We start from the raw sequence: 461,373 nt of genomic DNA, 5'->3' as shown, positions 1-461,373 counted from the left end.
TTCGGCGGCACCGGAGCCCAGGAGTCCCACAGCGCGCACAGCGGCGGCTACCCCGGCCAGCAGGCCAGCGGTCAGCAGACGCCGTACCCGGGCGAGTACTCCTCCGGCGGGGGCTACTACGGGCAGGGGGCCTACCCGGGCGGTGACCAGTACGGGCACGAGCAGGGCCACTACGCGCACGCGGCGGCCCCCTACCCCCAGTACGACGAGGGCGGGTACGGGGGCGGCCACCAGAGCACGGCCCACGCCGCAGGCGGCCCGGCCCCGGACAGGCGCGGCGGCTCCGGGAAGACCTGGGTGGCGCTGGGCGTGACCCTCGTGGCCGTTCTGGTGGTCGCGGGCATCGTGGTCGCGGTGTCCATGCGCCCCGATGCGGGCTCCGATACGGCCGCGGACGACCCCGGGCGCTCCGAGGGGCGCGATTCGGAGGCCGCCCAGGAGGAGGCCGAGGGCGTCCGGGTCGAAGGGACACCCCCCGAGTACGACGATGACGACCTCCAGGTGTTCGGCTCGGAGTGGTTCACGATCTCCTACCCCGGCGGCTGGACCGTCGACGACAGTCAGATCGACGACTCCATCGCGCTGTTCGTCGCTCCGGGGATGGAGCACGAGCTCATGGTGGAGGGCTGGGAGGAGAGCGATTTCACCGGCACCGCCGGGGAGTTCCTGGCGCAGACCGACGGCGGCACCGACATCGAGGACGCCACCAGCGGCTACGAGGTGCTCGACTCCGAGGACTTCGACCGGGACGACTTCGACGGCGGCCTGGCCGGACTGGACGTGGCGATGGTCGAGGCCGACCTGGTCAACACCAACTGGGGCGATCCCGAGCGGCGGCTCTGGGTGTACGCGGTGGTCCTGGAGGAGGGCGACCAGCGGGTGTTCTACCTGGTGAGCGTGAACGTGCCCCGGGAGCAGGAAGGCGACTTCGACGACATCCACGAGGACGTCATCGAGACCTTCACCCCGCACAAGTAGACCCCCTGGAGGAGGAACGGCCCCGCACGGTTCGTGCGGGGCCGTCCTGCGTTGTTCTGGAGGATCGAGGCGGTCCGGAGGGCGGTTAGTACCAGCCGACGGACTGGGAGTGGGCCCAGGCCTCGCAGGGGGTGCCGTAGCGGTCCTTGATGTAGCTGATCCCCCAGGAGATCTGGGTAGCCGGGTTGGTCTGCCAGTCGGAGCCGTGGGAGGCCATCTTGCTACCGGGCAGGGACTGCGGGATGCCGTAGGCGCCGGAGCTCGGGTTCTGGGCCGTGTGGTTCCAGTTGCTCTCCTTCTCCCACAGGGGCTCAAGGCAGTTGTCGAACTGCTCGGCGCCCCAGCCCTGGGCCGCCACGGCCTGGCGGGCGATGCCCTTGGGGTCGCCCGTGAACTCGGGCGTCTCCTCGGCTTCTTCCTCCTCCTCTTCTTCCTCTTCCTCCTCGATGTCGCTGCCGGTGGCCAGGGTGATGCGCACCCCGTCGCCCTTGGCAGCGTCACGCTGGTCCTGAGCCTGATCGCGCAGGGCCTGGAGTTCGTCCTCGGTCAGTTGTTCCGAGGCCGCGAAGAACTCGTCGCCCTCGGTTTCGTCGGTGTCGACCGCGGGTTCCTCGGACTGCGGCACGGCGGCGCTGGCCGCCGCACCCGGGTCCACACCGTCGTCCGCGAAGGCGGAGACGGCGAACGTCGCGCCGGCGACCAGGGTCGCCGCACCGACCGCCGCGGTACTGCGCAGCGACATGCGGTTGAGTAGCACGGTTGCCTTTCCCAAAAGGGGGTTTAGGGCAGGGAAAAACCTATTAATACCAGTTGTTGGCCTGGGAGTGGGACCAGGCCCCGCACGGATTCCCGTAGCGGTCCTTGATGTAGCTGATCCCCCAGGAGATCTGGGTAGCCGGGTTGGTCTGCCAGTCGGAGCCGTGGGAGGCCATCTTGCTACCGGGCAGGGACTGCGGGATGCCGTAGGCGCCGGAGCTCGGGTTCTGGGCCGTGTGGTTCCAGTTGCTCTCCTTCTCCCACAGGGGCTCGAGGCAGCCGTGGAACTGGTCCGCGGCCCAGCCCTCGTCGAGGACCATCTGGAGCGCGATCTCCTTGGCCGACCCGGCCGGCACCGGGGCGGTCGGGGCGGAGCCGCCGGAACCACCGGAGCCGCTGGAGGACTCGCTGCGGGCGGGCTCCTCAGGCTCGGGTTCGGGCTCGGGCTCGGCGATCTCGGCGCCGGTGCCGCTGGCGGACTGGACGGCCTCCTCGGCCGCGGTCCGCGCGTCGTCCCGGCTCTGCTCCCGCTGGCTCTCCCGCTCGGCCTCGTCGACCGCGGGCGGGCTAGCGAAGAACTCCTCCTCCGGCTCCTGCGTCTGCTCCGGAGGCGTCACCGCGGAGGTGGCCTGGCCGGGGTCGAGGTCGCCGGTTTGCGCGAAGGCCGAGACGGTGAACATGCCGCCGGCGACCAGCGCCGCGGCTCCGACGGCGCTCATCTGGCGCAGTGAGATCCGGTTGACTATCAAGATCGCCCTTTCACGTTGACGCACGCGTGCCCTGGTCAGAGCGTTCGCGTGGGGTGTTCGCCGCCGTTGGACCGTGTGGCCCGTTCGATCTGCCGCGGCAGGGACGGCACTCGCCGTACGACCGACCGCGGAGCGGGGCTCCCACACGGGAGGGGGGATTCTCGGTGCAGCGCCCCCAGCCTGCATCATCGTCACGGTAAAGTAACGCCAGTTTTACTGTGTCCTGACTCACATCACGGAATGTGCGCATTTTCCAGACCCCTGACCTGCACCTCAACACGAAGAGTCAAGGCCTGGTCAACGCCGGACAGGCCTGTGTCACTGCTCTCCCCGCCCCGGGAGGGAGGCCGAGGTCACCGAACGACCGATCCGACGGCTGAGTACGCGCTCGTGAGCGTCTGAGTACCTGTACGGATGTGCCGGGCAGCGCCGCTGAGGAGCATGGACCCATGAACGCCCAAGGACTCCCACAGCCCCCGCCGGGAGCGCCGCGGCACTGTCCGGAATGCGCCGCTTCCCTGGCCGCCGCGGCGCACGCGTGCCAGAACTGCGGGCTCAGCCTGGTCGGATCGACTGCGCAGCGCCTGTGGTGGATCGACACCGAGATCGAAATGCTGCGCGGGCGCGAGCGCGCGCTGGTCCGGGAACGCCCCGTGGTCCTGGACCGGCTGCGTCAGGAGAGCCGCGAGCGCGCCCGGCAGGAGATCCGCGAACGGCTGGAGGCACAGGAGCGCTGGGCGGCCGCGCAGCAGGAGGCCTCACGGCGGGGCCCCGAACCCCTGGATCCGATCGAGGTCCCGGCAGCGCCACCCGCGCCACCCGCACCAGCCGCACCAGGCGTTCCGGGTGTTCCGGCCAGGCCCCCGGGAGCGGCGACCCCCGCCCCCGCCGCCGCGGGCCATGCCCCCGCGCCTGCCGCTCCGGGCCGTTCCGGTGAGGTCAGCCGACGCTCGGCGCAGAACATCATCCTCGGCCTGGGCGGTCTGCTGGTCGGCGTCGCCGCCCTGGTCTTCGCCATCTGGACGTGGAGCGACATGGGCACCGGCACCCGCGCCGCCGTGCTCGGACTGACCACCCTGGCCTTCGCCGGACTGGCCCACCCGCTGTACCGGCGCGGTCTGCGCGCCACCGCCGAGACCTTCGGTGCGGTGGCCGCCGGTCTGCTCTGCGTGGACGCGCTCGCGCTGTGGCTGCTGAGCGACCAGATCACCAACGGTCCCGGCTACACCGCCGCGGCGCTCGCCGTGATGAGCACACTGCTGGCGCTCTATCCGGCCCTGGTCCCGCTGAGTTCGCCGCGCGTCCTGGCCGCCCTGTTCCTCCAGCCGGTGCCGGTGCTGCTGGTGATCGCGCTGCCCAGCGACGGCAACCCCGGCTGGCTGCTGGCCGTGATCGCCGCCACCGCGCTGGCCGACGTGCTGGTCCTGCGCCGCCTCGGTCCGCCCCGCCCGGGCGTCCCCGTCCGTACGCTGCGGGTCGCGGCGCTCATTCTGTGGGGCCTGGCGCTGTTCGTCACCGTCGTGACCGTGCTCGCCAGCGGCTCCTACTCCGGAGAGGACCCGCTGGGCTGGTGGTCACTGGCGACCACCCTGCTCCTGACCGGGATCACCGCGCTGCTGGTGGAGCGCCGGCGCGCGCCCGCACCGGCCGACCGGGCCGTCCAGGACCAGCACGCGAGCGGTACGCCCGCCCCGGGGAACCCGTCCGTGCTCACGGTCCTGGGTCTGCTCAGCCTGGCCCTGATGCCGCTGGTCGCCGGTCCCGCGCACCTGCCGGTCCTGCCCCGCCTCACGGCCGCGCCGTGGAGTCTGGAACCGGCCGCGATGGCCACCCCCGCCGTCGAGCTCCTCCAGCTGGACCGGGTGAGCGCGCTGCCGCCGCTGAGCTTCGTGTACCTGGCCGGAATCCTGGTCGCCACCGTGCTCGCCCTGGGCGCGGTCTGGCTCCTGCACCGCTCCGCCCTGCCCCTCACCCTGTCGCTGACCGCCCCGGCCGCGCTGCTGGCCGTCCCCCTGCTGCTCGGCCTTCCCCAGGCCGTGGCGGCCGTGTGGGCGCTGGCCGTCGGCGGCTGCCTGGTCCTGGGCTCGGCGCCGCTGGGCAGGTGGACCGGCGCGGTTCCGGTGATCACCGGAACCCTCACCCTGCTCACCGGCCTGGTCTGGGCGCTGCCCGAGCGGTACACGACCCTGGCCGCCGTGCTGATGCTGGCCGTCACCGCGCTGGTCTGCGCGGCCGGGGCCCGCCGGTTCTCCGACCCGGTCCGCCGCCCCGAACCGGGCGGCCGGACCGCCACCCTCTACATGGCGGGCACCCTGTTGTGGGGCCTGGCCCTGCTGGTCGGCGGCGCCTACCTGTTCGGGAACCGGGGCGCGGACGGTACCGCGCAGGTCCAGTGGTGGCTGCTGACCGCCGCCGTGCTGCTGTGCGGGGCCACCGCGCTGATGCTCAGCCGGGTGCCGACCCCGTCCTCGCTGCGGCTGACCGCCGACGGCCACCAGTCGGGCACCGACCTGCGCCCGCTGTTCACCCTGGTCGGTCTGGGCCTGCTGCCGGTGGCCCCGCTGCTGGCCCTGCCGGAGCGCTCACCGGCGCTGACGCTGTTCGCCGATCGGACCTCGTGGTCCGAGCCGGTCCAGGCGATGTGGGAACCCGTGCACGCCGTGCTCGGGCTGCCCGCACAGCCCAGCGTGCTCTTCGCGGCGGGTTCGGCCCTCGGCGTCCTGCTGGTGGGCGCCCTGGTGGTGGCCCTGGCGGCCGTGATCGAACGCCGCTGGCTGCCGACCGGGCTGGCCCTGGTCGTGCCGCCGACTCTGGTGCCGCTGCCGGTTCTGCTGGGCGCGCCGTTCGCCGTGGCGGTCGTGTGGACGGTGCTGGTCGGCGCCGCGCTACTGCTGTGGGTACCGCGACTGCGCACCCCGGACGGCTGGCTGCCGGGGGTGACCGGGCTGGCCACGATGCTGCTGGCCCTGTCCTGGTCGCTGCCCGAGCAGCACACCACGCTGATCGTGCTGCTGCTGGTCGCCGCCGTGGCCCTGCTCTCCGCGCTGACCCGCCAGAACCTGCGCGCCGCCACCGCGGCTCCCGGAACCGGAGGTACCGGGCAGGTCGGCGCCGGGGATAGCGCGGCCGCGCTCGTGTCCGGGCTGACGATCGTGACCTGGGGCGCCACCCTCTTCTTCGGGTTGGCCGCTCTGATCGCCTCCGCCGCCGTCGGCGCACCCGGGCAGGCGCCCTGGTGGCTGCTGGGCGCCGTCACCCTGCTGCTCGGCGCGACCGCGCTGGTCCTGGACCGCACCGAGCGCCGGGCAGGCTCGCCCCCGGGCGGCGGTGCACCGTCAGCGTTCGGCATCGGAGCGCTTCTCCTCCTGGCCGCCGTCCCGCCCGTGGTGGGACCGCGCGGCCTGCCCACGATCCCCGCGCTCGGCCCCGACGGCTCCCCCTTCGACGCCCCGACCGCGACGATGCTGGCGCCGGCGCGGGAGCTCGTGGGCCTGCCGGTCCCGGCCGACACCATGACGGCCCTGCTCACCGCCCTGGGCATGATGGTCGCCGGGACACTGGCCCTGAGCACCGTACTGCTGCTGGGGCGGAGGCTGCTGGCCCCGGCGATCGCCCTGGTCGGAGCGCTCACCCTGGTGCCACTGCCGGTACTGCTGGGCGCGCCGTTCCTCGTGGCGGTCGTGTGGACGGTGCTGGTCGGCGCCGCGCTACTGCTGTGGGTACCGCGACTGCGCACCCCGGACGGCTGGCTGCCCGGGACGATCGGGCTGGCCACGATGCTGCTGGCCCTGTCCTGGTCGCTGCCCGAGCAGCACACCACGCTGATCGCGCTGCTGCTGGTCGCCACCGTGGCCCTGCTCTCCGCGCTGACCCACCGCAGCCTCTCCCGTTCCGCCCGCCCCGCCCCCGGTCCGGGCGGTTCCCCGGAGCGGCTCGTGTACGGTCTCACCGTCCTCACCTGGGGCGCCGGTCTGCTCTTCGGGTTCGCCGCCCTGGTGATGTCCGCGTCTGACGGCTCCGCCGCCCAGCTGCCCTACTGGCTGCTGGGCGGCCTCGCCCTGCTGCTCGGCGCGACCGCGATGGTCCTGGGCCGCACGGACCGCGAACGGACCGCCGAACCGGACCGGTCGGGCGTCCCGGCCTCGTTCAGCGTGCTGGGCCTGCTGCTGGCGGCGATCGTCCCGCTGCTGGTCGGACCGCGCGGCGTGGCCGCACTGGCGCCCCTCTCGTGGACCCGCGGCGTGTACGAGGCTCCGCTCTCGGCCCTGCTGGATCCCGCGCACGTCTTCCTCGGGCTGCCCGCCCCGCACGACACCCCGAGCGTGTTCACCGTCCCCCTCGGGCTGCTGGTAGCCGCACTGCTGGTCCTGGGCTCGGTGCTGCTGCTGGACCGGACCCTGTTGGTGCCGACGGCGGCGCTGGTCGTCCCGCTCACCCTGATCCCGCTGCCGGTGGCGGTGGGAGCGACCTTCCTGGCCGCCCTGGTGTGGACGCTCGCGGTCGGCTGCCTGCTGCTCACCGGCTCCGCGCTGCTCCGGGAGGGACAGGGCTCCTGGATGCCCTGGACGACCGGTCTGGCCACACTCGCGCTCGCACTGGGCTGGGCCGTCTCGGAGCGCTACAGCACGGTGGCGGTCCTGCTCGCGGTGGCGGCGGCCGCCTCGGTGGTCACCGCCCTGGCGCGGACGCGCTTCGTGGCGATCGCCTCCACCTCGGTGGCGGTGACGGCCACCGGCGGCTTCGCGCTCACCCTGCCGCTGGCCCTGAACGCGCCGGTCGAGTACGCGGCCTTCGGACCCATCGCCGTGGTGGCCGCCGTGGCCGTGGTCGCCCCGCGGCTGCGCGGCCCGCTGGCGGAGGCCGCCGAGGTCCCCGCCTCGGTGTGGGCCGCCCTCGCCCTCGGCCTCACCGTCCTGAACGGCACCCGCCTGGAGCTGGTGGCGGTCGCGCTGGCCGTGGTCGGCGTGGTGGGCCTGGCCAGCGCGGTGCGACCGGACCGCCGAGGGTTCGCGGTGGTCGGCGCGGTGCTGATGTTCCTGGCGCTGTGGACCGCGCTCGCCTCGTGGAACGTCACCGTCCCGGAGGCGTACACGGTCCCGCCCGCGCTCGCCTTCCTGGTGATCGGCTGGGAGTGGTCGCGCAAGGCCGACGAAACCCCGTCGAGCTGGCTCGCCCACGGCGGCGGCCTGGCGCTGCTGCTCGGCCCGACGGTGTGGCTGGTGCTCAGCGAGGACGACCCGGTCTGGCGGGTCCCGACCGTGCTCGCGGTGAGCCTGGCGGTCACGGTGTGGGGTCTGTTCCAGCGCCTCCAGGCGGCCCTGGTCATCGGCGGCCTCGCCCTGCTCGTGACCTCGCTGCGCGCCTTCGGTCCGCCGCTGTGGGAGCTGACCCGGCTGATGCCCAACTGGCTGCCGTTCGCCGTGATCGGGGTGCTGCTGCTGACCGTGGGCGCCCGCTACGAGGCCAGCCTGACCCGCCTGCGCCAGGTCGGCCGGATGCTCTCCGAGATGCGCTAGCTGCGCCCGGAACAGCGTGCGCCCGCCTCACGGTTCGTGGGGCGGGCGCACGTGCGCGGGTTCAGGGCTTGAGGGTTCAGGGGCTGGGGGCTAGGTCTCCAGCATCTCGGTGACCAGGGCGGCGATGGGCGAGCGCTCCGAGCGGGTCAGGGTCACGTGCGAGAACAGCGGGTGGCCCTTGAGCTTCTCGATCACCGCGACGACCCCGTCGTGGCGGCCCACCCGCAGGTTGTCGCGCTGGGCGATGTCGTGGGTGAGCACCACCCGCGAGTTCTCGCCCAGCCGGGACAGCACCGTGAGCAGCACGTTGCGCTCCAGTGACTGGGCCTCGTCCACGATCACGAAGGCGTCGTGCAGCGAGCGGCCGCGGATGTGCGTGAGCGGCAGGACCTCCAGCATCCCCCGGTCCATGATCTCCTCGACGACGTCCTCGCTGGTCACCGCGGACAGGGTGTCGTGCACCGCCTGACCCCAGGGCGTCATCTTGTCGTTCTCGGTGCCCGGCAGGTAGCCCAGTTCCTGGCCGCCCACCGCGTAGAGCGGACGGAAGACCATCACCTTGCGGTGCTGGCCGCGCTCCAGGACGGCCTCCAGCCCGGCGCACAGCGCCAGCGCCGACTTGCCGGTACCCGCACGACCGCCCAGGGACACGATGCCGACGTCGGGGTCGGTGAGCAGGTCGAGCGCGATCCGCTGCTCGGCGCTGCGCCCCTTCAGGCCGAACACGTCCCGGTCCCCGCGCACCACCTTCACCGACTTGTCGGCCTGCACCCGCCCCAGCGCCTTGCCCTGCTCGGAGACGAGCACCAGACCGGTGTGACAGGGCAGGTCCCTGGCCTCCTCGATCTCGCTCTCCCCCGCGGAGAACAGTTCGCTGATGTTGTGGGCGGGCACGTCCAGCTCCGCCATCCCGGTCCACCCGTGCTCGATGGCGAGCTCGGCCCGGTACTCGTCGGCCGGCAGACCGATCGAGGAGGCCTTGATCCGCATCGGCAGATCCTTGCTCACCAGGACCACGGAATCCTCCGACGCGCACTCCACCTGGAGGTTGCGGGCGACCGTCAGGATCCGGGTGTCGTTGTCACCGAGCCGGAACCCCGCCGGCAGGATCGCCGGATCGCTGTGGTTGAGCTCGACCCGGAGCGTGCCGCCGTGGTCGTTCACCGGAACGGCGACGTCCAGACGGCCGTGGGCGACTCGCAGGTCGTCCAGTCGGCGCAACGCGTTGCGTGCGAAGTACCCGAGCTCCGGGTGGTGACGCTTGCTCTCCAGCTCGGTGATCACCACCACGGGGATGACGACCTCGTGCTCGGCGAACCGGGCCATGGCCATCGGGTCGGCGAGCAGGACGCTGGTGTCGAGCACGTAGACGCGCGTGCCCTCTCCTACCTCCGGCCGGGGGTCGGTGGGGGGCTGGGTGTCACGGCGATCGGTCGAGGAACTAGCCACTCGTTCTCCCCTTGGGCACCGCGAGGGCGCCCTGCTGTCACGGGATCATGGAGGACCGGGACCAGGCCCACGAGGGCCGGGTCCGGCCCTCCTCTTCGATATCCCGCAAGAGCGGAGAAGATCAACGAGACGGGGCCTCCCGAACGGATGGACGAACGCCATCCGCTGTCTACGACGCTACGCGCCCGAGAGCCCGTTTTCCAGGGCCCGAACCCACCACCTGGTGAACTCCGCGTTACGAACCCGCCGTCGACAGACACGGCGCGCCCCGCGGAACGGGGGTGGGGAAGGGACTGGGAGCGGGGGTCAGGAGCCGAAGCGCCGGTTGCGCGCGCCGTAGGCACGGAGTGCGCGCAGGAAGTCCACTCTGCGGAAGGCAGGCCAGAAGACCTCGCAGAAGTAGAACTCCGAGTGCACGCTCTGCCACAGCATGAAACCCGAGAGACGCTGCTCGCCAGAGGTGCGGATGAGCAGGTCGGGATCGGGTTGTCCGCGCGTGTAGAGATGCCGAGCGATGTCCTCGATGTCCAGGCGCTCTGCCAACTCCTGGATCCCGGTGCCCTTGGCCGCCTCCTCATGCAGGAGGGACCGAACCGCATCAGCGATCTCACGTCTACCCCCATACCCGACGGCGACGTTGACAACCAGACCCGGGTTGCCGGATGTGGCCTCTTCCGCCTCTTTCAGGGCACGGGCGGTGGAGTCGGGCAGGACGTCGAGCGCGCCGACGGGCCGGGTGTTCCAGCCCTCCTCGCGCAGCCGGGCGATGGTCTCCTCGATGATGCGCACCAGCGGGCCGAGTTCGGCCTCGTCACGGGTGAGGTTGTCCGTGGACAGCATCCACAGGGTGACGACCTGCACACCGATCTCGTTGCACCAGCCGAGCACCTCGAAGATCTTGTTCGCCCCGGCCTGGTGGCCTTGCTCGGCGCCCGGGAGACCACTGCTCTTGGCCCAGCGCCGGTTGCCGTCCATGGCCACACCGACGTGCCTGGGAATCTCCTGGCTGGTCAGGCCACGTTCGAGACGTCGCTCGTACAACCAGTACAGGGGGTCACGGAGCCCCATTGGCGAAACCTCTCAGAGCTGGATCAAAAGACGGCGCACTCCGGTAACGGATGTGCCGACGGGGATACCTCCAGAGTAGTTCGCCCGCAGACGTCACGTCACGGCAAGGGATTTGCGCACGTGCTTACGTCCCTGGTGAATACGGGACTTCACCGTTCCCAGGGCCAGGTTCAGCTCGGCGGCGATCTCGTTGTAGTCCATCTGGCACAGGTCCCTCAGGACGAGCGGGGCCACAAGGTTGGGGCGGTCCTTCTCCAGCTGTTCGATCGCCTCCAGCAGGTCGATCCGCGAACCCGCGATGACGCTGGTGGTGCGCGGGTCCCGCTGGTGCGGCATGCGCTCGGCCTCGGTGGGGAACTCGGCGGAACGGCGCTTCATGGAGCGGTAGGTCTGCCGCGCGGAGTTGGACACCACGGTGTAGAGCCACGTGGTGAAGAGGGAGTCGCCCTTGAAGCTGTCGATCTTGCGCGCCACCCGAAGGAGAGCGTCCTGGCAGGCTTCCTCGGCGTCCTGCCGGTAGGGCAGGAACCGGGCGCAGCGGCGCAGCACCTCGGGCTGGATCCGGCGGAGCAGGTCGTCCAGGGCCACGGCGTCACCGTGCTTGGCCCGACGGGCGAGGTCCTCCAACTCCTCGTCCACGTTGCTGGCCACCCGACGCCGGGGGGCGGGGGTCGCCTCGTTCTCCGAGTTGTCACTACTGCTCATGGCTGATCTCTTCCTGACTTGCGACAGACGTCCGGCCGTTCGCGCGAACGCGCACCCTTGTGCGAGGGTCACACGTCAATCGGACGTCTATGGGCCCCGCTCGGCTCCGGCCTCTCGAATCCTCACGCCCTCCGCCCCACCATTCACATGGCGCACAGAACCCGAAGGGACTCCTCCAGTTTCCATGCCCCGAAGGCATCGAGACTACCCGGGGAGGGGATCATATCCACGGAAGTCAACGTGAAGGCGCAGATGGTGTATTAGTGGGCAACGAACGCGTATTAACCCCCAACAGACCGAGGCGGAAATGAGCCAACCGGAGGCCTTCGGACGTTACCGTGTCATCCGGCGCCTGGGTTCCGGTTCCTTCGCCACCGTCTGGTTGGCTCAGGACGATCTGCTGAAATACCCGGTGGCCATCAAGGTACTAGCCGAGAACTGGGCGCACCAGATGGACATCCAGCACCGGTTCCTGGAGGAGGCGCGCATCCTGCGCCAGACCGACTCCACGTGGCTGGTCGCGGTCCACGACGTCGACGTGCTGGCGGACGGCCGCCCCTACATGGTGATGACCTACGCCGACCAGGGCAGCGTCGCCGACCTCATCCACCGAGGCCAGCTTCCCCTGGACGAGGCGCTGCGGCTGCTCACGGAGATCGGCCAGGGCATCACCGTGCTGCACGGCCACGGCACGATCCACCGGGACATCAAACCGTCCAACGTACTGCTCCAGTCCTCCCCGGTAGGCCAGCGCGTGCTGGTCGCCGACCTCGGTTTCGCGAAGGCGATCGACGAGGCCTCCGGCTTCACCGCGGCCGCCGGAACCCCCGGGTACATGTCCCCCGAGCAGAGCATCCCCGGCGGTGACCTGGACGTTCGCTCCGATGTGTACTCGCTCGGCGCGGTCGCCTACGAGCTCATCACCGGACGACCTCCCTCCCGTCCACCGGTGAAAGTCGCCCCTGGCCGGATTCGGCCAGGTTTACCCCCGGCACTCGACGAACTGATCCTGGCCGCGCTGTCCGTGGACCGGGAGAGCCGCCCGGCCGACGCCAAGACCTTCACCGACCGGGTCAGGGCGATCCGTATGGCGCCCCACCTCCCCGAAGCCGTCCCATGGTGGCAGCGCTACCGGATGCCCTGGCAGCGGGCGGGCGCCCTCACCGCGGCCTGCGTGCTCATGGCCGCCGCGGTGAGCGCCTCCCTCGGCGCACCCGGCATGTCCCTCACCAGCGTCCGCAACGCCACCCAGGAGATACGGGTGGATGTGCCCTCGGTGTGGGCACGCGAGTTCCACACCGACCACGAGGCCCGCGAGTCCGTCGCCGAGGCCGGAGCCGCCCCCGGACTGCTCGCGGCCACCGACACCGACGAATGGCACTCCACCGACGTCCCGGCCTACGGGGTGTACGCCACGGTGGTGCCGGGCGCCCCCGGCCTGAGCAGCGTCGCCGACACCCAGCCCTGCGAGGGGCAGCCGGAGGAACGCGCCATCAGCAACGACGACTGGGAGGGCACGGCCTGGGAGTGGCGCGAGTGCCACGACAACGGGGCCTTCACCTCCGTGGCCGTACACCCGCCGGGCACCCCCAAGACCGTCTACCTGGAGATCCGCCAGCCCGACTACCGCCCCGACGTGGTCGACGAGATCATCGACCGCGTGGAGCTGCTGTAGTTCCCGGCCTCAGTCCGCGGTCAGCTGGGCTCTGAGGTCCTCGGGGGTGGTGACGGGGAGCTTGCAGACGAAGCCCTCGCAGACGTAGGCCGTGGGCTTCCCCTCCACCTGGGTGCGGTGCTCCAGCAGGGGTACTCCCCCGCTTTCGGCGCCGTCGCCGCGGGACAGGACGGTGCCCAGAGGTGCCCAGCGCAGGACAGTGCGGACCAGCTCCTCGGTCTCCGGTGCGCCCGGCTCACCCACCACGGCGACGGCGCGCGGGCCGGTGAGCAGCGCCTCGCCGGTGGCCAGGCCCCAGCCGGCGAAGCGTGGCGCCTTCTCGGCCAGCAGCGGAACCACGGACAGGGCGCCCTCGGCGGCGTTGCGGTGGCGTTCGCTGCCGGTCAGCGCCGCGTAGGACAGCAGTGCGGAGGCGGCGGCGAAGCGGCCCGAGGGGGTGGCGTTGTCCGTGGGGTCCTGGGGGCGGCTGAAGAGCTTCTCGGCGTCGTCGGCGGTGTCGTAGAACCCGCCCTCGCCATCGCCGAAGTGTTCCAGGACGGTGTCCAACAGCCCGCCTGCCTCACGTACGTAGCGGGCCTCACCGGTGACCCCGTGCAGGGCGATCAGCCCCTCGGCGAGGTTGGCGTAGTCCTCCAGCACACCGGCGCTGGGGCCGGGGCGGCCGTCCCTGGACGTGCGCACCAGGCGCCCGTACCGCAGGTGGGTACCGAGGACCAGGTCCGCGGTCTCCCGCGCCGCCCGGATCCACGCGGGCCGCTCCAGCAGCGCGCCCGCCTCGGCCAGCGCGGCGATCGCCAGACCGTTCCAGGAGGCCACCACCTTGTCGTCGCGGGCGGGCGGGACGCGGTCCTGGCGCGCGGCGAGCAGGGCGGCGCGCACGCGGTCGTAGCGTTCGGGGTCGTCGGGGTCCTCGCGGAGCTGGAGCACGGAGGAGCCGCGCTCGAAGGTGCCCTGCCCGGTCACCCCGAACAGGCTCCCGGCCCAGGCGCCGTCCTCCTCGCCCAGGACCTCGGTCAGCTGGGCGGGGGTCCACACGTAGTAGGTGCCCTCCTCGCCCTCGCTGTCGGCGTCCAGCGCGGAGGCGAACCCGCCCTCGGGGGTGCGCAGGTCGCGCAGCATCCAGTCCGCGGTCTCCTGGGCCACCCGCAGCAGCAGGGCCCGCTCCCCGGCCCCGGCCGGGTCCGCCCCCGCCGGCCGCCGGGCCAGGCGAGTGTAGGCGCGCAGCAGCAGGGCGTTGTCGTAGAGCATCTTCTCGAAGTGCGGGACCACCCAACCGCTGTCCACGGAGTAGCGGGCGAAGCCCCCGCCGATCTGGTCGTACATGCCGCCCCGGGCCATGGCCACGGCGGTGCCGCCCGCCATCAGGGCGGCGGGGGTGGCCTCGTCCGCGCTCTGGAACGGGAAGGTCCGCTCGTGCTGCGCGACGAGGAAGGACAGCAGCATCGACGGCGGGAACTTGGGCTCGTCGCCGTAGCCGCCGTTGACGGCGTCGTAGTCGCGGATCAGCGCCTGCACGGCCAGGTCCAGGTCGGCGGCGGTGGGCGGCGGCGATGTGGCCAGCCTACGCGGGGCACCGAGCGCCTCCACCACGCGTTTTCCCTGGTCGAGGAGGTCGGCGCGCTTGTCCCGCCAAGCCGCGGCCACCCCTTCGCACAGGCGTTGGAAGTGGTCGCGCGGGAAGTAGGTCCCGCAGTAGAACGGGGCGCCGTCGGGGGTGGCGAACACGGTCATCGGCCAGCCGCCCTGGCCGGTCATGGCCTGGGTGGCCTCCATGTACACGGCGTCGACGTCGGGGCGCTCCTCCCGATCGACCTTGATGTTGACGAACAGGGCGTTCATCCGGCTCGCGGTCGCCAGGTCCTCGAAGGACTCGTGGGCCATCACGTGGCACCAGTGGCAGGCCGCGTAGCCCACGGAGATCAGGACGGGGACGTCGCGGCGGCGGGCTTCGGCGAAGGCCTCCTCACCCCAGGGCCACCACTCCACGGGGTTGTCGGCGTGCTGCAACAGATAGGGGCTGGTCGCGTCGCTCAGGCGATTGGGCATGGTTCCACTGTGCCACCTCGCGAACGGCCCCGTTCAGTTGTCCACGGGTCGGAATCGGGACTCCGGTCCGAGTACCGGGGCGGTTTGGCGGGCGCCGGCTACTTCCGGCCGCGGGAGCGGGTGCGGGTGACGTCCACCGGGTCGAAGCACTCCCAGGCCTCGGCGATGGCAAGCGTGGGTTCGAGCCCGGCGGCGATGTGTGCGCGGTAGAGCTCGGCGGCGCCCTCACTGTCGCGGGCCTGGAGCAGCTGGTACAGCTGGACGTGCTCTTCGCGCTGCTCACGGGTGTCGCGGTGCTTGGTGAGGTGGAAGAGCCACTGCACGCGGGAGTTGAGCGGGGCCATCATCTGTTGGAGCAGGGGGTTGCCGCAGGCCGCGAGTACGGCGCGGTGGAAGCCCGCGTTGGCGGCGGCGGTCGCGGCGTCGTCACCGGCGGCGAGCGCGCGGGCGGCGTCGTCGAGGAGTGCACGCATCAGGCGCAGGTCGGCGTCGGTGCGCCGGGTGGCGGCCAGGCGGGCGGCCAGTGTCTCCAGCTCCTCGCGGACCTCGAACAGGCGCACGACGTCCTCGCGCGACCAGCTGGCCACCATGGCGCCCTGCCGCGGGACCAGGACGATGAGGCCCTCGGCCTCCAGCAACCTCAGCGCCTCGCGCAGGGGCACCCGGGAGACACCGAGCTCGGCGGCCGCGTCCCGCTCGGTGATGCGGTGCCCGGGGGGCAGCTCCAGGTCCATGATGCGTGACTTGAGCTGTCCGTAGGCCCGTTCGGTCAGGGACGGGGCGGTCGGGGCAGGGGAGGACTCGGGCGCCATGTCCCCATGGTAGGCCCAGAAACGGGCCCGATGAGGGGTACTGCCCGGGCCGGAAAAGCGGACCGGGGCGGACCGAATCCGCGCCCGTGGAGCCGCCCCCGCGGGTGCGGGGCGGGGGCGGGGTCGGGACCGGGTCAGGCCTTGGTGGAGGTGTCCTCGGCGGAGGGCCCGCTGGCGGCGGCCTCCGCCCCGGAAGCCGTCTCCCGGCCGCTCTCCTCCGTCGCCTCGGTGCTCTGGGCGGCCCCCTGCTCGTGGGCCCCCTGCTCGGCGGCCTCCTGCTCGTCGGCACGCGCCGATACACCGCGCAGCTTGCCCAACATGTTGCGCATCAGGAAGTACAGGCACACGCCGATCGCGAAGATGGCGAGGAAGCCCATGACACCGGGCGTGACGGTGTCCTTGTCCAACGAGAAGCCGTCGGCCAGCACCGTTGCGGACGTGAGAAGGGTGTTCATACCGCTCATACTCTCATTGCCTCGCGGACACCCGCGAAGAGGTCCTTCTCCGGGACCTCGGTGTCCACGAGCGAACGGACCAGGTGGTAGTCCTCGGTCGGCCAGGCCTCGGCCACGACGTCGTTGGGGACGGCGAACCAGAAGCCGTTCGGGTCGATCTGGGTGGCGTGGGCCTTGAGCGCCGCGTTCGCGGTGTCGAAGTACTCACTGCAGTGCACGCGGGTGGTGATCTCCCAGCGCGGCCGGTCGCGCTCCTTGATGCGCTCCATCCACTCCGCGAAGGGGTTGTCCAGGCCGCGCTCCTCGAGGATCTCGGCCAGCGCCTCGAAGCGCTCGGGCGGGAACGAGACGAAGTAGTACAGCTTGAGGGGCTGCCAGGGGTCACCGGTGCCCGGGTAGGCGTCGGGTTCGGCGGCGGCGTCGAAGGCGTGCATCGACACCTTGTGGGTCATGATGTGGTCGGGGTGGGGGTACCCGCCGTTCTCGTCATAGGTGAGGACCACGTGCGGACGGAACCGGCGGATCGCCGCCACCAGCGGTTCGGCCGCCTCCTCCACGGGAAGGGTCGCGAAGCAGCCCTCCGGCAGCGGGGGCAGCGGGTCTCCCTCGGGCAGACCGGAGTCGACGAAACCGGCGAACTCCTGCTCGACCCCGAGGATCTCGCGGGCGCGGTTCATCTCCTCACGGCGGACCTCCGCGATGTTCTCGCGGATCTCCGGACGTTCCATCGCGGGGTTGAGGATGTCGCCGCGTTCGCCACCGGTCATGGTGACGACCAGCACTTCCGCTCCCTCCTCCACGTAGCGCGCCATGGTGGCGGCACCCTTGCTGGACTCGTCATCGGGATGGGCATGAACGGCCATAAGCCGCAGGCGCTCTGACAACGGAGGCTTCTCCTTGGCTCGGTCGACGGCCACTGAACGCGGCTGTCCGACGCCACCCCGGGTCACGGCGTGGACGACTCACGTGCGGGCCGCGTAGGGGGGCTGTCGGGTCGGGGATATCTTAGACAACACCGTCCCCTTGCTCGGAGATTCCCAATGTCAGCGACCCCGGAAGATGATGCCGTGAACAGTGCCGACACCGCGCCAGCGCTACGCAAGCGCCACGGCAACGGGCCCGTCTTCTTCGTCGTCGCCACGATCTTCGCGGTGGCCGTCAGCGTCGGCTGGGGCTTCTCGGTGATGAGTTACACCGGTCTCAGCGGCGGGGTGTACCACCAGGTGATCACGGTCTCCGCACCCTCCGAGAGCGAAGCGCGCATCTCCTTCGAGGTGAACAGCAAGAACGGGGCCGAGTGCCTCCTACGCGCCCTCGACAACCAGATGGTCGAAGTGGGCGAGGTCCGGGTCGATGTGGAGGGCGGGAACCGAATGGTCAACCAGACCGTTGAAACGGTTCGTCAGGCTTCCACGGTAGAAGTGGCCTCATGCAGGGAACAAGGTTCGCAAGACTGATCCACCGAACCTTCCCCTGTCGGACACAGGTACCAAGGCGGAACCCCCGGGAACGCAGCCACCGGTGCGTGATCGCGCACAGTGATATTCTCGTAAGTTCAGCTCTGGCCGCCTGGTGGCCATTGCTACTAGTACACAAGGAGTTCCCGTGACCCAGACCCGCGATGACAACGTCACCTGGCTCACCCAGGAGGCGTATGACCGGCTCAAGGGAGAGCTGGACCACCTGTCGGGGACCGGGCGCATCGAGATCGCGGAGAAGATCGAGTCCGCCCGGGAAGAGGGCGACCTCAAGGAGAACGGCGGCTACCACGCCGCCAAGGAGGAACAGGGCAAGATGGAGGCCCGCATCCTCCAGCTCACCGAGATCCTGCGCACGGCGCGGGTCGGCGAAGCGCCCCGCACCGAGGGCGTGGTCGGCCCCGGCATGACCGTCACCGTCAAGTTCGACGGCGACGAGGAGGAGGTCACCTTCCTGCTCGCCTCCCGTGAGGAGAGCGGCTCCCCGATCGACGTGTACTCCCCCAAGTCCCCGCTCGGCGCCGCCATCAACGGCAAGCGCGTGGGTGAGACCGTCAGCTACAACCTGCCCAATGGCAAGAGCCTCGGCGTCGAGATCATCGAGGCGGTTCCGTACAGCGGTTTCTGACGCACCGGCGTTCGGGCGAACCAGGTGTGAAGTTGCGACAGGGGCGGCTCCGGCCGCCCCTCGTCGTTGTGTCCGAAGGGCTGTGGAGCGCCCCGGGCCCCGGGAGCCGGCTCGGCTGGGTAATCTGCTCTCGAACCAGCTCCCGCACTTGGTGACCTTCTCGACTCTAGGAACTGGCGGCCGTATGTCCTCGCCCTACTGGAACCCCCAGCACCCCAACCAGGGCGGCCAGCCACCGCAGGCCGGTGGTTGGTCCTATGGCGGGCCGCACCCGGGCGGTCCCGTTCCGCCGCACGGCCCGGTCGGGCCGGTGGACCAGGGCCCCGAACTGCGCCTGGCCGGGTTCGGCCGTCGGCTCACGGCCCGCCTGATCGACTACGTCCTGGCGTTCATCACGGCGACGGCGTTCTTCGTCATCATGATCATCGTGGTCACGCTGCTGACCGGGAACTCGGAGTTCACCGACGCCGAGGGCAACCTCTGGGCCTTCCTGCTCTTCTTCGGCTGGGGCCTGCTGCTGTTCTTCTACGACTGGCTCTACCTGGTCACCTGGGGCCGCACCATCGGCAAGATGATGCTCGGCGTCAAGGTGGTCAACGCCGAGGACGGCGGCAAGCTCGGCCAGGGCCAGGTGATCGGCCGGTCCGCCGTCTTCTGTCTGCCGCAGTCCGTACCCGGCCTGGGCCACCTGTTCTCGGCCGTGGAGTCCATGACCATGCTCGGTGACGCCCGTGAACGAACCCTGCACGACCGGATGGCCGGAACCCTCGTGATCCGCACCCGCGCCTGAACCCGGTGCTCGGGCCGGCTACTCGACGACACACTCCGGGGCCTGGGAACCGCCGGTGGTGAAGGCCGCCGGGACGTAGTGGCCGTCACCGACGCGGTACCAGACGTCGGTGGTCCCGGAGGGGCCGCTGGCCTGATCACCCGTGGTCTTGCAGGCCACGTCCACGTTGGCCTTGTGCGCGGCCAGCCCCACGGTGTCGTACTCGGTCCCCGGCCCCTCCCGCACGATCACCGGGTCGCTCTGACTGGCGGTGACGATCTCGGCCCGGGCCCGGTACTCGGCGGTCCACAGGTAGTCCACCTGTACCCACCCGTTGGTGGGCAGCTGGAGGCCCTGGTTGAAGGCGCCGTCGGCGAGGTCGATGCCCGCGGGGTTCTGCACCCGGCGTCCGAAGCCGTCCAGGCCGCTGTTGTGGCTCTCGGTATAGGCGGCCTGGGCCTGGGGACGGCCGCGGTCCAGGTCGCGCCAGGACTCGCGGTCCTCGTTCCAGTGGTCGTCGGTGATGTTCCAGGGGCCCACGTCCCACACCGGCAGGTACGCGCAGCGCGGGACGTGGTTCTCGGTGTCACCGCTGGCAGCGGGGCCCAGGGCGCCGGTACTGCACACCCGGACGGTGTACTCGCCGCCGCCGCGGTTGGACAGCCCCCGGCGGGAGGGCAGGGCGACGAAGTGGTCGTCGGGTCGGACCTTGTGGCCGTTGGCGGTGGTGTTGCCGACCAGCCCGATACGGGTGGCGAAGAGGCGGGCGGAGAAGGGCTGCGGGACGTCGTCCCCGGTGACCTCCCCGGTGACCTCCCCGGAAGCCTCCTCGCGTTCCTTCTCCGGCCCCGGCGCCGCCCCGGAACCCTCGATCGGGCGGACCCGGACTTCGGTGACCGCGGTCGGCTCCTCCGCGCTCCCGTCCGCACCCTCGTTCCCCGAGGCGGCCTCGATCGTGAGCCGGACCTCGACCCTGAGCTGGACCTCGGTGACCGTCTCGGGCAGGGTCACCCGGCCGCCGCCCGGAGAGGTCGGGTGCCACTCGGTCCACATGCCGTCGGCGCGCACCCCGCGGGCCTCCGTGAGGACGTCCTCCTCGTCCCCGGTGACGCGCACGTCGACGTCGATGGTGTCGGTGGATCCCTGCAGGGCTTGTTCGGGAAAGGTCGCCAGGCCCGTGCGGCGCTCGGCCGTGTCCAGGCGCGGGGAGGCGCCGAGACCGATCGGCTCCGCGCCGTCCAGGCGCAGCTCCCCGGACTCCAAGGACAGTCCGACCCGGTCGGCGGAGGCCAGGTCCTGCTCCAGCCAGGCGGACTCGGCCAGGGCCGCGGTGGGGGTCGCCAGCGGAGCCAGCAGGGCGAACGCCCCGAGAGCCGCGAGGGACGTGGTCGTGCGCCGGTTGTCGGCCATCGTTCCTTCTCTCACCAATCACGAAAAGTGATAAATTCCTTCACTCTTAGTAATCACCCTGATGTGGGCACACTCAAGGAGCTTGTGCCGGGTGTTGGCGATCCGACGGTAAAAGTCCGACTTGGGCCAGTAGTGACGAAGGTGATCCGGACGGAGGTGGATCAGGGGGCGAAGGCCAGCAGGCAGGCGGTGAACCCGTGCACGTGGTTGACCCCGGCGACCGGGCCGATCTCCCCCGCCGCGAAGAAACCCGCCACCGGGCCGACGCCGAGGATCCGGCGGACCGCGAGGACGTCGTGGTCGGCTTGGGCGAACAGCGTCTCGCCACGGCCGTTGCAGGAGAACAGCAGCCCCGCGCCCACCGCGTGTTCGGCGCCGAACTCCGACAGCCTGCGGGCCAGGTCCTCGTCGGCGGTACCGGCGTCGCGGACCTGGAAGCGGACCGTCTGGCCCACCTCCACCATCTCGCCGATGGTGAGCGCGCCCAGTTCCGGGTCCGCGCCGCTGAGCGTCCGGATCAGGAAGTCGCCCTGCTCGTGGTGGTCGGCGTACTCGTCCATCGCGATACCGATGTGCAGCCCGCGCGCGGCCAGCTCGCGGTCCTCGTCGGAGAGCTCCTCCACCAGGGTCTCCAGCCGCTCGTAGGCGTTGACCCCGGCCAGCTCCAGCACGAGGTTGCCCTCGGCCTTGGTGACGGTCATGCTCGGCCCGACCGGACGGCAGCCCTGGCTCACCACCGTGCCCAGCACCCCGTCACCACCGATCAGCACCCCGATGGCCCCGTTCTCGGCCACCTCGCCCTCGCAGAACAGCCGCACCGAATCCTCACCGCGCATACCGTCGGCCATGCCCCCGACCAGCGGCAGCCCGTCCAGGGCCGCGGTGGTCTCGCGGACGAACGCCTGGGTGGGGAACTCGTAGGGGTTGGTGAACAGGATCCCGGCCCGGTCGCGCGGGGTGGGCTCGCGCATACCCACCACGGCCAACTGGTCGCCCTCGATCACGGTGTCCAGGCGGAAGGGGGTCAGCTCGACCCCGGGCAGGCGGGCGCTCCAGACGCTGACCGCGCCCTGGCCCTCCACCCCTCGGCCGCCGCCGACCACCCCGGTGGCGCTGCACCCCAGGGTGAGCGCGTCGCCGGACAGCTCCATGACCCGCTTACCGGCGAGGGTGACCTCCTCCGGGTCCGCCCCGCTGACGAAGAAGCAGACCAGGTCGGCCGGGCCGTCCATCTGCTCCAGGGCCTGCAGGACCGCGCGTTCGGCCGCGTTCACGAGGTCGGCCCCCGTCGTCAGAGCATCGCCGAACCTAGCCACCAGCCGCCACCCCCGTCTTCACCGGCCGCCGCGGCCGGGTCTGGGAACCTTGCCGTCCCATTCTTCCATCCGAACTCTCTTGCGTGCGGACTCCAAACAGGGGGCTTTCCTCCAGCTGGCCCCTCAAACGCCCCGGGGCCTACACTCCCTCACGTGACCCATGCCGCACACGCCCCCGGCGGGCTCCCGCGCACACGCGCCGCGCTGCGCGACTCCGGCCACGTCCACCGCTCCACGGCCGCCGAGGTGCGGGAGAACCTGCTGGCCCGGATGGCCTCCGGGCAGCCCCGCTTCCCCGGGGTGCACGGGTTCGACGACACCGTCCTGCCCCAGCTGGAGCGCGCCCTGCTGGCCGGGCACGACGTGGTCCTGCTGGGCGAGCGCGGACAGGGCAAGACCCGGCTGATCCGCACGGTCGCCGGGCTGCTCGACGAATGGTCGCCGACGGTCGCGGGCTGCCCGGTCAACGACCACCCCTACGCCCCGGCCTGCCCCTCGTGCGTGCGGCGGTCGGCGGAAGAGGGCGACGGGCTTGCGGTGGCCTGGCGGCACCGCGACGAGCGCTACGGCGAGAAGCTCGCCACCCCCGACACCGGTACGGCCGAACTGATCGGTGACGTCGACCCGGCGAGACTGGCCGAGGGACGCTCCCTGGGCGACCCGGAGACGGTCCACTTCGGCCTGCTGCCGCGCGCCAACCGGGGCGTGTTCTGCGTGAACGAGCTCCCCGACCTGCCCGCGCGCGCCCAGGTGGCCCTGTTCAACGTGCTGGAGGAGCGCGACCTCCAGGTGCGCGGGTACACCCTGCGACTACCCCTGGACCTGCTGCTGGTGGCCAGCGCCAACCCCGAGGACTACACGAGCCGGGGCCGCATCGTCACACCGCTCAAGGACCGGTTCGGCGCCCAGGTGCGCACCCACTACCCGCCTGACCTGGAGCACGAGCTCGCCCTGATCCGGCAGGAAGCGGACCTGCCCGAGGGCACGACCGTGCCCTCGCACCTGGTGGAGGCGGTCGCCCGCTTCACCCGGCTGGTGCGCGCCTCGAACCGGGTGGACCACCGTTCGGGGGTGTCCGTGCGCTTCTCCGTGGCCGCCGCCGAGACCGTTGCCGCCTCGGCGCTGCGCCGGGCGGCGATCGTCGGCGAGGACGTCCCGGTGGCACGGGTCTGCGACCTGACAGGGGTGGCCGAACCACTCCTGGGCAAGGTCGAGTTCGAGACCGGCGCGGAGGGGCGAGAGGCGTCGATCCTGGAGACCCTGCTGCGCCGGGCGGTGGCCGAGACCTTCCGGGCCCGGCTGGGCGAGGCCGACCTGGAACCGCTCAGCGACCGCTTCTCGGGAGGGGGCACGGTGGAGACCGGAGACCTGGTGAGCTCCGCCGAACTGCTGCGCCGGGTGGGCGCGGTGCCCGGGCTGGCGGGGTTGATCGAGCGTGCGGCGCCCGAGGAGGCGGACGGACCGCCCACTCCGGGACTGGCCGCGGCGGTGGTGGAGTTCGCGCTGGAAGGGCTGTACCTGGAACGGCGGCTGTCCAAGGACACCGCGCCCGACGGGGGTGTCTACCGCTTCTGATGAGGTTCCGGTACCGGGCGTACATGGGTGGCCCCGACCCGCTGGCCGACCCCGATCCGCCTCCCGAGGAGGCGGTGCGGGCCGCTGTGGAACTGCTGGAGCTGATCGCCGGGGAGACGGAGGAACCGGGTGGTGCCCTGGCCGCGGCTGAGGCGGCCCTGCGGCGCTACGCGGACGGGGAGCGCGGTGCCCTGGACGATCTGGACGCCAGGGCGCTCCAGGCGGCTCTGGGCAGCGCCGGGTACGGTCCGCTGGACCGGTTGGACGCGGCCGACCACGGGCTGAGCCCGCGCGAACTGCGCAGACTGGGCGAGGTGGCGCTGACCGAGATCGAGGCCGCCCGCCGGGCGGCGCCCGGCGGGCACCGGGGCGGTGAGGGGGCGGGCGACGAACCCACCGGCGCCGCGGTGCCGCACGACGGGTTCGACCGCCCCCTGGACGCGGTGGCGACGCTGCGCGAGGCGATGCTGCGGCGAGCTGCCGGTCTCGCGCCCGGGGAGGCCCTGCGCGCGGAGGACGCGCGCTACACCGAGACCGAACCGGCCGGGGCCGCCGCGGTGTGCCTGCTGGTGGACCTGTCCCACTCGATGGTCACCCGCGGCTTGCACGAGGCGGTCACCCGCACCGCGCTGGCCCTGCACACCCTGGTGCGCACCCGGCACCCCCAGGACCGGCTCCTGATCATCGGCTTCGGCGACCGCGCCCGCGAGATGACCCCGGCGGATCTGGCCGAACACGACTGGCGGCGGACCCCCGGCACCAACCTCCAGCACGCGCTGCGCCTGGCCCGGCGGCACCTGCGCCGCCACCGGGGGCTGCGGCCGGTGGTACTGGCGGTCACCGACGGCGAACCCACCGCGCACCTGGGCGAGGACGGCGACGCCCGGTTCTCCTGGCCGCCCGCCCCGCGCACGGTGGAGGTCACCGCGGCCGAACTCGACGCCGCTCTGGGCGAGGGCGCCGAGGTCACGTTCTTCCTGCTCGCCCACGACCCGCGGCTACGGGAGTTCCAGGGGCTCCTCGAACGCCGCCGGGGCGTGCGCGTGGTGCACGCGGACTCCGAGGCGCTGGGCCCGCTGGTCGTCGACAGGTACGTGAAACAGCGCTGACGGTGGGCTCGGAGGTCAACCCCGCTGGCCTGGGTGGAGTTCTCGCCGGAAGCCAGGGGGTGCGGCGGCTGGGGGCCTGGGCCGGGGATGTTGCGAGGGGGCAGTCGGGTGCGGGAGCTCGGGTCAGTGCTCGAATATGTTGACGTCCGAGTGCATCACCCGCAGTTCCTCGGGGGCGTCGCCGCCCGCGTAGAGGAGCTGGTGGCGGTTGGCCGGCATGAGGGTTTCGGTGAAGCGCAGCGGGCGCTGGCCCTCGTAGGTGACCCGCTCCTGGATGAGCAGGGGGATGCCGGGGGCCAGCCCGAAGGCGTCGGCCTCGTCCTGGGAGGGCATGCGCGCGCCCACGATGTCCCAGTTCCACTCCTCGTGCAGGCCGAGTTCCCTGAGCACCTCGCCGATCCCGCCCTCGAGGTACTCGGGGGACATGAGCGCCGTGTTGCTGGCGATGCTGAACGGGAAGTAGGTGACGTGGGACTGCCACAGGCTGCCGTCGACGAAGTGCTCCGAGGCCCGGATCACGACGAGGCCGCCGTGCGGGCCCTGCTCCTCGGACTCGTTGAGCAGCCGTTTGGCGATCTTGGGCCGCATGGTGTCCAGGCTGACCTTGATCTTCTCGTCGATGTTGCTGTACCCGGCGTCGCGCAGCCGGGCGTGGTAGTCGGAGTCGAGCCGCCCGGGGTCGTCCCGGCTGGTCGGGGTGGCCCGGTGGATGATCGGCTGGTGGTCGGCGACGTAGGCGCCCCGGCCGACGTGGATGGCGATGCGCCCCTCGTCCTGCAGGATGCGCATGCCCAGGCGCGCGGTGGCACGTGATACGTCGAGCTCCTCGGCGAGCTCCTCCTCGCCCGGAAGCCGCTCGCCCGGCCGGTAGACGCCCTTGGCCAGGGCCTCCCGCAGGTAGTCGGCGACCACGGTCTTCTTCGTCGTGCTCATTCGCTGGTTCAGTCCCGGTGGTAGGCCCGCAGGTTGCCGTGCTCGAACTGGTAGCGGATGCTGTGCCCCGCATGGACAGTGTGCACCAAGCGGATGGGCCGGTCCTCGGAGTAGTCCGTGCGGTGAACGTTCAGCACCGGGACCCCCGGCGGGAGTTCGAGCTGGGACGTCTCCTGGGGGGTGGGCATGCGGGTCTCGAGCTCGTCCACGTAACCGACCTGGCGGTGGCCGTGCTCCATGAGCACCACCAGGGCGCTCTCCACGTCCTCGGGAACCATGAGCGGAGTGCCCTGGACCAGGTCCACCGGGTAGTAGGCGGAGCTGACCGAGCCCGAGCGCTCCCCGGAGAAGCGGTGCATGCGCCGGACCACCGTCATCTCGCCCTCGGGGACCCGCAGGCGGCTGGCGATGTCGGGGGTGGCGCTGAGGAGTTGGAGCTCCTCCAGGGTCAGGCCGCTCATGTTGGACTCGTTGAGCCCGTCGGGGCCGCCCTTGGTACGGGTGGCGTAGAAGGTCTCCGGGACCACGTCCTGAACGAAGTGCCCGCGGCCCGGCTTGCTGACGATGAGTCCCTGGTTGCGCAGCATTCCCAGGGCGAGGCGGATGGTGTTGCGGGAGGCCTCGAACCGCTCCTCCAGCTGCTTCTCCGAGGGAAGCTGGCCGCCCAGGGGAAGGCTTCGCTCCTGGATCTCCCGTCGCAGCGCTCGGGCGATCTGCCGGTATCTACTTTCTGCCCGCATAAGTCCGCCCTCTAGGGGGTACAAGACCAACAACTTAACTTGTACCAACAAGCTGAGTGGTACACCAGCCAAACAGGTCCAACCGGCTCTGTTGAACCCATCCTAGATGAAGGCCACCCTCAGTACAGGGCGGATCCATCAGCTGGCCACTCGAAACGGAGAACATGAAGACGAACGCGAGGACGCGCAGACCGCCACAGGCGCACCCACTCCCTACCGACGGAAGAACCCGGACCACATGAGACGCACTCCACCGCCCCCTCGGTTCTCAAGGGGGCCGACCAGGATCTGACCGGCCACTACCCCCAGAGGACAAGCCATGGAAATCGCCTTCGTCATCCTCATCTTCGTCGGCCTGCTGTTGATGGGCCTCGCGGCGGGGTTCCTCCTCGCCATCTCCATCGGCATCCGACGCCGGGACCACCGGGGCAGCTACCGCTCCCTGCGCGAGGAGGGCGACGACAGCGCCCTCTCCCGTTCCAGCCGGGCCTTCCTCGGCCTGCACTTCCGTGACCAGCAGCGCGACCTCCCGGTCCAGAGCCGCACGCCCACCGCGGTCTGAACCGGACCCGTAGCGCTCACGGCACCGACGCTGTGCCCACCGGGCACACAGCACCCCGCGGTGACCCCGGCGGGAATCAGCGGAGTAAGCACCAACGAGGCAACGGCCGCGACGGGGCCCGGCAAGGACGCCGGGGAACCCGCGCGGCGACGCCACGCGGCCCCCGACCGCCGATGAGACCCCGTTGGAGGACTTCAGACTTCGAGAGCCCCGTTCTGAGGGCTCAGATTTACAGGGATCAGCCTTCGAGGGCCTGCAACAGGTCCGCGACCAGGTCGTCACCGGACTCGATGCCCACGGAGATGCGCACCAGATCGGCCGGAACCTCCAGCGCGGACCCCGCGGTCGACGCGTGCGTCATCCGCCCGGGGTGCTCGATGAGGGACTCGACCCCGCCCAGGGACTCGCCCAGGGTGAAGACCTTGGTCCGCTCGCACACCTGCAGTGCCGCCTTCTCCCCGTCGCGCAGAGCGAAGGAGACCATTCCGCCGAAGGAACGCATCTGCCGCTCGGCGATCTTGTGCCCCGGGTGGGTGTCCAGCCCCGGGTAGTAGACGCGCCGCACCGCGGAGTGGCCCTCAAGGGCGGCCACGACGCGCTCGGCGTTCTCGCTGTGGCGGTCCATCCGCACACCCAGGGTCTTGACCCCGCGCAGCGTCAGCCAGGAGTCGAAGGGCCCCGGGATGGCGCCCATGGTGTTCTGGTGGAAGGCCAGCTGCTCGCCCAGCTCGGCGTCGGCCACGACCAGCGCACCGCCGACGACGTCGGAATGCCCGCCGATGTACTTGGTCGTGGAGTGCACGACGACATCGGCACCCAGCGTGAGCGGCTGCTGCAGGTAGGGAGAGGCGAACGTGTTGTCGACGACCAGCAGGGCGTCGCCGTCATGGGCGATCTGCGCGACCGTCTCGATGTCGGTGATCCCCAGCAGCGGGTTGGTGGGAGTCTCGGTCCACACCACCTTGGTGTTGGGGCGCATCGCGTCCCGGACCGCGTCGGCGTTGGTCTGGTCAACCGCGTCCCAGCTGACGCCCCAGCGCTCGACCACCTTGGAGATCAGGCGGAACGTACCCCCGTAGGCGTCGCCGGGGATGATGATGTGGTCACCCGGGGAGAGCACCGTGCGCAGCAGGGTGTCCTCGGCCGCCATCCCGGAGGCGAAGCCCAGGCCCCGCGCTCCGGACTCCAGCGCGGCGAGGCACTCCTCCAGCGCGGTGCGCGTGGGGTTCTTGGTTCGGGAGTACTCGTACCCCTGTCGCATCCCGCCCACGCCGTCCTGAGCGTAGGTACTCGTCTGGTAGATCGGCACAACCACGGCCCCGGTACCGGCGTCCGGCTCCTGCCCCGCGTGGATGGCCAGCGTTTCAAACCCGTCGAACTTCATGTGGCCACAATAGTGCCCGGAGTCCACTCGGAACCCGTTGCCAACAGGCACATCTCAGAATGTGGTCACCCCCTCCACCACCCCGGCAGGCAACGGGTCCGCGTCCCGGCTGGGCTGCGCCTCGTGCCTCGGCTGAGCCGCCCCCTGCGCTGGGTGGGCCCCCCGTTTACCGCACGCAACGCAGAGGTCCCGGGGAACCATGGCCCCCTGACGGAGTGACCTCTGCTGTCAGGCGCGGCCGAACGCCGGCCACGCCGGGGAGCAGGGCTCTCAGGCCGGGGGGAACCTCGTGGGCGAGCCAGGCTCCGGGGGCTCGGTGGGGGCATGCGGTGGCAGGCCAGTGACCGGGGTGGGCACGCGGGTGGGCGTTCCGGTCTCGCGCAGGGGCGGGTCCCAGCCGAGTTCGGGGTCGTGGGTGCGCACCACCTTGCCGGGGATGCCCGCGATGACCGCGTGGTCGGGGTACTTGCCCGGACGGACGACGGTGCCGGCGGCGACGACGGAGTTCCTGCCGAGGTGGACGCCGGGGAGGATGACGCTGTTGGCGCCGAGCCAGCTTCCCGCGCCGATGCTGACCGGGTCGTCGACGGGCCACTGGAGGCCGACGGGGATGTCGGTGTTGGCGTAGGCGTGGTTCTGATCGGTGATGTAGACGTACGGCCCCGTGTAGACGTGGTCGCCGATATCCACGGAGCGGTGCGCGACGATGTGTGACCCGCGGCCGATCGCGCAGCCGGAGCCGATACGGACGACCGTTCCCTCACCGAGGTCGTAGTCGGGGCCCATCCCGGCGGCCAGGGTCATGTCACCGCCGAGAACGGTGTGCACGCCGATCTCGATCCACGGCTCTCCGTAGAGCGTCGCGGTGGGGAAGGCGATCGCAGACCCGGCTCCGAAGCGCGCGAACTTGCGGGCGGCCTTGGAGTCGGCGCGGATCTCTCCGTGGCTCCGCGCATACGACCAGACGGAGCGGATGATCCAGTTCAGGAGCCGCGACACGGGTGCACCTACTTATTACCGGCCAGTAAATCCTGACGCGAACATTAGCAGTGTCCGAGTATGCGTCATGGTGTCCGGTGCACGAACACCGGGCCCCGAACGGCGCTCGGTTCGAGTGCCGCCCGGGGCCGGGAGGGGGCTTGATCAGCCCGACAGGTGGGCCAGCAGGTCCTGCCTGGTGAGAATGCCCACCGGCTTGCCGTCGCGCAGCACGACGAGGGCGCCGGAGGTGCGCAGCAGGCGGACGCAGTCACTCACCGGGGTACCGGTACCGACGGTGGAGAGCGGCTTGCCCATGTGGGTCTCGACGAGGTCGTCCAGCTCGGCCCGGCCGTCGAAGAGGGCGTCGAGGAGGTCGCGCTCGGCGATGGAACCGACGACCTCGGCCGCCATGACCGGCGGCTCCTCCTTCATGACGGGCAGCTGGGAGACACCGTACTCGCGCATGATCGCCACGGCGGTGCCGACGGTCTCGTCCGGGTGGCTGTGCACGAAGTCGGGCATCTCGCCCTCCTTGTCCCCCAGCACCTGGCCGGCGGTGGCCTCCTCGGTCTCCGCGGACAGGAAGCCGTAGTCGGCCATCCACTCGTCGTTGAAGATCTTGCCGAGGTAGCCGCGGCCGCCGTCGGGCAGCAGCACGACGATGACGTCGTCGGGGCCGGCGTCGGCGGCCACACGCAGGGCGGCCTCGACCGCGAGGCCGCAGGAGCCGCCGACGAGAAGGCCCTCTTCCTTGGCGAGACGACGGGTCATCAGGAACGAGTCCTTGTCGCTGACCGCCACGATCTCGTCGCAGATCGCCGTGTCGTAGGTGCCCGGCCAGATGTCCTCGCCGACGCCCTCGACCAGGTACGGGCGCCCGCTGCCGCCCGAGTAGACCGAACCCTCGGGGTCGGCGCCCACGACCTGCACGGAGCCCTTGGAGGCCTCCTTGAGGTAGCGGCCGGTACCGCTGATGGTTCCGCCGGTGCCGATACCCGCCACGAAGTGGGTGACGCGGCCCTCGGTCTGGTCCCAGATCTCCGGCCCCGTGGAGTGGTAGTGCGACTCCGGGTTGTTCTCGTTCTCGTACTGGTTCGGCTTCCAGGCCCCGGGGATCTCCGCGGCCAGCCGGTCGGAGACCGAGTAGTAGGACTCGGGGTGCTCGGGCGCGACCGTGGTCGGGCAGACCACGACCTCGGCGCCGTAGGCGCGCAGCACCGAGAGCTTGTCCGGTCCGACCTTGTCCGGGCAGACGAAGACGCAGCGGTAGCCCTTCTCCTGCGCCACGAGCGCGAGGCCGATACCGGTGTTACCGGAGGTGGGCTCGACGATCGTGCCGCCGGGCTGGAGCGCCCCGCTCTTCTCCGCGGCCTCGACCATGCGCAGCGCGATCCGGTCCTTGACCGAGCCGCCCGGGTTGAAGTACTCGACCTTCGCCAGGATCGTCGGGGCCAACCCCTCGGAGACCTTCCGAAGACGGACCAACGGGGTGTCCCCGACCAGGTCGATCAGTGAGTCGTGTACCCGCAACTTTGCTCCTTTGCATAGTGGCGACCGGGTCTTCGGCCCGCCGGTGTCGGTTCCCCGGTGCGCCCGAGGCAGGTGAGGACCGGTCCGGTCCCCCACATTCTGACTCTAACCTCACCAACCAGCGTCTTCGCCGCCCCCGTAAGCGGTGTGGACCGGTCCGAACCGGTGCTGGGGCCCCGACCGAAAGCGGTCGCCGCGCCGTTCGAGTTGACTGTCCCCGAGGCGCCGGTTGTGTGCCGTCGGGGTGCGTGACCGCGGGGCGGCCCCCCGGTAACGTCGATGGGGAGTCTTCCGGCGCTTCGAGGGGTGAGGGGGCACCGATGCTGCGAGCCGCGCGAGCACGACGCATCGCCGCCGCCACCGCCTTCGGCGGCGGCGGGCTCACGCTCGTGGGCGGGGGCACCGTCGCGCTCCTGTATCTGCAGGCGCGACTGGCCAAGAACGCGATCGGGCACACGAAGTGGAAGCGCCCGCGGGCCAACGGCACCTTCGGGGACGGCGAGGGCCCTGCGCTGCGCCTGCTGATGCTCGGCGACTCCACTGCCGCCGGGTTCGCGGTGGCCGAGTCCCGCCAGACCCCCGGAGCGCACCTGGCCGCGGGGCTCGCCGCGGCCGCGGACCGCCCGGTGTGGCTGCGCTGCACGGCCACCCCCGGAGCGACCTCGGCCGACCTCGCGGCGCAGGTCCAGCGCGGCGAGGGCCACATCCCGGAGAAGCGCTACGACGTGGCGGTGATCTTCATCGGTGCCAACGACGTCATCCGCCGGATCCGCCCCAACGACGCCGTGGCCGCGCTGCGGGAGGCCACCCGGGGGCTGGTCGAGCGGGGCACCCCCGTGGTCGTGGCCACCTGCCCCGACCTCGGCACCGTCCGTCCCATCGGCTGGCCGCTGCGCTCGGTGGCCCGGCGGGCCTCCCGGCAGCTGGCCGCCGCCCAGACCATCGCGGTGACGGAGGTGGGCGGACGCACGGTCTCGTTGAGCGACGTCCTGGCCGAGGACTTTCGGTCCGACCCGGTTTCCATGTTCGGGCCCGACCGATTCCATCCGTCAGCTCGCGGGTACGCACAGGCCGCGTTCGTCGTCCTGCCCTCCGTCTGCGCCGCCCTGGGACTGCTCCCCGAAATCGACGAGAGCGAGCGCACGGCCGGGGTCCTGCCCGTGGACCGCGCCGCCGTGGTGGCCGCGCAGACCCCCGGAACCGAGGTCTCGCGCGCCGCTGACCAGGCACCCTCCGGGCAGCACGGCAGCTGGGCCGCGTTCATCCGTGGCCCCTTCCGGCTGCGCGGCGGGCCCAGGCCCGCGACCGCGCCGAGCAGCGCCGAGTCCGGTGAAAGCGACGACGCGCCAAGGCCGACCCCGGGTGGCGCCGGGAACCGCCGGACAGGTTAACTAGCCAGTAACAAGTCTTGCCGTGCCCCGAACAAGGACGAAGAACATGCCCGAAGCAGTCATCGTCGCAACCGCGCGCTCCCCGATCGGCCGAGCCTTCAAGGGCTCCCTCAAGGACCTGCGCCCGGACGACCTGACCACCCAGATCGTCGGCGCCGCCCTGGCCAAGGTCCCCGAGCTCGACCCGAAGAGCATCGACGACCTCATGCTCGGCTGCGGCCTCCCCGGCGGCGACCAGGGCTTCAACATGGCCCGCATCGTCGCCGTGCAGCTCGGCCTGGACACCGTCCCGGGCACCACCGTCACCCGGTACTGCTCCTCCTCCCTGCAGACCACCCGGATGGCCTACCACGCCATCAAGGCGGGCGAGGGCGACGTGTTCGTCTCCGCCGGCGTGGAGACCGTCAGCCGCTTCGTCAACGGCAGCAGCGACAACCCGCAGAACCAGAACCCGCTCTTCGCCGACGCCACGGCGCGCACCGAGAAGCGCAAGGAGGGCGGCCAGGGCACCTGGACCGACCCCCGCGAAGCCGGGAACCTGCCCGACGCCTACATCGAGATGGGCCAGACCGCGGAGAACGTCGCCGAGATCACCGGCGTCTCCCGTCAGCGCCAGGACGAGTTCGCCGTCCGCTCGCAGAACCTCGCCGAGAAGTCGCTGGACAACGGCTTCTGGGAGCGCGAGATCACCCCGGTGACCCTGCCCGACGGCACCGTGGTCAGCACCGACGACGGCATCCGCCGCGGCACCACCTATGAGAAGGTCTCGCAGCTCAAGCCGGTGTTCCGCCCCGACGGCACGGTCACCGCGGGCAACGCCTGCCCGCTCAACGACGGCGCCTCCGCGCTGGTCGTCATGAGCGACACCAAGGCCAAGCAGCTGGGCATCACCCCGCTGGCCCGCATCGTCTCCACCGGCGTGACCGGCCTGAGCCCGGAGATCATGGGCCTGGGCCCGGTCGAGGCCTCCAAGCAGGCCCTGGCCCGCGCCAACATGGCGATCGGCGACATCGACCTGGCCGAGATCAACGAGGCCTTCGCCGCCCAGGTGCTGCCCTCCGCCGACCAGCTGGGCATCGACGTCGACAGCCAGCTGAACGTCAACGGCGGCGGCATCGCCGTCGGCCACCCGTTCGGCAGCACCGGCGCGCGCATCACCGGCACGCTGATCAACGGCCTCCAGTTCCACGACAAGACCTTCGGCCTGGAGACCATGTGCGTCGGCGGCGGCCAGGGCATGGCGGCCATCTTCGAGCGTCTGAGCTAGGCAGCGCCTGAGCTGACTCTCGGTCCGCCTGCGTCCCAGGCCGCGAAGGGGCTTCGGACTCCCACCCGGAGCCCCTTTTGTCATGTTCGAGACACCTATGAACGTCCCGCAGGGAAACGTTCGCGCACCCGCAAGGTAAAAGCTGGCGGCCAGGGCTTGTCCAAACCGTGATCCTGATGCAGGGTCGCAGGTAAGTGCCACACGCCCAACGCACTGCGGAGGTGCCTATGTCGGTAACCCACTCGCCGGAGATCCACGCAAAGCTCATCGAACGCATCCCGGCCGTGACCGGCCGAGGACTCCACGAGTGGTTCGACTCGCTCGACAAGGGACCGGGCCTGCTGCGCCCCACGGACCGGTCGTACTGGCTCGCTGACGAGTTCGACCTCACCCATGGCTACGCCCAGGCCATCGTCACCGAATACGACCGTCGTCGCAGGAACCGCTCCATCCCGACACCGCGCCGAGAGACCGTCTGACCCGCCCTGACACCTCAGTGCCCGCACTCCGGGCACGGCGAAGGGGCCGCCCCCGGGAAGAACCCGGGTGACGGCCCCTCGTCACGCCGAACGTGTCTACGCGGGCGCGGAGGTACCTGAGCGGCACCAGCGGTACTAGTCCGCGAACATCGTCTTGATCAGCCAGAGCAGACGCAGGATCTCGATGTACAGCCAGACCAGGGAGACGGTCAGGCCGAAGGCGAACTGCCAGGCGAAGTTGCTCGGGATGCCGGCGGCGACGCCCTCCTCGATACCGCGGAACTCGATGGCCAGCGTCAGGGCGGCCAGCACCACGAAAACGATGCCGACGCCCAGGCCCAGCCAGGTCGGCTCGCGCAGGCCCATGCCGCCGGCGATGAAGAAGCTGAGCACGAAGTTGATCAGCATCAGGGCGGCGGCGCCCAGGACGGCGTACGAGACGGCCTTCACGAAGCCGTCGGTCACCTTGATGATGCGGTACTTGTACAGCGCCAGCATCACACCGAAGACCGCGACCGTACCGATCACGGCCTGCGTGACCAGCGAGGTGCCCGCCGAGGCGTCACCCAGCTGCGCCGACAGCATGCTGCCGAGCAGAGCCGAGAGGCCGCCGACCAGCAGACCCTGCAGGGCCGCGTAGATCAGGATGGCGACCGGGCTGGTCATCTGCTTGAACGCGATCACCAGGCCCAGGATGAGCCCGCCGATCATGCCGACGAACATGAGACCCATGCCGAGGGCGGGGTTGCTCATGAAGAGGAAGTAGTTGATGACACCGACGATCGCGACGGCGCCCAGGGTCATACCCGTGCGCACGACGACGTCGTCGATGGTCATGGGCTGGTCGGCCGCCGCCTGCTGCGGGTAACCCGGCTGGGGGTAACCCTGCTGCGGGTAACCCGGCTGACCGTAACCCTGCTGGGGGTAGGGCTGCTGCGGGTAGGGCTGTCCGTAACCCTGCTGCCCATAGCCCTGCTGAGGTCCGGACTGCTGCTGTAGCGCCCGCTTGAGGACGGGGTTGGAACTCCGCATCCGCATGTCTAGTAAAGGCCTTTCACGCGTGGTTTGCTGCCCACAAAGTAACGTACGGCCCCGTCCGCGGGTTCCGGGGGCCAGGTCACCGTTGCGAAACAGCCTCGGACACGACCTGTGAACGCGCATCCGCGACGCGACCGTGATGGCACGGATCACACCCTGGCACACACGGGGGCGGAACCCCCGCGGGTCCCGCCCCGCATCCTGTCCTGCCCGGCTCGCCCGGCCCTGGCCGGGTGCGGGCTAACGCACGCCCTGCCTGGCCCGCTGCCCCGCCTGCTGCCGTGGGACGGCGGACCGGGTACCCAGCACGTTGGCCAGGAAGTCAGCGGCCAGCAGCAGCGCCGCCTGGTTGGCGTGGGTGTCACGCATACTGTCCACCATCATGAAGTCGTGGATCATCCCTGGAAGCGGACCGCCGTCACCGGCACCCCCGCCTCACGCATCTTGCGCGCGTACGCCTCACCCTCGTCACGCAGCACATCCGCCTCACCGTTGAGCACGATCGCCGGGGGCAGCCCGCGCAGTTCCTCCGGGGAGGCCCGCAGCGGCGAGGCGTAGACCTCCGCCCGCTGTTCGGGGTCGGTGGTGTACTGGTCGTCGGTGGTGTACTGGTCCCAGAACCACATCATGCCGTCCCGGTTCAGGAAGTACCCGGTGGCGAACTGGTGGTAGGAGTCGGTGTCGAAATCGGCGTTGGTCACCGGGTAGAACAACGCCTGCCCCTTGAGCTCGACGTCACCGCGGTCCTTGGCCATCAGCGCCAACACCGCAGCCATGTTGCCGCCCACCGAGTCGCCGCTCACCGCGACGCGCGTGCCGTCCAGGTTCTCTTCCGCGCCGTGGCGCACCACCCACTGGGCGACCGCGTAGTTCTGTTCGATCGCGGTGGGGTACTTGGCTTCCGGGGCCAGGTCGTACTCGGGGAAGACCACCGCGGCACCGGTGCGCACGGCCAGTTCCCGCACGAGCCGGTCGTGGGTGTTGGCGCTGCCGAACACCCGGCCGGCGCCGTGGATGTGGAAGACGACCGGCAGGACCCCGGTGGCGCCGGCCGGGCGCACGATCCGCGTCGGCGCCTGCCCGGTGGGCCCTCCCTCCACGGTGATCCACTCCTCGGTGATCTCGGGCTTGGACACCCCGTCACCGCCCTGCACACCCTCCAGGGTCTCCCGCCCCTGCTCAGGCGGGAGTTCGTGGATGAAGGGCGGGTTGGCATTGGCGTCGGCGAACTCCTGGGCGGCCTGCTCCAGGACCACCTTCTCCTCGGACACCTCTCCCCGTCTCTCCGTCCGGCCTCGTACGGGGTCGGACGGATCGCTCCCTGGTCGTCTGGGTCCGCTGGACTCAGGCCACGTTCTTCATCCGCGCTGCGCAGATTCCGCGGCCGGTCGTCGACTCGATCCCCGCCAAGACGTAATCAGGAAGGGTTCGACGAAAACCGGCCCGACCGAGACTTGACGCAAGCAGGGCCAGGAGGCAGCGCTCAGCGCTGCGTGGGCCATCCGAGTTTCCTCTCCTTTACCAGGTTCCTCCCCTAGCGTCCGCGGCGCCCGGGTAAGTGCCAGGGCATCGCGACCACCACCTACCGAGGACAGGCATGAACCTCATCACCAGGGGATTCCACGGACGACGAGGCGGAGACCCCACCCGCGTTCCGCCCGGCCAGTACGAGACCCACGACTTCCCGGTCCTGACCGTGGGCCCCACACCCCGGGTCGACACCGCGACCTGGACCTTCACGGTCACCACCGAGACCGGAGCCCGCCACCAGTGGACCTGGAACGAATTCATGGCCCTGCCCCAGGAGAGACCGCACGTGGACATCCACTGCGTCACGCGCTGGTCCAGACTCGACACCGACTGGGTCGGGGTCTGCCTGGACACTCTGCTGGAGGACGTGGAGACCACCGCCGACTATGCCCTGGCCCACTGCTACGGCGGCTACACCACCAACCTGCCCCTGCAGGACCTCACCGACGGGCAGGCCTGGATCGCCCACACCTTCGACGGCGAGCCCCTGGCGCCCGAGCACGGGGGCCCGGCCCGCCTGATCGTCCCGCACCTGTACTTCTGGAAGTCCGCCAAATGGGTGAAAGGCCTGACCCTGCTGCCCGACGACGAGCCCGGGTTCTGGGAGCAGGCCGGGTACCACGACTACGGCGACCCGTGGCGCGAGCAGCGCTACCGGGGGGACTGACCCGTGGCCCGCTGGATCCCGGCCGCGCTGGAGGCCGACCGGTGGGAGACACCCACCGCCCGCACCCTGGTGCTGTCCATCCCCGGCTGGGCCGGGCACCGCCCCGGACAGCACGTCGACGTGCGTCTGACCGCGGAGGACGGCTACACCGCCGAACGCTCCTACTCCATCGCTTCAGCTTCCGCCCCCGAGCGCCTGGAACTCACCGTCCAACTGGCGCCCGGCGGGGAGGTCTCCCCCTACCTGGTCCGGGATTTCGCTGTGGGCGACCAGGTGGAGGTGCGCGGCCCACTGGGCGGCTGGTTCGTATGGGACACCGCCGAACCCGACCCCGTCGTCCTCATCGGCGGGGGCTCGGGGGTCGTCCCGCTGACGAGCATGGTCCGCGAACGTCGGCGGACCGGCAGCAAGGCCCTGTTCAGGGTCCTGTACTCGTTGCGCACGCCTGACGACCGCTATTACCGCTCCGAACTGAAGCCCACGACGGGGCCCGGCGTCGACGTGTTCCTGGCCTACACCCGCACCGCGCCCGAAGGGTCGGTCCGCGGGGCCAAACGGCTCAGCGTCGCCGACCTGAACACCCACGGGTTCCCCGCCGAGTTCGCACCGGTGTGCTTCGTGTGCGGGCCCACCGGGTTCGTGGAGACCGTCGCCGACGCACTGGTCGCTCTGGGCCACGACCCGCGCCGGATCCGAACCGAACGCTACGGCAGCGGAGGCGAACGATGAACGCGCCCACCAACCGTGCCTACCTGGACGGCAATGTCCTGGCCGGGCCTCTGTCGGAGGTGTTCGCGGTGGACGTGACCGCGGCGGAGCGGCGCTGCGCCCGCTGCGGCGACCGCGGCGCGTTCGCCCAGCTTCGGGTCCACGCCGACGGTCCCGGTCTGGTGGCGTGCTGCCCGAACTGCGAGGTGCTGGTCCTGCGCCTGGTGCGCACCCCGGACGGGCTGGTCCTGGACCTGGGCGGTACCGGCTGCATCACGTTGCCCGTGGACGGGTGAACGCCACGGGTCCCGACTGCACGCGGACCGGGGGCACGGGGTTCCCGCAGCACGAAGGGCCCGCACCCGTGTCACCGGTTCGTACGGGCCCCGCTGTCGGCTCCGCCGCCCTCGGCTGCGAGTCGGCTGAGCGCTGGTTCGGCTGTGTGCTGGTCCGGCTGGGCTCTAGTTGCGGGTCACCAGGGACCGCGCGAGGAACAGCATGTTGGCCGGGCGCTCCGCCAGACGGCGCATGTAGTAGCCGTACCACTCGTCGCCGTAGGGGACGTAGACGCGCATGCGCTTGCCCTCGGCGGCCAGGCGGACCTGCTCGCCGTCCCGGATGCCGTAGAGCATCTGGTACTCGTAGTCGTCCGCGCCGCGGCCGTGGGCGGCGGCCAGCTCACCGGCGATGGCGATCATCCGCGGGTCGTGCGAGGCCACCATCGGGTAGCCGTCACCCTCCATGAGGACCTTCAGCGCGCGCACGTAGGCCTTGTCCACCTCGTGCTTGTCGCGGAAGGCCACGGACTCGGGCTCGTCGTAGGCCCCCTTGCACAGGCGCACCCGCGAACCCTCGCCGCTGAGGTCGCGGCAGTCGGCCTCGGTGCGGCGCAGGTAGGCCTGCAGGACCGCGCCCGTGGACGGGAAGTCCTGGCGCACCTCGCGCAGGATGGCCAGCGTGGAGTCGACGGTGGTGTGGTCCTCCATGTCGAAGGTCACCGTGGTGCCGACCGCCTTGGCTGCCTCGGCGATCCTGCGCGCGTTCTCCAACGCGATCTTCTCGCCGTCCGCGTTCAGGAACTGGCCGACGGCGGAGAGCTTGACCGAGACCTCGGCGCGGTCGCCCAGACCGGCCTCGCCCAGGGCGGCGAGCAGCTCCTGGTAGGCGGTCACGGTGCCGGCGGCCTGGGACAGGTCCGTGGTGTCCTCACCGAGGAAGTCCAGGGTGATGTAGCGGTCCCTGGCCAGCTCGTGGACGGCGGGCAGGGCCTCCTCCATGGTGGCGCCCGCGACGAAGCGGGAGACCATGGCCCGGGTCATGGGAGTGCGCTCGACGATCGTGCGGCAGGTCGTGGACCTGGCGGCGAGCAGCAGGGGCTTACGAAGCATGGTTACCTCGACGAAGACGTGCGCGAGCGGGTTGGGCTGGCGCGGACGATGAACGCGGCCGGTGTGCCGACCGCGCGGTGGGTTCCTCGGGGGGCGCGGGGCCCCGTTCCCCGGCGGCTCACTCGGCGCGGGCCGCCGGGGAACGGGCCCCGGGTGGCGGCGGACTCCCCTCAGGACGGAGAAGGGGGTACGCCGCCGGTGACTACCCCTGGTGGGGGTAGGAGGAGACCGTCGGCGCGACGAACGTCTCCTTGATGGCGCGCGGGCTGGCCCAGCGGGACAGGTTCTGGGCCGAACCCGCCTTGTCGTTGGTGCCGGAGGCGCGACCGCCGCCGAAGGGCTGCTGACCGACGATGGAGCCGGTCGGGCGGTCGTTGATGTAGAAGTTGCCGGCGGTGAAGCGCAGGGCCTCGGTCGCCTTGGCCACCGCGGCGCGGTCGTTGGCCAGGATGGCGCCGGTCAGGGCGTAGGCGGAGCCCTCGTCGACGATCTTCAGGACCGACTCGAAGTCGTCGTCCTCGTAGACGTGGACGGCGATGATCGGGCCGAAGTACTCCGTGCGGAACACGTCGTTGGTCGGGTCGGTGCCCTCGATGATGGTCGGGCGCACGAAGTAGCCGACCGAGTCGTCGGCGGTGCCGCCGGCGATGATCTGCAGGGTCGGGTCGGACTTGGCGTCCTCCAGGACCTTGGCCAGCTTGTCGAAGGAGCGGCGGTCGATGACGGCGCCGATGAAGTTCGACAGGTCGGTGACGTCGCCCATGGTCAGGGCCTCGGTCTCGGCGACCAGGTCGTCGCGCATCTTCTCCCACACCGAGCGGGCCACGAAGGCGCGCGAGGCGGCGGAGCACTTCTGGCCCTGGTACTCGAAGGCGCCGCGCACGATGGCGGTGCGCAGGATCTCCGGGTCGGCGGAGGAGTGGGCGACGATGAAGTCCTTGCCACCGGTCTCGCCCACGATGCGCGGGTAGGAGCGGTAGTTGGAGATGTTCTCGCCGACGCTCTTCCACAGGTGCTGGAAGGTCTTGGTGGAACCGGTGAAGTGCACACCGGCCAGCTCGGGGTCGTTCAGCGCGATGTCCGAGACGGCGAGGCCGTCACCGGTGACCATGTTGATGACGCCCGGGGGCATGCCGGCCTCCTCCAGGAGGCGCATGGTCAGCTCGGCGGCGAACTGCTGGGTGGGGGACGGCTTCCACACGACCACGTTGCCCATGAGGGCGGGGGCGGTGGACAGGTTGCCCGCGATGGCGGTGAAGTTGAAGGGGGTGATCGCGTAGACGAACCCCTCCAGCGGGCGCTGCTCCATGCGGTTCCACACGCCGCGCACGCTCAGGGGCTGCTGCTCCATGAGCTGCCGGGCGTAGGAGACGTTGAAGCGCCAGAAGTCGATGAGCTCACAGGCCGAGTCGATCTCCGCCTGCTGGACGGTCTTCGACTGGCCGAGCATGGTGGCGGCGTTGATCGTGGCGCGCCAGGGCCCGGCGAGCAGCTCGGCGGCGCGCAGGATGATCGCGGCGCGGTCGTCGAAGGACATGGCGCGCCAGGCGGGGGCGGCGGCCTTCGCGGCGGCGATGGCGTCGCGGGCGTCCTGGTGGGTGGCGTTGCGCATGGTGCCGAGGACGGCCGCGTGGTTGTGCGGCTGGACGGCGTCGATCGGGTCGCCGCCGCCCATCCGGCTCTCACCGTTGATGCGCATCGGCAGGTCGATGCTCTCGCGGCCGAGCTCCTCGAGCTTGGCGACGAGCTCGGCGCGCTCGGCGCTCCCGGGCGCGTAGGAGAGAACGGGTTCGTTCACCGGCAGCGGGACGTTGGTCACGGCGTCCATGGGCACCTCCCTGGAAAGAATGTCCCTGAACGAGCAGGGTTGGGCTGATTCAACGGTCTCAGAACGTGGACGTCCATACCTTGTGGGCCGGGCCACTCTTTGCCAGCCTTATTTGTTCACCTGGACAAACCGAGGCATACATGAACGCGCGCACCCCGGTTCCCCGCCCCCGCGACTCCAGTAATGTCAGTCCACGCACCCCACCGGCGAGGAACGACATCATGCCTGGTCAAGTAGGAACACATGGCGAAGAGAGCGCGGGCCTGCCGCTCCGCAGGCTGCTGCTGGCCCTCGGTGACCCGATCGTGGACGTGGCTGCGGCGCCCGACGGTCTCGATGTTCAGGTGGACAACGTCGTGATCATCGACCCCGAGGACCGGGTGGAGGCCCGCGAGGGTGACCTGGTCCTGCTGATCGGGGTTCGCGGCGGGGCGGCCCGGCGGCTGGTCCGGGTGCTGGCCGGGCAGGGCGCGGCGGCGGTCGCTGTCAAGGCCGGCGGGCACTCCCCCGCCGAGGAGACCATCCCGCCGTCCGGTGAGCACCGGGGCCGTTCCCCGCGTTCGGGAGCCGCGGACGAACTGCGGACACTGCGCGCCGAGGCCCAGGAGAGCGGGGTCGCGCTGCTGGCCGTGCGGCCCGAGGTGCGCTGGGACCAGCTCCAGTCGATCTGCCAGAACATCGTGGACGACGCCCGGCTGACCGCCTCGGAGGACCTGGGCGAGGCCAGCGGCGACCTGTTCTCCATGGCGCAGACCATCGCCCAGCTCACCGGCGGTCTGGTGAGCATCGAGGATTCGGCCAGCCGGGTGCTGGCCTACTCCAGCGGCGCCGAGGTGGACGAGCTGCGCCGCCTGTCCGTGCTGGGCCGCCAGGGCCCCGAGTCCTACCTCGCGCTGCTGCGGGAGTGGGGCGTGTTCACCAAGCTGCGCGCGGGCGAGGAGGTGGTGCGGATCGAGGAGCATCCCGAACTCGGCATCCGCCGCCGCCTGGCGGTGGGCATCCACGCCGGACGCCAGCCGCTGGGGGCGATCTGGGTGCAGGAGGGCTCCCAGCCGCTGGCCCGGCACGCGGAGGAGGCCCTGCTCGGCGCCGCCCGCACCACCGCGCTACAGATGATCCGCCAGCGCACCCAGGCCAGCGCCGGGCTGCGTCTGCGGGAGGACCTGCTGTCCAGCCTGTTGGAGGGACGCATCGACGCGGGCGCGCTCGCCGACACCGTGGAGGTGCACACCGAGCGGGCCGCGCTGGTGGTGGCCTTCTCGCTGAGCCAGCCCTCGGCCGGGTCGGCTGGCTCAGGTGGCTCGGGGGGTGGCTCGGAAACCGCGGAGGCGGAGGGCGCCGAGGCCGGGGAACGCCCGGACCGGCCGGTGCGCGAGCTGCGCCGCCGCCAGCTCATCGACCTGGTCTCCGTGCACGCGGCCGCCTACCGGCGCAGCTCCCTGGTGACCGAGCTCGACGGCCGCGTCTACGTGCTGCTGCCGGACCTGGCCCGCGCCCCGGGCGGGGACGGCTGGCGCGGGGTGGAGCAGTCGGTTCTGGCGCTGACCCGCAAGACCGTCGCGGCGGCCCGGGCCGCGCTGGGGCTGCGCGTGCAGGCAGCCGTGGGTTCGCTGGTGGAGCGGCTGGGCGACGTCCCCGAATCCCGCGCGGAGGCGGACCGGGTCCTGGACGCCATGGGCCGCGACCTGGACGGCGGCACCGACTGGGAGGTGGCGACCATCTCCGACGTGCGCTCCCGGGTACTGATCAGCGAGACCCTCGCCCACCTGAGGGCGGACCCGTCCCTGCGCGACCCCCGGGTGAGCCGCCTGATCGAGTACGACCAGGCGGGCGGCGCCGACCTCGTGCACTCGCTGCTGGCCTACCTGGAGGCCTTCGGCGACGCCCGCGCGGCGGCCGAGCGCCTGCACATCCACCCGAACACCCTGCGCTACCGCGTCCGCCGCGCGGCGGCCGTGAGCGGCATCGACCTGGGTGATCCGGGCGAGCGCCTGTTCACCCAGCTCCAACTGCTGATGGAACAGCACTGAGCCGGCAGCGGCTCCGGGCGTTCATGGTCGCCCGAAGGGGTCCGCAAGAGAAGAGCTGAGTACCCCCGGTCGGACTCGAACCGACACTTGTGACCCTTTTAGGGGGCCTGCCTCTTCCATTGGGCTACGAGGGCGTGCCCATCATACCGGCCGGGCCGATTGCCCACTTTGGTTCGGCTTGGCCGGATGGGGACACGAAACGGCCGGGTTCGGAGGGAACCCGGCCGTTTCGAGTACGTCATTCGTGCCGTGTCAGGGCGTGTCCTGCGAGATCGGGCAGAAGGTCAGCTGACCCGGCGCAGGCGGCCGTCCTCGACCTGGGGCTGGCTGGCCTCCTCGAAGGCCTGGCGCGGATCCGACATCTCCGGGAGCGCGGCGAAGTCGCGGCGCAGGAAGAAGGCGAGCGTCCAGTCCGAGAGGACCCGCAGCTTGCGGTTGAAGGTGGGCACCGCGAGCAGGTGGTAGGAGCGGTGCGCGTACCAGGCCAGACGGCCGTTCAGCTTGATCTTGCCGAACAGCTGGGCCGCGCCCTTGTGCACGCCCAGACCGGCGACCGCGCCGAGGTTCTTGTGCTTGTAGGCCTTGAGCTTGCCGTTGCGCAGCGTCGCGATGACGTTGTCGGCGAGCACCGGGGCCTGGCGGACGGCGTTCTGGGCGTTGGGCGGGTAGTAGCCGCCGTTGCCGTCGGGCACCTGGGCGTTGTCGCCACCGGCGAAGACGTTGTCCGTGCCGTTGACGGTGAGGTACTCGCTGGTGTCCACGTGGCCCTTGGGGCCCAGCGGCAGGTCGCTGGCGGAGACGACCGGGCTGGGCTTGACGCCCGCGGTCCACACCAGGGTGCCGGCGTCGAACTCGGCGCCGTCGCTGAGCTTGATGCGCTGGCCCACGGCGGACTCGAGGAAGGTCTTGAGGCGGACGTCGATGTCACGGCGGCGCAGCTGGTTGAGCGCCTTCTCGCCGACCTCCGGGCCGACCTCGGGCAGGATCTTGTCCGCGGCCTCGATGAGGTAGAACTTCACTTCGCTCTGCTCGATCGAGGGGTGGACGCGGACCGCGTCGCGGACCAGGTCCTCCAGCTCGGCGATGGCCTCGGCACCGGCGAACCCGCCGCCGACGAACACGAAGCTCAGCGCCTTGGCGCGCACGGCCTTGTCGTCGGTGGAGTCGGCGATGGTGAGCTGGTTGAGCACGTGGTTGCGCAGGTAGGCCGCCTCTTCGACGGTCTTGATACCGATGCCCCACTCGGCCAGGCCCGGGATGGGCAGGGTGCGCGAGACCGCGCCCGCCGCCATCACGAGGTAGTCGTAGCGGAGGGTCTGCGGCTCACCCACGTTGGGCTCGTAGCGGACCGTGTTGTCGGCGTGGTCGATGCGCACGACGCGGCCGCCCAGCACGCGGACCCGGTCGAAGACCTTCCGCAGCGGGACCACGACGTTGCGCGGCGAGATGTTGCCGGCCGCGGCCTCGGGCAGGAAGGGCTGGTAGGTCATGTAGGAGTTCGGGTCGATGACGGTGATGCGGGCTTCACCGGACCCGAGCTTCTTCTCCAGTCGCCTCGCGGTGTACATCCCGAGGTAACCGCCGCCGACGATGAGGATGTGCGGGATCTCCGCTTCGTCCCCGCCGCCGTGCACCAGCCGGTAGTTCCTGCTCTCGGTCATCGCATTTCCGCCCTAACGGTTAATCTGTGGCGCCCTTGCCTCAAGGGCCGCGAAGGCTGTCACGGTTCTTCGGTCGCCCGGCGCCGGTTGGCGCCGGGTCCCGCTGAGCCGTGGTTCTTACCCCGACTCTTTGGAAGGTTGCTTGTGCATTCTTTCACAAGCACCTCCCGACAGTGAAGGTTCACATCCGCCCACCTTCGAACCATCCCCGCGTGCAACGCGGAGACATTTTCGCAGGTCAGATGGGTTGTGAATGCATTCACAAGGGTCGAACGGGTGATGCGTCTCACCCGAGGACCCTGCTCCGAACCCCCGAAAGACCCCTCCGGGATGCCCGAAGTTCCCTTTCCAGGAGATGGAGCAATGATGAGCACCGATTTACTCCGGCTCACCCGGGTCACAGGAGTCACACGGGCGGGCACGGTCGGCGGGGTGCTTCCGATCGACCGGACCGCCCGGGTGTTCCAGGCCCTACCGGACTACTCCGGTGCGATGAGACTCCACGCGACACCGTCGAGGATGTCGTGCTCGCTCGCGGTGAAGTGGTCGGCGCCGGTGCGCGCCAGCACACGGGACAGCACCAGGGCGCCCGCCCCGATCACGTCCACGCGCCCCGGGTGCATCACACCGATCTCCGAGCGCTCCGCGTGCCGGGAGGCCAGCAGCTCGCCGGTGATCCGCTCCAGATCCTCGGCGGAGACCCGCGAGTGATGGATCCGCTCGGAGTCGTACTCGGGCAGGTCCAGCGCGATCCCGGCGACCGTGGTCGCGGTCCCGGCCACACACACCACCGAACCGGCCTCGCGCAGCGGGACGACCTTCTCCACCTCGTCCAGGGCGGCGTCGATGTCGGCCGTGGCCGCCTCGACCTGCTCCCTGGTCGGCGGGTCGGAGCGCAGATGGCGCTCGGTCATCCGCACACAGCCGATGTTCACCGACAGCGAGGCGCGCACCAGTTCCTCGTCCTCGGCCTCGCCCACGCCGCCCAGCACGAACTCCGTGGAGCCGCCGCCGATGTCGACCACCAGGAAGGGCGTGGTGAAGTCGCCGTCGGACTCGCCGTCGGCGGCCTGCGCCTCCAACTCGGCCGTGGCGCCCACGAAGGACAGCTCCGCCTCGTCCAGACCGGTGACCACCTCGGGCTCCACGCCCAGGATCTCGCGGACCCCGTCCACGAACTCCTGGCGGTTGCCGGCGTCCCTGGTCGCGCTGGTCGCGACCATGCGCACCGTGTCCGGGCCCAGCTCGATCCCGTGCGCCTCGATCGCCTCGGCGTAGCCGCGCAGCGCCTCGAAGGTCCGCTCCAGCGCCTGGGGGGCGAACGCGCCGCTCTCGTCGACGCCCTGGCCCAACCGCACGATCTCCATGCGCCGGTCGGCGTCCACCACCTGGACCTCGTCATCGCCCAGGAAGACGACGTCGGCGATCAGCAACCTGATCGAGTTGGTTCCGCAGTCGATCGCCGCGACACCGGTCATGAGGCGTTCGTCCCTTCAGTGCCCTCAGGTGCTTCGTCACCCTCGGGGGCTTCGTCGTCCACGCACACGCACGGGCCCTTGGCCCACCACTCGGGAAGCTCGGTCAGCGCCTCGGCACCGAACGGGTTGGTGCCCGGCACGGCCAGCTCGTGGCCGACCAGGGCGTGCAGGCACTTGACCCGGGTCGGCATGCCCCCGGTGCTCTGCATACCCTCGGGCAGCGGCTCCAGACCGTCGGCGCGCGCCTGCTCGGCCCGCTCGTCCAGGTAGGACTCGTGGGCCTTGGTGTAGGCGGCCCGGAGCTCGGGGTCCTCGCCCAGGCGCTCCTGCATCTGGCGCATCCGGCCCTCGTTCTCCATCCGGCCGATCGCCGAGGCGGCGCGCGGGCACGTCAGGTAGTACAGGGTCGGGAAAGGGGTGCCGTCCTCCAGGCGGGGAGCGGTCTTCACCACGTCGGGGAGACCGCAGGGGCAGCGGTGCGCGACGGCACGGACCCCGCGCGGTTGGCGGCCCAACTGGAGTTCGATCGCGGCGAGGTCCCGCTCGGAAGCGGGACCGCCGTCGGTGTGCCCCGGAACGGGCTGATCTGCGGAAGTCATGACCAGCCCAGCATAGTTGCAACAAGGAACCTCCTCACCCGTTGTCCACAGGCGGGAAGGGCCTCGGGCCCCGAGTCTCAGAGGCCGTCGTCGGGGCCGGGGCCGTCCGCCTCCTCCACCGAGCGCCACAGCTGGGTGAACCACGGCTCGGTGGGTTCGGCGGGGTCGGCCTCCGCCTCGGCCTCGGTCTCGGGCCGGATGACGATGTAGGCGGTCTCGTCGGGGTACTGGTAGTGCAGCCGGACCCTGGCCTCGCGCTCCACGTACTCCTCGTCGTTCAGCTCCTCCTCGCGCTCCCGCAGGTAGGCGACGTTCTCCTCCATACGGGCGCGCTCGTCCTGGAGCTGGGCGATCTGGGCCTGCTGCATCACGTACTCGCGCAGCGGATAGGCCAGGCTGAGCGCGATCGCGCACACCACCAGCGCGAGGATCGCCGCCCGGCTGGTGAGCATGGGCCGCACCCTGGAGGCGCGGCCCACACCGGAGTCCTTCTTGCCCGCCTTCACGCCCGCCTTGGCGGTACCTTTACCGGCACCGCCCCGGGCAGCGGCCTTCGCAGGCCTGTCGGCTTTGGTCGCCTTCTTGGCCTTTGTGGGCTGCTGCTTGGTTTCGCGGGACACTGGGGCAGACTAGCCGCGCTTGGCGAACCTCGGGAAGGCCGACACGCCCGCGTACACGGCCGCGTCGTCGAGCTCCTCCTCGATGCGCAGCAGCTGGTTGTACTTGGCGACCCGCTCGCTGCGCGCCGGGGCGCCGGTCTTGATCTGCCCGGCGTTGGTGGCCACCGCGATGTCGGCGATGGTCGTGTCCTCGGTCTCCCCGGAACGGTGGCTGATCATCGCCGTGTAACCGCTGCGCTGGGCGAGGGAGACCGCGTCCAGCGTCTCGGTGAGGGTGCCGATCTGGTTGACCTTCACCAACAGCGAGTTGGCGGTGTCGGCGAGGATGCCGCGCTGGAGCCGCTCGGGGTTGGTGACGAACAGGTCGTCACCGACCAGCTGGACCCTGTCGCCGAGCTGCTCGGTGAGCTTCTTCCAGCCGTCCCAGTCCTCCTCGTCGAGGGGGTCCTCGATGGAGACCAGCGGGTAGGCGTCGACGAGCTCCGCGTAGTAGGCGGCCATCTCCTCGGCGGTGCGGGTCTTGCCCTCGAAGGTGTAGACACCGTCGGCGAACAGCTCGCTGGCGGCCACGTCCAGGGCCAGGGCGATGTCGGTGCCGACCTGGTAACCGGCCTTCTCGATCGCCTCGACGATCAGGTCCAGGGCGGCGCGGTTGCTGTCCAGGTTGGGGGCGAAGCCGCCCTCGTCGCCGACGCCGGTGCCCAGGCCGTGCGACTTCAGCACGGACTTCAGGGAGTGGTAGACCTCGGTGCCCCAGCGGACGGCCTCGGAGAAGCTCGGGGCGCCGACGGGCGCGACCATGAACTCCTGGATGTCGACGTTGCTGTCGGCGTGCGCGCCGCCGTTGAGGATGTTCATCATCGGCACGGGCAGGACGTGCGCGTTGGGTCCGCCGATGTAGCGGAACAGCGGAAGGCCGGCCTCCTCGGCGGCGGCCTTGGCCACGGCCAGGGAGGTGCCCAGGATGGCGTTGGCGCCGATCCGGGACTTGTCCGGGGTCCCGTCCAGGTCGATGAGAGCGCGGTCGATGATGCGCTGCTCGTCGGGGGTGTGGCCGAGCAGCTCGTCCGCGATCTCGTCGTTGACCGCGGTGACGGCCTTGGTCACGCCCTTGCCGCCGTAGCGCTCGCCGCCGTCGCGCAGCTCGACCGCCTCGAACTGGCCGGTGGAGGCACCGCTGGGAACACCAGCGCGGGTGATGGTCCCGTCGTCGAGCAGAACCTCGACCTCGACTGTCGGGTTGCCCCGGGAATCAAGGATCTCCCGCGCCTGTACTGACTCGATGGACGCCACGATCTCTCCGTCTCTTAGGTGTCTGGGCCCACACTTTCCGGGCCCGGACACGAGACTAGCGACACCGGCCCCGATCGGTGGAGCCCACCCTCCCGGATTGGTCTAGTCCATACCGGACGTTCCGGCCCGCAGCGCCGCCAGGGCGATCTCCACGGCGGCCTCGCGGTGGGCCGCGGCGTCGCCGTACGGGAGTACGACCGCGATGTCCTGGATCCCGCCGAGGGCGACCACGGCGCCCATGCGGGCGGGGGTTCCCGGGTTTTCCCCGACCAGGGCGGCGTCGAGCCGACTGCGCCAGTCCATGACCAGCTCGACCAGACCGGCCTCGGTCAAGGAGCCCAGGTCGTTGAGCAGGGCGCGCATGAGCGTGCCGTGGCGCACACACAGGTCGAAGTAGGCGCCCAGGAGTTCGCGGGGATCGTCGACCGGACCGTCGAAGCGCCGGACCAGGTCCTCGGAGTCCTGGCGCAGCGGGTCGATCAGCGCACGGAGCAGGTCGCCCTTGGACGGGAAATGGTAGTAGAGCGCGGCCTTGGTGATCTCCAGGCGCTCGGCGATCTCCCGCAGGCTCGTCTTCTCGTAGCCCTTCTGCCCGAAGAGGTCCAGGGCCACCGCCCTGATCTCGGCCTTCGTGTCGCTCTGCGCCCTGGGCACCCGTGCCGCTCCCGCCTGTCACCGCTCCCGCCACTGCTGCGGCGAGCCTATCCCAAACTTTCCGACCGGTAACTTACTTGACGACCGGTAAGTAGCTTTTTACCGTGGAAGGCCCACGACACAAGGAGCTCTGACGGCCCCATGACAGCCGTTCGAACCGTCCTCGTCTCCGGCGCCGGCATCGCCGGGCCCGCCCTCGCCCACTGGCTCCACCGGTACGGCATCCGGGCCACCGTCGTCGAGAAGGCCCCCGCGCCGCGGAGGGGCGGCCACGCCATCGACATCCGCGGCACCGCCGTCGACGTCACCGAACGCATGGGCGCCCTGGACGCCGTCCGCGCCCACCTCACCGAGACCGGCCGGGCCCGCTTCGTGAGGGCCGACGGCCGCGTGCACGCCGACCTGGGCGCCGCCACGGACACCGGCCACGACCGCTCCCTGGAGATCGTGCGCGGCGACCTCACCCGCATCCTGCACGAATCCACCACCGACTACACCGAGTACCTCTACGAGGACTCCGTCACCGGGCTGGCGGAGACCCCCGACGGGGCGCGGGTCACTTTCCAACGCGCCGAACCGCGCGTGTTCGACCTGGTCGTGGGCGCCGACGGGCTGCACTCCAACACCCGGCGGCTGGCCTTCGGCCCCGAGGACACCTACGGTCGCTACCTGGGTGCCCTGATCAGCATCTTCACCGTTCCCAACCACCTCGGCCTGGACCGCGAGGCACGCCTGTACAACGAGCCCGGCAAGGGCGCCGGGATGATCCACTCCCCGCGCTTCGACGGCGCCAAGGCGTTCTTCCTCGTCCACGAGCGCGAGCTGAACGGAATCGACCGGGCCCCGGAGGAACAGCAGAAGGAGTTCCTGCGCGCACGCTTGGCCGGGGCGGGCTGGGAGTGCGACCGGATCCTGGCGGGGATGGCCCACACCCCGGACTTCTACTTCGATTCCGTCAAACAGATCCACATGGGCCGCTGGTCGCGGGGGCGGGTCACCCTGCTCGGGGACGCCGGGTACTGCCCCTCCCCCATGTCCGGCCAGGGCACCACCCTGGCCCTGGTCGGCGCGTACGTCCTGGCCCGGGAGCTGTCCCGGCACGAGGACCTCGCCCCCGCGCTCGACGCCTACGAAGGGCGGATGCGCCCCTACGTCAAGGCCAACCAGGACATCGCCGACCCGGGGATGGGCTTCCTCGCCCCGCGCACCCGGCTGGGTCTCGCCGCCCGCGACACCCTGCTGCGGTTCAGCGGGCTCCTGGCCCGGCTGTCCGGCCTGGACCAGCGGGTCGCCAGAGCGGCCGAGGGGTTCGATCTGGACGCTCCGCCGCCGAACCGGATGCAGGTGGACGTGAAATGAGCTGAAGTGAACACCAAGTCCGACTCGCGACGGTTAAACCGAACCGCCCGGAAGTGGCCGCCCCGCTTGCCCGCCCCGCACCCGTGCCTATAGTTCCTATGCGGGCTATGTCCCCCTCCCGCCCTGACGGCAAGGCCCCGGCGCGAACGGTAGAGGACGAGCATGGCCAATCCGCCAACCGAACCCGCGGACGGGGCGCTGCCCCCGGTACGGCAAAGACGCGCGGAGCTGGTACTGCTCCTCGCCGCGATCGGGGTGACCTTCGCGGCCCTGCTCTTCGCCTCGCTCTCCGTCACCGACGGGATCGACTCCCGGGTGATGGTCTACGGGCTCGCACTCGGTGCCGGGGCGCTCGGCCTGCACGTCCTGCTGCGGTTCGTCGCGCCCTACTCCGATCCCGTGCTCCTCCCGGCGGCCACGGCGCTGTCCGGCCTCGGGGTCACCATGATCTGGGCGCTGCAGATGACCCGCAACCTCGCCCCCGGAAGCGGCGAGGCCGACCGGCAGGTGCTGTGGGCCCTGGTCGGCATGGGCCTGTGCGCGGGCGCGGTGATCTTCATCCGGCAGCCGCGCCGTCTGACCATGTACACGTACCTGATCGCGCTGGTCGCGCTCATCCTGCTGCTGCTCCCGCTCTCACCGTTCGGGCACGAGGTGCTCGGCGCGCGACGGTGGATCATGATCGGCCCCTTCACCATGCAGCCCTCGGAGTTCGCGAAGGTGCTGTTGGTGGTCTTCCTCGCCTCCTACCTGGGGCGTCAGCGCGACGTGATGGCGCTGGTGACGCGGACCTTCAAGATCGGCCCGGTGAAGGTGTTCAGCGCGCCGCGGGCCCGCGACCTCGCGCCGATGGCCGTGGGCTGGGGCGTGGCGATCCTGCTGCTGGTGGGCACCCGGGACCTGGGGACCTCGCTGCTGCTGTTCGGCACGTTCCTGGCGGTGCTGTACGCGGCCACCGCCCGCAAGTCCTGGGTGCTGATCGGCCTGGTGGCCTTCTCCGCCGGGGCGTACGCGGCGTACCTGCTGTTCGGGCACGTGCAGAACCGGGTGCGGATCTGGCTGAACGCCTTCGACGAGGAGGTCTACCACAGCCCGGGCGGTAGCTTCCAGGTGGTGGAGGGCATGATCGCCCTGGCCTACGGCGGGCTGCTGGGGACCGGTTTCCACGGCGGCGAGGCACAGAACATCTTCGCCGCGGACAGCGACCTGATCCTGGTGTCGATCGGCGAGAAGCTGGGGCTGACCGGGCTGCTGGCGGTGCTGCTGTTGCTGTTCCTGTTCGCCCAGCGCGCCCTGCGGATCGCCCTGGGCTGCAAGGACGTGTTCCTCAAGCTGACGGCGTTCGGCTACGGGTTCCTCATCGCGTTCGACGTGTTCATCGTGCTGGGCGGCCTCACCCTGATCATCCCGCTCACCGGTATGACCACCCCGTTCCTGTCGGCGGGCGGGTCCGCGCTGATGGCCAACTGGCTGGTCGTGGGCCTGTTGCTGACCATCAGCGAGACCGCCCGCCGCCCTCAGGAGACGTTCAGCTCGGGGATGGCGCCCGGGGACCCCTCCACCGAGGTGATCAACGTGCGCGACCTGCCCCACGGCGTCCGGGACCGCCGCTGAACGCCGTGCGCCCCTAGATCGTCGATGGTGGTCCTGGAACTCCTGAGCCCATGCCGAGGGGGCTCTCCACCGCAGACCGAAACCCGACCGATGGCCTGTCCTGTGCTTGCGCGACCCTCTCATCCCCGGTGATCTTGCTACCAGGGGCGAGTTCGGCGCCGAACTCGCCCCTGGTAGCAAGATCATCTTCGGAGAGGGGACCGGAACCCTCTCGGCTTCCCTCCCCTGCGACCTCACATCCGGGACCTCAGCACGTCGACCTCACAGCCCGGCGCGAACGGGTCGAAGCCGTGATCGCTCAGCCAGCGGACGATCAACAGGCTCCGCAGGGACCACCACCCGTGGATCACGTCGAGGTCGATGTCGGTGCCGTAACCGGTGAGGAGGTCGTCGAGGCGCTCCTCGTGCCCGAGCGTGAAGGTGGCGAGGTCGTACAGGGGGTCGCCCCGGCCCGCCTCGGACCAGTCGATGATGCCCGTGACCTCGTCGCCTTCGAGGAAGACGTGCGCGATCTGCAGGTCGCCGTGCGTGAACGCCGGGGCCCACGGCCGGAGTGCGGCCTCGGCGACCCGGCGGTTGCGGGTGACCAGGTCAGCGGGTAGGAGGCCGCCGCGTACGAGCGCCGCGCACTCCTTGTCGAGTTGCGCTGCCAGCGCCACGGTGTTCCGGCCCGCCTGCCCGGTCCGGGGCGGTAGCGGCGCTTCGTGCAGCTTCCGGATGGCGGCGCCCGCCGCGGCCCACGCCGTCGGCGACCCGGTCGACGTCCCGCCGAGGCTCCCGAGCGTCGCCCCCGCGACCGCGGAGATGGCGAGCACGGGCGGCTTGCGCCACAGGACCCGCGGGGTCGGGACCGGCGCGAGGGAGATCGCCTCGACCTCGGCGTCGACGCGCGCCTGGTCGGTGTCCACCTTCAGGAACACGTCGCCGACGCGCAGGGTCGCGCGCTCGGAATGGGCGACGACGACCTCGATCTCATCCCCTGGCTCGTCCATAGGCGACCAGTATTCCGGGGGTGACCGCCCCTGTCACCGGGTTTACCGCGTACCGAGACGCCTACCGGGTTACGTGCGGTGTGGTCGGCCGGAGCTGGGACCACCCCGTCACGCTCTGAGCCGGGTCCGGTTGTCAGGTCGGCGGGTTGGTCACGGTCAGCACGTCTCGGCGGTGGCGACAGGTCGCCGTCCGGATACGTGCCGCGGAGGGGTCGGGCGGGTCGGGAACGTAGTCGTGGGTCCTGCCGGGTACGCAGCTGGGCATGTGGCCTCGCCGGGGAGGTGGCGCACCACCCGGGTGTGGGGCGGTGCGCCGTGGCCGCGTGAGCCGCGCGGCAGAGGGGTGGATCAGGGCCCCGACCCGACGGGGGTCCCCGGGGTCAGGAGGGTCGAGCGCCTCCCACAGCACGCGCTGAACCAGGGCGACGGGGTCGCCGGGGCCGGAGCGGCGGCGGATCTCGCTGAGCGAGTCGGCGGACGGGCGGCGGGGGGGTGCGCTTCGGTGATGACGTCGAGGAGGCCGGAGAGGACGATGTCGAATGCGCGCCCAGCAGAACAGCCCCGGACGTCGGTCCGGGGCTGTCCTTGTTTCATGGTCACTCGCCGGTCTTCGACCAGTACTCGCGCCACTGCTCCGCGCTGAGTTCGCGGGGCTCGCGGCCGTCCTTGCGTGCGGCTTCCTCCGACGCTCGAACTCGCTTGTCGAAGCGGCGGGCGGCCAGGCGGAGATCGGTCTCGGGGTCACGGCCCTGGTCGCGTTCGGCGGCGAGGGCGGCGAACAGCTCTCCGCCCTCGGCACCGTCGTCACCCACGAGATCAGCCGGGAAGCCGTTGCGGACCGCGCGCTTTTGCAGCTCGTAGGCGAGCAGCACAGCGGGCTGGGCGAAGGGCACTCCGTCGAGTACGGAAGTCTCCCCGCTCCCCCCGTTGGCCTTGGCCTTCTCCGCGCGCTCGGCCGCCTTGATGGCCTCCCAGTTGGACCACACCTCGTCGGTCCCCGACACGTCCACACCACCGAACACGTGCGGGTGGCGGCGGGTCATCTTGTCGATGATGGCGTCGGCGACGTCGTCCACGGTGAAACGGGCCGGGTCGCCCTCGGCGCGCTCGGCACCGATCGCGGCGTGGAAGACCACCTGCAGCAGGACATCCCCAAGCTCCTCGCGCAGCTGCGGGTAGTCACCGTCCTCGATGGTCTCCAGGGTCTCGTAGGACTCCTGGATCAGGTACTTGGCCAGGGACTCGTGGGTCTGCGAACTGTCCCAGGGGCACTGGCGGCGCAGGGTCTCCATCACCTCGACCAGCCGCAGCAGCCGGTGGCCGGGCACCGGCCGGTCGGACGGCGAGGGGGAGGGCGTCGGGGAGTTCGGGGATTCACTCATGCTCGGTCCTCACTCACGTGCTGGTCGGAGGGCAGCCAACCGCCCTCGCGCAGGGCCGCCATCACCACGGCCACCGACTCGGCGGGGTCGGTGCCCACGGTGTCCACCACCAGGTCGGCGTCGGTCGGCTCCTCGTAGGGGTCGGAGATACCCGTGAACTCCGGGATCTCCCCCGCGCGCGCCTTGGCGTACAGGCCCTTGCGGTCGCGGGCCTCGCACTCCTCCAGCGGCGTGGCCACGTGCACCAGGAAGAAGTCGCCGAACTCCTCCACCATGGCGCGGAACTCGGCCCGGCCCGCCGCGTAGGGCGCGATCGGCGCGCACACCGCCACCCCGCCGTGCCGGGTGATCTCCGAGGCCACGTAGCCGATACGGCGGATGTTGAGCTCGCGGTCCTCCCGGGAGAACGTCAGCCCCTTGGAGAGCATGCGGCGTACCAGGTCACCGTCGAGCAGGGTGACCGTGCGCCCGGATCTGCGGATGCCGTCGCACACCCCCCGGGCGATGGTGGACTTGCCCGAACCGGACAGCCCGGTGAACAGCAGCGTGAGACCGCGCTCGGTGCGCGCCGGGCGCAGCCGGGCCAGTTCGGCGCCGACCCGGGCCGGGGTGAACCAGGACGGCAGTTCACGGCCGTGCGCGAGCTCCGCCTCGACCTCGGCGTCGGTCAGCTCCGGCCGGGCCTCGCGCGGGTCCACGTGGGAGAAGGGCTTCCAGAGCGCCTCACCCTCGTCGTACTTCCAGGGCTCGGGGTCCAGGACGGTCAGCGGCGGCTTGAGCGCCATCACCCGCTCGGTCTCGGGCCCCCGCCCGCCGGCCTCGACCAGCAGGTGGGTGGCGCCGTAGGCGGCGGCGACGTGCCCGGCCAGGGCGGCGTCGCGTTCGGTCCAGGCACCGCCCAGCGGGCTCGCGGAGCGCGCCTCGGACCGGGGCAGGGTGATGACCGCGAAGGAGCTCCGCGGCGGCAGCAGCAGTTCGGCGGCCAGCACGGCGGCGGCCAGGCCCTCGTCGTGCAGGCCGGTGTCGAGGATGACCAGGACCTCGGCGCGTTCGCCGCCGCGGCCCAGCGCCTCGGCCTCGGCGCGGATCTGGTGCAGGGCCCGGTGGTGCAGGGGGCGGTCGGTGACCACGGCCAGCAGTGACCGGTCCGAGGAGGGTTCGAGCTCGCGCTGGGCGCGCACCTCGGCGGGGGTGGGGCGTAGCTCCCGCAGCACCCCGTAGGTGGGCGGGCGCAGCAGCGCGACGTCACCGGCCAGGTGGTGGCGGCTCCCCGTGTCCTCACCAGAGGACTCCCAGTGCTCGCGCACCGCCAGCTCAGCGAGCGGGGCACCCTCCAGGTCGGTGAGGGTGAGCCGCTCCTGACCCACCAGCTCCTCCGGCACCTCCAGGGTGACCGGAACCGGCCAGGGGCGACCGTCCGGCAGACGGCCCCCGCGAGCCACCGACTCCGCTTCCTCACGGGTCATGAACCCCGCCAGCGGGTAGGCACCGCTGAGGATGAGTTCCAGGTGGGCGAGCCCGTCCGGACCTGGGGCGAAGACCGGTGCGTCCGGTCGGCCGGTGTCCCCGACCGACCCGTTCCCCTGCCTGTGGGCTCTCACCACGCGTTTCCTCTCCTCGGACTGTTCACTGGAGCTCTACCAAGAAACGCGTCTAGCGTATGCCCGAACGGGTTCCCCACTCCGCCCTGCGTCTCCTGGTTCGGAATAGCTCCAGCTCAGAGCGGGTTTTCATGAACGTGACCCGCCCTGTTCCCCCGGGGTCGGGGCCCGGACGGACCAGCGGCGGACCCGAACCGCCGACCCCCGGACCCGGCCCGCGCGTGAGGGCGGGACTGGATAAGCTGAGGGGAGCCGGGTGGCCACGCCGATCCAGACACGGCCGCCCACACCGACACCGCTCACGTACGGACCGTCCCCAGCGACCCGCGGGACGGCGGCACCCGTGCCCGCCGCACGCACGCGGGTGTCGGAGTCAGGGCAGGCCGCGGAGGGGATCGCGGCCACGACGGCCTTCGCCACCGCACAGACCCGCAGGGCGCAAACCAACCGCAGGACGCGACGCCTGATCCGGACCACTTCCATCACTGGTGCTATGAGCCTCATTGGACTTCTCGCCGACGTCTCCACGGACCCGGCACTGCACAGCGCGATCGAGACCGCCCGAAGCGGCCGCGATCCCCATCTCGACCTCGTCGCCCCGGCGGCGCTGCGACCCTTCATGGTGGGGGCGCTGGCCGCCGACGCCCCCGTGGGCGCGCACCGGCCGGTCCTCGCCGTCACCGCCACCGAGCGGGAGGCCGCGGACCTGACCGACGCGCTCGGCTCACTGCTGCCCGAGGACTCGGTCGCGCTCTTCCCCGCCTGGGAGACGCTTCCGCACGAACGCCTCTCCCCGCGCTCGGACACGGTCGGCCAACGCCTGGCGGTGCTGCGCAGGCTGGCGCACCCGGACCCCGCCGACCCGCTCACCACCCCCCTGCGCGTGGTGGTGGCCCCGGTCCGCAGCGTCCTGCAACCGCTGGTCGCCGGGCTCGGAGACCTGGAGCCGGTGCGGATCCGCCCCGGTGACGAGGTGGAGTTGGAGGCGGTGGTCAGCGCCCTGGCCAACACCGGCTACGCCCGCGTGGACCTGGTGGAGAAGCGCGGCGACATGGCCGTGCGCGGCGGCATCCTGGACGTCTTCCCACCCACCGAGGAGCACCCGCTCCGGTTGGAGTTCTGGGGCGACACCGTCGAGGACATCCGTTACTTCCAGGTCGCCGACCAGCGCTCCATCTCCCCCGCCGAGGGCGGCGACGGCGCCGACGCGCGCACCAGCGCCGCTTCGGGGCTGTTCGCACCGCCGTGCCGGGAGCTGCTACTCACCGAGACCGTGCGCGAGCGCGCCCGAGCCCTGGCCGACGAGCACCCCTCGCTGGCCGAGGTGCTCAACAAGATCGCCGACGGCGTGTCCGTGGAGGGCATGGAGGCGTTCGCCCCGGTGCTCGCCGAGAGCATGGAGCCGTTCCTCAACTACCTGCCCTCGAACGCCATGGTGCTGGGCTGCGACCCCGAGCGCATCCGCACCCGCGCCGTGGAACTGGAGGCCACCAGCGCCGAGTTCCTGGACGCGTCCTGGATCAACGCCGCCTCGGGCGGTGAGGCCCCCATCGACCTGGGCGAGTCCGCCTACATGTCCATCGCCGAGCTGCGGACGATCGCCACCGACCTGGGCCTGCCCTGGTGGGGGCTGACCCCGTTCAGCGCCGGCGAGGGCGCCGCGGACAAGGCCGCGGGAGAGGAGGACGACGCCATCGTGGTGGGCGCGGTGCCCGCCGACTCCTACCGCGGCGACACCGAGCGCGCCCTGGCCGACGTCAAGGGCTGGCTGCACGACAACTGGAGCGTCGTGCTGGTCACCCAGGGGCACGGGCCCGCCGAGCGCCTGGTGGCGATGCTCAGGGACGCCGGGCTGGGCGCCACACTCAGCGCCGACCTCGCCGAACCGCCCAAGGAGGCGATCGCGACCGTCACCACCGGGCTGGTCGACCACGGCTTCCTGCTGCGGTCGGTGCGGACGGTGGTACTCACCGAGACCGACCTGGTCGGGCAGAAGTCCTCCACCCGGGACATGCGCCGCATGCCCAGCCGCCGCAAGGGCACGGTCGACCCGCTCCAGCTCAAGCCGGGCGACTACGTCGTGCACGAACAGCACGGCGTGGGCCGCTACCTGGAGATGGTCAGCCGCCAGATCCACGGCGCCACCCGCGAGTACCTGCTCATCGAGTACGCGCCGTCCAAGCGCGGCCAGCCCGGCGACCGCCTGTTCGTGCCCACCGAGCAGCTCAGCGAGGTCACCCGGTACGTGGGCGGCGAGGCGCCGACGCTGTCCAAGATGGGCGGCGCCGAATGGAGCAAGGCCAAGAGCCGCGCCCGCAAGGTCGTCCGCGAGATCGCCGGCGACCTGATCCGCCTGTACTCGGCGCGCCAGGCCTCCCCGGGGCACGCCTTCGGCGCGGACACCCCCTGGCAGCACGAGCTGGAGGACGCCTTCCCGTACGTGGAGACGCCCGACCAGCTGGCCGCCATCGACGAGGTCAAGAAGGACATGTCCAAGTCGGTCCCGATGGACCGGCTGATCTGCGGCGACGTGGGTTACGGCAAGACCGAGGTAGCGGTGCGCGCCGCGTTCAAGGCGGTGCAGGACGGCAAACAGGTGGCGCTGCTCGTGCCCACCACCCTGCTGGTCCAGCAGCACCTGTCCACCTTCTCCGAGCGCTACGCGTCCTTCCCGGTCACGGTCAAGCCGATGTCGCGGTTCCAGACCGACGGCGAGGTCGAGGCGACCCGCGAGGGGCTGCGCAGCGGCGAGGTCGACGTGGTCATCGGCACGCACCGGCTGCTGTCCCAGGAGACCCGGTTCAAGGACCTGGGCCTGGTCATCATCGACGAGGAGCAGCGCTTCGGCGTCGAGCACAAGGAAGCCCTGAAGCGGCTGCGCACCCAGGTGGACGTGCTGGCGATGTCGGCCACGCCCATCCCGCGCACCCTGGAGATGGGTCTGACGGGCATCCGCGAGATGACCACCATCCTCACCCCGCCGGAGGAGCGCCACCCGGTGCTCACCTTCGTGGGGCCCTACGAGGACAAGCAGATCACCGCGGCGATCCGGCGCGAGCTGATGCGCGAGGGACAGGTGTTCTTCGTGCACAACCGGGTGGCGTCCATCGACAAGGTGGCCGCTAACATCAAGCGCCTGGTCCCCGAGGCCCGGGTGGCGTACGCGCACGGCCAGATGAACGAGCAGCAGCTCGAGAAGGTCATGGTCGACTTCTGGGAGAAGAACTTCGACGTGCTGGTCTCCACGACCATCGTCGAGTCCGGCCTGGACGTGCCCAACGCCAACACGCTGATCATCGACCGCGCCGACACCTACGGGCTGTCCCAGCTGCACCAGCTGCGCGGCCGGGTGGGCCGCGGCCGCGACCGTGCCTACGCGTACTTCCTGTACCCGCCGGAGCGGCCGCTGACCGAGACCGCCTACGAACGCCTGGCGACGGTGGCCCAGCACACCGAGACCGGCGCGGGCATGTACGTGGCCATGAAGGACCTGGAGATCCGCGGCGCGGGCAACATCCTGGGCGCGGAGCAGTCCGGGACCATCGCGGGCGTGGGCTTCGACCTGTACGTGCGCATGGTCGGCGAGGCCGTGGCCGAGCTCAAGGGCGACCCGGAGGCGGTCGCGGAGGTCGAGACCAAGGTCGAGCTGCCGATCAACGCGCACATCCCGCACGACTACGTGCCGGGCGAGCGGCTGCGGCTGCAGTCCTACAAGCGGATCGCCAGCGTCACCAGCGAGGCGGACATCCTGGCAGCCTACGAGGAGCTCACCGACCGCTACGGCGCCCCGCCGCAGCCGGTGGACAACCTCATGGCGGTGGCCCGCTTCCGGGTCCTGGCCAAGTCCGCGGGGCTGGCGGACGTGGTCATGCAGGGCAACCAGATCCGGTTCTCACCGGTGGAGCTGCGCGAGTCCCAGGAGCTGCGACTGCGGCGGATGTACCCCAAGTCCATCCGCAAGGAGGCCACCAAGACCCTCCTGGTCCCGGTCCCCAAGGCCGGTGGGATGGGCGGCAAGCCGCTGCGCGACCTGGACCTGCTCAAGTGGTGCACGGACCTGGTGAACAACATCTTCGAACCGGACAAGCGCAAGGTCCAGCCGAAGGGCGAGTAGCCGGCGGAGAGCAGGCAAGGGACGAGGCACACGGAGGGCACGGTCTCACGGCCGTGCCCTGCGGCGTCAGTCACACCTCGGTCGCCTCCAGCAGCACGCCCAGGTCCGCGCGAACCCGTTCGTCCGTTCTGATGGTCGAGTCAGCTGCGCTGGTCGATCTCGTCCGGGGATGCCTCGTAGGTGATGCCGTACATCTCCTCCTCGGACTCCTCGTCCGTGCTCCCCCGGCGCCACCAGCCGCCCTCGGCGCGTTTGGCCGCGCGGCGCTGCTCCCGCAGTTCGCGGCGGGCCTCCTTACGGGCCTCGCGCTCGGTCGCGCGGTCCCGCCTGCGCGCCTCGCGGGCCCGCCGCACCTCGACACGGCGTTGGACGATGGCCTGTTCCGGCGTCGGCTCCTCGGTCTCCTCGGCGGCCACTTCGGCGCTCTCCTCCTCGCGGGGGCGCAGCGCCGTGACCGTGGCCAGGCCCTTGCCCACCGGGACGTCGTCGGGCAGCTCCACCACCGGCGGCGCGGGTTCGGGGCGCTTGCGCCGCTTGGCCTCCTCGGCCGCCTCCCGCTGGGCGGCCACCTCCCGGGTCAGCTTGCGCGTGTACCACCAGTTCGCGATCCACGCCGCCACCGCCGCGGCCACACCCACCTCCAGAGCGGCCACCAGGCCGACCTGCCAGGCGGAGGGCCCCACCTCGCTCAGCCGCTGCGCCCCCAGCGATCCGCCCGCAGTCCCGGCCAGGGCCGCGCACAGCATCCCCGTGGTCACCCCGCACACGAACCCCCACAACGGCGCGGCCTCGCTCACGACGTCCGGCGCGCTGCGCTGGGTCAGCACGCCGCCGACCGCACCCGCCACGAACGGCACCACCAGCGCCGCCAGGGACAGCACCGGGGCGGCGCCGTTGGCGGGCAGCGCCGCCAGCATCGGCATCGCGGGCAGCGCTCCCACCGAAACCCCGGTCGGCGCGACCACCGTCGCCTCGCCCATCGCGAAACCCGGACCGAGCGCGTAGCAGACCGCGAAGACCACAGCGTTCGGCAGGTACGCCAGCTGCACGATCATCAGGAGGGTCCCGCCGACCACCCCAGGCGCGAGCGAGCGCGTGATCTCCACCGCCTCGGGCAGGTTCACGGCCAACGCCACCAGGAAGAGGAGGAGTCCGCCGACCAGCAGGGCGCCCGTGGACGCGAGCATGCCCACCAGCAGCGACCTCGACCGCGCGGGCATGAGGTCGAGCAGGTCGCCGGTGGCCACGCCCTTGTCCTTCATGAGCTGGCGGAGCACGCCCAGCCCTCCCGCGAGGAACGCGATCACGAAACCCATCAGGAGCGCGCGCGGCATGCTCGGAACGACCTCGTCGGTCTGCGCCAACAGCGCGAGCGTGCCCGCCACCGCCGCGTAGGGACCGGCGATCGCCAACGCCGCCCGGTACACGTGCCGCAGCCGCCCGATCTCGCAGCTGCGCGCCAGCCAGCGCCCGAACCGGTACAGCAGCATCCCGGGCAGCAGCACCAGGCCCATGGGCAGCAGGCTCATCTGCCCTTCGGCGAGGGTGAAGGAGACGTGGTGGCCCACCAGCCAGGCCAGGACGGCACCGCGCAGGAGGTCGACGATGTCCTCGCTGAAGGTGTCGTGCGGGGCCGCGACCCAGCCGACCATGGTGAGGGTGACGATCACCGCCAGCCCGATACCGGCGGCGGAGGCGGCGGCGATCCCGCCCGTGGAGTAGATCGGGCGGATGGGCGCCTCCCGCGCGGACGCGGCGGACACGCCCCCGGAACCGGCGCCGGTGGTGGTCTTGGACCGCTTCGACTGTCGGCCTCGGTCGGGGGGAGATCCTGGCGTACTCACCCGACTTATGGTGCCAGGGGCCGGAATGCTCCGTGGTATCCCGGCCGCGCGTGTCGTGTCCGCATCGCCGCTGTGGAACGGGGAACAAACGAGATACGTCGTAAGATGTGGACCCGGTCACCCCCTCTACGAAGGACGCCTGATGGCAGAGCCCGACCCCGACCGCCGCTACCGGCTCTCCGACACCGAACGCGACGAAGCGCTCGGGAACCTGCGGGTGGCGTTCGAAGAGGGGCGGTTGGACACGCAGGAGCACGAGCGGCGCATGGACGCAGCGCTCCGGGCGGTCAACAACACCGACCTGCTCCCGCTCTTCGAGGACCTGCCGCGCAGGCTGGCCCCCAGCGCCGTCACCGGCCCCGAACCGGTCGGCCCCGCGCCCGCCGTCCCCGAGACCCGCGCAGGCGAGGGTTCGGGCGCCGCCGAAGCCAGGGCCGGCTCGGATGAGGTGGACTGGCGTGAGGAGTACCGGCGTGACGTGACCCGGGGCGAGCGCGGCAACGGGGCGAACATCGCCGGGCTCGCCGGGTGGGGCGGGTTCCTCCTGCTGATCTGGGGCACGCCCGCCTTCATGAGCGGCAGCGTCTCCGCCATCACGATCTTCCTGGGGTTCTTCTGCCTGCTGGTGCTCGGGCCGCTCACCGGGCAGCTGATCGCCCAGCGCAACCGGCGGCTGCGCGGCAACCCGCCCGAGCAGCTCGGCGGCGGCTGACCCGAAAAGCGGCCCACGCACGAACGGCTCCGCCCCACCGACCGGGAACCCGGTGGCGGGGCGGAGCCGTTCTGAACGAAAGCCCTGCGGGGCGCAGTCCCTCTAGAAGAGGTCGCGCACCAGCTGAGCGGTCTCGCTCGGGGTCTTGCCGACCTTGACGCCAACGGCCTCGAGGGCCTCCTTCTTGGCGGCGGCCGTGCCGGAGGAACCGGAGACGATGGCGCCGGCGTGGCCCATGGTCTTGCCCTCCGGGGCGGTGAAGCCCGCGACGTAGCCGACGACCGGCTTGGTCACGTTGTCCTTGATGAAGTCAGCGGCGCGCTCCTCGGCGTCGCCACCGATCTCACCGATCATCACGATCACGTCGGTGTCCGGGTCGGCCTCGAAGGCCGCCAGGGCGTCGATGTGCGTGGTGCCGATGATCGGGTCGCCACCGATGCCGACGGCGGACGAGAAGCCGATGTCGCGCAGCTCGTACATCATCTGGTAGGTGAGCGTGCCCGACTTCGAGACCAGACCGATGCGGCCCGGCTTGGCGATGTCGGCCGGGATGATGCCGGCGTTGGACTGGCCCGGGGTGATGAGACCGGGGCAGTTCGGGCCGACGATCCGGGTCTTGTTGCCCTTGGAACCGGCGTAGGCCCAGAAGGCGGCGGTGTCGTGGACCGGGATGCCCTCGGTGATCACGACGGCCAGACCGATCTCGGCGTCGATCGCCTCGATGACGGCGTCCTTCGAGAACTTCGGCGGAACGAAGATCACGGTGACGTCGGCGCCGGTGGCGGCCATGCCCTCGGCGACGGAGCCGAAGACGGGCACCTCGGTGCCGTCGAAGTCGACGCTCTGCCCGGCCTTGCGCGGGTTCACGCCACCAACGATGTTGGTGCCGGACGCGAGCATACGGCGGGTGTGCTTGGTGCCCTCAGAGCCGGTCATGCCCTGGACGAGCACCTTGCTGTCCTTGTTAAGGAAGATAGCCATGGTGTGTTCCGTCCCCTACTTCGCCGCGAGCTCGGCGGCCCGAGAGGCGGCGCCGTCCATCGTGTCGACTCGACTCACGGCCGGGTGGGCGCGCTCGTCGAGGATCTGGCGGCCCAGTTCGGCGTTGTTGCCGTCCAGGCGCACAACCAGCGGCTTGCTGACGTCGTCGCCGCGCTTCTCCAGAAGCTCCAGCGCCTGCACGATGCCGTTGGCAACCGCGTCGCAGGCGGTGATACCGCCGAAGACGTTGACGAACACGCTCTTGACGGCGGGGTCGCCCAGGATGATCTCCAGGCCGTTCGCCATCACCTCGGCGGAGGCACCGCCACCGATGTCGAGGAAGTTGGCGGGCTTGACACCGCCGTGGTTCTCACCGGCGTAGGCGACCACGTCCAGGGTCGACATGACCAGACCGGCACCGTTACCGATGATGCCGACCTCGCCGTCGAGCTTGACGTAGTTGAGGCCCTTGGCCTTGGCGGCGACCTCGAGCGGGTCACCCTCCTCGGCGAAGGTCAGGCTCTCCAGGTCCTGGCGGAACTCGGCGTTCTCGTCCAGGGTCACCTTGCCGTCGAGGGCGACGACCCGGCCGTCCTTGGTCAGGATGAGCGGGTTCACCTCCACGAGGGTGGCGTCCTTGCCGACGAAGGCGTCCCACAGCTTGGAGACGATCTCCGTGGCACCCGCGACAGCGGCCTCGGGCAGGTTGCCCGCCTTGACGATCTCCGCGGCGACCTCGGCCGGAGCGCCCTTCAGGGCGTCGATCGAGATCTTGGCGACGGCGTCGGGGTTGGTCTCGGCGACCTCCTCGATCTCCACGCCGCCCTCTTTGGAGCAGATGGAGAGGAAGTCACGGTTGGCGCGGTCGAGCAGGAAGGAGAAGTAGTACTCCTCGGCGATGTCACTCGCCTCTTCGACCAGGACACGGTGGACCGTGTGGCCCTTGATGTCCATGCCGAGGATCTGCTCGGCCTTGGCCTGGGCGTCCTCGGGGCCCTCGGCGACCTTAACGCCACCGGCCTTACCGCGACCACCGGTCTTGACCTGGGCCTTCACGACGACGCGGGGCTTGCCCGCGGCGGCGAACTCATCAGCGATGGCACGGGCCTCAGAGGCCGTGCTCGCCACCTTCCCCTGGGGTACGGGAACCCCGTACTCTGCGAAGAGTTGCTTCGCCTGGTATTCGAACAGGTCCACGAGGGTCCGTCCTTGTAACTCGCTGGCTCAGTGTGTACCGGGGTGGCGTGTCCGGATCGGCGGTGACTCACCTGATAGGTGTCACACGACGCATACCCCGGTGGGGCTGAGCCGCCTACAGAGATCGAGATCGCCGCGGCCTTGCCACCCGCGACATGCGCAAAGCTTAGTCGCCTGAGATCTGGCCGCCGGACACCAGGGTCGCGTTGGCCGTGTGTTCCCTGCCCCAAAAGCCGCTCACGCGGCGCTGGGCCGCGCACACGTGGGAAAATATGTGACCAGTGCCACGGCGGATAACACCGATCCGGTGCCATTCGACCCCACTTCGGACTTCTGCCGAGGTGCGACGAACGTCACGATGTGGACCGAGCGTCGGTCAGGCCGCGTGTGCGGGCCGGATGTTCTCGCTGACCCACTCCGCGATCTCCGCGGTCGGCGCCCCCGGGGTGAAGACCCGCGCCACGCCCATCGCCTCCAGCTCCGCGATGTCGGAGTCGGGGATGATGCCCCCGCCGAACACCCGGATGTCGGTGGCGTCGTTCTCGCGCAGCAGCTCCATGACCCGCCCGAACATGGTCATGTGGGCGCCCGAGAGCACCGACAGGCCGATGGCGTCGGCGTCCTCCTGGAGCGCTGCGGCGACGATCATCTCCGGGGTCTGGCGCAGACCGGTGTAGATAACCTCCACTCCGGCATCACGCAGGACCCGGGCGACGATCTTGACGCCCCGGTCGTGCCCGTCCAGCCCCGGCTTCGCGACGATGACGCGCGCGGCGGTCTCGGCCATGGCCTACCCCTTAACTACGTCCCCCGCGGACACCCGACACCCCTTGTGAGGGCTTCCCCGGACGCCTCGGAGGGAGATGATGAACTCGAGTGAAGAGTAACGCAGGTCACTCAGTGATGCGGGGCACGGGGGCGGGTATCTTCCGAGCATGGACGACCACGTCACCGGATTCGAGCAGACCAGCACCGAAGACCTGCGAGAGCGCGCCGTGGAGCTGGCACGGCGGCGATGGGACGTACGTTTCTTCTGGCGGCTGCTGGGGCTGATCCCGGCGGCCGAGGCCGTCGCGGGCAACAAGGAGGCCAGCGAAGCCAGCGTCGCCCAGGCGTCCTCCTTCCTCTACGAGGCGCTCTCCGCCGAGAGCGACCCCGGCGTCCAGGAGGCGCTACGCCCCGTCTACATCGAGTACCTCAGTGAGCACGGAGAGGACGCCGGGAGCGAAAGCACGGGGAGCAGGAGCGCGCCCGAGGGCGAGGAAGCTCCGGAAGGCAAGGACTGACCCCGGCGAGGTCCATGTCCGAAAACCGCCAGCACCGGATCCCCCGCATCGATGACCATGGTGGTTGTGATGGACGACGAGCAGCGCTACCGCGCGGTACACAGCAGGGACTCCCGCTTCGACGGGGTCTTCTACACCGCCGTGCGCACCACCGGCATCTACTGCCGGCCCAGCTGTCCCGCGGTGACCCCTCGCCGGGAGAACGTGTGCTTCTACCGGACCGCCGCCGCAGCGCAGGAATCGGGGTTCCGCGCGTGTAAACGGTGTCGCCCGGACACCGTTCCCGGATCACCCGAATGGAACGTGCGGGCCGACGTGGTCGGCCGTGCCATCCGGTTGATCCACGACGGAGCCGTCGACCGGGGCGGGGTGGGAGCGGTCGCCGACGCCCTCGGCTACAGCGAACGCCAGCTGAACCGCCTGCTCTCGGCCGAGGTGGGCGCCGGTCCGCTGGCCCTGGCCCGAACCGAGCGGGCGCACACCGCCCGCGTCCTGGTGGAGACCACGGACATGCCGATGGCCGACGCCGCCTTCGCCTCCGGGTTCGCGAGTGTGCGGCAGTTCAACGAGACCATGCGCTCGGTGTTCGACCGCTCGCCGTCACAGATGCGCGCGGCGGCGGGGCGGCGCGGATCGGTACCCGCTCCCCCGGGTGCGGTGGCGCTGCGACTGCCCTACCGGGGGCGGATCGACCTGACCGGGATGCTCTCCTTCCTCGGCGACCGCGCGGTCCCGGGGGTGGAGGAGTACAAGGGCGGGGTGTACCGGCGAACGCTGCGGCTGCCGAACGGACCCGCTGTCGTGGAGCTCTCCGGGGTGGAGGGGCACGTGCTGTGCCGGTTGTGGTTGTCCGAGCCGCGTGACCTGGCCAGCGCGGTGCGGCGCTGCCGGAGCCTACTGGACCTGGACGCCGACCCGCAGGCCGTGGCCGAGGTACTGGGGCAGGACCCCGTACTCGGCCCCGTCCTCCGACAGCGCCCCGGGGTTCGCGCCCCCGGTCACGTGGACCCGGCCGAACTCGCGGTCCGAGCCGTTCTCGGTCAACAGGTCTCAGTGCGGGCCGCGCGTACTCTGGCGGGACGTCTGGTGAGCCGGTTCGGGAAGCCACTGGCCGTCCCCGACGGCGGACTCACCCACACCTTCCCCTCGCCGGGGGCCCTGGCCGCCGCCGACCCGGCTGAACTGTCCGTCCCCGTCGCACGGGGGCGGGCGCTGATCAACGTGGCGGACGCGATCGCCTCAGGCCAGGTAGACCTGGGTCCGGGCTGCGACCGGGACGAAGCGGAGCGACGCCTGGTGGAACTGCCCGGGATCGGCCCGTGGACCGCCGGATACGTTCGGATGCGCGGACTCGGGGACCCGGACGTCTTCCTGTCCACCGACCTGGGGGTGCGCCAGGCTTTGGAGCGTGCGGGCCTGACGGCGACCCCGGCCGCAGCGGCCAGGGAGGCCAAGGAGTGGAGCCCCTGGCGCTCGTACGCCACCCACCTGCTGTGGGCCTCGCTCGACACGACGACAGCGCCGAGAGGGATCGAATGAACACCGAACAGGACGTACTTCCGCTGGACCTGCCCCAGGAGCCGACCGCCCCGCCACGGGAGACAGCGGTGCGCTTCCGCGAACCGCTGCCGGGCCCGACTTACTACACGACAATGGGTTCGCCGTTGGGCGAGCTGACGCTGTACGGTGACGGAGAGGCCCTGGGCGGGGTGCTGACCCCGCCCAAGGAGGGCGTCAGCAGGGCGGTCCCGGAGAACTGGGTGGCCGACGCGAAACCGTTCACGGAGGTGGAGCGGCAGCTGACCGCGTACTTCGCGGGTGAGCTCAAGGAGTTCGATCTTCCGCTGGCCCCGGCCGGGACCGCCTGGCAGCTGCGGGTGTGGCGGGCGCTGACCACCATCCCGTACGGGGAGACCGCCGGTTACGGCCAGCTCGCCGAAGAACTGGGGCGGCCGACGGCCTCCCGGGCGGTCGGCATGGCCAACGGGAGGAACCCGATCAGCATCATCGTCCCCTGCCACCGCGTCATCGGCGCCAACGGAAGCCTGACGGGTTACGCGGGCGGGCTGGAACGCAAGCAGTACCTGCTGGGCCTGGAACAGAGCAGGACCATGGAACGCAGAGCCTAAAACCGGACAACCCGCCCCTCCTCTTCCGTGATCTTGCTACCAGGAGCGAGTTGGGCGCCCTCGACTTTCGTGGTTTTCGAAGTTTTGTCAGGTTGTGTTGCCTAATGACCGTTATGTCTGGTGGCTCTCGATGAAGTGCCCTGGCTCCGTGGGGCTCACGGACCAGGGGGCGCGCAGGCTCTAGACACGGCATCCGTCCAGGCCAGTTGGGCTGCTATGCCCACGTTTGCCAGTGGTCGAACGCTCATGTCGCCTTCGGATACATCAATACCGGCGAAATAGGCAGAGCGGCAGATAAAGGACATAAGTTCCCATAATTCCAGAAAGCGCGAAAGTCGAGGGCGCCCAACTCGCTCCTGGTAGCAAGATCACGGAGAACCTGACGGGTAACAACCCCCACTGTTCACATGTTCACAAACCCCCACAACAAAAAAGGAGGAGGCCCGCTCCGAAGAACGAACCCCCTCCCCTCAAGAAAAACCGTGGCAGCGACCTACTCTCCCACCCCATCACAGAGCAGTACCATCAGCGCAAGGAGACTTAACGACCGGGTTCGGAATGAGACCGGGTGTGACCCTCCTGCTAAAACCACCACGGAAACCAACAACCACCATGACTCAACCCCGAAAGGGAATCACGACAGCCAAGCTTTCGTGAACAAGCGTGCGCGAACATCCAATTATCTGCAGCGGACAAGCCCTCGGCCTATTAGTACCGGTCAGCTCCACCCCTCACAGGGCTTCCACATCCAGCCTATCAACCCCGTCGTCTACAGGGAGCCTTACCCTCTCAAAGGAGGCAGGAGACCTCATCTCGAAGCAAGCTTCCCGCTTAGATGCTTTCAGCGGTTATCTCTCCCGAACGTAGCCAACCAGCCATGCCCTTGGCAGGACAACTGGCACACCAGAGGTTCGTCCGTCCCGGTCCTCTCGTACTAGGGACAGCCCTTCTCAAGTCTCCAACGCGCACAGCGGATAGGGACCGAACTGTCTCACGACGTTCTAAACCCAGCTCGCGTGCCGCTTTAATGGGCGAACAGCCCAACCCTTGGGACCAACTCCAGCCCCAGGATGCGACGAGCCGACATCGAGGTGCCAAACCATCCCGTCGATATGGACTCTTGGGGAAGATCAGCCTGTTATCCCCGGGGTACCTTTTAGCCGTTGAGCGACACCGCTTCCACACGCCGGTGCCGGATCACTAGTCCCAGCTTTCGCTCCTGCTCGACACGTCCGTCTCACAGTCAAGCTCCCTTGTGCACTTACACTCAACACCTGATTACCAACCAGGCTGAGGGAACCTTTGGGCGCCTCCGTTACTCTTTGGGAGGCAACCGCCCCAGTTAAACTACCCACCAGACACTGTCCCCGAACCGGATCACGGTCCAAAGTTAGATGCCCGAAACAGTCAGAGTGGTATTTCACCAACGCCTCCACCGCCACTAGCGTGACAGCTTCACCGGCTCCCACCTATCCTACACAAACCATCCCAAACACCAATGTCAAGCTATAGTGAAGGTCCCGGGGTCTTTCCGTCCTGCTGCGCGAAACGAGCATCTTTACTCGTAGTGCAATTTCACCGGGCCCATGGTTGAGACAGTGGGGAAGTCGTTACGCCATTCGTGCAGGTCGGAACTTACCCGACAAGGAATTTCGCTACCTTAGGATGGTTATAGTTACCACCGCCGTTTACTGGCGCTTAGATTCCTAGCTTCGCCGGGGCGAACCCCAACTAACCAGTCCTCTTAACGTTCCAGCACCGGGCAGGCGTCAGTCCGTATACAGCGTCTTACGACTTCGCACGGACCTGTGTTTTTAATAAACAGTCGCTTCCCCCCGCTATCTGCGACCCCACCCAGCTCAGGATGCAAGATCCGTCACCAGACAGGGCTCCCCTTCTCCCAAAGTTACGGGGACAATTTGCCGAGTTCCTTAACCATGGTTCACCCGAACGCCTCGGTATTCTCTACCTGACCACCTGCGTCGGTTTAGGGTACTGGCCACACACGAACTCGCTAGAGGCTTTTCTCGACAGCATGGGATCACTCACTTCACCGAAAACGGCTCGGCATCACGTCTCAACCTTCATGAGAGGCGGATTTGCCTACCCCTCGGCCTACACGCTTACCCCCGGACAACCACCGCCGGGTAGAGCTACCCTCCTGCGTCACCCCATCACTTACCTACTACAAGCTCGGGTCCCAGACCAGACACCAACAATCTCCCGAAGGATTTTGAAGGATCCAGCGTGGTTAGCATCACCTGATTCGGTACTGGACGCTCGTGCACGGGTACGGGAATATCAACCCGTTATCCATCGACTACGCCTGTCGGCCTCGCCTTAGGTCCAGACTCACCCTGGGCGGATTAACCTGCCCCAGGAACCCTTAGTCAATCGGCGGCAACGTTTCTCACGTTGCTTTCGCTACTCATGCCTGCATTCTCACTCGCACACCCTCCACCACTCGATCACTCGGCAGCTTCACTGGATGCACGACGCTCCCCTACCAACCCAGTCCCTAAGGACTGAACTTCACAGCTTCGGCGGTGTACTTAAGCCCCGCTACATTATCGGCGCAGAACCACTTGACCAGTGAGCTATTACGCACTCTTTAAAGGATGGCTGCTTCTAAGCCAACCTCCTGGTTGTCTCAGCAACTCCACAACCTTTCCCACTTAGCACACGCTTAGGGGCCTTAGCTGATGATCTGGGCTGTTTCCCTCTCGACTACGAAGCTTATCCCCCGCAGTCTCACTGCCACGCTTCACTTAACCGGCATTCGGAGTTTGTCTGACGTCAGTAACCTTGTAGGGCCCATCAGCCAAACAGTAGCTCTACCTCCAGCAAGAAACACGTGACGCTGCACCTAAATGCATTTCGGGGAGAACCAGCTATCACGGAGTTTGATTGGCCTTTCACCCCTACCCACACCTCATCCCCCAGATTTTCAACTCTGGTGGGTTCGGGCCTCCACGAGGTCTTACCCCCGCTTCACCCTGGACATGGGTAGATCACTCCGCTTCGGGTCCACAGCATGCGACTCAAACGCCCTATTCAGACTCGGTTTCCCTACGGCTACCCCACCCGGGTTAACCTCGCCACACACCATGACTCGCAGGCTCATTCTTCAAAAGGCACGCCATCACCAAAGACAAGCTTCAGCTCTGACGGCTTGACAGCACACGGTTTCAGGTACTATTTCACGACCCCTCACCGGGGCACTTTTCACCTTTCCCTCACGGTACTAGTGCACTATCGGTCATCAGGACGTATTTTGGCTTAGCAGGTGGTCCTGCCAGATTCACACGGAATTTCTCGGGCTCCGCGCTACTCGGGAGAACATCAACACCTAGACTCTTCCTTCACCTACGGGACTCTCACCCACTCCGGTACCGCTTCCCAACGGATTCAGCTAGAAAAATCATCGGCGCTCCAGGCCGACAGACCTGAAAAGATGCATCCCACAACCCCGCACACGCAACGACTGCCGTCTATCACACGCATGCGGTTTAGCCTCTTCCCCGTTCGCTCACCACTACTAGGAGAATCACTGTTGTTTACTCTTCCTACGGGTACTGAGATGTTTCACTTCCCCGCGTCACCACCAACTACCCTATACATTCAGGTAGCGGCAACCCGACACAACTCGGGCTAGGTTTCCCCATTCGGACACCCGCGGATCAAAGCTCGGTTGACAGCTCCCCGCGGCCTATCGTGGCCTCCCACGTCCTTCATCGGCGCCTGATGCCAAGGCATCCACCGTGTGCCACTATCACTTGGCCACTACAGATAATAAGATGCTCGCGCACACTATTCACAAATCAAAACACCAACCACAAACCCCGATACCTCACACCAACCCGAAAGCTGGGAGTTCTCAGAGGTGGTAGCGGGAACCAACTCGACCACCCGCCCCCCGAAAGGAGCCGATGGCCGGGATTGCTTCCTCAGATACCCAACAGCGCGCCCCCCGACGCTTCTAGTCGCCAGGGGTTCAAGTCCGATTTCACTTCAGCCACTCCCGAGTCGCACCAGACCCTCAAGGCCCGGACGCTCAGGTCCACTTTCGAGTCCGACCAACAATAGGAAGCGTTGGCCTTCAAAAGACTCCTTAGAAAGGAGGTGATCCAGCCGCACCTTCCGGTACGGCTACCTTGTTACGACTTCGTCCCAATCGCCAGCCCCACCTTCACTCATTCCCTCCCCGAAGGGTTAGGCCACAAGTTTCGGGTGTTGCCGACTTTCATGACGTGACGGGCGGTGTGTACAAGGCCCGGGAACGTATTCACCGCGGCGTTGCTGATCCGCGATTACTAGCGACTCCACCTTCATGGGGTCGAGTTGCAGACCCCAATCCGAACTGAGACCGGCTTTAAGGGATTCGCTCCACCTTACGGTATCGCACGCCCATTGTACCGGCCATTGTAGCATGTTTGCAGCCCAAGACATAAGGGGCATGATGACTTGACGTCGTCCCCACCTTCCTCCGAGTTGACCCCGGCAGTCTCCTATGAGTCCCCACCATAACGTGCTGGCAACATAGAACAAGGGTTGCGCTCGTTGCGGGACTTAACCCAACATCTCACGACACGAGCTGACGACAGCCATGCACCACCTGTCACCCACCAACTAAATGACCCTGTATCTCTACAGGTCCACGGGTGATGTCAAACCTTGGTAAGGTTCTTCGCGTTGCGTCGAATTAAGCAACATGCTCCGCCGCTTGTGCGGGCCCCCGTCAATTCCTTTGAGTTTTAGCCTTGCGGCCGTACTCCCCAGGCGGGGCGCTTAATGCGTTAGCTACGGCGCGGAAACCGTGGAAAGTCCCCACACCTAGCGCCCAACGTTTACGGCATGGACTACCAGGGTATCTAATCCTGTTCGCTCCCCATGCTTTCGCTCCTCAGCGTCAGGTAAGGCCCAGAAACCCGCCTTCGCCACCGGTGTTCCTCCTGATATCTGCGCATTTCACCGCTACACCAGGAATTCCAGTTTCCCCTACCTACCTCTAGCATGCCCGTATCCACTGCAGAACCGGAGTTAAGCCCCGGTCTTTCACAGCAGACGCGACACGCCGCCTACGAGCTCTTTACGCCCAATAATTCCGGACAACGCTCGGACCCTACGTATTACCGCGGCTGCTGGCACGTAGTTAGCCGGTCCTTATTCCCCACCTACCGTCAACCCCACGAAAACGTGGAGCCTGCGTTGGTGGTAAAAGAGGTTTACAACCCGAAGGCCGTCATCCCCCACGCGGCGTCGCTGCATCAGGCTTTCGCCCATTGTGCAATATTCCCCACTGCTGCCTCCCGCAGGAGTCTGGGCCGTGTCTCAGTCCCAGTGTGGCCGGTCGCCCTCTCAGGCCGGCTACCCGTAATCGCCTTGGTAGGCCGTTACCCCACCAACAAGCTGATAGGCCGCGAGCCCATCCCTGACCGACAAAACTTTCCACCCGCCACCATGAGGTGACAGGTCATATCCGGTATTAGACGGCGTTTCCACCGCTTATCCCGGAGTCAGGGGCAGGTTGCTCACGTGTTACTCACCCGTTCGCCGCTCGTGTACCCCGAAGGGCCTTACCGCTCGACTTGCATGTGTTAAGCACGCCGCCAGCGTTCGTCCTGAGCCAGGATCAAACTCTCCATAAAGGTCAAACAACCCATCCCGGCGACCGCGAGGGTCAGCCTGGGGTGAGTAAACCTAGAAGAAATCCTGACCGATCATCTCGCGATGACCAATCAAAGGAACCCTACGCACCGAAGTGCGTCGGGGCCAAAACAAACATGGCTTAAAGAAAATCAAACACGCGCTGTTGAGTTCTCAAGAAACAATCACTCTTCCCGTACAAGCGCCAGAACCAGCTGGGTCCGCCTGCTCTTCCGTGGAAGGCTTTCTGCGTTTCGGCCGCTTTCGCGTCCGGCTCGCTTCGTTGTGTCTTTACTTTATCAGGTGTTCCGCGCCCCGCCAAATCGGCGGTTTGTGTTGTTCCTGATCGGGGTAAAGCCCGTTGTGCTTTTCCCAGTCTAGCGTTTCCTCGGCGGTGTTTTCACCGCGTTGTTTCCGCTGGTCTGTTCGAAGCAACTCCCCGAGCATACACGGGCCGAGCAGTGCTCGAACCGCTGTGTTTCGAAGAGGTGGACCGGCCCGCCCGCGGAAGAAACCGCGTTCGTCTCGCTCGGTCTTCCCCAACTCTACCCCTGGGCTGGAGTGCTCGTGACGGCTTTGGCGAAACTCGCCGGTGTCGTGGCTTACACACCGCCGAGGATGTCCTGATCGCCCCCGTGCGCAACCGATCCTCCCTCGTTGGCGGGCCCCAGCCCGCCAACGTGCTCCGCAGACACCGGGAGAGAACTAGAGCTTCTCGATAGGGGCGTACTTGACCAGGAAGTCCTTCTCACCGATGTCGGCGCCGAAGTCGATGCGGGCCTTGGTCTTGTCGCCGGCCCCGTCGACCAGCTGGACCCGGCCCATCCCGAAGGAGTCGTGGTTGACCAGGTCGCCGACGCTCAATGTGGGCGCTTCCTTCACGGCCTTCTTCCTGCCGCTGCCGAAGGTGCTCCCGAGACCGCCGCCCGAACCACCGGGCCCGCCGCCGAAACCACCGCCGGAGCGACCGCCGATGGTCCGGCTGGGCGGAGCGGCGAGGGTCGACTCGGCGCGGCGCCAGTCGACGAGGTTCGACGGGATCTCGTCCAGGAACCGGGAGGCCGGGTTGTAGGAGGGGGTGCCCCAGGCGCTGCGGACCGCGGCGCGGCTGACGTACAGCCGTTCCTGGGCGCGGGTGATGCCCACGTAGGCAAGGCGCCGCTCCTCCTCCAGCTCGGTCTTGTCCCCGAGGGTGCGGGTGTGCGGGAAGACCCCGTCCTCCATGCCGGTGAGGAAGACCGCCGGAAACTCCAGCCCCTTGGCCGCGTGCAGGGTCATCAGGGTGACCACCCCGCCCTCGTCGTCCTCGTCGGGGATCTGGTCGGTGTCGGCGACCAGGGCGATGCGCTCCAGGAAGTCGACCAGGGTCGGCTCCCCCGGGTCGATGCCCTGGTTCTCCTCGCCCTCCAGCGAGGACTCGTCCTCGATGAGCGCGGCGAAGGTGTGCTCGAACTCCCGGGCGACGTCGACGAACTCCTCGAGGTTCTCCACCCGGCTCTCGTCCTGGAGGTCCTTGGACTCGGCCAGTTCGGAGAGGTAGCCGGTCTTGCTGAGCACCGCCTCGACGATCTCGGCCGGCATGCTGCCCGGCACGACCTCGGCGAGCTCGTCCAGGAGAGCGGTGAAGTTCTTGATCGCCTTCGCCGAGCGGGTCGCCAGACCCGGGGCCTCGTCCACCCGGCGCAGGGCCTTCGAGAAGGAGATACGTTCCCGGGCGGCGAGCAGCTCGATCGACTCCTCGGCACGGGCACCGATACCGCGTTTGGGCACGTTGAGGATGCGGCGCAGGCTCACCGTGTCCTCAGGGTTGGCCAGGACCCGCAGGTAGGCCAGGATGTCGCGGATCTCCTTGCGCTCGTAGAAGCGCACGCCGCCGACGATCTTGTACGGCAGCCCGGTCCGGATGAACACGTCCTCGAAGACACGGGACTGCGCGTTGGTCCGGTAGAACACCGCGACCTGGCTCGGCTTGACGATGCCCTGGTCCGCGAGCTTGTCGATCTCCCCGACCACGAACGCCGCTTCGTCGTGCTCGTTGTCGGCGACGTACCCCGTGATCATGGGGCCCTCGCCCTGTTCCGACCACAGGTTCTTGGCCGGGCGCCCCTCGTTGCGGTCGATGACCGTGTTCGCGGCGGAGAGGATGTTCTGGGTGGACCGGTAGTTCTGCTCCAGGAGGATGGTGCGCGCGTTCGGGAAGTCGCGCTCGAACTCCAGGATGTTGCGGATGGTCGCGCCGCGGAAGGCGTAGATCGACTGGTCGGCGTCGCCCACCACGCAGAGTTCCGCGGGCGGGACCACGCTGGTGTCGGAGCCCTCCGCCACGCCGACGAGCTCGCGGACGAACACGTACTGGGCGTGGTTGGTGTCCTGGTACTCGTCGACCATCACGTGCCGGAAGCGGCGCCGGTAGTACTCGGCCACGTCCGGGAACATCTGGAACAGGTTGACCGTGATCATGATCAGGTCGTCGAAGTCCATGGCGCCCGCCTCGTGGAGGCGGCGCTGGTACAGCTGGTAGGCCTCGGCGAGCTTCTTCTCCTGCTCGGTCTGGGCCTGCTCGGCGAAGGTGTCGTAGTCGACGAGCTCGTTCTTGAGGTTGGACACCTGGAAGCTGAAGGACTTGGGCGGGAACCGCTTGGGGTCCAGGTCCATCTCCTTGCAGACCAGCTGCATGAGGCGCTGGGAGTCCGCGGCGTCGTAGATGGTGAAGCTGCTCGGGTAGCCGAGCCGGTGTGCCTCCCGGCGCAGGATGCGCACGCACGCCGAGTGGAAGGTCATCGTCCACATGGTGTTGGCGGCGCGACTGCCGAGGAGGGCCTCGATGCGCTCCTTCATCTCGGCCGCGGCCTTGTTGGTGAAGGTGATCGCGAGGATCTCCCCCGGGCGCACCCCGCGTTCGGCCATGAGATAGGCGATGCGGTGGGTGAGGACACGGGTCTTGCCCGAGCCCGCGCCCGCCACGATCAGGAGCGGCGCGCCGGCATGGGTGACGGCGTCGCGCTGGGGACCGTTCAGACCTTCGAGAAGCTGTTCTTGGGAGGACACGCCTACCAGGTTACGGCCGTGCGGTGACGGTCCCGTCCACCCGATCCTCTGCCTGCTGCCTCGCCCGTCCCGCGTTGTCACCGGCCTGCCCCCGTCCGCCCTCCGCCGGTCCTCGTGACGGCCGTCACGACGGTGGCCCGCCCGGCGGCCGCGTTCGGTGCCGTCGGCGGCTTACCCTGTTTTGATACCAGCTGAGAACTTTCACCTCGCTGGTCCGTGCCTTGTTCGGGGGAGATTGGTCTTGGCTGACCGGGAGTCCATGCGTGTGTTCGTCGACTGCGACCCGGGGATCGACGACGCCGTCGCGCTCGCCTACCTGGCCGCGCGGCCCGAGGTGGAGATCGTCGGGATCGGTGCGGTGTTCGGCAACAACGCGGTCGACGTGACCGCCCAGAACGCTCTGCGCCTGCTCGACCTGTACGGCCGTCCGGATGTTCCGGTCGCCGTGGGCGCCACCCGTCCGCTGGTGCAGGAGCCGCGCCTGGCCGGGCACGTGCACGGGGGCAACGGCCTGGGCGACGTGAAGCTGCCCGAGCCCACCCGGGTGCCGGTGGCGGAGTCCGCCGCCGAGCTGCTCGTGCGCCTGGCGCGGGAGAACCCGGGCCAGATCGACGTGCTGGCCGTGGGCCCGCTGACCAACCTGGCGCTGGCGCTGGGCCTGGAGCCGCGCCTGCCGGAACTGGTCCGGCGGCTCGTGGTGATGGGTGGCGCCGTCGAGGTGCCCGGGAACGTGTCCTCGCACGCCGAGGCCAACATCGCCAACGACCCTGAGGCCGCCGAGGCGGTGTTCGCGGCCGGGTTCGACCTGGACCTGGTCGCGCTGGACATCACCATGAAGACGGTGGCCACCGGAGCCTGGTTGGACCGGCTCAAGGAGGTGCCCGGCGACCGCGCGCAGAACACGTCGGCGTTCCTGGACTTCTACGCCGAGTTCTACAAGGGCGTCTTCGGTGTGCGCCAGTGCGCGATGCACGACCCGCTTGCGGCGGCGGTGCTGGTGGACCCGCACCTGGTGACCGGGGCGTTCGACGCGCCGATCCGGGTGGAGCTGACCGGCGCGCTGACCCGCGGTATGACCGTCGCCGACCGGCGGCTGCGACCGGGCGGGGACGAGCGCCGGGCCGCGCGGGTGATCACCGGGGTGAGTGAGGAAGAGTTCCTCGACCGGATGCTCGACGCCCTGCGCTGACCGGGCACTGATCGGGTCCGCACAAGAAACGGCCGCTCCCTGACGGGGGCGGCCGTTCGTGCTCGTGTCGCTCGAGACTCAGACCAGGCGGCGGGCGGTGGCCCAGCGGCTGAGTTCGTGGCGGTTGGACAGCTGGAGCTTGCGCAGTACCGAGGAGACGTGGGTCTCGACCGTCTTGACCGAGATGAACAGCTCCTTGGCCACTTCCTTGTACGCGTAGCCGCGGGCGATGTGCCGCAGGACCTCGCGTTCGCGCTGGGTGAGGCGGTCCAGCTCGGGGTCGACCGGGGGCGCGTCGGTGGCGGAGAAGGCGTCCAGCACGAAACCGGCCAGCCGCGGGGAGAACACGGCGTCACCGTCGGCGACCCGGACGATGGCGTTGGCGAGCTCCTTGCCGGAGATGGTCTTGGTGACGTAGCCGCGGGCGCCGCCGCGCACCACGCCGATGACGTCCTCGGCCGCGTCGGAGACCGACAGCGCGAGGAACCGGATCTGCGAATGCTTGGCCAGGACGCGCCGGAGCACCTCCACTCCCCCGCCTCCGGGCAGGTGGACGTCGAGGAGCACGAGGTCGGGGAGGGTCTCTCCGATGACGTGCACCGCGCTGTCGACGTCCCCGGCCTCACCGATGACGTTGACGGCGTCGCCGAGCTCTCCGCGCACCCCGCTGCGGAACAGTCGGTGGTCGTCCACGATCACGACGCGGGGTACCGCGTCTCCGTCACTGAATTTCGTGCTCTCGTCTCCCACACCTGGACCCTACCCAGGGAAGGCCCCCCGCGGGTAGCGGGACGCTGGCCGTTTGCGGCTACTCGCGGCCACTTGCCGCCGCTGACCGCTGCCTACCGCCGCTCGCGGCTACATCTCGGCGATGCGCGGCATACGGAGCTGGACCTCGGTGCCCTCGCCCGGCTCGGTGCGGATCCGGGCCGAACCCCCGTGGCGTTCCATCCGGCCGACGATGGAGCCGCGCACGCCCATGCGGTCCTGCGGGATGGCGTCGAGGTCGAACCCGGCTCCCCGGTCGCGGACGAACACGAGGACCTCCTCCTCGTCCACCTCGCCGAACACCGAGATGCTGTCGGTCCCGGCGTACTTGGAGGCGTTGACCATGGCCTCGCGGGCGGCGCGCAGCATCGCGCTGATGCCGTCGTCGATGGGGGCGTCACCGACGCACACCACCTCGATGGGCACGCCGTGTTCCTCCTCCACCTCGGCCGCCACGCGTTCCAGGCCCGGGGTGACGGTGGTCTCGGCGTCGGCCGGGCGCTGGTAGAGCCAGCTGCGCAGGGCGCGTTCCTGGACGCGGGCCAGGCGCTGGACCTCGCGCGGGTCGTCGGCGCGCCGCTGGATGAGGGTGAGGGTGTGCAGAACGGAGTCGTGGATGTGCGCGGCGAGTTCGGCGCGCTCGGCGTTGCGGATGCGTTCACGGCGTTCGGAGTCGCGTTCGCGGATGAGCCCGATGATCCAGGGGGCGACGATCAGCGCGATCCCGCCGATGAGCGTGAACGCGAAGGTCAGCCCGGCGCGGGCCTCCTGGAGCTGTTGGTGGAAGGCGAGGAATCCGAGGACGCCGACGACCACGAGCAGAACGCCCGCGACGGTGCGCATGATGCTCTTGGGGCGCGTGCGGCTGACGGTGCTGTTCATCCACTCGTCGCGTTCGGCCGGGTTGGCCTGCTGCCACAGGATGGTCGCACCGAGCGCGCCGAAGATCACGAACCACAGCAGCGGGTCGAAGACGCCGCCGAAGAGCAGGAAGAGGATGCCCAGCCCGGCGGCGAGGCCGATGTAGGCGATGAGCTGCGAGATGTCGCGGCCCTTGCGTCTGTTGTCCGCGGCGGGGTCGGACCTGCCCTCCTCCTCGGCCTCCTCCTGGGGGACGAGGAAGTACAGGGCGACGTAGACGGCCACCCCGATCCCGCCCACGGCCAGCGCCATGAACGCGAGCCGGACCACGACCGGTTCCAGGCCCAGGTGCCGGGCCAGCCCTGAGGCGACACCGCCGAGGAGCCTGCCGTCGACCGCACGGGTGAGCCGCGGGGTCTCCACGGCTGTCATTGGCACCGCCCGATCACCGCTTTCGTGTGAGGCGCGACGGTCGCGACCCGGCGCGCGCGTGGTTGTGGACGGTTCCAGCATGCCCTGTGTGACCCTCGTGGGACATCGGGGCCGCGTCCCTGGTCCTGCCCTGGTCTGCCGGTCAGGGTGGGTTCAGGGTCGTCCCGGATTCCCACGCGACGCATCAGCGGTCACGATGGTTCCATGAGGAAAGTGTGGTGAGCGTCCATGACCGGCAGTGAGAGGCCGACTGGGGCAACCGAAGGGGACGGCCTCTTCGCGGACGGTTCCGGGAACGGTTCCGCGAGCGGGCCTGCGGACGGCTTCGCGGGCGAGTCATCGGGCGGCTCCGCGAGCGGACCCTCAGGGGATCCCGAGGGCAGCCCCTCGGAGGGGGCCGCTGGAGGGCCCGCCGAAGGTCCCGCGGCCATCGGTACCGAACTGCGCCGCGACGACAGCCGCCAGGCCCTGGCCGGGGTGTGTGCCGGGCTGGGCGAGTACACGCGCATCGACCCCGTGGTGTGGCGCGCCGCGTTCGTGCTGACCGCCTTCGCGGGCGGCGCCGGCGTGCTGCTGTACATCGCCGCGTGGATGCTGATGCGCGATCCCCAGGGCGGTCCCGCGACCTTCGAACAGATGCTGAACCGGAGCATCCCGCCGCAGGCGGTCCTGAAGCTGCTGACCGTGGGCCTGGCCGGAGCGACGGCGTTCAGCCTCGTGGGCGGGTTCGGCTGGGGGACGCTGGTCCTGGCCATTCCGCTGGTCCTGGGAGTGCTGACCGCCCGGGGCCGCGGGGTGGACGTGCGGGCCTCGTTGCTGGCGCTGCGGTCGGACCTGGCCACGCACGAACCCCCGCCCACCGGCCCGGTGCCGCAGCCGGTGCCCGCCTACTACAACCCGGCCCAGCCGTGGGCCTCGGCGCCCAAGGGCCCGGTGGACCTGGCGGTGGTGTCGGAGCGCACGTCACTGGGGCCGGACGACGACCTCGACGATGACGACGAGGAAGAGGACGAGGAAGGGGACGACGACCACGGGACGTACGGGCGCCACGGGGACCACCGGGGCGGCCACGACTGCCGGGGCCGGGGGGGCGCCCCTGGCGGTCACAGGCCCCGGCGGGCGGCGCTGGCCTCCCACGCGCTGTGGACCGTGGTGATCATGGCGGTGGTGTGGGCGGTGACCGCTCCCCACCTCGGTGCTCCGTTCTCGGAGGTATCGACCACGAACCTGCTGTTCGGCCCGGTGTACGGCGTCTTCTTCTTCGCCGCGGCGGTCGGGGTGGTCGGTCTGTACTCGCTGATCGGTACCTGGGCGGGCAACCCGCGCGGGCTGATGTTCCTGGGCACTGTGGCCGTGCTGGCCGCGATCCTGGTGTCCTCGACCGACGTCACCGAACTGCGGATCGGTGAGGACCGGTGGGCGCCCGCCTCGGTAGCCGAGGCCGAGTCCGACGACATGTGGTTGCACGCGGGCTCGGCCAGGCTGGACCTGACCGAGCTGGCCGCCGAGCTCGAACCTGGGCAGAGCGTGGACGTCGCGGCCCGGGTGGACTGGGGCGACGTGAACCTGGTGCTCCCGGAGGGCGTACGCGTCAACCTGGTCTCGCGGGTCGGAGCCGGTTCCGTGGAGGACCCGGACACCGGTGAGAACGTCCGGTCCGGCATGTTCTTCACCTACGAGACGACCTTCGAGCCGGTCGGTCCCCTGGATCCCGTCGACGATGCCGAGGGGCACGGGGAGCCCGAGGGCCGCGGGGACACCGCGAACGGTGAGGCGGACGAGGACGCCGGGGAAACGGATGGAGACGAGGGAACACAGGAGCCCGCCGAGGGGGCCGACGACGGATCAGGCCAGGACGAGGTGCCCGTGATCAACGTGCACACCAGTACCAAGGCCGGGAAAGTGGGGGTTCAGTATGACCAAGCGGGGAACTGACTGGGGTTCGCTGGTCGCGGGACTGCTGTTTCTCGGACTGGCGGTCGCGTTCGTGGTCCAGGGCAGCGGCTCGTGGGAGCTCAACGTGATGTGGCTGCTGCCCGTGCTCGCCGTGGGTCTGGGCGTGGCAGCGCTGGCCAGGGCGCTGTTCCGGTCACGGCCCCGGGAGAGCGGGGAGCTCCCCCCGCCGACGGATCAGGGCTGACGGCCGACCCTTCGCACCGTCCGACAACCCGTCCGGCGCCCGCCCGTCGACTCATCCGGCACCCGGACAGCACAGGCGGGAAAGAAGGAAGGGGCGCCCTGCGCTGAGCTGAGCTCGACCGCTCAGCGCAGGGCGCCCCTGCGCGTTGCCTTCCGCCTCTCGCCCGCTACCTGCTACCTGCCTGACCCGCCTGCTCCGGGCGGTTCTCGGCGATCGCGACGAACCCCTCGATACCCAGGGACTCGCCCCGCGCCTTGGGGTCCACCCCGGCCGCGCGCAGGGCTTCCTCCGCCGCGGGGGCCGAGCCCGCCCAGCCGGACAGGGCGGCGCGCAGGGTCTTGCGGCGCTGGGCGAAGGCGGCGTCGATCACCTTGAAGACCTCCGCGCGCGGGGCCTTGGTGCTCGGTGTGGGACGGCGGACGAGCTCCACCAGCCCGGAGTCGACGTTGGGCGCGGGCCAGAAGACGTTCCGGCCGACCGCACCGGCCCGGCGCGCGCGGGCGTACCAGGCGACCTTGGCCGAGGGCACCCCGTAGATCCGTCCGCCGGGGGTGGCGGTGATCCGGTCGGCGACCTCGGACTGCACCATGACCAGGACCCGCTCCAGGCTGGGCAGGAGTTCCAGCAGGTGCAGCAGGACGGGCACGGAGACGTTGTAGGGCAGGTTGGCCACGAGCGCGGTGGGCGCGGGTCCGGGTACCTCGGTGATGCGCATGGCGTCGCCGGGGACCACGGTGAGCCGGTCCGCGAGGTCGGGAGCGTGGTCGGCCACGGTGCCGGGCAGGGCCTCGGCCAGCGCCGGGTCGATCTCGATGGCGGTGACCCGGCGCACGTGCGGGAGCAGTGCCAGGGTGAGCGAGCCGAGCCCGGGTCCCACCTCGACGACCACGTCGTCGGCGCCCACGCCCGCTACGCGGACGATGCGGCGGACGGTGCCGTGGTCGATGACGAAGTTCTGGCCCAGGGTCTTGGTGGGCCGGATACCGAACCGCTCGGCGAGCGCCCGCACGTCGGCGGGGCTGAGCAGGCGGGAACGGTCGGCGGGGTCGGGTTCGGGTGTCTGTGTCACCCACACATCTTGCCAGCCGCCGCCCACCCGCTCAGCCACCTCACCGCGCTCGCCGCGCGCACCCCGCACCCCGGCCGGACTCAGTCGAAGAGGTGGACCCCGCAGTGCGGCCACTGGCTCTGCCAGTGGCCGCCCACGGTGTCGTAGAGCTGCTGGGCGCGCTGGGTCTGTTCGGCCGGGCTGGCCTCGGAGGGCAGGCCGCTGCCGCCCACGGACGCCCAGGTACTGGTGCTGAACTGGTAGAGGCCGTAGTAACCGCCCGCGGAGTTCACGGCGGTGGGGTTGCCGCCCGACTCGCACTCCGCGAGCCCGGCCCAGTTGAGGCCGCCCGCCTCACCGCCGCCCTGGGGCGGGGTGGCGGTGTCGTCCTCCTCGGCCTTGGTGCCGATCTCCACCAGGCCCTCGACCGGCTCGGTGACGATCTCCTCGGACAGCTCGTGCTCGACCTCCTCACCGTGGCGCAGGACCAGGAGCGTGGTGATCTCCTTGAGCCCGTCCTCGGGTTCGGTGATGACCTCGGTCTCGCCCTCGGGGAGGTCGGGGTTCTCGCGTTCCACGGTCTCGGCCTCGATGACGACCTCCTCCGTCTCGGGTTCGCCGAGGGCGGGTGTCACCCGCACCACCATGTCGGTTTCGGCGGGGGCGTGGGGGTCGGGGGTGACGATGTCGTGCTCCCCGACCTCGACACCGGCCGCATCAAGAACGGCTGAGACGGTTCCGCCGTTAGTACGCGTCTCGGAGCGGACGGTGTCGTACATGACGACCATGCGCGGCGCGCGTTCGGCGCTGACGGTGAGGCCGTCCTCGGGAACGGGGGTGTCGTGCTCCTGGGAGAGTTCGACGCCCGCCGGATCGAGGCCGATCTGGTGCAGGGCCTCACCGAGGGTGGCGGCGTGCACCCGGTGGGCGCGTGCGTGGCCGTCGAGGTCGACGGTCAGTTCCCGCGGGGAGCGGACCACGACGTGGTCTCCACCGCTGACGGTGGTGTCCGTGGAGGGCGCGACCACGTCGTGTTCGCCGAGCTCCACCCCGGCGGAGTCGAGGACGTCCTGGACCGTGGAGCCGAAGGTGCGGACCATGGCCTCTTCGCCGTTGGCGTCCAGACTGACGGTCTTCTCCATGGCCAGGGCGGTGCCGGCGCCCGTGACGGCCAGGGTCCCGGCGAGGGCGGCGGCCAGCACGGGTACGGAGAGGGGCAGGGCGCCGCGAGAGCGTCGGCGCCCTTTGGACCGGCGTCCGCTCCGGTTCTTCCCGGGTTTTCTGGGCATGGCTTGGACACCCTTCTGGGGATGGCTTGCACGAATTCCAGGGGTCGTGTCCGATTCGGGACGGATCGCCTCGGACCCTGGACGCTCCCTGGATGTCCTCACTGCTCAGCCCTGACCCCGAACCCTGACCCGTGTGGGGCGCGCGAGCGGTGGGGCCATACCACGGAAAGGCTTTTCGGCAGCTGGATAGGGTCACATTAACACCACCTGAGAGTGGAGTTTTGACATTGACCGAAAACCATTCCACCACCAAATATCCCAAGGTGGTCCTTTTTCTTCTTCGCGCCGCACCCGGGCCACCCCGCAGAGCGGCCTGGTGCCCGCGGGGCGTACCCTGCACAATGAACCGAACGTCGTTCTAGTCAGTCAGCACGCCAGTCGAACCCCGGAGGCACCATGGGACCCCTCAACGGAATCCGCGTCGTCGAGTTCACCGGGATCGGCCCGGCGCCGATGACCGGGATGCTCCTCGCCGACATGGGCGCCAGCGTCATCCGGATCGACCGCCCCCAGGCAGCCGACGCCATGAACGCGGGCTCCGGCGGCCCGCACATGAGCGAGGGGCGCACCGTGGTCGGCGCCGACCTCAAGTCCGAGGAAGGGCTGGCCCTGGCCCGCGAACTGGTCACCAGGGCCGACGTCCTCCTGGAGGGATTCCGCCCCGGGGTCATGGAACGGCGCGGGCTGGGCCCGGACGAGTGCCTGGAGCTCAACCCCGGCCTGGTGTACGCGCGGGTCACCGGCTGGGGCCAGGACGGTCCGCTGGCCCACACCGCCGGGCACGACATGAACTACGTGTCCGTGAACGGGGCCCTGCACGCGATCGGCCGCGCGGGCGGTCCCCCCGTACCCCCGATCAACCTCCTCGGAGACTTCGCGGGCGGCACGATGTTCACGGTCACCGGTATCCTCGCCGCGCTGCTGGAGCGGCAGGGCTCCGGGCGCGGCCAGGTGGTGGACGCGGCGATGGTCGACGGCAGCGCCCTGCTGATGTCGATGGTGCACGAGGACCGGGCTCGCGGTTCGTGGAGCGACGAGCGCGGCACCAACTACCTGGACACCGGGGCGCCCTGGTACGACGTCTACGAGTGCGCCGACGGCCGCCACCTGTCCGTGGGCTGCATCGAACCGCAGTTCTACGCGGAGTTCCTGGAGCGCACCGGACTGGCCGGGGAGGAACTGCCCGGCCAGTGGGACCCGGCGGGGTGGCCGCGGCTGCGCGAGCGCTTCGCCGAGGTGCTGCGCACACGTACCCGCGACGAGTGGGGCGCGGTGTTCGAGGGCTCCGATGCCTGTGTGATGCCGATCCTGTCCCTGGACGAGGCGCCCGACCACCCGCACGTGCGGGCGCGGGGTTCGCTGGTGCGCGAGGGCGGGCGGGTCGTGTCCGGACCGGCGCCGCGGTTCAGCCGCACCCCCGGCGGGGTCACCAGGGGCCGCCCCCTGCCCGACGCCGACGAGACCCTCAAGGAGTGGGGCGTCACCCGCTGACGCCCCGGCCCTGAACCGCACCCCTGAACCCCTTTCGCCCCTACCGCCCGGAATCGCCGTTTTCCCCGCTCAGGGCCGCTTGGTGACTAGTGTGGTCGGCCAGTGACAGTGAGGTGATCGCGCGATCGGGGGACCGCCATGGCACCGGGTCGAGGACTCGGCGTGCGCTGGGAGAGGCATTCAGGCCGGCGTCGGGGAGGGCGCCTTGGCGGGCGACTGTGCGCGCTGCTGATGGCGGTGCTGTTCCTGGTGTGTACGGCCCCCGCCGCGGCGGGGGCAGCGAGCACCCCCGGAACCGCTTCGGCGAGCACCCCCGCGAGCGCCTCCGGTCACGACCCCGACATCACCGACCCGCGCACCGGACCCGTCGTGCTGGTGGGCGTGCCCGGACTGCTGTGGGAGGACGTCACCCCCGAGCACACGCCCACCCTGTGGGACCTGGCCGGGACCGGGGCGATCGGCAACGTGTCCATCCGCACCGCCACCTCCCGGACCTGCCCCACGGACGGCTGGCTCTCGGTCTCGGCGGGCCAGCGCGCGCTGTCCGAACGGGAGCGCTTCACCGTGTGCGAGCCCGCCCCGCAGCCGGTGCGCGACGGTTCGGGCGCGGCCGTGCCCGAGTACCGCTCCTTCGCCGAGCGCAACGCCGAGTCGGCCTTCGCCGCTCCGGTCGGGCTGCTCGGTCAGACCGTGCGCGACCGGGGCGGGCTCACCCTGGCCGCGGGTCCGGGCGCGGCCCTGGGCGCCGCCGACGAGTCGGGGCGGGTCGACCACTACGTCGACTCGGTGCGCGACCTCACCCAGGACCGGATCCGGGGCGTGTCCCTGGCGGTGGTGGAGCTGCCCGAGCTCACCCGCCTCTACCCCGAACCCGCGTCGGTCGAGCCCGAGGGCGGCGAGGAGCCGCCGGAGCCGGACCCGGGGGAGGTGCCGGAACAGGTGCGCGAGGAGACCCTGGAGACGCTCGACTCCCGGCTGTCCGCGCTGACCGCGGTCCTGCCCGCCGGTTCGACCCTGATGGTGGTCGGGGTGTCCATGGACACCGGGCCCTCGCAGCTGACGGTGGCGCTGACCGGCGAGATGACCGACCGCGGACTGGTCGGCCCCGCCGCGTACCTGGCTTCGGAGTCGACCCGGCGCCCCGGCCTGGTGGCGCTGACCGACACCACCGTGACCGTCCTGACCGCCCTGGGGATGCGCCCCGCCGAACCCACCGGCGGACGGGTCTGGCAGCTGACCGACCGCCCCGAACCCGCCGAGGAGGCGGTGGGCCGCCTGGTGGACTTCAACACCGCGGCCGTGGTGGTGGGCGCCGCCATCCCCGGGTTCTTCAGCGGGCTGGTCGCCCTCCAGCTGCTCATCTACGCGGCGGCCGCCTACGCGCTGCACCGGTACTCCGGTGGTCAGCGCGGCAAACGCGCGCTGGTGCTGTCGGTCACCAGGATCGTGGCGCTGGCGGGCGCGGCCTTCCCGGTGGCGAGCTACCTGGCCAACCTCATCCCGTGGTGGGCGGCCGACACTCCGCAGCTGGCTCTGCTGGCGTCGGTCCTGGCCGTGGACGCCCTGGTGGTGGCCCTTGCCGTGGCGGGGCCGTGGCGCCGGACGGTTCTGGGCCCCATGACGGTGGTGGCGGGCGCGACCACGCTCGTGCTCTTCCTGGACCTCTGCTTCGGGGCGCACCTGCAGATGAACTCGCCCACGGGCTACTCGCCGATCGTGGCCGGCCGGTTCTACGGGATCGGCAACATCGCCTTCGCGACCTTCGCGACCGGCATGCTCATGGCGGTGGCGGGCATCGCCCACGTACTGATCTCGCGGGGCCGTCAGCGCGCCGCGGTGGTCACGACACTGGTGATCGGTACGGCATCGGTACTGATCGTCGGCTGGCCTGGGCTGGGGACCGACTTCGGCGGGGTGATCGCGCTGATCCCCGGGCTGGCGGTGACCACGATGATGATCGCGGGCGTGCGGATCACCGCGGTGCGGCTGGCCGCGGTCGGCGCGGTCGCGGTCGCGGCGATCTCGCTGCTGGCCTGGATGGACTACCTCCGGCCGGTGGAGGACCGCAGCCACTTCGGCGCGTTCGCCGAGCAGGTGGTGAACGGGGAGGCCGGGACGGTGCTGGCCCGCAAGCTCGGCGCGATGCTGGGCACGCTGGGCAACTGGCAGCTCACCCTGCTGGCCGCAGTGGCCCTGCTGTTCCTCTTCGCTGTCCTCAACCGGCCAGGAAAATGGCGGATCGGGGCGCTCCAGCAGGCCTTCGAGTGTGCTCCGACACTCCGAGCGGGCCTGACCGGCTCCCTGGTGACGGCGCTGGTGGGTTTCGCGGCCAACGACTCGGGCGTGGCGATCCCCGCCCTGGCGCTGACCGTGGCGGTGCCGCTCACCCTCTCTGCCTGCGTCTGGGCGCTTCAGCAGCGGGAACAGGAGCCGCAAGGAGTGAACCGCGAGGAGCCCGAGTGCGTCCAAAGGACATGACCCTTACACCAGAAACCTCGCGAAGAGCAAAGCGCACGGGCACGACCCGGCGTCTCTCACGTCACGAATCGGCCACGGCGCTATGGTAAAGTCCGAGGCTGTACTACCCCGGTGACACAGATCCCAGCGCCCTGACAGAGCGCAGGGGAGTCGGGAACGCCAGGGGATCACCGGCCCAGCCACCGTCCCCCGCCGACACCCACCGGGGAATGACCGCCACCGCGGGCGGGTTCTTACGAGCACAGGGCCGGACACGGCCACCGGACTCGGGCGAACCAGCCGGGCCGGGGCCGCAGAAGGAACCGGCTCCGAGCACACGTCGTACGGACGCACGTCACACCGATGACACGCACAGCACCAGGAACTTTGGGCCCCGGCCCAGGCGTTCCAAGGGTGCCGTGCTTTTCCGAGCAAACCAGGCGAGAAAGGCGTTTCCTCCCCGGTTCCCAGCCCGGGGTACCACGCAAGGAACTTGATGAACCATCAGTTTGGCTCACGCGGTAACGCAACCAGCGCACCGGTCACCACGCGCCCCCGGTGGGGCGACGTGCGGCCTGCCTCGCCGACCCTTCGGGCACGGCCCGAGTACGCCGGAGTCGCAATGCCCGACCTGACCATTTCCTCCACCCTCCACGAGTCCGGACGCGTGCTGGCCCTGGACGGGGAGATCGACATGGCCACCGAGGGCCGCTTTCAGGAAGCGGTCACGGAGGCGTTGACCACGCAGCCCTTCGGCCGCGTCGTGCTGGACTGCTCCGACCTGCGTTTCATCGACTCCAGCGGGCTGCGCGTGCTCATCCGCGCGCACAAGACCGCCAAGGAGCAGCAGGCCCTTCTGGTGATCGCCGCCCCGGTGCCGCGGGTCATGCAGACCCTGCGTGTGACCTCGCTGGACACCCGCATCCCGGTGTTCGCCTCGGTCGCCCAGGCGCTCGCCGCCCCGCAGACCGCCAGCTAGGGCGTGTTCGGCGAACACTTGCCCTAGGCCCGTCCCGCGGAGCGCTCCGCGCGCGCCCGTCCGGGGCGCACACCGTCCGAGGTACGCGAAAGGCCCCGCGTCGTGAACTGGTCCCCGATAGTTGGACCGGCTAACTAAAGGTTAGGCCGCCAGGGCCTGAGCTCGGTACTGCACCGGGCTCAGGCCCTCAAGATAGCTATGGACGCGTTCGTGGTTGAACCAGGCGATGTACTCATCCAGCCCTGCGGTGAACTCCTCGACGGTCTCGAACTCGGAGTGGGTGAAGAACTCCTCCTTCAGGTGACCGAAGAAACTCTCGATCACCGCGTTGTCCAGACAGTTGCCCTTGCGCGACATCGACTGAAGACCGTCGACCCCGGCGAGCAGCCGCCGCCAGGACACGTGCTGATACTGAAACCCCTGGTCGGAGTGGACCAGCGGGCTCTGACCAGGGGGCAGGGTCTTCAACGCCTCCCGCAAGGAGGTGTTGGTCAACTCCAGGTTCGGTGACAGAGCGGCCGTGTAGGAGATGATCTGCCGGTCGAACAGGTCCATGACCGGTGACAGGTAGACCTTGTGGCCCGCGACGGCGAACTCGCTCACGTCGGTCACCCATTTCTGGTTCGGCCCCTGCGCGGTGAAGTCACGCTCCAGCAGGTTCGGCGCCACCTGGCCCGCCTGGCCCCGGTAGGAGCCGTAGGGCTTCTTGCGGCGCACCCGGCAGACCAGGCCCAGCTGGTTCATGAGCTTGAGTACGGTCTTCTTCGCTACCCGCCACCCCTTCTTGAGGAGCTGGTCATGGATCCGGCGGTGCCCGTAGCGGCCCTTGTTCTTGTCGAAGAGCTGCCTGATCTGGGCCTTGAGCGCTGCGTGGGGATCCGGGGTTTGGAGTCGGGCCTGGTGGTAGAAGAACGTGGAGCGGGCCAGCCCAGCAACCCGCAGCAGCACGTCCAATCGGTGTTCGGCCTTGAGGGCGACCACAGCGTGAACCCTCACTCTGGTGGATGTTCCCTCAAGGCCCGCACTTTTCCCAGGTAGGCGTTCTGGGCACGCAGGAGCTCGTTCTCACGGCGTAGTCGTTCCAGCTCTGAGGCTGGCTCTTGTGGTGCGCTCTTGGGCGGGCGTCCTCGCTGCTTGGGGCGTAGCCCTTCTGAGCCCTGGGTGCGGTAGGTGCGCACCCACGATTCCAGCAGCTTGGGTGAGGACAGTTCCAGTTCCTTGGCCAGCTCGGTCTTGGGCTCGCCCGCCAGGAGGCGGCGCACCGCCTCGACCTTGAACTCGAAGGAGTAGGACTTCTTCGCTTGTTTGGTCACCAGCGCTCCCGGGCCGTGGATCCGCCACCGTCGGTACAGGCTTCGGACCGCCCATCGCGAGACCCCCAGAGAGGCCGCTACCGCGTGATCGGCTCTGCCTTGCTCGAACAACGCTATCGCTTGGTGGCGTTGGTCCTGGGTGAGTGAGCTGTTCGCTCTCATGGGACTGCTCCCTGGTCGATGGAACTGGATTTCCAGTCCAACTTCCAGGGAGCAGTTCATCGCGACGCGGGGCCCCTGTCACGTCCGGGCTCAGAAGAACAGCAGCCACACGCCCAGCCCGGTGACGGCCGCGTTCACCAGCAGGAACACCATCACCCAGAAGGTGCCCGGCAGGCCGGTCAGGCGGGCCATCTGGTCCGCGTCCGACTGCGGGGAGGGGTTGCGCATCCGCTGCGACTGGAGTTCCAGGACCGGCCGCACCCCGGCGAAGAGCAGGAACCAGATGAACAGGTAGGCGAACGCCGCCTGGACCTCGTGCGGGGTGAACCAGCTGACGCCGAAGACCACCGCGCCGGTGAGCACGATCGACAGCACTCCGTAGAAGTTGCGGATCATGACCAGCATGGCGGCGAGGAAGACGATGCTCAGCCACAGCAGCGCGGTGATGCGGCCCGACATCAGCATGAGGATGCCCAGCAGGCCGACCACGCTCGGGGCGATGTAGCCGGCGAAGACCGTGAGGATCATGCCGACACCCGTGGGCTTGCCGCGGGAGACCGTCACCCCGGAGGTGTCCGAGTGCAGCCGGATACCGGTCAGCTGGCGCCCGCTCAACAGGGCCAGCAGCGCGTGCCCTCCCTCGTGGACGATGGTGACGACGTTGCGCGCCACCCGCCAGGGCGGCCCCAGCAACACGGTCGCCAGGGCCACCACCGCCGTCGTGACGATGATCCACTGCTCCGGGTCGGGCTGGACGGACAGCACGTCCTGCCACACGTCACCCAAGCTCGTTCCCACCACTACTGGACTCCCGACTTCCCGCTTCGACCGGCACCACGTGCAGCACTTCCAGCGGACCGGACCAGCCGGCACCGCTTCGGGCCGGTTCAGCCGACACCGCGGCGGCCGGGAGGCGCGGAGAACGCGGGCCCTTGCCGAACTTTAGGGCATTTGGGCGGGTGCCGTGTCTGACGGTTGGGCCGCGGCCGAACCGAAAAGTCCGTGGCTTTGGGCTCCGATGAACTGGCCAAACGAGCGAAGCCGACCTACAGTCACCACTGTTAGTGATTTTCCAGCTACTCACAGCAAGGATTCCGTGTGAAGCGCTTCGTTGCTCTCGCCCTCATGACCGCCGCCACCGGCGCCGCCGTCGCCATGGCCGCCTCCCCCGCCGCCGCCGGGCACAAGGGCTATGACGGCTATGACGGCTACTACGACCTCCAGCGCACGGTGGTCGAGCAGGGCCACGGCTACGGATACTGGTCGGACAAGGACGACAAGGGCAAGCACTGGCACAAGGACCACAAGGGCAAGGACAAGGACAACGGCTACTACTACTAGCCGTCGGCCTCTGGCCGCTGACCACTGTCTCCCGGTCCTGACCTCCTCGGTCAGCCGAACGCCCTGGGCCCCGGTCACGCGACCGGGGCCCAGGTGTGTGTTCGGGAAGGGGGTCGGGCCTGCACGGCCGACAGACCTCCGCGACCGTCAGGCCTGTGCGGCCTCCTCGGCCTCCGCCAGCTCCTTGAGGCGTTCCAGCGTCCGCTCGATGCCGCGGGCGTTGCGCGCCGGAGCCCCGCTCAGGATGTAGAAGCCCACCTGCCCCCGCGAGTAGTCGAAGGTCTCGGTGACCAGGGTCCCTCCCTGCGGCAGCTCCTCGAACTCGTAGCGCCAGCGGTGCGACCCCACGTGCTTCCACGCGATGAGCCGGCCCTCCTCGAACTCCACCACCCGGTTGGTCATCCGGTAGGGGAGCCCGAGCATCTTCATGTCCATTCCGAACTCGGAGTCCGCCTCCAGCCGTTCCGGACCGAAGAGCGCGCTCTGGACCGTGCCCGACCCGTCGAGCTCGGGGTGGCGGGACGGTGCGGCGACGAGGTCGAAGATCCTCTTGGCCGGGGCGTCGACGACGACGCTCCGAGCCACCATGTGTTTGGCCATGACCGCATCATGTCACCGCTCGGGAGCACTCCCCTACCCGGCCCGACGGACGCGGTTCACTCCCGCACCCCGTGTCGCTCCACCCCCGCCAGTTTCCCGTCCTGGGACACGTGTACGACCCAGAAGGAACCCTTGCGCAGGCTGCGCTGCTGGGACAGCGGGGCGCCCAGGCTGGTGAGCGCCTCGGTCATCAGGTGCGGGATCAGCTCCCCGTGGGTGCACACCACGGCGGGCCGCCCCTCGGCCAGGATCCGCGCGAAGGCCTCCCGGGCCTCCTCCACCTCGTAGCCCTTGCCCTCGCGCCCCACGGTGAAGGCGCGTTCGGTGCGCATCGGGGCGTCGCACTCCACGGTGTAGGGCAGCAGGGACTCCGTGCAGCGCGCCGCGGCCGAGGAGACCGCGCCGGGGCTCCCGTAGGCCGCCAGGACCCGGGGCAGCGCCAGCGCGTCGGAGCGGCCCGAGGCATCGAGCGGGCGGAGCAGGTCGTTGTCGTTCCAGGCCCGCTTCTCCCCCGCGGACAGGTGCCGCAGCAGGATGACCGGGAAGGTCCGTGCGGGACCGGCCCGGAAGTTGTCGAGGACCTGGACGTCGTGGTCGTAGCTCAGGCGGGTGCGGGCCTCCTCCACGGGGACCCACTCGACCACGTCCACCTCCTCGTTGGGTTCGTAGTCGACCTCCCCGCCCGACTGGGCCGGGGTGGCCGCCCACCATTCCACCTGTTTGGGCCAGCCGTCCTTGAGGTAGCGCTGCGGCGGGAGCCGGCGCCCCATCACGGGGGCCAGGCCGGTCTCCTCCTCGACCTCGCGGACGGCGCCGATGATGGGGTGCTCGCCGTTCTTGAGCTTGCCCTTGGGCAGGGTCCAGTCGCCCCGGTCCGGGCGGCGGATGAGGACGACCTCCCGGCCCCGCCCCGCGTCGCGCCAGAGCACCGCCCCGCCCGCCCGGATCGGCTCCAGGTATCCGCCCACCGCGGTGTCCCGCGGAGGGAAGGCACTGGTCACACGGATATCCACGCTCTCCGTGGCGCTGCTCTGTGGGTCGGACCCTTCGGAAACGTCGGTACCTTCTTCGGTCCCGGACTCGTGGGTGTTCACCCGTCCACCACTCTCAGATGCCGGTCGCCGCGCAGGGTGTCCTGGAGGTCGACCAGCGGTTGGCCCTCCTCGTCGTGGGTGACCCGGGTCCATGTGCCGTCGGGTTCGAGCCGCCACGAGGAGGTGCTGTCGGACATCGCCAGGTCCATGATGCCCACCAACCGGCGGCACTGCTCCGGATCGGCGATCCGGACCAGTGCCTCCACGCGCCGGTCCAGGTTGCGGGGCATCAGGTCGGCGCTGCCGATCCAGACCTTGGGCCGCCAGCCGTTGGCGAAGACGAACACGCGGGAGTGCTCCAGGAAACGGCCGAGGATGCTGCGCACCCGGATGTTGTCGGACAGCCCCGGCACCCCGGCGCGCAGCACGCAGCTGCCGCGCACCCACAGGTCGACGTTGACCCCCGACTGTGAGGCCCGGTAGAGGGCGTCGATGATCTCCTCGTCGACCAGGGAGTTGACCTTGATCCGGATGTGGGCGGGCTCCCCCTTGAGGCTGTTGTCCACCTCGGTCTCGATCTGTTGGAGCAGCCCCTCGCGCAGGGCCGCGGGCGCGACCATCAGCCGTCGGTAGTGTTTCTTGCGGGAGAACCCGGTGAGGCTGTTGAAGAGGTCGCTGACGTCCTCGCCCACCTCGGCGGCGGCGCTGAACAGGCCGAGGTCCTCGTAGACGCGGGCGGTGCTCGGGTTGTAGTTGCCGGTGCCGACGTGGCAGTAGCGGCGCAGCAGGCCGTCGTCGTCCTGGCGGATCACCATGGACAGCTTGCAGTGAGTCTTGAGGCCGATCACGCCGTAGACCACGTGGCAGCCGGCCTCCTCGAGCTTGCGGGCCCACTGGATGTTGTTCTGCTCGTCGAAGCGGGCCTTGATCTCGACCAGGACCACGACCTCCTTGCCGCCGCGGGCCGCCTCGATGAGCGACTCCACGATGGGTGAGTCCCCGCTGGTGCGGTAGAGGGTCTGCTTGATCGCCACGACCTTGGGGTCCATCGCGGCCAGGGCCAGGAACCGTTCGGTGGTGGTGGCGAAGGACTCGTAGGGGTGGTGGACCAGGATCTCGCGTTCGCGGATGGTCGCGAACAGGTCACCCGAGGTCAGCGCGCGCGGTTCGACCGGGACCATGGGCGGGTAGCTCAGGTCTGGGCGGTCGCTGTCGGCGATCTGGGCGAGCCCTGCCAGGTTGAGCGGACCGGGGACCCGGTAGATCTCCTCCTCCTCGGCGCCCAGTTCCTCGCGCAGGATGAGCAGGACCTCGTCGCTGATGGTCTGCTCCACCTCCAGGCGCACCAGCGGGCCGAACCGGCGGCGCAGGAGTTCGTTCTCCAGGGACTGGACGAGGTCGTCGGTCTCGTCCTCGTCGACCTCGAGGTCGGCGTTGCGGGTGACCCGGAAGGCGTGGTGCTCGACCACCTGCATGCCCTCGAAGAGCTGGGGCAGGTGGGCGGCGATGATGTCCTCGACCGGGACGAAGCGGCCGCCGCCGTGCGCGGTGAGTTCGATGAAGCGCGGCAGTGAGCTGGGCACCTTGACCCGCGCGAACATGCGCCGGTCGTCCTGGGGGTCGCGCACGGTGACGGCGAGGTTGAGCGAGCGCCCGGAGATGTAGGGGAAGGGGTGCGCGGAGTCGACCGCGAACGGCGTCACCAGCGGGTAGATGGAGCGGCGGAAGTAACCGTGCAGGTACTCGCGCTCGGCGGTGTCCAGTTCGTTCCACCGGACGATGCGGATACCCTCCTCCGCCAGGGCCGGGGCGACGCTGTCCTCGAAGCAGGCCGTCTGGCGCAGCATGAGGTCGTGCGTGAACAGGGAGACGCGCTCCAGGAGGTCCCGCGGGTGGTGTCCGCTGGCCGAGGCGACGGACAGTCCGGTGGCCAGTCGGCGTTTGAGTCCGGCGACCCGGACCATGAAGAACTCGTCGAGGTTGTTGGAGAAGATCGCGAGGAACCGCGTCCGTTCGAGCAGCGGGATGTTCTCGTCCTCGGCGAGTTCGAGGACCCGCTGGTTGAAACGGAGCCATCCCTCCTCTCGGTCCATGAACCTGTCGACGGGCAGTTCGGTGGTGGTGGGACCCGCTGGCGTTGGCGCTGATTCCGTGCTCACAGTGGGCAGACTCCCCCTTTTTCATGACCGCACGGTGACAACCCCATGAGGGGAAAATGACCGCAACACGGCTGCTATGCAGCTTCTGTACCCATATCCACACCCGTGTCCTGGGGTTCGGGGCAACTTTTCGCTCATGACGCGATCACGCGCCCTGCCTGACCTGGCAGGACGCGTGGTCTGACGAGTTTTCCGGGGAGTTCGGCGAATGGCCTACCGGGCGACGCCGAACTACTGGCCGATGCCGATGCGCAGATCCGGCGGCAGGAGGAGCACGAACATCGCCACGCGCATGAGGACGTTGATCCACGTGTTGCGAAAGCACGCCCAGAGGTAGCCGTAGAGCAGACTCGCGGCGCCGTAGGTGAGCAGGGCCAGGCCGGTGTCGTGCATGAGGTCGTAGCCGGGAAGCTGGGAGACGGCGTCGTAGGGCTGGATGATCGCGTAGGTCAGCGCGAACACCACCGAGGTCATCACGATGCCTCCCCAGCGGCCCATGAACTGCTCCAGCCGGGTCTGCATCATGCCGCGGAAGAAGATCTCCTCGCACGTGGCGATCACGGTGAAGGCGACCAGCAGCGCGTACAGGGCCAGGGAGGGGGAGGGCAGTCCGATGTGCGGGGTGATGAGGTAGCCGATCAGCCCGACCGCGGCGACCACGGGGATCAGCCCGAGCCAGCGCCAGAGTTCGGCCACCTTCAGCGCGATCGCGGGCATGGCGGTGCCCTTGCCGTCCACGGTCAGCCCCGAGCGGTCCATGATGAGCAGCGGAAGCGCGAACAGGAACAGCAGTCGGGAGACCAGGGAGACCGACATCGCCAGGTCCGGGGCGATCCCCGTCTCCTCGCCGTAGACGGCGAAGATCCAGGACAGCAGGACCATCGACGCGATGAAACAGCCCAGCAGGATCACCATCCAGCTGAGTTCGCGGCTCATGGGGTGGCCGCCCATGGCGGCGGCGATGCGCCTGTCGAGCTCGTCCCGCCGACCGAACGCCTGCACGAGGCCCCATGCCATGACCCCGCCGATCAGCATCGGCAACCAGGTGATCAGGAACAGCACGGCGCCGTCCCCGAAGACGTCGCCGCGCAGCACGGGATGGGCGAACAGCGCGCCGCCGAGCAGGACCGCGGCGAGGGCGAGCCCCCCGGCGAGCCCCCATCTTCGCACCATGGTCACAAGCGTCCCCCCTGTCTCAGAACACACATTCTCCACCAGGGGAAACTAAACGCGACTTAATGACTACGGTATGTCGTCACCCGGCTGTCACCGGGGCCGACACACGCACAGGGGGCGACGTCGCGGTGGAAAATCAGCAGGGCGCCAGCCGGATCGCGGTGACGATCCGGTCGGCGCCCTCAGCTTTCGCGGCACACGGAGCCGAACCTAGTGGCCGTTCTCCAGGACCGACTTGAGGAAGGACTTGGTCCGCTCCTCCCGAGGGTCGCCGAAGATCTGGTCCGGGTGGCCCTCCTCGGCGATCCGGCCCTTGTCGAACATCAGCACGCGGTGCGAGACGTCGCGCGCGAAACCCATCTCGTGGGTCACGCACAACATCGTGATGTCGGTGGTCTCGGCCACCTCGCGCAACACGTCCAGCACGCCGGCCACCAACTCCGGGTCAAGGGCGGAGGTGACCTCGTCCAGCAGCAGGATCTCCGGGCGCATGGCCAGGGCGCGGGCGATCGCCACGCGCTGCTGCTGGCCGCCGGACAGCTGGGTCGGGTGGGCGTCGATCTTGTCGCCCAGCCCCACCAGGTCGAGCAGGTCAGCGGCCCGCTCGCTGGCCTCGTCCTTGCTCAGGCCCAGGACGTGGACCGGCGCCTCCATGATGTTCTTGCGAACCGTCATGTTGGGGAACAGGTTGAACTGCTGGAACACCATGCCGATGCTCTTGCGGCGCCGGCGCAGGTAGCTCTCGCTGGCCGGGACCAGGCCGCTGCCCCGGGGCATGTGGCTGAACGGCTCGCCACCGATCCGGATGTGCCCCTCGGTGACCTTCTCCAGGGTCATGAGCAGGCGCAGGATGGTGGTCTTGCCCGAACCGCTCGGCCCGATCAGGGTGACGCGTTCACCGGCCGCCACGTTGAAGTCGAGGTGGTCCAGCACGGTGAGGTCGCCGAAGCGCTTCACCACCTGGTCGAACACGATCAGCGGGCCGTCCGCGGCATCGCCCTCGACACCCGGTGCCGTCGTGTTCTCGGGGGTATCAGACGGCGACATATCGCTTCTCCAGTCGTCGAATCAGAATCGCGGAGGGGACGCTCACCACGAGGAAGAGGAGACCGACGATGGTGAACGTCTCCACGTAGCGGAAGTCCCTGCTTCCGACCTGCTGTGCCACGGCCAGCAGCTCCACCACTCCGATGGCGAAGAGCAAGGGGGTGTCCTTGAACATCGCGATCAGGTAGTTGCCCAGTGCGGGGATGACCTTGCGGATGGCCTGGGGCAGCACGATGGCGCCCCAGGTCCGCGTGCCCGGCAGGCTCAGCGCCCGGGCCGCCTCCCACTGCCCCTTGGCCACGCCCTCGATGCCCGAGCGGTACACCTCAGCGGTGTAGGCCGCGTAGTGGATACCGAGGACGACGACACCGATGGTGAACGCCGAGACGTTGGCCGGGGCCAGCGCGAAGACGAACACCAGCTGGATCACCAGCGGAGTCGTGCGGATGAACTCCATGAGGAAGTGCACGACGGAGCCGAAGAGCGGCACGCGCCGAACCATCGCGATGACCAGGCCGAGGGTCAGGGCGAGGGCGTAGCCGATCCCCGTCGCCTGGATCGTCACCAGCAGGCCGCTCAACAGGTCGGGCATGACCTGACCGGTGTACTCGAAATCCCAGAACCCGCTCACTTGGCCACCCCCACCTTCGTACCGACCGCCGGGGGTCGCAGCAGCCCCAAGATCCCGCCGCCTGACGGCGGGGTCCTACCCAGTTTCTGGTTGGCCCTGCGTTCGAGCAGCCGCACGCAGAAGATCAGGACCTGGGCGATCAGGTAGTAGAGGGCGAAGGCCACGAGGAAGACCGGGATCGTCTCGCCGGACAGGCGGCGCAGGTCGTCGGCGACCCAGGAGAGGTCGTGCAGGCCCACCAGGTAGACCACGGCCGTCGCCTTCATCAGCTCCACGACCAGGTTGCCGAACGTGGGCAGCATCTGCGCCCAGGCCTGGGGCAGGACCACCAGGCGCATGCGCTGCGGCCAGGACATGTTCAGTGAGACGGTCGCCTCGATCTGCGCCTTGGGTACGGCGTTGATCGAGGAGCGCACCACCTCGGCCCCGTAGGCGCCCAGGTTCAGGCCCAGCGCCAGGATCGCGGCGAACATGTCGTCCAGCTGGAAGCCGGTCGCCACGGGCAGGGCGTAGATGAACCAGTACATGACGACCAGTGCCGCGATGCCCCGGAACACCTCCACGTACACCGTGGCGACGGCCCTGGCCAGCCAGTGCTGGACGGTACCCAAAATGCCGAAGAACATCGCCAGGACGAAGGCCAGGACGATGCCGCCGAGCGTGAGCTGGATGGTGAGCCACGCTCCGGCAACGAAGCGTGGCCACTGTTCTAGAAGGAACTCCACGAGGGATCAGCCCTCGCAGAGTTCCGCTGTGGTGGTCTCGTCGGGCAGGTCGTCCTCGGTGAAGCCCCACTCCTCGCCGAGCTCGAGCAGACGGCCGCTCTCCCTGAACTCACCGATGACCCGGTTCATCTCCGAGAGCAGTTCCTCGTCCTCCTGGCGGACGCACAGCCCGCCCCAGCCCTTCTCCTCGTTGTCGTTCATCACGGGGTAGAAGGGGTCGGTGACGGTGTACTCGTCCTCGAGGTCGCGCTCGATCAGCAGGTAGGTGTGGGACACCGCCAGCATGGACACCGCGTCGACGCGACCGCTCTGCAGCAGTTCGAAACCGCGGGTCTGGTCCGGGATGAGCTCCAGCTGGCCGCCGGGCACGCCGAAGTACTCGGCGTAGGTCTGCTCCACCGAACCGTTGAGGACGGCGAGGGTGAGGTCGGGGTTGTCGGCGAAGTCCTCGAAGTGCTGGATGCCGTGCGGGTTGCCCTCCTCCACCAGGAAGGCCTCGGGCGAGGTGGCGGTCGGTTCGGTGAACGCGACCTGCTCGCAGCGCTCGGGGGTGATGAACACACCGGCGGCGATGACGTCGTAGCGGTTGGCCTGCAGGCCCGGGATCAGACCGTCCCACGAGGTCGCCGACGCCTGGATCTCCGGGACGCCCAGCTCCTCGAAGACCGCTCGGGCCACCGCCGGGGACTGCCCGGCCGCCTCACCGGAGGAGTCCACGAAGCCGAAGGGCACCTCGTTGGCCAGGGCCACCGCCACGAATCCCTGTTCGCGCAGGCGTTCGAGGGTGCTCTGCCCCTCCTCGCCGTCGGCCCCGGTACCGCCGCCACCGCCGTCGTCGACTCGACTGCAGGCTGCGAGTCCGGTCACTGCCGCACCGACCCCGGCCAGACGGAGAGCGTCTCGGCGCCCCCAGGTTCCCCGCCGACGCGCTGGTCCCTGATTCTTCACGACTGCTCCTCGAAAACTCGCGATAGCGGCGCCTTCGCCCGAAGGACAGGGCGAGGGCTCCGCGCGTTCGGATGGTGGATCGCCTCGTGTGGGCGCTTCCGCGGCACGGTACCGCGGCGGTCGCCGCCGCCCGGGTGCGTGGGGCGACGGCGGTGGTACGGGGTCTCCCTCCCCGGGCCCGCCGTGCAGTAACTGAACATGTTTAGTCCGTTATGCACTGGTTATGAGTCGCATCTCATCGGGTGACCCGATGAGACACCCCCTCCGAGCTGGCCACCTGTGCTTGGTGACTATGGGTTCTTATGCCCGTCACCCAGGGGTCACTACCCTGCGAACGCGAACGGGCGGGGCTCAAGTGAATGAACCCCGCCCGCTCTGGCGAGACCGTGTGCCCCGAGGGCTACGCTTCGGCGTGACCGCGCGTCGGTGTGACTACGCGTTGGCGTCCTCTTCGACGACCAGCGGGTAGACGCCGTTCTCGTCGTGGACCTCGCGCCCGGTGACGGGCGGGTTGAAGACGCACAGGACGCGGAAGTCCGTCTTGGGGCGGACCGTGTGCTTCTCGTGGCCGTTGAGCAGGTAGAGGGTGCCCGGGGTGATGATGTGCTTCTCCCCGGTCTCCTCGTTGGTCAGCTCGGCCTCGCCCTCGATGCAGTGCACGAGCTCGATGTGGTTGGCGTACCAGAACGTCGACTCGGTGCCCGCGTACAGGACGGTCTCGTGGAAGGAGAAGCCGACCTTCTCCTTGGCCAGGACGATCCGACGGCTGCGCCAGTTCTCGGTCTTGATGTCAGCGTCGGTGTCGTTGACCTCGTCCAGACTGCGAACGATCACTTGTGTCTCCTTCACGCTCTGATGCGCGCTGTATGCGCTGGTGATACACGGTACGGGGCCGACCGGCACCCCGGTAGGGGTGGCGACCGGCCCCGGAACCGAATTCGGTGGAACCCGTCGGTCCGAAAGCGCCACTGGGGCGTTCGGACACCGCCGCCGGGACGGCCGTCCCGGCGGCTGGACCGCTCTTAGGCGGGCTGCGCGGCGGCCTTGACGGCGGCGCGGGCGGCGTCGGCCATGATGTCCAGGCCGGCGGTCAGCTCCTCCTCCGTCGCGGTCAGCGGCGGGAGCAGCTTGGCGACCTCGTCCTCGGGACCGGAGGTCTCCAGGAGCAGGCCGCGGTCGAAGGACTCGGCGGCGACCTTCTTGGCGATGCCGCCCTCGGCGTCGAAGGCCAGACCGCGGGCCAGGCCGCGGCCGCGCACGTGCGCGCCGAAGTCGGCGTGCTCGGCGGCCATCTCCGCGAGGCGGGCCTGGACCATGTCGCCCTTGGCGATGGTGGCCTCGGCGAAGGCGCCGTCGCTCCAGAAGCGGCGCAGCGCCTCGGCGCCGGTGACCATGGCCGGGTTGAAGCCGCGGAAGGTGCCGTTGTGCTCGCCCGGCTCCCACACGTCCAGCTCGCGCTTGAACAGCGTGAGCGCCATCGGCAGGCCGTAACCGCTGATGGACTTGGACAGGGTGACGATGTCCGGGACGATGCCGGCCTCTTCGAAGCTGAAGAACTTGCCGGTGCGGCCGCAGCCCATCTGGATGTCGTCCAGGATCAGCAGGATCCCGTACTCCTGGCAGAGCTCGGAGAGCCCGCGCAGCCACTCGGAGCTGGCGACGTTGATGCCGCCCTCACCCTGGATGGCCTCGACGATGACGGCGGCCGGGGCGTCCAGGCCGCTGCCGCTGTCGTCCAGGAGGGTGCGCAGCCACAGGAAGTCCGGGGTCTTGCCGTCGAGGTAGTTGTCGAACGGCATGGTCGCCACGTGGTCCAGCGGCACGCCGGCGCCGCCGCGCTTCATGGAGTTGCCGGTGACGGCCAGGGCCCCCAGGGTCATGCCGTGGAAGCCGTTGGTGAAGTTGATGATGGTCTGGCGACCGGTGTACTTGCGGGCCAGTTTGAGCGCGGCCTCGACCGCGTTGTTGCCCGCGGGGCCGGGGAACTGGATCTTGTAGTCCAGGTTCCTCGGTTTGAGGATGACGTCCTCGAAGGTTTTCAGGAACTCGCGTTTGGCCACGCTGTAGGCGTCGAGGCTGTGGACGATGCGGTCGTCCGTCAGGTACTCGATGAGCGAGGTCTTCAGCTCGGGGTTGTTGTGACCGTAGTTGAGCGATCCGGCCCCGGCGAAGAAGTCCAGGTAGGGCTTTCCCGACTCGTCGTAAACGTGGCTGCCGACCGCCTTGTCGAAGACGACCGGCCAGTTCCGGCAGTATCCGCGGACTTCGGACTCGAGGCGCTGGAAGGTCTCCATGGTGCTGTTCCTTGGTTCCTTTCCCCAACTTCGTGGGCTCATGGCTTAGACGAGGGGTGGGTACAGGATCGAGTTGATCCGGTGCGGATGGTCAGTCGTCGGTGGCGGGATGCGAGCCGAAGGGCCCGATGCGGACGAGGTCCTCGGGCTCGTGGGGCTCGTCCCCGTGCTTCGGGAAGTGCTCCGCGCCGAAGAGCGGGCTCCACACGGCCTCGGTCCGCCGGCTCCGCGCGAAGGACGCGAAGAGGGCTCGGGAGGCCTCGTTGTCGGGAGTGACGGTCGCTTCGAGGTACTGAAGGCCCTGCTCGGCGATCGCGTCGCCGATGAAGTCGAGCATCCGGCGGGCCAGCCGCTGACCCCGGTACGCGGAGTCGACGGCCACCTGCCAGAGGAAGTACGTGTCCGGGCTGTCGGGGCGGACGTAACCGGTGACGTAGGCCGCCACCCGGCCGTCGGTGTCCCGCGCCACGACGCTGGTCGCGGCGAAGTCCCGGCACCAGAGCGTGTAGGCGTACGGGGAGTTGACGTCCATCCCCGTCTCGCCGGCCAACCGCCACATGTGCGGCCCGTCCTCCGGGGAAGGGTGCGAAAGGCGCACGCCTTCACGGCGCGCGGCCTCTGCGGTCTGGGAGCTCACAGCCCCGCCTTCAGTTCGGTCGCGTGCTTGGAGGTTCGTTCGTAGATGTGGCACGTCGATCGAACTTAGCGAACGAAGGTCAAAGACGTTTCAGCGAGAATCCGCGCAGATGTTTAAGCGGATTCTGAGTGGGTAGGACCCGTTTATTTAGCAGCTTGAACCCACTCTGTGCAGGGCTCCCAGGTGACGCGCAGTAGTGGCCGCCCGCACCGCTCACGCCCTGTCCATCAGGGGATTCACCCCCGGGGGCGGACTCGCGTAGCCCAGGGTGAGAACACACCCGGCGATGGGCCGCCGACATCCGTCAGGGTCAAACATAGAGCCTCCGCGAGGAATATTAAGCGTGCGTTAAGTCACATCAATTCGGTGGAAACCTCGCGACATAACGCGCGAGCCGGGCGACCCCGCACGTCACACGCTACGCCCGCCGGCTCTCGGAACCACCTGCACACGGGAATTTCTCGCACCCCCGCGGCGACACGCCGGCTTGTCATCTCCTGCCCGGATCGCCCCGCTCCCTTGACTCCGACAGGGGCACGAAGTCCCTCGACACCGCTGAACGTCCTTGATGAATCGCCGAGTTTCCATCAGACTCTGTGTAGTACGACCTCATGTAGTACTACAATTAGTCGCACCGCTTCGCCGCAGCCCATCAGGGACGCGCATCCCCGAGACGGCAGTGCGGACTCGAACTTCGTCGCCCCCGCCGTAGAACCACGGCGGAGACCACTGACCAGGGATCGGAGGCGTCCGTGAATCGCCTGTACCACGACAGCGAGGACTGGGTCGAGCAGGGAAACTGCCGCTCGTACGACCCGGAGATCTTCTTCCCGGTGAGCAGCACCGGGATCGGCCGCACCGACACGGAGCAGGCCCTGGACGTCTGCCGCAGCTGTACTGTTCGCCCGGAATGTCTGCGGTGGGCCCTGCGCGCTGGTGAGGCTCATGGAGTCTGGGGTGGGACCACCCCCGAGCAGCGTCGCTACATGCGCCGCGAGCTGGTACCGGCGGGATAGGCGCAAGGCGGAGCCGCCGGGCGCGGGAGGTCGCGAGCCGCCGACCCCGCGCCCGGCGGCTCACCTGTGTCCCCGGACGATCCGGACCCGGGCCCCGAGACGAACGAGCCCGTTCTCACGTCCGGAGGTCTTGCGGCCCCTGGGGGCACAGCCTAGGTTCACTATCGTGCGACCCGCTCACGGCACACTCCGCCTCACGCGCACGGCTCTCCTCGCCGGTGCGTCCACGGGCCTTGCCTGGGTCGGACACAACCTCTGGGCCCAGACGCCCGCCGGGGCCGGGGGCTTCCTCCTGGCCACGGCGTTCCTCTTCGGACTCCTGTGGCGGTTCACCCGGATCATGCGGGGCTTCGGCGACATCTTCGCCGTGATGGCCCTCGCACAGGTCGCCCTGCACCTGATCCTCCAGGCGGCCGGACCCGGCCTGGTCGCACTCGACCACGGAACCGACCACAGCGGGCACGGGCTACTCTCCCACGCCCTCGGCTTCGCCCCGGGGATGCTGTTCGCACACCTGTGGGCGGCCCTGCTCGCCGCCGCGCTGCTGGCCCACGGAGAGTCCGCGCTCTGGTCCCTGGCCACCGCCCTCTCCCGTGCCCTGCCACGCCTGCTCCGGGTCCCCGACCTCTCGTTCGGTACGCCCGGGCGGACTCGCAGCGCGCCCCGGCCCGGCGCGCCCCCTCGCCCCGCGCCGTCGGCGCACGGCCCCCGCGGACCTCCCGGTTCGTCCGCGTTCCGCCTCTGTTCCTGACCGCGCCCCGGACCGCCCGGTCACGGGGCTGCCTGAGGCGGTTCCTCACGAAACGCCCGGAGCAGCACGGGCCCCGACCCGTGCCCTCCGGGCGCGAACCGCACCCGCAACGGCCTGAGAGAAGACCATGAGATCCATCCGTACCGCAGCCCTGTTCGCCCCCTTCGCCGCGGCGCTGCTGCTGGCCCCCGCCCCCGCCTTCGCCCATGACGTGCTCATCGGCTCCGACCCGGAGGACGGCGCCGCCCTCGACACCGTCCCCGAGGAGGTCGTGCTGACCTTCAACAACTCCCCGCTGGCGGGCGGCAGCGGCAGCGCCATCGTGGTGACCGGCCCCGACGGCGCCGAGAAGCAGGAGGGAGACCTGGAGTTCGACGGCACCGACGTGTCCGTGGACCTGGCCCCGCTCAGCGAGGCGGGCGAGTACAGCATCGCCTACCGCGTGGTGTCCTCCGACGGCCACCCGATCCAGGACACCCTGACCTTCTCGGTCAGCGAGGAGGCCGTCGCGGCCGCCGCCCCGGAGGAGCCCGAGGAGGACCCGGCCGGGGCCGGGGAGGAGGCCCCCGCCGAGGACGCGGAGACCGTCGACGCCTCCCCCGCGACCGCGGAGAGCACAGCGGCCGAGGAGTCCGGCACCTCCCCGGTGATGGTGCTGGCCGGTATCGTCGCGGCGGCCGCCGGCCTCGGCGCGATCGTGCTCGTCGCGGTGCGCCTGCGCAACCGCCCCGGAGCGGGCTCGGACGAGGGTTCGGACGGCGACTCGGCCCAGAAGTAGCCAGTACGGCCCCCAGCGGCAGCTGAGGGGCGCACAAGGGCTGAGGGGCCCGCACGCCGACGCGTGCGGGCCCCTCGCGTGTCCGTGTGTACTTGGCGCCCGCTACCTTCGGCGGGCCAGCAGGATGCTGATGTTGTCCTTGCCGCCCGCCTCCATCGCGGCCTGCCACAGGGCGTGCACGGCCGCCTCGTCGCTGCCCGCCTCGGCGATCATGCGCTCCATCTCCTCGGGCAGCACCAGGTCCGACAGGCCGTCGCTGCACATGAGCCAGGCGCTGGGGTCGGCGGCCTCGTCCCGTCCCACGTGGGGGTGCATCGACCCGCCCGAGCTGCCGCCCAGGGACTGGGTGATGAAGTTGGTGGTGACGGGGCGGCCGTCCTCGGAGGGAGGCAGCGCCGGCGAGTCGTCCTCGGAGAGCTGGCGCAGGTAGCGGCCCTCCAGGCGGTAGGTGCGGGAGTCACCCACGTTGAACCAGAAGTTGCCGTCACTGTTGAGCAGGACCCCCGCGACCGTGGTCCCCATGCCGGAGAACTCGGTGTGTTGGAGCGCGTGGTCCTTGATCTCCTCGTCGATGTTGGTGAGGAGCTGGGCGATCTCCTCCGGGCCGTTGAGGCGCGGCCCCATCTCGGCCATCCGGTGCACCGCGTGCTCGGAGGCGATCTCTCCCGCGGCCTGGCCGCCGATTCCGTCCGCGACCGCGAGGATGACCGGTTCACTCACCGGCAGCACGCAGCGGACCGGGGAGGTCATGTTCGCGCTGGCGACGGTGAGAGCACCCATGACCACGGAGTCCTCGTTGGCGGGGCGGATAGCGCCCCGGTGCGTGAGGGCCGTGACAATGACTTCCCCACCAGCGACACCCATACGCCCTTCCTCCCGTTTCATCGGCCGCATGGCCGGTTGGCCGGCGTCTGGCGCCGGGCCTTGGTCGAGTCCCGTACAACGTCTGGATTCTGTAACCGTACCGAGCCACCGCCGGAGTCGGTCAAAATCCGCGTACATCATGGCGGAAAACACCCGGATATGCAGTTCCCGCACCGGTTTTCGCCGCCAAAAGTGTTGCGACGGTTCAGCCTGGGACGTGTGTTGTGCCGTCGTCCGGTTCCGGTCCGACAGTAGCGCTGCTGGGACCCGGCCGACAGAGCCAACCGACAGGTTCGGTCAACCCGCAGCCCAGAGGGCCTGTGCGGGACCCGGTACCCGTTACGCCGGAGGGGTTTCGGATGTGCGGTGGGACCCCGGAGGCGATCGGACCCACGTTGTCGCCTCGCTCACGGTCTGGCAGAATGGGGGCGTTGGGTGTCTAAGACGCAGACACACACGACCCGCCCCGCGCGGCGCCTGGGTCCTCAGTGACCCGTTTCCAGGTGCTCCCGGTGGCTCGAACCCTTCCTTCGACGGTCGTTTGGTGTGGTCTTGTCGTGCGTCGTTCCCAGCTCCTCCCCTCTCCGGTATCCACCGTCCGTACACCTCGCGTGCGTGCGGCGCCCAGTGCTGCCCTGCATCCCCCTCCACCGGTGCGCGGACCCGCTCCCCAGATCTCATCCCCCTGAATCCCCCTGACTCGCTTCCGGGCCCGTCCGCCGGGGCCCGGACCGCCGCCCCCCGCCCGGGCGGTCCGGTGCCTCTCCCGGGCGCCGGAGACGGATCACAACGCACAGTCGCTCCCGGGAGGATTCCGACTCCCCGCTCCGGAGTCCCCCCGGGCCCATCCACGACGGACACCAAGGCGGTGTCCAAGGAGTTCAGCCCAGTGAAGATCGCCATGGTCGCCGAACACGCCAATCCCCTTCCCGCCCACCGGGGCGAACCGGCCTGCCCCGCGAGCCTGCACGTGTGCGCGCTGTCCCGTCAGCTCGCCAAGCGCGGTCACAAGGTGACCGTCTACGCGCGCCGCAGCGACCCCGAGCAGCCCGACGGCCGCACGCGCATGGCCCGCGGCGTCTCCGTGGCCTACCTGGACGCCGGGCCCGCCCGACCGCTCGACGACAACGAGCAGGCCGAGCACACCGGGGCCTTCGGCACCGCGCTCGCCGCGGTCCTCGACGAGGACGGCCCGGACGTCCTGCACGCCATCGGCTGGACCAGCGGCCTGGCCGCGCTGCACGCCCAGGCGCACAGCGAGAAGGACCAGAGCGGGACGCCGATCGTCCAGACCTTCCACTCCCTCAACGCCAGCGAGCAGCGCTCCGGCCTCGCCCACCGGCCCGACCGCGCCCGCATGGAGACGATCCTCGCCTCCCGCGCCGACCACGTCCTGGTCAACTCCACCGACCAGCAGGGCGAGCTGGCGCGCCTGGGCGTGCCCCGCCACCACGTGAGCGTCGTCCCGTTCGGGGTGGACCCCGACCACTTCAGCGTCGAGGGCAGCGCCTCGGCCGAGCCGTGGCACTGCCGCCGCGAGGAGCGGCCCCGGCTGATCTCGGTCACCTCCCTGACCGAGGCCGGAGGCGCCGAGCGTCTGGTGGAGGCGATGACCCGCGTCCCCGAGGCCGAACTGCTGCTGGTGTCCACCGCCGAGGACCAGGACGTGGCGCTGGACGAGAACGCCCGGCGGATCGAGCTGCTCGCCAAGGAGGCCGGGGTGGACGACCGCGTGCACCTGACCGGACCGGTGGAGCGCAAGGAGCTCCCCCGTCTGCTGCGCTCGGCCGATGTGTACGTCTCGGCCGCCTCCTACGACCCCTACGGCGGCTCCGTGCTGGAGGCCATGGCCTGCGGCCTGCCCGTGGTGGCCACCGCCACCGGGGCGGTCCCCGGCGCGGTACTGCACCGCACCAGCGGCGTGCTCATGCGCTTCGGCCGGCCCGACGAGGTCGCCCGCTCCGTGCGCGCCGTACTGAACACGCCCACCATGAGCACCGCCTACGGCATCGCCGCGGTGGACCGGGCCCGCTCCCGGTTCACCTGGCAGCGCATCGCCGTCGAAACCGAGATCGCCTACGAGCGCTCCCGGCCGCAGCAGGCCGTGCGCGAGGATGTCGAAGAGGACGAGGCGGAGCTCCTCCTGTCCGGTTCGGTCAACTGAACGGCCCCACACACTGATGACGTTCGAACACCAGGGACTGCTCTTTCGCCGTGAGAGACGGTTCCACGAGGTGGCCCGGGAGCGGCTGCGGTCCGCCGTACGCGAGGACGCGCACGTGGTGCTCTCGGTCACCGACCCGGCCGCGCTCCTGGACGGGCTCACCCCGCACGAGCGCGACCGGGTGGACGTCATCGCCAGGGAGAGCCTCTACGACGCCCCCGGGCGCACTCTGGCCGCTCTGCACCGGCTGGCCCTGGCCCACGGCCCCGATCCGGTCTGCGTGGTCGCCGAGCCCCCGCTCGCCGAACTCAGCGACGGCTCCACGATGGAACTGCGCGAGTGGCACCGGCTGGAGTCGGTGCTGAGCACCGCGCTGGCCCCGATGAGCATGCGGCTGCTGTGCGTACACGACCAGCGCGCCCTGGGGCCGGGTGCGCGCGCCGCGGTCCGAGCCACCCACCCGGTGCTGGTGGACGAGGAGGGGCCCCGACCGAACCCGGCCTACCTGGGCACCCAGGCCTTCGGGCGCCGCCCCCTGGCTCCGGAGCCGATCCCCGTGCGCGGGCCGGTGCACCGCCTGGAGATCTGCCAGTCGCTCCCCCGCCTGCGCGGGGACCTCACGTCCCTGGGCGAGGCCGTCGGGCTGCCCCGGGACCGGGTGGACAGCGTGGTCGTGGCGGTGAACGAGCTCGCCGCCAACGTGCTCGAACACGGCGCGGGCAAGGGCAGCGTGCACGTGTGGCGGGGCGAGGACCGATGGGTGTGCGACGTCTTCGACGAACAGGGCGGCCTCACCGACCCGCTCGTCGGCTACCGCCCGGCCGACACGCTCCGCCCGCGCGGGTACGGGCTGTGGATCACCCGGCAGAGCTGTGACTTCCTGGAGATCAGCGGCAGCGACCAGGGTTCGCTGGTGCGGCTGCACTTCTTTGACCAACAGGCACGGTTTGGCCAGCAGGCACGGTTCGACGAGCAGGCGCGACTGGAGGAGCGGGGGCGCGCCGAACAACCGCGACCGGCCGGGCAGCGACAGCGGCAGGGCGAAGGGAGCCGGCAGAGCCCGTAGGGCAGGCTCAGCCCTTGAGCGCTCCCACGGCGTGATCGGTGCTGGCGTCGATCGGGATAACCTGGTCGATCCCGGCGATGACGAACAGGCGGTTCACCTGCTGCTGGGGTTCGGCGACGATGAGGCCCAGCCCGAGGTCGCGAGCCTGCCGGAAGGCGGAGACCAGCACGCCGATGCAGCGGGAGTCGCAGAAGCCCACCTTGGCGAGGTCGACCACCACCCCCTTGGGCAGGGGCGCCGCCAGGACATCGTCCAGGGCGTCCGCGAGCGCGGGCGAGGTGACCGCGTCCATCTCCCCCACGGGGGCCACGACGACGACGCCATCCTCGCGACGGATCGAGATGTCTGACGTCACGCTCGGTTCTCCTTGTCGTTCACGTGCGCCGATCGGAGTTCGGCGCGCCCCGGCGGGCCGACCGCCACCGCACCTCGACGTCCCAGTTCGTGCTCCCTGCATCATCATGACGGCTTACGGTCACGCTCGGGACTCATCCCGACGCCGGTCAGGTCTGTGAAACCGGGGCTTCAGCGCCCGTTCGGCCCCGGGCGGCGCGACCGCTGCGGTCCGGTGTTCTCCTCCACCAGGTCCCGGGCGACGTCCACGACCTTCTTGCGGTTGCGCTGGGCGACCTCCCGCAGGGCCGCGAAGGCGGTGTCGGCGTCGCAGCCCCGGGCGTGCATGATGATGCCCTTGGCCTGGTCGATCAGGGTACGCGCGGACATCGCGCGGCGCATGTGGGCGGACTCGCGGGCGGCGTCGGCCTGGCGTCCGGCGGTGGTCAGGGCCATGGCGGCGTGTTCGGCGAGCAGCGCGGTGAGCTGGGTGACCACCTCCTCGTCGAAGGCGTCGGCCCGGCCGGAGTGCACCCCGAAGGTGAGGATCCGGTCCTCGTCGCCGTCGGCGTCACCGGAGAGCTTGCTGGGCTGGGTGACCGAGGAGCGGTCTCCGCACTGGACCGCCATGCTCGTGTAGCGGGGCCAGCGGTGTTCGCGCAGTACGTCGGCGACCCGGACCTGGCGCATCTCCCGGACCGCCTCCACGGTGGGGCCCTCGTCGGTCGTGTACTGGTGTTCCAGTGCCTCGGAGAGATCTGCGTGGGACGCCCCGTAGTCGGTGACCACGTGGCGGATGGTGCCGTCGGAGCCCACCACCTCGCGCCAGACCACCACCAGGGCGGCCGAGCAGCCGGGGACGCCGAGGGCGGCGGCCCTGCTCATCTGATCCAGGGCGCGTTCGAGCGTGGTGTTCTCCGCCTGCCCCAACGCGCCGATGTCACGGGCGAGGTGTTCGATCCACACAGCCCGAACCTCCTGCCGAAAACTCCCGGGTTCCGGGACCAACGGTAACCTTCGGGGGACCCTCGACCGGACAGTCGCCGGTTTCGGCCGACGGACATCGGAGCCAACGGTGTCAGGCACGGCCGCGACGGGTACTGGCAAGAAGCCCTCGAAGACGACCGGGAGACCGTGAGCGTGTCGGAGAACCTCGCCGATCTGCAACGCGAGATCGCTGCTCTGAGTGATCGGATCGCCGCTTTGCGCAATACGCACGCCATGTACCCGGACGACGCCCAGGGCACCGCCGAGGCATCGCTGGCCGAGCTGGAGTACGCGGAGCGGCTGCTCGGCACGGCCGGGGCCGAACTGGCCCGTTCGCACAGCGAAGCGCCGGGGCCGCGCAAACCCGCCGAGGACGGGGACCGGGTCCTGTTGCGCGCCGTGTTCAACGAACTCAGCGTGCCGGTGGTGCTGCTGGACCACGACGGTTACGTCCGCCGGATCAACAACGCCGGGGCCAACCAGCTGGGCAGCGCTCCGGGCTACCTCACCGGAAAGCCCTTCACCCACTTCGTGGACCTGCGCAAACGGGCGGCCATGCAGTCGTGGCTGGCCGCCGTGCTGCGCGGGGACGGCCCGGCCCACCTGGAGTCCAGGCTGGCCCAGCGCGGCTGGGCGGAGGACGTGCACCTGACCCTCACCCGCCTGGAACTGCCCACCGAGGCACAGCCGTTGGTGCTGGTGGCGATGTCCCCGCCGATGAACGGCGCCGAGGAGGAGGGCCCCGCGCCGCTGGAGTCCGAGGTGGAGGACCAGGTGGTGGTGCTGGCCGCCCGAAGGCTGGACGTGCTCACCCGGATGACCCGGCTCCTGCTGCGCGGCACCACGCCCACCGAGGACCTCGCCCTGAGCGACGCGGCGGATCTGCTGGCCGACTCGTACGCGGACTGGGTGGTCATCGACGTCTGTGACCTGCCCGAGGGCCCCAGGGCGGCCCGCCGCGCCGCCGTGGTCGGCCCGGCCGACGCCCCCGAGGGCCAGCGAGAGGAGGTCGCCGCGCTCACCCCGGGCGACTCCGACATCCCCGGCGAGGTCCTGGGCCGAGGCCAGTCGCTGCTGTTCCCGCTGATCGAGGACGAGACGGTCCTGGGCCACACGGACACGGGCGCCCCGCTGCTGTCCGTCCTCGGCGCTGGCTCACTGCTGTCGGTCCCGCTCAGGGGAAGTCGCGGCGTACGGGGCGCGCTCACCCTGATCCGCCGCAGCAACCGCGGCAGCTTCCGCCTGGCCGACCTCGGCCTCATCGAGGAGATCGGCGAACACATCGGCCTGGCCCTCCCGCCCCGCTCTCAGTAGGAGGGCACGTGCGGGAACCCCTGGCCCTCCCCGCGATGCCCCCGCCGCGGCCGAATTCCCGGCCTGGGCCCGCGGGGAGCCCGGCCACTGCCGCTGCACCGCGCTGATCCCACCTCAGTGATCTTGCTACCAGAAGCAAGTTCGGCGCCGATCTCGCTCCTGGTAGCAAGATCATCACGGGGAGGGGTCACGGGGAGGGGGCGGACCGGCTGTCTGATCGCCCTACTCGGCCCGGCTTACTCGTCGGGGCCGTGGAGGGTGTCGACGAGGGTGGACAGGCGGGAGGCCGAGCGGTCCACCCGGCGGACGGCGTCCACCAGGGGCTGGTCGATCTCCTGGTACTTGTCCACGACGTGCTCGCGCAGCGCGGTGAGGTCGGTCTGGACCTGGCGGGAGCGCTGGGAGAGCTGTTCGGCCAGGACCTTGCCGGGTTCGCCGGTCTCCTGGTTGAGCACTCGCTGGAGGGACCTGGCCTGTTCGCGCATCTGCGCCTTGAGCTGGTGCAGCTCCACGAACACCTCGACCTTGGAGCGCAGTACCCACGGGTCGAACGGCTTGATCAGGAAGTCCACCGCGCGCGAGGAGTAGCCGCGGAAGACCTGGTGCCGATCGACTTCCTGGGCGGTCAGGAAGATGATCGGCACGTCCTTGGTCTTCTCGCGCTGCTTGATGTGCGCGGCGGTCTCGTAGCCGTCCATGCCGGGCATGATCACGTCGAGCAGGATGACCGCGAAGTCGGTGCCCAGAAGGTGCTTCAGCGCCTCCTCACCGGAGTTGGCCCGGACCAGGTTCTGGTCGAGGGAGGTGAGGGCCGCCTCCAACGCGATGAGGTTCTCGTCGCGGTCGTCGACGAGGAGGATGTTGGCCTTCTGAGTCACTGCTGGCTACTCCGAGTCTTCGGTCGGGGTGCTACCGGTGCTGCCAGTGTCCCCGTTCGCTTCGCTGTTATCCCTGGTGTCACTGTGGTTGTTGTGACCCGTGGCGCCATTGTGCCCGTCCGGGGATCCGGCCGTGTCGGCGGCCCTGAGATCGTCGCCCGCGGCACCGGCCCGGGTCTCCTCCGGCCCCGCCGTGAGCCACCTGCGCATCACGTCCAGGAGGTGGTCCAGGTCCACCGGCTTGGTCACGTAGTCGGTGGCGCCCGCGGCGAGGCTGCGCTCCCGGTCGCCCTGCATGGCCTTGGCCGTCAGGGAGATGATCGGCAGGTCCTCGAACTGTGGCATCTCGCGGATCCGCTGGGTCGTCTGGTTGCCGTCCAGCTCGGGCATCATCACGTCCATCAGGACGAGGGAGATGTCCTCGTTGGCCTCCAGCTTCTCGATCCCCGTGTGGCCGTTGTCGGCGTAGAGGACCTCCAGGCCCTGGGCTTCGAGGGCACTGGTCAGCGCGAACACGTTGCGCACGTCGTCGTCGACGATCAGCACCCGCTGTCCGGCCAGGACGGCTCGCCGCTCCGGGTCGGTCCGGGCCTCGGCCGCCTCCTGGGCGATCTCCTGCTCGGAGCTCTCGGCCTCGGCGGGTTCGGGTGTCTTGAGCACCTGCACCATCGGCAGCGGTTCGGGGTCCTCGCCCGCGTCGGTCAGGGCGGCCACGACCGCGTCGAAGTCCTCGTCGGCGATGTCGAGGTCGTCTCCGCCCAGGTCCGGGAGGCTCCCGTGGTCGATCCGGCTCGGTTCGAGCGCGGGGACCGGCTCCATGGCCGGGATCTCGTCGGTGGACTCCCCCGCCTCGTCGGGCAGGCGCACCGGGAGCAGCAGGGTGAAGGTCGAGCCCTGGTTGGCCACGCTCTGCACCCGGATCTCACCGCCGAGCAGGCGGGCGAAGTTCCGGCTGATGGACAGGCCCAGCCCGGTGCCGCCGAAGCGCCGGGAGGTGCCGCCGTCACCCTGGTGGAAGGCCTCGAAGATCACCTGGAGCTTGTCCTCCGCGATCCCGATGCCGGTGTCGGCGACGGTGAACGCGATGACCTCCTCGTTCTCCACGAACATGTCGAGGTCGGTGTCCTCCAGCGCCCAGGCCGGCTCGATCAGCAGCCGCACCTCGCCCTGCGGGGTGAACTTGACCGCGTTGGAGAGCAGGTTGCGCAGAATCTGCTGCAGGCGCTGCTCGTCGGTCCACAGGGTGCCGGGGATGTCCGGGGAGACGTCCACCGCGAACGCCAGTCCCTGCTCGCCGGTGACCGGGCGGAAGGTGGCCTCCACGTAGTCGACCAGCTGCGCGATGGAGACCTCGCTGGGCTGCACCTCGGCGCGGCCCGCCTCCACCTTGGACAGGTCGAGGATCTCGTCGATGAGCAGCAGCAGGTCGCTGCCGGCCTTGTGGATGGTCTGGGCGAACTCCACCTGCTTGGCGGACAGGTTCTGCTCGGCGTTGTCGGCGAGCAGGCGGGCCAGGATCAGCAGGCTGTTCAGCGGGGTTCGCAGCTCGTGCGACATGTTCGCCAGGAACTCGGACTTGTACTTGGACGAGACCTGGAGCTGGTGCGCGCGCTCCTCCAGGGCGTTGCGGGAACGCTGGATCTGCTGGTTCTGGAGTTCGATGGCGCGGTTCTGGTTGGCCAGCTGGGTGGCCTTCTGGCGCAGCTCGGCGTTCTTGCCGCGCAGTTCCTCCTGCTGGCGCTGGAGCTCGTTGGAGCGCTCGCGCAGCTGGCTGGTGAGCTGCTGGGACTGCTCCAGCAGGTGCTCGGTGCGGTTGTTGGCCAGGATGGTGTTGATGGTGGTGCCGAGCAGGGCGACCAGCTGGCGGAGGAAGTTCTTGTGGATCTCCCGGAACTCCTCGTAGGAGGCGAACTCGACCACGCCGAGCGAGCGCCCCTCCGTCACGATCGGGAGGATGTACAGGTGGCTCGGCTGGGCGCCGCCCAGGCCCGACTGGATCGTCACGTACCCGGGCGGGACGTTGGAGATCTGCTGTTCGACCTGCTGGGACAGGGCCTCACCGGCCAGGCCCACGCCCTTGCGGATGCGCAGGCGGTCCTCGGGCGGGTCGAAGCCGAATCCCGCGTAGAGGCGGAAGACGCCCTCGTTGTTCTGGTCCTCGGGCAGGTAGCAGGCGCCGTGCTGGGCCTTGATCAGCGGCGTGACCTCGGTCATGATCAGCCGGGCTAGCTCCTTGAGGTCGCGGTGGCCCTGGATGTGACCGGAGATGCGGGCGAGGTTGGACTTGAGCCAGTCGGCGTCGGCCTGGTCCGTGGTGGTCTCGCGCAGGTTGGACACCATCAGGTTGATGTTGTCCCTGAGCTGTTCCATCTCGCCGCGGGTGTCGACCTGGATGCTGCGGGTCAGGTCGCCCTTGGCGACGGCGTTGGCGACCTCGGCGATCGCGCGCACCTGGGTGGTGAGGTTCCCGGCCAGGCCGTTCACGCTGTCGGTGAGCTGCTTCCAGGTGCCGGTGACGCCCTGGACCTTGGCCTGACCGCCCAGCTGCCCCTGGCTGCCCACCTCGTGCGCCACCCGGGTGACCTCGGTGGCGAAGGCCGACAGCTGGTCGACCATCGTGTTCACCGTCGTCTTCACCTCGAGGATCTCGCCCTGGGCGTTGACGTCGATCTTCTTGGTGAGGTCACCGGCGGCGACCGCGGTCGTGACCTCGGAGATGTTGCGCACCTGGGTGGTGAGGTTGTGCGACATCGAGTTCACGTTCTCGGTGAGGTCGTTCCAGATACCGGAGACGCCCTTGACGCTGGCGCGACCGCCCAGCTTGCCCTCGGTACCCACCTCGCGGGCCACCCGCGTCACTTCGTCGGCGAACGCGGACAGCTGGTCGACCATCACGTTGATGGTCTCCTTCAGCTCCAGCATCTCGCCCTTGGCGTTGACGGTGACCTTCTTGGTCAGGTCACCGGCGGCGACCGCCCGCGTGACCATGGAGATCTGCCGCACCTGGTAGGTGAGGTTGTTGGCCATGGAGTTCACGTTGTCGGTGAGGTCCTTCCAGACCCCGGACACGTCGCGCACGTGGGCCTGACCGGCCAGCTTGCCCTCGGTGCCCACCTCGCGGGCCACCCGGGTGACCTCGTCGGCGAACGTCGAGAGCTGGTCCACCATCTTGTTGATGGTGTCCTTCATGTCGAGCATCTCGCCCTGGGCGTCGACGGTGATCTTCTTGCTCAGGTCACCCTTGGCGACCGCCGTCGTCACCTGCGAGATGTTGCGGACCTGGTAGGTGAGGCTGTTGGCCATCGAGTTGACGTTGTCGGTCAGGTCCTTCCAGATGCCCGACACGCCCTTGACGTTGGCTCGACCGCCCAGCTTGCCCTCGGTACCCACCTCACGGGCCACCCGGGTGACCTCGTCGGCCAGGGAGTCGAGCTGGTCGACCATGGTGTTCACGGTGTTCTTCAGGTCCAGCATCTCGCCCTGGACGTCCACCTCGACCTTGCGGGTCAGGTCGCCCCGGGCCACCGCCGTGGTCACCTTGGAGATGTCGCGGACCTGGTTGGTGAGGTTGTCCGCCATGGAGTTCACGTTGTCCGTGAGGTCCTTCCAGATGCCCTGGACCCCGCGGACGTTGGCTCGACCGCCCAGCTTGCCCTCGGTACCCACCTCGCGGGCCACCCGGGTGACCTCGTCGGCGAACGTGGACAGCTGGTCCACCATCGTGTTGAACGTGTCCTTGAGCTCGAGCATCTCGCCCTGGACGTCGATGGTGATCTTCTTGCTCAGGTCGCCCTTGGCGACGGCGGTCGTGACCGTGGAGATGTCGCGGACCTGGAGGGTGAGGCGGGAGGCCATCTGGTTCACGGACTCGGTGACCTCGCGCCAGGCTCCGGAGACGTCCTCGAGGTTGGCGCTGCCGCCCAGCTTGCCCTCGGTACCCACCTCGCGGGCCACCCGGGTGACCTCCTCGGTGAAGCCGCTCATCTGGTCGGCCATCCGGTTCACCGTGTTGGCCAGGCGCAACAGGTCGCCCTTGAGCTCGCCGCGGCGGCCCTCGGTGGAGGCGCGGCGGTTGAGTTCGCCCTCGGCGACCGAGTCCAGGACCCGGGCGACGTCGGTGACGGGTTCGGCGACCTCGTCCAGGAGGACGTTGAGGGCCCGGGCGCTGTTGCCCCAGGCTCCCCGTGCCGGATGCACGTTGACCCGCTCGTTGAGCCGGCCCTCGTCGCGCACGACGTCGCCGACCCGCTGGAGTTCGTTACTGAGCTGCTCGCTGTGGTCGACCACCTCGTTGAACACCGAGGTGATCTCGCGGAGTTTGCCGCTGCCGCGCGACCTGAGGCGGACGCTGAAGTCGCCGTCGCGCATCCGGTACAGGGCACTCAGGATCTCGTCGAGCTGATCGTCGGCCAGTTCCGTGACCGCCTCGGGCATGAACCCCTCCTCAATCCCGCACGTCTTCTCGGCTCACGTCTTCGCGGCCACCGAACCCGCGCGGCCAGACCCGCCCGGCCCACGGTGGACCGGCCCCGTACGAACCTCACGCACGGGACACGGAGGTACACGTGTCTCACGCGCACCCTTGGTGATCCCCCGTCACGCTACCGTCGCGAGGTACCACCCGAAAGAAGCGGATGTGTCGTCTTACACTAACTGGCCGAGCCATCGCGCACAGGAGGCTTCGCCATGTTCCCCTTGTGCCCGCGACCGGCGAGCCGGAAGCGTGCCGGCCGGACCCGGCTGTGAGCCGGGGATGAGCCGGGGATGAGCCGGGTACGAACACCGTCCGGGTGAGGGGCTCGTGGTGGACCCGTGGAACCGCTTCGGAGCGGATCAGGGTTCCCCGGCCAGGCGGCACGCGTATCGTGGCAGTGGCCACCACTCCCACACCCGCGCCCAGTGACGAAGGACACCGACGGCTTGGCAGCACAAGACGCGTTGAAGGTCGCTCGACGAGAGTTCCCCCCTGCTCCCGAGACCGCGGCGGCCGCCCGAGAATTCGTGCACGACACCCTCCTGACCTGGGGTGTGCCCGATCCCTTCGACGACATCATCCTGCTGGTCAGCGAACTGGTCACCAACGCGGTCATCCACGCGGACTCGGCCCTCGAGGTGACCGTGCGCCGCTCGGACGGCTCGACCGAGGTGATGGTCACCGACTCCGCGCCCGAGCGCGCCGTGCCGCAGGCCGGACCGCTGACCGTGGACACCTCCCCCTCCACCGGGGACGAGCGCAGCGGCGGCCTGGGCCTGGCCCTGGCCTCCGCGATCGCCTCCAGCTGGGGTGTGAGCTACGGGCCGGGCGACAAGGCCGTCTGGTTCCGGATCGATGACAGGGCAGAAGAACACCCGTCCCTGGAGTCACCTCCGATCCGCCGGGGCCCCTCGCGTCCCGTACGGCCTCCCGCGTGGTCGGCCCTGGACGCGGCCCTGGGTTCGCGGCTCTCCCTGCCCCAGCTGCTGGAGCGCACCGTGGAGTACGCGACCACCGCGCTGAGCGGGGACGCCGCCTACATCGCGCTGGCCACATCCGACGAGACCATGTGGGAGGTGCGCTCGGCGATCGGGCTGACCGGCGGCGCGCACTGGCGCCCGCTGCGGGTGCGCACCGAGGAGATCTTCCCGTCGGCCGCGCCCGAGCCGGGCCCGGTGATCAACGACGACCTCATGATCGCCCGCGCCACCCGGGGCGCCCTGGCCAGGGCCGGGATGCGCTCGCTGGTGACGGCGCCGCTGATCGTGGACGGCCGGGTGACCGGACTGCTCGGCGTGGCCTCCACCCGGGCCCGCCACTTCGGCCCGGCCGCGGCCAAGCGGCTCCAGGAGGGCGCGGACCTGATCGCGCTGCCGGTGGAGCGGGCCCGACTGGCCGAGGTCGAACTGAGCCGCCGCGCCTCGCTGAGCTTCCTGGCCGAGGCCAGCGACCTGCTCGCGGGCACCCTGGACGAGCGGATGACCGGCGCGCTGGCCGCGCAGCTCATCACTTCGCGGCTGGGGCGCTGGTGCGCGATCCACACCACCAACGAGCTCGGCGTCTCCAAGCTCACGCACGTGGTGCACGGCGACGAGAACCTCAACGACCTCCTGAGGTCCCTGCTGACCACGCTGCCCCCGCGCGAACAGCGCGAGCCCGGGCCGCTGTGGGCGTCCAAGGACCTGGTTCAGGAGGGTCTGGACGAGCAGATCACCGGGATGATCGCCCGCGGTCCGGCGATCAGCATCCCGCTGATCGCGCACGGCCGCGCGCTGGGCCGGATGACCATCGGCAAGAACGAGTCGGACGACTTCACCCGCGAGGAGGCCGACGTCGCCGACGACCTCAGCCGCCGGGTGGCCTCGGCGATGGAGAACGCGCGCCTGCACGAGCGGCACACGGCGATGAGCACGGCGCTCCAGCGCAGCCTGCTTCCGCCCAAGGACAAGGAACCGGTGATCCCGGGCGTGGACCACGCGGTCTACTACCGGCCCTCGGACGAGCGCAGCGAGGTGGGCGGCGACTTCTACGACGTCTTCTCCGCCAACGGGCGCTGGTGCTTCGCGATCGGCGACGTCTGCGGCACCGGCCCGGAGGCCGCCGCGGTCACCGGCCTGGCCCGGCACACCCTGCGCGCCCTGGCCCGCGAGGGCTTCACCCCGGCGCACATCATGCAGCGGCTGAACCTGGCGATCCTGGACGAGAACACCTCGACCCGGTTCCTGACCATGCTCTACGGCGAGATGACCCCGGCCAGCGACGACCTGGGCGGCATGCGGGTCCGCATGGTCTCCGCTGGCCACCCGCTGCCGCTGCGTCTGAACCAGAAGGGCGAGGTGTCGGCCTTCGGCACGTCGCAACCGCTGCTGGGCGCCTTCGAGGACGTGGGTTTCAGCACCGAGAGCGTGGACATCCGCCCGGGCGAGGTGGTCCTCGCGGTCACCGACGGCGTCACCGAACGCCGCAGCGGCTCGGACATGCTCGGTGACGAGGGGTTGGAGAAGATCTTCTCCCACGCCGCGGGGCTGACCGCCCAGGCCGTGATCAGCCGCATCGACCGCGAACTGGAGGAGTACGCCCCGGGCGGCAACGCGGACGACACGGCGATGCTGGTCCTGCGCTTCCTGTAGGAACACACCGAGCAGGGGCTCCCGTGTCACGGGAGCCCCTGCTGTTCCTCTTCTGGCGCTTCAGCGCAGCGGCCCGCAAGCGGCCGGGTTGGTCGCCTCCATGGGCAGTTCCGGGTCCAGGTCGCTGGGCCCCAGGACGTCACCGTAGGTACCGCTGCCGTCGTAGTCGATGCCGTGGATCACGACGACAGCGTTGTCGGATCGGATCGCTTCGACGGCGGCGTCGCTCAACTCGAAGGTGCGGTCATAGGAGATGACGCCCCCGGGAGCGGTGGGGAAGCGATCGATGGCCAGCGCACTGGCCGCGCTGGTGTCCCCTTCGGTGGTGATCGAGGTCTCGACTCCGCCGTAGGCGTCGAGTCCGTCCAGTGTGCTCAGCGCCCGCTGTCCGTTGTGGATACCGGCGTCGTAGTCCGTGGGGCACTCGCCCCGACCACCGATGTGGATGTGCTGGGCGTGCGGGTGGTCGGCGAGGATGTCGTCGACGTGGATCTTGATCCGCGCGTCGTTGTCGACCAGCCAGACCTCCGCGGTGCCGGAGGCCTGGGAGTTGTTCACCGTGACCGGCGCGAGGTCGGCAGTGTACTTCTCGACGCCGTGGTAGCCGGACCAGTCGTCGGCCTGGGCGCTCGCGGCCGCCAGCGGAAGAGCGACGGCAGCCGCCGCCATCACACAGGTAACGCTTCGAAGGTGACGCATGGAAACCTCTCACCTAGAGATTGTTACTCTGAGTGAGTATTCATAAGCAAAGAGAAATATCAACGGCATCAGTCCTTGTCTCCGCAGGAAACCCTCAGAGCCAGCCCATGTCCTGGGCGGTGCGGATGGCGGACATGCGGTTGTCGGCGCCGGTCTTGCCGATGGCGTTGGACAGGTAGTTGCGGACCGTGCCCTCGCTGAGGTGGAGGCTCTTGGCGATGCGGGCGACCGTGGCCCCGTCGGCGGCGGCGCGCAGGACCTCGGCCTCGCGGTCGGTGAGGGGGCTCTCCCCGCCGACCATCGCTGCGGCGGCGAGTTCGGTGTCGATGTAGCGGCCGCCCTCGTGGACCTTGCGGATGGCTCCGGCGAGCTGCTCCACCGGGGCGTCCTTGGCGAGGAAGCCGCGGGCGCCCGAGGCCAGGGCGCGGCGCAGGTAGCCCGGGCGGCCGAAGCTGGTGAGGATGACGACCCCGCAGTCGGGAGCTTGTTTCCTGAGCTCCGCGGCGGCCTCCAGGCCGGTGGCACCCGGCATCTCGATGTCCAGGACGGCGACGGCGGCGCCGTGTTCCAGGACGGTGTCCACCACCTGGTCGCCGCGGCCGACCTCGGCGACGACCTCTATGTCCTCCTCCAGGCCGAGGAGCGCGGCGATCGCTCCGCGCACGAGGTGTTCGTCGTCGGCGAGAACGAGCTTGATCACGGGTGGGGCCTTCCCTGTCGTAGGCGCGTTCTGGGGGCGCGGGCACGGTATCGTTCCGGACATTGTGGTGCATAAAACACCGAAGACGCAGGGGAACGCCCACCGGTCAGACACGTTTCGGCGGTGGGGGAGACAGCCGACCAGCGCCGGAGCGAACTCGAAACCACGCTGTACCGGGCTCTCACCCTGTTCTAACCAACGCGCCCCAAGATGAAGCATGTCAGTACATCGTCCCGCCAGCCGGAGGATGAGTTGCACCCGAACGACCCGAGTGACGGTCCGGAGACCGGTGCTGAAGCCGAGCGCGGCGACGCCGAGCACGGTCGCACCGGGTCCGGTGCCGCAGCACAGCCCCAGTCCGAGCAGACCCGTACCGAACAGGCCGACGGGGGTGAGCAGGTAGCGCACGGGGATCCGGTGTCCGACGCCGTCGAGGCGGCGGGCGTCAACGAGCGCCCCGCGCCCGCCGAACCCGCCGAGACGGCCGGGGAGCGGCCTTCGGACGCGCCGCGTTTCTCGCCGCCCGAGGGCCCCGAGCCCGGCTGGGCGACCGGCCCCAACGACACCGACCGCGCCTCCTACGTCTTTCCCGGCCCCGAGGGGCACCCGGGACAGCAGGGCCAGTCGGTACAGCCGGGACAGCAGAGCTCCCTCGGGCGTCCGGGGCAGCCGGGACATCCGGGCCCGGGTGGCACACAACCCGGCCGGCCCGGCGCCTTCGGGGCGCCTCAGGGACCGCAGCCGTACCGGGGGCAGCCTCAGGGGCCGCACACGGCGGCGTTCGCCTCCGGTGGGTTCGGGGGTCAGGGCGCTCCGTCCGGACCCGGTGCTCCGCAGGGGCCCGGCGGTTTCGGCGGTCCAGCGCCGGGCGGCCCGTTCGGGCCCGCGCACTACAACCAGTTCGGCCAGGGGATCCACGCCGACCAGCTCCAGGAGCCCCGCAAGAAGCGCGGCACGGGCCGAATCGTGGGTGTCGCCGCGGTGACCGCCCTGGTCACCAGCCTGATCGTGGGCCCGGCGGCCGCTCTGGGCACCGCATACCTGATGCCCGGCGGGCCGAGCTCACCGATCAGTTCGCTCACCGGCGAGCAGGGGTCGTCGGCGACCGAGGGCGCTGTCGGTGACGTCGCCGAGCAGGTCCTGCCCAGTGTGGTCTCCATCCAGACCAGCGCGGGCGGCGGCAGCGGTGTGGTGATCTCGTCCGACGGCCAGATCCTCACGAACGCCCATGTGGTGGACGCCGCCGGGGGCGGGCCCCTGCTCGTGCAGTTCAACGACGGCAGCTCGGCGGAGGCGGAGGTGCTCGGCGCCGACCCGGTCTCCGACATCGCCGTGATCCAGGCCAACGGCCGCACGGACCTCGCCCCGGCGACGCTCGGCGACTCCGACCAGGTCGGTGTGGGCGGTGACGTGGTGGCGATCGGTTCGCCGCTCGGCCTGTCCGGCACCGTGACCTCGGGTGTGGTGAGCGCGCTCAACCGCCCCGTGAACACCGGGGCCACCGAGAGCGGCAGCAGCCAGACCTCAACGGTGATCAACGCGATCCAGACCGACGCGGCGATCAACCCCGGCAACTCCGGCGGCCCCCTGGTGAACATGGCCGGTGAGGTGATCGGCATCAACACCGCGATCGCCGGGCTCTCCCAGGAGAGCGGTTCGGTGGGTCTGGGGTTCGCCATTCCGATCAACCAGGCCCAGCCGATCGCCGAACAGCTGATCGAGCACGGCAGCGCGAGCTACCCGGCCATTCAGGCCACCATCGCGCCCAGCCGGACCGGCGGGGCCGAGATCATGGAGCTCACCGAGGACGGAGCCGCCGACGAGGCCGGTCTGGAGCCCGGTGACGTAGTGGTGTCCGTGGACGGCGAGAACGTGACCTCGCCCGACCAGCTGATCGCGCAGATCCGCGCCCGCCAGCCCGGTGACGACGTCACCCTGGGCGTCCTGCGCGGCGGCAGCGGCTCGGAGCAGGAGGTGACGGTGACCCTCGGCGAGCAAGGCGCCGCCGCGGCCGAGGAGGAGACCTCGGAGATCGAGGAGGACTGACGGGGGCGTCTTCCGCCACTTTCTCCGATACGAGGACGGGGCGGGCCGGCCAGTGGGCCGGTCCGCCCCGTCCGTGTGAGCGGCGCCCGGGCGAGCGGCCGGGGCGGCCGCCTGTACGTGTTCGCCGGGGTGCCGTTCGTGGGTGTGGTCTCGCTGCTGTTCGTGCCACGGATGGACACGCTCTTCGGCGGGGACGAGCAAGCCCCGGCTCTGGTGGTGGCAGCGATGAGCGGCTGGCTGAGCCGGGTGGTGAACCTGCTCGTGGTGGAGTGGTGGATCCAGTACCGGAAGTCCGGGCGCGGGGCCTGGCGCGGAGTGTCCACGGTGAGACCAGCAAGACCAGCAGCAATGTGACTTGACACACAGGATTGAACACGAAGAGTATTCTTTCCTGCGCCGTGTGCTACGCATCCGGTCGCCTCGGTGTCACCGGAAGGTCGGCGACGGTCCATACCCCTAGCCCAGACTCAGGGTACACCGCGCCGCACCGGCCCACCGGCAAGGCCGAGCCGCTCATGCCCCCAGGAGAACCGGTATGTCCACGTCCTTCGCACCTGCGTCCCCCGCCGTCCCCCGGGCCTCGGGGAAGAACGGGTCTCGGGGGACGGACGAACCCCCGGGGAGGGGCGGCGGGAGACGCCGCACCCGAGTACTCATCGGTACCGACACCTACCCTCCCGACGTGAACGGCGCCGCCTACTTCACCGCGCGGCTCGCCCGGGGCCTGGCCGAACGCGGCGCCGACGTGCACGTCCTGTGCCCCTCCGCGAGCGGGCGTCCGCACGTGGTCGAGCGGGACGGGGTGGTGGAGCACCGGCTGCGCTCCATGCCCTCGCTCGCCCACGAGAGCGTGAGTCTGGCCCTGCCGCCGGGGGTCCGGGGGCATCTGAACCGCCTCCTGGACCGACTGCGCCCGGACGCCGTACACATCCAGAACCACTTCCTGGTCGGCCGGATGCTCGCCAACGCCGCGCACACCCACGGCGTCCCGGTGGTGGCCACCAACCACTTCATGCCCGAGAACCTCTTCGACCACATGCGGATCCCCGAACCGCTGCGCCCACACATGGCCGGTCTGGCCTGGTGGGACCTGGGCCGGGTGCTTTCACGGGTCGAACACGTGACCACACCGACCCCCGCCGCGGCCGGACTTCTGGTGGAGCAGGGGTTCGCCCGGCCGGTGGAACCGGTCTCCTGCGGCATCGACCTGGTGCGCTTCCGACCGGTGAGCGAGGGCGGTCCGGGTAGGGGAAGCGGCTCGGAGACAGGAAGCGGCCAGGCCGAGGAACGGCGTCGAATCCGTGCCCGGCTGGGTATCCCCGACCGCAGGACGATGCTGTTCGTGGGCCGTCTGGACGAAGAGAAGCGCACCGACGAACTGATCCGGGCGGTCGCGCTCTCCCACGGCTCGTCTGGTTCCTCAGGTTCCGTCAGCTCCTCGGGTGCCCCCGGCATCCAGCTGCTGCTGGCGGGACACGGCGCGCACCGGGGACGGTTGGCAGAGCTCGCCCGCGCGGAGGGGGTGGCCGACCGGGTGGTGTTCCTCGGCTTCGTCGCGCACGAGGACCTGCCGGACGTCTACCGGTGCGCGGACGTGTTCACCATCGCCGGTATCGCCGAACTCCAGAGCATCGCCACCCTGGAGGCGATGGCCAGCGGGCTGCCGGTGGTGGCCGCCGACGCCATGGCTCTGCCGCACCTGGTGGAGGAGGGCCGTAACGGGTACCTGTACCCGCCGGGAGACCCCGCCGCGCTCGCGGCACGGGTGGCTTCGGTGGTGTCGGAGGAGGCGGTCCGGGCACGGATGGGCGCGCACAGCCGGTCGATGGCCTCCGGGCACCGCCTGGAGGACTCCCTGAAGCGGTTCGAGCAGATCTACCGCGACGTGTCCGTCGGCGCCCGGACATCAGGGGCGCAGGTGGGGACGGGGCGGGGGTGAAGGGGTCCGCGTACCCGCTCACGGGCCCTGCCCCCGGGCTCCCCCCTACAGCCCTGATCACCGGCCCCGGCCCTACGCACCCTGCCCTGGGCTGCCCTGAGGTGGCTGGTAAAGCGGCAGGTGGAAGCCGATGACCGTGCCGCCGCCCTCCCTGTCGCGGGCGAAGACCCGTCCGCCATGAGCGTGGGCGATCTCCTTGACCATGGCCAGGCCCAGGCCCGACCCGGGCAGGCCGCGGGCGACGGTGGCTCGGAAGAAGCGTTCGAAGAGGTGCCCGATCTCGGTCGGGTCCACGCCCGGGCCCCGGTCCAGGACCTCCACCGTCCCGTTGCGGATGCGGATCAGGATCGGCGCGCTCCCCCCGGGGTCGAACTTCGCGGAGTTCTCCACGGGGTTGGCCAGGGCCCGTTCCAGGGCTCCCGGGCGGCCCCAGACCAGGCTGTCGTCTGCGTCCACCAGGATCTCCCGGCCAGTGCGGCGGCGGCTGCGGGCAGCGACGCGTTCGGCGACGTCGGCGAGGGCGACCGCGCTCGGTGTCTCGTCCTCGTGGTTGCCGGTGGCCAGGCCGACCAGTTCGTTGACGAGGTCGGTGAGCTCGCGGGTCTCCCCCTGGAGGTCGTCGATGAGCCGTTGGCGCGCCTCCGGAGTGAGCCGGTCCACCCGGCCCAGCACCTGGACGTTGGTACGCAGGCTCGTGAGCGGGGTGCGCAGTTCGTGCGCGGCGTCCTGCACCAGGCGGCGCTGTTCGTCCTTGGAGCGGGCCAGGCGGGCCAGCATGGCGTTGAACGCGCTGCTCAACCGACCCACCTCGTCGTGGCCGGGGTCCTCCGGGGCACCGTATCCGCTCCCCTGCCCGGTCTCGTTGCTCGGTCCGTTCCTGTTCCGATGGCCGTGACCGGTCGCGTCACCGCTGCCGCCGCCGTTGCCCGGCCGGTTCGGGGTGACCGGGTCCAGGCGTCCCGTGGAGCTGACGTACTCCGCCGCGTCGGTCAGCCGGACCAGGCGGTCGGTGATGCGGTGGCCGACCAGCCAGCCGATCGAGGCCGCGCACAGGGCGACGAACAGGCCCACCCACAGGATCTGGGTGGCCAGCCGTCCGATCATCTGTTCCACCGGCGAGAGCCGTTGCAGGAGCTGGACCGCGCCCTGCCCCTCCCCCAGGGAGACCGTGCCCACGCGGTACTCCTTGCCGTGGATCTCGGTCTCGCGGGAATCCATGACCCCGGCCTCATCGGCCCGCGCCACCTCCAGGTCAGCGGTGGTGGGGTGGAAGCTGGACAGTTCGTGGCTGCTGGCGAGCAGCCGGGCCCAGGTGCCGTCCGGGGCCAGGATCTGGGCGTCGAAGCTGCCCGGGGCCAGGAAGGTGAAGGTGTTGCTGTCCGGGGTTCCCTGGTTGTTCTCTGAGGACAGCGCGAGCTCCCGGGACAGGTTCAGCACGGCCGCGTCGAACTCGCTCTTGGCGTCCGCCCTGATGAGCGCGGCCGCGGTGCTGTAGGCCAGGGTGCCGACGAGGGCGATCGTGACCGCCGCGACCAGGGCGAACAGCACGGCGAACCGGGTACCGAGCCGCCAGTGGCCCGGGTTGAGGAACATCGGTTTGCGCTGGTGGGGGCGCACCGGTTCGCTCTGGGCCTGACCGGAGGGAGCTTGGCCGGGATTGGACATGCGGATCACCCCTGGGGGCGCAGTGTGTACCCGACGCCCCGGACCGTCTGGATCAGCGGCGGGCCGCCGTCCTCCAGTTTGCGGCGCAGGTAGCTGATGTAGACCGCGAGGTTCTTGGACTCGGGGCCGAAGTCGTAGCCCCAGATGCGGTCGTAGATGGTGGCGTGGTCCAGGACGATCCCGGCGTTGCGCATGAGGAGTTCGAGCAGGTCGAACTCGGTCTTGGACAGCTCGATCTCGCGTTCGCCCCGCCAGACCCGGCGGGCGCGGGCGTCCAGGCGGAGTTCGCCCGCCCGGAGCGGGCCCTCCTCACCGGTTTCCTCGGGCACGGGGGCGGCGCGGCGCAGCAGGGCACGCAGCCGGGCGAGGAGTTCGTCGAGCTCGAAGGGCTTGGCCAGGTAGTCGTCCGCCCCGGCATCCAAGCCCGCCACCCGGTCCGGGGTCTCCACACGGGCGGTGAGCATCAGGATGGGGGTCCTGTCGTGCTCGGCACGCAGGACACGGGCCACACCGAGGCCGTCGACCCCGGGCATCATGACGTCGAGGACGAGCAGGTCCACGGGGTCGGCGTGGACGGCGGCCAGCGCCTGGACGCCGTCCGCCGCCGTCCGCACCGTGTACCCCTCCAGTTGGAGGGCGCGTTCCAGGGACTCCCTGATGGCCCGGTCGTCGTCGGCGACCAGGACGGTGGCGGTGCTTTCCATGGGTCCATGCTCTCCCACCTTGGTGAGAGGTCGGTAAGAGGCGGGGCGGAACGCCGTGCGACCGCGGGTGGACGGCCCCGACCCGCTTCCCGGGTGAGGGCTCGGATCACGCCCCGGATCGCCCCTCGGCCCGCGCCCCGGGTCAGGCTTCGGGGTCGAAGGCGCGGGTGCGGGACAGCCCGGCGGCCCGGCCCTTGCCCGCCACGACCAGCGCCATCTTCCGGGAGGCCTCGTCGAGCATCTCCTCGCCGAGCATCACGGCGCCACGCCGGTCCACGGTGGTGGCGTGCGCGTAGGCGTCCAGGATCAGCTCGGCGTGGTCGTAGTCCTCCTGGGAGGGCGCGAAGGCCTCGTTGGCCGCCTCCACCTGGAGCGGGTGCAGGACCCACTTGCCGTCGAAACCGAGTGCGGCGGTGCGTCCGGCCGCCCGCCGGAAGGCGTCGACGTCGCGGATCTGCAGGTAGGGGCCGTCGATGGCCTGGACGCCGTGCGCGCGGGCCGCCACGAGGATGCGCATGAGGACGTGGTGGTAGGCGTCGCCGACGTCGTAGCCGGGCGGTTGCTCGCCCACGACCAGGCTCTTCATGTTGATCGAGGCCATGAAGTCGGCGGGCCCGTAGACCAGGGTCTCCAGGCGGGGCGAGGCGGCGGCGATCTCGTCGACGTTCACCAGGCCCTTGGCGTCCTCGATCTGCGCCTCGATGCCGATCCGGCCGACGGGCAGGCCCGCGGCGCGTTCGATCTGGGTGAGCAGGGTGTCCAGCCAGTGGACGTCCCGGGCGGCGGTGACCTTGGGCAGGACCAGGGTGTCCAGGTGGGCTCCGGCACCCTCGACCACGGTGATGACGTCGCGGTAGGCCCAGCCGGTGGAGATGTCGTTGACCCGAACCGAGCGGACCCGGCCCTCCCAGCCGCCGTCGTTGAGCGCCTTCACCACGGTCTCGCGGGCGGACTCCTTCTCCAGGGGCGCGACCGCGTCCTCCAGGTCCAGGAAGAACGCGTCGGTGTCCAGCCCCCGGGCCTTCTCCACGAACCGGGGGTTGGACCCCGGTACAGCGAGTACCGACCGCCGTGACCTGAGCTCGCCCATCCTCTGCCTGCTCCCTCGCCGTCCGTGACACGGGCCGCACCCGGCCCACCGGCCTCATCATCGCATCGTGCGGTGCATAGAGTGTGGTGCGGGCCCGGGAAGGCACCATCCAGAACCACACGGCTCTCCAGGAGCCCGGCAGAACCACACGGGAGTGCACATGGCCGCCACCCTTCGCCCGACCAGCGCCCACTGGGGCAGCTACCAGGTCGAGGTCCGCGACGACCGGGTGGTAGGGGTGCGCGCCAACCCCGACGACCCGGCGGCGGCACCGGTCATCGGCAACACGCCCGTGGCCCAGCACCACCGCACCCGGGTGGCCCGTCCGGCGGTGCGCCGCCGGTGGTTGGAGCACGGCCCCGGCCCCGACCCGCGCCGCGGCGACCCCGAGGACGCCTACGTGGAGGTGGAGTGGTCCACGGTGCTGGACCTGCTCGCCCGCGAGCTGGAGCGGGTGCGCACCGAGCACGGGAATTCCGCGATCTACGGCGGTTCCTACGGCTGGGGCAGCGCTGGCCGCATCCACCACGCGCAGAGCCAGCTGCACCGCTTCCTGAACACCCTCGGCGGGTACACGCGGTCCGTGAACACCTACAGCCACGGCGCGCTGGAAGTGCTGTTCCCGCACTTGATCGGTACGCCCGCCGCGAACCGCCTGTTCAGCCGGGTGCCGTCATGGAAGCGCATCCGCGAGCACACCGAGCTCCTGGTGAGCTTCGGCGGGCTGCGGGTGTCCAACACGTGGACCTCCTCGGGCGGTCGGACCGCCCAGACCGCGGGTCCGGCGATGCGCGCGGCCTCGGACGCCGGCACGGAGTTCGTGTCGGTGTCGCCGCTGCGCGACGACACCGGCGAGGACCTCAAGTCGACCTGGGTCTCGCTGCGGCCGGGGACCGACACCGCCGTGATGCTGGGCCTGATGCACGTGCTGTTCAGCGAGGGCCTGGCCGACACCGCCTTCCTGGACCGCTACACCGTGGGAGCCGACCGGCTGCGCGCCTACGTGCTGGGCGGCCGGGACGAGCGCGGGAACCCGGGCGGCGTCGAGCGTTCCCCCGAGTGGGCCGAGCGGGTGAGCGGGGTACCCGCCGCCGATCTGCGGGCGCTGGCCCGGCGGATGGCGGACCGGCGCACGCTGATCAACGTCGGCTGGTCGGTGCAGCGCGCCAAGTACGGCGAGCAGCCGCTGTGGGCGGGGTTCGCGCTGGCCTGCTGCCTGGGGCAGGTGGGGCTGCCCGGGGCGGGGTTCGCGTCGGGGTACGGGTCCATGGGCAACTACGGCGGTGGCGCGACCCCGCTGGGGCTGCCGCGCATGCCGCAGGGCAACAACGCGGTACGCGAGTCCATCCCGGTGGCCAAGGTCTCCGACCTGCTGCTGCACCCCGGTGAGTCCTACGACTTCAACGGCGAGCACCGCACCTACCCGGACATCAGGCTGGTGTACTGGGCGGGCGGCAACCCCTTCCACCACCACCAGGACCTGAGCCGGTTGACCAGGGCCTTCGGCCGGCCGGACACCGTGGTGGTGCACGAGACGCACTGGACGGCCACGGCGCGGCACGCCGACATCGTGATCCCCGCGACCACCGTGCTGGAGCGCGACGACTTCGCCGCCAGCCACGGCGATCTGGCACTGCGCGCCATGCCCCGGGCCGTCGCGCCGCACGGCCTGGCCCGCGACGAGTACGACACCTACGCTGACCTGGCCGAGCGGCTGGGTGTGCGCGAGGAGTTCACCGAGGGGCGGACCAGCCGCGAGTGGATGCGGGTGGCCTACGAGCGCTGGCGGGCGCTGCTGGCCCGCCGCGACCTGGAGGTCCCCGGTTTCGACGATTTCTGGGAGCGGGGCCGGATCGACATGCCGGCCCGGGTCGAGGACGAGACCCATCTGGGCGAGTTCCGTGAGGACCCGGAGGCGAACGCGCTGCGCACGCCGAGCGGGCGGATCGAGCTGTACTCGGAGACCATCGCGTCGTTCGGCTACGAGGACTGCCCCGGCCACCCGGTGTGGCTTCCGGGCCCGGCGGTGACCGGTCCGGCCCCCGGCTCCGGTCGGCACCGCAGCGCCGGGGAGGGCGACGCGTGGCCGCTGGTGCTGGTCGCCAACCAGCCCAACACCCGGCTGCACAGCCAGCAGGACATGGGCGGCTACAGCGTCTCCCGGAAGATCAACGGCCGCGACCCGCTGCGCATGCACCCACGGGACGCCGAAATCGCCGGGGTGCGCGAGGGCGACGTGGTCCGCGTGTCCAGCCCTAGGGGCTCGTGCCTGGCCGGTCTGGTGCTGAGCGACGCGCTCCGTCCCGGCGTGGTCCAGCTGTCGACCGGCGCCTGGTACGACCCGTCGAGCGCCGACGTCACCTGCGCGCACGGCAACCCGAACGCCCTCACCGAGGACGCGGGCACCTCGTCCCTGTCGCAGGGCTGCACCGGCCAGCTGGTCCGGGTGAGGGTGGAACCGTACGCGGGCGCGCTGCCCCCGGTCCGCGCCTTCGAGCCGCCGGTGGGTGTGGAGCCCGTCGAGGGCTGATCCGAACCCCACTCCAACTGAATCATGGACGCAATTCTGACCGGTCGCTATGATGGCCACTATGGAAACCATTCCGATCACCGAAGCCAAGGCCAAGATCGCCGAACTCGCTGATCGAGCTCAGCGCGAGCACGCCGACTACACCTTCACCAAGAACGGTCGCCCTGCTGTCGTCATGATGTCCGTGGCCCAGTACGAGTCACTCATGGAGACTCTGAGTATCTTGTCCGACCCCGAGGCCCGCGCTGACCTGGTCGAGTCCGCTGATTCCGAGGAGTTCACCACCGAGGAGGAGATGGCCGAACTCATGCGGGAGCGGTTGAACCGGGACTCAGCCGCGTGAGGGTCGTCTACAAGAGCGCTGCCAGGCGGGCTCTGACCGAAGAACTTCCGGAGACGGTCGCCTCGGCCGCCTATGAGTTCATCGTGGGCCCACTCAGCGATAACCCCTGGCGTGTGGGCAAACCGCTGGAGGAACCATTCGCTGGGCTTCATACCGCGAGGCGGGGCACCTACCGGATCATCTACCGGATTCACCCGGGCAAGGACCTGATAGAGATCCATTCCATTCGTCACCGCCGCGACGCTTACCGGCCTTGAGACCAGGGTCCTGGGGACCGGATCAGCGGCGGATGAGGCGGTTGACCCTTCGAGGGAGGATCAGGCCGAACAGGCTCAGGAGCGCGTAGCCCACCTGGCCCGGGGCGAGCATGCCCAGGACGGCGCCGGTGTGGGCGGTGGGCGCACGGAGGAAGTCGCCCGTTCTCGGGTGGGCGTGCGGGACCCCGTTGCCCAGGGTGAGCAGGCTGAGAACGGCCAGGCCCGCGAGCGCGGTCCACACCAGGGCGGCGGTGTCGGCCGCGGCGGTCCAGGCGTAGAACTGCTCGAGCGCCCGGGCCGCGTAGGCCGGGGTTCCCTCGGCGGCCGGGGCCGAGAGGAAACCAAGAACAGCGGCCGTACCGCCCAGGGTGAGCAGTGCGGCGGCGGTCACCACGATGCCGCTGGTACCGGCCAGGCCGATGCGGCGGGCCAGCTCGTGGGCGTCGTCGGCGAGCTCCTCCTGGGAGGGGTAGCGGCGCCAGCTCCGGCCCCGGGAGCGGGCCTCTCCCATGGCGTTGGCGCGGCGCCGGCGCAGGAACCGAAGGGCGTCGCACAGCGCTCCCGGGCCCTGTTTGGCCGCCATGGTGGCGGTGGCCAGCTCGTGCACGATGGTGGTGAGCGTGGTGGCGAGGGTGACCGGCAGGTTCACCCAGGACAGAGCGATCCGGCGGAACGTCGGAGCGATGTCCGCGGGGATGCGCACCCGCATGGCCACCGACCTGCCGTGCGCCCAGCGGCGCAGCCCCGGCAGCGGGGTCCGGCCGGGCAGCGGGGGCGTGGTCTCGGCGGCCGTCCCGATCACCCGGTAGTCCATGGCGACCGCGAACAACAGGGCGGCCAGCAGCAGCCACGGGATGAGCGCGCCGCCGCCGAACATGCCGTGCACGAAGGCGGAGACCGGGTCCAGGCGGGCCCCGGCGGCCTGGGCGTTGACGTGGATGTGGTCCAGGAACACCAGCCCGCTGGCCAGGACCGGCAGCAGCCACAGCCAACCCCCGTAGCGGCGGCCGACGACGGCCAGGCCGAGGGTGGCACCGATCAGGCCGGTGGCCACCGCGTGTCCGGAGAACCCCTCGGGGGCCCCGCTCACCAGCCCGGTGACCGGGTCCACGAGGGGGGCGGCGATGCCGTTGAGCAGGTCCTCGGCCAGCTGGAACCCGGCGCCCGAAGCGGCGGCGAGGAGCAGGAAGTCGACGGCGGACAGGCGGCGCACCCGGCGCCGGGCCAGGAGCAGCAAGAGCAGCAGCGGGAGGAGCTTGCCGATCTCCTCGACGGTGACCGCGATGTAGGTCTGGCTCACCACGTGCCCGATCTCCAGCCCGAGCACCCCGCTGACCAGTGCGGACAGCAGGGCGATCGGCCAGAGCAGGAGGGCTCCGAGGGCGGTCACGCGGAGCAGGGTCGCGAACGAGACGGTCCGGGAGCGCGCCAGCAGGGCCAGCTGGAACAGCAGCAGGTAGGTGAGGAGCAGGGTGGGCAGGGCCGTGCCGAGTACCGGTACCGCCAGGGGCACCAGGAGCAGGACGGCGATCATGAGCCAACCCCACAGGCCGCGTAGGCCGCGTAGGAACCGGACCGGGCCGGGCGAGCGCTCGCGGGCGCGTTCGGCTCTGCGGGTGAGGCGTTCGGCCAGGTCGGGGCCGGGTCCGCGGGGGACGCGGGCGTGCCGGGCGCCGGGTTCGACGCAGTTGTAGTGCTGGGCTGCCCGCACCAGGTCGGGGCGGTTGGTGTCCAGGGCCCGCTCGGCGAACCGCGCGCGGGTGCCGGGGATGTCGGGGCCGACGATCTCCCGGATGAAGTCGACCGGGCCCGCGGCGACGGTGAGTTCGTCCGCCGTGACCAGCACCGCGGCGGAGAAGTCCTCGACGCAGACGAGGAAGTCGGTCGGCTCGGCCCCCCAGCCGCGGATGAGGTCGATGAGCGTGTCGGTGTCGAGGGGGACCTCGGTGACCGGGTCGTAGGAGAACTCGGCCCGGGTGCGGCAGACCAGGAGCCGATCGACGCCCATGGCCCGCCCGGCCTCGACGATGCCCCGGATCAGGTTGCGGTCGCGCGGCACCACGAAGGGGGTGGTGACCTTGCCCCTGGCCTGGATCCACTGGGGGTCGAGCTCGGTGGCGCCGGCACAGACGCGCAGCACGAGGTCGCGTGCGAGCATCGCCTGTTCTTCCATGGACTTCCTCGTGCCGGGGGCTGGGGGCTCGGGCACCTCGGGTACACGGGCCCTGGGGTACGCGGGGCCGGTGCGCCGGAGTCGTCCGGCACGCGGGGCGGCCCCGCACGAGCATAACGGCGAAGGAGTCCAGCAGAACATGTGAGTCTGGGGCTTTTGTGGCTTTTATGATTTTCTGTCAGATATTGGCGGACGAAACGGCTAGCGCATCAGTTTCGTGCGCCTTTCTGGACGGCCGGGGACCGGCTCCGAAGGCGTCCCCGCACAGCTGGACGAAGTGGCGCAGCACCGGCAGCGACAGCGCCCAACCGGTCACCGCCCAGCCCAGGTGGAGGTGGTCCATGGCCCTGGCCAGAGCCGCCACCCCGCTCCAGCGGACCCCTTCCGCGTTCTCGTAGGTGAGCCGGTAGAGCACCTCGGGATGCTCGGCGGCCGGGCTGAAGGTGAGCGCCGTGGGACCACGCGCCGCCACCCAACTCCCCAGCCCCCGGCACATGCCGCAGTCCATCGCCACGTACAGGGTGCCCCGGGCCCGTCCGGACCAGGGCCGCCAGCGGGGCAGCCAGGCGCGCACCCCGGAGCGGTAGGCGTCCCAGTCCCTGCCGAACTCCGAGCGCAGCTGCCCGCCCTCGTACCAGGAGGCGAACCCGGCCCCGTAGGCGAGGGCCACCAGCGCGCCCAGCAGCAGCGGCGGGTACAGGGCGCCGAGCACCAGGTAGACCAGCACCATCGTGAGCTGCATCGGATTGCGCACGTAGGCGTAGGGGCCGCTGGTGACCAGGCGGGTGGGCGGGTCGTAGGGCAGCGGGGTGCCGTGGCCGACCGCCGCGAACTCGCGCGCCGCCGCCAGTCCGGGCAGGCAGGCCAGGGCGAGGAGCTGGAGGCCGATGGTGAGGGCCTCGGGCGAGGCGGACCAGCCGCTCCACAGTCCCGATCCGGACAGCTCGAACGGCAGCGCCGCCGACAGAGCTTCTGGCGCCGCCGGAAACCGCGGGGTCGGCGCGGTGGCCAGCACGTACACCGGCAGGGCGACCATCAGCCCGAAGGCCAGCAGGGCCTGCGCCCACATCCGGGCGTGCACCAGCTGGCGGCGCCGGGTCCAGAAGGCCAGCATCAGTGCGGGGATCAGGCAGAACGCGGCGCCCAGCATCTCACCGACCAGCCACAGCTCCCCCAGCACCACCACCGGTTCGCCCAGCGGCATGAGGATCACGTCCAGCCACACCAGCAGCCCGGTGACCAGCGGAACCGGCAGCAGACGGAGCATCAGCGCGGGCAGGGCGCCCCACAGCAGCACCCAGGCGAGCATCAGGTCCACCGGCATCCCCAGCCAGACGGCGCCCTCGGCGTGGAAGGACCACCAGCCCGCCCGCAACGCGACCAGGTTCAGCGGGATCAGGGTGAGCAGCGCCCAGCCGGAGGCCACGACCACCGCCGCGACCTCCCGCTGCCTGGGCGCCCGCCACAGGCACAGCGCCACGATCCCCAGCATGGGCAGGAGCAGACCGGTCCCGCGGACGAGGAGAGCCGGGATTTCCGGGATCACGGCCGGGCCCCCTCACCGGGTGCCGCTCCGGGCTTGCCGTAGGAGGTGTCCGCCCGGGGTTCACGAGGGATGTCGGGGCTGCCGGAGACGAGGACCTCGTCGGAGTCGACCGGAGAGGTCTCTGGCTTGGTGACGTCGGCGGGTTCGGGGTCCTGCGACGGGGCCTGCGCGAGAGCGGCGAAGGTGTCCGCGAGGTAACCGGCGGCCAGGCCGGTGGCGTAGGACTGCACCGGGCCGAAGTACCAGGAGGGGTCGTAGGTGCGCTGGTATTCGATCTCCCAGGTCAGGCGGGTCTTCTCGACCTCCCCTTCGACGATCTCCGCCTCCCAGGTGGCCACCGCCCGTTCCATCTCCATCCAGTTGGCGAAGGCGGTGTCCTCGATGACGTCGAAGACCACCCGGCCGCCGCCGGGGTGCACGTGACTCTCCACGATCTCCAGCTCCATCCGGCGCGACGTGGACTCGGCGCCGGGGGCCAGGGTCCGGCGCGGGGTGAAGTGGATGACGCGGGTGTCGCCGACCGCCAGGCCCTCACCGACCGCCTCGACCGGCTCGGGGAAGGGGACGGCGCGCAGGAAGAGGGCGGTCGGGGAGGCGTACTCGGGGGCTGCGGCCAGGGCGTCCGCGACGTCGGCGGGGGCAGCGCTGACCAGCCTCGAACCCGCTCCGGTGTCCGCACGCGGCAGCAGCGAGAAGCCGCCGACGCCCTCCAGGGCGAGCGCGAACAGGATCGGCACCGCGACCAGCGCGTTCGGGGAACCCCGTCCGCCCCGCACGATCGCGACACCGACCCAGGTGACCAGGGAGACCATCCCGTAGATGAGCGGGGCGGAGATGATCAGGCAGACCATCCCCTCGCCCAGCACCGGCCCGGCCAGCAACAGGGCCACCGTGGTGACGGCGATGGCGACGCCCACCGCGCTGCGCGCCCGGCAGCAGAGCACGACGAGCAGGGCCAGCAGCGCGGGCAGCCCCACGTAGAACAGGGCGGTCTGGTCCAGGCCGCCGAACCGGGTCACCCGGACGGCGAGCAGAGCGGCGAAAGCGGCGAGCACCACCCCGGCCAGGATCCACCGGGCCCTGGAGGGGCTGGGGAGAGCGGACTCCTCGTGGGCGGCGTACCCGGGGGCGTAGCGCTCAGCGGTCTCGTGGTCGGCGCGGCGGTCGGCTTCGGACGGCCTGCCCGGCTCGGGGGATTCGTTCGGCTCGGTGGGTTCCCGGGACCCGGGCGGCTCGGTGGGTTCGGGTGGCTGCGTCACGGTGGGGGCTCCTTGCTGTCGCATGATCCCGCGAACATCTTTGATGCGATGATTAAAGCATACGATTTAATCACTCGATTAAACCCTATGATGAAGGACGACCCGAGGGAGGACCATGGCCAGGAGCGGCGGCGCGGGCCGCAGGAACAGCGCCGAGACCAAGGAACGCCTACTCACCGCGGCGACCGAGGTTCTGCGCGAGGAGGGGTACGCCGGAGCCTCGGCCCGGGCGATCGCCACCCGGGCGGAGGCCAACTCGGCGCTGGTCTTCTACCACTTCGGCGGGGTCGACCAGCTGCTGCTCGCGGCCCTGGACCGCTCCAGCGCCGAGCGCATGGAGATGTACCGGGAACTCGCGGGGCAGGCCCGAACCCTGGAGGAGCTCGTGGAGGTGGCCACCCGCATCTACCGGACCGACCTGGAACGCGGTTACATCGCCGAGTTCTCCGAGCTGGTCGCGGCCGCGGTCACCAAACCCGAGTTGCGCGCGGAGATCAACCAGCGCTCACAGCCGTGGATCGACTTCATCGCCGGGGAATGGGACCGTGTGCTCGGAGGGTCGCCGCTGGCCAGACTGCTGCCAGCCCGTGAGGTCGCCTACGCGGCGATCGCGTTCTACCTGGGGGTCAACCTGTTCTCGGTGCTGGACGAGGACCACAGCCGCACCGAGGGCGTCTTCGACCTCGCCAGCGCCCTCGCCCCCCGCGCCAAACTGCTCACCCTGCGCCTGCCCCGCCGCGGGAACACCGCCAGGGAAGCCCCCGAGACGCCCTGAGCCCGCACCCCGAGCGCGTGGCCGGGATCACTCGAAGCCCTGCCCGACGCCGTGCCTGACGCAACCCCTTGTGGAGGAAGACCGTGGAGGAGAACACCGTGAACGTGGAGACCGGAAACGTCGAGGTCGCCGAGGGAATCGAGTTCCCCGACACCTCCGACGGCCGTCTCTGGGTCGCCGGGGCCGTGATCGTCGACGAGCGGGGCAACGCGTTCGCCCAGCGCCGATCGGGCACCCGCAAGGTGTTCCCGCACTGCTGGGACATCGTCGGCGGGCACGTCGAGGAGGGCGAGAGCATGCTCCAGGCGCTGGCCCGCGAGATCACGGAGGAGACCGGCTGGACCCTGTGCGCCGTGGTCGCCGAGCTGTACCGGCTGGACTGGGACCCGGGCGACGGCAGGACCCGCCGCGAGGTGGACTACCTGGTCCGGGTGGACGGCGACCTGGCCGCCCCGGCCTTGGAAATCGGAAAGCACACCGAGTTCATGTGGGTGGACGACTCCCGTCTGCACCTGCTGCGCGACGCCCGCGACCCGGGCGACTACTTCATCACCGAGATCGTCCAGATGGGACTGGCAGCCGCCCGCGATCTCCGCTGACCGGAACTGCCGTCCCGGTCGACAGTTCCTCGGACGGGCAGGCCGGAGAGGGGGCTGGCCTAGCTTGGCGTTTAACCTCGAGCCCGTGACCGGATACCGTCCCGGTCACGGGCTTCGTTGTTTCCCGGACAGCACAACGGCCTTCGCGTGATCATGTGCTTCAACCACGAACACACCTGATCACAACGAAGGCCGTCACCATGAGTCTGCTGCACCAGCACACCCCTGTCGAGCCACTGTCGACATTGGCCCGATTCCGCTCCCAGTTCCACGCCTGCCTGACCACACGTGCTGACGCCCTCTTCGAGGTCTGCGAAGCCCTGGTCAGCACCCCGACCCCCGTGCGCCACCTGGCACAACTCTCCCTGGAGCCCGAACACCACCGCGGCCACGGCTCGGCCTACGCCGCCCTGGCCCACGGAAGCATCGACACCACCCAACTGCGATCGATCCTGGCCTCGCTGCCCCTGCCCCGCTTCCACGGGCGCATCGTGTTGGCCTGCGATGTCTCCCCCTGGCTGCGCCCGGACGCCTGGACCAGCCCTGACCGGGCCTGGTGCCACACCTACGGGCGCGGCACCGGCCAGGCCGAGATGGTCCCGGGCTGGCCCTACTCCATGATCGTCGCACTGGAAGAGGGCTCCACCTCCTGGACCGCGCCCCTGGACCTGCGCCGCCTGCACAGTGACGAGGACCCCACCACCGTCACCGCCCACCAAGTCCGCCAGCTGATCGCCCGATTGATCAGGGCTGAACACCACCAGCAGGGCGATCCCGACATTGTGGTGGTGGTTGACGCGGGCTATGACAGTCCTCGTCTGGCCTATCTGCTCGCTGATCTGCCCGTTCAGGTGGTGGGCCGGTTGCCCTCCAACCGGGTGCTCTACGGCCCAGCCGAGCACCGACCGATCTCAGCCAACGGGCGCCCGCCCAAACACGGGGCTGCCCTACGGATGGCCGCCCCCGATACCTGGCCCGAGCCGGAGACGGTGACCACCGCTGCCACCCGCCGCTACGGCAGTGCCACCGCGCGCTCCTGGGATCGGATGCATCCCCGGCTGACCCACCGCTCAGCCTGGGCCGAGCACCCCGGTGAGCTACCGGTGATCGAGGGCACCCTGGTGTTGTTGCAGGTGCAGGCTTTGCCCTCGCGGCGCGATCCCAAACCGTTGTGGTTGTGGTCCTCAGCCACCGGCATGCGCTCAGAGCAGGTCAGTCAGATGTGGTGGGCTTATTTGCGCCGGTTCGACATCGAGCACACCTTCCGCTTCCTCAAACAGTCGTTGGGGTGGAACGCACCCCGGCTACGGGACCCGCGATCGGCGGACCGGTGGTCCTGGCTGGTCGTGGTGGCCTATACCCAGCTACGTCTGGCCCGGTTGTTGGCGCGTCAGGTCAGATTGCCCTGGCATCGGCTGGTGGAAGCGGACCGGATGAGTCCGGCGCGGGTGCGTCGGGGGTTTCGGTACATTCGCGCTGACCTGCCGGTGTGTGTGGGTGCACCGAAATCCTGCGGGCCTGGTCCGGGGCGTCCGGTGGGGAGCCAGAACAAGCGTCCAGCTCCCCGATACGGGGTTCCCAAGAAGAACAAAACGGGCACTACGGGGCACCCCGGAGCCAAGCAAGCAGGTTAAACGCCAAGCTAGCGACCGGACCACGGCAGCGCGCCGACCAGGAACAGAACTGTGAAGCCGACGAGTACGGCCAGCAGGGTCAGGACCAGGGCGATGACCAGGACGAGGGGCCGCACCACGGGACTCCGGGGAACAGGGACAGAGGCCTGACGGGTGCTCAAGGAGCTGACGGGGCGGCCCGGTGGTTCCGCCCGAGAACTCCGGGGCCGGGTGGTTCGGGGCGCACGAGGCGCGCCGCCACCCGGTGGGTGACGGCGCGCCGTGATTCTTCAGGAGCATGGGGGATGCCTTCTGACCGGGGGCGGGGGTGGTCCGGTGTCCAGGCATTCACCCTAGGAGGGTCAGGTCACGTGCCGGGCTCCTGACGGCGACTCCTCGGCCCCGGGTTCGTCGGTGCCGTCGTCGGGTTCGGGACCCGCATCCGCCGGAGTCCCCGGGTCCGAGCCGTCCGGTTCGCTGAACATGCCCTCCTCGGTTCCGGCGATGATCCGGGTACCGGTCAGGTCGCCGGTGATGTTGCACATGGTCCTGGCCATGTCGAGGATCGCGTCGATACCGGCCACCAGGGCGACCGGCGCCATCGGCAGGCCCACCGAGGTCACCGCCATGGTCAGCATGACGAGCCCCGCCCCCGGGACCCCCGCCGTGCCGATCGAGGCCAGCACGCCGGTGAGCACCACCGTGGCGATCTGCGCGAGCGTCAGCTCGACACCGGCGACGTTGGCGACGAACACGGTGGCGGCGCCGACGTAGATGGCGGTGCCGTCCATGTTGACGGTCGCGCCCAGCGGGAGGGTGAAGCCGTACACGCCCTCCTTGACGCCCATCTTCTCCGCCGCCCGGGTGGAGACCGGCAGGGTGCCGCTGCTGGAGCGGGTGACGAAGGCCGTGAGCATCGGCTCCTTCGCGGCCGCGAAGAACCGGGCGACACCGGCGCGGAAGAGCAGCAGCAGGACCGCGTACACGAGGATCATGGCGACGATGGAGCCGTACACCGCCCCGGTGAGCTGGAGCAGCGGCCCGACGGCCTCGACGCCGGTCTCCGCCAGGACCACCGCGATGAGCGCGAACACACCGATCGGGGCGTACTCCAGGACCCCCTTGACCACCTTGAAGACCAGCTCCACGGCGCCGTCCACACCGCGTCGGAGGAAGATCCCCATCTCACGCACGCGGTGTTCGCCGCTGTTGACCATGAAGGTCAGCGCCAGACCGAAGGCGATGGCGGCGAACATGATCCCGAGGACGTTGCCCTCGACCAGCGCCTGGAAGGGGTTGGCGGGGACGATGTTGAGCAGGGTCTCGGAAAGCGCAGGAACCTCGGCCGCCTCGGCGGCGTCGTCCTCGGGCATGTTCAGCCCGCTCCCGGGGGAGATCGCCAGAGCCACGCTCAGGCCGATCGTGATGGCCAGCGCCGAGGTCACGAGGTAGAAGGCGAACACCTTCAGCCCGATCCGGCCCAGGCGTTGCGGGGAGATCGACACCACGCCCGCGATCAGGGTCGTGATGATCAGCGGGAACACCAGCATCTGGAGCAGTCGCAGGAAGATCTCGCCCAGGGTGCTCAGGACCGGCAGGGTCCACGCCGGGCCGCCGGCCGCCGAGATCGCCAGACCGGCGGCGGCACCGGCGGCGAGGGCGATCGCCATCTTCCAGATCAGCGGGAAGTCCAGGTAGCGGCGCCACAAGCCTGGAGGGCTGGGGGGTCTCTCGGTCACGTCAGTGGACATCGTCGTCCTTACTCGGTAGCGGCGATCAGCGGAAACAAATGTCCGTTTAATACCTGAATCGCGACCGTTAACACGTCACGATCCGGTTGCCGAGCGCAACCCCGCTCACCGCGTCCCGAGCTCGGCGATCGCCAGCGGCAGGCCCTCCAGCAGGTCAGAGGCGCTGATCGGCGCGCCGTCCCGGGCCAGCTCGGCCGCCCGGCCGTGCAGGTAGGCGGCGCACATCGCGGCGTCCTGGGCGGGCAGACCGGCCGCCAGCAGCGCCCCGGCCGCCCCGGACAGCACGTCGCCCGAACCCGCGGTGGCCAGCAGTGGCGTTCCGGTCGGGTTGACCACCGTCGGGGCCCCGGGGTGCGCGATCACCGTCGTCGAGCCCTTGAGCAGCACCGTCGACCGGTACAGCTTCGCCGCGCGGACGGCGTGTTCGAGCCGGTGCGCCTCGATTTCGGCGCGGTCGGTATCCGGGAGCAGCCGGGACAGCTCCCCCGCGTGCGGGGTGAGCAGCGTGTGCGCCTCCCGTCGGCGCACCAGTCCGGCGAGGGGGTCGCTGCCCGCCACCAGGGTGAGCGCGTCGGCGTCGAGCAGCATCGGGCGGTCGCTCTCCAGCAGCGCGCGCAGCTCGTCCGCGTTGGCGGGCTGCGTGCCGCGACCCGATCCGACCACCACCGCCGAGACCCGGCCCGGCCCCGGGTCCGTGCCGTCCAGCGGGTCCAGGTGCAGCCCGACCGTCTCCGGCCAGCGCGCGAGCACCTGCGCGAGGACTCCTTCCCCGCCCCCGTAGCGGACCATCCCGACTCCCGTCCGGAGCGCGCCGCCCACGCACAGGACGGCGGCGCCCCGGTACTGGTCGGACCCGGCGCGCACGGCGAGCAGGCCCCGGCGGTACTTGTCGGACTCGGCCCCGGGGGCGGGCAGGAGCCGCGCGATGTCCACAGCCTGTGGACAGAGGAGGTCGGCGCCGGGCAGCTCCGGGCCCAGTCCGATGTCCACGAAGTGCAACCGCCCGGCCCGCTCGGCCCCCGGGTCGACGAACAGCCCGGGTTTGTAGGTGCCGAAGGTGACCGTGGCGTCCGCGCGGACCGCGTGCCCGGCGACCTCGCCGGTGTCGGCGTCCACCCCGCTGGGGAGGTCGACCGCGACCACCGGGGCGGGTGAGTTCGAGGCGAGGGCGGCGAGCGCGGCGAAGGGTTCACGGAGCCCGCCGCGTCCGCCGATGCCGAGCAGGCCGTCGACGATGAGGTCGGTGTCGAAGAGCGCCGACTCCACCCCTTCGGCTCCCTCAGCCCCTTCATCCCCCTTGATCACCCGGCCGCCCGCGGACCGCAGCGCCGCCAGCCCGCCCGGGTGGACGCGTTTCCCGGCGAGCACCGCACGCACGAAGGCACCGCGCGCGGCCAGGCGCGCTCCGGCGTAGAGCGCGTCGCCGCCGTTGTCGCCGCCGCCGACCATCAGGGTGACGCGGGAGCCGTACACACGGGGCAGCATGCGGGCGCAGTGGACGGCCAGGCCGGTGGCGGCGCGGCGCATGAGCGCGCCTTCGGGGAGTCGGTCCATGAGGGCCTGTTCGGCCTCGCGGACGACACTGACGACGTGGGCGGAGCGCACCGGTCACCTCCGAGGGGCGGGGTCGGACCTCCCATCGTGGCGCACTCGGCTCGGCGCGCGCCCACACCGCCACGCGCGCGAAGGTGAGGACTCGATGACTTTTTCCGCGAACGCAGCCAACAGAGGCAGCGGCGAGAGAGCATCCCTGCCCCGGACACCCGGATCGCCTCTCCACCGAGGCCTCCAGCCGGAGCAAACAGACCAGGAGGTCCTCTCCGCCCCAGAACTCACTTTCGGCACATATAGCACGTTGTCATGGGATCACCACGTAGAGCAGTCTCCGCTGGAGACAATGGGTGTATGCCTCGACCGAGCAAGTACGTGTCCAGGTCCGACCTGGGCTGGGGCACCTCCCCAGCCTCCCGAGCCAACCCCCGCTCCGGTCTCGTGATCCACTACGACAGCGTGAACCAGGGCCTCGCCGGCAAGGACCACTCCGCCTGCCTCACCTACTGGCGCAACACCCGCAACTTCCACACCGGCCCCTCCCGTGGCTGGGCGGACATCGGGTACTGCGCGGACGAGGAGACGGAAGTCCTCACCGAGGACGGCTGGCGCTCCTTCCGCGAGCTCCGCGCGGGCGACACCGTCCTCACCCTCGACCACGGCTCCGGAACGTCCCGGTGGCAGCCGGTGCAGGCGGTCAACGTCTTCCCTGCCACCGAACGCACCCTGATCCGCATGGCGGGCCGCTCCCATTCCTCGCTGACCACCGCGAACCACCGCTGGCCCGTGGAGCGCACGGGCCGCAGCACGCACACGGGGCTCAGCACCGGAGAACACCGGGTTCGCGGAGAACGCCGGGTTCCCGGGGAGCACTGGGTTTCCGGGGAGCACTGGGCGACCACCGCGTCGCTCACCGACCGGGACCGGATCCGTGTCGCCGCACCCTGCGACCACCTGCCGAACGAGCCCAAGTGGCCGGACGCGATGGTCACGGAGGTGGCCCGCACCTGGTCCGCCCGTGCGGCCATGGGACCCCGGCTGCGCGAACACGCCCCGGGCGGGGTGCCTAGCCATGCCTTCCTGCGTTCCCTCACCGCGCCGCAGCTCCGGCTGCTCCTCGGGGAGTTCGCGGCGGACGGAGCACGCGAAGGGCTGAGCCGCGGCTCGGCCGAAGCCCTCCAGTTCGCCGCCGTACTGGCGGGAAAGCCCGTCCACCTGCGCGCGGACCCGGGCACGGACCGGGGCGGCGGCTGGTCCGTGGCCTTCGACCGGCACCAGCTGCTTCCGATCGGCCCCGGCGGGCTGAACCGGCGCGAGGAGACCTACGGCGGGCACATCTGGTGCCCCACCACCCCGAACGGGACCTGGCTGGCCCGGCGGCGGGGGACGGTGTACTTCACCGGGAACTCCTTCATGGCCTGCGCGCACGGCTACGTGATCGAGGGGCGCGGGCTGTACCGCGCCCAGGCCGCCCAACCGGGCGGAAACTCCTCGCACTACTCCTGCACCCTGGCGACCGGGCCAGCGGACGCCATCACACCCGAACAGATCAACGCGGTCCGCGTGCTGCGCAAGTGGCTCATGGAACCGGACACCTCCATCGCCGGGACCGTCCTGGGTCACCGCGACTTCATCGCCACGTCCTGTCCGGGCGAGCGGGCCTACCAGCTCGTCCGGGACGGCACGTTCGCCCAACCGCCCGGCGGCACCGAAGGAGACGACATGCCCCGACACCGCAGGTTCGAGAAGGACAGGGCCCAGGCCCTCGATCCCCGTACGTGGGTGAGCCTGGCCTTCGACCGGCGGCACGACGGCGAGGCCGGGGAGCTCTACTCGCTGGTGGGGGTCGACGAGACCGACGGCGCGTACTACGACATCTCGGTCGGGGTGGTCCTGGAGGGGGTCACGCCCGGCGCCGAGGTGCAGATCCGGGCCACCGAGTACGAGCCGAACGGGGACGGCGGTTGGCGGATCGCCCGGAACCGGCCGCTCGACAGCCCCGTGCACGCGGGCGGCGGGGCCCACTTCACGTACTCGTGGAAGGGCAACCTGGCCGCCGGTCGCCGGGTGCGGATCCGGGTGGCGCAGTTCGGCGAGGTGGAGGCGCACGTGACGTCGGCGACCGCGGACGTCTTCTACTGGCCGCGCTGAACCCCCTCTCCGACATGACCCGGCCCTGGTCCGCCAGGGCCCGGGGCAGTCGGGGCCGGGTCCGGACCCGGCCCCGACTGCCCCGGTGCCCGGTGTCCATGCGCCCCGGTACGCGGCAGTGCCCGTGAAGGACTACAGTCTGTCGTAGTTTGTGCGGTCCGCTGACATGGGCGGACATGCGGAGTACCGAGTGGAGGCGGCGTGGTCGACTGGCTGACCATGACCATTCAGATGGTGTCGTTGGCGATGGCCGTGTGGTGCCTCATCTCCACCTTCCGTGACCAGCCGATGCTCGTCCCGCACCTGATCGGCATGGGTGTCCTGTGGCTGCTGGTGCTCGGGCAGGTCGGTGCGATCACCGTGGCGATGGTCGGCGGCGAACGCCCCGACGAGACGGTCATGTTCGTCTCCTACCTCGCGACCATCGCGCTGCTGCCGCCCGCCTGCGCCGTGTGGGGGTTCATGGAGCGCAGCAAGTGGGGCCCGGCCGTGATCGCCTTCGCCTGTCTCATCCTCCCGGTCCTGCTGGTCCGCATCGAGCAGATGTGGAGTCCCGTTGTCTGACACACCCGCGTCCACACCGGCGTCCGGCCCCGCGGACTCGTCCACCGCCGACCCCACAGGCGACCGCACCCTGCGCACCGGACCGGGCCGCCTGCTGGTCGCCGTCTACGCGGTGTTCGCGCTCGCCGCGACCGCGCGCGGCAGCTACCAGCTGGTGACCCGATTCGACGAGGCCCCGCTGGCGTACGGGCTCTCCGTGCTCGCCGGGATCATCTACCTGGTCGCCGCGGTCGGCCTCGCCCGTGCCGGACGCACCTCGCGGGTGGTGGCGCTGGTCTCGGTCTCCGTGGAGATGGCCGGGGTGCTCGTGGTGGGCGCGCTGAGCGTGTTCGCCTCCGGAGCGTTCCCGGACGACACCGTCTGGTCCAACTTCGGCAGCGGCTACATGTTCATCCCCTTGGTGCTGCCGGTCCTGGGCCTGTGGTGGATCCTGCACGTCCACCGGATGGACCGCGAGTCACAGGCCTCCCAGGGAACCACCCCGTAGCCACTCGGTGACGAGGGGGTGCGAGCTGTTCCGTGATCCATGGGTAAACATCTACTTCTGCCATCACAGATCACTGCCGTACGAGCCCGCCGAGACCAGGGTCTGGGGCGTGGGCCTTCCTCCCCGGGAAAAAGATCGGCGAGTTGTCGCATTCGGCGTACACGCCCCGACCTGGCCCGCCAGCGTTTCACATCGAACACCTGAACGATCAGCGCTGGGGAGGGGGTGAACCCTGTGAACACGGCCATCGAACCACACACCGGGCCGCAGACCGGGCCTGAGCGTGAGGAGAAGCAGAAGAAGCGGGTCAAGCGGGGGTTCGAGCCCCGCCCCGGGCACGTGGTCCAAGCGTTCGTGTTCGCTCTGGACCCCGGAGCCCGAACCGAACAGCGGCTCAGGTCGCACTGCGGGGCCGCCCGGGCGGCCTATGACTGGGCCATCTCCCACGTGCCCGCCTCTTGGGAGCAGCGCAAGGCTGAGACTTCCTACGGCATCGCCGAGGACGCCCTCACCCCCTGGCGGTCCTGGTCATTGCCCTCGCTGTGTAAGGCGTTCAACGCGACCAAGCACACCGACCCCAGGTTCGCCGGGTGGTGGACCGACAACTCCAAGGAGGCCTACAACACCGGCCTGGCCCATGCGGCCGCGGCGTTCGACGCCTACACCCAGTCCAAACGGGGCGAACGCCAGGGCCCTCGGATGGGTCAACCACGCCGTAAGTCCAAGCACCGCTCCCTACTGGCCTGCCGGTTCACCACCGGGGCCATCCGGTTGGAGGAGGACCGCCGCCACGTGGTCCTGCCCGTGGTAGGGCGCATCCGCACCCATGAGAACACCCGCAAGCTCCACCGCCGTCTGGCCAACGGCACAGCCCGAATCCTGTCAGCCACCGTCTCCCATCGGCGGGGGCGGTGCCAGGTCTCCTTCCAGGTCGAGATCGCACGCACCACCCGCACCCCGTCCCGCCCACAGACGGTGGCCGGGGTGGATCTGGGCATCAAATCCCTGGCGGTGGTGGCTGATTCCGAGGGCGGGGTGCGGCACGTTGCCAACCCCCGTCATCTGAACGGTGAGCTGAAGCACCTGCGCCAGGCCTCCCGGCGGGTCTCCCGCCGCCGGGGCCCTGACCGACGCACCGGACAGGCTCCGTCCAGGCGGTGGGTCAAGGCCAATACTGAGCGCAACCGGGTGCACCATCGGGTGGCGAACCTACGCGAGGACGCCATCCACCAGCTCACCACCAGCCTGGCCCGGGAGTACGGGATGATGTTGCTTCAGTTCGGTAGACACCTGTGAGCTGGGGTTTTACGCGGCCTGAGACAGCGCCGCAAGCCTGTCTTGAGCAACTTCGGTGTGGCGACGTTCATACTCAGCCGGGCTGAGCTGACCATTGGCCGAATGCCGCCGCCAGGGGTTGTAGAACCCCTCGATATAGGAGAACACCTCCCGCTCCGCATCCGCCCTGGTGGCGAAACGGGTGCGGTCGATCAACTCGGTCTCCAACGACGCGAAGAAGCTCTCGGTGACGGCGTTGTCGTAACACGACCCCGTCCGCCCCGTCGAGGGAGCGATCCCTGCCTCTTCGCAGCGGCGACCAAAGGCCAGACTGGTGTATTGCGATCCCTTGTCCGAGTGATGGATCAGCCCCGGACCGGGACGGCGGGCGGTCACCGCCATGGCCAGCGCGTCGCAGACCAGATCGGCGCGCATGTGAGGGGCCATCGCCCAGCCCACGATGCGGCGCGAGAACAGGTCCATCACCACCGCCAGGTACACCCACCCCTGGTCGGTGGGCACGTAGGTGATGTCCGCGCTCCACTTGGTGTTGGGGGCATGGGCGGTGAAGTCACGACCGACCAGATCCGGTGGGGCTGTGGCCATCCGGTCCTGGGAGGTCAGGCTTTTGCGGCCGGTGCGGCGGTGGACCCCGACCAGGCCCTGGCGGCGCATCAGCCGGGTGATGCGGTTGCGTCCAGCGCGGATGCCGTCGAGCTCGGCCAGGTCGGCCTGGAGCCTGGGGGAGCCGTAGGTGCCGCGGGAGCGCTCGTGGTGGCCCTGGATGCGCTCGGACAGGTCAGCGTCGGAGCGTTCCTTGGCCGTGGGGCCGTCCTGGATTCGGTGGTGGTGTTTGTAGTAGCCCTGCCGCGATACGCCGAGCAGCCGGGACATCAGGGAGACGGAGTGGCGTGTCTTTTCTTCGTCGATCAGCCGGAACATCACCGACTGGTCTCCCGGACGAAGAAAGCCGTGGCCTTGCGCAGGATCTCGCGCTCTTCGCGCAGCTGGGCGTTCTCTCGGCGAAGGCGGGCCAGTTCGGCCTTGTCATCGCTGGTGGTGCCCTCTGCCTGGCCGGAGTCGATCTTGGCCTGATTGATCCAGGTGCGGATCGTCTGGGCCGAGGGTTCGAACTCAGCTGCCAGGTCCTCGGGGCTACGGCCGGAGCGGGCCAGCGCGATGATCTGATCGCGGTACTCCGGCGGGTACGCAGGGCGGGTCTTGGGCACTTCAATCTCCTCGTTCAATGACAAAGTATCCGAAAGCGGACACCTGTCCACCGAACCGAAGCAAGATCAACCGTCGTCGGGGCACCCAACCGAGGTTGTGGTGACACCAGCACGGACCTTCCGGGCAGAAATGTTCGGGATGCTGATGTTTGACTGCAAAATCAGCAGCGGTAGGACACGATCTGACCCAGGAAGACATAGATCAGCATCTTCCGGGCATGGGGTGTGTCTATGGAGGCACCAACCCGAACCCCAGCCCTCAGTCGGCCCACCGTCACCCCCTCAGTGGTGGGCGGGGCCGTGATGCTCGTCATCGGCGTGAGTCTGACCCTCTCCGCCTGGGATTCCGTCGTCCCCGACCCCGCACGGCACCAGATCTTCCTCTCCCTGTGGCTGGTGGGCGCCGCCCTCCTCGCGGCCCGGCTGTTCCTGAACGGCCTGCCCGCCTCATCCCTGTACGTGCCCCGGGGCGCGATGACGTTCGGAATCGGTGTGGTGGCTGCCGCCGCCGTGGCCACCATGCCCTGGTCCGACCTGGGCTCGGTGTTCTGGTACCAACTGTGGCTCTCGGTCCCGTTGCTGACCGGCCTGGCCGTGGCCGCCTTCCACCCCTCGGCCTACCGCCACTCCCCCGATTACGGCCAGGACCAAGGCCGTGCACCCGACCGCACAGGCCTGCGCCGCTGAGTTTCCTCCACGGTCCTGAACACGGGGCTCCACCACTGAGCGTCGGGGTACGGCAACCCTCCGGAACCCGCGTTCACTAGGCTGGCGCCATGTCCGATCAGACGCTGTCCCTGCCGGTGGCCGTTTCGGCCGCCTGGCTCCGTGAGCACCGCGACGAGGTCGTGCTCGTCGACTCCCGTTGGTACCTCGACGGCCGCTCCGGCCACGAGGCCTACCTGAACGGCCACATCCCCGGGGCCGTGCACGCCGACGTGGACGCCGACCTCGCCGCGCCCGCCAGTGCCGAAGGCGGCCGCCACCCGCTGCCCGCCGCCGCCGACTTCGCCCGCACCCTGGGCCGCCTCGGTATCGGCGACCACTCCCTCGTGGTGGTCTACGACGACGCGGGCGGCTCGGTCGCCGCCCGCCTGGTGTGGATGCTGCGGGTCCTGGGCACCTCCGCCGCCCTCCTCGACGGCGGCCTCCCGGCCTGGACCGGCGACCTGGAGAAGGGCGAGGTCACCGCCGAACCGGTGCACAGGACCGCGCTCCCCTGGCCCGCCGACCGGCTGGTCAGCACCGAGGAGCTGCAGCGGGAGCTCGCCGCCCCGGACCGCCTCCTCCTGGACGCCCGGGTGTACGGCCGCTTCACCGGCGAACAGCCCGCGCCGGTCGACGCGCGCGCCGGGCACATCCCCGGCGCGCGCAGCGCCGAGTGGCCCGCCAACCTGGCCCCGGACGGCCTGCTCGCCGCCCCGGAGGTACTGCGCGAGCGCTTCGCCGCCCTGGGCGCGGACTCGGCTCGCACGGTCACCGCCTACTGCGGTTCCGGGGTGACCGCCTGCCACGACCTCCTGGCCCTGGAGCACGCCGGGTTCGCCAACACCCGCCTGTACCCGGGCTCGTGGAGCCGGTGGGGCGGGGACGACTCCCTCCCGCTGGAGACCGGCGACCCGCTGGCCTGACCCCGGCCCCGCACAGACACATCCCTAGCGCCGCGAGGAACACCACGGCCTGGAGCGGCAAGGGCCGGGAACACAAGCGCCACAGCAGCCGCAACAGCTACCCCGAACCCCACGGAGCCCGTGCCGCGCGCACGGGCTCCGTCCGTTTTCGGGCGCGTACTCGGCCACCCCACACAGGGTCCGGAAAACCACCTAGGCTGGGGAGCAGGACACCGGTCCGAAAGATCCGGATTTATGCTGGTCCTTCACCACCCTGCCCCCGCGAGAAGTTCCCTCACCGCCACCTTTTCCCCTGTCCGGATCCGGACGAATCCGGAACCACAACGCCCGCGCCGGCGTCAGACCGAGCAGTAGGATTGCCCGGCCCCGGGAACAAAAGACGTGCTTCACCGCGAAACGAGGAACACTGGTGATCGAACTCCTGCTGCTACTGATACTCATCGCCGCGATCGTGATCGGATACCTGATCTACAAGCAGCGCTCGAGCGCCCAGAAGCAGGACACCCCGCCCCCGCCGCCCCAGGACCCCTTCGCCGCCTCGTCCACCACGGACACCGCCGGTGACCCGCGCAACCTCAAGGCGGGCGACATGATCGACTGGGGAAACGAGCGGACCTGGATCCGCGGCACCCTGCGCCTGTCCGAGGGCGGCTACGTCTGGTCCGAGCACTTCCTCGAGGTCGAGGGCGGCAAGCGCTGGCTCTCCGTCGAGGAGGACCCCGACGTCGAGCTGGCCCTGTGGACCGGCCGCCCGGACCTGACCATGGTGCCCCAGGGCAAGACCATCGAGCTTGAGGGCGTCACCTACAAGCTCGAGGAGAAGGGCTCCGGCTCCTACCGTTCCGAGGGCACCACCGGCCTCAAGGCCGAGGGCGGCATGGACTACGCCGACTACGAGTCAGAGGACGGCAAGCTGCTGGCTTTCGAGCGCTTCGACCACGGCAGCTGGGAAGTCAGCACCGGCGAGAAGATCCACGCCGGAACCTTCACGATCTTCCCCGGGAGCTGATGCCCACATGCGCGCGAGCATCAGCGCCCCCTTCGTCGACACCAAGGCCGACGACCTGGTCTGGACCCTGAACCACCCGTTGGTCGAACCCCTCGCCGTCCGTACCGTCACGGTGTCGGGCCTGGAGGTCGAACTCCGAGTGCTCGGCGCCTCCCACCAGGTCGTCCTGCGGCCCGCGTCCGACGCAGGGGAGCTGGTGGAGACGGTCGCCTGTCTGCCGGGGGTTCCCGGTCGGCTACCCGGCAACGCCGAGCACCCTCTGCCTGGGGTGGGCGACTACCGCTTCGACTCGACCGTCGAGTCGCTGCCTCGCGCCGAACTCACCCGTCGGGTGGCGGAGGTCCACGACCAGACCTCCGACTCCCCCGGCGGGCTGCTCGTCGCCTTCCCCGGTGACCCACTCGCGATCACCGCGCTGCACCTGACCTCTGGCAGCGGGTCGTCACTGCGCTGGCGTACCTGGCACGCCTACCCGCAGAGCGACGAACTGGTGACGACGACCACGACCCTGACCCTCTAAGAGGAGGCCGACATGGCCACGACCGAGACCCGAAGAGCGAACGCTCCACGACACAAGATGGCCGCGATCGGCGGGGCCACCGCACTGCTGATCCTGCTGTCCGCCTGTTCCAGCGGCGGCAACAGCGCCGACTGCGAGCCCCGTGACAGCGCGACGTCCAGCACGTCCACGTCCGGCACGTCGAACTCCACCGGAACCACCTCGGCGTCCGGCAGCACGCCGAGCCCGACTCCGGACGACGACTGCGAGAACGGGCGCAGCGGTGGCGGTGGCGGCGGGTTCTTCTTCTTCGGCGGATTCGGCGGCGGTGGCGGAGGCAACAACTCCAACAGCGGCGGCAGCGGGAGCGACAGCCGTGGCGGGGGATCGGGCTTCGGCAAGTAGTCTGCCGAGTCGGGGGTTGAACTGTTCGCGCAGTTCACCCCCCGATTCCCGAAGTACCCTCACTACGGACAAGGCCATGAACGAGATCCTCACCAGCTCCCTCTACGCCCTGGGTTACGGCGTGGTCGGCACGGTCATCATGCTGCTCGGCTACCTGATCACCGACCTGCTCACCCCCGGCAAGCTGCACAAGCTGATCTGGGAGGAGCGCAACCCGAACGCGATCCTGCTGGTGTCGGCCAACACCCTGGGGGCGGCGATCGTGGTCGTCTCCGCGATCCTGTCCAGCTACTCGGAGCTGGGTCTGGGCCCCGGACTGCTGTCCGCGTCGATCTTCGGCCTCATCGGTCTGGTCGTGATGGGCCTGTCCTTCCTGCTGATCGACCTGATGACCCCGGGCAAGATCAGCCACATGATCAGCAACAACGAATGGCACCCGGCGACGTGGGTCAGCGCGACCGCACACGTCTCCATCGCCCTGGTCGTGGCCGCCGCCATCTCCTAGCGGGCGCGCTCCTCACCGGGGCGTTGTCCTCCCACCGGGGCGGAGCCGGGGCCAGCCCTTCCTTCCTTGAGAAAGCAGTACCTTGAGCGAGACCACGGCCCACGCGCGGCCCCGACTCCCGGTTCCGCCGCGCGCGGCCCGGTTCTTCGTTCTGCTGGCGGTGTTCATCTGCGCCGCCTGCGGCCTGGTGTACGAACTCGCGCTGGTCGCGATCGGCAGCTACCTGCTCGGCGACACCATCACGCAGGCCTCCGTGGTCCTGTCCGTGATGGTGTTCGCCATGGGTGTGGGTTCGCTGCTGTCCAAGCGGTACCAGGCCCGGCCCGCACTGTCCTTCGCGGTGGTGGAGGGCCTGCTGTCGCTGGTCGGCGGTCTGTCGGTGCTGCTGCTGTACGGGTCGTTCGCCTGGCTGTCGGCCGCCGCCTACCAGCCCACGCTGGTGCTGCTGGCGTTCGTCATCGGCACGCTCATCGGTATCGAGATCCCGCTGCTGATGACGCTCATCCAGCGCATCCGCAAGCAGGAGGCGTCCGAGGCGGTCGCGGACCTGTTCGCCGCCGACTACGTGGGCGGTCTGATCGGCGGTCTGGCCTTCCCGTTCCTGCTGCTGCCGCTCCTCGGTCTGCCCAAGGGCGCGCTGATGGTCGGTCTGCTGAACGCGGTCATCGGTGTGGCCGTGGTGCTGTGGCTGTTCCGCTCGGACCTGACCCGGCTGGCCTACGCGGGGCTGGGCCTCGGACTGATGTTCATCGTGGCGGTGCTGGGGCTCGCCTACTACTTCGCCGAGGAGTTCGAGGTGGACGCCCGGCAGGCCATGTACCGGGACCCGATCTCGTACGCCGAGCGCAGCGAGTACCAGGAGATCGTGCTCACCAGGTCCCTGGACGGCCGGGACGTGCGCATGTTCCTCAACGGGGACCTGCAGTTCTCCACCCTCGACGAGTACCGCTACCACGAGGCGCTCATCCACCCCGCGATGGACGGCCCCCGCGAGGACGTGCTCGTGCTCGGCGGCGGCGACGGCCTGGCCCTGCGGGAGCTGCTGCGCTACGACGACGTCGAATCGGTGACCCTGGTGGACCTGGACCCGGCCGTCATCGAACTGGCCTCCACCGATCCGGTGATCCGCGAGCTCAACGGGGACTCCTTCCAGGACCCGCGGGTGGAGGTGGTCCACACCGACGCGTTCCAGTGGCTGCGCGACAACCCGGACGACTTCGACGTGATCATCGCCGACCTCCCGGACGGCACCGACGTGGGTACGTCGAAGCTGTACACCGTCGAGTTCTACGCGCTGTTGGAACAGGCCCTGGAGCCCGAGGGGCGGGTGGTCGTGCAGGCCGGTTCACCGTTCTTCGCCCCGGACGCGTACTGGAGCGTGCGCCACTCGCTGGAGGAGGCCGGGATCTCGGTGACTCCGTACAACGTGGACGTGCCGACCTTCGGCAACTGGGGGTTCTACCTTGGTGCCTCCACCAGCGAAGGAGAAGGGGCCCCGGACCTGACCCTCGCGGACGACGCCCCCGAGCTGCGCTTCCTGGACGATGCGCTGTTGCGGGCGGCGCTAGTCTTCCCGGTCGACCGCCGGGAGGGCGAGGTGGAGGCCTCCACGATGATGCATCCGAAGATCATCGGCTACCACCAGGACCGCCAGGCCTGGCGCGGCTACTGACCCGGACTGAGACGGACACGCCAAAGACCCCCATCAGAACTTGAGCACCTGGCAGGGGTCTTCTGGTTTGTGAGGGCTAGCTGTGGTATCGCTATGGGCGCACAGCGGACAGCAGAGCCGCCCACTCCTGAGATTCGAAGGCCAGGTGCCCAGCAGCACGATTCTGAGTGTCGCGCACAGCGGCCCCGGTGGGCAGTTCGGCGACCTCAACACAGTTGCCGCCCTGAGGCTGGCTGTAGGAGGACTTGCGGAAGAACAGGTCAGTGGGAACTGAGTGCATCGTTACTTCTTCTCGGTCTGTTGTTGCAGGTAGGACATCGTCTCATCTGGCCGAAGAGCAGCCAGGCGCAGGTGATTCATCACTGATCGGTACCGGGTGACCTCATCGGGCTCCTCCAGGTAAAGGCCGTCAGTATCGGTCTCCAGATAGACCACCGTCGGATCGACCGGGTCCGGGAAGTCCAAGATCACGAACGGGCCCCCGCTACCCATGTTGGGTCGGTCTGCCCGAGTCATCTGAATTGTGATGGTGGACTGCTGCGCCATCTCCAGGAGGTGCGCGATCTGTGCCTGGCGAACTTGTGGGTAGTGCTCCAGCCTGCCCAAAGCAGTCTCATCAAAGATCGCCCACAATTCAGGCGGTTCATCAACCAGAATCCGTTGGCGAGCGACCCGAGCGTCTACGACCCTCTGGACCTCCTCCGGCCGGGTCAGCACAGACTGGGCCATCAACTCAGCGTATGCCGGGGTCTGGAGGAGCCCGGGAATCATGATGGGTTCCCAGGTGTGGATCGAGGTTGCCTCTGTCTCGAAACCCACGTAGCGGGCTGCGAGCACGTCCTTGTACCGAGACCACCAGCCGCGGTCCAAGGCCTGGCGACACAGGTCGAGAATCTCCTCATACTCCTTGCCTGGCTTGATTCCACATGCAGCGAGGATCGCCCGCACTTCAATGAGCCTGGGCCGCTGTTTGGACCCGTTCTCAATGTTCGAGTACGTGGAGCGGCTCAGCTCCGCGGCGGTGGCGACCTCCTCGCTTGTCATGCGAGCCGCCAGACGGATGCGTTTGAGCTCGGCAGACAGTCGGCGACGTCGGATCGTGGGTGAGTACCTGGTGGCCATGATGCCCCGATCGTAAGTCCTGACAGGCCAACACGGGACATTTTGGGAATCGCATACATGGATACCGGACACTAGGGCCAAAATTAGCCTCCAGGCCTTGCACATTTAGAATCCAAGTTTCATGATGGACTCTATTCAGTTCCCCGCGGGGCTTCCCACCCGGCACTTGAGCACCAGGAGTCCGCTATGGCGCGATACCTGAATCTGTCTGAGCTGGCGCATGTGCGCTGCTTGGCTTCCGAAGCGATGCGTAACCGCCGCCCCCGCAGGGCCAGCCGTGTGCGCAGCTACGCCCCTGCTCCTCGAAACCTGATCCTGGGGCAGCCCTTGTGCGCTCCCCGCCCTCCGCGAGTCCCGGCACCTCGCCGACCGCTGGACACCGCGCCCCTGCTGATCCTTCAGCGGCTCCTGGCGGGGCTGCGACGGCTGGGGGCGGCGGCCTAATGCCGGACATCTACACCGACGACCTGCTCACCGTCGCTGAGGAGGCCCTCCAACCTCCCGCGCACCTCACCCCAGCCCAGCTGGCCGAGTGGCACTCCCACACCCTCCGAAAGCGGCTCCCCCTGATCCGACAAGCCCTGCGACTCGCCTGTGAGGAAAGGGACTCCGAGCTGGCCACCCTGCTGATCGACGAGGCCATCACCGAGCACCCCGACCCGCCCCGCGCGCTCAGGGCGGTCGGCGGTGACGGGGCGAGCCTGCCGCGCCCCTCCCAGGCGAACCCGCCCACCGAAGACGAGCTGCCCATTCCCGAACACATCCTGTGCCCGCTCCTCTACAAGCACTGGAACCTGACCATCGAGGGCCAGCCGCCCCACGAGGTCTACCTCGCCCGCCGCCCGATCGGCTGGACGGGCCTGGGCGACCCCTTCGAACGGATCACCGCGCCCACCCGCCACGAGCTCCTGCGCCTGCTCGGCTGCCGCATCCTGGGGATCGACCAGACCAACGGCCCCCACCCACCCCTCACCTGACAACCAGCACACCCAAAACCCCGCGCGCCCGCTGCGGTCCTCCTCCTCAGCTTCGGCGGGCGCGCGGCCCCCAGGACACGGGTGCGATGGATAACCAAACGCGCTGCTCAGACCGCAACGGCCACGACTACATCCCGGACCAACCACCCGTGAAACGCGGCAACACGACCACCGCGACCTGCCGCTACTGCGGGCACACCATCACCGCCACACGCTGAACCCTACGAACCGTTCAGCGCCCACGAAAAAGCTCTGGCGGGTGCGACAACACCCCCAGAGCAGGCCGACAACCAACAACGGATTTCAACGAAAGCGAGTTGCCGACATGGCCATTGTGTCAAACATCCTCACCCCCACACCCCCTTACACGGGACGCCGCTGGTCCTCGCGCCTCTACCCGGGTGACCTGGCCCAGACCCGCCGGGTGCGCGCGGACCTGGCCGCCGACCTGAACCGCCTGGCCGGACTCCCGAACGAGACGGCCGAGAACCTGGTGCTGTGCGCCAGCGAGATGTTCGCCAACGCGGTCGACCACACGCTTTCGGGCCAGGACGTCGAGGGCCGGGTGATCCGCACCCTGCACATGCCCACCACCCGCACGATTCAGGTCGCGATCGTTGACGACGGCCAGCGCACCGACACCGCCGAGTTCCAGGCCCCGCAGACTCCGGACCACTCGGTGGAGGAATGGGCCGAGGTGGAGCGCGGCCGGGGTCTGCTGCTCATTGGCCACCTGGCCGACCGCTGGGGGACCCGGTCCGTGATGGACTTCCCCTTCTGCCAGGGTCTGGGCACCGTGACCTGGGCCGAGTTCACCCTCCCCGAGGCCAACCGGTGACCGGCTCCCGTCAGGTGAGTTCCGGGGTGCGCCAGCGGCTATCCGCACCCCGGGGCAACCGCTTCTCCCGACCCGGCACCAACCGTCCCCTGGCCGCCCCACCCGAACCCCGGGAACACCGCCACTCCGGCCCGTACTTCAGCACACCGGAAACCCACTCCGAACGCCAGGCACGGCTACTCCGCCAGATGGAAGGTAACCCCCGAGTGGCCCACATGCTCAAACATGGCCCCACCCCGCACTGGTTCGAGGTCGACCGCCAACGCCGCGAACAGGCCGAGCGCGAAGCCCAGCGGCTGGAAGAGGCTTTCGCGGCCTTGAACGACGCCCCCGCGACGCCTGCCCGGGGTCGTCACCGGGCGCCGCGCTCTTGGTGGGGCTGGCCCGCTGTGGCCATCAGCACGACCTTGCTCTTGGCCCAGGGCACCACCCAAGTCCTCGGCCAGGCCGTCTTCCAGTCCGGGCTCCCGCCGCTCTGACCACCACAGCCACAGCACAGCGTTCAAGAAGGGGGCCTGGCGTACATCACGCCGGGCCTATCCCCGCATGCGCGGGGAGCAGCCATCCCCAACGGGAGCAGCCACAGGGGGTGGGGCAGGCCGGGTCCATCCCCGCGTGCGCGGGGAGCAGGCGGGGCCACCGCCTGGTTGGCCGTGGCCACCGGGTCCATCCCCGCGTGCGCGGGGAGCAGCGTGAGGAGCATGGGCTGTCTGCGGATGCGGAGGATCCATCCCCGCGTGCGCGGGGAGCAGTAGGCGTACTCGAACACCGCCTGGTGCTGGTAGGGTCCATCCCCGCGTGCGCGGGGAGCAGGCCATCGCTCAGGGCCAACCCCCGTTGGATGGGGGTCCATCCCCGCGTGCGCGGGGAGCAGACTCGGTGACCTGCGGATTTAGAGCGCCAAGGGGCCCAAATCTGCAAGTTGTTGGCACTTGGACACCGAAGACAAATCACTCAAAAAGCCCACCCTCCAGCAACCATCCACACCAACCTACTGCTCTCCAGTCAGGGAAAAGAAGGCATCGAAGAACACCATTCCTCAGACCTGGCGAGGGAGCGCGAACGGCGCCCGTGCCGGGCGCCGCACCCGAGTCCACCCGAGAAGCGCCCGAAGCCCCCCGCCAGAAATGGCTCGACGCAAAGGCCGCCCTACTGCTCTCCCTGCTCATGCCCGACTGGTCCTTCGGCTTCCGGATGGAACCCAGCGCCACCGAACCGCACGTGTGAATCGCCTCCACCACCTGCCCCTCCTGGGCACGCGTGCATGCCGACGGCCGCGTCGAACAAGCCGGAGAACGACACCTGGCCGACGAGGCCGACCAGACCTGGCACAACTGGCAGACCAGGGAGCAACCAGCAGTGTCGGACTTCGGCCTGACCGTCGACCTCCACCACACCCAGACCGTGTGGCTGCACCATCCCGACACCCCCCTGTGGTCCACCCCTCACACACAGCCCCGAAGGTGATGGCAACCCGTTCTCACTGATAAGGCGGGCCCTTGGCGCGTGAACAGCATGCCGCCGTGCGACGGCCCCTCCCCGCGTGCGCCGGTCTCACCCCCCAGGTCAGCAGGGGTGAGCCACAGGGCGGTTCCGGTCACCGGATCCGGGTGCCCTCCACGGGTTCGCCTGCCACCAGGTGGCTGTCGATGATCTCGTCGGCGTGGCCGGGGCCGATGCCGCCGTACCAGACGTCGTCGGGCTGGACCGCGACCACCGGTGCCTGGTTGCAGGGGAACATGCAGCCGGTGGCGGTCATCAGGACGTCGTCGTCACCCAGGTCCCGCTGGGACAGGCCCGCGGCGAGGGCGCCCCAGGTCTCCTCGGCGCCGCGGGCGCTGCACCGCGGCCCGCGGCAGACCAGGAGGTGGCGCCGGTACCCCGGGACCTCCTCCCACGCGGCCGAGGTCACCGGCGCCTCGGTACCGGAGATCGGGCGGACCGTCTCCAGGGCGGAGGCGAGGGCACCGGGGACGGCGACGTCCGGGCCGACCAGGCGGGCGGCCACCACGACCTCGGGCGCGCCGGCCCCGCGTTCACGCCACCAGTGTCCGGCGACCCGGCGCAGCCAGGAGTGTCCGGGGGCGAGGCGACCCAGGGCGACACCGACCAGTTCGATCCGCCCGGCACCGGCGTCGGCCAGCTCGGTCAGCACCGTCGACAGGGCGGGGCCGGCGACCTGGAGAAACGCCAGCCGGGCGTCGGCGGCCTTGGCGGCGGCCCCCAGTTCATCGGCGGCGTTGGCCTCACGGATCGACATCCCGACCAGGACCCGGGCGGTCATCGGGCCTCCTCCGCGTCAGCGGACAGGTGCGGCAGGATCAGGGGTGTGCCGGCCACCGGGTCGGTGATGACGGTGGCCGCCACCCCGAAGACCTCGCGGACCGTGCCCGGTGTGACGACCTCGGCGGGGGTTCCCTGGGTGACCAGGGTCCCGTCCCGCATCGCCACCAGGTGGTGGGCGAAACGGCTGGCCATGTTGAGGTCGTGCAGCACCAGCACGATGGTGCGCCCGAGGCGGCGGTTGAGCGCGGCAAGCAGGTTGAGGACGTCGAGCTGGTGCGCGAGGTCGAGGTAGGTCGTCGGTTCGTCGAGCAGCATGACCTCGGGCTCCTGGGCCAGGGCCAGGGCGATCCACACCCGCTGGCGCTGGCCGCCGGAGAGCTGGTCGATCGGGGTCTCGGCGAACTGGTCGACGCCCGTCGCCGCCATCGCGGCGGCCACCGCCTCCTCGTCCGCGGCGCCCCACTGCCGGAACCAGCGCTGGTGCGGGTGGCGGCCGCGGCCGACCAGGTCCGCGACGGTGATCCCGTCGGGTGCGACCGGTTGCTGCGGCAGCAGGCCGAGGCGGCGGGAGAGAGTACGCGCGGACATCGAGGCGAGCTCGTCGCCGTCCAGGAGCACCCGGCCCCGCTGGGGTCCCAGCAGCCGGGCCAGACCGCGCAGCAGCGTGGACTTGCCGCAGCCGTTGGGCCCGACGATGGCGGTGATCCGGCCGGCCGGGAGCTCGGTGGTGACCCGGTCGACGACCACCGAGGAGGCGTAGCCGAGGCTCAGTCCCTCCGCGGCGATCGAGATCGGGTGGCCCGGCTCCGGGCCGGGACCGGGCGCGGGCTCGAGGTCGGGGTCGGGGTTCTGGGTGGACGCGGCGGCATCGGTCATCCGGCGGCTCCAATCCGGTGTGCGCGGGCCAGCAGGTAGAGCAGGACAGGGGCTCCGAAAACGGCGGTCAGGACACCGACCGGCATCTCCGTCGGCGCGAAGAGCAGCCGACCGGCCAGGTCTGCGCTGACCACCAGCAGGGCGCCGACGGCGGCGGACGGTGCGAGACCGACCTGTCGCTCGGCGAGGATCCGGCGGGTGATCTGCGGCGCCACCAGCGCGACGAAGCCGATCGGACCGGCCGCCGCGGTCGCCAGGGCGGCGAGGACCACCGCCACCAGCAGCAGCACCACCTTGCGGCCCTGGCCCGCACCGGTGAGGGTCCGGGTGAGGTCGTCGCCGAGTTCGAGCAACCGCAGGTGCCGCGATCCGACGATCAGGACCGGGACCGTCACCGCCAGGGCGGTCACGATGATCGCCACGTGCAGGCCGCCGCGGTTGGCGAGGCTGCCGGTCAGCCAGGCCGCGGCGCTCATCGCACGGTTGATGTCGGCCCGGGTGAGCAGGTAGGAGGTGGCCGAGGAGAGCATCGCGGCGACACCGATCCCCACCAGGACCAGCCGGAACCCGTGTAGTCCGCGTTTGTAGGCGATGAGCAGGATCAGCACCGCCGCGAGCAGGGCCCCCAACAGCGCGCCCAGGACCAGTTGCAGGCCGCTGCCGCCCAGGATGAGGAGTACGACCAGCGCGCCCATGGCGGCACCGGAGTTGATCCCGATGACGTCGGGGCTCACCAGCGGGTTGGCGGCGATCCGTTGCAGGAGGGCGCCGGAGAGGGCGAAAGCCGCACCGACACCGAGTCCGGTGAGCGCCCGGGGCAGGCGGTCGTTCAGGACGATGTCCCGTTCGATGAGGGTCCCCCCGCCGCCGAGGACGGTGAGGACGTCGCCGACCCCGATCGGGAACACCCCGAGGGTGAGGGAGACGGTGGCCACCGCCAGGGCGGCGGTCCCGGCCGCGGCGGTGAGCAGAGCCGAGGAACGGCTGACCCGGAAGGCCACCGCTCCCCGGCCCGGGGACAGCAGGAGGGTGTCGCGGGTCGGTCCGCGGCCAAGCAGGCCGGTCATACGCCGATCACCCTTCGGTTGCGGACCAGGTAGAGGAAGAACGGCGCCCCGGCGATGGCGGTGATGATCCCGACCTGGAGCTGCTGGGGTTGGAGCAGGATCCGGCCGAGCGTGTCGGCGATCAGCAGGAGTGTCGGTGCGAGCACCACCGTCCACGCCATCACCCAGCGGTAGTCCGGGCCGGTGATCATCCGGGCGACGTGCGGCACGACCAGGCCGACGAACCCGATCGGGCCCGCGATGGCGGTGGCGCCCCCGGCGAGCAGGACGACGGCCAGGGCCGCGACGGCACGGTTGGTCCACAGACGGGTACCGAGGCTGCGTGCCAGGTCGTCCCCCAGCGCCAGGGCGTTGAGCGTCCGGGTCAGCGCCACGGCGAGGACGACCCCGAGGAGGAGGAAGGGCGCCACGACGCTCAGGTCCGTGCCGTCGGACCGGGTGAGCGACCCGACCACCCAGTACCGGTAGTCGTCCATCGTGGAGGAGTCCTGGAGGGTGATCATCGACGTGACCGCCCCGAACAGCGCGGTGAAGGCGGCACCGGCCAGGGCCAGCTTCACCGGGGTGGCGCCGCCGAGGCCGAGCGAGCCGAGGGCGTAGACGAGGACCGCGGCGACGGCGGCCCCGGCGAAGGCGAACCACAGGTAGCCGGCGGTGGCGGTGATCCCGAAACCGGCCATCGCCAGCACCACCGCCAGGGCGGCACCGGAGTTGATGCCGAGCAGCCCTGGTTCGGCCAGCGGGTTGCGGGTCAGACCCTGCATGACCGTTCCGGCGACACCGAGCGCGATTCCGGCGAGCAGTCCGGTGACGGTGCGCGGGACGCGGATGTGCAGGATGATCCGCTCCACGTCGCTCTCGGGGCTGCCGCTGAGGGCGGCGGCCACGTCGGCGAGGGTGACCGGGTAGTTGCCGATCAGCACGGAGCCGAACGCGGCGGCCACCAGCGCCGCCGTGGCAGCGACGAGGCCGAGGCCGCGGCTCCAACCGCCTTTGAGCACACCGGAGCGGGCGGAGGGTGTCGGGCCGGATCGGCCCGCACCCCCCGCGGTTCGTTCCTCTGCGGGCGTGACCGTCGTCATCGCGGCCTCACTCGGCGGCGGAGCCGGCCTGGTCGGAGCTGACGAGATCTGGGTGGAGCAGCGAGGCGAGCACCTCGATGGCGTGGGCGGCCCGGACTCCGGCGCTGCGGTCCGCGAACAGGAACGGGTGCACCTGGTCCTGCTCCACGGCGGTCACCCCGGACAGGGCCGGGTGCTCGGCGATGGCGGCGACGTCGTCCGCGGCGTCCTCGCGGGTGTAGGAGGCGTCGCAGCAGGTGCTGGTGAGGATGACGTCCGGGTCGCGCCGGATCAGCTCCTCGAGGTCGATCTGGACGTTGCGTGTCTCGGTCAGGTCGCCGAAGGCGTTCTCGCCCCCGGCATGCTCGATGACCTGGGTGCCGAAGTCGATGCCTCCGGCGACGGAGAGCGTGCCGTCCTCCCGCATGCTGACAAAGGCGACCGTCGGCCGGTCGGCGTCGGCGACGGCCTCCACCACGGCCTCGATTCGGGCGTTCTGGTCGGCGATGACCTCCTCGGCGCGCTCCTGGGCGTCGAAGAGGGCGCCGAGGTCGCGCAGGTCGTCGTGGATGGTCTCGACCCGGACCGTCGCCGGGTCGATCGCCTCGTCGGAGAGCCCGTCCGCGCTGGGGCACAGCGGACTGAGGATCCACGACTGGACCCCGAGCTCCGCGAGGCTGGCGCGGGTGCCGAAGCTCGCGTCGCCCGCCCCGTCACTGACGAAGACACCGTTGAAGCCGGAGAGGACGAAGTCCGGCTCCTCGGTCAGCAGAGCCTCACGGCTGGGCAGGCTCTCGACGTACTCCGCCGCCTCCTGCGCCTGGACGTACTCCGGCAGCACCTGGGAGTCGAGGAACGCGGTCTCCACCAGGCGGTCGCCGATACCGAGTGCGTGGGCGATCTCGATCGCGGGCTGGTAGGCGGCGTACACCCGCTCGGGCGGCCCTTCGACGGTGACGTCGATCCCGCAGTTCTCGACGGTGGTGGTGTCGTCCTCTGCGGCCGTCTCGGGGCCTGCCCCGGCCGTACAGCCGGCGAGGAGGACGGCGGTGGTGGCCAGGACGGACGCCGTCATCAGCGGACCGGTCGGCCTGGGTTGGGAAGAGAGGACAGAAAAGGAATGCACGGCTCCGCCGGGCCTTTCTGGGGGTATGCCGCCCCGTGTTCGAAAGGTACGAATGGGGCGAGTATCTGGCTCACAGCGCCTGCTGGGCGCTGTTCACAGTGGCGGTACCGCGCCGGAGTCACACCGGCTTCCTCAAACCCCATCGAAATGGTCAAAAAGAACTTAGCAGGGGCCGATCCGAAAAGCTCCATCAGCTCGCAAAACCGGGGCTGCCCCTGCGTGCGCGGGGAGCAGGCGGCCCTGGAGCGCACCGCCGCCACGGTGCTGGGACCATCCCCGCGTGCGCGGGGAGCAGCGAACGGAGATCCTGATGCACCACTTCTACGCGGGACCATCCCCGCGTGCGCGGGGAGCAGCGTCGGTGGTGGCGTCCCACCCGACCGGGACGGGGACCATCCCCGCGTGCGCGGGGAGCAGACTCGGTGACCTGCGAATTTAGAGCGTCAAGAGGCCAAAATCTGCAAGTTGTTGGCACTTGGACACCGAAGACAAATCACTCAAAAAGCCCACCCTCCAGCAACCATGCACACCAACCTACTGCTCTCCCGCTAGGAAAAAGAAGGCACCGAAGAACACCATCCCTCAACCCTGGCGCGTACGCGGGGCTACCGGATCAGCGTGAAACCTGGCGAGTGAGCGCGAAGGGCGCCCGTACCGGGAGTACGGGCGCCGTTCGGGGCAAACACCGCGCGGCCTGGAACCTTGGGCCAGTGGGCGGCCACGCGGTGGATTCGGGTAAGGAGGGTCGGCCCGCGGGAGGAGTTAGGTCACCTGCGAAAACTCCCCCGCGGCCCGTTGCCCATACTCACCCTAGGCGGGTGCTGGGAACGCACGCCACGCCGTCCGCATCGCCCCACATGACAACCCTTGGCACAGGCTTACCGATCCTTGCCGGAAACGGATGGTTTCCGGTCGCGTGTGCCCGACTGACTGGTTCAGCTGTCGAAACCCATGCCCACAGCGTCCAGACCCCGCAGCCAGAGGTTGCGTCGGCCGCCGTTGCGGTCGGCGGCGGCGGTCGCCCTAAGGGTGAGTTCGATGCCCAGGGACCGGACCGGCTCCGGCGGGAACGGCAGCGGCTTCTCCTTCACCATCCGCAGCCGGGTGCGTTCGGTGTCCAACCCGTCCAACTTGTCCAGCATGACCTGGGCGCCGAAGCGGGTCGCTCCCACGCCGAGGCCGGTGTACCCGGCGGCGTAGGCCAGCCGACCGCCGTAGGCATCACCGAAGAACACCGAGAAGCGGCTGCACGTGTCGATGACCCCGCCCCAGGTGTGGCCGAAGCGGATACCGCGCAGCTGCGGGAAGGTCTCCAGGAAGTGCTCGGCCAGCTTCTGGAAGGTCTCCGGCCGCTGGTCGTACTCGGGCCGCACCTTGCCGCCGTAGTGGTGCACGATGTCGTAACCGCCCCACAGGATGCGGTTGTCCGCGGTGAGCCGGTAGTAGTGGAAGAAGTTGGCCGAATCGGAGACGCCCTGGCGCCCCTCCCAGCCGATCGAAGCCATCTGCTCGTCGGTGAGCGGCTCGGTCATCAGCGCGTAGTCGTAGACCGGGGCCAGGTAGTGCTTGAGCCGTCGCAGCGGACCGGGGAAGGCGCCGCCGCCCCAGGCGACCTTCGGGGCGTGAAGCGCTCCCCCGCGGGTCTCCAGGCGCAGGCCCAGGGGGACCGAGTGGATGGCGCGTACGGGGCTGTTCTCGAAGACGCGCACGCCGAGGCGTTCGCAGACCGCGCGCAGCCCCCAGGCCAGCTTGGCCGGGTGGATCATGGCCACGCCGTCGGACTCGTGGTAACCGGCCACGTAGGTGGGCGAGTCGATCCGCTGGCGCACCTCCTCGGCGTTCCATGCCTGCACCCTCTCGCCCTTGGCCCGCCCGTCCGCGGCCGCCTTCTCGAACCACTCGGCCTGCCAGGGCTCGGTGGCCACCAGGGTCTCGCCGGTGCGCTCGAACTCGCAGTCGATGCCGTACTTGCGCACGGTCTCCTCGATGGCGTCGAGGTTGGCCATGCCCTGGCGTTCGAGTTCGGCGATCTCCTCGGGCCAGCGCTCGGCCCCGTTCTCGTAGCCGTGGGTGAGGCTGGCCGCGCAGAAGCCGCCGTTGCGCCCCGAGGCCGCCCAGCCGGTGGTACGGGCCTCCACCAGCACAACGTTGCGGTCCGGGTCGCGCTCCTTGGCGATCAGCGCCGTCCACAGCCCGCTGAAACCCGCCCCCACGACGACCAGGTCGGCGTGCACGTCACCGACCAGCGGCGGAGCGGGTTCGGGAACGTCGTGCCCGGGGACATCCGGGTCCAGCCAGAAGACCCGCGGTCGTGCTCCCTCCAGGGCCCGTGCCGCCTCGGCGCGCGTGCTGTCGGCCATGGCTCTCACTCGTCTCTCGTCGATGAAGATGGATCGGTCGGCGGCCGGTGGTCTCACCTGCGGCGGTGGGCCATCACGATGTTGACCACCGCCATGATCAGCCCGACCCCGAACAGCAGTGTGCCCATCACGTTGACCTGTGGCGGGATACCGACGCGCGTGGATCCCCACACCCAGAGCGGGAACGTGGTGACCTCGCCGCTGACGAAGGTCGTGATGATGTAGTCGTCGATGGACAGGGCGAAGGCCAGCAGCCCGCCCGCCATGATCGCGGGGAACAGCATCGGCAGGGTGACCAGCCGGAACGTGGTGAACGACCCCGCGCCCAGGTCCCGGGCGGCCTCCTCCAGCGCCGGGTCCAGGGTGATCACCCGCGCCCGCACGGTGATGGCCACGAAGGAGACGCAGAACATCACGTGCGAGACCACCGTGGTCCAGTAGCCGGTGGTCACGTTCATCATCAGGAACGTGGACAGCAGCGCCGCGCCCAGGACCACCTCGGGGGCGCTGATGGCGGAGAACATCACCAGGTTGGTGAGCTGCTTGCCGCGGAACGAGAACCGGCCCAGCGCCAGCCCGAGCAGGCTCCCGATCGCGCCCGCGATCACCATGGTCAGCAGGGCGATGCTCACGGAGTTGAACATCGCCTCGTTGAGAGTGGGGTGCGCGAAGGCGTTCGCGTACCACTTGAGGGTGAAGCCCTGCCAGGTGATGTTGTGCTTGCCCGCCGGGTCGTTGAAGCTGAACGCCACCATGAACAGGATGGGCGTGAACAGCCAGGCCAGGACCAGCCAGGTGTAGTAGCGGCCCCAGTCGATCCGGCGGCGGGGACTGGGAGAACGTCCGGTCCCGCCGACGCGGGCCGGAGGGGGCGGGGGCGTGGAAGGCGCCGCCGTGTCCAGGTGAACGCTCATCAGGTGTGCACCTCCATGACCCGTTCCGTGCCCAGGGCCCGCGCGTAGCTGAAGATGCCCACCAGCAGCAACCCCATGAGGACGAAGGTGATCGACGCGGCGATCGGGTAGTTGTTGTTGACCAGGTACTGGCTCTGGATGATGTTGCCGATCATCGTGTTGTGGGCGCCGCCCAGCACCGAGGCGTTGACGTAGTCGGCGCTGGTGGGGATGAAGGTCATCAGCACGCCGGCGAACACCCCGGGCAGGGAGACGGGCAGGACCACCCGGACGAACGCCTGGAACCGGCCCGCGTAGAGGTCGTGCGCGGCCTCCACCAGACGGGGGTCCATACGTTCGAGGACCGCGTAGATCGGCAGCACCATGAACGGCAGGAAGTTGTAGGCCAGGCCCAGGATCACCGCCGGGGCGGAGTTGAGCAGTTGGAGGTCGGCCGGGACGAGCCCGATCGACTTCAGCGGCCCCAGGACGACGCCGTCGTCGGCCAGCAGGAACCGCCAGGAGATGGTCCGCAGCACAAACGACACGAAGAACGGCAGCAGGATCAGCAGCAGGTAGGTGGACTTGTGCGGCCCGGCCTTGAACGCGATCCAGTACGCCATGGGATAGCCCACGACGATACAGACCAGCGTGGCGCAGGCGCCGTAGAACAGGGAGCGCAGGATCTGCTCCCAGTAGGTGCTGACGGCGGTGACGTAGTTACCCACCTCGAAGGTCTGCTGGAAGCCGCTGACCACGTTGCCCGTGGTCAGAGACAGTGACAGCATCCCGCCGATGGGGACCACGAAGAACAGCGCCAGCCAGATCCACGCCGGGAGGACCAGGACGTAGGGCGTCGCCTTGCGGTTTCTCATGGGATCAGCTCGGGATCGGCTCGTGGGTCGGCTCGGACGGATCAGCTCTGCGTGATCGCCTGGAAGATCGAGGAGAACTCGTCCTGCTGGTCGGTCTCCAGCGCCACGTAGTTGTGCAGGTTCTGGTAGTCGCCGTCCGACGGGAAGACCAGGGGGCTCTCCACCATCTCCGCGAGGGCTTCACCGCGCTCGGTGCCGTCCTCGGCCTCGGCCCACTCGGCCATGACCTCCTGGGCGTGCGGGACCGGCGGGATGTAGCTGATGTACTCGGTCAGCCCGGTGGCGATCTCGGGCTCGTAGAGGAAGTCCATGAGCTTGAGGGCGTCGACCGGGGCCTTCGAGGTGAAGGGGATCAGCAGGTTGTCAGTCCAGAGGGTGGCGCCCTCCTCGGGGATGACGAACTTGAGGTTGGTGCCCTCTTCGGCGTTCTGCTGGTAGATGTCACCGGACCAGGCCATGGTGATCCACAGGTCGCCGTTGGTGAGCGGTTGGATGAAGTCCTGGTCGTAGTAGGCGCGCACCACACCGGAGTCGCGTTGCTCCTTGAGCTTCTCGGCGGCGGCCTCCCAGTCCTCCTTGGTGGAGTCGGCCGGGTTGACGCCGTTGAACAGCAGACCGAAGTTGGCGATCTCCTGCGGGTCGGCGAACATGCCGACCTTGCCCTCGAACTCGGGGTCCCACAGGTCGGCGATGCTGGTGATCTCCCGGTCGATGTAGTCCGGGTTGTAGGCGATGCCGGTGATGCCCGAGGTGTAGGGGACGCTGTAGCGGTTGCCGGGGTCGTAGGCGCTGTTCTTGTAGATCTCGCCCGCGTAGTCGGCGAAGTTGGGCAGCTGGGTGTGGTCCAGCGGGACCAGGTAGCCGAGCTCGACCAGCTTGCTGAACTCGAAGCCGTTGGGAAGGGTGATCAGGTCGTAGCCGATGTCGTCCCCGTTGGCGAGCTTGGGCTGGATCTGGCCGAAGAACGACGCCGCCTCCTGGACGTCCTCGCGGTAGGCCACGTCGACCCCGGTGGCCTCGGTGAACTGCTCGATCTGAGTGCGGTCCGGATCCATGTACAGCGGCCAGTTGGCCCAGCGCAGCGAGCCCGTCTCCTCCTTGTCCGCCCAGTAGTCGGCGTCGTCCGCGGTGTCGCGCTGCTGGCCGCCGACACCGCAGGCGGACAGGGCGAGCGCAGCGGCGGCGGCGCCACCGGCCTGGAGGGTGCGGCGACGGGTCAGGCCGGGCAGCGCGGGGCCGCCGGTGCGCCGGGCCCGGGTGAGTCCGCGCAGGAGAGCGGGGTTCAGCTGAGCGCGGGAGGGGTGCTTCATGGTCGTCGTTCCCTACTTCGGATCTGGAAGTCTGCCGGTAGCCGGGGCGGAAAGGTGGGCGTCGGGGTCAGGGGCGTCGGGGTCGGAAGTGCCAAGGGCCGGTGGCCGGGCACGGGACGGGCTCAGACGGGCAGCGCGTACGAGTGCCGTGGAGCCCACGAGAGCCAGACGGCGCCGCCGCGCCCGGCGACCAGGGCGGAGTCCGAGGAGTTCTGCTGGTACACGGTCACCTCGGACCCGTTGGCCAGGGAAACCTGGTAGTGCGTGGCCGAGCCCAGGTAGACGGTCTCGGTGACGGTGCCGGGCAGGACGCTGAGGTCGCCCTCGGGCCGCTCGGTACCGATCCGCACCTTCTCCGGACGGATGGTCAGGTGGGTGTCGGACCCGGCCGATATCCCCTTGGGGAGTTCGGCGACCAGGGCGGTCAGCCCTTCGCCCAGGTCGACCCGGTGGTGCCCGGCGGCGTCGGCGGAACCGACGGTGCCGCTGAGCAGGTTGCTGGTGCCGATGAAGTCGGCGACGAAGCGGGTGGCCGGTCGCTCGTAGATCTCGGCGGGCGCCCCCAGCTGCTCCACCAGGCCGTTGTTCATCACCGCGACCCGGTCCGACATGGTCAGGGCCTCGCCCTGGTCGTGGGTGACGTAGACGAAGGTGATGCCGACCTCGCGCTGGATGCGCTTGAGCTCGACCTGCATGGACTGGCGGAGTTTGAGGTCCAGGGCGCCGAGGGGTTCGTCGAGCAGGAGGGCGCCGGGCTCGTTGACCAGGGCGCGGGCCAGGGCGACCCGCTGCTGCTGGCCGCCGGAGAGCTGGGCCGGGCGGTGCTTGGCGCGGTGGCCCAGCTCGACGAGTTCGAGCATCTCGCCGACCCGGCGGCGGATCTCCTTCTTCGGGACCCGCTTGCGCTCCAGGCCGAAGGCGACGTTGGCGGCGACGGTCATGTGCGGGAAGAGCGCGTAGCTCTGGAAGACCATGTTGACGTCGCGGTGGTTGGCCGCGACCCCGGTGACGTCCCGGCCGGACAGGCGCACGACCCCCTCGGTGGGCTCCTCGAACCCGGCGATCATCCGCATGGTGGTGGTCTTGCCGCAGCCGGAGGGGCCCAGCAGCGAGAAGAACTCGCCGCGGGCGATCTCCAGGTCGACGCCGCCGACCGCCCGCACGGTCTCCGAACCGGAGCGGTAGGCCTTGACGACGCGCTCCAGGCTGATCGCCGGTTCGTGGTCGGGCGGGGAGGAGGCGGCCGCGGAGGCCGAGGAGTGCTGAACCGTCACGGCGGGCTCCTCCGTACTGCTGTCTGCGGTGGTGACCATGGGGGTGTTCCTGTCGGTTCTGGTGGGAGCCCCGGTGCGGAGCGACGGTGCGGGGTCAGTCGCCGAAGTAGCTCATGACGTGTTTGACCCGGGTGTACTCCTCGAACGAGTACGTGGACAGGTCCTTGCCGTAGCCGGAGTGCTTGAACCCGCCGTGCGGCATCTCGGCCGTGATGGGGATGTGGGTGTTGATCCACACGCAGCCGAAGTCCAGACGGCGCGAGACGCGCAGGGCGCGGGCGTGGTCCTTGGTCCACACACTGGAGGCCAGGCCGTACTCGACCGCGTTGGCCCAGGCCACGGCGGTGTCCTCGTCGGTGAAGCGCTGGACGGTCAGGACCGGGCCGAAGATCTCGTCGGTGACCAGTTCGTCGCCCTGGCGCAGCCCGGAGACGACCGTGGGCGCGTAGAAGTAGCCCTGGTCGCCGACCCGCGCGCCGCCGGTGAGGATTTCGGCGTGGTCGGGGGTGCGCTCCAGGAAGCCGGTGACGCGGGCCAGCTGGTCGGCGTTGTTGACCGGGCCGTAGGCGGCGTCGGGGTTGTCCGGTCCGGCGGTGACGGTGCCGCGGGCCTGCTCGGCCAGGGCGGCGGCGAGGTCGTCGTGGATGCCGGGTGCGGCGAGGACGCGGGTGGCGGCGGTGCAGTCCTGGCCCGCGTTGAAGTACCCGGCCTCGGCGATTCCGGCGGCGGTCTTCTCGACGTCGGCGTCGTCGAAGACGATCACGGGCGCCTTGCCGCCGAGTTCGAGGTGCAGGCGCTTGAGGTCGCGGGAGCCGGCCTGGGCGACCTCGAACCCGGCCCGAGTGGAGCCGGTGAGGGAGATCAGCGCGGGGATCGGGTGGTCGACGAGGGCGCGGCCGGTGTCGCGGTCGCCGCAGACGACGTTGAACACGCCGGGCGGGAGGAACTCGGCGGCGATCTCGGCGAGCAGGAGCGTGGAGACCGGGGTGGTGTCCGAGGGCTTGAGGACGATGGTGTTCCCGGCGGCCAGGGCGGGGCCGATCTTCCAGGCGGCCATGGCCATCGGGTAGTTCCACGGGGTGATCTGGCCGACCACGCCGAGGGGCTCGCGGCGGATCCAGGAGGTGTGGTCGCGCAGGTACTCCCCGGCGGCGCGGCCCTCCAGGTTCCGGGTGGCCCCGGCGAAGAAGCGCAGGGCGTCCAGGACCTGGCCGATCTCCTCCGAGCGGGTGAGGCCGACCGGCTTACCGCAGTTGCGGACCTCGGCGGCGACGAGTTCGTCGGCGCGGGCCTCGACGGCGTCGGCGAACCTGTTCAGCGCGATCTGCCGTTCGGCCGGGGTCCAGTCGCGCCAGCCGTCCTCGAAGGCCTTACGGGCCGCTTGGAAGGCGGCGTCGACGTCCTGGGCCTCGGAGACCGGTGCGGTGGCGAAGACCTGCCCGGTGGCGGGGTCGACCAGTTCGCTCCGGCGGCCCTGCGCGGTGTCGGCGTAGGCGCCGTTCACGAAGTTGCGCAGGTGTTCGGTTTCGAGCCCTTGGGTCACGGACGGCTCCCCTTGAGTCGGCGCGCCGGGAGCGCGCACGGGTGTCTGTGTGTGTGGTCACACTGCCACCACTGTTCGGAGACTTCAAGGGATTCCGTTGTGAAGTTTGGGTTACTCGACGGATACTTGACAGAAGCTATGCAGATGCGACTATTTCTATTGAGTGGAGCGCGTAGGGTACGTGGCGACCGTCCCCGGTCCCACGCCTGCCTCCCGCACCGCCCAGAGAACTCGGAGAGTCGAAGTGGAACCGCGTCTGAACTCGGAAGACCTACAACGGGCCGCCAAGGACCACCTGTGGATGCACTTCACGGAGATGGCCGCCTACAACGACGCCGAGGTCCCGGTGATCGCCCGCGGCGAGGGCGAATACGTCTACGATGACCACGGCAATCGCTATTTGGACGGTTTGTCTGGTTTGTTCGTTTCTCAGGTGGGCCACGGGCGCACCGAGATCGCCGACGCCATCGCCGAACAAGCCCGCGAACTGGCCTACTTCCCGATCTGGACCTACGCCCACCCGCGCGCCGTGGAGCTCGCCGACCGACTGGCCGGCCTGGCGCCGGGCGACCTGAACCGGGTGTTCTTCACCGGCAGCGGTTCCGAGGCGGTGGAGTCGGCGTGGAAGCTGGCCCGCCAGTACTTCAAGGCGGTCGGCGAACCCACCCGGCACAAGGTGATCAGCCGCAACATCGCCTACCACGGGACCAGCCTGGGCGCGTTGTCCATCACCGGTCTCCAAGCCATCAAGAGCCCCTTCGAACCGCTGGTGCCCAGCACCATCCAGGTGCCCAACACCAACCACTACCGGGCGCCCGTGCACGGCGACGACGTCGAGGCCTTCGGCCGCTGGGCGGCGGACCAGATCGAGGAGGCCATCCTCCAGAACGACCCCGCGACCATCGCGGCCGTGTACGTCGAACCGGTGCAGAACTCCGGCGGCTGCTTCCCACCGCCGCCCGGCTACCTCCAGCGCGTACGCGAGATCTGCGACCAGTACGGCGTCCTGATGGTCTCGGACGAGGTCATCTGCGCCTTCGGCCGGCTCGGCGAGTACTTCGGGGCGACCAAGTACGACTATCTGCCGGACATGATCACCTTCGCCAAGGGCGCCACCAGCGGATACGTGCCGCTGGGCGGGGTGATCGCACGCGAGGGGCTCATGGAGCCGTTCCAGCGGGAGGGCGAGGCGTTCCTGCACGGCATCACCTTCGCCGGGCACCCCGTGGCGGCCGCCGCGGCGCTGGCCAACCTCGACCTGTTCGAGAGCGAGGGCCTGCTGGACAACGTCCGCACCAACGGCCCCGTCTTCCGGGCCACCCTGGAGAAGCTGCTCGACCTGCCGATCGTCGGCGACGTGCGCGGCGACGGCTTCTTCTACGGAATCGAGCTGGTCCGCGACAAGGAGACCAAGGAGACCTTCTCCGCCGAGGAGTCGAAGACCCTCCTCAAGGGCTTCATCTCCTCGGCCCTGTTCCAGGCGGGGCTGATCTGCCGCGCCGACGACCGCGGCGAGCCGGTGATCCAGCTGTCACCGCCACTGACCTGCGGCCCCGAGCACTTCGACGAGATCGAGCGGATCCTGCGCAAGGTCCTCACCGAGGCCTGGTCCAAGCTCTAGCCCCACTCGAAGGCCTCTGGGCCGGGGACGACCGGGAAACCTGGTCGGACGCCGGGCGGGCCCGTCACCGCGGACCGAGGGGTTCGGGGCGGCGGGCCCGCTCGGCGCGCACGGGTTCAGAGCACGGGGTCCGGGGGCGGGCGCCCGGATCAGGTGATGTACTCGGCGCGGACCGCGTAGATGGCGGCCTCGGTACGCGAGTGGACCTGGAGCTTCTCCAGGATGTTGCGGACGTGGTTCTTCACGGTGTTCTCGGTGATGAACAGGCGCTCGCCGATCTCCCGGTTGTTCAGGGACCGAGCCAGCAGCTTGAGCACCTCGGTCTCCCGGGGGGTCAGCTCGGGGATGGCGGGGGCGGCCTTCGGGGTCTTCTCCTGTTTGGCCAGTTCCGCGAACTCACCGATGAGCTTGATCGCCATCGCCGGGTTGATGAAGGACTGTCCCTCAGCGATCGCCCGGACCGCGCGGGCGATGTCGGTGACGGCGATCTCCTTGAGCAGGTAACCGGTGGCACCCGCCTTGAGCGCCTCGAACAGGTCGGCCTCGTCCTCGCTCATCGTCAGCATGACGAACTTGACCTCGGGCACCGCCGCGCGGATGCGGGGGCAGGCCTCGATACCGGTGGAGTTCGGCATCATCACGTCCATCAGCACCACGTCGGGCCGCAGCTCGGTGGCCAGCACCACCGCCTCGTCGCCGTCCCCGGCCTCGTCGACCACGTCGATGTCGTCCTCGTCGTTGAGGACCGAGACCAGCCCGCGCCGAAACAGCGCGTGGTCGTCCACCACGAGAACACGAATGGGCCGGGGCGGGGCGACCGGCTCCTCGGTCGCGTAGGTCAGTTGAGCGGGTGACGGGGGGTGGGGACTCACCAGAACTCCTCTTATGTACAACCGGAATGCCGGGTGTCCAGTTCCCTCCGCTGACTACAGGACCGAAAAGGCGAAGAAAACGGGAGATCGCCGACCAATCCTCCTACAGCGAGGCTGCCCCCACTCTCCCATAAGTGGTCAGAGAATGGTATGTGCATGGAATTTCCCCTCCACGGAGCGTGAGGGCCGGTCCGGTCGTCACGCTCCGAACGGCCCGGACCCGCGCTCGGACCACGTACACGGCAAAACACCACGTGAAGCGCTTGTTTCCCCTTTAACCTCAAGGGCAGACACGACACGAAAGGTTTCCCGTGTACTGCAACTACTGCGGAAGCTGGAACGGCGGCGTCAACCAGAAGTGCCGGAACTGCCAGCGCACCCTCAACCTGCGCTGGGCGGTTCCCCTCGGTGAGAACCTCCCCTGAGGGAGCCCGGCCGCACCGGTGTCAGGCGCTCTCCCGCGCGCGCTCCAGAGCCGCCAGGGCGGTGACCGCGCCCAGTTCCCAGCAGGACTCCCGGGCCTCGGCTCCGGGGCGGCCCGTGACGGTGACCGGGGGCCGGTGCCGGTTCCAGCCCATCCCCTTGGCGATCGCCTCCACCGAGCGCACCGCGCCCGAGGTGTCGTTGTCGCCGTGCACGTACAGCGTGTACGGCAGCCCCTGGGCGCTGGTCTGGACGGGGTAGTACACCGTGTCGAAGAAGTGCTTCAGGGCGCCGGACATGTAGCCGATGTTGGCCGGGGTGCCGAGTACCACCGCGTCGGCCGCCAGAAGATCCGCGGCGGTGGCGGAGAGCGCCGCTTCCGCGCTGACCCGGACGCCTTCGATATCGTCGGTACGAGCACCGTCCGACACCGCGTCCAGCAGTTCCTGCGTAGCGGGCGAGACCGTGTGGTGAACGATGAGAAGTCGTGCCATGCCACCACAGTAGAAGGAACCGATGAACCAGCCGCCGCCGAACGGGCCCGGGCCTCACCAGGGGCCGCCGTACGGCATGCCGCCGACCGGTGGCCGTCCTCCGGCGGTGCCTGCGCCGCCGGGTGGTCCCTACGTCGGCTACCCCCCTCCCACGACGGCCAGGAGAACCTCCGCCTGGGTGTGGATCAGCCTGGGCTGCGGCGGGCTCTTCGTGGTCGGCGTCCTCCTGGTCGGGGTGCTCCTCTTCGTCGTCGCCGACAACGACGACAGCTCCGGGGCCGGTTCCGCTTCCGACAGCGGGACCGAGGGCGGGACCAGCAGCGGGCTCGGCGACGAGGAGCGTTCGAACCCGGACATGCCGGGGCTGGGCGAGCGGGTCGAGCACGCGGGCATGCTCTTCACCATCGTGGAAGTGGAGACCGGCGTCACCTCGGTCGGGTACCACTCCCCCGATAACGAGTACGTCGTCATGCACGTCGAGGTGGAACCGGCCGGGAGCCGGGCCGTCGAGTTCTGGCGCGACGAGCAGCACCTGTACACCTACTCCGGCCGTCCGGTCCCCGAGGACTACGAAGCCACCCGGGACCACGAGGTCGGCGTCCCCATGGGCGTGGAGGTCTCCCCGGGCGAGCCCCAGGTGGTGACCATCGTCTTCGACGTGCGAGACCCCTCGGAGATCTCCCACATGGGTCTGAGCGCCGAGTTCCTGGGCGGCAACGAGGTCTACGTGGACGTCACCGGCTGATCCGCGAGCCGCCAGTGGCGGTCCGCGCCCGACCCCACGGCACCGGGCAGCCGTCCGGCGACCCCGCGCCATGTGTGCGGGGACACGAAATCTGCCCCTCGATGGCGCTGAAACCTGTCGGTTCCACCAAATCCATATCGCCCTACAAAGTACATTGATCCCCAGGAGTCACAAATGCGAATGTGGGTAACCCATTCGTATCGGCACCGTAGGGATGTCGGACATTGACCCGCCATTCTTCTCTTACCCCGGATTCGTCAGGGGTCTGATCGCGTCTTCTGATCCGGCACTTCGCCCATGGTGTCCCTGGTCCGGGCAGGAACGAGCCCTCGCGTGACGCCGCGGTGCGCGCCGGGCTCCACGAACCCCGGAACTGCGTGCTCCCTCCTTCCTGCTGCTCGTCGGATCAGGTCCCGATCCTCAGGTGAGGGTCGGCAGAGCGGTCAACCGCTGCCAGCAGGTAGTGAACGCCTCCGCCCAGGGCCAGGACCGTTCGATACGCAGGAAGCGGCGGCGGGCGTGGCGGGCCAGACGGGCGGGCAGGTGGTAGATCCGAAACCGCATGCTCTCAGGCTCGGCATCCGCGAGGTCCTCCGCATCGTGCAGGGTGAGCAACCGCAGCCAGGCGTCCAGATCCGCGGCCAGGTTGGCCGCGAGCACCCACGCCTGGTTGACCTGCCAGGACGATGACGGCAACAACGCGAGCCCCATCGCCTTGTTCGTGCGCACCCGATCCTCGACCTCGGCGTGGTCTCGGTGCAGCGCGTCCAGAAACTGGGCCTGGTGGGAGCCCGGCACCCGATGCATCCGCTTGATGTTGGTCGCGCAGATGGCGTAGCGCCAACCGGTCTTCCTCTCCATGGCGGTGAGCTTGGCGGTGTGGCGGCGGGAGGGGCGTACCCGGCGGACGATGAGCCGCATCCCCTTGGGCCAGCCTTCGCGGGTGTTGAGCCCGGTCAGTTCGGCGACCTCATAGCCCTCTTGGAGGTCGCCTTTCTGGTCCACGGCGCTCTCCCACGCGCTCTCGGGGATCTTCGCGATCGCCTCCTCGTCCGCGGTGGTGATCTTCCACCCGACGGTGAAGCGCACCGTCCTGCGGCTGGTGTTCAGCTTCTCCAGGTACTCGAGGAGGTCGTGGGTGGCGCCGGCTCCGTCGATACGGACGAGGATCTTGGCCCGGGAAGAGCCGGGGACCTGATCCAGGGCCCAGGTGAGCACGTTGATGTGGTCGCTCGCGGTGTTGGCTCCGGCGTTGCCGGGGCGCAGCAGCATGGCCAGGCACTCGCCGGTGTTGGCGCACCAGGCGGCCAGGGGGTGGAACCCGAAACTGGACTTGAAGGTGGGTGCGGCCCCTTCCTTGTTGGAGGTGGTGGTGATGATCGTGGCGTCGGCGTCCAGCACGATCCATCCCTTCAGGGGTTTGCCCGCGACCTTCACTTGGGGGAACCCGCCGGGGCGCAGGTGCAGCAGCGTCCACACGTGGCGGCGGATCTGCCGCCGGGCCTTGGCGATCGCCGCCAGGGCCCTCTCGTCGAGGACGTTCAGGGCGCGGCGCAGGGTGGAGTCGGAAGTGGGTGGGCCGAACACGGGCCGGTGGTGCAGGCCCAGGCGTTCGGCTTCGGAGAGGTTGCGGGCGCCGAGCACGATGGCGATGACCAGGTGGACCAGGGTGGTGGCCCGGTCCCGCCAGCCGTTGGCGGTGCTGGTGGGCAAGGCTGTGGCGAGGGCCCGGGTGAGGCCGGTGCGGTCGGCGAGCTGGCGGAGCAGGACGGCTCCGGCATGCCCGACGAGGTTGGTGCTGTTGGCGGTCACGGACAGGCGGTGGTCCCAGGTAGGCTCGTGCACCAGAAAGGTGCTCCTGATTCTGCTGTGATGTTTCCTAGACAGTCACATCTTTGCAGGTAGGGGCACCTTTCGTGCTGTCAGGGGTCGGTCCTCCCAATTCCGCTGAATAGCCGGGGTTACCTAGGGTGCGACCTCTACAGCGCGCCAACCCGCTCGCACACGGTGGCCCAGGCCAGGCGACAACCCCGCCCGCACCGGTGCGAACAGGCCATACGCGGATGCACCAAGCGTTCTTTGCCGTCCCTGAACCGGGCGGCGCTCAAAGAGGAGCGAGGGAACCATGCCGCACACCGTCCGGGCCGCACTCGTACAGACCGAGTGGACCGGAGACTCCGAATCCATGATGGCCGCCCACGAGAAGTACGCGCGCGACGCCGCCGCGCAGGGCGCACAGGTCATCGGATTCCAGGAAGTCTTCAACGCCCCCTATTTCTGTCAGGTGCAGGAGCCCGAGCACTACCGCTGGGCCGAGGCCGTCCCCGACGGCCCCACCGTCACCCGCTTCCAGGCCCTGGCCCGGGAGCTGAACATGGTGATGGTGCTGCCGGTCTTCGAGATCGACAAGCCCGGCTTCCACTACAACACCGCCGCCGTGATCGACGCCGACGGCAGCTACCTCGGCAAGTACCGCAAGCACCACATCCCGCAGGTCAAGGGCTTCTGGGAGAAGTTCTACTTCCGCCCCGGAAACCTCGGCTGGCCGGTGTTCGACACCGCGGTCGGCCGGATCGGCGTCTACATCTGCTACGACCGGCACTTCCCCGAGGGCTGGCGCGCGCTCGGCCTGGCCGGGGCCCAGCTGGTCTACAACCCGTCCGCCACCCACCGCGGCCTGTCCGCCTACCTGTGGAAGCTAGAGCAGCCCGCCTCCGCCGTGGCCAACGCCTACTACGTCGCGGCGATCAACCGGGTCGGCACCGAGGAGTACGGCGACAACGACTTCTACGGCACCAGCTACTTCGTGGACCCGCGCGGCCGGTTCGTCGGCGACGTCGCCTCCGACACCGAGGCCGAACTGGTCGTACGCGACCTGGACTTCGACCTGATCGACGAGGTCCGCCAGCAGTGGGCGTTCTACCGGGACCGCAGGCCGGACGCCTACGGCCCGCTGGTGGAGGGGTAAGGCCATGACCCGAACCCTGATCAGCGGCGGGCTGGTCGTCACCGCGGCCGAGGAGCTGGAGGCCGAGGTCCTCGTCGAGGACGGCAAGGTCGCCGCCCTGGCCCTGCGCGGCAGCGAACCAGCCCGGACCTGGGCCGGCAGCGGCGCCGAGACCATCGACGCCACCGGCCACTACGTCATCCCGGGCGGGGTGGACGGCCACACCCACATGGAGATGCCCTTCGGCGGCACCTACTCCGCGGACACCTTCGAGACCGGCACCCGGGCCGCGGCCTGGGGCGGTACCACCACCATCGTCGACTTCGCCATCCAGCGGCCCGGCGAGTCCGTGCGCTCCGGGGTGGAGGCCTGGATGGCCAAGGCCGACGACAACTGCGCGATCGACTACGCCTTCCACGCCATCCTGTCCGACGTCAACGACTCCTCGCTCAAGGAGATGGACGTGCTCGTGGACGAGGGAATCACCTCGTTCAAGCTGTTCATGGCCTACCCGGGCGTGTTCTACAGCGATGACGGCCAGATCCTGCGGGCCATGCAGCGCGGTGCCGCCAACGGCGCGCTCACCATGATGCACGCCGAGAACGGCATCGCCATCGACGTCCTGGTCGAGCAGGCGCTGGCCGAGGGCAAGACGGACCCGCGCTACCACGGCGAGGTCCGCAAGGCCCTGCTGGAGTCCGAGGCCACCCACCGCGCCATCCAGCTCGCCCGGGTCGCGGGGGCGCCGCTGTACGTGGTGCACGTGTCCGCGACCGAGGCCGTGGAGGAGCTGGCCCGGGCGCGGGGCAAGGGCCTCAACGTGTTCGGCGAGACCTGCCCGCAGTACCTGTTCCTGTCCACGGACAACCTCGCCGAGCCGGACTTCGAGGGCGCCAAGTACGTGTGCTCCACGCCGCTGCGCCCCAAGGAGCACCAGGCGCAGCTGTGGAAGGCGCTGCGCACCAACGACCTGTCCGTGGTCTCCACCGACCACTGCCCGTTCTGCTTCGTGGGCCAGAAGGACATGGGCGCGGGCGACTTCTCCAAGATCCCCAACGGCATGCCGGGGGTGGAGCACCGGATGGACCTGCTGCACCAGGCCGTGGTGGAGGGGCACATCAGCCGCAGGCGGTGGATCGAACTGGCCTGCGCCACCCCGGCGCGCATGTTCGGGATGTACCCGAAGAAGGGCACCGTGGCCCCGGGCACCGACGCCGACCTGGTGATCTACGACCCGGACGCGGAGCAGACCATCTCCGCCCGCACGCACCACATGAACGTGGACTACTCCGCCTACGAGGGCAAACGGGTGACGGGCCGGGCCCGCACCGTGCTCTCGCGCGGCCGCGTGGTCGTGGACCGCGGTTCCTACCTGGGCAGCGCCGGTGACGGCCGGTACGTGCCCAGGTCCACCTGCCAGTACCTGGTCTGAGGAGAGCGCACATGGACTTCGGACTCGTCCTCCAGACGGACCCGCCCGCCGACCTGCTGGTGGAGCGGATGGTGCGCGCCGAGCGGGAGGGGTTCACCCACGGGTGGACGTTCGACTCGGTGGTGCTGTGGCAGGAGCCTTTCGTCATCTACAGCCGCGTCCTGGACCGTACCGAGAGCCTGCGCGTCGGTCCCATGGTGACCAACCCGGGCACCCGCACGTGGGAGGTGACGGCGTCGCTGTTCGCCACCCTCAACGACATGTACGGGAACCGGACGGTCTGCGGGATCGGCCGCGGGGACTCGGCGATGCGGGTCGCGGGGCGTAAGCCCGCCACCCTGGCCCGGTTGTCCAAGGCGATGACCGCGATCAAGGACCTCGCCGAGGGCCGCGAGGCGGACGTGGACGGCGCGAGCATGCGCATCCCGTGGGTGCGCGACGGTTCCCTTCCGGTGTGGATGGGCGCCTACGGGCCCAAGGCGCTGGACCTGGTCGGCCGCCAGGCGGACGGCTTCATCCTCCAGCTCGCCGACCCGTACCTGACCGAGTGGATGGTCCGGGCGGTGCGGGCGGCCGCGGCGGACGCCGGACGCGACCCCGACGAGGTGAAGGTGTGCGTGGCGGCCCCCGCCTACGTCACCGACGGCTCCGAGGCCGCTCTGGCGCACGGCCGGGAGCAGTGCCGCTGGTTCGGCGGGATGGTGGGCAACCACGTCGCCGACCTCGTGGCCCGGTACGGCGAGCACTCGGACATGGTTCCGCAGGAGCTCACGGACTACGTCAAGGCCCGCGAGGGCTACGACTACAGCCACCACGGCCGGGTCGACAACCCGGACACTGACTTCGTGCCCGACGCCATCGTCGACCGGTTCTGCCTGATCGGGACGGCCGAACAGCACGTGGAGAAGCTGGAAAGGCTGCGCGCGGCGGGGGTGGACCAGTTCGCGGTCTACGCGATGCACGACGACGTCGACGGGGTGATCGGCGCCTACGGCCGTGACGTCATCCCGGCGGTGTCGGGGGCGAACCCGTCCTAGGGCAGGACCACCGCGTCACCTGAGTCACCAGAGTCAAAGCGGAGTCCGCGCGGCCGGTCCCGGCCCCGATCGGGGCCGACCGCGCGGCTCGTACCGCATGGAGTCCGTTCACCCCGGATGACGTGCGAAGATATTCGATGGCCTGAAGCCGTTCCGGACTTTTCGGGTTTCGCGACAAGTCTCACCTTCAGGTTTCGCCGCGCGGGCCCGGTGCCGCGCCCGCGCACGCCCCTCCCCGTCAGCACCACCGAAACAGGTGTCCCTTGTCTACAGTTCCGTCCGAACCCGAGCCGTCCAGACCCGGTCCGCCCGCGTCCGCAACCGCATCGACCTCGCAGGTCGTCCACTCCGACGGCCGGGTGTCGATGCCCGAGGGCAGCACACTGCCCGAGAGCCCGTTCGTCAACGACGACCTCCAGCCCGTACCCATGTCCGAGCGGACCTGGGGCACCGGAAGCTTCTCCGCCCTGTGGGTGAGCATGTCGGTCAGTATCCCCGCGTGGACGCTGGCCAGCGGCCTGATCGCGGCCGGGCTGGACTGGCGCCAGGCCATGCTCGCGGTCGTCCTGGGCAACCTCATCGTGCTGGTGCCGATGGTGCTGACCGGCCACGCGGGCGCCAAGTACGGCATCCCGTTCCCGGTGTTCGCGCGGTCTTCCTTCGGCCTGCGCGGCGCCAACCTGCCCGCCCTGCTGCGCGGGGCGGTCGCCTGCGGGTGGTTCGGCATCCAGACGTGGATCGCGGGTGGATCAACGCCGGGCAGGTCGGCGGGAACCCGTGGACGCTGTGGCTGTCCTTCGCCCTGTTCTGGCTGATCCAGGTGGCGATCATCCTGTGGGGCATGGAGGGTGTGCGCAAGGTCCAGGTGTGGGCCGCTCCGCTGATGCTCGTCGGCGGTATCGCCCTGCTGGTGTGGATGGCGTCGGAGGCAGGCGGCTTCGGCCCGATGCTCGCCTCCGACCAGCCCCTGGACTGGGGCCCGGCCTTCTGGGCGCTGTTCTTCCCGTCCCTGATGGGCGTGATCGGCTACTGGGCGACGCTGACCCTCAACATCAGCGACTTCACCCGCTTCGCCGGCACCCAGCGGGCGCAGGTGCTGGGCCAGTCCCTGGGCCTGCCCACGACCATGACGCTGTTCTCCCTGATCGCGGTGATGGTGACCGCGGGTACCGCGGCGGTCTACGAGGAGCCGATCTGGAACCCGATCTACGTGGTGAACGAGATGGAGTCCGGCATCGGTCTGCTGTTCGCGATCTTCGTGGTGCTGCTCGCGACGGTGTCCACCAACGTGGCGGCCAACCTGGTCGGTCCCGCCTACGACCTGGCCAACCTCAAGCCGAAGTGGATCAGCTTCCGCACCGGCGCGCTCATCACCTCCTTCCTCGGCGTCATGATCTTCCCGTGGAAGCTCCTGGAGGACGAGAACACCTACATCTTCGTGTGGCTGGGCACCGTCGGCGGCATCCTCGGCGCCGTGGCGGGCATCCTGCTGGCCGACTACTGGCTGCTGCGCCGCACCCGGATCAACCTGCCCGCCCTGTTCAGCCGGGAGGGCGAGTACTGGTACTCGGGCGGCTGGAACTGGCGCGCCCTGGTCGCCTTCGGCATCGGCGCGGCGCTGTCCGTGGCCGGTCCGCTGGCCTCCTACGGCTGGGTCATCGGCCTGGTCGCCGCGTTCACCGTGCACTGGGCGCTGGGCCGGTTCCTGCCGGACCACCGGATGCGGGCGATCGAGAGCGATGCGGCCGAGCGGGAGGCCGCCGGCCGGGAGGGCGAGCCCACCGTCTGACCGGATCCGCGCTCCGCCGGGGCGCCGCGCGACGGGGTCGGTCGCGCGGCGCCCCTCGTGTTTCCCGCACCCGGTGTCCATGTTCTGGAATGCGACTGTGGAGACCGGTTCGGAAAAACCGAGGCGAAAATGACCTCAGGACACCTCTCGACTACACAGTGAAACGGAGTTCCAAGGCGGGGAAAATTACGTGGCCAAAAGTGGCCAACAAGCAAACCAACGAGCTACAACCCCTGCCATCTGGGACTTTCCAGCCAAGGTCACGCTTTGGACAAACCAGCAACCCTTTTCATGATCGTTGCGTCCGCGAGAAAGCCGAGATCGCCTTCAGGGGATCCGAAAGTTTCTTGAAAGTGGCGGATCCGATCCTTCTCTGGAGGCGTCAATATGAGCAGTGTTCCCCCCTGGAACACCGGCCGCCCGGACCCCAGAGGCCCGTTGGGTCGCGCCCCGCTCGCGACGCCGGTCCCCGCCCCCGCGCGGGACAAGCCAGTCGAGAAGGAAAAGGTCACCATGACGCATCCCCCGCACCCCGGGTCCCAGCCCCAGCCCCAGCCCGCGAAGAAGAAGTCCCCCATCGCCCTCTTCGGGTGCCTCGGGTGCAGCGGACTGATCCTGGTCATCCTCGTCGCCGTCGGGATCATGGCGCTGGGCTCAGACGGCGACAGCAGTCGCTCCGACGACGGCGCGGCCTCGGCCGACACCGCAGACGATGCGGGTGACTCGGGTGACTCAGACGAGGCCGCTGACGACATGTACGGCCTCAACGAGCGCGTCGAGCTCGGCGACCTGGCCTTCACCGTCACCGGTGTCGAGGGCGGCATCGCCGAGACCAGCGATATTCTGGGCGACTACACGGCGGAGGGCCAGTACGTCGCCGTGTCCATCACCGCGGAGAACATCGGCACCGAGCCGACCTACTTCGAGAACACCGGCCAGAAGCTGTACGACGCCGAGGGCCGCCAGTTCGGCCACGACACCGACGCGACCATCGCCATGGACGACGGCCCCATGCTGGGCGAGCTCAACCCCGGCCAGAGCGGTGACTTCACCGTGGTCTTCGACATCCCGGCCGACGCCGAGTTCGACCACATCGAGCTCGGCGACAGCCTGTTCGGGGACGGCGAGAACGCGGCGGTCAACCTGAGGGGCTGACGCTCCACCTGATGTCTCGGGCGCCGCGCGGGGAACCCCACGCGCGGCGCCCCTCGTCTACCGCTCTCCGACCGGGATCATCCCCGGTCCGCCGACCCGAGCAGCGCTGCCCGCGTTCCGGCCGAGGCCAGGACACCGAGGACCAGGGCCGGCAGCAGGAAGGACACCACGTCCATCCAGTTGCCCCAGGCGCCGTTGAGCAGCCATCCGGAGACCACCACGTGGAAACCGGCCACGGCGACCAGCGTCCAGTAGAGAGCACGCGGCTCCCCCGGGCGGGTGGTGGCACCCAGCCGGAGGAGACGGACCCCGAGACTGGCGTAGGCCGCGGTGAACAGCACCCACCAACCGATGATCTCCCGCAACAGTGCGAACTGGATCTCCTTCGTCTCACTCGAGATCCGAAGCGTGCTGGTGGTGTGGACGTCGCTGTAGGCGGCGAGCGCGAAGACGATCGTGAGCGCGCCGACGGCCACCGCGCACCAGGTCAGGGCCGACAGCGGCGCGACGGAGGGTTCGGACTGACCCGCCCCGGGAGCGGAGACTGGTTTGCCCGCGAAGCCGGAGGGGGTGGGGGAATCGGGCATGCGCTCTTCCTTGCTGAGGGGGGGTCTGCGGAGCAACGGGTGGCACCAGGACCCGGAAGGGCCCCGATCCGTGTGTGTGCCCACACCCCAAGACGCCGATCCGCCCGACCCGGTTGCCCCCGCAAGTCCGAAACCGCAGCGGTGACCGCATTCGGCCACACCGGCGCACGCGCGTCACACGTGAATCACAGGTCACACGCCCGCAGCACCGACAAGACGCGCACCACAAAACTGGCGCCAAGTTTGCACAACTTGCTCAACCTCAGAGCCAGGAAGAGCAGCCACAACGCACGAAAAACCCTGACACAAAGAGAATCAGCACAGCCCCCACACCCCGATCACCCTTGCAACTTTTGCAAAGTTTGGCTAACTTGCTCTTACTTGCCTGATCGCCTGTGAACGGAGACCCGTGCTCATCCCCTGTGACGTCCCCTCCTGTGCCAACCCGATCGCTGACGACGCCCGCGTGTGCGCCGGTTGCGCCAACGGGTTGCGCCTGGCCCTGCTCAAGGTCGGTGACGAGAACGGCCTGGCGGTCGACCTGGACCTCACGCTGGCCCGACAGCACCGCACCGGACCGGGAAACCTGGGGCGCCGCTCCACCGAGACCCCGCTGGCCTATGACCCCCGGGCGTCCGAGGCGGCCTCGGTCCTGCGCAACACGCTCTCCACCTGGTGCCGGCTCCTCCACGAGGAGATCGGCGGAAGACTCCCCCAGGACGATCTCGCGCCCATGGCCCGGTGGCTGAGCCGCTTCGTCGAGTGGCTGCGCCGCTCCGACATCGGCGCGGAGTGCGTCGACGAGGTCGTCTCCGCCGTGGCCCAGGCGGAGCGCTCCGTGGACCTGCCCGCGGAGCGCGTCCTGGCCGGTGTGTGCGAGGGCTGCGGCACGCCCTGCTACGCGCGCGCCGGGGCCGACCGCACCCGCTGCCGTGAGTGCGGAACCGAGATCACGGTCTCCGAAGGCCGCGAACGCCTGCTGCGCGCCGCCGGGGACCGGCTCGTCACCGCCGCCGAGGGCGCCCGTTCCCTGCGCGTGCTCGGTCACGACGTGAGCGCCGCGGCCGTACGCGGTTACGCCCGCCGGGGCAGGATCACCGTGAAGCAGCGCGGGTCGGCCAACCGGCCGCTGTACTCGTTGGGGGACGTCCTGAACGCCTATCTGGACTCCCCCGCCGCCTGAACAACGCCGCGCCGAACGCGGGCGCACGATCCGAGAGGTCAGTTCTCCAACTGGATCCGGGCCAGTTCGACGACCTTGCGCAGTTCCTTCTCCACCTGCTCCCGGGAACGGCCGTCCCGCACCACCAGACGCGCGGAGAAGGGGTTGCCCCCGATGGTGCGCGTGAGTTCGTAGCAGGTCGCGTCCCCCTCGGTCCACCAGGCCAGTCCGTCCGCCGTACCCGAGGGCGGTGAGGCGGCCGCCACCTCCGGCTCGTCCCCCCGGAGCACGCGCTGGATGGATCCGCGGTCCCAGCCGAGGGCGTCTTCGAGGTTGCGGGCGGTGAGGTCCCGGGGCACGCTACGACCCCGTCGGATGTCGCGCAGTGCCTGACCGGAAAGGCCCGTCCGGTCGGCGAGATCACGCCATCGCATACCCAGCGCCAGCCGCCGCTCGTCCATGGCACGGTCGAGGAGGTCGTAGTGGATTTCAGTGAGTGGGGTTTCCTTCGACATACCCCAACCATAAGCCAAACTTGGCACAATTGATGCATAGTTTGGCAAAGTTGCCTAATAGTGGACCCCCGGAAACGGCCAGTAAACACCGACTAAATTCCGATGGCTGGGGAAGGTCGAAGAAGGGCAACCGCCCACCCTTGATACAACTTTGCCAAAGTTTGCACGCTACGCCTCCTGGCGCGCGGCCCGCCCGACCGCCCCCGCCCCGCACCCGTCGAGCCACCCGCGAAGCGCGACCAGCCGCACCTCGTCCAGCAGGAGTCGGGCGTCGGCCATCACCTCGCCCACGGGCGCACCCTCACGAACGAGAACGACCAGCCCGGCAGCCCCGACCACGGTGGCCACCACCCCCGGCAGCTCCTCAGGAGCACAGGCCTGGAAGACCACCCGGCCCTCATCAGTCACGCCCCGGCCCACAGCCATCAGAATTCGTACCTCGTTCCACGACACTCATACCAAACGTCCACAGATGATCATCGAACACGAGTAGATCGCAAGAGGTCAGGGGAAAACAGGGGCTTCCTCGAACTCGTGTTCGATACGTTTGAAAGATGAAACCCCGTCGCACCTGGGACTTCTTCCCCACCGGTCGAGGTGGCCGGATCCGGTCATCCGACGAAGTAAACCAGCATCCCCCTTGTCCTCGGCTGAGGCCGATGACACAATCCGCACGCCGAAGACGGGCGCGCGCAGGAGAACCCCCGCGCACGCCCGCCCTCTGTCAGCCCAACGGGATCCCCCACCCCGTGTGCCCGTCCGCGGTCGTGTACCGGTCCGCGTTGACAAGCGCGTTCAGCACGCCACGGCTCTCCTGCCCGACGGAACCGTCTATCAACAGGTCGTGGTCTTCCTGAAAGGCCATGACGGCGTCGACCGTCTCATTGCCGTAGCCACCGTCGGCACCGAACTGCGGCAGCTCGTACCCGGCGGCCATGAGGTCCTCCTGGAGCAGGGTCACCTCACGGGCGAACTCCGAACCGTGCCGCAGGATCGCGCTCCCCAACCAGGGCCCGGAGCCCGCCCTCAGCTGGATCATCCACGCCGTGTGCCCCGCGGGCACGGCGACCGCCACCCCCTCGCCCGTGCCCGTGGCCGGGCCCTCGACCTCCAGGTCGGGGGCGGTCAGTTCGGGGTTGCGGTGGTTGAGCCGGTAGTCCGTCCCCCCGGAGCGCACCCTGATCTGGGCCCGAACCAGACGGTTCCGGGCCTGGGCGCCCTCCGCCTCCGGCAACTCCTGTCCGCCGAGCCGCAGAGCGCCGGTGTCCCACTCGATAACCGGGGCCGCACCGCTCGCACGCCGCAGGGAGAGCTCGCAGCGGCCCCCGGCGGGCACCCACAGGTAGACCGACGCCGTGCTCACCCCCGCCGCCGGCAACTCGACCGAGGAGGGACCGGATACGGGCGAGCCCAGGCGGATCGCGGGCCAGGGCTGGTCCGGTCGCTCGTCGTAGGCCACATGACCCTCGACCGCCTGCCAGGCGTCCCCGTGGGGGTTGCCTCCCCCAGCGGTGACCAGGTGGCCCGGGGCTCCGCCACAGGTGTTGAAGGCCGAGGTCGGCATCAGAGCACCCGCGCTTCCACCGTGAGCGCACGGGCGCTGGCGTCGCCCTGCACCACACGGGCCTCCAGGTACTCCCCGGCTCCCAGCGTTTCCTCCAACCCCACCACCGGGGACGTGTGTCCGCCACCCGGGATCGTGGCGACACCGACCTGCGTGCCGCTCCGGTCCAGGGCCACCACGATGTCGGCGTTGCCTGTGGTACCCACGGCGGCGTGCAGGGAGACCAGCTCGCGCTCCTCCCCCAGGGTGTTGTAGTGGCGGTGCGGCACGGCCTGCGGCGGGGTGGCGCCCCCGTGCGGCGCCGACCAGGTCCAGGCCGAGTCCCCGGCCTGTCCACGGTCTCCGCGCGGGCCGCGCGGACCGGTCCCGCCGTCGGTACCGTCACTGCCGGCCGGTCCGGTGATGTCGGCCAGCTCCACCAGGTCAGCCCACTCCTGCCCGGTGTGGCGCCACTGGAGGGCGTTCTGGGACAGGCGCAGGTGGACGTCACGGCCGTCGGCACCGCGCAGCGGACCCATGTCCTGCCAGGCGGCGCCGTTCCAGACGTGCAGGACCCCGTCGACCAGGTAGGCGTCGCCCAGGCGTTCGCCCTCCTCGGGCAGGTCGTCGGTGCTCTCGAGCTCGCCCCGCGCGGACAGGCCGGGGCCGACCGGGCCGCGTTCCCCGGTCTCGCCCCGGGAGCCGCGTTCGCCCTCGGGGCCCTGCTCGCCCTGCGGCCCCTGGTCACCCTGGTGTCCCCGTTCACCGGGCGGCCCCTCGGGAACGTACACGTGGCCGGTCTCACCGTTCACGCTGAGGACGTAGGGCTCGGGTGGATCGGGGTGTTCGGGGCCGGGCGGGATCACCGCCGACAGGTCCACCTCCTCCGCTTCGTGCGGAACCACGAGGGAGAACTCGTAGGGCTCCAGCCCGGGGATCTCCACCACCACGTCGTAGTGGAAGGGGGTGCCGACCAGGCCGGGGTCGTCGGTGGCGGGCAGTTCGAGATCCACCTCGCCCTGACCGTTGATGGGTTCGACCAGGTCGACACCCATGATGATCAGGTCGTGTTCGGGGGAGATGAGCCATTCGACGCTGGGCCGGAAGGTCACCATGCCCTGGGCGTGCTCGCCGCGGAGCAGCGCCCAGCGGCCGCGGACACGGACCCGGTGGAAGTCGTCGGGCAGGTTGGACAGGGGGACAGGCAAGGTCGGCTCCTTCGGAGAGAAGAGAAAACGGGTCGGACGGCGGCCGGGTCCCGGCCGCGGTACGGACGGGACCCGGGGGCGTCAACCGATCAGGGCGGTGAGGACCGCGCCCAGAGCGGCCAGAGCGGCGCTTATCCCGGTGATCGGGAGTGCGTAGCGCCAGCGCTCCAGGGCGGTGAGCCGGTGTCTGAACTCGGCGTGTTCGCGCTCCAGGGCCGTCAGCCGGGTCAGGGCGTTGCGTACGTCGGCCTGGGTCTCGCGGGTCGCGTCGTAGACGTCACGCGCGGTGACCACGGAGGAGAAGGGGTTGTGCTCGGGTGCGGGGGACGTCAAGCGCTCCCCCGGGGTTCCATCAGTGGAACGAGCTGGTCCCTGAACTCCGCGCGGAGTTCGGCGATCAGGGGTTCCTTCCGGAGCCGGGCCAGGACCTCCTGATGGGACGCGGTCTCCTCAGCGGACGGGGAGGCCGTGCCGGATCGGCTCACCGCCGAGATGCCGCTCACGGTGGCGGCCGCGGACCGGCCCGCCCCCGGTTCGGGGGCACCCAGCTGCGTGCGCGCCCTGCGGCGGGCCTCCTCCAGCGCTGCGGCCAGAGGGGACTCCGCGGCGGCACCGGACCCGGCGGAGAACTGCCCGTCAGCGCTCGGGCCAGCTGAGAGCAGGCCCCCGGAGAGCGCCCCCGTCCGGCCCGGACCGCCCTGCGCGGCGGCGGATTCGGGCTCCTCGACGTCGCGGTAGCCCCGTTCCCGTCTCAGATACGGCAAATAGGTCTCGTAGACTTGGTCGTAGGGGTGCGAGTCGTCGTCCTCGACCTGATCCATTTCGGCCAGGCAGGCGGCCAGGCCGTCGGCCGGGTCGGTGTAGCCCAGGAGCTCCAGCCGTGTCGCCACCGCCTCCAGCGGCACCGACCTGATCCGCTGCCCCTCGACGATGTCCACCCGGTCGTCGTCCCGGTAATACATGCGCACAGCCGTCATTCGCCGTGCCCTCCTTCCTTGAGAACAGCCCACAGGTAGTAGTGCTGAGCTCCCGACGGGCGTTTTTCGATCCTGAATCCGGTTGAGTTCGCCCCGCTGACGGAGACGGACATGCCTTCCGGGTTGCCGGAGCGGAGCTGGACGAAGGGGATGGCGGACCGGCCCGAGGGGATCGGCGTCCCCCAGGACCACTGCCACCACGTCCAGCTCTCCCCCTGGGGGTTGAAGCCACGGGCCATGAAGGTGTTGGTGCCGCCGAACATCCCGCTGGGCAGGGCACCTCGGAACCTCAGCGTCCGACCCGTCTTGTGTATCCCCACCTGGCTGTTGGCGCCGTGGTTCTGGACCAGCTTGAAATCGCCGCCGTGCTCCAGGACCAGGTCGGCGCGGCCGGTGCTGTTGATCGTCTGCTCACGGCCGCTCACCACCAGGGAACCTGTGGGGAACCCGTCCGACTGCTGGCCCATGGCGAAGACGTTGGGCTGCGCCTGGCTGCTGTCGCCCGTGTGCAGTTCCATCCGCGGACGGCCCCGGAGGTTGCCGTCGATCCACACCCGGTTACCGCTGCTGGCGGTCTGGAACCGCCCCGTGGCCAGGACGCTGCCCGTCGCCGTGCTGGCGTTGAAGGTCACCTGGTTGTTCTGGTTCCAGAAGCGGATCCCGTTGCCGTCCGCCTGCCAGCGGGGGCCCGGCCCGGCCGAGGACCGCACCACGGCACCGGTGATCGTCTTGCCGTTGACGGCGTCGGCGGTGATGTGCCTGCTCTCGACTGCCCCGGCCCGGATGTGCCCGGCCTCGACCGCACCGGCGTCGATCTTGTCCGCCGTCACCGCGTTGGCCTGGATGTGGGCGGCCTTGACGGTGCCCGGGTGGAGGTCGACGTCGACCAGGGGTTCGGTCCGGGTGACCTCCTCCGCGCTCGGGTCGGACTCGTTGCCCGAGCGGTCGACGGCGGTGAGGCGGAACCAGCGGGGCGTGTTGTAGGGCTGTCCGGCCACGGTGATCGTGGTGGGCCCCTCCAGGAGCGCGATCGGCTCCCAGGTGTCCGTGGCGGGGACGCGCGCCTCGCGCAGAACGACCCCGGTGCCCTCGACGGCGAACCGGGTGCCGAACCGCTGTCCCCAGGTGAGCGGGGCGTCGTGGACGAGGGTCCCGTCCAGCCACGCCCGGACCCGGGTGCCCTGGGTCTGGATCCGTACGACGACGCTCTGCCCCAGGGGTACCTCGTAGAGGTCGACCGGGACCTCGGGGGTGTAGTGGCTCCCCCGTTCCGGGGCGTCGCCCGCACGCGGTGCCAGCCACAGGGTGCCCCGGTCCTCGTCGACCCGCCGCGCCACCAGCTCCAGCGTCTGGTCGAGGCCGCCCAGGTCGCGGACCAGGGTGGCCGATCCGTTCAGCGCGAGCCCCTCGTCCGTGACCGCGAGGGTGCCGTGTTCGACCGTCCAGGGCTCCCGGGGCGGCCCCTGGTAGTCGAACCGGTGCTCCCAGCCCTGGTCGCCGCGCATCCACAGGCGGGCGTGCCGGAAGTCGGCGGGCATGGGTTCTCCCCCGGCTCCGGCTCCGTCCCACTCGGCACTGATCACCCCCAGGCGGGTGGACAGCAGCGGGGCGGAGGGCACCGGCGGAGCCTCCGTGTCGCTGGCCAGCGTCACCACCTCCTGCGGGCCGAACGGTCCGGCCAGCCCGTTGCGGGAGGACACCGCCCGGACCTTGAAGGCCCACTCCTGGCCGACCGGCAGGGGTGAGAGGCCGATCGCGGTGTCGGGGTGGTCCACCGACACCAGGCGGCGCCACACCTGCCCGGTGACGTTGCGGCGCCCGTACACCTGGTAGGCGCCCGTGTCGATGGCACCGCCGTCGGTGGCGGTGTCCACCGGTGACCAGGTGAGCCCGGCGTACCCCTGGGCCGCGCCGTCGGCGTCCAGGTAGGCGTCGCTGTGCACGGCCAACCCCTGGGGAGCAACGGGGCGCCGGGTGTCCGGGCCCTCCGGAGCGGGCTGCGCCCCGCTGCCGCCGTTGCCCACGCTGCCGCCGGTCAGGGCGGTGGTGCGCCTGGCACGGCGGATCTCGGCCTCCAGGAAGCGGTCGTTGAGGACCAGGTTTCCGGTGACCGCCCCGTCCTGGTCGCGGGACAGGGTGATCTGGCGCAACCGCAGCGACGCCATGTGCCCCTCCCCGTCCGGGGCCAGGATCAGGTCGCCGGGGCGGTAGTCCCGCCAGGGCAGCCAGCGTGCGACCCGCGGCATCAGCCCCCGGGTGATCTGGACCCGTTCCCGGGCCCCGCGCTGGAGGGCGGCTCCGGCGAGCAGCCGTGCCGTGCCCTCGTCGCTGACCCCGCCCTGGGTGAGGTAGTCCTCCCAGCGCCCCCAGGGCATCTGCGCCCCGGGGTTGTCCACCTCCAGCCGGAAGCCCTCGTCCCCCGCCACGAACAGGTGGGAGACCAGGTCCTCCAGGCTGGCGTCGGTGGGGGCCTCGGTGATGTCGCGGCCCAGCCTGAGGTCGACCGGGGCCGGCCCCGAGGCCAGGTCGCGGGCCATCACGGTGTCGGGGGCGAACACCCGCAGCGTCCGTCCCTCGAACCGCCAGTCGCACACCCCCTGTTCGGCCATGCCCTCCAGGACGGAGAGCAGGTCGGTGCCGAGTTCGTAGTCGAGGGTCAGGGCGGTGTCCCACTCCCGGCCCGCGGAGTCCACTTGGGTGTCGAAGTCGGCCTCCAGGCCGGGCAGGGCGCCCCGGGAGCGCCCCTCGTTGATCCAGGTGCGCAGGACCGTGCCGACCGTGGCGCCCGCGAAGGCGCGCTTGCCTTCCTCGGTCTCCGTGCCGGTGGCGGACGGGTAGAGGCGGAGCTTGCGCAGCTGCCACCCGTAACCGGGCATCTGGTAGGAGCGGGCACCGGTCGGGTCGGTCAGGTCGCCGGAGCGCTTGACCCGCAGGAACCGGGAGTCGGGCCCCTCGGTCCACTCCCCGGTGTCGGGATCGTAGGTCTGGACGGCCACCTCGCAGGGGCGCTCCAGGTGAGAGGCGCCCGGGGCGTGGGCGGAGTAGTCCACGCGTAGGGAGGGAAGGTCGTTGTAGGGCTGACCCACCTCGACACTGTTCGGATACGGCAGCGGCCCCAGCTCCTCCCCGTTGGGAGCCAGGGCCACCAGGCGGATATCGAAACCGTTCACAGGAATGACCTCCTCGCGCTGATCCGGATCTCGGTCGCCTCACCAGCGGACACCGCGCCCGCGCGGACCCTGACGTGCCGCTGGTGCGGGTTGCCGCGCACCAGCGCCGGGGTGAGGTGGAGCCATCGGGAGGCCGAACCCGGTCCGATCCCGCTGACCAGGCCGGTGACGTCCTCGTGGTCCCCGGGGGAGTCCAGCGGGAAGCGGTGGGCGCGCATGGCCGCGCAGTCCACCGCCAGCCCCTGGTTCGGGCTGAGCGACCCGGCCCAGGTGAAGCCGCCGCCGGTGGCGACGTCCACGACCGCGGGGTGGTCGGCCCGGCCGCGGATCTCGACCCGCGCGTCGGTGACCGGCGCGGTCGAGCCGGAGAGCCAGCTGACCACGGTCCCCTCTTCGGGCGGGTCGGTGAGCAGGCGGGCCTGCCAGGTGGACAGGTCGGTGCCCCGCCAGTACACGCCCGGGATCCGGACGAGCACGGTCAGGCGGGCACGGGCCGAGGCCACGTCGACCTCGGGTTCGGCCGAGGAGATCACCTCGGCGTCCGCACGGCGGGTGGTGCGCGCGTCGACGTGGTAGCGCAGGTCCAGGAGGCGGTGCCGGGTTCCGAAGAGCCCGGCCAGGGCCTCCAGGTTGCGTTCGAGCCCGGGGAAACCGCCTCGGCGCCCCTGGTGGTCGCGGTCGGTGACGTTGAGGGTCAGGCCGAGGCTGGTGGCCTCGTGGTCCAGGCCCAGGACGGGTACGTCCCCGGCCCGGCCGGGCAGCCGGACCTCGACGGACCGGACCGCGGGCAGGGGTCGCAGCTGGGTTCCGGGGGCCAGGTGCCACCCCGGGGAGTCCAGGGCGACCCCGTCCACTGAATAGGTGGGGAAGGGCATGGTCACACCACTCCGATCGCGGCGGCGTACTGGAGGGAACGGTTGACGGTGGCCGAGGTCGGCTCGGCCTGGGGGTAGTGGTTGACGACCTGGATGGTGGGCTGGGCCGCGGCGGCCCCGCCCGTGCTCGCGGCGTGCCGTCGCACTTCCAGGGAGGGCGGGACGATGCGGCTGCTGATCTCGCCGGTCACGTCCCCCAGCTGCCCGCGCAGGTCGGGCAGCTTGTCGTCGATACCGCCCATCAGACCGTCCATGATCATCCGGCCCGCCGGGGTCAGCAGCCGCCGGTCCACCCGGCGCGGCCCCTTCCAGTCCGGGATCATGTTGGTGACCTTGGAGAACTGGTCCTTCAACGAACCGATCATGTTCTTCACACCGTCGATCAGACCGGTGATGATGTTCTTACCGGCCTGGAGCAGGATGGTCTTGGCATTGGAGAACGCCTCCCTGACCTTGTCCGGGATCTCCCGGACCGTGGTCATCAGACCCTCGATCCGCTCCCGCACCCGGTCCCGCATAGCCGAGAACGCCTCCACCGCCCGGTCACGGGCACCGGTGAAGGTGCTCACGATCCGCTCCCGGATCGCGGTCACGATCGCCACCGCCCGATCACGCAAAGCGCTCACGATCGCCACGACCCGCTCCCGGACCGCCGTGAAGATCTCCTGGGCCCGATCGCGCACCGCCGTGAAGACCGCCACCACCCGGTCGCGGAACGAGGTGACCCGGTCCACCACCCACTGGACCGCCGAACCCACCAGGGCCAGGATCGAGTCCCAGGCCCCCGAGATCAGGCCCGTCACCCACGTCCAGGCGGCCTCCACCGCCGAGGTGATCGAATCCCAGACCCCGGTCAGGAAGTCGGCGATCCCCTGCGCCACCCCGGTGATCGTCTCGATGATCGAGTCCCACACCTGCGTGGTCTTCTCCACCAGCCAGTCCCAGACCTGCCCGATGACCTCCTTGATCTCGTCCCAGTAGGTGAACAGGATCACGAACGGGTGGTGCGCGATGATCGCCTTGATCCACTCCCAGGCGGTCTCGATCAGACCGACCAGACCGTCCCAGAACTCCTGGGCCTTCTCCTTCAGCGCCTCCCACATCCCGGGAAGGGTCTCGGTGAAGAAGCCCATGACGTCCTCGGCGATGTCCTTGACGAAGGAGAACACCGCGTCCACGACCTCACGGAACGTCTCGCTGTTGTTGTAGGCATAGACCAGACCCGCGGCCAGAGCAGCCAGGGCTGTCACGATCAACCCGATCGGGTTGGCGCGCATCACCGTGTTCAACACCTTCTGGGCGGCGGCCAGGCCCTTCTTACCCACCGCGGCGACCTTGCTCGCCGCGCTGGCCATCGTGAGGTTCCGGGAGAACCCGGAGGCGCTGGAGCCCGCCGAGCGGAAGCCGGAGGCCATGTTGCGCAGGGCGTCGGTTCCCGCCGAGAAGCCCTTGGAGACCACCGGCCCGGCCGTGTCCACCAGCTTCCCGGCCAGGGCGCGGCCGATCTGCTCACCCGCGTCGGGCAGCGTGGCGCTCAGGGTCTCGCCCACCTGGGCACCGAACTGCTGTACCGCCGGAGGCATGCTGGAGAGCCCCGACTCGATCATCTCGTTGGCCTTGGAGGCGAGTTTCTCGCCGCCCTGGCGACCGGCGTCGGCCGCGCCCTCGGTGACCTTGTCCACCAGGAGCTTTCCGGCCTTGGCCCCCAGGTTGTCCACGATGTCGGGCAGGGCGTCCAGGCCGCCACCGATCAGGCCCATCGCGGTGTCGCTGAGCTTGGAGCCCAGCTCGGAGCCACCGCTGAGCCCGATCGAGGGCATCTGGCCCTTGAACAGACTGCCCATGGTGGAGGTGACCCCGTCGATGATCCCCGGCAGGCCCTCGACACCGCTCTCGATCAGGGACACCGCACCGTCGGCGACCTTGGAGCCCAGCTCCTCACCGGCCTTGGCCCCGTATCCGGGCAGGGTCTCGCTGAGGAAGTCCCCGGCCCGCTGCCCCAGGGCCTGGACCGAAGGGGGCATCCCCGACAGGCCCTGCGTGATCAGGTCGTTGGCACCGTCAGCCAGCTTGGTGCCCAGCTCCCGGCCGGCGTCGGCACCGGCTTCGGGCAGCTTCTCCTGGAGTATCTGGCCCGCCTGGTCGCCCAGGTTCGAGACCACACCGGGCAGCTGCCGCATCCCCGACTCGAAGAGCCCGGTGGCGGCGCTGCTCAACCGCGATCCCAACTCCTGCCCGGCCTCCGCCCCGGCCTGGGGCAGGGTGGTGGTCAGGAAGTTCGCCGCCTGGGAAGCAGCTTGCGAACCCGCCTGGGGCAGAGTGGTGATCAGGAAGTCAGCAGCTTGGGAGGCGGCACCGCTCGCAGCCGAGGGAAGTCCGTCGAACATCGCCTGCACGCTCGGTGAGACACCGTTGATCAGCGTCGATCCCAGCTCGGCGCCCACCCGCTCGCCCGCTCCCACGATCGAGGAGCTCAGGGTGGACCCGACCCGATCACCCAGGGCCTGCACCGCGGGCGGGGTACCTGACAACGCCGAGGAGATCTGCCCGGTCACCGCGTTCGCGAACTGTGTACTGACCTCGTTTCCCGCCTGCTGGCCCACCTTGGGCAGTGTGGCCAGGTCCTTCTCCACCTCCTTGCGGATCTGGTTACCGATGCTCTGAAACTCCGGAATGAGGTCAACACGCACAGAAACAGCACCGGACATCACTCACCTCTTCTTCGCTGTAGACATGGCTGGGCCCTGTGACCAGGAAGAGGGCAGAAACGACGCGAAGGCCGCCGGTCAGCAACGAAGAGGACGTCTCAGGCGTCGAGGGGTGACCGGGGCAGGCGAGCACGGGGCCCTTGTGGGATGGCTCAAGCCATCCGTGAGCGCGGCGCTACGGCGTCGGACTGGGGTGACAGGGCCCCGGAAACACGAAAACCCGGCTCTGGGCCGGGTTGAACACACCTGTGGTGCTGCGATAGAGCGTGCCACAGGCCGGGGAGGAACGCAAGCACCTGGGCCGAACCGGAGTTCGCCGGAGTCGCTGGCGTCGGCGTCACCGCTGGCTGCGGAGGCCCGATCCGACCGGCGGCGTCGCCGGATCATGCGGCGCTACTCCCGAATCGGACGCGGAAGGCGATGGTCGATGGATCACCGACGAAAGATCGGCGCGTTCCGGAAGCACCTCCGCAGTGCGACCAGGCGAGCACCCCAAGGTGTCACACAAGGCACTAAAATAACGGTAAACCTACGCAAAACGTCGGGCGTCTACCTGATGCCCACGGGAATACCTCGCGGCCGCCCGGCGCGGCTTGGCCTTGCCCTTCGGCGAACCAGATCCTCAGGGACGAGATCTCGTTCCTCGCACATCCCGGGGCCCGCCTCTCCTGTGTGAACACCTCCAGGAGCGGTCTACAGGACTCCACACAGCTTGGGAGACGACTTTGCCCGCGACACCCTCGACGAGCGCGCACACCCGATTCCCGACCAGGACCGTCGCGGTCGTCCTGGCCGGAGGCAGCGGTCAGCGCATCGGCCTGGCCACACCCAAACAGCTGTTGAAAATCGCGGGGAAGAGCATCCTCGAGCACACCCTCGACATCTTCGAACGGTCCGAAGCCGTCGACGAGGTCATCGTCATGATGAACCCCGGCTTCGTCACCGACGCCGAAACTATCGTGCAGAAGGCCGGGCTGTCCAAGGTCTCCCGGGTGCTGCCCGGCGGCACCTCCCGCAACGCCACCACACAGCTCGCCCTGGACGCCCTCGCCCACTACTCCTCGGCCAACACCAACGTCCTCTTCCACGACGCCGTTCGCCCCATGCTCTCCCAGAGGGTCATCGACGACTGCGTCGCCGCCCTGGAGACCTACGAGGCCGTGGACGTGGCCATCCCGTCCTCGGACACCATCATCGAGGTCAACGACGACGACATCATCACCGACGTCCCCACCCGCTCCCGGCTGCGACGCGGACAGACCCCCCAGGCCTTCCGGATGTCCACCATCCGCGAGGCCTATGCCAAAGCCTGGAACGACCCCGGTTTCGAAGCCACCGACGACTGCACCGTCGTACTGCGTTACGCACCCGACGTACCCATCCACGTGGTCGCCGGCGAAGAGCAGAACATGAAGGTCACCCAACCGGTCGACATCTTCATCGCCGACAAGCTCTTCCAACTCGCCACCTCCGCCACTCCCCGGTACTCCGAACAGGACTACACGCGGGAACTGGCCGGGAAAACGGTGGTGGTCTTCGGCGGCAGCTACGGTATCGGTGCCGGAGTCGCCGACCTGGCCGAGAAACACGGTGCCCGCGTCTTCCGCTACTCGCGCAGCGCCACCCGCACCAACGTCGCCAACCCCACCGAGGTGGCCCAGGCCCTGGAACAGGCCCACTCCGCCACCGGCCGCATCGACTACGTCGTCAACACCGCCGGTGTCCTGCGGATCGGACGCCTGGACCAGACCAGCAACGCCGAGATCGAGGAGACCCTCAGGGTCAACTACCTCGCCCCGGTCAACATCGCCCGCGCCGCCTTCCCGTACCTGGCCCAGACCGGTGGCCAGCTACTGCTCTACACCTCCAGCTCCTACACCCGAGGCCGCGGCGAGTACAGCCTCTACTCCTCCACCAAGGCCGCCACCGTCAACCTCACTCAGGCCCTGGCCGACGAATGGTCCGAGGACGGAGTAGGCATCAACTGCATCAACCCCGAACGCACCCAGACCCCCATGCGCACCAAGGCCTTCGGCGAGGAACCCGCCGGCAGTCTGCTCAGCGCCGACAAAGTCGCCCGCACCTCCATCGACGTGTTGCTCTCCGACCTGACCGGCCACGTCATCGACGTGCGCCGAGAAGACCTTTCCGGGGTGTCCAACGACGCCGCGGCCTCGCAGAAGGAGAGCGCCAAATGAGTCTGCGCCAGAAGCTGACACGGCAGAACCTGGTCGGCAGCGCCCTGCTCTCGCTGTCCTACCTGACGATGCTGGCCGGTGTCATCAGCGGCCTCTGGTGGGTGTTCCTCATCGGCGCGTTCGGGAGCTACCTGCTCGACGCGATTCTGCTGCACCGCTTCACCGAGTTCTCCAAGAGCATCCAGCAGGTGCGTCTGGGCATCACCCCGCGGACGCTGCTGCGCCAGCTCCTCGCACTCGGTCTGCTGATCACCTCGGAGACCGCCACCTCGACCGGTATCGGGCTGGTCCTGTTGACCTTCCTGGCGCTGTTCGGCCTCCAACTGGTGTGCGGTGTCGCGGCCCGCCAGCTCCGCGTCCACCGACGACTGCCCGTGGTCACCCGCAACATCGACCTCAGCTCCCTGCGTATCCCCGACAGTCCGCCCATGCCGCTCATCCGCGAGCCCATGAGCCGGCTGCTGCCCCTGGACGTCTTCCTCGTCACCGGTGTGGCCGCCTTCACGGCCTTCGGGTCGAGTCTCGCAGTCACCGTCGGCGCGGCCGTCTCGGTCGCGGTGACCGCCCTGGCCCTGGCTCTGGTGGGGTGGCACTACAACCGCGCACGCACCATCCCGCCCGCGCCCAAGGTCATGGAGTTCACCCAGGCCTGGCTGGACACCTACCGGCCGGAGGTGATCATGTACTTCTCCGGTTCCTCCGACTCCACCTACCAGGCCAACATGTGGTTGGAGACGCTGGACCGCATGCCCAGGCGGGTGCTGATCGTGCTCCGTGAACGCGCCATCGCCGCGCAGCTCGCGCCCACCCGCATCCCGGTCCTGTGCGTCCCGGCCGCCACCGACCTGATGGCACTCGACTTCGGTCCCGCGCGCGTGGCCCTCTACCCCGCCAACACCGGCAAGAACATCCACATGCTGCGCAACCCCGTCATCAAGCACGTGTTCATCGGACACGGCGACAGCGACAAGATCGCCAGCATCAACCCCTACAGCAAGGTCTACGACGAGGTGTGGACCGCCGGGCGCGCCGGGCGCGACCGCTACGACCTCGCCCGGGTCGGCGTGCGCACCGACGAGATCGTCGAGGTGGGCCGACCCCAGCTCGACGAGATCAGCACCGACACCGCGCCCAACTCGGTTCGCACCGTCCTGTACGCCCCCACTTGGGAGGGCTGGACCGACGAACCCGGCAACACCTCGCTGATCGACGCCGGGCCCACCCTGATCCGCGCGCTCCTGGCCGCCGAACCGAAGGTACGGGTGCTGTACAAACCCCACCCCTTCACCGGTATGCGATCAGCCGATGCCCGCAAGGCACACAGGACCATCGTCTCGCTCATCCAGGACGCCAACCAGGGCTCCCCTGCCAAGAGCGGCGCTCTGCCGCCCCTGGAAGACCTGGAAAAACGTCTGGCCGCCTTCGACGCCGACAGCGGCAGCACCGACGAAGCGCACAACTCGCGGGAGGAGGGCAACGCCGACCCCCAGGCGGTCACCCGCCTGCGCGAACTGTCCGCTCAGTGGCACGAGGCCTACTGGCGAAGCAGGGGCGACACCGAGCACCTAGTCATCCAGGGGCCGCGGCCGTCCCTGTACTCCTGCTTCCATCAGGCCGACCTGTTGATCAGCGACATCTCCAGCGTGGTCGCCGATTTCATCGCCACGGAGAAGCCCTACGCCGTGACCAACTGCGAGGGCATCACCGACGACGAGTTTCGGACCAAGCACCCCACCGCCAGCGCCGCCTACCTGTTCTCTCCGAACGGCGACGGTGTCAACGAGGCACTCGACGCCGTCCACGGGACAGAGCCGGACCGGCTCGCCGCCGAACGCGCCGACCTCCGCACCTACCTGCTCGGCGGGCCGGATTCCCAAAGGCGCTTCAACGAAGCCGTCGACGACCTCTACCAGCGCGGCTGTGAACTGCGGCCGCTGGCTGTCGAACCCCTGGAGCGCGCAACGGCCGAACCCGGGCGGCAACCGACTCTGGCTTCTTGAGCCTGCGGTCCCCTGGCTCAGGGGGCGGGCCCGTCCGCACGGACCCGCTCCTCACCGCACACGGCTCTTCCGGGCCACCGCCAAGCCACAGCACCCTTACCTTCGAACGGCATCCCACCATGAAGCGCGTACTCCTGCGGTCCAAGAAGGACCCCTTCCACATCGTCGGCCCCGGGGCCGCCATCGAACAGAACATCTTCGGCAACAACGCCGGAAACCTGATCTTCAGCCAGGCCAGCCACAAGACCCTGCAGACCTCCGGAACCGAGGTCGTGGCCAACGGCTTCCGGGCGGACGCTGCCGACGCCGAGCGGATCAACGAGGAATACGACGCCTTCGTCGTACCGCTCGCCAACGCGTTCCGGGAATCGTTCACCGGCCACCTGAACAACCTCAGCTCCCTCATCGAGAAACTGACCATCCCCGTGGTCGTCCTCGGTGTCGGAGCCCAGTCGGACCTCGACTACAGCCTCGACAGGATGGCCCCGCTCGACGCCCCGGTGAAACGGTTCGTCACCGCCGTCCTCAACCGGTCCGCCTCGATCGGGGTCCGCGGCGAGTTCACCGAGAGCTACCTCAAGTCCCTGGGCTTCAACGACGTAGAAGTCATCGGCTGCCCGTCGATGTTCATGTACGGCGACCACCTCGACGTCACCAAGAAGACGGACCGGCTCACCGCCGGTTCCAAGGTCGCGGTGAACGCCTCGCGCAGCGCACTCGGCGCCGGTGACGTCGGCGGTATCGTCTCAGCGAACTTCGAGCGCTACCCCGAGATGCGCTACTTCGCCCAGGAGACCAAGGACCTTTCCCTGCTGTACTGGGGTGACGCCTCCGGAGTGACCGACCAGCACAACCGGATGCCCCTGCACCGCACGCACCCGCTCTTCGAGCAGAACCGGGTCAACGTCCACCTGGATCCTGCCACCTGGATCGAGTCCCTCTCGGAGTTCGACTTCGCGTTCGGCACCCGCATCCACGGCAACATCGCCGCCCTGCTGGCCGGAACCCCGGGATACGTCCTGTGCCACGACTCCCGGACTCTGGAGCTGTGCCGCTACTTCGACATTCCGCACCGCGCCATCCGGGGCCTGACCCCGGACCTGGACGCCGCGGAACTGTACGAGGAGGCTGACTACACCGCGATGCACGCGGGGCACGCCGAGCGGTTCGCACGGTTCACCTCGTTCCTGGACAAGAACGGCCTCGACCACGTCCACCAACCCGGTGAGGACGGCGGCAAAGCCTTCGAGGAGCGGGTCCGGACCACCGCCTACCCGCCGGGAGTCGATGCGTGGACCAGCGCTGAAGAAGGGGTCAGTGCGCGGATCGGCTACCTCAAGCACCGACAGGCCGAGTCGGACGCGAAGGTCTCGCAGCTCACCAAGCGCGTCAAGAGCCTGGAAAGTCAGAACGCCAAGCGGATCGCGCTGGAGAAGCGTCTCCGTTCCCTGGAAAAGTCTCATGCCAACCACCCCGTACGCAGGGCGCGCCGTCTGGCCGGACGCATCCTCCGCAAGCTCGGTCTTCGACGCTGAGCCCAGAACCCGACATCCGGTTCCCTTGATGTCCCGGGTCTGACTGTGAGCTAAGACAGCCGCCGAGGGTCTCCTCGGCGGCCTCTGTCTTCTCTGGGCCCCTTTGCCCCAGCCGAACACACGTGTTCGAACGGAACGCACACGCGCGCACGCTGCATCCAAGCCGGAAGGCCACACCCATGTCCAGAATCCTCATGCGAGCGGGCCGCAGCCCGTTCGAGACGGCTGCCCCCACCGACATCCTCCAGCGCGGCCTCATCGCCGGAAACACCGGGAACCTGCTGTTCAGCGATGCCATCTGGAAATTCCTGAGCACACCCGGCAACCAGATCACACCCAACAGGTACCGGGCCAGGGCGGAGGAGGCCGACCGCATCAACGACGAGTACGACCTGTTCGTCATCCCGTTGGCCAACGCCCTGCGGCCCAACTTCCGGGGGCAGCTCAACCAACTGTCCGCGCTGGTCGAGAAGCTCGACATCCCCGTGGTGGTGTTCGGGGTCGGCACCCAGGCGGGTATGGACGGGGGTACCGGGCACCTGGCGCCCATCGAGGCGGACGTGCGCCGCTTCTGCTCCGCGGTGCTGGACCGTTCTCCCTCCATCGGGGTCCGCGGTGAGATCACCGAGAAGTACCTCAAGGGGCTGGGTTTCAACGACGTGGAGATCATCGGCTGCCCCTCGATGTTCACCCACGGCCGCCACCTGGAGGTGCGCAAGGATCCGGCCGGGCTGAGCACCACGTCCCGGATCGCCGTGAACATCTCGTACGAGTCGGGCAACATCCCGGGCAGCGACCTCGACAGCGAGTCCCTGAACCGGCTGATGGACGCCGCCCTGGACCGCTACCCCGATCTCGTCTACCTGGGCCAGGAGCGCCGGGACCTGGAACTGCTGCACTGGGGAGACCTGTCCGTCGAGAACCAGGAGCGCTCCCCCGCACCGCTGGTCCGCTCCCACCGACTGCTCACTGAGGACCGCACCCGCCTGTACCTCGACACACCGCGATGGATCGAAGCGCTTCGTGACCGGGACTTCGCCTTCGGCACCCGCATCCACGGCAACGTCGCGGCCCTGCTCGCCGGGACCCCGGCCGTCGTGCTCTGCCACGACTCGCGCACCCTCGAACTGTGCCGCTACTTCGACATCCCGCACCGGCTCGTCTCCGACCTTCCGTCGGACGGTGACCTGTCCCTTCTCCCGGAACGGTTGTACGAGGAGGCGGACTTCACCGCGATGCACACCGGGCACGGTGAGAGGTTCGACCGGCTAGTCTCCTTCATGGACCGGCACGGTCTGGAGCACGTCCACGGCCCCGACGGCGACGGCGGAACCGCGTTCGAGAAGGAACTCAAGGGGGTCCGGCACCACCCCGGGGTCACCGCCTGGCGGGGTGGGGACGACGGAGACCTGGGCTACCGGCTGGTGTGGCTGCGGCAGGAGAACGCCCGGGTCAAGAGCAGGCTCTCCGACACGGAGAAGAAGGCCCGGGACCTGCACAAGGCGGCGGAACTGCACAGTAAGCGGAACGCCGAACTGACCGCCGCCCTGAAGAAGGCGGACAAGAGGCTGGCCAACCTGGAGAAGCAGGTGCGTTCCACCCCGTACATGCGGCTGCGCCGACTCGCGGGGAAGATCCTGCGCCGACTCGGGCTGCGCCGCTGACCCGACCCGGGTGGCGGGGCGGATGTGGCGCACCCCATCCGCCCCGTCACCCGGGGATACGCATCCACACAGATTTCATCTCAACTCGACAACAGGGTGTGCCCCCGACGCAGGCCACTCCCCTGAACTGCCGATACTGGACCGGCAGGGCATCTTCCCCAGGCGCCGCCACACGATCGGCAGCCGACCCGCCGCACGAAGCCGCTTCACCCGGCTGGCCCCTGCCTTCACCTACGTCGAGCCCGAGGCTGACCTGTGTCCGTTCCTGCCCTGAACCGCACCTCCGAAGCCGTCATGCCGCCCGTGACCGTCCCGAGGAACCGCCGCCGCCCTGATATCGAGGGGCTCCGCGCCGTCGCCGCACTGCTGATCGCCGTCTACCACATCTGGTTCGGCACGGTCTCCGGTGGCGTAGACGTCTTCTTGCTGCTCACCGGCTTCCTCATCACGGGATCGCTGGTCCGGGCGATGGAGCGCGAGGGACGCATCGACTTCGCGGCTTTCTGGACCAAGCTGGTCAAACGGCTGTTCCCGGCGGGCGCGGTCGTACTCGGCGCGGCCCTGTTGATGACCTACCTGTTCTTCCCGCGCTCGCAGTGGATGGCGGTCATCGACGACGTCCGGGCGGCGGTGCTCTACTACGGGAACTGGCACCTGGCGCTGGGCTCGGTCGACTACATGGCGGAAAACGCCGCGGCAAGCCCCGTCCAGCACTTCTGGTCGCTGGCCGTGCAGGGGCAGTTCTACCTGGTGTGGCCGCTCCTGATCACCGCCACAGGACTGGTGGCCGCCTGGCTGGGAGCCCGGGTGCGACGCGCCGCGCTGGTGGCCGTGGGCTCGGTGTTCGCGGTCTCCTTCGGTTACTCGCTGTGGATCACCTCCACCGAGCCGGTGTGGGCCTACTTCGACACCGGCGCCCGCCTCTGGGAGCTGGCGCTGGGCGGTCTGCTCGCACTGGTCGTCCACCGGGTGGACCTGCCGGCCCGGCTGCGCACGGCCGCCGGATGGCTCGGCCTGGTCGCGCTCGTCACGTGCGGGTTCGTGATCGGCGATTCCCTGCCCTACCCGGGGTACGCTTCGCTGTGGCCGACCCTGGCCGCCCTGCTGATCATCCTCTCGGGCGCCGGCGAGGCCGAGAACAGCCGATTCTCCGCGAACCGCCTCCTGGGCCTGCGCCCACTGACCTGGCTGGGCGGGCACGCCTACACGCTGTTCCTGTGGCACTGGCCAGTGCTGATCGTCTACCTGGAGCTGACCGAGCAGGTCAAGCCGTCGCTGGGCGGCGGTTTCGCGGTACTGGGCGCGTCGTTCTCGGCGGCGCTGGCAACCAGTTGGGTGATCGACGGCGGGGTCAACCGGGTCACCCGCAGGCTGCGCACGCCGAGCTGGTCGCTGGCGGCCGGGATCATCTTCGTCATCCCCGTACTGGTCGCGGGCGCCTTGTGGGGCCAGTCCATCGAGCGTGACCAGCAGCTGCGCACCGAGCTCAGCTCCAACCCGCTCGCCTACCCGGGTGCCGCCGTCCGCCTGGACCAGGACCTGGCCGAGAACCTGCCCGCCCTGCCGGTCTACCCGGACACCACCACGGCCGCCCGGGACACCATCGATCAGACCCGCGAGTGCAACGCGCTGATCGACGACCGCGAGGTCGTCACCTGCGAGTTCGGCGACCTGGAGTCGGACTACACGATCGCCCTGGTGGGCAGTTCGCACGCGCGGCACTGGTTCCAGGCCCTGCGGCACCTGTCCGACCAGCACGGGTGGCGGCTGGTCACGATGACCAAGAACGCCTGCCAGTTCAGCTCCGAGGTCCAGACCTACCGGGGTTCGGAGTACGCGGAGTGCACGGAGTGGAACGAGGGCGTCATGGCCGAGCTGGCCGAACTAGCTCCGGACTCCGTGTTCGGCCTGGCTTCCCTGACCAGCAGGTCCGCCGGGAGGGAGGAACACGTCCCCGAGGGCTTCGTGGAACGCTGGCGCCAGCTCGACGAGATGGGCATCGACGTCGTCGCGGTCCGGGACACCCCCCGATTCAATTTCAACGTGCCCGACTGCACGGACCGCAACAACCCCTCGGAGTGCTCGGAACCGCGGTCCAACTCGATGGCGGAGCGGGCCCCCTTCGAGGACCTCACCGACGCCCCGCACAACACCCGGTTCCTGGACATGACCGACTACCTGTGCCCGGACGGCGTCTGCCAAGGCGTGATCGGGAACCAGCTGGTGTTCTACGACACCAACCACTTCTCCTACTCCTTCTCCCGGTCCCTGGCCGTGGTCATGGAGCCCTACCTGCTCGATGCGACGGGCCAGGCGCCGTCTGGTGAGACCACTCTGGCCGAGGCCGCCCTGACCGTCCAGGAAGACCACGTGGAACAGCGGGACCGGTCCTGAGCTGATCCGCCCCTGCCGGGGAGAGCTCGAGGCGACCCCCCTCGGGCGCAGGGCCCGGTCAGGAAAGCTCTCCGCGCAGGGCACGGGCGTGGAGGTCGTACAGGCGCTCCACCCAGTCCTCGTGGGCGGGCGGGTGGAAGTGGTTGCGCTCGCCCCAGTCGCGGTTGGGCCTGCGGAAACGGGCGGCGCGGACGTCGGCCAGGGTGCCGAAGAGGCCGCTGTCCTCGAAGACGGCGTTGCCCTGGCGCGGACCCACGCCGAACTCGGTGAGGACCAGGGCGGGCACCCGGTGGGTGAGTGCTTCGAGGACGGCCGTCGAACCCGCGGCGGCCAGGCCGCGGGCCCGGTTCAGCTGGTCGGCCAGCGGGCCCGAGCGGAAGTTCGGGGCACGGTCGCCGACCTTCCCTTCGGCCAGCAGCCCGTGCCAGGTCGCCATGAGCTCCGGGCTGGCGTTCTTCTCCCGGCCCAGGTGCACGACCACTTCGAGGTCGGGGCGCTTCTCGGCGAGTTCGGTGAGGGCCAGCAGCAGGTGCCTGCGGCCCTGTTCCGTGTCCGGGGTCCCCGGGTGAGCCGCGTACACCACCCGGTTCCTACCGGTGCCCTGCTCGGCCTCTCGGGCTCCGAGGGGCAGGCTCGACAGCCCCACCTCGCCCCTGGTGCCGAGTTTCTCACCCAGGGCCCTGTACTCGGCGACCTCGCGGTGGCTGTGCGCCACGACCAGGTCGACCCGGGAACGGTGCAGCCATTCCCCCTCGACCGCGGGTACCGACAGGGCGGGCAGGGCGGAGGCCACCACCGGGCGGTAGCGGCGGAACACCGATCTCATGGACCAGGAGAGGCTTTCCACGAGCGGGCCGGAGCAGTTGAGCAGCACGGCGTCGGGGCGGCGGCGCCGGACCAGTCGACGGGTCTGCCTCGTGGTCAGGACCGGAACGCGCAGACCGGCCTGCCCGGTGCCCTCAGTCTCCTCCCGGATACGGGCGGGGGACGGGGTACTGCCGGTGCGGACGACGACCAGTCCCACGGTGGTCCCGGGCCAGCTGAGGCGGTCGAGCATGGCGACGCTGAGCCGGACCCGTTCCACGGAGTCGGCGACCGCCAGAACCGTGAGAGCGCCGGGGCCGGGGCGCCTCCGTGTGGGAATGAGCGTCACGAAGCCGTCTCCTTGGCGTTCGGAGTGAAGGATCCCAGGCTACACACGGGCTGTGAACGCTAGGGAACTCCTGGAACGCCGACGGCGGCCGCCCCGGGGGACGGCCGCCGTCGGAGTGGGGAGGGCTACTCGCCCTTCCAGACGGGGGCGCGCTTCTCGGCGAAGGCGATCGCCCCCTCCATCGCGTCCTGGCTGACGAACACGGGGCCCGCCAGCTCGTTCTGCCTGTCCCACATCTGGTCGCTGGACCAGTCGTCCGAGGCCTGGATGATCTCCTTGGAGACCTTCAGGGCCAGCGGACCGTTGGGCGTGATGCGGGCGGCCAGGGCCTTGGCGCCTTCGAGGGCGCCGCCGCTCGCGGTGACCTGGTTGACCAGGCCGAGGTCGGCCAGGCGCCGGGCGTCGACGAAGTCACCGGTGAGGGCGAACTCCATCGCGATGTTGCGCGGGATGCGGTGCTGCAGGCGCAGCAGGCCGCCCGCTCCGGCGACCAGGCCGCGCTTGACCTCGGGGATGCCGAACTTGGCGTCGTCCGCGGCCACGACCAGGTCGCAGGCGAGCACCGCCTCGAAGCCGCCGGCGAGTGCGTACCCCTCGACCGCGGCGATCAGCGGCTTCTTCGGGCCGCGCTCGGCGAAACCGCCGAAGCCGCGCCCCTCGACCACGGGGACCTCGCCCTTCATGAAGGCCTTGAGGTCCATACCGGCGCAGAAGGTGCCGCCCGCGCCGGTGATGATCGCTACGTTGACGTCCTTGCGGGCGTCCACGTCGTCGAGTGCCTCGGCGATCTGGGCGGCGACCGCGGCGTTCACCGCGTTCTTGGCCTTGGGGCGGTTGATGGTGATGACGGCGATGCCGTCATCGGCGGTGTAGAGAACCTCGTCCGACACGGTGTCCTCCTACTTCGGGGGCATGCGCAGGCCGCCGTCGATGCGGACGACCTCGCCGTTGATGTAGCTGACCTCGAGCAGGGTCCGGGCGAGCTTGCCGAACTCGGCGGCGGTGCCCAGGCGCTTGGGGAAGGGCACCGGGGCGGCGAGCTTCTGCTTGAACTCCTCCGAGCCCGGTCCGTCGCCGTAGATGGGCGTCTCGAGGATGCCCGGGGCGATGGTGTTCACGGTGACGCCGATGGCGGCGAGGTCGCGCGCGGCCGGGAGGGTCATGCCGATCACGCCGCCCTTGGAGGACGAGTAGGCGATCTGGCCGATCTGGCCCTCGATGCCCGCGAGGGAGGCGGTGTTGAGGATGGAGCCGCGCTCGCCGTCCTCGTTGACCGGCTCGGTCTTGGCGATCTCGGCCGCCGCCAGACGGAGCACGTTGAACGTACCGATCAGGTTGACCTGGATGACCTTCTGGTAGCTGTCCAGGTCGTGGGGGTTGCCGTTCCGGTCCACCGTGCGGGTGGCCCAGCCGATCCCGGCGCAGGACACCGCGACGCGGAAGGGCTTGCCGGTGTCGGCGGCGGCCTGGACCGCGGCCTTGACCTGGTCCTCCTGGGAGACGTCGGTGGAGACGAAGACGCCACCGATCTCCTTGGCGACAGCCTCGCCGCGCTCGGCGTTGAGGTCGGCGACGACGACGGTGGCACCTGCAGCGGCGAGTTCCTTGGCGGTGGCCTCACCGAGGCCACTCGCGCCGCCCGAGACGAGGGCGGAGATTCCGTTGAGATCCATGTGCCGCACTCTACCGAGGATGTGACCCACGCACTAGAACCGGGTTCGGTTAATCGCGGATAGTCCCGTGACCAGCAGCGATCGAGGCGCGAAAACGGGTATGACCAAAGCACCCCGCTCTGTCGTCACACAGCGCTACCTTCCTGTCATGCGAAGAACAGCGACACTAGAGTGGGCTCAGGAATCGACCCAGGAGGATTCGATGGCCGAGCCGCTCCCCGACTGGTTCATGCCCCCGGCTGAGGGTTGGACCGCCGACGACATGGACCACCTCCCTCCGGAAGCCCCCCGGATGGAGCTCATCGACGGAGCGCCCATCGTGATGTCCCCCCAGAGCCGGTTCCACAGTCGTGTCATCAGGCGGCTGACCAACGCGTTGGAGGAACAGGCGCCTGCCGGACTCATGGCAGACGAGGAACTGACCACCACGCTCGACAAGCACCAGCGTCCCGAGCCGGACATCGTCGTCTACAAGGACCGCGAGGCCGAACAGGAGGACTGGTACGAAGCGACCAGCATCCCTCCGGAGGACGTGGTTCTCGTGGTGGAGGTCGAGTCACCCGAGTCCGTCTTTCGCGACAGGGAGGTCAAGCCCGGAAAGTACGCCGCGGCAGGCATACCCCACTTCTGGCGGGTGGTCTGGGAGAACGGGAGGGCGGTCGTCCACGTGTATGAGCTCGACGCCACGACAAGGGGCTACGTGGCCATGGGGATCTTCCGCGATCGGCTGGAACTCCAGGTGCCCTTCCCCATCGAAGTTAACCTGAAGAAGCTCGTCAGGAATTAGCTCACCAGCGAGCCCTCCCCAGACGCTGCTGTCGGCGGCGGCTGCGGCCCCTCGGGAGGGCTTCGCGGGCGAGGTCGGCGGCACCGATCATGCCCGCCTCGTTGCCCAGGGCGGCGGCGACCACGCGGGCCTCGGGCCGGTATCCCCTGCCGGTGAGGCCCTTCTCGAAGGCGCTGCGGGCCGGGCCGAGCAGCAGCTCCCCCACCTCGGAGACCCCGCCGCCGATCACGAACAGCTCCGGGTCGAAGGCGGCCGCCAGGTTGGCCAGGCCCACGCCCAGCCAGCCTCCCGCGTCTTCGAGGAGCTCCCGGCAGGCACGGTCGCCCTTGCGGGCCAGCTCGCTGACCAGCGGGCCGGTGATGAGCCCGGGGTCGCCGCCCACCGCCTGGCGCAGGACCTCGGCGACCGGAGACTGCGACGCCACCAGTTCGCGGGCCTCGCGGGTGAGCGCGTTGCCGCTGGCGTACTGCTCCCAGCAGCCGCGGTTGCCGCACTCGCAGCGGTGCCCGCCCGGGACCACGGTCATGTGCCCGAACTCGCCCGCCAGGCCGTAGCGGCCGCGGTACAGGGCGCCGTCCAGGACGACCGCGCCGCCGATCCCCGTGCCCAGGTTCACCACCACGACGTCGTCCACGCCACGGGCCGCACCGGCCCGGACCTCCGCCCAGGCGGAGGCGTTGGCGTCGTTCTCCACCACCACCGGCAGGCCCAGGCGGACCGACAGCGCGTCCCGGAGCGGTTCCTCGCGCCAGGAAAGGTGCGGGGCGAACAGCACCCGGGAGCGGCGTTCGTCGACGAACCCGGCCGCGCCCACACCCACGGCCCGCACCCGGTACTCCTGGCGCAGCTCGGACACGACCGACACGATCGTGTCCTCCACCACCGAAGGGCTCTTGCTTCTCTCCGGGGTCTCGGTGCGCAGTCGCGCCAGCACCCGGCCGCCGGAGGTGACCACACCGGCGCCCACCTTGGTCCCGCCGATGTCCACCCCGATGGTCAGGGAGTGCCCGTACGTCATCATGTCCGCTCCACTCCACCGCCCCGAGGGGTCGGTCCCGGGCCTTCGACCTTAGGCAGAGCCCTCCCCCAGGGGTGCCCCACCACACCGTTCACACACGAGAACGCGCACCCGGGCCGCTCGGTGCGAAAGTGCACGGCGTGCCCGGATGCGCGTGAGAAGCCCCGGTTCTAGCCGAGCGCGGAACGGACCACCCCGGCCAGGCGCTCGGCCACGGCGGTGGCCTGCTCCTGCTCGGGGGCCTCCACCATGACGCGGACCTTGGGCTCGGTCCCGCTGGGGCGGATCAGCACCCGGCCGGTCTCGCCCAGTTCGGCCTCGGCCTCGCGCACGGCCGCGGCCAGTTCCCCGGACTCCGCGGCGCGCGCCTTGTCCACGTCGGGGACGTTGATCAGGATCTGCGGCAGGCGGGTCATCACCTTGGCCAGCTCGGCCAGGCCCTGTTTGCGGTGGGCCATCGCGGCCAGCAGGTGCAGGCCGGTGAGCAGGCCGTCACCGGTGGTGGCGTGGTCCAGCAGGATCACGTGGCCGGACTGCTCGCCGCCCAGGCCGAAACCGCCGCGCTTCATCTCCTCCAGCACGTACCGGTCACCGACCGCGGTCTCCACCACGGTGATGCCCTCGCGCGCCATCGCGAGTTTGAGGCCCAGGTTGGACATGACCGTCACCACGAGGGTGTCCTCGACCAGGCGCCCGGCGTCCTTGGCCTCGGTGGCCAGGATCGCGAGGATCTGGTCGCCGTCCACCACGTTGCCCTCGGCGTCCACCGCCAGGCAGCGGTCGGCGTCCCCGTCGTTGGCGATACCGGCGTCCGCGCCGTGCAGGCGCACCGCCTCCTGGAGGGCGCCCAGGCTGGTGGAACCGCAGCCCTGGTTGATGTTGTGGCCGTCGGGACGGTCACCGATCGCGATGACCTCCGCGCCCGCCCGGCGCAGCGCTTCGGGGGCGACCGTGCTGGCCGCGCCGTGGGCGCAGTCCATCACGACCTTGAGGCCCTTGAGGCTGTACGGGAGGGAGTCCAGGACGTGCTTGGTGTAGAGCTCGGCGCCGTCGTGGGACTTGGTGACCCGACCGACCGCCTCGCCCACGGCGGGGGTCGAGGGGACGCCGAGCATGCCCTCGATCTCCTCCTCCAGGGCGTCCTCGAGCTTGTGCCCGCCCCTGGCGAAGAACTTGATGCCGTTGTCCGGGGCCGGGTTGTGGCTCGCCGAGAGCATCACGCCGAAGTCGGCGCCCAGAGCACCGGTCAGGTACGCCACGGCCGGGGTGGGCAGCACCCCGACCTTCACGACGTCCACGCCGGTGCTGGCCAGACCCGCGACGACCGCGGACTCCAGGAACTCACCGGAGGCGCGCGGGTCGCGGCCCACGACCGCGAGCGGACGCCGGTCCTCATCGGCGGAGGCCAGGACCCGCGCCGCCGCGATGGACAGTTCCAGGGTGAGCGAAGCGGTCAGGTCTCGTCCCGCGAGACCGCGTACGCCGTCGGTTCCGAACAGCCGAGCCACAGGCTTTCAGCCCCTTTCGAAAGCGGCGCCGGGGAACGGCGCCGGTGAAGTTCAGCGTGGCGGAGAGCCACCGTGAGAAACCAAAAGCCCGTACGCCGCCCCGACAACGGGGACGACGCACGGGCGAAAGCTCAGCCGAGCAGATGCCGGCGCATGAGCATTAGCGCTTGGAGAACTGCGGAGCCTTGCGCGCCTTCTTGAGACCGGCCTTCTTCCGCTCGACCTCGCGGTCGTCACGGGTGAGGAAGCCGGCCTTCTTCAGGGTCGGGCGGTTGTTCTCGGCGTCCAGGGTCGCCAGCGCACGGGCGATGCCGTGACGCAGGGCGCCGGCCTGGCCGCTGGTGCCGCCGCCGTCCAGACGGGCGAAGACGTCGTAGGCGCCGTCGAACCCGAGGGAGACGAACGGGTCCTTGACGGTCTGCTGGTGGACCTTGTCCGGGAAGTAGACGTCAAGCGGCTTGCCGTTGATCTTCCACTCGCCCGAACCGGGGGCGATGCGGACGCGGGCGACAGCCTGCTTGCGACGACCGGTGCCGGCGCTGGGGCCGGAGGCGGTGGGGACGTAGGCGGCGTCAGTCGCCTCGTCCGACTCGCTGGTGTACTCGGAGGGGAACTCCTCCGGGTTGTCGGCGATTTCCTGCTCGACGTTCTCGATGCCGGTGGGCTCGACCACGGTGATCCTCGTGCTTCCTGTAAAAGTCTGCGAACGCCTAGGCGGGCTGCGCGATCGTCTTCATTTCGAACGGAACCGGCTGCTGGGCCTGGTGCGGGTGCTCCGCGCCGGCGTACACCTTGAGCTTCTTGGCCATCTGGCGGCCGAGGGAGCCCTTGGGGAGCATGCCCTTGACGGCCTTCTCGATGGCCCGCTCGGGGTTCTTCTCCAGCAGGTCGGCGTACGCGATCGAACGCAGACCACCGGGGTAACCGGAGTGCCGGTAAGCGCGCTTCTGGTCGAGCTTCTTACCGGTCAGCGCGACCTTCTCGGCGTTCACGACGATGACGAAGTCGCCGGTGTCGATGTGGGGCGCGTAGTAGGGCTTGTGCTTGCCCCGAAGCAGCGTGGCGATCTGGCTCGACATACGCCCGAGCACGAGATCGGTCGCGTCAACAACGTGCCACTGACGCTGGACATCGCTTGGTTTGGGGCTGTATGTGCGCACGATCGTTTGCCTTCGCTCTTCAGTCGGCTGCCCCATCCCGAACGGGATGGTGGACTCGTATTACGGAACACCCCAACGGGTGCGGGGCCGGGAACAGCCGTCGCGGGTGCGGGGCTGCTACTTGGCCGGATGTCCCATGTCCAATCAGGACGACCCGGTCGTGAGTGCGCAGACGATGGTGCGTGGATCGGCACCCAGCTTCGGGAGTTTGGGGCCCACGGCAACTCAACGCACAACGACGAAATATCCTACCCGTCCACCCTAACGCAGGTCAAAGCGCGCCGGGTCGACCGGTGGGATTTCGTCTGGCGGGAAAGCGCCGGGACGGGTTCACATCCGTGACCTCTCCGCCTTTTATTATGCCTGTTGTCGGGAGTGCTTCGTCCTGCTCCCGCCCGCGCGTTGGTTACCCTTGCACCGAAAGGCCACGCTCCGCCCGGTATCACGGGCGCTGACGTGAGCTTTGGAGACGCCCGTCACGGTCGCCGGAACACGCCGGTCCCACACGGACGCCACCGCGCGGACACAGGCCACGGGCCCGGCGCACCGCGGCCCAGTCCCACCCCCAGAGCCTTCGGAGACTCCCATCAGCACCCATCCGAACCCGCCTCAGTACGGCCCAGACGGACGACCTCTCCAGCCGGAGGGCGGCGAAGGTCCGGACCTGCTCGGGCCGCCCTCCCAGCCAGAGGGCCAGCCTCCCACACCGGGTCAGCAGCAGCCGTTCGGCACGCCCGGTGCGTCCGGGGTTCCCGGCGCGGGTCCCTCCGGGCCGCAGTTCCCTCCGCAGGCCGGCCCGAGCGGCCCGCAGGCGCCGCAGGGCTTCCCGCCGCCCGGCCAGTTCCCGCAGGGCCCTCAGGCCGGGCAGGCTCCCCAGGGTGGTCCGGGCCCGCAGGGAGGACAGGGCCCCCAGGGAGGACAGGGCGCGCAGGGCTTCCGCGGCCCGCAGGGGCGTCCGACGGCACCGAGCGGGCCGCAGTTCCCTCCGCACGCCGGCCCGAGCGGCCCGCAGGCGCCGCTGCCGCCCAACACCCCCCAGGCGCCCCCGAACGCCCCCCAGCCGGGCGGCCCCCTCCCGGGCCCTCCCGGCGGCCCGACCGGCGGCCGCCCCGGCATGGGACATCTCACCCAGAGCGGACCGAACATCCCGCCCGGCGCCCCCAGACCGGGGTTCGCGCAGGGCGCACCGGTCCCGCCGCACGTGCAGGGCCGTCCGCCGCAGGCACCCCCCGGCCAGTTCCCGGGCCGCCCCGGGCCGCCCCAGGGGCCCCCGCCCGGCGGCCCGCAGGGCATGCCCACCGGCGGTCAGCCGCCGATGCACCAGCAGATCCCGCCTCCGCCGAACTCCCTCCCGCCCGGCGGTCCCGGCGCGCCCGGAATGCCGCCGCACGGAGCGCCCGCCGGAGCCCTGCCTCCCGCGCCGCCCCGCCACCAGCCTCCGCCTCCCGCGCCGCCCCGGCCCGCTGAGGAGCCGGTCTTCCCGCCCGACGCCATGGGCGCGACCCAAAGCCTGAACGCGGTCCCCGCCGCCCCCTCCGGACCCGCCGCGCGTCCGCTGTACCGCGACGAGGTGCCCGAGGACGCGGGCGCCGACACCGCGCAGTTCGAGGTCCAGCGCGGCCAGGACGACTACGACGACTATGACGATTACGACGACTACGACGACGGCTACCCGCAGCGGCCGTCGAAGAAGCGCGGCATCCTCATGGGCACGGCCTTCGTCGCCCTGCTCCTGATCGCGGGCGGCGGCGCCTTCTACTTCGCCAGCGGCGGTTTCGGTTCCGGCGGCGGTGCCAGCGCCGTCACCGTCGCGGACGAGGGCAGCGACCCGGGCGCCCTCTCCCCGGACAGCCTGTTCCCGGAGTCGATCGAGATCGAGGGCCAGGGCACGTTCAGCCGTGTGGCCGTCGGTGACAGCGAGGACTGCTCCGAGGGCACCCACGGCGAGTACGGCCAGGTCCTGGCCGACAACGACTGCCGCCAGCTGGTCCGCGCCTCCTACCTGAGCGAGGACCAGAACCACGCCGTCACGGTGGGAATCGCGGCCATGCCCAGCGACGACGAGGCCGAGACCGCCATGGACGCGCAGGACCTGGTCGGCGCCCAGTGGTTCGCCGGGCTCCCCGGCGAGGAGGGCACCCCCGCCGAGCGCCTGGGCTACTCCGGCGGCCACGGCAGCAGCGGCCAGTGGGGCCGCTACCTCCTCTTCGCGCTGTCCGCCAACAGCGACGGCAGCGGCGACGACGCGGAGGAGGACGGCGCCAACGCCACCGAGCTGCGCGACATCGGTGAGGGCTTCATCGACACCGCCTACGACGCCCTCGCCGACGACCGGGCCTGACCCCCGGACCGGCGCCCCCGGCAACACCGGCAACACACGCGACGGCGCCGCCTCGGGTCCACAGGCTGTGGACCCGAGGCGGCGCCGTCGCGTTCCGCCCCCTCATCAGACCTCGGGAGCCTCGGTCCCCGCCCGTGCCGGCCTGCCCGGCCCCCGCGCCCTACCCGCCGGCCCCTACTCGCTGTGCCCCTTGCAGGGCAGCTCCCGTACCCGTCGCGTCAGGTTGGCCCGCTCCGCCAGCTCCTCGTCCGCCGGATACCGGACCTCCTCCAGGCTCAGCCCCTGCGGGCCGACCACGTGCACCGACGAATCGCGCACAGCCGCCCCCAGAACCCGGCCGGGCCACTCAATCTCGCGCCGCCCGTCCCCCACCGCCAGGAGGGCGCCCACGAGCGCACGCACCATGTTGTGGCAGAAGGCGTCCGCCTGGATCGTCCCGGCGATCAGGTACTCGCTCTCCCGGACCCACTCCAGCCGCAGCAGTTCGCGAATGGTCGTGGCACCCTCCCGCTTCTTGCAGAAGGCCGCGAAGTCGTGCTCCCCGACCAGCAGCGCGGCGGCCTCGTTCATCCGGTCCACGTCCACCGGGTGCCGGTGCCACAGCACGTCCCGGCGGCGCAGCGGGTCCACGCCGTGGGGCGCGTCGCTGATCCGGTACACGTAGCGGCGGAACAGCGGCGAGAAGCGCGCGTCGAAACCCGGCGGGGCCAGGCGCACCCCGTTCACCCGCACGTCCTTGGGGAGCACCCCGGCGAGCCTGCGCAGTACCCGCTCCCCCTCGCTCTCCCACGTGGTCAGCGGGATGTCCGCCTGGGCCACCTGGCCGCGGGCGTGCACCCCCGCGTCGGTACGCCCGGCGCACGTCACCGAGACCTCGGGCAGTCGCAGCACCTTGGCCAGGGCCGACTCCAGCTCACCCTGCACCGTGCGCCGGGTCGGCTGGGTGGCCCAGCCGGAGAAGTCGGTGCCGTCGTAGGCGATCTCCATCCGCAGCCGGACGGTCGTCTCCTTCTCGGACGCCTCGCTCACGGCCGTAGCCTTCTCGTCCATTCCCACCTCGTCCATTCGCGCCCCTCGTTCAGGCCCACCCGGGAAAAGAAGAGTGCCCGGCCCCCGCAGGGGTCGGGCACTCCATGAGCGTGTCGCGCGGGCCGGGGCCCTGAGCGCGTCAGCGCTACTTGCTCTCGGTCTCCGAGCTCTCAGCCTTCTCCGCGGCAGCCTCGGGGGCCTCGGCGGCCTCCTCGGTCTTGGCCTCGGCGGCCTCGGCCTCGACCGGCTCCTCGACGGGAGCGGCAGCGGCGGCGGCCGGAGCGGCGGGGCCGCTCAGCGCCTCGACCAGCTCGATGACCGCCATCGGGGCGTTGTCGCCCTTGCGCGGACCGATCTTGGTGATACGGGTGTAACCACCGGAACGGTTCTCGTAGCGCGGGCCGATCTCGGTGAAGAGCTCGTGCACCACGGACTTGTCCGTGATCTTGGTCAGCACCTGACGACGGGCGTGCAGGTCACCGCGCTTGCCGAGAGTGATGAGCTTCTCGGCGTACGGACGCAGGCGCTTGGCCTTGGCCTCCGTGGTGCGGATCCGGCCGTGCTGGAACAGCGAGGTGGCGAGGTTCGCCAGGATGTGCCGCTCGTGAGCGGGCCCGGAACCCAGACGGGCGCCCTTAGTAGGCGTGGGCATGGTGTCGTTCTCCTAGTGATGCGGTCCACGGCCGCACTCGGCCGGGGACCTTTGGGCGACGAAGGTTAGTACTGCTCCGTCTCGACGAAGGACTCACCCTCGTCGTCCTCGGAGCCGTAGGAGTCGGCCGCGGTGCTGGGGTCGAATCCGGGCGGGGAGTCCTTCAGGGACAGGCCCATGTCGATGAGCTTCTGCTTGACCTCATCGATGGACTTGGCACCGAAGTTGCGGATGTCCAACAGGTCCTGCTCGGAGCGGGCAACCAGCTCACCAACGCTGTGGATGCCCTCACGCTTGAGGCAGTTGTAGGACCGGACCGTGAGGTTGAGGTCCTCGATCGGCAGCGCCAGGTCCGCCGCGAGCGCGGCGTCCGTCGGCGACGGGCCCATGTCGATGCCCTCGGCGTCGACGTTGAGCTCGCGCGCCAGACCGAACAGCTCGACCAGGGTCTTGCCCGCGCTGGCCACGGCGTCACGGGGACGGATGGCCGGCTTGGTCTCGATGTCGACGATCAGGCGGTCGAAGTCGGTGCGCTGCTCGACTCGGGTGGCCTCGACCTTGTAGGTCACACGCAGCACCGGCGAGTAGATGGAGTCGATCGGGATCCGACCGATCTCCTGGCCCTGCTGCTTGTTCTGCGTCGCCGAGACGTAACCGCGGCCGCGCTCGACCGTCAGCTCCATCTCCAGCTTGCCCTTGCCGTTCAGCGTGGCGATGTGCAGGTCGGGGTTGTGCACCTCGACACCGGCCGGCGGAGCGATGTCCGCGGCGGTCACCACACCGGGGCCCTGCTTGCGCAGGTACATCAGAACCGGCTCGTCGTGCTCGGAGCTGACGACCAGGCCCTTGAGGTTGAGGATCATCTCGGTGACGTCCTCCTTGACCCCGGGCACGGTGGTGAACTCGTGCTCGACGCCCTCGATGCGGATGCTGGTCACAGCCGCACCGGGGATGGAGGACAGCAGGGTACGCCGAAGCGAGTTGCCGATGGTGTAGCCGAAGCCCGGCTCCAGCGGCTCGATGACAAACCTCGAGCGCAGGTCCGAGACGACTTCCTCGGCGAGCGTGGGACGCTGTGCGATCAACATGGTCCGTGTCTTCCCTTCCACATGACCGCCCGCTATTTGACGGCCACCGGATGGGCACCCCCGGATCGGTGGTGCCCTCTACTCGGATTCCTACCCTGCCCGCGCGGCCCCAGACAGGGGCCGCGACGGGCGCACCACGGGGCACCCGCGCGGTAGGAGGCGCGGGTGCCGGTGCCGATCAGACGCGGCGGCGCTTCGGCGGGCGGCAGCCGTTGTGCGGGACCGGCGTGACGTCCTGGATGGAGCCAACCTCGAGACCGGTCGCCTGCAGCGAACGGATGGCGGTCTCCCGGCCGGAACCCGGGCCCTTCACGAAGACGTCGACCTTGCGGACGCCGTGCTCCTGGGCGCGGCGGGCAGCGGCCTCGGCGGCCATCTGCGCGGCGTAGGGGGTGCTCTTACGCGACCCCTTGAAGCCGACCTGACCCGAGCTGGCCCACGCGATCACCGCACCGGTGGGGTCGGTGATGCTCACGATCGTGTTGTTGAACGTGCTCTTGATGTGAGCGTGCCCGTGGGCAATGTTCTTCTTTTCCTTGCGGCGCACCTTGCGCGCGGCACCCTGACGGCCCTTAGGCGGCATGAGCGAAACTCCCAGAGATCATCGGTCCGTGTGTGTCTTCTCGGACGCGGTTGACAGGTCCGAGGCGGACTACTTCTTGCCGGCCTTCTTCTTGCCGGCCACGGTCTTCTTCTTGCCCTTGCGGGTACGGGCGTTGGTCTGCGTACGCTGACCGCGGACCGGAAGGCCACGACGGTGGCGGATGCCCTGGTAGCTTCCGATCTCCATCTTGCGACGGATGTCGGCCTGGACCTCGCGTCGCAGGTCACCCTCGACCTGGTAGTTGGCGTCGATCCACTCGCGCAGCTTGACCAGGTCCTCTTCGGACAGCTGGTAGACGCGGGTGTTCCCGTCGACACCGGTGTTCTTCAGGGTTTCGAGGGCGCGAGTACGGCCAACCCCGAAAACGTAAGTGAGAGCGATCTCCACCCGCTTGTCGCGGGGGAGGTCAACGCCGGCAATACGTGCCATGTGGGCGAGACTCCATCCATGCATTATGCGGAGGTCTGACCCGTTCCATCCTCTCGTCGCCCAATCGACGAGGCCCCGGCCTCCGACCGGGGGTTCTCCCCCACCACCAGCGGGCGGGAGATCGGAACAGGTTTTTCGTTGTTTCACGTGCCCGGCGGGGAAGACCTCCCCCTACCGGGTCTTCGCTGTGCGGAAGCCGCGGTCAGCGAGCCGGGGTTACTAGCCCTGGCGCTGCTTGTGGCGCGGGTCCGAGCAAATGACCATGATCCGACGGTTACGACGGATCACGCGGCACTTCGCGCAGATCTTCTTCACGCTCGGCTTGACCTTCATGGTGACTCCGAACTCATCACATCACCAGTCTTGGGCCGTGCGGCCCCTGACGGGCTACTTGTAGCGGTAAACGATGCGCCCGCGCGTGAGGTCGTACGGGCTCAGCTCCACGACGACGCGGTCGTCGGGGAGAATACGGATGTAGTTCATCCGCATCTTGCCGCTGATGTGGGCAAGGACCGTGTGCTTGTTGTCGAGCTCTACCTTGAACATAGCGTTGGGTAGCGACTCGACAACGGAACCCTCGATCTCGATGGCGCCGTCTTTCTTCGCCATGTCCTCCACGCCTCGCTCATCAATTGGTTGATCATGACAACCCGACGCGACCCCAGTGGCCTCGCATGACACGAAGACTCAGGCGACCCCGGTGAAACCGGATCGCCAAAGCCGAAACACACTGGAAGCTCGGGCCAACTGCGAGAAGAGCGTACGTCTCTTGAAGGACGTGGCACAAAGAAGGCAGACTGACCCAACAGCCCGCGTATGGGCAATGACAGTCTATCCCCTTCGGACAAGTACTCCTAACCGAAGGGCAGAGAACCCTACACCGTCTGTCCAGTAGGGCAAACCAGTCGAAAAGTCCCTTTGTTCCCCAGTCCGCACGCCGCGGACCCGCGGAACAACCGGGCGCCTCCGCCCTGGTTCTCGACTAGTCCTCGCCCTGGCCGCGTTGGGCGGCGAGGACGCCGAAGGTGACGACCGACATCAGGATCCCCCACGGACCGAGCACCCACAGGAACCACGGGTAGGCGGCCCCGGTGGTGAAGTAGAGGATCAGCCAGATGGAGAAACACAGGGCGTTCACGCCCCCGTAGAGCACCCACGGCACCATCAGGGCCGGGTCGCGCAACCGCAGGGGCGGAACCGCGCTCTCGGGGACCGCGATCCGGCCGACGTCGGCCAGGTCCCGCTCGGGCAGGTCGGTGGTGACCTTCGCCAGTTCGTCCACGGTCTTGGCCTTGTAGACCCGACCGAGGCGTTCGGTGAACTCCTCGTGGTCCAGGCGGCCCTGGGCGAAGTGCTCCTGGAGCAGCTGAGCGACACGGTCCCGCTCGGAATCGGTCGAACGCATGGACGGCGCCGAGTCGGACACTGCGTACCTCGCCTCTACACCTGTGAGTGGTCGCCACCCCCACTGCTTCAGCGGATCCCCGGATGAGGCCGGGGTGGGGGCCGCCGTCACCAGGTCGGCTGGACGAGCCCCATCTGTGTGATTTTATCGCGGTTCGACTCACGCGCGGTCAGAACCATCGGGCCGTCCGCGGTGATCGCCACGGTGTGCTCGAAGTGGGCGGCGCGCCCGCCGTCCCGGGTCACGACGGTCCAGCCGTCGTCGAGCTCCTCGACGTCGTGCTTACCGATCGTGGTCATGGGCTCGATCGCCAGGCACATGCCCTCGACCAGCCGCATGCCGCGGCCCTTCTTGCCGTAGTTGAGCACGTGCGGGTCCATGTGCATCTCGGTGCCGATGCCGTGACCGCCGTACTCGCGCACGTTGCCGTAGCCGCCGTTGGCCGAGATGTGGCCGCCGATCGCGTACCCGATGTCACCCAGGCGCTTGCCCGGGCGCATCTGCGCGATCCCCTGCCACATGGCCTCCTCGCAGGTCTCCATCATCGCGAGGTCCTCGGGCCGGCCCTGGCCGACCGCGATGGTCACCGCGGAGTCGCCGTGCCAGCCGTCGAGGATGGCACCGCAGTCGACGGAGACGATGTCGCCCTCGGCCAGGACGCGCTCGGCGGTCGGGATGCCGTGCACGACCTCCTCGTTCACCGAGGCGCAGATCGAACCGGGGAAGCCGTGGTAGCCCTTGAAGGAGGGGATCGCCCCTGCGTCCCGGATGACCTTCTCCGCGACCGAGTCCAGCTCGAGGGTGGACACCCCGGGCCGCACCGCGGCCCGGAGGGTGTCCAGGGCGCGGGCCACGACCTGGCCCGCCGCCCTCATCTTGGCGATCTGTTCCGGCGTCTTGATCTGCACGCCCGGATCCGCCTTTCGAAACATCAGACCGCCGACCGCTTCTCCTCGATGGCGGCCTTCGCGCGGGCCGTCACCTCCGCCACGGGACCCGTGGCGGCGATGGTGGCCAGCAGGCCCTCACCGGAGTAGAACTCGACCAGCGGAGCCGTCTGGTCGCGGTAGACCTTCAGGCGGTGCCGGATGGTCTCCTCGCGGTCGTCCTCGCGCTGGTACAGCTCGGCGCCCTCGTTGTCGCACTTGCCCGCCTCACGGGGGGCGTCGTACTCGACGTGGTACACACGGCCGCACTCAGGACAGGAGCGACGGCCGGAGAGACGCTTGACGACCTCCTCCTCGTCGACCCTCAGCTCCAGGACGACGTCCAGGCGGGTGCCGAGGTCGGCGAGCATGCCCTTGAGGGTCTCGGCCTGGGGGACGTTGCGGGGGAACCCGTCCAGCAGGAAACCACCCGCCGCGTCGTCCTGGGCCAGTCGGTCCTTGACCATGGCGTTCGTGACCTCGTCGGGGACGAGGTCGCCACGGTCCATGAACTCCTTGGCCTTCTTGCCGAGTTCGGTACCACCGCTGACGTTGGCCCGGAAGATGTCGCCAGTGGACACCTTCGGGATCGACAGCTCTTCCGCGAGGATCTGGGCCTGGGTGCCTTTACCGGCCCCAGGCGGCCCCACCAATACTGCACGCATTTATCGCAGAAAACCTTCGTAGTTCCTCTGCTGGAGGTGACTCTCGATCTGCTTCACCGTGTCCAGCCCGACACCCACCATGATCAGGATGCTCGTCCCGCCGAACGGGAAGTTCATGCTGGCGCCGGTGGCACCGAGAGCGACCATCGGCAGGAGAGCGATCACACCCAGGTACAGAGAGCCGGGGGTCGTCAGACGAGTGAGGACGTAGTCCAAGTACTCGGCGGTCGGACGCCCTGGTCGGATACCCGGGATGAACCCACCGTACTTCTTCATGTTGTCGGCGACTTCAGTGGGGTTGAACGTAATGGCCACATAGAAGAACGCGAATCCGACGATCATGACGAAGAACGTCGCCATGTAGATGGGGTGGGTCCCCGTGAGGAAGTAGGTCTGGAAGAACTGGGCCACCGGATGGGTGGAGTCCTGCCCGAGCAGACCGACGACGAGCTGCGGAAGGTACAGCAGGGAGGAGGCGAAGATCACGGGGATGATGCCCGCCTGGTTGACCTTCAGCGGAATGTAGGTCGAGCTGCCGCCGTACATGCGGCGGCCCACCATGCGCTTCGCGTACTGCACCGGGATACGGCGCTGGGCCTGCTCCATGAACACCACGGCGGTGATCAGGGCCAGACCGGCGATGCAGATGATGGTGAAGATCCAGACCGACCGCTCCTCGTACAAGCCCATGATCGAGGCCGGGAACATCGCGATGACCTGGGTGAAGATCAGCAGCGACATACCGTTGCCGACACCGCGCTCGGTGATCAGCTCACCCATCCACATGATGATCGCGGTACCCGCGGTCATCACGAAGACGATCGTCACCATGGTGAGGATGTCCTGGTTGGGCATGTAGACGGTCGAGGGGATGGAGTTCTGGAAGAGGGCGCCGGTACGGGCCATGGCCACGATGGAGGTGGCCTGGAGCACGGCGAGCATGAGGGTCAGATAGCGGGTGTACTGGGTGATCTTGCTCTGTCCGGCTTGGCCCTCCTTCTTGAGGGCCTCCAGACGCGGGATCACCACCGTGAGCAGGTTGATGATGATGCTCGCGGTGATGTACGGCATGACCCCGAGCGCGAACACCGCAAGTTGCAGCAGCGCGCCGCCGCTGAACAGGTTCACCAGCGCGTAGACACCGGACTGGTCCTGCGCGGTGATGAAATCCATCTGCTCCCTGATCGCCGCGGAGTCGATGCCCGGAGCGGGAATCACCGAACCCAGCCGGAAGAGCGTCAGGATGAACAGTGTGAACAGCAGCTTATTGCGCAGGTCGGGCGTGCGGAATGCACGAACGAACGCACCTAGCACGTCTCCTCCTGCGCAGCTTCGGCGGCGGAACGGGTTCCAGACATCGCGGCCGATCCTGAATCGTCGTAGAACGTCAGCACCGGGCCTGTCGCCCGGTGCTCGGAAGTACTCACATTACGTCAAGCGGGGAGCTCAAACAGATGGCACTGTAACAGCCATCACCTGACGGAAGGGTTCGTGAGGCATAACGATCAACACTCACAACAACCCGCACAACGCGTGAGGGCGCCCGCCAGCAGGACCTTATCGGACCTGCCGGGCGGGCGCCCCCAATACGCATCGTAGGGAGACCCCTACAGCTCGGTGACAGTGCCACCGGCGGCGGTGATCTTCTCCTTCGCGGCACCGGAGAACGCGTTGGCGCTCACCTGCACGGCGACGGTGATCTCACCCGTACCCAGCACCTTGACGAGCTGGTTCTTGCGAACCGCGCCCTTGGCGACCAGGCCCTCGACGGTGACCTCGCCACCCTCGGGGTAGAGCTCGCTCAGCTTGTCCAGGTTGACGACCTGGTAGGTCGTCTTAAACCGGGCGTTGCTGAAGCCCTTGAGCTTCGGGATCCGGCGGATGAGGGGCATCTGCCCACCCTCGAAACCGGGACGAACGGTGTTACGAGCCTTGGTGCCCTTGGTACCGCGACCAGCGGTCTTACCCTTGGAAGCCTCGCCGCGACCCTTGCGGATCTTGGCCTTGTTGCTACCCGGGGCGGGACGCAGGTGGTGCAGCTTGAGCAGCTCGTCGGGGTTGTAGTCGCTCATTCTGCGACCTCCTCGACAGAAACGAGGTGCGAGACGATCGTGATCTGCCCGCGAACCTCAGGGCGGTCCTCGCGGACAGTGGACTTACCGATCCGGCCCAGACCGAGCGACTGGAGGGCAGCGTGCTGCTTCACCTTGCCGCCGATCTTGGAGCGGGTCTGCGTGATCTTGATCTTGGCCATGATCAGGCTCCTGCCTTCGCCTCAGAGCGAGCGCGCAGCATGGCAGCCGGGGCCACATCCTCGATCGGCAGACCACGGCGGGCCGCGATCTCCTCGGGCTGGTTGAGACCCTTGAGCGCCGCCACCGTGGCGTGCACGATGTTCAGCGGGTTGGACGAACCGAGCGACTTGCTCAGAATGTCGTGGATACCGGCGCACTCCAGGACGGCGCGCACGGGGCCACCGGCGATAACACCGGTACCCGGGGCGGCCGGACGGAGAAGGACGACGCCAGCGGCTTCCTCGCCCTGGACCCGGTGCACGATGGTGCCCTGGATCCGCGGGACGCGGAAGAAGTTCCGCTTCGCGGCCTCGACGCCCTTGGCGATCGCGGCCGGAACTTCCTTGGCCTTGCCGTAACCGACGCCCACCATGCCGTTGCCGTCACCGACGACGACGAGCGCGGTGAAGGAGAAGCGACGGCCGCCCTTGACGACCTTCGCGACCCGGTTGATGGTCACGACCTTCTCGATGTAGGAGACACCCTTGTCTGCGGCGCCGCCGCGGCGATCGTCACGGCGATCACGCCGCTCGCCACCGGCGCCGCGCCGCGGTGCTGCAGCCATCAGTGATTCCTCTTCTCGTGGTTGCTCTTGGCCTTTACAGAGGTCATGGAACTAGAACTCCAGCCCACCCTCGCGCGCCGCGTCGGCGAGCTTGGCGATACGACCGGCGTAGCGGTTACCACCGCGGTCGAAGACGACCTGGGTGATACCGGCGTCCTTCGCGCGCTGCGCGACGAGCTCACCGACCTTGACGGACTTGTCGGACTTGGTGCCCTCGGCGCCACGCACGTCGGTCTCCACGCTGGAGGCGGCGACCAGGGTGTGACCCTTGGTGTCGTCGATCACCTGCGCGACGATGTGCTTGGAGGAGCGGAACACGGCCAGACGCGGACGCTCGCTCGTGCCCACGACCTTCTTGCGGACCCGGAACTGCCGGCGCTTGCGCGAGGTGGTGGCCTTGGAGGTGCGCTTACGGCTCACGGTGATGCCCATGCCTACTTACCAGCCTTTCCGGCCTTGCGGCGGATGTGCTCACCCTTGTACCGCACGCCCTTGGCCTTGTACGGGTCAGGCTTGCGCAGACTACGGATGTTCGCGGCGACCTGGCCCACCAGCTGCTTGTCGATGCCCTCGACGTGGAGGATCGTCGGCTTCTCCACGCGGAAGGTGATGCCCTCGGGGGGCTCGATGACCACGGGGTGGCTGAAGCCCAGCGAGAACTCCAGGTTGGAGCCGCGGGCCTGGACGCGGTAACCCACACCGTGGATTTCCAGCGTCTTCGCGTAACCCTTGGAGACACCCTCGACGAGGTTGGCGATCAGCGCACGGGTCAGACCGTGCAGCGACCGGTGCTCCGGCTTGTCATCGGGACGCGCCACCGTGACGACCCCGTCCTCGAAGGAGGCGGTGATCGGCTCGGTGATCGTGTGCTTCAGTTCGCCCTTCGGCCCCTTGACAGTGACGTCTTGCCCGTTAATCGTGACTTCGACGCCCTTGGGGACCGAGAGCGGCAGTCGACCGATTCGCGACATGCTTCAGTCTCTCCCTAGTTACCAGACGTAAGCGAGGACTTCGCCGCCCACGCCACGCTTCTTGGCCTGCTTGTCAGTCATCAGGCCACCGGACGTCGAAATGATCGCCACACCGAGGCCACCCAGCACACGCGGAAGGTTCTCCTTCTTCGCGTACACGCGGAGGCCGGGCTTGGAGACCCGGCGGATGCCCGCGATGGAACGCTCACGGGTGGGGCCGTACTTCAGGTCGAGGACGAGGCTCTGGCCCACAGGGGCCTCCTCGGCACGCCAGCCCTGAATAAAGCCCTCCTGCTGGAGGATCTCGGCGATGTGCGCCTTGATCTTGGAATACGGCATCGTCACGGTGTCGTGGTATGCCGAATTCGCGTTACGCAGACGTGTCAGCATGTCTGCGATCGGGTCGGTCATCGTCATGGCCGACTGGCCCTTCCTCACCGCGGTTTCCGAGTGCGGGCTTTCCCAGAGCCTGCCTCCCTGCGGGGTCGCCCCCGGGGAGTGCACAAACAGGACCTACGGCGTGGTCGTGGGCACCGCGGTCCCTCCCGGGACTGCCGTGCCCTGATGAATGGATGTTGCCGGACCGCGGGCCCGCCTCCAGGAGACAAACCAGAGGAGGCGGTCGCGGGCACTGCTATAGAGCCACCGAATAACCGAGGCGGCGCTTCGGGGGGCCGACCGCGCTAGCGCGCATGATCGGCCCCACCGGAAACTACCAGCTCGACTTGGTGATACCGGGCAGCTCACCCTTGTGAGCCATCTCGCGGAAGCAGATACGGCACAGGCCGAACTTCCGGAAGACGGCGCGGGGGCGGCCGCACCTGGAGCATCGAGTATACGCGCGAACGCCGAACTTCGGCTTCCGCTGCGACTTCGCGATCAGGGACTTCTTAGCCATCTGTGGTAACCCCTCAGGCTTCCTTGAACGGGAAACCGAGCCGCTTGAGCAGACTGCGGCCCTGTTCGTTGGTGGTCGCCGTCGTGACAACCGTGATGTCCATCCCACGCTGGCGGTCGACCTTGTCCGGGTCGACCTCGTGGAACATGACCTGCTCGGTCAGACCGAACGTGTAGTTGCCGTTCCCGTCGAACTGCTTCGGGGAAAGACCACGGAAGTCCCGGATCCGAGGCAGGGCCAGCGAGAGCAGCCGGTCGAGGAACTCCCACATGCGGTCGCCGCGCAGCGTCACAGTGACGCCGATCGGCTGACCCTCGCGCAGCTTGAACTGCGCGATGGAGTTCTTGGCGCGGTTGACCTTGGGCTTCTGACCGGTGATCGCCGTGATGTCGGCGATAGCACCCTGGATCAGCTTCGCGTCACGAGCCGCCTCGCCCACGCCCATGTTGACCACGATCTTCGTGAGACCGGGGATCTGCATGACGTTGGCGATGTCGAACTCGTCCTTGAGGCCCGCAGCGATCTCGTTGCGGTACTTCTCCTTGAGTCGCGGCATCGGAGGGGCGGTGATGTCGTTCGTAACCGTCATCAGATGTCCTTACCGGTGCGACGGGAGACGCGAACCTTGGTTCCGTCTTCCTCGAAGCGGTAGCCGACCCGGGTGGCCTTGCCGTCCTCCGCGAGCGCGACATTGCTCACGTGGAGGGGGGCCTCCTTGGTGACGACCTCGCCCTGCTGGCCGCCGGCCGGGTTGGCCTTCCTGTGCTTCTTGACCAGGTTGACGCCCTCGACGATGACACGGTCTTCCTTGGGCATGGCCTTGACGACCTTGCCGGTGGCACCCTTGTCCTTGCCGGCGAGAACGATGACCTCGTCGCCAGATTTGATCTTCATCGCTTAGAGCACCTCCGGCGCCAGCGAAATAATGCGCATGTACTTCTTGTCACGCAGCTCACGGCCGACCGGGCCGAAGATGCGGGTGCCTCGCGGGTCCCCACCGTCCTTGATGAGCACGGCAGCGTTCTCATCGAAGCGGATGTAGGAGCCGTCGGGCCGGCGGCGCTCCTTGACGGTGCGCACGACAACGGCCTTGACGACGTCGCCCTTCTTGACTCCAGCGCCAGGCAGGGCGTCCTTCACCGTGGCGACGATGGTGTCACCAATACCGGCGTAGCGCCGACCCGAGCCACCGAGAACACGGATGGTAAGGATCTCCTTGGCACCCGTGTTGTCAGCGACCTTGAGTCGCGACTCCTGCTGAATCACGTCTGCTCCTGATGTGATGCGTGCGGTCCACTGCCGCACGGCTAGGTGGTCTCACCCCTCGCGTCGGCGGCCGACAACTCGTGCCGGCCGCCAACAGGCTGGGGTTACTTAGCCTTCTCCAGGATCTCCACGACGCGCCAACGCTTCGTCGCGGAGAGCGGCCGGGTCTCCATCATGCGGACCCGGTCGCCGACGCCAGCGGAGTTCGCCTCGTCATGCGCCTTGTACTTGGTCGTCCGACGGATGACCTTTCCGTACAGGGCGTGCTTGACGCGGTCCTCAACCTCGACAACGACGGTCTTGTCCATCTTGTCGCTGACGACGTAGCCCTCGCGCACCTTGCGGTAGTTGCGCGTGTCAGTCTGGTTCTCACTCATTCGGCTGCTTCCTTCGTCTCCTCAGCCGACTCACCAGACAGCTGGACGATGCCCAGCTCGTGCTCGCGCAGCACCGTGTAGATCCGCGCGATCTCGCGCTTGACGGTACGAAGACGGCTGTGGTTGTCGAGCTGGCCGGTAGCGGCCTGGAAGCGGAGGTTGAAGAGCTCTTCCTTGGCTTCCTTGAGCTTGGTGACCAGGTCCTCGACGGACTGGTCGCGCAGCTCATGGGCAGTCACGGACTTCGCCATCACTCCCCCTCCCGCTTAACAAACTTGCACTTCATCGGGAGCTTGTGCATCGCACGGCGCATCGCTTCCTTCGCGATGGCCTCGGGCACGCCCGACAGCTCGAACATCACACGACCCGGCTTGACCGGAGCGACCCACCACTCGGGCGAACCCTTACCGGAGCCCATGCGGACCTCGGCGGGCTTCTTCGTCAGCGGACGGTCCGGGAAGATGTTGATCCACACCTTGCCGCCACGCTTGATGTGACGCGTCATGGCGATACGAGCGGACTCGATCTGACGGTTCGTCACGTAGGCCGACTCCAGCGCCTGGATACCGAACTCGCCGAAGGCGACCGTGGTACCGCGCTGGGCCTTGCCGCGAAGGTCCGGGTGGTGCTGCTTCCGGTACTTCACCTTACGAGGAATAAGCATCGGTTAGCTCCCCTCGGTCTTCGGGGCCTCGGCCGAAGCACCAGCCTTGGCGTCGGTGTTCGGGGCGCCAGCGGCACCGCCGCGACGGCGGCGCTGCGGACGCTCACGGCGCTGACCGCCACCGGCGGTGCGCGCGGCGGCCTGAGCGGCCTCGCGCTCGGCGCGGGTGACAGGGGCGTCGCCCTTGTAGATCCACACCTTGACGCCGATGCGACCGAACGTCGTACGGGCCTCGAAGAAGCCGTAGTCGATGTCGGCGCGCAGCGTGTGCAGCGGGACGCGACCCTCGCGGTAGAACTCCGAGCGGGACATCTCAGCCCCACCCAGACGACCACCGCACTGGATACGAATACCCTTGGCGCCACTCTTCATGGCGCTCTGCATGGCCTTGCGCATCGCGCGGCGGAAAGCCACGCGGCTGCTCAGCTGCTCAGCGACGCCCTGGGCGACGAGCTGCGCGTCGATCTCGGGGTTCTTGACCTCGAAGACGTTCAGCTGCACCTGCTTGCCGGTGAGCTTTTCCAGGTCCGTACGGATCCGGTCGGCCTCAACGCCGCGGCGGCCGATGACAATGCCCGGCCGGGCGGTGTAGACGTCCACGCGAACACGGTCACGGGTACGCTCGATCTCGACCTTGGAGATGCCCGCGCGCTCCATGCCACGGGTCAGCATCCGACGGATCGCGACGTCTTCCTTGACGTAGTCCTTGTAGGACTTGTCGGCGTACCAACGGCTCTTGAAGTCGGTGGTGATGCCGAGGCGGAACCCGTGCGGGTTTACCTTCTGCCCCACTATCGGGTCCTTTCCTTCGTCTTGGACGAGGCGCCCGAGTTCTCAGCGACGACCACGGTGATGTGGCTCGTGCGCTTCGTGACTCGGAAAGCCCGGCCGAAGCCTCGGGGGCGAATGCGCTTCAGGGTCGGACCCTCGTCCACCCACACGCGCTCGACCACCAGGGACTCACGGTCCAGCTTGTCGTTGTGCTCAGCGTTGGCGATGGCGCTAGCCAGCACCTTGCCAACGGGCTCGCTCGCCGACTGGGGCGCGAACCGGAGCACCGCCTGTGCCTCGTCAGCGGGCAACCCGCGAATAAGGTCCGCCACCCGGCGAGCCTTTCGGGGCGTAACGCGGACGAACCGCGCCTGTGCCCTCGTTCCCATCGCTTTTCCCTCGCTCACGGAAATTCCTTCCCCACTCACCGTGGAGAAAATGGTTCTTACAACTGCTGCAACCGCTAGCGGCGGCTGCGGCGGTCGTCCTTGACGTGGCTACGGAAAGTACGCGTGGGAGCGAACTCACCGAGCTTGTGGCCGACCATCGACTCCGACACGAACACCGGAACGTGCTTGCGGCCGTCGTGGACGGCGATCGTGTGACCGATCATCTCCGGGACAATCATGGATCGCCGGGACCACGTCTTGATGACGTTCTTGGTCCCCTTCTCGTTCTGAACTTCCACCTTCTTGATGAGGTGGTCGTCGACGAAGGGACCCTTCTTAAGGCTACGTGGCATCAGACGTGCTCCTTACCGCTTCTTCTTACCGCTACGCCGACGCCGCACGATCAGCTTGTCGCTGGCCTTGTTCTTGGCCCGGGTCCGGCCTTCCTTCTTGCCCCAGGGGCTGACCGGGTGACGACCACCGGAGGTCTTGCCCTCACCACCACCGTGCGGGTGGTCGACCGGGTTCATGACCACACCACGGACGGTCGGGCGCTTGCCCTTCCACCGCGAGCGGCCGGCCTTGCCCCAGTTGATGTTGGACTGCTCGGCGTTGCCGACCTGACCAACCGTGGCGCGGCACGAGATCTCGACCATGCGCATCTCGCCGGAGGGCATACGCAGCGTGGCGTAACGGCCTTCCTTGGCGAGGAGCTGGATCTGCGACCCCGCGGAACGACCCAGCTTGGCACCGCCACCGGGCTTCAGCTCGACCGCGTGCACGAACGTACCCGTGGGGATGTTGCGCAGCGGGAGGCAGTTGCCCGGCTTGATGTCGGACTGGGGGCCGTTCTCGATCTTGTCGCCCTGCTTGAGGCCGGCGGGCGCCAGAATATAGCGCTTCTCACCGTCCACGTAGTGCAGCAGAGCGATGCGAGCGGTGCGGTTGGGGTCGTACTCGATGTGAGCGACCTTGGCCGGAACGCCGTCCTTGTCGTGACGACGGAAGTCGATCACGCGGTAGGCGCGCTTGTGGCCACCACCCTGGTGACGAGCGGTGATCCGGCCGTGGCCGTTACGACCGCCCTTGGAGTGAAGCGGACGGACCAGGGACTTCTCCGGCTCCGAGCGCGTGATCTCGACGAAGTCGCTCACGCTGGAGCCGCGACGACCCGGCGTCGTCGGCTTGTACTTACGAATGCCCATCTTCTTCGCGCATTCCTTTACGTGTTGCTTGACATGTAGCGGTCAGACCTCGGGGAGGTCCTAGACACCGAAGATGTCGATCCGCTGGCCCTCGGCCACGCTGACGATCGCGCGCTTGGTGTCGGGACGCTTCCCGAAACCGAAACGGGTGCGCTTGCGCTTACCCTTCCGGTTGATCGTGTTCACGCTCGTGACCTTCACCTCGAAGATCTTCTCGATCGCGATCTTGATCTGGGTCTTGTTGGCGTCCGGGCGAACGATGAACGTGTACTTGTTCTCGTCCATGAGCCCGTAGCTCTTCTCGGAGATCACCGGCTCGACGATGATGTCCCGGTGGTCGGCGATCCTCACTGGTCGTCCTCCTCGGACTCAGCGGCCTTCGAGGTACCGGCCGCGTGGGCCAGGAACTCGGCGTAGCCCGCCTCGGTGAAGACCACGTCGTCCGAGTACAGGACGTCGTAGGTGTTCACCTGGTCCGCGTCGAGGATGTGGACCTCTTCGAGGTTGCGCAGGGCGCGCCGGTTGTGCTCGTCCTCGCGGGCCAGGACGACGAGAACCTTGTCGGACTCGGTGACCTGACGCAGCGACTTCAGAGCGGTCTGCGTGAACTTGCTCTCCGCGTCCTCAGCGATGAACGTGCTGATGACGTGGATGCGGCCGTGGTTGGCCCGGTCGGAGAGGGCACCGCGCAGGGCGGCGGCCTTCATCTTCTTGGGGGTCCGCTGGCTGTAGTCACGCGGCTGGGGACCGTGAACGGTGCCACCGCCGGTGTACTGCGGGGCGCGGATCGAGCCCTGACGGGCGCGACCGGTTCCCTTCTGGCGGTAGGGCTTCTTGCCACCGCCGCGAACCTCGCCGCGGGTCTTGGTGGCGTGCGTGCCCTGCCGGCCGGCGGCCAGCTGGCCGTTCACGACCTGGTGGATCAGCGGAATGCTGACCTGCTGGGCGAAGACGGACTCGGGGAGCTCAACGCTGCCCTTGGAGCCGCCCTCGGGGTTCTTGACCTCGATCTGGGCCATGACTTACTTGTCCCCCTTCACAGCGGTGCGGACGAGCACCAGACCGCCGTTGGGACCGGGGACAGCACCCTTGACCAGGATGAGGCCCTTCTCCGCGTCCACAGAGTGAACGGTCAGGTTCTGGACGGTCTTGCGCACGTTGCCCATGCGCCCGGCCATCCGCATGCCCTTGAAAACGCGGCCGGGTGTGGCGCAGCCGCCGATGGAACCGGGCGAGCGGTGCTTGCGCTGGGTGCCGTGCGAGGCGGAGAGACCACGGAAACCGTGGCGCTTCATCACACCGGCGAAACCCTTGCCCTTGCTCTTGCCCGTGACGTCGACCTTCTGGCCGGTCTCGAACGCGGCGGCGTCGACCTCCTGGCCGAGCGTGTACTCGGAGGCGTCGGTGGTGCGCACCTCGACGTAGTGCCGGCGCGGGGTCAGGTCGTTCGCGCGGAGGTAGTCGCCCAGGGGCTTGTTCACCTTGCGCGGGTTGATCTGCCCGTAGCCGAGCTGGATGGCGGAGTAGCCATCGGTGTCCGGAGTCCGGATGCGGCTCACGACGCACGGACCGGCCTTCAGGACGGTCACGGGCACCATCTTGCCCGCGTCGTCGAAGACCTGGGTCATGCCGAGCTTTTCGCCCAGAACTCCCTTGATCTGCTTGGTGGCCATGTCAGTGCGTCCTTAAAGCTTGATCTCGATGTCAACGCCAGCCGGGAGGTCGAGTCGCATGAGCGAGTCGACCGTCTTCGGCGTGGGGTCGATGATGTCGATCAGCCGCTTGTGGGTGCGCATCTCGAAGTGCTCGCGCGAGTCCTTGTACTTGTGCGGCGATCGGATAACGCAGTAAACGTTCTTTTCCGTCGGCAGCGGCACCGGGCCCGCGACCTGTGCGCCAGTTCGCGTCACAGTCTCAACGATCTTGCGCGCCGAGCTGTCGATGACCTCGTGGTCATAGGCCTTTAGCCGAATGCGGATCTTCTGTCCCGCCATGTGGCCTGTTCGTCCTTCGCTTCAGTGTCCGTAACGGTGAGCTGTCCGGGCACAGACGCCCAGGCCCGTCGGCGAAATCCGCCGGCGTGTTGGCCGTGAGCCCCTATTCCCTTGAGAAACCGCAACAGGGCTTGCCCCTGCGGTGCGTCACCGTCACAGAGCCCGATGACGTCTTGAGTGTGGGTGGGCGGGCCGCCTCGTAGCGGCCCACCCACCGCGCTGGGGCGGCTCCGAATGGGGCCACCCCAACTTGTGTGCTACTTGAGGATCTTCGTGACGCGACCCGCGCCCACGGTCCGGCCACCCTCACGGATGGCGAACTTGAGGCCCTCTTCCATCGCGACCGGCTGGATCAGGTTGACGGTCATCTCGGTGTTGTCACCGGGCATGACCATCTCCGTGCCCTCCGGCAGCGTCACGACGCCGGTGACGTCGGTGGTGCGGAAGTAGAACTGCGGACGGTAGTTGTTGAAGAACGGCGTGTGGCGGCCACCCTCGTCCTTGGACAGGATGACGACCTGGCCCTCGAACTCGGTGTGCGGGGTGGTCGTGCCGGGCTTGATCACGACCTGGCCGCGCTCGACGTCCTCGCGCTTGATGCCGCGCAGGAGCAGACCGACGTTGTCGCCGGCCTGGCCCTGGTCGAGCAGCTTGCGGAACATCTCAACACCGGTGACGGTGGTGGTCTGCTTCTCTTCCTTGATGCCGACGATGTCAACGGTCTCGTTGACGTTGACGATGCCGCGCTCGATACGACCGGTGACGACGGTGCCGCGACCGGTGATCGAGAAGACGTCCTCGATCGGCATGAGGAAGGGCTTCTCGGTGTCACGCTCGGGCTCCGGAATGAAGCTGTCGACCGTGCCCATGAGCTCCAGGACGGACTTGCCCCACTCGGCGTCGCCCTCGAGCGCCTTGAGCGCCGAGACCTTGGTGACCGGGACGTCGTCGCCGGGGAACTCGTACTCGCTGAGGAGCTCACGCACCTCGAGCTCGACGAGCTCGAAGATCTCCTCGTCGTCCACCATGTCGGCCTTGTTCAGGGCGACGACGATGGCGGGGACGCCGACCTGGCGAGCAAGGAGGACGTGCTCCTTGGTCTGCGGCATCGGGCCGTCGGTGGCGGCCACGACCAGGATCGCGCCGTCCATCTGCGCGGCACCCGTGATCATGTTCTTCACGTAGTCAGCGTGACCGGGGCAGTCGACGTGAGCGTAGTGACGCGCCTCGGTCTGGTACTCGACGTGAGCGACGGAGATGGTGATGCCGCGCTCGCGCTCCTCAGGAGCGTTGTCGATGTCCTCGAACGGGGTGAACGGGTTCAGCTCCGGGTACGCGTCGTGCAGCACCTTGGTGATGGCCGCGGTCAGCGTGGTCTTGCCGTGGTCAATGTGACCGATGGTGCCGATGTTGACGTGCGGCTTAGTCCGCTCGAACTTTTCCTTCGCCACTGGAAATCTCCTAGACGTACAGATCTATCTGACTGTGGTCCAACCCCGCGGGCACGGGGAACAGCCTGGTTTCGTGTTCGCGGCTATTCGCCGCGAACCTTCGCCACAATTTCGGTGGCGACAGCGGACGGAACTTCCGCGTAGGAGTCGAACACCATCGAGTAGTTGGCTCGACCCTGCGTACGGCTGCGCAGGTCACCCACGTAGCCGAACATTTCCGAAAGGGGCACCTGGGCCTTGACGACCCGGACCCCGGAACGCTCGTCCATGGACTGGATCTGTCCACGACGGGAGTTCAGGTCACCGATCACGTCGCCCATGTACTCCTCGGGCGTCGTGACCTCGACGGCCATGACCGGCTCGAGCAGCGTCGGCTTCGCGAGCTTGACGGCCTCCTTGAAGGCCATCGAACCAGCGGTCTTGAACGCCATCTCGGAGGAGTCGACGTCGTGGTACTGACCGTCCTGCAGCGTCACCTTGATGCCGACGAGCGGGTAGTGCGCGAGCACACCCAGCTCAGCGGCCTCCTGGCAACCGGCGTCCACCGACGGGATGTACTCCCGGGGGATGCGGCCACCGGTGACGGCGTTGACGAACTCGTACCCGGACGCGTCGCCCTCTTCGGCCACGAGCGGCTCAAGGTCGATCTTGACCTTGGCGAACTGGCCCGACCCACCGGTCTGCTTCTTGTGGGTGTAGACGTGGCCTTCGACCTTCTTGCGAATGGTCTCTCGGTAGGCCACCTGGGGCTTACCGATGTTCGCCTCGACCTTGAACTCGTCGCGCATACGGTTGACCAGCACCTCGAGGTGCAGCTCGCCCATGCCGGAGATCACGGTCTGACCGGTCTGCTCGTCCGAGGCCACCTGGAAGGAGGGGTCCTCGTCGGCCAGACGCTGGATCGCGATGCCCAGCTTCTCCTGGTCGCTCTTGGTCTTCGGCTCGATGGCCACCTCGATGACCGGAGCCGGGAAGGTCATGGACTCCAGGACGATCGGAGCCGACTGGTCGCAGAGCGTCTCACCGGTCGTGGTGTCCTTCAGACCCATGACCGCGACGATGTCGCCCGCGCCCGCCTCGGCGATCTCCTCACGCTTGTTGGAGTGCATGCGGTAGATCTTGCCGATGCGCTCCTTGCGGCCCTTCAGGCTGTTCAGAACCTGGGTACCGGCAGTGAGGACACCCGAGTAGATGCGCACGTAGGTGAGCTTGCCCAGGTGCGGGTCGCTCATGATCTTGAAGACCAGAGCGGACATCGGCTCGTCGACGCTCGGCTTGCGCTCGAGCTTCGTCTCCTCGGTCTCGTCCTTGGGGTCGTGGCCCTCGATGGCGTCCACGTCCAGGGGCGAGGGGAGGTAGGCGGTGACCGCGTCGAGCAGGGGCTGGACGCCCTTGTTCTTGAACGCGGTGCCGCAGACGATCGGGATCGCGGTGCCGGCGATGGTGGCGCGACGGATCGCGGGAACCAGCTGCTCCTCGGTGGGCTCCTTGCCCTCGAGGTACAGCTCCATGATCTCGTCGTCGGCCTCGGCCAGCGTCTCGATGAACTGGTCGCGAGCCTCGCGGGCGGCCTCGGTGTGAGTCTCGGGGATGTCGACGGTGTCGTACATCTCGCCGAGCGCGGCCTCGTCGTTCCAGACGTAGGCCTTCATCTTCACGAGGTCGATGACGCCCTTGAAGTCGCTCTCGGCACCGATGTTCAGCTGGATCGGCATGGCGTTCGCGCCGAGGCGCTCACGGAACATGTCGACACAGCGCTGGAACTCGGCGCCGATCTTGTCCATCTTGTTGACGAAGCAGATCCGCGGGACCTTGTAACGGTCGGCCTGACGCCAGACCTGCTCCGACTGGGGCTCCACGCCTTCCTTGGCGTCGAAGACCGCGACGGCACCGTCGAGCACACGCAGCGACCGCTCGACCTCGACCGTGAAGTCGACGTGGCCGGGCGTGTCGATGATGTTGATGGTGTGGTCGTCCCAGTGGGTGGTGGTAGCAGCCGAGGTAATGGTGATACCCCGCTCCTGCTCCTCCTTCATCCAGTCCATGGTGGCAGCGCCATCGTGGACCTCGCCCACCTTGTGGGTCACACCGGTGTAGTAGAGGATCCGCTCGGTCGTCGTCGTCTTGCCCGCGTCGATGTGGGCCATGATGCCGATGTTGCGGACCTTGGCCAGGTCAAGCAAAGTCTTAGCCATGAGGCTCGTCTTCCCTAGGTCTCAAGGAATCGATTCGCCGCGGGATTACCAGCGGTAGTGGGCGAAGGCCTTGTTCGACTCGGCCATCTTGTGCGTGTCCTCACGCTTCTTGACAGCCGCGCCCAGACCGTTGCTGGCGTCAACCAGCTCGTTCATCAGACGCTCGGTCATGGTCTTCTCACGACGCTGACGCGAGTAGGAGACCAGCCAGCGCAGGGCCAGCGTGGTGGACCGGGAGGCGCGAACCTCGACCGGCACCTGGTAGGTCGCGCCACCGACACGGCGGCTGCGGACCTCCAGCGCGGGCTTGACGTTGTCCAGGGCTCGCTTGAGAACGACGAGCGGGTCCTGACCGGTCTTCTCGCGAGCACCCTCGAGGGCGTCGTACACGACCGCCTGAGCGATGGAGCGCTTGCCGTCGAGGAGCACCTTGTTGATCAGTGCGGTGACGAGCGGCGAGCCGTAGACCGGGTCGGTGATGAGCTGGCGCTTCGGCGCCGGGCCCTTGCGCGGCATGCTTACTTCTCCTTCTTGGCGCCGTAGTGGCTACGGGCCTGCTTGCGGCCTCGGACACCCTGGGTGTCGAGCGAACCGCGGACAATTCGGTAGCGAACGCCCGGCAGGTCCTTCACACGACCGCCACGAACCAGCACGATGCTGTGCTCCTGGAGGTTGTGACCAATGCCGGGAATGTAGGCCGTGACCTCGATGCCGCTGCTCAGCTTGACGCGAGCGACCTTACGCAGAGCGGAGTTCGGCTTCTTCGGCGTAGTGGTGTAGACACGCGTGCACACACCACGACGCTGCGGACTCCCCTTCAGCGCCGGGGTCTTGTTCTTTGCGACCTTGTCCTGTCGGCCCTTGCGGACCAGCTGCTGGATGGTGGGCACCGCGTCTCCGTCTTCCTCGTGACCTACGCCGGTTCTCGTAGCCGATATCGCTATTGACCTGCTGAATTTCCCGAACCTCCCCGACCCCCGAGGTCGGGCGTGTCGCCCTCGTTCCCACGCATGGCGAACGGGTGCGCACCCGGCCGGAAGGCCGATTCACAGGAGGGGGTTCACGTGCGCAGCGCGCCTTCTGTCCGTCCTGTGGAGGACTGGGGCGCCGCACACACACGTGTGACCCGTCGACTCACGGGCACAATCACACAGGCTACCGCTAACCGAACATGCGGTCAAAACGGTGTGCGACATGGCGAGACAAGCGGAACCGGATCTCGCGTAGCCGTGGGTCAACCTCAGTCTACGCGCTTCCAGACTCGTTTCGCCCCAGATTCCCGCCGAAGGGCGGGTGGAGGACCGTCAACAGTCAACGGCCGCCCCCGGACAACCCATTGTTCACCGGAAGCGGCCGAGAAGCTACACCACGAACCAGATCGCGACGGAGATCACCGTCACGACGATACCGATGACCGCGAAGACGGTACCGGTGGTGATCAGGCCCAGGCCGTCGAGGGTGCCCCGCGACTCGCGGATCGCCTTCTTCGCCTTGGGACCGGTGACGAACAACGCGAGGATCGCGGTGATCACGCCGACGACCGGGATCACCGAGGCAACCCCCAGCCACAGGGTCGCGTTCGCCCCGGGCTCGGTGTCGGCCAGGAAGTCGATGCTGTCGTAACCGGGGTAGTCGCCGTCGTCGCGGGCCTCGTCGAAACCGGGGAAGTCCTCGGCGATCTTGTCCCGGCGGCGCTTGGCCGGCTTGGGCTGCTCCGGCATCCCGTAGTCCGCGGGGGTGAAACCGTCCTCGTAGTCCGACTCCCCTTCCGGGGAGCGATCCCCAGCCGGACGGCCGGCACGCTCAGGGGCTTCGGAGATCTCCGGGTCCCCGTCGAAGCGGTCCCCGGTGAACGGACCGGCGTCGGACTCGTGACCGCGGTCGGCGTAGCCCTGTGGGTCGTAACCCTGGTCATCGGCGTAACCCTGATCGCCGTAGCCGCGGTCGTCGTAGCCACGGTCGTCGTAGGCCTGCTCGTCATAGCCCCGGCCGGTGTCCGGGCCGTCGAAGCCGCCGTAGCCGCGGTCGTCGTAACCCTGGTCACGGTGGTCCTGGTCGGTGTAGCCCTGACCGGCGAGGCCCTGCTCGCCGTAATCCTGCTCGCCGTAACCCTGGTCGGGGTAACCGCGCCCGCCGCGGCCGCGGTCGTCGAAGCCGAGCTCGTCGTATTCGGAGTGGTCCCGGGACCGCGCACCGCGAGCATCGGCCTCGGGGGCCTGCTCGAACGAAGGCGCGGTGAACATCTGGGTGGCACCCTCGCCGCCCCGCCAGGACTCGTCGCCCTCCTCGGGCGTCCCGCCCCAGGCGGCGGGTTCGGGCTGTTGGAGCGGATCCCGGAGCGGGTCCTGGTCCCAGGCCGCCTCGGCCCGGGCGGGCCCGTCCCAGGAGTGGTCGTCCCACTGCTGCCCGCCCCCGGGCCCGGGGGCGGCCTCGGTCCGCTCGGGCCGCGAGGGCCAGGTTTCGGCCTCCCCCGCCTCCTGGGGTTCCTTGGCCTTGGCCCGCGACTGCATGTCGGCGATGGCTGCCAGGGGGTCGTCGGAGGTGGCCACGGCGGCGGACAGCTCGCCCGTATCGGGGCCGCTCTCACGCTCCGGAGCGCTCTGCGCGGTGTTCTCGCCCTCGGGCGCGACGCCCCAGTCGGCGTAGGCGGGCTCCTCCGGGGCCGACTCCCGTCGGCGGCGCTCGGCGTCGCGGACGACGTCCGGCAGGCGCGGGTCGTCGCGGTCGAAGGCCCAGGTGTTGCCGCTCCCGCTGCCCAGACCGCCCTCGTCGGCGGGCACCGCGTCGGAGGGAGCCGGGGCCGGGGGAGAAAGCTCGTCGTCGTAGCGGTCGGTGCCGTAGGACGGGGCTGCGGTCGGCTCGTCGACCCGCGGCGCGGGCCGCGGGGAGAGCTCGTCGTCGTACCGGTCACCGGTGGGGGGCGGGGTGCGGGCGGGCTCGGACCACCGCTGCTCGGCCGAGTCGGCCCACGGCTCGGTGGTGCCCGCGCCCCTCCAGGCGTCCCCGCTGTCCGGGGTGGGGCTCCAGCTGTCCAGACCGCCGGCGCCCGACCACTCGTCCGGCCGCTCCCGGTCCGGTTCGGGCTGCCGGAGCTCCTCGGCCGGAGGCGTCCAGTCGCTCTGGGCGGGCCGCGGACTCCACGGCTCGTCCACGGCCGGCGCCGCGGGCTCCGGAGCCGCCTGCGGGGCCCAGGAGGCCTCGGCGGGCGGTGCCCACGCTTCTTCGGCCCGCTCGGGCCGCGGGGCCCAGGCCTCCGCCTCGACGGGCCCCGGACTCCACGGCTCGTCCACGACGGGCCGCTCGGGCCGCGGGCTCCAGGTGTCGGCCTCGGGGAGAGGTGCCTGGGGTGCGAGGGCCTCCGGGGTCCAGGTGTCCTCAGGCCGCTCGGGCCGCGGGGCCCGGCCTTCCCCCTCGGCGGGCCGCTCGGCCTCGAACCGCTCCGGTGCGGGCTCGGGGGTCCACGAGTCGGTGGTGCCGGTCGCCCAGCTGTCGTGCGCCGGTTCCGAGGGGCCCTGGGGACCCTCCGGGGGCAGCGGCACGTCGGCGCTCGCGGCGATACCCGGGTAGCCGCCGGTGGGGGCGGGTTCCTCGGATGCCGGAGGCGCCTCGTAAGCGGGTGCTTCGTAGGCGGGTGCTTCGTATGCCCGGGGTGCCGCCTGTGCTTCCGGAGCTTCGGGGGTGCGCGGCCCCTCGTCCGCGGGGAACCCTCCGGTCTCACGGGGCGCCTGCGGCTCCCAGGGCACCGGACGCTCCTGCGGGGCCGCCAGCGGGTCGCTCTCCCCCGGGATCCGGGTGACCGGCTGGTAGGCGGACGCGCCCGCGCCCGGGTAGGAGATGGCGCCGGGGGCGTACGGGGGCTGCCCGGTGGCGGGCGGTGCCGCCGGAGGCGTCGCGGGCGGAGCCCCCAGGTCCGGGTAGGGCTCGACCATGGCCGGACGCGAAGCGCTCAGCCCCGCGTACCCACCGCTGTCCGGGAAGACCGCACCCCCCTCGGGGGCGTCGCCCTCGGGCGCGCCCTCCTGTTCCAGCGGATCCTGGTACTCCGACTGTGTGCGGTTGCAGTTCTCACTGGGCTTGAACCACGAGTCCGCGTCCGCTTCGGAGCTCCGGTTGCCCGGTGCTCCGCCCCCGTTTTCAGTCACTTGCCTGCTCTCCCGCCGGCGCCGTAGCGCCCTCTCCCCGTCCGCACCGCAGTGTACGAACCGACAACGACGAAAACGGCGGCGGGGCCACCCCCGCAGTGGGGGTGGCTGACCGCCGCCGTCAGCTCAGCCAACGTTCAGGTTGGCGCTTACCGGTTGTACGGCCCGAAGTCGTACTCCTCCAGCGGAACGGCCTCGCCCGATCCCTGACCGAAGGTGTACTCGCTCGGCTCCTCGTAACCGGAGACCGAGTACATCGAGGCCTTGGCCTCCTCGGTCGGCTCCACCCGAATGTTGCGGTACTGCGGAATGCCGGTACCGGCCGGGATGAGCTTACCGATGATGACGTTCTCCTTGAGGCCGAGCAGCGGGTCGCTCTTGCCGTGGATCGCGTTCTCGGTCAGCACGCGGGTGGTCTCCTGGAAGGAGGCCGCCGACAGCCAGGACTCCGTGGCCAGCGAGGCCTTGGTGATACCCAGCAGCACCGGGCGTCCGGCGGCCGGCTGGCCGCCTTCGGACACCACGCGTCGGTTGATCCGCTCGAACTTCGGACGCTCGACCATCTCACCGGGCAGAAGCTCGGTGTCGCCCGACTCCAGGATGTTCACTCGCTTGAGCATCTGGCGGACGATGATCTCGATGTGCTTGTCGTGGATGGACACACCCTGCGACTTGTACACGTCCTGGACCTCCGACACGAGGTGCTGCTGCACCGCGCGCGGGCCCTGGATGCGAAGCACCTCGTGCGGGTTGATCGCACCCTGGATGAGCTGCTGGCCGACCTTGACGTGGTCGCCGTCGCTCACCAGGAGCTGCGCACGCATCGGGACCGGGTAGGCGATCTCGTCCGTGCCGTCGTCGGGGATGACGACGATCTTGCGGCTCTTCTCGGTGTCGTCGATCCGGATCCGGCCCTCCATCTCGGAGATCGGGGCCATACCCTTCGGGACACGGGCCTCGAAGAGCTCCTGGACACGGGGCAGACCGTGCGTGATGTCCTGACCGGCGGAACCACCCATGTGGAAGGTACGCATGGTCAGCTGGGTACCGGGCTCACCGATGGACTGGGCCGCGATGATACCGATCGCCTCACCGACGTCCACCGGCTTGCCGGTCGCCATGGAGCGGCCGTAGCAGGTGGTGCAGACGCCGATCTTCGCCTCACAGGTCAGCGACGAGCGGATGCGCACGCGGGTGACCCCGGCGGCGACCAGCTTGTCGATGTTCTGCTCGGAGGTGTCGGACAGGGCCGGGAGCACGAGGTTGCCCTCGGGGTCCAGCGTGTCCTCGGCGATGGTCCGGCCGAAACCAGTGTTCTCGACGTTGTGCTTGCGCACGACGACACCGGCGGCGTTCTTCTCGCCGATCTCGTGCCAGAGCGAACGGTCGGTGCCGCAGTCGATCTCACGGACGATGACGTCCTGCGCGACGTCCACCAGACGACGGGTCAGGTAACCCGAGTCGGCGGTACGCAGGGCGGTGTCGGCCAGACCCTTGCGCTGACCGTGCGTGGAGATGAAGTACTCCAGCACGGACAGGCCCTCACGGTAGGAGGACTTGATCGGACGCGGGATCGTCTCACCCTTGGTGTTGGAGACCAGACCACGGATACCGGCGATCTGGCGCACCTGCATCGGGTTACCGCGCGCACCGGACTGGACCATCATCCACACCGGGTTGTCGGCGGGGAAGTTGTCCTCCATGTTCTTGGCGACCTCGGCCGTGGCCTGGGTCCACACCTCGGTGAGCTCCTGGCGGCGCTCGTCGTCGGTGATCAGACCGCGGTCGTACTCCCGCTGGATCTTGTCGGCCTTGCGGTCGTAGCCACCGAGGATCTCGGCCTTGCGCGGAGGCGCGACGACGTCCTCGATACCGATGGTCAGACCGGACCGGGTGGCCCAGCGGTAACCGGCGTCCTTCAGGGCGTCCAGGGTCGTGGCGACCTGGACCTTGGGGTAGTTCTCGGCGAGGTCGTTGACCAGCGTCGAGATCTGCTTCTTGCCCACCTGGAAGTTGACGTACGGGTAGTCCACCGGGGTGGCCTCATTGAAGAGGTACCGGCCCAGAGTGGTCTCCAGGACGTAGACGTCACCCGGCTCCCAGCCCTCCGGCGGCGTCCAGTCCTTGGGCGCGGGAGCGCCGTCGGCGATACGCAGCCGGATCTTGGCCTGCAGGTCCAGGGCGCCCAGGTCGTAGGCCATGATGGCCTCGGCCGGGGAGCGGAAGGCGCGGCCCTCGCCGACGGCGCCGGCGCGCTCCGTCGTCAGGTAGTACAGACCGATGATCATGTCCTGGGTGGGCATGGTCACGGGCTTGCCGTCGGACGGCTTGAGGATGTTGTTGGTCGCCAGCATCAGCAGTCGCGCCTCGGCCTGGGCCTCGGCGGACAGCGGAAGGTGGACGGCCATCTGGTCACCGTCGAAGTCCGCGTTGAACGCGGTGCACACGAGCGGGTGGATCTGGATGGCCTTGCCCTCGACCAGCTGCGGCTCGAAGGCCTGGATGCCCAGACGGTGCAGCGTGGGAGCACGGTTCAGCAGAACCGGGTGCTCGGTGATGACCTCTTCGAGGACGTCCCACACGACGGGGCGGGACCGCTCCACCATGCGCTTGGCGCTCTTGATGTTCTGCGCGTGGTTCAGGTCGACCAGGCGCTTCATCACGAACGGCTTGAAGAGCTCCAGGGCCATCTGCTTGGGCAGACCGCACTGGTGCAGCTTCAGCTGCGGGCCGACCACGATGACCGAACGGCCGGAGTAGTCGACTCGCTTACCGAGCAGGTTCTGACGGAAACGGCCCTGCTTGCCCTTGAGCATGTCGGACAGCGACTTGAGCGGACGGTTACCGGGACCGGTGACCGGGCGGCCGCGGCGGCCGTTGTCGAACAGCGCGTCGACGGCCTCCTGCAGCATCCGCTTCTCGTTGTTGACGATGATCTCGGGCGCACCGAGGTCCAGCAGCCGCTTGAGGCGGTTGTTCCGGTTGATGACGCGACGGTACAGGTCGTTGAGGTCGGAGGTCGCGAAGCGGCCACCGTCCAGCTGCACCATCGGACGCAGGTCCGGCGGGATGACCGGGATGCAGTCCAGCACCATGCCCATGGGGCTGTTGGTGGTGTTGAGGAACGCCGAGACGACCTTGAGCCGCTTGAGGGCGCGGGCCTTCTTCTGGCCCTTGCCGGTGCGGATGGTCTCCCGGAGCTTCTCCGCCTCCTCGTCCAGCTCGAAGTTGGACAGGCGGTCCTGGATGGCCTGGGCGCCCATGCCGCCGCGGAAGTACTTCCCGAAGCGGTCGCGCATCTCGCGGTAGAGCATCTCGTCGCCCTCGAGGTCCTGGACCTTGAGGTTCTTGAAACGGCTCCACACCTCGTCGAGGCGGTCGATCTCGCGCTGGGCGCGGTCGCGCAGCTGGCGCATCTCGCGCTCGGCGCCCTCGCGCACCTTGCGGCGGGCGTCGCCCTTGGCGCCCTGCTCCTCGAGCTCGGCCAGGTCGGCCTCGAGCTTGCGGTGGCGCTCCTCGATGGTGGAGTCGCGGCGCTGCTCCAGGTGCTGCTTCTCGACCGAGATCCGTGCCTCGAGCGACTGCAGGTCGCGCTCACGCGCCTCGGTGTCCACCCACGTGACCATGTAGGCGGCGAAGTAGATGATCTTCTCGAGATCCTTCGGCGCCAGGTCCAGCAGGTAGCCCAGACGGGAGGGCACGCCCTTGAAGTACCAGATGTGCGTGACGGGAGCGGCCAGCTCGATGTGGCCCATCCGCTCGCGGCGCACCTTGGCACGGGTCACCTCGACGCCGCAGCGCTCACAGATGATGCCCTTGAAGCGGACTCGCTTGTACTTGCCGCAGTAGCACTCCCAGTCCCGGGTCGGACCGAAGATCTTCTCGCAGAAGAGTCCGTCCTTCTCCGGCTTGAGGGTCCGGTAGTTGATGGTTTCGGGCTTCTTGACCTCGCCGTGTGACCACTGGCGAATGTCGTCGGCGGTGGCGAGGCCAATCCGCAGCTCGTCGAAGAAGTTGACGTCGAGCACTTAATTCGTCCCCTGCTCTCGGATTCCGCGGAAGTTAGACCTCTTCGACACTGCTCGGCTCTCGCCTGCCCAGGTCGATTCCCAGTTCTTCCGCGGCGCGGAAGACGTCCTCGTCACTGTCCCGCATCTCGATGGACATACCGTCACTGGACAGCACCTCCACGTTCAGACAGAGCGACTGCATCTCCTTGATGAGCACCTTGAAGGACTCAGGGATACCCGGCTCGGGGATGTTCTCGCCCTTGACGATGGCCTCGTAGACCTTGACGCGACCCACCACGTCGTCGGACTTGATGGTGAGCAGCTCCTGGAGCGCGTAGGCGGCACCGTAGGCCTCCAGCGCCCAGACCTCCATCTCACCGAATCGCTGGCCACCGAACTGCGCCTTACCACCCAGCGGCTGCTGCGTGATCATGGAGTACGGGCCGGTGGAGCGGGCGTGGATCTTGTCGTCCACGAGGTGGTGGAGCTTCAGGATGTACTTGTAGCCGACGGAGATGGGCTCGGCGAAGGGCTCACCGGTGCGGCCGTCGAACAGGCGGGCCTTACCGTCCTCGTTGATGAGGCGGTTGCCGTCCTTGTTCGGGCGGACCGACTGGATGAGACCGCTGAGCTCGTCACCGTGCAGGCCGTCGAAGACCGGCGTGGCCACGCGCGAGTTCGGGTCGACCTCGGCCGCTCCGATCGCGTGCAGCGACTTCTGCCACTCCTCCTCGACCCCTTCGACCAGCCAGCCGTTCTTGGCCAGCCAGCCCAAGTGGACTTCGAGCACCTGGCCGACGTTCATTCGGCCGGGGACGCCCAGCGGGTTGAGGATGATGTCGACGGGCGTGCCGTCCTCCAGGAAGGGCATGTCCTCCTGGGGCAGGATCTTCGAGATGACGCCCTTGTTGCCGTGACGGCCGGCGAGCTTGTCACCATCGGTGATCTTGCGCTTCTGGGCCACGTAGACGCGGACCATCTCGTTGACGCCGGGGGCGAGCTCGTCGCCCTCGTCGCGGCTGAAGACGCGGACGCCGATGACCTTGCCGGTCTCGCCGTGCGGAACCTTCAGGGAGGTGTCGCGGACCTCGCGGGCCTTCTCACCGAAGATGGCGCGCAGCAGGCGCTCCTCCGGGGTCAGCTCGGTCTCACCCTTGGGTGTGACCTTGCCGACGAGGATGTCACCGTCGACGACCTCGGCGCCGATGCGGATGATGCCCCGGTCGTCGAGGTCGGCCAGGACCTCCTCGCTGACGTTGGGGATCTCGCGGGTGATCTCCTCCGGGCCCAGCTTGGTGTCACGGGCGTCGACCTCGTGCTCCTCGATGTGGATCGAGGAGAGGACGTCGTCCTGCACCAGACGCTGGCTGAGGATGATCGCGTCCTCGTAGTTGTGGCCCTCCCAGGACATGTACGCCACGAGGAGGTTCTTGCCCAGCGACATCTCGCCCTGGTCCGTGGACGGACCGTCGGCGAGGACCTGCTTGACCTCGATGCGCTGACCCTCGTGCACGATGGGTCGCTGGTTGAAGCAGGTGCCCTGGTTGGAGCGCTGGAACTTGCCCATGCGGTAGGTCTTGCGCGTGCCGTCGTCAGCCATCACGGTGACGTAGTCGGCGGTGACGTCCTCGACGACACCGGCCTTCTCGGCGAGGACCACCTCACCGGCGTCGGTGGCGGCGCGGTACTCCATGCCGGTGCCGACGAAGGGCGACTCGGCGCGGAGCAGCGGCACGGCCTGGCGCTGCATGTTGGAGCCCATGAGCGCGCGGTTGGCGTCGTCGTGCTCCAGGAACGGGATCATGGCGGTGGCGACCGACACCATCTGGCGCGGCGACACGTCCATGTAGTCGACCTCGTCGGTGCTGACCTGCTCGAACTCCCCGCCCTTACGGCGGACGAGCACGCTGGACTCGGCGAAGGTGCCGTCCGGCTTCATCGGGGTGTTCGCCTGCGCGATGACGTAGAGGTCCTCTTCGTCAGCGGTCAGGTAGTGGACCTCGTCGGAGACCTTGTTGTCGATGATCTTGCGGTACGGGGTCTCCACGAAACCGAAGGAGTTCACCCGGCCGTAGGCGGCGAGCGAGCCGATCAGACCGATGTTGGGGCCCTCAGGCGTCTCGATCGGGCACATGCGGCCGTAGTGGGACGGGTGCACGTCCCGGACCTCGAAGCCCGCGCGCTCACGGGACAGACCGCCCGGACCCAGCGCCGAGAGGCGGCGCTTGTGGGTCAGACCCGCGAGCGGGTTGGTCTGGTCCATGAACTGGGACAGCTGCGAGGTGCCGAAGAACTCCTTGATGGAGGCCACGACGGGACGGATGTTGATCAGGGTCTGCGGCGTGATCGCCTCGACGTCCTGGGTGGTCATCCGCTCGCGGACGACGCGCTCCATCCGGGCCAGACCCAGGCGGACCTGGTTCTGGATGAGCTCGCCGACGGTGCGCAGGCGACGGTTGCCGAAGTGGTCGATGTCGTCGGTCTCGACCGGGCGCATGCCCAGGACGGTTTCCTTCTCGACCTCACCGGCGTGCAGGCGCACGAGGTAGTCGATGGTGGCGACGATGTCCTCTTCGGTGAGGGTCCCCTGGGTGAAGTCGGTGTCGAGGCCGAGCTTCTTGTTGATCTTGTACCGGCCGACCTTGGCCAGGTCGTAGCGCTTGGGGTTGAAGTACAGGTTCTCCAGCAGCGCCTGGGCCGACTCCTTCGTGGGCGGCTCTCCCGGGCGCAGCTTGCGGTAGATGTCCAGCAGCGCGTCGTCGGTGCCCGCGGTGGGGTCCTTCTCCAGGGTGTTGCGGATCGACTCGTACTGGCCGAAACGCTCCAGGATCTGGTCGGTGGTCCAGCCGAGCGCCTTGAGCAGGACGGTGACGCCCTGCTTGCGCTTGCGGTCGATGCGGACGCCGACGAAGTCGCGCTTGTCGACCTCGAACTCCAGCCAGGCACCGCGGGACGGGATGACCTTGCAGCCGAAGAGGTCCTTGTCCGAGGTCTTGTCGACGGAGCTGTCGAAGTACACACCCGGGGACCGGACCAGCTGGGAGACAACGACGCGCTCGGTGCCGTTGATGATGAAGGTGCCCTTGACGGTAATGAGCGGGAAGTCGCCCATGAAGACCGTCTGGCTCTTGATCTCACCGGTGTCGTTGTTGATGAACTCCGCCGTGACGAACATCGGCGCGGAGTACGTCATGTCCTTGTCCTTGCACTCCTCTTCGGAGTACTTGGGCGGCTCGAACCGGTGATCCCGGAACGAGAGGGACATGGTGCCCGAGAAGTCCTCGATCGGGCTGATCTCCTCGAAGATCTCTTCGAGACCGGACTGCTCCGAAACGTCCTTGCGGCCGGCGTTGCGGGCCGTCTCGACCCGCGTCTTCCACGTGTCGTTGCCAAGCAGCCAGTCGAACGACTCGGTCTGCAGGGCAAGAAGGTTGGGAACCGCGAGGGGTTCCTGAATGCGAGCGAAAGAAACGCGGTGCGGACCAAGGGCGTTAGCGGAGGCGTTGCGCGAGGCTGCCAACAGGGGTCCTTCCGAAGGCTTGTGGCGGTTGAAGCGCGCACGCCAGACGATCCGTCACGAGAAGGACCGCCGCAACGCGGTTGAGACGGTCACATCGAGCGGGAACGGGCCTTCCGGATTCCAGAAGAATGGGATGGCGGAAGCCGAACTCCGACACAGGGATCACCAAAGGGCAGCGCAAAAGAGCAGTGTAGCCGAACACCACACCGCTGTCCACTCACGGTCCACAGCGCCACTCACGACACCGGCAGGATCACCCCTGAAGGGCGATCCGTCAAGCCCGCTCCCCGGGAGGGAGCCCTGGACCGTCAAGGTGAAACAGCGCGCCTGCCCTGGCCCCACGGGGGATGTGAGCCAACGGACACCCGGAAGGGTTCCCCCGCCCAAGGCGGGTAAACACTCTGCCCGGGGCCCGTCAAGATTCCCGGGACGGGAGATTACCGCGTCCAAGGGACAGTTCGCACCCGCGCACCCCGGGTTCCCCGCTCGGACCGCCCCAGCTTCGCACATCACCCAGGTCACGACGGTTCAGACACGGCGTCGTTCACGACAAACGGGACGTCGGACCATGGTGCGCGGGGACGTTCGGGCACCGGGCGCCGGACCGGAACGGCGGGGTTCCCGGCAGACCGAATCCCGGGGGGCCGTGGCGGGCCCACCGCACGTGGCCGCTACCGCCGAGTACAAGCTCCAGCGCCCCCAGGGCACAGGAAAGCGGCCGCCCCTCCCGGAGGAGGAACGGCCGCTTCACGCAGACCAGCGGGCGTCTGAGGCCCGCGGAGGACTACTTGAGGGTGACGGAGGCGCCAGCGCCCTCAAGAGCGGCCTTGGCCTTCTCCGCGGTCTCCTTGTTGACGCCCTCGAGGAGCGGCTTCGGAGCGTTGTCGACGAGGTCCTTGGCCTCCTTGAGGCCCAGGCTCGTGAGGCCGCGGACCTCCTTGATGACCTGGATCTTCTTGTCGCCGGGGCCCTCGAGGATGACGTCGAACTCGTCCTTCTCCTCCTCGGCGGCCGGGGCGGCGCCGGCGGGGCCGGCGGCGACGACGGCGGCCGGAGCGGCGGCGGTGACGTCGAACTTGTCCTCGAACAGCTTCACGAACTCGGAGAGCTCGAGGAGGGTCATCTCCTCGAACGCGGCAAGCAGGTCCTCGTTGCTGAGCTTCGCCATGATGCGATCTCTCTTTCTCTAACGACACGCGCGCCCGACGGCGCATCGTGCGAGCCAATGGCCGGGCGCCGTCGGCACCCGCCGTGGTTCATGGGGTTTAAGCGGCTTCCTCGTTGCGCTTGTCCGCCAGGGCCTGCGCGAGACGCACAGTCTTGGACGGGAGCGCCTGGAAGACGGCGGCGGCCTGGCCCTGCTTGGCCTTGAGCGCACCGGCCAGCTTCGAGAGGAGAACCTCTCGGGACTCCAGATCGGCCAGCTTGGTGACGTCCTCGGCGCTCATCGACTTGCCGTCGATGATGCCGCCCTTGATCACCAGGGGCGAGTTCGCCTTCGAGAAGTCACGCAGACCCTTGGCGGCCTCGACAACGTCCCCGTGGACGAAGGCGATGGCGGACGGGCCCTCGAGCAGATCGGTGATCTGCTCGTCGACGCCGGCCTCCTTGACCGCGATCTTGGTCAGCGTGTTCTTGACGATGCGAAAACGCGTTGTCTGACCGAGGCTGCGGCGCAGTTCAGAGATCTGCGCGACAGTGAGCCCCCGGTATTCGGTCAGCACGGCGCCGTTCGACTCACGGAACTCGTCCGTGAGTTCGGCGACCGCAGCTGCCTTGTCCGGCCTCGCCATGGGACTCCTTCCAACAGTGAACGCTGGTTGACTCCCAAGGACTCCACGATCGGCGTCAGCACGAGAAAAAGCCCCGAGCGCGAGGCGCACGGGGCACGACCGCGTTCTCAGTACGTGGCTGGCACGCTCCGGAACGGGAAAGCTCTGGTGACACCTGCGCGGGCGCCCATCCATGGGTCCTTAGGCCACCCGAGCGGGTGACTACCAGCGGTCTTCGGCAATTACCGATACTAGCCGACCGCGGGAGTGCTTTGGCATGCGGTCTGATACGGATACGTATGACCGTCGCCACCTCCCCCGCGCAGAAGGAGCCCGTCGCCCCGTGGAGTCCCCCCGTTCCACCACCGCCCTCGCCTGCGCCCCGGCCCTCGCCGCTGTCCTCACCCTGTCCGGGTGCGTGCTCTTCGGTGCCGCGGACCGCCCCTGGCACGAGGACGCCGACCCCGGGGCGCTGCTCTCGGCCCTGGCCGACGCCGCCGACCGGGCCGACAACTACACCCTGGAAATGGGCTTCGGCCCCGGCTCACCGGGCGGGCCGGAAGGCTCCGAGGGACCGGACGGTTCGGGGACGCGTCTGTCCTACGAGGTCTCGGACTCCCCCGCCGCGGTACGGGCCACCCTGACCCGTGCCGACGGATCGGAGCTGGTCGTGGTCTACCCGGAGGGCGGCGAGGCCCTGCTGCACGACACCGGGGGCCTACTGGGCGCCCCCACCGAGTGGGTCCGCGGCGACACCCTGCTGCCCGAGCCCGCCCCCGCCGAGGTGTTCGACCTCGCCTCCCTGTCCGCGCTGGTCGACCTGATCGCCGGGATGGAGGAGGTCGAGGCGGGCCCCGCCGAGAGCGTCGGTGGCACCGAGGTCCTCCCGCTGACCGGGGTCCTGCCCGCCGCGTCGGACGGCGCGGCCGCCGAGCGCGGCGCCGTCGCGCCCCTGCTCGGCGAGGACGCCTCCGGGGCCCTGGACGTGTCCGTCTGGGTGGATCGGTCGGGCTTCCCGGTGCGCGTGGAGTCCTCCGGTGAGCAGGCGTCGCTGTGGCTGGAGTTCTCCGACCGCGACCGGACCTCCTTCCACGTCCCCAACGGCGACGAGGTCAGCGAGCCCGTGCGTCCGTGAACGGGGGCGCCCAGCTGACGGGCGCCGAGGCGAGGTCACCGTCCGGTGAGGAACTGGTTCCGATCATCGCACCAGAGGGAACCGAGTGCCCGAAATGTCCGTCAAAGGTGCAAGTATCAAAACGCCGGGCGCACCCGCTCCCTGAAACGCCCTGGCTCTTCCCTTCAGAAAGTGAAAGTTCCCCCGTGAAGACCCGCACTCCGGCAGTGTTCGCCGCCGGTTCCCTTTCCCTGGCCCTCGCCCTCACCGCCTGCGGCAACGACTCGGCCGACGAGGAGTCCGCCGTCGAGGCGTCCGAGGAGAAGGAGGAGAAGGGCGGCCTGGCCGAGCTGCTGAGCAGCCTGGGCGACAACACCGACGCCATCACCAACTACACCCTGACCCTGGACATGACCGTCCCAGACCCGGATCTGGGCGACTTCGAGGTCACCATGGTCTCCGAGGTGATGGACGACCCGGAGGCCGTCCAGGCCACCATGGTCATGCCGTTCCTCGGCGAGATGATGTACGACCTGATGTCCATCGGAGGCGAGCTCCCCGCCGACGTCACCGCCGAGGACCTCGGCACCATCATCGTCATCGCCCAAGAGGGCCAGGACCCGCTGATGGCCAACCAGAACGGCCTCTACGGTGACACCGCCTGGGTCCGCACCGACGCGTCCAACATGGACCAGAACCCCGACGACGTCTTCGACGTCGAGTCGCTGCCCGAGCTGGCCGGTGCCTTCGCCGCACTCGACCAGGTCGAGGAGGCCGGGAGCGAGAGCATCGACGGTGTCGAGACCACCGTCGTCGAGGGTGCGATGACCAGCGAGGAAATGGACGCGCTCAAGCCCGAGCAGGCCAACGCGATCAAGGAGCTGATCGGCGGCGACGTCGCCGGATCCCTCGACGTCGCTCTGTGGATCGACGCGGACGGCTTCCCGATGCGCATGGAGTTCTCCGACGACGAAGCCGACGTCGCCATGGAGTTCTCGGCCATCGACTCGACTTCCTTCGATGTCCCCGCCGAGGACGAGATCGGCGCCTTCCAGCAGTAACCCCCGCGCACACGCGAGCGGCCCCCGCACTCCCGCTTGGGTTCTAGTGGTGGTCGCAACACCCTGACTTTGGGGAGGTTGCGACCACCGTGTCGTTTTCCAAGCAAGAACTGGCCCGGCTGCGGGAGCGGTTCCTGGAGCTGATGACCGAGTCCGGGAACGTCACCGAGGTAGCCCGAAAGCTCGGTATCAACCCCAACACCGCGTTCACCTGGGCACGCAAAGCCGGACTACGCTCCAGGCGCCAGCAGCGCCGCCACCCAGCACGAGACGAGTACCACCGCCTGCGTCAGAGCGCTGTGCCCCGCCGAGAGGCCGCCCGGCGGGTCGGGATCAACGAGCGCACCGCCAAAGACTGGGACCGCGGGGTACGCAAGTCCGGCAACTCAAGGATCTATGCCGATGGCCGCCGGGTGAACTACTCCACCGGACAGACCACCATAGAGCCCATGACCAGCCCCCAACCAGCGTTGGACGCACTCGAACGGCAGGTGCATCCACGCTTTTTGACCCTGCACGAGCGGGAGAGGATCGCTGACCTTCACCGGGCCGGGTGGAGCCTGCGAGCGATCGGCCGCGACCTGGGGCGACCCGCCTCGACGATCAAGCGTGAACTCGACCACCACCGTGGCCAGGACGGCTCCTACGGCGCCTATACGGCCCAACGCCGGGCCATCGCACAGCGGGCGCGTCCCAAACCCGCCAAGCTCGCCTGCCCCGGCCCCTTGCGCGACTACGTCGCCCAAGGGTTGGAGGAACAATGGTCCCCCGAGCAGATCAGCAACCGGATCGTTGAGGACCATCCTGATGACCAGGACATGCGTGTGAGCCACGAAACGATCTACCAGGCGCTCTACGTCCAGGCCCGGGGCGGGCTCAAACGCGAGGTCGCCGCCGCGCTGCGCACCGGACGCATCCGACGCAAGCCCCGCCGTTCCTCCGAGCACAGGCAGAGCCGGTTCGTTGATCCGATGGTGATGATCAGCGAGCGCCCCGCCGAGGTCGAAGACCGTGCTGTTCCAGGGCATTGGGAGGGCGATTTGATCACGGGGGCGCATAACAAGTCCGCGATCATCACCTTGGTCGAGCGGTCGAGCAGGTATGTGATGCTCGGGCACCTGCCCGGCGAGCACACCGCCGAGGCGGTGGGAGGCGTTCTGAGCGCTCTGGTCCAGACGCTGCCCGAGCATCTGCGCGGGTCCTTGACCTGGGACCAGGGCAGCGAGATGGCCGGTCACAGAAGGTTCTCGGTGGATACGGGGGTGCCGGTGTTCTTCTGCGACCCGGCCTCGCCCTGGCAGCGCGGGTCGAACGAGAACACCAACGGGCTGTTGCGCCAGTACTTTCCCAAGGGCACCGATCTGTCGGTGCACGGCCCGCTGGACCTGGAGCACGTGGCTCAGAAGCTGAACGGTCGGCCACGCAAAACGCTCGGCTGGAAAACTCCAGCCGAGCGTTTGCATACACTCGTGTGATCAACGAGGTGTTGCGATGACCCCTTGAATCCACCCCGGAGGAGGCGGGGGCCGCTCGTGTGTCACACGAGGACCGCGAAGGTCTTAGGCGTCGAGCGGGATGCTCGGACCCATCGTGGTGGTGACCACGGCCTTCTTGATGTAGCGGCCCTTGGCGGCGGACGGCTTGAGGCGGTTGACCTCGTCGATCGCGGCCTGGTAGTTCTCCAGCAGCTTGGTGTCGTCGAACGAGACCTTGCCGACGATGAAGTGCAGGTTCCCGTGGCGGTCCACGCGGAACTCGATCTTGCCGCCCTTGATCTCGGTCACGGCCTTGGCCACGTCCGGGGTGACGGTGCCCGTCTTGGGGTTGGGCATGAGGCCACGCGGACCGAGCACGCGGCCGAGGCGGCCGACCTTGCCCATGAGGTCCGGGGTGGCCACAACGGCGTCGAAGTCGAGGAAGCCGTTCTGGACCTTCTCGACAAGCTCGTCGTCGCCGACGATGTCGGCGCCGGCGGCCCGAGCCTGCTCGGCACGCTCACCGGTCGCGAAGACCAGGACCCGAGCGGTCTTGCCGGTGCCGTTCGGCAGGTTCACGGTGCCGCGGACCATCTGGTCGGCCTTGCGCGGGTCGACGCCCAGGCGCAGGGCGACCTCGACGGTCGCGTCGAACTTGACCTTGGTGGTCTCCTTGGCCAGCTTCAGAGCCTCGGCGGGGGCGTAGAGCCGGTCACGGTCCACCAGGTTGTTGGCATTGCGGTGGTTTTTGCTGCGCTTCACGCTGTTCTCCTACGGGAACGTGTGGTCATAGGGCCAGCGCCTGGCCCTGCCACGGTGGTTCTTACCGTCGAGCAGTCCCGCGAGGGGGCTACTTGACCTCGATGCCCATCGAGCGGGCGGTACCGGCGACGATCTTGGACGCGGCCTCGATGTCGTCGGTGTTGAGGTCGGGCAGCTTGGTCTGCGCGATCTCACGGACCTGGTCGGCGGTGATCGAACCGGCGGTGCTGCGACCCGGGTCGGTGGCGGCCTTGTCCAGACCGGCGGCCTTCAGGATCAGCCGCGGCGCCGGGGGCGTCTTGGTGATGAAGCTGAAGGAACGGTCCTCGTAGATGGAGATCTCTACGGGGATGACGTTGCCGCGCTGGGCTTCCGTAGCAGCGTTGTACTGCTTGCAGAAGTCCATGATGTTGACGCCGTGCGGACCGAGAGCGGTACCAACGGGCGGCGCCGGGGTCGCCTGACCGGCGGGGAGCTGCACCTTGACGAGTGCGGCAAGTTTCTTCTTCGGAGGCATATCGGGTCCTTTGCCTGATCTGCGTTGTGTGCCGGCCCCTGCCTCCCCCCACGGCGCCACAGGGTCACGTGGACCACGGCGGAACCGCTGCCGAAGGAGGCTGACCGCGCCCGGGCACGGAGCCTGGGCACGGGGTCACGGCCCGTCGGGACCGGACGGGCCGGAGCGCGTTCCGCCCGGGTTCGCACCAGGGTGGGACACGCGACAGTAGGTCCGTCCAGCGAAGGACGGACCTACCAAGTCTACGTCGCCCGGGCAGTGGTCCGGGCGGCTTGTGGGGAAGCCCCCACGGGGTCAGATCTTGGCGACCTGGTTGAAGGAGAGCTCGACCGGGGTCTCGCGACCGAAGATCGACACCAGCACCTTGAGCTTCTGGGTGTCGGCGTTGATCTCGCTGACGGTGGCGGGCAGGGTCGCGAACGGACCCTCCATGACCGTGACGGACTCGCCGACCTCGTAGGCCACGTCCGAGCGGGTCTCGCCGCCGGCGGCCTTGGCCTGCTGGGCCTGCTCCGGCTCCTCCTCCGGCTCGGGCGCCAGGAGCTTGGCCACCTCGGTGAGGCTCAGCGGGGCGGGCTTGTTGGACAGGCCCACGAAACCGGTGACGCCGGGGGTGTTGCGGATGGCCGACCAGGACTCGTCGGTCAGGTCCATGCGGACGAGGACGTAGCCGGGCAGGACCTTCTCGGTGACCTGCTGGCGCTTGCCGCTCTTGACCTCGGTGACCTCGTGCTCGGGCACCTCGACCTGGAAGATGTACTCCTCCATGTTGAGGGACTGGGTACGGCTCTCGACGTTGGCCTTGACCCGCTTCTCGTAACCCGCGTAGGTGTGCACGACGTACCAGTCGCCGGGCAGCAGGACGAGTTCGTTCTTGAATTCCTCGACGGGGTCGAGACGGGGCAGCTCGGGCTCCGCGTCGGCCTCTTCGGCTCCCTCGGTACCTTCAGCGCTCTCGGCGGCCTCTTCGGCCGGCTCCGGGCTGTCGGCGTCGGTCGGCTCGACCGTTTCCTCGGACAGCTCACCCGCCAGGCCGGTCTCTTCCGCCGACTGCTGAACCGGCTCCTCTTCGGGGAAGTCGTCAGAGGTCAGTGGGGACTCGGACACGGCTGCTCTTTCTCTCGTCGGATTCGCTAGTGCGTACGACGCACACCGAAAAGGCCGTGCGTCGAACCCAGTTCTGCCAGCTTACGGTCTCTCCGGGCGACGCGGGACCAACGCGCGGACGAGCGGAGCCTCGCGTGGCCGAACACAGGGGGCCGAGCGGGAGGCTCTCGTGATGGCGCCCACCGCCATCGTCAACGGCGCCAGGAGGCGCCGGAAAGCGGGAGGCTAGACGCCAGCGGGACGGCCGAAGTTGGCGTAGAGCCAGGTCACGGCCTCACCGAAGGCGAAGTCCAGCAGGGAGACGTAGGCGAGGACGATCACGACGAACACCATGACGACAATGGTGTAGGTGACCAGTTCCTTGCGCGTGGGCCAGCGGACCTTGCGGAGTTCTCCGACGACCTGCTTGGTGAACGTCACCGGACCGGTACGACGCTTCGGCTCCTTGTCGGGCTTGGCGTCGGCGTCAGTCTGAGTCACCTGGGGTCCTTAGAGTCGCGGGCTGCTTCGTATCCCCGTAGTTCCGTTGCCCCGGCGTGTTCGGGACGGCGACTGATCGTCGTCCCGAACACCGCACGCGGACCTGCAGGGCAGGAGGGACTCGAACCCCCAACCGCCGGTTTTGGAGACCGGTGCTCTGCCAATTGAGCCACTGCCCTTAGCGGAAACTGCGTTCCCCACCATAGCCGGTCCGGAGTGCTGTCGCACACCCCGCGGGGTGTGACGCCCGCATAACGACCGGCCGACGCCGATGAGTGTACGCCCTTCCCGCAGCTCGAACCAAACCGGTTTCCCGGGGAGCCGGCACCGCGCAGGTGGCCTTCCCCGCCGGGAGAACCGCGCGGGTGACCTTGCCCGCCGGGAGAAGTGACTTTCCCCCCGGCGGGTCCGGGGAGCACGTGACACCATGGGAAACATGACTGACCGACCCCGTGTCTCTGCACGTATCAGCGCCATCTCCGAGTCCGCGACCCTCGCGGTGGACGCCAAGGCCAAGGCCATGAAGGCGGAGGGCCGTCCCGTCATCGGCTTCGGCGCGGGGGAACCGGACTTCCCGACCCCCGACTACATCGTGGACGCCGCCGTGGCCGCCGCACGTGAGCCGCGTTTCCACCGCTATACGCCCGCCGGCGGCCTCCCCGAGCTGAAGAGGGCCATCGCGGAGAAGACCCTGCGCGACTCCGGCTACGAGGTCGAGCCCGCGCAGATCCTGGTGACCAACGGCGGCAAGCAGGCCATCTACGAGGCCTTCGCCGCCATGCTGGACCCGGGTGACGAGGTCATCGTGGTCGCCCCGTACTGGACCACCTACCCGGAGTCCATCAAGCTCGCGGGCGGTGTCCCGGTCTTCGTCGTCACCGACGAGAGCACCGGATACATGGCCGGTGTGGAACAGCTGGAGGCCGCGCGCACCGAGCGCACCAAGGTCCTGGTCTTCGTCTCGCCGTCCAACCCGACCGGTGCCGTCTACCCGCGCGAGCAGGTCCGCGCCGTCGGCCGGTGGGCCGAGGAGCACGGGCTGTGGGTGCTGACCGACGAGATCTATGAGCACCTGGTCTACGGCGACGCCGAGTTCTCCTCACTGCCCGTCGAGGTCCCCGAGATCGCCGACCGGACCGTCATCGTCAACGGCGTCGCCAAGACGTACGCGATGACCGGCTGGCGCGTGGGGTGGATCATCGGCCCGAAGGACATCGTCAAGGCGGCGAGCAACCTGCAGTCGCACGCCACCTCCAACGTCGCCAACGTCTCGCAGGCCGCCGCGCTGGCCGCCGTCTCCGGCGACCTCGCGGCCGTCGAGGAGATGAAGAAGGCCTTCGACCGCCGCCGCCGGACCATCGTGCGGATGCTCAACGAGATCGACGGCGTCGTGTGCCCCGTGCCCGAGGGCGCGTTCTACGCCTACCCCTCCGTGAAGGGCGTCCTCGGTAAGGAGATCCGCGGGAAGACCCCGCAGACCTCCACCGAGCTCGCCGAGATCATCCTCGAAGAAGCAGAGGTCGCCGTGGTGCCCGGTGAGGCCTTCGGGACCCCCGGCTACCTGCGCCTGTCCTACGCGCTCAGCGACGAGGACCTGGTCGAGGGCGTGAGCCGCGTCCAGAAGCTGCTGGCCGAGGCCGAGTAGGCCTGCCCGTAACAGCGAGCCCCGGGCCGACCGCCAGCGCCGACGGCCCGGGGCACGTTCGTGTTTTCTGTGGCGTTGACCATTCCGGTCCCGCCCGGTGCCCTCCATACGGCAGGCTTACGTCATGGAGACACCGACCACCGCTCGCCGATTGGACCGGCTGCCCAAAGCGCACCTGCACCTGCACTTCACCGGCTCGATGCGCCACGACACCCTCGTGGAGCTCGCCGGGGAGCGGGGGGTCCACCTCCCCCAGGCCCTGGCCAAGGAGTGGCCGCCCAAACTGCGCGCCACCGACGAACGCGGCTGGTTCCGCTTCCAGCGCCTCTACGACATCGCCCGCTCCGTGTTGCGCAAGCCCGAGGACATCTACCGACTGCTCCTCGAAGCCGCCGAGGATGAGAAGGCCGCCGGTTCCGCCTGGTTGGAGATCCAGGTCGACCCCAGCGGCTACGCGGCGCTCTTCGACGGGCTGACCGCGACCCTGGAACTGATCCTGGACGCCGCCCGCGCCGCCGAGCGCGACACCGGGGTGCACATCGGCCTGATGGTCGCGGCCAACCGGACCCGCCACCCCCTCGACGCCCGAGCCCTCGCGCGCCTGGCACGCCAGTACGCGGGCAAGGGAGTGGTGTCCTTCGGCCTGAACAACGACGAGCGCCGCGGCCGCGCCCGCGAGTTCGAGGCCGCGTTCCGCATCGCCAAACGAGCCGGCCTGCTCTCCACGCCCCACGGCGGCGAACTGAACGGCCCCCGCAGCGTCCGCGAGTGCCTGGACGAACTCGCCGCCGACCGCATCGGCCACGGGGTCCGCGCCATCGAGGACCCCTACCTCCTCGAACGCATCGCCACCCAGGAAGTCACCCTGGAGGTCTGCCCGACCTCCAACGTGAGCCTGGGCGTCTTCGAGGAGCTCGACCACGTCCCCCTGCGCAAGCTCTACGAGTCGGGCGCCCCGATCGCCCTGGGCACCGACGACCCCCTGCTCTTCGGGCCCCGCCTCGTCGAGCAGTACCGGATCGCCCGCGAGGTCTTCGGCTTCTCCGATGCCGAGCTGGCCGACCTCGCCAGGATGTCCATCCGCGGCGCAGGGGCCCCGGACTCCCTGAAGAAGGAGCTCCTCGCCGGAGTCGACGACTGGCTGGCCTCCGACCCCGCCGAAGACTGGTCGGAGCGGGACTGAACCGAACCCCGTGGCGCGCCGATCAGTCCGGCCCCGTCACGGGGCCGGACGCCCCGCGCGGGTCATCCTTTGGCGGGCGCCCTCCACCGGCCGGAGCGGATCGGCGGGGCGTGTCGCGGCCGGTCAAGCGTGCCACCGGACACCCGGCGGCGAGGGGTGGGTTCAGCACTGTGGTGTCGGCCCTGGGCAAGCCAGGGCGTCCGTAACCCGTGCCTGAGGCTGTCCGCTGCTTCCGAAACCCCCATATTCCCGATGATCTTGCTACCAGGAGCAAGTTCGGCGCCGAACTTGCTCCTGGTAGCAAGATCATCTTTGGGAAAGGGGCCGAAACCGGGCCCGGGGACTGCCTGCCCTCGTCGTAGCTGGTCGTGTCGTCCGGACCCTCGAAGCCGATGTCAGTGCCTGGGCACCTGACTCGTCCTGGGCGGGGAGGGCACTGGCGGAGGAGGGGGGCACTGCGCCCCGGGGAGCCTCAGGTGAGGAGCATCCACGCGCCTTGGCCGAGCATCGCGGCTCCGGCGACGAAGAACAGGGCCGCGGCGCCGATCTGGATCACCCGCTCGGGGAGCTTCTTTCCCAGGACCGCTCCGATGGCGATGGCGATGGCGTCGGCGGCGACCATCCCGATGGTGGAGCCGATCCAGACCGGGAACCAGTGGTACTGGGTGCCCACGGTGATGGTGGCCAGCATCGTCTTGTCGCCGAGCTCCGCCACGAAGAAGACCAGGGCCACGGTCATGAAGCCGGAGCGAATACGGCGGGAGGCGGCGCGCTCCTCGTCCTTGTCGGTCATCTCGTCGCCGCGCAGGGTCCACAGACCGAAGACGAGGAAGGCGAGACCGGCGGCGAGGGTGAGCCAGTCGGTGGGAATGGCGGCGCCGAGGACCTCGGCGATGAGAACGCTGCCCAGGTGCACCACGGCGGTGGCGACGGTGATGCCAAGGATCACCGTGAGCACGCGGTAACGGGTCGCCAGGGACATCGCGACCAACTGGGTCTTGTCACCCATTTCGGCGATGAAGATGGCTGCGGTGCTCACGACGAGCGCAATCATAAAGCCTGACATACCACTCCTGCTGTCCGTGATGGGCAGAAGGAGGCGGAGAACGCCCCTTCAACCCGGTCGTTTCCTACCGGGTCAAAGGTCTCGTCCGCCCTGACACTGGGGGCTTTCGCACCTCTCAGCTGGGCTCGCACGACCGGGACGACTGCGTCCAGTATGTCGACCGCGCACATTGGGGACTACTCCCCTTCGACACTCAAGACATTACCAGAACTATTTTCCACCGCAATTCATTGAAGAGTCGAATTACTTTACGAGGCCTACTCAAAAAACGTGTTAGGTGCACCTAACTCATTTTTTCGCCATGCCGCCGTGGGATGAACTACACGAGTGGCGCGCGAGTGGGAGCTCTTACGGCACAGCGCCGGGACTCGCACCTGGCTGGAATCGCGCGCACCCCGACATGAGGAGATCCCCGGATGCACCGCCCCCGGCCCGCACAGCGGGAGCGGTACTGGCCGCGCTACTCCTGGTCGGCTGCTCATCGCAGAGCTATGACCAGGACGCGCACCGCGACCTGCTCGAGGCGCACGGGCTCGAGGTCCACGACATGGACGCCGTGACCGAGTTCTCCGAGTCGACCTGCGACGCCACCAGCGCTGGCGCCTGCACCAACGGCTGCATGGACTCCGAGGGCGACGCGGGACTCCTCGTCATCGCTGTGGAGCAGATGTGCCCCGAACGCCTGGAGGGGTTCGAGGAGGCACTCGAACCGTACGGTCGGTGACCGGACCCCGCCGCTGGCTCACAGGCTCACAGGCTCACGCCGAGCATCACCGGCTCGTTGACCAGGCGCACCCCGAAGGCCTCCTCGACCCCGGCGCGCACCTCGCGGGCCAGGTCGATCAGATCGGCGGTGGTCGCGCCGCCCGGATTGGTCAGGGCGAGGGTGTGCTTGCCCGAGATCCGCGCGGGGCCGTCGCCGTAGCCCTTGGTGAACCCCGCCCGGTCGATCAGCCAGGCGGCGGAGAGCTTCACGTTGCCCGCCTCGTCCGGGTGCCCGGGGATCTCGGTGTCCGCGCCCAGGCGCGCGGCGGCGCGCTCGCGGAAGACCGCGTACTGCTCGGGGGACAGGACCGGGTTGGTGAAGAAGGATCCCGCGCTGCGGGTGTCCGGGTCGGCGGGGTCCAGGACCATGCCCTTGCCCTTGCGCAGTCCCAGGACCACCTCGCGCGCCTGGTCGAGCGGCACCCGCTCCCCCGCCTCGACGCCCATGGCGCGGGCGACCTCGGCGTAGCGGACCGGGCGGCTGAGCGGTCCCCGGCGCAGCTCGAAGACGACCTCGCACACCACGTACCGGTCGTGTCCCTTGAATGCGCTGTCGCGGTAGGTGAAGCCGCAGTCGGCGTTGGACATCGTGACCAGCTCGCCGGTGGTGCGGTCCAGGGCCAGCACCTCGCGAATGGTCTGGCTGACGTCCTGACCGTAGGCGCCCACGTTCTGAATCGGGGTGGAGCCCACCCGGCCGGGGATGCCGGAGAGGAACTCCACGCCGTTGAGCCCCTCGGCCACGGTCCGCTCGACCAGCGGGTCCCACTCCACACCCGCGTCCGACCGCAGCAGGACGATCTCCTCGCCGGTCTCCGGGTCGGCCCCGGCCGCGGCCGTGGTGACGCCCTGGGAGGCCACCAGGATGACAGTGCCGGGGAACCCGTCGTCGGCGACGACCAGGTTGCTGCCGCCGCCGAGCACGAGGACGCGCTCACCCGAGCGGTCGGCCTCGGTGACCAGGCTGACCAGCTCCTCGGTGGAGCCGGCGGTCCGGAAGGCCTTGGCGGGACCGCCCAGGCCGAGGGTGGTGTGGTCGGCGAGCATCGTGGACACGGGCATACCTCTTGGGAAGGGAGCGAACGCGGATGTGGGGTGGGCTCGGCGCTGGGCTACCGCGGCAGGCGGACGACCGCGGAGGCCTTGGCCAGGACCTTGGCGCCGCCGGACCGGGCGGTGAGCAGCACGGTGACGGTGCCGTCGTCGTGCTTGGCCTTGACCTTGCCGGCGACGGTGATCTCGGCGCCCTCGTCGTCGTCGGGCACGACCACGGGCGCGGAGAAGCGTACCGAGTAGTCGACGACGCTGCCGGGGTCCCCGGTCCAGTCCGTGACCACCCGGCCGGCCTCGGCCATGGTGAACATGCCGTGCGCGATCACGTCGGGCAGTCCGACGGACTTGGCGAAGCGCTCGTTCCAGTGGATGGGGTTGAAGTCACCCGAGGCGCCCGCGTAGCGGACCAGGTCCAGGCGGCGGACCGGGAAGGTCTGCTCGGGGATCTGGGTGCCGACCTCGACGTCGGAGTGGCTGATCCTGCTCATGTCGTCTTCCCCGCTTCCTAGGAACCCCGGACGACGAGCATCATGCCCGCCGTCACCACGTGCTCGCCGTCGGCCGCCTCGGCCACCGTCTCCATGGTGATGAGCTCGTTGCCGCCCAGCGCCTTGATGTCGGTGATGCGGGTGACCGTGCTCAGGACGTCGCCGGCGCGCAGCGGTCGGCTGTACTTGAAGCTCTGGTCGCCGTGGACGACGCGGGAGAAGTCCACCCCGAGGTCCGGATCGGCCAGGGCCAGCGCGGAACCGGCCATGCCGAGGATCACCGGGAAGGTCGGCGGGGCGATGACGTCCGCGTACCCGAGGGCCTTGGCGGAGGCCTTGTCGAGGTAGGCGGGGTTGAGGTCGTTGATCGCCTCGGCGAACTCGCGGATCTTGCCGCGGGTCACCTCGTAGGCCTCGGGGGCGGGGTACTCCCGGCCGAGGTAGTCAGGGTTGATCGCCACGCTCTGCCTCTCCTGGTCCTGAACAAAAAAAGCCCGGTGAGCGATGTGCTCACCGGGCTGGAGTCTACGAGAAGTAGACCGATCCCTGCCTGGGACGAACGGCCTGCGAGGACCTAGCGGGTCTCGCGGTGGTCGTTGTGCTTGCGGCAGTTCGGGCAGAACTTCTTGACCGTCAGACGGTCAGGGGTGTTCCGACGGTTCTTGCGCGTGATGTAGTTCCGGTGATTGCACTCCTGGCAGGCCAGGGTGATCTTCGGCCTCACGTCTGTGGCAGCCACTTCGGAGTGCCTTTCTCGCTGGAGACATTACCTAGGCGCAGTGGAACACTGCTCTACACCCACGACGACCCCTGAGCGATGTTTCTCAGGGGTCAGCGGGTTGGTAGCGGGGGCCGGACTTGAACCGACGACACAGCGATTATGAGCCGCTTGCTCTACCGACTGAGCTACCCCGCCCCGATCAGAACGGAAGGACATCCTATCGCGGATGTCCCCCGGTCGAGGCCGGCGAAGTTTCACCGGCCACCCACCTGAGTGGACCGGAACCTCATCAAGTGGTGGAGCCCCTTTACGGAATCGAACCGTAGACCTTCTCCTTACCATGGAGACGCTCTGCCGACTGAGCTAAAGGGGCGCGCTGTGAGGCTTTCTCTCGTCCGCCTCGGGGGTGTTGCCCCCTTGCGCTGAACATGACTATACAGGGATCAGGGGGTGGTCTGCCAAATCGAATGCCCCACGCCCCCGCCAGACCCCTTCGGCCCCCCTGGCGGGCCGCTCCCCCACACCCCTCCGAACACACGAAAACCCCGCTGGCAGCGGGGTCTTGCGCTCTCGTGGCCGCTCCGGCAAGGCCTCGGAACGAGCCCGAATGTGACGCCGTGCACTCCTCGAAAGGCGTCCGGGAGGAGCCCGCCGGACCCGAGATCCCCCCAGGAGACCAGGCGACCCCGGGAAGCCCTGGAAGCCCTGGAACGCCCAGGAGGGCGCAGGAGAGCTCAGGAGGTCCCTTCGGCCAGCCAGACGTTGGACATCGCGTCACGGTTGATCGTGCGGATGTCCGCGGGCAGCCCCAGCCGGCGCAGGGCGTCCGACAGACGGGTGTCGTGGGTGAACACGATCAGCTGCCGGTGCCGCCCGACCTCCGCCAGAACCGCGGCCAGCCCCTCGACCGTCTCGGTGTCCATCGCCTGGACCGGGTCGTCCAGCAGCAGGAAGCCGAACGGGTTCCCCTCCACCAGCGCGCGCGGCAGGCAGATGGACAGCGCCAGCGCCTGGAACTCGCCCTGGCTGAGCAGACCGGGGGCGCTGGTCTGGTCGTCCACGCCGTCCACGGCCACGTCGACCTCGACCCTGCGGCGGGCGCCGCGGCCGATCAGCCGCATGCCCTGGAGGTCGATGTGCCGTTCCTGGCGCAGCCGGAACCACACCTGCTCGGCCTGGGCGGCCACCGGCCCCAGCCGCTCCGCCCGAACCCCGCGCGCGTGCTCGGCGAGCCAGTTCAGGGCTGCCTCGGCGGCGCCCAGGGTCTCGCTGGCGGCCACGGCCTCCTGTGCGTCGTCCAACCACCCGGAGAGGCGGTCGGCGAGCTCTCCCCAGCCGTCGGTGGGGTCCTCCAGGCGTTCGGAGGCGTCCCGCCGGGCGCTGACCGCCGCGGACCGGAGCTTGCGGCCCACCGACTCGATGTGCTCGGCGAGCTCGCCGAGGTCCTCGATGGTCGTGCCGGACTCCCAGAGCGCCCACACCTGGCCCAGCTCGCTCTCCGGCGGCAGCCAGGACGGCGCCGGGGAGAGCAGGAAGCGGGCCTGGTCGCGCGCGGCCTCGGCGCGTTCGTAGGCGGCCGAGGCGGTGGCGGCCTGGGGCCGCAGCGCTCGCAGCTGCGCGTTGGCCCGGCGCACCCAGTCGGCGCCGAGCGCCCCGGTGGCCGAACAGGTGGGGCAGGTGGTCTCGGTGGGGTGGCGCTTGTGGTGCTCCAGTGCCTGTTCCAGGAGCTGGACCACCCCGTGCGCGTGGTCGCCCTTGCTCCCGGCCGCCATCGCCAGTTCCATGGCTGCGCCGCGCAGCTCGTTGACGACGTCGGCGATGAGCGTGCGCTCGGGGACGGACAGGCGGCGCAGTCGGCGCAGCACCACGTGCAGGGCGGGGTCGCTGGGGCCGTCGTCGGCGGCCACCCGGCGCAGCGCCTCCAGGTCCATGGACGGCGCGGAGAGCAGGTTCACGGCCTGGACGGCCCGGGGGTCGCCGGAGGCGCTGAGCGCGTCCAGGAGGGTGCGGAGCTCGCGGGAGGGGCGGTCCCGGCGTCGGACCAGGCCGTCGCAGACCTTGGCCAGCCGGCGTTCGGCCTCGGCCAGCCCGGTGAGCCCGAGCAGGGCGGTGAGCGTGTCGTAGAGCTCGGCGGCGCGGCCGGTGACCGTACGGCCGAGTTCGTCGTAGGACAGGAAGGGCCGATAGCGGACGAGGTTCTCGCCCCAGTCGAGGGTGCGCAGCGGGGACACCTCGCCGCCGGGGTGCACCACCTCGCCGCGGGCCGAGCGGACGCTCTCGCCGGTCCAGCGGCGGCTGATCCGGGTGGGCCCGCTGTCCCCGGCGATGTGGATGTCCACGGTCGCCTCGGTGCGCTCGTCGTAGTGCAGGTTGCGCCAGCCGTCGCGCCAACCGGTGGGCATGGCGTCCCAGCGGGGGTTGCGACCGGTCAGGGCGGCCTCGGCGGCCTCGGCGAAGCTGGACTTTCCGGAGCCGTTGCGGCCCACGATGACGGTCAGGCCGGGCCCCGGGGAAAAGGTGAGGTCGGCCGGGCGGCCGATGCCGCGGAAGCCCTGGACGCGGATGCCGGTGAGGTAGGCGCGGCGCACCCGCCCGGGCGGGGGTCCCGGCGGCCCCGAGGGAAGGATCTCGGGGAGGTGCTCGCCCCGCAGGAGGGCCTCCAGCGCCTCCTCTCCCCACAGGGCGGCGCTCACCCAGATCCGGACCCCCTCGGGCAGCCCCGAGCGCGCCAAGGCGTCGAGGAGGGCCTTGGTGGTGGGGTCGTCGGTCTGGGGCGCGCCCTCGTGGCCGTCCCGTCCTGCGCGTGTGTCCGCCTCGGGTCCCCGAGTCACCTTCGCCACCCCGCTCCGTTCTCGAACCTGCACCAGCAGAGTAGGACAGGACGGGAGGAAGCGCGCTGGTGATGCGGATACCGGAACGCACCCGAAACCCGTTCCACCTCGGCGGAACCGCGGGTTTCCCACTGCCCCGGGGGTGACCCAGGACACTCGGGCCCGGGACGCCCCGCCCTCGGAAATCCAGCGGCCCCTCCGCTCCGCCGCCGGTCACACGCCGACGAGCCTCCTGCGACTGCCGTCCCAGGTGAAGTGCAGCGTGGCGATCCCCGGGACGTTCGGGTCGCGCAGGCACTCGTAGATGTTCAGGCTCGGCACGCTCGCGAAGCAGCCCCAGACGCGTTCGGACGTCAGGACGAAGTCCAGGTCGAGTTCGACCAGCAGCCCGAGCAGGCGCCCGTGGGTGGGTTCGTCGACCTTGGCGAAGGCGTCGTCCAACAGGATCAGGCGCGGCGCCCACGGCGCCCGCTGGGCCAGGGCGTCGAACTGCGCGGCGGCCGCGGCGAACAGCACCAGGTAGGCGACCACGCGCTGTTCGCCCTGGCTGAGGGCGGTTCGGTGGCCCAGGCGGCGCTCGTCCCCGGCCGAGTCGGTGACGTAGACGGTGAAGGTGAACCAGGACCGGTAGTCGAGGGCGGCGCGCAGCTGGGCGCCGCCGGTGGCGGTCGGGTCCAGGCGGCGGATGGCCTCGATGCAGCGGCGCAGGGCATCGCGCAGGCGGGTGGTCTGGACACGGGTGCGCTCCTCGGCCGGGGTGGCCAGCAGCGGCACGACCGCCTCGACGTCGGCCCCGGCGTCGGGCGCCAGGCTCCAGTCCAGGCGCACGCCGAGACCGGCGGAGGTGGTGACGTCCTTGAGGACGTCGTTCATGGTCGCGATGAGGGCCCGCGCCTCGTCGATCTGGCGGGACAGGTGCCCGGCGAGCTCGCCCAGCAGGTGGCGTTCGAAGGCCTCCTCCTCGGCGATGGCGACGGTCTCCTCGGCGCGGGTGACGGCCTCGGCGACGCGTTCGGCATAGGCGGTGACGTCGTGGGAGCCGTCCTCGTCGTGCACGGTGAGGCGCTTGACCCCGCGCGGCTCGGTGAGCTCGGTGCGGGTCTGGGCCCAGCCCGCCGAGCCGAGCAGGCGGTGCAGCTCCTCGCGGCTGCCGAGGATGGCGCTGTCGTCGACGTCGGCGACGTCCTCCTGCGCGGTCAGGCCCTCCTCCAACTGGTCCACGAAGGAGGCCAGCAGAGCCAGGCGCTCGTCCGGTCCGGCGGGCTCGGCCGCTCCGGTCTCGGCGTCCGGGCGGCCGTTGACCGCCTCCAGGTAGCGGGCCAGCGGCGCCTCGTCCGCGGCGCAGTCCCGCAGCCCGGCGGCGCGGAGCAGGACCGCGTCGGGGACGGTGTCCTCGGTCCCGGTGACGGCCTTGCTGTCGGGGTCGCCGACGGTGGTGACCGACTGGACCAGGGTCTGCCCCACCGCGAGGGTGCGGCGGACCTGTTCGGCGCGTTCGGCGGTGGCGACCTCCAGGCGGGCCTCGGCGCTGACGCGCTCGTCGCGGGCGCGCTGAGCGTCGCGTTCGAGTTCGGGCAGGCGTTGGGCGGCTTCCTCCGCGCGCTCCCGGACCTGGGCGCGGGCGGCGTCGATCTGTTCGGAGGCCACACCGCGGGCGCGGTCGCCGAGCTCGAACTGGCGGCGCACGGTGATCATGTCGTCGATCGCGGCGGCGCGGGCGTCCTCGGCCAGGAGCCGGGCGGCGCGGGTGCGGGACCAGGCTGCGGAGTGGCGTTCGTGGTCGGCGAGTTCCCAGGCGAGGACGTCGAGGTCGCGCAGGGCCGCGGCGATCAGGACCCGCAGGTGGTCCAGGGCGCGCAGGGCGCTGTCGAGTCCGGCTCGGGTGGTGGGCAGGTCCTGCTCCCCGGCGGCGTCGGCCAGGCGGGTGCGGATGCCGAGGAGTTCGGACCGCGCGGACTCGGCGGCGGACTGGGCGGTCTCGTGCGCGCGGCGGGCCGCGGCGACGTCGGCCCGGGCGACGTCGAGGACGGCCCAGGCGCGGATGAGCGGGGCGGGGTCGGGGAGGTCGCGAGAGACCTCCAGCAGCTCGGAGTAGGAGTGCTCGACCGCCCAGCGGCGTTCCCCGGCCTCGGCCAGGAGCGCCTCGGCGATGGCCATGCGACGGTCGGTGTTGGCGGACTGGCGATCGCGGGCGCGTTTGCGGGCGGCCTCGCCGATGTACTCGGGTTCGCTCTTGTAGTGGGCGCCGGAGGCCACGCCCAGGCGCCAGCCGCCGGAGAGCGACATGGAGCTGACGGTGGCCACGGAGCTGTCGCGACGGTGTTTGGCGTCGGTGTCCTCGGCGCTGTCGGGGGCCTCCGAGCGCAGGGCGATGGAGGAGAGCAGGGCGCGGAGGTTGTCGTTGTGCACGCCGCGGTCGGGGATGGCCACGGGAACGAGCACGTCGAGGAGGGTACGGCCCTTGGCCGGGCGGGCCGGGGTGACCATGAGGTCGCGGGTGTTGGGGTCGTAGAGGGTGCCGTCGGCGCGGATCCAGCCGGAGAGCAGGCCGCTGGCCTCCAGGGCCGCTTCCAGCCCGGCCTGTTCGCGGGAGGTGAGGCCGTCGGCGAAGTCCACCGCCAGGTGGAAGGGGACGCCGTCGCCGTCCGGGCGAGGGTAGGTGGCCCAGCCGGGGCGCTCGGGGGCGCTGTCGGGGTTCTTGGCGCGGCGGGCGGCCAGGTCGGCGAGTTCGTCGGAGAGCTGGCCCTCCTCGTTGACGGCGACGTCGCGGCGGGCGCGCAGTTCTTCGAGCAGGGGGTCGACGGCGGTGTGGGCGAGGCGGGCGACGGTGGCCGGGACCTCCGGGTCCAGCACGCGCAGGGCTTCGGTGATGGGCAGTTCGACGCTGCCCTCCAGCTCGTGGATGGCCTCGCCGAGGGCGTGGGCGTGACTGGAGTCGCGCAGGCCCGCCACCCAGGTACGGACGCCGTCGGCGTAGGCGGCGCTTTCGGCGCGCAGGGCGGCGATGGCCTCCTGTTCGCGGGTGTGGGTGTGCTCCAGGGTGGCCTCGGCGCTCTCGGCCTCGCTGGTCAGGGCGACCAGGCGGCGGTCGGCGGCGGCCTCGGCGGTGGTCAGGCCGGTGAGCCGGGCGGCGAGGTCGGTGCGGTCGGCCGCTGCGTTGGCGGCGCTGGTGAGGCGGTCGTGCAGGCGTCCGAGGTGTGCGCGCAGGTCGGCGAGGTCGATGCCGTGGACCGGGGCGCGCTCCACCGCCTGTTCGAGGCCTTGGAGGTCGACCCGGGTGGTGTTCTCCCGGGGCGCGTGCACGGCGGTGCGTGCGTCGGGGATCTGGCCGAGCGCCTGGGGGTCGAGCCCGGCGGCGGTGGCGGCGCGGGAGGCCTCCAGGTGGGTCTGGCGCAGGACTTCGAGGGCGCGCTCGATGGCGGCGGTGTCCTCGGCCAGGCGCTCCACCGCGTGGGTCTCGGTGGTGGCGGCGTGTTCGGCGGCGGCCCAGGCGGCCTCGGCGGCGCGGATGTAGGCGCCGACGGCGGCGTCGTAGGCACGGCGTTCGTTGGTGGTGGCCGTGGCGGCGTTGCTCTGGGCGGCGGCGAGGGTGCCGTCGTCGGCCTCGGCGGTGTCGCGGGTGCGGCGGGCCTGGTCGCGCTCCTCGGCGATCTGGCTCTCGGCGGTGATGAGCTCGTCCAGCTCGGCGCGCAGGCGGTCGGTCTCCTCTGTGCGGCGGGTGCACGAGTCGAGCTGTTCGCGGACCTCGGCGGAGCGGGCGCGCAGGACGTGCAGGAGGTAGCCGTGGTAGTCGGCGAGGAAGGCGCTGACCCCGGCGCCGGCCTCGGTGAGCTGGTTCTTGTCGGTGCGGGCCTGTTCGAGGTCGGCGATGTTGCGGGCGACCGCGTCCAGGACGGACTCGTCCATCGGCGGGAGGGCCTCGGACAGGACGCCGACCAGCTCGCCCGCCTCCAGGCGGTCGCCGATGGTGGGGCGGCGCAGGCGGTAGAGCAGGTGGATGAGGTTGCGGTAGCGGACGGAGTCGTCGATGCCGAACAGGTCGCGCATCACCCGGGCGCGGTAGGGGACGGCGCTGGTGAAGCAGTTGTCGGCGCCGACCTCAGAGCGGAGCCGGTCCACGGGTTTGGGTCGGCCGTCGGTGACCAGTTCGAGGTCGTGGCCGACGCGGCGGTCGGTCACGAAGAACACGCAGCGGGGGTCGGCCTCGCCCACCGCCATGACGGCCGCACCGAGGGTGAGGTGCCGGGGCTGGGCACCGGGAGCGGGCTCTTCTTCCAGGGTCTCCGTGTTTCCCGGGGACTCGGTAGCGGAGGCGGCGAGCAGCGCGGAGGCGGTGTTGGGGCCGGTGGGGGTGCGGTGGGCCGGGGTCGCGGAGTCGAGGCCGCGGTCGCCCCGGGCGGTGGTGAACTCGACCCACAGGTAGCCCAGTCGGGTGCCGGGACCGGAGTCGGCCGAACCGTCGGAGTCAGCGGAGCCGCCAGGGGCCCCGGCGGTCGCGTCCTGCCCGGCCCCCTGCCCTGCCTCGGGTGCGGGCTCCGGTTCGGCGGGTCCGCCCAGCAGGTCGGGGCCGGTGCCCTCCTCGACGGGGCGCGCGGCACGGGGGTCGTCGGCCATGAGCCAGCGCAGGCTGGTGCGGTTGGTGCCGGTGGTGTCCAGGCGTCGCATGTCCCCGTCCAGCAGGAAGGGGAGCAGCATCTCCAGCGCCTTGGACTTGCCCGCGCCGTTGCGGCCGCGCAGCAGCAGCCGCCCCTCGGCGAAGTCCAGGACGTGGTCGTCGTACTGCCAGACGTTCCGGATGCCCGCGCGTTCGAGGCGGTAACGGGGGGTGTCGGCAGGGTCAGCCGGAGTTGTTCCGGGGGCCTCGGTCGTCTCCTGTGTCACCACTGGTCGCGCTCACCTTCTCGTTCGCCACCGCTTGCAGCACGGACGCCACCCGGTCGAGGTCGCCGCGGGGATCGGCCTGGGGAGCGGCCCCGCCCTCGGTTTCGTCCTGACCGGATCCACGCGGTTGTGTGGGGTGTGTCCGGCTGTCTTCGTCATTGTCCTGGATCAGGGGGACGCGCTCGTCCGCGTCGGCGCCGAACCTGGCCGCCGCGGCGGTGAGCTCCCACGCTCCGGGGCCGCCCGTGAGCAGGCCCAGACCGGTGAGGAGCTCCAGCACGAGCGCGGACAGCCGCTCCGGGTCGGGGATCTCGGGGCCCGCGGTGCGCGCCCAGTCGGCCCGGACCGGGGCGTCCGATCCGCCCAGGATCTCCAGTGCCGTAGTCAGTTCCCGGTCGGGAACAGGGACGGAGGTGGCGGGGCGACCGGGGTGCAGGCGGCCGGAGAGGTGGCGGACCAGGGCCAGGGCCGTGTGTCCGACGGGGTCGTCCGAGGGGAAGCGCGGGGTCGCCGCAGCCTCGTCCGGCATGACGAGCGCCACACCCTCGGCGCGGATCTCGGTGTCGCAGCCGAGCAGGTTCCCGAGCGCCGCGGCGGCCCGCCACTGGTGGGCGGCGAGGCGGTCGCGTTGGCGGTCGGAGAGGTGTTCGCGGTAGACGACGGCGGTTTCGGCGAGCAGGCGGCGCAGGGCGACCTCGCCCGCCTGGTCGCTCTCCGGGTCCGGGTCGGCGGCGTCGGCGAGGAAGGAGTCCGGGGTGTCGCCCGCCCTGGGCAGGTGCGCGGCGACCGAGCGCAGTGCCTCGGTGTCCGGGGTGAGTGAGGCGTCGGCGGCGGGGTCGGCCTGGTGGGCGCGCACGGTTCCGGAGGTCTCGGCGAGCACGCCGAGACCGACCAGGTGGGACAGGGCGGCGCAGTAGGCGCGGCGTTCACCGAGGCCGCGCGCGGGGTCGGCGTCGATCCCGGCCTCACGTGCGGCGGAGCGGACCTTGGCGGCGAGGGTACGGGCCGTGGTGGGGCCGGTCCCCTCGACAAGGACCGCGAGCGCGAGCGCGAGGTAGGTGTGGGTGCGGGGGGTGAAACGGACTCCGGTGGCCCGGCCGGTGGGACTGACCACCTCGTCGACCAGACCGCGTTTGACCAGGCGGGCGTGGTCGTCGGCCACCGTGAGGCGGTAGCCGAGGACCCGCTGGAAGCGCTGGACGAGCCACTCGGCGTGTGCGCGCACGAGGGAGAACTCGACCGGGTGGGTGCGCTGGGCGAGCAGGGGCCGGGACATGAGGGCGCGCGCGGCGGCCTGCCGCTCACCGATGAGGGCGGCGTCCTCCAAGTGGGCGTTCGTCTCCATTACCCCCACCTCCGCGTCCAGGGAGTGTGCGTCACTATGTCGATGGGACCGGTGGTCTCCACGTCGGGGTCCGATCCGGGGAGGGTACCGGTGGGTTCGGGTTCGGCGGCGGGGGCGTCGGAGTCGGCGAAACCGGTGGAGCCGTCTTCGGGCCCCTGCCCGGACTCGTCCGAGGGGGTGTCCGTGAGAACGTCCGCGGGGGTGCCGCCGGGCCCGTCCAGCGGCCCGTCCAGCGGGTCGTCCGGGGGCGTGTCCGGAGACTCCGCGGAGTTCGCGGCGGGGGGTTCGGTGGAAGGCCCGGCGAGGGGTTCGGCGGAAGGCCCGGCGAGGGGTTCGGGGCCGGTCACGGGCTCCGGTGGTACCGGAACCTCCGAGGGCCCGGCGGCCTCCAGGGGCGCCGAGGGGTCGGGAATCTCCGAAGGCCCGGCCGGGGTCGCGGTGTCCACGGTGTGCTGCTCGTAGGAGGTCACCCGCAGGCGCAGCCCTTCCAGGGTCAGGTCCCCGCCCTCACCGCGGGCCGTGACCTCGGCCCCGGGTGCCGCGTAGACGTGCAGGCGCAGACCGAACTCCAGGTCCCCGGCGGATGTGGGGCGGCGGGAGGCGTCACCGGAGCCCAGCGCGGCGGTGAGGAGCTCCATGAGAACCTCCATCCCGGCGCCGGACAGGTCCAGACGGGCGCGGTCCCCGGTGGGTTCGGTGAGCAGGGAGCGGATCTGCTCCGCGCCGGCGCGGCGCCAGTGGGCGGAGGACTCCGCGGCGTCGCGCAGACGGGCCTGCTGGGCGCGGTGGTCGCGCACGGGTTCGGGAAGACGGGTGCCGGGGTGTTCGGTGACGGTGCTGCGGTCGGGCTCGGCCCGCCACCAACTGGTGGTCGCCGCGACGCTGTCGTCGACCCGTCCCTCCAGGTGGCGGGCGGGGTGGAGTGCGAAGGCGGCGCCGGCCAGGGCGTCGGCCCGGTCCGGTTCGGCTTCCTCGAACCAGGCGGCCAGGCGCAGCAGAGCGGCGCGGCCGTGCCTTGGCACCGGCCGCTCGCCGGTGCCCTGTCCGTCGTCCGCGCTGTCGTCCGCCCGCTGGTTGAGTCCCACAACTCAGCAGACTAGAGACCTCCGGGGCTCGCCACGCCCGGTTCGGCCCCCTCAGACCCCGGAGAACGCGACCGACTGTCTGCCCTGACCAGCGATTTTGTGTATTTTCTGAACTTTGTAAGGATTACGAGAAGACCGGGCGGAGGCGAAGCTCACGTTCGCTCCCGGGCCGCCCGGTCGGACCCGGCCCCGCCGGCTACTCCGCGGACACGGGCACGTTGAGCTGACCGTCGTCGGCCTGCTCCAGGGCCTCCCGCTGTTCCCCGGCCATGTCGTCGTCGTACTCGGTGACCGTGTACGTGGAGAAGTACCGGACGCCGTCCACCTCCACCGGGTCCCCGAGTTCGATCTCCACGTCATAGGGGTCGTCCTGGCAGCCCACGTCCATGCACCAGGTGCCCAGGACCTCGCCCTCGCCCCGGGCGCGGTTCTCGCCCCACTCGTCCCACTCCATGTCGGAGAAGGTGGTGAACTCGGTGGCGACGTAGTCCGTCGGGCGCTGGTCGTCGAACCCCTCCTCGTCGCCGTACAGGTTGAGGACGTGGACGTCACCGGCGTTGCCCCCGCCGTACTCGCTGCCGTCCTCCCCCGGGGTGTGCTCCGCGTCCGGGGCGGCCGTCTCCTGGCCGCCTCCGCCGTACTCGCTGCCGTCCTCACCGGGCTCCTCCGCCTGACCGCAGGCCGAGACCGCCAGCGTCAGGGCCGCCCCGACCAGGAGGGTTCGGGTCAAGGGTGTGCGCTGCATGTCGCCTCCTCAGATCGCGACCATCATGGCCGCGGACAGCGGCAAGGCCCCTCGGCACACGCCGAGGGGCCTCGTACCCGCTCTGTTCCGTCACCGGAGTCCTGGGACTCCGTCAACCAACCACGCCGTGGTTAGTGGTAGCCGGGCTTCTCGCCCTTGTCGTGGCTGATGTTCGTACCAGCCGGACCGTTGACGCAGTCACCGGTGGTCTGCGGCGACAGGATCGGCACGTTCGCGCCGACCAGGCCGACGGCCAGCTCGGTGTTGCACAGCTGAACCGGAACCAGCTGCAGGTTCTGGTTGAACTGCTGGTCGCCACCGTGCGACGCTGAGGCCGGAGCGGCCGCGAGCATCGCGCCGAGCGCGACACCGGCGATCGCCGTGGCGGCGGTGAACTTGCGCAGCATCTGCGGTCCCCCTACTGGATGTTGGTGCTGACCGGGCCGTTGACGCAGTCACCGGTGGTCTGCGGCGACAGGATCGGCACGTTGACACCGGCGAGCAGGCCGACGGCCAGCTCGGTGTTGCACAGCTGAACCGGAACCAGCTGCAGGTTCTGGTTGAACTGCTGGTCGCCACCGTGGGAGGCGGACGCGGGAGCGGCCGCCAGAATGGCGCCCAGGGCGACACCGGCGATAGCGGTGGCGGCGGTGAACTTACGCATTCTGGGACTCTCCTACTGGATGTTGGTGCTGACGGGGCCGTTGACGCAGTCGCCCGTGGTCTGCGGCGACAGGACCGGCACGTTCACAGCGACCAGGCCGACGGCCGCACTGGTGTTGCACAGCTGGACCGGGATGCCCTGGAGGTTCTGGTTGTACTGCTGGTCGCCGCCGTGCGAGGCGGAGGCCGGGGTGGCGGCCAGAATGGCAGAGAAAGCAGCACCAGCGACGAGGCCGGCAACACCGAGCTTACGCAGCATTGAATTACCCTTCGAAAAAGTTTGAGATATCGTCTCGGTTGAACTGATTGCCGGAACTAGCTGATGTTGGTGCCGACAGGGCCGTTCACGCAGTCGCCCGTGGTCTGCGGCGACAGGATCGGCACGGTGACGGCGACCAGGCCGACGCTGCCCGTCAGGTTGCAGGACTGCACCGGGACGAGCTGGAGGTTCTGGTTGAACTGCTGGTCACCGCCGTGCGAGGCGTGAGCGGGAGCTCCCATGAGGAGCGCGCCCATCGCGGCACCGGCGACCAGGCCAGCAGCGGTCAGCTTCTTGATCATGTTTCCCCCGGGAAATCAGCGAGGCATTGACAGAAAAAGACGCAGGCGCTTTTGCACCTGTGTCGCGGTGGACTGGTGCAATCATCATCCGGCCCTCAGTTTTTGTCAACGCCGAAACTCGGGAGGCAATTTGTCCAGATTGCCGGACGAATTCCTTTCGCCCAACAAAACAAATGGGACAATGCACTGATTTTTCCGCATGCCCGGAGCGCGACCCGCCCCCGAAAGATCACCCAGAGTGATCACACCGTGCTCGGAGCGTGACCACCTCGCAACTGCCCGAATCACTTGCCCCTCAGTGACACCTGCTACCCAGGGTGACTCCACCCTCGGGGCGCCCCCGGAATCGGGTAGGAGGGCCGGGTCGCCCGGCCCTCCCCCCACACCACCGGACATGCGGGCCCGCATCCGGCGGTTCGTCAAACTGATCTCAACCGCTGCCAGGTCGGCTTGAGCATCCGCAGACCAAAGCCCTCCCAGTAGGAGTTGGGCAGCGCCTGCTGAAGGACGACCGAGCCACCGATCCGCCAGTACCCCTTGCTGCTGATCGCCCAGTCCCGGGCCACACGATCCGAGATACCGAGCGAGCGCAACATCCGGCGGCGGGTCCTGGCCCGCTTCCATTCCTTCCAACGGACCTGCCGCATCCTGCGGCGGAGCCATTCATCCAACCCCTGGAACACCCTGGGGGTGTCCGCGAGCCGGAAGTAACCCATCCACCCGACGATGAACCGGTTCAACCGGCCGATGCGATACTCCATCGCAACCGACCACCGGCGCGAGGTCAGCTCCCGGATCCGCACCTTCCAGCGCCTGAGCGCCTTGGGATCGACCCGGATACGCACCCCGGCCCGGGTGAAGTAGAAACCGAACCCCAGCAACGTCGCGACGGATGCCGGAACCACCTTCGACTTCTCCCGGTTCACCTTCAGCTTCAACCGCTGCTCGACCACGACCGTGATCGAGTCGAGCACCCTGTGAGCGGCCCGCCTGCTACGCGTGAAGACACGGATGTCATCGGCGTAGCGCACGAACCGGTGACCGCGACGCCACAGCTCCCGATCCAGGTCGTCGAGCATGATGTTGGACAGGACCGGCGAAAGCGGAGACCCCTGCGGGGTCCCCTGCGCGCTCGGCATCTTGACCCCGTCCGCCATGATCCCGGCTTCCAGAAAGGACCGGATCAGTCGCAGCACCCTGCGGTCGTCAACCCTGCGCGCCACCCGGGCCATCAACACATCGTGCTGGACCCGGTCGAAGAACCGGTCCAGGTCGATGTCCACGACCCATCGGTGGCCGTCCTCAATAGCCCGCCGCGCGACCCGCACCGCCTGATGGGCGGACCGGCCGGGACGGAACCCGAACGAAGACCCGGAGAACTCCGGGTCGAAGATCGGGGTGAGGACCTGCGCGATGGCCTGCTGGATCAAACGGTCCAGCACCGTGGGAACACCCAGCATCCGCTCGCCGCCCCCGGGCTTGGGGATCATCACCCGGCGGACCGGCGAGGGCCGGTATCTCCCCGCGTCGAGTTCTTCCCGAACGCCCTCCCAGTGCTCGCGCAGCCATCCCCGCAGATCAGCGGTAGTGACTCCATCCACACCCGGGGCACCCCGGTTGGTCTCGACCCGTTCGAGCGCCGCGGCCAGGTTCGCGCTGGACAGCATTCGCTGCCACAGATCCCCCTGGCCGTGGTGGACATCGTCTCCAGGCCGCGCCGACAGGTCACTACGCTCTACGGCGGTACTCAACGGAAATGCACCGTCCCCTCCCACCGCAGGCCCGCCTTCGGCGGGGTGGCTGCGATCTGTGTGACCAGCACGAGCGGCACCGGTTCCTCTGTCCCATTTGACGTTCGGCCCTTCCCAGCCCACGAGCGATCCCGGCTGGTACTACGACCTCTGCTGACTTCTGCCCGGTCAGCCGCTCCCTTGCGGTCGCGGCCGTCGGCGCGGCGACATACTCAGCACAACCGACACCCGGACAGACCTCCCCAGGTAAGAACAGCTACTTTCCCCCTACGCCTGCCGCATCTACACCCCGGCCGTCTTGGCAGTGACGGGCTTCGCCATCCATGGCTGGCTCACCCCGACCGGACTGCCTTGTATGCGGTTCGTGTTCCTCAGTGCAGGGTTTCGCCTCGGGCTTCCTCCCGACCCCACCTCGCGGTGACGCCGTTGCCTCCGGCTCAGAGTTAGCACTGCCGCTTCCTCTAGAGGACTTCCACCTCCAAGCAACTGCCCATGCTGGGCACACCACGACGAAGCCCCCGGCACCGTTGGTACCGGGGGCTTCGTTCCCCTGTGGCAGGTGAAGGATTCGAACCTTCGAAGGCAAAGCCGACGGATTTACAGTCCGCTCCCATTGGCCGCTCGGGCAACCTGCCTGGGCTGCTGCGACGCTGTGCGTCGCCGCGCATGAACGACAATAGCGGATGATGGCCCTGAACCTGAAATCGGTTTCGCGGGCGCGTCCCGGGCGGGCTCGTCCGGCGGGGGCGGTCTCGCCGCGGCTAAGCTCGGGACCCGGCCCGGACCGGGCCGAAGGAGACGTGCACGGGTGCCCTGGGCCCCGTGGACCATCAGACGTAGCGGGGTGTGAGAGTACGTGGCCGCCGAATCCAGTTTCGACGTGGTGTCCAAGCTCGACCGGCAGGAGGTCGACAACGCGCTGAACCAGACGGGCAAGGAACTGTCCCAGCGGTTCGACTTCAAGGGCACCGGGACCACCATCGCCTGGCAGGGCGAGGACGGCATCGAGATCAAGAGCGGCTCCGAGGAGCGCGCCGCCGCCGCTCTGGAAGTCTTCAAGGAGAAGCTGGTCAAGCGCAAGCTCTCCCTGAAGATCCTCGACGCGGCGGAGGAGGCGAAGATCTCCGGCAAGGAGTACCGCCTGCCGATCAGCCTCAAGGAGGGCATCTCCTCCGAGGACGCCAAGAAGATCTCCAAGCTCATCCGGGACGAGGGCCCCAAGGGCGTCAAGGCGCAGATCCAGGGCGAGGAACTGCGGGTCAGCTCCAAGAAGAAGGACGACCTCCAGAGCGTCATGAACCTCATCAAGGAGAAGGACTTCGACCTGGCGCTGCAGTTCGTGAACTACCGGTAGCCATCCGGAGCGCCGAACGGCCGCCCGCCCCGTCAGGGGTCGGGCGGCCGTCGTGCTTCAGCCCAGGTCCCACTTGCGGCGCAGCGCGCGCAGACGGCGGATCCTCTCCTGGACCGGCGGGTGCGCGGAGAAGAGGCGCCCGATGGTGTCCGGGAAGGGGTTGGTGGTCATCAGGTGCGAGGTGGCCAGCAGGACGCGTTCCCTGGGCAGCGGGTAGGCCCGGTTGCCGGTCTCCAGCTTGCGCAGCGCGTCGGCCAGGCCGATCGGGTCCCCGGTGAGCTCGGCCGCCTTCTCGTCGGCCCGGAACTCCCTGGCCCGGCCCACCCCGAAGTAGATGACCACCGCCGCCAGCGGGGCGAGTAGGGCCACCATCAGCCCGCCCAGCAGGTTGGGCAGGTCCGTCTCCTCCGAGTCACCCAGCGGGATCAGGAAGGAGATCGCGGTGAGCGCCGTGATGAGCGTGGTCAGCGTCGCCGCCACCGCGCTGATCAGGGTGTCGTTGGAGCGGATGTGCGCGAGTTCGTGCGCCAGGACCCCGCGTAGTTCGCGTTCGTCGAGGGTGCGCAGCAGGCCGGTGGTGCAGCACAGGGCGGCCCGGCGCGGGGTGCTGCCGGTGGCGAAGGCGTTGGGCGAGCGCACCGGCGACAGGTAGAGCTTGGGCATCGGCTGCCGGGCGGCCGTGGCCAGTTCCCGCACGATCCGGTAGAGCTCGGGGCGTTCGATCTCGCTGACCGGCCGGGCCCGCATCGCGCGCAGCGCCAGGGAGTTCCCGAACAGGTAGACCAGGACCCCCGCGCAGACCACCAGCGCGATGGAGAGCTGTGCGCCCTTCTCCGCGCCGCACAGCCAGCCGACCACCACGGCGAGCACCGCGGCCCCGACGAACAGTCCGACCGCGCGGATCGCGTTGACGTGCACGCGCTCTCCCTTCCGCTGTTCGCCGCCGCCCGGCATTTGATGCGTACATGGTGACAAACGTGCGGGTCGGCGTCTTGCGTTCCCCATGTGACCAGCTGTCGGTCACATCCCCCTTCCTGCCAGGATCCGGAAGCCTGTGACAAAGGCCACCCGGGCCGCCCCCGAGCTCGGCCGACGACCTATAGTGCGAACGTGGCCCTTGTCACTCCGGGCACCGAGGATGCGGGAGAACCCCTCAGCCAGGTGAGCGGAGGGCCGAGTCGTCGGAGGTTGGCAGCCGAGGCGACCCGGTCGCGGTTTCGTACCGTCGAACGCCGCGCTGGGTTGGCGCACCCAGGGCGAGCGGAGGGCCGTGTTGTCCGTATTGCCCCTGATCCAGACACCCGGCCCGTGACGGTGCCCGGTCGGGGGCAGACACCCGAGCGCCGCCGCCCGTCACGACCGGCGGCTCACCGAGGAGGTCGTCGATCTCAGTGGCCAAACAGATCGAACAGCTCGACCGGGTCATCATCCGGTTCGCCGGGGACTCCGGCGACGGGATGCAGTTGACCGGTGACCGTTTCACCCAGGAGACCGCGTCGTTCGGCAACGACCTGTCGACACTGCCGAACTTCCCCGCCGAGATCCGCGCCCCCGCGGGCACCCTCCCCGGGGTCTCCAGCTTCCAGTTGCACTTCGCCGACCACGACATCATGACCCCGGGGGACGCCCCGGACGTGCTGGTCGCGATGAACCCCGCCGCGCTCAGGGCCAACCTCGGCGACCTGCCACGGGGCGCCACGATCATCGTCAACACCGACGAGTTCACCAAGCGCAGCCTGGCCAAGGTCGGCTACGCGGTCGACCCGCTCACCGACGGCACCCTGGACGCGTTCCACGTCAGCGCGGTGGGCCTCACCTCGATGACGGTGGCGGCCCTGGCCGACTCCGACATCTCCAAGAAGGACGCCCAGCGCGCGAAGAACATGTTCGCACTGGGGCTGCTGTCCTGGATGTACAACCGGCCGACGGAGGGGACGACGTCGTTCCTGAAGTCCAAGTTCGCGAGCAAGCCGGACATCCTCGCCGCCAACCTCACGGCCTTCCAGGCCGGGTGGAACTTCGGTGAGACCACGGAGGACTTCGCGGTCTCCTACGAGATCAAACCCGCGAAGCTCCCGGCTGGCACCTACCGCAACATCACCGGGAACCTGGCCACCGCCTACGGGCTGATCGCCGGGTCCCAGCAGTCGGGGCTGCCCCTCTTCCTGGGTTCGTACCCGATCACCCCGGCCTCGGACATCCTGCACGAGCTGTCCCGGCACAAGAGGTTCGGCGTGCGCACCTTCCAGGCGGAGGACGAGATCGCGGGGGTCGGCGCGGCCCTGGGCGCCTCGTTCGGCGGCTCGCTCGGGGTGACCACCACCTCGGGCCCGGGCATGGTGCTCAAGCAGGAGGCCGTGGGCCTGGCGGTGATGACCGAGCTCCCGCTGGTCATCATCGACGTCCAGCGGGCCGGCCCCAGTACCGGCATGCCCACCAAGACCGAGCAGACGGACCTGCTGATGGCCCTCTACGGGCGCAACGGCGAGTCCCCGCTGCCGGTGGTGGCGCCGTCCTCCCCCGCGGACTGCTTCGACGCGGCGGTGGAGGCGACCCGGCTGGCGGTCAAGTACCGGACCCCGGTGATCATGCTCTCCGACGGCTACCTGGCCAACGGTTCGGAGCCCTGGCGGCTGCCGCAGGTGTCGGAGCTGCCGAAGATCGAGCCGGCGTTCGCCACCGGGCCCAACGGGCCCGACGGCGAGTTCCTCCCCTACCTGCGCGACGAGGAGACGCTGGCCCGCCCCTGGGCGGTACCGGGTACGGCGGGGCTGGAACACCGCATCGGCGGGATCGAGAAACACGCCGAGAGCGGCGACATCTCGTACACGCCCGACAACCACGACCTGATGGTCCGCACCCGCCAGGCCAAGGTGGACGCCATCGCCCGGGACATTCCCGAGCTGGAGGTGTCCGACCCCACCGGCGACGCGAAGGTTCTCGTGCTGGGCTGGGGCGGAACCTACGGGTCCATCACCGCCGGGGTGCGCCGGGTGCGGCGCGCGGGCGGCCGGGTGGCCCAGGCGCACCTGCGCCACCTCAACCCCTTCCCCGCCAACCTCGGCGAGGTACTGCGGAGCTACGACCGGGTCGTGGTCCCGGAGATCAACCTGGGCCAGCTGTCGCTGCTGCTGCGCGGCCGCTTCCTGGTGGACGTCATCGGCTACAACAAGGTCCGCGGACTGCCCTTCAAGGCCGAAGAGCTCGCGGACGTGCTGCAGGAGGTCATCGACCGTGACTGAGAACCTCAACGGCGCCTCGCACCGGAACGGGACCGCGGGACCGAACGGCGCCGCGCACGGCGAGGGGCTGGCCGGACTGCGGCTGGTGCCCAAGACCGACACCGGGTACAAGGCGAAGGACTTCAAGTCCGACCAGGAGGTGCGCTGGTGCCCCGGCTGCGGTGACTACGCGATCCTGGCCGCCTTCCAGTCCTTCCTGCCGCAGCTGGGCGTGCCGCGCGAGAACATCGTGATGGTGTCCGGGATCGGCTGCTCGTCGCGGTTCCCGTACTACCTGAGCACCTACGGCGTGCACTCGATCCACGGGCGCGCCCCGGCGATCGCGACCGGGCTGGCGACCAGCCGACCCGACCTCTCGGTGTGGGTCATCACCGGGGACGGCGACGGGCTGTCCATCGGCGGCAACCACCTGATCCACGCGCTGCGCCGCAACGTCAACATCAACGTGCTGCTGTTCAACAACCGCATCTACGGGCTGACCAAGGGCCAGTACTCCCCCACCTCCGAGGCCGGGAAGATCACCAAGTCCTCGCCGGTGGGTTCGCTGGACCACCCGTTCAACCCGGTGTCGCTGGCGCTGGGCGCGGAGGCGGGTTTCGTGGCGCGGACCGTGGACTCGGACCGCAAGCACCTGACCTCGGTGCTGCGGGCCGCGGCGGACCACCCCGGCGCGTCGTTCGTGGAGATCTACCAGAACTGCCCGATCTTCAACGACGACGCCTTCGAGCCGTTGAAGGACCCGGCCGCGCGGGACCTGCGGCTGCTGCGGATGGAGCAGGGCGAGCCGCTGCGGCTGGGCCCGGACCGGGGTGTGGTCTCGGGCGAGTTCGGCGGTCTGGAGGTCGTGGACGTGGACTCGGTCGGCGAGGACCGGCTGATCCGGCACGACGCGCACCGCCGGGACCCGGGGTACGCGTTCGCGCTGTCCAGGCTTGACCAGCCAGCGTTCGAGCACGTACCGATCGGCGTGTTCCGGAACGTGCGGCGGCCCACCTACGACGACCTGCTGAATGAGCAGGTGGAGGACGCGCGGGCCGAGCGCGGCGACGGTGAGCTGGCGGCGCTGCTGGCCAGCGGGGACACCTGGACGGTCGACTGACCGGACACGGGCCCCTCGCGTAGTCCCCCCGGACGGCGTCGGTGGCCCCCTCAGGTATTCCCCCGGGCGGCGTCGGGAAGTTCACCGGCGCCGCCCGGCTCTGCGCACACGAGAGCCGGGCCCCCAGGCAATACGCTTCCCCCATGCGTATCGTCATCGCCGGAGGACACGGGAAGATCGCGCTGCGGCTGGCCAGGCTTCTGGCCGCCCGCGGTGACCGGCCCGTCGCCCTCATCCGCAACCCCGACCACACCCAGGACGTCGTCGACGCCGGGGCCGAGCCGGTCGTCATCGACCTGGAGCAGGCCTCGGTCACCGAGCTGACCGAGAAGATCATGGGCGCGGACGCCGTGGTGTTCGCCGCCGGCGCCGGGCCGGGCAGCGGCGCCGCCCGCAAGTCCACCGTGGACCACAAGGCCGCGTCCCTGACCGCAAACGCCGCCGCCCTGGCCGGGGTGCGGCGCCTGGTGCAGATCTCCGCGATCAACGTGGACCAGCCGGTGCCGGAGGGCGCCGACGAGGTCTGGGCCGCCTACGTGGCGGCGAAGAAGGCCGCCGATGACGACCTCAAGGAGCACGACCTCGACCTGGACTGGACCATCCTGCGTCCCGGGCGGCTGACCGACGAGGCCGGAACCGGCCAGGTGGACCTGGGCGAGGCCGTGGAGCGCCATGACGTGACCCGTGACGACGTGGCCGCGGTGATCGTCGCGCTTCTGGACGAACCAGGTACGGCCAAGAAGGTTCTCAACCTGGTGAACGGTAGGACACCCGTCCTCGAGGCCGTCCGCGCCGTCGCCGGATAAGCGGTTCCGGGCCGCAGGGCCCGGGGCTCCGGTCCTCGGGGGTCCCGAGGACCGGAGCCCCGGGAGGTCCTCGGCGGTTCCCGTCTTCCCTGGCGGTTCCGGCCCTCTGTGGCCAGATGCCCTCATAGAAGGCATGATGGTGGGCGGAGCCCGGCGGAATCCCGTCACGGTGGACGCGGACGACCGGGAACGACCCCGACGGGTGAAGCAGCTCCGCAGAGCAGATGGGTACGGTTATTCATGAGCGTCACACAGGTCGTGAGGGACAGCACGGTCGTCGAGCACGCCAAGGTCGCCGCGCAGCAGAAGCGCCGGATGTTCATCATCCAGCTCGAGGTCAACGCCTACGACGAGGCCTCCAGCAAGCTGCGCCCGGGGCTGACCCGCATCCTCGAGGGCATCGAGGAGGCCGGGTGGCGCCTTGAGCTGATCACCCCGAGCGAGTCCGGCGAGTCCGCGGCCGCGCGGCTGTTCATCTTCCGCCCGGACACCGACTCCAAGAAGGAGCCGGAGCAGGCCGAGGCCCAGCAGCAGGCCCCGCAGCAGGACCAGAGCGGGCAGCAGCAGGCTTACCAGCAGCACCCCACGGGCGCCCAGCAGCAGGACCCGTACGCGGGTTACGGCCAGCAGCCCGGCTACGGGCAGCAGCCGCAGCAGGGTTACCCCGGTTACGACCAGCAGCAGTACCCGGGATACGGCCAGCAGCAGCCGGGGTACGGGCAGCAGCCCGGCTATGGTCAGCAGTACCCGGGTTACGGACAGCAGCAGGGCTGGTAGCCGAACCCGCTTTTCCGACAGCAGGGCCCGCACGGTGTGACCGTGCGGGCCCTTCTCTGTATCCCTGGTGTCCGACTTGTGCCCGCCTTTGTGCCCTCACGGCGTGCGATGTCGGACAGTGAAGTATTCCGATGCATTCGCCAGAAGTCTTCTCTGGCCACGCTTTCGGTTGTGTAACGCGGACGTCCACAAAGCAGCGAAATAACGGTCATGTCGCCCCCGAAGCTGAAGAAAATCCGGGGAAACTCTGGATTCTTCCTCGAAACTACTTCGAGCACGGGCCTGGCTACGCTAAGTTAATTCCGGCGGCCGCAGCCAACCTGTTTTGCACTTCCGAAAGGTAACCACCATGACCCGTATCGCCAAGGTTTCCGGATTCGTCCTGGCCGCTGGCCTCGCCTTCGGCGCCCTGAGCGGGACCGCCGCGGCCGACAACAACGCCAAGATCCAGAACATCACGATCCCGATCTGCGTGGACGTCCTCAAGGCCTCCGGCATCAGCGCCAGCGGCTGCAACGTCGTCGACTGGGACTCCGCCACGGGCATCGCCGTCCACGACTAGTCGTCGCGACAGGCAGCCGAGCCGTCGCGACACACCCCCGGGTCCTCGCGACACGCCTCATCAGACCTTCCAGTAGCACTCGAACAGCACGACCCGAAAAGGAAGCACACCATGAAGCGCATCACCGCCGTCTCCGGCCTCGTCCTCGCCACCGGCCTCGCCCTGGGCGCCATGACCGGCACCGCCGCCGCGGACAACAACGCCAACATCCAGAACGTGACCGTGCCGATCTGCGCCGACGTCATCTCCTTCGCGGGCTTCAGCTCCAAGGGCTGCAACGTCACCAGCATCACCGAGACCACCGGCATCTCCATCAAGAACTGGTAGTCCACACTCCCAGAGCGCGGATGACGCGGGGCACGGTGCCACGGCACCGTGCCCCGCTCTTCCGTGTTCCCCGGGGGCGAGCGCCCGGAGCGGAACCCCCGAACGGGGGTCAGGCTCCGCAGACGCCCTCTGCGACACCCTCCACGGGGTCCGTCACCAGCCGCGCGTGGGCCGCCGTGTCATAGCGCGAGGTCCCGTAGCGGAGCTTGGCCCGCTCGATCCCCTCGGGCCGGAAACCCGCCCGCCGCGCGGCCACGCACGACCCCGGGTTGTTGATCCGGTGCCCCGTCTCCACCCGGTACAGGTCCAGCTCGGCGAAGGCGAACTCCGTGGCCAGCCGGGCCCCGGCCGAGGCCACGCCCCGGCCCTGCTCGGCGGGGTGCGTCCAGTAGGACAGCCAACCGAAGTCGTGTCTGCGACTGGAGACCGAGACCTGGACGTGGCCCAGCGCCCGGTCCGTGCCGTCGACCACCACGAACCCGTGCACGTCCTTCTCCTTGGCCAGGATCTCCCGTCGCGCGATCCAGTCCAGCGCCTCGTCCGGTGTGTGCGGCACGTCCGACTCCTGCCAGGCCAGTTCGTCCCAGCGGAAGGCCTCCAGCAGCCGGTCGACGTCGCCCCGGTTCCACTCACGTACGCGGTACAACCACAACCCCTCTCACCGACGGTCCCGATCGCGCCAACCTAGAACCGTCGCCGGGCCCAGACAAGTCCTTTCCCGCGCCGCGGGTGGAAAAGGGGGGATGCACGGACGTGTCACGGACGGGCCGGTGTGATACGTCTTCCCTGACATGACGACGACAGAGGTCTTCGAGGAGCACCGCTCCCTGCTGAACGGGGTCGCCTACCGCATCCTCGGGACGGCCGCCGACGCCGAGGACGTGGTCCAGGAGGCGTGGCTGCGCTGGGACCGGGTCGCCGGGGGCGAGGTCGACAACCCGCGCGCCTACCTGGTCACGGTGGTCTCCCGGCTGGCCATCGACCGGCTGCGCAAGGCCAGTTCCCAGCGCGAGTCCTACGTGGGCGAGTGGCTGCCCGAGCCGGTCAGCGACCTGCCCGACGGCGCCGAGCGGGCCGAGCTCGCCGATTCGGTGGAGTTCGCGCTCATGGTGGTGCTGGAGACGCTCAGCCCCCTGGAGCGGGCCGTGTTCGTCCTGCACGAGGCCTTCCAGCTGCCCTACGCGCAGATCGCCCAGGTGATCGGCCGTAGCGAGCAGGCCACCCGACAGCTGGCCCGGCGGGCCCGGGACCACGTGCGGGAGCGCCGCCCGAGGTTCGAGGCCGACCAGGCCAAGCGCCGCCGGATGACCGAGCGCTTCCTCCAGGCCTGTCTGGAGGGCGACCTGGACGGGCTCAAGGGGCTGCTCGCCGACGACGCCACCCTGGTCAGCGACAGCGGCGGCAGGGCGCGGTCCCCGCTGCGGGTGCTGCGCACCTCACACAAGGTGGGCCGGTTCCTGGCCTCGCTCTCCCAGGAGCGCAACATCACGAGTTTCATGGAGTCCGTGGGCCTGGAGGACGCGTCGGACCTGAACACGGAGGTCACCGAGGTGAACGGCGGTCCGGCCGCGGTGGTCTCCGCGTCGGGGACCCCGCTGATCCTGCTGGCGCTGGACGTGTTCGAGGACCGGGTCCAGCACGTGTACCTGTTGGTCAACCCGGACAAGATGTCACGTCTGCGGGTGGCCGGGCCGTCCTAGGTGCATGGACGTCACCGTTGTGGGCGACGGCCCCGCCAGCCTGGGTGCGGCCGCCGCCGGACCCGGCGCGCACGACCCTGCCGCAAGCCCACCGCGCCCCGGGCGGCCGGGCCCGATCAGCCGGGGACGTGGCTGACCGCCTCGACGTTGTTTCCGTCGGGATCGCGCACGAACGCCCCGTAGTAGTGCTCGTGGTACTCGGGCCAGACCTTCGGCTCGTGCAGGACCGCCGCCCCCGCGGCGACGGCGGCCTGGAAGAAGGCGTCGACCGTCGCCCGGTCGGGGGTTCCGAACGCGATGTGCGACTCCCGGGCCGGGCCCTCCGTCTCGCTGGGCGAGATCCAGAACCGGGGGTGGTCGGTGCCGTAGCCGATCACCGGCCCGTACTGGAGCATGCGACGGTGCCCCAAAGCGGCGAGGACGGCATCGTAGAAGGCGGCACTGGCTTCGGGGTCGGCGACCTGGATACCGAGGTGATCAAGCATGGCCCGAGTGTGGCACGCGCCACTGACATTCTCCGGATGGCCCACCTCCGCGCGCCCGCGCGTTCGAGCCTGTGGAAACTCGCCAGTAACCCAGCATGGCTCTGAATACTGGTCTTCGTGCACCAGAGGAGGCAGTATGCCTGTCATGGCTACCAGGTACCCCGACGTACCCGAACGACGGCTGACCGTGGACGACCTGGAGAACACCCCGGACGACGGACGCCGGTACGAACTGGCCGACGGGCGGCTTCACGTGTCTCCCGTACCCAAACCACTGCACACGCGTGTGGCCTACCGTCTGGGCTTCCACCTCGGCAACCACGCGTCGGATGACTTGGAGATCGGTGAGGGCCCCGGCGTGGTCCTCGGCGGGGATCCAGGAAAGCACCGCATCCCCGACCTGGCCGTCTTCGACCAGGAACCCCCGGAGGAGGGCTACTACACCGTCCCGCCGCTCCTCGCTGTGGAGATCGTCTCCCCGGAGAGCGTGCTTCGCGACAACCACACCAAGCGATACGAGTACGCCGCCTTCGGCATCCCCTCCTACTGGATCATCAACCCGCATCCTGACAAGCCGGGCATCATCGAGTTCCGTCTGGTGGACGGAGCCTACGAGGAGGTCGGGCAGACCCAGGACGAGGAGCTCTTCGAGACCGAGCTCCCCTTCCCCGTCAAGTTCGTCCCGCACTGGCTCGTGGCCAGCGGCCCCTGGCGCACGAACCTCGGCGGGCCGGAGGCGCCGTAACCCCCGGAGGGCCCGGGATCCCGCACGGCATTCGGCCGCGCGCGGCGAACCACGCGCTCTTCGTCCGCGTCACACCCTGACGCGGGTGCGCCCCCACCCGTCCGGCCCCACCGGACCTCCCGGCGCGAGGGCCCGTGTCCGTGCTGAGGAGCCGCATGGGATTCGTCCGAAACCGTGCCCGATCGCTCAGACCCCTGACAGACGCAGGACCGGTACTGGTCCCGGCCCTGTTCGCCGTCCGGCTGGCCGAACGACTGGTGCCACCGCTGACCGCGCTGGCCCTGGCCGCCCTGGTCACCGAGATCTCCCCGCCCGTCTCCCCGGAGCTGTTCACCGCGGCCCTCGTGCCGATCCTCCTGCTCGCCCTGGTGCTGTTGGCCGGGCACCTGGGCGAGTCCGCGGCCGCTCCGCTGGAGTACCTGGTCAAGTCCCGGGTGGACGGCGCCCATCGTTCCCGGGTGGCCCGGATGGCCGCCTCGGCGCCCGGTATCGCCGCTCTGGAGTCCCCCGAGGTCCGGAAGCTTTTGCGTGAGGTGCGCGCCGACCCCGACCACGGCGTGGAGACCACCCCGGGCGACGGCGCGGTCGCCGTGCTCAAGTGGGTGTGCGGGCTGCTTGGGGCGGTGGTGACCTGCGCGATCCTCCTCCAGTACGCCTGGTGGGCGGTGCGGAGTCCTACCGGTCGCAGCAGCACCTGTTCGAGACGGTGGCCTCGGCCGAGGGCGGTAAGGAGGTCCGTGTGGCCGGGGCCGCCGACCGGCTCATCGAGCTCCAGGAACAGGCCTGGGACGAGGCGGTCCGGATCCGGTTTCGGGCCCGGGTCGGCGCCGCTCTGTGGAACGCCGCCGGGTGGGCGGTGTTCGTGTCCGCCTTCGCCGGGGCGATCGCGCTGGTCGTGTACCGGGCCGCCACCGGGGCCGGCGGCGTGGGCGACCTGGTCCTGACCGTGATGATGGCGGTCAGCCTGCGCCAGACCATGCAGAGCACCGTGGCCGCCACCGTGGAGGCGGCCGGTTCGCGCAGAGTCGTGGAACCGTACCTGTGGCTGCGCGCCTACGTGCGCACCCAGCGGGAGCGCGCCGTCACCGCCGACCCGCCGCCCACCGCGCTGAGGCGGGGTATCTCCCTGGACCGGGTGGACTTCACCTACCCGGGCACCGGCCGCAGGGCACTGGACGGGGTCACCGCGGAGCTGCCCGCGGGTGCGGTGGTCGCGGTGGTCGGCGAGTACGGCTCGGGCAAGACCACCCTGGTGAAGCTGCTGCTGTCGCTGTACACACCGGATTCGGGGAGTATCCGGCTGGACGGCGCCGACCTGGCGGGGATCTCGGTCAAGGCCTGGCGGGAACGCTGTTCGGCGGTCTTCCAGGACTTCGGCCGCTTCCACACGCGCTTCGGCGTGACCGTGGGGCTCGGCGACCTGTCGAGGATCGACGACACCGATGCCCTGCGCGGGGCGATACGCGCCGCCGACGCCGAGGATCTGGTCGAACGGCTGCCCGAGGGGAGGGACACCCAGCTGGGCCGCGAACTGGGCGGCACCGACCTGTCCGAGGGGCAGTGGCAGCGGACCGCCCTGGCCCGTGGTTCGATGCGCGGCGACCCGCTGTTCTTCGTGCTGGACGAGCCGACGGCCTCGTTGGACGCGCACAGCGAAGAGGCGATCTTCCGCCGGTACATGGAGCGGGCCCGGGTGTACGGGGCCAGGACCGGCGCGGTGACCGTGGTGGTCTCGCACCGTTTCTCCACGGTGGCCGGGGCCGACCTGATCCTGGTGATGGACCGGGGCCGGATCACGGAGTCGGGCGGCCACCGCGAACTGCTCGCCCGGGGCGGAACCTACGCCGAGCTCTACGGCCTCCAGGCCCGCGCCTACGCGCCCGGCGGCACCGGGTAGGGCTTACCAGCGGAGCAGGGCCAGGTGGGGCACCGGCGGACCGCTGGCTCTCGGGGCCGGGGCGCCCCTTCAGCGGACGGGCGAAGACAGTGGGACGATGTTGTAACAGATGTTCCGAAAGCGAAGGATCGCCGTTGTGAAGCCCTCGACCGTCGCCGACTCGATCCGGACTCGCCTGGGTGACTTCAGCTCAGGGGAGCGCCGGGTGGCGAGGGTGCTGCTCGCCTCCTACCCGACCGCCGGACTGGAGACGGTGCGACTGCTGGCCGAGCGTGCCGGCGTCAGCGCCCCGACCGTTCTGCGGTTCGCCAACCGCCTCGGTTTCGCCAACTACCCCGAGTTCCAGCGGAGCCTGCTGGAGGAGCTTTCCGAGCGCGACCAGTCCCCGCTGAACGCCTACAGCTCGGAGACCGCGGAGGAGGCGCGGGAGAAGCTGGACCCGGAGCACCTGGGGAGGTCGGCCGCGGCGACGCTCTCCGAAGCGGTGGAGGAGACCCTGACCGGGATCCCGCGTTACGAGCTGGAGGCCGCGGTCCGCCTGTTGAGCGACCCCGACCGGCGGGTCGTCGCCTGCGGCGGCCGGTTCTCCCGGGTGCTCGCCCAGTACCTGGTCCTGCACCTGATGCAGGTGCGGGGGCGCAGCACGGTGCTGCCTGACAGCCCGGTGGAGCGGGCCGACCTGCTCTGCGAAGCGGGTCGGCGGGACGTGTTCGTGATCTTGGACTTCCGCCGGTACGAGGAGGAGCACCTGCGTCTGGCCGAGAGGGTGGCCGAACAGGAGGCCAAGGTCGTCCTGCTGACCGACCGGTGGCTGTCACCGGTCTCGGGGGTGGCCGACGTGGTCCTGCCCGCACAGGTCGGCTCCCTGTCCGCCTACGACTCCCTGGTGCCGACCATGGCGGTGTGCGAGGCGCTCGTCGCGGGTGTGATCCACACGCTCGGTGATCGGGCCGAGGAACGGCTACGCCGTTTCGAGGAGACCAGCCACAGGTTCGGGCTGCTCTGACGGCCTGGCCACTCGGGCCACTCACCGGCAGACCGTGTTCTTCTTGTTCCATCGTGCCAGCTCATGCCCAAGTAACGATTCATACGTTATATATTGCTCGAACATCAGGTGATCTGTAACACTTGTTTCAGTCTTTCCGGCTGGCTGAACCGAAGAGGATCCCCTGATGAACACGATGCTGCGCGCGGGCTCGATACTCGCCCTCCTGGGCCTGATGACCACGGCCTGCGGGTCCGACGACACCCCCGAGCCCGCCGCCGGGCCGGTCACCATCGAGGACGTGGGCCCGGTCGAGGCCGACGACGCCCTGGTCGGGCAGCTCCCCGACCGCCTGAGTGAGGGCGACCGGATCAGCGTCGCCACCAACGCCCCCTACGAACCCTTCATCGCCTTCCGCGAAGAGGGCAACCAGAAGGACTTCGTCGGCCTGGACCACGACCTCGTGCTCGCGGCCTCGGCGCGGCTGGGCCTGGAAGCCGAGTTCCAGCAGCAGCCGTTCGACGGCCTGGTCCCCGGCCTCCAGGCCGGGAAGTACGACGTCATCGTGGGCGGCATCACCGACAACCGGGAGCGCCAGGAGGTCGCCTCCTTCGTCGACTACTCGGCCTCGGGCACCGGTGTCCTCACGACCGGCGAGAACCCGTCGGGGATCGGGGCGATCTCCGACCTGTGCGGTCTGCACGTGGCCGTGCAGCAGGCCTCACGCCAGCAGGAGATCCTCGAGGACTACGCCGAGGAGAACTGCGACGAGCCGCTGCGGATCACCAGCTACCCCGAGAACACCCAGGCGGTGACCGCGCTCAAGGCCGGCATGGTCGACGCCGTCGGGGCCACCCAGGTCAACCTGGTGCAGACCGCCGCCGAACTCGGGGACGAGGTCGAACTGGTCATCGACCCCGACCACCCCAACGGCTACCTGGCCAGCCCCAACGGCTTCGGCTTCCTCAAGGCCGAGGAGGAGCTGGTCGAGGCCTATCGTGCCGCCCTGCAGTCGCTGATGGACGACGGCACCTACGAGCAGATCCTCGCCAAGTGGGGCCAGGAGGCCATCGCCCTGGACGAGGCCACCGTCAACCAGGCGATCGACTGACCGTCCCCTCCTCCCCCGCCGAACGGCCCGTGAGGGGCCTTCGGCCTCACCGAACCCAAGGAAGAGCCATGCCGACCCCGGCCGCACCGCCGACACCCCGGGCCGCCGCCCCGCCCCGGCCAGAGGAACTCACCGCCGTCCCCGTCCGCCACTACGGGCGCTGGCTGGGAGCAATCGTCGTCTCCCTGGCCGCCGGATCCCTGCTGTGGTCGCTGCTTACCAACCCCAACCTCGACATCCGCCTGGTCCTGAGCTACCTGACCCGGGACTTCGTGCTCAGGGGCCTGGGCATCACCATCGTGCTCACCGTCGTCGCGATGGTGATCGGTGTGCTGGGCGGCGTACTGCTCGCGGTCATGCGCATGTCCCCCAACCCGGTGCTGCGCACCGTGGCCTGGTTCTACCTGTGGTTCTTCCGCGGTACCCCGCTGCTGGTCCAGATCATCTTCTGGGGCTTCCTCGGGGCGCTCTACCCGCGCCTGTTCATGGAGATCCCCTTCACCGGCATCGTCCTGTTCGACGAACCCACGAGCCAGGTCGTCACCCCCTTCGTCGCGGCCGTGCTCGGCCTGGCCCTCAACGAGGTCGCCTACGCCGCGGAGATCATCCGGGGCGGCATGCTCTCGGTCGACCGGGGACAGACCGAGGCCGCCCAAGCGCTGGGAATGCGCCGGATCAAGATCCTGCGGCGGATCGTCCTGCCCCAGGCCATGCGGGTCATCGTCCCGCCCATGGGCAACGACACCATCAACATGCTCAAGATGACGGCCCTGGTGTCCGTCATCGGCGGCAGCGACCTGCTCACCGCCGTGCAGAACGTCTACGCGCAGAACTTCCAGGTCATCCCCCTTCTCGCGGTGGCGGTCTTCTGGTACCTGGCGCTGACGAGCCTGCTCTCGGTCGGACAGCACTACCTGGAGAAGCGCTTCGGCCGGGGCTTCGGCGAGACCGCCGCGCCCCGCAACGGGGCGCTGTCCCGACTCATCAGCACCAAGGAGCGACTGTGACCGTGACGGCGAACGAAGAGATCGTGGTCGCTGAGGGCGTACGCAAGAACTTCGGCAGGTTGGAGGTGCTCAAGGGCATCGACCTGACCGTCCAGGCGGGCGAGGTGTGCTGCGTCCTGGGCCCTTCGGGCTCGGGCAAGTCCACGTTCCTACGCTGCCTCAACCATCTGGAGAAGATCGACGGGGGCCGCCTGTCCGTGAACGGCCGACTGGTCGGCTACCGCCAGGTCGGCAACCGCCTGCACGAACTCCCGGAGCGGGACATCGTCGCGCAGCGGCGGGAGATCGGGATGGTCTTCCAGCGGTTCAACCTGTTCCCGCACCTGACCGCCCTGGAGAACGTCCTGGAGGGCCCCCTGCACGTGAAGGGGGAGCCGCGTGGCGCGGCGGTGGCACAGGCGCACCGGCTGTTGGCGAGGGTCGGGCTGGCCGAGAAGGCCGACACCTACCCCGGCCAGCTCTCGGGCGGCCAGCAGCAGCGCGTGGCGATCGCCCGCGCCCTGGCGATGCGGCCCACGGTGATGCTCTTCGACGAGCCGACCTCCGCGCTGGACCCCGAACTCGTGGGCGAGGTGCTCGACGTGATGAAGGACCTGGCCCGCGAGGGCATGACGATGATCGTCGTCACGCACGAGATCGGTTTCGCCCGCGAGGTGGCCACGCGGCTGGTCTTCATGGACGGCGGCACCGTCATCGAGGAGGGCGACCCGGCGAGCGTCCTCGACGACCCGCAGCACGCGCGCACCCGCGCGTTCCTGTCCAAGGTCCTGTGAGGGGGATGCGACACCTCCTGGAGGGGGCCGAGCGCCTCTACCCGCAGTACCTGGAACGACTGGCCGAACTCGTGTCCATCGACAGCGGTTCCCTGGACGCACGCGGCGTCGACGCCGTGGGCGACCGGATCTGCGCCTACCTCTCGGCGGCGGGGCTCGGGGTGGAGCGGCACCGGGTGGCGCACCCCGACGGCACCAGGTTGGGGGACGCGGTGGTCGGTCGGCTCACCGGCCGCGGAAGCGGACCCCGCATCCTGCTGGTCGGCCACATGGACACCGTCTTCGAGCGCGGGACCGCCGCGGATCGGCCGTTCTCCGTCCGTGAGGGCAGGTGGGCTCGGGGCCCCGGCGTGTGCGACGACAAGGGCGGCCTCCTCGCCGGGATCACCGCCCTGGCACAGCTGGCCCCGGACTGGGACGGCGGTGAGGTCACCCTCTACTGCGGCCCCGACGAGGAGATCGGATCACTGGGCAGCCGTCCTCTGCTCAGTGCTCTGGCGGCGGAAGCGGACGCCGCCCTGTGTCTGGAGTGCGCACGGGCCAACGGCGACATCGTCTGCGGCCGCAAGGGCGTGGCCGACGTGGAGATCCTCTTCCGCGGCCGGGCGGCCCACGCGGGAATCGACCGTGACCTGGGAGCAAACGCCGCTCTGGCCGCGGCGCTCGCCACGGTCGAGCTGGAGGCCCTGAACGGCCGGTGGCCGGACGCCGGGCTCAACGTCGGGGTGTTGCGCGCGGGTGAGCGGCCCAACGTGGTGGCCGGGCAGGCCCGGCTGGTCCTGGACGTGCGAGCCGAGCACAACGCCACCTTCGATGCGGTGCTGGCGGCGGTACACCGGATCGTCGAGGGCCCGCTGGTGGACGGGGTGAGCGCCGCGGCCGAGGTGATCGCCCCCTCCCCGCCCTGGCGGACCGGCCCCGGGCAGGGCTGGGTGCGCGACGAGGCGCTGCTGTTGGCCCGGGAGCTCGGGATCGCCCTGCGGGCCGCGAGCACCGGCGGCAGCGCCGACGCGAACCTGGTCGCCGAACACGGAATCCCGGTGCTCGACGGACTGGGCCCGGTCGGCGGAGGTGACCACGGCACCGACGAGTGGCTCGACCTGCACTCGGTGGTGCCGCGGGTCGCGCTGCTGGTCGGGCTGATCAGAAAGGTTTCCGAGGCCCTGGCGGACCGGGGGGTCCTGGCCCGGGAAGCGGGCTAGCCGCACCGCGGCAGCGCGTACGGGGGAGAGAAGCGGCCGCCCCGCCCCGGGGCGGCCCACAGCGAGGAGGTAGAGATGACACGAACACCTCTGGGCGGGCTCACCCGTACGGGTGCCGCCCTGGTGGCCACAGCCCTCACCGCGGCGCTGAGCGCCCCGTTGGCCGCGCACGCCGACAGCTCAGGGGGCCCGGGCCCCCTGGTGCTCATCGGAGGCTCCCTTGCGGACGAGCGCATCTACCAGGAGATCGTCGAGCTGGCGGGCGGCCCCCGGGCGCGCTTCGGGATCGTCACCGCGTCCTCGGTCCCCGAGTCCTGGGACCCCGACGCCGGGACCGACCGCTGCAACAACAGCAGGTGCAACGGCGAGTACTACGCGGACCTGCTCCTCGAGCACGGGGCGGGTTCTGCGGAGTGGATCCCGGTGGACCTGGACCACCTCGACAACGCCGAGTCCGCCGAGGTCGTGGAGCAGGTGGGCTCGATGGACGGCTTCTTCTTCGGCGGCGGCGACCAGTACCGCTACGTCACCACCCTGCTGCGCGGCCCCGAGCACGAGGACAGCGCCGTCCTCGCCGCGATCCGCGAACGCCTGGAGCAGGGCGCCCTGGTGGCGGGCACCAGTGCGGGGGCCGCGATCCAGCAACAGGGCCCGATGGTCACCGGCGGGGACAGCTACCAGGGGGTGCGCGACGGTTCGTCCCCGGGCTACTTCGACGACCCGACCGTGCTCGGCTACCTGGAGGAAGGCGGCTTCGGCTTCTTCGGCCACGGGCTGGTGGACACCCACTTCGCCGAGCGCGGCAGGCAGGGCCGGATGATGCGGCTGGCCGCGGACACCGGTCAGGACCGGGTCTTCGGCGTGGACGAGGACACCGCGCTGGTGGCCACCGGTGCCGGCCGGATGAGGGTGGTGGGCAGCGGAGCCGTGCACGTCCTCGACCTGAGGCGGGCGCGGGCGGGGTCCGAACGCGGAGAGTGGAGCGTGTCGGGAGTGCGCTGGTCGGCGCTCACCCACGGCGACGCCTACGACGCCGTGTCGTGGACCGCGTCCCCCGGGGAGGGCAAGGCGCCGCTGCGGCCCTCCGGCTCCTTCGCCAGGAAAGGCAAGGACGTCTTCTCCTCCTACGACGCGCCCCGGCGCAACCCCGGGGAGATGCTGCGGCTGGCCCGCGAGCTCGCCGACAGCGGCAGGAGCACCGGCGTGGACGGGCTGACCTACGAGCGCTCCCCGCGCTTCGTGGTGGAACTGGACAAGACGGACGGGTTCGCCGCCTACCGGAGCAGTGCGGAAGGCGTCTCCTTCATGGACCTGCGGGTGGGCGTGTTCCGGTACTGAGCCGGTCCCGCCCCGGAACCGCTCCGAACACCCGCGGTACCTCCGACTTCGCCCCGCCGGGCCCGCGCCCGGCGGGGCGACCCGCGTGCGGGGAGCGGGACAGGCCGTGTCCGGAGCCGGCCCGAGGGTGCGCTGCCGTGGAAACGAAGTCCGCTGAAGCAGCTCGGAGGGGGTCGGGGTAACCTCGTCGGGCCAGTTCAACTCCACGCGGTGGAACAGGGAACCCGGTGTGAATCCGGGACTGACGCGCAGCGGTGAGGGTGACGGGCGGGCACGTCACGGGACTCCGCTCCCGGGACAGCCACTGGGGCAGGGCCCCGGGAAGGCGCTCCGTACCGGTCGAACCCGAGTCCGAAGACCTGCTGGTGCTGGCGGTGAGCGACCGCCAGGTCATCCGCGGACCCCGCGCACGGGTCCCCTGACCCGAAGGACACGCATGCCCGACGCGGCCCGCACACGGCGTGACCGCTGCCCCGGCGTACTCAGACCCTGGTCCGCCGACGACGGTCTGCTGGTCCGCCTGCGCCTCGTCGGCGGTCGCCTCCCCGCCGACTCACTGCTCGCCCTGACCAACGTGTCCGAGGAGTACGGAACCGGACGGGTCCACGTCACCGGCCGGGCCAACCTTCAGCTGCGCGGACTGCCGGGCGACCGGGGGAACCTGCTCCCCGAGGTGCGGCGAGCCCTGGAGGAGACCGGCCTGCTGCCCTCCCCCACCCACGAGCTGGTACGCAACATCATGGTCTCCCCGTGCACAGGACAGCAGGCCACCGGCGGCGGGCGGGCCGACCTGCGCCCCCTCGCCTCGCAGCTGGACACGATGCTGTGCTCCGTCCCGCGCCGCGCCGAGCTGCCCGGACGCTTCCTGTTCGTACTGGACGACGGGCGCGGTGACCTGCTCGACCGGTCCTGCGACCTCGGGCTCGTCGCCCTGGACGAGCGCCTCGCCCAGCTGAGGCTCGGTGAGGACTGGGGACCGGTACTCCCGCTCGACGAGGCCCCCGCCGCGCTCCTGCGGTTCGCGGACGAGTTCCTCGACCGTCGCGGACAGGGCCCCACCGCGCCGTGGCACGTGGCCGAGCTCACCGAGCCCCTGGCCGAGCCCTCACCGCCCGACACGCGGCTTCCGAGGCCCTCGCCTCCCCTTCCCTACGGCCCCGTGCCCGGAGGCGGATTCCACATGCGCATCACCGACCGGGGGCTGGGCCGCGATGCGGTGGAGGACCTCACCGGGAGGGCTTCCGACGCAGGACACGGAGAACTCGTCGTCACGCCCTGGCGCGGCGCCCTCGTACCCGGGGAGGCACGGTGACCGAACCGCGCCGGCCGAACCGGCACTACGAGTACGTCGACGACGGTCCCGCGATCTACGTCGACTCCTTCGCCACCATCCGGCGCGAGGCCAGGCTGGAGCACCTGCCCGCCAACGCCGAACGGCTGGCCGTGCGGATGATCCACGGCACCGGCCAGGTGGACCTGGCCGAGGACCTGGTGGTTCATCCCGACCTGGTCCCCGCCGCCCGCGCGGCCCTGGAGGACGGCGCGCCGATCCTGTGCGACGCGCGCATGGTGGCCAGCGGGGTGACCGCGCACCGGCTGCCCAGCGACAACGAGGTGCTCTGCTTCCTCGGCGACACCAGGGTCCCCGGCCTGGCCCGGTCCTGGGGCACCACCCGTACCGCGGCCGCGGTGTCCCTGTGGGAACCGCTGCTGGAGGGTGCCGTGGTCGCCGTCGGCAACGCCCCCACCGCGCTGTTCCACCTGTTGGAGATGCTGGCCGACGGGGCGCCCAGACCGGCCGCGATCGTCGGCTGCCCGGTCGGTTTCGTCGGTGCCGCCGAGTCCAAGGAGGCCCTCGCGGAGTTCGCCGGACAGCACGGGGCCGACATCCCGTACGTGACGGTCCGCGGGCGTCGCGGAGGCTCCGCGATGACCTGCTCCGCTCTCAACGCACTAGCCAAGGAGGAGGAGTGACCGGACGTTTCCACGGCGTGGGAGTCGGCCCCGGCGACCCCGAGCTGATCACCCTGAAGGCGGCCCGGCTGATCGCCGCCGCCGACGTCGTCGCCTACCACGCGGGGGTGCGCAAGGCCTCCAACGCCCGCCGCATCGCCGCGTCGCTGATCCCGGCCGCCGCGATCGAGGAACAGCTCACCTACCCGGTCACCACCGGCGCGACCGACCACCCGGGCGGGTACGCGGGGGCGCTGGCCGACTTCTACGAGGACTCCGCGGCGCGGCTGGCCGCGCACCTGGACGCCGGGCGCGACGTGGTCCTGCTCTCCGAGGGCGACCCGCTGTTCTACGGCTCGTACATGTACATGCACGACCGGCTCTCCGAACGGTACGAGACCGAGATCGTGCCCGGGGTCCCGGCGTTCGGCGCGGCCGCCGCCGCTGCCGCCGCACCGCTGGTCCGGCAGACCGACGTGCTCACGGTGCTGCCCGGCACCCTGCCCGAGCCGGAGCTGGCCCGCCGTCTGGCGGACACCGACGCGGCGGTGATCATGAAGCTGGGCCGGACCTTCCCCTCGGTGCGCCGCGCGCTGGAGTCGGCCGGGCGGCTGGAGCACGCCGTGTACGTGGAGCGCGCCTCCATGGAGGGTGAGCGCAGGCTCCCCGTCGCCGAGGTCGACCCGGCCACGGTGCCCTACTTCTCCCTGATCCTGGTCACCGGGGACAGCCGCAACGGCAGGAGGTCCCGCGAACAGGCGGTACCGGAGCCCCAGGCCGCCGAGCCCGCCGCCTCGGCCGCCGAACTCCTGGTCGTCGGTCTGGGACCAGGTCCCGACCACTGGCTCACCCCCGAAGTCTCCGCCGCGCTGGCCGGGGTCGACCACGTGGTGGGTTACGGCCCCTACGTCGACCGCGTCCCGCAGCGCCCCGGCCTGACCCGGCACGCCTCCGGCAACACCGTCGAACTCGACCGCGCCCGGCTCGCCCTCGGCCTGGCTCGCCGGGGGGAGCGGGTGGCGGTGGTCTCCGGCGGGGACGCCGGGGTGTTCGGCATGGCCACCGCCGTTTTCGAGGCCGCCGAGGAACCCGGGTACGCGGCGGTGCCCGTCCGGGTGCTGCCCGGGGTCAGCGCCGTCCAGGCGGTCGCGGCCAGGGCGGGCGCCCCCGTGGGCGGGGACTTCGCGGTGATGAGCCTGTCGGACCGGCTCAAGCCGTGGGAGGTGGTCGAACAAAGGCTGCGGGCCGTCGCCGAGGCCGACATGGCGCTCGCGGTCTACAACCCGGCCTCGCGTTCACGCACCGAGCAGATCGCCACGGCGGTCAGGGTCCTGCTGGAACACCGCAAACCCGAAACGGTCGTCGTGGTCGGGCGCGGCATCGGCCGCGAAGGCGAGTCCCTGACGGTGACCACCCTGGGCGAACTCGACCCGGCCGTCATCGACATGCGCTGCCTGCTCATCGTCGGCGCCTCAGGTACACGGGTCTCGTCCTCGGGGAGAGTCTGGACGCCGAGGTGGGTGAAGCCGTGACCGTGCACTTCGTGGGGGCCGGTCCGGGCGCCGCCGACCTGCTCACCGTGCGGGCCACCCGGATGCTCGCCGGGGCGGACGTGGTCCTGTACCCGGGGACCTACCTGGACCCGGACGTACTGGACCACTGCGCGCCCGGCGCCGAACTCGTGGACACCCAGGGCCTGGACCTGGACCGCATCACCGAACGGCTCGTCACCGCGCACTGCGACGGCCTCGACGTGGTCCGGCTGACCTCGGGCGACCCCTCGCTGTACTCGGCGCTGGCCGAGCAGACCCGCCGCCTCGACGACCGCGGTGTCCCGTGGGACGTCACCCCGGGGGTTCCCGCCTACGCCGCGGCGGCGGCGCTGGCGGGGCGTGAGCTGACGGTGCCGCTGGTGGCCCAGTCGGTGGTGCTGACCAGGACCCAGGCCCGCTCGACCGTCATGCCGGAGTCGGAGTCCCTGGCCGCGTTCGCCGCGACCCGGGCCACGCTGGTGCTGCACCTGGCGATCCGCCGGGTGCGGGAGCTGATGGGGCGGATCGAACCCGAGTACGGCGCGGACTGCCCGGTCGTGGTCGTGTACCGGGCCAGCCAGCCGGACGAGGCGGTGCTGCGCGGCACGGTCGCCACCATCGCCGACGCGGTCGAGGAGGCGGGCCTGCGCCAGGCGGCGGTGATCCTGGTGGGGCGGGCGCTCGATCCCCGGTCGGGGGGCGAGTCGTACCTGTACGACCCGGCGCGGCCCCGTTGACCACGCCCCTGTGCCTGGCCCCGGTCAGCCGCGTCAGCGGGTGAAGCGCTTGAGCCCGGTGGTGTCCAGGGTGACGCCGATACCGGGGATGGGAACGGCCTCACCGTAGGGATGGGTGCTTCGGTCCAGGTACTGGCCTTGAACGGGTCGGCTGTGCACCACCACGGCGTTGGCGTCCCGGTCCACCAGAAGGTAGACGCCGGTTCCGGTGGCCGCGTAGGCGGCGGGCTTCTCGACACGATCACGGGCATGGGTGTCGGCGTCCCAGGAGGTGACCTCGACCACGGCCAGGACTCCGTCCGGGTCAGCCCATTCCCCCGCCTGGTCGAAGTGACCGATCGGTGAGAGGACACCGTCGGGACGGGCGCGCCCGTTGTGATAGGTGTCGACCTTGATTCCCAGTCCGCTGGTGAGGAGGTCCAGATCGGGGCGATGGGCCATGAACTCACGCATCAGCCAGGTGAGGATCCCCGCGTGGGCTCCGTCGGTCACCTTGTGGACCCAGACCTTCCCGTTGAACATCTCCATACGAACGCGGTCGGCATCGAATGCCTGTTCCGCGAGGTGCTCGAACAACTCGGGGCTCATCGGGAGCGTCGGCCTTTCGGGCGGCGGGTAGTGCTCTGCGACGGTCATGTGTCCCCCTGAGTGATTCAGCGACGGGTGGCGATGACGCGGACACGGCCTCAGGCCCGGGTGTTCGGCGGCTTGTCGGGGAAGCAACCGAGTGCGGTGGTTCATGCCCCGCACATGGCCAGGGTAACGCCGAGGAGGAGCTGAGGGCGGAAGACAGTGGAATCCGGAGGGGCCGAGGCATCCCCGGTCCCGCCCGAGTCACTCCAAGTCGTGTCGGACCGGTGCGGACAGGGCCCACTGGGTGACGGTGCGCGCGGGGGTCCAGCCGGTGAAGGTGCCGATGGGCGCCGCCGACTCCACCGCGATGCGGGTCAGCTCTCCGCCGTGGGTCCGGTAGGCGTGGGCCAGCAGTTGCTCGGTCTCCAGGGTCACCCCGTGCACCACCAGACGGCCCCCGGGGCGCAGCGCGCTCAGGCAGGCGTCGAGCACGCCGGGCCGGGTGGCGCCGCCGCCGACGAACACCGCGTCGGGCGCGACCAGTCCGGCCAGGGCGTTGGGGGCCCGCCCGGTGACCACGTCCAGGCCGGGGACCCCGAGGCGACCCGCGTTGCGCCCGATCCGCTCGGCCCGCCCGCTGTCGGCCTCCACGGCCGTGGCCCTGCAGGCGGGGTGGGCGCGCATCCACTCGATCCCGACCGATCCGGCGCCCGCCCCCACGTCCCACAGGTGTTCGCCGGGAGAGGGCGCCAGCCGGGCCAGGGCCGAGGCCCGCAGGTCCCGCTTGGTGAGCTGTCCGTCGTGCTCGAAGGCGTCGTCCGGCAGCCCGGCGAGCACCCCGAGCCCGGGGGGCCCGGCCAGCTCCAGGGCCAGCACGTGCAGCGCGGGGACCTGTTCGGGCGGGGCGGCCAGCCATGCGTCCGAGGTGGTGGAGAGCCGGGACTCCGTGGACGCCCCCAGGTCGCCGAGTACGGTCATGCGGCTTTCCCCGTAGCCCGCTCCGGCCAACAGGGCGGCGACCGTCGCCGGGGTGGCGGCGCCGGAGGACAGCACCAGGACGCGGCGTCCCGGTGCGAGCCTGCGCAGGAGCACGCGCGGGTCCCGGCCGACCAGGCTCACCACCGAGCACCCTTCGGCCGACCAGCCCATCCGCGCCCGGGCCAGGGACACCGAGGAGACGGCGGGCTCCACCCGCACCGCGTCCGCGCCCAGCAGGCCGACGAGCGTGGTCCCGATCCCCGACACCATCGGGTCGCCCGAGGCCAGGGCCACGACCTCACGGCCCGCCAGGGACTCCAGCAGCGGCACCAGCCCTTCGCTCAGGGGTGAGGGCCACACCTGCCGGTGCTGTCCGGGCCCGGACGGCAGCATCTCCAGGTGCCTGCGGCCCCCCAGCACGACCTGGGCCGCCAGGACCAGTTCGCGCAGCCTCTCGGGGAGGCCTGGCCAGCCGTCGGCGCCGATACCGACGACGGTGATTCGGGGAGGGGACGCCTGAAGCCGCATGCACAGGACGCTATCGTGGCGGCCGAAGGCGCGAGGTGCCCCGACCACCCAACCATCGGAAACGGTGGGGAAGGCGACAGGGGAGAATCTGGGAAGCCCGGTGAGATTCCGGCACAGGCCCGCTGCGGTGAACCGAGCCTCCGACCAGGAGGACCCGGCAAGTCCGAAGACCGGCCCCGCGCCCGCCCATGACCTGTGGCGAAACGAGCGGGAGCCTCACATGCCATTGCGCGAGTCGCACTATCCCTTCTCAGCGATCGTCGGCTGCGACACCGAGCCACTCGACGACCTCGGTCTCTCCCTGGTCCTGGCCAGTATCTCCCCCGAGATCGGCGGCGTACTGGTCCGCGGCCAGAAGGGCACGGCCAAGTCCACGGCGGTACGGGCGCTTGCGTCCCTGCTCCCGCACGTGGAGGTCCACCGGGGCGACCGCTTCTCCGTCGACCCGGCCGACCCGCTCCAGCCCTCTCCGGACGGTCCCTTCCCGCCCGGCACTGCCGTGGAGAGCCGTGCCGTGCGCCTGGTCGAGCTGCCCGTGGGCGCCACCGAGGACCGCGTTCTCGGCTCCCTGCACCTGGAGCAGGCGCTCGCGCACGGCCAGGTCTCCTACGAGCCCGGCCTGCTGGCCCGCGCCCACCGGGGGCTGCTCTACGTCGACGAGGTCAACCTGCTCCACGACCACCTGGTCGACCTGCTCCTGGACGCCGCGGCCACCGGCCGGGTGAGGGTGGAGCGCGACGGGTTCTCCGTGGAGCACGCCGCCCGCTTCCTCCTCATCGGCACGATGAACCCCGAGGAGGGCGAGCTGCGCCCGCAGCTCCTGGACCGGTTCGGGCTGACCGTGGAGGTCAGCGCGCCGACCGACCCCCGCGCCCGGGTCGAGGTGGTGCGCCGCCGGATGTCCTACGACTCCGACCCCGCGGCCTTCGCCGAGCGCTACGAGAAGGCTGAGCGGGCGCTGTCGGAGCGCATCGCGGCCGCCCGCGGGGCACTGCGCCGCGTCGAGCTGTCCCAGGCGGCGCTGTTGAAGATCGCGGAAGTCTGCGCGGCCTTCGAGGTGGACGGACTGCGCGCCGACATCGTCACCGCTCGCACCGCCGTGGCCCACGCCGTCTGGCAGGGGCGGACGCTGGTCACCCTGGCCGACATCCGGCGGGCGGCGCTGCTGGCCCTGCCGCACCGGCGCCGCCGGAACCCGTTCGACGCGCCGGGGCTGGACGAGGAACTCCTGGACAGGATCCTCGGGGACGAGGAGCCCCCTCCGGACCCGACCCCGCCGGATGGCGGCCCGACCCCGCCGGATGGCGGCCCGACCCCGCCGGAGGGGTCCGACGCCCCCGACACCCCCGACGACCCCGCTGACGGTTCCGAGCCGCCGGAGGGCCCCGAGAGCGGACCCGACGCCCGGGGCCCCGAGGGCGGCGCGCCCGAGTCCGCGGAGGCCGACCACCCGGAGTCCGACGCCGCCGAGCCGCAACAGCCCGCCGAATCGCCGCGCGCCCCGGAGGGGTCCGACGAGGAGCGGCCGGAGACGGCGGCGGGCACCGCCGTCAAGGCGAGCGCCCCCTACCGCCCCAGGACGTTCACCGTGCGGGGTACCGGGGCCGGCGCCGACGGACGCCGCAGCCGGGCCGTCGGCACCCGGGGACGCCGGATCGGCGCCGCCCGGCCCGGTGAGGCGGCCGGCACCTCGCTGCACCTGGTGGAGACCGTCAAGGCGGCGGCGTCGTCCTGCCCGCCCGGCGGCGGCCGGGTCCGCCTGCGCCCCCGCGACCTGAGGGTGGCGGTCCGGGAGGGCCAGGAGAGCAACCTCGTACTGTTCTGCGTCGACGCCTCCGGTTCCATGGCGGCGCGCAAGCGCATGAAGGAGGTCAAGACGGCGGTGCTGTCCCTGCTCCTGGACGCCTACCGGCGCCGCGACAAGGTGGGCCTGGTCACCTTCCGCGGCGCCGGGGCCGAGCTCACCCTGCCGCCGACCCGTTCGGTCGACGTCGCCGCCACCCGTCTGGACCAGATGCCCGCCGGAGGCCGCACCCCCCTGGCCGAGGGCCTGCTGGAGGCCGCACGGGTGCTGCGGCGCGAACACCTGCGGGACCCCAGGCAGCGCCCCCTCCTGGTCCTGGTCACCGACGGCCGCGCCACCGGCGGCCGGGGCGCGGTGGAACGCTCGCTGGAGGCGGCCGACCACGTCGCCGCCCTGGGGGTGGCCGCCGTCGTCGTGGACGGTGAGTCCGGCCCGATGCGCCTGGGTCTGGCGGCCGGCCTGGCCGCCCGTCTGGGCGCCGACCACCTCCCCGTCGGCGAGGTCAACGCCGACGCTCTGAGCACCGCCGTTCGAGAAAGGGCCGCCTGATGCCGCAGGGCAAGCCGTCCGTCGTCCCCGACGACGGACTCACCACACGCCAGCGCCGCAACCAGCCGGTGTTCGCCGTCCACACCGGTGACGGCAAGGGCAAGTCGACCGCCGCGTTCGGCCTCGCTCTGCGCGGCTGGAACCAGGGGTGGCGGATCGGGGTGTTCCAGTTCGTCAAGTCGGCGAAGTGGCGCATCGGCGAGCAGACCGTGCTCGAACGCCTGGGGAAGCTGCACGAGGAGACCGGTGAGGGCGGCCCCGTGGAGTGGCACAAGATGGGCTCGGGCTGGTCGTGGAGCCGCCGCAAGGGCAGCGAGGAGGACCACGAGGCGGACGCCGCCGAGGGCTGGGAGGAGATCAAGCGCCGTCTCGCCGACGAACGCCACGACCTGCTCATCCTGGACGAGTTCACCTACCCGATCAACTGGGGCTGGGTCGACGCCGACGACGTCGTGGCAGCTCTGCGGGACCGGCCGGGCCGCCAGCACGTGATCGTCACGGGCCGCCGCGCCGATCCCAGGCTCGTCGAGGCGGCCGACCTGGTCACCGAGATGGCCAAGGTCAAGCACCCGATGGACGCCGGCCGCAAGGGCCAGCGGGGTATCGAGTGGTGACCACCCCGGCGGCCCTGCCCAGGCTGGTGGTCGCCGCGCCGATGACCGGTCAGGGCAAGACCACGGTCGCTACCGGGCTGATGGCCGCGCTCGGCGGCGCCGGGCACCGGGTGAGCGGCCACAAGGTCGGCCCCGACTACATCGACCCCGGCTACCACGCCCTGGCCACGGGCCGCCCCGGCCGCAACCTGGACCCCCACCTGGTCGGCGAGGGCCGGGTGGCGCCGCTGCTCCTGCACGGGGCCCGCGGCGCCGACGTCGCCGTCGTCGAGGGGGTCATGGGCCTGCACGACGGGCGGCTGGGCACCGGCGGCTTCGCCTCCACCGCGCACGTGGCCGCCCTGACCCGTACCCCGGTGGTGCTGGTCGTGGACGTGTCCCGGATGTCGCGGTCGGTGGGCGCGCTCGTCAAGGGCATGGCGGACTTCGACCCGGCCGTCGAGGTCGTCGGGGTGATCCTCAACAAGGCCGGTTCGCCGCGCAACGTCGCCGAGATCACCCGCTCGGTGGGGCTGCCCGTGCTCGGCGTGGTCTCCCGGGACGAGCGGATCTCCCGGCCCTCCCGCCACCTCGGGCTGGTCCCGGCCTCCGAACGCGAGGAGTCGGCGCGGGTGGTGGAACGGCTCGGCGAGCGGATCGCGGACCAGGTGGACCTGGACGCCCTGCTGGAGGTGGCACGCTCCGCCCCCGCCCTGGAGGCCTGGCCCTGGGACCCGGAGCGGGAGGTGAGCGCACCGGCGGGAGGGGAGCGGCCGGTGGTCGCGGTCGCCGGGGGCCGGGCCTTCACCTTCCGCTACGCCGAGACCGAGGAACTGCTCACCGCCGCCGGATGCGACGTCGTCGCCTTCGACCCGCTCACGGACGCGTCCCTGCCCGCCGGAACCCGGGGCCTGTACCTGGGCGGCGGGTTCCCCGAGGTGTACGCGGGTGAGCTCGCGGCCAACCGGGGCCTGCTCGCCGACCTGCGCGAAGCCGTCCGGGGCGGGGTACCGACCGTCGCCGAGTGCGCGGGCCTGCTCTACCTCGCCGAATCGCTGGACGGCGCCCCCATGGCCGGGGTGGTGCCCGCCGGGGCGCGGATGACCGAGCGGCTGACCCTGCGCTACCCCGAGGCGGTCTCGCCCGGGGACACGCTGCTGACCCGGGCCGGTGAGCGGGTCACCGGCCACGAGTTCCACCGCACGGCGCTGACCCCCGGCCGGGGTGAGAACCCGGCGTGGGAGGTGGAGGGCGCACCGGAGGGGTTCGCCTCCCCCACCCTGCACGCCTCCTACCTGCACGTGCACTGGGCCGGGTACCCGAGGCTGGCCACGAGGTTCGCCGAGGCCGTGCACAACGCTCCGGCCCCAGCACCGACACCGACACCGGCGCCGACGCCGACGCCGGTCAGGCCCTCCCCCGCCACCCGGGCAGCCGCCCCCGGCACCGAACCGGTGGCCGATCCGCTCCGCCACCACGGAGACGCGGAGGCGCGCGACGGCCTGCTGGACTTCGCCGTCAACGTCTACCCGGGGGACCGGCCCGACTGGCTCGACCGGGCCCTGCGCACGAGTCTGGACGGGGTCGGCGCCTACCCCGACCCCGAACCCGCCCGCGAGGCCGTCGCGCTCCGGCACGGCCGTGCGCGCGGCGAGGTGCTGGCGACGGCGGGAGCGGCCGAGGCGTTCACACTCCTGGCCCGGCTGCGGCCGTGGAAGCGCCCGGTGGTCGTGCACCCCCAGTTCACCGAGCCGCACGCCGCTCTCGAACAGGCCGGACACACCGTCACCGCCGTGCTCTGCGCTGAGAGCGACGGCTTCGCGCTCGACCCCGCCGCCGTCCCCGAGGACGCGGACCTGGTGATCGTCGGCAACCCCACCAACCCCACCGGGGTCCTGCACCCGGCGGGGTCGCTGCGCGGGCTGTGCCGCCCCGGTCGGCTGGTCGTGGTCGACGAGGCCTTCATGGACGCCCTGCCGGGGGAACCGGAGTCCCTGGCCGGTGAGCGGATCGCGGGCCTGGTGGTGCTGCGCAGCCTCACCAAGCACTGGTCCGTCCCCGGCATCCGGGCCGGATACGCGGTCGGCGACGAGACCGCGGTGCGCGGGCTGGCCCGGGTCCAGACGCCCTGGTCGGTGTCGGCTCCCGCGATCGCCGCCACCGTCGCCTGTGTGAGCGACGAGGCGGGTACGGAGGCGGAACGCCGGGCGAAGGAGTTCGACGGCTGGCGCGCGGACCTCGAAGCCGGGCTGCGGGAGGCCGGGATCGGGTTCGTGCCCTCTCGCGCCCCCTTCGTACTGGCCCGCGTCGGCGAGGGGGTCCACGCCCGGCTGCGCGAGCAGGGCATCGCCGTACGCAGGGCCGACACCTTCCCGGGACTGGACGCCTCCTGGGTACGCGTGGCCGTGCGGCCGCCCGAGACCACCCGGAAGCTGCTCGCCGCTCTGGCTTCGGATCGGAGTGTGCCGAGCCCTGATGACGACCCGGGCGCGTGTTCGCCCCGAACCGCACCGGGGCCCTGACGCGCTCGGGCGCGGGGGCGGGTGCGGTCTGGTCAGGGGTTGCCTGTTCGTCCCCGCAGGCCAGCGGGGTCCGATACAGGCGAACCGATCACCTGATCCGAGGCATCTGAATAGTTGCACTCACCCCGAGTCATCAACTGTTGCCGGGAAAAGCTCGCTCATTCGGATTCTGGGTTCATGGCCTGTGTTGTCGATATCCTTGGACAGCGCCAACCCGGAGGGATGGCGAGCGGCACCCTGCGCTGCGATTCTGCAACGGCGCCGAGCGCCAGGTGAGTGCTCTGCCCGTCCCCACCCCTCCCTCAAGGAGCCCGCCCCATGCACCCCCGCCCCCAGCCCGATCCCTCAGGGCTCTCCACCGGGCGCAAGATCTTCCTCGGCGTCGGCGGAACGACCATCGTCGTGCTCCTGGGAGCCATCGCGATGGTGATCGCCTCCCCCTCGGCAGACGGTCCCGGCTCCGATGCCGAGCAGACGGCCTCCCCTGCCGCCCAGGAGCAGCCCACTTCGCAGTCCTCCCCGACCGGTGAGCCCGAGTACCAGCCGGCCGAGGCCGAAGAGGAACCGGAGGACAGCCTCGGGATCGGTGATTCCTTCGAGGTCGGTGGATTCTCGGTGACGGTGGACGAGGTGAGGGTGTCCGCGGACCCCATCCGGGACAACCTCTTCAATCAGAGCCACTCCCCCGAAGGGAAGTGGGTGATCGTGAAGTACACCGTCACCAACACCAGTGACGACCCGGCGGGCTGGTACCAACCGGTCCGGGTCCGCACCGACGACGGGCGTTCCTATTCCGAGGACTACGAGGCCGGAACCGCTTTGGCCTACGAGGAAAACGGCGACATCGTTGTGGATATCAACCCCGATGGCTCGGCTGTTCAGTACACCGTGGTCGATATTCCCGAAGGCACTGATCCTGACCAGGCAGAGTTCCTCGACTTCATGGGAAATTCCACTGTGGTCAGCATTGACGATTAAGGATTTCCCGTGCTGAGTACAGCCTCAGGTGGTATCACAGCCTCGTAGCGACACCCGGGGCCAGCCGGGAGACCTCCGTTCGGCCGAGGACCAGCAGGTGCCGGGCAACGGCCGCCGCGCCACCACGGACTGGCGCCGCGCGGTCCGTCCCGACCGGGGCAGACGAATCACTGGCCCCGCTCCTGGACTTGGCCGCGGCCCGGAGGCGGAGCGGGGCGGGTCTACGACTTTCGGCCGATCCGCAGGACAGGTGCTTGCGGCTAGCCTGTTGCCGTGCACGGCTTCCTCCGTTCCCTGTGGAACGAACCCCGCCCGCCCGGCGCCCGGGGGCCCTCGCGGTGGGACGGGGTCCTGGTCGCGGTGTGCGCGCTGGCGGCGCTCGCCGAGGGCGCCCTGCGGCCGGACCTGCCCTGGGCTGTGCTGACCGTGGCGGTGGTCGCCGGTCTGTCCCCAGCTCTGCTGTGGCGGCGCGCCCGCCCGTTGGCGGCGGTCGCGGTGGTCTTCGGCGGCGCGGCGCTGCTCACCCTGGTGACCGGCGGAGGGGCCGGGCAGATGTACACGACGGTGTACTTCCTGGCGCTGCCGTACGCGCTGGTGCGGTGGGGGTCCGGCCGGGAGGTCGCGGCGGGGGCCGCGATCGTGCTGCTGTCCTCCTCCGTCGACCTGGTCCTCGACGGGGTGCGGGCGGCGGACCTCCTGGGCGGTGCCGCCGTCCTGTTCGCCACCGGTGCCCTCGGTGCGGCGCTGCGCTACCGGAGCAGGGCCAGAGCGCGCGAGATCGACCGCGCCAGGCTGATCGAACGCGAGAACATCGCCCGGGAACTGCACGACACCGTCGCCCACCACGTCTCGGCCATGGCGATCCGCGCCCAGGCCGGGCAGGCCGTCGCCCGGACCCGACCCGAGGCCGCCATCGAGGCCCTCGCAGTGATCGAGTCCGAGGCCTCGCGAGCCCTGGGCGAAATGCGCACCATGGTCCGCGCCCTGCGCCGGGACGAACTCGCCGAGCGGGCACCCGGTCCGGGCCTGCTTGAGCTGGAGGAGCTCGCCTGCACGGCAGGACCGGGCCCTGCCGTGCAGGTGGAGGTCAGCGGCGAACTCGACGACCTCGCACCGGCGGTCGCGGCCGCCCTGCACCGCATGGCCCGGGAGTCGGTCACCAACGCCCGCCGCCACGCACGCGACGCCACCCTCGTCACCGTTCGCGTGGACGCCGACGACACCTCGGTGCGCCTGAGCGTGCGCGACGACGGCGACACCGGCCGCCTGCGGCCGACCGCTCCGCCGGGGTACGGGATCATCGGCATGGCGGAGCGCGCCGAACTGCTCGGGGGCAGCTGCGAGGCCGCCCCGGCCCCCGACGGAGGCTGGACCGTGACCGCTGTGCTGCCCCGTTCGGGGGAGACCGCGTGAGCATCCGGGTGCTCGTGGCCGACGATCAGGAGATCGTGCGTACCGGCCTGTCCATGATCCTGGACGCCCAACCCGGCATCGAGGTGGTCGGCCGGGCCGCCGACGGGCGCGAGGCCGTGGAGCTGGGGCGGCGGCTGCGCCCGGACGTGTGCCTGTTCGACATCCGGATGCCCGTCCTCGACGGGGTGGAGGCGACCCGGGCACTGGCCGGCCCCGGGGTGGCGGACCCCCTGGCCGTGGTCGTCATCACCGTCTTCGACCTCGACGAGTACGTCTACGCCGCGCTCAGGGCCGGCGCCCGGGGGTTCCTGCTCAAGGACGCGGGCACCGACCTGCTCACCCGGGCCGTGCGCGCCGCCGCGGCGGGCGAGGCGCTCATCGCCCCGAGCGTGACCGCCCGGCTGCTCGACGCGTTCGCCGGTTCCGGCTCGGCCGGGCCCCCGGCCCAGCCGCTGCAGCCGCTGACCGACCGGGAGGAACAGGTCCTCGGCGCCGTGGCGCGCGGTCGGACCAACACCGAGATCGGCGAGGAGTGCCACATCGCGCTGAGCACGGTCAAGACCCACATCACGAGCCTGATGGCCAAGCTCGGGGTCCGCAACCGGGTCGAGATCGCCATGTGGGCCTACGAGACCGGGCGTGTCCGGGGGCGCCGGGACCGCTAGTACGGCGCGGTACCCGTACTTTCGGCCGAGCGGGTTCGGGCCCATCTTCCGATGTCCGGCGCCCCTCCCGGCGGCCACGATCAGGACATGACCACCACCGTGAAACCCCCGGCCCGCGCCGAGTGGACCGTGATCGCCCTCCTGATCGTGCTGAGCGTCGTGCCCCTCGCAGCCGGGGCCTTCCGCCTCGGCGATCTGGCCACCGGCGCGCCGGTCACCGCCGACAACGCCCGCTTCGCCGCCTCACCCCTGCCCGTGGTGCTGCACGTACTCGCCGCGGCCCCCTACTGCCTGTTGGGGGCCTTCCAGTTCTCCCCGACCCTGCGACGCCGCCGTCCCCGCTGGCACAGGGCCTCCGGTCGGCTGCTCGTCCCCCTGGGTCTGGTCGCCGCGCTGTCGGGTGTGTGGATGACGCTGTTCTACGCGATCCCGGCGATCGACACGGGCTTCCTGACCGTGCAGCGGCTGGTGTTCGGGACGGCCATGGCCCTCGCGCTGGTCCTGGGTTTCGTGGCGGCGCGGCGCCGGGAGTTCGCACAGCACGGCGCCTGGATGATCCGTGCCTACGCGATCGGAATGGGAGCTGGGACACAGGTGCTGACCCACCTGCCCTGGACACTCCTGGTCGGTGAGTACGACGAGCTCAGCCGGGCGTTGCTCATGGGAGCCGGGTGGGTGGTCAACATCGTGGTGGCCGAGTGGGTCATCCACAGGACACTTCGCCGTCCCCGCAGCGCCCGGCGCGTGCCGGTGCGCACGCCGGGGTGAGGGCGGGGCTGGATCTTGGGCGGCGGTGCGGCACTCCCATCGGCCCCGACGGAGGCCGGGGGTGCCGCACCGCGACGCTGTCCGGACGCGGTCAGACCGCCGCGAGGGCACGGCCCGTATTCCGGACCCGGGGCCGTGTGACGGACGGGGCCGGCGGGGTGGTGTAGGTCCACACCTCCAGGAGGAGAGTGTCGATGTCGGGGGCCTCGATCATGCCGGTGGGGGTGGCGGCCCAGAACGACTGGGTGGCCTCGCCGTAGTAGACGACCAGGTGGCGGTAGTGGGCTTGGAGCTGCGCGGCCTGGAGGTGTTCGCGGGCGTACTCGGAGCGGTGTCCGCCCAGGCGGGGCAGGTTCTGGGCACGGCGCTGTCGGCAGGAGGGGTGGTCACAGACCCGGCACGCGGGGCCTTCCAGAGGCTGGCGGCGCGGGCGGGGCGGGAGGGGGCGGAAGTCGTCGGAGCGCCGGGGCCTCGGGATAGGGTTCTGCATCAGATCCTCTTTCCTTGCATTTGAGCGTGTTGGGTTTCGGGGGTCCAGGGCCCAGGGCAAGCGCGGCAACGCTTTCCTGGGCCCGTCTCATGCGCGGGGCATGTGTGGCGCCGGTGAGCGCCGGTGGTTCAGAGCCCGGTAGTGGTGTTCCAGCGGCTGCGGTCCAGGTCGTGGGCGAGGTAGAGCCAGACGCTGCGGTACTCGGCGTTCCCGTTGTCGCCCCAGTCGGTGGCCAGGGCGTCGATCATGGCCAGGCCCCGGCCCGATTCGGTATCGGGGTCCAGGCCTTCGGGATCGGGGACCAGGCGGGCGTTGCGGGTGCGCAGTCCGCCCCGGTCTCGGCAGGTCAGGTGCAGTCCGTCCCTGGTGCGGTGGACCCGCAGGGTGTAGCTGCCGCCCGGGTGGCCGGAGAGGCTGTGGCGGATGGCGTTGTTGGCGAGCTCGCTGCCGAGCAGGGTGAACAGGTAGCGGTAGTCGCCGGACTCGGTGGCGGCGCAGGTGTCCAGGAAGGCGCGGACCAGCGGCATCACGGCGGGGGTTCCGGCGAAGTCGTAGCTGCGCGCCCGGTAGTTGGGGCGCTCGGGCGTCCCGGAGAAGTAGTGCCGCTGGAAGGGCCGGATGAAGCTGGCCAGCGGCACGGTGGCCTCCCCCTGGACGGGCACGGGCGCGAGGGCGGGTGCGGGTGCGGTTGAAGGCATGACGAACACACTCCTAGACATGGCAGGACATGAGCAGGGGTCGTGCTGGGTACCCGTGGGGGGTTCGCGGTTGACCTGAGGCGCGGAACGGGCGAGGCGTAGCCTGAGCGACATGAACCCTGTGTGATCCATCAGTCACTGACTACACTTACATAATGCAACTCGATTATCGAGTTGTCAACGATAATCGAACAACCTCTGATCTAGAATCCTGACATGCACAGTCCCTTCAGCCCCACCGTGCGCCGCCGACGGCTGGCGCGCGAGCTTCGACGGCTACGTGAGTCACAGGGATTGAAGCTGTCTGTGGCAGCGAAGACAGCCAACGTCCCTCAGTCCACACTCAGCAACATCGAGGGGGCGGACGCTCGCCGCATCAAGGCGCGCGACATCGACGCACTCGCTGACCTGTACAAGGCACCGGACGAGATTCGCGCAGCTCTTCACGAGCTTGCGCAGGAATCCAAAGAACAAGGCTGGTGGTCTAGCTACAAGGATGTCTTCGGCGGTAACGCCATACCGGACTTCGAGGCCGAGGCTTCCATGATCCGGACCTACCAGTGCCAGGTGGTTCCCGGTCTCCTGCAGACCCCCAGCTACAGCGAGGCTGTCTTCCGGGGTGGACGCGCTTACTCGGACGGCGAGGTCAGACGAAACGTTGACGCACGACTGCAACGCCAGCATGTCCTGGGGCGCCACCAGCCACCTCGTTTTTGGGCCGTGATCGATGAGGCAGCCCTGCGCAAGCGCCTCGAAGATCCAGAGATCATGCGAGAGCAGCTACAACACCTGTTGGACATGGCCACCAGAAAGAACGTGGACATCCAGGTCCTGCCCTTCGATGCTGGCATGCACGCCGGGTTGTCTGGCTCTTTTGTCCTGCTGGACTTCCCCAACCCAGCTGACCCCTGCATCGCTTATGCGGAGACAGCGACAGCTAGCCTTTTTGTCCAGGATCCTGATGACGTGCAGCGCTATGTCACGATCTTTTCGCATCTGAACTCAGCAGCACTGCAGGCATCACGCACGACCCAGTTCATTCAGCAGATCATGGAGCAGGAGCAACTAACATGACCCCCAGAACCGGGCTGCGGTTCTTCAAGTCCAGCTACAGCAGCGACAGGGTCGAATGCGTCGAGGTCGCGCACATCCCCGCCAGCTTCCGGAAGAGCAACTACAGCGGAGAGACAGGCGGCAACTGTGTCGAGGTCGCCGGCCTCCCCTGCGGTGCCGCCGTCCGCGACTCCAAGCGCCCCGCCGCTGGGCACCTCCCCTTCCCCGCCGCCGAGTGGACGGCTTTCCTCCACTCCGCCCTCTCCCCCTGAACAGCCGAGAGCAGGAGCGCCCGGCTGTCGCTGCTCCCTCAAGGGCAGCCGGGCGCTCCTGCTCTTGCTTTCCAACGGGCCCCGGTCCCCACAGGAACCGAAGGGGCCTCACGGGCCAGAAGGGCGGTGTTCGTCCTCCCCGCCCCTCAGGCGGTGTGCCGGGCCCGCAGCAGGACCAGGCATCCCAGCACCGCGGCGACCAGCCCCACCACGATGGCCACGTAGGCCCCGACGACCCCGCTCCCGCTGCCGGGGCCGCCCTCGGCGATGTACGCGAACAGCCCGCCGAGGGCCGCACTGACCAGACCCGCCGCCAGGGCCGCGAAGGCTCCGGCACGGCTGGGCATCGCCAGGGACAGACCGCCGACGGCCGCACCGGCCAGCCCCACCAGGGCGGCCACGAGCGTCCCTGCACGCCCGAAGGTCACGATGCCGCCCCAGGCGGCGGCCGACCCGACCGGCCCGACCGGCCCGACCGGCTCGGACGCGGCCGCCGGTGCGGCGATAACGAGCAGCCCGAGCAGGGCGGCCACGGGGACGAGGGGGAAGTAGCGGACGGACATGGGGGTGCTCCTCTGCCTTCGGCGAGCGGACGAGCTCCGATCATGTCCGTCGGGACCCCCTCCGGTCGTCGTGCGGACGCGGACTCTTCGCGCTGCCGCCGACACCGTAGGAAGCGCGGAACTACCGCGTGCGCGGTAGACGACAGATCCCGCGCGGGGCGGAGTCGCCCACGCGGGCATCCGGTTAGAGTTCACGCATGACCAGGGGTCGGATCGGTACCGGAGACCGGGCGGTCACCGCCGGGGCGGCGGTGGTTCTGCTGGTCACCGTCCTGTCCGGACAACATCTCCCCGCGGGTACCGAGTGGCTGGGCTACGCCCTGCTGGGCGTCGGCGGGCTGGCACTGGTCTGGCACCGCCGGGCTCCGGTCGCCGTGCTGGCCGTGACCGGGGTGACAGCCCTGGGGCAGCAGGCCGCCGGTGTCGACGTACCCGCTGTCGCCTACCTGTTCGCGGTGTACGCCGCCGTGCGGGCGGGTCACCGCACCGCCGCGGTGGCGGCCACGGCGGTCATCCTGCTCGCCCTCCCGCTCGTACTACTGGCCTCCGGGCAGACACCGTCCCTGAGCGGAGCGTTCACGCACTCCCGGGAGGCCCTCCAGCTGGCCTGGCTGATCGCCGCCGGTGCGGCGGGGGAAGCGGTGCGCCAGGCCGAGCGCCGGGCGGAGGAGGCCGAGCGCACCCGTGAGGAGACCGCGCGGCGCCGTGCCGACGAGGAGCGGCTGCGTATCGCGCGGGAGCTGCACGATTCGCTCACCCACCAGATCTCCGTCATCAAAGTGCAGTCCGAGGTCGCCGTCCACCTGGCCCGCAAGCGCGGTGAACAGGTATCGGAACCCTTGCTGGCGATCCAGGAGGCGGGCCGGGAGGCCACCCGGGAGCTGCGGGCGACCCTGGAGGCGCTGCGTGACGACGACAGGAACCCGCCGCACGGGCTCGACGACCTCCCGGAGCTGCTGGAACAGGCCCGGAGCAGCGGACTGAACGCGGCGCTGGCGGTCGGGGGACAGCCGAGGGAGGTCCCGGCGGCGGTGGACCGGACCGCCTACCGGATCGTCCAGGAATCGCTCACCAACGTCGTTCGGCACGCCGCCGCCGCGACGGTGTCGGTGCGGATCGAGCACCGCGGCGACTCCCTGGTCATCCGAGTCGACGACGACGGTGCGGCGGTTCCCGGCAGTGCGTCGGTGCCCGGCGTCGGGCTGCTCGGGATGCGCGAACGGGTCACCGCTCTCGGCGGCCGGCTACGGGCGGCGCCCCGGGACGGGGGCGGCTTCACCGTCCGCGCCGAACTGCCCGTGGAGCCCGCGGAGCCCGCGCCGTGATCCGTGTCCTGCTGGTCGACGACCAGCCGCTCATCCGCAGCGGGTTCCGTGCGCTCCTGGACGCCGAGGACGGCATCGAGGTGGTGGCCGAGGCGGCCGACGGCGGCGAGGGCCTGGCGATGGCCGGGGAGCACCGGCCCGACGTAGCGCTCGTCGACATCCGGATGCCGGTCATGGACGGGATCGAGACGACCCGGCGTATCACCGCGGACCCGGCGCTCGCGGCGGTGCACGTCGTCATCCTGACCAACTACGGCCTGGACGAGTACGTCTTCGACGCCCTGCGCGCAGGGGCGGCCGGGTTCCTGGTCAAGGACGTCCAACCGGAGGACTTCCTGCACGCCGTGCGCGTCGCCGCACGCGGGGACGCGCTGCTCGCACCGTCAATCACCCGCAAGCTGATCGACCGGTACGTCAGCCAGCCGCTCGACACCGGCGCCGACGCGGGGCTGGAGGAGCTGACCAACCGTGAGCGCGAGGCCGTGGCACTGGTGGCGCGGGGCCTGTCCAACGACCAGCTCGCCGAGCGCATGGTGATCAGCCCGCTGACCGCGAAGACCCACGTCAACCGGGCCATGGTCAAGCTCCGCGCCCGAGACCGCGCCCAGCTCGTCATCCTCGCCTACGAGTCCGGCCTGGTGGTCCCGCGCGGCTCCTGACGTGCGTGATCAGACCATCGTCCTTACAGGAGCCCGCCATGACTGTCACCGTTCAGCAGTTCGAGCCGATCGCCCTGGTCGCCGAGCACGAAGACGTCAAACTCGAATTCGTCAACGGGAGGATCTGGGCCGAAGGCGGGACCGACGGAGGTCACAACAGCATCCTGACGTGGCTGTTCCGCCAGTTCATGGCGCACCGGACCGACCTGGACCTCATCCAGGGCCAAGGCCTGAAGATCGACACCTACCGCAACGGGCGGGCCCGCCCCGACGGCGTTCTCGCCCCGGTCGGCCACTTCGACGGCAAAGGCGAGTGGGCCGACCCCAAGGGGGTCCTCGCCGTGATCGAGGTGACCTCCTGGGACGCCGACACCCATGCCCGCGACCGGGTCGAGAAACCCGCCGCCTACGCCGCCACCGAAATCCCCGTCTACCTGCTGGTGGACCGCGACATGAACTCCGTGGTGGTGCACTCACGGCCCGAACGCGGTGAGTACCAGGACCGGTCGAGGCACGTCTACGGCGACGAGGTCGGGATCCCCGGTACCGGGATCACCCTGGACACCGACGGGTTGAAGAAGTGGTTCGCCCGCTGACAGCTACGGGAGACGGACCAGCGGCCTTCGCTCACTCCACCCCGGTCACCCAGTCGAAGGCGTCCGACACCCTGTGGACCGTGGGCACGCCCTCCGGTCCGGCAGGGCGGCGCACCACCACGACCGGGACACCGAGCCGTCCGGCGGCCGCCATCTTCGGCCAGGTGTAGGTACCGCCGGAGTCCTTGGTGATGAGCACGTCCGCCCGGTGCCCGGCCATCAGCTCCAGCTCGCCTTCGAGCAGGTACGGACCCCGGCTGGTCAGCAGGCGCCAGGCACCGGGGAGTTCGAGCTCGGGCACGTCCACCACCCGGGCCAGGACCGCGCGCTCGCCCAGGGCGGGCACGAAGCGGGCCAGTTCCTGGCGACCGACCGTCACGAACGGCCGCTCCCCGAGTCCGGCCGCCATTCGCGCCGCCTCCTCGTGGGTCTGGGCGTAGTGCCAGGCCGGGTCCGGGTCCCAGCCCGGCCGTTCCAGGCGCAGCAGCGGCAGGTCCGTGCAGGCCGCCGCCGCGTTCGCGGTCATCCCGAGCGCGAAGGGGTGGGTGGCGTCCACCACCGCGTCGTAGTCGGCCAGGGCCGCGCGCAGGCCCTCGACCCCGCCGAACCCGCCGATCCGTACCTTCCCCACCGGCAGTCGCGGCCGGGCCACCCGCCCGGCGAGCGAGGTCGTCACGTCCACACCGGCCTCGACCAGCAGGGCGGCCAGCTCACGGGCCTCGGAGGTGCCGCCCAGGAGCAGAATCCTCATCGTGCGAACTCCCGTCCGAGCAGGGGAAGTCCGGCGGGCGCACCCTCGCGGGCCAGCCCCAGCAGCGCGTCGACGTCCAGGTACCGCTCCGCGAGGTCCGCGAGCAGGTCCATCCGCCGCTCACGCGCGGCCGGGAAGTCCGTCCCGGACGGCCCGTACCCCAGAGCCTGGGAGAGGAAGGCCGCCCGGAAGGCGTCGCCCTCCAGGCTCCCGTGCCACATGGTGCCGAAGACCTGGCCTGAACGCGCTCCGCCCAGGAACTCCTCCGCGCCCTCCTCCACAGTGACGCGTCCGTGGTGGATCTCGTAGCCGTGCGCGGGCGCGCCCAGCGCCTCGCCCTCGGGCAGCCGCAGGGTCTTCTCGGCGGTGAAGTCGGTGCGCACGTCCAGCAGGCCCAGTCCCTCCGCCGAGGAACCCGGCGCGGCCTCGACGCCCTCGGGGTCGGTGACCGTGCGCCCGAGCATCTGGAAGCCGCCGCAGATCCCGAGCAGCGGGCGCCCCCGGCGCACGTGTTCGGTGATCGCCGCGTCCAGGCCGCGCGAGCGCAGCCAGGCCAGGTCGGCGAGGGTGGAGCGGGTGCCGGGCAGCACCACGAGGTCGGCGTCGGCGAGGTCGCGCGGCCCGGAGGCGAAGACCACGTCGAGCCCGGGTTCCAGGCCGAGCGCGTCCACGTCGGTGAAGTTGCTGATCCGGGGCAGGCGCACCACCGCCACCCGCAGCGCCGCCTCCCCGTCGGCCCGCCGCCCCTCCAGGTCGAGGGCGTCCTCGGAGTCCAGCCACAGCCCGGGGTCCCAGGGCAGCGTCCCGAACACCCGGCGGCCGGTGATCCGTTCCAGGTCGTCCAGGCCCGGTTGGAGCAGGCCGTGGTCGCCCCGGAACTTGTTCACCACGAAACCGGCGATCAGCGTCTGGTCGGCGGGTTCCAGCAGCGCCACCGTCCCGTACATCGCGGCGAACACCCCGCCCCGGTCGATGTCGCCGACCACCACCACGGGCAGCCCCGCGTGCCGTGCCAGGCCCATGTTGACGTAGTCGCCCGCGCGCAGGTTGATCTCGGCGGGGCTGCCCGCGCCCTCGGCGACGACCACGTCGTAGCGCCCGGACAGGTCGTCGAAGGCGGTGTGCGCGGCCTCGGCCAGGTGGCGCCGCCCGGCCTCCCAGTCCGAGGAGGACACCTCCCCGGCGGGGTGGCCCATCAGCACGGCGTGGCTGCGCCGGTCGCTGCCCGGTTTGAGCAGCACCGGGTTCATCGCGGGTTCGGGGATCGCGCGGGCGGCCAGCGCCTGCACCCACTGGGCGCGGCCGATCTCCGCCGGGTGCCCGTCCGGGCCGTGGCAGACCATGGAGTTGTTGGACATGTTCTGCGCCTTGTACGGCGCCACCCGCACGCCCCGGCGGGCGAGGGCACGGCACAGGGCGGTGGTGACCACGCTCTTGCCCGCGTCGGAGGTGGTCCCGGCGACCAGCAGCCCGCTCATTCGGATCTCCTCAGCAGGGCGGTGTCCATCACCCAGCCCGCCTTGTCCCTGGCCCGCCGACGCGCCGCCCCGACCTCGGGCAGGACGTCCGCCACCCGCCCGGAGACCAGTTCCTCGGAGTCGGTGCCCAGGTTGGCGCCCCACCACAGGGACCAGTCCTCAAGGCCCTCGAAGCCGTGCCGCCCGGTGAGCATGACGAGGATGTTGTCCTGCCCCGCCGCCACGGCCTCGGGCAGCCGCCGGGCCGTGGTGACGTGCACCGGGCGGCCCACCCCGTGCAGCACGATCCGGTGCCGGGCGGCCAGGAGCTGGGGTGCGCTGATCCCGGGGAGCACGTCGTGGTCCACGTCGACGTTGCCCCGTTCGGCGATCCGCGCGACGATCCGCAGGGTGGAGTCGTACAGGGAGGGGTCGCCCCAGACCAGGAAGGCCGCGGTGCCGCCGCGTTCGCCCAGCACCCGCTCGAAGGCGGCCACGCGCGCCTCGTGCCAGTCGGCGACCGCCGCCGGGTAGTCGGCGGGGTCGTCGCGGTCACGCTCGGGGTCGGGCACCGCCACCAGCGGCACCCCGTAGGCGTCGCAGACCTCCTGGCGCAGGGCGAACAGGCCGTCGTCGTCCCGTTTGCGGACGGCGACGGCGTAGTCGCAGCCGCGCAGGGCGTCGGCGACCTCACCGGTGACGTGCTGGGGACCCATCCCGATCCCCAGGATCCGCACCCTCACTCGGCCCTCTCCTCCAGGTCGCCCTCGACCTCCAGGTAGACCTCCTGGAGCGCCCGCCTCGTCTCCGGGTCCGGCTCGGCCCACAGCCCGCGCCGGGCGGCCTCGTGCAGCCGCTCGACGATGCCGTGCAGCGCCCACGGGTTGGAGCGGCGCAGGAACTCCTGGGTCTCGGCGTCCAGCACGTACTCGGCTGCCAGCTTCTCGTACATCCAGTCGTGCACGACCCCGGCGGTGGCGTCGAAGCCGAACAGGTAGTCGACGGTGGCCGCCAGTTCGAAGGCGCCCTTGTAGCCGTGGCGGCGCATCGCCGCGATCCAGCGGGGGTTGACCACGCGGGCGCGGAACACCCGGGCGGTCTCGTCGGCCAGGGGCCGGGTGCGCACCGCGTCGGGGTTGGTGGAGTCGCCGACGTAGGCCTTGGGGTCCGCGCCGGTCAGCGCCCGCACGGTGGCGATCATGCCGCCGTGGTACTGGAAGTAGTCGTCGGAGTCGGCGATGTCGTGTTCGGCGCTGTCGATGTTCTTGGCCGCGACCCTGATCCGGCGGTAGTTGGCGCGCATGTCGTCGGCGGCCGGGGCGCCGTCCAGGCCCCGGCCGTAGGCGAAGCCGCCCCAGGCCGTGTAGACCTCGGCCAGGTCGGCGTCGTCGCGCCAGTTGCCCGACTCCACGACCTGCAGGATGCCCGCGCCGTAGGAGCCGGGGGCCGAACCGAAGATCCGGGTGGTGGCCCGGCGGTGGTCGCCGTGCTCGGCCAGGTCGGCCCGGGTGTGGGCGCGCACGTGGTTCTGGTCGTCGGGCTCGTCGAGGTCGGCGACCAGTTGGACGGCGTCGTCGAGCATGGCCACGACGTGCGGGAAGGCGTCGCGGAAGAAACCGGAGATGCGCACCGTGACGTCCACGCGCGGTCGGCCCAGTTCCTCCAGCGGCACCACCTCCAGCCGGGACACCCGCCGGGAGGCCTCGTCCCATTCGGGGCGCACGCCCAGCAGGGCCAGGACCTCGGCGATGTCGTCGCCGGAGGTGCGCATGGCGGAGGTGCCCCACACCGACAGGCCGACCGACTCCGGGTAGGTGCCGGTCTCCTCCAGGTGGCGGCGCAGCAGCGAGTCGGCCATCGCCTGGCCGGTCTGCCAGGCCAGCCGGGAGGGTACCGCGCGCGGGTCGACGGTGTAGAAGTTGCGGCCGGTCGGCAGCACGTTGACCAGCCCGCGCAGCGGGGAGCCGGACGGGCCCGCGGGGATGAAACCGCCTTCGAGCGCGTGCAGGACGTGGTCGAGTTCGTCGGTGGTCCGGGCCAGGCGCGGTGTCACCTGGGCGGCGGCGAAGGCGAGGACGGAGCGCACTCCCGGGTCGTCGTGCAGGCCCTCCACGGCGGCCGGGTCCCAGCCCGCCTCTTCCATCCGCTCCACGAGTCCGCGCGCCAGGGCCTCCACCTCGTCGACCTCGGAGGTGGGGGCGTCCTCCTTGAGTCCGAGGGCGGCGCGCAGGCCCGGAACCGCCTGGCCGACCCCGCCCCAGACCTGGGCGGCGCGCAGCACGGCCATGACCAGGTTGACCCTGCTCTCCCCGTCCGGCGCCTCACCGAGCACGTGCAGTCCGTCGCGGATCTGGGTGTCCTTGATCTCGCACAGCCAGCCGTCGACGTGCAGCAGGAAGTCGTCGAACTCCTCGTCGTCGGGACGTTCCTCGAGGCCCAGGTCGCGGTGCATCTCGGCGGCGCGCATCAGCGCCCAGATCTCACCCCGGACCGCGGGCAGCTTGGCCGGGTCCATCGCGGCGATGTTGGCGTACTCGTCGAGGAGCTGCTCCAGGCGTGCGATGTCGCCGTAGGTCTCGGCGCGGGCCATCGGCGGGATGAGGTGGTCGACGACCGTGGCGTGCGCGCGGCGCTTGGCCTGGGCGCCCTCTCCCGGGTCGTTGACCAGGAACGGGTAGATCAGGGGCAGGTCGCCCAGGACGGCGTCGGTGGCGCACTCCGCCGACAGGGCGGCGTTCTTGCCGGGCAGCCACTCCAGGGAACCGTGCTTGCCCAGGTGCACGACGGCGTGCGCGCCGAACCCGTGTTCCAGCCAGCGGTAGGCGGCCAGGTAGTGGTGGCTGGGCGGCAGGTCGGGGTCGTGGTAGATCGCGATCGGGTTCTCCCCGAACCCGCGCGGCGGCTGGACCATGACGACCACGTTGCCCGCGCGCAGGGCGGCCAGCACGAGCTCGCCCGCGTCGTTGACGTAGAGGCTCCCGGGCCCGGGGCCCCACTTCTCCCGCATCGCCTCCTTCAGGGTGGCGGGCAGACCCTCGGTCCAGGCGGCGTACTGCTCGGCCGTGATCCGCACGTGGGCGTCGGTGAGCTGAACCGACGTCAGCCAGTCCTCGTCCTGGCCGCCCGCCTCGATCAGGGCGTGGATCAGCGCGTCGCCCGCCTCGGTCTCGTCCTCCAGGTCCAGGCCCGGCAGGTCCTCGGGTGAACCCAGGTCGTAGCCCTCCTGGCGCAGGCGGCGCAACAGGCGCACGAGGGAGCGCGGGGTGTCGAGGCCGACCGCGTTGCCGATGCGGGAGTGCTTGGTCGGGTAGGCCGACAGCACGAGGGCGATCCGCTTCTCGGCGGCGGGGACGTGCCGCAGGCGCGCGTGGGCGACCGCGGTGCCCGCGAGCCGGGTGCAGCGTTCGGGGTCGGCGACGTAGCGGGGCAGGCCGTCGCCGTCGATCTCCTTGAAGGAGAACGGCACCGTGATGATGCGGCCGTCGAACTCGGGGATGGCGATCTGGGTGGCCGAGTCCAGCGGGGTGACCCCGTCCTCGGAGGCCTCCCAGTCCGCGCGCGAGCTGGTCAGGCACAGGCCCTGGATGACGGGGACGTCCAGGGCGGCCATGCGCTCCACGTCCCACGCCTCGTCGTCACCGCCCGCGCTCGCCGAGGCGGGCACGCTGCCGCCCGCGGCCAGGACGGTGACGATCAGGGTGTCGAGGTCGCCGAGCGCCTCGTAGAGGTCGTCGGGGGCCGACCGCAGCGACCCGGCGAAGACCGGCACGCCCACGGCCTGCCCGGTCGCGTCGACGGCGTCGGCCAGGGCGTGCGCGAAGGCGGTGTTGCCGCCCGCCTCGTGGGCCCGGTAGTAGAGGATGCCGACCCGTGGCAGGTCGGGGGCGGCCGGGCGATCCCGATCGGGGAAGCCCCACAGCGGCAGGGCGGCCGGGGGTTCGAACCCCTCACCGGTGAGCAGCACGGTGTCGGAGAGGAAGGCGTGCAGGCGGGCGAGGTTGGCCGGGCCGCCCTCGGCGAGGTAGCGGTGGGCCTCGGTGGCCAGCCCGATCGGGACGGTGGAGTGCTCCATCAGCTCGGCGCTGGGCTGCTGTTCTCCGCTGAGGACCACCAGGGGCGTGCCCCGCTCGCGGACGGCGGACAGACCGGGCCACAGGTCGTGTGAGGAGCCCAGCAGGCGCACCACCACGAGGTCGGCCCGCTCGACGGCGCCGGTGAGTTCGGCGTCGGAGGCCCGGGACGGGTTGGCCCAGACGTACTCGGCCCCGCTGGAGCGGGCGGAGAGCAGGTCGGTGTCGGAGGTGGACAGCAGAGCGATCCGTACCGTCATGGTCGGATTCCTCCCTCGGGGTTCTCGCCCCATCGGCGGTCGGACTGCCCGCGGCCAGTGTCTGGCTGCGCCCCGTGAGGAGACGGGGCATCACAGTGGCGGAACCGCCCCGGAATCGCACCGGGTTCCTGTACCACGAGCAAAGGACTCACACTGTAACGGGAGGCCGACGGAGGCGCCCGCGCGGGGAAGCCCGGAGGCCGGGGGCCGGGCCCGCCCCCGGCCTCAGCAGCGCCTTACCTCGGTCTCATCTGCGCAGGAAACGGACCACCGGGCCGTCCGATCCCGCCAGGACCTCGACCCGCACCCCGTAGACCTCACCGATGAGGGGGGCGGTCAGGACCTGCGAGGGTGTGCCCTCGGCGACGACACGGCCCTGCCTCAGCACGAGCAGGCGGTCGCAGTACATCGCGGCGAGGTTGAGGTCGTGCAGGGCGATCACCGAGGTCACCGGCAGTCCCGCGACCAGTTCCAGCAGGTCGATCTGGTACTGGATGTCGAGGTGGTTGGTCGGCTCGTCGAGCAGGAGCTCCTCCGGTTCCTGGGCGAGTGCGCGGGCGATCTGGGCCCGCTGGCGCTCGCCTCCGGAGAGGGTGTGCCAGGACCGGTCCGCCAGGTCCGTGAGTCCGGCGCGCTCCAGCGCGCCCCGGACGGCCTCCAGGTCAGCGGCGGACATCGGTGCCCACGCGCGGCGGTGCGGGATGCGGCCCAGGGCGACGACCTCCCGGACGGTGAGCTCGGTCTGGGTGTGCGCGTTCTGCTGGACGGTGGCGATCCGCCGTGCCAGGGCGCGTCGCCCGGTCCTGGCCAGGGGTCGCTCGTCCAGGGTGACCACACCGGCGGACGGGGCGAGCACCCCGGAGAGCAGCCTCAGCAGGGTGGACTTTCCCGAGCCGTTGGGGCCCAGCAGGCCGATGGTCTCGCCCGGGCGGGGCGCGATGGTCACGCCGTCGAGTACGAGCCGGCCGCCGACCTCACGGCTGACCCGCTCCGCTCTGAGCCCGCCCTCCGTACTGAGCCCGTCCGTCGCGACCAGGCGGTCGGAGTCGTTCACGTCTTGCTCCTGACTCGGTACAGCACGGCGATGAAGGCGGGCACCCCGATGAGCGAGGTCACCACCCCCACCGGGATCTCCTGCGGGTCGAGCGCGGTACGGGCGACCGTGTCCACCCACACCAGGAAGACGGCGCCCGCCAGGGCGGTCACCGGCAGGAGCCGGGCGTGCGCGGAACCGGTGAGCGCCCTGGCCGCGTGCGGCAGGACCAGCCCCACGAACCCGATCGCCCCGGCCGAGCTGACCAGGACGGCGGTGAGCAGGGCGGTGACGCTCAACAGGACGATGCGGGCGTGCGTGACACGCACCCCCAGGTTCGCGGCGGCCTCCTCCCCGAAGGCGAAGGCGTCGAGCGTGGTGGTGTTGGCCAGGCACACGGCCAGCACCGAGAACAGCACCGTCCCGCACAGGAACACGTCGGACCACCCCGCACCGCTGAGCGAGCCCAGCAGCCAGAACAGCACGCCCCTGGTGGTCTCGGCGTCCGCCGAGGTCAGCACGATGAACGAGGTCAGGGCGGAGAACAGCTGCATCGCCGCGACCCCGGACAGCACGACGCGGTCCATGCTGCCGCCGAGGGTGTGGCTGAGCAGCATCACCATCCCGAAGGAGAGCAGGGCACCGACGAAGGCTCCGGCCGACATCGAGAGCACGCCCACCCCCCAGCCGAGCACGATCACGGCGACCGCGCCGGTCGAGGCGCCCGAGGAGACTCCGAGCACGAAGGGGTCGGCCAGCGGGTTGCGGAGCAGCGACTGCATGACCGCGCCGCACAGGGCCAGACCCGCCCCGCACACGGCGGCGAGCAGGGTCCGGGGCAGGCGCAGGTTCCACACGATGCCCTCGCGCAGCGGCGACAGCGGGCTCTGCCCGAAGCCGAGCCGCGCGGCCACCGACCTCCAGACCTCGGCGGGAGTGATGTCGGCGGGACCGATGGTCACCGCCACCGAGACCGAGACGGCCAGTACCACCAGGCCGCCGCCGGTGAGGAGCGCCAGACGCGCACGGGTCACTGGGCGAGCCCGAGCTCGCGCAGGCCCTCGGCGACCAGCTCGACCCCCTCCACGGTCCGGATGGCGGGGTTCATGGCCTGACCGCTGAGCAGGACGTACCGCTCCTGCCGCACCGCGGTGAGGTTGCTGGTGGCCGGGTTGCCCTCCAGGAAGGCGATCTTGGCCTCGGCGGTCTCCGCGGTCTGGGACTCACGGGTCAGGTCGCCCAGTACGATCACGTCGGGGTCGCGGTCGGCGACGGTCTCCCAGTTGATCTGGGGCCACTCGTCGTGGGTGTCGTCGAAGGCGTTCTCGGCGCCGATCGCACGGGTGATGGCGCCGGGTGCGCCGCAGCAGCCCGCCAGGTAGGGCGCCTCGGAGTTGGCGAACCAGTACATGAGGGAGACGTCGGAGGCGTCCAGGTCCCGGGTCGCCTCCTCCACCCGTTCCTGGAGCTCCCCGACGAGTTCCTCGCCGCGCTCCTCGACGTCGAAGACGAGGGCGAGGTCGCGGATCTCGCCGTAGACCGCGTCGAGGGTGAGCTGTTCGCTGCGGGAGCCGTCTCCCCCGCTGCTGTTGTCCTTGCCCGCGTCGCAGTCGGTCGGGGAGACGTAGGCGGGCACACCGAGCTCCTCGAACTGCTCGCGGCTGGCGACGCCTCCGGTGCCCAGGGTGGAGACGAAGGAGGCCGTGACGAAGTCGGGTTCGGCTTCCAGGACCCGCTCGAACGAGGGGTTGTTCTCGGCCAGCCGGGGGATGTCGGCGTTGGCTTCCTCCAGCCCCTCCATGATCGGGTCGGTCCAGGTGGCGGTGCCCGCCACACGGTCCTCCAGCCCGAGGGAGAGCAGGATCTCGGTGCTGCCCTGGTTGAGGGAGACCACCCGTTCCGGGGGCGCGTCGAGGGTGACCTCGTAACCGCAGTTGTCGATGGTGCGGGGGTAGCCGCCGTCGGCCGCGGCGGCGTCCGGCTCCCCGTCGGATTCGGCCTGGCCGGTACCGCAGGCGGTGAGGGCGAGGACGGGAACGAGCAGGAGGGCGAAGGGGGAAAGGGGGAGGGACGGGAGCGCGTGACGCGACATGGGAATGCCTCAGGTGTCGGGACTCGAACGCGGAGCCTGGCATGGGAGCGCCTCCGCGCACTCGACGCGGAGGGGCCAGCAGGTCTTCGGACTCGGGTTCCTCCGGACGGGGTGCCTTCCCAGGACCGGTGCCGCGCGGACGTCGCCGTCCGCGTGCCCGAGCCCCAGTGGCGTCACTACCCCGCCCGTCCCCCACACCGCTGCGCGTCAGTTCCGGATTCGCACCGGATTCCCTGACCACCTACGTGGTACGACTGGCCCCGGAAGGATAACAAGGGCCTTGCGGAGCCTACGCGGCGGGCAGGACGGCGGGTGTGCGCAGCGCCAGGACCGCCACGTCGTCGTGGCCGTCGCCGGGTGCGTTCGCCACCAGGGCCTCGCACAGGTCCTCCAGGGACCCCTCGGCGTGCTTGGCGGCGACCCCGGCCAGGGCGTCCATCCCGCTGTCGAGGTGGTGCCGGGGGTGCTCGACGAGGCCGTCCGTGTAGAGCACCACCGTCGTCGACACCGACAGCGCGCACCGGTGGTCCGGGCGTTCGAGCGCCGCGTCCACGCCGAGCGGCAGTCCGGGCTCCGCCTCCAGGTAGCGGGGTTCGCTGCCGGGGGCGAGCAGGAGGGGCGGCGGATGGCCGGCCGTGCTCCAGCACAGGTCCCAACCACGGCCCGCGGGTTCGATCCTGGCCAGGCAGGCCGTGGTCACCGGGTTCTCCGTGATGGCGTGCAGGGTGTGGTCCAGCTGGGTCAGCACCTTGCTGGCGGGGGTGCCCCGGTCGTACAGCAGGGCGCGCAGCATACTGCGGGTCTGGGACATGGCCGCCGCGGCGACCAGGTCGTGGCCGACCACGTCGCCGATCACCGCGGCGCAGGCGCCGTCGGGAAGCATCAGGGCGTCGTACCAGTCCCCGCCGAGGTGGTGGCGGCCCTCGGCTGGTTGGTAGACGGCGGCCACCTCGAAGGGCGAAAGGTCGGTCAGGCGGGGCAGCAGCAGGCGCTGGAAGCGCTCGGCACCGGAGCGGACCTCCTCGTACAGGCGGGCGTTCTCGATGGCGACACCCGCGGCGCCGGCCAGGGCGGTGACCACTTCCTCGTCCTGCACGTCGAAGGGCAGGCCGTCGTGGCGGGTGGACAGGTAAAGGTTGCCGTAGACGCGCCCGCGCACGCTGATGGCCACGCCGAGCAGGGTGCGCATCGGAGGGTGGCCGGGCGGGAAACCGGCGGAGTCGGGGTGTGCGCCGATGTCCCGCACCCGCAGCGGTTCGCGCTGGTGGATCATCCGGCCGAGCAGCCCGTGCCCGGTCGGGTACTCGACCCCGGCCAGGCGCTCGACCTCCTCCTCGCTCAACCCGACCGGGATGAACTGGGATAGCCCGCTGCCGTGTTCGCGGAGGACACCGAGTGCGCCGTAGCGGGCCCCGACCAGGTCCATCGCGGTGGTGACCACCCGGTGGAGCACGGCGGACAGCTCCAGGTCCTGGCTGAGCGCCAGTACCGCCTCCAGTAGGGAGTTCATCCGCCCCTGTGCGCGCACCAGGTCCTGGATCTGCTGTGCGGCGTGGTGCAGGGCCTGCTCCGAGGCTGCTCCGGATCGCGGTACAGGGCACTGTGAGTCGTCCGTACCCGTCATCGTGTCCCCCTTCCAGCGGCATCAGCACACACCCAGCCGGGTTCTGCCGTCTCACCCAAGTATGTCGGGTTCGCGCTGGCCGTGCCCCTCCTTTCACAGGTCGCGCGTGTGAGGATCCGGTGTGTGAAGGCTCGGCCGGTGGGTCGGGCGAGCCGCCGTGGTCGGCGCGCTCGGCGCCGACCACGGCGGCGGACTCTACGACCGGCCGCGCCTTCGGCCTGGCGAAAGGGGCCTTTGGCACCATGTGACCCGCGTCACCGAAGCGTAGCCTGGTGGGACGGGGAACCGAGGAGGGAGCTGCGACCATGCACGGCTGGGGATACGAGGGAATGAGTGGCTGGACGTTCGGCTTCACGACCGTCGGAATGGTCCTGCTGTGGGTCCTGGTCATTCTCGCGATAGCGGCGCTCACCAGGTACCTGCTGAAAGAGAGCAGGTCCGCCGGTTCGACCGGTGGGCGAACGCCCGCGACAGTGCTGTCGGAGCGCTTCGCACGCGGGGAGGTCGACACGAAGGAGTACCGCGAGCGCCTGGAGGCGCTCCGCGAGGCCGGGCACGGTTGACACCCGCCCCGCCTCAGACGGCGGCTCGTACCAGGGGGACCCGCTGGGCGAGGGCCACCAGGGCCAGGCTGATCACCGCCGTCGCGACGGCGTAGCCCGCGGCGGCGAACAGGGTGAGGTAGCCCTCGGGCATCCCCCACAGGTCCCGCAGGGTGTACAGCACCATGACGTGCACGAGGTAGACGCCCAGACTCAACCCGGCCACCGCGCCCACGACCCGGCGGGCGGTCTCCGCCATCGGGCCGCGCGCCCGCGCCAGGCGGGTACCCGCGGCGCGCAGGGTCAGGTAGGCGCCCACGCCGGCGAGGATCATCGGCGGGGAGAGGAAGTCGTAGAAGTACTCGCCTCCGGTGCCCCACTCCCCCGCCAGGTGCGCGGCCGCCCCGGCCCCCGCGGCGGTGCCGGCCACCCCCAGGACGAGGGCGATGACCCCGCGGCGCGTGGTCCGGGGTCCGGGGTCGGTGCTCAGCAGCAGCCAGCCCAGCAGGTAGTAGCCGAGGAACGGCAGGAAGCGGGTGAGGGCGCTCACTCCGCCGACCCCGTCGACCAGTGACAGCAGCTGGTCGACGACGCCCACGGCGAGCGCTACACCGGTCAGCCACCACAGCCCGCTGCGCGGGGTGTGCGCGACCACCGTCCGCAGGAACGGCGTGAACAGGTACAGGCCCGCGATGACGTAGAGGAAGTAGAGGTGGATGGAGGGTGAGCCCGACGCGGCCTGGGCGAGTGCCTGGGAGGTGTCGATGCCGTCGCGCCAGGACTGCCAGAGCAGGTAGGCGGCGGTCCACACGAGCAGGGGGACCCCGATCTTGGCCCACCGCTTGCGGTAGAAGTCACCCGCGCCCTCCTCGCGGGGGCGCAGCAGCAGCGCGCCGCTGATCATGACGAACACCGCCACGCACCAGCGCAGCCCGGCGTCCACGACGTTGGCCGTCCACCAGGTGGGGCCGCCCAGGTCGGCGTGGACCGTACTCACCATCGGGGAGTAGGCGTGCACGACGACGACCGCGGCCATCGCGGCGACCCGGGCGAACTCCATCCACGAGGTCTGCGGGGTGGCAGAGGAGGGCACGGGCGCTTGGGTGAGGGCTCTGTCTACACGCACCCCCCATCGATACCATTCCGTTATCTTAAAGTTCAACTCGGACCCGGCGGACAGCGGCGCACCGACCCGGTCCTCGGAACCGCCCGGACGGGGTGTGTTCGCGTGCCGGGCTCAGAACCGCCCGAACCACAGACGAGTGCGGCCGACGACGCGTGAAACGGGCCCCGGAAGCAAGGAACCGGGGGAAGATCCGCCCGAGCCGCATTTCGCATAGGCTCATACCTTTGCTGCACAGCCGGGGAGGCGCGCGGATTGCTCACGCTCGACCAGGCCAGAGCATTCGTCGCCGTCGCCGAGGAACTGCACTTCGGGCGGGCCGCCGAACGGCTCCACATGACACAGCCACCGCTGAGCCGTCAGATCCAGAAACTGGAGAAGACGCTCGGAGTCACCCTCCTGCTACGCGAGCCGCGCGGGGTGTCGCTCACGGCCGCGGGCGAGGCCTTCCGGGACGAGTGCCACCAGCTGTTGGAGATGGCCGACCGCGCCCCGCGCCGGGCGCAGCTCATCGCCTCGGGCCGGGTCGGCCTGATCCGGCTGGGCTACACCGCCGCCTCCAGTTTCAGCGTGCTGGGCCCCGTACTCGCCCGAACGAAGGAAGCCGTACCCGGGGTGGCCGTCGAGCTGCACGAGATGGTCACCTCCCAGCAGTTGGAGGGGTTGCGCAGCGGTGCGATCGACATCGGACTGGCGCGCCCGCCCTTCCGGCTGGAGGACGCGGCCTCCGCCCCGCTGCTGACCGAACCCCTGGTGGTGGCGGTACCGTCCGGGCACCGTCTCGCGAGTCGCGGCACACCCGTGTCCGCCCGGGAGCTCACACACGAGCCGATGATCACGTACTCCCCCGACCGGGCCGGGTACTTCAGCGACCTGGTGACGGACCTCGTCGAGGTCCGGGCGGACCAGGTGACGCACACGGCGGCCCAGATCCTCACCCTGGTGGCGCTCGTGGGCGCCGGGCACGGCGTGGCGCTGGTCCCCTGCTCCACCCGGCACCTGGGGATGCCCGGGGTCAGGATGCTCCCGCTCCTGGAGTCCCCCGCCGACGCCGTGCAACTGCACGCGGTCTGGCTGTCGTCCTCCACCAACCCCGCACTGCACCGAGCGCTCCCGCTGCTGCGCGAGCCGGTCGACCCCGCACGACCCATACCCTGAAGGTATCGGCTTATACGAAAAGTAGCTTGGACAGGCATCACGGGAAGTCTCTAGCGTGAACAGCGCCCGTTCCCCCTCCCGTGGAGGCCGCTGATGTCCGACTACACTCCCGCAGAGCTCGCCGGTGTCCTCAAGGACGGACTGCTGTCCTTCCCGGTCACACCGTTCACCGAGGACCTCCGGGTGGACGAGGCCAAGCTCGTCGCGCACCTGGAATGGCAGTCCGGCTTCGACATCGGCGGCCTGTTCATCGCCGGGGGCACCGGCGAGGGCTTCTCCCTCACCCCCGAGGAGCACGGCGCCGTCACCCGGACCGCGGTCGCCACGGTCCGCGACGGCGTGCCGGTGCTCAGCTCGGCGAGCGGCAACACCGCCCAGGCGGTCGCGCTCGCACGCCAGGCCGAGGAAGCCGGCGCGCACGGCCTGCTACTGCTGCCGCCCTACCTGACCGAGAGCACCCAGGAGGGCCTGCGCGCCCACGCCGGGGCCGTCCTGGAGGCCACGAGCCTCGGGGTGATCCTCTACAACCGCGCCAACGCCGTCTACAGCGCCGACACGGTCGCACGGCTCGCGGAGGCGCACCCCAACCTGATCGGGTTCAAGGACGGCATCGGCAACCTCGAACAGCTCGCGCGCGTGCTGTCGGCCAACGGGGACCGGCTGTTCTACCTGGGCGGCCTGCCCACGGCCGAGACGTTCGCCCTCCCCCTGCTCCAGCTCGGCCTGAGCACCTACTCCTCCGCCATGTTCAACTTCGCCCCGGAGTTCGCGCTCGACTTCTACCGGAGCGTGCGCGCGCAGGACCAGAAGGAGGTCCAGCGCAAACTGACCGGCTTCGTGCTCCCCTACCTGGACATCCGCGACCTCGGCAACGGGTACGGGGTGTCCATCGTCAAGGCCGGACTGCGCTCCGTCGGACGCGACGCCGGTCCGGTCCGCCCGCCCCTGCGCGACCTGTCAGCCCAGGAGCAGGCGCGGCTGGACGCCCTGATCGGCACCATCACCGCCGCCGCCTGACACCCGTGACGCAGACACCACCGCCACCGACGCAGCCACAGGAACACACCATGACCCCATCGACCGGGCAGACCCACCACTCACTGATCGCGGGGGATCCGGTCCCCGGTACCGACGGCACCGTCAGGGCCGTCGACCCGGCCCTGGACGCGCCGACCGGCCCGGAATTCACCCTGCTCGACGCCGAGCAGCTGGCCTGTGCCACCCGCGCCGCGGAGGAGGCCTTCGCCGTCTACCGCAAGACCTCCCCCGAGGCGCGCGCGGCCTTCCTGGAGACCGCCGCCGGGAACATCGCGCAGGAGGGCGAGGAGATCGTCGCCACCGCCATGCGCGAGACGGGGCTGCCCGAGGCGCGGCTGCGCGGTGAGCTGGCCCGGACGACGAACCAGCTCAGGATGTTCGCCGACCTCGTCCGGGCCGGTGACCACCACGGGGTGCGCATCGAGCCCGCGCTGCCCGACCGCGCCCCGCTGCCCCGCCCCGACCTTCGCCGGCGCACACTGCCGCTGGGGCCGGTCGCGGTCTTCGGCGCCTCCAACTTCCCGCTCGCCTTCTCGGTGGCGGGCGGCGACACCGCCTCGGCGCTGGCCGCGGGCTGCCCCGTGGTCTTCAAGGCCCACAACGCCCACCCCGCCACCGGGCTGCTGGTCGGCCGGGCGCTGTCCCGCGCCGTCGCGGAGCACGGCCTGCCGGGGGGCGTCTTCTCCCTCGTCTTCGGCCGGGGGACGGCGGTGGGGCAGCGGCTCGTGGCCGATCCCCGCATCAGGGCCGTCGGCTTCACCGGCTCCCGCGGCGGAGGCACCGCGCTGACGGCGACCGCCGCCGCACGTGAGGTGCCGATCCCGGTGTACGCCGAGATGAGCTCCGTCAACCCGGTCTTCGTGCTGCCCTCGGCGCTTTCCGGCGACCGCGACGCGCTGGCCGACGGGTTCGTGGCCTCGCTGAACGGTTCGGCCGGTCAGCTGTGCACCGCCCCGGGGCTGCTGCTCGTCCCGGAGGGGGAGGAGGGCGACGACCTGGTCTCCCGGATCCGCGACAGGCTCACGGCCGCCACCGGGCAGACCATGCTGACCCCGGGGATCTGCGCCTCGCGTCTGGAGCACGAGAAGAGGCTCGCCGGCATCGCCGGTGTGCGCGAGGTCGGCCGCGGCCGGAGCGGCGAGGGCGAGAACGCCCCGGCCCCGGCCGTGTACACCACCGACGCCGCGACCTTCACCGGCACGCCCGAACTGTCGGAGGAGGTCTTCGGCGCGGTCTGCCTGGTGGTCCGCTACGGTTCGGCCGACCAGCTGCCGTCTCTGGCCGAGGGCCTGGAGGGACAGCTCACCGCCACACTGCGCCTGGACGCCGAGACCGACACCGGTGAGGACGTACGCGAGCTCCTCGACACCCTCGAACTGCGCGCGGGCAGGATCCTGGTCAACGGCTGGCCCACCGGCGTGGACGTCGGCGACGCCATGGTCCACGGCGGCCCGTTCCCGGCCACCTCGGACGGGCGCTCCACCTCGGTGGGCACCGCGGCCGTCGAGCGCTTCCTGCGGCCGGTGGTGTACCAGAACGTCCCGGCCGCGCTACAGCCCGCACCGGTGCGCGTGGACAACCCCTGGAACCTGATCCGTCGCGTCGACGGCGCCCTCCCGGCTGCGGGGTGAGGGGAGCGCAGCCGAGCCGCACCTGAAGGACGAGCCCGGCACGCGAGGACGCGGTGCCCGGGCGGTATCTGGTCGCGGGTCGGGGGCTCGGCCCGAAACTCCCCCGCACGGTGTGTTGAGGGTGTGCCGCCCGGCCGGGGTTCTGCAGAACCCCGGCCGGGCGGGACCGGTGCCCGGGCGCGGCGGCTCCTGGTCCGCCCACTCGCAGGTACTCGGCGGTACTACTCGGCCGCGCGCGCAGAGTCCGCGCCGTCCGAGGCCGCGACCCCGATCGGGCAGCTGGCACCGGTGCCGCCGATACCGCAGTAGCCGTTGGGGTTCTTGGCGTCGGACAGGTACTGCTGGTGGTAGTGCAGAGCGAACGGGTGTTGTCACAGGTTGGGCCCTATATGGCTTCTTCCTTGATGGGAGCAACCATCGTTCAACCATCACCAGCTCCCCCTGGACGACAAGGGAGCCAAGTAGTGCCTCAAAAGCCGATCAGCCTCGGCCACGGCAAGGGCAGCATCTTCAAGCGCTGTGAGTGCGCTGACCAGACACGATGCAAGCACGAGTGGCACATCCGTTACCGCATCGACAGCAGGCCCCGCGAGGAAGGCAGCGACAAGGGTTGGACTCGTAGGCAGGCGGAGAGCCGGCTGAAGGAGATCAACAAGGCGAAGTTCGCCGAGGCGCCCGTTGAGCGCACCAGCAGCCGTTCAGCGCCGTCCTTCGAACGGTTCACCAGCGACTACCTGCAGGGTCGGATCGACTTGGGCAAGAACACCCAACGTAACTACCGCAGCATCCTGGAGAACCACGTCTATCCCGAGCTGGGGCGTCTGCCGATCAATCGCATCGCTCGCAAACCGCATGTGCTGGGCCAGTTCAAGCATCTCATCGACAAGGGGTTCACCTACGGGCGACTCAAGGTCACACGCGACCTGCTGCACATGATTTTTGAGGAAGCCCTGTTGGAGAAGATCATCAAGGAGAACCCTGTGACCCGTATTCCCTTGCCGCCCGAACCTTTCAGCGAGTTCTACCTGCCCACGGCAAAGGAGATCCATGCTCTTGCCGAGGCCATGCCGCCCCACTTGCGTCTAGGGATCTACCTGGGGGCGGGATGCGGGCTACGCCTGGGAGAAATCCTGGCCACCAACACCTCATGCCTGCGAGCTGGCAACACCTACAGGATCAACCACCAGTGGACCAAGCACGGTGAGTTCGGACCCCTCAAGCACCGGCTCCAGGGCGAGTACCGGGACACCCCGATCAGCGATGAACTGGTCTCCCGCATGAAAGAACACGAGGAGCAGTACGGGCTCACCCCGGACGGCTACTACATCCGCGGGATGCGACGTGAGTACCTGAAGCTCCGCGTTCCGCAGGATTCCGGGCATCTGAGAGACGTCCCCATCTCGCATGCAGCGTGGGCCACCACTTTTAGCATGGCACGGCGCATCGCTCAGGTCCCAGACGAGGTCAACACAAAAAGCCTGAGGCATTTCTTTGCCTCAACGGCCGTGCGCAACGGCATCCCGCTGTCAGACGTAGCTGACTACATGGGACACACGGACATGCAGGTCACCCACAAGACCTACAAGCACTTGCTTCCCGAATCACTCACAAGCATGAGCAGGGTGGTCAGCAAGGCATTGTTCCAGTAGGACCATTAAGACCAGAGGTCCCCGGCTTACCGCCGGGGACCTCGCTTTTCAACGATCTCTATCTCTGCTGATGGACCCACTTTTTCAGCTCGCCAGGATCGCACCGCAGAGACCTACCAATAACCACTAATGGAAGTCCGAGTTCTCGTCCTTCCATCCGAGTCCATCGCTCAGATTTACCCAGGTACAGCGCCACCTCCTTGAGCGTCATAAGTCGTTCCATGCTCCCATCATCCCGTTTCGCCAATCTCTCCTTTCCAGGAATATGAATACTACAGCGGACCAGATGCATCAGAACAGGCATTCGTGTAATTCTTAGATTGGACGAATCCCCGACGCTAACCCCACCAAGGCACAGCCACCCTGAAAGTCAAACAGGGAATCATCTCCTCTTCGGCGCCTGGTGGATTTCATCCAACCACGATCGAAAGCACTAAGCACTACCGAAATGGCCCGGCGCTTCGAAGCAGTGGTTCATCAGAATGCTTAGCGGAAGCCGCAAGAGGTTGCGGCTTCAGCTTCGTTTGTGGTTTCGCTGATTCTGCTCACCATCCTTGCCCCTCGTGGTCACACCCTGGCCCGAACTGGCCGCTCAAGGAGTACAAGGCGTTTCGCTGCCAGCTTGTGACAGCTGCCGCAGCATGCACGGCGTACAGATGCAACCTCTGGAGGGCACACACTGGTACAAGGCACCCCCCAAGAAGACCTGGGTGGCACTGACCGTGAACCGCTGTGGTTCATACGGAGCAGCCTTGGCGAGAGCTTGGACCACAGTGGTCCGCTGCCGTACCGGGGTGGTCCGCGATGGCCAGACCGTGAAAGACGACTCTACTGGGACTATATAATACTTAGTATTATATAGTCCCTATTGTCGTTCACCCCTTCCCACCCCTTCCTCACTCGAGGACCGCCGGGATGACATCGCGGCTGACCCTTCACTGTCCGCGATCGCTCGCTAACGCTAGGAGAACAATGGATCGTGTGGCCGTCGACCCGGACCTGTGGGCCCGCCTCATCACATGCGCCTCGGGATTGCCCCGGACCATCCAGGCTTCCCTCGACAAGCTCGCCCTGTTGATGTCGACCTCAGGCTCTGTACGCCACGCGCTGGCCCAGTTGATAGTCATCACCGCACGCTCACGCTCAACGATCAGCGATCACCTAGGATCCGCACAGGCCAGTGGGTGGCTCACCTGTGTCCAGCGTGGGGGTTACCGATCTGAGGGAGCCCAGCCCAGCACATATCAAGCCACAGTGCCCCTGCACGTCTGGGAGCGCCGTACCGAGATCCTGGCGGTGTTCACGGAGCAAAACCAGGACCAGGCCGAGCTTCCGGTGTTCCCCCTCGGAACTGTCATCGCAGGTCAAAGCTCTGGTGGAGTCTCGTCCAGGTTTTCCCCTGCGAAGATCAATCCATCACTCATCATTGAAAAATCAGTCGACAGCAAACCCTCGCAAGAACCTGAGGGCGGTGCTGAGGTTTCGGGTGGAGCTGACCCGGTGATCGCGGCCGTCATCGAAGAGCTGGCCGCACATACTGGCCGCATGGTCTCGCCCGCCTGGGCTGCCCGCTGTGTCAGCCAGATCATGCGTCACCGCACCGTGCGCCATCCCGTCGCCTACGTGGTCAAGTCCCTGCAGAACGCCGTTCAGGACGGCACGCTGGCCGAGCGCTTCATGCCCAGCGAACCTGAACGCACAGTGCGTGATGCTGGGAAGGGTCCTAACTCCTCACATGTCCCCGACATTCAGCTCAGCCCCAAGGCCGCAGAACTGCTCGGCGATGCCCCGTGGGATTCCCCTGGTTCGGAATCCCTGGACAGCCAAGCAGACCCTGACCTGCCCTGGGAGCCCACCCTCACACAGCAGACAGGAGCTTCCGCTGAGGCCCCGTCAGCAGAGGAAGAGGAAGTGGAGATCATGCGCCCTGAGGAGCTTTCGCAGGAGATCTACCGGCCGGGCGGTCGCGTCCTGGCTGGGCTGGGCCGTGCTGGCGCGTTGGAACTGGTCAAGCTACGGGAGCAATTCGCCCAGCGCCACAGCGCACACAAGCAAGGCACGAGAGACAGCGCTGGAGCACGTGTTCTCTCGCCATGCTCCTAAGCGATACCTATGCGCCCTGCTCTTGAGACGACGGGACGCATGGCCTCAACCCGTTGAATCGTGACAGTGAATCGGCTCCTGCAGCTTGACCACCGCCTTCTACTGCCGCTATCACCGCTAAGCCCCGGGGCCTTGCGGTGGGCTGACGTTAGCGGCGCAGAAGAAGTCGGTTGCTTGCGCGCTGGCTGCGGTGGGAGTGTAAAGGTAGGGGTGTAACTCCAAGGGGGTAGGAGTGCACCATGAGTGACAAGACGCAGGTCAAGGCCGATACTGGCAGGTCGGACGAAGAGTTCGTCCAGGAACTGAAGACCAAGGCCGAGGCCGAGGGCATCGAGCTGGTCGGCGAGAACGGGCTACTGGCCCGCCTGACCAAGACCGCCCTGGAGAACGTCCTGGCCGCCGAGATGGACACCCACCTGGGCTACGCCAAGCACGAACGCTCCACCGAGCCCGGCGGCAACACCCGCAACGGCACCCGGTCCAAGACCCTGACCACCGAGGCCGGACCCGTCGAGCTCGACGTGCCCCGCGACCGCGACGGCTCCTTCGAGCCCCAGATCGTCCGCAAGCGCCAGAGGCGGTTGAACGGGGTCAACGGCATCGTCCTCTCACTCTCAGCCCGCGGCCTGACCCACGGCGAGATCTGCGCCCACCTGGCCGAGGTCTACGACGCCAACGTGTCCAAGCAGACCATCTCCAACATCACCGAGGCGGCCATGGAGCGCATGGCCGAGTGGCAGAACCGGCCCCTGGACCAGGTCTACCCGGTGCTGTTCGTGGACGCCATCAACGTCAAGATCCGCGATGGCCAGGTCGCCAACCGGCCCATCTACGTCGTGCTCGGCGTCACGGCCGAGGGTGAGCGCGACATCCTCGGTCTGTGGGCCGGCGATGGGAACGAGGGCGCCAAGTACTGGGCGCACGTGTTCACCGAACTCAAGAACCGTGGTGTGGCCGACGTGCTCATGCTCGTGGCCGACGGGATCAAGGGCATGAGCGAGGCGGTGGAGTCGGTGTGGCCGCGCACGGTGGTGCAGACCTGCATCGTGCACCTGCTGCGCAACAGCTTCCGCTACGCCTCCCGGGCCGACTGGGAGAAGGTCGCCAAGGCGCTCAAGCCCGTCTACACCGCCGCCACCGAGGAGGCCGCTCTGGAGCGGTTCTCCGAGTTCTGCTCCGAGTGGGGGGACAAGTACCCGGCGATCGTGCGGTTGTGGGAGAACGCCTGGGCGGAGATGGTGCCGTTCCTGGCCTTCGATGTGGAGATCCGCAAGATCATCTGCACCACGAACGCGATCGAGTCGATCAACGCCCGGATCCGCCGCGCGGTCAAGGCTCGGGGGCACTTCCCCAACGAGCAGGCCGCGCTCAAGTGCGTCTACATGGCGTTGATGGCTCTGGATCCGAAGGGGACCGGGCGGGCCAAGTGGAGCGCGCGCTGGAAGAAGGCGCTGAACGCGTTCGATCTGACCTTTGATGGCCGGTTGACCGCGACACGCCGCTGACCAAGAACAACAGTTACACCCTTAACTTGACACACCCGCTGCGGTCGCCGTGGAAGTCTGGCGCGGCTTAGAGTCCTACCCAGGAGATGTCGGTCGGTCTGGGGTTGGAGAGCATGCCAAAGAGCGGAGTGTCGGGGTGGAAGCCTTCTGTGCTGAGGGCAGCGCGGGCCGCTCAAGACTGGAGTCTGACTGAGGTCGGTGAGCGCATCGGGATCGACCGCTCCCTCGTGGGCCGGTATGAGAAGGAGGGTGGTAGCGCGCCCTCTCCACAAGTTCTGAGGAAGCTGGCCGAAGTTTTCGGTGTCTCGCCTACCGAGTTCATCGACGATGCGGTCGGGCTGGTGAAGTACCGTGCCGTGCTGGGTCTGTCCCAAGGCGAGCTCGTGGACAAGCTGCAGGATCCGGACCTGACCATCCAGACGTACGGAAGATTGGAAAGCGGGCGTACCCGCAAGCTCCGGGCAGCCCAGGCGAAGACCTTAGCCGTGTTCTTCGGGGTCTCCGAGGATGAGGTGCGCGCCGCCCATGAGCGTAACGTGCAGCGCCGCCAGCAGGCTAAGGCGGACGAGGCCGCAGCCTCGGAGCGCACGACCTAGAGCCGAGGGCGTGGCCATCGGGCGGCTGGGAACATCGTGAGGGGCGTCAGATAGACAGCGACTCCGGCCACGGGTCCGGGTCGGTCTCCTCCTCAGTAAGGTCCACGCACCGGCAGAAGTGCATCTCCGCTTGGACCTCAACCGATCCGGTCGCTCCTTGGCGGTTCTTGGCCACCTGCATCGAGAGCCTCAGCCCGCTCCCGCCCCGGAAGGGCACCACTTTGTCCAGGCTGGTGAGGATGACCAGTTCGCTGTCTTGGGCCAGGGCGTAGCGGTGACCTAGCTGGCGCAGTCGTTCTGCCGCGGTGAATCCGCCGGTGTGCTCAGTGGGCGGGTCCAACTGGGCGACAGCCACCAACACGGTTGACTCACCGGCCACGATGTCGCGCAGGCCCGCTGAGAGCCTCGCGAAGCGTTCGGCCAAAGGTGCTCCGGGGATGCGGACCTGGTCGGTGTCGTCCACGACGATCAGCTCGTAGTCGTTTCGCTCAGCCTCATTCTTGATGTCTTCCAAGGTCCAGGTGCTTTGGTGACTCAGGTGCAGAGGCCACATGTCGATGGTCTGGCGCGCTTGGTCCAGGCGTTCCTGGTCTTGCTGGGTTAGGTCGTTGGTCCTGATCTGGGTGTTGCTGACTTCGGCTTCGGCGGCCAGCAGACGAACGCGGATACCGTCTTCGCTCTGGCTGCTGTGCAGGTAGAGGGTGCGGTGGCCGGCGGCTGCGGCATACCTGACCAGGTCCAGGGCGAAGGTGGTCTTGCCCTCTCCTGTGGGGCTGGCGATCGTGGTGATCGAGCCTTCTTCCAGGAAGGGCGTCATGGTGTGCAGGCAGGTGTAAGGGAGTCGTACTCGGCCCTCAGCGGGGAAGGTGTGCGGGGGTGCCGTGGGCACGGGGTTCCTCCAGGTGTTGGGGTGTGGGGAGCTGCGGTGGCACAGGTGTCTTCGAATGTACTTCGACCGGTGGGTTCTGCGGTCTCTTGCATCCCCTGTGACGGGCGCCCAGGTTAGGGGTGGGGGCGCAGAGCGAACGCCGTCAGGCCCTTGGTCTCGACTCCAGCTGCGGTGGCGTGGGCCCGAAGCAGGGTGCGGATGGCTTCGGAGGCCATGCGGTTGGTGGTGACGGTGCCTCCCCTGCGCACCCGGCGCAGGAGCCAGTTCTCCGGGTTCGGGGCGGGCTCTAGGGTGTGGTCCAGGTGGCCGCGGGGCGCGGGTCGTTCAGGGTTGCCCAGAGCCTGGCGTAGAGCGGCAGTGTCATCGTCGGCTAGGTCGAGGACCTGTCTCCACAGCACCAAAGCGCAAGGTAGGCAGGTGGTCCAGTCTGCTGCGGGTAGCGGATCGGTCAGGGTGAGCGGAGCTTGCCCTTCTCGATGGAGGATCGCTGTGTCGGCGTCGAGCAGCAGCTGGCCCGTGCGCAGTCCCAAAATCTCCTCGGGACCGTCTCCTGTGGCTCGGGTGAGCAGCATGATGAGGCGGTCGCGGCGATGGATGACCAGCTCAGGCCAGGTCTCTTCGCGCGTGTGGGCGAGGACGCGGGTGAGTTCTAGATCGGTGAGCCAGCGCGAGCCCCTGTATCGGGGGCGGGGCTTGGTCTGGCGTAGCCAGCGCAGAAGTTCGGGAATGGGGGGTTGGTTGGTGGGGGCCGGGTAGCCGTTGGCGGTGTGAGCGGTGGCGATGGTGGACGCCCACCGCTGCAGCGTGGCCTGGCTGGTCCCGCTGTTGTCGTGGGCATGTGCCAAGTACAGGGCCACATCCGTCGGGTGGGCGGGGAGAGGGGCGCGGTCGTTGCTGCGGCACCAAAGCGTCCAGCTCTTCCAGTCGGCGAGGTAGGCGCGTCGGGTTTGAGGGGCATAGTCGGCCAGGTGTTGGCGCAGCAACGCTGCCCCGGGGACGTCGGTCTCGTCCGGGTCGGCCTCCATGGTGTTGGGCATGCGCAAGGAGTCCAGCAACGGGCGAAGCCCGGACGGCAGTGCCGTCCGGGCTCGCTGGGATTGTGGTTGGGGCTGCGGGCCCACGGTGTACTCCTTTGCCTACCAGGGGTTGAGCGGGGCACGGGCGTTCCAGACACGCTCACCCGGGGTGGGGTGTGGCGCTCCTGTCAGATCGAACACGAAGCGCTCCAGCTCAAAGTTGACGAAGGGCCGGTTGGGGGCGAGTGCCTGGCAGATCTCGGTCAGGGCCGTGGTTGGATCGATGCCCAGCAGCCCAGAGTAGCGGGCGGCGACGGTAGGGGTGCGGCTGCGACCTGCGGCGCAGTGCAGCAGCACACGCTTGCCTTCCTGGCGCAGTCCATGTACGGCGCGAGCTGCCTGGTCGAGGGTGTAGTGGCCGTGAGCGTTGGCTCCGGGGCGGTCGATGAGCCAGATCTGTAGGTGGTCGGAAGCGGGAGTTTGGGCGAAGTCGGCGCTGCCGACACGGCACAGGGAGACGACTGCGTCTACATCCAGGGCAGCAGGGTCTTCATCGGCCAGAGCGAGGTTGCCCAGGATGACGCCATCGTCGTGAGGATGACTCACGCGATAAGGGGTGCGGGCGTCGGCGTTGCGGGGGTGGTGCTTGGCCAGAGGCCAACCGTGACGGTCGGGCAGGTTCTGATGGCTAATGCGCACACCGAGGCTGATCAGGTCGCGTGCGGTGATCTCGTGCCAACCATGGATGGCACGCTGCCAGTGCCAGGGCACGGCTGAGGCTCCCCAACGGGCACCGAGCAGAGCGCCAGCGATAGCGGCGACGGTGTCGGTGTCGTTGCCCGCGCGTACGGCGGCTTCCAGGGCGAGGCGCAGGTGGTCGGCGGCGAAGGTGCCGTTGGCGGGGTCGTCGACGGGTACAGGGGTGCGGGTGATGGCTGACCAGGCGGCTTGGAGTGCGGTGACGACGTAGCCGTTGTTGGGGAAGGTGTGCGGGTCTTCGGATTCGGCTTCGTCCAGACGGGTGTGCCACCAGTCCCGACGCTGCTCGGGAAGGAGTTCGACCCCCTTACGGACACCCTTGAAGTCGCCGTGGAGCACGGCATGGCGGATTCCTTCGCACCAGATGACGCAGGCGTCGCCTGCCTGGGGGTCGGCGTGGGTGAGTTCGCTGACCAGACGGGCGGCGTCGGCGGTCTCGTGGGCATCGTGCAGGTCGTAGAGGGCGACGGGGGCGGTGCGCATGAGAGAGCCGTTGCCAGCGCTGGGACGTCCCGTGTGCCATCGGCTGTGGGATGCGCGGAGCATGGCTGCGGCGACCCAGGGGGTGGCCACGTCGTACTGGGTGGCGTCCAGGACGGCGGCGGTTTGGGTTCCGATGTCGGTGGCCCCCATAGTGCGCCAGCTGAGGAAGGAGTCAGCGATTTCGTTGAGGATGTGGTGGTCCTGGATGGCGACGGCTTCGGTGTCGACGAGGGCTTGGGCGATGCACACGGCCATCTGGGTGTCGTCGGAGTACTCACCGGGGGCGTAGGGCCCCAGTCCGCCGCCGATCATCTGTGGGGTCTGGTCCTGGGTGAGGCGGGGTCGGAATTCGTAGGGGACGCCGAGGGCATCGCCGCAGGCGGCTGCGAGTAGGACGCCGGCGACCCGGTCGTCTTGGTGGGTGGCGCGGGTCCGTGTTAGGGCCATGGAGACTCCTTGGGTGTGGGTGGGGTGGTCAAGCCCCATCAAGTTAACACCGGATAATCACATTATCAAGTCTTAAAAATTGACCTGTCACATGCTGGGGCCTGGAGGGCTTGTTCTTGTTGAGCACGACCCGCTACAGGAGGCCCCGTTGAACAGTCAGCCCTCGAGCACACCCAACCCGCCCTTTGCCCTGCTCACCGTCTCCAGCCACCCGGACCGTTCCGAGCCTTTGGTCGGCCTGTCGTTCCACACTGGGGCCAGCAGCGACCAGGGCCACGGCCCTCAGGCCACGTGCCACTCCTACGAGGACCAGGACCAAGCTCCAATCCTGACCGTGAGCCAGGCCCGCTCCCACGCGACCATCACCCCCGCCGACCCGCATCAGGTCAGCGATGCCGACGTCCGCTTCGCCAAGGAACTGACCATGGCCACTCTGCAGTACTACGAGGGTGTCTACCGGGCCCGCCACAGCGAGCCCTCATCACTGGAGTTCTAGCCAGGGCCGGCAGTCCATGACCTGACTCTGACTCTCACCGACCCCAGAAACCTCCGGCATAGCCCCGCGGGACCCCTGTGGGCGAAGAACGCGGTGCGGCCCTGCGATCGATTGACGCAGGGCCGCACCTTTCGTGCGTTCACCGGGCGAAACGTCCTCTTGCCATGGGCCCGCTCCCCGACGACCCGGCCACCTCCGGCCTGGGGCTCCAGAGCCCAGACTCTTCCCACCTCGGGTGAGCCTGGAGCTCCGAGAGCACGCATGGGCCCGCCCGCCACGGAAGCCCTCACTCCTGTTGAGCACCACGATCCCTGGCATGTTCCGCCGAGCCGCCAAAGCCACCCGTGCTCCTGCCGCTCGCCCTCTTCTGGTAGCACCGGAAGCCCTCGCGGCCCGCGCTCTCAACTTTCGGTGATTCGGTGTCTTCGCAGGTGGAAACCTCTTCGGGGGGCACTTGGACGTGTCGTTCCACGCCCCCAACTTGCCAAGAAGGGGACTATAAAATACTTTGTATTTTATAAGCACGACATTGGCTGGAAAGGAGCCCGCTTTGCCTCAACCAGTGGAACAACACATCCTCACGATCGCTCAGCGCGTCGAGGACACCTGGAGATCCCGATTCTCCGGAGCACCGGTCGACCTGCCCGTGAGCGCCATCGCAGCTCTCACCCAGATTCGCGGCTCAGACCCCCGGGGTGCCCGGGACGCCTTTCTCGACCTTCCTGCCGACCAGGCCGCCTACGTGCTGCATCTTCTCTGGCACCGGTTCGCCAGCGCCCGCCCCGACCTGATCTACCGGGTGCTCCCGCTGGCGCGGTGGTCGTACGGCACCGCTGAACAAGCCCAGCAGGAGACCCTGGTCGCGGTAGCTCGCGCAGCCGTCAAGGCCGGGCTGTTCGACCTGACGATGAACGCGCAGGTACGCACCTCGGTGGATGTGTTCGGGCCGCTACTCATGGCGCTACGCCCCAAGAAGGCCTGCGAGCGCAACGGCCAGTTCTACACCCCTGCCGACGTCGCCGAACTTCTGGCACGTGGATCCGGTGTGCCTGAGCCAGGCGAATCGATCCATGAGAGTTCTGTCGGCACCGGCGGGCTCATCCTCGCCTTCGCCGAGCACATCCGTGCCCACGACATGGACCCGGCCGCCATGCACTGGGACCTGGTCGACATCGATCCTGTCGCGACTGCGTGTTTGGCCGTGAACGTCGACCTGTGGCGGCTGGGCCCGAACGTGCTCATCGGCTGCGGTGACGTTCTGGCCGACGACTGGCGCGACCGGGCCCTGTACGAGCGCGGTCTTGGCATTCAGATCCAGCGGTGGCAGCCGCTCCACCGCTTCATCAGCGCCCCCCATCGATATGCCTCAGCCGCATAGCCACGACCACCTTCCCTGCCCTTGCGCACCTAAGGAGCTGTATGAACGCATCCGACTTCGCTGACGCCATCGCCGACCAGTGGCACGATCTCTACGGGCCCAGCCGCCTGGAAGTACCCATGAGCGTGCTGGCCACCGCCATCTTGCGCCAACACCTGGTCATCTCGGACGAGGAAACCAGCGAACCGCACGATTTCCTGGTCGGGCAGCAGCGGGTGTGGGAGGCGGCCACGCAACGCTGGCCCTACCTTCACCACCGTTGGGAGTGCTTCACCCACTGGCCTACCTGGCCGGACCATCACCGCATCACCCATGCCGCGACCGTGTTCGCGCTACGCCTGCGCACAATGGGCGTGATCGAGCACCTGACCACGCTCACTCACGGACGCGACTTCCTGGGCGGAGTTCTCTACCGCCTGCGCGAGCCGATGGTGATCAGCTCCGTGGACCCCCTGGGCGCAACACGGACTGCACCGCTTCGACAGGACATGCCGGTACAGACCCTGACCCTGGACCCGGTCGGGACAGGGCACCGAGTCCTGGGGGTGCTGACCGCACTCGGCGCTCTGGGGATCAACCCCGCCACGGTGACGTGGCGCCTGCGTGAGATCGACGAGCTGTCCGCCGCCACGGCGTGCGTGAACCTCGCATCCTGGCAGGTGGCCGATCCCAACCGGGCGAACGTACTGGTCTCCACCAGCGAAGACGACGACTGGATTCAGGCCGAACAGGAAGCCCGGGCTGAAGCCCTGCGGGCCCTTCTCCCACCAGCGTTCGGGTTCTGATCTTTCCCCTTCACCGGGGCGCCCCCAGAGCGCCCCGCCCTCGCTTCCCTCTCGCTTCCGCTTCCCCTTTCCCCGTCGCCCTGTTGACTCGGAGGTCAGCCATGCCTGCTGCCTGGCGCACCACGCCCATGCCCGAACCCGTTCAAGCTCTGCCCCGCACCAGCACGGGCATGCCCGTCCCCTTCACGGTCTCCCGCGGACACGACCCTGAACGCATCGCCTACCGCCCCGAGACAGGGCTGACCGTGGTGTGTGACTGCGAGCCCCACAGCGAACCCCCGGTGTTCGGCTCGCAGTGCCCCGAGCGCCAGCGTCAGTGCGCCCGGGACCGGTTGTGCTCAGTGTGTGGTCAGCCCATCGGTGACCAGGAGTACTCGGCTTTCGGTGCTCTGCCCATGCCTGGCACGGACCTGTACCTGGAGCCAGGCGCACACACAGGGTGCCTGGCCTATGCCTTCCGCGCCTGCCCGGTGCTGGCCCGCGAGTGCGGTCCAGATCATCCGGTGGTACTGGCCAAGAGGGTGCACACCTATGAGATGCGCAGGTTCTACGCCCCAGATCAGGGCATGTTGGCCATCCACCGGCACGACGACCAGGGGGGCCACGACACCCCTTTGCATCTCTACGTGTCCCAGCCGCTTTCGGCCTGTGTGCTCAACCGTGACAGCTTCTTGGACCGCTTCCTGCCCACGGATTGACTCGCCCCGCCACACGCCTCTCCCGCGTTGTTGCCGTCCCAGGAGGTTCCTGTGCGCTTTGACGTGCCCAAACCCCGCTCCATCCAGCGCTTGCCCACCACCCGATCCGGCTACCCGGTCCCCGTCATCACTCCGCGCGGCGACATGAGCGAGACCTTCACGCTGGCCGAACTCCCCGACACGGGTTTGACCGTGGTGTGCCCTTGCCAGGACACCGGCCGCCCCCACAAGCTCGGCGCTATGTGTCATGACCTGCAACGACGCACCATGCGTCAGCACCGGTGCGGGGTGTGCGGCAAACACCTAGACCCCCGCACGGGTCTGGTCTTCATCCGCTCAACACCCCAGACCTGGGACTTCATCGAGCCACCCCTGCATCCGCGATGCATGGCCTACTCGGTTCAGGTCTGCCCCATGCTCGCCCGCCACGCCGAGCAGGCCGAGGTCCTGATCGCCCGCAGCATGCAGCTACGTGAACGCCGAGTCATGGCCTTCCCAGACGGCACCAGGGGCGTGTCCCAGTACTTCCCCCTGGACGCCCCCCAGGCCCGCTACGCCGGAGCTCTGGACTACCTCGTGGCTACTCCGGTGAAACCGGACATCTACCCCTGCCCGGCGTGGCTGGAACATCACGCACCGCCGCTCACCTGAACACCCACATATTCACGAAGAACGTGGTTGACATGGACACCACCGAACTGATTATTGCTTCTATTTCCGCACTGATCGTCTTCGGCATACTTATCTACCCTTCGGTGAAAATCACCGGCGCGCTCATTGAATGGCACCACCGCCTGCCTGCCCAGGAGAGGGCGAACCTGGTGGAGAACATCATTGTGGTGTTCTTCGCCGCCGTCACCAGCGGACTGATCATGCAGGGCCTGATCGGTTTCGCCCGGGCTGAAATGGGCTTGGGTGGCCCTTGGCCTTACCTGCTTTTCGCAGCGCTGGACGGGATGGCCGCGTTTTTCGCTTTCGTCTCCTACCGGTGGGCGAAGATGGGCGCCAGCGCCTTGGGGCCACGGGTGATGGTGCTGCTCATCGTGGCGGGATCGGCGTGGTTTCAGTGGTCGCACGCCGCCGCAGCAGGCCAAGGAGTCTCAGCCCGGGTGGCATGGTCACTGATGCCGGTCATTGCCGCCGCTCTGTGGGAGACGGTGCTGCGCCACCGCCGCAAGCAGTGGACCGACTCCCGCCAAGAAGCCCTGGCAGGACCACTGATTCCCGGAGCCCGGTGGTGGTGGGACCCCTGGGGGTCGCTGCGCATCGCCCGCCTGGCCGCCATGGGACACATCACCGACCCCACCGAGGCGCTGGACCTGTACGCGATGAAGATCGAGACCCAGCGCCGCCTCAGAGACGCCCTGGGCCTTGGGTGGCGGCGCAAGGTCCCGGCGGAGGTCTCGGTGCGGCTGCGCCAGGGCTTGCACATCCGTGAGGCCAAGGATCTGACCGATTCTTTCCTCGCGCAGATGGAGCGGGAAAACGGGACGGCCCCCGACGTTGACCCAGATGTTTTCTTCAGCGCCGTGCAGCACTACGTGAAGGCTGCACAGGCAAACATGGCGCCGTCCGAGCGCGGCCTTTGTGAACAGTTCGGCATCTCTACTAAGAAGCGCCGGTGGGCACAGAAGGTGATCGCCAGGGCAAAGGAGGCCCTTGATGATGAGCGGACTCCTCTTCCTGCGATCGAACATGTCTGACAAAAAGTTCCGATTCACTCAACAGGAGTACGTGTGGTTTTCACTCCCCCGGCACAAATGCGGCGCCTGCTCGACCCCGGGATACGCCACGAGTGGGATGTGGCCCTGACGCACGGCGCCACCCCTGACCACCAACCGATCATCGACCTGACGCTGACCTATGACGTCTTCGGTGTCCACACCCGCTGGGCCCACGCCCCGCACGGATTGGAATGGGTGGCCAGCGCCGTACGCCTGCCCAGGGCTGGGTGGACGCGCACCCGACTGACTCAGGCGGTACGGCTGGCCTCACAGCGTCCCTCGGTGCACCACCTGACCCAAGGACAGCAACGATGCGCGCTCTACCTGTGGGCTCATCGCGACGCCCTGCATCTGCTCGTGGCCGGCCCCGGGATGAGCCCGATCAGCGAAGTCCACACCGACCTCGACGCAGGCCACCAGGCCGTCGCCGACCACTTCACCAACCTGATCGCTCATGGGTGGCGCCCCGCCCCGCCCCCGCACCGGGTGCTGCCCGGTGACGCGCTCGACCTCAACAGGAGTTCTCACCATGGATGAAGCCCACGCTCTGGGATCTACCCTCGCCGCCGCTTGGCAGGAGGCCTACGGACCTTCTCTGATCGAGGTCCCCATGAGCATGGTCGCCAGCCTGGCCCTGTTCGACACCCCCACACCAGAGCGCGCCCCACAGCCCATGGTCGAAGTGGTGGAGCTGGAGAACCACGCCTTCCTGAGCGAGCTCTACACACGGTGGAACCTGGGCGCCTATACCTGGCCACGCCTGCACCATCTGTGGCTGCCCTGGTTCGAATGGGTCGGCGGCCTGCTCATGTCCCCCGACCAGTTGAACTCCGACCAGCGCATCATCGCTGCGGCCCGACACATCGGCGCTCTGGCTGCCCGGGAAGGGCTTGCCGACCTGGTTACGCACGTGCATGCCTCAGCCCAGTGCGATCTTCTCGGCCACCTGCTCAACGCACTGCACACACAGTTGCAGGAGGGGAGCTCCTGCCCGGAACCGACTCCGCTTCTGGTTCCGGCGGACAACGACATCGCGTTGGCTCAGCAGCTGCACCCGGGTGTGGTGGTCGAGGACCCTGCGGCGTGGTCCGGGACCCGGATCATGCACCTGGTCCGCGAACTGCGCCAGCGCGGAATCGACCCACGCACCATCACCTGGCGTCTGCGCGCAACCAACCCCGTCGCGGCAGCCACCCTGGCTACCTCGTGTGCGCTGTGGGGGCTGGGTGAGTCCGTCGTGATCGGCACCAGCCCCAACGACGCCACCTGGCTAGGCACCGCGGAGAAGGAAGTCCGTGCAGCACTGAACCGCCGCATCGGCCCGTGCTGATACCCCGCTCCTACCGGCCCCTACCCCGCAGAAAAGGACCCCGCCATGACCCCTCCCATGCCACCACAGCTCGCCCGCCTGCCCCGATCCGGCTCCGTACCAGTGCCGTGGACCGTGCAGTGGAGTAGCGGGACTGAGCACGTTGTCCAACGCGATAGCGGACCTGTGCTCGTGTGCACCTGCAAAGCTGGCAAAGGCCGCCCCTACTTCGGCACTCCGTGTGTGAACCACCAACGCCGGGCGATGCAAGAGCGCCGCTGCACCATCTGCGGCACCCATGTCGGTTCGGAGCAGGCGTGCACCTGGCCACTCGCCGACACCGGCACTCGGTACTACTTCGAGGCGCCCGCCCATTCGGAGTGTTTGGCCTTTGCGCTTCGGTCCTGCCCCAAGCTGGCCTCGATCGCTCACCGTTCCTACGTCGTCGAAGCCCGTGACTACACCGTCTGGGAACGCCGAGCCATCGGTACAAGCCCAGAAGGGCTCGTCTTCGAAATGACCCCTTTGGGAGAGCCTCCCTCGGGTGTGGTCGAGCTCTTCGCCCTTACCCCCATCGACCCCCAATTCACCCCGGCCACCCAGTGGTTGGCCGACCATGCCCGGGCTCCTCACTGACCGCCACTACGTCCTGAGGGGAGGAGGAAGCCATCGTGAACCTGTACTTCGTGCACGTCGCAGGCACGGGCCCCGAGTCCGGCCGCGTCCATGAGTTCCTGGCCCTGCCCTGCGATGAACAGGAGCGGCCTGGTGTGGGGGTGGTGGTGGAGATGGGTGTGTTCGCCGCCCGTCAGATCCTCGACCAGCAGATCGGGGCGATCCGCTGGCACCAGGACCAAGGGGTCGTCAGCGGGATCTACGTGGCCCCGCGGATGCGCCGACAGCGCGTGGCGACCGCTTTATGGAGGACCGCCTGCAACCTGTACACCATGAGCACCGGCGGGCGTGCTCTACGCATTTCAGGCCGTCGCACGGTGTTGGGTGATCTGTTGGCCAGGAGGGTGTGCGATCCACCGCCGCCTTTGGGTGAACTCGTCTTGCCGATGACGCCGCGATCGGAAATCGATGGTGCCGAACAGCGCCAGCTGGCGCCCGACGACGTTGAGGAGGCGGTGCGTCACTACCGCTACCTCGGCGTGTCCGCTCAGATGTTGCGTGCCTACTGCGCCCCCACCGCCGATCAGGCCTGGATACAGCACTCCAGTGCCAGGCGTGGCCAAAGCTGAGCTGCCTGAGTGTGCTTCATCTCGAAGGTGCAGGCCATAGTCCTGCCCCTTCAGCATGAAAAAGGTTCAAGGAGTCACCATCGCCAGCAAGAGCGTCACCACCAAAATCGCCGGCCCCAGGGGAAATATTCGTTTTCGTGTTCCACTGATTAGCATCACGGCCACAGTCGAAACTATGAAGACAAGGAAGGTAACGAACGCCGCTGGTAGGACAGCGATAGGTCCTGCTGCCCACCCGATGTAGAGACCTGTCAGGCCGGAAAGACGGACGTCACCGTAACCGATGCCTCTTGGATTGATGCGCCAGAGCAGCCAGTACAGAGCCACTGAGCACAGCATGGCTACCAATGCTTGGGCCCCATGGCGCCCAGCCTCTCCCCAGGCGATTTCCCCGGTCTCTGCTCGATGCGTAAGCAGGATCGCCGTGGTGAGCAGGAACAGCGCCCCGGGGTAGGCGCGAACGATGACCGGGGTGGGAAGCCGCAGAACGCGGATGTCGATTGCGGTCAAGGGTACGGCCAACATGATGAACCACAAGAGCGCTGGAAGATCGTGGAGGCGGTCCTGCAGAAGGCAAGCAACTCCCGCCACGACGAAGGCGCCCGCCATGGTCCACACCAGGACAGGTGGCGCCCGAAAAGATGCTCCGCAGTGAGCACAGGTGAGAGGGGTTGGCAAGGGGGCGAACTTGGCCAAGCGCGCGCTCTTGTTGCACCGTGGGCAGCAGGCTGGACGCACACCGTTTCCTGGGCCTGGGCGGCGCTCTGGCCTACTACCAGGCGCGGGGCCGACGGTCACGGATGTTTCCAGGTTCGGTATCTGAGCGAAGAGAGGCGCCAGGGCCCCACTCCAGCGACCTATGGTCGCGCCGAGCAACCCGAGCAGGCACAAGAGGCCCCAGATTGGAACGCCCCCGAGGAGGGGCTCTGAACTGGGCATATAAGGAAAATACCGGCCCGGGGGACCACATTTACCTGCCTGATGAACGGCCCTCCGGCCTGTCACCGGTCGCCCCTTCACGTGCTTCGCTCAGGTTCGCTGTGCGCTGGCCGTTTGGCTGCCCCAGGCGTACCTACGGTGGGGGTGCACCTTCGCCGACAGGCCCGAACGTGGGAGCGTTCAGCCAGTCAAGTCCTGTGCGTCCGTGGAGCAATTCACGAGACAGGCCCTCGCGCGGCGGTCACGTCCCCTGGAGTGGTGTAACTTTCGCGTGGCCGTGTCCCTGCAGGTCATCGTGGTAGTTGGTCGAGGTCGGGCGGCCGCCGCGTGCTGGTGGTCCGCTGATCGGGGTGGAGGAGCCGCCGAAGGTTGTGGGACGCCTACCCAGCGGACACCAACAACGCTTATCTGAGAGGAGGGGGCGGGAAAAATTACACCACTCGGTGAGACACCATCACCTTGCGGTGCGCACGATCCGCAGCACCGGAACGCCGCCGCGTATGGACAGCTCTTCGCGCTCGGCCAGGGCCGCCGATCGCGCGGTGATCGGCCATCCTCAACCGGAAGGAACCCAGCCCATGGCGACCCTGACTATGTTCGATGGGACCAAGCTGGCTGCTGCGGCCGAGGCCAGCACTTTCGGAGCGAGGGGGAGGTGTTCAGTCGGTTACCGCAGGGGCCGGAACGTGTACAGGAATCCGCCAGCGATGCACGGCCACCTTCGCGGCGCTCTTGAACTGCTCCCGTGCTGGCGCGCCCCAGCCGAGTAGGCGCTCAGCCTCGGGCAGGGAACACCGGTGTCGGACGTGCACACGGCCGTTGTCCGGGTCGGGGGCGCGCTCTCCTACCTCGACTAGACGGGCGGCCATCCGAAGTTGGGCGCGCTGTGGTGGTCCGCCATCCTCGCCCACGCTCTGATAGCCCAGGTACACGGTGTCTTCGAAGCGGACCTGGACTTCCTCCCACACCTCCCGCACCAGTGTGGCGACGGGATCCTGATCAATCTCGGGTTCAGGTGTCCCACCGGGAGCGTTCCACATACCCGCGTCTTGGAGGATCACCACCCGTCCCTGGGCGTCGAAGACATATCCGTAGACCTGGGTGATGGGCAGGTCGGTTGGGGAATGCTGGTCGCCGTGCCAGAGGTAGTCAAAGCCCATTCCCCCAACTTAGAGGCCTGAGTGTTCCTGGGTGGTCTGATCACACAGGTCCGTCGTAGTCCGTGGGCTGGCAGGGTTCGGGGCCCACCCACCGTCATCAGATGGACTTGCCCGTTCCGCGCCACCTCGAAGTTAAAGACTGAAATCAGGCTGATCTGCTTTCAGTCTCTTGGATAGTGTTCGCCGCATGGACACCCATGCCGAGGCCACCCAATCGTAAGCATTCAGAAGGCGTTGGGGACTGCGGAGGGTAGATGGCCTTAGCTGGTCAGGCGGAGGCGGGGATGGGCGGCATCCACAACTGTCCGGTGAACGCCCGGCGCAGCGCTTCGAACGCGCTCACCCCGTGCTTGCGGGCCGAGTCGATGTAGGAACGCACCCCGAGCCAGGCCGCCGCCCCCTGACGGGACTGGTGGCAACCGGAGATCTTCACCTGGGTCTTGAGGGGTCTGAGCGCTCTTTCGGCGAGGTTGTTGGTGAAGGGCACCAGGTGGGGCCGGTCGGAGAAGCCCAACACCTGCTCGGCCCGCTCCCGCAGACGCTCGAGCAGGTTGCGGGCCGGTGATTGCTTCCTTCCTTGGGCCCGGGGATGGCAGGACAGCCCGACCGCGATGCCGTGGTGGAACAACTCCCCTTGGGCCAGGAGCACCCCGGCGGGGATGTGCTCGGCCTGGCCGCAGCGCACACGCCCCGCCTCGCGGGCCAAGGTGGCCAGCGCGGACCGGATCTGACGGTGCCAGTGCTGGCCGGGGTGGTCCTGTTCGGCAGCGGTGAGCTCGCGGATCAGGTGCGCCCCGCACAGCTGGTGGGCGCACGTGTAACCCGAGTACAAGGCCAAGGAGTCGTGCACCAGGGTGCCGGTAAAGCCCGGCAGTACCCCCAACGTGTTCGCCCCGGCTCGTGAACGCGGAGCTAGACCCAGCAGGGTCAGGTGCTCGTTGCAGGCCACATGCAACCAGCACCGTTGGTCCTTGATGCGGGTGGTGGTCTCATCGGCGTGCAGCACGTGGGCCAGGGTGAGCAACGCCCGGATCAGGTTGAGGCTGTCGCTGACCAGAGCATGGGCCTCGCCCAGTAGATGCGACACCCATCCGGTGGAGACCTTCGCGCCGGTCAGGTCGTTGATGAGCTGTGCGGTGCGCTCCACCGGGATGTGCTGGAACACGAGCAGGTAGACGGCCAGGGTGCGCAGGTGGGGGCCGTAGGAGGAAGGGGAGGCGGCCAGTTCCTGGGGCATCGCTGCTTGGGTGATGCTTCCGCACTGGCACGCGCAGGTGTGGGCGCGGTGCTCACTCACCTGCACCGTGACCAGGGGGATGTCGCGGACCTGACGGCGCTGGTAGCCAATGGAGGAGGCCGGGTCCAGCTCGGCGTGGCACCCGGTGCAGGTGGCGGGCAGATGGTCGTGGACCTGGTCGGGGTTTTCGACCATAGGCAGTCCGAAGCCTTCAGCGCCTGGTTGGCGTCCGCGTTTGCGGGCGCTCTTCTTGGCGGGTGCGCGTTCGGGCTTGTCGAACAGGTCCGAGGAGGGTGGCAGGGAGGAGTTGCCGGAGTTGCGTCCCAGGCGGCGTTCGAGCTGCGCGACCCGGGTGGTCAGACGCGCGTTGTCGGCTCGGAGCTGTTCGTTCTCGGCCTTGAGGCGGGTGATCTCTTCGGTCTGCTGGGCCAGGTGCTGGCGCAGGGCGGTGTTTTGTTCGTGGAGCACACCGATCAGCGCGAGCAGGTCCTCACGCGAGGCGGTCTCCAGTCCCGACGGCATGGTGGACATCGTGCCTGGTCCAGTGTCGCCCTGTCAGGCGAACCCAGCAACTGAATGCTTACACCCAATCCGACTTCGACAACATCCAGCTCGACCTTGACAACTATCTCGGCGCGAGACGCGCGTTGATCGACACGATGACGCGCAAGTTCCGCTCCGGCGCCTCTGCTATGGAGGTCTGGCGCCTGGTGGCGACGGCGTTCGGCCGTGACCAGGTCAAGCAGTACCTGGCCTCGGTCGCCTTGCATGATGCAGCGCGGAAGGCTTTGGCGAAGGCTGGGCTCGGCTCCAGCGTCGATGTGTCCTTGACCGGGATCGACGCGCCGCGCGAGGCCCGTGTGATCATCGCCGCCGACCCCGAGGAAACCCCCGATTATGGTGCTCTGCCCAGCAGGGTCCGGGCCGCGCTTCGTGACTTCCACATCACCCTGGACCTGCCACAGGGTGAGCACGGCGAGGTCACCGACGACCTGGTCGACGAAAAGTTTCTCGATGGTGAGCCCATTCGCCTGGTCAGGCTGAAACCGCTGACCTGAGGGCCCGCCGCCATCTACAGCCGCGCCAAGCGCCGTGCCGACTCTGTCTACTCCTGATGGTGTTCACCAGCTACTGAGCAGGTGGTGGACGTGGGCGCGGGCGTAGGGGGCCAGGCGGGCATGCAGGTCATCACGCGGTGCGGCCTGGACGATCTCGGCGCAGATGATCAGCTGGGCCAGATGGCCGGCCTCGGTGTCCAGCTCCTCAGCGAAGACCTCGCGGACCTGGGCTGCTGTGTCTGGTTCGGGTAGCGCGTAGGCGTGCAGGACCGCGGCGTCGTATCCGGCCGGGGCTGAGGCCCACCCTTCCCAGTCCAGCAGGACCAGGGGGCCCTGGGTGAGGTTGGCCCAATGCAGGTCTCCGTGAGCTGCTTCCCAGGTGCGTACGGTCAGGTCCAGGCCCGCCTCAGCGACTTCGGGAAGATGGGTGGGCACTCGTGTGAGGAACCCGGGGGTGTGGCTGCGCCGCCCGTGGGGCGGGTCCACCTGTTGAAGGTCGTGCAGCACCGTGCGCAGATCCATCCACCAGGTGAGGGAGAGGGCGGGCGGCTCGCGCAGGTCCGGTGTCGGGGACACCGGGGAGGCGTCCAGGCGGGAGAACACCAACGCCTGGAACACCGTCGGGGCGGTGCCCCAGGTGTGTGCGGCCAGCAGTCGGGGGCGGGGGATGTGCGGCGGCAGGAGTTCCTCGGCGAGCCGGTTGCCCTCCCACAGCCGCCCGCCCGGCTTGGTGGCGGACTCCACCCGCAGCCATGCCGGGGAGCCGTCGGGGCGGGTGACCGGTCCGCTCAGGGTTCGGCCGCCCACTCCGCGATGTCGTTCGCCCGCCGGCGGGGCGGTCAGGTCCAGGGCGTCGACCGCGTGTCCCCATGCGTGGTCCAGGTCAGGCGCCCGGGGCAAGGGTGTGCTCATGCGTCCGGGTCCGCGTCCCAGTCCAACTGTGGGCTCTGGGGTTGATCCCACAGGGCGAGAAGGCGGGTGTGCCGCATCGGGATCATTTCCGGTGCATCGGGCAGAGCGGGGTTGGCGATGAACCGGGGGCCGGGGCCGTGTCGGTGTTCGCGGTCCCACCTGCGAACGTGCTCGACCAGACGACGGATGAGTTCGGTGGCGTTGGGGCCGTGGCCGCGAGCGAGGAACTCCCACCGGTCGGGGTCGGTCGCTGCTTGGGGCAGCACCAGGTAGGCCAGATCGGTGCCGTCCCAGATCGCCGGACTCTGGTGCACGCCCATGGTGGCGTGGCCCAGGGCCTGGGCGTCACCGGACAGGGTGGCGAAGCCGGGCAGGGTGGTGGCCAGCCACAGCTGCAGGCCACCGAAGTACTCAGCCCGTCCGATCCGCACCCCGGTGCACTGCTCATGGGCGGGCTCAGCGAACACTTCAGGCAGCCGGTCGGGAGCGGGAACGGGGTCGGCATCGGTGGTCAGCGCCACCTGGTCTGTGAGCGGCACGGTGGTGGGCGCCGGCGCGCCCAGTCCTTGCATCGGCACGAACCCGGCGTGGTCGCCGGTCTCCCCTACCAGCAGGCCTTGCCCGTGGTGGGTGAAGGCGTAGACGCGCTGGAACCCCCGCACACCCAGGGGCAGGACCAAGCGTCCTCCCTCGACGAGCTGTTCAGTCCAGGCCGACGGCAGGTCGGTGGCGGCGACCGTGACGATGATCCGATCGTAGGGGGCACCGGCGGGGTAGCCGTGTTCGGCGTCGCCAAGCACCACCTCTACCCGGTCGGCGTAGGTGGTCTGGGCCAGGTGGGTACGAGCCCGGCCTGTGACCCCGGGGTCGATGTCGACCGAGGTCACCCGCCCCTCGGGGCCAACGACTTCAGCGATCAGGGCCGCGTTGTAACCGCCGCTGCCGATCTCCAGCACGCGCATCCCCGGTTGGATCTCGGCGCGCTCCAACATCAGGGTCTGGATCCAGGTGGCGGAGACCGAACTGGTGGCCTGACCGTCGTCGTCGAACTTGGTCCGCAGCACCGCCTTCGCGTCGTAGACCTCCTCCAACGGAAAGTCAGGGGCGAAGAGGTGACGCGGTACCGCGCGCACGGCCTCGGCCACCGGTTGCGAGCGCAGCGCATTGACGGCCCACAGCCGCTCGATCATCCGCTCACGCAGGGCGTCGATGTGGTCGGTGCTGTGGGCGGGGGTGGTCTTGGAGGTGGTCACATCGGCAGGTTAGCCGGGCAGGGTGTGGCAGGTGGCGTTTTCGACCGCGTCAGCGCCCGGATCCGGTCCGAAATGGGGTCGGTGCTGGGTGCAGACCTGGCGGCAGCAACGGCCCGGGCCCGCTCGGGGGCGGTCTCAGCGAAGAGCCAACACGGGCTTGGCTGGTTTGAGACCATGAGGGCACCGCGCTTCCACACGAGAGGTCACCCATGTCGTCCCTGCTCCGCGTCGCTGTACCCAACAAGGGGTCCTTGAACGCCAAGGCGGTCGCGTTGCTGCATGCGGCCGGGTACCAGCAGCGCACCGACTCCAAGGAGCTCGTGGTCACCGACCACGAGAACGGCATCGAGTTCTTCTACCTGCGCCCCCGCGACATCGCCACCTACGTCGGTTCCGGGCAGCTGGACATGGGCATCACCGGCCGCGATCTCCTCATCGACTCCACGGCCCCAGCCGAGGAGATTCTCGCCCTGGGGTTCGCCCGCTCCACCTTCCACTTCGCGGGCCACCCCGAAACCGCTCAGAGCGTGCACGACCTGGACGGTAAGACCATCGCGACCTCCTACCCCGCGGTAGTCGCCAAGCACCTGGCCGACCACGGGGTCGAAGCGGGTGGCATCGTTCGTCTGGACGGTGCGGTGGAAACCGCTCTGCGTCTGGGGGTGGCAGAGGTGATCGCGGACGTGGTGGAAACCGGTGCGACTCTGGCTCACCTGGGGCTGCGCATCATCGGTGAGCCCATCATGCGTTCAGAAGCCATCGTCATCCAGGGGCAGTCCGACCCCAGTACCGACGCCTCGCAACGGTTCCTGCGGCGTCTGAGCGGCGTTTTGGTGGCTCGTGACTACGTGCTGCTCGACTACGACATCGAGGTCGCCAACCTGGACCGGGCTGTGGCGGTCAGCTCCGGCAAGGAGGGCCCCACCATCTCACCGCTCCACCGGGAGGGCTGGTCGGCTGTACGGGTCATGGTGCCTGCCGCGCGAGCGCACACGATCATGGACCAGTTGGAGCAGGCGGGGGCTCGGGCCATCTTGGTCACCAAGATCCAAGCGTGCCGGGGATAGCCCCGGCACGCGGGGTGATAGTGACGTTGCTGATGATGCCCGCCCAAGGGCTGCGCAAGGTTCGGGCTTCTTCATCGGCGGCCAACGATCTGATCCCTGCTTCGGATCGCCCAGCGCGCTTCCTTCTTGTAGTTCACCGGACCAGGTCCACACCGCACCGAAGGACCACGTGATGGCTAACTCTGCTCATCGGCTCAGCTGGGGTGAGCTGCCCGACCACCTCACCACCGCGTTCTCCGACGTGTTCGGCGCACCCGTGGTCGACGAACAGCGCCAGGTCGGGGGGTTCAGCCCGGGGCTGGCGTCTCGCTTAGGTCTGGCGGACGGGCGAAGGGTGTTCGCCAAGGCGATCCACTCCGGTCGCGATTCGCATGCTCCGGGCCTGTACCGGCGCGAGATCCAGGTCAACCAGACGCTTCCCCTCCAGGCGCCCGCACCCCGGTTACGCTGGTCTTTCGACGACGGTGACTGGGTGATGCTCGTCTTCGACGACGTCACCGGGCACACCCCAGCTCAGCCCTGGCAGCACCACGAGCTGGAGCGGGTCGTGGCCACGCTCACTGGCATGGCCGATGCTCTCACTCCGGCCCCCGTCGGCACGGTGCCAGCCTCCGAGGACCTGGCCGTTGCCTACTCCTCATGGCGGCGGCTGAGCGCCGGTGAAAGCGCAGCCCGCGTTGAGGCACTCCCGACCTGGGCCAGGGAGAACCTGGGGCTGCTCACCGACCTGGAGAAGGATTGGGCAACTGCGGCCGCTGGCGACACACTCGCCCACACCGACCTGCGCGCGGACAACATGCTCATCACCCGTGAGCGGGTGGTGCTCGTGGACTGGCCCTACGCCGTAGCCGCAGCGCCGTGGCTAGACCTGCTAATGCTGCTACCGTCCGTGGCCGTTTCCAGCCCTCAGGTCAACCCCGAGCAAGTATGGCGCCATTACCTCCACGCCTGTGGAGTGGAGGAAGGTGCTGTCAACGCAGTGCTCGCCGCACTCGCCGGGGATTACCTCACCCAGTGCCAGCGACCGGCACCGCCCAACATCCCCGCTCTGCGCGCCCACCAGCACGCCAAAGGAGAAGCAGTTCTTCAGTGGCTGCGGGCAAGGCTGAAAGTGCAACTATAGAATTCCTCAACTTTCATGAGAAAATTTCCCACAAAAAGAATAACCCCTTAACTCCAATCCATGACTAAAGTGGAGCCAAAAGGATAATTACCACCAATAACAAACCACTTTCTCCAGGCGGCCACTCTTCCATATTCTCAAAAACCGGGGGAGGCGATACTAATATCGCCTCCCCCGGAGAATGAATTAACATTCTGAGCTCTGTCCAGCCTTAGAGGTGGCAGACGGAGCAACCTGCCTCGTCGTCGTCCTCATCCAGAGCATTGGAGAGAACCTCGAGCAGAGGCCGGTTGGGCTTAGCTCGTTTGGCAGCACGCTCCATCGCCGCCTTGTGACGCTCCTCGATTTCCTCACGACGCTCGACGAGTTCCGTGAGCGATTCTCCCTGAGTCCAGGTGTAGTCACGTCCCTGCATCGCCTTGTGGCGGTATCTGACCTTCTCCTCGTAGGCAACAGCCTTATCGAACAGGTCGGGGTGGCGGTCCTTCAGCCCGAGCCACTCGTGCTTCCTCTGGAAGAAGCAGAAGTAGCAACCGGACCTGGTGCGCCACTCGTAGTAGTCGGGCAGGCCGATACCGGCTTCGTCCAGGATGCGGTCGACGCCGCTCCGGTCGATTCCGTCTTCTCGGAAGGGGAACACGGCCTTGATATTGGGCTTGGTGCTCACGTATCCGAGGCGGTTCTCGTCGGCACGGATCGCCACGTAGGAGATGACCTCGTCCTCTCCAACCCACTCCTCAAGCGGCTTGAGCTTGAGGTTCTTGGTGCACCAGCGCATCTGGGGGGAAGGGAGCGTGCCCTGGTAGACCTCCATCCAGTGGTCGAAGTCGCGGTCGGCGTTGAGACGCACGATCGACTTGCCCAGGGCAGCTTCGAGCCGGTTGAGGTACTCGTAGGTCTCGGGGAGTTCAGCGCCGGTGTCGCAGAAGAAGTACTCCATGTCGGGCACGCGGTCGCGCATATAGATGGCAAGGGATGAGGAGTCCTTGCCGCCGGAGATGCCCAGGACGTGCCGGACCTTCTTCGCTGGGGCGTCATTGGTCATCGTCGCTCAGTCCTTTCCATCGTCGGTCGGCTCTGCGGGCGTGGTCATGTGTTGGGCGAGCGCGGCGAGGAGGATGCGGGCCCCGTCAGCGCCGAGCATCTCCTCAGCCTGCCTCATGGCACTGACAGCAAGCTCTTGTGCCTCTTGCTGGGACTTCTCAGGGACATAGAGCAGGGTGCGCTGCTCGTTGCCGTCACGGCCGGTGAGGGTGAGCAGGCGTGTGTCCAGAGCCTCTTCCTGGCCCTCATCCTCGCTGTGGCTTTGGTGCAGGTGGCTGACGCGGTCGAGGGCCTGGGCGATTTCCCGTACCCGGCCGGGGAAGGCTTGAGCGTCGGTGTCGGCCCAGTCACCGAGGGCCGAGTTGGTCAGTCGCACGACCAACGGCTCGAGCCAGTCCTCGTCATCCAGAGTGCTGTTCAACGCGATGGAGACGAAGCCGCGCAGCTCGGTACTGAGGTATACCCCTTCGAACCCCTTGAGGCGGGCCGCGAGTTCCTTGCGCATCCTAGGCAGTGTGGAGCTGAGACGGAACTCCTTGCTGATCACCTGCACGACCTCTGCACGCAGTGCACGGTCGGCCTCAGAGATCTCCTTCACGGCTTGGGTGAGGCGCTCGGCGAAGCCCTTGTTTTCTGGAGTGCTCTTCTTCATCTCCGAGGTGATGGGCTCCATCCCCAGCGCTTGGGGCAGGAGCCGAAAGAGCAGATCATCGGGGTCTTGGGCTTGAAGCAGAGCAGTGCGGACGGCCACAGCGTCCTTGCTGAGACGGCGTGTACGGCGACCGTAGGGGGTCAAGACCATGACCCGCTCAAGCAGCGCCCGGGCGACCGCCAGCAACGCCGGGTTGCGCAGGGCCTGAGAGCGAGGCGCGTCAACATCGAGGGCTTTGGTGAGCTTCTTGACGACGCTGGCTCGCAGACCATCGCCAACCGGGGTCGACTTGACCTCGAAACGAAACGGGGCCTTGACGATTCGCTCGACGATGTCGGCCGTCATCCGCGGGCGGTAGGTCCCCTCTTCGAACAGCGCCACATCCTCACCGCGGATAACCAACGCCGTGATGACCAGAAGGGGGATGACCCCCTCCTTCACCCCGTACGGGGGACGGGCCAGGACTTCGAAAATCTTGTCGAGCCTGGTGCGCTCGTGAGCGTCGGTGAGCGCGTTCTCAAGTGCCGTCCAGACCGGCTGGGCGTGAGCATGCTGCGGCCCAGGTCGAGAGAACCCGTAGGGGAGAATGGAGGTGGCGTTGTCCTCCACAGGAACGGACGTGTTCTCACGGTGCAGGCCCATGTAGGCGAGTGCACCGCTGTACATGGCTCGTTCGGCCGGGTATTTGGTGATGCCCAGGTACCGCTCGCCGGACCTGGTGAGCATCGCGGTGAGAAGCTCCCTGCGGGCCTTGGCTCCCTGGCTGCTGAGTTCGGTGCGGCCGAGCATCTCGTTGCGCACGTGCGGGCTCGCCGAGAAGGCCCGATCACACGCGATGGAGGCATAAGCGCTGAGGCTACGGCCTTCGATGATGTCGCCCTCATCGGCGTCCTTGGGGATGCCAGAGACCCACAGCCGCCAGGTCGCGTGCTGGCTCGGCGGGAAGAAGGCCGAGTTCAACTGCTCCATGAGCTCGGTCTTGGCCATGGCTGCACGTTCGCTGATCTCACGGCGTGCCACATGGTCCAGCTCTTTGTCCAGGAGCAGGTCCTGGAGCGCGACGAAGTGCCTTGCGGTGGCCAGAACACGCTCGGGGTCGTTGGTGGTTCCAAGGACCACGGGAAGTTCGGTGTCAACGACCGGGACATCGTCAAGGCTCCCGAAGTGGAACACCAGTAGCCCGTCGGCGTAAGGGGCCAGCTCATCCAGCGTGTGGACTTCCTGGACACCGGGCCCGGTGGCTTCAACGAACAGAGCCCGCTGCATCCCGGTGACCTGGCTGTGCCTGCCGGCGACCACAGCGGCTGGCAGGTGGTCCTTGAGCTTGCGCAGGACCTCGGGCGTGTCGAGATGGCCGATGATCTCTTCGACACGCTTGCCGATATTGACATCCGTGCCTTCCCAGACACGGTATTCGCCGCTGTAGTCACGCAGGACGAGTAGTTGCTTGTCTGTTTTGAGATGGTCCAGTCGCTTCTGCAGGTCCGCGTAGGCGTCGTCATCGAACGGCTCCTGCGGGTCGTGCAGAGCGAAGTAGATCATCGTCGTGGTGGCCCGAAGCGCACCGTCGGAGTCCATCAGGTTCAGCATGCCGACCGCGCGCAAGATCTCCTGGTTGCGCGCGGACAGCCCCGTGGCCCGGTCGATCCGGCTTTCGACCTCGATCCATCGGCTGGCGTGGGAGGAGGCGAGCAGGGAGGTGCGTCCGGAGTCGAGGAAGAAGTCATAGAGCTGGGGCAGGCGGATCGTGCTGACCGTGCCCGGTGCCGCCTGCGCGTGGGTCTCCAGGGAGCGGCGGACCGTGTTGGGTTCGTCGCTGTTGAGGAAGTTCGCCAGGCTGCGGTCATGCTGGCCGATCTGCGCGGCGAGGTAGGGGGCCGCGACCGCGGTCAGAGGGTGCAAGGGGTACAGGTCAACAAAGTCTGAAGCAGTCAGGTCGACCACGGCATTGAGTCCGTGCTCACGCCAGCTCTCCTCAGCCGCCTGGGCGTAGGCGCTGATGAGTTCCTGTCCCTGCTCGGCCACCGCAGTGTGGTCGAGTCGGCGGCGCATGAGCTGCACCGCATCGCCCAGATGAGGCGTGAAGGTGATGTCTTCGAAGCGGCCCTGGATCTTGGCCCACTCGCGGGTCTGTAGATCACTCGACCGTGCGGCGTAGTCCATGAACGACATGTGCTGCAGCGTCATCAAGAAGAGCTGGTGGCCTTGCCGCCCTGCGCTGCGTTCTGCGATTTCCTGAAGCAGGAACAGGTCGTCCTCAGCGCTGGCGGATTCGCTGTGAGCGGCCAGGTGCTCAAGGGTCTTGCCGAACTCGTCGATGACCAGCAGCACCGGAGCCTGCGCGCACAGGGCAGCGACGGCTTCCAGGATGCTTTGCGGACCAGCGGTAGTGGAATCAGCGCAGTTGGCCAGGGCCGCACTGACCTCTGAGGGAGTCTTTTCGTGGGGCCAGTGCTTTTGGGCTGCGGTGTGCAAGGCACGCGCCAGAGTCGCGGTCAGGGGCTCCCGTCGAGCGGTCGCCACGGCCCCAAGAAAGCCTTGGTCGGTGAGTGCGTTTCGCCCCTCAGAGATCCTGTGGCCAAGGCCGGGGCTCGTCTCGTCGAGGAGCTTTTCAGCCTGTGTCCTGCGTGCGTCGTCATCACCAAGGAGGGCATGGATGATGTTGGCCAGGGTCGATTTGCCTGACCCGTAGGGGCCGGTGAGTGACCATGCGCGAGTGCGTCGAGGGTCATCGAGCGCTCCAGCGAGACGGTCAAGCACGTCCACGGCGCGTGCACCGATGTAGGGATCGTGCAAGGGCTCTTGAACGTCGCGTTCGAGGTTGGTGGAGCGCATCTGGGAGCCGACGAGGCTGATCCCTGCGGGGAACCGCGGATCTTCCATGGCGCTGCCTGTGGTGTTGGGGCGGGTGAGAGCGGTCGTGGTCACGCGTTCTCCTCAGCAGGCAGGCGGAGCTGGGACTCATCGCCGGTGCGGTCTTTGCGTTCGCGGCGTTCAGCCTCGGCGAGCTTGGGGTGGTCGTGAAGCCACTGGGCGCGGCTGGGAAAGCCCTCACGTGAGCGGATGTTGCCGTACTGGGCGTCGAGTACGTCCCAGGCGAGTTCGAAGGGGTCGCCTGAGAACGAGAGGCTACGCTGGCCGACGGCTTCGGTGATCTGCAGCTGGGGGTGGGAGGCGATCACTTGTTCCAGAGCAGAAGCGATGTCTGGCTCGCGCACGCGAAAAGCCCGGCCAGGAGAGCCAGGCTCGTTGGCCAAACGGGCCAAGGAGATCGAGCCGCTCTTGTGTGTGGCGTGGGCGGCGTAGTCGAGGCAGGCATAGGCCAGCACCCGGGGCGGCAAGGAGGTCCGAGAGCCTCGGGTGAACTGCCATGCCGGTTGGCCTCGGGTTCCGACCTGCTCGAGTAGGTCGAGTTCACGGAACGGGCACAGGAGCAGGTCCTCGAAGGTTCCCGGAGCGCCGTTCTTAGCGTGCTGGGTCGGCAACGCATACATCTTGGTGATGCAGTCGATGTCCTTGAGGATGGAGCCCTCAGCAGGGCCTTCCCGGTAGGACAGGTTCACATGCCGACTGACGAGCCCTTTGAGGTCCTCAGCTTTGAAACGGGAGAAGGGGGCGAGGTGGAAGGTCACATACCAAGAGGGCGCCCAACTCAAAGCACCAGGACGAGAGCTGACCAGCCACCAGTGCAACAGCCACAGGCTGCCAGTCTCTTCAAGGTAGGGGTCGGCTCCCTGCTCATCCAGCAGCCAGCGGGCTTCCCAGGTCGGGTAGGACAGCAGAGCTCGGGACTGGGCCTCGTCTCCGTAGGCTTCCTTGGTGAGCTTGAACGCCCGAGACCAGTACCGGATGGCCGCCACCATGTTCTTGCCCACGCCGAGGCGGACTGGAGCGTCAGGGGCGATGAACACGCCCGGATCGTTCTTGGCCTGTGTGTAGGCCTTGTTGAGCCAGCCGAAGCGTGGTGTGAACGTTTCGTGGCGCGCGAAGGAGGAGTGAGCGGCTTGCGCGAGCCGACTGTCTGACATCGAGGCTCTTTTCCGAACGGATGGTTGAAGGGCGGCAGGCAGGAGCGGATGCTGGCTCAGATGGCAGAGCCGAGCGCCTGGCGGACCTGCGCTACAGCGCGGACAGTGGAAGCGATCGCCACATCAATGTCGCGATGAGTGGTGGCGTAGCCCAGCGAAAAGCGCACGGCGGAGTCTGCTTCTTCCCGGTTGCGTCCCATGGCGAGCAGTACATGGCTGGGTGTCGGTGCTCCAGAGGCACAGGCGCTTCCATCAGAGGCAGCGACCTCTGGCATAGCCGAGAGAACGGCGTCTGCTGGTGCTCCAGGGAAGGTCACGCTACTCACTCCGGGGAGCCGTTGATCGCGTGCGCCATTGATGTAGCTGCTGGCGGTCTGTTGAGTGAGGGCGACTTCGAGCTTGTCTCGCAGCTCAGTGATGCGAGCTTGTTCGACAGGCAGCGCACAAGTCACGGCAGCTGCGGCTGCGCCCGCACCGGAGATACCCGACACGTTGAGGGTGCCGCCTCGCCAGCCGCGTTCCTGCCCGCCTCCGACGATCAGGGGCCGGAAGGGAAGATCGATCCCACGCCGAATAAAGAGTGCACCCACTCCTTGAGGGCCACCGAACTTGTGCGCCGACAACGACAGCAGGTCAACATCCAGGTCTGCAAGATCAACCGGGAGGCGGCCCACCATCTGCGTCGCATCGGTGTGAACCAGCGCTCCAGCCGCATGAGCCGCCTCAACGATCGGGGCCAGGTCGGTGAGCACCCCGGTTTCATTGTTGGCCGCCATCAGGGAAACGATGGAAACCTTCGATGATGCCAGCGCCTTGTGCAGGTCGACCAGATCCACCAGGCCATCCGCGTCCACGGGAAGCAGCGTCAGGGCATTCGGCGTATCAGCCGTGAGCTCTCGGGCGGCCTCAAGGACAGCCGGGTGCTCCACTACGCTCGTGATGACTCCCCCACCAGTGCTGTAACCAGCGCGCAGAGCGAGGTTGTTGGCTTCGGTGGCCCCTGATGTGAAAACGATCTCACCGGGAGAGCAGCCCAAAAGCTCGGCTACTTGTTTGCGGGCTTTATCAACCCGGGCAGCCGCTGCGTGTCCCGGAAGGTGCGGGCTTGAGGCGTTGCCGACGGCAAGCATCGCTTCCATGACGGCTTCTCGCGCTTCGGGACGCATCGGAGCCGTCGCGTTGTAGTCGAGATACACAGGGCCTACTCCCGACACCTGATTCGTCATCATCTACCCCGCTTGCCCGGTCTCGTGCTCTCGGCACTACTGGTGGCTTGACTCGCAACCCTTGAAGACTTCCACCAGCAGTACACCGTGATCCTAGTACCCCACGGTTCAGGGTGGGCTCGATTAACGCGAGTGCAGGGGCCGGATCTTCGTCACGATGCCCCTTGACCTGATTGGAACACACGTTCGTAACAGTGGCCGGATGTGGCCACTCTTCCTCCCTGGCCGGGGACATCGGCCGAGCCTGCGCCTGTCACGATCAAACTGTGGGCTTTCTGCGCCATCGGCGCGTTAGCGAACGGGTGACGCTGATCCCTGTCGGCGAGGCGGTCTAGGGTGAGCGACACGATACGCAGCGCATGTACATGTGCGTACTGCTGCAGAGCTGGAAGGGATATAGGGGTGCAATCGACAGATAGGTGGTCCAACTGCTGGGGGTGGGTGTGAACGGATCCCCGGGGTACCCCTTTCGTGACATCTTCATCACCGCACCGATGACCTACGTTCGGCGCATCCTGGGCGAGCCCGCCTGTGAACTTCTAGAGCTCCTCCACGGGGGCTCGGACTCTGGCGAGACACTTCGCAGGGTTGCTGCCTCAGCAGTGCCTGCAGAAGAGCTGGTGGCAGATAATGAGGAGCGAAAACAACTACTCGCCCTGCTCCCCGAGACCAAACGGGTTGAGCTTGCTCACAGGTTGGGGGCGGGAGATACCGCACCAGAGGCGTTCCTAGAAGAACTTCCTTGGGGCTCCGATGAGCGTCGAACCCTGCTTGGATTCTTGGGGCAGGTCATCGACCGCGCCCCGGAAGCGCAGATACCTCATGAGCGAGATGTCCGCCCGGCCTACGGACTCTTTCCACACCAACGCGCTGCGGCCAGCAAGGTTCGCCGACTCTTGTACACCGGCGAACGGCGCACCGTCCTCCACCTACCTACCGGAGTCGGCAAGACACGTACGGCCATGAACGTGATCTGTGACCACCTCAGGAGCCGGGAGCCGACCACCGTCGTATGGCTTGCCCGCGGCCGAGAGCTACTTGAACAGGCAGCACAGGAGTTCGAACAGGCCTGGAGCGTCCTAGGGGATCGCGAAGTCACCGTTGCGCGCATGTGGGGCGACGTCTCCGTGAACATCGACGGCCTCACGGACGGGGTCATCATCCTCGGGCTCGACAAGGCTGCAGCGGCTGCCAAGAACGATCCAACGTTCCTAGACCGTTTGGCATTGCGCACCACACTCACCGTGTTCGACGAGGCTCATCAGGCCATAGCCCCAACGTACCGAAAGACGGTAGACTCGCTGACCCTTCGCAGTGACTCGAGCCTACTCGGCCTCACAGCAACCCCTGGTCGCACATGGGCGGATATCTCTGCCGATGAGCAGCTCGCAGATTTCTTCGCACGCCAGAAAGTGATGCTGGAGATCGAGGGATACGACAACCCTGTCACTGCCCTCATCGAACAGGGCTATCTCGCGGCACCAACATTCCGCACGGTCGCTACAGAGTCAGGGATGGCACTCAGTGCTGAAGACAAACGCGCGCTGTCCGCCTCCTTCGACCTCCCGAACACCCTGATCGCACGGCTCACCACAAGTGTGCAATGGAATCTCCAGGTCGTACGCACCATTCTGGATCTTATCGAACAACAGCACCCTCGAATTCTTCTTTTCGCTGCTTCTGTTGAGCACTGCCGACTCATTACTGCAATCCTATCCATGCTCGGAATCGACGCAGAAAAGATCACCGCGGAATCATCAGTGCGCCATCGAGACCGTTCAATTAAGCGATTCAAAGGGCCAGGAACACGCCCGATGGTTCTGTCTAATTTTGGTGTCCTTACAACAGGGTTCGATGCCCCCTCAGCCAGCGCTGCCGTCATCGCACGTCCTACTCGGTCGTTGGTTCTTTACAGCCAGATGGTAGGTCGTGTCATCCGAGGGCCGAAGGCTGGTGGCACTCCTAGATGCGAAGTAATAACTGTGGTCGACCCCGATCTCCCTGGCTTCGGGGATGTCGCAGAAGCATTTACCAACTGGGAAGACGTATGGAGGAATAAATGACTTCAAAATACTCGATCGTTACTGCCGACCTTACGGTAAAGGCGCTGCAGGATAGTGGATACAAGTCCACCGCTCACGCGATTGCTGAACTCATCGATAATGGGATCGAAGCAGAGGCCGATCTCGTTGAGTTGTTCGTTGTCGAGTCCACAGAACGACCCTCCCAATGGGCTCGCCATCGAGTCGAGAAGATTGGAGTTCTCGATAACGGCAAGGGAATGGATGATGAGCTACTGCGAAACTCCTTGCGCTTTGGTGTTGGCACCCGACAGAACCGAAAGGGGATTGGTCGATTTGGTGTCGGATTGCCTAACTCCAGCATCTCTCAATGCAACCGTGTGGACGTGTGGTCTTGGACCAACGGGCCTGATAACGCGTACCATACCTATCTCGATCTTGGTGAACTGCGCAACGGGCGCGCCGAGGTCCCCAAGCCCGAGAAGGAGAAGCTGCCGGATGAATGGCAGGAAATTAGTGAAGGGCTAGGAGAAACTGGCACCTTCGTCCTGTGGACTCAGCTCGAACGGGTACAGTGGCGTGGATCCAAAGCGACTCTGGACAACACAGAAAGTCTCATCGGTCGTCTTTATCGACGTTTGATCACGCAGGGAATCCAGATCAGGCTCGTTCCAATGCGCGGATCCGAGGTCCTGCTTGGTGCCCGAGATGCTCGCCCTAACGATCCCCTCTACCTCATGGCGCCGAGTTCTACACCTCCGCCCTTTAACCAGAAACCGATGTTTCGCCCCTACGGGGGAGGAAACACAGGCGAAATCGGTGTCGAAAAATTTATGGTAAAAGGGGTCGACGGAAATGACTATCCAGTCCTGATCCGATCTTCGATATCCACAGAATCAGCGCGCCGCCCTGACATTGCTGGGGAAGAGTGGCCCAAGGAAGTATCACCGAGCCTGCAACCTGGAAGCACGCCTTGGGGTAAGCACGCTGCTAAGAACCTGGGAATTTCGTTGATGCGAGCTGACCGGGAGCTCGACGTCGACACGAGGTGGACTAATTCCTACGACCCCGTTGAGCGGTGGTGGGGGATTGAAATTGACTTCCCCCCTCAGCTTGATGAGGTGTTTGGAGTCACGAATAACAAGCAATCTGCGACCATATTCTCAAGTCTGGCCACCTTCGACTGGGAGGAGGAGGCCGATGGAATGTCGTATGAAGAATTTCGCGACACACTCCGAGCTGAAGGCGATCACCGATTGCCGCTGATCGAGATTGTCTACCATATCCGTGAGAAGCTGATCAGCAAACTGCAATCTGACCTTAAGGATCAAACTCGAGGTACCGGTGCAAGCCGAAAACGGCATGAGAAGGTGGCGACCAAGGCTGACGAAGCGGTTCGCCGGCGAAAAGAGGAAGCCCCGCCAAGTTACACCGACACGCTGGGAGCGCAAACTAGCGTTGAGGAAAGCAAGCAGCAGCAGTACGAGAGCTTGGTCAACACTCACAAGTACAGCCCGGCGGACGCTGAGCGCATCATCGAAGAGACATGGTCCAACGACCGCCGCGTCCAACTGCTTACTAGCCGGAACCCCGACTCATCCGCGTTCTTCAATGTCGAGTACATCCCCCGCCTCTTGCAGGTTGCTCTCAATATGGACCATCCGGTCTACGATGACCTGATCGCGGTGCTTGACCAAGACCTCGATGGAGCAACTCGGGAAGAGCTCGCTGAACGCCTCGAGAGTGCCGCCAGCGCCTTCAAACTCTTGCTCATGTCCTGGGCAAGGTTCGAGGACGAGCAACCTGAGAAACCCCGAAAGAGGGCCTGGCAGATGCGCCAAGATTGGGGACGGATCGCCAGTGAGTTTCTTCGGGCCGATGATGAGGAAGATGACTAGTGCCCAGAGATCATATCTGGCAGCAAATCAGCAGTCTCCTCGGATCCGCAGAAAACAGTATCACCTTGATCGCGCCCTTCATTAAAAAAGACACTTTCAAGGAAATACTGGAAATCGTGCCTGCAGGTGTCGAAGACATTCGGTGCGTTACACGCTGGTCAGTTCCCGAGATTGCGGCCGGAGTGTCCGACCCAGAGATCATCGACCTCATGGAATTCGACAAGCGCATAAAAATATACCTATGCCACAGTCTCCATGCCAAGCTCTACATAGCAGACGGCCGCTGCCTCATCGGATCAGCGAATCTGACCGGAAAAGCCACCGGTCGTGTTTCAGCTAGCAATATCGAAGTACTCATTGAGTCGGAGACCAGCCATCAAGAGATTCAGCGGCTCCTTGCAACGGTCGAAGCGCATTCGATCGTAGCCACATCTGATCTCGCCCAGCAACTGCGCGAACAGGCGGATCTTCTTCGCGAGGACGATGACGCCCCGATGCTTGTGGTGCCTGAGCAGCAAGAGCCATCTCGGCGGTGGATGCCCGAAACCCGCCGACCAGAACGGCTCTACCAGGTCTACAATGGGAAGTATGGAAGCGTCGGAAGCGACGTCCTTGCTGCGGTCCTCCGAGATCTCGCTGAGCTCGACATCGCCCCCGGCCTTTCCCTGGAACCATTCAAGGAAGCTGTACGTGGTCGGCTTCTGCTGATTCCAGAGCTTGCAGACTTGCGAGATACCGGGCGTTTGAATATGAAGGATGCGCGGGACGAGCTCATAGCGCGCTCCGGCTGTACCTCGGAACAGGCGCAGCGCTCGGTCGAGACCCTCGCTGAGTGGCTCTGGCACTTCGATGAAGTGCACCTAGTTCCTGTCGGGGCTTGGGAGATTCGACAAGGCAGAGAGATCACTTGAATCTTCGCTTCTAAGTGGTGGTACGTACGATGCCGTTGATCAGGCTTTCGTCCGTCGTAGCTGTCAGCGGTGTTGCAGCCCAGCCGTGATCCTGAGTAGACGATGCTCTTAGCAAGTCTCGCACCTTGGAGAGGTTTCGTTATCTGCTGGGCCATACGGAGATGGCAATCCTTTTGATCATTGAACGTCAGACCTCACAGAAGCGAAAGATAGGAGGAATATTGCTCCCAAGTCCCGATGCCATGGTCTCCGGAAACGCCTACTGGCTGCTGGCGACAGTGCGGCCCTTCGAGGGCCGGTGGGGCAGGCGGATCACTACTGAACGCCTCAACGCTTACAAGGCGGCCATGACCGATAGCTAGGAGATCGGGCAAGCTGATGATTTACCGGTCATTGTTGAAGTTCCCAGGGTCGCACGCCTGCTTGACATCACCCCCAGACCATAGCCCGATGGCGTAACAGAAGACCAGGCCCGCAGGACCGCGGAGACAGCCTCCGCCTGGCTTCAGCACTTCGGCCGGCACCACACCGAAGTGGGCTACGGCTCAGCACCGAGCACACCTAAGATCACACATGCACGTCTTGGTGTGGCGGTGCATCGTCGGTCTACCGTCACACCACACAGGTCAGGTGATCGGGAAGGCGCCTCATGGCACAGGCTCGGGTTCCATTCCTCCTTGGGCACGCCGAGGTCGCCTTCCTCTACCGGGTCGAGCGTCAGACCTCACAGAAGTGGCGGTCGGAGGGCACACTCGGCGAACCCGACCTGATCGCATCAGGCAACCCCTACTGGCTGCTCGGTACAGTCTTAGAGCTCAGCGCCGAAGGCGACCGTCTCGTCGACCAGGAGCGCCTGGCGGCTTACAAAGCCAAGATCCCGAGCGGCTATGTTCTTCACGACCAGGACCAGCTTCCGGTCATTCTCGGCAACCAGGAAGTCGGCCGTGTTCTAGGTAGGGACGCCCAGGCGGTCTCCCGGTGGCGCAACCGTCAGCGCATCGCTGAGCCCGACCTGGTTCTCTCAGGCTCTCCGCTCTGGCTCCTCGAGACCGTCATCGACGACGCGCGCCTACGGCAACGTGACCTCGTCGCCTCTGAGGTCTCTGCACTCCGTGTAGGTCAACGTTCTCCTCAGAAACCCCGGGGACGCAGACCAGCTCCTGCAGCCACCAGGCCATCACGTGAGCCGCTGCCCGCAGCACAGACCTTCACCGCGACCGATGAGACCGCAGCAGCTGAGTTCCTAGCGTCCGTTTTGGCCAAGGGCTACTCCGTCGTCATCAAGCCTCAGCGCTAAGCCACCGGTTCTGCTGAGGCTGTTACCGCCCCTGAGCTCCGGGTGATGTATGGGCTTGCCCATCCCAACAGTGAGAGGAACACTTGATGTTGCATCAAGTTATCAATATTGTCTCTCACATGGCAACCAGGCAGCACACCCCCGAAACCCCTCGAAGTTCCACTCCAACCGACCCCGGCTCCCAAGCCACCGCCGGGAGGCCGACCCCCACCTGCAGGAAGGTGATCTCCTATGGGGGCGGAGTGCAATCAACAGCTCTGCTCGTACTAGCGGCACGCGGAGAGATTGACTACAGGACCTTCCTGTTCGCCAACGTGGGCGACGACAGCGAGCACCCAGCAACGCTCTCCTACGTGCGGGAGATCGCCATTCCCTACGCCGCCGAGGCCGGAATCGAGATCCAAGAACTCACACGGCACCGCCGCGACGGATCAACCGAGACGCTCATGCAGCGTCTGAACCAGCCGAATACAAGGTCGATCCCCATCCCGGTACGCATGGCCAACGGCGCACCCGGTCGACGCAACTGCACCGCGGACTTCAAGATCAAGGTCATCGGGCGGTGGCTGCGGGAACACGGGGCGACGGCGGAAACCCCAGCGACTGTGGGCATCGGCATCTCACTCGATGAGATCCATCGAGCCAACCGTCGACACAAGGAGCCCTACGAGGAGATCGAGTACCCCTTGCTCGACCTCAAGCTCCGCCGAGACGACTGCGAGAAGATCATCGCTGACGCGGGCCTGCCTGTTCCACCTAAGAGTTCGTGCTTTTTCTGCCCGTTCAAGACAGTCGGATCGTGGCGTCAGCAGCGCCTGGAAGAACCTGAGCTGTTCGCCAAGTCCGTGCGCCTCGAGAGGGTCATTAACGAACGTCGGCGCTGGCTCGGCCGTGACGAAGTCTTCCTGAGTAGGTACGGGCGTCCTCTTGATGAGGCCATCGTTGTGGCCGATCCACAGGTTGTGGATGATGGAGCTGCGGCCTGTGACTCGGGGTGGTGCATGACATGAGTGGGCTTGGGCTCCGGAAACGCCCGTGGTCGTTCCTGAGTGACTCGCCTTTTAGCGCTTGGCAGTATCCGACTGGCCCAAGGCGTCCCCCGCTGCCGCACCGACCAGCCCCGAAGACCCAGCCGGTGCCGTATGCGATGCTGAGCATCGTGCCCGTCGAGCCGAACGTTCCCTATTCGACCATTAGGCGATGACCCAGGCCAGCTCTGGCCCTCATCTGAGGCGTAGCACCGCCAGGTACTTGGGCCCCTGCTCGTGGATGGTTTCCCGCTGCCACGGCGAGGGACGGATGAGACGTTCGAGTTCGTGCGGGGCAAGCAGCAGGTAGTCGAACCATTCGGTGGCCAAGGCCCCGGCCCGGACCCGCATGCGTATCTGGCCGGGCATCCGCCCCCGGGCCCTGTTGCGGTCCTGGTAGGCGGTGTGCTCGGGGTCGCTACCAGCAGGGTCCATGCCGGTGCCGAGCAGGAGGGCGCCGGGGCGGGCCAGCGCCGCCAGCTGACGCAACACCTCCGGGGCCGCCTGCTCGCCTTGGAGGAGCCCGAGGTTGTTGCCCAGCAGCAGAAAAGTATCGAAGGTGCCGATTCCTTCGGGCGGGTGGGCGATGGAGCCGAGCTCGGCGGCGACCCCGCGCTGGCGGGCCACCGCCACAGCACCAGGGGACGGGTCAAGTCCCAACACGTCCTTGCCCTGCTGTTGGAGGGCCAGGGCATGGCGTCCAGCCCCCGTACCCACGTCCAGGATGCGTCCTTGGGCCAGCGCTACCGCCCTCTGGTCGAGTTCGGACAGATCCTCGGCGGGGGTGAAGTAACGGGTGGCGTCGGCAGCGCTGATGTAGCCGTCATCGCGTTCGGTGATCTCGCAAGCGGCGCCGGCCGCCCAGCAACGTTGGAGCGTGCGCCCGAACGCGTCACCGATCCGAGGCTCAGGGGTGGTGTGTTCCATACCGGGTGAGCCTTGCAGCTCTTCGGGCGCGGTGCAGCTGGTTTCTTTCGGCCGGGCAGGTCCGGGCGGGAACTCAGGTGCGCGGCTGGTCGCTGGCCGATGGAGCGGGGACGAGCAGCCCCGTGCGGTAAAGGCGCAGCGCCAGGTCCACGACCGTGGCAGCGGCCTGGGAGCGGCTGTAGTCAAGGCTGCGCCTGGTGCGTTGGACCGCTTCGGTCAGCCCGATGGTGGCATGGACCGACTCCATGACGGCCAAGCACTCGTGGTTGAAGTGTCCCGCCTGCCCGGTGCGCTCATCCCCCACCGCCAAACAGCCCAGGCCGTCATCTGTCCAGCGCACGCACTCGGCAATGCCCAACCCGCATTGAAGGCCTTCCGCCGCGGCCAGGTGGTCGATGCCCTGCTCGGGGTGCGCCTGGTGCCAGGTGATCAGCTCCGCGGTGTAGCCCTCGTGCAGGTCCTCATCGCAGGAGCTGGGGCCACTCGTAACCGGGGCACTCGATCCTGGTCTGGTGCAGGTCCGTGATGGGCGTGTGGGAAGCGGCCATGCCTTGACGGTAGTGCTCCAGAGCACTTGTGTGACGTTTTCTCAGAACAGCCCTGGCCGCGGTTCCTGGGGTTCTACGCTGGCTGCGCTCCCTGCTCGTGTGCGCCGCTACGTGCACGCCGTCTTACAGCCCCCAGGAAAGGCCTCATGCCTCCTACAGAAACCACCGCCCGGCATCCCCACGATGTGCTTCGTCAGGCCATGGTGGAGCGTCTGGATCAGCAGCAGATGCTCACCGGCCCGGTCGCTGAGGCGCTGCGTGCTGTGCCCCGGCACGTGTTCGTGCCCCACGCTTCGGTGGAGGAGGCCTACGCCGATCGCACGGTCTCGGTCAAGGACGGCCCGGACGGGGACTCCATCAGCTGCGCCTCACACCCGGCTGTGGTGGCCCGCATGCTCGTCCAGGCGCAGATCGAGCCGGGGATGCGGGTGCTGGAGGTGGGGGCTGGCACGGGCTACAACGCGGGGCTGCTCGCCCACCTGGTCGGCCCCCACGGGCAGGTGGTGAGTATCGACGTCGACCACGACCTGGTCGCCGATGCCCGTACCCACCTGGAGCAGGCCGGGGCAGACCAGGTGCAGGTGCGGTGCGCCGACGGCGCCCTGGGGGCGGAGGATCTGGCGCCGTTCGACCGGATCATCGCCACCGTGGGCGTCCACCACCTGCCGATCGCCTGGTTGGAACAGCTCGCCCCCGGCGGGGTGCTGGTCGTGCCGATGCGGGTGGTCGGGGACGTGGGCTATGCGCTGGCGCTGCGCGGCCACCAGGAGCACTGGGTGTGCACCAGTGCTGAGCTGTGCAGTTTCATGCCGTTGCGCGAGGGGATCGGGGACGACTCGCGCCGGCTGGTGGATGTGTCCGGTGATGATGGGGTGCGGTTGCAGGTCAACCGGGAACAGGACATCGCCGACGCCCAGGTGGAGGGGGTGCTGGCCGAGCCCGAACAGACGGTGTGGACCGGGGTGTACTTCGGTGGCATGGAGTCGATGGACGGCATGTGGTTGTGGCTGGCGCTGCACCTGGACTCCACGCTCTCGCGGTTGATGTTCAGCCGTAAGGAGGAAGCCCGGCACGGGTTGGCGCGCGGTCTGGGGTGGGGGGCCATGGCCAGTGTGCCGGACGGCGAGCGCGGGCTGGCCTACCTCACCCACCGGGTCCTGGAGCCTGAGGGCGAGCAGGGGCCGCGTACGGAGATCGGGGTGGTCGGGCACGCCCCGGCCGGGCAGGCCCTGGCCCGCCGCGTGTGCGAGCTGATCAACGCCTGGGAGCCTCACCGCCAGTCCAGGCCCTCCTATGCCGTGTACCGCACTGGAGCCCAGACGCCCGCCCCCGGCCCGGGGGTCATCGTGCTGGACCGGGGCCCGGTCCAGCTGGTCCTGACCTGGGACCTGTAGCCGCTTTGACCGCAACCACTCCGGTAGGAAGAGGATGTATGTCCACGTGGAGGATCGGCTCCAGGGCCAGCCGTTTGGCCCAGACCATGGTGGCCGAAGTCCTGGACCACCTGAGCACCGCTCACCCGGAGCACGCCTGGGTGCGGCGCACCATCATGAGCGCGGGAGATCAGGACCGTACCAGCAGTCTGCGTGACCTGGCCTCCTCCGGGGCCGGGGTGTTCGCCGGTGCCGTCGAACAAGCCCTGCTGGACGGGGAGATCGACGTGGCCGTCCACTCCCTCAAGGACCTGCCTACCGCCACCACCCCGGGGACGGTGGTCGCCGCGATCCCGCGCCGCCACGAGGTGCGCGATGCCCTGTGCGGCACCACCCTGGGAGCGCTCGCCCCCGGACACCGGGTGGGCACCGGCGCGCCCCGCCGGGTGGGCCAGCTCCATCACGCCTGTCCCGGTGCGGTGGCGGTCCCGATCCGCGGCAACGTCCCCCCGCGGCTGCGGCAGATGCGCGAGCGGGGCTTGGCCGGGGTGGTGCTGGCCGCAGCCGGGCTACACCGGCTGGGTCTGCAGGAGAGCATCACTGAGTACCTGGACCCCACCTGCTGGCCACCTTCGCCTGCTCAGGGGGCGATCGCTGTGCAGGTGCGCACCGCCGACACCGCGTTGGCGCGGGTGGTGGCCGCGGTGCACGACGAGGAGGCAGCGGCCACCACACGGGCCGAACGTGCGCTCATGAAGATCCTCGGGGGCGGCTGTCACGTGCCCATCGGCGCCTATGCCACCACCCGTGAGGGGCGAGTGCACCTGCTCGCCCAGGTCACCTCAACCGACGGTTCCACCACCATCCGCGCCGAGGCTGCCGGCAGCGCCGAGCATCCGGAAGAGGTGGGTGAGTACGCGGCCCAGCAGCTCCGGGAGAAGGGGGTGGAAGCCGTCCTGGCCTCCAGTGCCTGAAGCACAGGGCGCTGACAGCTGCCGTATCCGACGGCGAGGGTGGCGGGGGCCGTTCGAGCGGCATGAAAAAGGGGTCAACGGGGAAATCACTGTTCTGGCTGGAGTCCCGCCGCAGCGCAAGAACCCGGCCGCCCCCTCCCCTTCCACGAACGGACAGACTCCATGTGCTCCACCCCTGCCACCCGTAGTCCATCAGCGCAAAGGCACCGATGATCTTGGCTGGGTTGCCTGCGAACCTCGCCGACTGGATTACCTCTCGCTTCGGTCCCGTGCACCTGGTCGCCGATGTGTCCTGGCCTCGGGACGACTCTCGAGTCTGGCGTGTGGCTACCGGCACGCAAACGCTCTACGTCAAGCTCAGCCCCGATCCTGCTGACCATACGCGGGAGCGTGCGGGTCTGGCCTTCGCTGCCCAGGCCCTGGATCCCCTCCAAGCACCGCGGGTGCTGGCCGCCGACGAGTCCTTGTTGGCTCTGGCGACCTCCCCTGTACCCGGGTCCATCGTGCGAGGGCTGGAGCTGACCGTCGGTGAGGAGCAGCGTGTCCATGCCCGCGCGGGCGCACTCCTGCGCCGTTGGCATGAGCGCTCGCCCCGGGCCACGAGCGGCGATCACGCGAGCATCTGTACCTCGATCACCCGGCAGGCTGGCGAAGCCGACCAGATCCTGCCCCTGATCGCGAAAGCCACCACCGCCGCCCAGCAGGCTCTGGTCAGGGATGCGGCTCTGGAACTGCCGCGGTGCGCTCCCGCAACGCCCGTGGTCTATCGCCACGGCGACTACGCCACCCGAAACTGGCTCTGGGACCCCCACCACGGGTTCGGGATCATCGACTTCGCCAAGGCGGCCCCAGGGCTGCTGGTGGAGGAGCTCGTCTGGCTGCAGGGGGCGAGGTGGTTGGAACGCCCCGACCTGCGGCGGGCGTTCTTCGACGGCTACGGACGTGAGCTGTCGCAGGCCGAGGAGCGCGCTCTGCAGCTCCTGACCGTGCGCCTGGCCGCTTCCTACCTGGCCACCGGCCTCACCCAAGGTGATTCGGCACTGGTCGAACGTGGCCACCAAGGGCTGGAGCGGTTGGAACGAGCCCACACATGAGGACCGCCGCCTGCGACAGCACGGCCCTGAGAAGGGTCTTCGCCCATTCGCCCGTCGACCTTCGTGCTCTGCTGGTAGCGTCCGTGCTCCCGCCCCCCTCTTCGACGAAGGTGCCTTGCATGAAACCGCTTCCCCCCGGCCCGCTCAACCTGGCCCAGATCCAGGAGTACGTGGCGAAGATGGAGCTGGAGCGAGGGTTCGCCAACAGCACGACGGTCGATCAGGCCCTGAAGCTCGCCGAGGAGACCGGGGAGGTGTGCAAAGCGGTGCGCAAGTGCGCTTCGCTCCGTATGGACCCCAACAGCACGGTCGGGGAACTCGGTGCGGAACTGGCCGACGTGCTGATCTATGTCGCGGCGATCGCGAACCGGGAAGGCCTCGACTTGAGCCAGGCCCTGCGGGACAAAGAGCTCGTGAACGAAAAACGCACCTGGTGTTAACCACTCTGCCCCAGCAGCAACTCCACCAGGGCCTGCCGCCGATGGTTCTCGGTTCCCCTACCGATGACCCCGTCTATGAGCATGTCGTGCGCTCGCACGTTCGCGAGACAGCCCAGACCCTGCAGGCGTGAACCTCTCACCCGGGCCCCGAACCTCTTCCCTTCGGAGTAGGTCCCCGAGATATGGAGTTCGGGAAAGTGACTGTGCGCCAGGACGCTGGTGGTTACGCTGTCCCCGACCTACCCCGGGTACATGAGGAGCCCTGATGGACCAACCGTCGCCCAAGGCCTGCGACTCTGGCCCGGTGCCGGTGGTGATGAGCCTGGATCCCCCGTGGTACGAGCTGATGTGGACCGGAAAGAAAACCTTCGAGTTCCGGCGCCGCTTTCTCACCGGATCCCCGGCGCAGTGGTTCGTGTACCTGACCGCGCCGGAGCATCGGCTGTGTGCGGTGATCGACCTGGACGCAGCGATCCAGGACACCCCTGAACGGATCGCGCAGATCGCCGAGCGGATGCAGGCCGGCAGCGGCGCCACCGTGCAGCCCTACCTGGCCCGGAAGGGCCGTTCAGTGGGGTACGCGATGCCGATCCGGCGCGTACGCCAGTACACGGGGTTCGCAGCAGCCGAGTTGGAGCGGGTACTCGGCGATGTCTGTCCCCCGCAGGGATACGTCCGCCTCGACCAGCACCCCGGGTGGCGGTCGGTGTGCGACAAGCTGCTGGCCACCCCGTTGGAGTGCGAAACCACGATCAGCCCCGCGGCCACGCCCTGACCACTTCCTCGGCCTCATGTTCGACTAGGGCCGCACGTTGGAGGCCTGGCGGCTCACGTCGTCCGTCTCCTGCCCGGGGTGGAAGGTGCTGGGCGATGAACCGTAGACCCGCCTGTTGGCTACCCCCAGAAACCGAGGACATGGATTCCGAGCTCACCGAACTCATCACCCCCTACACCGGGCGCATCACCGACGTGAGCCCTGTTGTCGAGGGCAGTGACTACGCGACCACGGCCGTGGTCACCGGCCAGCAAGGGCGAGTGTTCCTCAAAGCCGTCCCCGATCGTCCTGGAGGTGTGCTGGCCGAGGTGGAGCGTGAGGGGCAGATCAACCCGCACCTGAATGGGCTGGCTCCGCCCTTGCTGTGGCAGGCCCGCGGGGCCGGGTGGTTCGCGCTGGGGTTCGAGGTGATCGAGGGCAGGGCGGCCGAATACGCCCCGGGCTCACCGGACCTGCCCCGCGTGGTGCAGGCGGTGGACCGAATCGCCGCTCTCCCTCTCCCGGAGGTGGCTCGCTCGTGGGTGGAGACCCGTTGGGACCGTGCTCTGCCCGGGGACAAGGTCAAGGTGGTCCGTGGAAGCCATTTGACCCATGCTGACCTGCACCCCCGCAACATCCTCATCGACCGCAACGACCGGATGTGGGTGGTCGACTGGGCATGGCCCACCGTGGCCTCGGCGCTCGTGACACCCACGTGCCTGGCCGTGCAGCTGATCTCCTCGGGCCATGATCCGGCAGATGTGGAAAAACTCCTGGCCGCGTCCACCCTGTGGGAACAGCTCGATCTCGACGCGGTGGCAGTGTTCGCACGGGCCGATGTTCGCATGAACCAGCACTACGCGAAGATTCGCCCCGCACAGGAGTGGCGGACGGCCTTGGCTGACGCCTCTCAGAGGTGGGCCGAACACTGGGCTGCAGAGCCACACACTACAGACGGTTGATCCTGGTTCGCTGTCCTCATCTGGCGCCCGGTCTACACCGGTCAGGTCTTCTCCACCTCTCGTGGTCCGCGGGAGGTGAGCCACGCCCAAGGGCCCAACCCATCGCTCCAGACCGGCACTTCTTCGGGGCGAAAAGAGGCGCCGCTCATCGCCGCTGTGGTGGCTGCTTCCCCGAGTGTGTTGGGCCTTGCTGTTCGTGGCACGGCAGGTCACAGCTCAAAGAGGTGTTGCTGAGTTGGCTGGTTGGCCTTGGCGGTACGCCCGGCGATCGTGACCAACCCCGCGAGGTCGTCGACAACTCCTTCGTGGTCCGCGGCGTCGATGAGGCGCATGAACACCTGGGCGGTGACCTCGACGTCGGCGGCGGCCCGGTGCCGGTCCACGGGGCGGGGAATCGCGAAGTGGGCCAGCAAGGTGTCGAGCCTGTAGTTGTCCAGGCCAGGAACGAGGTGCTTGGCGAGCGGGATGGTGTCGATCAAGTTGATACGGGCCAGGGTCGGGCAGTGCTCGCGCTGGTGGTAGATGAGGTTGGCTTCGGTGGCGGCGTGATGGGCCACCAGCAGATACCGGGTGCCTGTGGTGAAGCGCTGGTCCAGTGCCGACAGCACCTGGGCGGGGGGCGGGGCCGTCGCGAGCTGTTCAGGGGTCAGACCGTTCAGGGCCGTGGTGGCGGCCGTCACCGGAGCGAAGGCTGGCGGGCGAATGAGGGAGCTGCTGCGGCCGGCCTCCCTCCAGCAGCCAGCCTCGTAGCGCAGCGCCAGAGCGGCGACCTCGATGGGTTGAGGTGGGTGGCCTGCGGGGGTGGTCGCCTCGAAGTCCAGGACCACCATCGCGGTCTCCAGGAATGCCGGATTGCTCGCCAAGTTGCCCACACCTGCACCGTTTTCTCTTCCATCAGGTTGGCGTTGGGCCCTTTGATGGAGACCCATGTTCCAGGGGGTGGCTGCCAACGACCATCACTTGGCGGGTATTGATCCGCAGTGGCCCGTCTTCCAGCTTGGCGTGCAGCAGATGCCCGACTTGCTCAAGGGTTGCCTCGAATGGCACATCGGTCTGGTGGGCCCAGGCCCGGTAGGAGGCGTAGTGCGCCAAGATCGGGTCGGGAGTGTCGACTTCGATCACTCCGTCCAGGTCGATCATCGTCACCTTGTTGAAATGAGCGGCCACCGCGGCGGTCGCTGTCTCGGCCGGGAAATGGTCGGAGAGCTTCACCCGTTTGGGCCCGGTGGGATTGCCGAGCACATCCGCAGCAGCCTGCGCCCACCAATCGTCCAGTTCGGTCTTGTCCGCCCGGGAGTTGGTGGAGGCGATCAGGACCCCGTCGGGCTCCAGGACGCGGGCGGCCTCAGCCAGTGCCCGGTCGGGTTCGGTCACGTGGTAGAGCATGTGCATCATCAGTACCACCTGGACACGGCCGGTGCGCAAGGGCAGGTGTGCGGCGTCGGCTCGCAACACCGCTCCGCCTAGTTCGATGAGTAGGTCCGCGGACAGGTCCAGCCCGATCACCTGCACGTCGGGCCGCTGCGCGCGGATGCGGTGGAGGTGGTAGCCGTTCCCGCAGCCGACATCCAGCCACATCCCTGCCCGGTCGCCGATCTGCTCTAGGACCATGCTGGGCAGGTCGTACCGGGGTGTCTGGTGATCGTAAAGGCGTTGGCGTGCGGTGAGAGGCTGGCCGTCGGTGTAGGCGTTGGTGAGTACGGCATGGTCGGTGGAGGCCTGTGGACGGTCGGGGCGGTCATCGCTGCGGTGGTTCATGTGGGTCATCATCACCCGTTGCCGCCCAGGGCGGGAATAGGGGTGCGGACGAACTCGGTCAGCAGATCGCGGGCCCGGCGGACAGAGGCGGCGTGGTTGTCGATCAGGAGCGGGGCCAGGCGGCGGGCTCGGCGGGTGATGCTAGCGGTGCGGTGCCCGGGCGGGACGGCGGTGACGAGCTGAATCTGTTCCAGGGCGCCATCAGCGTCGTGGTCGCGCAGGTGCGCTGTGGCTACATCCAAGCGGGCGGCTAGCAGATCGCCGACGGAGCGGTCCGCGCCTGCGCCGTACAGGGCGATCGCGCGTTCGGCGTGGGCGATGCTGCGCCGCCGATCCGACAGGGAGTCCAGGGCGAGCAGGGCCGTGCTCGCGTAGGTGTGGACCTTTCCGGTGGGAAACCCCAGGACGCCGGGTAGAGCCTCGTGGCCTGCGTGTTCGGTGGCGCCGCCGATGGCGGCCCGGGCGGTGCCCGTGTCCCCCTGGGCGGCGGCTGCGCGGGCGCGCAGGGCATGTAGGCGGGCCAGGTTGCTGTCGGTGACCTGGTGGGTGAGTCCGTTCTCGGCGGCGCGCTGGGCGTCGGCAGGGCGGCGGTCCCAGTAGGCGATGAGGCTGTGCAGGGCCCACACCCAGGCGCGCAGGGCAGGGTCACCGGTCCGGTCGGCTAAGGCCCGGGCGGCCTGGGCGTGGCCGATAGCGGTGGTGTAGGAGCCGGTGTCCATGGCCGCGTGAGCTTGTAACCCCACCAAGCGCGCGGCCGCTGTGTGGGCGCGCTGGGACTGGTCGGGACGGGACAGGCTTCCGAGCAGGGTGAGGGCGTCGCGGCGGCGAGCGCTGATCTGCGGATACAGATCGACTAGTGGGGTGTGCACGTAGATGCGGCACAGGTGGTCGACATCGGTCTCCAGCGTGTCCAGGACCTGGTGCGGGGGGTCCTGGTCCAGCAGGGAACGGACTTGGGCTCGGGTGTGGGCGGCGTCGGCGTCCAGGCGGGCCCGCCACTGCGAACCCGGGCTAGGGGTGCGGGCCTGAATCGTGGAGTCGATTGGGGTAGGCAGAGCGCCCAGACGGTTCAAAGCTCGTACAGCAACGTCGGGCCTGGTTAGACCGCGGCCGTTCAGGGCTCGGGTGATGGTGCTCTGGTCCACACCGCACATGGCGGCCAAGGCCTCATGGGTCAGGTGCGGAGCAGAGTGGTGGAGCAGGTGCAGCACGGTACGGGCGTCTCGGGCACGCACGGCTTTGGTGACGGCGGGGCGGTCCCAGAACCCGGGAGGAACGCACATACAGCGTTCGTCGGTGTCGGCGCACGGTTTCCCGCAATGGCCGCATATCACGCTCATAATCACCCGATGAACAAAAAAGGAGGAATGGGAATTTAGTCGGAATTGGGACCCCTCGGAGAAGCACGATGTTCGATGCATTGCGGCAGCTAAAAGCATGTGAATCGAACATTGCGCATGAAGGGGGAGGCTCCTGGTCACTCGTGCATGGTCATGCGTGGGATTCTCGACCATACTGCGCCAGGCGAGTCCCTACAGGGGTGCCGGGCAAATAGCGGGGCGTCCCGGGTGGGGCGTCCGCGAGACCGATGGGGGAGTTTCATGACCGACACGACCACCACCGACCAGGACGAAGCGAGTTGTCTGCGTACGGAAATGGTGGACCTGCTCACCGGTGACGGGTACCTGACCGACGGGGCGGTGAAGCGGGCGATGCTGGCGGTGCCGCGGCACCGGTTCGCGCCGGAGGCCGATCTGGCAGCCGCGCATGCCCCGTACGACGCGGTGATCACCAAGCACGACGAGCACGGGGTCGCCATCAGTTCGGTGTCAGCGCCGCAGGTACAGGCCATGATGTTGGAGCAGGCCTCCCTTGCCCCCGGGGACCGGGTGCTGGAGATCGGGTCGGGCGGCTACAACGCGGCGTTGATCGCCGAGCTGGTCGGTGAGCACGGGTCGGTGACCACAGTCGACATCGACTCCGATGTCACCGACCGGGCCGAGGAGCTGCTGAAGCACACCGGGTATGACGACCGGGTGCGGGTGGTGTGTGCCGACGCAGCCGACGGTACCCCCGAACACGGCCCCTATGACGCGATCATCGTGACCGTGGGGGCGTGGGACGTGCCGCCGGGGTGGGTGGACAACCTCGCCGAGGGCGGCCGTTTGGTGGTGCCGCTGCGGATGCGCAACGTCACCCAGTCGCTGGCCTTGGTGCGTGAGGGCGACCGGTTGGTCTCCCGCGATGAGCGGATCTGCGGGTTCGTACCCATGCAGGGCTCCGACGGGCACACCGAGACCCAGATCCTGCTGCGCGGGGACACCTCGGCCGTCCTACGGTTCGACGACGAGGCCCCGGCCGACCCGCACGCCCTGGACGGGGTGCTGCTCACCGACCGGGTGGAGGTGTGGACCGGCGTGGCGCTGGCGCCGCGCGAGCTGATCGTGGGCCTGCGCCTGTACCTGGCCTCCACGCTGCCGGGGTTCGGCACCTTGACCGTGGACCCGGACCAGGACTTTGGGCCTCTGGCACCCTCCAACCCCGGGTTCTCCATGGCCGCAGTGAACACGGCCGGGGGTGGGCGCGAGTTCGCCTACCTGCTCACCCGCCGCACGGAACAGGGCGACTTCGAGTACGGGGTGCACGCCTTCGGTCCCGATGCCGCAGCCTTCGCCGACACGGTCGCCGAGCAGGTACGCACCTGGGACCGCGAGCACCGCGGCGGCCCTGGACCGCGTATCGAGTTGCTCCCCGCCTCCACGCCGGTGAGCGACCTTCCCGGCCAGGCTCACATCGCCAAGCGGCACCGGATCCTCACGTTCTCTTGGCCGAAGGCGACCGATGCCGACGGCCAAGTCCCCTCGAACACCAACGAAGGAGAGTAAGGATGAAGACTGCCCCCGTCGAACAGGCTGTTCCGGTCCAGGACGACTTCGCGCTGGATGTGCGGATCACCGTCGCCCGGCACCCGGTCGGCAAGCTGACGTGTACGACCGGCGATGGCTGCGGCAACACGTGCGCGGGCACCGCGTCGGCGTGCAACAGCTACGTCGGCGACCCGGTCTGACCCTTCTGAGCTGACCGCGGGGGCGGGTGCGTGTGCGCACCCGCCCCTCTGCGCCCTCCCCTTGCAACCCCCTTCTTTTCCCTGCTCGGGAATCGCGGTGAGATCTATGCCCCCTGCCCCCTTGTACCGTCACCATGGCGGTCTGCTCCTACGCGCCAGTGCCACCAGCGATGCCGCCACACCGCCCCCGCCGGCACCAGACGAAAGCCTCCTCTGGCTGCAGCAGATCTGGTCCGATGAGAGTGTGCGCCAAGCAGTGGAGGCCGCCAACCCGGTCCTCTACGGGCGTGTGGGTGACCTACTGGGCGCCAATGACCCGCCCAGGCGCGCCCTCGACAAGGCCATCACCTCCCTGCTGGGCTACCTGGCGCGGAGGCGACGCCCTACCCCGTTCGGTCTGTTCGCCGGAGCCGCCCCGATCACCGTGTCGGCCGTCCCGAGCGTGAAATGGGGTGAGGAGCACCGGGTGCACACCGGCGCAGATCACGCCTGGATCAGTGAGGTCATCGACCGCCTCCATGCCTGCCCGGAGCTGATGGCCCGGTTACCGGTGATGTCTCACCCCCAGGTCATTCGGCGTGGTGGGCGCCTGGTCGTGCCCGGCCCTGCCTCGGGCGGGCGGACCCATCGCGCCGCCCCGGTGGAGGTGACGATCCGGGCCGCTCCCCCAGCGGTCACCGCCCTGGAACTGGCACGTGCCCCACTGCCGCACCAGGTGCTCACCGACCGGTTGGCCGAACAGTTCCCCTCCGCCCCGCACGAGCGGGTCGCCGCCCTGGTCGACGAACTGCTCGCGCAGGGGTTCCTGGTCAGCGGCCTGTGGGCCCCGGCGACCGTCCCCGACGCCCTGGGACACCTGTGCCAGGTGTTGGAGCAGGTGGGCGCACACGAGATCCCCGAGGCGGCAGGCCTGCTCAGGCGAATGCGATCCCTGCACACACGCCTGGATGCGCCCTCCACCCACTCCCAGTGGAAGGGCAAGGCGCCGCTGCGCAGTGTGATGCTCGGCGTGAGTGAGGTGTCCCCGGTGCCGTTGACCGCGGACACCACCCTGGACTGCCAGGTGTCCGTCCCGCCGCAGATAGTGGCCGTGCTGGAGCAGGCCGCCAGCCTGCTGGTGCGGACCTCGGCACACCCGTTTGGTTCCCCCATCTGGCGGGAGTACCACCACCGGTTCCGGGACCGGTACGGGCCCGGGGCGGCCGTGCCTGTGATGGAGGTAGTGGCCGACAGTGGGATCGGATGGCCGGCTGGATACCTGGGCGCCGACAGGTTGGCAGCACCGACGGTCCTGACCGACCGCGACACCCTCCTGCTGGAGGAAGCCCAGAAAGCGCTGGCTAGCGGCGGGGAGTTGGTGCTCACCGACGATCTCGTCGACCGGCTGGGCCGCGCGAACGGTGCCCCTCTCGTGCCGCCGGACCGGGTGGAGATCGCCGCGCGGGTGCACGCCCCCACCCTCGCCGCCGTGGACAAGGGAGAGTTCTCGGTGTGGGTGACAGCAGCACCGCGGCCCGCCTCGAGCATGTTCGGCCGGTTTCTGGAGCTGCTCGACCCCGATGACCGCCGACCGTTGGTCGACTCCTTCGCCACCCGTATGGAGGGGGCGGTGGCGGCGCAGGTGTCCTTCCACGCCCGCCAGCGCCGCAACGACAACCTCACCCGCACCCCGCCGATCACTCCGCTCACCATCTCCCTGGGGGAACACCGCACCCCAGGGGAGGGGGTAATCGGGCTGGAGGACCTGGCGGTGGTAGCCGATGCCACCGGGCTGGGGCTGGTGCGCCTGTCCACCGGGCAGCAGGTCATCCCCCGTGTGGCCCATCCGCTGGAGCCGCAGAACCAGACCCCGACCCTGGCCCGTTTCCTCGCCGAGATCCCCTACGCCCGGTGCGTGTTCTACGGGGCGTTCGACCTCGGCGTGGCCGCCCGCCTGGCGCACGTGCCCCGCATCCGGTACGGGCCCGTGGTGCTCTCCCCGGCACGGTGGACGCTCACCACTGCCGACGTGCCCGGCCGCGACGCCGACCAGGACACCTGGGACCAAGCGCTGGGCCGGTGGCGGCACCGGTGGGGGGTACCCGAGCACGTCGCCGTGGTCGAGCACGACCGCCAGCTCCCCCTGGACCTCACCGAGGCCGCGCACCGGCACCTGCTGCGGCGCCATCTCCACAACCATGACCTGGGCCGAGTGCGAGTGTGCGAGGCACCCGCACCGGAACAGGTGGGGTGGATCGGCCGCCCCCACGAACTCGTCGCAGCCCTGCACACCACCCTCACCCCTGCCCGGCCCTGGGCCAGGGCTCGGCCGGTGGCCGAAGGTGTTGTGGACTCCCCTCTGCCCGGTGGGCCAATGGTGCACGCCCGTGTGCCGGTACACCCCGACCGAGCCGACCCGATCCTGACCGACCACCTGCCCACCCTCATCGAAGCGGCCGGATGTGACCGGTGGTGGTACCGGATACGCCGCGACACCGCCCGGGTGGACGCCCCCACCCACCTGGAAGTCACCCTGCGCACTCCTGCTGGGCAGGAGATGGCCGCAGTGGTCGAGGCCGCACATTCCTGGGCGCACGGGCTACGCGAGGCAGGGCTGGCACCCGGCGCGGAACTGGTGCCCTACCACCCCCAGCACGCACGCTACGGCCACGGAGAAGCGTTCCGGGCAGCCGAGGCGGTGTTCACCGCCGACTCCGCCGCAGCCCTGGCCCAACGCCGCCTGGCCCTGGCAACCGGGGCCGATCCGATGGCGCTCACCGCCGCCTCCCTGACCGACCTGGCCGCTGACCTCCTCGGCGGCCGCGAAGCGGGAGACCGGTGGCTGGTCCACGACCTGGAGCACACCCCCGGCCGGGTGGAGACCGCAGTACGCACTGCGGCGCTGGAGTGGTCCGACCCCGCCGACAGCAGCTCCGGCGAGCTGTGGGCCACTCCTGCTGGGGAGGCCGTCCTGGGCGCCTGGCAGGCGCGCGGCCGCGCCCTGGACCTGTACCGCCGCACGCTGGAAACGACCGGCCGGGACCCCGCAGAGGTGACGCGGTCGCTGCTGCACCTGCACCACGCGCGCTCCCGCGGCGTGGACCCCGACGGAGAGGCCGGCGTGCTGCGTGCGGCGCGCTCGATCGCTCTGACCCGCACCCACCGGAGGTCCCCGTGAAAACCAGGACCACCGCTCAGGCCGGGCCGGTGCGGGCCGCACTCGATACGGCCCTGGCTGCTCTGGACACCCCCGCTCCGGTTCCACCGGGGCAGCCGTGGGCCGCAACCTCGTTGGCCTCGGGAACGATCGGTTCTGCTCTGGCCCACATCGAGAACGCCCGCACCACCACCGCCCCCACGGCACGGGACCAGGCGTGGGTGCAGGCGCACCGGTGGGTGCAAGCCGCCACCGCGCACGGGGTGGAGGCCACCGACGCCAGTGCCCTGTACCTGGGGGTGCCGGCGGTGACGTTCGCCCTGGATGCGGCCGGGCGGTACCGGGCCACCCAGGAGCGTCTGTTGGAGCAGACCGTGGCGGTGGCGCACCGGCGGGTGGATGCGGCTTCCGCCAGGTTACGCTCCGAGGTGGCGGCGACGTTCGCCGAGTATGACGTGTTCTTCGGACTCACTGGCCTGGGCGCCCTCCTGCTGCGGACGGCTCCCGGCGACGACGCGCTGGGCCGCATCCTTCAATACCTGGTCTCCCTCACCCGCCCCCGCACTGTTCAGGGGTGCTCGGTGCCGGGGTGGTGGGTGTCCCACGACCCCCGTCGCGGCGTCTCGCGGCACTTTCCCGCAGGTCACGCCAACCTCGGTATGGCCCACGGCATGGGTGGCATCCTCGCTCTGCTCGCCACCGCCCATCGTGCCGGAGCCACCGTCCCGGGGCACGACGAGGCCCTCCATGTCCTGTTGGAGTACCTGGACGCCTGGGCCCAGGACGGCCCGGCCGGGCCGTGGTGGCCCGAAACCCTGACCCTGCACGATGTGGTCGCCGGGAGCCCTCATCACGGCGGCCCGGCCCGGCCCTCCTGGTGCTACGGCACCCCCGGCCTGGCGCGCGCCGGACAACTCGCTGCCCTGGCCCTGGGCGATCGGCCCCGGCAGGAGTTCTTCGAGCACGCCCTGGACCGGTGTCTGTCCGACCCCGCCCAGCTCGCCCGTATCAATGATGCGGGCCTGTGCCACGGGTGGGCGGGCCTGTACCAGACCACCTGGCGGGCCTCCACCGACGCCATCACCCCGGCCCTGGCCGCCCATCTGCCCCACCTGCGCGCCGTCCTGGCCGCCAGCGCCGCCCCCGGCACCGGCGATGCGGGGTTCCTCGACGGCACAGCCGGGACCGCGCTGGCACTCATGACCGCCCTCACTGACACCGCCCCCGCCACCGGATGGGACACATGCCTGCTCATCGCCTGAACGGCCCGCCCTCCAGCTCCGGCCCGGCCGCCGCCGCGCTGGCCCGCGTCCTGGCTGGCACCCCCCTGGAGCACGCTGCGGGCGACGCCCACTTGGAGCCTGCGTTCCTGGCCCGCCTGCTGGAGGTCTTCACCAACGCCGGGTACCGGGCCGTGCACGAGGCCACCGCCCACCACTCCTGGTGGCAGGTCGACATCGAGTTCGACCCCCACCGCGACCACACCGCCGCCCGAAGGCTCACCGCGCTGATCGACACCGCCCTTGCCGACGGGTTGGTGTCGCGGTGGTGGTTCCTGCACAAGCACCCCGGGTGGCGGCTGCGCCTGGACCTCACCCGGCCCGATGCCCGCCACCGCCTGACCATCGCCCTGGACACCCTCGTTGAGGCCGGCGTGGTGCGCGGGTGGCGGACCGGCATCTACGAGGCCGAGACGGCGGCATTCGGCGGCCCTACCGGGATGGACATCGCCCACGAGGTGTTCTGCGCCGACAGCCACCACATCCGCCACCTGGCGGCCGAGGCCGACCTGCCGCTGGGCCGCAAACAGCTCTCACTGATGCTGTGCACCGAACTGATGCGCTCCGCGGGCTTGGAGCCGTTCGAGCACGGCGACGTCTGGGACCTGGTGTGCGACCTGCGGCCCCTGCCCCAGGACGTGAACCCCGCCCAGGTCGGCACCATACTCACCTCCGCAAAGACCCTGATCGGCGCCGACACCGACCCCGACGGGGCCATGTTCGGCCCCGACGGTGCCCTGTCCGCCCACGCCTCATGGGCGGGCTCATTCGCCACCGCGGGTGCCCGGCTCAGGCGGGCCCGGGCCGAGGGAGCTCTGGTCCGGGGAATCCGCGCCGTCCTAGCCTACCACGTGATCTTCCATTGGAACCGGCTCGCCCTGGGCCCGGGGGTGCAGGCCGCCCTGGCCCACGCGGCACGCACGGTCGTCTTGGGCGTGGCGGTCGAGGGCTCAGAGGCCGTGCGGTGAACAAAGAGTTCCTGCAGGCATGGGAACGGTTCCCGTTGCTGTGCCGTCCTCACCTGCACCTACCCGATCTGTACACCCGGATCGAGACCGCTCATTCCCATGCTCGTGCGGCCACTGCAACCACCGACCCTGGCGAGCGGCACCGTCAGGCGCTGAACGCCTGGAACCTGGCCGCGCTCATCGCCGCCGACCTAGGGCACACCGATCTTGCCGCCCGGTGGTGCCGCGACCAGCACACCCTGCTCGCCCGCCACGCTCCTCTGACCGGACGAGCAGCCATAGACGCCCTCCAGCCCTTGCTCAACCTCGTGCGTCTCACCGCCCGCCAAGGCCACCCCCGGCAGGCGTTCGAAGACCTCGCAGCTCTACACCGAGGTGTCGCCACCGGTAGCGGCCATATCAGTGTGCACGGCCTGTGTGTGGATCTCGCCGCCTTGCTGGATACCCCGGTCGCGGTCCAGGTGCTCCGGTGGACGGGCTTGGCCATGCTCCAGACCGGCACCGCTTTGCTGATGCGCACCCGCCAGTGGGAACGAGCCGCCGTCCACTCGCGCACCTTCGACCACGTGGGCGAACGCCTCGGGCCCGCGCACCAGTGCAGCCTGGTGGAGAGCATGGCCAACAGGCACACAGACGACCTGTTCACCCCGCTCCTCGTGACCGATACAGGAAAACGCGCGGTACTAGGGTGTCTGCGCGCCTATGCCCACCTCGCCGCCGATCAGGGCCCCGAACCTGACCTGGAAGCACTGCACATCATGATCACTTCGGCGCGCACCACCACTGACCCGATCAGCCCTCTGTTCGGAGTACACCTGACATTGACCCTGATCGACCTGGCTTCCCGTACCGCCCCCGGCCACGTCGACCCGTGGCTGAACACCCTCGTCGACGAAGTCCTCGCTCTGCCCGACGCACGACCAGCCCATGAGGTCCTCACACACCCCCGGTCTCAGGAATACCTCCTCGCCGCACAACGGGACGCGCTGCTGGCCCGAAGCCATGCCGCAGGATTGTCGCTGCCGGAGACCGTGCCCCTACCGTCCCTACTTGAGCAGACGGCGCAGCTGGCGCACGCTGTCGTCGCCGCAGCTGGGTAGCGCCCCCACATGTGGTCAGCGGGGTCGGTAGGAACAATGCGCTATGAGCTCGGACTTGTCCGGATGCGCTCACACCTACCCCACCCGCCACGGCTTGGACCTAGTGGAGTGCGTCTCCGTGTGCCGCCGGCCTCCGGCCCCACCGCGTACGCGGGACAGGGACATGAAAGTGCGCCCTTACTTGTGAGGAGCCATGGACCAGGGCCAGGACATCTTCGTTGAATGCAACGTTGACGAGGACCGGAGCGGCTGCGGCCCACACTCGCGGTAGTGAATCTCTTGGTCCGATGCCTGATCTGGCAGGTCGACGTGGTGCTCTCGGCCCGTGTTGGAGACGACGGACCTATCAGGGTCTGCGCCACCCGGTGTCCGCAGCGCACGGTGACGGTGGCGGATCAGGAGTTGGGCAGACGCCGACTGGACCCGCCCCTGATCTGTTGCTACGCACTGAGTGTGGGTATAGGGACCACACATAGGTGGGACGACGCCGCCCGACAGGTGCGCAGTACCGGTGCCCCTGCACGGAACCTGGACGCCGTTTCAGCCTGAGTAAGCCATATCGTTCCCGAAGCAGCCCCACCAACCTCATGAGCATCAGCGCTTCAGGAGATGTTGGGCCAAGGAACAGGCGAATGCAGCCCGCTGCGCGCGGTTGGGTGGGCGACTGCGGCACTCAGCCCGAGCCTTCCGGTGCTGCTTACCATCTCCGAATCACTGCTGGACCTCTGGCAGGCCAAACCACGGCGGCAGGGCCAAACTCCTGGCTGGCCGGAGTCGAGCGGCACGGCGTGCGCTGCCCGCTTACTGAAGCCGACCACCTGGTCGGGCCCCGAATCGCGCGAGCACTCAGGGATCCGCTCCAGAGCGTTTGGCTAAGCTTCACGGGGATGAGGGTCTAGTTGCACGACCCGGATATGCGCTCCACAGGCCTGGCATCTGCACTGCTGAGAGCACGCTTCGCTAAGCTCTGGGCATGTCACACACCCTTGAACCTTTCTCTGGCCGTCGTCTTCACTTCATTGGGATCGGAGGATGCGGCATGTCTGGGTTGGCACTTGTAACCGAAGCGCTCGGTGCTCACGTCACTGGCAGCGATGCCCGGCAGACGATCTACACCGAGTCCTTGGAACGCAACGGCACCGCCAAAGTAGTGATCGGCCACGACACCAGCAATGTCCCAGACGAACCGGCAGAGGTGGTGATCTCCAGTGCCATCAAACCGGAGAACATCGAACGCGCCGAGGCCCACCGCAAAGGTCTGGGTGAGTTGCACCGCGCAGAGCTGTTGACACAGATCAGCGAGCTGCACGAGACGATCGCAATCGGTGGCGCACACGGTAAGTCGAGCACGGCGGCACTGCTAGCACACGTGCTGTCCTGGTGTGGGAAGGACCCGAGCTATGTAGTCGGCGCTTTGCTACGACCGCCGGGCGTGCATGCGGCTGCCGGGTCGGGGGGAATGCTCGTGATCGAAGCGGATGAGTCCGACAAAAGCCTGTTGAACTACCAAGTGCATACCGCAGTGGTCACCAACGTTGATCTTGACCACGTCGGCGACGGGGGCGCTTACCAGAACATCACGGATGTCGCCAAGGTGCTGGGGGAGTTCGCTGCGAAGGCAGAGGAATCGGTGGTTTCTGCTCAGGCAGCCGAGTATCTGCGGCCCTTCGTACCGGACATGAAGGTGGTGGAACCAGAACTCATCGACGGCGAACCGATGCGGTTCCGGCTGAGTGGTGAAGTGTATGAAGTCAATCAGCCGGGCGTGCACCAGCTGCACAATGCTGCGTTGGTAGTGGAGGTAGCACGCCGTCAAGGCTGCGCAGCTGCGGACATCCGTGAGGCACTGTTGGCCTTCCCTGGGCTGGCCCGTCGGTTTGAGCTGCGGGGCAGGACCGTGTCCGGGGCGCGAGTATACGACGACTACGCCCACCACCCAGTCGAAGTGGCCGCCGCTCTGTCCGCGGCCCGCCAGGTTGCTGGGCAGGGTCGAGTCCTGGCGGTCTTCCAGCCGCACCTGTTCAGCCGCACCCAGCAGTTTCAGGCCGAGTTCCTCCATGCATTGGCTTCAGCCGATCTTGCATGGGTCGAGCCGGTCTATCCAGCTCGGGAGAACCCCCAGGACTGGCTACACGTGGCTAAACAGCTCGCCGCTGATGTGGACAGCCGTGGGCCTGGAATGCAGATGTCCGTCGGCCGGGCTCAGCTCGCTCACCAGCTACAGCAGGAGGCCAGGGATGGCGACGTCGTGATGCTGATCGGAGCTGGGGACGTCAACGCCTTGGCCGAGGAATTGGTTCACTGACTGTCGTGGCCCCCTGGTCTGTTTCCCTGCGGTTCCACCCTTGATGGGGTACGTGCACAAGCGGGGCGAGTGGTAGCGCGCAGCAGGAATCTGCCACAGCGGCGGCTTGAGCGTCACCTTCGGGGCCCCACCCCAGCAGCAGATTGGCTTGCCGGGCGGGGACAAGAACCCGGCGGTATGTTTGGCCGCTGTCGGGGTCAGGCTCGGCTGGTCCTAGGCGGTGCAGGGGCGCGGTCATTCGTAGCTGGGTGTAGGGGGCACGATCGTTCTCCTTGACCTGCTGGAAGCCGAGCATGGTCGAGGCGCCAGTATGGGCGTTGGCTTCTTCAACGGCTTCCCTCGCCAAGGTGTGGTGTGGGCTCTCGCCTGGTTCGGGACGGCCACCGGGCAGGCTAGGAGTGCCGAAGCGGTCCAAAAGGATCAGCACTCGGCCGAGCGAATCCGTCAGCCACCCCCATACCTGATGGATGTCCTGCGCCGAGGGTGGCGAGGTACCCAGGTTCCAGGTGAAGCGGGCTAGGGTGCGTTCGGTTTTGGTCGGCGCAGCGTCGGGCCGGCGGCCCTGGGCGAGATAGAGAGTCTGGCCGAGGAGGCCGGCGCGACAAGCCGCTCGCAGCCGTGCCGCTTCCTGTTCAGGCAGAGCCCTCAGGGCCTGTCCGAGGGGCACTGAGTGGTGGCGGGCTGATGCCGCCCTCGGCGCGGGAAGCAGACCGTGCCACACAACGTGGTGTACGACTGTTTCATCGTCAGTGCTGTCGACTACAGCCAGGTGCGGTGCGGTGTCGTTGGCCAGGCTGAGCCTGTCCCGCAGATGTCGCAGCACAGGTGTGCAGGCTGCCTCTGGCGGCAGCTCCGCGGCGGGGAGGGACCCGTTGGAGTCGACGACGATACTGCCGTCGGTCAGGCCGACCAACAGGGCGACAGTCTTCCGTACAGGGGTGGGGCGGGGCGCGTTCATGCGGTCGAGGTGGATTCAGTGCCAAAGGCAGTGATGACCTGGTCGTGCAGAGTGGAGAACGCTGCCAGGCTGGCGTCGTATCCGGCGGTGGCGACCAGCACGCGATCGGCGCTCCGGTCCTCGGGTAGTGGGAGCAGGCCGCTCGGTTGGACCGTATAGGCCGGGGTGCCTTCCAGCCGGATGAGCTCAGCCAATCGCTTGTCCGCGTCGGCGACCTCCCCGCCAGGCACAGCTGCCTCGCCTACAGGCAGCACCCACACGGTGTCCGCCTCATGCAGGCCCAGCGCCCACGCTGGGAGGTCACGCTGGTTCTTACGTCCCCAAGGGGCCACTGCGATGACCAGGTGCCGATCAGGATGAGCTTGGCGCAAGGCCTGGATGAGAGCAGCCGCCTGGTCGGGTTGTCGGGCGTTGTCATCGATGAGGACGAGGCGGTCGTCGCGGTACATCGTGCTCATACGGCGGCGCGGCAGTTTGAAACCGGCCAGCCCTTCAGCACTGTCGGCAGGGCTGACACCCAGGTGTAGGGCGGCGATCAGACCGCAGGACGCGGCGGTAACCAAGTGGGGGCCGGGCGCGGGCACGGTCCAGGTGCCAGCGTGGGTGCCGTGCTGTGCAAGGCGGAAGGTCGTGCTGTGTGCGTCGGCGTCGGTGACGTGAACGCTCCAGTCGGCGCCTTCTCCGACGGTCTCGACTTGCAGGTGTGTGCTGGTGGTCGCGAGGTGGGGTGCGAGGAGTGCGGCGACCCGGTCTGGCAGAACTGCTAGACGGGGTGGGGTGGGCGATTGGGTGAGGAAAGTGGTCAGGCTGCGCTCGAATCCGACCGTGCCAGGTCCCAGGTCATCCTCATGGTTCTGCACGAGGTTGAGAGCGATGACGATCTCTGGGGCGAGAGCGAGGTAAGCGGCTTTGTACTCGCACGCCTCGACGATTGCCCACTCCCCCTCAGCGAACTTGCCCCCGCACAACAGCCCGGGCACGTCGGCGCCAATGTATGCCGAGGGTACGAGTGGTTGCAGGATGTGGTGGAACAAGGCGGCCGCGGTGGACTTACCTAATGAGCCGGAGACTGCGATCAGCTGTTTGTGGTGGGCCGCGAGCAGGTGCTGAACGAACTCCAGGCGGGCCATCGGTTGTGGGCCCGCGTCGTGGCCGGGCTGTAGGGCGGCGCTGGCCACGTGCATGGTGGTGCTGTCGGGGATGGTGTTGGTGCCGATCGTGACGGCGACCCCTTCGGCTTCGAAGGCGCGGGTGCGGTGGTTGGGGGCAAGGTCGTCGCCAGTGACGAGCATTCCTGCCTGGTGGGCGAGGGAAGCTGCTGGGGCGATGCCCTTGCCTCCCAGGCCGTTGAAGTGCACATGTTGTCCGGCCAAAGGCATCCGGGTATCAGGCATCGAAGAGGACTCCTTCGGGGTTGGTGGTGGTCAAGTCGCACAGGTCGGCCAGCTCACCGCGGGCGTGCAGGTGCTCGTAGAGAGTCAGATCGTGGGCGGTGTCGATCTCCAGCCAGCCTCCCTGCACCGGCACAGTGGTGGCGTGTCCCCCTGCCCGCAGCCAGGCAGCGAGCAGGGCCGTGGTGTCCCAGCGGGCCGCAGTTGGATCTTGGTCGAGCGCGTGTCGGTAGAAGTCGGTCAGATCAGTGGCCCCGGCCGGACTCAGCCGGATGATTCCCATGAACTGGGCGTGCACTTCATCTAGGCCGGTGGGGGTGCCTCCGATGTCGAGCAGCTGCCCGGCGGAGTCAAGCAGGAGACGCTCGGCGTCTTCGAGCGGGTTCTCCATGCGGGCCTTCCACAGCGGCAGCCAGGCGGTGTTCACTGGTAGGCATACGTCGGCGGCGGGTGCGGTGAGTAAAGTGGTGAACACGACCGGTTCGGCGACGATGTCGCCGTAGGTGACTACGGCGCCGTGTTTGAGGGCTCCAGCATCGGCGGCGGCTAGCAGGCTCGTGGCGATACTGGTCTGCTCCCAGTTCTGGTTGTGGATGGTGCGGTAGGCATCGGCGTGGGTGGTCAACATGTCGGCGCGGTAGCCGGTGATGACGGTGGCCTGTCCGCATCCGGCTGTGCGCAGACTGGCCAGGAGACGGGTAAGTAGCGGGATCTGTACGAGTGGCAGCAGCGGTTTGGGACGGTTGTCGCTCAAAGTGCCCAGGCGTGAGCCCCGGCCTGCGGCCAAGATGACGGCGTGCATGATGTCACTCCTGTTGATTGCTGAGACCTCAGGGGGTGAGGGTGTGGAGCAGGTGGTGTAGGGCGTGGGCACCGGTAGCGGGCGGTTGTTCGCGTTCGGGGTGCCACATCAGCCCCCACCAAGGCAGGTGCCGGTGTGCGTATGCCTCGACGGTGCTGTCCTCGGCCAGCGCCAGCACTTGCAGATCGTCAGGGAAGCTTTGGGCGGACAGGACGTCGCGATGGTGGGAGGTGACGGTGAATGTCGGTGGCCAGCCCCACGGCGTTTGCGCGACCGTGCGGACCAGGTGACGGGTTCCGGCATGTTGACTGCTGCCCTCGGCTAAACAGGCACCGTGGCGGACTGCGATCACCTGAGCGCCGTGGCAGATCCCGATCACCGGTACTAGCTGCTGTTCGGCCATGCCGAGCAGCCAGTCTTCAACCGCGTCTCTTTCCGGTGCGAGGTCGGTTCTGTGCGAAGCGCCGGGCAAGTCGTTGCCGCCGCTCAGGATGATCGCTGTCAACGGCACGTTGGCCAGCATGTGCCGGGCGGCGGGCAGGTTGTTGGGCACCAGTAGTAGTCGGCTGTCCGTCAGGTGCGCCATCCATCGGGCGTCGAGGTAGTCGCCTTCTTCACCGCGGTGGTCAAAGTGCACACGTCGCTGGGTGACCGCGACCCAGCCCGATTCGGTGCCGGTGATCACGGCAGTACGTCCAGGCGTTGGGCTCCCGCGTCCACGATGAGGCGGCGTGCAGCTGAGCAGGAGGCGTGTGTGGCGAGGCCGACCCCAATCGCGGCAGGTATCCCCGCCTCGGCGCAACGGATCGCCATGTGGCTGTTAGCGCCCCCGTAGGCAGTGACCAGAGCGGCAGGCTGGTGGGCGAAAATCCAGTCGTAGCCCGGGTCTGCGGCCTCCAACACGATCACGGACCCCGGCGAAGGTGGGTGATCTGGAGAGAGCGTGGCATGCACCGGCCCACACGCCCGAGCGGATCCAACGAAGTTGGCCCGCCCCCTCCCGCGTTCAAAACAGTCCAAATCCTCCGCGCTGGTGATCACATCGGGCAACTCGACCAGTGCGCACGCCTGTGCCTGGGCCCGGCGCCGCGCGATCAGGCCGGGCCATCGCCCCGGATGGGTGCGAAGGATTTCGCTCAGATGCAGGTATCGCATCCCGTCGCGGTCGATACCGCGGGAAGCTCCGTGTGCGGCAACAGCCTCCAAAGCTGCACTGACCCACGCTGAGTAGACCGCCTTGCCGCGTTCGCGGCCGGTGATCGCGGCCCGGCAGAACGCTTCCAGCGCCCCAGCGTCCAGCCCGAGCGGGGCTACTGCCCGGTCCACGGCGGCTGCGTCGCACTCAGCCCATGGCGTAGACACCGCATCATCTGCGGAGTGAAGGGGGTGAGCGAGGAGGGGACGCAGGTAGCCGTCGGGGTCATCACCGTAGGTGGGAATAGTCAGGTCATAGGTGCCGGGCCGGATCCAGCGGTAGCGCGCCACAAAATCAGACCAGGGCAGCTGCCCGGCTGCGGCTGCGGCCGCGTCCTGCCGCATCACGGTCGTGACCGTGCCCAGGCCACGCATCCATGCCTCTCGCCGAGTAACCAGCCCCTCCTCTCTGAGCACGCTGATCAGGTCGGTGGCCATAAACGCAGCTCTGGCCAGATGGGCGAACTGCATTGCTACCGACCGTGCTTTAGCCAAGGTGGTGGGCAACCGGTCCAGCCGCGTGTCTACCGGTGTCGGTGCGGCGATACGGTCCAGCTCCGCGAGGTCGGTCGGTAGGCGACCGATGCCGCGCCGAGTCAGTGCGAGCAGTTGTTCGTGGAGCGTCCTGCGGGCGGTAGAGCCGATCCCCGCTTCGGTCATGTACGTGATCCGGTGGGAGATGTGCGGTGTCCAGCATGTCGCCGCGATCTCGAACTCGATCTTGTCGTGTGCCTTCGGATCGGCCACCAGCCGCTCCACCATCGCCGTGAGGATGGTCCGGGCGAGGGGTTCCTCGAGAGCTGCGGGCAGGAATGAGGCCAGGCTCGCTGTCGCATTGATGTAGGGGGCTCCTGCGATGAGGTGCATCAGCGGAGTTCCACGCAGGTCACGGTAGCCGTAGGTGGACCGTTGCGCCGCCCAGGTCCGGTCCGTGATCAGTGTCTGGTACAGAGAGACGGCTAGCGGTGCGGGATGCCGACCCAGCATCTCGGCTGGGTTCCAGTCGACCATGTTCGACAACACCACTTGCGGTTCATCACCTGCTTTGTGGCCTCGGGTGAAGTGGGCGATCTGGCGCTGTGCTCTTTCCACAGCTTCGCAGGCGCCTTGATCGTCGCTTGCCTGCGCGGTTGTTAGAGGGCGGGCCTGCAGCAGATGGGCGGCCCCGTCGGAGAGCGCGACCTCCACGTCCAGGCGGTTGGTGCCCGTACATACCTCGGCTTCCATCGCAGCGCCCACAAGCCGTGCCACCGCCGAGGGCAGCCCGGCCGAGCTCCAACCACGACCAGGTGCGGGTGTGCGGCGTATGTACCAGCTCTGAAGTTCTCCTGAGGCCCCGCTCGTCACGGTGTCCGTCCGGCCCGAGAGCAGGTCAACCGTCGCGGTGTAGTAAGGGCCGCCGGCCAGGGTCCGGGTAGTAACCACCCCTGCCGCCTGTACCGGGTGCAGCCACTGCTGGATCAGCACCCTCGCCTGCGGCCCGCATCCGCCGTAGGAACCGAACACCTCATCCACTGCGCGAGCGATCTCCTCCGGCTGCGCGGGCAACCGCACAGGCACGCTTGAGAACGCTCCTGCTTGAGAGTACTCCCACCCGTCCTCACGGCTGGAGCAGGAGCGGACGATCACGGGCTTTTCCGGGTACCTGGCAGTGATCGCCGCGAGTACCTCATGAGGAGCGTGGAGCCATTCCTGCCAGGTCACCGACAAGCCGGTATCGACTCGGGCCTCCTTCAGCAGCACCGCGAGTCGCCGCAGTGCCACATCTTTACCGCCCAGGAGCAGCCGTGCCCGCTGTTCTCCGTCATCCCAGGGGGCCAACCCTGGACGAGGGCCCGCCAACGGCACCCGGTGCTTTTGGACCAAATGGCGCGCTGCCACCTCCGCAGTCGCCCCGGGCAAGCTGCAACCGCTTCCCACACAGTGTGTGTGCGCCCGAAGAGCCAAAGGACCAAAGCTGTAGGCACTCAGCCGCCCAGCCGGTGTGCCAGGCTGCCCAGTCCACACCCCGATGCCGTGCTCGCCCAACAGCACCCGCCGACATACCTCTGTGGGTACAAGGCCGCTAGGAAGCCATAAAGCCGCTGCCAGGTGCGCCTGGCCCAACACTTCCCCCGCTGCGGCCGGTGAGACTGCCAGATCAATCGCTGTTGGCGGCTGGTCGAGCAGATGCGCGACAACCTCACGCAGTTGGTCGATCCCCATCTGCCCCTGAGGTCCAAACAGCGGTCGGGGCCATACAACGGCAAGACGTGCACGCATCCAGGGCCTCCAGGCGCATCGACAATGCAGTCACGGTGCACCACCAACAGCAAGCGGCCCAAGGGAGCGCTCCTACGGCGAAGCTCTGGCGAACACCTCGGCGCGGACCCAATTCCACGATCGCCTGGACCCACCCTCTCGACCCGCCCGGTTACCGCGTCCATAATGTGATGCGCTCCACCCCCGCTATGCACAGCAGATCTTGAGCCAAGGAAGGACAGTCGCTGTGCCCAACGACCAGGCACCACCTCACTCGGCAGACGATTCGGAGCCTCAGCTATCCGATGAGAGCGCTCTGCGCTACTGGTTCCGCTTGTCAGGGCTCTCCAAGAGCGCGCTGGCCCGCGCCGTGACCGAGCGGGCCAGCCAACGTGGCCACCCGCAAGTACGCCCCGACGGTTCCCGAGTACGCCGGTGGATCAACGACGGCGAGCGCCCGCGCGATCCAGTCCCCGGCCTGATTGCCGAGATCCTCTCAGAGCACACCGGCTACCGCCTATCCACAGCTGACCTGGGCTTGGGCCCCGCACCTGGCAACGACAAGACCCGCTACCGCGGACCGGCCGAGGTGCTCGGCGACATCGAGCGTGTCACACGCGCAACTCTTGTTGCAGGCCCTCACTGCGCTGAACAGAACACCTACGGAGAGACCCTCAGGTTTGAGGAACCCCGGCACATGCTCACAGCCTTGGAGACTTGGACCTGGAAGTCCCCTCGCCCGTTGCCCTCAGTTGCCGCCAAGGGCGGGCTCGGCCACGTTGATGCCGAACGTCTCTCCGCCTACACCACCACCCTGCGACAGATGGACAACCAGCACGGCGGCGCCAGCATGCTCCACATGGGCATCGGCCACCTCGCTGCCACCAATACCGCCATCAACACAGGCACCTACACAGAGACAGCGGGCCGCGCTCTGTTCCGAGAGCTCGGCGATCTGGCCGGTGTCGTCGGCTGGGCCTCACACGACGCCGGCAACTACCCCCAGGCGATCACCTACCTGACTTTGGCCGTTCACGCAGCCCGCGAGAGCGGCGATCTCAACCTCACCGCTCATCTCCTGCAATGCCTCGCCCGCATCTGGGGCTATGTCGGCCACCCTCAGCACGCCCGTGATTGCATCGCATTGGCCCTATACGGCACACGCAACACTGCCAACCCGGCTCTGCGCGCAGGGCTGCACGCCCTCGACGCGCGTTTTGCCGCACTTCTAGGCCGCTCTCGCGATGCCCTGCGCGCACTCCACCTCGCCCAAGAGATCTTTGCAGATGACAGCTCTGAACCCACCCCGGCATTCATCTCCTACCTCGATGACGCCGAACTGGCCTCCGTGCTTGGAGAGGTCCTGCTTTTTCTCGCCCGTACTACCGAAGCCCCCCGGCATGCCCACAATGCGGTCGAGCTACTGAGCGCTGCCGTTGAACAACGCTCGGATTATCGAGTACGTTCTCGAGTTTTCGACGCGATCGCGTTAGCACGGGCATACCTGTTCCTCGGGGAGTTCGAGGCCGCTCACACCACTGCCGAACACGCTGCAGCGATCGGAGCCGGGATGGGGTCAGCACGCGTTAACCGCCGCTACCGTGACTTGGCACGTGAAGCAGCCGACCACCTCTCCGTGGTCTCAGCACGACAGATTCACGATCTGCTCACTCAGCGTAAATAGCCTGGGGTGTTCCTCGAAGGCAGCCGTTTCACCACAGTCCCGCACAACCCCATCAGTGTCCCTTTCACAGCGACCTGGGAGAGACCGAAGAGTATGGGGACGCGCAGCAACCCAACGAAAGGGGCACGTGGACCGGCGTCGCCTCTTCACCGCGGTGACGTCCTGCAGCTCACGCGCGGCGAGCCGGCGTTGATCATCAAGCTGCTCGGTTCGGGCCACTACACCAACGCTGAGTCCCACATGGACACGCTGGCGTGCAAGGCCTCCGCCAGGTCGGCTAGGCCCTCCTGGGGCAGACCGCACCTTCAGCGTTGACAGGCGATTTGTGGGCCTACGTGGGGGGAAGCCAGCACGGGCACCACCTTGTGGGTGACATCAGGGTGGTCAGGGTGCTGACCCCGTCGAGGTCAGTGTGCCCCGTCCCAACCGTGTACGGAGAAGACTTCACCTGACCGGATCCGGTCAATGATGGTGGCGATGTAGGGAATCGTGTTCGTGGACAGGTCAGCGGGGTTCACCCAGGACAGGCCCGAACACAGGTCGGGTTCCATGTTGGTGGGGGTGCCCTGCCAGCGGGTGGTGGTGAAGAAGAACCCGATGCGGGTCTGGCCTTGATCGTTGCGGTGGTGGGCGACGTGGGCGCATTCCAGGTCCGCAGGGTCGATGAACACCCCGACTTCCTCTTTGAGTTCGCGGGCCGCGCCCTGGGCCACGGACTCACCCTCTTCCAGGTGCCCGCCGGGGATGCCGAACTGGCCGTCAGCGAACCCCGTGCCTGTGCGTTGGCCCAGCAGAACACGCCCGTCCTCGCGAGTGAGCAACACGCACACGTCCACGGTCGGGTTCGCCCTCGTTGACACCCTGCGCCTCTTCTCGCTCTGGTACTGCTGTGGGTGTTCCCCAGCATGCCGCAAGGCTGTGGCGGATCGACGCGGCGGGTGTTGGTAGACCTCGCACCCGAGCGGTGCGCCCCGGGCCATGGTCACCGTCAACACCAGCCCCCAGGGCCTCGGCAGCAGGTAGTCGCTGATGGCGGTGATGATCCAGCACCGTTGTGGCTCCTCACCAGGCCACCGTCACGCACAAGTCCAGGGCCCGGGGCAGGTCTGACTTGTAAGCTGCGGACGCTGGAGTGGTTCCCCCATGGGTGCGGAGGCCCCAGATGGCGATCGCGGACGCGAAGATCAAAGAGATGGTGGACGGCTACCTCGCCCGCCACCCTGAGGAAGCGGTGCTGCTGGCCGAGGCGCTCCAGCAGCTCCACACAGGAGAGGGCTTCGCTTCACGGCACACCCTGCCGATGCACGTGACCGTCGGCGCGCTGGTGCTGCGCGGGGATGAGGTACTCCTGGTCAAGCATCTTGCGTACGGGATCTGGCTGCAGCCCGGCGGCCACCTTGAACCTACCGATGCTTCGCTGATCGACGCCGCTGTGCGTGAGTCGACCGAGGAGAGCGGCATCGACCCCGCCCGGATCCGCCCGGCCTCGCCCCTGCCCGTCTATGTCGAGTACGGCCGGGTTCCAGCACGGCCGGTGAAGAACGAGCTCGCCCACTTTCACCTCGATATCGGTTTCGCCTTCACTGCGGCGGCCGGTACGCAGGTGGGGCGGGTTCAGGAGCAATGCCGCGTAGTTAGGCGGTGGACTGAGAGGGCAAATCATGGGTTCCTGCTGGTAGGCGCCATTCCGGTGCGAGTCTGTACAGGCCCCGGCCAACTTTGCTAAGAAGACCGTCCTTCGCCCACTGGCCCAGTTGCGCGCAGAAACTGCGGTAGTGATCGATGCTGAGACTGCGCGCGATCTCCTTCGAACTCCAGGTGCGCTGACCGGCTGTTCGTAGGAGCTGCAGGGTGCGGTCTCGACGGCCCTGCCTGCGCCCGCCAGGCGAAGGCGGCGTGGAAGCGCAGGTAAGACCCCTGGGGTCCGCGCCGGTCTGCGCGGTGTGGACCGTGATAGCCAGATGGATGATGTTCCGGCTGCTCAGTGGGCGTTCCTCAGTAGAGTTGCCTCGGTAGCGGGAGGTGTAGGCCTTCACCCGGCGGGCGCTGAGGCGGGCACGACGTCTGGGCAAAAGACCGGTCATGACCGCGTGGGTGATTGTTGCGGTGCCGGGAAGGCAGGACAGGACGCCCTGTGCGGTGATGACCTGGTTGCGGGCGGCCTCAAGGGCGACGGTGAAACTCGCACGGTCTGGATCGATGGAGGCATCGGTGTCAGTGGCCTCGACCATCGCGCGTCGTAGCGCCTGGTAGAGAGCGAGTTGGGCCCAGATCTCCTGCTGCAGACCAAAGGGGTCCTGCGAGCGCAGGACGAGTCCGTCGAGCAGAGTGTGCCGCAAGGCGTAGAAGGCAGACTCCACTTCCCAACGCTCGTGGTACAGGCGGATCAGGGTGGTGGCAGGATCGTGTCGGTGGTCTAGCAACGTGGTGGCCAGCCGGTACCTGCTGGCGATTCGTTGCCCGTCCTGGCAGGTGGCGGTGATGTCCGCTTCGATGACACGCAGGGTCAGACCGTTGATCCGCGTCAGGTAGGAGCCGTCGGGCAGGGGTGTCATCACTGCGGGGGTACGGCGCCCGTTGAGGCGGATCAGTAGTTGGGCCCGGGTACCGGCGACCTGGGTGAGGAAGTCATCGGAGTCGAAGCCGCGATCGGCCAGCAAGAGCATGCTCGCGTCGAGAAGGGGCAGCAGGCGTCTGGCATAGCCGCGTTCACCGCAGCTGGTGGGGCCAAAGACCGCACCCAGCAGGCTGCGGGTACCGGTCTCACACAGGGCCATCAGCCGGAGCATGGGGTAGCCGTCCCAGCCGTTGGGGCGTAGTACCTTGCCCAGCCAGCCTCGCACGCGTAGCTGGTCAGGGGCTTTGATGGATGAACAGCCGTCCAGGGCCACGGTGCGCCAGTGGCGGTAGCTGATCCCGGGTGTGCGTGGTCGGCCGACAGGTCCGGCCAGTGTCTCAAAGAGCAGTTTCAACGGGGCTGGGCTCAGCCGTCGGCGCAGGTCCCGCAGCCCTTTTTCCGAGGGGCGGGCGGTGCCCGCAGACTGTATTCCGGCCACCAGTTTGTCCCAGACCCTGGCGTATCCCAGTGAGGGGAAGAGCGCCAGCGCGAGCAGGAAGTACACGCCAACTCGTGAGGGGAGCTGCCGGAGCCGCTGTTGGAGGTGGTTGGTTCGTGCTAGCACGTCATCGACGAGTTCGAAGGGGATGTGCTGGGTCAACTCGCCCAGATGCCCTGGCGCGAAGATGCCCTCGGCTGTTTCAACGACACGGGTGGACACAGAGATGGCAGACTGGTGTGGCAACGGGACCTCTTGTGTGAGCGGTGATGACCTTGGTCGGTATCACTGCGTCTATCAGGGGGTCCCGTTCCTGGTGTAGAGGGGGTGCTCTGGCGGTGGGTGTCCGAGTTGCTTTGATGGATGATCGCCTAACTACGCGGCATTGGGTTCAGGAGTCGGAGGTTGCCGCTGCCGCCTGGTACCCGCTCGCTCAGGCCGAGCGCCTGGTCGGCTCACGCATCGCGCGAGCGACCATGGCACCAAAGTAAGGCGGCTACCCGGCCCCGCTGAAACCCGCCCTGCGTTGACGAAACCTCGCCCGTATCAGCCCAGAAGGGAGTTGCTGGTGATTCCCGAGGTCCTCGCGGCCCTGCGTTCTGGGTATGCCCTGGCCCCTGTGCGTTTGGAGCGTATCCATGGCGGTCAGAGCACGACCAATTACCGGGCCAGGTGCACTGGCCACGACCTGTTCGTGAAGGTCTATCCCCGCGGGGCCCACCTTGAGGATGAGCGCCACGCCATCGAGCTCACCCGGCTGGCTGGCGACGACGGTGTGCCCACGCCCCGTGTACGGGAATCCCTGGACAAGGAAGTCCTGCACCGATCCGGACCAGTCGCGGTCTCGGTGTGGGAGTGGGTTCAGGGCCACCCCGAGCTTCAAGGGCTCACCCGTCCCCATCAGGAAGCCGTCGGCCAGACCCTGGGGCGGCTACACCGGGCGTTCTCCCGACACCCGCTCAGCAGTGCCCGCTCTCCTTGGGTGCAGGAGTGGTACGCCCCAGACCTGAGCGCCATCCGAGAACGCGCCGAAGGTCTGCTCGGCCTGATCCGAGGCCGCACCCGACACGAGGACTTCGACTCCCTCGCAGAGCGCACTCTCACCGAACGGCTGGCCATGCTTGAAGAGGTGTCTGGCCTGCTGGCTGAGGTGCCCCGGGGCTTGACCACGCAGGTTCTGCACGGTGACTACACCACGCCGAACCTTTTGTTCAACGGTGAGGACCTGACTGCGGTGATCGACTTCCGTCCCCCCGTGCCCTACTTGCTGGCCTGGGAGCTGGGACGTATCGCCTTCGACCCGCGGACCCTCGCCCTGACCGATGAATGGATCGGTTCCGCGGCCACACTCATCAGCGCCTACCAGGACACCAACCCCAACGTTGACCCACAGGACGTGCTCGTCTGTGGCCGGGTGATCCTCATTCAGATGCTGACCAGCCTGTATGGAGTCGAACAGCACTACCGCTCCCCTGGCCTGCTTCAGGACGATCTGGACCGGTTCTGGGAGCTACGCCATCAGGCAGCCCGGCGTCTGCTGGAGAACCTGGAAGCGGCGGAGTCGATGCTTCACCGTCTCGCGTCACCGCAGGGTTCTCGCTGACAACGAATGCTGCTCGCTGTCTTTGCGTTACCTTCCGCTTTGCGAGTAGGTAGGTGCCTCAGACCGTCGGCTGAACCAATACCCACGACCCCTTCGACACCCATCGTTCTATCGCCGAAGCCGGGTGAGCTACCGAGAGCTCAGCGGTAGCGATCCGAATTCGCTGCGGGCCCTGAAAGGATCGTGCCACGATCTTGGCATGCAGGAGAACCAGGCCGCCCCCATGCCCAACGCCACCGCAGTGCACACGGACCTTGAAGCCGAGGCGCGGCGGGCAGCGATGGTCGAGCGGATCAAAGACCGCCAACGCACACTCGGTGCCCCACTCCCGACCAGGATCGAACACGCGCTGACCGTGGTGCCCCGGCACCTGTTCACACCTGGCGCGAGGTTGGAGTCCGCCTACGGCGATGGGGCGGTGATCACCAAGACTGACGCATGCGGCGTCAACCTCAGCTCGGTCTCAGCACCAGCGACCATCGCCAGCATGCTCGGCCAGCTCGCTGTTGAACCCGGCCAGCGGGTGCTGGAGATCGGCAGTGGCGGCTACAACGCGGCCCTGCTGGCCGAACTGGTCGGCCCCGAAGGTGAGGTGACCACGATGGACATCGACGCCGAGGTCGTGGACCGGGCCCGGCAGTGTCTGGACCGGGCAGGGTATGGCCGGGTACGGACCGTGTGCGGCGACGGAGTGTTCGGTGCACCAGACTTCGGCCCCTACGACCGGCTGATCGTCACCGTGGGCGCCGAGGACATCCCTGCGTCCTGGATCAATCAGCTCACCTCCCAGGGGCGAATGGTGGTGCCCTTGCGCACCCGCGCCCTGATGAGGTCTTGGGCTCTGGACCGTGACGGGGACCGGCTGGTCAGCCGATCTCACCTGATGTGCGGGTTCGTGCCGATGCAGGGGGTGGGCAGCCGCCAGCGTGCCCGAGTCGACCTGCAGGGCGGAGCCGTCACTTTGTGGGCCGATGAGGGCCCCGAGGTCGACGCCTCTGTGTTGGAGGAGGCGTTGTCTTCCCCGCGTGTTCAGGCGTGGTCGGGTGTGACTCGCAGGCGTGGCGAGCCTTTCGGGGATCTGGACCTGTGGCTAGCGACCACGTTGGAAGGCACGTGCGTACTCACTGCCACTCAGGACGCTGTGAACCGGTCCGTGGTCGCCCCGTCCTGGCGTCTGGGAACCCCAGCGTTGGTGGAAGGAGCAAGCTTGGCCTACCGCGCCAAGCAGCGCCCCGTCGGAGACGACGGTGACACCTTCGAGTTCGGTGCTTTCGCCCACGGCTCCGACGCCCAGCGCCTGGCCGCGTTGCTGGCCGAACGGTTCCGCGTGTGGGACAGCCACGTACGTGGCCGACTCAAACCGCAGATGGAGGTCTGCCCTTCCAGCGCGAACGACCGCGACCTTCCCAGCGGTTGCGTGGTGGATAAGCCGCACAGCCGCATCGTGCTGTCCTGGCACGCACCAACCACCTAGCCCCCCTTTCACCCAGCGATTGGAGAAAGGAGCACATGCGCCTTGCCCGTACCGGTGCCCGTGCTCGTAGTAGGCAGCATCGCGAACACGTGCTTGCGCCGTTGGCGGGCGAGTCTGCTCGCCAGGGCGTTCTTGTTCAGGGCAAGACGTGGTGGTCCCACTCCTGACCCATCGCCGAGCACGTCACCCGATAGGAACCACGGCCGGGGTCAGCCTCCAGGAAGAAGGACTCGAGCTCCGGGAGCCCAGCGTCCTGCAACTGCCGGTAGGCCTGGGCCAAGGTATCGCCCAGAGGACGTTCACCGCCGCCGGTGACAGTCCCGTCCGGCCAGATGTAGGCCCATGCCTGGCCAGCGCCCATCCACACGATCCGGCCATGGCCGCCCTGGAAGGGGCGCACTCCGGTCCCCAAGCGCACCCCGGGCAGCATGAGCATGAGCTGGGTCATCATCCCCGAGCCGATCAATTCAACGGACCCGACCGGGAAGTCCGCCGAGTGCGTGGGCCGTTGGCCTAGCCCGGGAAAGGGCAGGCTTCCGGGGCGCTGAGTGCGGTCTCGCATGAACGCGGCTTCCCGCACGAACGTCCCCACGCCCTTCTGTGCGTCCTTGCGTAGTGCCACGACGGGTGTGCTGCGCGCGGCGGGGTGGGGGCTCCAAGGGAGCACGAGTGGTGCACCTTGTTCAGCGGCGGCGAGCAACTCGGCAGGGATCTGGGTCGCTGCGCAGGTGGCGATCACGGCGTCGTAGGCCTGCCCTGCGGGGGGTACGGCGGCAGTGCGGACGTGGACGCCGAGCCCTTCAAGCCGCTCTCGCGCCAGCGCCGCCACACCGGGGTCGATCTCTATCGAGGTGACCGCCCCCTTCTGGCCAACGAGCGTAGCGAGGATTGCCGCGTTCCATCCGGTTCCGGTGCCGACCTCGAGCACCCGCATACCTTCGCTGATCCCAGCAGCGGCGATCATGTCCGCCATGACCTGGGGGGCCGAGGACGAGGAGCTGGGTTCGTTGCGTGGTCCGCCGCCGCCGTCGTTGGCCTGGGTCGTGACCGCGTCGGAGCCGTAGACCAGACGTGCCCAGCGGTCGGGGTCAGCGGTCCGGTACAGCGGCAGGCCGGTGGCGTCAGGCCAGACCATGTCAGGGATGAATCGGTGCCGGGGATGGGCTGCGAAAGCGAGGCGGATCGGGTCGTCGGTGTCGAGCCGCTCCACCAAGGCCGTGTGGAGCGCGTCGAGGTCCTTCACTTCTCTCCTGTCCCATCACAGCCGGTGCACGTGAGGACTTCCTTATGTGTCCAGCCGCCACCGCTCCCATCGCCATCAGCGTTGACCTCAACGCTGCCTTCACCTTTGCACATAGAGCATTGGGCCACGGGGGAACTCCTTGTTCAGTGTCAGGGCCTGATGGTGCTACCCGGAGGGAAGGGATTTAGGGGCGGGCCTTGCCGAATCCGGTCCCCGGACCGTGAGCACTGGCTGAGTGCACCCGATGGCCCGTACAGGGAGTCACCAGAACAGGTGGGTGCGTTCACCGTCGAGGTAGCGGCGGGCAGCGATGAACATCCGAAGGTAGAGCTGGTCGAGGGACAGGTAGCCGGGGATCAGATCTTCGCGCGTCAGGGTGGTCTCCTGGATCTGGTGGTCTCCACCTTCGGGGTCGCGGACCAGGTGTCGTGTGGGGATCTGGGTGGCCTGGCCTGTGGTCAGGGCGGTCGCGTCGTCGAGGTGGAGTTCGACGAGGCTGGACACCTCGGCGTCGTCGAGGGGGATGTCGGACAGGTCGAGGGCCAGGGGCAGCAGGTGCCAGTACTGGAATTCGTGCTCGATCCACCCGGGGGCGAGGGTGACGGCGGTCTGTCGGATGCCCAGCGGATGCAGCTCGGTGTAGGGGATGTCGAGACCGAGCTCCTCGCGCAGTTCACGGACCCCCTGGGGGATGGTCTCGCCTGCCTCGTAGTGGCCGCCGACAGTGAAGTCGGCGTAGTCGGGGCGGTCGAAGACGTACCGGCCGGGGGCTTTCTTCTGCAGCAGTACGGTCTGGTCTTTGGGGTTGAGTGCCAGGCAGGAGAAGGTGTGGTGCCATAGTCCCCTCTCGTGGGCGACCTTCTTGTCCTCGGTGCCGATGGGTTCGTTGCGGTCGTTGTAGATGTCGATCAGCATGCGGCCTGGTCTCCCCGCGGAGTGGTGGGGTCGTGCCAACGTTGCGGTGCTTGGAGGTGGCGGTGGGGTTCCCCGACCGTAACCCAGCGTGCTGCCAACCGGTGGACTCGAACGTCTGCGAGCTGGGCGAGCTTGTCGACGGCCAAGCCGAGGTCGACCTCGCTGCCAGCCTCAGGGCGGTCTCACAGTCAGGGGAGGGTGGAGGGCCGCAAGGCGAGCCAAGAGAGCACGGCCAGCGGTTCATCCACGGTGCTCGGGTCGGCTCGTTGCCGAATCCTGGCGACCTGGTCGCCGCCGGGGTGGTGACGTCGATGGCACCGAACGCACCGATCTGTTCGCGAGCGATCTGCTGGGCGGCGATCACCGCCTCGGTGCTGCGGTCACCAGCCAACTCTCGCCTACTGGTCAGATCAGCGCCTCCGGGGCCGCCCAGCAGGACATCGTTGCCGAACGCCACCAGGAACATTCTCCACGTCGGCCAGAAGGTCGACGAGGCTCAGCGACGGGGCGGCGTTACCGTACCCGGCGATGAGGTCCTCGGGGGTGAAGATGATCGGGAGGCCGCCGTGATCGCGCAGGTAGGTGACGTAGCCGGGGGCGATGGTGTCGTCTGGCCTGCTGACGACGTGGACGTGGTCGGCTCCGGCGGCGGGGCATTCGTCGATGACATGGCCGAGCACGGGCTGGCCTCCGAGCGGCAGCATCTTCTTGGGGACGCGCTGGGTGAAGGGTCTGAAGCAGGTGCTGTTCCCTGCTGCGGTCACCACCGCTGGCATGCGGGGCGTTGTCATCTACAGGCCTCCGGTCGAACAGCTAGGCCCGGAGTCGTCCGTGCCCCAGTAGAGCTGGGCGATCGGATCACGTGGCTCAGCGGTGGGGATACATCAACTACCGCCTGTGCCCTATCGGGAAAGGAAGATCAGTCGTATAGGCGTCCCAGAAGAGCGCCCTGCCCGGACTGCAGGATGTGCGCGCCCTCCAACGGGATCCAGAAGCACTCGAGGTGGGTGGGATCCTGCTCGCCGTCGTGGTCCTCCCGGCTAGCCCAGCGCTGCCGTGTAGGCTCGGCCAGCTCCAGGTGGAAGACGTGACGGTTTTGGAGCTCGAACCGGTAGGGGCTGATGTCATACTCGGTCTCGCCGAGCTTGCGCACGATCTTGAAGTCCTTCAGACCTGTCTCCTCGCGCGCTTCGCGCAGGGCCGCTGCCTCGGGGGTCTCACCGTCGCGGATGCTGCCAGCCGGGACCTGGATACCGACTTCCTCGTAGGTGTAGTCGGTGTGTCGAAACACCAGTAGCCGCCCATCGCGCACGATGTAGCACAGCACCTTGTCCTTGGTGACCTTCTCATTCACGGGAACTCCTCTTATCGGTGGGAGGTCTGGTTCATGGAGGTTGACAAATCCACTCACGCAACCTCGTCTCCCCTGTACTCCTCGCCGGTCGGGGCCAGCAACGCTACAAGGCCATGGATGTTCGTTTGGGCGAACTCGGCAAGTTGGGTCGGTAGCAGGTTGATTTTCGAAAGGGCAGCGCGTGTAGAAGGAAGGCTGACCACTTCGTAGATTCCACGCCCGGGCTCGGTGAACTCGACTCCAGTACGGCAGGCCAAATTCATGGAGCACAACCGAGCGGTGAAGATATGCTGAAGGCCCACGCCTTCGGCGAGGTGGTCCGTGACGAGGAAAACCTGGCGGGCCTGGTCAATCTTTCCCCCGAGCTCCTCGAAGACCTCCCGGTGCAGTGCAGCCTCGGCGTCAGTGTCTTCCTGCTCCAACCCGCCACCCACCGTGACCCAGTAGGGCTCCCGCCCTGGCTTGGTGCGCTTGATGAGCACCAATCGCCCTTCTGAGTCGAACAGGAGCACGCGGGCGCTCTGCTTGATGATCTTGACCATGTCTACTCGTTCCTGAGCTCGGGGTCACGCAAGTCACGTGCCCGATGGGCACCGGTTTCTCCACGCACCTGGCGGAGATCATGCAAGCTGAGTCTCTGACCATCTCGCCCGCCAAGGTCAGCGCCACCGCGCTCTGTTGCACGGCCGGACCGAATAGGAGCCAACCAGGTCATGCTCTCTCAGGACACGGCGAACCCGCCGCTGGCATTGGATGACTTGTCGGTCGTGGACATCAGCGACGTCCTCGCTCAAGCCCAGGAGCAGCTGGGGTGTTCCTTCAGCCGAGAGGGTGCCCGCTACAGCCGTGTCAACGGCACCGCCGGATTTCCCACTGCTACCGGAACGTGGGTGCGTCTGTCCTGGCGCCGCACCGCACGTATGAACGCGCACTCCTGGACCGGAGCCGAGGCGTCGGCGGCAATCCAGGGGGTGCCCCGCCCCTGGTGGATCGCCGCGGCCACCTGGGTGGACCGTGAGCGTGGCGTGGTGTGGAAGGCCGAAGAAACTACTTTGGCCCCCGCTCCTGCTGTTTCGACTACGGCTGGCATCACTACCGACCCCGGCCTGCCGGGCTCATGGTGGGATGCTCTGCACACCGCTCTGGGCTCCCTCGCCGAGCACAGCACCAGTCGTGTCGCTTTGGAGCAGGCCCACCTGACCCGACGTATCCAAGAGGTCTACGGCACGCGCATCGACACACACATCCCCGAACAGGACTGGGTATGCGCCCACGGTGACCTGGGTTACGCCAACATCACCGGACCCGAGTTCATGCTCTTGGACTGGGAGAGCTGGGGCTTAGCGCCCCGCGGTTGGGACGCTGCCTGCCTGTGGTCGGCCTCCCTCGGCGTCCCGGAGGTCGCTGAACGCGTCCGTGTCCAGTTCGACGATGTTCTGTCCACTCAGGCGGGGCGCCTGTGCCAGCTCCTGCTGTGCGCCAACGTGGCCCGAGCAGCCCAGCGCACAGGAAGGACACTGCCGGTCGGGCCGCTGATGGCTGAGACCGCGGACGTGCTCTTGGCCGAACTCTCCTGAGCAACCAGTATGGCGATGGTGCAAGGTACTGCGGATGGCATTCACTTCGACAAGTGCAGACCTGGCCCCTTGAGCTGGTGCCCGCCCAGGACGTGAACATGGACCAAGAGATCGCAGTCCTCATCAACCCCCAGTTGGGCTTGGGCTTGGCCATCAAATCGGTTGCGCTCGGGCACCAGAAACCGCGACCAAGTCCTCAACGAAGCCGGGGTAGGAGGTGGCTACTGATCCCCACCCGGTGATCGTGCTCTGCCCGCTGGTTCGGGCCACGGCCGCCACGGCTGCGGCCATCGCGATGCGGTGATCACCGGCGCTGTCCACCTGCCCGGGAGTGAACGCCCTATCCCCCTGGCCGTGGATGACCATGCCGTCTGGGCGCTCCTCGGCCCGCACCCCGAACGCGTTCAGCATCGCCACTGTGGAGGCGATTCGGTCGGATTCCTTGACCCTCAGCTCCTCGGCTCCGGTGATGACCGTGGTGCCCTTGGCGCCGGCCGCTGCGACGGCTAGCACGGGGATCTCGTCAACGATCCCGGGCACGTCGGCGCCGGTGATCTCTACCCCGCACAGCGACGCGGCGGCCACACGCACCGATCCGGTGGATGCTTCCATCTGCACGTCGGCGCCCATGCGGCGCAGGACGTTCAGGAAGTCTGCCCGACCGAACCCGAGGTAGAGGTTGGGCATCTCGATCTCACCGGCTAGGGCGGCGGCTACGGCCCAGAACGCTGCCTGGGATGGGTCGCCCGGAACGTGGTGCCCGGCCGGTGTCAGGGGGCCGGGGTGCACGGTGACCGCGGTGCCGTTGATCTCCACCCGGGCTCCGGTCGCCAGGAGCATCTCTTCGGTGTGGGCGCGGGTCGGGTGCGGCTCGACTACCGTGGTCGGCCCTGCAGCGGACAGTCCGGCCAGGAGCAGGCACGATTTCACCTGTGCGGACGCCGCCGCGAGCTCGTAGCTGATCCCGGTCAACCCTGCGCCGCGGATCACGAGCGGAGCGAGATGGCCGTGGTCGCGAGCGTCCACCTGTGCGCCCATGAGCCGAAGAGGTTCGGTGACGCGGCCCATGGGGCGCTGGCGCAGGTACTGGTCACCTGTCAGGACGCTGAGTCCGTCGAATCCGGCGCACACCCCAGAGAGCAGCCTGATCCCGGTTCCGGCGTTGCCGCAGTCGAGCACGTCGACGGGTTCGTGGCGCAGCCCGCCGTGTACGACCACGGTGCCATCGGGCTGATCAGTGAACTCCACACCGAACTGGGCGAGCGCGCCGCGGGTGTGGGTGGGGTCCTCGGCTCGGGACAGCCCGGTGATGGTGGAGGTGCCCTCGGCGAGCGCGGACAGAATCAGGGCCCGGTGGCTGATGGATTTGTCGCCGGGCACCTGGACAGTGCCCTTGACCCCGCTGGCCGGGGCGGAGACCGACAGGACTGAGTCGTGCATGGGTTCTCGATTCAGTTGGTTGGTCCGGCTCAACCACGCTCTCGGGGGTTGAGGACATGTCCGACGCTAGCGAAGGCGCGGGGCTGGCAGAGGGCTTTCGCTCCCAGAGGCCGCTAAGGGCTGTTCCGTGTTTGGGCACTCGTAGGGTCTTCACGAGGTTGGCCTAGCCGAGACGGAGATGGGTGCGTCCGGCCTATGGGCCGAGGCGGGGTTAGTGCCCAGGAAGCGCCACGCGCCGGGGCCGCGGCTTTGTCAGAGCCGCCCTGAGGGCCGACCTGTTCCCCTATTGGCCCTGCTGACACATCGCAGACCGATCCTGGCCAAGGACATGACACAGCGTAGCGCCAGGGCTACCGTGGCGTTGAACTGTCCCCCGGCTCCGGGAGGCCTGACGTGGGCAAACACAGCGGCCCAGACAGACCCAGACCAACGTGGCGGCCCCAAGGACGATGACTCCCAGCACCCCAGCCCGCACGGCGGCGGTGGAGAAAAGCAAGGCAAGTAGTGGTCGACCCCCACATCGAACGGAGGGTAGCGCTGGCTGCCCTTCTTGCTGACCGCGGCATCCTCAACGACCCGGCCTGGCACCGGGCTCTGGAGCAGGTCCCACGACACCACTTCCTTCCCCACACCGTGTGGGGCAAGGACCTCGACGCTGGTGACGGCCGTCTCGTCTCTGTGCCCCGCTCGCATCCGAACTGGTCGCGCTGGGCCTACGACGACGTCTCCGTCATCACCCAGGTCGATGACGGCCGCCCTCTTTACCCAGACAGGCGGGGTGATCGGGCCACTTCCTCGGCCTCTCAGCCCTCCCTAGTCGTGGAGATGCTCCAAGCCCTTGACGTGAGCGAGGGCATGAGTGTGCTGGAGATCGGCACCGCGACCGGGTACAACTGTGCGCTCTTGTGCGAACGAATCGGTGATGAGCACGTCACCTCCATCGAGATCGACCCGGGCCTGGCACGGCAGGCCGAAGCGAATTTGACCGCAGTCGGCTACCAACCTCACCTGGCCGTAGGTGATGGTGCCTACGGTGTTCCGGGACAGGCACCCTTCGATCGGGTTCTGGCCACTGTGGCAGCCCAGGACATCCCTGGTGCGTGGATTTCCCAGACCCGGCCTGATGGTGTCATCGTCACCCCGTGGGCGACCGGATTCGCAACCACCGCTTTGCTGGCTCTTCCCAGATGAGGGTGTAGGTCGGCCGGGCGCGTCGGTCCGCAGATAGACGTCGAGGTCTCCCGACGATGGAGGTTCCTACGCCATCCGTCCGAAAGACCTCGACGTGACCGACGCTACCCCGCCGGCCGGCTTCGGCCGCCCTGACCTGACCGCCTTCGCGTCTCATCCCAGTCGACCCTGATCGAGTCTGCTGACCCCCTCGACGAGAACGCAGCGACATCACAGCCACCCAACCCCGACCGTCCGGGAAGCCGGGACACGTCACATGACCTGTGCTGCGGGCGTGTCGAGTGGGTCGTCCAGGGGCGACGCAGGAGCGTCGACGCGACGTGCTGAGAGGTGGTTCCAGTCGAGCGCTAGGACACCGGCTACAGGCATGGCGATAGGTCAGGAACGGCGTCGCTCCCTGCGCAGGAGGGAGCGCAGAGTCTCGGCGTTCGCGTAGCCGACCCGTAGCGCGATCTCGGCGGAGGTGAAGTCCGTGGTTGCTGAGAGGTGCCGAGCTCGTTCGATGCGAAGCCGTTGGACGAAGCCGAGCGGAGTGAGGTTGAGCGCCGCACGGACTCGTCGTTCGAGGGTGCGCCGGCTGGTGCCGAGCGACTGCGCGACGAAGGCGACGTTGAACGGTTCGTCCAGGCGGGCGCGCACGAAGCGTTCGAACTCGACGACGATCGGGTCCTCGTGCCGGAGATGTTCGTAGGCGACGAAGGCCGCCTGCGACGGACGCTCGTCGATGATGAGGAGCTTGGCGACATGTTGGGCCAGGTCGGGGCTGATCGATCGCACGAGTGAGAGCGCGAGGTCGATGTGGGCGAACGCGGCGCCGGCGGTGACGAGGTTCCCGTCGACCACGACCATGGTGTCGAGATCGAGGGCGACGGTCGGATAGCGCTTCCGGAACTCCGGCCCCAGGAACCAGCTGGTCGTCGCCCTCCGATGATGCATCCGTCCGGTCTCGGCGACAGCGAACACGCCGGTGCACGCCGCGGCGATCCGGGTGGTCGCCTCGTCGAGGCGCCCGAGCGAGGCGATGACCGAACGAGCATCTCGGCTCTGGAGGACGTCGTTGGTAGCGGCGGCCGTAAGGGTTCCAAGCGCAGGGACGACGACCACGTCGAACTCTCCGGACTCCGACAGCGGGTGGTCCACCGACAGGGTCATCGATGCCGTCGTGGTCACTCGCCGTTTCGGTCCGAGGATGGCGAGTTCGATCGGGTCGATCCGCGGGTCGACATCGCCGCGGGCTCCGTCGGCCACCCGCACGATGTCGATGATCGACGCGATAGCCGAACCGAAGCAGCCGTCGATCGCGATCAGTCCGATACGCATGACGTAAACAATAGCAATACTGCCGTATACGCCACTCCCCACCGGCCCTCGCTCGTCATACGCTGAACTCGTCCCACGAAGAACCCCGACGTCAAGGAGAGTCCCTCATGTCCACACCCGCATCACTTCCGTATGCCTTCGTCGCCAAGATCGTCGCGGCCGATGGACAGCACGACGCGGTCGCCGATCTGCTCGCCGGCGCTGTCGCACTCGCCAACGAAGAAGTAGGAACGATTGTCTGGTTCGCGGTCAGGACCCACGCCGACACCTTCTGGATCTTCGATGCATTCCCCGACGAAGCCGCTCGCGACGCCCACGCCAACGGCGCCATCGTCGCAGCCCTGATGGCCAACCAGCACCTCCTCGGCGCAGCACCCGAGATCCTGGCGGCCGACGTCCTCGCGTCCAAGCTCCCGTAGTCCGCCAACGCACGAGACGATCGCGCCCCGCCGAGCCGTCGCCAGGTCGCGACGCAACGCCACGCTGCGTTGCCGAGCGGTGCGAGGCCTATCGGCACACGGACAGGATGCCGGCCGCGAGCGCTCAGCCGGCGAGGGGTCCGTCGCAGAGGAGAGCGACGTCGGTGTCGGGCAGAGCCGTGAGGGGTCTTCTCAGATGACGGTGTAGGTCGGCCGGGCGCGTCGGTCCGCAGATAGACGTCGAGGTCTCCCGACGACGGAGGTTCCTACGCCATCCATCCGAAAGACCTCGACGTGTCCGACGCTACCCCGCCGGCCGGCTTCGGCCGCCCTGACCTGACCGCCTTCGCTCGACTCGACGGCCTCGGTCTGAGCGTGACCGGACAACGACTTGAACCGGATCGTGCGGTCCTCGTGTGCCGCGTGGTGGAACCAGATCAGTGGTGCCGACGGTGCGGCAGCGAAGGCGCCGCTCGTGACACCGTGATCCGGCGGTTGGCCCACGAGCCGCTGGGCTGGCGACCGACCGTGCTGGAAGTTGTAGTGCGCCGCTACCGCTGTGCCGACTGCGGACACGTGTGGCGCCAAGACACCAGCGCCGCGGCGGAGCCACGCGCGAAGCTCTCGCGCACCGGGCTGCGGTGGGCGCTGGAAGGGATCGTGGTCGCACACCTCACCGTCGCACGTGTCGCCGAGGGACTCGGGGTCGCGTGGGACACCGCCAACAACGCGGTCCTGGCTGAAGGCAAGCGGCTGCTGATCAACGACCCCACGCGGTTCGAGGGCGTGAAGGTCATTTGATGTTGCTTCGGTTCAGTAGACACCTGTGAGCTGGGGTTTTACGCGGCCTGAGGCAGCGCCGCAAGCCTGTCTTGAGCAGCTTCAGTGTGGCGACGTTCATACTCAGCCGGGCTGAGCTGACCATTGGCCGAATGTCTGCGCCAGGGGTTGTAGAACCCCTCGATATAGGAGAACACCTCCCGTTCCGCATCCGACCTGGTGGCGAAACGGGTGCGATCGATCAACTCGGTCTCCAACGACGCGAAGAAGCTCTCGGTGACGGCGTTGTCGTAACACGACCCCGTCCGCCCCGTCGAGGGAGCAATCCCCGCCTCTTCGCAGCGGCGACCAAAGGCCAGACTGGTGTATTGCGACCCCTTGTCCGAGTGATGGATCAGCCCCGGGCCGGGACGACGGGCACTCACCGCCATGGCCAGCGCGTCACAGACCAGATCGGCACGCATGTGAGGGGCCATCGCCCAGCCCACGATGCGGCGCGAGAACAGGTCCATCACCACCGCCAGGTAGATCCATCCCTGGTCGGTGGGCACGTAGGTGATGTCGGCGGTCCATTTCACGTTCGGGGCAGTGGCGGTGAAGTCGCGTCCCACCAGGTCGGGTGGGGCCGAGGCCATCCGGTCCTGAGCGGTGAGGCTTTTGCGGCCGGTGCGGCGGTGCACCCCGACCAGCCCCTGAGCGCGCATGAGCCGGGTGATGCGGTTGCGTCCCACGCGCTGCCCGTCGAGCTCGGCCAGGTCGGCCTGGATCCTGGGGGAGCCGTAGGTGCCGCGGGAGCGCTCGTGGTGGCCCTGGATGCGCTCGGACAACTCGGTGTCGGAGCGCTGTTTGGCCGTGGGGCCGTCCTGGATCCGGTGGTGGTGCTTGTAGTAACCCTGCCGCGATACGCCGAGCAGCTGGGACATCAGGGAGATGGAGTGGCGTGTCTTTTCTTCGTCGATCAGTCGGAACATCACCGACTGCTCTCCCGGACGAAGAAAGCCGTGGCCTTGCGCAGGATCTCGCGCTCTTCGCGTAGTTGGGCGTTCTCACGGCGCAGGCGAGCCAGTTCGGCCTTGTCGTCGCTGGTGGTGCCTTCTGCCTGGCCGGAGTCGATCTTGGCCTGGTTGATCCAGGTGCGGATCGTTTGGGAGGAGGGCTCGAACTCGGTTGCGAGGTCCTCGGGGCTGCGGCCGGAGCGGGCCAGCGCGATGATCTGGTCGCGGTACTCCGGCGGGTACGCGGGTCGGGTCTTGGGCACTTCAAACTCCTCGTTCGATGACAAACTACCCGAAAGCGGGCATCTGTCCACCGACCCGAAGCAACTTCAATTGGCGTCGATGAGCACGTCTGGCGCCACACCAGGCGTGGCGACAAGTACGTCACCGTGATCATCGACCTCACCCCGGTCCGCGATGGCGCCGGCCCAGCAAGGCTGCTGGACATGGTCGAGGGCCGGTCGAAGGCGGCGTTCAAGACCTGGCTCGCCGACCGCGACGACGCCTTCCGTGACGCGGTCGAGGTGGTCGCGATGGACGGCTTCACCGGGTTCAAGACCGCCGCTGCAGAGGAGATCCCGGACGCGGTCACGGTGATGGATCCCTTCCACGTCGTGCGCCTGGCCGGTGACGCCCTCGACAGGTGCCGGCGCCGGGTCCAACTCGCGATCCACGGGCACCGTGGGTTCAGGGACGACCCGCTCTACAAGTCGCGGCGCACGCTGCACACCGGCGCGGACCTGCTCACCGACAAGCAGAGCGACAGGCTACGCGCGCTGTTCGTTGATGACGCTCACGTCGAGGTCGAGGCGACCTGGGGTGTCTACCAGCGCATGATCGCCGCCTATCGCCACGAGGACCGGCAACGTGGCCGCGAGCTCATGGAGAAGCTGATCACCGACCTCAGCGCCGGCGTCCCCAAGGTGCTCACCGAGCTCACCACCCTGGGCCGGACCCTGAAGAAGCGAGCCGCTGACGTGCTCGCCTACTTCGAACGACCCGGCACCAGCAACGGGCCGACCGAGGCGCTCAACGGACGGCTCGAACACCTGCGCGGCTCCGCACTCGGGTTCCGCAACCTGACCAACTACATCGCCCGAAGCCTGCTCGAGACCGGCGGCTTCAGACCCCAACTTCTACACCCCCGATTGGGATGAGCCGCTTTGCTTCGGCTAGTTGTCAACGATGGTGAGACCGCGCACGGCCAGGTCATCGGTGATGCTCCGTTCATGTGGCTGCGTGCCCAGCGGGTCCCCCGAGGTGACTGGCGGGATTACGTTGCTGAAGACGCCCCAGACGCTGTCGAGTTCCGGACCATTTTCGACCCCATGCCGGTCTGCGACGCCGACCCCGCGGGAGGGCTGGCCCTGGTTATCGGAGTGCTTGTCCCCCATCTGAGCACGGTCTGCTACCGCGCAGCGGACGACAGTGGCGAGGCGACTGTGTACCTGTACGACCGGCGTGGTTCCTGGGCCCTGGTCGAGTACGTCCCCATCGACGACGACTTCGAGGCGTACCGAGGCGGCCCCCGCGATCTGTGCGCGGAAGTCGACCAGGCTCACCGTGCTTGGAAAACGGCAGGGCGACCAGCCCGTGACCGGCTTGGCGTGACTATCTCGGTCCAGGGAAGCCGACAGCTGTGGGTGGACACACCTCAAAATCCCCTAAGAAGTCGGCCTGCCGCAGATGAGTGGAGCGGCTTGGGCCCCAAACCAGGATTGCCTTCGAAGCCGTGATGCACCGCGAACCTGGCCTGCGGAACTGAAGCGCCCTTCGGGGGTGGGCGTGCCGGCGGATCTCCTTGGAATCAGCCATGTGATTCGTCGGCGTGCTCAGTTTCGTGTGGCAATGATGGCCTCGGTGCGCACACGCTCGTGGAACGCGCCGTCCGGAGTGTGCTCGGCCAGGGCCGCGCGTAGATCAGCGTCAAAAGCTGCCTGGTCTGGACCCAGCTGGGCGGGGCTGGAATAGCTGTAGGAGTACTGGAGATTCACGACTTCGTCCAGGGTGCGGGTGACGGTGCGGTCCCATGAGTGCTTCTCGACGACTGAGAAGGGAGAGCGCGCCAAGACCTGTTCATGCCGTTCCTTGGGGTGGCTGTACGTGCCGCTTCCAGCACGCCGTTGTGGTCCGAGGTAGCGGATACGAACCTCGTCAACCACGGCCTTCCAGTCCGGTGGGTCGATATCACCCGGTGCGCCGCCTGAGGCCAGCGCCACCCCGCCGCCCGGTTCCACGAGAGTGTTGAGGTCCTGGAGAATCTGGTCGCGATCCATCCAATGGAAAGCCGCTCCCATCACCACCAGGCGCACGGGCTCCAGCCCCATATGAGTCATGCTGGTGGAGTCGCCTTGGATCCAGGTGATGTTGGGCAGACCGCGGCGTTCAGCAGCGGCACGGCCTTCGGCGAGCATCCCTGGCTCAGGGTCGATCGCGATGACCTGTCCGGTTCGTTCGGCCAAGGGCAGAGCAAGGACCCCGATACCGGTGCCCAGGTCCAGCACCCGAGTATCGGCGTCTAGGGCGAAGCGATCGGTGAGCAGGCCATAGAGGTCGGGGGCGTATCCGGCCCGGTAGTGGTAGTAGGGCGCGGTCGAAGCGAAGAGGGCCGCAGAGTCGTGCTGGCTCATGGTGTCTAGTGTGCCTGGTCAAGATCGTGCAGGAGCTCAGTTTGAGCTGATCAGGGTTGGTTGTTGGCCCACAGTTCCACAGCATGAGCTCCACACTCCCTCACACAGCACAAACCGGCCGGGATCTGATGATGGATTCCCGCATCGCATCAGCGTTCAGGAAGACAAAGGCTTGCCGTTAACAGTGGCTCCGGATTGGACAAGTGGCAGGTCAGGTGCGCATTCCCAGCCAGTGCGCGAAGTGCGCCGCGCTCGCCGAAGACCGCCGCTGCTCGGAGACGATGACGTGCATGGTCTCGTGAACCTGGGGGTGGTAGCGCGTCTGCTGCGGTGCGATCTGGCGCGCCCGGTTCAGCGCTTTCAGCGCTGCCGCGTGGTCTCCGTCCATCGTCCAAGCGCGTGCCACGTCCTGCCAGTGACGTCCGGCCCGGGTGGCCCTCACATCGCGGGGAAGCCGAATCCGGGACCCAGTGCGCGCGGCCTGCCCCGGGTCACCGCACTCCAGCTCGACAGATACGCGGTGGATCATCACGTTGCCCGGCCCGAAGTTGGTGTCGAACTGCTCAGATTCGCATCCGATCACCGCGGCCAGCCGTTCGGCCTCGGCAAGGTGTTCCCTGGCCCGATCGGCGTCACGGTCACGCGCAGCCAGGACCGCACCGCGCAGGTGCGCCGACCCGGCCAGAGCGATGCTCCCCTCCTCCGCTGAAGAGCCGATGAGATCCAGGGAGCGCTGGACGCACCGGTGTCCGGTGTCGTAGGCGGCGTGGGACATCAACAGCAGGGCCCGATGCTGGAGCGCGTGAGCGGCCAGAAGGGGCTCTCCTGCCTGGTCGGCTGCCTGTTCCATACGGTCGAGCAATGCGATGGCTATGGTCAGGCCGCCGAGCCGGTAGGTGAGCTGGGAGGCGTTGCCCCAGGTGCGCGCCAGCAAGCTGAACAGGTGCTCACGTTCGGTCTGCGAGGTCGTGGTGTCGAGGGCTCCATAGAGCTGCCGGAGTAGAACGGGAACCTGGTTGAGGGCCCGGTGGGAGTGGTCGTTGTGGCGGTCCGCTCGGATGGAGTCCAGAGTGCGGATGAGCTGGTCGACGGGAGCCGGTTGCGTCCCCCGCGCATAGGTGCCTTCAGCGAGGAGCGCCTGGAGCGCGGCGATACCCGAAGACACTCCGCCGTCCTGGGCCAGCAGATCGTGGAAGGGTTGGCCGTACACATCCTGAGGTTGGATACCCAGGGCTTCAGCGGTGGCGGCGACGAAGTGCGCGGAGGCAGGTTCGCGGCCCTGTTCGACGGCGCGGACCATGCTCAGGCTGTAGTTCGCGCGCTGCGCTAGAGCCTGTTGGCTCAGTCCGGCGAGCTTGCGGGCGATGGCGATGCGTTCACCGATCGATGCGCCACGGTCGGTGTCGGTCATCAGTAGTTTCCCTTCAGCACACGGCACGTCCTGCCGTCAGGGTACGCAACCACGATGGTGCGTGGCATAGCGGACTGGCACTTCACTGTCACTCCGCACTGCCTGCGTCCGGTTACCTTCGGTAGGGATCTAGTGGTGCCCATCACACACTGGTGGCGCTGCATCCTCTATCCGGACCAGCCTTTCGACTCACGAAAAGGGTGCCATGACGAGCACATCCACCCCTTCAGCGAACTCCCTGCGCGAGGCGATGGTCCGTGAGGTGGTCGCCAACCGCGCCCACGTCGGCGTGCCGCTGTCCCCGGCTGTGGAGAAAGCCTTGGCGCAGGTACCCCGTGAGGCGTTCCTGCCTGGACTGGACCTGAAGGAGGTCTACACAGACCAGGCAGTGGTCACCAAACGCGACAACAAGCGCGGCGTCGCCCTCAGCTCGGTGTCGGCCCCCACAGTCATCGCGCTCATGCTCGACCGCGCCGACATCCGCCCCGGACACCGGGTTCTGGAAATCGGCTCCGGCGGGTACAACGCCGCCCTGATCAGCGAACTGGTCGGCGCCGACGGGCAGGTGACCTCGATCGACATCGATGCCGAGGTCATTGACCGCGCCCACCGCTGCCTGGTCGGCGCTGGATACACCGACGTGCACCTGGGCGTCGCTGATGGCGAGTACGGCTTCGCTGACCGGGCACCGTTCGATCGAATCGTCATCACCGCCGGCGCCTGGGACGTCCCTGCGGCGTGGGCGGAGCAGCTCGTTCCCGGGGGGCGCCTGGTGGTGCCCAAGCGCATCCGCGGCCTAACCCGCTGCCTAACCCTGGAACACCACGGCCAGGGCCTTTGGAGTGCGCTGGCCCAGGACATGTGCGGGTTCGTGCGCATCACCGGGGCAGGTGAGCATTGGGAACAGATGCCCTACCTCAACGACACCGACGGCCGGCGCGTCGGTCTGCGCCTGGAAGACGGCCCCGACGTTGACGTGCAGCCGCTACGTGAGGCGCTCATCCAGGAGCCCACCACCGTCTGGGCCGAGGTCCTCATCGCCTACGACGAAGCCACTGACGCCCAGGACCTGTGGCTGGCCACGGTGATCGACGACTGGGCGTTGCTCACCGCCGACCCCGGCGCGGTCAAGGCCAAAATCGTCAAACCCACGTGGAACCACGGCACCCCCGCCCTGATCGCCGCTGATGGGGCGAGCTTCGCCTACCGCACCCTGCGCCGACACCCCGACCTCGAGAACCGGTGGCAATTTGGTGCCATCGGCCACGGACCCTCCGGGCCGGATGCGGCCCAGCAGCTGTGCGCGCTGATGGAGGAATGGGACCGGCACCACCGCGGTGGCCCGGGCCCGGACATCACCCTGGTGCCCGCCCACACCCCCGATGACCAACTCCCGAGCGGACGTGTCGTGAACAAGCGGCACACCCGCATGGTCCTGCACTGGGCCACCACCCCCTAAGGAAGAGGAGAAGGCACATGCCCACCCGAGAAGCCCTCGACGTCCTGGAAACCCCCACTGGCGAGTTCACCCTCCTGCCCCAGCCGGGCCAGGAGGACCCCTTCGATCTGGGCCTGCACACCCGCGCCCTGGCCGCGACCGGCTTCACCTGGTCGATGACCAACGACGGCTGCAACCCCACCTGTCAGAGCGCCTGCTCGCCCAGTTGCACCGATGAGGGCAACAGCGAAGAAAGCGACAGCTGACCTTCTTACCATGGGTCGCCCCTGGCCACCGGCCGGGGGCGACCGCGCGTCCCACACCCCCACAGCACCTTCAGGAGACCGCTTCGTGTACCGCCTCCTGCACTCCGCTGCCCTCACCCTCCGCGCCACCACCCAACCCCCCATCGACGACCCCTCTCCCTGGCCGGACCCCGACCGCGCGGACCCTGAGCAGCTCCGCACCTGGACTGTGGACACCTGGCAGACCAGCCTCGGACTCGCTGATGCCCTCGACGTGGCCAGCCCTTCACTGACCCGTCGACTCCACACCCTGGCCGGCCCCGACCCCGTGCCCGCACGCAAGGTGCGCCGCACTGCCGTGTCCCTCATGCGCTACCTGCTGCGTGCACAGACCCGACCTACTCCGCACGGGCTGCTGGCCGGTGTCGCCCCCTTCACCACAGGTGAGCGCACGCACGTCCGCTGGGGCAGCGACCACCGGCCTGTCGCACGCCCTGACGCGGCATGGATCAGCGCCTTCTCCCGCGCCCACGCCGATCGCCACGACCACGACCCCCTCGTGGTCGCCTCCCGCGTCGCGCACCTCCAGGGGGATCGTTGGGTGCTGCCTTGGGCCGCTGGCACCAGCAACCCCCAGACCGCGGTATCGGAATCGGTACGTCACACCCCAGTGGTCGCCCACCTCATGGCATCCGCCCAACACCCCACCCGCGTCGGCGTTCTCATCGACGGGCTCGCCCACGCCTATCCCGACACCGACCGGGCGGTGATCACCGACGCCGTAGACCTGCTGCTCCAGCGCCGCTTCCTCATCAGCGCCGCCCGCCCCCCGACCTGGGCCACCGAACCTCTGCACCATCTGGCCCAGCACCAGCCACTCCACCCGGCGCTCCAGGACGCCCGTGCTGCCCTGGAGGACCACAACCACCCCGCCACCCCACCCGAGCAGCGCCGGGCCCTACGCCCGACCGTGATCGAACACCTGGCCCGAGCCCACCCCGATGACGCTGCGCTGGCGGTGGACACCCGCCTGGACGTCGACCTCACCCTGCCCGCCACTGCCCTTTCCCCGGCCTTGGACGCGACCCGCCACCTGGCCCGGTTGGCCCCCGACCAGGAAGGTGACCCTGTGTGGGTCGACTACCACACACGGTGCTTGGAAACCTACGGCCCCGGTGCCCAGGTACCGCTCCTGGACCTCATCAGCCCTTCAGGGATCGGCCTCCCGGCCACCTACCGCGGCTCCCACCTTCCCCCACCCACGGCCAGCGGACACAACAGGCAACGGAACCGGGCCCTGCTCGCCGCCGCCCACACCGCGGCCCTGCACGGCCTCGCCGAGATCGTCGTGGAGAACACGCCCGCCCTGGATGCCTTGAACCCACCAGCCCGCCCCGCCCCGCACCTCGAGCTGCGCCTGCAAGTGCACGCCGCCACCCCCGGCGTCATCGACGCAGGTGAACACACCCTGTGGATCACCGGTGTCTCCCGGGGCGTGGGTACCCTCACCGGACGCTTCTCCCACCTGCCCGGCATGGCCGACCACAACGCCTTCACCACCCTGCCCACCCTCACCCGTGGCGCACTACCGGTGCAGATCCTCGCCCCGCCCATGGCCGATACCGCCACCCACATCAGCCGCGCCCTTCCCCTGGCGCCGTACGTGCTGCCCATCGACGAACACCCGCCCCCCGGTAAGGAAGCCATCGCCCTGCCCCACCTCACGGTGCGCATCGACACCGACCGGCTACGGCTGGTCGACACCCATCGGGACCGAGTCATCGAACCCTTCCTGGCCTCGGCGCTGGAACCGCACCACTACACCCACCCGCTCGCCCGCTTGTGCTACGAGCTGCCCCGCGCCCGCACCACACCGCACCTGATGTTCACCTGGCCCGCGACCACCAGCACCTACACCCACCTGCCCCGCATGCGCACCGGCCCCGTCATCGTGGCCCCGGCCCAGTGGCGTGTGAACGCCACCGACGACCTACACCGCATCCGCCCGGCCCTGCCTTCACGGGTGCTGCTCATCGACGGCGAACGTCACCTCGCCCTGGACCTGGATCAACCCGCCCACCGCCACCTGTTGCGCACCCACCTGGACCGCCATCACACCGCCACCCTCACCGAAGCACCCGCTCTTGACGCCTTCGGCTGGTGCCAGGGCCGCGCCCACGAGATCGTCCTCCCCCTGGCCTGCACCGCGCCCCCCACCCCCGCTCCGACCCGCCTGTCACCCCCCGTGCCCGCCAAGCAGACCACCCCCGCAAGGCCGGACAGGCAATGGATGAGCGTGCACCTGTACACCGACCCGCACCTGTTCACCCCCCTGCTCACCGACCACTTGACCCACGTGTGGTCCCTGCTCGGCCACACCCCCCAGTGGTGGTTCGTGCGCTACAACGACTCCGTCGGCCCACACCTCAGACTCCGCCTGCACACCCCACCAGGCCACCCCGACCCGACCCACGCCCTGGGCGCCTGGGCTGAGAACCTGCGTACGGCGGGCATGCTGCGCTCCTGGTCCCTGCACCCCTACCTGCCCGAAACCGGCCGCTACGGCGAGGGCGCCACCCTGGCGTCCGCACACACCCTCTTTGAGGCCGATGCGGCCGCGGCCCTGACCCAGCTCCGAGCCGCAGACCACGACCCGTCCCGCACCCACGCCCTCACCGCCGTCTCCCTGCTCCACCTGATCACCACCGCCCAGAACACCAACTGGGCCGTGAACCATCTGCCCCGCTCCCGCACCCCCTTGGACCGGCCCACCCTGGCCCTCGCCGAACAGCTGTGGGAACAACTCCTTACCCGAAGACTCCCCGAGCCCCTGTTCCAGGCCTGGCACGAACGCACTACCGCACTCACCACCTACCTGCACCACCTCGGCTCCGCCTCAGCCACCACGGTGCTGCCCTCCCTGCTCCACATGCACCACAACCGTGTCCACGGCCCCGACCGCGACGACGAACACCGCACCCACGCCTTGGCCCGCACAATCGCCCTGGCCCACCAGCACCGGCACGAGGCAGCACCCCAGTGACCACACGCCTGACTGCGCTCCTGGAATCCCTGGCCACCCCCGACACCGCATCCGCCGCCCCTGCGCTGTGCCTGGCCACGGGCCACCTGGGCCCAGCGCTGCTGCACCTGATGCACGACCCCGACCGGGCCCACCCCTGGATCCAGGCCGCCACCTCAGGCGGCCTGACCACCGACCGCGCCACCCTGTTCTACGGACTCCCAGCCCTTGCCTTCGTCTTGTCCTACGCCCCCGAGGACCGCTACACGCGCGACCGGGCACTACTCACCCGGCACCTGACCGATCTTGCCCACCACCGCACCCGCACCGCACACCAGCGCATCGACCAACACCGCACACCCACCTACAGCGAATACGACCTGATCAGCGGACTAACTGGCATCGGAGTCGCACTGATGCGCACCGCCCCCCACAGCACAGCCCTGGAACAGGTCCTGACCTACCTCGTCCGTCTGACCGAACCCCTGCCCACCGACCAAGGGCACAAGCCCGGCTGGTGGGTCCACCACGATCCCCGCATGATCAACGACCCCGCCTTCCCCCACGGCCACATGAACCTGGGAATGGCCCACGGCATCAGCGGAGTGCTGGCCTTCCTCTCCCTCAACCACCGCGCAGGCCGCCACGTCCCCGGACAGCAAGGCGCCATCCGACGCCTGTGCGAGACCCTTGACCTGTGGCAACGTAGCGACACCCACGGCTCATGGTGGCCCGGCTGGGTCACCACACCCCACCCCGAGCAGCAGCCACAGCCGTTGAACCGCCCAGGCCCGCCCTCCTGGTGCTACGGCACCCCAGGAATCGCCCGAGCACGCCAACTCGCCGGCCGCGCGCTCCAGGACTACACGCTGCAACACACCGCTGAACACGCACTCCTGGCGTGCGTCCAACGCGCCAACCATCAAAACTCCAGCAACGATGATGGCTTGTGCCACGGTAGTTCCGGTCTCCTCCAAACGCTGCTCCGTGCCACCCACGACCACGCAACAACAACGCAGGCCAACGAGTTAGCGCAAGCCACCGATGAAATTCAGGCCGCCCTCATGAAGAGCCCTCGCTCAGGAGAGGCAACAGACATCGGACTGCTCGAAGGCCGCACCGGAACAGCGCTAGTCCTATCCACCCGCACAGGCTCACATACACCCGCTTGGGACACCCTTCTCCTACTCGCTGATGAGCCCCACCACGCACACGAACCAGCACCCATCCGTGCGAGGACGAGCAGGGCCTGATCAGCGATTGACGCACCCGAGGTTCGCGCCGCCGCTACCTACGCGCCCCAGCGATCAACAGGAGCACCCTGGAAAGCACAACACCGCACCCGTCCCGCACACGCACGACCCTGGCCGCGCCCTTGATGACGGGTCAGCGCATGGAGGTGTGCACCGCGTCCTCGTTCGCTAGCACGCTCAACAGCAGGTCCCGGTATGGCGAGCTCACCACCGGGTGGGAACCCAGCTCCAGGAGCCGTTCGGTCTCTTCGAGTTGTCGCACGGCCTCCTGCTGAGAGCCTTCGGAGACGATTTCGGTCTCGACAAACGACCCCAGGCCCGTGACCGTGTCCACCACCACCGACAGCCCCGGTTGCCCGGAGTCGCGATAGTAGGTGCGTGACTTCTCCACCCGGGCAAGCCGAACCATGCCCAACGCCTCCAGCAGAGCATGGGCATGTGCGATCTGGGCCGTGTCCGCCAGCGCCACGTTCGTCTCCTGCTTGGCGATGACACCCGCGGTGCTGTGGGTGGTGGAATCGGAGGCGGGCTTGTAGGTGACCTCGCACCCGCCGTCTTGTTCACGGACCCTCAGGCACTCGACCGTGACCAGGAAGTCGACGTCGGGCCTGCTGTAGTAGGTATCGACCTCCACCGTCGGCCCTATCGCGACGAAACCTGACTGTTCCAGCCGCTGTTCCAGGAACTCGCGACTCTCCAACGCACGTTTGCGCTCGATCTCAATCAGTGGCATCGAGGGTTCATCCCCTTCCAAGGGCCAGGTCCGCGCACACGCGAGCGAGGTGGAGCTTGCTGAACGACTCTCGAACACCGGCCAGTGCCTCGGCCAGCATCCGAGAATCCGACACCGGGATGTTACGGAAGAGCACGAGCTGTTTGGCGTCCCACAGCGGGTTGGCGAGCCGTTTGGTCAGATACCGGTTGTAGTAGTGGCGCTGCCTGACCACGATGTCCTCCGGCCCTGGGGGGTTCGCCGGCGCCGACGAACAGGCTCTGCTCGCCGGCGAGATCGACGTGGCGGTCCACTCCTTGAAGGACCTGCCAACCACCACGGCTGCGGGGACAACGATCGCTGCGATCCCGCGTCGGTACGAGGTGCGCGATGCCGTGTGCGGCACCACCCTGCGCGGGCTCTCGTCCGGGGATCGGGTGGGCACAAGTGCGCCACGCCGTATCGGCCAGCTCCACCGTTCCTGCCCTGGGGTGGTGGCGGTCCCGATCCGCAGTAACGTCCCCCCGCGGCTACGGCGGGCACGTGAACGCGGTCTTGCCGGGGTGCTGCTGGCCGCCGCAGGGCTGCACCGGCTCGGTATGGGGAGCACATCACCCAGCACCTCGACCCCCACACGTGGCCGCCGTCTCCCGCCCAGGACGCCGTCGCTGTGCAGGTGCGAGCTGAGGACACCGCCCTCGCGAAGATCGTGTCAGCGGTGCATGATGATGCATCAGCAGCGACCACAGGGGCCGAACGGGCTCTGCTCGCGGCTCTGGGCGGCGGGTGCCACGTGCCTATCAGCGCCTACGCCACCGCGGGCGCAGGGTGCTTGCGTCTGATCGCCCAGGTCACTTCCACCGATGGCCGAGCCACAGTCCGCGCTGCCTGCTCCGGGCCCGCGGCGGAGCCGGAGGCGTTGGGGGAGCGTGTGGCGCGGCAACTGCGCGACGGTGGTGCCGAAGCCATCCTGAGCGCGCTCGACCAAAGCCTCTGAACGAGGTGGAGCGATGCGTGCCTCGCCCCTCAGTGGCGGAATTGGGAGTACGGGGCTGGCTACGGCGGCCTGGATCGGGACACCCTTTCCAGGGGAAGCTTCACCGCCTAACCCGTGACACGGCAAGTGACACGTTCGCTAATGTTTCCCCGTATGTCGCCGAGGTGGGTGTGCCTGGTTCGGCTGTCGATAATGGTGTTTCTTGGGAGGTTTGTGATGTCAGCGCTCCAGGACCCGTCGCGCTCGGTGGTGAGCGATCTCGTTGCCCGAGTACGTCCAGTCGATGCCAAGGAAGCCGCTGATCAAGCAGATATTCTCACGTGGATCGGCTCGGGCGCCCCGTTGTTCCGGGTACGTAAGCCTGATGTGCCCCCAAGCACCTGGCGGTCTACTGCGCGCTCCTGGACGACAAGACCCGCGAGGTCATGGTCGTGGACCATGTGAAAGCTGACTCCTGGCTCCTTCCAGGTGGACATGTGGACCCGGACGAGGATCCGCGCCACACGGCCGAGCGGGAGATCCGTGAGGAGCTGGCGATCAGTCCGAAGTTCCACGACGGCTTCGGTGACCAACCCCTATTCCTGTCTGTCACGCAAACCCGTGGAGAGGAGTCGCACATCGACGTGACCTTGTGGTTCGTGCTCATGGGCGACCGAACTCAAGAACTGTGCATCGACGAGCGTGAGGCCCGTTCGGTGGAGTGGCTCGCTATCGACGACCCCGCTGTGTGGGTCAAGCGCCGTCTGGATCCGCAGATGCATCGGTTCCTGAGCAAGCTCACCACCGCACTCATGACGTGAGCAGGGGCGTTCTCCTGATTCGGGTACTTCCGGGCAGCCTCACGTCGCCTGCTCATCCATGAATACCTGCCCTGACGCATCCAGCTGCGTTTGCACATCGGCCATGATGGTGCGCACCTGCTGGGTGGACGTTCCCCCTCTCAGGACGGACAGCGCCCCACATGACTGCCACCCCACCCGGGGCGGGTCTGGCCCGGACCCTAGCCACCACCGGCACCTTGACCGACCCCCTGTGGCACCGAGCAGTCCTCGCCACCGACCGGTCCGCCTTCCTCCCCGAAACGATCTACGGACCCGACCCAGCCCACCCCGGGTGGGAGTGCCCCATCACCCCCACGGACCCACGATGGGACCGATGGGTAGCTGGCGACTTCGCTCTCGTCACCCAGGTCGATGACGGCGAACCTGTGAGCGAGGACGGTCGGGGACGGTTGCCGACGTCCAGCATCAGCCAACCGTCCCTGGTCCTGCGGATGCTCCAGGCCCTCGACGCCCGGGAGGGTCACCGGGTGTTGGAGATCGGGACTGGCACCGGCTACAACACGGCCTTGTTGTGTCACGCGCTGGGTGAGGACTCGGTGGTCTCGGTCGAGATCGACCCAGGGCTGGCCGAGACCGCGGTGAAGAACCTCGCCCAGGCCGGCCATCACCCCACGGTCGTGGCAGCCGACGCAGCCGGGACCCCGGAGGTTGGCGAGGACGAGTTCGACAGGGTGTTGTCGACCGTCGCGGCGCGCGGCGAAGTCCCGTTCCCGTGGGTGGACCGGAGCGCGAAGTACGGGATCATCGTGACCCCTTTCGAGGTGGGCAACACACCCGGGGTCCTACTGCGGCTGCGTGTACATGAGGACGGCACCGCGACCGGCCACTTCATGGGTGATGCGCCGTTCATGGTGCTGAGGTCTCAGCGCCCGAGCAGCCACAGGGTCAGAGAGCTCGTGGACGAGGGCGCACCAGGGGTACGAGACGGGCACACGGAGGTGAATCCCCGGGTGGTCGCCTACCGCAACCAGGGATGGCAGCTCACGCTGGGGCACCTGGTGCCGGATCTGCGGTACGCGATCTACGAGGCAGCCGAGGAGCGTCCGGAGTGGGCTGGGGAAGCGACCGTCTATGTGGCCACACCGGACGGGTCCTGGGCGCTGGGCGAGTACACCCCCGAAGGCAGCCCGTACGAGACCCGTCAAGACGGGTCCCGGGACCTGTGGGCCGAGATCGCCGCTGCGTGGGATGAGTGGACCCGCTTTGGCTCCCCCGGTCGGGACCGGTTGGGGGTCACCGTGGACCAGGGCGGAACTCACCTGTGGGTCGATGCTCCGGCCGGTGTGCTGGACCCGAAACAGCGAAGGCGGCCTTGCTGAGGTTCCTTACCCGAAACGACCGGGTTCTAGTACGGCGCCTGATCGCGACGATGCCTTGGCCCAACGCGCGCGACCAGCCATGCGAGCGGACTTGGTGGAGGCCGGTTTCACGCACAGGAGGGGCCTGGGCGTGTGATGCGTGGAGAGAGTGCTGCACCAGTTTCCCCGATCTTGCGTACCCACACGTGGAAAGCTGTCAGTGGCCGCACTCGACCTCAGGCCATGACAGATGGTGATAGCCGAATTACATTCGTGGAGACGTGCTACCGTCTCCGAACCGCTGAGGAAGTCCCCATGGCTAAGCATGACGACCCGTCTCGCTGGGATGGTCAAAGGGACAAGCCGCCCCCGTCTTCTCCCAACGATGGAGGCTCCGGCGGCGGTAAGCACGAGCGAGACGACAAGTGAGCGACCTTCACCTTTTGCTGTCCCGTCTCGCCGACCAGATGCCCTCGGCGTGGCGGGACAGCTTCCTCCAGGTGCCTCGCCACCACTTCATCCCCGACACGATCTGGGTCCGCAACGCGGATGGCCGACCTGAGCCGCTGCGCCGCGACGATGACCCAACAGCGTGGCTGCACGCCTGCTACACCGACGCTCCCATCGCGGTGCAGCTCGATGACGGGGAAGCCTCAGGGCGCGGATACGTGTCTTCCACCGCTTCCATGCCCACCGTGGTCGCCATGATGCTGGAGACCGCCGACCTCTCTCCTGGTCTGTCCGTGCTGGAGATCGGCACAGGAAGCGGGTACAACGCCGCTCTGTTGGCGTCGGTGGTAGGGGCCCAGAACGTCACCACGGTCGAGATCGACACGCAGTTGGCCGAGCGAGCCACCGTAGCGCTGCAGCAGGCAGGGTGGCCAGTTGAGGTTGTCACCGCGGACGGAGAGAAGGGGCACCCGCCACGGGCCCCGTTCGATCGGGTCATGGCGACCGCAGCTGTGAACACCATCCCCTATGCGTGGGTGGAGCAGGCCCGATCAGGTGGGGTTCTGGTGGTTCCGTTCGGCACGGCCTTCCACAGCGGTGCGCTCCTGCGGCTCCTGGTCGACCGCGGGGAGGCCGTGGGTCGCTTCGGCGGTGATGCCGCGTTCATGTGGACACGTGCCCAACGCCCTGCGCACGGCTCGGTCGAGGAGCGGGTACGGGCTGAACACGAGGTCAGTGAAGCGACCACTTCTTTGCACCCTTATGAGCCTGTGGGTGACTTCGACGCCAGCTTCGCGATCGGCCTTTGTGTGCCGGGGATGTTGTCGACCCTAGTCTACGACCACGACGATCCCACCTCTGAGCGGTACACGGTGTACCTGATGGACCCTAACTCGCAGTCGTGGGCCTCTTGGCGAGTCGAACCCGGACGTGCCGAGTATCCCGTGCGCCAGCACGGATCACGGCGGCTGTTCGCGGAACTGGAGTCGGCCTACCGGTGGTGGGTGATGGTGGGTAGGCCTCCACACACACGATTCGGTGTGACTGTCACACCACACGGGCAACGGGTGTGGCTGGATGACCCGGAGAACACGCTTCCACCGAGGTTGGGGGCGCCCCAGGCGTAGACGCCGTTCTGGAAGCCTCCGGTGAGCGGGCGCAGGCCATAGAGCACTCCAGCACTTCCTTGAGGTGCGTTTCGCTTCCGGCGTGGGCGTCGCGCAGCTCGGTGAGAAGTACGGCGGGCGGGGCGAGGCGGGCGCTCTATTGCAACAGAGAACTGTATCCACAGGGTCCCATCTGGGCCCGGACCTGACGGTCAAACCGGCCACGGGTAGGCACGGGTCGGCATCTCGTTCTCAGGCTTGCTCTGCCTGGCGTCGCTCGTAGGCCTCCAGAATCTCAGGGCGGTTCAGCGGGGAAGGCACCCAGGTCGCCTCGACCTCGGTCTGGCCGCGCTGGATCTTGATCTCTTCTTCGGTGAGGTACTCCTCGGGGATGTCGAACTCGCCGTCGCGGGCGCCCAGGACGAAGGCCTCCCACTCCTCGGGGGTGAAGAAGAGCGTGCCCTTCTCCGGGGACTTGCCGTCGCGCACCGCGCGGAAGCCGTCGTCGAACTCGGCGACCTCGACGATCGCCTCGGAGTCGGGGTTGGACAGGGAGGAGCGCATCCACACCGAGTCGGTGGTGTCGTGCCACTTCTCGTTCCCGTTGGCTTCGGGCGGCAGGTCGGTGTTCGTCTGGTCTTGTGTGGTCATGTCTTCCCTTGTATGAGCCTGCATTGGGGTTACTCTGGTGAGGTCCGGACACTGCTCGGCCCCCGCCACGTCGCTTGGCGGGGGCCGATTTCATGCTGCTACCTGGGTGCTACTTGGTGCTCACTGCGGCGAGCAGGGCCGACCACTCGGTGGTCGAAACGGCCAGGTGGCCGAGCTCTCGGTTCTGGGTGTCGCGCACCAGGGTGCTGGGACCCTCCGCGACCTCGACGCAGTTCTGTCCGCCGCTGCTGTAGCTGGACTTGTGCCAGTCACTCATACTTCGTTCTCATTTCCTTCAGAAAGGTGATGCTTTGCTGAGGAGACCTCGCGGTCGCCTGCAGCGTGCTGAACAGCATCCCGAAGTTGCGCACGTCGTGCGCAGTATCAGTCTGCGAGCCCCCGTAGATGGACTCGACATGCACCATATCGGGAGCGGACGCGGACGTGATCACGGAGAACGGTCCGTCCAGGCCAGCATGTGGGTGTTGGTCCCATCCATGCATCTGGAGAACGATCCGGCCACTCTCCGCGAGTTTGAGGGTGGCCTCGATCTGGTCTCGCATGATCTCTGGCGGACCAATCGGCCGGACAACCGTTATGTCGTCTAAGACGACGTGGTACCGAGGGCCATCCTCCCGAAGGAGATCCTTCCTCCACTGAGTCCGGAAGTTGACTCGCTGCTGGATCTCCTTAGCGGACAGCCATGGAGCTCCTGACGAAACAGCCATCTTGGCATACGCCGGCTGCTGGAGCTGCCCTGGGAAAAGATTCGCTTGGTACTCACGGATCATCTCGGACTCGATCTGCAAACGATGCAGTTGGCCCAGCCAGTCGATTCTTCCTGCTTGATAGATCTCTTCGTACAGACGAACGAGTCGGTTGTTCGCGGACAGGAACGTGTCGACTGTGCCGACTCTGGACTCGTCCAGTTTCCTCCTTCCACTCTCAATATGGGAGATATGCCCGGGTGACCACCCCAGGTGTCGAGCCAAGGAGTCTTGATTCCTCCCGGCACGCCTGCGGGCTTTGGCCATGGCTTGGCCGAACCTAGCATGGCGGGGATCGAATTCCTCCATATTCGCATTGTTCCAGGTCGCTTGCTGAAAGTCTACTGAAACTTGTCATTTCCCGCATCGGGCAATACCTGAACGCCCACCTTCCAGCATGGGCTTTTCTCGACCACCCTCGGAGTGCGACGGTGTGGTCACACCACCACTCGGTGCGAATAGTCAAAACGCATCAAGTGCACCAAACAGGACATTTGGCATAAAAAATGCCCCGGGGGCCGAACTGGGAAGGCGCGGCCACCGGAGCAGATGTCCCACCTGGTCAGGCGACGAAACCCGAGGTGAGACGACGTGCAGTCTACAGTGAACCGACCACCACGCACTAGGTCCGCTCAAGGGCCACCCCCGCTGTACCAGGAGCTGCTCTACTCCCAGGCCGGCAAGCGCGGCATCCTCGTGGGCCCTACCCACTCGGCCGCCATGGCCGCTCAGAACTGGGTCCAGGACCGCACCCGCGAAAGCCTCGACGGCTCCGATCAGGCGGTCGTCATCTCCGGCCGGGCTGCGAAAGTGGCGTGGTTGCTGATGGACAACGCCCTCAAGCACACCCGCTCTGGCACGCCCGTGGGCTCCCTCAAGGTTGAGCTCACGAACTCCAAGTTCCTTCTCACGGTGGCGGTCACCGACGGAGGCCCGCCCTTGTTCACCGAGCGTCAGTCCTTTCCCGAGGAGCGCGCGGACGGCAGCGGCGGACTCAACGAGGTCCGGCGGTTGAGCGTGGACTGGTGGTGGGAGGGCAACGCTGGCACCCCACTCACTGTCTCCGCCCACATCGAACTCCCCTGAACAGGCGCCACCGACGATGTGCCCACCGCTCCTGGACTTTCCGTCGATCGCGCCACCCCGGGTCCCGCACCGGCTCAGCGGGACCCGGGGATCACACCTGCCTCAGAAGGAACCCCGGTGCTTGAGCTCAACCTCCAACAACGCGCTCCTGCCTGAGCGCAGCGAGCGCACTGCCGAGCAGGTGAAGAGAAGTCCTGGAGCAGGTGGAGCGCGCCGATAACGCCGAGCTGAGCTGGGATTCGAGCAGCAGATCTCCAGCCAAAGACGAGGCACCAGGGCCCTCTCCAGCCACATCAACCCGCACACACGAGAGCAGGACCATGCCACCGCAGTCGCTCACTGAACCGCAGGCCCCAATCAAGCGCGACGCTCTGATCGACAGCCTGGTGGACGCCGCCAAGGCAGACGGGCTGACGCCGGTGGTGGAGGGAGACACCGTGGATCTGCGCGTGGTCAAGGACGGCCGGGTGGTGGCCGCGATCCGTGTGCACGTGGATGATCAGCGGGTGTGGCATGAGGCGCCCGCCCGGCCCGGGGTGGCCCCTCACCCGGCGGGCAGCGTCATTCTGCGCCCGTGGGGAACAGGCCTCTTCCAGCCTCACCACATGCGCGATCTGAACTGGTGGTGGGCAGGCCTCCCTCAGACCGGTCGCACCTGGACCAGCAAAGCTCAGGCGTGGATGAAGTCTGGCTACTGGAAGGGCAGGCTCGGGGCCGATGTGGGAGTTCTGGCTCTGTTCCAGGAGTGAAACACAGACTCGGTGCCCCCCACCTGAGATGGGTGGGAGCACCGTAGGGCCCGCACGGGCCCATTCCCCGGGGATTGCGGTGGCAGCCGCCCTCGGGGCGTCCGACCGATATCGGAATAGGAAGAAGACTACGTATGAAGATTGTGGAGACCAAGGGCCGTAGGTCCCTCACTCTCGGCGTCTGGCACAAGCCGGAGCCGTCCCAGGGAGCTAGCAACTGCACCGCGGCCAAGCTCGTCCAGGGCGGCTCCGTGGTGATGGGGGACACCCAGAACCCGACGCTGGCCCAGCTCGGGTTCACCGGCGGTGAGTGGGCGGCCCTGGTGAAGACCGCGGCCTAGCAACCTGAACCGCGCGGCGCGGGCCGTTGTCAGAGCGCTGATGTGCCGTACCGAGTCTGTTACGGGCTAAGAGCCAAGACGGCAGACAAGCGGGCCCCGAGGCCATCCCCTCAGGGCCCGTCCCGCCCCCAGTCACCTCGGGCATATGTCAGGCCGGTCCGATCAGATCGGCACCTGTTCGGTGTTGTCCGCAGGGGACAACGTCAGCGCCGCTGGCAGCCGTGGACAAAGCCTGACCACTGGAAGGGCAGCCTCAGGGCCGAGGTGGGAGTCCTGGCACTCTTCCGGGGTGGAGCATAGGCTCGGTGCCTCACAGACCAGAACCCTGAGCTAACTCGAACGTCACCTGTCGCACACCTAGAAAGCCACCTGCACGCGTGAGGAACCTTTCCAACCTGCTGGGCCTGGCGCACCAGGCCATGGACCTGGCCGTGGAACGCTTCCGTCCTCCGGCGCATGTGAGTGCCAAGGACGAACGCGATCTGGTCACCGACATCGACCTGGACGTCGAACGCACCGTACGCGCCCACATGGCCCGCGCCACACCCGAATTGGGGTTCCTTGGTGAGGAGGGAGGCCACACCGGCCCTACCTCTGCCTTCTGGGTGCTTGACCCTGTGGACGGAACCGCGAACTTCGCGCGCGGACTGCCGGTGTGCGGCATCAGTCTGGCCCTGGTCCGCGGCAGCGCACCCGTGGTCGGCGTCATCGCCCTGCCCCTGCTGGGTCGCCGCTACTGGGCGGCGGCCGGCCACGGCGCCCACCGCGATGGCGAATCGATCCGGGCCAGCCAGCGCACCCGCTTGGCCGAAGCGATGGTGGCCCTGGGCGACTACGGCACCGGGCAGGGCGCCCAGGAGCGCAATCTCATCGCCTTCGCCTTGGACCAGGAGCTGGCCGCAAGGGTCGAGCGCCTGCGCCGCCTGGGGTCAGCCGCCGCTGACCTGGCGTTGGTGGCCGACGGCACGCTGGACGCCAGTCTCACCCTCGGCAACCACCCCTGGGACATGGCCGCCGGAGCCCTCATCGCTCGTGAGTCCGGTGCCGTGGTGGCCGACAGTGACGGCAGCGACCACACCACCGCTTCGGTCTGCACCCTGGCGATGGCCCCCGGCCTGTCCGAGGAGCTCTTGGGCCTGGTCGCCGCAGCCGTGCGCGGTACTGCCTACGCGCCCAGCCTCCCCCGCTAAGGGTGAGTGGTGGGCGAGGCGTGCCCGACCTCGTCTCGGCTGGGACGAGGTCGGGTTCATGAGGTGTGTGGGTCAGGGGTGGTCGGGCCGATCCCAGTAGCTGGAGAGCATCTCTGTGGGCCAGGCTGGTTGGGTCACTTCACCACGGGGGCCGAACTCTGCGAACCACGGGGCCAGGTCCAGAACGGGTGTGCCGTCGATGGCGTCGAGGTCTTCCACGTGTAGGTCGAGGCCGTCGACCTTGAGCAGCCGCGGGTGGGAAATCCCTACCTGGGCGGGACGTCTGTGGTTGTGGTGCACGAACGTGCCGGTGGAGGGCCAGACGGGGTTGTTACGGGGGTGGCGTGCACCAAGGTGGATGTCCTGTGCTGAGGCTCGGTGGAAGTGCCAGAGCACCTGCAGGTGGGAGAACTCTTCGATACCGAGCAGGGTGTCGGCGTCAAAGTGCGGCTCCAGCCGGATGATGGCTCGGGTGCCACCCCAGAAGTCATCGGAAGGCTCGCTTCGCCCGCCAACGACGTGGGCGATGGGTTCGAGGGTGATGCTCATAGCGCTGCCTCATCTGTTCGGGGTGGGGACCGATCAGGGTAGTGCACCAGAGGTCAGGGCTAGACGCTCGTAGAGGTCGTCGGCTGCCCGGGTGCCACGTCCGCGCAGTTCGTGGACGACACGGCGCATGTTTGTGACGGTGTTGCGGGCACGGCCTGAGCGCACCCCGTGCATGGCCTCCAGCGCTTGAGTCCAGGTGGCGCACGCTTTGTCGATGTCCCCTTGTTGTGCCTGCACCTCTCCCAGGTAGCCCAAGGTGACCGCGTGGGTGCGCCCGAAGGGGCGCGTGTGGCGGGTAAGCACGCTGCGGTGGAACTGCTCTTGCGCGCCCTCGAGGTCACCCAAGACATGCAAGGTGCGGGCGGTCTCGTGGGCGAGGCTGGCTTCTTGGAAGAACCAGACCCGTTGGGGTTCCTCATCGACGCTGGTGGCTGCGGCCAGGTCGTCCTCAGCACGCAGAAGCGCCTGGGAGCTTCTGGTGGGGTCGCCGCTGTGAGCCAGGGTGCGTGCGTGGACCACACCTAGAAGTGCTCGTTCTCTGGGGGTCGCGGCGCTGTAGCGGTCGGGGTGCACGGAGGCCTCAGCCAGCTCAGCGGCCTGGTGGTACTGGTTCAGGTCGAGCGCCTGGTGGGCCATCGCGCGCAGGATGTGGCCTTCCAAGGCCCGGTTGCCTGCTTCGGTGGCCAGGGTGAGAGCGAGTTGGAAGTACTCCTGGGCCGGGGCGTGGTGGTTGGCGTCGAAGCTGGACCAGCCAACGACGTAGACCAGTTCCCCGGCGGCGGAGAACAGGTCGCTGTGCAGGGCGTTCGACGAGCTGGCGCGTTTGAGAGCGGGGGCCACTTCCTCGGTGAGGAAGGTGGTGGCGGTCTGCATGGCGTACCCGCCGCCACGGCGTTGGTCCAGGTGCTGGAAGAACTCGGTGGCCTCGTGGATGGTCTCCACGTCGTGGGAGGTCGTAGCGCGGTTGGGTGAACTTTGGCTTCCAGCGGAGGGCGCGGTTGCCGATGGTAGGCCCAGGGCTGCTGCGGAAGCCACCGCGTGCTGAAGAAACTGTCGTCTGCGCACGTCGCTTATCCCCGGGTCGGTTGGCTCGGTCAAGGGGTTGTCTGCCCTTGTGCGCTCCGATGATGTCAGCAGACCAGGTCCAGCTGCCGGGCCCGGTGAGGGATAGGAGGGTGCGCCGAGCCCTTCGAGGGCCTGTTCAATGCGGTCGATGCTTTTGAGGCCGGGTTTGTGGCTGATGATGTTAGAAATCATCGGCTGCGACACCCCCGCCATCCGCGCCAGAGCGTGCTGAGACAGGTCCGTGTGATGGCGAACCAACCGGATCAGGCTGTTGGCGTCCTTGGCCTCAACCGCCCGCCGCGCCTCAGGCAGATTCCACAGCCATGAGGGGACGCACGCACACCCTGTACGGGTGGCGAACCCCCGTGGACGGCCGCAATTCCTGCACAGCCTCTCGTTCACTTCGCGGCTCCTTGAGCGTGCCAGTCAGCGGTCAGAGGGGGTGAGAACGTCGCAAACCTCGGGCAAGGCCCGGAAGCGTTCCAGAGCCCGGTGGACCGCTCGGGTCCGTTCAGCGGTGCGTTCGCTGCCCAGCCCGCGGGAGAGTTCTGTCATCCTCTCGGCGACCGTCGCTGCTTCCTCAGGTTCGTTGGCGTCGGCGTAGGCCACCGCCAGCCAGGACAGATACAGCGCCAGCTCACGACCATGAGTGGTGTCGTAGCGTGCCAGCACCCGGTTGAGCAGGGGCACAGCACGCAGGGGCCGATGCAGTTCGGTGTACACGCGCGCTTCCATGATCTGCAGTTCGTCTTCGTCGACCCAGTACAACCAGTCCGGTGCCTCGGCTTGGGGCCGGTGCTGGGACAGCGCTTCGGAGGCCTTGGCCAAGGCCCACATTGCGGTACGCGCGTCCTTCCTCTTGGTGTGGGCCCAAGCCACCCGATCCCAGTACAGAGCTCGGGCTCGGGCTGGGGCGTGCTCTCCAGCTTCTGCGAGGGCGGCCACGGCCAGCTCGGCCCCGCGACCCTCGTGGCCGGTGTTAGTCCACTGGTAGGCGAGGGAACCGGCGATCTGTGCAGCCAGGGTGGTGTCGTTGGCCTCGCGTGCGGCGTCGAGTCCCAGACGGTAAATGGTCTCGGCTCTGTGATGCTGGCCGGCGTCGGAGGCGATCCATCCGGTGATCTGCGCGAGTTCTCCTACCGCAACCCGCAGAGACCGGCCGACCTTGTCGGTGTGGGTGCTCTGGTCAAGCAGGGCGGTGGCGATGGACAGTTCCCGCTGGGCTGGCCCGATGAGATCGTTTCCGGCGATCACGTCGTCGGCCAGACGCAGCGCGTGAACACGGGTCATGAGCCGGTCCACGGTGGTGTGGGAGATGCGCCGCCCCCTGCCCACGTGCAGCTCCTGGGGCAGGTCGTGGGTAGGCAGCAGCGTCTCCACATCAGGCACCGGCTGCGGCGGCTGTTCTTGTGTCCGTGCGGTGGTGGGCCTCTCCCAGAGGAGCGGGTTCTGTTGTCTGGTGAGCGGTGCGCCGAGCCCTTCGAGGGCCTGTTCAATGCGGTCGATGCTTTTGAGGCCGGGTTTGTGGCTGATGATGTTAGAAATCATCGGCTGCGACACCCCCGCCATCCGCGCCAGAGCGTGCTGAGACAGGTCCGTGTGACGGCGAACCAACCGGATCAGGCTGTTGGCGTCCTTGGCCTCAACCGCCCGCCGGGCTTCGGGCAGATCCCACAACCACGCTGGGATGCAGGTGCACCCAGTAGAAGCTCTTCGGGGCCGTCCGCAGTTGCCGCACAACCGGTTCATAGGGGCTACCGGGTGATCCAGCTGGTGGTGGTCTCGTCCAGCGTGGCGATGCGGTGCAGCAGCTGGTCGCGGGCCGCAGTGTCCCCGCGGTCAGCGGCGCGCACGTAGGAACCCAGGGTGTGCAGGTCCCGGATCCGGGTCAGGACGTCCATGCCCTCCCAACTCGACAGGTCATAGCCATAGGCCTGGGAGAAGGCTTCCAGTTCGGCCGGTGTGCGGCCAAAGCGCCGCCCCTGCCAGAGGTTGGCCAGGTCAAGTTCGCGGGGCCCGCGGGCGCATTCGTCCCAGTCGCCCAGGATGGGAGTGCCCTCGTTGTTGTAGAGCACGTTGCCCAGCCAGGCGTCGCCGTGGATGAGCCCTTCACCTAGGGGAAAGGTGAGCGTGTCGTAGGCCCCCAGCAGGTCCTTGATGCGCGCCTTGAGGTCGGCGGTCAGCTCTGGGGGTAGCGTCCTGGTGCGCTCCAGGGTGGCGGTCAGGGAGGCCAGCGGGGTGAAGAGCGGCAGGTCTGCACTCAGGGCAGGTGGTGGGTCGCCGATCTGGTGCAGGCGCGCCAGCAGGTGGCCGAGTTCGGCCGGGGTAGGTCGGCGCTCGTCTGGTTGGGGGTAGTAGCGCCAGACGGTGGCGATCTGGTCCTGCTCCGTAAAGAGTGTGCCGACCAGGGGTTCGGTGACCGGCAGCCCGTGGTCGTGCAGCCAGCGGGTGAGGGCCAGGGCCCGTTGCGCGGCATCGGTGTGGGTGGGGGCCATGATGCGCACGATGGCTTGGGCGTGGGGCAACAGCCACACCTGGGTGCCGTGGTGGCGCACGAGCGTGCTGGGCTGGGCCGGGGTGTTGAGGTGTTCGGCGACCGCAGTGAGGAGGGTCGGCGGAGTGCTGGGGGCGCTCATGGTTCTTACGGTATCCGCAGCTGTGCCAGCGCGTCTTGGATCTGGCGGGACTCGGCTGCGGTGAGGGGTGCGTGTGTGAGCCGTTGGGTGCAGGAGGCCAGGGCTGAGCGTAGCTGTTGGATGCGTGCGGGTGCAGGGGTGCGGGCCAGGTCGTTGATGGCGGCCAGGGCCGCTTCGGCATCGCCCAGGAGCAGGTGGGCGCTGATCAAATCGGTGCGGGCCAGGGTCAGGTCGCCGTAGCTGCGCTGTGCTTGCGGGCCGCTCTCGTAGGCGTCGATCGCGGCTCGGGAGTGTGCCAGGGCTGGTTGTGCTTCGCCGAGTAGGACCAGGGTGGAGGCGGTGTAGTAGTCGCGTTTGGGTGTGGGGAAGGTGAAGATGCCTCCGACCTTGGTACTGAGGTCTTCGGGGTCTTCAGAAGCTTCGTGGGGGTGAGTTTGGAGCTGGTCCAGGGCGGTGCGGGCGGTGGTGTGGTCGCCGCGTCGGGCGGCGGCGCGGGCCTTGATGGCGGTGATGCGTGCGAAGGATTGGGGGCCGTGGTCCAGGCGTTCGACGCGGTCGGCCAGTTCCAGGGCCTGGGGGGTGGGTTGCCAGTCAGCGATGAGGGTGCGGGTGCCCGCGGTCCAGCTGTGCAGGTGGGGGTGTTCGGTGTAGTCGGCGCAGCGGTGGGCGTGCTCCAGGTGGGTCAGGGCCCGGGCGCTGTTGCCGTTGTCGTGGGCGGCGTAGGCGAGCAGGAGTTCGCAGGTGCCGACGATGACCAGTAGTTCGCGGGCGTGGCGTGGGCGGGCCCCTGCTTGGTAGTGGCCGAGTGCGGTGTCGCGCAGGGCCCGCACACGCGGGATCAGGGGCTGGGAGGGGCTGCTGACGTAGGCGCTGGCCAGGCTGGTGAGCTGGAGTTCGAGGGTGGCCAGCGCGTAGTCGTCGGTGTTGTCGATGAGCAGCTTGGTGATGTCGGTCCCGGGTTCGGCAACGGAGGGTGGGGCGCCCGGGGCCGGGGTGGGTGTGTGCGTGAAAGCGGTGTCGTGCTCGGGGGCGCCCATTCCCTGCAGGGCCTGCTGGTTCCTCTTCACCGAGGCGAGCACGCCGCCTTTTTCGATGTCGCTCACCTTGGCCTGGGAAATCCCAGCTAGGCGAGCGATGGGGACCTGGCCGAGGTCGGTGTGCTGGCGCAGGGCGCGGATCACGGTTGCGGCGTCGAGTTCAGCGATGGCTCGGCGCACCTCGGGCAGACCCCAGAAGAAATCAGGAACACACCCACATGCACCTTTTTGTCTTGTGTGTCCGCAATTGCGGCAGAGCATCGTCGGCGAACCCTTTCTATGTCCGGTCATCGTCCACCGGCGCGCGTGATGCCGCATATCAGAAAACTAATATTTCTTATCAGGACTCTGATTGATTGGTGATGTCCCAGGTCGCCAAGCTGAAGGCATGAACTTCCTTTTCTCGGTGCCCAGAACGTCGGTGCCCCCGCCCTTGGGTGGGAGGTGGCGCCCGTGACGGCGACCCTTGTGTCCAGCACACCGGTCACCAGCCCGCTGTTGGACGAGCTCCTCACTCGGCTTCCCGAGGCCCGGCAGGTGGTGGTGGGTACCGACGCGGGTCTGGTGCACGCCCTGCCCTCGAACGGTGACCGCCAAGTGGCCGATCAGCTCTGTGCTCTGGGAGCGAACCTGATCAGCCTGTCCGGCGGGCTCTCCCACCTGGGTTACGGCAAGCCTCGCCGGTTTCTGACACGGGTGCCGGCAGGGTGGCTGCTGGTCTTTCCCATCGACGAGCGGCTGCGCGCGGTGCTGGTGGTCGAGGGCACCGTCCAGCTCAAGCAGGCCCGCACCCAACTGGATGCGCTCATCACCCGTTTCCTGGATCTTTACGGGGGTGCGCGGTGAACACCTTCCCTGCCGGCCGTCGACCCGAGTTGGCAGTACCGCCCCGACGCTCTCCCAACGACCCGTGCCCGCGTCTGCTGGTGGCCGACCACGCCCTGGTCCTGTGTGCTCCTGACCCTGCCCCTGGCGCGGTGGAGGAGTTGGCCGAGCTGGGCGAGGTCGCCTACGCCATCTACCGGCTGTGTGTGGAGCAAGCCCAAGGGTCGGCGCCGCTGGTGGCCATGGAGATCGCCGCTCGGCTGAGCTACCCGCGCGCCGCGACCGCCATTCACCTGTCGCGTCTGGCCCACCGAGGCCTGGTGCAGATCACCAACCCCCACGCAGCCACCACCCCCCACCACCTGCAGGAGGTACTCAATGCCCTACGCTCCTGACCCCTGGAACAGCAGCAAGATCCTCGTCACCGGAGCCACCAGTGTGGGCAAGACGGCGTTCGTGGGCGCGGCCAGCGACGCCGCGCCGGTGCGCACCATCGAGACCATCCCCACCCCCCAGCGCGGTGAGGAGGCCATGAACCTGGACCTGCTGATCCTGGACATGGGGCGCATCGCCATCACCGACCACCACGTCCTGACCCTGGTCGGAGCCCCGCTCCCCACCGTGTGGGACGGGCTGTGGCCGGATGTGGCCCGCGGGGCCCTGGGCGCGGTGGTCCTGGTCCACCCGGACAGCCCAGAGGAGGCCTTCCCCGCCGTGGAGACCCTGGAAGAGGCCCGTGTGCCCTTCCAGGTGGTGATCACCCACCTGGACGGCTCCACACCGGATGCGCACAAGGTCGGGCAGGTACTCGAGGTCGACCCGACCCGGATCACCGTGTGCGACCCGCGCAGCCGCGTCGCTACCCGTTGCGCCATCGGTGACGTGGTCAGCGGCGCGCTGAAGCGCAGCCCGGGGCAGGTGGCGTTGTGAGCCTGAAGTGTCTGATCGTGGGCGCGGGCCAATCCGGGCTGGTACTCGCGCACGCCCTGCTCTCAGCCGGGGCGGAGGTGACGGTGAGCACGGGCCGCAGCTCCCAGGACCTGCGCAACGGGCGGGCCCAGATCACCCAGCTGACCCTGCCGCATGGGCTGTCCGTGGAGACCGAACACAACCTGGCGATGTGGTCGGGCGTAGCCCCCACCTTCGACCGGGTGGCGTTGTCGGTCATCCCCGAGCCCGCCTCCCAGGTCGGGTTCACCGGGACCCTGCCCGGGGTCGGTTTGGCGGTGGACCCGCGGGTCAAGCTCGCCGACTGGCTGGAGTTCTTCGAGGACCGTGGCGGCAAGGTGGTCGTCCACGGCCTGACCGTCACCGACCTGGAGTACTTCACCCGGCCTGGAGCGATGTATGACGTGGTCCTGCTGGCCGTCGGTGACGGCGAGCTCGGCCAGATCCTGGACGATGACCGCAGCCGCGCTGACGGTGCCAGCCGCGGCCGCCACGTCACCCAGGCCTACGTCACCGACTTGCAGGCCCCTGAGGATCAGGTGCTGGTCTACTCCTGCAAGGCGGGGGAGGTGTACGTGGTGCCGACCCTGACCGCGCAGGGCCCGGTGCACTCAGTCATGCTGATCGGCCGCCCCGCCACCGCCGACCAGAGCGGTGTTGCCACGCTGGATGGCACCGCTGTGGGCGGGGCCTCGATCCATCACCCCCAGGCGCTGCTGGGCCGGATGTGCGACATGCTGCGCGCCAACCACATCCCCCTGTGGGAGCAGCTGGGTCAGGCCGCCCTGCTGGACCCCTTCTCTGTCCTGAGGAAGGCGGTCACACCCTCGGTGCGCCACCCGGTGCACACCTTCGACCACGGCGGATCTCTGCTGGGCGTGGGCGACACGGTCATGACCGTGCCCACGCAGTGCGGGCTGGGCTGGGAGGCCTCGGTCCGCTCAGCGCAGGTCTACGCTCATCGCATCCTGGCCCACGCCCAGACCGGGAGGGCCTTCACCGCCAAGGTCCTCAAGGACGTCTTCACCGCCTACATGGACCACAGCGGCGCCGCCACCGACTTCTTCGAGCAGTACGTCGACAATTTCTGGAGCGGGCAACTGACCGCCAACGAGCAGGACCTGTTCCAGCGGGCGTGCGCCGACCAGGCGGTCGCTGACCAGTACGTGGCCGGGTTCGCCGCCCCCGAACAGCTTGTGCGCATGCTCCACCCCACCCAGACCTGACCCCACCCGCTCACCCCCTCTTCTTCCCCCTGATGCGAAGGGCTTGGTTCGTCATGCCTGAAAACACCCCCCACACCCCCCAGCACCGCACCGGATGGGTCTCCCGTTCCAACCCCCGCCTGTACAGCCCACGCAACATCGAACGCTACGGCGACCTCATCGTCGACAAGGCGCACCGGTGGGCGTGGAAGCTCGACAACGACCAGCTCCAGGACCTGTACCTGCGCCACGTCTCGGCCCAACATTTGGAGATCGGCCCCGCCGACCTGCATTTCCTGGACCACACCCCGGCCCCGGCGCTGGAGCACCAGTGGCAGGTGGACGTGCTCGACATCAACACCGCCCCGCTGGAAGCGGCCCGGCACAAGCTCAAGGGCCGCGCCCAGGTACAGCTGCACGAACACGACGTCCTGGCCCTGCCCTGGCCCACCAAGAAGCGCCACTACCACTCGCTGGCCATCGGCAACGTGCTCCACTGCGTGCCCGGAGCGGGGTTCTCCGCCAAGGGAACAGCGATTCAGGGGATGGCCGAGGCCCTGGCCGATGACGGCGTCGCCTGGGGCTACACCCTCACCAGCGCCCAAGACCCGTCAACTCGCACCAACCGGCTCGCGCGGGCGCTGATGTGGCACTACAACCGGATCGACAACACCTTCCACAACCGCGGGGACCGTCTGGCGGATCTGGAACGCGAGCTGAAGAGGCACTTCGCCTCCCTCCAGGTCTGGCCGATGGGTGCCGCAGCGGTCTTCGTCGCGGCGGAGCCGATCCGATGAGCGCCCCCAGAGTCGCCCTGTTGGGCATGGGTCTGCGCCTACCGGGCTCCATCACTAGCCCCGCCGACCTCGAACACGCCCTGGAGCAGGGCGGCAGCGTCGTGGGCCCGGTCCCCGAGCAGCGGTGGAAGGGCATGTGCGAGGACCTGCACCCCGACGAGGTCCCCGAACAGCCCTGGACGCTCGGGGTCGTGGACGACCTCGAGAGGTTCGACCACGCCTTCTTCTCCATCTCCGTCGACGAGGCCGCCCAGATGGACCCCCAGCAGAAGAAGCTGCTGGAGGTGGTCTACGAGGCTGTCCAGGACGCCGGTATCTGCCCCTCGTCCCTGGCCGGGCCCCGCACCGGTGTCTACACCGGCGCAGCCTCCTTCGACCGGGCCGCCCATGCCTTCGCCCCCGGAACGGCCTCTTCGGTGCATGCCGCATCGGGTGCGTCCATGGCGGTGCTGGCCAACCGGATCAGCTACCACCTGGACGCTCAGGGGCCCTCGCTGAACTTCGACTCGGCGTGCTCGGCCTCGGGCACCGCGCTGCACTACGCGCTACGCGACCTGCGCTCAGGGGTGGTGGACACCGCGATCGTGGCCGGAGCCAACAGCCTGGAGGCCGCGCCCATCACCGCGGGCTTCCACAAACTCGGTGTACTCGCCCCCGACGGTGTGTGCGCCCCCTTCGACACCGACGCCCACGGGTATGTGCGCTCCGAAGGCATGGTCGCGGTGGTGTTGCGCCGGACCGAGAACGTGGACCCGCGCGTGCACCGGGTCTACGCCCACCTGGCGGGCAGCGGCCTGTCCCACGGGGGCCGCGCCCCGCACCTGGTGGCACCGCGCGCCCCACACCAGGCTCGTGCCATCACCCAAGCCCTGGTCGACGCCCAACTGACCCCCGCCCAGGTCGGAGTGGTCCACGCCCATGGCACCGGCACCAAGGCCGGAGACCTGGAGGAGACCCGCGGCCTGACCCAGGGCTACACCGACCACCAGCCCGATGACTCCTGCCTGCTGGTGAGCTCCTCCAAGGCCGCCCTGGGGCACACCGAAGGCGCCGCCGCCCTGGTGGGAGTGTGCGTGATGGCGCTGGGCCTGCACCGGCACCAGGTGTGGCCCACCGTGGACCACACCCAACCGCTGCCGCTGCTGGGCAAGAAGGGCATGCGCGTCCCCACCCGCATCGAACCCTGGCCCCACATGGACGGGCAGCCCCTGGCGGGTGGGGTGTCCGCGTTCGGGTTCGGCGGGTCCAACGCCCACATCATCATGACCTGCCCGCCCCCACCATCTGACGATGCAAGCCGCCCCACCCAGGGCGCGCGCCGCCTGCTTCCGGCCCTGCTCCCGATCTCAGCCCACACCCGCCCCGCTCTGACCCACACCGCCACCCGGTGGGCGCAGCATCTTCCCGGCCAGGACCTGCACACCGTGGCGGCCGCCGCCATGGACAGGCGAGACCACCACCGCCACCGCGCTGCCGTCGTCACCTTCGACACCGCCACCGCCGCCCAGGCCCTGGAGCATCTGGGGCGAGGGGCCCCGCACGAGGCACTGGTGGGCCCCTACACCCCCACAGGGCTGGCCCCCGAACAGCTGGCGTTCGTCTACTCCGGGCACGGCTCCCACCACGAGCACATGGCCGTGGAACTGGCCGCCGCCCTGCCTGAGTTCGCTGACGCTCTGGAGCGGGCCCGCCAAGCGCTCGGCGCCCAGGTGGGGCGTCCGGTGTGGGCACCCGGTGAGGCCTTGGACGGTTTCGAAACCATCCAGCACGCCGGGTGGATCGTGCAGGTAGCGCTGACCGACACCCTGTCCGAGCTCGGTATCCGACCGACTGCGGTGGTCGGGCATTCGGCCGGGGAGGTCGCCGCGGCCTACGCCGCCGGCGCCCTGGACCTGGAGCAGTCCGCCCACGTCATGGCCGCACGCAGCCGCCACCTGGCCACGCTGGGCGAGGCCGGGGGCATGCTCGCCGTGGCCCTGGAAGCCGAACAGGCCCACACAGTCGCCTCGGACACGGGCCTGGAGGTTGCTGTGACCAACAGCCCGCAACTGTCGGTGCTTTCCGGCGCCCACGCCGGTCTGGAGCGCGCTGCCGCGCACCTGGCCCAGCAGCAGGTGTGGTGCTCGCCCATCGCCGATGTCATCCCCGCGCACAGCAGCCTCGTGGAACCCCTCCAGCCCGCGTTGCGCGCCGACCTGGTGGGCCTGGACCCGCGCCCGGCCCACGCTCTGTTCATCTCCACCGCCTGTGGCGCCCCGCTGCAAGGCCAGGAGCTGACCGGTACCTACTGGGCTGAGCAGATCCGCCGCCCTGTGCGCTTCACCGACGCCATCACCGCCCTGACCCGCGACCAGGCGACCGGCTGCGTGGAGATCGGCGCCCGTCCCGTCCTTTCCGGGCACATCAGCGACACCGCCCCCGGCACAGCCGTGGCCACCGCCACCACCGATCCCGAAACACTGATGCGGGCCCTGGCCGGGCTGTACGTACACGGCCACACCCCCACCCGACCGACCTTTCCCGCCACCGCGCCGACCTTCCTCCCTGCCCTGGCCTGGGACCACCACCCGAGCAGCGTGGCCCCGGCCGCAGCCGTGCCTGCCGTACCCGAGCAGATGACCACCCAGCACATCCTGGCCCTGCTCTGCGGGCTGATCGCCCGTACCAGCGGGGTGCAGGTGGACCCCTCCCATGACGCCACCGCTGCATGGGGCGCCCTCGGTGTCACCTCGCTGGACCTGGTGGCCATCACCGGTCAACTGCGCGCTGCCCATCGCCGGTGGGCGCACCTGACCCATTCCGACCTGATCCAGGCCCGCACCCTGGCCAGGACCTGTGACCTGCTTGTCCACCTCGAAACCACCGCCCCACCCACCCTCATGAACGGGAAGAGCTGAGATGACGACCCGGGTCCAGCAGCAGAGCGCGATCGACGCGGCGCTCATCGGCATGAGCATGCGCCTGCCCGGCGCCACCAGCGCGTTCGAGCTGTGGCAGCTGCTGCTGGACCCGGCCCGCGGCCACCACCGCGGCCTGCACCACGGGCCCATCACCCACACCCTGCTCCGCCAGGTAGTGATGGAGGCCCTGGCCGACGCCTCCCTGCCCGCCCGCGCCCTCAAAGGAAGCAGGACCGGGGTGTACGTGTGTACCCACCCCGACTCAGCGACCGAACCTGACCTGGCCACGTCCCTACACGACCACCTCGGCCTGGCCGGGAGCGCCACAACGGTCACAAAGCTGAGCGCGGTCCCGCTGCTGCACACCGCCCACCACGACCTACGCGTCACCGAAGTCGACCACGCCCTGGTGGTGGCCCTGGACGAACACCAGGACCAGACCCGGGCACTGGTACTGGTACTCACCTCCACTGCTCTGGCCGAACGGCACCGGGCCTATGCCCACCTGGCGGGCACTTGGACCACCGCCAACCCGCTACAGGACGACACCCAGGTGCTGGGTCTGGCCCTGGCCCAGGCCGGACACGAAGGAGAGCAAGCGGCCTGGACCTGGCAGACCACCGACCCGGCTCTGATTCCAGCAGACACGGAAGCGGCTGCTGAGCCTTCTTGCGAGTTGCCCCAGACCCTGAACATCTCGGGCGGTGTGCGCAGCCTGATCGGCGTGGCGGCCACCGCGCTGGCCCTGCACCGCCGCCAACACCCCCGGCCCAACCAGGCGCTGCCCCCGGCCGACCCCTTCGGAGAGCAGGTAGCTGCCGCCGTGGACCACGCCCTCGACCGGCGCTGCGCCACCGTCCTGATCAGCGCCCCGACCTTGCCCCTGCCCGCCCACCACGATCCGGTTGCCCTACCCCGCATGCACCCCCTCTCCGCCCCCTCCCACACCGGCCTGGTCCGCGCCGCCCGTCTGCACGCCGAAACCACCCGGGCCGCGGGCAACGTCACCACCCTGGCCGACACCGCCCTGGAACACACCGACCACCACCCGGTGCGCGCGGCCGTGATCAGCGACAACCTCGGGGCGACCGTGCAAGCCTTCAGGTCGCTGGAGGATCGGGCCCCCAACTGTCATGTGATCGGCCCCCGCGTGGTGCCGCAGGTACGACCGAAGCTGGTCTACGTGCTGACTGGCCTGGCGGGCGTACACCCCAACGCCGGCGCGCAACTGATGCGCTTGAGTGAGTACGCAGACGCCGCCGAGGAAGCCCGCCAGGCGCTGGCCGAGGCCACCACCGAACCGGTGTGGGGCCCCGGACAGCGGATCAGGACCACGGCCGATGGCCACCAGGCGACCTTCGTCAGCCAGATCGCGCTGGGCGCGGCCTGGCGGGCGTGGGGCCTGGAACCGGACACGGTGGTGGGGTGCGGGGCCGGAGAACCCGCCGCCGCGGTCCTGGCCGGGGCGCTCTCAATCCAGGAGGGGGCCCGGGTGGTGGCCGCGCGCGCCCGCGCCCTGGCCGAACTGCCCCCGACCCAGATCCTGCTGATCCACGCCTCGCGCACCCGGATCGGTCCGCTGCTCGCGCCGCTGCGCGATCAGGTGCACGTGGCGCTGCACCTGCACACCCAGCTGTGGTGCGTGGCCGGACGCGACCAGGTGCTGGAGGATCTGGCACGCACCTTGACCGAACGCGCCATCCACACCCAGATGGTGGCCGCCGATGCCGCTCACACCCCGCCCGCCCGGGAACAAGCCTCCCAGGTGCGCGAGGCACTGCGCGGGCTGCGGCCCCGCCCGGCCACTCGCGCTCACCTGGTCACCGCCACCCCCCACACCGGACACCCGCTGTACCTGGACGCCGCCTACTGGGCCCACCAGCTCAGCACCCCGGCGCATCTGGGCGCTGCGGTGCGCCTGGCCACCGACCACGCCGCCCCGAGCGTGCTGGTGGAGGTGGCCGCCCTCTCCACCTTGGCCCGCCCCCTGCTCGAGGCCGTGGACGCCCGCCATGACGTCGTCTCCCTGACGTGCGATCCCGCCCAGTACGCGCACGCCCTGGGTGAGCTTTACACCCGCGGCTACACCCCCCGACCCGCGCACAGCCGCGCCAACGCCCACCTGGTCCTACCAGCCGCCGCCGACACCCCCCAGGAGCCGGTCTTGGCCTGGGCGGGCCCGGCCCCCGAGCACGTGCAGGACTACCTGCTGGGCCTGGTGGCGCGCGTCGCGGACCTGGAAGTGCCCCCGGCGGGCTTTCTTACCTGGGCTGACCTGGGGTTGGGCGAGTACGACCTGGTGCGCCTGATGGGCGAGCTGCGCCAGGTCCCGGCCTGGCGCGGTGTGACCACCGCCGAGGTCGACCCCCACCAGCCGCTGACGGTGTGGGCCAAACACCTGGCCACCCGGGTGGAGGCCGCATGAGAACCCCTACCCCGCTCCGGCGCGTGCTGCCCGGGCCCTATGACCACATCCCGAAGGGGGCGCTGACCGTTCTCCCCTGAACCCGGACGGCGCCCCGGGCGCTCCCGCCCCACCCGACTCTCCCCTCGGGGGGGCGGGGGCGCCCCCATCCACCACCCCATCTTTGGAGGCACCCTATGGTTCGGTCCTTGGCCGTGACCACGCTCGTGGTCGGCTACCACCACGCCCTGACCACCGCATCTGAGCAGGACTTTCGCCCGCACAGCGGCCACCTGCGCCAGGTGCTGGCCGAACACGACATCACGTTGTCGGAGGCCGCGCGCGCCGACTTCGACCGTCGCCTGGTCACCTGGCAGCGCCTGGCCCACGCCAGCGCGATGGCCGATCTGATCACGATGGTGCTGTCCCGCCACGGCATCGACCAACCGCTTTCCTCTTCGGAATTGGCGGTGCAGATGTGTGAGCGGGCCGGGGACGCACCCGTCACCGCCGAGGCCGCCCGCACCCTGACGCGTCTGTTGGAGCAGGGCTATGGGGTGTTGGTGGCCACCACCACTTGCCGGCCCCAGGAGCAGCGCGCCAAAGCGCTGGCCGACGCCGGTCTGGGCGATGTCCCCCTGGTCACCTCCAGCCAGCTCGGGGTGGCCGCACCGCACCCCGAGTTCTACGAACACGTCCTACGCCGGTGCGCTGCCGCCCCGGGTCGGGTGTTGTGGGTGGGTTCCGATCCCATCGAGGACGTGGCCGGGCCCCGCGCCCATGGCATGCACGCCGCTGCCGTGCTGCCCACCACCGCCGCTGGCCGCCGTGAGCGGGCCGCCCGGGCAGGAGCCCACACCGTGCTGACCTCACTCCAGGAGCTACCGGACGTGCTGGTGCCCCTGGCCCGCCCCTAAGCCCACCCCACCCCCTTCTGTTTTGGACCTGGACATGGACCCCTTCACCGACGAACGCGCCAAGTGCCGTGATGCCGCCCCCGACGCCCTCTTCGTGCAGGGCAGGGCCCAAAACCGGGCCAAGCTCATCTGCCTCCCCTGCCCGGTACGTGCCCGGTGCCTGGCCGAAGCCCTGGACGGGCAGATCGAGTTCGGGGTCTGGGGCGGGATGACCGAACGCGAACGCCGCGCCCTGCTGCGCCGCCGCCCCGAGGTCACCGACTGGGCGGGCCTGCTTGCGCAGGCGTGGGAGGACTACCAGCGCTCTGAACCGTCCCCGCCCCAGCAGGCCTTGCCCGCCCCCGCCTGAAAGAGAGGAACCAGCATCATGTCGCCGCGCCGCCCTACCAGCCCGCGCCCCCGCCACGTCGTTGGCCGGGTGAGCGCGCCCTGGACCCCGACCGGTACCGGCAGGCCGAAGAGCTGGATGCGGACCACCCCTACTGGTGGATCCTGTGGGCTCCCTACAGCCACAAGTACGTGGCGTTCTTCCTGGGCCCTCAACGTGTCGAACCCATCGGCGAAGAAGACCCGCAGGAGCTATGCGCGGAGCTGGCGCGCGTCGAACACGAGCTGTTCGCCCCACCAGTCGCCTTGTTGCGGTCAGGCCCACGGGCCCCGGGCGGGGGGTGAGCGGTGATGCCCGGATTCAACCGACCCACCACCACCCCCACCGACCCGCTGGCCACCGCTGCCCGCAACGTCGGGCTGACCCTGCACCGCCAGGGCGGCCACCTGTACCTGAGCAGGGTCGCAACCCGCATCGGCATCCATGAGCACCAAGGCCACTGGTGGATCCGTCTCACCGCTACCGAGGAACTCGGCCCCTTCAGCGACACCGACGAGCTGATGCGTGCCAGCGTCCAGGCCCTGGACGCAGCTCGGGCCCGCTCACGCGAGGGGCTGGTGCGTGGCCGATGACCCCCGCACTCCGACCTGCTCCTGTGCCCGCCACCGGGCCGGACCTCAAACGTCGCGCGGCGACCGGCCAACCCCTTGCCCGGTTGCCGCGCGGCCCCCTCACCTCGTGTGGTGCGCGCCTGAGGGACCCCGCCACCCGGTGGGGGCTGCCCTCCTACCGCACCGGGTGGGTGATCCCATGACCACCAGCACCGATCTGCCCACCTGCACCATCGCCGACCTGCAATCAGCGCTGCTGGGCGCCAACGCCAGCCCTGAAGCGCGTGCACATGCGCGCCGCCTGCACCAGGTGGCACCGCGGATGTGGGAGCTGACCCAGGCCGGACGGGACTGGACCGGGAGCCTCCTGCACCAGCTCAGGCCCTGGGATATGGAGCAGGTGGTGGACCTGGGGTGCGGCATGCCCCGCCGCACTCCCTCCAGCGGCCCCGCTGCGGTGGACACCCACGAATACGCCGCCGCTGCCGGGGTGCGCCGCTGCGCTTACGTGGACGTGGACCCGGACGTGGTCCGGGCCCGCCAGAACCTGGCCCGGAGCACAGATGGGGCGGTGATGGCTGACA

Annotated in this window: 406 protein-coding genes, 5 tRNA genes, 3 rRNA genes, 7 pseudogenes, 1 CRISPR repeat array and 5 riboswitches (2 of these 427 cut by a window edge); of the genes and pseudogenes, 189 read left to right on the top strand and 232 right to left on the bottom strand. The window is 69.0% G+C overall.

Features of this window, described 5'->3' with window-relative positions; all coding sequences use genetic code 11:
- Positions 1 to 978 carry the 3' portion of a serine/threonine-protein kinase gene (locus HNR07_RS31105; RefSeq protein WP_184369671.1) on the top strand. Its footprint begins 849 nt before the window's first position, so 978 of the gene's 1,827 nt are visible here — the last part of the coding sequence; the start codon falls outside the window, past its left edge; its stop codon occupies positions 976 to 978.
- A gap of 85 nt (positions 979 to 1,063) precedes the next feature.
- Here the strand turns inward: HNR07_RS31105 and HNR07_RS31100 are convergent, their stop codons facing one another.
- Together HNR07_RS31100 and HNR07_RS31095 are read right to left on the bottom strand one after the other, a co-directional pair.
- A complete protein-coding gene (locus tag HNR07_RS31100; protein ID WP_184369668.1) occupies positions 1,064 to 1,720 on the bottom strand; it encodes an aggregation-promoting factor C-terminal-like domain-containing protein in 657 nt (218 codons plus the stop codon).
- Between the two features lie 58 nt (positions 1,721 to 1,778).
- Complete coding sequence (locus tag HNR07_RS31095; protein WP_184369666.1) at positions 1,779 to 2,483, bottom strand: aggregation-promoting factor C-terminal-like domain-containing protein; 705 nt, start codon at positions 2,481 to 2,483, stop codon at positions 1,779 to 1,781.
- 449 nt (positions 2,484 to 2,932) lie between these two features.
- Between HNR07_RS31095 and HNR07_RS31090 the strand changes: the two genes are divergently transcribed.
- A complete protein-coding gene (locus HNR07_RS31090; protein ID WP_184369663.1) occupies positions 2,933 to 7,999 on the top strand; it encodes an SCO7613 C-terminal domain-containing membrane protein in 5,067 nt (1,688 codons plus the stop codon).
- A gap of 90 nt (positions 8,000 to 8,089) precedes the next feature.
- Here the strand turns inward: HNR07_RS31090 and HNR07_RS31085 are convergent, their stop codons facing one another.
- The 3 genes from HNR07_RS31085 to HNR07_RS31075 form a co-directional block, all read right to left on the bottom strand.
- A complete protein-coding gene (locus HNR07_RS31085) occupies positions 8,090 to 9,448 on the bottom strand; it encodes a PhoH family protein (protein WP_184369660.1) in 1,359 nt (452 codons plus the stop codon).
- A gap of 306 nt (positions 9,449 to 9,754) precedes the next feature.
- Positions 9,755 to 10,516 carry an isoprenyl transferase gene (locus HNR07_RS31080; protein WP_017580582.1) on the bottom strand — a complete coding sequence of 254 codons (762 nt, stop codon included), beginning with the start codon at positions 10,514 to 10,516 and terminating at the stop codon, positions 9,755 to 9,757.
- 93 nt (positions 10,517 to 10,609) lie between these two features.
- Positions 10,610 to 11,221 carry an RNA polymerase sigma factor gene (locus tag HNR07_RS31075; protein ID WP_017580581.1) on the bottom strand — a complete coding sequence of 204 codons (612 nt, stop codon included), beginning with the start codon at positions 11,219 to 11,221 and terminating at the stop codon, positions 10,610 to 10,612.
- 307 nt (positions 11,222 to 11,528) lie between these two features.
- On the opposite strand from HNR07_RS31075, the gene HNR07_RS31070 reads away from it, so the two are divergent.
- The gene (locus tag HNR07_RS31070) at positions 11,529 to 12,896 is read left to right on the top strand and encodes a serine/threonine-protein kinase (RefSeq protein WP_184369656.1); all 1,368 of its coding nucleotides are present in this window, start codon (positions 11,529 to 11,531) and stop codon (positions 12,894 to 12,896) included.
- A gap of 9 nt (positions 12,897 to 12,905) precedes the next feature.
- On the opposite strand, the gene HNR07_RS31065 is transcribed toward HNR07_RS31070, so the two are convergent.
- The 4 genes from HNR07_RS31065 to mca all read right to left on the bottom strand — a co-directional run bounded on the left by HNR07_RS31065 (position 12,906) and on the right by mca (position 17,093).
- Positions 12,906 to 14,942 carry a thioredoxin domain-containing protein gene (locus HNR07_RS31065; RefSeq protein ID WP_184369653.1) on the bottom strand — a complete coding sequence of 679 codons (2,037 nt, stop codon included), beginning with the start codon at positions 14,940 to 14,942 and terminating at the stop codon, positions 12,906 to 12,908.
- Positions 14,943 to 15,040: 98 nt separating this feature from the next.
- Entirely contained in the window at positions 15,041 to 15,754 is a 714-nt protein-coding gene (locus HNR07_RS31060; protein WP_184369650.1) for a GntR family transcriptional regulator, read from the bottom strand.
- Positions 15,755 to 15,888: 134 nt separating this feature from the next.
- Positions 15,889 to 16,209 carry a hypothetical protein gene (locus HNR07_RS31055; RefSeq protein WP_184369648.1) on the bottom strand — a complete coding sequence of 107 codons (321 nt, stop codon included), beginning with the start codon at positions 16,207 to 16,209 and terminating at the stop codon, positions 15,889 to 15,891.
- Between the two features lie 5 nt (positions 16,210 to 16,214).
- Positions 16,215 to 17,093: a mycothiol conjugate amidase Mca gene (gene mca / locus HNR07_RS31050; RefSeq protein WP_184369645.1), complete on the bottom strand. Its 879-nt coding sequence runs from the start codon at positions 17,091 to 17,093 to the stop codon at positions 16,215 to 16,217.
- Positions 17,094 to 17,249: 156 nt separating this feature from the next.
- On the opposite strand from mca, the gene HNR07_RS31045 reads away from it, so the two are divergent.
- From HNR07_RS31045 to HNR07_RS31035, 3 genes are all read left to right on the top strand, one after another.
- Positions 17,250 to 17,666 (top strand): DUF4307 domain-containing protein, encoded by a 417-nt coding sequence (locus HNR07_RS31045; RefSeq protein WP_184369642.1) that lies wholly within the window; start codon positions 17,250 to 17,252, stop codon positions 17,664 to 17,666.
- Positions 17,667 to 17,814: 148 nt separating this feature from the next.
- The gene (greA, locus tag HNR07_RS31040; protein ID WP_017580574.1) at positions 17,815 to 18,315 is read left to right on the top strand and encodes a transcription elongation factor GreA; all 501 of its coding nucleotides are present in this window, start codon (positions 17,815 to 17,817) and stop codon (positions 18,313 to 18,315) included.
- A 184-nt stretch (positions 18,316 to 18,499) separates the two neighbouring features.
- Positions 18,500 to 19,105: an RDD family protein gene (locus HNR07_RS31035; RefSeq protein ID WP_184369639.1), complete on the top strand. Its 606-nt coding sequence runs from the start codon at positions 18,500 to 18,502 to the stop codon at positions 19,103 to 19,105.
- Between the two features lie 18 nt (positions 19,106 to 19,123).
- Here the strand turns inward: HNR07_RS31035 and HNR07_RS31030 are convergent, their stop codons facing one another.
- Both HNR07_RS31030 and HNR07_RS31025 read right to left on the bottom strand, forming a co-directional pair.
- Positions 19,124 to 20,494 carry an SH3 domain-containing protein gene (locus tag HNR07_RS31030; protein WP_184369636.1) on the bottom strand — a complete coding sequence of 457 codons (1,371 nt, stop codon included), beginning with the start codon at positions 20,492 to 20,494 and terminating at the stop codon, positions 19,124 to 19,126.
- A 161-nt stretch (positions 20,495 to 20,655) separates the two neighbouring features.
- A complete protein-coding gene (locus HNR07_RS31025) occupies positions 20,656 to 21,810 on the bottom strand; it encodes an FIST signal transduction protein (protein ID WP_184369633.1) in 1,155 nt (384 codons plus the stop codon).
- A gap of 153 nt (positions 21,811 to 21,963) precedes the next feature.
- On the opposite strand from HNR07_RS31025, the gene HNR07_RS31020 reads away from it, so the two are divergent.
- Both HNR07_RS31020 and HNR07_RS31015 read left to right on the top strand, forming a co-directional pair.
- Positions 21,964 to 23,385, top strand: a complete 1,422-nt coding sequence (locus tag HNR07_RS31020; RefSeq protein ID WP_184369629.1) for a sigma 54-interacting transcriptional regulator — start codon at positions 21,964 to 21,966, stop codon at positions 23,383 to 23,385.
- Entirely contained in the window at positions 23,385 to 24,494 is a 1,110-nt protein-coding gene (locus HNR07_RS31015; protein ID WP_184369626.1) for a VWA domain-containing protein, read from the top strand. The genes HNR07_RS31020 and HNR07_RS31015 overlap by 1 nt, the downstream gene beginning before the upstream one ends.
- A gap of 123 nt (positions 24,495 to 24,617) precedes the next feature.
- Here the strand turns inward: HNR07_RS31015 and HNR07_RS31010 are convergent, their stop codons facing one another.
- Both HNR07_RS31010 and HNR07_RS31005 read right to left on the bottom strand, forming a co-directional pair.
- Positions 24,618 to 25,427: a GntR family transcriptional regulator gene (locus tag HNR07_RS31010; RefSeq protein ID WP_184369623.1), complete on the bottom strand. Its 810-nt coding sequence runs from the start codon at positions 25,425 to 25,427 to the stop codon at positions 24,618 to 24,620.
- 8 nt (positions 25,428 to 25,435) lie between these two features.
- Positions 25,436 to 26,167, bottom strand: coding sequence for a GntR family transcriptional regulator (locus tag HNR07_RS31005; RefSeq protein ID WP_184369621.1), 732 nt, complete (start codon positions 26,165 to 26,167; stop codon positions 25,436 to 25,438).
- 319 nt (positions 26,168 to 26,486) lie between these two features.
- Here HNR07_RS31005 and HNR07_RS31000 point away from each other — a divergent pair, with 319 nt between their 5' ends.
- Positions 26,487 to 26,729 (top strand): hypothetical protein, encoded by a 243-nt coding sequence (locus tag HNR07_RS31000; protein ID WP_017580563.1) that lies wholly within the window; start codon positions 26,487 to 26,489, stop codon positions 26,727 to 26,729.
- 238 nt (positions 26,730 to 26,967) lie between these two features.
- Here the strand turns inward: HNR07_RS31000 and HNR07_RS30995 are convergent, their stop codons facing one another.
- The 3 genes from HNR07_RS30995 to HNR07_RS30985 all read right to left on the bottom strand — a co-directional run bounded on the left by HNR07_RS30995 (position 26,968) and on the right by HNR07_RS30985 (position 30,624).
- Positions 26,968 to 28,113, bottom strand: a complete 1,146-nt coding sequence (locus HNR07_RS30995; protein ID WP_184369618.1) for a cystathionine gamma-synthase — start codon at positions 28,111 to 28,113, stop codon at positions 26,968 to 26,970.
- Between the two features lie 270 nt (positions 28,114 to 28,383).
- Positions 28,384 to 29,112 carry an acyltransferase gene (locus HNR07_RS30990; protein WP_184369615.1) on the bottom strand — a complete coding sequence of 243 codons (729 nt, stop codon included), beginning with the start codon at positions 29,110 to 29,112 and terminating at the stop codon, positions 28,384 to 28,386.
- Between the two features lie 144 nt (positions 29,113 to 29,256).
- The gene (locus tag HNR07_RS30985) at positions 29,257 to 30,624 is read right to left on the bottom strand and encodes a cystathionine beta-synthase (protein WP_184369612.1); all 1,368 of its coding nucleotides are present in this window, start codon (positions 30,622 to 30,624) and stop codon (positions 29,257 to 29,259) included.
- Positions 30,625 to 30,944: 320 nt separating this feature from the next.
- On the opposite strand from HNR07_RS30985, the gene HNR07_RS30980 reads away from it, so the two are divergent.
- The 3 genes from HNR07_RS30980 to HNR07_RS30970 all read left to right on the top strand — a co-directional run bounded on the left by HNR07_RS30980 (position 30,945) and on the right by HNR07_RS30970 (position 33,761).
- A complete protein-coding gene (locus tag HNR07_RS30980) occupies positions 30,945 to 32,015 on the top strand; it encodes an SGNH/GDSL hydrolase family protein (protein ID WP_184369609.1) in 1,071 nt (356 codons plus the stop codon).
- A gap of 46 nt (positions 32,016 to 32,061) precedes the next feature.
- Complete coding sequence (locus HNR07_RS30975) at positions 32,062 to 33,282, top strand: acetyl-CoA C-acetyltransferase (RefSeq protein WP_184369607.1); 1,221 nt, start codon at positions 32,062 to 32,064, stop codon at positions 33,280 to 33,282.
- A 227-nt stretch (positions 33,283 to 33,509) separates the two neighbouring features.
- Entirely contained in the window at positions 33,510 to 33,761 is a 252-nt protein-coding gene (locus HNR07_RS30970; protein ID WP_184369604.1) for a DUF4287 domain-containing protein, read from the top strand.
- Between the two features lie 135 nt (positions 33,762 to 33,896).
- On the opposite strand, the gene HNR07_RS30965 is transcribed toward HNR07_RS30970, so the two are convergent.
- Entirely contained in the window at positions 33,897 to 34,799 is a 903-nt protein-coding gene (locus HNR07_RS30965; RefSeq protein WP_184369601.1) for a Bax inhibitor-1/YccA family protein, read from the bottom strand.
- Between the two features lie 240 nt (positions 34,800 to 35,039).
- A pseudogene (locus HNR07_RS30960) lies at positions 35,040 to 36,070 on the bottom strand (alpha/beta hydrolase).
- Between the two features lie 326 nt (positions 36,071 to 36,396).
- Between HNR07_RS30960 and HNR07_RS30955 the strand changes: the two are divergent.
- From HNR07_RS30955 to HNR07_RS30945, 3 genes are read left to right on the top strand one after another with little or no spacing between them, the layout of a single operon-like run.
- Positions 36,397 to 36,996, top strand: coding sequence for a molybdopterin-dependent oxidoreductase (locus tag HNR07_RS30955; RefSeq protein ID WP_184369598.1), 600 nt, complete (start codon positions 36,397 to 36,399; stop codon positions 36,994 to 36,996).
- Between the two features lie 3 nt (positions 36,997 to 36,999).
- Positions 37,000 to 37,725, top strand: a complete 726-nt coding sequence (locus tag HNR07_RS30950) for a ferredoxin reductase (RefSeq protein WP_184369595.1) — start codon at positions 37,000 to 37,002, stop codon at positions 37,723 to 37,725.
- Positions 37,722 to 38,000, top strand: a complete 279-nt coding sequence (locus HNR07_RS30945; protein ID WP_184369592.1) for a DUF6510 family protein — start codon at positions 37,722 to 37,724, stop codon at positions 37,998 to 38,000. The genes HNR07_RS30950 and HNR07_RS30945 overlap by 4 nt, the downstream gene beginning before the upstream one ends.
- A gap of 165 nt (positions 38,001 to 38,165) precedes the next feature.
- Here HNR07_RS30945 and HNR07_RS30940 read toward each other — a convergent pair whose 3' ends face one another.
- A complete protein-coding gene (locus HNR07_RS30940; RefSeq protein ID WP_184369589.1) occupies positions 38,166 to 39,092 on the bottom strand; it encodes a proline dehydrogenase family protein in 927 nt (308 codons plus the stop codon).
- 202 nt (positions 39,093 to 39,294) lie between these two features.
- Positions 39,295 to 40,920, bottom strand: a complete 1,626-nt coding sequence (pruA, locus tag HNR07_RS30935; protein WP_184369586.1) for an L-glutamate gamma-semialdehyde dehydrogenase — start codon at positions 40,918 to 40,920, stop codon at positions 39,295 to 39,297.
- A 221-nt stretch (positions 40,921 to 41,141) separates the two neighbouring features.
- On the opposite strand from pruA, the gene HNR07_RS30930 reads away from it, so the two are divergent.
- Positions 41,142 to 42,950, top strand: a complete 1,809-nt coding sequence (locus tag HNR07_RS30930) for a PucR family transcriptional regulator (RefSeq protein ID WP_184369583.1) — start codon at positions 41,142 to 41,144, stop codon at positions 42,948 to 42,950.
- A 60-nt stretch (positions 42,951 to 43,010) separates the two neighbouring features.
- On the opposite strand, the gene HNR07_RS30925 is transcribed toward HNR07_RS30930, so the two are convergent.
- The 7 genes from HNR07_RS30925 to HNR07_RS30895 all read right to left on the bottom strand — a co-directional run bounded on the left by HNR07_RS30925 (position 43,011) and on the right by HNR07_RS30895 (position 49,255).
- Positions 43,011 to 43,084: transfer RNA gene (locus HNR07_RS30925), tRNA-Leu, on the bottom strand.
- 150 nt (positions 43,085 to 43,234) lie between these two features.
- On the bottom strand, positions 43,235 to 44,611 hold the full coding sequence (locus HNR07_RS30920; RefSeq protein WP_184369581.1) for an NAD(P)/FAD-dependent oxidoreductase: 1,377 nt from the start codon (positions 44,609 to 44,611) through the stop codon (positions 43,235 to 43,237).
- A 479-nt stretch (positions 44,612 to 45,090) separates the two neighbouring features.
- A complete protein-coding gene (locus HNR07_RS30915) occupies positions 45,091 to 46,089 on the bottom strand; it encodes a Ppx/GppA phosphatase family protein (protein WP_184369578.1) in 999 nt (332 codons plus the stop codon).
- On the bottom strand, positions 46,086 to 46,688 hold the full coding sequence (locus HNR07_RS30910) for a DUF501 domain-containing protein (RefSeq protein ID WP_184369575.1): 603 nt from the start codon (positions 46,686 to 46,688) through the stop codon (positions 46,086 to 46,088). Before HNR07_RS30910 ends, HNR07_RS30915 begins: the two co-directional genes overlap by 4 nt.
- 77 nt (positions 46,689 to 46,765) lie before the next feature.
- Positions 46,766 to 47,140, bottom strand: coding sequence for an FtsB family cell division protein (locus HNR07_RS30905; RefSeq protein WP_184372948.1), 375 nt, complete (start codon positions 47,138 to 47,140; stop codon positions 46,766 to 46,768).
- A gap of 177 nt (positions 47,141 to 47,317) precedes the next feature.
- The gene (eno, locus tag HNR07_RS30900) at positions 47,318 to 48,601 is read right to left on the bottom strand and encodes a phosphopyruvate hydratase (RefSeq protein ID WP_184369572.1); all 1,284 of its coding nucleotides are present in this window, start codon (positions 48,599 to 48,601) and stop codon (positions 47,318 to 47,320) included.
- Between the two features lie 102 nt (positions 48,602 to 48,703).
- Entirely contained in the window at positions 48,704 to 49,255 is a 552-nt protein-coding gene (locus tag HNR07_RS30895) for a TetR/AcrR family transcriptional regulator (protein WP_184369569.1), read from the bottom strand.
- A gap of 141 nt (positions 49,256 to 49,396) precedes the next feature.
- Here HNR07_RS30895 and HNR07_RS30890 point away from each other — a divergent pair, with 141 nt between their 5' ends.
- Both HNR07_RS30890 and HNR07_RS30885 read left to right on the top strand, forming a co-directional pair.
- Positions 49,397 to 50,614, top strand: a complete 1,218-nt coding sequence (locus tag HNR07_RS30890) for an FAD-dependent monooxygenase (protein ID WP_184369566.1) — start codon at positions 49,397 to 49,399, stop codon at positions 50,612 to 50,614.
- A gap of 162 nt (positions 50,615 to 50,776) precedes the next feature.
- Entirely contained in the window at positions 50,777 to 52,228 is a 1,452-nt protein-coding gene (locus HNR07_RS30885; protein WP_184369563.1) for an FtsW/RodA/SpoVE family cell cycle protein, read from the top strand.
- 233 nt (positions 52,229 to 52,461) lie between these two features.
- Here the strand turns inward: HNR07_RS30885 and HNR07_RS30880 are convergent, their stop codons facing one another.
- The 3 genes from HNR07_RS30880 to cysC all read right to left on the bottom strand — a co-directional run bounded on the left by HNR07_RS30880 (position 52,462) and on the right by cysC (position 56,206).
- On the bottom strand, positions 52,462 to 53,220 hold the full coding sequence (locus tag HNR07_RS30880; RefSeq protein ID WP_184369560.1) for a phosphotransferase family protein: 759 nt from the start codon (positions 53,218 to 53,220) through the stop codon (positions 52,462 to 52,464).
- 596 nt (positions 53,221 to 53,816) lie between these two features.
- On the bottom strand, positions 53,817 to 54,602 hold the full coding sequence (locus HNR07_RS30875) for a MazG family protein (RefSeq protein WP_184369557.1): 786 nt from the start codon (positions 54,600 to 54,602) through the stop codon (positions 53,817 to 53,819).
- Positions 54,599 to 56,206 carry an adenylyl-sulfate kinase gene (cysC, locus tag HNR07_RS30870; RefSeq protein WP_184369555.1) on the bottom strand — a complete coding sequence of 536 codons (1,608 nt, stop codon included), beginning with the start codon at positions 56,204 to 56,206 and terminating at the stop codon, positions 54,599 to 54,601. The genes HNR07_RS30875 and cysC overlap by 4 nt, the downstream gene beginning before the upstream one ends.
- A gap of 490 nt (positions 56,207 to 56,696) precedes the next feature.
- Between cysC and mfd the strand changes: the two genes are divergently transcribed.
- Positions 56,697 to 60,317: a transcription-repair coupling factor gene (gene mfd / locus HNR07_RS30865; RefSeq protein ID WP_184369552.1), complete on the top strand. Its 3,621-nt coding sequence runs from the start codon at positions 56,697 to 56,699 to the stop codon at positions 60,315 to 60,317.
- Positions 60,318 to 60,457: 140 nt separating this feature from the next.
- On the opposite strand, the gene HNR07_RS30860 is transcribed toward mfd, so the two are convergent.
- Complete coding sequence (locus tag HNR07_RS30860) at positions 60,458 to 62,080, bottom strand: cell division protein PerM (protein ID WP_184372947.1); 1,623 nt, start codon at positions 62,078 to 62,080, stop codon at positions 60,458 to 60,460.
- A 223-nt stretch (positions 62,081 to 62,303) separates the two neighbouring features.
- Here HNR07_RS30860 and HNR07_RS30855 point away from each other — a divergent pair, with 223 nt between their 5' ends.
- Positions 62,304 to 62,873: a DUF1707 SHOCT-like domain-containing protein gene (locus HNR07_RS30855; protein ID WP_184369549.1), complete on the top strand. Its 570-nt coding sequence runs from the start codon at positions 62,304 to 62,306 to the stop codon at positions 62,871 to 62,873.
- A gap of 102 nt (positions 62,874 to 62,975) precedes the next feature.
- Here HNR07_RS30855 and sucD read toward each other — a convergent pair whose 3' ends face one another.
- The 3 genes from sucD to HNR07_RS30840 form a co-directional block, all read right to left on the bottom strand.
- A complete protein-coding gene (gene sucD / locus HNR07_RS30850) occupies positions 62,976 to 63,854 on the bottom strand; it encodes a succinate--CoA ligase subunit alpha (protein WP_184369547.1) in 879 nt (292 codons plus the stop codon).
- A 15-nt stretch (positions 63,855 to 63,869) separates the two neighbouring features.
- On the bottom strand, positions 63,870 to 65,051 hold the full coding sequence (gene sucC / locus HNR07_RS30845; RefSeq protein WP_184369544.1) for an ADP-forming succinate--CoA ligase subunit beta: 1,182 nt from the start codon (positions 65,049 to 65,051) through the stop codon (positions 63,870 to 63,872).
- A 376-nt stretch (positions 65,052 to 65,427) separates the two neighbouring features.
- On the bottom strand, positions 65,428 to 65,838 hold the full coding sequence (locus tag HNR07_RS30840) for a cobalamin B12-binding domain-containing protein (RefSeq protein ID WP_184369541.1): 411 nt from the start codon (positions 65,836 to 65,838) through the stop codon (positions 65,428 to 65,430).
- A 148-nt stretch (positions 65,839 to 65,986) separates the two neighbouring features.
- On the opposite strand from HNR07_RS30840, the gene HNR07_RS30835 reads away from it, so the two are divergent.
- The 3 genes from HNR07_RS30835 (at position 65,987) to HNR07_RS30825 (ending at position 68,466) form a co-directional block, all read left to right on the top strand.
- Positions 65,987 to 66,337: a hypothetical protein gene (locus tag HNR07_RS30835; RefSeq protein WP_184369539.1), complete on the top strand. Its 351-nt coding sequence runs from the start codon at positions 65,987 to 65,989 to the stop codon at positions 66,335 to 66,337.
- A 69-nt stretch (positions 66,338 to 66,406) separates the two neighbouring features.
- Positions 66,407 to 67,876 (top strand): AlkA N-terminal domain-containing protein, encoded by a 1,470-nt coding sequence (locus HNR07_RS30830; protein ID WP_376769983.1) that lies wholly within the window; start codon positions 66,407 to 66,409, stop codon positions 67,874 to 67,876.
- Positions 67,873 to 68,466, top strand: coding sequence for a methylated-DNA--[protein]-cysteine S-methyltransferase (locus HNR07_RS30825; RefSeq protein ID WP_281387214.1), 594 nt, complete (start codon positions 67,873 to 67,875; stop codon positions 68,464 to 68,466). The genes HNR07_RS30830 and HNR07_RS30825 overlap by 4 nt, the downstream gene beginning before the upstream one ends.
- Before the next feature lie 480 nt (positions 68,467 to 68,946).
- On the opposite strand, the gene rrf is transcribed toward HNR07_RS30825, so the two are convergent.
- The 4 genes from rrf to pcrA form a co-directional block, all read right to left on the bottom strand.
- Positions 68,947 to 69,062, bottom strand: a 5S ribosomal RNA gene (gene rrf / locus HNR07_RS30820).
- Between the two features lie 91 nt (positions 69,063 to 69,153).
- Positions 69,154 to 72,249 (bottom strand): 23S ribosomal RNA (locus tag HNR07_RS30815).
- Between the two features lie 332 nt (positions 72,250 to 72,581).
- Positions 72,582 to 74,114, bottom strand: a 16S ribosomal RNA gene (locus HNR07_RS30810).
- The 16S, 23S and 5S rRNA genes sit together here, the layout of an rRNA operon.
- Positions 74,115 to 74,817: 703 nt before the next feature.
- Positions 74,818 to 77,160, bottom strand: coding sequence for a DNA helicase PcrA (pcrA, locus tag HNR07_RS30805; protein WP_184369536.1), 2,343 nt, complete (start codon positions 77,158 to 77,160; stop codon positions 74,818 to 74,820).
- Between the two features lie 259 nt (positions 77,161 to 77,419).
- Between pcrA and HNR07_RS30800 the strand changes: the two genes are divergently transcribed.
- Positions 77,420 to 78,349 (top strand): nucleoside hydrolase, encoded by a 930-nt coding sequence (locus HNR07_RS30800; RefSeq protein WP_184372941.1) that lies wholly within the window; start codon positions 77,420 to 77,422, stop codon positions 78,347 to 78,349.
- A 78-nt stretch (positions 78,350 to 78,427) separates the two neighbouring features.
- Here the strand turns inward: HNR07_RS30800 and HNR07_RS30795 are convergent, their stop codons facing one another.
- Complete coding sequence (locus HNR07_RS30795; protein WP_184369533.1) at positions 78,428 to 79,099, bottom strand: response regulator; 672 nt, start codon at positions 79,097 to 79,099, stop codon at positions 78,428 to 78,430.
- A 108-nt stretch (positions 79,100 to 79,207) separates the two neighbouring features.
- The gene (locus HNR07_RS30790; RefSeq protein WP_184372939.1) at positions 79,208 to 80,410 is read right to left on the bottom strand and encodes an ATP-binding protein; all 1,203 of its coding nucleotides are present in this window, start codon (positions 80,408 to 80,410) and stop codon (positions 79,208 to 79,210) included.
- 228 nt (positions 80,411 to 80,638) lie between these two features.
- Here HNR07_RS30790 and HNR07_RS30785 point away from each other — a divergent pair, with 228 nt between their 5' ends.
- Positions 80,639 to 82,345: a PspC domain-containing protein gene (locus tag HNR07_RS30785; RefSeq protein WP_184369530.1), complete on the top strand. Its 1,707-nt coding sequence runs from the start codon at positions 80,639 to 80,641 to the stop codon at positions 82,343 to 82,345.
- Entirely contained in the window at positions 82,326 to 82,550 is a 225-nt protein-coding gene (locus HNR07_RS30780; protein WP_184369528.1) for a hypothetical protein, read from the top strand. The genes HNR07_RS30785 and HNR07_RS30780 overlap by 20 nt, the downstream gene beginning before the upstream one ends.
- Positions 82,551 to 82,716: 166 nt before the next feature.
- On the opposite strand, the gene rsmA is transcribed toward HNR07_RS30780, so the two are convergent.
- Complete coding sequence (rsmA, locus tag HNR07_RS30775; protein ID WP_184372937.1) at positions 82,717 to 83,625, bottom strand: 16S rRNA (adenine(1518)-N(6)/adenine(1519)-N(6))-dimethyltransferase RsmA; 909 nt, start codon at positions 83,623 to 83,625, stop codon at positions 82,717 to 82,719.
- Positions 83,626 to 83,699: 74 nt separating this feature from the next.
- Positions 83,700 to 84,887, bottom strand: a complete 1,188-nt coding sequence (locus HNR07_RS30770; RefSeq protein ID WP_246420591.1) for a resuscitation-promoting factor — start codon at positions 84,885 to 84,887, stop codon at positions 83,700 to 83,702.
- Positions 84,888 to 85,283: 396 nt separating this feature from the next.
- Here HNR07_RS30770 and HNR07_RS30765 point away from each other — a divergent pair, with 396 nt between their 5' ends.
- The 3 genes from HNR07_RS30765 (at position 85,284) to HNR07_RS30755 (ending at position 89,814) form a co-directional block, all read left to right on the top strand.
- Positions 85,284 to 86,378 carry a CaiB/BaiF CoA transferase family protein gene (locus tag HNR07_RS30765; protein WP_184369525.1) on the top strand — a complete coding sequence of 365 codons (1,095 nt, stop codon included), beginning with the start codon at positions 85,284 to 85,286 and terminating at the stop codon, positions 86,376 to 86,378.
- A gap of 231 nt (positions 86,379 to 86,609) precedes the next feature.
- The gene (locus tag HNR07_RS30760; RefSeq protein WP_184369522.1) at positions 86,610 to 88,856 is read left to right on the top strand and encodes a hypothetical protein; all 2,247 of its coding nucleotides are present in this window, start codon (positions 86,610 to 86,612) and stop codon (positions 88,854 to 88,856) included.
- Positions 88,857 to 89,457: 601 nt separating this feature from the next.
- Complete coding sequence (locus tag HNR07_RS30755; RefSeq protein ID WP_017583014.1) at positions 89,458 to 89,814, top strand: STAS domain-containing protein; 357 nt, start codon at positions 89,458 to 89,460, stop codon at positions 89,812 to 89,814.
- A 141-nt stretch (positions 89,815 to 89,955) separates the two neighbouring features.
- Here the strand turns inward: HNR07_RS30755 and HNR07_RS34525 are convergent, their stop codons facing one another.
- From HNR07_RS34525 to HNR07_RS30745, 3 genes are all read right to left on the bottom strand, one after another.
- Entirely contained in the window at positions 89,956 to 90,810 is an 855-nt protein-coding gene (locus HNR07_RS34525; protein WP_312893595.1) for an IS3 family transposase, read from the bottom strand.
- Entirely contained in the window at positions 90,807 to 91,127 is a 321-nt protein-coding gene (locus tag HNR07_RS34520) for a helix-turn-helix domain-containing protein (RefSeq protein WP_221318717.1), read from the bottom strand. Before HNR07_RS34520 ends, HNR07_RS34525 begins: the two co-directional genes overlap by 4 nt.
- A gap of 252 nt (positions 91,128 to 91,379) precedes the next feature.
- Positions 91,380 to 92,075, bottom strand: coding sequence for a M50 family metallopeptidase (locus HNR07_RS30745; protein ID WP_184372932.1), 696 nt, complete (start codon positions 92,073 to 92,075; stop codon positions 91,380 to 91,382).
- A 312-nt stretch (positions 92,076 to 92,387) separates the two neighbouring features.
- Here HNR07_RS30745 and HNR07_RS30740 point away from each other — a divergent pair, with 312 nt between their 5' ends.
- A complete protein-coding gene (locus HNR07_RS30740) occupies positions 92,388 to 92,630 on the top strand; it encodes a hypothetical protein (RefSeq protein WP_184369519.1) in 243 nt (80 codons plus the stop codon).
- Positions 92,631 to 92,777: 147 nt separating this feature from the next.
- Here HNR07_RS30740 and HNR07_RS30735 read toward each other — a convergent pair whose 3' ends face one another.
- The 11 genes from HNR07_RS30735 to ectA all read right to left on the bottom strand — a co-directional run bounded on the left by HNR07_RS30735 (position 92,778) and on the right by ectA (position 103,842).
- On the bottom strand, positions 92,778 to 93,230 hold the full coding sequence (locus tag HNR07_RS30735) for an SRPBCC family protein (protein ID WP_184369516.1): 453 nt from the start codon (positions 93,228 to 93,230) through the stop codon (positions 92,778 to 92,780).
- Between the two features lie 56 nt (positions 93,231 to 93,286).
- A complete protein-coding gene (locus tag HNR07_RS30730; RefSeq protein WP_184369512.1) occupies positions 93,287 to 94,231 on the bottom strand; it encodes an NUDIX hydrolase in 945 nt (314 codons plus the stop codon).
- An 89-nt stretch (positions 94,232 to 94,320) separates the two neighbouring features.
- A complete protein-coding gene (locus tag HNR07_RS30725) occupies positions 94,321 to 96,423 on the bottom strand; it encodes an RNA degradosome polyphosphate kinase (RefSeq protein WP_184369509.1) in 2,103 nt (700 codons plus the stop codon).
- A gap of 231 nt (positions 96,424 to 96,654) precedes the next feature.
- Positions 96,655 to 97,602 carry a CPBP family intramembrane glutamic endopeptidase gene (locus HNR07_RS30720; protein ID WP_184369506.1) on the bottom strand — a complete coding sequence of 316 codons (948 nt, stop codon included), beginning with the start codon at positions 97,600 to 97,602 and terminating at the stop codon, positions 96,655 to 96,657.
- Between the two features lie 207 nt (positions 97,603 to 97,809).
- Positions 97,810 to 98,646: an ectoine/hydroxyectoine ABC transporter ATP-binding protein EhuA gene (gene ehuA / locus HNR07_RS30715; RefSeq protein WP_281387213.1), complete on the bottom strand. Its 837-nt coding sequence runs from the start codon at positions 98,644 to 98,646 to the stop codon at positions 97,810 to 97,812.
- Positions 98,633 to 99,238 carry an ectoine/hydroxyectoine ABC transporter permease subunit EhuD gene (ehuD, locus tag HNR07_RS30710; protein ID WP_221320021.1) on the bottom strand — a complete coding sequence of 202 codons (606 nt, stop codon included), beginning with the start codon at positions 99,236 to 99,238 and terminating at the stop codon, positions 98,633 to 98,635. The genes ehuA and ehuD overlap by 14 nt, the downstream gene beginning before the upstream one ends.
- A gap of 35 nt (positions 99,239 to 99,273) precedes the next feature.
- Entirely contained in the window at positions 99,274 to 100,002 is a 729-nt protein-coding gene (gene ehuC, locus HNR07_RS30705; RefSeq protein ID WP_184369499.1) for an ectoine/hydroxyectoine ABC transporter permease subunit EhuC, read from the bottom strand.
- 6 nt (positions 100,003 to 100,008) lie between these two features.
- Positions 100,009 to 100,869 carry an ectoine/hydroxyectoine ABC transporter substrate-binding protein EhuB gene (gene ehuB / locus HNR07_RS30700; RefSeq protein WP_184369496.1) on the bottom strand — a complete coding sequence of 287 codons (861 nt, stop codon included), beginning with the start codon at positions 100,867 to 100,869 and terminating at the stop codon, positions 100,009 to 100,011.
- A gap of 513 nt (positions 100,870 to 101,382) precedes the next feature.
- The gene (locus HNR07_RS30695) at positions 101,383 to 101,784 is read right to left on the bottom strand and encodes an ectoine synthase (RefSeq protein WP_017583025.1); all 402 of its coding nucleotides are present in this window, start codon (positions 101,782 to 101,784) and stop codon (positions 101,383 to 101,385) included.
- Between the two features lie 188 nt (positions 101,785 to 101,972).
- Positions 101,973 to 103,244 (bottom strand): diaminobutyrate--2-oxoglutarate transaminase, encoded by a 1,272-nt coding sequence (gene ectB, locus HNR07_RS30690; RefSeq protein ID WP_184369493.1) that lies wholly within the window; start codon positions 103,242 to 103,244, stop codon positions 101,973 to 101,975.
- Between the two features lie 91 nt (positions 103,245 to 103,335).
- Positions 103,336 to 103,842 (bottom strand): diaminobutyrate acetyltransferase, encoded by a 507-nt coding sequence (ectA, locus tag HNR07_RS30685; RefSeq protein ID WP_312894084.1) that lies wholly within the window; start codon positions 103,840 to 103,842, stop codon positions 103,336 to 103,338.
- A 791-nt stretch (positions 103,843 to 104,633) separates the two neighbouring features.
- On the opposite strand from ectA, the gene HNR07_RS30680 reads away from it, so the two are divergent.
- From HNR07_RS30680 to HNR07_RS30670, 3 genes are all read left to right on the top strand, one after another.
- Entirely contained in the window at positions 104,634 to 104,897 is a 264-nt protein-coding gene (locus tag HNR07_RS30680; RefSeq protein ID WP_017546866.1) for a WhiB family transcriptional regulator, read from the top strand.
- 166 nt (positions 104,898 to 105,063) lie between these two features.
- Complete coding sequence (locus tag HNR07_RS30675) at positions 105,064 to 105,648, top strand: copper resistance protein (RefSeq protein ID WP_184369489.1); 585 nt, start codon at positions 105,064 to 105,066, stop codon at positions 105,646 to 105,648.
- Between the two features lie 127 nt (positions 105,649 to 105,775).
- Positions 105,776 to 106,426: a copper resistance CopC family protein gene (locus HNR07_RS30670; RefSeq protein ID WP_184369486.1), complete on the top strand. Its 651-nt coding sequence runs from the start codon at positions 105,776 to 105,778 to the stop codon at positions 106,424 to 106,426.
- Positions 106,427 to 106,528: 102 nt separating this feature from the next.
- Here the strand turns inward: HNR07_RS30670 and HNR07_RS30665 are convergent, their stop codons facing one another.
- Complete coding sequence (locus HNR07_RS30665; RefSeq protein ID WP_017583031.1) at positions 106,529 to 107,290, bottom strand: PP2C family protein-serine/threonine phosphatase; 762 nt, start codon at positions 107,288 to 107,290, stop codon at positions 106,529 to 106,531.
- A gap of 889 nt (positions 107,291 to 108,179) precedes the next feature.
- Here HNR07_RS30665 and HNR07_RS30660 point away from each other — a divergent pair.
- On the top strand, positions 108,180 to 109,454 hold the full coding sequence (locus HNR07_RS30660) for a glycosyltransferase (protein ID WP_184369483.1): 1,275 nt from the start codon (positions 108,180 to 108,182) through the stop codon (positions 109,452 to 109,454).
- A 16-nt stretch (positions 109,455 to 109,470) separates the two neighbouring features.
- On the top strand, positions 109,471 to 110,520 hold the full coding sequence (locus HNR07_RS30655; RefSeq protein WP_184369480.1) for an anti-sigma factor RsbA family regulatory protein: 1,050 nt from the start codon (positions 109,471 to 109,473) through the stop codon (positions 110,518 to 110,520).
- Positions 110,521 to 110,527: 7 nt separating this feature from the next.
- On the opposite strand, the gene HNR07_RS30650 is transcribed toward HNR07_RS30655, so the two are convergent.
- The gene (locus HNR07_RS30650) at positions 110,528 to 110,875 is read right to left on the bottom strand and encodes an STAS domain-containing protein (protein WP_184369477.1); all 348 of its coding nucleotides are present in this window, start codon (positions 110,873 to 110,875) and stop codon (positions 110,528 to 110,530) included.
- 170 nt (positions 110,876 to 111,045) lie between these two features.
- Positions 111,046 to 111,819: a GAF and ANTAR domain-containing protein gene (locus tag HNR07_RS30645; RefSeq protein WP_184369474.1), complete on the bottom strand. Its 774-nt coding sequence runs from the start codon at positions 111,817 to 111,819 to the stop codon at positions 111,046 to 111,048.
- Between the two features lie 174 nt (positions 111,820 to 111,993).
- Between HNR07_RS30645 and HNR07_RS30640 the strand changes: the two genes are divergently transcribed.
- A complete protein-coding gene (locus HNR07_RS30640; protein ID WP_184372928.1) occupies positions 111,994 to 113,154 on the top strand; it encodes a PAS domain-containing protein in 1,161 nt (386 codons plus the stop codon).
- 236 nt (positions 113,155 to 113,390) lie between these two features.
- Here the strand turns inward: HNR07_RS30640 and HNR07_RS30635 are convergent, their stop codons facing one another.
- Positions 113,391 to 114,032, bottom strand: a complete 642-nt coding sequence (locus tag HNR07_RS30635; RefSeq protein WP_184369471.1) for a response regulator — start codon at positions 114,030 to 114,032, stop codon at positions 113,391 to 113,393.
- 6 nt (positions 114,033 to 114,038) lie between these two features.
- Positions 114,039 to 118,466, bottom strand: coding sequence for a HAMP domain-containing protein (locus HNR07_RS30630; RefSeq protein WP_184369467.1), 4,428 nt, complete (start codon positions 118,464 to 118,466; stop codon positions 114,039 to 114,041).
- 504 nt (positions 118,467 to 118,970) lie between these two features.
- Between HNR07_RS30630 and HNR07_RS30625 the strand changes: the two genes are divergently transcribed.
- Positions 118,971 to 121,136, top strand: coding sequence for a SpoIIE family protein phosphatase (locus tag HNR07_RS30625; protein WP_026116936.1), 2,166 nt, complete (start codon positions 118,971 to 118,973; stop codon positions 121,134 to 121,136).
- A 60-nt stretch (positions 121,137 to 121,196) separates the two neighbouring features.
- On the opposite strand, the gene HNR07_RS30620 is transcribed toward HNR07_RS30625, so the two are convergent.
- A complete protein-coding gene (locus tag HNR07_RS30620; RefSeq protein ID WP_051073005.1) occupies positions 121,197 to 121,835 on the bottom strand; it encodes a hypothetical protein in 639 nt (212 codons plus the stop codon).
- A 94-nt stretch (positions 121,836 to 121,929) separates the two neighbouring features.
- Complete coding sequence (locus tag HNR07_RS30615) at positions 121,930 to 122,535, bottom strand: response regulator transcription factor (RefSeq protein ID WP_184369464.1); 606 nt, start codon at positions 122,533 to 122,535, stop codon at positions 121,930 to 121,932.
- 252 nt (positions 122,536 to 122,787) lie between these two features.
- On the opposite strand from HNR07_RS30615, the gene HNR07_RS30610 reads away from it, so the two are divergent.
- The 3 genes from HNR07_RS30610 to HNR07_RS30600 all read left to right on the top strand — a co-directional run bounded on the left by HNR07_RS30610 (position 122,788) and on the right by HNR07_RS30600 (position 126,520).
- Positions 122,788 to 124,581: a trypsin-like peptidase domain-containing protein gene (locus HNR07_RS30610; RefSeq protein WP_184369462.1), complete on the top strand. Its 1,794-nt coding sequence runs from the start codon at positions 122,788 to 122,790 to the stop codon at positions 124,579 to 124,581.
- 75 nt (positions 124,582 to 124,656) lie between these two features.
- Positions 124,657 to 124,935 carry a hypothetical protein gene (locus HNR07_RS30605; protein ID WP_184369459.1) on the top strand — a complete coding sequence of 93 codons (279 nt, stop codon included), beginning with the start codon at positions 124,657 to 124,659 and terminating at the stop codon, positions 124,933 to 124,935.
- Between the two features lie 181 nt (positions 124,936 to 125,116).
- Positions 125,117 to 126,520: a glycosyltransferase gene (locus HNR07_RS30600; protein WP_221318986.1), complete on the top strand. Its 1,404-nt coding sequence runs from the start codon at positions 125,117 to 125,119 to the stop codon at positions 126,518 to 126,520.
- A gap of 72 nt (positions 126,521 to 126,592) precedes the next feature.
- On the opposite strand, the gene HNR07_RS30595 is transcribed toward HNR07_RS30600, so the two are convergent.
- From HNR07_RS30595 to HNR07_RS30585, 3 genes are all read right to left on the bottom strand, one after another.
- Positions 126,593 to 128,185 carry a HAMP domain-containing sensor histidine kinase gene (locus tag HNR07_RS30595; protein ID WP_376769962.1) on the bottom strand — a complete coding sequence of 531 codons (1,593 nt, stop codon included), beginning with the start codon at positions 128,183 to 128,185 and terminating at the stop codon, positions 126,593 to 126,595.
- Between the two features lie 5 nt (positions 128,186 to 128,190).
- Positions 128,191 to 128,889: a response regulator transcription factor gene (locus tag HNR07_RS30590; RefSeq protein WP_184369456.1), complete on the bottom strand. Its 699-nt coding sequence runs from the start codon at positions 128,887 to 128,889 to the stop codon at positions 128,191 to 128,193.
- Positions 128,890 to 129,031: 142 nt separating this feature from the next.
- The gene (locus HNR07_RS30585; RefSeq protein ID WP_184369453.1) at positions 129,032 to 129,979 is read right to left on the bottom strand and encodes an HpcH/HpaI aldolase/citrate lyase family protein; all 948 of its coding nucleotides are present in this window, start codon (positions 129,977 to 129,979) and stop codon (positions 129,032 to 129,034) included.
- Positions 129,980 to 130,139: 160 nt separating this feature from the next.
- On the opposite strand from HNR07_RS30585, the gene HNR07_RS30580 reads away from it, so the two are divergent.
- From HNR07_RS30580 to HNR07_RS30570, 3 genes are all read left to right on the top strand, one after another.
- Complete coding sequence (locus HNR07_RS30580) at positions 130,140 to 132,509, top strand: molybdopterin-dependent oxidoreductase (RefSeq protein WP_184369450.1); 2,370 nt, start codon at positions 130,140 to 130,142, stop codon at positions 132,507 to 132,509.
- Between the two features lie 61 nt (positions 132,510 to 132,570).
- Entirely contained in the window at positions 132,571 to 132,852 is a 282-nt protein-coding gene (locus tag HNR07_RS30575; protein ID WP_184369448.1) for a type II toxin-antitoxin system Phd/YefM family antitoxin, read from the top strand.
- Positions 132,849 to 133,109: a type II toxin-antitoxin system RelE family toxin gene (locus HNR07_RS30570; RefSeq protein WP_184369445.1), complete on the top strand. Its 261-nt coding sequence runs from the start codon at positions 132,849 to 132,851 to the stop codon at positions 133,107 to 133,109. The genes HNR07_RS30575 and HNR07_RS30570 overlap by 4 nt, the downstream gene beginning before the upstream one ends.
- A 22-nt stretch (positions 133,110 to 133,131) precedes the next feature.
- Here the strand turns inward: HNR07_RS30570 and HNR07_RS30565 are convergent, their stop codons facing one another.
- The 3 genes and pseudogenes from HNR07_RS30565 to HNR07_RS30555 form a co-directional block, all read right to left on the bottom strand.
- A complete protein-coding gene (locus HNR07_RS30565) occupies positions 133,132 to 135,282 on the bottom strand; it encodes a PrsW family glutamic-type intramembrane protease (protein WP_184369442.1) in 2,151 nt (716 codons plus the stop codon).
- Positions 135,283 to 135,460: 178 nt separating this feature from the next.
- Positions 135,461 to 136,828 (bottom strand): methyltransferase family protein, encoded by a 1,368-nt coding sequence (locus HNR07_RS30560; protein WP_184369439.1) that lies wholly within the window; start codon positions 136,826 to 136,828, stop codon positions 135,461 to 135,463.
- A 164-nt stretch (positions 136,829 to 136,992) separates the two neighbouring features.
- Positions 136,993 to 138,087: pseudogene (locus HNR07_RS30555) on the bottom strand (hypothetical protein); the annotation flags it as partial.
- 115 nt (positions 138,088 to 138,202) lie between these two features.
- Here HNR07_RS30555 and HNR07_RS30550 point away from each other — a divergent pair.
- The 3 genes from HNR07_RS30550 to HNR07_RS30540 all read left to right on the top strand — a co-directional run bounded on the left by HNR07_RS30550 (position 138,203) and on the right by HNR07_RS30540 (position 141,095).
- Positions 138,203 to 138,862: a TetR/AcrR family transcriptional regulator gene (locus tag HNR07_RS30550; protein ID WP_184369437.1), complete on the top strand. Its 660-nt coding sequence runs from the start codon at positions 138,203 to 138,205 to the stop codon at positions 138,860 to 138,862.
- 83 nt (positions 138,863 to 138,945) lie between these two features.
- A complete protein-coding gene (locus HNR07_RS30545; RefSeq protein ID WP_184369434.1) occupies positions 138,946 to 139,461 on the top strand; it encodes an NUDIX hydrolase in 516 nt (171 codons plus the stop codon).
- 200 nt (positions 139,462 to 139,661) lie between these two features.
- Complete coding sequence (locus HNR07_RS30540) at positions 139,662 to 141,095, top strand: NF041680 family putative transposase (protein WP_184360963.1); 1,434 nt, start codon at positions 139,662 to 139,664, stop codon at positions 141,093 to 141,095.
- 341 nt (positions 141,096 to 141,436) lie between these two features.
- On the opposite strand, the gene HNR07_RS30535 is transcribed toward HNR07_RS30540, so the two are convergent.
- Together HNR07_RS30535 and HNR07_RS30530 are read right to left on the bottom strand one after the other, a co-directional pair.
- The gene (locus tag HNR07_RS30535) at positions 141,437 to 142,825 is read right to left on the bottom strand and encodes a dicarboxylate/amino acid:cation symporter (protein ID WP_184369431.1); all 1,389 of its coding nucleotides are present in this window, start codon (positions 142,823 to 142,825) and stop codon (positions 141,437 to 141,439) included.
- Positions 142,826 to 142,930: 105 nt separating this feature from the next.
- Entirely contained in the window at positions 142,931 to 144,430 is a 1,500-nt protein-coding gene (locus HNR07_RS30530; RefSeq protein WP_184369428.1) for an NAD(P)H-hydrate dehydratase, read from the bottom strand.
- 300 nt (positions 144,431 to 144,730) lie between these two features.
- Here HNR07_RS30530 and HNR07_RS30525 point away from each other — a divergent pair, with 300 nt between their 5' ends.
- From HNR07_RS30525 to tnpB, 4 genes are all read left to right on the top strand, one after another.
- Positions 144,731 to 146,527, top strand: coding sequence for an N-acetylmuramoyl-L-alanine amidase (locus HNR07_RS30525; RefSeq protein ID WP_221318984.1), 1,797 nt, complete (start codon positions 144,731 to 144,733; stop codon positions 146,525 to 146,527).
- A gap of 201 nt (positions 146,528 to 146,728) precedes the next feature.
- Entirely contained in the window at positions 146,729 to 147,091 is a 363-nt protein-coding gene (locus HNR07_RS30520; protein WP_184369425.1) for a cyclin family protein, read from the top strand.
- Positions 147,084 to 147,578 (top strand): hypothetical protein, encoded by a 495-nt coding sequence (locus tag HNR07_RS30515; RefSeq protein WP_376769961.1) that lies wholly within the window; start codon positions 147,084 to 147,086, stop codon positions 147,576 to 147,578. The genes HNR07_RS30520 and HNR07_RS30515 overlap by 8 nt, the downstream gene beginning before the upstream one ends.
- A 234-nt stretch (positions 147,579 to 147,812) precedes the next feature.
- Positions 147,813 to 148,874, top strand: coding sequence for an IS607 family element RNA-guided endonuclease TnpB (gene tnpB, locus HNR07_RS30510; RefSeq protein ID WP_312894022.1), 1,062 nt, complete (start codon positions 147,813 to 147,815; stop codon positions 148,872 to 148,874).
- Between the two features lie 9 nt (positions 148,875 to 148,883).
- Here the strand turns inward: tnpB and HNR07_RS30505 are convergent.
- A protein-coding gene (locus tag HNR07_RS30505; RefSeq protein ID WP_184371482.1) for an IS3 family transposase occupies positions 148,884 to 150,082 on the bottom strand; the annotation gives its coding sequence in 2 pieces (ribosomal slippage) (positions 148,884 to 149,839 and positions 149,839 to 150,082; 1,200 coding nt in all).
- 231 nt (positions 150,083 to 150,313) lie between these two features.
- Here HNR07_RS30505 and HNR07_RS30500 point away from each other — a divergent pair.
- The 7 genes from HNR07_RS30500 to HNR07_RS30470 all read left to right on the top strand — a co-directional run bounded on the left by HNR07_RS30500 (position 150,314) and on the right by HNR07_RS30470 (position 155,803).
- Complete coding sequence (locus tag HNR07_RS30500; protein WP_246420589.1) at positions 150,314 to 150,769, top strand: hypothetical protein; 456 nt, start codon at positions 150,314 to 150,316, stop codon at positions 150,767 to 150,769.
- An 89-nt stretch (positions 150,770 to 150,858) separates the two neighbouring features.
- Complete coding sequence (locus HNR07_RS30495; RefSeq protein ID WP_184369422.1) at positions 150,859 to 151,713, top strand: sulfurtransferase; 855 nt, start codon at positions 150,859 to 150,861, stop codon at positions 151,711 to 151,713.
- 409 nt (positions 151,714 to 152,122) lie between these two features.
- Positions 152,123 to 152,722 (top strand): DUF4178 domain-containing protein, encoded by a 600-nt coding sequence (locus HNR07_RS30490; RefSeq protein WP_184369419.1) that lies wholly within the window; start codon positions 152,123 to 152,125, stop codon positions 152,720 to 152,722.
- A 7-nt stretch (positions 152,723 to 152,729) separates the two neighbouring features.
- Positions 152,730 to 153,242 (top strand): DUF2617 family protein, encoded by a 513-nt coding sequence (locus tag HNR07_RS30485; protein ID WP_184369416.1) that lies wholly within the window; start codon positions 152,730 to 152,732, stop codon positions 153,240 to 153,242.
- A 12-nt stretch (positions 153,243 to 153,254) separates the two neighbouring features.
- Positions 153,255 to 153,626 (top strand): hypothetical protein, encoded by a 372-nt coding sequence (locus HNR07_RS30480; protein WP_184369413.1) that lies wholly within the window; start codon positions 153,255 to 153,257, stop codon positions 153,624 to 153,626.
- Between the two features lie 76 nt (positions 153,627 to 153,702).
- Positions 153,703 to 154,131: a DUF350 domain-containing protein gene (locus tag HNR07_RS30475; RefSeq protein ID WP_184369411.1), complete on the top strand. Its 429-nt coding sequence runs from the start codon at positions 153,703 to 153,705 to the stop codon at positions 154,129 to 154,131.
- A gap of 82 nt (positions 154,132 to 154,213) precedes the next feature.
- A complete protein-coding gene (locus HNR07_RS30470; RefSeq protein ID WP_184369408.1) occupies positions 154,214 to 155,803 on the top strand; it encodes a polyamine aminopropyltransferase in 1,590 nt (529 codons plus the stop codon).
- 91 nt (positions 155,804 to 155,894) lie between these two features.
- Here HNR07_RS30470 and HNR07_RS30465 read toward each other — a convergent pair whose 3' ends face one another.
- Positions 155,895 to 156,083 carry a DUF397 domain-containing protein gene (locus tag HNR07_RS30465; RefSeq protein WP_184369405.1) on the bottom strand — a complete coding sequence of 63 codons (189 nt, stop codon included), beginning with the start codon at positions 156,081 to 156,083 and terminating at the stop codon, positions 155,895 to 155,897.
- Positions 156,084 to 156,085: 2 nt separating this feature from the next.
- Positions 156,086 to 156,925, bottom strand: coding sequence for a helix-turn-helix domain-containing protein (locus HNR07_RS30460; protein WP_184369402.1), 840 nt, complete (start codon positions 156,923 to 156,925; stop codon positions 156,086 to 156,088).
- Between the two features lie 443 nt (positions 156,926 to 157,368).
- Here HNR07_RS30460 and HNR07_RS30455 point away from each other — a divergent pair, with 443 nt between their 5' ends.
- The 6 genes from HNR07_RS30455 (at position 157,369) to HNR07_RS30435 (ending at position 160,207) form a co-directional block, all read left to right on the top strand.
- Entirely contained in the window at positions 157,369 to 157,902 is a 534-nt protein-coding gene (locus tag HNR07_RS30455; RefSeq protein ID WP_184369398.1) for a hypothetical protein, read from the top strand.
- Between the two features lie 86 nt (positions 157,903 to 157,988).
- Entirely contained in the window at positions 157,989 to 158,120 is a 132-nt protein-coding gene (locus tag HNR07_RS35765; RefSeq protein WP_281387212.1) for a hypothetical protein, read from the top strand.
- A 107-nt stretch (positions 158,121 to 158,227) separates the two neighbouring features.
- Positions 158,228 to 158,740, top strand: coding sequence for an ATP-binding protein (locus HNR07_RS30450; protein ID WP_184369395.1), 513 nt, complete (start codon positions 158,228 to 158,230; stop codon positions 158,738 to 158,740).
- Positions 158,737 to 159,219 carry a hypothetical protein gene (locus HNR07_RS35325; protein ID WP_184369392.1) on the top strand — a complete coding sequence of 161 codons (483 nt, stop codon included), beginning with the start codon at positions 158,737 to 158,739 and terminating at the stop codon, positions 159,217 to 159,219. Before HNR07_RS30450 ends, HNR07_RS35325 begins: the two co-directional genes overlap by 4 nt.
- Positions 159,220 to 159,272: 53 nt before the next feature.
- Positions 159,273 to 159,614: a CRISPR direct-repeat array (repeat unit 29 nt; unit sequence GGGTCCATCCCCGCGTGCGCGGGGAGCAG).
- Positions 159,615 to 159,811: 197 nt separating this feature from the next.
- Positions 159,812 to 159,967 carry a hypothetical protein gene (locus HNR07_RS30440; RefSeq protein ID WP_184369389.1) on the top strand — a complete coding sequence of 52 codons (156 nt, stop codon included), beginning with the start codon at positions 159,812 to 159,814 and terminating at the stop codon, positions 159,965 to 159,967.
- A 33-nt stretch (positions 159,968 to 160,000) separates the two neighbouring features.
- On the top strand, positions 160,001 to 160,207 hold the full coding sequence (locus HNR07_RS30435; protein ID WP_184369385.1) for a hypothetical protein: 207 nt from the start codon (positions 160,001 to 160,003) through the stop codon (positions 160,205 to 160,207).
- 130 nt (positions 160,208 to 160,337) lie between these two features.
- On the opposite strand, the gene HNR07_RS30430 is transcribed toward HNR07_RS30435, so the two are convergent.
- The 11 genes from HNR07_RS30430 to HNR07_RS30380 all read right to left on the bottom strand — a co-directional run bounded on the left by HNR07_RS30430 (position 160,338) and on the right by HNR07_RS30380 (position 173,411).
- Entirely contained in the window at positions 160,338 to 161,024 is a 687-nt protein-coding gene (locus HNR07_RS30430) for a (2Fe-2S) ferredoxin domain-containing protein (RefSeq protein ID WP_184369382.1), read from the bottom strand.
- Positions 161,021 to 161,902: an ABC transporter ATP-binding protein gene (locus HNR07_RS30425; RefSeq protein ID WP_221318983.1), complete on the bottom strand. Its 882-nt coding sequence runs from the start codon at positions 161,900 to 161,902 to the stop codon at positions 161,021 to 161,023. The genes HNR07_RS30430 and HNR07_RS30425 overlap by 4 nt, the downstream gene beginning before the upstream one ends.
- A complete protein-coding gene (locus tag HNR07_RS30420) occupies positions 161,899 to 162,969 on the bottom strand; it encodes a FecCD family ABC transporter permease (RefSeq protein WP_184369379.1) in 1,071 nt (356 codons plus the stop codon). The genes HNR07_RS30425 and HNR07_RS30420 overlap by 4 nt, the downstream gene beginning before the upstream one ends.
- On the bottom strand, positions 162,966 to 164,051 hold the full coding sequence (locus tag HNR07_RS30415; RefSeq protein WP_246420587.1) for a FecCD family ABC transporter permease: 1,086 nt from the start codon (positions 164,049 to 164,051) through the stop codon (positions 162,966 to 162,968). Before HNR07_RS30415 ends, HNR07_RS30420 begins: the two co-directional genes overlap by 4 nt.
- A 7-nt stretch (positions 164,052 to 164,058) precedes the next feature.
- Positions 164,059 to 165,105: an ABC transporter substrate-binding protein gene (locus HNR07_RS30410; protein WP_184369376.1), complete on the bottom strand. Its 1,047-nt coding sequence runs from the start codon at positions 165,103 to 165,105 to the stop codon at positions 164,059 to 164,061.
- Between the two features lie 90 nt (positions 165,106 to 165,195).
- A riboswitch (cobalamin riboswitch) is annotated at positions 165,196 to 165,313 on the bottom strand.
- Positions 165,314 to 166,091: 778 nt separating this feature from the next.
- Positions 166,092 to 167,516, bottom strand: coding sequence for an NAD(P)/FAD-dependent oxidoreductase (locus tag HNR07_RS30405; protein WP_184369373.1), 1,425 nt, complete (start codon positions 167,514 to 167,516; stop codon positions 166,092 to 166,094).
- 53 nt (positions 167,517 to 167,569) lie between these two features.
- Positions 167,570 to 168,430, bottom strand: a complete 861-nt coding sequence (locus tag HNR07_RS30400; RefSeq protein WP_184369370.1) for an ABC transporter permease — start codon at positions 168,428 to 168,430, stop codon at positions 167,570 to 167,572.
- On the bottom strand, positions 168,430 to 169,284 hold the full coding sequence (locus HNR07_RS30395) for an ABC transporter permease (RefSeq protein WP_184369366.1): 855 nt from the start codon (positions 169,282 to 169,284) through the stop codon (positions 168,430 to 168,432). Before HNR07_RS30395 ends, HNR07_RS30400 begins: the two co-directional genes overlap by 1 nt.
- A gap of 41 nt (positions 169,285 to 169,325) precedes the next feature.
- A complete protein-coding gene (locus HNR07_RS30390; protein WP_184369363.1) occupies positions 169,326 to 170,594 on the bottom strand; it encodes an ABC transporter substrate-binding protein in 1,269 nt (422 codons plus the stop codon).
- A 122-nt stretch (positions 170,595 to 170,716) separates the two neighbouring features.
- Positions 170,717 to 171,907 carry an ABC transporter ATP-binding protein gene (locus HNR07_RS30385; protein ID WP_184369360.1) on the bottom strand — a complete coding sequence of 397 codons (1,191 nt, stop codon included), beginning with the start codon at positions 171,905 to 171,907 and terminating at the stop codon, positions 170,717 to 170,719.
- Between the two features lie 55 nt (positions 171,908 to 171,962).
- Positions 171,963 to 173,411 carry a gamma-aminobutyraldehyde dehydrogenase gene (locus tag HNR07_RS30380; RefSeq protein ID WP_184369357.1) on the bottom strand — a complete coding sequence of 483 codons (1,449 nt, stop codon included), beginning with the start codon at positions 173,409 to 173,411 and terminating at the stop codon, positions 171,963 to 171,965.
- A 244-nt stretch (positions 173,412 to 173,655) separates the two neighbouring features.
- On the opposite strand from HNR07_RS30380, the gene HNR07_RS30375 reads away from it, so the two are divergent.
- Positions 173,656 to 175,032 (top strand): aspartate aminotransferase family protein, encoded by a 1,377-nt coding sequence (locus tag HNR07_RS30375; protein WP_184369354.1) that lies wholly within the window; start codon positions 173,656 to 173,658, stop codon positions 175,030 to 175,032.
- A gap of 149 nt (positions 175,033 to 175,181) precedes the next feature.
- Here the strand turns inward: HNR07_RS30375 and HNR07_RS30370 are convergent, their stop codons facing one another.
- On the bottom strand, positions 175,182 to 175,904 hold the full coding sequence (locus tag HNR07_RS30370; RefSeq protein ID WP_184369351.1) for a response regulator: 723 nt from the start codon (positions 175,902 to 175,904) through the stop codon (positions 175,182 to 175,184).
- Positions 175,905 to 176,350: 446 nt separating this feature from the next.
- A complete protein-coding gene (locus HNR07_RS30365; protein ID WP_184369348.1) occupies positions 176,351 to 176,821 on the bottom strand; it encodes an NAD(P)H-dependent oxidoreductase in 471 nt (156 codons plus the stop codon).
- Positions 176,822 to 176,999: 178 nt separating this feature from the next.
- Here HNR07_RS30365 and HNR07_RS30360 point away from each other — a divergent pair, with 178 nt between their 5' ends.
- On the top strand, positions 177,000 to 177,566 hold the full coding sequence (locus HNR07_RS30360; protein WP_312894021.1) for a hypothetical protein: 567 nt from the start codon (positions 177,000 to 177,002) through the stop codon (positions 177,564 to 177,566).
- A 420-nt stretch (positions 177,567 to 177,986) separates the two neighbouring features.
- Here HNR07_RS30360 and HNR07_RS30355 read toward each other — a convergent pair whose 3' ends face one another.
- Positions 177,987 to 179,411 carry an IS1380 family transposase gene (locus tag HNR07_RS30355; protein WP_312893591.1) on the bottom strand — a complete coding sequence of 475 codons (1,425 nt, stop codon included), beginning with the start codon at positions 179,409 to 179,411 and terminating at the stop codon, positions 177,987 to 177,989.
- A 280-nt stretch (positions 179,412 to 179,691) separates the two neighbouring features.
- Here HNR07_RS30355 and HNR07_RS30350 point away from each other — a divergent pair, with 280 nt between their 5' ends.
- From HNR07_RS30350 to HNR07_RS30330, 5 genes and pseudogenes are all read left to right on the top strand, one after another.
- Positions 179,692 to 180,534, top strand: a complete 843-nt coding sequence (locus HNR07_RS30350; protein WP_184369342.1) for a nitrilase-related carbon-nitrogen hydrolase — start codon at positions 179,692 to 179,694, stop codon at positions 180,532 to 180,534.
- Positions 180,535 to 180,538: 4 nt separating this feature from the next.
- Positions 180,539 to 181,945: a dihydropyrimidinase gene (gene hydA, locus HNR07_RS30345; RefSeq protein ID WP_184369339.1), complete on the top strand. Its 1,407-nt coding sequence runs from the start codon at positions 180,539 to 180,541 to the stop codon at positions 181,943 to 181,945.
- 11 nt (positions 181,946 to 181,956) lie between these two features.
- Complete coding sequence (locus tag HNR07_RS30340) at positions 181,957 to 182,982, top strand: TIGR03842 family LLM class F420-dependent oxidoreductase (RefSeq protein WP_184369335.1); 1,026 nt, start codon at positions 181,957 to 181,959, stop codon at positions 182,980 to 182,982.
- Positions 182,983 to 183,347: 365 nt separating this feature from the next.
- Positions 183,348 to 184,771: pseudogene (locus HNR07_RS30335) on the top strand (NCS1 family nucleobase:cation symporter-1).
- A gap of 513 nt (positions 184,772 to 185,284) precedes the next feature.
- Entirely contained in the window at positions 185,285 to 185,926 is a 642-nt protein-coding gene (locus tag HNR07_RS30330; RefSeq protein ID WP_184369332.1) for a DUF4352 domain-containing protein, read from the top strand.
- A 77-nt stretch (positions 185,927 to 186,003) separates the two neighbouring features.
- Here the strand turns inward: HNR07_RS30330 and HNR07_RS30325 are convergent, their stop codons facing one another.
- A complete protein-coding gene (locus HNR07_RS30325; RefSeq protein WP_184369329.1) occupies positions 186,004 to 186,513 on the bottom strand; it encodes a hypothetical protein in 510 nt (169 codons plus the stop codon).
- Positions 186,514 to 186,922: 409 nt separating this feature from the next.
- Here HNR07_RS30325 and HNR07_RS30320 point away from each other — a divergent pair, with 409 nt between their 5' ends.
- On the top strand, positions 186,923 to 187,696 hold the full coding sequence (locus HNR07_RS30320; RefSeq protein ID WP_184369326.1) for a hypothetical protein: 774 nt from the start codon (positions 186,923 to 186,925) through the stop codon (positions 187,694 to 187,696).
- 38 nt (positions 187,697 to 187,734) lie between these two features.
- Here HNR07_RS30320 and HNR07_RS30315 read toward each other — a convergent pair whose 3' ends face one another.
- The 9 genes from HNR07_RS30315 to HNR07_RS30275 all read right to left on the bottom strand — a co-directional run bounded on the left by HNR07_RS30315 (position 187,735) and on the right by HNR07_RS30275 (position 198,671).
- Positions 187,735 to 188,190, bottom strand: a complete 456-nt coding sequence (locus HNR07_RS30315) for a helix-turn-helix domain-containing protein (RefSeq protein WP_184369323.1) — start codon at positions 188,188 to 188,190, stop codon at positions 187,735 to 187,737.
- Between the two features lie 168 nt (positions 188,191 to 188,358).
- Positions 188,359 to 188,616, bottom strand: a complete 258-nt coding sequence (locus HNR07_RS30310; RefSeq protein ID WP_184369320.1) for a hypothetical protein — start codon at positions 188,614 to 188,616, stop codon at positions 188,359 to 188,361.
- A gap of 298 nt (positions 188,617 to 188,914) precedes the next feature.
- A complete protein-coding gene (locus HNR07_RS30305; protein ID WP_184369317.1) occupies positions 188,915 to 189,754 on the bottom strand; it encodes a peptidoglycan-binding domain-containing protein in 840 nt (279 codons plus the stop codon).
- Entirely contained in the window at positions 189,754 to 190,941 is a 1,188-nt protein-coding gene (locus HNR07_RS30300; RefSeq protein WP_184369313.1) for a collagen-like protein, read from the bottom strand. The genes HNR07_RS30305 and HNR07_RS30300 overlap by 1 nt, the downstream gene beginning before the upstream one ends.
- 81 nt (positions 190,942 to 191,022) lie before the next feature.
- Complete coding sequence (locus HNR07_RS30295) at positions 191,023 to 191,274, bottom strand: hypothetical protein (RefSeq protein WP_017583105.1); 252 nt, start codon at positions 191,272 to 191,274, stop codon at positions 191,023 to 191,025.
- On the bottom strand, positions 191,271 to 191,918 hold the full coding sequence (locus HNR07_RS30290) for a hypothetical protein (protein WP_184369310.1): 648 nt from the start codon (positions 191,916 to 191,918) through the stop codon (positions 191,271 to 191,273). Before HNR07_RS30290 ends, HNR07_RS30295 begins: the two co-directional genes overlap by 4 nt.
- A complete protein-coding gene (locus HNR07_RS30285) occupies positions 191,915 to 195,088 on the bottom strand; it encodes a hypothetical protein (RefSeq protein WP_184369307.1) in 3,174 nt (1,057 codons plus the stop codon). The genes HNR07_RS30290 and HNR07_RS30285 overlap by 4 nt, the downstream gene beginning before the upstream one ends.
- Positions 195,085 to 195,963: a hypothetical protein gene (locus HNR07_RS30280; protein WP_184369304.1), complete on the bottom strand. Its 879-nt coding sequence runs from the start codon at positions 195,961 to 195,963 to the stop codon at positions 195,085 to 195,087. Before HNR07_RS30280 ends, HNR07_RS30285 begins: the two co-directional genes overlap by 4 nt.
- Positions 195,964 to 195,965: 2 nt before the next feature.
- A complete protein-coding gene (locus HNR07_RS30275; RefSeq protein ID WP_184369301.1) occupies positions 195,966 to 198,671 on the bottom strand; it encodes a phage tail protein in 2,706 nt (901 codons plus the stop codon).
- 725 nt (positions 198,672 to 199,396) lie between these two features.
- On the opposite strand from HNR07_RS30275, the gene HNR07_RS30270 reads away from it, so the two are divergent.
- From HNR07_RS30270 to HNR07_RS30250, 5 genes are all read left to right on the top strand, one after another.
- Positions 199,397 to 200,869, top strand: a complete 1,473-nt coding sequence (locus HNR07_RS30270) for a bifunctional cytidylyltransferase/SDR family oxidoreductase (protein ID WP_184369298.1) — start codon at positions 199,397 to 199,399, stop codon at positions 200,867 to 200,869.
- Complete coding sequence (locus HNR07_RS30265; protein ID WP_246420585.1) at positions 200,866 to 202,869, top strand: CDP-glycerol glycerophosphotransferase family protein; 2,004 nt, start codon at positions 200,866 to 200,868, stop codon at positions 202,867 to 202,869. Before HNR07_RS30270 ends, HNR07_RS30265 begins: the two co-directional genes overlap by 4 nt.
- Positions 202,870 to 202,988: 119 nt before the next feature.
- A complete protein-coding gene (locus tag HNR07_RS30260) occupies positions 202,989 to 204,404 on the top strand; it encodes a polysaccharide pyruvyl transferase family protein (protein WP_184369295.1) in 1,416 nt (471 codons plus the stop codon).
- 179 nt (positions 204,405 to 204,583) lie between these two features.
- Positions 204,584 to 206,068, top strand: a complete 1,485-nt coding sequence (locus HNR07_RS30255; protein ID WP_184369292.1) for a polysaccharide pyruvyl transferase family protein — start codon at positions 204,584 to 204,586, stop codon at positions 206,066 to 206,068.
- 294 nt (positions 206,069 to 206,362) lie between these two features.
- Positions 206,363 to 208,462, top strand: a complete 2,100-nt coding sequence (locus HNR07_RS30250) for an acyltransferase family protein (protein ID WP_184372912.1) — start codon at positions 206,363 to 206,365, stop codon at positions 208,460 to 208,462.
- A 58-nt stretch (positions 208,463 to 208,520) separates the two neighbouring features.
- On the opposite strand, the gene HNR07_RS30245 is transcribed toward HNR07_RS30250, so the two are convergent.
- From HNR07_RS30245 to HNR07_RS30235, 3 genes are all read right to left on the bottom strand, one after another.
- Complete coding sequence (locus tag HNR07_RS30245; protein ID WP_184369289.1) at positions 208,521 to 209,615, bottom strand: DUF6716 putative glycosyltransferase; 1,095 nt, start codon at positions 209,613 to 209,615, stop codon at positions 208,521 to 208,523.
- Between the two features lie 125 nt (positions 209,616 to 209,740).
- A complete protein-coding gene (locus HNR07_RS30240) occupies positions 209,741 to 210,505 on the bottom strand; it encodes a crotonase/enoyl-CoA hydratase family protein (protein WP_184369286.1) in 765 nt (254 codons plus the stop codon).
- 9 nt (positions 210,506 to 210,514) lie between these two features.
- Positions 210,515 to 211,288: an SDR family oxidoreductase gene (locus tag HNR07_RS30235; protein WP_184369283.1), complete on the bottom strand. Its 774-nt coding sequence runs from the start codon at positions 211,286 to 211,288 to the stop codon at positions 210,515 to 210,517.
- Positions 211,289 to 211,490: 202 nt separating this feature from the next.
- Here HNR07_RS30235 and HNR07_RS30230 point away from each other — a divergent pair, with 202 nt between their 5' ends.
- Positions 211,491 to 212,075, top strand: coding sequence for a Uma2 family endonuclease (locus HNR07_RS30230; RefSeq protein ID WP_184369281.1), 585 nt, complete (start codon positions 211,491 to 211,493; stop codon positions 212,073 to 212,075).
- A gap of 1 nt (position 212,076) precedes the next feature.
- Here HNR07_RS30230 and HNR07_RS30225 read toward each other — a convergent pair whose 3' ends face one another.
- From HNR07_RS30225 to rplM, 4 genes are all read right to left on the bottom strand, one after another.
- Entirely contained in the window at positions 212,077 to 213,096 is a 1,020-nt protein-coding gene (locus tag HNR07_RS30225; RefSeq protein WP_184369279.1) for an ROK family glucokinase, read from the bottom strand.
- 167 nt (positions 213,097 to 213,263) lie between these two features.
- Positions 213,264 to 214,601 carry a phosphoglucosamine mutase gene (gene glmM / locus HNR07_RS30220; protein ID WP_184369263.1) on the bottom strand — a complete coding sequence of 446 codons (1,338 nt, stop codon included), beginning with the start codon at positions 214,599 to 214,601 and terminating at the stop codon, positions 213,264 to 213,266.
- Between the two features lie 160 nt (positions 214,602 to 214,761).
- On the bottom strand, positions 214,762 to 215,274 hold the full coding sequence (gene rpsI, locus HNR07_RS30215; protein WP_017578617.1) for a 30S ribosomal protein S9: 513 nt from the start codon (positions 215,272 to 215,274) through the stop codon (positions 214,762 to 214,764).
- Positions 215,275 to 215,311: 37 nt separating this feature from the next.
- Complete coding sequence (rplM, locus tag HNR07_RS30210; RefSeq protein WP_026116168.1) at positions 215,312 to 215,761, bottom strand: 50S ribosomal protein L13; 450 nt, start codon at positions 215,759 to 215,761, stop codon at positions 215,312 to 215,314.
- A 1,114-nt stretch (positions 215,762 to 216,875) separates the two neighbouring features.
- Between rplM and HNR07_RS30205 the strand changes: the two genes are divergently transcribed.
- Positions 216,876 to 218,102 carry a hypothetical protein gene (locus HNR07_RS30205; protein WP_246420583.1) on the top strand — a complete coding sequence of 409 codons (1,227 nt, stop codon included), beginning with the start codon at positions 216,876 to 216,878 and terminating at the stop codon, positions 218,100 to 218,102.
- Positions 218,103 to 218,276: 174 nt separating this feature from the next.
- On the opposite strand, the gene truA is transcribed toward HNR07_RS30205, so the two are convergent.
- The 41 genes from truA to rplJ form a co-directional block, all read right to left on the bottom strand.
- On the bottom strand, positions 218,277 to 219,167 hold the full coding sequence (gene truA, locus HNR07_RS30200; RefSeq protein ID WP_184369260.1) for a tRNA pseudouridine(38-40) synthase TruA: 891 nt from the start codon (positions 219,165 to 219,167) through the stop codon (positions 218,277 to 218,279).
- Positions 219,168 to 219,276: 109 nt separating this feature from the next.
- Positions 219,277 to 219,783 (bottom strand): 50S ribosomal protein L17, encoded by a 507-nt coding sequence (gene rplQ, locus HNR07_RS30195; RefSeq protein ID WP_184369258.1) that lies wholly within the window; start codon positions 219,781 to 219,783, stop codon positions 219,277 to 219,279.
- A 65-nt stretch (positions 219,784 to 219,848) separates the two neighbouring features.
- Entirely contained in the window at positions 219,849 to 220,871 is a 1,023-nt protein-coding gene (locus HNR07_RS30190; RefSeq protein ID WP_017578622.1) for a DNA-directed RNA polymerase subunit alpha, read from the bottom strand.
- 178 nt (positions 220,872 to 221,049) lie between these two features.
- Positions 221,050 to 221,454 (bottom strand): 30S ribosomal protein S11, encoded by a 405-nt coding sequence (gene rpsK, locus HNR07_RS30185; RefSeq protein WP_017542982.1) that lies wholly within the window; start codon positions 221,452 to 221,454, stop codon positions 221,050 to 221,052.
- Positions 221,455 to 221,523: 69 nt separating this feature from the next.
- Positions 221,524 to 221,904: a 30S ribosomal protein S13 gene (gene rpsM, locus HNR07_RS30180; RefSeq protein WP_017542983.1), complete on the bottom strand. Its 381-nt coding sequence runs from the start codon at positions 221,902 to 221,904 to the stop codon at positions 221,524 to 221,526.
- Positions 221,905 to 222,123: 219 nt separating this feature from the next.
- The gene (rpmJ, locus tag HNR07_RS30175) at positions 222,124 to 222,237 is read right to left on the bottom strand and encodes a 50S ribosomal protein L36 (protein ID WP_082206327.1); all 114 of its coding nucleotides are present in this window, start codon (positions 222,235 to 222,237) and stop codon (positions 222,124 to 222,126) included.
- Between the two features lie 54 nt (positions 222,238 to 222,291).
- The gene (gene infA, locus HNR07_RS30170) at positions 222,292 to 222,513 is read right to left on the bottom strand and encodes a translation initiation factor IF-1 (RefSeq protein WP_017578623.1); all 222 of its coding nucleotides are present in this window, start codon (positions 222,511 to 222,513) and stop codon (positions 222,292 to 222,294) included.
- 373 nt (positions 222,514 to 222,886) lie between these two features.
- A complete protein-coding gene (locus tag HNR07_RS30165) occupies positions 222,887 to 223,330 on the bottom strand; it encodes a DUF1707 SHOCT-like domain-containing protein (protein WP_184369254.1) in 444 nt (147 codons plus the stop codon).
- 86 nt (positions 223,331 to 223,416) lie between these two features.
- On the bottom strand, positions 223,417 to 224,241 hold the full coding sequence (gene map, locus HNR07_RS30160) for a type I methionyl aminopeptidase (protein ID WP_184369251.1): 825 nt from the start codon (positions 224,239 to 224,241) through the stop codon (positions 223,417 to 223,419).
- Complete coding sequence (locus HNR07_RS30155) at positions 224,241 to 224,900, bottom strand: adenylate kinase (RefSeq protein ID WP_184369248.1); 660 nt, start codon at positions 224,898 to 224,900, stop codon at positions 224,241 to 224,243. The genes map and HNR07_RS30155 overlap by 1 nt, the downstream gene beginning before the upstream one ends.
- Complete coding sequence (gene secY, locus HNR07_RS30150) at positions 224,901 to 226,214, bottom strand: preprotein translocase subunit SecY (RefSeq protein WP_017578627.1); 1,314 nt, start codon at positions 226,212 to 226,214, stop codon at positions 224,901 to 224,903.
- Between the two features lie 293 nt (positions 226,215 to 226,507).
- Entirely contained in the window at positions 226,508 to 226,972 is a 465-nt protein-coding gene (rplO, locus tag HNR07_RS30145; protein ID WP_184369245.1) for a 50S ribosomal protein L15, read from the bottom strand.
- On the bottom strand, positions 226,969 to 227,154 hold the full coding sequence (gene rpmD, locus HNR07_RS30140) for a 50S ribosomal protein L30 (RefSeq protein WP_017578629.1): 186 nt from the start codon (positions 227,152 to 227,154) through the stop codon (positions 226,969 to 226,971). The genes rplO and rpmD overlap by 4 nt, the downstream gene beginning before the upstream one ends.
- A 2-nt stretch (positions 227,155 to 227,156) precedes the next feature.
- Positions 227,157 to 227,759, bottom strand: coding sequence for a 30S ribosomal protein S5 (rpsE, locus tag HNR07_RS30135; RefSeq protein ID WP_017578630.1), 603 nt, complete (start codon positions 227,757 to 227,759; stop codon positions 227,157 to 227,159).
- Positions 227,760 to 227,810: 51 nt separating this feature from the next.
- Positions 227,811 to 228,191, bottom strand: coding sequence for a 50S ribosomal protein L18 (gene rplR / locus HNR07_RS30130; protein ID WP_184369242.1), 381 nt, complete (start codon positions 228,189 to 228,191; stop codon positions 227,811 to 227,813).
- A gap of 2 nt (positions 228,192 to 228,193) precedes the next feature.
- Positions 228,194 to 228,730 (bottom strand): 50S ribosomal protein L6, encoded by a 537-nt coding sequence (gene rplF, locus HNR07_RS30125; protein ID WP_184369239.1) that lies wholly within the window; start codon positions 228,728 to 228,730, stop codon positions 228,194 to 228,196.
- 18 nt (positions 228,731 to 228,748) lie between these two features.
- Positions 228,749 to 229,147 (bottom strand): 30S ribosomal protein S8, encoded by a 399-nt coding sequence (gene rpsH, locus HNR07_RS30120; protein ID WP_026116173.1) that lies wholly within the window; start codon positions 229,145 to 229,147, stop codon positions 228,749 to 228,751.
- 295 nt (positions 229,148 to 229,442) lie between these two features.
- Positions 229,443 to 229,628: a type Z 30S ribosomal protein S14 gene (locus HNR07_RS30115; protein WP_017588433.1), complete on the bottom strand. Its 186-nt coding sequence runs from the start codon at positions 229,626 to 229,628 to the stop codon at positions 229,443 to 229,445.
- Positions 229,629 to 229,641: 13 nt separating this feature from the next.
- A complete protein-coding gene (gene rplE, locus HNR07_RS30110) occupies positions 229,642 to 230,217 on the bottom strand; it encodes a 50S ribosomal protein L5 (protein ID WP_017578634.1) in 576 nt (191 codons plus the stop codon).
- Complete coding sequence (gene rplX, locus HNR07_RS30105; protein WP_184369236.1) at positions 230,217 to 230,522, bottom strand: 50S ribosomal protein L24; 306 nt, start codon at positions 230,520 to 230,522, stop codon at positions 230,217 to 230,219. The genes rplE and rplX overlap by 1 nt, the downstream gene beginning before the upstream one ends.
- A 3-nt stretch (positions 230,523 to 230,525) precedes the next feature.
- Positions 230,526 to 230,894 (bottom strand): 50S ribosomal protein L14, encoded by a 369-nt coding sequence (gene rplN, locus HNR07_RS30100; RefSeq protein ID WP_013156121.1) that lies wholly within the window; start codon positions 230,892 to 230,894, stop codon positions 230,526 to 230,528.
- Positions 230,895 to 230,998: 104 nt separating this feature from the next.
- Entirely contained in the window at positions 230,999 to 231,271 is a 273-nt protein-coding gene (gene rpsQ / locus HNR07_RS30095) for a 30S ribosomal protein S17 (protein ID WP_017578636.1), read from the bottom strand.
- Complete coding sequence (rpmC, locus tag HNR07_RS30090; protein ID WP_017578637.1) at positions 231,268 to 231,522, bottom strand: 50S ribosomal protein L29; 255 nt, start codon at positions 231,520 to 231,522, stop codon at positions 231,268 to 231,270. Before rpmC ends, rpsQ begins: the two co-directional genes overlap by 4 nt.
- Positions 231,522 to 231,935 (bottom strand): 50S ribosomal protein L16, encoded by a 414-nt coding sequence (gene rplP, locus HNR07_RS30085; protein WP_017578638.1) that lies wholly within the window; start codon positions 231,933 to 231,935, stop codon positions 231,522 to 231,524. Before rplP ends, rpmC begins: the two co-directional genes overlap by 1 nt.
- A gap of 3 nt (positions 231,936 to 231,938) precedes the next feature.
- Positions 231,939 to 232,727, bottom strand: coding sequence for a 30S ribosomal protein S3 (rpsC, locus tag HNR07_RS30080; protein WP_017578639.1), 789 nt, complete (start codon positions 232,725 to 232,727; stop codon positions 231,939 to 231,941).
- Positions 232,727 to 233,095: a 50S ribosomal protein L22 gene (rplV, locus tag HNR07_RS30075; RefSeq protein ID WP_017578640.1), complete on the bottom strand. Its 369-nt coding sequence runs from the start codon at positions 233,093 to 233,095 to the stop codon at positions 232,727 to 232,729. Before rplV ends, rpsC begins: the two co-directional genes overlap by 1 nt.
- 74 nt (positions 233,096 to 233,169) lie before the next feature.
- Positions 233,170 to 233,448, bottom strand: coding sequence for a 30S ribosomal protein S19 (gene rpsS, locus HNR07_RS30070; protein ID WP_017543003.1), 279 nt, complete (start codon positions 233,446 to 233,448; stop codon positions 233,170 to 233,172).
- A 12-nt stretch (positions 233,449 to 233,460) separates the two neighbouring features.
- On the bottom strand, positions 233,461 to 234,300 hold the full coding sequence (rplB, locus tag HNR07_RS30065) for a 50S ribosomal protein L2 (protein ID WP_017543004.1): 840 nt from the start codon (positions 234,298 to 234,300) through the stop codon (positions 233,461 to 233,463).
- A gap of 60 nt (positions 234,301 to 234,360) precedes the next feature.
- Positions 234,361 to 234,651 (bottom strand): 50S ribosomal protein L23, encoded by a 291-nt coding sequence (rplW, locus tag HNR07_RS30060; RefSeq protein WP_017578642.1) that lies wholly within the window; start codon positions 234,649 to 234,651, stop codon positions 234,361 to 234,363.
- On the bottom strand, positions 234,648 to 235,319 hold the full coding sequence (rplD, locus tag HNR07_RS30055; RefSeq protein WP_017578643.1) for a 50S ribosomal protein L4: 672 nt from the start codon (positions 235,317 to 235,319) through the stop codon (positions 234,648 to 234,650). The genes rplW and rplD overlap by 4 nt, the downstream gene beginning before the upstream one ends.
- A 3-nt stretch (positions 235,320 to 235,322) precedes the next feature.
- A complete protein-coding gene (rplC, locus tag HNR07_RS30050; RefSeq protein ID WP_184369233.1) occupies positions 235,323 to 235,973 on the bottom strand; it encodes a 50S ribosomal protein L3 in 651 nt (216 codons plus the stop codon).
- A gap of 12 nt (positions 235,974 to 235,985) precedes the next feature.
- Complete coding sequence (gene rpsJ, locus HNR07_RS30045) at positions 235,986 to 236,294, bottom strand: 30S ribosomal protein S10 (RefSeq protein WP_013156110.1); 309 nt, start codon at positions 236,292 to 236,294, stop codon at positions 235,986 to 235,988.
- A gap of 257 nt (positions 236,295 to 236,551) precedes the next feature.
- The gene (tuf, locus tag HNR07_RS30040; RefSeq protein ID WP_184369229.1) at positions 236,552 to 237,745 is read right to left on the bottom strand and encodes an elongation factor Tu; all 1,194 of its coding nucleotides are present in this window, start codon (positions 237,743 to 237,745) and stop codon (positions 236,552 to 236,554) included.
- Between the two features lie 83 nt (positions 237,746 to 237,828).
- Complete coding sequence (gene fusA, locus HNR07_RS30035; RefSeq protein ID WP_184369225.1) at positions 237,829 to 239,940, bottom strand: elongation factor G; 2,112 nt, start codon at positions 239,938 to 239,940, stop codon at positions 237,829 to 237,831.
- Between the two features lie 45 nt (positions 239,941 to 239,985).
- Positions 239,986 to 240,456, bottom strand: a complete 471-nt coding sequence (rpsG, locus tag HNR07_RS30030; protein ID WP_184369222.1) for a 30S ribosomal protein S7 — start codon at positions 240,454 to 240,456, stop codon at positions 239,986 to 239,988.
- 2 nt (positions 240,457 to 240,458) lie between these two features.
- Positions 240,459 to 240,830 (bottom strand): 30S ribosomal protein S12, encoded by a 372-nt coding sequence (gene rpsL / locus HNR07_RS30025; RefSeq protein WP_014912437.1) that lies wholly within the window; start codon positions 240,828 to 240,830, stop codon positions 240,459 to 240,461.
- 471 nt (positions 240,831 to 241,301) lie between these two features.
- Positions 241,302 to 244,082: a hypothetical protein gene (locus HNR07_RS30020; RefSeq protein ID WP_184369219.1), complete on the bottom strand. Its 2,781-nt coding sequence runs from the start codon at positions 244,080 to 244,082 to the stop codon at positions 241,302 to 241,304.
- A gap of 149 nt (positions 244,083 to 244,231) precedes the next feature.
- Positions 244,232 to 248,110, bottom strand: coding sequence for a DNA-directed RNA polymerase subunit beta' (locus HNR07_RS30015; RefSeq protein ID WP_184369216.1), 3,879 nt, complete (start codon positions 248,108 to 248,110; stop codon positions 244,232 to 244,234).
- Positions 248,111 to 248,144: 34 nt separating this feature from the next.
- Positions 248,145 to 251,612 carry a DNA-directed RNA polymerase subunit beta gene (gene rpoB, locus HNR07_RS30010; RefSeq protein ID WP_184369212.1) on the bottom strand — a complete coding sequence of 1,156 codons (3,468 nt, stop codon included), beginning with the start codon at positions 251,610 to 251,612 and terminating at the stop codon, positions 248,145 to 248,147.
- A 784-nt stretch (positions 251,613 to 252,396) separates the two neighbouring features.
- Complete coding sequence (gene rplL, locus HNR07_RS30005) at positions 252,397 to 252,780, bottom strand: 50S ribosomal protein L7/L12 (RefSeq protein WP_017578648.1); 384 nt, start codon at positions 252,778 to 252,780, stop codon at positions 252,397 to 252,399.
- Between the two features lie 97 nt (positions 252,781 to 252,877).
- Positions 252,878 to 253,405, bottom strand: coding sequence for a 50S ribosomal protein L10 (gene rplJ / locus HNR07_RS30000; protein WP_184369209.1), 528 nt, complete (start codon positions 253,403 to 253,405; stop codon positions 252,878 to 252,880).
- A 322-nt stretch (positions 253,406 to 253,727) separates the two neighbouring features.
- On the opposite strand from rplJ, the gene HNR07_RS29995 reads away from it, so the two are divergent.
- From HNR07_RS29995 to HNR07_RS29985, 3 genes are all read left to right on the top strand, one after another.
- Positions 253,728 to 254,519, top strand: coding sequence for a LolA-like protein (locus HNR07_RS29995; protein WP_184369206.1), 792 nt, complete (start codon positions 253,728 to 253,730; stop codon positions 254,517 to 254,519).
- A 185-nt stretch (positions 254,520 to 254,704) separates the two neighbouring features.
- Positions 254,705 to 255,559: a LolA-like protein gene (locus tag HNR07_RS29990; RefSeq protein WP_184369203.1), complete on the top strand. Its 855-nt coding sequence runs from the start codon at positions 254,705 to 254,707 to the stop codon at positions 255,557 to 255,559.
- Positions 255,560 to 255,648: 89 nt separating this feature from the next.
- Entirely contained in the window at positions 255,649 to 257,034 is a 1,386-nt protein-coding gene (locus tag HNR07_RS29985; RefSeq protein WP_449406846.1) for an IS30 family transposase, read from the top strand.
- 84 nt (positions 257,035 to 257,118) lie between these two features.
- On the opposite strand, the gene rplA is transcribed toward HNR07_RS29985, so the two are convergent.
- The 5 genes from rplA to HNR07_RS29960 form a co-directional block, all read right to left on the bottom strand.
- Positions 257,119 to 257,796: a 50S ribosomal protein L1 gene (gene rplA / locus HNR07_RS29980; RefSeq protein ID WP_017578653.1), complete on the bottom strand. Its 678-nt coding sequence runs from the start codon at positions 257,794 to 257,796 to the stop codon at positions 257,119 to 257,121.
- An 88-nt stretch (positions 257,797 to 257,884) separates the two neighbouring features.
- Entirely contained in the window at positions 257,885 to 258,313 is a 429-nt protein-coding gene (rplK, locus tag HNR07_RS29975) for a 50S ribosomal protein L11 (protein ID WP_184369199.1), read from the bottom strand.
- Positions 258,314 to 258,607: 294 nt separating this feature from the next.
- Positions 258,608 to 259,420 carry a transcription termination/antitermination protein NusG gene (gene nusG / locus HNR07_RS29970; RefSeq protein ID WP_184369197.1) on the bottom strand — a complete coding sequence of 271 codons (813 nt, stop codon included), beginning with the start codon at positions 259,418 to 259,420 and terminating at the stop codon, positions 258,608 to 258,610.
- Between the two features lie 225 nt (positions 259,421 to 259,645).
- Positions 259,646 to 259,900 (bottom strand): preprotein translocase subunit SecE, encoded by a 255-nt coding sequence (gene secE, locus HNR07_RS29965; RefSeq protein ID WP_184369194.1) that lies wholly within the window; start codon positions 259,898 to 259,900, stop codon positions 259,646 to 259,648.
- Positions 259,901 to 260,006: 106 nt separating this feature from the next.
- Positions 260,007 to 260,079: transfer RNA gene (locus HNR07_RS29960), tRNA-Trp, on the bottom strand.
- A 257-nt stretch (positions 260,080 to 260,336) separates the two neighbouring features.
- Between HNR07_RS29960 and HNR07_RS29955 the strand changes: the two genes are divergently transcribed.
- On the top strand, positions 260,337 to 261,545 hold the full coding sequence (locus HNR07_RS29955; protein WP_184369192.1) for a pyridoxal phosphate-dependent aminotransferase: 1,209 nt from the start codon (positions 260,337 to 260,339) through the stop codon (positions 261,543 to 261,545).
- A 124-nt stretch (positions 261,546 to 261,669) separates the two neighbouring features.
- On the top strand, positions 261,670 to 262,728 hold the full coding sequence (locus HNR07_RS29950) for an adenosine deaminase (protein WP_184369189.1): 1,059 nt from the start codon (positions 261,670 to 261,672) through the stop codon (positions 262,726 to 262,728).
- A 472-nt stretch (positions 262,729 to 263,200) separates the two neighbouring features.
- Here HNR07_RS29950 and HNR07_RS29945 read toward each other — a convergent pair whose 3' ends face one another.
- Positions 263,201 to 263,794, bottom strand: coding sequence for a TMEM165/GDT1 family protein (locus HNR07_RS29945; RefSeq protein WP_184369187.1), 594 nt, complete (start codon positions 263,792 to 263,794; stop codon positions 263,201 to 263,203).
- Between the two features lie 400 nt (positions 263,795 to 264,194).
- Between HNR07_RS29945 and HNR07_RS29940 the strand changes: the two genes are divergently transcribed.
- Positions 264,195 to 264,518: a hypothetical protein gene (locus HNR07_RS29940; protein ID WP_184369184.1), complete on the top strand. Its 324-nt coding sequence runs from the start codon at positions 264,195 to 264,197 to the stop codon at positions 264,516 to 264,518.
- A 26-nt stretch (positions 264,519 to 264,544) separates the two neighbouring features.
- Here the strand turns inward: HNR07_RS29940 and HNR07_RS29935 are convergent, their stop codons facing one another.
- From HNR07_RS29935 to HNR07_RS29855, 17 genes are all read right to left on the bottom strand, one after another.
- Positions 264,545 to 265,621 (bottom strand): UDP-N-acetylmuramate dehydrogenase, encoded by a 1,077-nt coding sequence (locus tag HNR07_RS29935; RefSeq protein ID WP_184369181.1) that lies wholly within the window; start codon positions 265,619 to 265,621, stop codon positions 264,545 to 264,547.
- Positions 265,622 to 265,671: 50 nt separating this feature from the next.
- Positions 265,672 to 266,100 carry a MaoC family dehydratase gene (locus tag HNR07_RS29930; RefSeq protein WP_184369178.1) on the bottom strand — a complete coding sequence of 143 codons (429 nt, stop codon included), beginning with the start codon at positions 266,098 to 266,100 and terminating at the stop codon, positions 265,672 to 265,674.
- 17 nt (positions 266,101 to 266,117) lie between these two features.
- Positions 266,118 to 266,561: a MaoC family dehydratase N-terminal domain-containing protein gene (locus HNR07_RS29925; RefSeq protein WP_184369175.1), complete on the bottom strand. Its 444-nt coding sequence runs from the start codon at positions 266,559 to 266,561 to the stop codon at positions 266,118 to 266,120.
- 113 nt (positions 266,562 to 266,674) lie between these two features.
- Entirely contained in the window at positions 266,675 to 266,839 is a 165-nt protein-coding gene (gene rpmG, locus HNR07_RS29920) for a 50S ribosomal protein L33 (RefSeq protein ID WP_026116180.1), read from the bottom strand.
- A gap of 101 nt (positions 266,840 to 266,940) precedes the next feature.
- Positions 266,941 to 267,016 (bottom strand) — tRNA-Met (locus tag HNR07_RS29915).
- Positions 267,017 to 267,118: 102 nt separating this feature from the next.
- A tRNA-Thr gene (locus tag HNR07_RS29910) sits at positions 267,119 to 267,194 on the bottom strand.
- Between the two features lie 361 nt (positions 267,195 to 267,555).
- Positions 267,556 to 269,661 (bottom strand): ATP-binding protein, encoded by a 2,106-nt coding sequence (locus HNR07_RS29905; protein WP_184369172.1) that lies wholly within the window; start codon positions 269,659 to 269,661, stop codon positions 267,556 to 267,558.
- Positions 269,662 to 269,865: 204 nt separating this feature from the next.
- Positions 269,866 to 274,536: an SbcC/MukB-like Walker B domain-containing protein gene (locus tag HNR07_RS29900; RefSeq protein ID WP_184369170.1), complete on the bottom strand. Its 4,671-nt coding sequence runs from the start codon at positions 274,534 to 274,536 to the stop codon at positions 269,866 to 269,868.
- Positions 274,490 to 275,878, bottom strand: coding sequence for a TIGR02678 family protein (locus HNR07_RS29895; protein ID WP_184369167.1), 1,389 nt, complete (start codon positions 275,876 to 275,878; stop codon positions 274,490 to 274,492). The genes HNR07_RS29900 and HNR07_RS29895 overlap by 47 nt, the downstream gene beginning before the upstream one ends.
- Entirely contained in the window at positions 275,878 to 276,963 is a 1,086-nt protein-coding gene (locus HNR07_RS29890) for a DUF2397 family protein (protein WP_184369164.1), read from the bottom strand. The genes HNR07_RS29895 and HNR07_RS29890 overlap by 1 nt, the downstream gene beginning before the upstream one ends.
- Positions 276,964 to 277,159: 196 nt before the next feature.
- Complete coding sequence (locus HNR07_RS29885; protein ID WP_184369161.1) at positions 277,160 to 277,708, bottom strand: hypothetical protein; 549 nt, start codon at positions 277,706 to 277,708, stop codon at positions 277,160 to 277,162.
- 131 nt (positions 277,709 to 277,839) lie between these two features.
- Positions 277,840 to 278,115, bottom strand: coding sequence for a hypothetical protein (locus tag HNR07_RS29880; protein ID WP_184369158.1), 276 nt, complete (start codon positions 278,113 to 278,115; stop codon positions 277,840 to 277,842).
- A gap of 11 nt (positions 278,116 to 278,126) precedes the next feature.
- Complete coding sequence (locus tag HNR07_RS29875; RefSeq protein ID WP_184369155.1) at positions 278,127 to 278,372, bottom strand: hypothetical protein; 246 nt, start codon at positions 278,370 to 278,372, stop codon at positions 278,127 to 278,129.
- Positions 278,373 to 278,384: 12 nt separating this feature from the next.
- Positions 278,385 to 278,630, bottom strand: a complete 246-nt coding sequence (locus HNR07_RS29870; protein WP_184369153.1) for a hypothetical protein — start codon at positions 278,628 to 278,630, stop codon at positions 278,385 to 278,387.
- A gap of 56 nt (positions 278,631 to 278,686) precedes the next feature.
- On the bottom strand, positions 278,687 to 278,932 hold the full coding sequence (locus tag HNR07_RS29865) for a hypothetical protein (protein ID WP_017578673.1): 246 nt from the start codon (positions 278,930 to 278,932) through the stop codon (positions 278,687 to 278,689).
- Between the two features lie 419 nt (positions 278,933 to 279,351).
- Positions 279,352 to 280,599, bottom strand: coding sequence for a group II intron reverse transcriptase/maturase (gene ltrA, locus HNR07_RS29860; RefSeq protein WP_184360845.1), 1,248 nt, complete (start codon positions 280,597 to 280,599; stop codon positions 279,352 to 279,354).
- Positions 280,600 to 281,236: 637 nt separating this feature from the next.
- Positions 281,237 to 281,318, bottom strand: a tRNA-Tyr gene (locus HNR07_RS29855).
- 221 nt (positions 281,319 to 281,539) lie between these two features.
- On the opposite strand from HNR07_RS29855, the gene HNR07_RS29850 reads away from it, so the two are divergent.
- Complete coding sequence (locus HNR07_RS29850; protein WP_184369150.1) at positions 281,540 to 282,037, top strand: YajQ family cyclic di-GMP-binding protein; 498 nt, start codon at positions 281,540 to 281,542, stop codon at positions 282,035 to 282,037.
- A gap of 57 nt (positions 282,038 to 282,094) precedes the next feature.
- On the opposite strand, the gene HNR07_RS29845 is transcribed toward HNR07_RS29850, so the two are convergent.
- Positions 282,095 to 282,955, bottom strand: coding sequence for a M48 family metalloprotease (locus tag HNR07_RS29845; protein ID WP_184369147.1), 861 nt, complete (start codon positions 282,953 to 282,955; stop codon positions 282,095 to 282,097).
- A gap of 473 nt (positions 282,956 to 283,428) precedes the next feature.
- Here HNR07_RS29845 and HNR07_RS29840 point away from each other — a divergent pair.
- The 6 genes and pseudogenes from HNR07_RS29840 to HNR07_RS29815 all read left to right on the top strand — a co-directional run.
- Positions 283,429 to 285,237: pseudogene (locus tag HNR07_RS29840) on the top strand (2-oxoacid:acceptor oxidoreductase subunit alpha); the annotation flags it as partial.
- A 34-nt stretch (positions 285,238 to 285,271) separates the two neighbouring features.
- Positions 285,272 to 286,378: a 2-oxoacid:ferredoxin oxidoreductase subunit beta gene (locus HNR07_RS29835; protein ID WP_376769960.1), complete on the top strand. Its 1,107-nt coding sequence runs from the start codon at positions 285,272 to 285,274 to the stop codon at positions 286,376 to 286,378.
- Positions 286,379 to 286,521: 143 nt separating this feature from the next.
- Positions 286,522 to 287,184, top strand: coding sequence for an NAD(P)H-binding protein (locus tag HNR07_RS29830; RefSeq protein WP_184369141.1), 663 nt, complete (start codon positions 286,522 to 286,524; stop codon positions 287,182 to 287,184).
- A gap of 240 nt (positions 287,185 to 287,424) precedes the next feature.
- A complete protein-coding gene (locus HNR07_RS29825) occupies positions 287,425 to 287,961 on the top strand; it encodes a hypothetical protein (RefSeq protein WP_184369138.1) in 537 nt (178 codons plus the stop codon).
- A gap of 349 nt (positions 287,962 to 288,310) precedes the next feature.
- The gene (locus tag HNR07_RS29820; RefSeq protein ID WP_184369135.1) at positions 288,311 to 288,523 is read left to right on the top strand and encodes a hypothetical protein; all 213 of its coding nucleotides are present in this window, start codon (positions 288,311 to 288,313) and stop codon (positions 288,521 to 288,523) included.
- 111 nt (positions 288,524 to 288,634) lie between these two features.
- Positions 288,635 to 288,850 carry a hypothetical protein gene (locus HNR07_RS29815; protein WP_184369132.1) on the top strand — a complete coding sequence of 72 codons (216 nt, stop codon included), beginning with the start codon at positions 288,635 to 288,637 and terminating at the stop codon, positions 288,848 to 288,850.
- A 109-nt stretch (positions 288,851 to 288,959) separates the two neighbouring features.
- Here HNR07_RS29815 and HNR07_RS29810 read toward each other — a convergent pair whose 3' ends face one another.
- Complete coding sequence (locus tag HNR07_RS29810; RefSeq protein WP_184369129.1) at positions 288,960 to 289,496, bottom strand: GNAT family N-acetyltransferase; 537 nt, start codon at positions 289,494 to 289,496, stop codon at positions 288,960 to 288,962.
- A gap of 145 nt (positions 289,497 to 289,641) precedes the next feature.
- On the opposite strand from HNR07_RS29810, the gene sigJ reads away from it, so the two are divergent.
- Entirely contained in the window at positions 289,642 to 290,550 is a 909-nt protein-coding gene (gene sigJ / locus HNR07_RS29805; protein ID WP_184369126.1) for an RNA polymerase sigma factor SigJ, read from the top strand.
- A 116-nt stretch (positions 290,551 to 290,666) separates the two neighbouring features.
- On the opposite strand, the gene HNR07_RS29800 is transcribed toward sigJ, so the two are convergent.
- Positions 290,667 to 291,035 (bottom strand): VOC family protein, encoded by a 369-nt coding sequence (locus tag HNR07_RS29800; protein ID WP_184369123.1) that lies wholly within the window; start codon positions 291,033 to 291,035, stop codon positions 290,667 to 290,669.
- Between the two features lie 145 nt (positions 291,036 to 291,180).
- On the opposite strand from HNR07_RS29800, the gene HNR07_RS29795 reads away from it, so the two are divergent.
- The 12 genes from HNR07_RS29795 (at position 291,181) to cobM (ending at position 304,315) form a co-directional block, all read left to right on the top strand.
- Entirely contained in the window at positions 291,181 to 291,780 is a 600-nt protein-coding gene (locus tag HNR07_RS29795) for a Uma2 family endonuclease (RefSeq protein WP_184369120.1), read from the top strand.
- A 658-nt stretch (positions 291,781 to 292,438) separates the two neighbouring features.
- Positions 292,439 to 293,677: an ABC transporter ATP-binding protein gene (locus HNR07_RS29790; protein ID WP_312894020.1), complete on the top strand. Its 1,239-nt coding sequence runs from the start codon at positions 292,439 to 292,441 to the stop codon at positions 293,675 to 293,677.
- A gap of 136 nt (positions 293,678 to 293,813) precedes the next feature.
- On the top strand, positions 293,814 to 294,683 hold the full coding sequence (locus HNR07_RS29785; RefSeq protein WP_184369117.1) for a MurR/RpiR family transcriptional regulator: 870 nt from the start codon (positions 293,814 to 293,816) through the stop codon (positions 294,681 to 294,683).
- Positions 294,684 to 294,849: 166 nt separating this feature from the next.
- On the top strand, positions 294,850 to 295,773 hold the full coding sequence (locus tag HNR07_RS29780; protein WP_184369114.1) for an ABC transporter substrate-binding protein: 924 nt from the start codon (positions 294,850 to 294,852) through the stop codon (positions 295,771 to 295,773).
- A gap of 68 nt (positions 295,774 to 295,841) precedes the next feature.
- Positions 295,842 to 296,780, top strand: a complete 939-nt coding sequence (locus HNR07_RS29775) for an amino acid ABC transporter permease (RefSeq protein WP_184369111.1) — start codon at positions 295,842 to 295,844, stop codon at positions 296,778 to 296,780.
- Complete coding sequence (locus HNR07_RS29770) at positions 296,777 to 297,553, top strand: amino acid ABC transporter ATP-binding protein (protein WP_312894019.1); 777 nt, start codon at positions 296,777 to 296,779, stop codon at positions 297,551 to 297,553. The genes HNR07_RS29775 and HNR07_RS29770 overlap by 4 nt, the downstream gene beginning before the upstream one ends.
- Positions 297,554 to 297,558: 5 nt before the next feature.
- Entirely contained in the window at positions 297,559 to 298,755 is a 1,197-nt protein-coding gene (locus tag HNR07_RS29765) for a M20/M25/M40 family metallo-hydrolase (protein ID WP_221318978.1), read from the top strand.
- 75 nt (positions 298,756 to 298,830) lie between these two features.
- Complete coding sequence (locus HNR07_RS29760) at positions 298,831 to 300,093, top strand: cyanophycinase (RefSeq protein ID WP_184369104.1); 1,263 nt, start codon at positions 298,831 to 298,833, stop codon at positions 300,091 to 300,093.
- 177 nt (positions 300,094 to 300,270) lie between these two features.
- Positions 300,271 to 300,474: riboswitch (cobalamin riboswitch) on the top strand.
- A 55-nt stretch (positions 300,475 to 300,529) separates the two neighbouring features.
- Complete coding sequence (locus HNR07_RS29755) at positions 300,530 to 301,405, top strand: nitrite reductase (protein ID WP_184369101.1); 876 nt, start codon at positions 300,530 to 300,532, stop codon at positions 301,403 to 301,405.
- Positions 301,402 to 302,067 carry a precorrin-8X methylmutase gene (locus HNR07_RS29750; RefSeq protein WP_184369098.1) on the top strand — a complete coding sequence of 222 codons (666 nt, stop codon included), beginning with the start codon at positions 301,402 to 301,404 and terminating at the stop codon, positions 302,065 to 302,067. The genes HNR07_RS29755 and HNR07_RS29750 overlap by 4 nt, the downstream gene beginning before the upstream one ends.
- Positions 302,064 to 303,578 carry a precorrin-2 C(20)-methyltransferase gene (locus HNR07_RS29745; protein ID WP_184369095.1) on the top strand — a complete coding sequence of 505 codons (1,515 nt, stop codon included), beginning with the start codon at positions 302,064 to 302,066 and terminating at the stop codon, positions 303,576 to 303,578. Before HNR07_RS29750 ends, HNR07_RS29745 begins: the two co-directional genes overlap by 4 nt.
- Positions 303,563 to 304,315, top strand: a complete 753-nt coding sequence (gene cobM, locus HNR07_RS29740) for a precorrin-4 C(11)-methyltransferase (protein WP_184369092.1) — start codon at positions 303,563 to 303,565, stop codon at positions 304,313 to 304,315. The genes HNR07_RS29745 and cobM overlap by 16 nt, the downstream gene beginning before the upstream one ends.
- Before the next feature lie 33 nt (positions 304,316 to 304,348).
- Here the strand turns inward: cobM and HNR07_RS29735 are convergent, their stop codons facing one another.
- Positions 304,349 to 304,951, bottom strand: coding sequence for a Uma2 family endonuclease (locus HNR07_RS29735; RefSeq protein WP_184369089.1), 603 nt, complete (start codon positions 304,949 to 304,951; stop codon positions 304,349 to 304,351).
- A gap of 198 nt (positions 304,952 to 305,149) precedes the next feature.
- The gene (gene cbiE, locus HNR07_RS29730; protein ID WP_184369086.1) at positions 305,150 to 306,394 is read right to left on the bottom strand and encodes a precorrin-6y C5,15-methyltransferase (decarboxylating) subunit CbiE; all 1,245 of its coding nucleotides are present in this window, start codon (positions 306,392 to 306,394) and stop codon (positions 305,150 to 305,152) included.
- Positions 306,395 to 306,484: 90 nt separating this feature from the next.
- Positions 306,485 to 306,566, top strand: a riboswitch (cobalamin riboswitch).
- A gap of 48 nt (positions 306,567 to 306,614) precedes the next feature.
- Here cbiE and HNR07_RS29725 point away from each other — a divergent pair.
- From HNR07_RS29725 to HNR07_RS29695, 7 genes are all read left to right on the top strand, one after another.
- Entirely contained in the window at positions 306,615 to 308,747 is a 2,133-nt protein-coding gene (locus tag HNR07_RS29725; protein ID WP_246420580.1) for a VWA domain-containing protein, read from the top strand.
- Positions 308,747 to 309,361: a cob(I)yrinic acid a,c-diamide adenosyltransferase gene (gene cobO, locus HNR07_RS29720; protein WP_184369083.1), complete on the top strand. Its 615-nt coding sequence runs from the start codon at positions 308,747 to 308,749 to the stop codon at positions 309,359 to 309,361. Before HNR07_RS29725 ends, cobO begins: the two co-directional genes overlap by 1 nt.
- A 41-nt stretch (positions 309,362 to 309,402) precedes the next feature.
- Entirely contained in the window at positions 309,403 to 311,862 is a 2,460-nt protein-coding gene (locus HNR07_RS29715) for a cobyrinate a,c-diamide synthase (RefSeq protein WP_221319986.1), read from the top strand.
- Positions 311,863 to 312,180: 318 nt separating this feature from the next.
- Positions 312,181 to 312,840, top strand: a complete 660-nt coding sequence (locus HNR07_RS29710; protein ID WP_184369076.1) for a DUF4352 domain-containing protein — start codon at positions 312,181 to 312,183, stop codon at positions 312,838 to 312,840.
- A 273-nt stretch (positions 312,841 to 313,113) separates the two neighbouring features.
- Complete coding sequence (locus HNR07_RS29705; RefSeq protein ID WP_184369074.1) at positions 313,114 to 314,253, top strand: sensor histidine kinase; 1,140 nt, start codon at positions 313,114 to 313,116, stop codon at positions 314,251 to 314,253.
- Positions 314,250 to 314,918 carry a response regulator transcription factor gene (locus HNR07_RS29700; RefSeq protein ID WP_184369071.1) on the top strand — a complete coding sequence of 223 codons (669 nt, stop codon included), beginning with the start codon at positions 314,250 to 314,252 and terminating at the stop codon, positions 314,916 to 314,918. Before HNR07_RS29705 ends, HNR07_RS29700 begins: the two co-directional genes overlap by 4 nt.
- Positions 314,919 to 315,005: 87 nt before the next feature.
- Positions 315,006 to 315,686 (top strand): DUF2306 domain-containing protein, encoded by a 681-nt coding sequence (locus HNR07_RS29695; protein WP_184369067.1) that lies wholly within the window; start codon positions 315,006 to 315,008, stop codon positions 315,684 to 315,686.
- A gap of 91 nt (positions 315,687 to 315,777) precedes the next feature.
- Here the strand turns inward: HNR07_RS29695 and HNR07_RS29690 are convergent, their stop codons facing one another.
- On the bottom strand, positions 315,778 to 316,176 hold the full coding sequence (locus tag HNR07_RS29690) for a hypothetical protein (protein WP_184369064.1): 399 nt from the start codon (positions 316,174 to 316,176) through the stop codon (positions 315,778 to 315,780).
- 128 nt (positions 316,177 to 316,304) lie between these two features.
- Complete coding sequence (locus tag HNR07_RS29685) at positions 316,305 to 316,874, bottom strand: ATP-binding protein (RefSeq protein ID WP_184369062.1); 570 nt, start codon at positions 316,872 to 316,874, stop codon at positions 316,305 to 316,307.
- Between the two features lie 216 nt (positions 316,875 to 317,090).
- On the opposite strand from HNR07_RS29685, the gene HNR07_RS29680 reads away from it, so the two are divergent.
- Both HNR07_RS29680 and HNR07_RS29675 read left to right on the top strand, forming a co-directional pair.
- A complete protein-coding gene (locus HNR07_RS29680) occupies positions 317,091 to 317,948 on the top strand; it encodes a helix-turn-helix domain-containing protein (protein ID WP_184369058.1) in 858 nt (285 codons plus the stop codon).
- Positions 317,945 to 318,199, top strand: a complete 255-nt coding sequence (locus HNR07_RS29675; protein ID WP_184369055.1) for a DUF397 domain-containing protein — start codon at positions 317,945 to 317,947, stop codon at positions 318,197 to 318,199. The genes HNR07_RS29680 and HNR07_RS29675 overlap by 4 nt, the downstream gene beginning before the upstream one ends.
- 146 nt (positions 318,200 to 318,345) lie before the next feature.
- Here HNR07_RS29675 and HNR07_RS29670 read toward each other — a convergent pair whose 3' ends face one another.
- Complete coding sequence (locus HNR07_RS29670) at positions 318,346 to 318,762, bottom strand: DUF6223 family protein (RefSeq protein ID WP_184369053.1); 417 nt, start codon at positions 318,760 to 318,762, stop codon at positions 318,346 to 318,348.
- Between the two features lie 197 nt (positions 318,763 to 318,959).
- On the opposite strand from HNR07_RS29670, the gene HNR07_RS29665 reads away from it, so the two are divergent.
- From HNR07_RS29665 to HNR07_RS29655, 3 genes are read left to right on the top strand one after another with little or no spacing between them, the layout of a single operon-like run.
- On the top strand, positions 318,960 to 320,087 hold the full coding sequence (locus tag HNR07_RS29665) for a sensor histidine kinase (RefSeq protein WP_184369050.1): 1,128 nt from the start codon (positions 318,960 to 318,962) through the stop codon (positions 320,085 to 320,087).
- On the top strand, positions 320,084 to 320,746 hold the full coding sequence (locus HNR07_RS29660) for a response regulator (protein WP_184369047.1): 663 nt from the start codon (positions 320,084 to 320,086) through the stop codon (positions 320,744 to 320,746). Before HNR07_RS29665 ends, HNR07_RS29660 begins: the two co-directional genes overlap by 4 nt.
- A 38-nt stretch (positions 320,747 to 320,784) precedes the next feature.
- The gene (locus HNR07_RS29655; protein ID WP_184369044.1) at positions 320,785 to 321,342 is read left to right on the top strand and encodes a Uma2 family endonuclease; all 558 of its coding nucleotides are present in this window, start codon (positions 320,785 to 320,787) and stop codon (positions 321,340 to 321,342) included.
- 31 nt (positions 321,343 to 321,373) lie between these two features.
- Here HNR07_RS29655 and HNR07_RS29650 read toward each other — a convergent pair whose 3' ends face one another.
- The 8 genes from HNR07_RS29650 to HNR07_RS29615 form a co-directional block, all read right to left on the bottom strand.
- Positions 321,374 to 322,093 (bottom strand): cobalt-precorrin-6A reductase, encoded by a 720-nt coding sequence (locus HNR07_RS29650; protein ID WP_184369040.1) that lies wholly within the window; start codon positions 322,091 to 322,093, stop codon positions 321,374 to 321,376.
- Entirely contained in the window at positions 322,090 to 323,571 is a 1,482-nt protein-coding gene (locus HNR07_RS29645; RefSeq protein WP_184369037.1) for a cobyric acid synthase, read from the bottom strand. The genes HNR07_RS29650 and HNR07_RS29645 overlap by 4 nt, the downstream gene beginning before the upstream one ends.
- The gene (gene cobF / locus HNR07_RS29640) at positions 323,568 to 324,293 is read right to left on the bottom strand and encodes a precorrin-6A synthase (deacetylating) (RefSeq protein WP_184369034.1); all 726 of its coding nucleotides are present in this window, start codon (positions 324,291 to 324,293) and stop codon (positions 323,568 to 323,570) included. Before cobF ends, HNR07_RS29645 begins: the two co-directional genes overlap by 4 nt.
- Positions 324,290 to 327,880 carry a cobaltochelatase subunit CobN gene (gene cobN, locus HNR07_RS29635; protein ID WP_184369031.1) on the bottom strand — a complete coding sequence of 1,197 codons (3,591 nt, stop codon included), beginning with the start codon at positions 327,878 to 327,880 and terminating at the stop codon, positions 324,290 to 324,292. The genes cobF and cobN overlap by 4 nt, the downstream gene beginning before the upstream one ends.
- A 35-nt stretch (positions 327,881 to 327,915) precedes the next feature.
- Positions 327,916 to 328,033: riboswitch (cobalamin riboswitch) on the bottom strand.
- A 94-nt stretch (positions 328,034 to 328,127) separates the two neighbouring features.
- On the bottom strand, positions 328,128 to 328,934 hold the full coding sequence (locus HNR07_RS29630; protein WP_184369028.1) for an ABC transporter ATP-binding protein: 807 nt from the start codon (positions 328,932 to 328,934) through the stop codon (positions 328,128 to 328,130).
- Complete coding sequence (locus HNR07_RS29625) at positions 328,931 to 329,947, bottom strand: FecCD family ABC transporter permease (RefSeq protein WP_184369025.1); 1,017 nt, start codon at positions 329,945 to 329,947, stop codon at positions 328,931 to 328,933. The genes HNR07_RS29630 and HNR07_RS29625 overlap by 4 nt, the downstream gene beginning before the upstream one ends.
- Positions 329,944 to 331,005: an ABC transporter substrate-binding protein gene (locus tag HNR07_RS29620; protein ID WP_184369022.1), complete on the bottom strand. Its 1,062-nt coding sequence runs from the start codon at positions 331,003 to 331,005 to the stop codon at positions 329,944 to 329,946. Before HNR07_RS29620 ends, HNR07_RS29625 begins: the two co-directional genes overlap by 4 nt.
- A 60-nt stretch (positions 331,006 to 331,065) precedes the next feature.
- Positions 331,066 to 331,279: riboswitch (cobalamin riboswitch) on the bottom strand.
- 15 nt (positions 331,280 to 331,294) lie between these two features.
- On the bottom strand, positions 331,295 to 332,629 hold the full coding sequence (locus HNR07_RS29615) for a PP2C family protein-serine/threonine phosphatase (protein ID WP_246420578.1): 1,335 nt from the start codon (positions 332,627 to 332,629) through the stop codon (positions 331,295 to 331,297).
- Between the two features lie 305 nt (positions 332,630 to 332,934).
- Here HNR07_RS29615 and HNR07_RS29610 point away from each other — a divergent pair, with 305 nt between their 5' ends.
- Positions 332,935 to 333,192, top strand: coding sequence for an SHOCT domain-containing protein (locus tag HNR07_RS29610; protein ID WP_221318977.1), 258 nt, complete (start codon positions 332,935 to 332,937; stop codon positions 333,190 to 333,192).
- Positions 333,193 to 333,205: 13 nt separating this feature from the next.
- On the opposite strand, the gene HNR07_RS29605 is transcribed toward HNR07_RS29610, so the two are convergent.
- Entirely contained in the window at positions 333,206 to 334,231 is a 1,026-nt protein-coding gene (locus HNR07_RS29605; RefSeq protein ID WP_184372898.1) for an acyltransferase, read from the bottom strand.
- A 318-nt stretch (positions 334,232 to 334,549) separates the two neighbouring features.
- Here HNR07_RS29605 and HNR07_RS29600 point away from each other — a divergent pair, with 318 nt between their 5' ends.
- The 3 genes from HNR07_RS29600 to HNR07_RS29590 all read left to right on the top strand — a co-directional run bounded on the left by HNR07_RS29600 (position 334,550) and on the right by HNR07_RS29590 (position 338,121).
- Positions 334,550 to 335,452 carry a LysR family transcriptional regulator gene (locus HNR07_RS29600; RefSeq protein ID WP_184369019.1) on the top strand — a complete coding sequence of 301 codons (903 nt, stop codon included), beginning with the start codon at positions 334,550 to 334,552 and terminating at the stop codon, positions 335,450 to 335,452.
- Between the two features lie 93 nt (positions 335,453 to 335,545).
- Positions 335,546 to 336,469 carry a 5-dehydro-4-deoxyglucarate dehydratase gene (locus tag HNR07_RS29595; protein ID WP_184369016.1) on the top strand — a complete coding sequence of 308 codons (924 nt, stop codon included), beginning with the start codon at positions 335,546 to 335,548 and terminating at the stop codon, positions 336,467 to 336,469.
- A 50-nt stretch (positions 336,470 to 336,519) separates the two neighbouring features.
- Positions 336,520 to 338,121: an aldehyde dehydrogenase (NADP(+)) gene (locus HNR07_RS29590; RefSeq protein WP_184369013.1), complete on the top strand. Its 1,602-nt coding sequence runs from the start codon at positions 336,520 to 336,522 to the stop codon at positions 338,119 to 338,121.
- Positions 338,122 to 338,342: 221 nt separating this feature from the next.
- Here the strand turns inward: HNR07_RS29590 and HNR07_RS35315 are convergent.
- Positions 338,343 to 338,483: pseudogene (locus HNR07_RS35315) on the bottom strand (peptide-methionine (S)-S-oxide reductase MsrA); the annotation flags it as partial.
- Between the two features lie 102 nt (positions 338,484 to 338,585).
- On the opposite strand from HNR07_RS35315, the gene HNR07_RS35980 reads away from it, so the two are divergent.
- The 4 genes from HNR07_RS35980 (at position 338,586) to HNR07_RS29570 (ending at position 343,974) form a co-directional block, all read left to right on the top strand.
- Positions 338,586 to 339,770, top strand: coding sequence for a tyrosine-type recombinase/integrase (locus tag HNR07_RS35980; protein WP_184369010.1), 1,185 nt, complete (start codon positions 338,586 to 338,588; stop codon positions 339,768 to 339,770).
- A gap of 1,254 nt (positions 339,771 to 341,024) precedes the next feature.
- The gene (locus tag HNR07_RS29580) at positions 341,025 to 341,873 is read left to right on the top strand and encodes a hypothetical protein (protein WP_184369007.1); all 849 of its coding nucleotides are present in this window, start codon (positions 341,025 to 341,027) and stop codon (positions 341,871 to 341,873) included.
- Between the two features lie 239 nt (positions 341,874 to 342,112).
- Positions 342,113 to 343,378, top strand: coding sequence for an IS256 family transposase (locus HNR07_RS29575; RefSeq protein ID WP_184363271.1), 1,266 nt, complete (start codon positions 342,113 to 342,115; stop codon positions 343,376 to 343,378).
- Positions 343,379 to 343,464: 86 nt separating this feature from the next.
- Entirely contained in the window at positions 343,465 to 343,974 is a 510-nt protein-coding gene (locus HNR07_RS29570) for a helix-turn-helix domain-containing protein (RefSeq protein WP_246420576.1), read from the top strand.
- Between the two features lie 46 nt (positions 343,975 to 344,020).
- On the opposite strand, the gene HNR07_RS29565 is transcribed toward HNR07_RS29570, so the two are convergent.
- The 3 genes from HNR07_RS29565 to HNR07_RS29555 all read right to left on the bottom strand — a co-directional run bounded on the left by HNR07_RS29565 (position 344,021) and on the right by HNR07_RS29555 (position 347,568).
- The gene (locus HNR07_RS29565) at positions 344,021 to 344,863 is read right to left on the bottom strand and encodes a DnaB-like helicase C-terminal domain-containing protein (RefSeq protein WP_312894018.1); all 843 of its coding nucleotides are present in this window, start codon (positions 344,861 to 344,863) and stop codon (positions 344,021 to 344,023) included.
- Positions 344,864 to 344,976: 113 nt separating this feature from the next.
- Entirely contained in the window at positions 344,977 to 345,900 is a 924-nt protein-coding gene (locus tag HNR07_RS29560; RefSeq protein ID WP_246420575.1) for a site-specific integrase, read from the bottom strand.
- A 99-nt stretch (positions 345,901 to 345,999) separates the two neighbouring features.
- Positions 346,000 to 347,568 (bottom strand): ADP-ribosylglycohydrolase family protein, encoded by a 1,569-nt coding sequence (locus tag HNR07_RS29555; protein WP_184369001.1) that lies wholly within the window; start codon positions 347,566 to 347,568, stop codon positions 346,000 to 346,002.
- Positions 347,569 to 347,716: 148 nt separating this feature from the next.
- On the opposite strand from HNR07_RS29555, the gene HNR07_RS29550 reads away from it, so the two are divergent.
- The 10 genes from HNR07_RS29550 to HNR07_RS29510 all read left to right on the top strand — a co-directional run bounded on the left by HNR07_RS29550 (position 347,717) and on the right by HNR07_RS29510 (position 355,202).
- Entirely contained in the window at positions 347,717 to 348,064 is a 348-nt protein-coding gene (locus HNR07_RS29550; RefSeq protein WP_246420574.1) for a hypothetical protein, read from the top strand.
- Positions 348,065 to 348,614: 550 nt separating this feature from the next.
- Positions 348,615 to 349,442: an N-6 DNA methylase gene (locus tag HNR07_RS29545; protein WP_184368998.1), complete on the top strand. Its 828-nt coding sequence runs from the start codon at positions 348,615 to 348,617 to the stop codon at positions 349,440 to 349,442.
- Between the two features lie 41 nt (positions 349,443 to 349,483).
- Entirely contained in the window at positions 349,484 to 350,227 is a 744-nt protein-coding gene (locus tag HNR07_RS29540; RefSeq protein ID WP_184368995.1) for a hypothetical protein, read from the top strand.
- 101 nt (positions 350,228 to 350,328) lie between these two features.
- Complete coding sequence (locus tag HNR07_RS29535; protein ID WP_184368992.1) at positions 350,329 to 350,925, top strand: hypothetical protein; 597 nt, start codon at positions 350,329 to 350,331, stop codon at positions 350,923 to 350,925.
- A 51-nt stretch (positions 350,926 to 350,976) separates the two neighbouring features.
- Positions 350,977 to 351,576 (top strand): hypothetical protein, encoded by a 600-nt coding sequence (locus HNR07_RS29530; protein WP_312894017.1) that lies wholly within the window; start codon positions 350,977 to 350,979, stop codon positions 351,574 to 351,576.
- A 32-nt stretch (positions 351,577 to 351,608) separates the two neighbouring features.
- Complete coding sequence (locus HNR07_RS29525) at positions 351,609 to 352,628, top strand: DUF2637 domain-containing protein (protein ID WP_184368989.1); 1,020 nt, start codon at positions 351,609 to 351,611, stop codon at positions 352,626 to 352,628.
- 33 nt (positions 352,629 to 352,661) lie between these two features.
- Positions 352,662 to 353,186: a hypothetical protein gene (locus HNR07_RS29520; RefSeq protein WP_312894016.1), complete on the top strand. Its 525-nt coding sequence runs from the start codon at positions 352,662 to 352,664 to the stop codon at positions 353,184 to 353,186.
- On the top strand, positions 353,179 to 353,979 hold the full coding sequence (locus HNR07_RS29515; RefSeq protein ID WP_184368986.1) for a hypothetical protein: 801 nt from the start codon (positions 353,179 to 353,181) through the stop codon (positions 353,977 to 353,979). The genes HNR07_RS29520 and HNR07_RS29515 overlap by 8 nt, the downstream gene beginning before the upstream one ends.
- A 222-nt stretch (positions 353,980 to 354,201) precedes the next feature.
- Positions 354,202 to 354,594, top strand: a complete 393-nt coding sequence (locus tag HNR07_RS34510; RefSeq protein ID WP_246420571.1) for a hypothetical protein — start codon at positions 354,202 to 354,204, stop codon at positions 354,592 to 354,594.
- Positions 354,595 to 354,629: 35 nt separating this feature from the next.
- The gene (locus HNR07_RS29510; RefSeq protein WP_184368983.1) at positions 354,630 to 355,202 is read left to right on the top strand and encodes a GNAT family N-acetyltransferase; all 573 of its coding nucleotides are present in this window, start codon (positions 354,630 to 354,632) and stop codon (positions 355,200 to 355,202) included.
- Positions 355,203 to 355,268: 66 nt separating this feature from the next.
- Here the strand turns inward: HNR07_RS29510 and HNR07_RS29505 are convergent, their stop codons facing one another.
- The 3 genes from HNR07_RS29505 to tnpC all read right to left on the bottom strand — a co-directional run bounded on the left by HNR07_RS29505 (position 355,269) and on the right by tnpC (position 359,069).
- Entirely contained in the window at positions 355,269 to 355,811 is a 543-nt protein-coding gene (locus HNR07_RS29505) for an A24 family peptidase (RefSeq protein ID WP_184368980.1), read from the bottom strand.
- Between the two features lie 989 nt (positions 355,812 to 356,800).
- Complete coding sequence (locus HNR07_RS29500; protein WP_184368977.1) at positions 356,801 to 357,301, bottom strand: NUDIX hydrolase; 501 nt, start codon at positions 357,299 to 357,301, stop codon at positions 356,801 to 356,803.
- 268 nt (positions 357,302 to 357,569) lie between these two features.
- Positions 357,570 to 359,069, bottom strand: coding sequence for an IS66 family transposase (gene tnpC, locus HNR07_RS29495; protein ID WP_221318653.1), 1,500 nt, complete (start codon positions 359,067 to 359,069; stop codon positions 357,570 to 357,572).
- Between the two features lie 116 nt (positions 359,070 to 359,185).
- Here tnpC and HNR07_RS29490 point away from each other — a divergent pair, with 116 nt between their 5' ends.
- A complete protein-coding gene (locus HNR07_RS29490; RefSeq protein ID WP_184368974.1) occupies positions 359,186 to 359,596 on the top strand; it encodes a hypothetical protein in 411 nt (136 codons plus the stop codon).
- A gap of 63 nt (positions 359,597 to 359,659) precedes the next feature.
- On the opposite strand, the gene HNR07_RS35305 is transcribed toward HNR07_RS29490, so the two are convergent.
- On the bottom strand, positions 359,660 to 360,508 hold the full coding sequence (locus HNR07_RS35305; RefSeq protein ID WP_246420569.1) for a phosphotransferase: 849 nt from the start codon (positions 360,506 to 360,508) through the stop codon (positions 359,660 to 359,662).
- Positions 360,505 to 361,761: a methyltransferase, FxLD system gene (fxlM, locus tag HNR07_RS29480; RefSeq protein ID WP_312894015.1), complete on the bottom strand. Its 1,257-nt coding sequence runs from the start codon at positions 361,759 to 361,761 to the stop codon at positions 360,505 to 360,507. The genes HNR07_RS35305 and fxlM (HNR07_RS29480) overlap by 4 nt, the downstream gene beginning before the upstream one ends.
- 209 nt (positions 361,762 to 361,970) lie before the next feature.
- Between fxlM (HNR07_RS29480) and hisG the strand changes: the two genes are divergently transcribed.
- Together hisG and HNR07_RS29470 are read left to right on the top strand one after the other, a co-directional pair.
- Positions 361,971 to 362,828 (top strand): ATP phosphoribosyltransferase, encoded by an 858-nt coding sequence (gene hisG / locus HNR07_RS29475; protein ID WP_221318975.1) that lies wholly within the window; start codon positions 361,971 to 361,973, stop codon positions 362,826 to 362,828.
- Positions 362,829 to 363,000: 172 nt separating this feature from the next.
- Positions 363,001 to 363,951 (top strand): phosphotransferase family protein, encoded by a 951-nt coding sequence (locus tag HNR07_RS29470; protein ID WP_184368971.1) that lies wholly within the window; start codon positions 363,001 to 363,003, stop codon positions 363,949 to 363,951.
- Positions 363,952 to 364,162: 211 nt separating this feature from the next.
- Here HNR07_RS29470 and HNR07_RS29465 read toward each other — a convergent pair whose 3' ends face one another.
- The 4 genes from HNR07_RS29465 to HNR07_RS29450 are packed head-to-tail and all read right to left on the bottom strand — an operon-like array spanning position 364,163 to position 370,871.
- Positions 364,163 to 364,996 (bottom strand): phosphoadenosine phosphosulfate reductase family protein, encoded by an 834-nt coding sequence (locus tag HNR07_RS29465; RefSeq protein ID WP_184368968.1) that lies wholly within the window; start codon positions 364,994 to 364,996, stop codon positions 364,163 to 364,165.
- Positions 364,997 to 365,002: 6 nt separating this feature from the next.
- Positions 365,003 to 368,575: a nucleoside/nucleotide kinase family protein gene (locus tag HNR07_RS29460; protein ID WP_312894014.1), complete on the bottom strand. Its 3,573-nt coding sequence runs from the start codon at positions 368,573 to 368,575 to the stop codon at positions 365,003 to 365,005.
- The gene (locus HNR07_RS29455; RefSeq protein WP_184368965.1) at positions 368,572 to 369,675 is read right to left on the bottom strand and encodes a DUF4007 family protein; all 1,104 of its coding nucleotides are present in this window, start codon (positions 369,673 to 369,675) and stop codon (positions 368,572 to 368,574) included. Before HNR07_RS29455 ends, HNR07_RS29460 begins: the two co-directional genes overlap by 4 nt.
- Positions 369,676 to 369,731: 56 nt before the next feature.
- The gene (locus tag HNR07_RS29450) at positions 369,732 to 370,871 is read right to left on the bottom strand and encodes a cysteine desulfurase family protein (RefSeq protein WP_221318974.1); all 1,140 of its coding nucleotides are present in this window, start codon (positions 370,869 to 370,871) and stop codon (positions 369,732 to 369,734) included.
- 449 nt (positions 370,872 to 371,320) lie between these two features.
- Here HNR07_RS29450 and HNR07_RS29445 point away from each other — a divergent pair, with 449 nt between their 5' ends.
- The 6 genes from HNR07_RS29445 (at position 371,321) to HNR07_RS29420 (ending at position 378,038) form a co-directional block, all read left to right on the top strand.
- Positions 371,321 to 372,964, top strand: a complete 1,644-nt coding sequence (locus HNR07_RS29445; protein ID WP_312894013.1) for a DEAD/DEAH box helicase — start codon at positions 371,321 to 371,323, stop codon at positions 372,962 to 372,964.
- Positions 372,961 to 374,820, top strand: a complete 1,860-nt coding sequence (locus tag HNR07_RS29440; protein ID WP_184368958.1) for an ATP-binding protein — start codon at positions 372,961 to 372,963, stop codon at positions 374,818 to 374,820. Before HNR07_RS29445 ends, HNR07_RS29440 begins: the two co-directional genes overlap by 4 nt.
- Complete coding sequence (locus HNR07_RS29435; RefSeq protein ID WP_184368955.1) at positions 374,820 to 375,731, top strand: phospholipase D family protein; 912 nt, start codon at positions 374,820 to 374,822, stop codon at positions 375,729 to 375,731. Before HNR07_RS29440 ends, HNR07_RS29435 begins: the two co-directional genes overlap by 1 nt.
- 221 nt (positions 375,732 to 375,952) lie before the next feature.
- Positions 375,953 to 376,093 (top strand): hypothetical protein, encoded by a 141-nt coding sequence (locus HNR07_RS29430; protein WP_184368952.1) that lies wholly within the window; start codon positions 375,953 to 375,955, stop codon positions 376,091 to 376,093.
- Positions 376,094 to 376,380: 287 nt separating this feature from the next.
- The gene (locus tag HNR07_RS29425) at positions 376,381 to 377,028 is read left to right on the top strand and encodes a hypothetical protein (RefSeq protein WP_184368950.1); all 648 of its coding nucleotides are present in this window, start codon (positions 376,381 to 376,383) and stop codon (positions 377,026 to 377,028) included.
- A 119-nt stretch (positions 377,029 to 377,147) separates the two neighbouring features.
- The gene (locus HNR07_RS29420) at positions 377,148 to 378,038 is read left to right on the top strand and encodes an adenine nucleotide alpha hydrolase family protein (protein ID WP_221318973.1); all 891 of its coding nucleotides are present in this window, start codon (positions 377,148 to 377,150) and stop codon (positions 378,036 to 378,038) included.
- A 213-nt stretch (positions 378,039 to 378,251) separates the two neighbouring features.
- Here HNR07_RS29420 and HNR07_RS29415 read toward each other — a convergent pair whose 3' ends face one another.
- Together HNR07_RS29415 and HNR07_RS29410 are read right to left on the bottom strand one after the other, a co-directional pair.
- Positions 378,252 to 378,983, bottom strand: coding sequence for a class I SAM-dependent methyltransferase (locus HNR07_RS29415; RefSeq protein ID WP_184368947.1), 732 nt, complete (start codon positions 378,981 to 378,983; stop codon positions 378,252 to 378,254).
- Positions 378,984 to 379,056: 73 nt separating this feature from the next.
- Positions 379,057 to 379,557 carry a hypothetical protein gene (locus HNR07_RS29410; protein WP_184368944.1) on the bottom strand — a complete coding sequence of 167 codons (501 nt, stop codon included), beginning with the start codon at positions 379,555 to 379,557 and terminating at the stop codon, positions 379,057 to 379,059.
- A 120-nt stretch (positions 379,558 to 379,677) separates the two neighbouring features.
- On the opposite strand from HNR07_RS29410, the gene fxlM (HNR07_RS29405) reads away from it, so the two are divergent.
- The 6 genes from fxlM (HNR07_RS29405) to HNR07_RS29380 all read left to right on the top strand — a co-directional run bounded on the left by fxlM (HNR07_RS29405) (position 379,678) and on the right by HNR07_RS29380 (position 385,128).
- A complete protein-coding gene (gene fxlM, locus HNR07_RS29405) occupies positions 379,678 to 380,925 on the top strand; it encodes a methyltransferase, FxLD system (RefSeq protein WP_184368941.1) in 1,248 nt (415 codons plus the stop codon).
- Between the two features lie 38 nt (positions 380,926 to 380,963).
- Positions 380,964 to 381,878 carry a hydroxymethylbilane synthase gene (gene hemC, locus HNR07_RS29400; protein WP_184368938.1) on the top strand — a complete coding sequence of 305 codons (915 nt, stop codon included), beginning with the start codon at positions 380,964 to 380,966 and terminating at the stop codon, positions 381,876 to 381,878.
- A 209-nt stretch (positions 381,879 to 382,087) separates the two neighbouring features.
- Entirely contained in the window at positions 382,088 to 382,972 is an 885-nt protein-coding gene (locus HNR07_RS29395) for an aminoglycoside phosphotransferase family protein (RefSeq protein ID WP_246420568.1), read from the top strand.
- A gap of 119 nt (positions 382,973 to 383,091) precedes the next feature.
- Positions 383,092 to 383,412, top strand: coding sequence for a MazG nucleotide pyrophosphohydrolase domain-containing protein (locus tag HNR07_RS29390; RefSeq protein WP_184368933.1), 321 nt, complete (start codon positions 383,092 to 383,094; stop codon positions 383,410 to 383,412).
- Positions 383,413 to 383,677: 265 nt separating this feature from the next.
- Positions 383,678 to 384,187: a hypothetical protein gene (locus HNR07_RS29385; protein ID WP_184368930.1), complete on the top strand. Its 510-nt coding sequence runs from the start codon at positions 383,678 to 383,680 to the stop codon at positions 384,185 to 384,187.
- 95 nt (positions 384,188 to 384,282) lie between these two features.
- Entirely contained in the window at positions 384,283 to 385,128 is an 846-nt protein-coding gene (locus tag HNR07_RS29380; protein ID WP_184368927.1) for a protein kinase family protein, read from the top strand.
- Between the two features lie 209 nt (positions 385,129 to 385,337).
- Here HNR07_RS29380 and HNR07_RS29375 read toward each other — a convergent pair whose 3' ends face one another.
- From HNR07_RS29375 to HNR07_RS29365, 3 genes are read right to left on the bottom strand one after another with little or no spacing between them, the layout of a single operon-like run.
- Positions 385,338 to 386,000, bottom strand: coding sequence for a 3'-5' exonuclease (locus HNR07_RS29375; protein ID WP_184368924.1), 663 nt, complete (start codon positions 385,998 to 386,000; stop codon positions 385,338 to 385,340).
- Positions 386,001 to 386,022: 22 nt separating this feature from the next.
- Positions 386,023 to 386,886 (bottom strand): class I SAM-dependent methyltransferase, encoded by an 864-nt coding sequence (locus HNR07_RS29370; protein WP_184368920.1) that lies wholly within the window; start codon positions 386,884 to 386,886, stop codon positions 386,023 to 386,025.
- A gap of 11 nt (positions 386,887 to 386,897) precedes the next feature.
- Positions 386,898 to 388,169: a helix-turn-helix domain-containing protein gene (locus HNR07_RS29365; RefSeq protein ID WP_184368917.1), complete on the bottom strand. Its 1,272-nt coding sequence runs from the start codon at positions 388,167 to 388,169 to the stop codon at positions 386,898 to 386,900.
- 318 nt (positions 388,170 to 388,487) lie between these two features.
- Here HNR07_RS29365 and fxlM (HNR07_RS29360) point away from each other — a divergent pair, with 318 nt between their 5' ends.
- From fxlM (HNR07_RS29360) to murC, 7 genes are all read left to right on the top strand, one after another.
- Positions 388,488 to 389,771 carry a methyltransferase, FxLD system gene (fxlM, locus tag HNR07_RS29360; RefSeq protein ID WP_184368914.1) on the top strand — a complete coding sequence of 428 codons (1,284 nt, stop codon included), beginning with the start codon at positions 388,488 to 388,490 and terminating at the stop codon, positions 389,769 to 389,771.
- Positions 389,772 to 389,773: 2 nt separating this feature from the next.
- Positions 389,774 to 389,953 carry an FxLD family lanthipeptide gene (locus HNR07_RS29355; protein ID WP_184368911.1) on the top strand — a complete coding sequence of 60 codons (180 nt, stop codon included), beginning with the start codon at positions 389,774 to 389,776 and terminating at the stop codon, positions 389,951 to 389,953.
- Between the two features lie 244 nt (positions 389,954 to 390,197).
- The gene (locus HNR07_RS29350) at positions 390,198 to 393,110 is read left to right on the top strand and encodes a lantibiotic dehydratase (protein WP_184368907.1); all 2,913 of its coding nucleotides are present in this window, start codon (positions 390,198 to 390,200) and stop codon (positions 393,108 to 393,110) included.
- Positions 393,107 to 394,351: a lanthionine synthetase C family protein gene (locus tag HNR07_RS29345; RefSeq protein ID WP_312894012.1), complete on the top strand. Its 1,245-nt coding sequence runs from the start codon at positions 393,107 to 393,109 to the stop codon at positions 394,349 to 394,351. Before HNR07_RS29350 ends, HNR07_RS29345 begins: the two co-directional genes overlap by 4 nt.
- Positions 394,333 to 395,337 (top strand): thiopeptide-type bacteriocin biosynthesis protein, encoded by a 1,005-nt coding sequence (locus HNR07_RS29340; protein ID WP_184368891.1) that lies wholly within the window; start codon positions 394,333 to 394,335, stop codon positions 395,335 to 395,337. The genes HNR07_RS29345 and HNR07_RS29340 overlap by 19 nt, the downstream gene beginning before the upstream one ends.
- Positions 395,334 to 396,437, top strand: a complete 1,104-nt coding sequence (locus HNR07_RS29335) for a hypothetical protein (RefSeq protein ID WP_184368888.1) — start codon at positions 395,334 to 395,336, stop codon at positions 396,435 to 396,437. Before HNR07_RS29340 ends, HNR07_RS29335 begins: the two co-directional genes overlap by 4 nt.
- A gap of 973 nt (positions 396,438 to 397,410) precedes the next feature.
- Positions 397,411 to 398,742 carry a UDP-N-acetylmuramate--L-alanine ligase gene (gene murC, locus HNR07_RS29330; protein WP_184368885.1) on the top strand — a complete coding sequence of 444 codons (1,332 nt, stop codon included), beginning with the start codon at positions 397,411 to 397,413 and terminating at the stop codon, positions 398,740 to 398,742.
- Here the strand turns inward: murC and HNR07_RS36245 are convergent.
- The 5 genes from HNR07_RS36245 to HNR07_RS29305 are packed head-to-tail and all read right to left on the bottom strand — an operon-like array spanning position 398,711 to position 405,292.
- A complete protein-coding gene (locus HNR07_RS36245) occupies positions 398,711 to 399,700 on the bottom strand; it encodes an NUDIX hydrolase (protein WP_376769959.1) in 990 nt (329 codons plus the stop codon). The genes murC and HNR07_RS36245 overlap by 32 nt on opposite strands.
- Complete coding sequence (locus tag HNR07_RS29320; protein WP_184368878.1) at positions 399,697 to 401,094, bottom strand: Mur ligase domain-containing protein; 1,398 nt, start codon at positions 401,092 to 401,094, stop codon at positions 399,697 to 399,699. The genes HNR07_RS36245 and HNR07_RS29320 overlap by 4 nt, the downstream gene beginning before the upstream one ends.
- On the bottom strand, positions 401,087 to 401,893 hold the full coding sequence (locus HNR07_RS29315) for a phosphocholine cytidylyltransferase family protein (RefSeq protein ID WP_184368875.1): 807 nt from the start codon (positions 401,891 to 401,893) through the stop codon (positions 401,087 to 401,089). Before HNR07_RS29315 ends, HNR07_RS29320 begins: the two co-directional genes overlap by 8 nt.
- A 28-nt stretch (positions 401,894 to 401,921) precedes the next feature.
- Complete coding sequence (locus HNR07_RS29310) at positions 401,922 to 402,578, bottom strand: glutamine amidotransferase-related protein (RefSeq protein WP_184368872.1); 657 nt, start codon at positions 402,576 to 402,578, stop codon at positions 401,922 to 401,924.
- Positions 402,575 to 405,292, bottom strand: coding sequence for a PEP-utilizing enzyme (locus tag HNR07_RS29305; RefSeq protein ID WP_281387211.1), 2,718 nt, complete (start codon positions 405,290 to 405,292; stop codon positions 402,575 to 402,577). Before HNR07_RS29305 ends, HNR07_RS29310 begins: the two co-directional genes overlap by 4 nt.
- Positions 405,293 to 405,575: 283 nt before the next feature.
- On the opposite strand from HNR07_RS29305, the gene HNR07_RS29300 reads away from it, so the two are divergent.
- A complete protein-coding gene (locus HNR07_RS29300) occupies positions 405,576 to 407,012 on the top strand; it encodes a transcriptional regulator (RefSeq protein ID WP_184368866.1) in 1,437 nt (478 codons plus the stop codon).
- A gap of 407 nt (positions 407,013 to 407,419) precedes the next feature.
- On the opposite strand, the gene HNR07_RS29295 is transcribed toward HNR07_RS29300, so the two are convergent.
- Positions 407,420 to 407,872 (bottom strand): NUDIX hydrolase, encoded by a 453-nt coding sequence (locus HNR07_RS29295; protein ID WP_312894011.1) that lies wholly within the window; start codon positions 407,870 to 407,872, stop codon positions 407,420 to 407,422.
- Between the two features lie 302 nt (positions 407,873 to 408,174).
- Between HNR07_RS29295 and HNR07_RS29290 the strand changes: the two genes are divergently transcribed.
- Positions 408,175 to 408,738, top strand: coding sequence for an NUDIX hydrolase (locus tag HNR07_RS29290; RefSeq protein ID WP_184368864.1), 564 nt, complete (start codon positions 408,175 to 408,177; stop codon positions 408,736 to 408,738).
- On the opposite strand, the gene HNR07_RS29285 is transcribed toward HNR07_RS29290, so the two are convergent.
- Entirely contained in the window at positions 408,647 to 410,314 is a 1,668-nt protein-coding gene (locus HNR07_RS29285) for an IS4 family transposase (RefSeq protein WP_184361138.1), read from the bottom strand. The genes HNR07_RS29290 and HNR07_RS29285 overlap by 92 nt on opposite strands.
- A gap of 322 nt (positions 410,315 to 410,636) precedes the next feature.
- Here HNR07_RS29285 and HNR07_RS29280 point away from each other — a divergent pair, with 322 nt between their 5' ends.
- On the top strand, positions 410,637 to 411,671 hold the full coding sequence (locus HNR07_RS29280; protein WP_184368861.1) for a phosphotransferase enzyme family protein: 1,035 nt from the start codon (positions 410,637 to 410,639) through the stop codon (positions 411,669 to 411,671).
- A gap of 199 nt (positions 411,672 to 411,870) precedes the next feature.
- Positions 411,871 to 413,145: a methyltransferase, FxLD system gene (gene fxlM / locus HNR07_RS29275; protein ID WP_184368858.1), complete on the top strand. Its 1,275-nt coding sequence runs from the start codon at positions 411,871 to 411,873 to the stop codon at positions 413,143 to 413,145.
- Between the two features lie 136 nt (positions 413,146 to 413,281).
- Here fxlM (HNR07_RS29275) and HNR07_RS29270 read toward each other — a convergent pair whose 3' ends face one another.
- The 5 genes from HNR07_RS29270 to HNR07_RS29250 all read right to left on the bottom strand — a co-directional run bounded on the left by HNR07_RS29270 (position 413,282) and on the right by HNR07_RS29250 (position 417,199).
- On the bottom strand, positions 413,282 to 414,388 hold the full coding sequence (locus HNR07_RS29270) for a protein-L-isoaspartate O-methyltransferase family protein (protein ID WP_184368855.1): 1,107 nt from the start codon (positions 414,386 to 414,388) through the stop codon (positions 413,282 to 413,284).
- Positions 414,389 to 414,649: 261 nt separating this feature from the next.
- Complete coding sequence (locus tag HNR07_RS29265; RefSeq protein WP_184368852.1) at positions 414,650 to 415,303, bottom strand: NUDIX hydrolase; 654 nt, start codon at positions 415,301 to 415,303, stop codon at positions 414,650 to 414,652.
- A gap of 410 nt (positions 415,304 to 415,713) precedes the next feature.
- Positions 415,714 to 416,079, bottom strand: coding sequence for an NTP transferase domain-containing protein (locus HNR07_RS29260; protein ID WP_184368849.1), 366 nt, complete (start codon positions 416,077 to 416,079; stop codon positions 415,714 to 415,716).
- A 143-nt stretch (positions 416,080 to 416,222) separates the two neighbouring features.
- Positions 416,223 to 416,657 (bottom strand): NUDIX hydrolase, encoded by a 435-nt coding sequence (locus HNR07_RS29255; RefSeq protein WP_184368846.1) that lies wholly within the window; start codon positions 416,655 to 416,657, stop codon positions 416,223 to 416,225.
- A 53-nt stretch (positions 416,658 to 416,710) separates the two neighbouring features.
- Positions 416,711 to 417,199: an NUDIX hydrolase gene (locus HNR07_RS29250; RefSeq protein ID WP_184368843.1), complete on the bottom strand. Its 489-nt coding sequence runs from the start codon at positions 417,197 to 417,199 to the stop codon at positions 416,711 to 416,713.
- 171 nt (positions 417,200 to 417,370) lie between these two features.
- Here HNR07_RS29250 and HNR07_RS29245 point away from each other — a divergent pair, with 171 nt between their 5' ends.
- Complete coding sequence (locus HNR07_RS29245) at positions 417,371 to 418,234, top strand: protein kinase family protein (RefSeq protein WP_184368840.1); 864 nt, start codon at positions 417,371 to 417,373, stop codon at positions 418,232 to 418,234.
- A gap of 153 nt (positions 418,235 to 418,387) precedes the next feature.
- Here the strand turns inward: HNR07_RS29245 and aroA are convergent, their stop codons facing one another.
- Entirely contained in the window at positions 418,388 to 419,674 is a 1,287-nt protein-coding gene (gene aroA / locus HNR07_RS29240) for a 3-phosphoshikimate 1-carboxyvinyltransferase (RefSeq protein WP_184368837.1), read from the bottom strand.
- Between the two features lie 504 nt (positions 419,675 to 420,178).
- Here aroA and HNR07_RS35755 point away from each other — a divergent pair.
- Positions 420,179 to 420,865, top strand: a complete 687-nt coding sequence (locus HNR07_RS35755) for a methyltransferase domain-containing protein (protein WP_184368834.1) — start codon at positions 420,179 to 420,181, stop codon at positions 420,863 to 420,865.
- Between the two features lie 378 nt (positions 420,866 to 421,243).
- Here HNR07_RS35755 and HNR07_RS29230 read toward each other — a convergent pair whose 3' ends face one another.
- Positions 421,244 to 422,185: a GlxA family transcriptional regulator gene (locus HNR07_RS29230; protein ID WP_087096044.1), complete on the bottom strand. Its 942-nt coding sequence runs from the start codon at positions 422,183 to 422,185 to the stop codon at positions 421,244 to 421,246.
- 107 nt (positions 422,186 to 422,292) lie between these two features.
- On the opposite strand from HNR07_RS29230, the gene HNR07_RS29225 reads away from it, so the two are divergent.
- Together HNR07_RS29225 and HNR07_RS29220 are read left to right on the top strand one after the other, a co-directional pair.
- Positions 422,293 to 422,604: a putative quinol monooxygenase gene (locus HNR07_RS29225; RefSeq protein ID WP_033107114.1), complete on the top strand. Its 312-nt coding sequence runs from the start codon at positions 422,293 to 422,295 to the stop codon at positions 422,602 to 422,604.
- Between the two features lie 294 nt (positions 422,605 to 422,898).
- Positions 422,899 to 423,402, top strand: a pseudogene (locus tag HNR07_RS29220) (ISL3 family transposase); the annotation flags it as partial.
- A 41-nt stretch (positions 423,403 to 423,443) separates the two neighbouring features.
- On the opposite strand, the gene HNR07_RS29215 reads toward HNR07_RS29220, so the two are convergent.
- Positions 423,444 to 424,642, bottom strand: a protein-coding gene (locus tag HNR07_RS29215) for an IS3 family transposase (RefSeq protein ID WP_184368831.1) whose coding sequence is annotated in 2 segments (ribosomal slippage) — positions 423,444 to 424,399 and positions 424,399 to 424,642 — 1,200 coding nt in all. Because the reading frame shifts where the segments join, the coding sequence is not laid out codon by codon here.
- Positions 424,643 to 424,690: 48 nt separating this feature from the next.
- On the opposite strand from HNR07_RS29215, the pseudogene HNR07_RS29210 reads away from it, so the two are divergent.
- Positions 424,691 to 425,536: pseudogene (locus HNR07_RS29210) on the top strand (ISL3-like element ISPfr2 family transposase); the annotation flags it as partial.
- A 15-nt stretch (positions 425,537 to 425,551) separates the two neighbouring features.
- On the opposite strand, the gene HNR07_RS29205 reads toward HNR07_RS29210, so the two are convergent.
- From HNR07_RS29205 to HNR07_RS29195, 3 genes are all read right to left on the bottom strand, one after another.
- Positions 425,552 to 425,941 (bottom strand): hypothetical protein, encoded by a 390-nt coding sequence (locus tag HNR07_RS29205; RefSeq protein WP_184368828.1) that lies wholly within the window; start codon positions 425,939 to 425,941, stop codon positions 425,552 to 425,554.
- Between the two features lie 270 nt (positions 425,942 to 426,211).
- Positions 426,212 to 427,009 carry a class I SAM-dependent methyltransferase gene (locus tag HNR07_RS29200; protein WP_184368822.1) on the bottom strand — a complete coding sequence of 266 codons (798 nt, stop codon included), beginning with the start codon at positions 427,007 to 427,009 and terminating at the stop codon, positions 426,212 to 426,214.
- A 211-nt stretch (positions 427,010 to 427,220) separates the two neighbouring features.
- Positions 427,221 to 428,420, bottom strand: a complete 1,200-nt coding sequence (locus HNR07_RS29195; protein ID WP_184368819.1) for a helix-turn-helix domain-containing protein — start codon at positions 428,418 to 428,420, stop codon at positions 427,221 to 427,223.
- 205 nt (positions 428,421 to 428,625) lie between these two features.
- Here HNR07_RS29195 and fxlM (HNR07_RS29190) point away from each other — a divergent pair, with 205 nt between their 5' ends.
- From fxlM (HNR07_RS29190) to HNR07_RS29175, 4 genes are all read left to right on the top strand, one after another.
- The gene (gene fxlM / locus HNR07_RS29190) at positions 428,626 to 429,879 is read left to right on the top strand and encodes a methyltransferase, FxLD system (protein ID WP_184368816.1); all 1,254 of its coding nucleotides are present in this window, start codon (positions 428,626 to 428,628) and stop codon (positions 429,877 to 429,879) included.
- A gap of 17 nt (positions 429,880 to 429,896) precedes the next feature.
- On the top strand, positions 429,897 to 430,124 hold the full coding sequence (locus HNR07_RS29185) for an FxLD family lantipeptide (protein ID WP_184368813.1): 228 nt from the start codon (positions 429,897 to 429,899) through the stop codon (positions 430,122 to 430,124).
- Positions 430,125 to 430,209: 85 nt separating this feature from the next.
- Positions 430,210 to 433,146 (top strand): lantibiotic dehydratase, encoded by a 2,937-nt coding sequence (locus tag HNR07_RS29180; RefSeq protein WP_184368809.1) that lies wholly within the window; start codon positions 430,210 to 430,212, stop codon positions 433,144 to 433,146.
- Complete coding sequence (locus HNR07_RS29175; RefSeq protein ID WP_184368806.1) at positions 433,143 to 434,378, top strand: lanthionine synthetase C family protein; 1,236 nt, start codon at positions 433,143 to 433,145, stop codon at positions 434,376 to 434,378. The genes HNR07_RS29180 and HNR07_RS29175 overlap by 4 nt, the downstream gene beginning before the upstream one ends.
- A gap of 133 nt (positions 434,379 to 434,511) precedes the next feature.
- On the opposite strand, the gene cyaB is transcribed toward HNR07_RS29175, so the two are convergent.
- Complete coding sequence (cyaB, locus tag HNR07_RS29170; RefSeq protein WP_184368803.1) at positions 434,512 to 435,111, bottom strand: class IV adenylate cyclase; 600 nt, start codon at positions 435,109 to 435,111, stop codon at positions 434,512 to 434,514.
- 7 nt (positions 435,112 to 435,118) lie between these two features.
- The gene (locus tag HNR07_RS29165) at positions 435,119 to 435,325 is read right to left on the bottom strand and encodes a hypothetical protein (RefSeq protein WP_184368800.1); all 207 of its coding nucleotides are present in this window, start codon (positions 435,323 to 435,325) and stop codon (positions 435,119 to 435,121) included.
- 1 nt (position 435,326) lies between these two features.
- On the opposite strand from HNR07_RS29165, the gene HNR07_RS29160 reads away from it, so the two are divergent.
- The 5 genes from HNR07_RS29160 to HNR07_RS29145 all read left to right on the top strand — a co-directional run bounded on the left by HNR07_RS29160 (position 435,327) and on the right by HNR07_RS29145 (position 439,804).
- The gene (locus HNR07_RS29160; RefSeq protein ID WP_246420563.1) at positions 435,327 to 435,932 is read left to right on the top strand and encodes a hypothetical protein; all 606 of its coding nucleotides are present in this window, start codon (positions 435,327 to 435,329) and stop codon (positions 435,930 to 435,932) included.
- Complete coding sequence (locus HNR07_RS35285; RefSeq protein WP_312894010.1) at positions 435,884 to 436,087, top strand: hypothetical protein; 204 nt, start codon at positions 435,884 to 435,886, stop codon at positions 436,085 to 436,087. Before HNR07_RS29160 ends, HNR07_RS35285 begins: the two co-directional genes overlap by 49 nt.
- Positions 436,088 to 436,467: 380 nt before the next feature.
- Positions 436,468 to 436,887, top strand: a complete 420-nt coding sequence (locus HNR07_RS29155; RefSeq protein ID WP_184372870.1) for an NUDIX domain-containing protein — start codon at positions 436,468 to 436,470, stop codon at positions 436,885 to 436,887.
- 161 nt (positions 436,888 to 437,048) lie between these two features.
- Entirely contained in the window at positions 437,049 to 438,248 is a 1,200-nt protein-coding gene (locus tag HNR07_RS29150; RefSeq protein WP_184368797.1) for a methyltransferase domain-containing protein, read from the top strand.
- Positions 438,249 to 438,652: 404 nt separating this feature from the next.
- Complete coding sequence (locus HNR07_RS29145; protein WP_312894009.1) at positions 438,653 to 439,804, top strand: methyltransferase domain-containing protein; 1,152 nt, start codon at positions 438,653 to 438,655, stop codon at positions 439,802 to 439,804.
- Between the two features lie 231 nt (positions 439,805 to 440,035).
- Here HNR07_RS29145 and HNR07_RS29140 read toward each other — a convergent pair whose 3' ends face one another.
- From HNR07_RS29140 to HNR07_RS29130, 3 genes are all read right to left on the bottom strand, one after another.
- A complete protein-coding gene (locus tag HNR07_RS29140) occupies positions 440,036 to 440,434 on the bottom strand; it encodes a DUF397 domain-containing protein (RefSeq protein WP_184368794.1) in 399 nt (132 codons plus the stop codon).
- A 109-nt stretch (positions 440,435 to 440,543) separates the two neighbouring features.
- Positions 440,544 to 440,711 carry a DUF397 domain-containing protein gene (locus HNR07_RS29135; protein WP_184368791.1) on the bottom strand — a complete coding sequence of 56 codons (168 nt, stop codon included), beginning with the start codon at positions 440,709 to 440,711 and terminating at the stop codon, positions 440,544 to 440,546.
- Complete coding sequence (locus HNR07_RS29130; protein WP_184368788.1) at positions 440,704 to 441,510, bottom strand: helix-turn-helix domain-containing protein; 807 nt, start codon at positions 441,508 to 441,510, stop codon at positions 440,704 to 440,706. The genes HNR07_RS29135 and HNR07_RS29130 overlap by 8 nt, the downstream gene beginning before the upstream one ends.
- A gap of 282 nt (positions 441,511 to 441,792) precedes the next feature.
- Between HNR07_RS29130 and HNR07_RS29125 the strand changes: the two genes are divergently transcribed.
- The 4 genes from HNR07_RS29125 to HNR07_RS29110 all read left to right on the top strand — a co-directional run bounded on the left by HNR07_RS29125 (position 441,793) and on the right by HNR07_RS29110 (position 444,567).
- Positions 441,793 to 442,287, top strand: coding sequence for an ATP-binding protein (locus HNR07_RS29125; protein WP_184368785.1), 495 nt, complete (start codon positions 441,793 to 441,795; stop codon positions 442,285 to 442,287).
- Between the two features lie 320 nt (positions 442,288 to 442,607).
- A complete protein-coding gene (locus HNR07_RS29120) occupies positions 442,608 to 443,036 on the top strand; it encodes a hypothetical protein (RefSeq protein WP_184368782.1) in 429 nt (142 codons plus the stop codon).
- Positions 443,037 to 443,170: 134 nt separating this feature from the next.
- On the top strand, positions 443,171 to 443,377 hold the full coding sequence (locus HNR07_RS29115; protein WP_184368779.1) for a DUF397 domain-containing protein: 207 nt from the start codon (positions 443,171 to 443,173) through the stop codon (positions 443,375 to 443,377).
- Between the two features lie 377 nt (positions 443,378 to 443,754).
- A complete protein-coding gene (locus tag HNR07_RS29110) occupies positions 443,755 to 444,567 on the top strand; it encodes an inositol monophosphatase family protein (RefSeq protein WP_184368776.1) in 813 nt (270 codons plus the stop codon).
- Between the two features lie 72 nt (positions 444,568 to 444,639).
- Here HNR07_RS29110 and HNR07_RS29105 read toward each other — a convergent pair whose 3' ends face one another.
- From HNR07_RS29105 to HNR07_RS29085, 5 genes are all read right to left on the bottom strand, one after another.
- A complete protein-coding gene (locus HNR07_RS29105) occupies positions 444,640 to 445,116 on the bottom strand; it encodes a TrmO family methyltransferase domain-containing protein (RefSeq protein ID WP_184368773.1) in 477 nt (158 codons plus the stop codon).
- Between the two features lie 33 nt (positions 445,117 to 445,149).
- Complete coding sequence (locus tag HNR07_RS29100; protein WP_184368769.1) at positions 445,150 to 446,058, bottom strand: hypothetical protein; 909 nt, start codon at positions 446,056 to 446,058, stop codon at positions 445,150 to 445,152.
- A gap of 549 nt (positions 446,059 to 446,607) precedes the next feature.
- Positions 446,608 to 447,729 (bottom strand): transcriptional regulator, encoded by a 1,122-nt coding sequence (locus HNR07_RS35280; RefSeq protein WP_246420559.1) that lies wholly within the window; start codon positions 447,727 to 447,729, stop codon positions 446,608 to 446,610.
- 206 nt (positions 447,730 to 447,935) lie between these two features.
- Positions 447,936 to 448,817: a phosphotransferase enzyme family protein gene (locus tag HNR07_RS29090; protein ID WP_184368766.1), complete on the bottom strand. Its 882-nt coding sequence runs from the start codon at positions 448,815 to 448,817 to the stop codon at positions 447,936 to 447,938.
- Positions 448,818 to 448,822: 5 nt separating this feature from the next.
- Complete coding sequence (locus HNR07_RS29085; RefSeq protein ID WP_184368763.1) at positions 448,823 to 450,034, bottom strand: helix-turn-helix domain-containing protein; 1,212 nt, start codon at positions 450,032 to 450,034, stop codon at positions 448,823 to 448,825.
- Between the two features lie 273 nt (positions 450,035 to 450,307).
- Between HNR07_RS29085 and HNR07_RS29080 the strand changes: the two genes are divergently transcribed.
- The 11 genes from HNR07_RS29080 to HNR07_RS29030 all read left to right on the top strand — a co-directional run.
- Positions 450,308 to 450,700, top strand: a complete 393-nt coding sequence (locus tag HNR07_RS29080; protein ID WP_184368760.1) for a roadblock/LC7 domain-containing protein — start codon at positions 450,308 to 450,310, stop codon at positions 450,698 to 450,700.
- Positions 450,697 to 451,074: a helix-turn-helix domain-containing protein gene (locus HNR07_RS35975; protein WP_184368757.1), complete on the top strand. Its 378-nt coding sequence runs from the start codon at positions 450,697 to 450,699 to the stop codon at positions 451,072 to 451,074. Before HNR07_RS29080 ends, HNR07_RS35975 begins: the two co-directional genes overlap by 4 nt.
- On the top strand, positions 451,058 to 451,609 hold the full coding sequence (locus HNR07_RS29070; RefSeq protein ID WP_184368754.1) for a hypothetical protein: 552 nt from the start codon (positions 451,058 to 451,060) through the stop codon (positions 451,607 to 451,609). The genes HNR07_RS35975 and HNR07_RS29070 overlap by 17 nt, the downstream gene beginning before the upstream one ends.
- The gene (locus HNR07_RS29065) at positions 451,606 to 452,853 is read left to right on the top strand and encodes a styrene monooxygenase/indole monooxygenase family protein (protein WP_184368751.1); all 1,248 of its coding nucleotides are present in this window, start codon (positions 451,606 to 451,608) and stop codon (positions 452,851 to 452,853) included. Before HNR07_RS29070 ends, HNR07_RS29065 begins: the two co-directional genes overlap by 4 nt.
- A 53-nt stretch (positions 452,854 to 452,906) precedes the next feature.
- Positions 452,907 to 453,629: a class I SAM-dependent methyltransferase gene (locus HNR07_RS29060; RefSeq protein ID WP_246420558.1), complete on the top strand. Its 723-nt coding sequence runs from the start codon at positions 452,907 to 452,909 to the stop codon at positions 453,627 to 453,629.
- Entirely contained in the window at positions 453,626 to 456,526 is a 2,901-nt protein-coding gene (locus tag HNR07_RS29055; protein ID WP_184368748.1) for a beta-ketoacyl synthase N-terminal-like domain-containing protein, read from the top strand. Before HNR07_RS29060 ends, HNR07_RS29055 begins: the two co-directional genes overlap by 4 nt.
- A gap of 1 nt (position 456,527) precedes the next feature.
- Positions 456,528 to 458,954, top strand: coding sequence for an acyltransferase domain-containing protein (locus HNR07_RS35750; protein WP_184368745.1), 2,427 nt, complete (start codon positions 456,528 to 456,530; stop codon positions 458,952 to 458,954).
- Between the two features lie 194 nt (positions 458,955 to 459,148).
- On the top strand, positions 459,149 to 459,850 hold the full coding sequence (locus tag HNR07_RS29045) for an HAD family hydrolase (RefSeq protein WP_312894083.1): 702 nt from the start codon (positions 459,149 to 459,151) through the stop codon (positions 459,848 to 459,850).
- 34 nt (positions 459,851 to 459,884) lie between these two features.
- Positions 459,885 to 460,199, top strand: coding sequence for a WhiB family transcriptional regulator (locus HNR07_RS29040; RefSeq protein ID WP_184368739.1), 315 nt, complete (start codon positions 459,885 to 459,887; stop codon positions 460,197 to 460,199).
- Between the two features lie 329 nt (positions 460,200 to 460,528).
- Positions 460,529 to 460,810 (top strand): hypothetical protein, encoded by a 282-nt coding sequence (locus HNR07_RS29035; RefSeq protein WP_184368736.1) that lies wholly within the window; start codon positions 460,529 to 460,531, stop codon positions 460,808 to 460,810.
- Positions 460,811 to 460,988: 178 nt separating this feature from the next.
- On the top strand, positions 460,989 to 461,373 hold the 5' portion of the coding sequence (locus tag HNR07_RS29030; RefSeq protein ID WP_184368734.1) for an SAM-dependent methyltransferase. It continues 389 nt past the right edge of the window; 385 of the gene's 774 nt are visible here — the first part of the coding sequence; it begins with the start codon at positions 460,989 to 460,991; its stop codon lies off the right edge, out of view.

Source organism: Nocardiopsis metallicus, assembly GCF_014201115.1.
GTDB lineage: Bacteria > Actinomycetota > Actinomycetes > Streptosporangiales > Streptosporangiaceae > Nocardiopsis > Nocardiopsis metallicus.
The sequence above is the reverse complement of the archived record's forward strand: the minus strand, read 5'-3'. Positions and strand labels throughout refer to the sequence as shown.

Bases quoted from the DNA above. Each gene is read 5' to 3' on its own strand.
- HNR07_RS29670 (WP_184369053.1), bottom strand. From the start codon at position 318,762: ATGTCCGTCCGCTACTTCCCCCTCGTCCCCGTGGCCGCCCTGCTCGGG.
- HNR07_RS29775 (WP_184369111.1), top strand. From the start codon at position 295,842: ATGCCGACCCCGGCCGCACCGCCGACACCCCGGGCCGCCGCCCCGCCC.
- HNR07_RS29590 (WP_184369013.1), top strand. From the start codon at position 336,520: ATGACCCCATCGACCGGGCAGACCCACCACTCACTGATCGCGGGGGAT.
- HNR07_RS30975 (WP_184369607.1), top strand. From the start codon at position 32,062: ATGCCCGAAGCAGTCATCGTCGCAACCGCGCGCTCCCCGATCGGCCGA.
- HNR07_RS29875 (WP_184369155.1), bottom strand. From the start codon at position 278,372: ATGCGTAAGTTCACCGCCGCCACCGCTATCGCCGGTGTCGCCCTGGGC.
- HNR07_RS29675 (WP_184369055.1), top strand. From the start codon at position 317,945: ATGACCCCCAGAACCGGGCTGCGGTTCTTCAAGTCCAGCTACAGCAGC.
- HNR07_RS29135 (WP_184368791.1), bottom strand. From the start codon at position 440,711: ATGAGTGACTGGCACAAGTCCAGCTACAGCAGCGGCGGACAGAACTGC.
- HNR07_RS29055 (WP_184368748.1), top strand. From the start codon at position 453,626: ATGAGCGCCCCCAGAGTCGCCCTGTTGGGCATGGGTCTGCGCCTACCG.
- HNR07_RS29320 (WP_184368878.1), bottom strand. From the start codon at position 401,094: ATGCCTGATACCCGGATGCCTTTGGCCGGACAACATGTGCACTTCAAC.
- HNR07_RS30525 (WP_221318984.1), top strand. From the start codon at position 144,731: ATGCCTCGACCGAGCAAGTACGTGTCCAGGTCCGACCTGGGCTGGGGC.
- HNR07_RS29355 (WP_184368911.1), top strand. From the start codon at position 389,774: ATGAAGACTGCCCCCGTCGAACAGGCTGTTCCGGTCCAGGACGACTTC.
- tnpC (WP_221318653.1), bottom strand. From the start codon at position 359,069: ATGTCCACCATGCCGTCGGGACTGGAGACCGCCTCGCGTGAGGACCTG.
- HNR07_RS29515 (WP_184368986.1), top strand. From the start codon at position 353,179: ATGGATGAAGCCCACGCTCTGGGATCTACCCTCGCCGCCGCTTGGCAG.
- HNR07_RS29885 (WP_184369161.1), bottom strand. From the start codon at position 277,708: ATGCAGCGCACACCCTTGACCCGAACCCTCCTGGTCGGGGCGGCCCTG.
- HNR07_RS29500 (WP_184368977.1), bottom strand. From the start codon at position 357,301: ATGGGCTTTGACTACCTCTGGCACGGCGACCAGCATTCCCCAACCGAC.
- cbiE (WP_184369086.1), bottom strand. From the start codon at position 306,394: ATGCGGCTTCAGGCGTCCCCTCCCCGAATCACCGTCGTCGGTATCGGC.
- HNR07_RS30365 (WP_184369348.1), bottom strand. From the start codon at position 176,821: ATGGCACGACTTCTCATCGTTCACCACACGGTCTCGCCCGCTACGCAG.
- HNR07_RS30405 (WP_184369373.1), bottom strand. From the start codon at position 167,516: ATGGCCGACAGCACGCGCGCCGAGGCGGCACGGGCCCTGGAGGGAGCA.
- HNR07_RS30305 (WP_184369317.1), bottom strand. From the start codon at position 189,754: ATGCCGACCTCGGCCTTCAACACCTGTGGCGGAGCCCCGGGCCACCTG.
- HNR07_RS30460 (WP_184369402.1), bottom strand. From the start codon at position 156,925: ATGGCCACCAGGTACTCACCCACGATCCGACGTCGCCGACTGTCTGCC.
- HNR07_RS30965 (WP_184369601.1), bottom strand. From the start codon at position 34,799: ATGCGGATGCGGAGTTCCAACCCCGTCCTCAAGCGGGCGCTACAGCAG.
- HNR07_RS30480 (WP_184369413.1), top strand. From the start codon at position 153,255: ATGGCCACGACCGAGACCCGAAGAGCGAACGCTCCACGACACAAGATG.
- HNR07_RS31000 (WP_017580563.1), top strand. From the start codon at position 26,487: ATGGAAATCGCCTTCGTCATCCTCATCTTCGTCGGCCTGCTGTTGATG.
- HNR07_RS30735 (WP_184369516.1), bottom strand. From the start codon at position 93,230: ATGGCCAAACACATGGTGGCTCGGAGCGTCGTCGTCGACGCCCCGGCC.
- HNR07_RS29185 (WP_184368813.1), top strand. From the start codon at position 429,897: ATGCCCACCCGAGAAGCCCTCGACGTCCTGGAAACCCCCACTGGCGAG.
- rpmJ (WP_082206327.1), bottom strand. From the start codon at position 222,237: ATGAAGGTCAAGCCGAGCGTGAAGAAGATCTGCGCGAAGTGCCGCGTG.
- mfd (WP_184369552.1), top strand. From the start codon at position 56,697: ATGAGCCTCATTGGACTTCTCGCCGACGTCTCCACGGACCCGGCACTG.
- HNR07_RS30600 (WP_221318986.1), top strand. From the start codon at position 125,117: ATGTCCACGTCCTTCGCACCTGCGTCCCCCGCCGTCCCCCGGGCCTCG.
- HNR07_RS30585 (WP_184369453.1), bottom strand. From the start codon at position 129,979: ATGGGCGAGCTCAGGTCACGGCGGTCGGTACTCGCTGTACCGGGGTCC.
- HNR07_RS29695 (WP_184369067.1), top strand. From the start codon at position 315,006: ATGACCACCACCGTGAAACCCCCGGCCCGCGCCGAGTGGACCGTGATC.
- hydA (WP_184369339.1), top strand. From the start codon at position 180,539: ATGACCCGAACCCTGATCAGCGGCGGGCTGGTCGTCACCGCGGCCGAG.
- HNR07_RS29735 (WP_184369089.1), bottom strand. From the start codon at position 304,951: ATGACCGTCGCAGAGCACTACCCGCCGCCCGAAAGGCCGACGCTCCCG.
- HNR07_RS31090 (WP_184369663.1), top strand. From the start codon at position 2,933: ATGAACGCCCAAGGACTCCCACAGCCCCCGCCGGGAGCGCCGCGGCAC.
- rpsM (WP_017542983.1), bottom strand. From the start codon at position 221,904: ATGGCACGTATTGCCGGCGTTGACCTCCCCCGCGACAAGCGGGTGGAG.
- HNR07_RS29865 (WP_017578673.1), bottom strand. From the start codon at position 278,932: ATGATCAAGAAGCTGACCGCTGCTGGCCTGGTCGCCGGTGCCGCGATG.
- HNR07_RS30780 (WP_184369528.1), top strand. From the start codon at position 82,326: ATGACCAAGCGGGGAACTGACTGGGGTTCGCTGGTCGCGGGACTGCTG.
- HNR07_RS29655 (WP_184369044.1), top strand. From the start codon at position 320,785: ATGACTGTCACCGTTCAGCAGTTCGAGCCGATCGCCCTGGTCGCCGAG.
- HNR07_RS35280 (WP_246420559.1), bottom strand. From the start codon at position 447,729: ATGATTTCTAACATCATCAGCCACAAACCCGGCCTCAAAAGCATCGAC.
- rplC (WP_184369233.1), bottom strand. From the start codon at position 235,973: ATGGCCACCAAGCAGATCAAGGGAGTTCTGGGCGAAAAGCTCGGCATG.
- HNR07_RS30115 (WP_017588433.1), bottom strand. From the start codon at position 229,628: ATGGCTAAGAAGTCCCTGATCGCGAAGTCGCAGCGGAAGCCGAAGTTC.
- HNR07_RS29950 (WP_184369189.1), top strand. From the start codon at position 261,670: ATGGAGACACCGACCACCGCTCGCCGATTGGACCGGCTGCCCAAAGCG.
- HNR07_RS30290 (WP_184369310.1), bottom strand. From the start codon at position 191,918: ATGACGGCTGTGCGCATGTATTACCGGGACGACGACCGGGTGGACATC.
- fusA (WP_184369225.1), bottom strand. From the start codon at position 239,940: ATGGCTAAGACTTTGCTTGACCTGGCCAAGGTCCGCAACATCGGCATC.
- HNR07_RS29120 (WP_184368782.1), top strand. From the start codon at position 442,608: ATGCCACCGCAGTCGCTCACTGAACCGCAGGCCCCAATCAAGCGCGAC.
- HNR07_RS29955 (WP_184369192.1), top strand. From the start codon at position 260,337: ATGACTGACCGACCCCGTGTCTCTGCACGTATCAGCGCCATCTCCGAG.
- HNR07_RS30855 (WP_184369549.1), top strand. From the start codon at position 62,304: ATGGCAGAGCCCGACCCCGACCGCCGCTACCGGCTCTCCGACACCGAA.
- HNR07_RS31080 (WP_017580582.1), bottom strand. From the start codon at position 10,516: ATGGGGCTCCGTGACCCCCTGTACTGGTTGTACGAGCGACGTCTCGAA.
- HNR07_RS29595 (WP_184369016.1), top strand. From the start codon at position 335,546: ATGTCCGACTACACTCCCGCAGAGCTCGCCGGTGTCCTCAAGGACGGA.
- HNR07_RS30565 (WP_184369442.1), bottom strand. From the start codon at position 135,282: ATGGAAGAACAGGCGATGCTCGCACGCGACCTCGTGCTGCGCGTCTGT.
- HNR07_RS30465 (WP_184369405.1), bottom strand. From the start codon at position 156,083: ATGCACTCAGTTCCCACTGACCTGTTCTTCCGCAAGTCCTCCTACAGC.
- HNR07_RS30915 (WP_184369578.1), bottom strand. From the start codon at position 46,089: ATGACCGGTGTCGCGGCGATCGACTGCGGAACCAACTCGATCAGGTTG.
- HNR07_RS30940 (WP_184369589.1), bottom strand. From the start codon at position 39,092: ATGCTTCGTAAGCCCCTGCTGCTCGCCGCCAGGTCCACGACCTGCCGC.
- HNR07_RS30875 (WP_184369557.1), bottom strand. From the start codon at position 54,602: ATGAGTGAATCCCCGAACTCCCCGACGCCCTCCCCCTCGCCGTCCGAC.
- HNR07_RS29105 (WP_184368773.1), bottom strand. From the start codon at position 445,116: ATGAGCATCACCCTCGAACCCATCGCCCACGTCGTTGGCGGGCGAAGC.
- HNR07_RS30830 (WP_376769983.1), top strand. From the start codon at position 66,407: ATGGACGACGAGCAGCGCTACCGCGCGGTACACAGCAGGGACTCCCGC.
- HNR07_RS30595 (WP_376769962.1), bottom strand. From the start codon at position 128,185: ATGTCCAATCCCGGCCAAGCTCCCTCCGGTCAGGCCCAGAGCGAACCG.
- HNR07_RS29685 (WP_184369062.1), bottom strand. From the start codon at position 316,874: ATGCCTTCAACCGCACCCGCACCCGCCCTCGCGCCCGTGCCCGTCCAG.
- HNR07_RS30835 (WP_184369539.1), top strand. From the start codon at position 65,987: ATGGACGACCACGTCACCGGATTCGAGCAGACCAGCACCGAAGACCTG.
- HNR07_RS30410 (WP_184369376.1), bottom strand. From the start codon at position 165,105: ATGACGGCGTCCGTCCTGGCCACCACCGCCGTCCTCCTCGCCGGCTGT.
- rplP (WP_017578638.1), bottom strand. From the start codon at position 231,935: ATGCTTATTCCTCGTAAGGTGAAGTACCGGAAGCAGCACCACCCGGAC.
- rplK (WP_184369199.1), bottom strand. From the start codon at position 258,313: ATGCCTCCGAAGAAGAAACTTGCCGCACTCGTCAAGGTGCAGCTCCCC.
- rplB (WP_017543004.1), bottom strand. From the start codon at position 234,300: ATGGGCATTCGTAAGTACAAGCCGACGACGCCGGGTCGTCGCGGCTCC.
- HNR07_RS30955 (WP_184369598.1), top strand. From the start codon at position 36,397: ATGAACCTCATCACCAGGGGATTCCACGGACGACGAGGCGGAGACCCC.
- rpsJ (WP_013156110.1), bottom strand. From the start codon at position 236,294: ATGGCGGGACAGAAGATCCGCATTCGGCTAAAGGCCTATGACCACGAG.
- HNR07_RS31100 (WP_184369668.1), bottom strand. From the start codon at position 1,720: ATGTCGCTGCGCAGTACCGCGGCGGTCGGTGCGGCGACCCTGGTCGCC.
- HNR07_RS29560 (WP_246420575.1), bottom strand. From the start codon at position 345,900: ATGCCCAACACCATGGAGGCCGACCCGGACGAGACCGACGTCCCCGGG.
- HNR07_RS30970 (WP_184369604.1), top strand. From the start codon at position 33,510: ATGTCGGTAACCCACTCGCCGGAGATCCACGCAAAGCTCATCGAACGC.
- HNR07_RS29570 (WP_246420576.1), top strand. From the start codon at position 343,465: ATGTCGGTCGGTCTGGGGTTGGAGAGCATGCCAAAGAGCGGAGTGTCG.
- HNR07_RS29540 (WP_184368995.1), top strand. From the start codon at position 349,484: ATGAACGCATCCGACTTCGCTGACGCCATCGCCGACCAGTGGCACGAT.
- HNR07_RS29555 (WP_184369001.1), bottom strand. From the start codon at position 347,568: ATGGCCCTAACACGGACCCGCGCCACCCACCAAGACGACCGGGTCGCC.
- HNR07_RS30230 (WP_184369281.1), top strand. From the start codon at position 211,491: ATGGCCGAGCCGCTCCCCGACTGGTTCATGCCCCCGGCTGAGGGTTGG.
- HNR07_RS30255 (WP_184369292.1), top strand. From the start codon at position 204,584: ATGTCCAGAATCCTCATGCGAGCGGGCCGCAGCCCGTTCGAGACGGCT.
- HNR07_RS30790 (WP_184372939.1), bottom strand. From the start codon at position 80,410: ATGACAGCCGTGGAGACCCCGCGGCTCACCCGTGCGGTCGACGGCAGG.
- HNR07_RS30620 (WP_051073005.1), bottom strand. From the start codon at position 121,835: ATGCGTCACCTTCGAAGCGTTACCTGTGTGATGGCGGCGGCTGCCGTC.
- HNR07_RS29470 (WP_184368971.1), top strand. From the start codon at position 363,001: ATGGCTAACTCTGCTCATCGGCTCAGCTGGGGTGAGCTGCCCGACCAC.
- HNR07_RS29250 (WP_184368843.1), bottom strand. From the start codon at position 417,199: ATGGTCAAGATCATCAAGCAGAGCGCCCGCGTGCTCCTGTTCGACTCA.
- HNR07_RS30890 (WP_184369566.1), top strand. From the start codon at position 49,397: ATGACAGCCGTTCGAACCGTCCTCGTCTCCGGCGCCGGCATCGCCGGG.
- HNR07_RS30880 (WP_184369560.1), bottom strand. From the start codon at position 53,220: ATGGACGAGCCAGGGGATGAGATCGAGGTCGTCGTCGCCCATTCCGAG.
- rpsG (WP_184369222.1), bottom strand. From the start codon at position 240,456: ATGCCGCGCAAGGGCCCGGCGCCGAAGCGCCAGCTCATCACCGACCCG.
- fxlM (WP_184368816.1), top strand. From the start codon at position 428,626: ATGACGAGCACATCCACCCCTTCAGCGAACTCCCTGCGCGAGGCGATG.
- HNR07_RS30665 (WP_017583031.1), bottom strand. From the start codon at position 107,290: ATGGGTGTCGCTGGTGGGGAAGTCATTGTCACGGCCCTCACGCACCGG.
- HNR07_RS29060 (WP_246420558.1), top strand. From the start codon at position 452,907: ATGCCTGAAAACACCCCCCACACCCCCCAGCACCGCACCGGATGGGTC.
- HNR07_RS30260 (WP_184369295.1), top strand. From the start codon at position 202,989: ATGAAGCGCGTACTCCTGCGGTCCAAGAAGGACCCCTTCCACATCGTC.
- HNR07_RS31065 (WP_184369653.1), bottom strand. From the start codon at position 14,942: ATGCCCAATCGCCTGAGCGACGCGACCAGCCCCTATCTGTTGCAGCAC.
- HNR07_RS29465 (WP_184368968.1), bottom strand. From the start codon at position 364,996: ATGACCAATGACGCCCCAGCGAAGAAGGTCCGGCACGTCCTGGGCATC.
- rpsH (WP_026116173.1), bottom strand. From the start codon at position 229,147: ATGACGATGACCGACCCGATCGCAGACATGCTGACACGTCTGCGTAAC.
- HNR07_RS29945 (WP_184369187.1), bottom strand. From the start codon at position 263,794: ATGTCAGGCTTTATGATTGCGCTCGTCGTGAGCACCGCAGCCATCTTC.
- pruA (WP_184369586.1), bottom strand. From the start codon at position 40,920: ATGGACGCCGTGACCAACGTCCCGCTGCCGGTGAACGAACCCGTTCTC.
- HNR07_RS30590 (WP_184369456.1), bottom strand. From the start codon at position 128,889: ATGGAAAGCACCGCCACCGTCCTGGTCGCCGACGACGACCGGGCCATC.
- rplQ (WP_184369258.1), bottom strand. From the start codon at position 219,783: ATGCCCACGCCTACTAAGGGCGCCCGTCTGGGTTCCGGGCCCGCTCAC.
- HNR07_RS30535 (WP_184369431.1), bottom strand. From the start codon at position 142,825: ATGTCCACTGACGTGACCGAGAGACCCCCCAGCCCTCCAGGCTTGTGG.
- rplF (WP_184369239.1), bottom strand. From the start codon at position 228,730: ATGTCGCGAATCGGTCGACTGCCGCTCTCGGTCCCCAAGGGCGTCGAA.
- HNR07_RS29160 (WP_246420563.1), top strand. From the start codon at position 435,327: ATGTCCTCCGGCCCTGGGGGGTTCGCCGGCGCCGACGAACAGGCTCTG.
- HNR07_RS30770 (WP_246420591.1), bottom strand. From the start codon at position 84,887: ATGCCCAGAAAACCCGGGAAGAACCGGAGCGGACGCCGGTCCAAAGGG.
- HNR07_RS30995 (WP_184369618.1), bottom strand. From the start codon at position 28,113: ATGAAGTTCGACGGGTTTGAAACGCTGGCCATCCACGCGGGGCAGGAG.
- HNR07_RS35765 (WP_281387212.1), top strand. From the start codon at position 157,989: ATGGATAACCAAACGCGCTGCTCAGACCGCAACGGCCACGACTACATC.
- HNR07_RS29395 (WP_246420568.1), top strand. From the start codon at position 382,088: ATGATCTTGGCTGGGTTGCCTGCGAACCTCGCCGACTGGATTACCTCT.
- HNR07_RS29315 (WP_184368875.1), bottom strand. From the start codon at position 401,893: ATGCACGCCGTCATCTTGGCCGCAGGCCGGGGCTCACGCCTGGGCACT.
- sucD (WP_184369547.1), bottom strand. From the start codon at position 63,854: ATGGCTATCTTCCTTAACAAGGACAGCAAGGTGCTCGTCCAGGGCATG.
- HNR07_RS30425 (WP_221318983.1), bottom strand. From the start codon at position 161,902: ATGACCGATGCCGCCGCGTCCACCCAGAACCCCGACCCCGACCTCGAG.
- HNR07_RS29825 (WP_184369138.1), top strand. From the start codon at position 287,425: ATGAGCGTCACACAGGTCGTGAGGGACAGCACGGTCGTCGAGCACGCC.
- HNR07_RS29340 (WP_184368891.1), top strand. From the start codon at position 394,333: ATGCCTGCTCATCGCCTGAACGGCCCGCCCTCCAGCTCCGGCCCGGCC.
- HNR07_RS29690 (WP_184369064.1), bottom strand. From the start codon at position 316,176: ATGCAGAACCCTATCCCGAGGCCCCGGCGCTCCGACGACTTCCGCCCC.
- rpsE (WP_017578630.1), bottom strand. From the start codon at position 227,759: ATGGCTGCAGCACCGCGGCGCGGCGCCGGTGGCGAGCGGCGTGATCGC.
- HNR07_RS30265 (WP_246420585.1), top strand. From the start codon at position 200,866: ATGAGTCTGCGCCAGAAGCTGACACGGCAGAACCTGGTCGGCAGCGCC.
- HNR07_RS30575 (WP_184369448.1), top strand. From the start codon at position 132,571: ATGGAAACCATTCCGATCACCGAAGCCAAGGCCAAGATCGCCGAACTC.
- HNR07_RS30450 (WP_184369395.1), top strand. From the start codon at position 158,228: ATGGCCATTGTGTCAAACATCCTCACCCCCACACCCCCTTACACGGGA.
- rpsQ (WP_017578636.1), bottom strand. From the start codon at position 231,271: ATGAGTGAGAACCAGACTGACACGCGCAACTACCGCAAGGTGCGCGAG.
- fxlM (WP_184368914.1), top strand. From the start codon at position 388,488: ATGACCGACACGACCACCACCGACCAGGACGAAGCGAGTTGTCTGCGT.
- HNR07_RS30540 (WP_184360963.1), top strand. From the start codon at position 139,662: ATGAGTCTGCTGCACCAGCACACCCCTGTCGAGCCACTGTCGACATTG.
- HNR07_RS30205 (WP_246420583.1), top strand. From the start codon at position 216,876: ATGGGACATCTCACCCAGAGCGGACCGAACATCCCGCCCGGCGCCCCC.
- HNR07_RS29440 (WP_184368958.1), top strand. From the start codon at position 372,961: ATGACTTCAAAATACTCGATCGTTACTGCCGACCTTACGGTAAAGGCG.
- HNR07_RS30235 (WP_184369283.1), bottom strand. From the start codon at position 211,288: ATGGATCTCAACGGAATCTCCGCCCTCGTCTCGGGCGGCGCGAGTGGC.
- rpsS (WP_017543003.1), bottom strand. From the start codon at position 233,448: ATGCCACGTAGCCTTAAGAAGGGTCCCTTCGTCGACGACCACCTCATC.
- HNR07_RS29040 (WP_184368739.1), top strand. From the start codon at position 459,885: ATGGACCCCTTCACCGACGAACGCGCCAAGTGCCGTGATGCCGCCCCC.
- HNR07_RS31030 (WP_184369636.1), bottom strand. From the start codon at position 20,494: ATGGCCGACAACCGGCGCACGACCACGTCCCTCGCGGCTCTCGGGGCG.
- map (WP_184369251.1), bottom strand. From the start codon at position 224,241: ATGTTTCGAAAGGCGGATCCGGGCGTGCAGATCAAGACGCCGGAACAG.
- HNR07_RS30420 (WP_184369379.1), bottom strand. From the start codon at position 162,969: ATGACCGGCCTGCTTGGCCGCGGACCGACCCGCGACACCCTCCTGCTG.
- rpmD (WP_017578629.1), bottom strand. From the start codon at position 227,154: ATGGCCAAGATCAAGATCACGCAGACCCGCTCCAAGATCGGCGGCAAG.
- HNR07_RS29620 (WP_184369022.1), bottom strand. From the start codon at position 331,005: ATGTCGCGTCACGCGCTCCCGTCCCTCCCCCTTTCCCCCTTCGCCCTC.
- HNR07_RS30550 (WP_184369437.1), top strand. From the start codon at position 138,203: ATGGCCAGGAGCGGCGGCGCGGGCCGCAGGAACAGCGCCGAGACCAAG.
- rpmC (WP_017578637.1), bottom strand. From the start codon at position 231,522: ATGGCGAAGTCCGTGACTGCCCATGAGCTGCGCGACCAGTCCGTCGAG.
- HNR07_RS29870 (WP_184369153.1), bottom strand. From the start codon at position 278,630: ATGCTGCGTAAGCTCGGTGTTGCCGGCCTCGTCGCTGGTGCTGCTTTC.
- HNR07_RS29710 (WP_184369076.1), top strand. From the start codon at position 312,181: ATGCACCCCCGCCCCCAGCCCGATCCCTCAGGGCTCTCCACCGGGCGC.
- HNR07_RS30390 (WP_184369363.1), bottom strand. From the start codon at position 170,594: ATGAAGCACCCCTCCCGCGCTCAGCTGAACCCCGCTCTCCTGCGCGGA.
- HNR07_RS29525 (WP_184368989.1), top strand. From the start codon at position 351,609: ATGGACACCACCGAACTGATTATTGCTTCTATTTCCGCACTGATCGTC.
- HNR07_RS29895 (WP_184369167.1), bottom strand. From the start codon at position 275,878: ATGGAGACGAACGCCCACTTGGAGGACGCCGCCCTCATCGGTGAGCGG.
- truA (WP_184369260.1), bottom strand. From the start codon at position 219,167: ATGGACGAGGTGGGAATGGACGAGAAGGCTACGGCCGTGAGCGAGGCG.
- HNR07_RS30910 (WP_184369575.1), bottom strand. From the start codon at position 46,688: ATGACTTCCGCAGATCAGCCCGTTCCGGGGCACACCGACGGCGGTCCC.
- HNR07_RS36245 (WP_376769959.1), bottom strand. From the start codon at position 399,700: ATGAACGCGCCCCGCCCCACCCCTGTACGGAAGACTGTCGCCCTGTTG.
- HNR07_RS30155 (WP_184369248.1), bottom strand. From the start codon at position 224,900: ATGCGTGCAGTATTGGTGGGGCCGCCTGGGGCCGGTAAAGGCACCCAG.
- HNR07_RS31015 (WP_184369626.1), top strand. From the start codon at position 23,385: ATGAGGTTCCGGTACCGGGCGTACATGGGTGGCCCCGACCCGCTGGCC.
- HNR07_RS29535 (WP_184368992.1), top strand. From the start codon at position 350,329: ATGCCTGCTGCCTGGCGCACCACGCCCATGCCCGAACCCGTTCAAGCT.
- HNR07_RS30415 (WP_246420587.1), bottom strand. From the start codon at position 164,051: ATGACGACGGTCACGCCCGCAGAGGAACGAACCGCGGGGGGTGCGGGC.
- HNR07_RS31055 (WP_184369648.1), bottom strand. From the start codon at position 16,209: ATGAACACCCTTCTCACGTCCGCAACGGTGCTGGCCGACGGCTTCTCG.
- HNR07_RS29070 (WP_184368754.1), top strand. From the start codon at position 451,058: ATGCCCTACGCTCCTGACCCCTGGAACAGCAGCAAGATCCTCGTCACC.
- ehuD (WP_221320021.1), bottom strand. From the start codon at position 99,238: ATGCCCGACCTGTTGAGCGGCCTGCTGGTGACGATCCAGGCGACGGGG.
- HNR07_RS30350 (WP_184369342.1), top strand. From the start codon at position 179,692: ATGCCGCACACCGTCCGGGCCGCACTCGTACAGACCGAGTGGACCGGA.
- HNR07_RS31060 (WP_184369650.1), bottom strand. From the start codon at position 15,754: ATGGCGCCCGAGTCCTCCCCTGCCCCGACCGCCCCGTCCCTGACCGAA.
- HNR07_RS30500 (WP_246420589.1), top strand. From the start codon at position 150,314: ATGGAGGCACCAACCCGAACCCCAGCCCTCAGTCGGCCCACCGTCACC.
- HNR07_RS29115 (WP_184368779.1), top strand. From the start codon at position 443,171: ATGAAGATTGTGGAGACCAAGGGCCGTAGGTCCCTCACTCTCGGCGTC.
- HNR07_RS29260 (WP_184368849.1), bottom strand. From the start codon at position 416,079: ATGCCAGCGGTGGTGACCGCAGCAGGGAACAGCACCTGCTTCAGACCC.
- fxlM (WP_184368858.1), top strand. From the start codon at position 411,871: ATGCAGGAGAACCAGGCCGCCCCCATGCCCAACGCCACCGCAGTGCAC.
- HNR07_RS29605 (WP_184372898.1), bottom strand. From the start codon at position 334,231: ATGGAGTTCGCCCGGGTCGCCGCGATGGCCGCGGTCGTCGTCGTGCAC.
- HNR07_RS29290 (WP_184368864.1), top strand. From the start codon at position 408,175: ATGGCGATCGCGGACGCGAAGATCAAAGAGATGGTGGACGGCTACCTC.
- HNR07_RS30800 (WP_184372941.1), top strand. From the start codon at position 77,420: ATGCGTGTGTTCGTCGACTGCGACCCGGGGATCGACGACGCCGTCGCG.
- HNR07_RS29665 (WP_184369050.1), top strand. From the start codon at position 318,960: ATGACCAGGGGTCGGATCGGTACCGGAGACCGGGCGGTCACCGCCGGG.
- HNR07_RS29230 (WP_087096044.1), bottom strand. From the start codon at position 422,185: ATGCGTATCGGACTGATCGCGATCGACGGCTGCTTCGGTTCGGCTATC.
- HNR07_RS29420 (WP_221318973.1), top strand. From the start codon at position 377,148: ATGGCAACCAGGCAGCACACCCCCGAAACCCCTCGAAGTTCCACTCCA.
- HNR07_RS30400 (WP_184369370.1), bottom strand. From the start codon at position 168,430: ATGAGCGTTCACCTGGACACGGCGGCGCCTTCCACGCCCCCGCCCCCT.
- HNR07_RS30905 (WP_184372948.1), bottom strand. From the start codon at position 47,140: ATGCTCACCAGCCGGGCGGCGATCCTCGCGCTGGTGGTGTGCGCGATC.
- HNR07_RS29035 (WP_184368736.1), top strand. From the start codon at position 460,529: ATGCCCGGATTCAACCGACCCACCACCACCCCCACCGACCCGCTGGCC.
- fxlM (WP_184368941.1), top strand. From the start codon at position 379,678: ATGCCTCCTACAGAAACCACCGCCCGGCATCCCCACGATGTGCTTCGT.
- HNR07_RS29830 (WP_184369141.1), top strand. From the start codon at position 286,522: ATGCGTATCGTCATCGCCGGAGGACACGGGAAGATCGCGCTGCGGCTG.
- HNR07_RS29455 (WP_184368965.1), bottom strand. From the start codon at position 369,675: ATGTCAGACAGTCGGCTCGCGCAAGCCGCTCACTCCTCCTTCGCGCGC.
- HNR07_RS29130 (WP_184368788.1), bottom strand. From the start codon at position 441,510: ATGGAGGAATTCGATCCCCGCCATGCTAGGTTCGGCCAAGCCATGGCC.
- HNR07_RS29370 (WP_184368920.1), bottom strand. From the start codon at position 386,886: ATGAACCACCGCAGCGATGACCGCCCCGACCGTCCACAGGCCTCCACC.
- HNR07_RS30980 (WP_184369609.1), top strand. From the start codon at position 30,945: ATGCTGCGAGCCGCGCGAGCACGACGCATCGCCGCCGCCACCGCCTTC.
- HNR07_RS29650 (WP_184369040.1), bottom strand. From the start codon at position 322,093: ATGAGGATTCTGCTCCTGGGCGGCACCTCCGAGGCCCGTGAGCTGGCC.
- HNR07_RS29800 (WP_184369123.1), bottom strand. From the start codon at position 291,035: ATGCTTGATCACCTCGGTATCCAGGTCGCCGACCCCGAAGCCAGTGCC.
- HNR07_RS29940 (WP_184369184.1), top strand. From the start codon at position 264,195: ATGAGGAGATCCCCGGATGCACCGCCCCCGGCCCGCACAGCGGGAGCG.
- rplO (WP_184369245.1), bottom strand. From the start codon at position 226,972: ATGAGCGACTACAACCCCGACGAGCTGCTCAAGCTGCACCACCTGCGT.
- HNR07_RS30920 (WP_184369581.1), bottom strand. From the start codon at position 44,611: ATGACCGAGAGCAGGAACTACCGGCTGGTGCACGGCGGCGGGGACGAA.
- HNR07_RS31070 (WP_184369656.1), top strand. From the start codon at position 11,529: ATGAGCCAACCGGAGGCCTTCGGACGTTACCGTGTCATCCGGCGCCTG.
- HNR07_RS30755 (WP_017583014.1), top strand. From the start codon at position 89,458: ATGCCCGACCTGACCATTTCCTCCACCCTCCACGAGTCCGGACGCGTG.
- HNR07_RS30325 (WP_184369329.1), bottom strand. From the start codon at position 186,513: ATGCCCGATTCCCCCACCCCCTCCGGCTTCGCGGGCAAACCAGTCTCC.
- HNR07_RS30275 (WP_184369301.1), bottom strand. From the start codon at position 198,671: ATGTCCGGTGCTGTTTCTGTGCGTGTTGACCTCATTCCGGAGTTTCAG.
- rplD (WP_017578643.1), bottom strand. From the start codon at position 235,319: ATGGCCCAGATCGAGGTCAAGAACCCCGAGGGCGGCTCCAAGGGCAGC.
- rplX (WP_184369236.1), bottom strand. From the start codon at position 230,522: ATGAAGATCAAATCTGGCGACGAGGTCATCGTTCTCGCCGGCAAGGAC.
- HNR07_RS30225 (WP_184369279.1), bottom strand. From the start codon at position 213,096: ATGATGACGTACGGGCACTCCCTGACCATCGGGGTGGACATCGGCGGG.
- hemC (WP_184368938.1), top strand. From the start codon at position 380,964: ATGTCCACGTGGAGGATCGGCTCCAGGGCCAGCCGTTTGGCCCAGACC.
- rpsK (WP_017542982.1), bottom strand. From the start codon at position 221,454: ATGCCGCCTAAGGGCCGTCAGGGTGCCGCGCGCAAGGTGCGCCGCAAG.
- HNR07_RS30670 (WP_184369486.1), top strand. From the start codon at position 105,776: ATGAGATCCATCCGTACCGCAGCCCTGTTCGCCCCCTTCGCCGCGGCG.
- ltrA (WP_184360845.1), bottom strand. From the start codon at position 280,599: ATGCTGTCCAGCGCGAACCTGGCCGCGGCGCTCGAACGGGTCGAGACC.
- HNR07_RS31010 (WP_184369623.1), bottom strand. From the start codon at position 25,427: ATGAGCACGACGAAGAAGACCGTGGTCGCCGACTACCTGCGGGAGGCC.
- HNR07_RS29575 (WP_184363271.1), top strand. From the start codon at position 342,113: ATGAGTGACAAGACGCAGGTCAAGGCCGATACTGGCAGGTCGGACGAA.
- HNR07_RS29815 (WP_184369132.1), top strand. From the start codon at position 288,635: ATGAAGCGCATCACCGCCGTCTCCGGCCTCGTCCTCGCCACCGGCCTC.
- rplJ (WP_184369209.1), bottom strand. From the start codon at position 253,405: ATGGCGAGGCCGGACAAGGCAGCTGCGGTCGCCGAACTCACGGACGAG.
- sigJ (WP_184369126.1), top strand. From the start codon at position 289,642: ATGACGACGACAGAGGTCTTCGAGGAGCACCGCTCCCTGCTGAACGGG.
- HNR07_RS30190 (WP_017578622.1), bottom strand. From the start codon at position 220,871: ATGTTGATCGCACAGCGTCCCACGCTCGCCGAGGAAGTCGTCTCGGAC.
- HNR07_RS30475 (WP_184369411.1), top strand. From the start codon at position 153,703: ATGAACGAGATCCTCACCAGCTCCCTCTACGCCCTGGGTTACGGCGTG.
- HNR07_RS29935 (WP_184369181.1), bottom strand. From the start codon at position 265,621: ATGCCCGTGTCCACGATGCTCGCCGACCACACCACCCTCGGCCTGGGC.
- HNR07_RS29780 (WP_184369114.1), top strand. From the start codon at position 294,850: ATGAACACGATGCTGCGCGCGGGCTCGATACTCGCCCTCCTGGGCCTG.
- HNR07_RS30385 (WP_184369360.1), bottom strand. From the start codon at position 171,907: ATGGTCACCACCGCAGACAGCAGTACGGAGGAGCCCGCCGTGACGGTT.
- HNR07_RS29425 (WP_184368950.1), top strand. From the start codon at position 376,381: ATGGCACAGGCTCGGGTTCCATTCCTCCTTGGGCACGCCGAGGTCGCC.
- HNR07_RS30340 (WP_184369335.1), top strand. From the start codon at position 181,957: ATGGACTTCGGACTCGTCCTCCAGACGGACCCGCCCGCCGACCTGCTG.
- HNR07_RS30760 (WP_184369522.1), top strand. From the start codon at position 86,610: ATGGCGGTGCTGTTCCTGGTGTGTACGGCCCCCGCCGCGGCGGGGGCA.
- HNR07_RS29505 (WP_184368980.1), bottom strand. From the start codon at position 355,811: ATGGCGGGCGCCTTCGTCGTGGCGGGAGTTGCTTGCCTTCTGCAGGAC.
- cyaB (WP_184368803.1), bottom strand. From the start codon at position 435,111: ATGCCACTGATTGAGATCGAGCGCAAACGTGCGTTGGAGAGTCGCGAG.
- HNR07_RS30630 (WP_184369467.1), bottom strand. From the start codon at position 118,466: ATGCCCGAGGCGGTCACGGAACTGGCCGACGATCAGCTCGACGAGATC.
- aroA (WP_184368837.1), bottom strand. From the start codon at position 419,674: ATGCACGACTCAGTCCTGTCGGTCTCCGCCCCGGCCAGCGGGGTCAAG.
- ehuA (WP_281387213.1), bottom strand. From the start codon at position 98,646: ATGTCGCCGTCTGATACCCCCGAGAACACGACGGCACCGGGTGTCGAG.
- HNR07_RS30580 (WP_184369450.1), top strand. From the start codon at position 130,140: ATGGCCGCCACCCTTCGCCCGACCAGCGCCCACTGGGGCAGCTACCAG.
- HNR07_RS31035 (WP_184369639.1), top strand. From the start codon at position 18,500: ATGTCCTCGCCCTACTGGAACCCCCAGCACCCCAACCAGGGCGGCCAG.
- HNR07_RS29140 (WP_184368794.1), bottom strand. From the start codon at position 440,434: ATGACCACACAAGACCAGACGAACACCGACCTGCCGCCCGAAGCCAAC.
- HNR07_RS35305 (WP_246420569.1), bottom strand. From the start codon at position 360,508: ATGAGCACACCCTTGCCCCGGGCGCCTGACCTGGACCACGCATGGGGA.
- HNR07_RS30280 (WP_184369304.1), bottom strand. From the start codon at position 195,963: ATGCCCTTCCCCACCTATTCAGTGGACGGGGTCGCCCTGGACTCCCCG.
- HNR07_RS30785 (WP_184369530.1), top strand. From the start codon at position 80,639: ATGACCGGCAGTGAGAGGCCGACTGGGGCAACCGAAGGGGACGGCCTC.
- HNR07_RS29150 (WP_184368797.1), top strand. From the start codon at position 437,049: ATGACTGCCACCCCACCCGGGGCGGGTCTGGCCCGGACCCTAGCCACC.
- HNR07_RS29390 (WP_184368933.1), top strand. From the start codon at position 383,092: ATGAAACCGCTTCCCCCCGGCCCGCTCAACCTGGCCCAGATCCAGGAG.
- HNR07_RS29365 (WP_184368917.1), bottom strand. From the start codon at position 388,169: ATGTGCGTTCCTCCCGGGTTCTGGGACCGCCCCGCCGTCACCAAAGCC.
- HNR07_RS29880 (WP_184369158.1), bottom strand. From the start codon at position 278,115: ATGCTGCGCAAGTTCACCGCCGCCACGGCGATCGCCGGTGTCGCGCTC.
- HNR07_RS30495 (WP_184369422.1), top strand. From the start codon at position 150,859: ATGTCCGATCAGACGCTGTCCCTGCCGGTGGCCGTTTCGGCCGCCTGG.
- HNR07_RS30825 (WP_281387214.1), top strand. From the start codon at position 67,873: ATGAACACCGAACAGGACGTACTTCCGCTGGACCTGCCCCAGGAGCCG.
- rplR (WP_184369242.1), bottom strand. From the start codon at position 228,191: ATGGGCATCACCGTGAGCCGTAAGCGCACCTCCAAGGCCACCACCTCG.
- HNR07_RS29415 (WP_184368947.1), bottom strand. From the start codon at position 378,983: ATGGAACACACCACCCCTGAGCCTCGGATCGGTGACGCGTTCGGGCGC.
- HNR07_RS30930 (WP_184369583.1), top strand. From the start codon at position 41,142: ATGCCTGGTCAAGTAGGAACACATGGCGAAGAGAGCGCGGGCCTGCCG.
- HNR07_RS30945 (WP_184369592.1), top strand. From the start codon at position 37,722: ATGAACGCGCCCACCAACCGTGCCTACCTGGACGGCAATGTCCTGGCC.
- HNR07_RS30885 (WP_184369563.1), top strand. From the start codon at position 50,777: ATGGCCAATCCGCCAACCGAACCCGCGGACGGGGCGCTGCCCCCGGTA.
- HNR07_RS29305 (WP_281387211.1), bottom strand. From the start codon at position 405,292: ATGGGGATCGACCAACTGCGTGAGGTTGTCGCGCATCTGCTCGACCAG.
- HNR07_RS30655 (WP_184369480.1), top strand. From the start codon at position 109,471: ATGACGTTCGAACACCAGGGACTGCTCTTTCGCCGTGAGAGACGGTTC.
- HNR07_RS29265 (WP_184368852.1), bottom strand. From the start codon at position 415,303: ATGCTGATCGACATCTACAACGACCGCAACGAACCCATCGGCACCGAG.
- HNR07_RS29795 (WP_184369120.1), top strand. From the start codon at position 291,181: ATGGCTACCAGGTACCCCGACGTACCCGAACGACGGCTGACCGTGGAC.
- HNR07_RS35750 (WP_184368745.1), top strand. From the start codon at position 456,528: ATGACGACCCGGGTCCAGCAGCAGAGCGCGATCGACGCGGCGCTCATC.
- HNR07_RS29615 (WP_246420578.1), bottom strand. From the start codon at position 332,629: ATGACGGGTACGGACGACTCACAGTGCCCTGTACCGCGATCCGGAGCA.
- HNR07_RS30315 (WP_184369323.1), bottom strand. From the start codon at position 188,190: ATGTCGAAGGAAACCCCACTCACTGAAATCCACTACGACCTCCTCGAC.
- HNR07_RS31045 (WP_184369642.1), top strand. From the start codon at position 17,250: ATGTCAGCGACCCCGGAAGATGATGCCGTGAACAGTGCCGACACCGCG.
- HNR07_RS29645 (WP_184369037.1), bottom strand. From the start codon at position 323,571: ATGAGCGGGCTGCTGGTCGCCGGGACCACCTCCGACGCGGGCAAGAGC.
- HNR07_RS29380 (WP_184368927.1), top strand. From the start codon at position 384,283: ATGAACCGTAGACCCGCCTGTTGGCTACCCCCAGAAACCGAGGACATG.
- murC (WP_184368885.1), top strand. From the start codon at position 397,411: ATGTCACACACCCTTGAACCTTTCTCTGGCCGTCGTCTTCACTTCATT.
- HNR07_RS29715 (WP_221319986.1), top strand. From the start codon at position 309,403: ATGACCGGTCAGGGCAAGACCACGGTCGCTACCGGGCTGATGGCCGCG.
- HNR07_RS30395 (WP_184369366.1), bottom strand. From the start codon at position 169,284: ATGAGAAACCGCAAGGCGACGCCCTACGTCCTGGTCCTCCCGGCGTGG.
- ectB (WP_184369493.1), bottom strand. From the start codon at position 103,244: ATGGAGACCTTCCAGCGCCTCGAGTCCGAAGTCCGCGGATACTGCCGG.
- HNR07_RS30430 (WP_184369382.1), bottom strand. From the start codon at position 161,024: ATGACCGCCCGGGTCCTGGTCGGGATGTCGATCCGTGAGGCCAACGCC.
- HNR07_RS29680 (WP_184369058.1), top strand. From the start codon at position 317,091: ATGCACAGTCCCTTCAGCCCCACCGTGCGCCGCCGACGGCTGGCGCGC.
- HNR07_RS30330 (WP_184369332.1), top strand. From the start codon at position 185,285: ATGACGCATCCCCCGCACCCCGGGTCCCAGCCCCAGCCCCAGCCCGCG.
- cobN (WP_184369031.1), bottom strand. From the start codon at position 327,880: ATGACGGTACGGATCGCTCTGCTGTCCACCTCCGACACCGACCTGCTC.
- HNR07_RS29225 (WP_033107114.1), top strand. From the start codon at position 422,293: ATGTCCACACCCGCATCACTTCCGTATGCCTTCGTCGCCAAGATCGTC.
- HNR07_RS30310 (WP_184369320.1), bottom strand. From the start codon at position 188,616: ATGGCTGTGGGCCGGGGCGTGACTGATGAGGGCCGGGTGGTCTTCCAG.
- HNR07_RS29245 (WP_184368840.1), top strand. From the start codon at position 417,371: ATGCTCTCTCAGGACACGGCGAACCCGCCGCTGGCATTGGATGACTTG.
- HNR07_RS29930 (WP_184369178.1), bottom strand. From the start codon at position 266,100: ATGAGCAGGATCAGCCACTCCGACGTCGAGGTCGGCACCCAGATCCCC.
- HNR07_RS29725 (WP_246420580.1), top strand. From the start codon at position 306,615: ATGCCATTGCGCGAGTCGCACTATCCCTTCTCAGCGATCGTCGGCTGC.
- HNR07_RS29610 (WP_221318977.1), top strand. From the start codon at position 332,935: ATGCACGGCTGGGGATACGAGGGAATGAGTGGCTGGACGTTCGGCTTC.
- HNR07_RS29195 (WP_184368819.1), bottom strand. From the start codon at position 428,420: ATGACCGACACCGACCGTGGCGCATCGATCGGTGAACGCATCGCCATC.
- HNR07_RS29200 (WP_184368822.1), bottom strand. From the start codon at position 427,009: ATGAGCCAGCACGACTCTGCGGCCCTCTTCGCTTCGACCGCGCCCTAC.
- HNR07_RS29820 (WP_184369135.1), top strand. From the start codon at position 288,311: ATGACCCGTATCGCCAAGGTTTCCGGATTCGTCCTGGCCGCTGGCCTC.
- HNR07_RS30250 (WP_184372912.1), top strand. From the start codon at position 206,363: ATGCCGCCCGTGACCGTCCCGAGGAACCGCCGCCGCCCTGATATCGAG.
- cobO (WP_184369083.1), top strand. From the start codon at position 308,747: ATGCCGCAGGGCAAGCCGTCCGTCGTCCCCGACGACGGACTCACCACA.
- HNR07_RS29765 (WP_221318978.1), top strand. From the start codon at position 297,559: ATGCGACACCTCCTGGAGGGGGCCGAGCGCCTCTACCCGCAGTACCTG.
- rplE (WP_017578634.1), bottom strand. From the start codon at position 230,217: ATGACGGTTACGAACGACATCACCGCCCCTCCGATGCCGCGACTCAAG.
- HNR07_RS31075 (WP_017580581.1), bottom strand. From the start codon at position 11,221: ATGAGCAGTAGTGACAACTCGGAGAACGAGGCGACCCCCGCCCCCCGG.
- hisG (WP_221318975.1), top strand. From the start codon at position 361,971: ATGTCGTCCCTGCTCCGCGTCGCTGTACCCAACAAGGGGTCCTTGAAC.
- HNR07_RS30485 (WP_184369416.1), top strand. From the start codon at position 152,730: ATGCGCGCGAGCATCAGCGCCCCCTTCGTCGACACCAAGGCCGACGAC.
- HNR07_RS30455 (WP_184369398.1), top strand. From the start codon at position 157,369: ATGCCGGACATCTACACCGACGACCTGCTCACCGTCGCTGAGGAGGCC.
- HNR07_RS29755 (WP_184369101.1), top strand. From the start codon at position 300,530: ATGCCCGACGCGGCCCGCACACGGCGTGACCGCTGCCCCGGCGTACTC.
- HNR07_RS29385 (WP_184368930.1), top strand. From the start codon at position 383,678: ATGGACCAACCGTCGCCCAAGGCCTGCGACTCTGGCCCGGTGCCGGTG.
- HNR07_RS29090 (WP_184368766.1), bottom strand. From the start codon at position 448,817: ATGAGCGCCCCCAGCACTCCGCCGACCCTCCTCACTGCGGTCGCCGAA.
- HNR07_RS30765 (WP_184369525.1), top strand. From the start codon at position 85,284: ATGGGACCCCTCAACGGAATCCGCGTCGTCGAGTTCACCGGGATCGGC.
- rplL (WP_017578648.1), bottom strand. From the start codon at position 252,780: ATGGCGAAGCTCAGCAACGAGGACCTGCTTGCCGCGTTCGAGGAGATG.
- HNR07_RS30840 (WP_184369541.1), bottom strand. From the start codon at position 65,838: ATGGCCGAGACCGCCGCGCGCGTCATCGTCGCGAAGCCGGGGCTGGAC.
- infA (WP_017578623.1), bottom strand. From the start codon at position 222,513: ATGGCGAAGAAAGACGGCGCCATCGAGATCGAGGGTTCCGTTGTCGAG.
- HNR07_RS29760 (WP_184369104.1), top strand. From the start codon at position 298,831: ATGACACGAACACCTCTGGGCGGGCTCACCCGTACGGGTGCCGCCCTG.
- rplV (WP_017578640.1), bottom strand. From the start codon at position 233,095: ATGGGAACGAGGGCACAGGCGCGGTTCGTCCGCGTTACGCCCCGAAAG.
- HNR07_RS31005 (WP_184369621.1), bottom strand. From the start codon at position 26,167: ATGCGGGCAGAAAGTAGATACCGGCAGATCGCCCGAGCGCTGCGACGG.